Consider the following 390026-nt stretch of genomic DNA (forward strand, 5'->3'; position numbering starts at 1 on the left):
GGCGTTGTACATCCACATCCCGTGGTGCGTGCGCAAATGCCCGTATTGCGATTTCAACTCCCACACCGCAAGCCCGCAACTGCCGGAAGAGGAATACGTTGACGCCTTGCTCGCCGACCTCGACCAGGACCTGCACGCCGTGTATGGCCGGCAGCTGAGCTCGATCTTTTTCGGCGGCGGCACACCCAGCCTGTTCAGCGCCCAGGCTCTGGGCCGACTGCTCAAGGGCGTCGAGGGGCGCGTACCGTTCGCCCATGACATCGAAATCACCCTGGAAGCCAACCCCGGCACCTTCGAGCAAGAAAAGTTCGTCGCTTACCGGGCCCTGGGCATCAATCGCCTGTCCATCGGCATCCAAAGCTTCCAGCAGGCCAAGCTCGAAGCCCTGGGCCGAATCCATAACGGTGACGAGGCGGTGCGCGCCGCCGGTATGGCCCGTCAGGCCGGGTTCGATAACTTTAACCTGGACCTGATGCATGGCCTACCCGACCAGTCCCTCGACGATGCCTTGAGCGATCTGCGCCAAGCCATCGCCTTGAAGCCGACCCACCTGTCCTGGTACCAGCTGACGCTGGAGCCGAACACGGTGTTCTGGAACCAGCCGCCGACATTGCCGGAAGACGACACGCTGTGGGACATCCAGGAAGCCGGGCAAGCGTTGCTGGCCGAGCATGGCTACGCCCAATACGAAGTTTCGGCCTATGCCCAACCCGGGCGACCGGCGCGGCATAACCTCAATTACTGGAGTTTCGGCGACTTCATCGGCATCGGTGCCGGCGCCCACGGCAAGCTCAGCCATCCCGACGGGCGCATCGTACGCACCTGGAAGACTCGCCTGCCCAAGGACTACCTCAACCCGGCCAAACGTTTCCTGGCTGGCGAGAAAACCCTGGCCAATGAAGAGCTGCCTTTTGAGTTTTTGATGAATGCCCTGCGCCTGACTGAAGGTGTGGAAGCGCGGCTGTACCCGGAGCGCACCGGGCTGCCCCTGCAAAGCCTGGCCGAAGGCCGGCGCGAGGCCGAACAAAGCGGCTTGTTGCAGGTCGAACCGTCACGTCTGGCGGCCACCGAGCGTGGACAGCTGTTTCTCAACGACTTGCTGCAGAAATTTTTGAGCTAATTACCCAAACAAGGAAATCGAATGGATCTGGTACTCGACCTGCTCGCCACCGTGTCCCGCTGGAGCCGCAGCAACCTGTCGGAAATCTCCCTGGCATTGGTGGGCTGCCTGCTGGTGCTGTTTGGCGCCGACATCAAGGGCTGGGTCGAACAACGCCTGGGCAGCATCGCCGGCGCCCTGCGCGTTCCGTTGATCGCCCTGCTGTGCATGATCGGCAGCGGCGCGGCCCTGATCTACGCCACGCCGTGGGTCGTTCGGGGCTTGAGCCAGTTCAACAACTACAGCCTGGCGCCAGTGCTGTTGGTGGTGCTGGTGTTGATTGGTGTGGTGGCGGATCGGCGCTGATCCCACAGACACCACAAAACAAATGTGGGAGCAAAGCTTGCTCGCGATGTAGGCAACTCGGGGTTGAAGTTGGTACCGAGGTGCTGCTATCGCGGGCAAGCCTTGCTCCCACAGTTTTTACCGCGTGATGCTTACGCCACCTTCTCGAACTTCAAATCCCAAACCCCATGCCCAAGCCGTTCGCCACGGCGTTCGAACTTGGTGATCGGCCGTTCGGCCGGGCGTGGTACGCACTTGCCGTCTTCAGCCAGGTTGCGATAGCCCGGGGCGACGTTCATCACTTCCAGCATGTATTCGGCGTAGGGCTCCCAGTCGGTGGCCATGTGCAGCACACCACCGACCTTCAACTTGCTGCGCACCAGTTCAGCGAACGACGCCTGGACGATACGGCGCTTGTGGTGGCGGCTTTTGTGCCATGGGTCCGGGAAGAACAGCATCAACCGGTCGAGGCTGTTGTCGGCCACGCAGCGGTTGAGCACTTCGATAGCGTCGCAATCGTAGACCCGCAGGTTGGTCAGCCCTTGGGTCAGCACGCCATTGAGCAGCGCACCGACGCCTGGACGGTGGACTTCCACGCCGATGAAATCCTGCTCCGGCGCGGCGGCGGCCATTTCCAGCAGCGAATGGCCCATGCCGAAGCCGATTTCCAGCGAGCGCGGAGCCGAGCGGCCGAACACCTGGTCAAAATCCACCGGCGCATCGGCCAGGGGCAGCACGAACAGCGGCGTGCCCTGGTCCAGGCCGCGTTGCTGGCCTTCAGTCATGCGCCCGGCGCGCATCACAAAACTCTTGATGCGCCGGTGTTGGCGCTCTTCGCCTTCTTCCGGCAGGACAGGCGTGTCGTTCGATTCAGTCATCAATGGCTCTTACTTGATCAGACCATCCAGCGGCGAGGAGGCGCTGGCGTAAAGTTTTTTCGGCATGCGCCCGGCGAGGTACGCCAGGCGACCGGCGACAATCGCGTGTTTCATCGCTTCGGCCATCAGGATCGGCTGCTGGGCGTGGGCGATGGCGGAGTTCATCAGCACCGCTTCACAACCCAGTTCCATGGCGATGGTCGCGTCGGAGGCGGTACCGACACCGGCATCCACCAGCACCGGGATCTTGGCTTCTTCGAGGATGATCTGCAGGTTATACGGGTTGCAGATCCCCAGGCCCGTGCCGATCAGGCCGGCCAGCGGCATCACCGCGATGCAGCCGATTTCCGCCAATTGACGGGCGATGATCGGGTCATCGCTGGTGTAGACCATCACGTCGAAGCCTTCCTTGACCAGGGTTTCGGCGGCCTTGAGGGTTTCGATCACGTTGGGAAACAGGGTTTTCTGGTCCGCCAGCACCTCCAGCTTCACCAGATTGTGGCCATCGAGCAGCTCACGGGCCAGGCGGCAGGTGCGCACGGCCTCGATGGCGTCGAAGCAGCCGGCGGTGTTGGGCAGGATGGTGTAGCGATCCGGTGGCAGGATATCCAGCAGGTTCGGTTCGCCCGGGTTCTGGCCGATATTGGTGCGGCGCACGGCGACAGTCACGATTTCGGCGCCCGAGGCTTCGATGGCCAGGCGGGTTTCTTCCATGTCACGGTATTTGCCGGTGCCTACCAGCAAGCGCGACTGGTAGGTACGACCGGCCAGGACGAAGGGCTTGTCGCTACGAACGATGCTCATGGGAAATCCTCTGTTGGGGTGAGGTTCTTGCGAAATACTGTAAAGCCGCAGGGACTAGCCGCCGCCGATGGCGTGGACCACTTCGACGCTGTCGCCGTCGTTCAACGTGGTGTCGGCGTGCTGGCTGCGCGGGACGATATCCAGATTGAGCTCCACCGCGACGCGGCGTCCGGTAAGTTCCAGACGGGTCAGCAGGGCCGCGACGGTTTCACCGTCGGGCAGATCAAGGGGTTCGCCGTTCAACTGAATGCGCATGCCGGATGCCGCCATCATTTTTAGGGGCTGGCATTCTAGCCCGATCAGTCTGGGCGACCCAAGCCATTCGTCATGAAAGGGACCGTCCGGTCAGCCCAGCCGCCAGGCGGCAAGCCCCAGGCACAGCCAGCCGATCAGGAACGCCACGCCGCCAAACGGCGTGATGATGCCCAGCTTGCTGATCCCCGTGAGGGTCAGCAGGTACAGGCTGCCGGAGAACAACAGGATGCCGACCACAAATGAAATCCCGGCCCAGGTGACGATGCGCCCGGGGATGTGCGTGGCCAGCAGCGCGACGCCCAGCAGTGCCAGGGTGTGAACCAGTTGGTAGGTGACGCCGGTGTGAAAAATCGCCAGGTAATCGGCGCTCAAGCGGTTTTTCAGGCCGTGGGCGGCGAACGCCCCGAGTGCCACGCCTGTGAAGCCGAAAAAAGCAGCCAGCATCAGAAAGCTACGCAGCATGAGAACTCCAATCAGACTCGGTGGACAGGGTCTGTATAATGGCCCGCTCGACGGGTTCGGCCAAGCCATCTCTATGCTGCGTTCATTGTTTCGACGTTTCCTAAAAGCCCTGCTCTGGTTCGCCGTCGGCAGCGTTGTGCTCGTGCTGTTGTTTCGCGTGGTGCCGCCACCGTTCACGGCGCTGATGATCGAGCGCAAGGTTCAATCCTGGTTCGGCGGCGAGCCCATCGACCTGCAACGCACCTGGCAGCCTTGGGAGCGGATCTCCGACAACCTCAAGGTCGCGGTGATGGCCGGCGAAGACCAGAAATTCCCCGAACACTGGGGCTTCGACATCGGCGCGATCCAGGCCGCGCTTGCCCACAACGGGCAGGGCGGTTCGATTCGCGGCGCCAGTACCCTCAGCCAGCAAGTGTCCAAGAACCTGTTCCTGTGGTCGGGTCGCAGCTGGCTGCGCAAGGGGCTGGAGGCCTGGTTCACCGCACTGATCGAAGTGTTCTGGCCCAAGCAGCGGATCCTTGAGGTGTACCTCAACAGCGTCGAATGGGATGACGGCGTGTTTGGCGCCGAAGCCGCAGCACGGCACCACTTTCGGGTTGACGCCAACGCCTTGTCCCGGCAACAGGCCAGCCTGCTGGCGGCGGTATTGCCTAACCCTCGAAAATGGAGCGCCAGCCGACCGAGCCCCTATGTGCTGCGGCGGGCGGGCTGGATTCGCCAGCAGATGAGCCAGTTGGGGGGCGACAGTTATCTGCTGGAGCTTAATAACTCGCGACGAGCGCCTTGGGCGCAGTAGCCCATACACTGAAGATCCCTTGTGGGAGCGAGCTTGCTCGCGATGGCGGTATATCAGTCAACTTCAATGTGGCTGACCCACCGCTATCGCGAGCAAGCTCGCTCCCACAGGGGATTGCAACGTACAAACAAAAACGCCCCGATCATCACTGATCGGGGCGTTTTTTATGGCCGCTATCGCAGTCAGGCGGCGATCGACACCTTGAGCTTGTTCATCGCGCTCTTCTCAAGCTGACGAATCCGCTCGGCCGACACGTTGTACTTCTGCGCCAGGTCGTGCAGCGTGGCTTTTTCCTCGGCCAGCCAGCGCTGGTAGAGGATGTCGCGGCTGCGTTCGTCCAGCACTTCCAGGGCTTCGTGCAGGTTGGTGTTGGAGTTGTCGCTCCAGTCGGCGTCTTCCAGTTGACGCGCCGGGTCGTACCGGTGGTCTTCCAGGTAGTTGGCCGGCGATTGGAAAGCGCTGTCGTCGTCCGCTTCGGCGGCCGGGTCGAAGGCCATGTCATGGCCGGTCAGGCGGCTTTCCATCTCGCGCACTTCCCGAGGCTCTACCCCGAGGCTCTCGGCCACGCGATGGACCTCTTCGTTGTTCAGCCAGGCCAGACGCTTCTTCTGGCTGCGCAGGTTGAAGAACAGCTTGCGCTGGGCCTTGGTGGTCGCAACTTTCACGATGCGCCAGTTGCGCAGGATGAACTCGTGGATTTCCGCCTTGATCCAGTGCACGGCGAACGATACCAGGCGTACACCCATTTCCGGGTTGAAACGCTTGACCGCCTTCATCAGGCCAACGTTGCCTTCCTGGATCAGGTCGGCCTGGGCCAGCCCATAGCCAGAATAGCTGCGGGCGATATGTACGACAAAACGCAGGTGGGCGAGCACCATCTGCCGAGCCGCCTCAAGATCCTGCTCATAATAGAGACTCTCGGCCAGTTCACGCTCCTGCTCAGGCGTCAGCAAGGGAATGCTGTTCACCGTGTGCACATAAGCCTCCAGGTTCGCACCCGGGACCAGAGCATAAGCAGGTTGCAAAGAAGTGGTCATACGAAAAAACCTCCGACTCACATAACTCGTGCAGTTCAGCACTGCGAAAATTGACCGGGAACCGTAGGACAAGTTCCCACAAAAACTGAAAGGTCAATACGCGCAAAAACCCTATTTTGGTGCAAGCTCACGCAAGTGGCGTGCTACCGCAATCCATGCACCGATATAACCCAACAGCACTGCGCCAAGCAAGAGCGACAGACCATCGGCGGCTGGCACACCGGCCAGTGCGAAATCACTGCCGTACAAACCGGCCAGCCCCACTACCGCATCGTTCAGCCAGTCCAGGCCGAACGCCAATACACCCCAGGACAGAATCCCGGCACCAAAGCCATACAGCGCGCCCATATAAAGGAAGGGCCTGCGTACATAACTGTCCGTACCGCCGACGAGTTTAATCACTTCTATCTCGGTGCGGCGGTTTTCAATATGAAGACGAATGGTATTGCCTATCACCAAAAGTAATGCAGAAACCAGAAGCACCGTCAGACCGAAGACAAACCGGTCGCCGAGCTTGAGGATCGCCGCCAGACGCTCGACCCAGACTAGATCAAGTTGCGCCTGCTGTACCTTCGGCAGTTCGGAAAGTCTTTGTCTTAATGCTTCAAGGGTCGGCTTGTCGACTTCATTCGGCGTCACCAGCACCACGCCTGGCAGCGGGTTTTCCGGCAGTTCCTTGAGGGCTTCGCCCAGGCCGGACTGCTGCTGGAACTCTTCAAGCGCCTGATCGCGACTGATGTATTCGGCATCGGCTACACCCGGCATGGCTTTGATCTGCTCGCGCAGCGCCTGACCTTCCGCCGGAGTCGCCTCCAGTTGCAGGTACAGGGAGATCTGCGCCGCACGCTGCCAGGAGCCGCCCAGGCGCTCGACATTACTGAGCAATAATGACAGGCCCATGGGCAAACTCAGGGCTACCGCCATCACCATGCAGGTAAAGAAGCTGCCGATGGGCTGCTTGCCCAGGCGCCGCAGGCTGTCCAGCAGGCTGGCGCGATGGCTTTCGATCCAGGCGCGCAACAGCGTGGCAAAGTCCGGGCCGTCGTCATCGTCGCGTTTCTTCTTTTGCGGCTGCGGGTCGGAGGCTTTCGGGGCCACGCGTTCGGCCACTTTCGGGCTGCGAGTCGCACTCATACACCAGCCTCCCCGTCACCGATCAATCGACCGCGCTGCAAAGTGAGCATGCGGTGACGCATCCGCGCGATCAACGCCAGGTCGTGACTGGCGATCAGCACGCTGGTGCCTAAACGGTTGATGTCTTCGAATACGCCCATGATTTCCGCCGCCAGACGCGGGTCGAGGTTACCGGTGGGTTCGTCGGCCAACAGCAAGGCCGGGCGATGGACGATGGCGCGGGCGATGCCGACGCGCTGTTGCTGGCCGGTGGACAGGTCGCCCGGGTACAGGTCAGTCTTGTCCGACAGGGCCACGCGCTCCAGGGCCGAGTCCACGCGCTTGACGATCTCGGCCTTGGACAGCCCGAGGATCTGCAACGGCAACGCCACGTTATTGAACACGGTGCGATCGAACAGCAACTGGTGATTCTGGAACACCACGCCGATCTGCCGCCGCAGGTAGGGAATCTGCGCATTGCTGATGGTGCTCAGGTCCTGGCCGGCCAGCAGCAGCTTGCCGGTGGAGGGCCGTTCCATCGCCAACAGCAGGCGCAGTAAAGTACTTTTACCGGCGCCGGAATGGCCGGTGACAAACAGAAACTCGCCCCGACGGACCCGAAAGCTCAGCTCATGCAAGCCGACGTGACCGTTCGGATAGCGTTTACCGACCTGTTCGAAACGAATCATGAGTGCTCCCGCTCGGCAAACAGTGCCTGGACAAAGGGCTCGGCTTCAAAGGTGCGCAAATCATCAATGCCTTCGCCCACGCCAATGTAGCGAATCGGCAGGCCAAACTGCTTGGCCAGGGCGAAAATCACCCCGCCCTTGGCGGTGCCGTCGAGCTTGGTCAGGGCCAGCCCGGTCAGTTCGACGGTCTGGTTGAACTGCTTGGCTTGGTTAATGGCGTTCTGGCCGGTACCGGCATCCAGCACCAGCAGCACTTCGTGGGGCGCGTCGGCATCGAGCTTGCCGATCACCCGGCGAACCTTCTTCAACTCTTCCATCAGGTTGTCTTTGGTGTGCAGGCGACCGGCCGTGTCGGCGATCAGCACATCGATGCCACGGGCCTTGGCGGCCTGCACGGCGTCGAAGATCACCGAAGCGGAGTCCGCGCCGGTGTGCTGGGCGATGACCGGGATCTTGTTGCGCTCGCCCCACACTTGCAGTTGTTCGACGGCGGCGGCGCGGAAGGTATCACCGGCGGCCAGCATGACTTTCTTGCCCTCGAGCTGCAGCTTCTTCGCCAGCTTGCCGATGGTGGTGGTCTTGCCGGCGCCGTTGACGCCCACCACCAGAATCACGAATGGCTTGTTCTGCGAAGTGATCACCAGTGGTTGTTCCACCGGCTTGAGCATGTTGGTCAACTCGCCCTGCAGGGATTTGTACAGTGCGTCGGCGTCGGTCAGTTGTTTGCGCGCAACCTTTTGGGTCAGGCTCTGGATGATCACCGAGGTCGCCTCGACGCCGACATCGGCGGTCAGCAGGCGGGTTTCGATGTCTTCGAGCAATTCGTCATCAATGACTTTCTTGCCCAGGAACAGGCTGGCCATGCCTTCGCCGATGCTGGCGCTGGTCTTGGACAGGCCTTGCTTGAGACGGGCGAAGAAGCCGACTTTGTTCTCTTCAGCCGTGCGGGCCGGCTCGACTGGGGCCAAAGCTTCAACCGGAGCGGGTTCTGGTTCAGGGGCGGGCTGCGAAGCGACAGGTGCAATGACAACCGGCGGGGCCTCGACAATCGGCGCCACGACAGGTTGTGGCACCGCCGGAATGGGTGGGGTGATATGCGCGGCTTGCTCGTCTTCGACCAGCGCCACCGGCTCTTCTGCAACCGGCAGGGTCAGCCAGGGAGTGGGTTCGATGGGCGGGGTCAGCGGCTGTTCGGCCACGGGCTCAGGCGCGACCGGTTGCAGGACCGGCTCGGCAATCGGCAGGATGATTGGCGCGGCTTCCTCCTCCACCGTTTCGGCGGCAGGTTCAGGCAGCGGTTGTGGCTGTTCGTCGGCGGTTTCCTGCGGCTTCTTGCGCAGCCATCCGAACAGGCCTTTTTTCTCGCCAGCCGCAGCTGGGGTCTTCTTGTCGTCGTTGGAACCAAACATGGAGGACGGCTATCTCACGGTAGCGACGCGCCGCGGAGGCGCCTCGGTGATAAATATTCGATGCTGAACAGACTGCGTTTCATCCAGCTTGTTCACGCGCAACAGATTGTCGAAATGTCTCCAGGACACCTCATAGTCGATTTTTACGAAGGACTGGTACGGCATCATCGGCGAAAGCACAGGGATCCACGGGAAAATCCCACACTTCTGCGCAGAACCCAAACAGCCAGGGGTCGATAAAAGACCCGATAGGCGTGGCCGCCAGTAAAACGGATCAGTATCCTAGCACCCTCTCGCCCGCCGACGCTAAGACCTAGCGGGCAGTCCAACAGGTTTAAACACGAATGAATGCTCTTGCCCGCCGCGCTGCAGGCCTGCTGCTCAGCACAGTTTGTCTGCCCTTTTCAGCCTTGGCTGCCGACCCACAACCCACCCATGAATTCACCCTCGATAACGGCCTGAAGGTCGTGGTGCGCGAAGACCATCGTGCACCAGTGGTGGTGTCCCAGGTTTGGTACAAGGTCGGCTCCAGTTATGAAACGCCGGGCCAGACCGGCTTGTCCCACGCCCTGGAACACATGATGTTCAAGGGCAGCGAGAAAGTCGGCCCCGGCGAAGCTTCGCTGATCCTGCGCGACCTTGGCGCCGAAGAAAACGCCTTCACCAGCGATGACTTCACCGCTTACTACCAGGTACTGGCCCGGGATCGCCTGGGCGTGGCCTTCGAACTGGAAGCCGACCGCATGGCCAGCCTGCGCCTGCCGCCGGAGGAGTTCAGCCGCGAGATCGAAGTGATCAAGGAAGAACGCCGCATGCGCACCGACGACAAGCCGATGTCCAAGGCCTTCGAGCGCTTCAAGGCCATGGCTTATCCGGCCAGTGGTTACCACACGCCGACCATCGGCTGGATGGCCGACCTGGATCGGATGACCGTCGAAGAGCTGCGGCACTGGTACGAATCCTGGTACACCCCGAACAACGCAACCCTGGTGGTGGTCGGCGACGTGACGCCGGACGAGGTCAAGACCCTGGCCCAGCGTTACTTCGGCCCGATTGCCCGGCGCGACGTGCCGGTGGCGAAAATCCCCCTGGAGCTGGCCGAACCGGGCGAGCGCCAGATCACCTTGCATGTGCAGACCCAACTGCCAAGCCTGATGCTGGCCTTTAATGTGCCCAGCATCGCCACCGCCACGGACAAAGGCTCGGTCAATGCCCTGCGGCTGATTTCGGCGTTACTGGACGGCGGCTACAGCGGCCGCATCCCGACACAGCTGGAACGTGGCGAAGAGCTGGTGTCCGGCGGTTCGTCGAGCTACGACGCCTACACCCGTGGCGACACGCTGTTCACCTTGTCGGCGACGCCCAATACGCAGAAAAACAAAACCCTCGCCCAGGCCGAAGCCGGTCTGTGGCGCCTGCTTGAGCAGTTGAAAAACACCCCTCCGACTGCCGAAGAACTGGAACGCGTGCGCGCCCAGGTCATCGCCGGCCTGGTGTATGAGCGTGATTCGATCACCAGCCAGGCCACCGCCATCGGCCAGTTGGAAACCGTCGGGTTGTCCTGGAAGCTGATGGACACCGAACTCGCCGAACTGCAAAGCGTGACCCCGCAAGATATCCAGAAGGCAGCCCAGCTGTATTTCACCCGCTCGCGCCTGAGCGTTGCGCATGTCCTGCCCGAGGAGAAAGCTCATGAGTGAGCGCAAAACACCGCGTCGGGTGCTGATTGGCCTGGTGCTCATCGCCCTGGCCGGTTCCCTGGCTTTCTACCTGTATCCCACCACTGGCGTCACTGCCAGCCAGGCGCTGGATAAGGCCAAATCCGGCAACAAGTTGCAATCGCTGGCGGAACTGGACGGCAAGGCCCCCAGCCACCGCCAACTCGACGTGCAGACCTGGAAAACCGCTGACGGCGCCAAGGTGTTGTTCGTCGAAGCCCGGGAATTACCCATGTTCGACCTGCGCCTGACCTTCGCCGCCGGTAGTAGCCAGGACGGCGATGCACCCGGCCTCGCGCTGCTGACCAACGCCATGCTCAACGAAGGCGTGGCCGGCAAGGATGTCAGCGCCATTGCCCAAGGGTTTGAAAGCCTCGGCGCGGATTTCGGCAACGGCGCCTACCGGGACATGGCCGTGGCATCACTGCGCAGCCTCAGTGCGATGGACAAGCGTGAGCCGGCGCTGAAGCTGTTCGCAGAAGTCGTCGGCAAACCGACCTTCCCTGCCGACTCCTTCGGGCGGATCAAGAACCAATTGCTGGCCGGTTTCGAGTATCAGAAGCAGAACCCCGGCAAACTGGCGGGCCTGGAACTGATGAAGCGCCTGTACGGGGAGCACCCTTACGCCCACTCCAGTGACGGCAGCGCAGAAAGCATTCCACCGATCACCCTGGCCCAGGCTCGCGCCTTCCATGCCAAGGCTTATGCCGCCGGCAACGCGGTGATTGCGCTGGTCGGCGATCTGTCCCGGGCCGAGGCCGAAGCGATTGCCAACCAGGTGTCCGCGGCATTGCCCAAGGGCCCGGCCCTGGCGAAGACCCCGGCGCCGGCGGAACCGAAGGCGAGCGTCACTCATATTGAATTTCCGTCCGAGCAAACCAACCTGATGCTCGCGCAACTGGGTATCGACCGGGACGATCCGGACTATGCCGCGGTGTCCCTGGGTAACCAGATTCTCGGCGGCAGTGGGTTCGGCACGCGGCTGATGACCGAAGTACGGGAAAAACGCGGCCTGACCTACGGCGTGTATTCCGGCTTCACGCCGATGCAAGGCCGCGGCCCGTTCATGATCAACCTGCAAACCCGCGCCGAGATGAGCGAAGGTACGTTGAAACTGGTCCAGGACGTGTTCGCCGACTACCTCAAGAACGGCCCGACCCAGAAAGAACTCGAGGACGCCAAACGTGAGCTGGCCGGCAGTTTCCCGCTGTCCACCGCCAGCAACGCCGACATTGTCGGTCAGCTCGGTGCGATGGGTTTCTATGACTTGCCGCTGAGCTACCTGGAAGACTTCATGCGTCAATCCCAGGCGCTGACGATCGAACAGGTCCGGGCCGCGCTGAACAAACACCTGAGCACGGACAAAATGATCATCGTCACCGCCGGCCCGAGCGTGCCGCAAAAGCCGCTGCCGGCCCCCACTGACAAACCTGCCGAGCAGCCGCTCGGGGTTCCGGAGCACTAATGGCCCGCCCATCGAATTCCAGCAAGAAACCCGTCCACAACGGTGTGAACCAATTGCGCATCATCGGCGGTGAATGGCGCAGCCGTCGCCTGAGCTTCCCTGACGCCCCGGGCCTGCGTCCGACCCCGGACCGGGTGCGCGAAACCCTGTTCAACTGGCTCGCGCCTTACGTGGCGGGCGCCCGGGTGCTCGACCCGTTCGCCGGCAGCGGCGCGCTGTTTCTCGAAGCGCTGTCCCGTGGCGCGGCCATGGGCCAGGCGCTGGACGCCAGCAGCCTGGCAGTCTCCAGCCTGAAAGAACACCTGGGCACTCTGCGCTGCACCGTCGGCCAGGTGCAGACGGCTGATGCGCTGCGCTACCTGGACAGCCAACCGGCGACCCCCTTCGACCTGGTATTCCTCGACCCGCCTTTCAACCAGAATCTGTTGCCTGCTGTGTGTGCCTTGCTTGAGGATCGCCAGTGGCTGGCCGAGGATGCCTGGGTCTACACTGAAAGCGAGACTGCCCCGTCCACCCTGGGCTTGCCCGGCAATTGGCGTTTGCATCGCGAGCAGAAATCCGGACGGGTGTATTACGCGTTGTGGCAACGTTTGGCAGAGGACGTTGGCTGAACGGCTGGCCAGTGCATCGAGAATAATAAAAGTGTCCGCTGCATCTGAACGTTTCGTCCCCGCCTTGGGGCTTGGCAACCCGCACTTGCAAACCTTGTGGGGCCCTCTGTGGCGCAAGACCACCCACATCGATCGCGAACGCGAACGCCTCTGGCTGGACGACGGCGATTTCCTCGACCTCGACTGGCATGGCCCCCACAGCGCCAATGCGCCTCTGGTGCTGGTGCTTCACGGGCTGACCGGTTCTTCCAACTCGCCTTATGTCGCCGGCCTGCAACAAGCCCTCGGTCGCCAGGGGTGGGCCAGCGTCGCGCTGAACTGGCGCGGCTGCTCGGGCGAGCCGAACCTGCTGCCCCGCAGCTATCACTCCGGCGTCAGCGAAGACCTGGCCGCCACTATCGCCCATCTTCGGAGCCGACGTCCCTTGGCGCCGCTGTTTGCGGTGGGTTACTCACTGGGCGGCAACGTGCTGCTCAAGCACCTGGGGGAAACCGGCAGCGCCAGCCAGTTACAGGGGGCGGTGGCGGTCTCGGTACCGTTTCGCCTCGACCAGTGCGCCGATCGTATCGGACAGGGATTTTCCAGGTTCTACCAGGCGCATTTCATGCGGCAGTTGGTGGCCTATGTGCGCAACAAGCAACGCCAGTTCCAGCACGACGGACGCCATGAAGGGCTGGCGACCCTGGCGGCGCTGGGGCCGCTGGACAACATGCGCACCTTCTGGGACTTCGATGGCCGGATAACGGCGCCGTTGCACGGTTTCTCGGATGCGGCGGATTATTATCGCCGCGCCTCCAGTCGTTATTTCATGGGCGCGATCAACACGCCGACCCTGGTCATCCAGGCCGCCGACGATCCTTTCGTGTTTCCCCACAGTTTGCCCGAACCCGGCGAGTTGTCGGCCTCGACCCGACTTGAACTGCACGCACAGGGCGGGCATGTGGGGTTTGTCGACGGGACCTTGCGGTGCCCGGGGTATTACCTGGAGCGGCGGATTCCCCAGTGGCTGGCCAGCTTGGGCCAGGGATGAACCGTGGCGAGGTGGCGGTTCATGTTCACCACGATCTCCCACATTGTTTTAGAGCGTGAGCGCTATTCGCCCTTCGCCACCCCGCGCTGCGGATCATTGATCCACTCACTCCACGAGCCGGCATACAGCCTTCCCAACGGATACCCTGCCAGGCACAAAGCGAACAGGTTATGGCACGCCGTCACACCGGAGCCGCAATAAGCGACCAGTTCAGTCGGCGAACGATCTCCGAGCTTTTCGGCAAAGCGCTGCTTGAGTTGATCCGCCGGCAAGAAGCACCCATCGGTGCCCAGGTTATCGGTAAAGGCTGCGCATTGGGCGCCAGGAATATGCCCGGCCACCGGATCAATCGGTTCGACTTCGCCCTTGAAACGCGGCAACGCCCGGGCATCGAGCAGGGTCATGTCAGGCTGGCCGAGGCGCTGTTGCAGCGCTTGCGCACTGAGCAGCAAGGCGCTTTCTGGCGCGCCGCTGAAGGTCCCGCGACGGTTCTGCGGCGCATCGAGGCTCAAGGGCAGGCCGGCGGCATGCCAGGCCTTGAGGCCGCCGTCGAGGATGAACACGCCATCGCGCTTACCCAACCAGGCCAGCAACCACCAGGCCCGAGCCGCATAGGCACCGGGGCCGTCGTCATACAGCACGATGTCGCTGTCGTTGCTGATGCCCCAGGCCTGCAGGCGTTCGACCAAGGCCTCGGGCTCCGGCAGCGGATGACGACCGGTCACGCCCTTGGTCACCGGCCCGCTCAAGTCGCGCTCGAGGTCCGCGAACGAGGCACCGGCGATATGGCCCTCGGCGTAACTGCGCTGACCGTAATCCGAGTCCTCCAGGGCAAAACGACAATCGAGGATCACCAACCCGGGCTGTGATCTGTGCTGCTCGAGGGCTTGGGGGCTGATGAGTTGCGCGATGGGCATGCTGAGCTCCTGTGGCTGAGTCGAGAGTCCAATCCTACTGCCCTTCCTCAAGGGTCTGGGCCAGGGGGACGTAATATTCCTTGAACAGTGCATCCACCGCTTCGCGGGCCTGATCGGTCACGAAACCGGCTTCCAGCACCAGCACCTGATAGACGCCACGCTTGATGGCCTGTTCACTCAGATGGTTGGAGTTTTCGCGCGTAGTGCACAGAAATCGTACCCAGGACGTGAGGATGATCCAGGCATTAAGCGTCAGGGACTCGATCTGCACCCGATCCATCTTCAAGATACCGGCCGCCACGAAACCCTCGTAGATAGCGGTACCGTGGATCAGGCAGCGCTGGGAAAACCGGCGATAGCGGGCCGCAAGATCCGGGTCGCTGTCGAGCAGATGTTCCAGGTCCCGGTGCAAGAACCGGTAGCGCCACATCGCCGACAGCAGTTCCTGCAGGTAGAAACGCTTGTCGTCCACCGTGGACGCCCGGCCCTGGGGTGGACGCAGGAAGCTGTCCACTAGGTTTTCGTATTCGCTGAACAGCACGGCGATGATCGCCTGCTTGTTAGGGAAGTGGTAATAGAGGTTGCCCGGGGACATGTCCATGTAGGCGGCAATATGATTGGTGCTGACACTGCGCTCGCCCTGCTGATTGAACAGCTCCAGACTGTTTTGCACGATGCGCTCGCTGGTTTTCATTCGTGGGGCCATGGTTTGGGCTTTAATTCGACGAAGGCATTGATCGGCATCTTACGACCTATCGGTCACAGGAAAAACCCAAAGCCGTCTCGGATGCCATTGACTTTATAGAGTATAAGCTCTAGAAAACACCCACTCTAATAATATCCGGTGTCCGACAATGCCTGCTGACGTTGCTTACCTGCACGAGTCTCAACAGCAATTGGGCGAGCTGCGGTCGCTCTTCGATGCCCAGCGCCAGGCCTATGCCGCCCATCCGATGCCACCGGCCGACCAACGCCGGCAATGGCTCAAGGCATTGCGGGAACTGTTGAGCAACGAACGACAGGCGTTGATCGATGCCATCAGCCAGGATTTCAGCCACCGCAGCGCCGACGAAACGCTGTTGGCCGAGCTGATGCCAAGCCTGCACGGCATCCATTACGCCAGCCGGCACCTCAAGGGTTGGATGAAACCTTCCCGACGCAAGGTCGGCATGGCCTTTCAACCGGCGTCGGCCAAGGTGGTGTATCAACCATTGGGTGTGGTCGGAGTCATCGTGCCGTGGAATTACCCGCTGTTCCTGGCCGTCGGTCCGTTGGTGGGGGCGTTGTCGGCGGGCAACCGGGTGATGCTCAAGCTCAGCGAGTCGACCCCGGCGACCGGGCTGCTGCTCAAACAATTGCTGGCTCGAGTCTTTCCCCAGGACTTGGTCTGTGTGGTGCTCGGCGAGGCAGAGGTCGGCATGGCATTTTCCAAGTTGCCCTTCGATCACCTGTTGTTCACCGGTGCCACCAGCATCGGCAGGCACGTGATGCGTGCCGCCGCCGAGAACCTGACCCCGGTCACCCTCGAGCTGGGTGGGAAATCGCCAGCCATCGTGTCCGACGACGTCCCCCTCAAGGACGCCGCCGCGCGCATTGCCTTTGGCAAAACCCTGAATGCCGGGCAGACCTGCGTGGCACCGGACTACGTGCTGGTGCCGCAAAGCCGCGTAGGTGAATTCGTAGAAGCCTATCGCCAGGCGGTTCGCGGGTTTTATCCGACCTTGGCTGACAACCCGGACTACACCGCGATCATCAACGAACGACAACTGGCACGGCTCAACGGCTACATCAGCGACGCCACCAGCAAGGGCGCGCTGCTGATCGAGTTGTTCGACCAAGGCCAGGGCCGGCGCATGCCCCATAGCCTGTTACTCAACGTCAACGATGACATGACCGTGATGCAGGATGAAATTTTCGGCCCGCTGCTGCCCATCGTGCCTTATGAGCATCTGGACCAGGCATTTGCCTACATCAACCAGCGACCTCGCCCGCTAGCGCTCTACTACTTTGGCTACAACAAGGCCGAACAGAATCGCGTGCTCCACGAAACCCACTCCGGCGGTGTCTGCTTGAACGACACGCTGTTGCACGTTGCCCAGGACGACATGCCGTTCGGCGGCATCGGTGCCTCAGGCATGGGCCACTATCACGGGCACGAGGGCTTCCTGACCTTTAGCAAGGCCAAAGGCGTGCTGACCAAACAGCGCTTCAACGCCGCGAAACTGATTTACCCACCTTACGGCAAACCTCTGCAGAAACTGATCCAGAAGTTGTTCGTCCGTTAACGCGTGTCTTCCCGGGTAATAACAATAATGAACCCAAGCCTGACCGATACACCTGCCCTGTCACGGCGCGGCCTGCTGAAATTCAGCCTCGGCGCCAGCGCGTTCCTGGCCACCGTCGGGTTGGGAGCCAGCCTGAGCGGTTGCTCACCCAGCCATCCGGCCAGCGGCCTGGCGGCCCTGCGTGACAACGACTTGGCGTTTTTGCGCGCGGTCATTCCCGTGATGCTGGACGGCGCCGTGGCCGTCGAACAGATTCCCGCCGCCACTGACGTCACCCTGCGCAGCCTGGACACCGGTCTGGCTCACCTGTCCCCGGCCATGCTCAAGCTCACGCGCCAACTGTTCGACGTCCTCACGCTGGGCATTACCCGTGGGCCACTGACCGGGGTCTGGGGCGCGTGGGAAAACGCCAGCGCCGACGACATCCGCCGGTTTCTCGACCGGTGGGAAAACAGCTCACTGGACCTTCTGCGACAAGGCCATAGCTCGTTACTGCAGATGGTGATGATGGCGTGGTACAGCCGGGCCGAGGCCTGGGCGCATTGCGGGTATCCGGGACCGCCAACAGTCTGAAAGCCAAATCCAATGCCTGTGGGAGCGGGCTTGCTCGCGAAAGCGGTGGGTCAGCTTGCATAAGTGTTGAATGTGTAACCGTATTCGCGAGCAAGCCCGCTCCCACAGGGCGCCACATCACATACTCATAACAATAAGAGACCCCCAACATGCCCGTACCCGATCTCTTCCGCGAAGGCCTGGCCCGTGGCTGGACCACCCACAACGGCGCGCAGTTGACCCAGGACCTGACCCTGGAAGCGGACGTGGCAATCATCGGCAGCGGCGCTGGCGGCGGCACCACGGCCGAAATCCTCAGCGCTGCCGGGTACCGCGTGCTGCTGATCGAGGAAGGCCCGCTCAAGACCAGCAACGACTTCAAGATGCTTGAAGACCAGGCCTACACCAGCCTGTATCAGGAAGGCCTCGGGCGCATGAGCAAGGACGGCGCCATTACCATTCTCCAGGGCCGGGCAGTCGGCGGCACCACGCTGATCAACTGGACTTCCAGCTTTCGCACCCCCACTCAAACCCTTGACCACTGGGCCGCCGAGCACAACGTCAAGGGCCACAGCGCCGCTGACATGGCGCCCTGGTTCGAACAGATGGAGCAACGCCTGGGTGTGGCGCCATGGCTGATTCCACCCAATGCCAACAACGACGTGATTCGTAAAGGTTGCGAACAATTGGGCTACAGCTGGCACGTTATCCCGCGCAACGTACGCGGCTGCTGGAACCTGGGCTATTGCGGCATGGGCTGCCCGACCAACGCCAAGCAGTCGATGCTGGTCACCACCATCCCGGCCACGCTGGACAAGGGTGGCGTACTGCTTTACCTGGCGCGAGCCGAGCGTCTGACGATCAAAAACGATGGGATTACCAGCCTGGAATGCCTGGCCATGGACGAGCGTTGCGTGGCACCGACCGGGCGGCGCATCACCGTCAAGGCTCTGCATTACGTACTGGCCGGTGGCGGCATCAACAGCCCCGCCCTGCTGCTGCGCTCCGCTGCGCCAGACCCGCACGAACGCCTGGGCAAGCGCACCTTCCTGCATCTGGTGAACATGTCCGCCGGGCAATTCGACGAGGTCATCAACCCGTTCTACGGCGCGCCACAATCGATTTATTCGGATCATTTCCAATGGCAGGACGGTGCCGCGGGCAAAATGGCCTACAAGCTTGAAGTCCCGCCGTTGCACCCGGCCCTCGCCGCCACGTTGCTTGGCGGCTTTGGCAGCGAGAACGCCCTGCACATGGAGCACCTGCCTCACACCCACGCCATGCTGGCGTTGCTGCGCGATGGGTTTCATCCGGACAGCCCCGGCGGCAGCGTCGAGTTGCGCGACGACGGCACACCCGTGCTCGACTATCACGTTTCACCGTATGCCTGGGACGGCTTGCGCCGGGCCTTCCACAGCATGGCCGAGATTCAGTTCGCCGGCGGCGCCAAAGCGGTCATGCCCATGCACAGCGATGCGCGCTATGTGAAAACCCTGGCCCAAGCCCGCACGCTGATCGACGGCCTGGACCTTGCCTTGTATCGCACACGCCTGGGCAGCGCCCACGTGATGGGTGGCTGCGCAATGGGTGAAGATCCGAAAAGCGCCGTTACCGACAGCCTTGGTCGTCATCACCAACTGAGCAATCTTTCGATCCATGACGGCTCGCTGTTCCCCACCAGCATCGGTGCCAATCCACAATTGTCGGTGTATGGCCTGACCGCGCAACTGGCGACTTCCCTGGCCGAACGTCTGAAAAAATCATGAATATGCAGATTATTCGCAGCGTCTATAGTGCTTTCTTATCCAACAGCCGACTTGGCCGACCGAGAAGGCTGCGATACCATCCGACTCCCCAACGGACACCCGCCAGGACGACGCGATGAACCGAGTGTTGTACCCAGGTACCTTCGACCCTATTACCAAGGGCCATGGCGATCTGGTCGAACGCGCCGCGCGCCTGTTCGACCACGTGATCATCGCCGTCGCCGCCAGCCCGAAGAAAAACCCACTGTTCCCGCTGGAGCAACGTGTGGAATTGGCTCGCGAGGTCACCAAACACCTGCCCAACGTGGAGGTGGTCGGCTTCTCGACGCTGCTGGCGCACTTTGCCAAAGAGAAGAACGCCAATGTGTTCCTGCGCGGCCTGCGTGCGGTTTCGGACTTCGAGTACGAGTTCCAACTGGCCAACATGAACCGCCAGTTGGCTCCGGACGTCGAAAGCCTGTTCCTGACACCGTCGGAGCGCTACTCCTTCATTTCTTCGACCCTGGTGCGGGAAATCGCGGCCCTGGGCGGTGACATCACCAAGTTCGTCCATCCGGCCGTGGCCGATGCGCTGACCCTGCGCTTCAAGAAATAACCCGCTGGCTGCGATCCGATTCGTAGCCCGGCATAGCGCAGTCCATCGCGCCCGCGTGCACTGCGCTCGCCAATGCGGCACAATTGCGCACATACGTTTTCAGATGCCCGGGCCCAACGCCCCGGCAGGAGCCTGCATGTCCCTGATCATCACCGACGACTGCATCAATTGCGACGTCTGCGAGCCCGAGTGCCCGAACGAAGCCATTTCCCAAGGCGAAGAGATCTACGTCATCGACCCGAACCTGTGCACCCAGTGCGTCGGCCACTACGACGAACCCCAGTGCCAGCAGGTTTGCCCGGTAGATTGCATCCCCCTGGATGAAGCCCATCCGGAAACTGAAGAACAGTTGATGGCGAAATATCGCAAGATTACTGGCAAGGCTTGAGCCAGAAGACTCTGTAGCGCTTGTGCGGACCTCTTCGCGAGCAAGCCCGCTCCCACGATCGGCTATGTCCACAGTATTTGTGTCTTAAGCAAATCCCTTGTGGGAGCGGGCTTGCTCGCGAAGGGGCCATCAGCAGCACCCAAGATCCAACTGCCAAAACCTCACTCCTGCCCCTCAAACCCCTCCCCAACACACCCCAGGCACCGCACAAACGTGGCCTTCGCCGGGTCCACCACCAACGCTTTCCCCGCATCGCCAACCCCACCGCCCAGCGCGGTAAAAGGCAGGGACACCACAAAAGCCCCGGCACCGATCACAGTGGCGGCGAGCAGCAGCGGACGGGCGATCAGCAGGTCGCCGATCATGGCGAAGGCGGGTGGATTCTGGATGGTGTAGCGCGGGTCGCCGCTACCGTTGTTCGCCAGGACAGGCAAACCAACACTCAGCAGCAGCGCAAGGACGACAGGTCGAAACAGATTCATGGGGCGATCCTTCGGCTTAGCAGCAGTATGACTACTGACTATAGACCGTAGGACAGATCAGCTCTGGCAGCGCGGACACCAGACACTGGCGCGCTGACCCAGGCGAACTTCCCGCAGCCCCGTGCCACAGACCTTGCACAGTTCGCCGCCGCGGCCATATACGAACAGTTCCTGCTGGAAATAACCGGGCTGACCATCGCCGCCGATGAAATCCCGCAGCGTCGTACCGCCGCGCTCGATAGCATGGGTGAGGATGCGTTTGATCTCGATCGCCAGCTTCAGGTAACGGGCCCGGGAAATGCCCCCGGCTTCACGTCGCGGGTCGATACCGGCGGCAAACAATGCTTCGGTCGCATAGATATTGCCCACGCCTACCACCACCGCGTTGTCCATGATGAATGGCTTGACCGCCATGGAGCGCCCGCGGGAAAGCTGGAACAGGCGCTCGCCGTCAAACAGATCGGTCAGCGGCTCAGGCCCGAGACGAATCAGCAATTCATGGTTGAGCGGGTCGAGGCTCCAGAGCATCGCGCCAAAGCGCCGGGGGTCGGTGTAGCGCAAGGCCAGGCCGGATTCCAGCTCGATGTCCACATGCTCGTGCTTGGCGGCAGGCATGCCGACTTCCACCAGTCGCAAGTTGCCGGACATACCCAAATGGCTGATCAAGGTGCCGACTTCGGCGTTGATCAGCAGGTATTTGGCCCGTCGCTCCACCTGCACGATGCGCTGGCCCGAGAGCCGCACATCGAGGTCTTCCGGAATCGGCCAGCGCAGGCGGCGATCGCGCACCACGACACGGCTGACCCGCTGTCCTTCAAGATGTGGCGCGATTCCGCGGCGGGTGGTTTCGACTTCCGGCAGTTCTGGCATGGGATTCTCGAGTCAGGCGAACCCGGTACTCAACGAGTGGCGAGGTCGCGAATTTCCTGTTTCTGGGTCTGGAAGTCGTATTCCGACAAACCGATGTAATCGAGCACCAGGGCCCCGACGCTGTCCCACTCGTGATCTTCGGCCTGATTACCGAGCACCCGGTGGGAGGCACAGATGTTCTCGGACATTTTCAGGATCGCCAGCAGGTTTTTCAGCTGACTGTTGTTGCGCGAGGACTCGTCGCTGAAAACCGCCAGGGCGTTATGGTGGTTGGCGATGGCCTGGCTGACGTGATCCGGCAGACGCCAGGATTTGGAGGTGTAATAACCGACCACCGCATGGTTGGTGTTGAACACGCGGTTTTCGGTGTCCACCACCCGGCATTCGGCGCTGGCATTGGCGTAGGCCTCCTCCAACACTCCCATGTAGGTGGGAAACTGCTTGAGCATCAACGGCACGCCGCAATCATGGAACAACCCCAACGCATAAGCTTCGTCGCCATTCTCCAGGCCGACGCGCTTGGCCAGGGTCAGGCAGGTCATCGCCACGTCCTGGGCGGTGTCCCAGAAGCGGTTCAGGGTGACGATGGCGTCATCGTGCAGCTCGCCCTTGATCGACTGCGCGTTGATCAGGTTGATGATCGAGCGACTGCCCAGCAGGTTCACTGCGCGCTGGATCGAGGTGATCTTGTTGCGCAGGCCGTAATACGGCGAGTTGACGATCTTGAGCAAGGCACCGGAAAGGCCGGGATCGTGGGAGATCAGCTTGGCGATGGTCTCCAGGTCCGGGTCGGGCATGTACTGCTCCATCTGCAGATCCACCATGATCTGCGGCTGGGGCGGCACACTGATCCCTTGCAGGGACTGTTGGATCTGTTCGGCGGAAAGCTCTTTGGACATGAGTACACACTCCGGGTCAGGCGAGGATTCTAACCCTTAAAGATGGATCCGATATACCGCCGGGCCACCTATCGTCCTTCAAGCCCGCCAACCCCTGCAACACGGTATACTCCCGCTCTTTTTTCCGGAGCGACGTCATGTCCCTGCCTAGCCTGCGCCTCAAAGCCAACGCCGACCGTCGCCTGCGCGCCGGCCACCTGTGGGTCTACAGTAACGAAATCGATGTGGCGGCCACCCCACTGCACGGTTTCAAGGCCGGCGACCAGGCGATCCTCGAAGCCGCCGGCGGCAAGCCGTTGGGCATCGTTGCGATGAGCCCCAACAACCTGATCTGCGCCCGGCTGCTGTCCCGTGACGTGAAGCTGCCGCTGGACAAATCCCTGCTAGTGCATCGCCTCAACGTGGCGTTGTCCCTGCGCGAGCGGCTGTTCGACAAGCCGTTCTATCGCTTGGTCTATGGGGATTCCGACCTGTTGCCAGGCCTGGTGGTCGACCGTTTCGGCGACATCCTGGTGGTGCAGATCGCTTCTGCCACCATGGAAGCCCATAAAGACGACGTGATCGCCGCCCTCACCCAGGTGCTCAAGCCCAGCGGCATCCTGTTCAAGAACGACTCCGCCGCCCGCGACGCCGAAGGCCTGAACCGCTATGTCGAGACCGTGTTCGGCCTGGTACCGGAATGGGTCGCCCTGGAAGAAAACGGCGTGAAGTTCGAAGCACCGGTCATGGAAGGTCAGAAAACCGGCTGGTTCTACGACCACCGCATGAACCGCGCACGCCTGGCGCCGTACGCCAAGGGCAAGCGGGTGCTGGACCTGTTCAGCTACATTGGCGGCTGGGGCGTGCAAGCGGCGGCGTTCGGTGCCAGTGAAGTGTTCTGCGTCGACGCTTCGGCCTTCGCGCTCGACGGCGTCGAGCGCAATGCCGCGTTGAACGGCTTTGCCGAAAAACTGACCTGCATCGAAGGCGACGTGTTCGAAGCCCTGAAGGAGCTCAAGGCCAGCGAAGAACGTTTCGACGTGATCGTTGCCGACCCGCCGGCCTTCATCAAACGCAAGAAAGACCTGAAGAACGGCGAAGGCGCCTATCGCCGCCTCAACGAGCAAGCCATGCGCCTGCTCAGCAAGGACGGCATCCTGGTCAGCGCGTCGTGCTCGATGCACCTGCCCGAAGACGACCTGCAGAACATCCTGCTGACCAGCGCCCGCCATCTGGACCGCAACATTCAGTTGCTCGAACGCGGCGGTCAGGGGCCGGACCATCCGGTGCACCCGGCCATTGCCGAAACCCGCTACATCAAGAGCATTACCTGCCGGTTGTTGCCCAACAGCTGAGCCCTGGCGGGGCCGGAGTTGCCGCTCTGTGCCCCGCATATTGATACCCGATTTGACTCGCAGCCTAGGCTGCGATTTTTTTTGCGCGTATGAAAAGTTACCGAGCGCCGAAGTTAATACCGACATTGGTTAATTTTGTATGAACTCTCCCACATTATTACTGGAGCTTTCCTACTCAACACTCACTTGCCAAGCACCCACTACAAACTATGATTGAGCTGTCACAAGGCAGTGACAACTATCAGCAGACACAACACTTGTTCAAACAAAGGAGCCGCACCATGAAAGCAATCCGTCTGGAAGTTAACAAAATCGCCAACCTGGCAGGTCTGATTACGCCAAAAGCCGCTCAGTAAGTAACAGACGGGGTCGGGGAAGTGCCGGCACTTCGGCCCCATCCAGACGCGTGCCCCTGCGGAATCAATCTTCATGTATATAAACCCGAACCTTTTCATACTTGCGCGCCCGCCGCACCAAGTTGTATGGAACTATGAACACCATACTCAATTCGAGCTCGAACTTAATTACTCAAGCCGACTGGCGCAACTTATAAGTGACCCGTCACAATTCGACACCGACAACCCGATTGATATCGACTTTGTAAACGCCGATATACTGGTAGTAGCCCCCAAAGAACCTATTGAGTGGAAATGGGATGAGCTGTCGAGAATATTTCACATCGGCACAAAAAACATTCCTTGCGAACGCGTTCCACAAGATGTGAATGAATGGGCCCCCCTGTATCTACAGCACTGCAACGATGTACTTTCGTCACCAACGCCTCCCGCCAGGCTAAAAACGTACCCCGTCGAGCGGATTGCCCTCGCACCCTGTTCGTTGGTCGACCTGCAGGACGTTTCGCTGGCGCAGACGCTTGTCAGTCGGAGCACTTCCCGCGCCTTCAGCGAACACGCCATTTCAATCGGACAGGTCAGCACCCTCCTGTACCTGACCCTGGGATACCTGGACGAACGCTCGTGCGTTCATATGCCCACCAACCATCGCGATGCACTGAGCGCGCGCCGCAGCAGCCCCTCGGGCGGCGGTCTGAATGCCTGCGAAGGCTATCTGTACGTACGCAATGTCACTGGCCTGGAAGCGGGGGTCTACGCCTATCACCCGGATGAACATGCCTTGAGCCTGGTCCGGCCGCTGCCGGATACCCCCCTGGGTCAATTGTTGTGCGGCCAGCACTTCATCAATCCGCTGCCCTTCGGGCTGTTCATCACCTCGCGCTTCGACAAACTCTGGTGGAAGTACGAACACTCCCGCGCCTACCGGATGGCTTTTGTCGAAACAGGCCATGTCTCCCAGGCCTTCCTGATGGTTGCAACCGCGCTGGGCCTCAATACCTGGCTGACCGGGGCGCTGGCCGACCGTCAAGTGGAATGTCTACTTGGTCTCGAGGATACCCCCGAGCAACCGCTGTTTTTTGTCGGCTGCGGCCATGGCGACGGACAGGTGCACTGCAACGAGCTGATGGCGTTGGTCAATCGCCAGGATTCTGGGACATGAGCGGCTCAACGTTTCTGCAAACGCCTCGTTACACCTTGGGTGACTGGGATAACAAGGCCACGGTGCGCGTGCGCAAAAACGACTATCGCCTGCCCGACGACCTGGAGCAGCAACTGACAAGTCGAGACTGGTTTCCGCCGGCCTTCATTCCCTATATCGAGCACCCCTTGATCGGCAGGGCGGGACGCTCCATTGCCCAGCGCCTGGCGGCGAATCACCTGGTGTACTTCCTCGACTACACCACTGTGCTCGAACATCAGGTCGTCAATCGCGCCGTGGAAATCATCGTTCACGGCGACCTGGCCGTGACAATCCCCAGGCAAATGAAAACCGCCGCCCTGCAGCTGTATACCGACGAGGGTTATCACGCGCTGTTCTCCAATGAAGTGGCCGAGCAGATCGCCGCTCTGTATGACATCCGCGACCGCCCGTTCCCCAGGCGCATCGACCGGCTGTTGGGTGTGATCGAGGCCGCGAGCCCCGCTGATCGCAGCCTGGCGTGGTTCCTATTGGGGTTCGTCTCCGAAACGATCATCGCCAAGGAACTGCTGGCCATCACCCGCGAAAGCCTGGTTTCCACGGTGTACAGGATGCTGAGCAATCATCTTGAGGACGAAGCACGCCACAGTCGCTACTTCAGCGAGGTGTTCCAGTATCTATGGGCCGCCATGGCATCGACCCAACGCGACCTGGCCGCAAGGATGCTGCTGGAAATCATCGGCCTTTATTTCGAACCAGACGTGCCCTGGCTGATGCGCAGCCTCGCCAGCGTCGGCTTCGACGAGCAGTCATCCCAGCGGATCATTGCCGGACTCCGGCAACCCGATGCTCATGCCCGACGGATTCGCTCGGGGGCGGCATCGACATTCGCAGCCATGCGCAAGGCGAGCTTCTTCGACAGCGAACACAATCGACGGCTTTTCTCTCAAGCGGGGTTCATCGATGACTGACACCAAAGACCTGCCGGAGGCACGCAAACCCGCCGCGGTCGGTTTGCTGCTGGCCCTGACCTTGCTCGGCGTGTTCCCGATCGATGTGGTGCTGCCCTCGTTCCCTGCACTGTCCGAGCACTTTCAGCACCCATCGTCCGATATCGCCCTGTCTGTCAGCCTGTTCGCTGTGGGTATCGCCCTTTCGCAGTTGCTGATCGGCCCGCTCTCCGACGCCATGGGGCGAAAAAACCTGCTGTTGATCGGGATCACCGTTTCAGCCCTCGGCGCAACTGGTTGCGTGCTCGCCAACGGCTACGGGGCCTTTGTTTTCTTTCGTGTCGTCCAGGCCTTGGGGTGCGGTTGTTTCGTGCTGTCCCAGGCGTTGATCCAGGACCTGTTCACCGGCCGCGAACAGCAGCGACTGCGGATCTTCCTGGTCACCTGCGGCGGTATTTTCATTTCCGTGTCGCCCCTGGCCGGTACCGGCCTGCAAAGCTGGATGGGCTGGCGCGGCAGCTTCCTGGTGTTCATTGCCCTGGCCGTCGGTGTGTTTATCCGCGCGAGTCGTTTACTCCCCTCTTCTCCGGCAGGTCACCAACCCAAGCGTCTGGCGTTCATTGCGGCTTATCGAAAGGTCTGCGGTGACTTCAGCTTCATGGCCTATTGGTTGACATCGGCGCTGGCCTTCTCCTGCCATTTCTCGTTTATCGTCATTTCACCACTGGTACTCATCGACCAGCTGCAACTCTCACCCGAGGCCTTTTCGTGGGCGCTGCTGGGCTACGGATTGGCCTATATCGGCGGGGGAGCGGTCGCGACCGTACTGAGCACTCGAATCGACCCACAGACGCAAATCATCACAGGCCTGTGCCTGATCCTGGCCGCGGGGGCCTTGATGCTTGGGCTCAGCAGCCATCTCGGCCTGTCGGTCACCACCTTGTTGCTGCCCATGATCGTATGCACCGCCGGAACGACCATTGCCCGGGCGGCAGCCCACACCCGGGCCATGAATATATTCCCCGAGCAAGCCGGTACGTCCGCCTCGGCCGGCAGCGTGCTGATCTTCATCATCGGTGGGCTGACCAGCGCCGCGATCAGCCTCACGCCGCTTGACCTGCAAATCACCCTGGCCCTCTCCCTGATAATGCTCAGCCTCTTGGGGCTGGGGCTCAATACCCTGGCGCGACATCGTCACAGGGGCCTGTTGCCCGGCTGAACGCTGCCAGTCGTCATCCCAAGCGCGACATTGGCGCCCGATCAGCGCTTTGCGTCATTTCATCCTGGCGCCAGCGGTGTAGAATCGCGACATTCATCGCCATTCATCCCCGGCGGGTTTATGAGCTCATGCTGAGGCACGCAGCGATCCTGCAAAGTCATCGGCCACTTCCGGACACACGGCCAAACCCGGGTGTTCCAGACGTCAACAGAAGCTCACTTCCCCATTGATACCTGATAAGTACCTGATTAGCCGCCCGGAGTGCTCCATGCCTGATTACCGCTCGAAAACATCCACCCATGGCCGCAACATGGCCGGCGCCCGTGCACTGTGGCGCGCCACGGGGATGAAGGATGACGACTTCAAGAAGCCGATCATCGCCATTGCCAACTCCTTCACCCAGTTCGTACCGGGCCACGTTCACCTCAAGGACCTCGGCCAACTGGTTGCCCGGGAAATCGAACGCGTCGGCGGCGTTGCGAAAGAGTTCAACACCATCGCCGTGGATGACGGCATCGCCATGGGCCACGACGGCATGCTCTATTCGCTGCCGAGCCGCGAGATCATCGCCGACTCCGTCGAATACATGGTCAACGCCCACTGCGCCGACGCCATCGTGTGCATTTCCAACTGCGACAAGATCACCCCAGGCATGCTCATGGCCGCCCTGCGCCTGAACATCCCGGTGATCTTCGTTTCCGGCGGCCCGATGGAAGCCGGCAAGACCAAGCTCGCCAGCCACGGCCTGGACCTGGTGGACGCCATGGTCATCGCCGCCGACTCCAGCGCCTCTGACGAGAAGGTTGCCGAGTACGAGCGCAGCGCCTGCCCGACCTGCGGTTCGTGCTCCGGCATGTTCACCGCCAACTCGATGAACTGCCTGACCGAAGCTCTGGGCCTGGCCTTGCCGGGCAACGGTTCGACCCTCGCCACCCACAGTGACCGCGAACAGCTGTTCCTGCAGGCCGGCCGGACCATCGTCGAGCTGTGCAAGCGCTACTACGGTGAGAACGACGAGTCGGTGCTGCCGCGCAATATCGCCAACTTCAAGGCGTTCGAAAACGCCATGACCCTGGACATCGCCATGGGCGGTTCCACCAACACCATCCTGCATTTGCTGGCGGCCGCCCAGGAAGCCGAGATCGATTTCGACCTGCGCGACATCGACCGTTTGTCTCGTCACGTACCGCAACTGTGCAAGGTCGCACCGAACATCCAGAAGTACCACATGGAAGATGTGCATCGCGCCGGCGGGATCTTCAGCATCCTCGGTTCCCTGGCCCGTGGCGGCCTGTTGCACACCGACCTGCCGACCGTGCACAGCAAGAGCATGGCCGAAGGCATCGCCAAGTGGGACATCACCCAGACCACCGACGAAGCCGTGCATCACTTCTTCAAGGCCGGCCCGGCAGGTATTCCGACGCAAACCGCGTTCAGCCAGTCGACCCGTTGGGAAACCCTGGACGACGATCGTGAAAACGGCTGCATCCGCAGCGTCGAGCACGCGTATTCCCAAGAAGGCGGCCTGGCCGTGCTGTACGGCAACATCGCCCTGGACGGTTGCGTGGTGAAAACCGCCGGCGTCGACGAGTCGATCCACGTGTTTGAAGGCAACGCCAAGATTTTCGAAAGCCAGGACAGCGCCGTGCGCGGGATCCTCGCCGACGAAGTGAAAGCTGGCGATATCGTGATCATTCGCTACGAAGGCCCGAAAGGCGGCCCGGGCATGCAGGAAATGCTCTACCCCACGTCCTACCTGAAGTCCAAGGGCCTGGGCAAAGCCTGCGCCTTGCTCACCGACGGTCGTTTCTCCGGCGGCACCTCGGGCCTGTCCATCGGCCACGCTTCGCCAGAAGCAGCTGCCGGCGGTGCCATCGGCCTGGTGCGCGATGGCGACAAGGTGCTGATCGACATTCCGAACCGTTCGATCAACTTGTTGATCAGCGATGAAGAACTGGCCGCGCGCCGCGTCGAGCAGGACAAGAAAGGCTGGAAACCGGTGGAAGTGCGTCCGCGTAAAGTCACCACCGCCCTCAAGGCCTATGCCCTGCTCGCCACCAGCGCCGACAAAGGCGCGGTGCGGAACAAGGCGATGCTCGACGGCCTGTAAGCGTCGATAGCCGCAATAAAAATGCCCCGCCAAGTGCGGGGCATTTTTATTGGGTCAATGATATCTCCGTGGCGAGGGAGCTTGCTCCCGCTTGAGTGCGAAGCGCTCACAAAAGCAGTACCTGCAGCTTTTCCTCTTGTGCGGGTTTACTGAATGTCTTCCGGCTTGACGATCACCCAGTTCTTGTCCGCCGTCACCGGCAGTCCTTCCTTCGCCTGGGCAGCGGCGTGCTTGGCCATCATGCCGTTAATCTGGGTCATGTACTTGTCCTTGCGGTTGACCCACAGGTGGATGCCGCCTTTGGCCACGTCTACATCGTGGAACAGCATGTAGCCATCGCTGCTCGGGGTGTCGCCGGCCACGAGTACCGGTTTTTTCCATTCGTCGATATACGTCAGGATCGCCGCATGCTTACCGGCCATCCAGGTCGCCGGGGTCCACAGATAAGGCGTGTATTCCAGGCCGAGGTTGGCTTTCTCATCATATTTGCCAGCGGTGATCTGCTTGCGTGCGGTGGTCAATTCGCCGGTCTTGCGGTCCTTGAGCAGCGTGGTCACACCGATGATGTTCTGCGGCTTGAGGTTGTAGCCGTACTTCGGATCGGCGGCGACCATGCGCACCAGCTCTTCCGACGCCGCGGTCATGACATAGACCTCGATGCCGTTTTCCATCAGCTTGTTGTACAGCTCGGCCTGGCCGGTGAAGATTTTCGGCGGATTGACGTTGTAGTTGACCACCTTGTCACCATCGTAATACGTGGTCGGCACCGGTTTGCCAGAAGCCATCAGCTCGTCGACATAGCCCTTGAGTTCTTTGAGGGTAAAGCCGGAAAACACCTGGGCCACCCATGGATAGCAGACCATGTCATCCACTTCGCACAGGCGGTAGTAATAGCTGAACAGACTTTCCTTGTGGTCGGCCGTGTCCTTGAACGGCATCAGTTTCAAGGACGGGTCCAGGGTTTCACGGGTGATGAGGCCCTTGTTCTCCATGAACGGCAACAACGACTCTTCAAGGTCGTAGCGGTAACTGGTGTTGTCCATGTCGAACACCGCGTAGTTACCCTTGTTGGCATTGGCCGCGATCATCGCGTCCAGGGCCTTGGCCTGTTCCGCCGGCCAGTGTTTGAGTTCGGTGGCGAGCACTTGGCCGGCAAGGCCCAGGCTCAAGGCGACAGCGAGAAAACGAGGTACGAGCTTCATCGGCATTTCTCCCAGGTTCAAAGAACCCGACGCTAACAAATGCGTGTGACAGTCCTCGCCTACCCGCGACGGCTTGCGTCCTGATAACGCCAGCGACATGTCCGTAAACGCCGCCGCCTTATTCCATAAACGACAATCTACATGCCTTTTTAGTATTAATTCATTAGTTATCAGGCTGTTAGGCTCCCCGGTTCGCAGTCGCGGCTCCAAGCGACTGGCACAAGTCTTATCGGAGTCTCTTTGATGAATCTGCCGCTGATCCTCAATCTGCTGGTATTCCTCGCCTTGCTGTTCGGCCTGGCGCAAACCCGTCACCGCACCTGGAGCCTGGCCAAAAAAGTGCTGCTGGCACTGGTGCTGGGCGTGCTGTTCGGTCTTGCCCTGCACACGATTTATGGCGCCGGCAACCCGGTGCTCAAAGCCTCGATCGGTTGGTTCGACCTGGTGGGCAACGGTTACGTGCAACTGCTGCAAATGATCGTCATCCCGCTGGTCTTCGCCTCGATCCTCAGCGCCGTGGCCCGCCTGCACAACGCCTCGTCCCTGGGCAAGATCAGCTTCCTGACCATCGGCACGCTGCTGTTCACCACGGCCATTGCCGCCCTGATCGGCATCGGCCTGACCAACCTGTTCGGCCTCACCGCCGAAGGCCTGGTGGCCGGCACCCAGGAGCTGGCGCGCCTGCAAGTGATCCAGAGCGACTACGCCGGCAAGGTCGCCGATCTGAACATTCCGCAATTGCTGCTCTCGTTCATTCCGCAGAACCCCTTTGCCGACCTGGCTCGGGCCAAGCCGACTTCGATCATCAGCGTGGTGATTTTTGCGGCGTTCCTCGGTGTTGCGGCGTTGCAGTTGCACAAGGATGACGTGGAGAAAGGCCAGAAAGTGATCAACGCCATCGACACCCTGCAAAGCTGGGTGACGCGCCTGGTGCGCCTGGTGATGAAGCTGACCCCGTACGGCGTGCTGGCCCTGATGACCAAAGTGGTGGCTGGCTCCAACCTGCAGGACATCATCAAGCTCGGCAGCTTTGTCGTGGTGTCGTACCTGGGGCTGGGCCTGATGTTCGTGGTGCATGGCTTGCTGGTGTCCACGGCCGGAATCAACCCGTTGCGCTTTTTCCGCAAGATCTGGCCGGTGCTGACCTTCGCGTTCACCAGCCGCTCCAGCGCCGCGACCATCCCGTTGAGCATTGAAGCCCAGACCAGTCGCCTGGGCATCCCCCGCTCCATCGCCAGCTTCTCCGCCTCGTTCGGCGCCACCATCGGCCAGAACGGTTGCGCCGGCCTCTATCCGGCGATGCTGGCGGTGATGGTTGCACCGACGGTGGGCATCAACCCGCTGGATCCAGTGTGGATCGCGACGCTGGTGGCAATCGTGACGTTAAGTTCGGCCGGGGTGGCCGGTGTCGGTGGCGGCGCGACGTTTGCCGCACTGATCGTGCTGCCGGCCATGGGCTTGCCGGTCTCGCTGGTGGCACTGCTGATTTCCGTCGAGCCACTGATCGACATGGGCCGTACGGCGTTGAACGTCAGCGGCTCGATCACCGCTGGGGCAATTACCAGCCAGGTGATGCAGCAGACCGACAAGGCGTTGCTCGATGCCGAGGAGCATGGGGAGTTGGTGCACGCTTGATGGGGAGTACCTGCTAAATCGCCATCGCGAGCAAGCTCGCTCCCACAGTGGTCAGCGGTGATCGCAGATATTGTGCTCACCAAAAAACCAATGTGGGAGCGAGCTTGCTCGCGATGCTTTTAGCGCTTTTCCCACACCTCAAAGCTGTAGGCCGGCTTGTCCCCTTCGGCCGGGTTCGGCTGGTTCGACACCAATGTCCACTGGCTCGAATCAAACGCCGGAAACCACGCATCCCCTTCCGGGCTCAGCGCCACGCGGGTCAGGTACAGGCGATCCGCCTGCTCCAGGGCCTGGGCGTATAGCTGGGCACCACCGATCAACATCAGCTCGTCGACGCCCTGTTCCAACGCCCACGCTTCGGCACGTTCCACCGCAGCCTGCAGCGTGGAAAAAACTTCCGCGCCCTCCAGCGCCAGGCCAGGCTGACGGCTGACCACGATGTTCAGCCGCCCGGGCAACGGTCGACCGAGGGAGTCCCAGGTCTTGCGCCCCATGATGATCGGCTTGCCCAGGGTGGTGGCCTTGAAGTATTTGAAATCCCCCGGCAAGTGCCAGGGCATACTGTTGTCGACGCCGATCACACGGTTTTCACCGAGGGCTGCAATCAGGCTTAGGGGGAGAGTTTTTTTCATGGCGGCGAGGATACCAGAGGCTCGACGCCTGGCAACGTACCCCGACAAGCGCCACAGCGGTTATGCTCAACCCTCATTCGAGCAACGGAAGCGCCCGTGACAGAACTGCAGAACCTCTGGTTGACCGAGACGGTACGCCTGCGTGAAGAACACGCCGGCCCGCTCGAGGACCAGGAAGCCAATCGCCTGGCCCGTGCGGCAGGCGGCGATTTATCCAGCCGCATCCACCACCGCGCCCGCTGGCTGGCCGAACGTGATGGTCTTACCCAAGCCTTGCGCCACTGGCTGCAAGGGGCGCGCCTGGCGCTGATCTTACTGGCGCTGCTCGCGCTCATCAGCGGCGCTGGCCTGGGCTTTGCCGCCCTCGGCGACGGGCAAACACCGGTCAATGTGTTCTGGGCCTTGGGCAGTCTTTTGGGACTGAACCTGATCCTGCTCATCGGCTGGGTGCTGGGCCTGATATTCACTGGCGAGCAAGGCGCCGCCCTGGGGCGCCTGTGGTTGTGGCTCAGCGAAAAACTGGCCCGCGATGCCAAGGCCGCCCAACTGGCGCCAGCCCTGCTGCTGTTGCTGCAGCGGCACAAGCTCAATCGCTGGGCCCTCGGCGCACTGGTCAACGGTTTGTGGCTGCTGGCGATGCTCAGCGCGCTGGTCATCGTATTGATGCTGATGGCGACCCGGCGCTACGGCTTCGTCTGGGAAACCACGATTCTCGGTGGCGAAACCTTCGTCGCCATGACCCAGGCCCTCGGCGCGTTGCCCGCGCTGTTGGGTTTCAGCGTGCCGACTGAGGAGATGATCCGCGCCAGTGGCGATACCGCGCTGAATATCGAAAGCGCCCGCCAGGCCTGGGCCGCCTGGCTGGTGGGCGTGCTGTTGGTGTATGGCGTGCTGCCGCGCCTGTGCTTGGCGCTGCTGTGCCTGTGGCGCTGGCAACGCGGCCGGGCCACGCTGCGCCTGGACCTGAACCTGCCGGGTTATGCCCAACTGCGCGAGCGGCTGATGCCCAGCAGCGAACGCCTGGGCGTCAACGACGCCGCGCCCGCGCAACTGCATCACATCGAAAGTGCGGTCAGCGCGATGGAAAGCGATGGCGCGTTGCTGGTGGCCATTGAACTGGATGATCGACCCTGGCCGCCGAAGCTGCCAACCACCGTGAAAAACGCCGGCGTCCTCGACAGCCGCGAGTCGCGCCACAAACTCCTCGAACAACTGTCACGTTTTCCCCCGGCGCGACTGGCGATTGCCTGCGACCCTCGGCGCTCACCGGACCGCGGCAGCCTGGCGTTGATCGCCGAACTGGCCCGCAGCGCCAGTGCCACCCGCGTCTGGTTGTTGCAGGCGCCGCCTGGCGAAGCGCTGGACGCCGAACGCCTGGGCGACTGGCACAACGCGCTGCAGCAGTTGCAATTGCCCTTCGCCGACTGCGCGCCGTTGAATTGGCTGGAGACTGGCCATGACTGAGCCCATGAAGCCGCTGAAACTGGCCGTGGTCGGCCACACCAACGTGGGCAAGACGTCCCTGCTGCGTACCTTGACCCGGGACGTCGGCTTCGGCGAAGTATCCCATCGCCCGAGCACCACCCGCCACGTCGAGGGTGCGCGCCTGTCGGTGGATGGCGAAGCGCTGCTGGAGCTGTACGACACGCCGGGCCTGGAAGACGCCATCGCCCTGCTCGATTATCTCGAGCGCCTGGAGCGGCCCGGTGAACGCCTGGACGGCCCGGCACGGCTGGCCCGGTTCCTCGATGGCAGCGAGGCGCGGCAACGCTTCGAACAGGAAGCCAAGGTGCTGCGGCAACTGCTCGCCAGCGATGCCGGGCTCTATGTGATCGATGCCCGCGAGCCGGTGCTGGCCAAGTACCGCGATGAGTTGGAAGTCCTCGCCAGCTGCGGCAAACCGCTGCTACCGGTATTGAACTTCGTCAGCAGCGCCAACCACCGCGAGCCTGACTGGCGCGAGGCCCTGGCGCGGCTGGGGCTGCACGCCCTGGTGCGTTTTGACAGCGTCGCCCCGCCCCAGGACGGCGAGCGGCGCTTGTATGAAAGCCTCGCGCTGTTGCTGGAAAGCGCCCGCGGGCCATTGGAACGCCTGGTCGCCGATCAACAGGCCCAACGCCTGGCTCGCCAGCAGAGCGCGGCACGACTGGTTGCAGAATTGCTGATCGACTGCGCCGCCTGCCGACGCAGCGTGGCCAGCGATGCCGAACTGGAACGCCAAGCCATCAGCGAACTGCGCAACGCGGTGCGTCAGCGTGAACAGCGCTGCGTCGATGCGCTGCTCAAGCTCTACGCCTTCCGTCCCCAGGACGCGGCCGCCAGCGACCTGCCGCTGCTCGATGGCCGTTGGGGCGATGACCTGTTCAACCCTGAAACCCTCAAGCAATTGGGCGTACGGGTCGGTGGCGGGATCGCGGCGGGCGCGGCGGCCGGCGCCGGTGTGGATCTGCTGGTGGGTGGCCTGACCCTCGGTGCCGCCGCCCTGGCCGGGGCCATTGTCGGCGGCACCCTGCAAACCGCCCGCAGCTATGGCAACCGGCTGATGGGCAAACTCAAGGGTCAGCGGGAATTGACGGTGGACGACAGCGTGCTGCGCCTCCTGGCCCTACGCCAACGCCAATTGCTGCAAGCCCTCAACCTGCGCGGCCATGCGGCCATGGACAGCATCCGCATCGCCACGCCCCAGGACAAGACCTGGCGCGAAGGCAAACTGCCCGAAGCCCTGAACAAGGCCCGGGCGTATCCGCAGTGGTCGTCGCTGAATCCTCAGCAACGGCTGAGCCAGGCGGAGCGGCAGGAGCAGATCGAGCAGTTGGCGCAGCAGCTCTAGATGACACAAAACCTGCTTGGGAACATGGTGCTCTCTTGTGGCGAGGGGATTTATCCCCTCGCCACAAGAGAGCAGTGCTGCCCCGTAGTTACTCCTCGATCAAGGCCCTGAGCACCGCAGCAGCTTCCGGCAACTCCAACTCACTGAACACCTTCACCCCATGACGCTTGAGCAAGGCCGCCGTCACGCCTTCGCCGCTGATTTTCACGCCACTGAACGTCCCGTCATAGGTCAGCAGGTTGCCGCACGACGGGCTATTGGCCTTGAGCACGGCGATCCGGATGCCATGGGCACACACCAATTCCAGCGCTTGATTCGCACCGGACAGGAACTGCGCACTCACATCCTCGCCCTCGGTGGTGATCACCGCCGCCTGGCCGTCGAGTACGTGCCCGCCCTGCCCACCGGGAATCTCCGCCGCCGCCCGAGGCGTGGGCAGGCCGCCGGCGACTTCCGGGCACAACGGCACGACACGACCTTCGTCGAGCCATTGCTGCAGCTGGTCGAACGGCCCGCTGGCGCCGCCGTCGTAGCGCACGCGGTGCCCAAGCAGGCAGCGACTGACCAGAATTTTTTCCATGCTCAGAACAACTCGTTGCCACGGCGGCGGAACCATCCCGTCAAGGACAGGCGATCGCGGGTGGCGGGCAGGACTTCATGGGGTATTTGCCCCGACAGGAACACCACCAGGCAGCCACCAGAGGGCACCACGTCATGTTCCACGCCATCGTCCAGGTACATGCGCAACTGGCCGCCATGTTCCGGCAGCCAGGCGTCGTTGAGATACAGCACCGCCGATACCATGCGCCGGTCGTCATCGCGGAAGCGGTCGACGTGCTTGAGGTAGAACGCACCGGGCGGGTACAGGGCGAAATGGCTTTCGAAATCTTCCAGGCCCAGGAACAACCCGCGATTCATCGCTTCGCGCAGACTGTCCATCAACCCCAGGTAACGGTCGCAGGCTTGCGCCTGGCCGGGTTCGATCCACTGGATACGATCACCACGAATGCCTTCACGAATCTCCGAAAATGGCCCGCGCCCGACCGCGGCCGGGGCCAGCTCGCCCTCGGCGGCACGCTGGCGACATTCGGCCGCCAGGGCGCGGGTCAGTGCATCCGGCAGGAAAATGTTCTGCTGCGACCAGCCGCGCTCGGCCAGGTCGTCGACGATACGTAACAGCAGCGGGTGATCAGAAGGTATTTGCATGGCGCGCATAGTATTCCTGTGCCTGCAAAACCGACAGCGACGCTCAGCAGGTTTTTTGCTGCCAGATAGCACCGCCGTACGAACTTGATACGAATTCTCGACAAGACCCCACACCCCACGGAGAATAGTCGGCTGCTGACAGGAGTCCCTATGCGTCGTTTGCTTTTCTCACTGTTGATGTTCTGCGTATTGCCTGCCTGGGCAGACAGCTACGACCAGTTGTACAAGGTCGCCGGCTGGCCGCAACAGCGGGCGCATTTCAATGACGCCTTGAGCGCCGCGCAGCAGCGCTACCAGGACAGCCTGCCACCAGCGGTGTTCCAGGCACTGGTGAACAACAGCAATCAACGTTTCGCCCCCCAGGCCATGGACCAGCGGGCCGAAGCGCAAATGCGCAAGAATCTTCGCGACCCTCAGCCAGCCCTGAGCTTTTTCCAATCGCCCTTGGGCCGCAAAGTCGTGGCCGCCGAGCTGCTGGCAACCCGCCGCGATCAATTGGCGAAAAACGCCAAGGGCCTACCGAAGATGCAAGCCAGCGACAACCGCCTGTTGATCATCGGCCACCTGGCCCAGGCCCTGCCCGCCCGCGAGGCCGGTGCTGAAGTCAGCCTAGCGATTGCCGGCGTGGCGGCCGACAGCCTGAGTTCGATGATCCCCGGCCTGCTGGGCGGTGGCCAGGCCCAGGGCATGCTCAACGGTCAGCGCCAGCGGCTGATGGAACAGATCGGCACCGACCTGAACAACACGCTGTTGTATGTCTACCGTGACCTGACGGATACCGAGCTGGAAGAGTTTTCCACCTTCGCCGAGTCGACCGAGGGCCAGGCTTATTATCAGGCCGCCTTGGCGGCGATTCGGGCGGGGTTGGCGGTGGGGCAGAATCTCGGGCAGTAGATCTTCAGCGCCCATAACACCGCCATCGCGAGCAAGCTCGCTCCCACAGGGTATTGAGTGAACTCAGGTTTCGCGAGCGCTGACGGTCCAATGTGGGAACGAGCTTGCTCGCGAAAGCAATTGATCAGTCACCGCTGAACCCGACTCATTCGCTCGGTCAGAAACCCAAACATCTCCTGCCGTATCGCCAGCGTCTCATTCGCCAGGTGATGCCGGCCCTCGGGCAGCATCAATACCTGCGGCCGAGCGAATTTGCTGCGCAGCACTTGCAGGTTATGCCCCCAATCCACCGTCATGTCCGCCTGCCCCTGCACGATCAATGGCTGGCGCGGACTGCTCGGGGCGGCTTCGATGCGTTTGATCCATTGTCCCAACGCCCCCACCCACGCCGTGGGCAGGCGCAGCGGTTGCAGGGGGTCGGCTTGCAGGAACGACAGGAATTGCGGATCGTTGGAGTTCTCGCTGAAACGCCGGGCGATGCCGGTCACGAAGGGTTTGAGCAGGTAATAACTCAGGCGCGACCAGCCCCAGGCCCGTGGCCGAACCAAGGGCGACAGTAGAATGACCTGGCCCTGGGCCGGGCTGTTTGCGCCCTGGTTGAGCACATGATCGACCACGATGGCCCCGCCGGTACTTTGTCCGCATAGATGCCAGGGTTGCGGCAGGTCCAGCGTCGCGGCCTCCCTCAGCAGCCCTTGCAACGTTGCCTGGTACTCAGCGAAATCACCGATGCTGGCGCGTTCTCCGCTGGACAGGCCATGGCCCGGCAGGTCGCAGGCGATCACCACGAATTTCTGCTCCAGCGCCCACTCGATCAAGTGCCGGTACAGCCCCATGTGATCGTAGTAACCATGGAACACGAACATCGTCGCCACGGCTTTTTCCGGCCACCAGACCTGGGCGACCACCTCATACCCGTCTATCTCGAAACGCCCCAGTCCCTTGCGCAATGGGTGTTGGGGGAAATCCAGTCCATAGAAGCGCTGATAGGCCTGTGCTTGCTCCGAGAGAGGTTGCCACTGTGCCAAGGGTTGCAGGCTGGCACGCAGGTGATCGGGGTTGAAAGTGGCAGGCATCAATATTCCCAGGCAAAGCGCAGCGCGCGAAACGGACTTTATAGGCCTGCGATATTCATCTGTCGCGACAGTCATGGCAAGCTAGCCGGCCCCAGAGGATCGACTTCATGCGTTCGCCCCACCGCACGACCTTGCTTGCCAGCCTGCTTGCCCTCGGGTGCGCCGCCATGCTGTGGGTCGCCTACGACTGGTTCCAGGGGCGCTTTCTGCGCACGTTCAGCCAACATACGGCGGTGTTTTCCGGCGACCCACTGCGCCTGCCTGCTGACCTGGCCGGCCCTGGCGCGATCCGTCTGGTGCATTTCTGGGACCCGGCGTGCCCGTGCAACGTCGGCAATCAGCAACACCTGGCCGAGTTGATCGATAAATATGTACCGCAAGGCGTCGAATTTTATGCAGTACAAAAGGCCGGCAGCCAAGGTCGCTTACCGACCACGCTGAGCCATCTCAAAACCCTCTCGGTACTCCCCGGTTCGAGCCAGATTCCTGCCAGCCCGGCCGTGGCGATCTGGGATCGTAGCGGCAAACTGGCGTATTTCGGCCCCTACAGCGAAGGCCTGACCTGCAACTCGAGCAACAGCTTCATCGAGCCGATTCTCGAGGCATTGAGCGTTGGCCGGGCGGTCGATGCGACCCATACGCTGGCGGTGGGGTGTTATTGCCCGTGGAGCCAGGACACATCAGCCAAAGAATAGCCAGCCGGGGGAAATCCCTCCGAGGGGCGATGCGCAGGTAAGCAGCGGCATGCTAAACAGGGAATAAACAGCGAGACCATGGGGTCGCTGTCACTCAATAAGGAATCTCCATGAAACGCACCCTCTTCGCCTTCCTGTCACTGGTCGTCACCGCCATCATCGTCGCGGGCGGCTACCTCTACAGCAAGCAGCCCACCCGCCAGGGCATGGTGCAACTGCAAGGGCTGCACGGTTCGGTGACCGTGCGCTACGACGAACGCGGCGTGCCGCATATCCGCGCCGAGAACGAAACCGACCTGTACCGCGCCCTCGGCTATGTCCATGCCCAGGACCGGTTGTTTCAAATGGAGATGATGCGTCGGCTCGCCCGTGGCGAACTGGCCGAGGTGCTGGGGCCTAAGCTGCTCGACACCGACAAGCTGATGCGCAGCCTGCGTATCCGCGAGCGCGCCGCGACCTATGTCACCGAACAAGACCCACAATCCCCGGCCTGGCTCGCCATGCAGGCTTACCTGGACGGCATCAACAGCTATCAGGACAGCCACACCCGACCGCTGGAGTTCGATGTGCTGGGCATTCCCAAGCGCCCCTTCACCACCGAAGATACCGTGAGCATTACCGGTTACATGGCCTACAGTTTCGCCGCTGCCTTTCGTACCGAACCGCTACTGACCTATGTGCGCGACCAATTGGGCGCTGATTACCTGAACATCTTCGACCTCGACTGGCAGCCCCTGGGCGTGCTCGCCAAAGGCGGCAAGAGCGCCCTGCCACTGGCCGCTGCCGACTGGAAAGATCTCAACGCCCTGGCCCGCTTGAGCGAGCAGGCCCTGGCCGATCACGGCCTGCCGCAGTTCGAAGGCAGCAACGCCTGGGCGCTCGCCGGCAGCCGTACCCACAGCGGCAAACCGCTGCTGGCGGGTGACCCACATATCCGTTTTTCCACGCCCTCGGTGTGGTATGAGGCGCACCTGTCGGCGCCGGCTTTCGAACTCTATGGGCAGTACCAGGCGCTGATGCCCTTTGCGACGCTGGGTATGAACAAGGATTTCGGCTGGAGCATCACCATGTTCCAGAACGACGACCTCGACCTGATCGCCGAGAAGGTCAACCCGGACAACCCCGAACAGGTCTGGTATCGAGGCCAATGGGTGGACATGACCCGCAGCGAACAGCAGATCGCGGTCAAGGGCCAGGCACCAGTGACACTGGTGCTGCGCCAGTCGCCCCACGGCCCGATCGTCAACGATGTCCTTGGTGCTAACGCCGGCAAGACGCCGATCGCCATGTGGTGGGGTTTCCTGGAAAGTCGAAATCCGATCCTCGAAGCCTTCTACCAGCTCAACCGCGCCGACACTTTGGCCAAGGCTCGTGGCGCCTCAGCCAAGATCCATGCACCCGGGCTGAATGTTGTCTGGGCCAATGCCAAGGGCGATATCGGCTGGTGGGCTGCGGCGCAATTGCCCAAGAGGCCGGCCGGCGTGAAGCCCGGGTTCATACTCGATGGCAGCAGTCCGGAAGCAGAAAAGGAAGGCTTCTACCCTTTCAGCAGCAACCCCCAGGAAGAGAACCCGGCACGGGGCTACATTATCTCGGCCAACTTCCAGCCGGTGCCGGCCAGTGGCATCGAGATCCCGGGTTACTACAACCTCCCCGACCGTGGCCAGCAACTCAACCTCCAGCTCAGCGACAAGCAGGCGAAGTGGGACATCGAGACCTCCCAGAAACTGCAACTGGGCACCACCACAGCCTACGGCCCGCGTCTGCTCGCGCCTTTGCTGCCGGTGCTGCGTGAGGTGGTCAGTGATCCGCAGGAGCGCAAGTGGGTGGAGCAGTTGGCCCAATGGCAAGGCGATTATCCGCTGGACTCCACCAGCGCTACGCTGTTCAACCAGTTCTTGTTCGACCTGGCCGACGCGGCCCTGCGCGATGAACTGGGTGACGGCTTCTTCAACACCGCGCTGTCGACCCGGGTGATCGACGCGGCCCTTCCACGCCTGGCGGCAGCGGCAGACTCACCATGGTGGGACGACCGCTCGACACTGGGTACGCAAACCCGGGCCGACACCGTGAAAAAAGCCTGGAGCAAGAGCCTGGCGCACCTGAAGGCCACCCTCGGCGACGATGCCACGCAATGGCAGTGGGGCAAGGCCCACACCCTGACCCACGGCCATCCGCTGGGCCTGCAAAAGCCGCTGGACCGGATCTTCAATGTCGGTCCGTTCGCTGCCCCGGGCACCCACGAAGTGCCTAACAACCTCTCGGCCAAAATCGGCCCGGCGCCCTGGCCGGTGACCTACGGCCCGTCCACCCGACGCATCATAGACTTCGCCGACCCGGCCCACAGCGTCACCATCAATCCGGTCGGCCAGAGCGGCGTGCCGTTCGACAAGCATTACGAGGACCAGGCAGAGGCTTACATCGAAGGGGTATATCACCAGGCGCACCTGGTCGAGGAAGAAGTGATGGCCAATACCCGCGCGACCCTGAAGCTGTTGCCGGCCAGGGCCGCGCCCTGAGTTTGTGGGGTATTTTTCATCGCCAACAGACTTGATCGTCATGGATGGTCAAGACTACAAGGGTTCAACAACCCGCCCTCGTCACAGGAGTCACGCAATGTTCAACAACTGGTCCGAACTGCTGCCCACCATCAAAAGTGCCTTTGGCGCCCTGGGCAAGAGCAACCCGAAAATGGTCAAGGCCTACATGGCCCTGGATGAAGCCGCCGCCGAAAATAACGTACTCGATGCCAAGACCCGTGAACTGATCTCTATCGCCGTGGCGATCACCACCCGCTGTGACGGCTGCATCGGCGTGCACACCGACGCCGCCATCAAGGCCGGCGCCACCCGCGAAGAAATCGCCGCCACCCTGGCCACCGCGGTGTCGCTGAACGCTGGCGCGGCGTACATCTACTCCCTGCGAGCGCTGGAAGCCCATGACGCGTTGAAGAAGTGAGAGGCTGACACTTACGCCAGCGCGCCGAAATTCAGCCTGAATTGCTGCGGCGTTACGCCCAGCCTGCGATTGAATACGCTGCGCATGTGCTGGGCATCGCGAAAGCCGCATTGCCAAGCCACGGTCTTGAGCGGGGCGCGGGTGCTTTCGAGCATCACCCGCGCCGCGTCCACCCGGGCCTGCTCGACGAACTCCGCGGGCGTGATCTTCGCTTCCCGGGTGAACACCCGCGAGAAGTTACGCTGGCTCATGCTCGCGGCATTGGCCAGATCGGCGATGGTCAGGTCACCGTTCAGGTGCGCCAGTACATAGGCCTGGACCTGGGCCACGGTGGATGTCGGCTCAGCATGGGGTGCAAGAAAAGGGCTGAATTGCGACTGCCCGCCCGCGCGCTGGGTGAACACCACCAGCCGCTTGGCGACACTCAGGGCAACGTCCGGGCCATGGTCCTGGGCCAGCAGGAACAACGACAGGTCGATGCCAGCGCTGACCCCCGCGGAGGTGTAGAGCTGGCGGTCCTGCACGTACAAACGATCCGCTTCGACCCGGGTCGAGGGACACAGCTGCGCCAGCGCCGCGGCGTCACCCCAATGGGTGGTAACAGTTCGCCCCTCCAGCAATCCAGCCCGGGCCAGCATGAAAGCGCCATTGCAGATCGACCCAAAGCGCCGGGCCCGACCACAGGCCTCCCGCAACCAAGCATCGAATTCTGCGCCAAGGTGCATGAACGGCAACTGCGGCCCGCCCGCGACCAACAGCAGGTCATAGGCCTGCCAAGCCTCGCTGAAATGCCGATGGGCATTCAGGGACAAACCGTTGGAACAGGACATCGCGCCTCGCTCGGCGCCGATCACTTCAAGGCGATAGTGATCCTCGGCGACCAGGAACCGATTGGCTTCGCTGAACACGTCCATGGGCCCGGTAACGTCCAGCGACTGGACGCCAGGGAATACCACGACGGAGACGATTTTCTGCATGGTGCTCGCTTGCCTTCGAGTAGAACGACTCCAGCACCCTAGCCAATTCGCGTCCCGGAAGCCATCTGGCACGAAACCCAGGCTTATTGGCAAAGATCGCAGCCATAGGAACATTGTTCCGGTACCTTGCGGCGAACAGACTGAACCCCTCGGCGCCGCACTGGCCCATCGTCAAGAGGAGAACAGCATGAACAGCATCGCCGGCATCAAGATCCCCGACAGCACCCTCGCCCGCGCCACCACCGAGTACATCCGCGATATCGAGTCCGACCTGCTGTACCATCACTCTCGCCGGGTATTTCTGTTCGGCGCCTTGAGTGGCCAGCGTCGGCAGTTGGCCTATAACCCGGAGTTGCTGTATGTCGGTGCGATGTTCCACGATCTGGGTCTGGTGGAGGGTTATCGCAGCGACAACGAGCGCTTCGAAGTGGACGGTGCGAACGCGGCCTCAGCGTTCCTCAAGCCCTACGGGTTGAGCGATGACGACATTGAGCAGGTATGGCTGTCGATTGCCCTGCACACTACGCCGGGCGTCCCCAAATATCTGCGTCCCACGGTGACGCTGGTGACGGCCGGAGTGGAGATGGACGTGCTGGGAATGGACTATACCGCGTTCCCGGCAGCGCAGCGCGACGCCGTGGTGCACGCTCATCCGCGCGGGGAAGGGTTCAAGGAATGCATCATCTGCGCCTTCGCCGACGGTTTGCGGCATCGTCCGCAGACCACCTTTGGCAATGTGAAGACCGACGTACTGGTGGATCAGGAACCCGGGTTCAAACCGATGAACTTCGTGGAGGTGATCCGCTCTTCGCCTTGGCATTCGTAGCCAGCACGCCCCACCGCTATCGCGAGCAAGCTCGCTCCCACAACGGATCTGCGGTGGTTCACGGATTGTTGAGCAACAAAAAAACCTGTGGGAGCGAGCCTGCTCGCGAAAGCGGTGCATCAGCCAACATGAATGTTGGATGTACCTCCGTCTTCGCGAGCAAGCTCGCTCCCCCATTTGGCGCCAGTGTCAGGTTAGACCGGCGCGGTCTCGGCCCGGCGTACTTCTGGTTGTTTCCAGGAGTCGGCGGCGCTTTCTTCGATGGCTTGCTGGATCGCCCGCTTGCGGCTTTCTTCGGCGCGGCGGCTGAAGTACCAGACCAGGAAGGTCACCAGCGACACGGCCAACAGGATCAGGCTCGCCACGGCGTTGATCTCCGGCTTCACACCCAGGCGCACCGCCGAGAACACTTCCATCGGCAACGTGGTCGAGCCAGGACCGGAAACGAAGCTCGCCAGCACCAGGTCATCCAGGGACAACGCGAACGACATCATGCCCCCCGCCGCCAGCGACGGCGCGATCATCGGGATGGTGATCAGGAAGAACACCTTCCATGGCCGCGCCCCCAGATCCATGGCGGCCTCTTCGATGGACAGGTCCAGCTCACGCAAGCGCGCCGAGACCACCACCGCCACATAAGCGGCACAGAACGTAGTGTGGGCGATCCAGATCGTGATGATGCCACGCTCCTGGGGCCAGCCGATCATCTGTGCCATGGCCACGAACAGCAGCAACAGCGACAGACCGGTGATCACTTCCGGCATCACCAGCGGCGCGGTGACCAGGCCGCCGAACAGCGTGCGGCCCTTGAAGTGGGTGATGCGGGTCAGCACGAAAGCCGCCAGCGTACCCAGGGCCACCGCGGCAATCGCCGTGTAGCAGGCGATTTCCAGCGAGCGCATCACCGAGCCCATCAACTGGCTGTTGTCCAGCAGGCCAACGTACCACTTGATCGACCAGCCGCCCCACACCGTCACCAGCTTGGAGGCGTTGAACGAGTAGATCACCAGGATCAGCATCGGCGCGTAGATGAACAGCAAACCCAGCACCAGCATCAGGCTTGAAAAACTGAAGCGCTTCATTCCTTGCCCTCCATTTCTTTGGCCTGACTGCGGTTGAACAGGATAATGGGCACGATCAGGATCGCCAGCATCACCACCGCCAGGGCGGAAGCCACCGGCCAGTCACGGTTATTGAAGAATTCCTGCCACAGCACTTTGCCGATCATCAGGGTTTCCGGACCGCCGAGCAGTTCCGGGATCACGAACTCGCCCACCACCGGAATGAACACCAGCATGCAACCGGCGATGATGCCGTTCTTGGACAGCGGCACGGTGATCTTCCAGAAGCTGTTGAAGGTGCTCGAACCCAGGTCGGAAGCGGCTTCCAGCAGGCTGGTGTCGTGTTTGACCAGGTTGGCGTACAGCGGCAGGATCATGAACGGCAGGTACGAATAGACAACGCCGATGTACACCGCCAGATTGGTATTGAGAATCTGCAGTGGTTCGTCGATCCAGCCCATACTCATCAAAAAGCCGTTGAGCAGGCCGTTGTTGCTGAGGATGCCCATCCACGCGTAGACGCGGATCAGGATCGCGGTCCAGGTCGGCATCATGATCAGCAGCACCAACACCGTCTGCATCTCTTTACGGGCGTTGGCGATGGCGTAGGCCATCGGGTAGCCAATGAGCAGGCACAGCACGGTGCTGATCAGGGCCATCTTCAGCGAACCGAGGTAGGCGGCGATGTACAACTCATCGTCGCTCAACATCACGTAGTTGCCGAGGTTGAGCAGCACCTGCAGCTTCTGGTCGACGTAGCTGTAGATCTCGGTGTACGGCGGAATGGCCACATCGGCTTCAGCGAAGCTGATCTTCAGGACGATGAAGAATGGCAGCATGAAAAACAGGAACAGCCAGATGAAAGGCACCCCGATGACCAGTTGACGGCCACCGGGCGTTATTCGGTCGAGTCGGCGTTTGAGTTTGCGCATGTTCATGAGCGAAGCACCACGCCGCTGTCGTCTTCCCACCAGACGAACACCTGGTCGCCCCAGGTCGGACGCTGGCCACGGCGTTCAGCGTTGGCGACGAAGGATTGCACCAGCTTGCCGCTTGGCAACTCGACGTAGAACACCGAGTGGCCACCCAGGTAAGCAATGTCATGCACCTTGCCGCTGGACCAGTTGTTTTCGCAGGTCGGCTGCTCGGCGGTGACCAGCAGTTTTTCCGGGCGAATGGCGTAGGTTACCGACTTGTCCTGCACAGAGGTGCTGATGCCGTGGCCCACATAGATGTTGCGGTCCAGATCCTTGCAAGTCAGTACTGCGTGGCCTTCGGCATCGTCCACCACCTCGGTCTCGAAGATGTTGACGTTGCCGATGAACTCGCAAACCAGCCGGCTGGTGGGGGTTTCGTAGATGTCGATCGGGCTGCCGATCTGGGCGATCCAGCCCAGGTGCATGATCGCGATGCGCTCGGCCATGGTCATGGCCTCTTCCTGGTCGTGGGTCACCATGACGCAGGTTACGCCGACCCGCTCGATGATCTCGACCAGCTCAAGCTGCATTTGCGAACGCAACTTCTTGTCCAGGGCCCCCATCGGTTCGTCGAGCAGCAACAGCTTGGGTCGCTTGGCCAGGGAACGGGCCAGGGCCACACGCTGGCGCTGGCCGCCGGAGAGCTGGTGCGGCTTGCGCTTGGCATACTGGCTCATCTGCACCAGCTTGAGCATTTCGGCCACGCGGGCGTCGATCTCGGCTTTCGGGATCTTGTCTTGTTGCAGGCCGAAGGCGATGTTCTGCGCCACGGTCATGTGGGGGAACAAGGCATAGGACTGGAACATCATGTTGATCGGCCGCTCATAGGGCGGCATGTCGGTGATGTCCACACCGTCGAGGAAAATGCGCCCCTCCGTGGGCCGCTCGAAACCGGCCAGCATGCGCAGCAAGGTGGACTTGCCCGATCCCGAACCGCCGAGCAAGGCGAAGATCTCGCCTTTCTTGATTTCCAGGGACACATCGTCCACGGCAATCGTCTCGTCGAACTTCTTTGTGACCCGATCGATTTTGACCAGCACCTGCTTGGGTGTCTGGTCGCCCTCGAGGGCTTTCTTATAGGCGCCGGAGGCAACTGCCATTTACGAAACTCCCACAGAATTTGCAGCTCGTCCTACACGAACGAACCTTGGATAGTTAGAGCGCGCTTAACGCTATTTACCCGACTTGACCTTGGTCCAGCTGCGGGTCATGAGTCGTTGGATCTTGGGCGGCAACTCGGAGTTGACGTACAGTTTGTCGACGACCGCTTGCGGTGGGTAAACCGCCTCGTCGGTGCGTACTTTCTGGTCCATCAGTTCGCCAGCCTTGGGGTTCGGGTTGGCATAACCGACAACGTCGCTGACCTGGGCGATGACCTCAGGCTTGAGCACATAGTTGATGAACGCGTGGGCTTGCTTGACATTGGAGGCGTCGCGCGGGATCGCCAGCATGTCGAACCAGAGGTTGCCGCCTTCCTTGGGAATCACATAGGCGATATCGACGCCCTTGCCGGCTTCGCTGGCACGTTCGCGGGCCTGGAAGATGTCGCCGGAGAAACCGGCGGCCACGCAGATCTCGCCGTTGGCCAGATCGGAGATGTACTTGGAGGAATTGAAGTAGGTCACGTAAGGCCGGATCTTGAGGAGCTGGGCCTCGGCCTTCTTGTAGTCTTCAGGGTTTTCACTGTTGGGGTCCAGGCCCAGGTAATTGAGCATCGCCGGGATCATCTCGTCACCGGAGTCGAGGAACGAGACACCGCAGCTGGAGAGCTTCTTGATGTTTTCCGGCTCGAACAGCATGGCCCACGAGTCGATCTTGTCGACGCCCAGGACAGCCTTGATCTTCTCGACGTTGTAGCCGATGCCATTGGTGCCCCACAGGTAAGGCACGGCGTATTGATTGCCCGGGTCGTTCTTTTCCAGGCGCTTGAGCAGCGCAGGGTCGAGGTTGGCGTAGTTGGGCAACTGCGACTTGTCGAGTTTCTGGAACGCCCCGGCCTTGATCTGCTTGCCCAGGAAGTGGTTGGACGGCACGACCACGTCGTAACCAGTACGCCCGGCCAGCAGCTTGCCTTCCAGGGTTTCGTTGGAATCGAACACGTCATACACCGGCTTGATGCCCGTGGCTTTTTCGAAGTCCGCCAGGGTGGTCTCGCCGATGTAGTCCGACCAGTTATAAATATGCACGGTGGACGCCGCCTGGACACTGACGGCAAGCGTCAGGCCCGCGCCGACCAGCAGGGCATTGCGTAGCAAAGAAAAAACAGGCACGTGGAGGTCCTCTTAAATAGTTGGGCCCAAGTTGCCCCCGTTACCTGGCCACGATGGACCCTGCAACAAAACCGGCGCGCAACTTACCCTCGATAAACCGATCCAGCAAAACTTTTAGTCATTTAATTGCTCCTGTTGTCACCGTCGTGATGACGGCGACAACAGGAAGATGCTTCAGGCCGGCTTATTTACCGGATTTGATCTTGGTCCAGCTGCGGGTCATGATCCGCTGGGTCGCGGCTGGCAGGTCGGCAATCGCGTAGAGCTTGGCTTGCACATCCGCCGGAGGGTAGATGCCCGGGTCGCTGGTGATTTCCTTGCTGACCAGCGGCGTAGACGCCGCGTTACCGTTCGGGAAGCTCACGGTGTCAGTGATTTCAGCCATGATTTCCGGCTTTTGCAGGAAGGTCATGAACTTGTAGGCACCTTCGACGTTTTCGGCATCTTTAGGGATGGCGACCATGTCGAAGAAGCTGCCAGCCCCTTCTTTCGGAATGTTGTAGCTGACTTTTACCTTGCCACCGGCTTCGGCAGCACGGGACTTGGCCTGGTAGATATCGCCCGAGTAGCCGACTGCTACGCAGATGTTGCCGTTGGCCAGGTCAGAGATGTACTTGGACGAGTGGAAGTAGCCAATCGAAGGACGGATCTTGAGGAACAGTGCCTCGGCTTCAGCCAGTTGTTTCTTGTCCTGGCTGTCGGTCGGGTAGCCCAGGTAGTGCAGCGCCACCGGAATCATCTCGGTCGGCGAGTCGAGGAAGCTGATGCCGCAGGATTTCAGCTTCGCCGCGTTCTCCGGCTTGAACAGCAGGTCCCACGAGTTGGTCGGTGCGTCGGCACCCAGCGCGGCCTTGACCTTCTCGGCGTTGAAGCCGATGCCGATCGAGCCCCACATGTACGGGAAGGCGTGTTCGTTGCCCGGGTCGCTTACCGAAACAGCCTTGAGCAGGTCGGTATTGAGGTTTTTCCAGTTGGGCAACTTGGACTTGTCGAGTTTCTGGTAGACCCCGGCCTTGATCTGCTTGGCCAGGAAGTTGTTCGACGGCACCACGATGTCATAACCGGATTTACCGGCCAGCAACTTGGCTTCCAGGGTTTCGTTGCTGTCGAACACGTCGTAGACGACTTTGATCCCCGACTCTTTCTCGAACTTGGCGACGGTGTCCGGCGCAATGTAGTCGGACCAGTTATAGACGTGCAGCACTTTATCGTCCGCCTGAACGGCACCCGCCATCACGCCCATCAGGGACATGGCGAGGAGGGTCTTGCCAGCTATCTTCATACCTAATGTCTTCATGCCTAATGCCTTCATGAAAAAGTGCTCCAGTTATTCTTCTTAGCCACAGTTCAGTAGCCGACTCTCTGGCAACTTGAACAGGCGGTAGTCTGGCAAGTTACAGGGCAGGCTTTCAACACAAGCCCGGCCTTTTGTTCTCACCGGGCGAGGCCCTTGCAGGCACCTCGCTCAGAGCCTAGCACTTAGCCTTGCAACGCACTGAGCGTCAGGTCCAGGCATTGCCGCGCCTTGGTCACCAACTCATCGATCTCGGCCTTGCTGATCACCAGCGGCGGCGCAATGATCATGGTGTCGCCCACCGCGCGCATGATCAGCCCGTTATCGAAACAGAACTGCCGGCAGATCATGCCCACACCCTTGCCTTCATAGCGCTTGCGCGTGGCTTTGTCCTGAACCAGCTCGATTGCCCCCAGCAAACCGACTCCGCGCACTTCACCCACCAGCGGATGATCGTTCAGTTCCCGCAAACGCTTCTGCAAATAGGGTGCCGTTTCCCCATGGACACGCTCGATGATCTTTTCGTCGCGCAGGATACGGATGTTTTCCAGGGCCACCGCCGCGGCCACCGGGTGACCGGAATAGGTAAACCCGTGGTTGAAATCGCCGCCTTCGTTAAGCACCTCGACCACGTCGTCACGCACAATCAGGCCACCCATTGGGATGTAGCCGGAGGTCAGGCCCTTGGCAATGGTCATCATGTGCGGTTTCAACCCGTAGTGATCGGTACCGAACCACTCACCGGTACGACCGAAACCACAGATCACCTCGTCGGCCACGAACAGGATGTCGTACTTGGCGAGGATTTCCTTCATGCGCGGCCAGTAGCTGTCCGGCGGTACGATCACGCCGCCGGCACCCTGGATCGGCTCGGCGATGAAGGCGCCGACGTTGTCCACGCCGATCTCCAGGATCTTTTCTTCCAGTTGATTGGCCGCCCAGACGCCGAACTCTTCAGGGCTCATGTCGCCGCCTTCGCCGAACCAGTACGGCTGGGCGATGTGGACAATACCAGGGATCGGCAAGTCGCCTTGTTCATGCATGTAGGTCATGCCGCCCAGGCTGGCGCCGGCCACGGTCGAACCGTGGTAGCCGTTCTTGCGGCTGATGATGACTTTCTTGTTCGGCTGGCCCTTGATCGCCCAATAGTGACGGACCATACGCAGCATGGTGTCGTTGCCTTCGGAGCCGGAGCCGGTGAAGAACACATGGTTCATGCCTTCAGGGGCGATGTCGGCGATGGCTTTGGACAGTTCCAGCACTGGCGGGTGGGCAGTCTGGAAGAACAGGTTGTAATAAGGCAGCTCGCGCATCTGCCGGCTGGCGGCGTCGGCCAGTTCATCGCGGCCGTAACCGACCGCCACGCACCAGAGGCCGGCCATGCCATCAAGGATCTTATTACCTTCACTGTCCCAGAGGTACACACCCTTGGCGTGGGTGATGATACGCGGGCCTTTCTCTTTGAGCTGTTTGAAGTCGCTGAACGGCGCCAGGTGATGATCGTTGCTCAGGGCTTGCCATTCACGGGTCTGCGGGTTGTTGCGGGTCATGCGAATTCTCCTTTCATATCGGTGGGGGCGAGGCTGCCTGAAGCAGCCCGCCCAGCGCTTCAGACGGCAAAGAGCAGGAATTCCCGCTCCCACGAACTGATCACGCGCTTGAAGTTTTCATGCTCGGCCCGCTTGACCGCGACGTAGCCTGTGATGAATTTCTTGCCCAGGTATTTCTCGATGGTGGTGCTGTTTTCCATGCGTTCCAGGGCGTCTTCGATGGTCAGCGGCAAACGCAGGTTGCGGCGTTCGTAGCCTCGGCCCACCACCGGCGCGCTCGGGTTGATGCCTTCGACCATGCCGATGAAGCCACACAGCAGGCTGGCGGCAATCGCCAGGTACGGGTTGGCGTCGGCGCCTGGCAAGCGGTTTTCCACCCGACGGTTCTGCGGCCCGGCATCCGGTACCCGCAGGCCCACGGTGCGGTTCTCTTCGCCCCACTCCACGTTCACCGGTGCCGAGGTGTCCGGCAGGAAGCGGCGGAACGAGTTGACGTTGGGGGCGAACAGCGGCAACAGCTCGGGGATGAATTTCTGCAGGCCACCGATGTGGTGCAGGAACAGCTCGCTCATGGTCCCGTCTTCATTGGAGAAGACGTTCTTGCCGGTTTCCTTGTCGATGATGCTCTGGTGCAGGTGCATCGCGCTGCCCGGCTCGCCGGTCATGGGCTTGGCCATGAAGGTGGCGGCCACGTCATGCTTGAGCGCCGCCTCGCGCATGGTGCGCTTGAACACCAGGATCTGGTCGGCCAGGGACAGGGCATCGCCGTGACGGAAGTTGATTTCCATCTGCGCCGTGCCGTCCTCGTGGATCAGGGTGTCGAGGTCCAGCTCCTGCAATTCGCACCAGTCATAGACGTCTTCGAACAGCGGGTCGAATTCGTTGGCCGCTTCAATCGAGAAAGACTGGCGACCGGTTTCCGGGCGACCGGAGCGGCCAACGGGCGGCTGCAGCGGGAAATCGGGGTCGTCGCTGCGCTTGGTCAGGTAGAACTCCATTTCCGGCGCGACGATCGGCTGCCAACCCTTGTCGGCATAGAGCTTGAGCACCTTCTTGAGCACGTTGCGCGGCGACAGCTCGATGGGGTTGCCCTGCTTGTCGTAGGCGTCGTGGATAACCTGGGCGGTGGGCTCGATGGCCCAGGGCACAAGGAACACTGCGTTCTCGTCCGGGCGACAGATCATGTCGATGTCGGCTGGGTCGAGCAGTTCGTAATAGATGTCGTCTTCGACATAGTCGCCGGTAACGGTCTGGAGCAGAACGCTCTCGGGCAGGCGCATGCCTTTTTCAGCAATGAACTTGTTGGTCGGCGAGATCTTGCCCCGGGTGATACCGGTCAGGTCGCCAATCATGCATTCGACTTCTGTGATCTTATGGTCTTTCAACCAATCGGTGAGCTGGTCGAGGTTGTTACTCATAAATGCCTCTAGGCGTGAGTTTCCTGGCTGCTATTAGTAGTCAGGCGTTGTTTGACGCATCGGCGTCGCGTTGTGTTGCCCTTGCACGGCAGGCATCGCCAAATGCCTGGAAAATCGCAAGGTAGTACGGATTCGAGCTTACCTCCCATTCAGGGTGCCACTGCACACCTAAAGCAAAAGCCTTGCCTTGTGTCACTGAGACCGCCTCGATCAGGCCATCCGGCGCCATCGCTTCGGCCCGCAGACCGGGGGCCAGGCGCTCGATGCCCTGGCTGTGGATCGAGTTGACTTCAATCACCGGCGGCAGGCCCAGGCCGGCGAGGACGCCGCCAGGCTGGATATGCATGGCGTGGGCCGGGCCGTACTGAATATCTACCGATTGTGTGTCGTCTTCACGATGGTCGATGAAGGTTCCGACCTCATGAACTTTTTGGTGAAGGCTGCCGCCAAAGGCTACGTTCATTTCCTGGAAGCCACGGCAGATGCCCAGCACCGGGACCCCCGCATCGACTGCGGCGCGGATCAGCGGCAGGGTGGTGGCATCCCGTGCAGGATCATGAGCAGTGCCCGACGCGCTGGCGGGGCCCTGATAATGAAAAGGTTCTACATTAGAAGGAGAGCCGGTAAAAAGAATGCCGTCCAGGCTGTCCAGAATATCGGACGGAGCGAATAAATCCGCCAGGGACGGGATCAGCACTGGCAAGCCCTTGGCGGCTGTCGCGACAGCCCGGGAATATTTATCGCCACTGATGTGATACGCATGCAGACCGATCTGCTTGGAGCAGGTGGTGACGCCGATTAACGGCAGGCGAGACATGAAGCACCCCGGTATTATTGCTGTTATGGGTTTGAATCGAGCTTAGCCTTGTTCATTTTTTTACACAACACCCCCGTAAAAAATACAACACGGCCCGCTCAAGCCTGCGGGCGCCAAGCCCGGCAAAGGGAAAAAAACGCCCTAAATTGCCTCAAAAAAGCTCCGCAGGTGCTTTTTTAGGGCAAAAAAGGCCCTGCTTGACTTCGGCATGCCGTTCGGGTTGACTGGCTTTCGAAGAGATCAATGATTGATATTTTTAACAACAAAGGTGTTGCATCATGTCGGTACCCCCGCGTGCCGTTCAGCTTAACGAAGCGAACGCGTTCCTTAAGGAACATCCTGAGGTTCTGTACGTTGACCTTCTGATTGCGGATATGAATGGTGTGGTGCGCGGCAAGCGCATCGAACGCACCAGCCTCCACAAGGTTTACGAGAAAGGCATCAACCTGCCGGCCTCTCTATTTGCTCTGGATATCAATGGCTCTACGGTGGAAAGCACCGGCCTGGGCCTGGACATCGGCGACGCTGACCGAATCTGTTATCCAATCCCTGACACCCTGTGCAATGAGCCCTGGCAGAAGCGTCCTACCGCACAACTGTTGATGACCATGCACGAACTGGAAGGCGAGCCTTTCTTCGCCGACCCTCGTGAAGTCCTGCGCCAGGTCGTGACCAAGTTCGATGAACTGGGCCTGACCATCTGCGCCGCATTCGAGCTGGAGTTCTACCTGATCGACCAGGAGAACGTGAATGGACGCCCACAACCGCCCCGCTCACCGATCTCCGGCAAACGCCCACACTCGACACAGGTCTACCTGATCGACGACCTCGACGAATATGTCGATTGCCTCCAGGACATTCTGGAAGGGGCCAAGGAGCAAGGCATTCCCGCCGACGCCATCGTCAAGGAAAGTGCCCCGGCGCAGTTCGAAGTGAACCTGCACCACGTGGCCGACCCGATCAAGGCCTGCGACTACGCGGTACTGCTCAAGCGCCTGATCAAGAACATCGCCTACGACCATGAAATGGACACCACCTTCATGGCCAAGCCGTATCCAGGCCAGGCGGGCAACGGTCTGCACGTCCACATTTCGATTCTGGACAAGGATGGCAAGAATATTTTTGCCAGCGAGGATCCCGAGCAGAACGCCGCACTGCGTCACGCGATCGGCGGTGTGCTCGAGACCCTACCGGCGCAGATGGCTTTCCTCTGCCCGAACGTCAACTCCTACCGTCGTTTCGGCGCACAGTTCTATGTGCCGAACTCGCCGACCTGGGGCTTGGACAACCGCACCGTAGCCCTGCGCGTGCCCACCGGCTCCGCCGATGCCGTGCGCCTGGAACACCGTGTTGCCGGTGCCGATGCCAACCCGTATCTGCTGATGGCGGCAGTATTGGCAGGCGTGCACCATGGCCTGGTCAACAAGATCGAGCCCGGTGCGCCGGTGGAAGGCAACAGCTACGAGCAGAACGAGCAAAGCCTGCCGAACAACCTGCGCGATGCCCTGCGCGAACTGGACGACAGCGAAGTCATGGCCAAGTACATCGATCCGAAATACATCGATATCTTCGTGGCCTGCAAGGAAAGTGAGCTGGAGGAGTTCGAACACTCCATCTCCGACCTCGAGTACAACTGGTACCTGCATACCGTGTAAGCGGTGGCTGTAAAGAAAAACGCCGCGGCCCTTAAGGGCTGCGGCGTTTTTTTATGGATGCTCACCAACATTGTGGCGAGGGAGCTTGCTCCCGCCGGGCTGCGCAGCAGCCCCAAAAATGCGAAAGCGGTCAACCTGAAACACTGCAGTGGCTGATTTCAGGGCCGCTTCGCAGCCCAGCGGGAGCAAGCTCCCTCGCCACAGGAGTTCCTTTGCTCCCAAGTGCAGGTATGGACCATCCGCCGGCTCTGCGTACAATGCCCGGCAGCCCCCAGGAGACACTCATGACGCGCATCGCCACCCCTCGCAAACCCCGCGCACGCAGCCAGGCCCGGATCGACAGCATTCTCGATGCCGCCCGTACGCTGCTTGCCGCCGAAGGTGTGGCGAGCTTGTCGATCTACAGTGTCGCCGAGCGCGCCGGGATCCCGCCCTCCTCCGTCTACCACTTCTTCGCCAGCGTCCCGGCGCTGCTTGAAGCGTTGACCGCTGACGTCCACGCGGCCTTCCGCGCCTGCCTGCAGGCGCCCATTGACCATCAAGCGCTGAACCACTGGCACGACCTGTCGCGGCTGGTGGAGCAGCGCATGCTCACCATCTACAGCCAGGACGCCGCCGCCCGCCAATTGATCCTGGCCCAACACGGCCTGACCGAAGTCACCCAGGCCGACCGTCAGCACGACCTCGAACTGGGCGACCTGATGCATAAACTGTTCGACCGCCATTTCGAGCTGCCGAACTTGCCCACCGACGTCGACGTGTTCGCCCTGGCCATGGAACTGGGCGACCGCGTCTACGCCCGCTCGGTGCAACAACACAACCAGATCACCCCACGCATGGCCGAGGAAGGCATGCGGGTGTTCGATGCGTACCTGGGGTTGTATCTGCCGCCGTATTTGCCCAAGCGTGAAGCCGTCTGATACTTGAACCGCCTCATCCGTGGCGAGGGAGCTTGCTCCCGCTGGGCTGCGCAGCAGCCCCCTCCTAACCTCAACAAAGCGCATTAGCAGGCCGCCAAAAAAACAGAAAGCCCCGAAGAGCTCACGCCGTCCGGGGCTGTGGGTCAAGCTCGTTCACAACTTGGCGATCGACACCTCGGTGGATTTGACGAAAGCGATCACTTCACTGCCGATCGCCAGTTCCAGCTCCTTGACCGAACGGGTGGTGATGACCGAGGTGACGATGCCGGAAGCGGTCTGTACGTCGATTTCCGACAGCACGTCGCCTTCGACGATTTCCTTGATGGTGCCTTTGAACTGGTTGCGTACGTTGATGGCTTTGATCGTCATGGTGTCGATTCCTGTATGGATGAAGTTATTGCGCCCAACGCAGTTGCGTGGGCAAGGGTGAAACGGGTTCGGGTTCCGGCGGTTGGCCGGGCAAGGACAGCACATGGTTGAGGACTTCGGTTTCCAGGCTCGCCAGGCGATGTGAGCCGCGAACCCGTGGGCGTGGCAGGTCGATGGCCAGGTCGAGACCAACCTGACCGTCTTCGATCAGAATGACCCGGTCGGCGATCGCCACCGCTTCGCTGACGTCATGGGTCACCAGCAGCACGGTAAAGCCGTGCGTCTGCCAGAGGTTTTCGATCAGTTGCTGCATCTCGATACGGGTCAGGGCGTCCAGCGCTCCCAGAGGTTCGTCGAGCAGCAACAGGCGCGGTTGGTGAATCAGCGCGCGAGCCAGGGCCACCCGTTGTTTCTGTCCGCCAGACAGTGCCGCCGGCCATTCATGGGCGCGGTCGGCCAAGCCCACCGTTTCCAGTGCCTGCAACGCTTGGGGCCGCCAGTTGCCTGTTAGCCCGAGGCCGACGTTGTCGATGATTTTTTTCCAGGGCAGCAAGCGCGCGTCCTGGAACATCAGCCGTGTGTCTTGCCGTGCGGCACTCAGGGACCCGGAGCCAGCCAGCAACTCCCCACCCGTGGGCTGGTCGAGACCGGCCAACAAACGCAGCAAGGTACTTTTGCCACAGCCGCTGCGGCCGACCACCGCCACGAACTGCCCGGCCGGAATATGCAGGTCGACGTCCCGCAGCACCTGACGCGAGCCGAAGGTCTTTTGCAGCTTGCGCACGGCCAGGGGAATGCCTCGCAGCAGCCGTGGAGGTTGTTGGGCGGTCATGCGGCACCTCCCTTGTGCACTTGATAGGCCGGGTGCCAGCGCAGCCAGACCCGCTCCAGTCCACGGGCGGCGAGGTCGGCCAATTTGCCGAGTACGGCGTACAAAAGAATCGCCAGCACCACCACATCGGTCTGCAGGAACTCGCGGGCATTCATCGCCAGATAACCGATGCCGGAACTGGCCGAGATGGTTTCCGCCACGATCAACGTCAGCCACATGAAGCCCAGCGCAAAGCGCACGCCCACCAGGATCGAAGGCAAGGCCCCGGGCAGAATCACCTGGCGAAACAGACTGAAACCGGACAGGCCGTAACTGCGAGACATCTCCACCAGCGCCGGATCGACGTTACGAATCCCGTGGTAGGTATTGAGGTAGATCGGAAACAGCGTGCCCAGGGCCACCAGGAAAATCTTCGCCGACTCGTCGATACCAAACCACAGGATCACCAGCGGAATCAGCGCCAGGTGCGGCACGTTCCGGACCATCTGCACGGAACTGTCCAACAGGCGCTCGCCCCATTTCGACAGGCCGGTGATGAAACCCAGGGCCAGGCCGATGCCGCCGCCGATCAGGAAACCAACCGCTGCCCGCCAACTGCTGATGGCCAGGTGCGTCCAGATCTCGCCGCTGCGCACCAGGTTGACCCCGGCTTCGATCACCGCCACGGGTGCCGGCAGGATTCGCGTGGATAACCAGCCTGCCGACACCGACAGTTGCCACACCGCCAACAGCAACAGCGGCACCGCCCAGGGCGCCAGGTTGTGGATGATTTTCTTCATGGCCGCCTCAGCTCTGCGACGCGGCTTTGGGAAGGATGTCGTTGGCGACCATTTCACCGAACGGGCTGACATAACCCTGGCTTTTCGGCAGTTCCGGGCGCTCCACGTCCAGGTGTGGAAACAACAACTCGGCCACGCGGTAGGACTCCTCCAGGTGTGGATAACCGGAGAAAATAAAGGTGTCGATGCCAAGATCAGCGTATTCCTTGACCCGCGCCGCCACGGTCGGGCCATCGCCCACCAGCGCCGTACCCGCGCCGCCACGGACCAGGCCTACGCCGGCCCAGAGGTTGGGGCTGACTTCCAGCTTGTCGCGACGGCCACCGTGCAACGCAGCCATGCGTTGCTGGCCCACCGAATCGAAGCGCGCCAGTGAAGCCTGGGCCCGAGCGATAGTCTCGTCGTCCAGGTGGGAGATCAATCGGTTAGCCGCTTGCCAGGCTTCGGCGTTGGTTTCACGCACAATCACATGCAAGCGGATGCCGAAGCGCACGGTGCGGCCGAGCTTGGCGGCCTTGACCCGCACTTGTTCGATCTTTTCCGCCACGGCCGCTGGCGGCTCGCCCCAGGTCAGCACCATTTCCACCTGTTCGGCAGCCAGGTCCTGGGCCGCTTCCGATGAACCGCCGAAATACAGCGGTGGACGCGGTTGCTGGATCGGCGGATAGAGCAGCTTGGCGCCCTTCACACTGATGTGTTCGCCGTCGTAATCCACAGTTTCGCCTTCCAGTACCCGGCGCCAGATGCGGGTGAATTCCACCGAAGCCTGATAGCGCTGCTCATGGTCCAGGAACAGGCCGTCGCCAGCCAGTTCGTCCGGGTCACCGCCGGTCACCAGGTTGAACAACGCGCGCCCGCCGGACAACCGGTCCAGGGTCGCGGCCTGACGCGCCGCCACCGTCGGGGAAATGATCCCGGGGCGCAGGGCAACGAGGAATTTCAAGCGCTGGGTCACCGGAATCAACGACGCAGCCACCAACCAGGAGTCTTCGCAGGAGCGCCCGGTGGGAATCAGCACGCCACCGAAACCCAGTCGATCCGCCGCCTGGGCGATCTGTTGCAGGTAGCCGTGATCGACGGCGCGGGCGCCTTCGGCGGTGCCAAGGTAATGGCCGTCGCCGTGGGTGGGCAGGAACCAGAAAATATTGAGGCTCATGGAGTAGTCTCCTAAGGAATCGAATTACTGCGCGTTCGCGACGGTTGCCGGCGGCGTCCAGATCACGTCCTTGATGCTCAAGGGCTTGGGAATCAATTTGAGCTGATAGAAGCTGTCGGCGATTTTCTGCTGCGCCGCCACCACCTCCGGCGTGAGGAACAACGCCCCGTAGCCTTGGCGTTTCACCGACGTCAGGGTGATATCGGCAGGCAGGCCGAGCAGCGGCGATACCTGTTTGGTCACGTCTTCAGGGTTGGCCTTGGACCACTCACCCACTGCACGCACTTCCTCCACCAGCGCCGTGATGACCTGGGGGTTTTTCTGCGCATAGGGTTTGGTGGCGAGGTAGAACTGATGGTTGTCGACAATGCCTTTGCCATCACGCAGGGTGCGCGCCTGCAACTGCTGTTCGGCGGCAGCCTGGTACGGATCCCAGATCACCCAGGCGTCGACACTGCCACGCTCGAACGCGGCACGGGCGTCGGCCGGCGGCAGGAAAACCGTCTGGATATCGGAGTATTTCAGGCCGGCATCTTCCAGCGCCCGCACCAGCAGGTAGTGAACGTTGGAGCCTTTGTTCAGCACGACTTTCTTGCCCTTGAGGTCTTGCACCGACTGGATAGGAGAACCCTTGGGCACCAGGATGGCCTCGCTGGCGGGCGCTGGCGGTTCGTAGGCGACGTAGAGCAGATCGGCACCCGCCGCCTGGGCGAACACCGGCGGGGTTTCACCGGTCACGCCGAAGTCGATGGAGCCGACGTTCAAGCCTTCAAGCAGTTGCGGGCCGCCGGGAAATTCGGTCCATTGCACGTCTACGCCTTGGGCTGCGAGGCGTTTTTCCAGAGTGCCCTTGGCCTTGAGCAGCACCAGGGTGCCGTACTTCTGATAACCGATCCGCAAGGTCTCGGCTTGAGCCTGGGTAACGACGCCGAAGGACACAGCCGCAGCAAACAGAGCGACCAGCCCGCGACGCAAAATGACAGTGCGCATGGCGCCTCTCCTTTTTGCTGTGGGGTTTTGGCTGCACCTGCTGGGCCGTTGGCGGCTGAGTAAGGTGAGGTGAATCTGGGGTTACGGGTTCAAATGCTCCAGCGAGCACTCAACAAACGTTCGTTCAACACGCTAGGGTCCAACGGCTTGGGCCGACGGGCCATGGCGCTGAAAAACTGTTCCAGCGCTTCGTTCAGGCGTTGTTGCAATGCCGGCGTCAATTGCGCCTGAGCGTTGCCTTCGCCGTAAGCGATCTGACTGTCCTCGGCAAAAATACCGTGGAGCATTTCCTGGGCCTTGAGCGCCGACAGCACTGGCTTGAGGGCGTAATCCACCACCAGCATATGGGCGATGCTGCCGCCAGTGGCCATGGGCAGCACCACCTTATGGGCCAGGGCACGTTCAGGGAGCAAGTCCAGCACGGTCTTCAGCGCACCGGAAAAAGACGCCTTGTAGACCGGTGTGGCGATCAACAAGCCATCGGCGTTCTCGATCTGCTGGAGCAGATCGACCACCTTCGGGCTGTCGAAGCGGGCATGAAGCAGATCTTCAGCCGGAAAATCGCGCACCTGATAGCTCACCACTTCCACACCTTGCTGCTGCAACCAGCGTTGCGAGCGCTCCAACAGCACGCCGGAACGGGAGCGCTGACTGGGACTGCCACCGAGTGAGACGACCAACATGCCAACCATTCCTTAAATGTCACGTGCGATTCGCGGTGGGCGATCTCGCTGTATGGGGCCAACCATAACAGGGAGACATATATATCTTTAAATCATATTTATTCATTTAGTTATTCGTTATAGATATATTAAAATTGCCTTATTCAGGGCATAAAAAAAGGCCGTCGAAACGGCCAAAACCCTTGGTGCACAGTGATTCCCCTGTGGGAGCGAGCTTGCTCGCGATAGCGGTGTATCAGTCGACATCGTCGTTGGCAGATCCGACGTCATCGCGAGCAAGCTCGCTCCCACAGGTTCAGGTTTTGCGTCAGCGATTGGGCTGCGGGGTAAGGCGCAGGTAGGGCTTCACGGCGCGATAGCCTTTGGGGAAACGCTGTTTGAGCTCCTCTTCATCCTTGAGCGACGGCACGATCACCACTTCATCACCCTCCTGCCAGTTGGCCGGGGTGGCGACTTTGTAGTTGTCGGTCAGCTGCAACGAATCGATCACCCGCAGGATTTCGTGGAAATTGCGCCCGGTGCTGGCCGGGTAAGTGATGGTCAGGCGCACCTTCTTGTTCGGGTCGATCACGAACAGTGAACGCACGGTCAAGGTATCGCTGGCATTGGGGTGGATCAGGTCGTACAGGTCAGACACTTTGCGGTCGGCGTCGGCCAGGATCGGGAAGTTGACGACCGTGTTCTGGGTTTCATTGATGTCCTCGATCCATTTGTGGTGCGAGTCCACCGGATCTACCGAAAGGGCAATGGCCTTGACACCGCGCTTGGCGAATTCATCCTTGAGTTTGGCGGTAAAGCCCAGTTCGGTGGTGCACACCGGCGTGAAGTCCGCCGGGTGGGAAAACAGTACGCCCCAACTGTCGCCAAGCCATTCGTGGAAGCGGATCTTGCCGGCGCTGGAATCCTGTTCGAAGTCTGGGGCGATGTCGCCGAGTCTGAGGCTCATGGTGCGGCTCCTGGTTGGTTGTTGTGGGGCCAACTGTGCACCGGTTTTCATTGCTTTAAAAAGAATGAATACCCATTTATTTAGATCATTAGCGAATATAAAAAACTGTTCACTGGCGCCATTCCGCATACCGGCCCAAGATCATTTCCGAGGTTTCGAGAAGGCCTCGAGTTGCTGAAAAGAGGAGAAGGTTCGGGGAAGGCTACAGGGGTGGGCCAGACCCGAAACGCAAAGCCCCGCCCGGCGTAATGCCGGGCGGGGCTTTTTTTGTTTTGTACCCACACTACGGAAATTATTGAGGCGATTTCAGGACGAGCGGCTAGGATAGGCAACATGAACACTCAAGCCTTGTTGACTCATCTGCAAAACCAACTCCCTGGTCTGCTGGCGGTTTACCTGTTTGGTAGCCATGCACAGGGAACCGCCGGGCCTGACAGTGATGTCGATTTGTCCGTGCTTTTGTCCGGCGAGATCGACCCTGTATCGTTATGGCAGCTTTCAGGGGATTTGGCGGATATCGCTGGCAGTCCGGTGGATCTGATTGACCTACGTGCGGCAACCACCGTCATGCAATATCAGATCGTGACCCGAGGCCAGAGACTCTGGGCCAGAGACGTACAGGCGGGGTTGTTCGAGTGCTTTATTCTCAGCGAAAAGACCGCTCTCGACGAGGCTCGGGCAGGCCTGCTCAAGGATATTCAGGAAGAAGGCATCGTGTATGGCCGATGACGTACTGATCAATAAAGCAGCGAGTATCGAGCGTTGCATCGCCAGGGTGCGGGAGGAATACGAGAAGGATCCCTCTACCTTCGCCACTGATTTCACTCGCCAGGATTCGGCAGTCCTGAATATCCAGCGTGCGTGTGAAGCGGCGCTGGATATGGGGCAGCATTTGATTCGCCGTGAGCGACTGGGTGTCCCGCAAAGCTCCCGGGATGTGTTCGAGTTGCTTTTCCAAAGTGGCTGGGTGGAGGAAGGCTTGGTGAAAAACCTGAAGAACATGGTGGGCTTCAGAAATATCGCCGTGCATGACTACCAAGCCCTGCAATTGCCGATCATGGTCGCAATCATTACCCAGCACTTGGGTGATTTCCTGGCGTTCAGCGCGTTCATCTTGCGTAAGGACGCGGCGGAGCCTACACAACAGCGCTGAGTCGGTGACCATCAGCGCATCTGGCGACAGAGGAAAACGAGAAGATCCCCTGGCGCACAAACGCAAAAGCCCCGCACGGCGTGTTGCCGGGCGGGGCTCTTTAACGCCGAATTACAGAATCGGCAGCGTGTAGCTCACGATCAGGCGGTTTTCGTCCTGGTTACGCTGGTTGGCCACTTCGGAGCGCAGCGAAGCGTTCCTCCACGCCAGGCCTAGGCCTTTGAACTTGCCATCCGGAACAACGTAACCGAGCGTGAAGTCACGTTCCCACTCGCTCTTATCACCGGTAGCAGTAGCAATGTTGTCGCCCTTCAGGTAGATAACCGAAGTCGTCAAGCCTGGCACGCCAACAGTTGCAAAGTCATAGGCGTACTGAGCTAGCCAGGTACGCTCGCCAGCCCGCTGGAATTTGCCGATCTGAACGTCAGTGATCAGGTAGGCGGATGCACCGTCACCCTGGTTCAGGAATGGGAAGTCGCTGGTACCATTCACACGCTGATAGCCGGCGCTGAGCGCATGGCCTTGCAGGCTATACGTGAATTTTGCACTCCAGGTACGGTTGTCTACTTCACCACCGTTGTTTTGGAATCCAGAAGAGCGATACCCCGCCAGACGACCTTCCTGGCTGGCGTTCTTGCCATCGGAATCACTGTTGAAGTAACGCAAATCGGATTTCAGGCTACCCACTGGCAACGCCAGGTTGTGGACCAGACCCAGGAAGTGCTGGGTATAGAAGTCTTCCAGGTTGCCGTAGTAGTACTGAGCGGTCAGATCCTTGGTGAGCTTGTAGTCACCACCAGCATAGTAGAACTCGTTGCTGCGCTGGTTGCTGGTGGCGGTGGTCGTTGCACCGTTGGAACCTGCAATGGTCAGCGAATCGTTGTTAGTCGAGTTACGACCTTTGGCGTGCTCCAACTTACCGCCAACCAGGGTCAGGTTATCGATATCGTTGGAGGTGATCTGACCACCTTCAAACGTTTGTGGCAGCAGACGACCATCGTTGAAGGTCACAACAGGCAGCTTCGGCTGCAGGGTGCCCAGACGCAGTTCAGTCTTGGAAACCTTGACCTTTGCGGTCAGGCCCAGGCTGCCGAAATCGTCGACCGCACGGCCATCGCTTTCGCTAGGGAAGACGGTGCCACCCTTGTTGTTGGTAGCGTTGTAGGCGGTCCCTTTGCCAGAGTCCAGCTTCACACCCAGCAGGCCAATGGCATCGACGCCGAAACCGACGGTGCCTTGGGTGTAGCCGGAAGTGAAGTTGAAAATGAAACCCTGACCCCACTCTTCCTGCTTGGAAGGATTGGCAGCGCCATCACGGTTATCCGTGTTGATGTAGAAGTTACGCAGACCCAACGTAGCCTTGCTGTCTTCGATAAAACCGGCGGCGCCTGCCTGCTGCGCCAAAACCCCAACGGCCACAGCCAGGGCCAAGGTGGACTTGTTCATGCTTCGCTCCTCTCGTTTTCTAATTCTTGTGTATCTTTGGCTCCGGATCGAACGCCCGGAATCCGCGGATGCGCGATTAGCGCCAGACCGTGACTGACAAGTCAATCGTAACCATTTGTGACTACGACCAAGGTCTAACCCAGCTACATCGGGCGGCAGAATAATGGATTCTCTATAATTCCAAAAAGAATTGTTTCTTAAGTTTTCAGCTGATTTGGAAATATAGCCGACATCAAAACATCGTCAAACCGTAACCCGGCATATCGGCCAGGTGACTGATTACTGAATGATTTTTTGTCGCAGACGTGCCTGGGCCCAGGATGCCGGGCGCTTGAGGCCGACTGCCGAAGGCTGCGATCTTGAAGGTCTTCCTCCAAGCGATCCTTGTCTGGAATCAAAAAGCTCGCAGCCTTGCGACAAGTCCTAAGCAGGATGAAGCATCAGGCTTATAGGGATTTCTCGAAAATTTTCGAGTTGCGCTGATAGTTGTACAGCGATGCCCGCGCCGCTGGCAGGCGCTCGACACTGCTAGGCTCGAAACCTCGCTCGCGGAACCAGTGGGCGGTGCGGGTGGTGAGCACGAACAGAGTCTTGAGTCCTTTGGCGCGGGCGCGGGTCTCGATCCGTTCCAGCAGTTCATCGCCCCGGCCACCGTGACGGTATTCCGGGTTCACCGCCAGGCAGGCCAGTTCCCCGGCATCCGAATCGGCGATCTGGTACAGCGCCGCGCAGGCAATGATCATGCCTTCGCGCTCGACCACGCTGAACTGTTCGATCTCGCGCTCCAGCACTTCGCGGGAGCGCCGCACCAGGATGCCCTGCTCTTCCAATGGGCTGATCAGGTCCAGCAAGCCGCCAACGTCTTCGATGGCCGCTTCGCGTACCACTTCGAATTGCTCCTGGGCCACCAGCGTACCGCTGCCATCACGGGTGAACAGTTCAGCCAGCAGCGCCCCGTTCTCGACGTAACTGACGATATGGCTGCGCGCCACGCCACCACGGCAGGCCTGGGCCGCCGCATCCAGCAGTTCGGCCTGATAGTCGCTGCCCAGGCGTTGGATATGAGCCGGGACCTGTTGCGGACGCAACTCGCGCACCAGCCGGCCATCCTCACCGATCAACCCCTGTTCGCTACCGAACAGCAACAATTTGTCGGCCGCCAGGTCAATGGCCGCCCGAGTGGCGACGTCTTCACAGGCGAGGTTGAAAATCTCTCCGGTGGGCGAATAACCCAACGGCGACAGCAGCACGATGGAGCGCTCGTCCAACAGGCGATTGATGCCCTTGCGATCGACTCGGCGCACTTCGCCGGTGTGGTGATAGTCCACGCCTTCCAGCACGCCGATGGGGCGCGCGGTGACCAGGTTGCCGCTGGCGACTCGCAGCCGTGAGCCCTGCATGGGCGAGGACGCCATGTCCATGGACAGGCGTGCCTCGATGGCGATGCGCAACTGGCCGACCGCATCGATCACGCACTCCAGTGTGGCCGCATCGGTGATGCGCATGCCATGGTGGTAATGGGGTGTCAGGCCCCGCGCAGCGAGGCGGGTTTCGATCTGCGGGCGCGAACCATGGACCAGCACCAGGCGCACGCCGAGGCTGTGCAGCAGCACCAGGTCATGGACGATGTTGCCGAAATTAGGGTGTTCCACCCCATCGCCGGGCAGCATGACGATAAAAGTGCAATCGCGGTGGGCGTTAATGTAAGGCGAAGCGTGACGAAGCCAATTGACGTATTCGGGCATGAACCTGGGCCTGTAATAAATAACAGCCGAAAAAAGACGAAACGGAACGCACAGCGGGCTGGTGGTTATCGTCGGAACAGGCTTGGCGACACGCGCGTTCTCCTCATGAATACGGGCCCGGATACGGGCAATTTAGCCGGCGGTGACCGGCGTCAGGCAGTAATGTCCGATCAACTGACGCAACAGTTGTACGGTAGGTTGCAAACGTGACATTTCAAGGTACTCACCCGGCTGGTGGGCACAGGCGATATCGCCAGGACCAAGCACCAGGGTTTCGCAGCCAAGGCGCTGAAGATAAGGCGCTTCGGTGCCGAACGCCACTGCTTCGGCACGATGGCCGGTGAGTCGCTCGGCCACCCGTACCAGCTCGCAGTCTTCGGCCTGCTCGAATGGTGGCACTTCGGGGAACAGCGGTGCGTAGTCGATCTTGACTTTATGGCGTTCGGCGATGGGGTCGAGCTTCTGCTGGATCGCCGCCCGCAACACCTGCGGGTCCATGCCGGGCAAGGGCCGCAGGTCGAATTCCATGGAGCACTGGCCGCAAATCCGGTTGGGGTTGTCACCACCATGGATGCAGCCGAAGTTCAGGGTCGGCTGCGGCACCGTGAATTGCGGGTTACGGAATTCACGCTGCCATTGCAGGCGCAAGCCGCGCAGTTCGCCCATGGCGTCGTGCATGGCTTCCAGGGCGCTGTGGCCCAGGCTCGGGTCGGAGGAATGACCGCTGCGCCCGAGAATGTCGATGCGCTCCATCATCACGCCTTTGTGCAAGCGGATTGGCTTGAGGCCGGTTGGCTCACCGATTACCGCCGCGCGCCCCAACGGACGCCCGGCATCGGCCAGGGCCCGGGCGCCGGCCATGGAGCTTTCTTCGTCGCAAGTGGCGAGGATCAGCAGCGGCTGCTTGAACGGTTGGTCCAGCAAGGGCTTGACCGCTTCGATGGCCAGGGCGAAAAAACCCTTCATATCGCAGCTGCCCAGGCCGACCCAGCGACCATCGACCTCGGTGAGCCTCAGCGGATCGGTCTGCCACAACGCGCCATCGAACGGCACCGTGTCGCTGTGGCCGGCCAACACCAGGCCACCGGGACCACTGCCGAAACTGGCCAGCAGGTTGAACTTTCCGGGGCTGACCTGCTGGATATCACAGGAAAACCCCAGGTCACTGAGCCAGCCCGCCAGCAACTCGATCACGGCACTGTTGGACTGGTCCAGCCCGGGCTGGGTACAGCTGACTGAAGGCGCGGCGATCAGGGCAGCGAACTGATCTTTCATGGACGGCAAAGGCATCGCTGACTCCGGACTTACAAATTGACGTCCATCATAGAACCATCCGGCGCACGTGTCGCGGCGCGTAGGACGGATGAGTCCTGTACACTGCACGGCCTTGGCAGCCACACCTTCCTCCGGCTGCGCACCCGATCCCTGGATTTTCCGGCCATGCAGAAAGAAACCGAAATCAAACTCCGCGTCAGCCGCGAGACCCTGGCAGCCTTGCGCGAGCACCCGCTGCTGAAAAAACGCAACAAAAGTGGCTGGGAACGCCATGAGCTGATGAACCAGTACTTCGACACCCCAGAGCGAGACCTGGCCCAGGCCAAGGTTGCCCTGCGCCTGCGTCGCGACGGCGAAGAAGTGATCCAGACCCTCAAGACCCGTGGCCAGAGCATCGCCGGCCTGTCCGAGCGCAACGAATACGATTGGCACCTGCCCAAGGCCAAGCTTGACCTGAAAAAACTCGACGGCGAATGCTGGCCCGAGGCATTGGCCGAGCTGGACAAGAAAACCCTCAAGGCGATTTTCACCACCGATTTCGTTCGCGAACGCGCGGAAATCGCCTGGGGTCGTGGCAAGAGCAAAGTGGTCATCGAAGCCGCGCTGGACCTGGGCCACGTGGTGGTCGGCAAGCAGAAGGAAGAGATCTGCGAGCTGGAGCTGGAGCTGCGCGAAGGCGAACCCGCCGCCCTGCTGGAACTGGCCGCCGAACTGGCCGCGACCCTGCCCTTGATGCCCTGCGACATCAGCAAGGCCGAGCGTGGCTATCGCCTGCATGATGCGAGCAGCTACGCCCTGAGCCTACCGGCCCCGCAACTGACCGCCGAAATGCCGCTGGACGACGCCTTCGCCGCGCTGAGCTGGCATTTGCTCGGCAGCAGCCAGCGTCTGGCCGAGCAATATCGTTTCAACGGCCACTGGCGCCTGTTGCAGGACTGGGTGGAAAACCTCGCCGAACTGCGCGCTCTGCTCAGCAGCCTCGGCCAGGCCGCACCGCGCCAATCGACGCATGATTTGCGCGTGGCCCTCGATGCCCTGCTGGAAGACTGGCGCCCGCTGGTCCAGGCCGGCCTGGACGATGAAGACGTGCGCAAGGCCGCGCCGGAGCAGTTCCTTGAGGAGTTGCTAGACCCACGCTGGGGCCTGTTCTCCCTCAACACCTCTCGCTGGCTGCTGGCTCGCAGTTGGGCCACCGAGCGCAACACCCGTGGCAACCGCCAGGGCGCGGCGCAACTGGGCAGCTGGCTGCCGCGTCTGTTGGGCGAAGAATCCACCTCCCTGCAGCTGCAACGCTATCAGCAACAGCCGGAAGACCTGGCCGAGCAACTGCCGCGCATCGAACGCATCCAGGCCTGGCTGCACCACGCCCGCCATGTGCTGGAGATCCCGGAAATGGATCGCCTCTACGGCGAGCTGAACAAACTGGCGCAACTGGCCAACGCACCGATCACCGACGAAGCGCTGGATGCGCGCAAGCAACAGGCGATTGCGGTGTATCAGAATCGGGCTTGGAAGACTTTATTGCGTCTGTAACTTCCAACATCTGCTGCGCCTGTAATATCGCTATCGCGAGCAAGCTCCCACATTGGATCTTCAGTGGACACAACATGTGTGTACGACAGAGCCCCCATGTGGGAGCGAGCTTGCTCGCGATGAGGCCGGCACAGACACCGCAGAACTCAGCGCACCACCGGCAAACTCGTCGTCGACTTGATCTCCGAAAGCGCCACGATCGAGTTCACTTCCTGGATCCCCGGCACCATCGACAGCTTCTCGAAAAAAAATCGCTCATAAGCCTCAATGTCTGCCGTGACGATACGCAGCAAAAAATCCACCGACCCCATCAGCACGTAACACTCCAGCACTTCGGGAAAGCCGCGAATCGCCTCGGTGAATTCGGTGAAATTCGACCGACCGTGGGCGTTGAGTTTGATTTCGGCGAAGATCTGCGTATTGAGGCCGATTTTCTTGCGATCCAGTAATGTCACCTGGCCGCGAATGATCCCCTCCTCCTTCATCCGCTGAATCCGTCGCCAGCATGGCGATTGGGACAACCCCACCTGCTCGGCGATCTGCGCACTGGACAGCGAAGCATCCTCTTGCAGCAGTGCCAGTATCCTGCGGTCGTAGCTGTCCAGCTCGCTATGCATTAATAAACCCAAAATAAGCCAGTTATAGAATCATGCAATTCGCATTGATCTCGAAAGTACTCATCTTAGATAAGAAATACCCGGCAGCGCATGTAAATATTTCTCCCGCCCCCAAGGAGACTGAACATGCCCCCAATTGAAGCCGTCGCCACTGCCCCGACCCGCACCGACGTCTGGCACAGCGCAAATGCCCATTGCCGCGCGCACTACCATTTACTGGCCGAAGTCGAACCGGATCTGCTGTGCCGGGCATTGAACCTGTTTGCCCTGCAGGGCCTGACCCCGCAGCAGGTACACGTCGAGCGCCACGACGATTTACTGTCGTTGGAGGTCGTCCTGGACGGGCTGAGCTGGCATCGTGCCCAGGTCATCGCGGAAAAATTGCGTAACTTGATCAGCGTGTGTTCGGTGGACCTGCAAGACGCTGATATTGCGCGGGTTGAGGCGGTCCAGGCGGCGGGCTGAGGGCAATCTGGCAAGGATTCGAAACGCATTGGTCGGGTAGTGGCCCAACGATCCATAGGGTCGGGACTATTCTTTTGCAGACCGAGCGAGGACGCCGAAGCGTCTGTATCGCGGCTTTGCTGCAATTGTCCAATAGGAACCCACATGTCCACCAAACACGCCACTCAGGACCGCTGGCTGGACCTCAACGATCTGCTGCGCCAACTGGTCGCCCAGGGCTTCATCAGCCAGGATTCAGCCGAAACCGCGCTCAACGCCCGCCGACGCCACAGCACCAGTCCCCAGCTGCATCCACTGGAGTTCATCGCCAACCAGCATCTGGACGATCTCAGTCGCCCTGGCAAACGCCTGGACCTGGAGAGCCTGACCCTTTGGTTGTCCCAGCAGGCGGGTCAGCCCTACATGCGCATTGACCCGCTGAAAATCAACGTGGCAGCCGTGACCCCACTGATGTCCTATGCCTTTGCCCAGCGCCACAAGATTCTCGCGGTGGCGGTCGATCGCGATGCTGTCATCGTGGCCAGCGCCCAGCCTTATGTCAGTAGCTGGGAAGCGGACCTGACCCACGTGCTCAAGCTCCCCGTCCAACGGGTGGTTGCCAACCCGGTGGATATCCAGCGCCTGAGCGTGGAGTTCTATCGCCTGGCCAAATCGGTCAGCGGCGCCACCACGGTCGACCAGCAACCGAGCAACCTGAGCAATTTCGAACAGTTGCTCAACCTGGGCGCCAGCGACCAGGAGCCGGACGCCAACGATGCGCATATCGTCAATATCGTCGATTGGTTGTTCCAATATGCCTTCCAACAGCGGGCCAGTGATATCCACATCGAGCCCCGACGTGAACAGGGCACCGTACGCTTTCGCATCGACGGGGTGTTGCACACCGTTTATCAGTTCCCGCCGCAGGTGACGATGGCAATCATCAGTCGCCTCAAGAACCTCGGACGGATGAACGTCGCGGAAAAACGCAAACCCCAGGACGGTCGGGTCAAGACCAAGACCCCGGACGGCGGCGAAGTGGAATTGCGCTTGTCGACCTTGCCGACAGCGTTCGGCGAAAAAATGGTGATGCGGATCTTCGATCCGGAAGTGCTGCTCAAGGACTTCGACCAGCTCGGTTTCTCGGCCGATGACCTGCGCCGCTGGCAGGACATGACTCGTCAGCCCAACGGCATCATCCTGGTGACCGGGCCTACCGGTTCCGGCAAGACCACCACCCTCTACACCACCCTCAAGAAACTGGCGACGCCAGAGGTGAACCTCTGCACCATCGAAGACCCGATTGAAATGGTCGAGGCGTCCTTCAACCAGATGCAGGTCCAGCACAATATCGACCTGACCTTCGCCGCTGGCGTACGCGCGCTGATGCGACAAGACCCGGACATCATCATGATCGGTGAGATCCGCGACCTGGAAACCGCCGAAATGGCGATCCAGGCGGCACTCACCGGGCACCTTGTACTGTCGACGCTGCACACCAACGATGCACCGAGCGCCATCAGCCGCCTGCTGGAGCTCGGCGTGCCCCATTACCTGATCAAGGCCACGGTGCTTGGGGTCATGGCCCAGCGCCTGGTGCGCACCCTGTGTCCTCATTGCAAGGCGCCCCTGACCCTGGACGACGACGATTGGCAAACCCTGACGCGGCCCTGGCAGGCTCCACTGCCAAGCAACGCCCAACAGGCCGTTGGTTGCCTGGAGTGCCGCGACACCGGTTATCGCGGCCGCGCCGGGGTTTACGAAATCATGCAACTGACCGACAGCGTCAAGGCATTGATCCACCCCGATACCGACCTGTTGGCGGTGCGCCGCCAGGCGTTCAAGGAGGGGATGCGCAGCCTGCGACTGTCGGGGGCACAAAAGGTGGCGGCCGGGTTGACCACTGTTGAGGAAGTGCTGCGAGTGACTCCACAGAGCGAACAAAAGTAGCGCCACAGTTTCTGTGCCTAGAGGGCTTACCCTAGCTGTGGGAGCAAGGCTTGCCCGCGATGAAGACGACGCAGTCTGCCGGGGAAGCAAGGCGCCCGCATCGCGAGCAAGCTTTGCTCCCACATAGGTTTGCTCCCTCATAGGGAAGATAATGGCCGCTTGCCCTACACTCAGGGCTCGCCAGTCATTTCATTCGAACAGGGAACAGTCATGCAGATCGGTAGCGTACTTTTACTTTTTGTCGGCCTCGTGGTCGCCATTCTGTTCATGGGTTTCAAGGTCGTGCCCCAGGGCTATCAATGGACCGTCGAGCGGTTCGGCCGCTACACCAACACCCTCAAGCCCGGCTTGAACATCATCATCCCGGTGATGGATCGCATTGGTCGCAAGATCAATGTCATGGAGAGCGTGCTGGACATCCCGCCCCAGGAAGTCATCACCGCCGACAACGCCACGGTGCAGATCGACGCCGTATGCTTCTTCCAGGTGGTCAATACGGCCCAGGCTGCCTACGAGGTCAACAACCTCGAACACGCCATCCGCAACCTGCTGCAAACCAATATCCGTACCGTACTGGGGTCCATGGAGCTGGACGCGATGCTGAGCCAACGCGACGGCATCAATGAAAAATTGCTGCGCACCGTCGACGAAGCCACGGCGCCGTGGGGTATCAAGATCACCCGGATCGAGATCAAGGACATCAGCCCACCGGCCGACCTGATGGCCGCCATGTCGGGACAGATGAAAGCCGAACGCATCAAGCGCGCCCAGATCCTGGAAGCCGAGGGCCTGCGAGCGTCGGCTATTCTCACCGCCGAAGGCAAGAAACAGGCGCAAATCCTTGAAGCCGAGGGCAGCCGCCAAGCCGCATTCCTTGAGTCCGAGGCCCGCGAGCGCCAGGCAGAAGCCGAAGCCCTGGCCACCAAAGTGGTGTCCCAAGCCATTGCCGACGGTAACGTCCAGGCCGTGAACTACTTCGTTGCGCAAAAATACATCGACGCCCTGGGTCGCCTGGCCTCGGCCAATAACAGCAAGGTGATCCTGATGCCGCTGGAAGCCAGCCAGGTCATCGGCGCAGTCGGCGGCATCGGTGAGATCGTCAAGGCCACTTTCGACGGCAAGAAAGCCTGAGGCGCACGTATGTGGGTATTCCTGCAACAAATGTCGTACTGGGACTGGCTGGCGTTGGGCGTCATCCTGCTGATCCTGGAAGTCTTCGGTGCCGGCGGGTACCTGCTGTGGATCGGCATGGCCGCCGCAGCCGTCGGCGTGTTGACCTTCATCCTGCCGCAAATGCCGTGGGAGATGCAGTTCCTGTTGTTCGGCCTGTTCGCCATCGCGACAGCGCTGTACTGGTGGCGACGCCAGCGCAGCGCCATTCGTGAAAGCGATCAGCCGCACCTGAATCTGCGCGGGCAGGAGCTGATCGGCAAGGTGTTCCAGGTTCATGAAGCGATTGTCGATGGCCGCGGCAAGATCAAGGTGGCCGACAGTGTGTGGCTGGCCAAAGGTCCCGAGTCGTCCGTTGGCACCCGAGTCAGGGTGGTGGCGCAGGAAGGTGTGGTGCTTAAGGTTGAACGGGCTGACTGACAAGTCATGGAACTGAATCGAGGCGCAGGTAATCCAAAGTCATAGTTAACCCAGTGGAGTCACCTATCATGCGTCTCAAACTTGCTGTCGCTACCCTAGCCTTGCTGTCTCTTCCTGTTGGCTCGGCAATGGCCGACACGTTTTGGCGTAACGTCATCTCATCCGGTGCGACCACCGGTTCCACCTACCTGACCTTCAAGGATCACAAGCTGATCGTCGCCGCCCAGGACGACGCCGGCAGTTTCGTCGCCAGTGATGGCGGTATCCGCGGCCCTTACCTGGAAGCGGCGATGCAGAAAGTGCGTGCCGACAACCCAGGCCTGCAAGCCACCGACATGGAACTGGCCAACGCGATCCTGGCGAAAAACGCCGTCGCCCAGGACTGATTCCAAGCCCATGAAAAATGCCGCTCGATTGAGCGGCATTTTTTTATCTGTAAATATTCCAACGCTGTACTCCGTCCCCTGTGGGAGCGGGCTTGCTCGCTCCCACATGAAATCCGGGTTACTCGCCGATAGCGGCCTTGTAGCCCGCCGCATCAAGCAGCTTGGCCAAGTCAGCGTTGGCATCGGAAGGCTTGAGCTTGAAAATCCAGGCACCATACGGATCAGAGTTCAGCAGCTCCGGCGAGCCACCCAGCTCTTCGTTGACCGCGATCACTTCACCAGCAATCGGCGCGTAGATGTCGGAAGCCGCTTTTACCGACTCCACCACACCGGCCTGGTCCCCCGCAGCAAAAACATTGCCGACCTCTGTCAGTTCGACAAAAACCACATCACCCAAGGCTTCCTGCGCGTGGTCGCTGATGCCCACAGTGACGGTACCGTCAGCTTCCAGGCGAGCCCACTCATGGCTTTCGGCAAAACGCAGTTCGGCAGGGATATCGCTCATATTCTGTGTCCTCAAGAGAAAGTGTCAGCGGCCAGCGGCCCGCCGTAAAAGGTTAGATCAGGGTTTTACCATGGCGGACGAAGGTCGGCTTGACCACCCGTACCGGATACCATTTACCACGAATTTCTACCTCGGCACGGTCGGCGGTGGCCATCGGAACACGTGCCAGGGCGATCGACTTGCTAAGCGTAGGAGAAAAACTACCACTGGTGATCTCTCCTTCGCCAACATTGGCGATGCGAACCACCTGATGGGCGCGTAAAACGCCGCGCTCCTCCAGCACCAACCCAACCAATTTGTGCTGCACACCGCCGGCAAGTTCGGCTTCCAGTGCACTGCGCCCGATAAACTGGCGGCTCGCCGGTTCCCAGGCAATGCTCCAGGCCATGTTCGAGGCCAATGGGGAAACGTCCTGGTGGATGTCCTGGCCGTAGAGGTTCATGCCGGCCTCCAGGCGCAGGGTATCGCGAGCGCCGAGACCGATGGGAGAGATGCCAGCGCCTACCAGATCGTTGAAAAAACTCGGGGCTTCGTGGGCGGGCAGGACAATTTCCAACCCGTCCTCACCGGTGTAGCCGGTACGGGCGATGAACCAGTCACCGTCGGCACGACCTTCGAAGGGCTTGAGTTGCTGGATCAACTGACCGCGCGATTGCGTGACCAGCTCAGCGATTTTGTGCCGGGCCTGGGGGCCCTGGATCGCCAGCATCGCCAATTCGGCGCGCTCATGCAGTTGCACGTCGTACTCGCCGAGTTGCGCCTGCATCCAGGCCAGGTCCTGATCACGGGTCGAGGCGTTGAATACCAGCCGATAACCGTCCTCGACCCGGTAGATGATCATGTCGTCGACGATGCCGCCGCGCTCATTGAGCATGGTGCTGTACAAGGCACGTCCTGTGTCCTGCAAGCGATCGACATCATTGGCCAGCAAGCGCTGCAACCAGACTTTGGCCTGGGGTCCGGCCACGTCGATCACGGTCATGTGGGATACATCGAACACACCGCAGTCGCGACGCACCTGATGGTGCTCTTCAACTTGCGAGCCGTAATGCAAAGGCATATCCCAACCGCCAAAATCGACCATCTTCGCGCCTAGGGCGAGATGAAGGTCATACAGAGGCGTACGCTGTCCCATGGGTTTCTCCTTCCGGGCTTGGCGAAGGTGCGGACGGGCACTGCACAGCGCGAACACCTGGAAAAAGGCGCTTTCAGCCGCTCTCAGTTACCCGGTCCGACAGACGGACCGCACCGAATGCCGCGCATTGTAGCCGCATGATGTAGGACTGACACCTAACTGTTTTGATGGGCGGAACGTCGTATCAATCCGATGACCGGCAAGAGTCCCACCAACACCAGAGTCAGCGCCGGCAAGGCGGCCCGGGCCCACTCCCCTTCGCTGGTCATTTCGAAGATCCGCACCGCCAGCGTATCCCAGCCGAACGGGCGCATCAGCAGGGTTGCGGGCATTTCCTTGAGTACGTCGACGAACACCAGCAACGCCGCGCTCAAGGTGCCGGGCAACAGCAACGGCAGATACACTTTGAAAAACAGTCGTGGCCCACTGACCCCAAGACTACGTGCCGCTTCGGGCAGCGACGGGCGGATGCGTGCCAGGCTGCTTTCCAACGGACCGTAGGCCACCGCCAGGAAACGCACCAGATACGCCAGTAACAGCGCCGACAGGCTGCCCAGCAACAAGGGTTTGCCCGCGCCACCGAGCAAGGTTGACAGCGGGATGACCAGCTCGCGGTCCAGATAGCTGAACGCAAGCATGATCGACACCGCCAGCACCGAACCGGGCAAGGCATAACCCAGGTTCGCCAGGGCGACGCCGGTGCGAATGGGACGGGTTGGCGCCAAACGCCGGGCAAAAGCCAGCAGCAAGGCCACGCAAACGGTGAGCAGCGCCGCCAGACCACCCAGGTAGAGGGTATGGACGATCAGCCCGCCATAACGCTCGTCCAGATCGAAGCGACCGCGCTGCCAGAACCACACCAGCAACTGCAGCATCGGGATGACAAAGGCGCAGGCAAACACCAAAAAGCACCAGCCACTGGCCGCCACGGCCTTGACGCCTCGCAAGTGATAAAGCGCCTTGATCCGGGGTCGTTCGTTGCTGGCTCGGTGGGCGCCGCGGGCCCGGCGTTCGCCATAGAGCACCAGCATCACCGCCAGCAACAGCAGGCTGGCCAATTGGGCTGCACTGGAGAGGCTGAAGAAGCCGTACCAGGTCTTGTAGATGGCGGTGGTGAAGGTGTCGAAGTTGAACACCGACACTGCGCCGAAATCCGCCAGGGTCTCCATCAGCGCCAACGCCACCCCCGCACCGATGGCCGGCCGGGCCATCGGCAGCGCTACTCGCCAGAACGCCTGCCATGGTGTCTGCCCGAGCACCCGGGCCGCTTCCATCAACCCCTTGCCCTGGGCCAGGAATGCACTGCGCGCCAGCAGATAGACATAAGGGTAAAAGACCAGCACCAGCACCAGGATCACTCCGCCGGTGGAGCGGACCCGGGGCAGGCGCAGGCCGCTGCCGAACCCTTCACGCAGCAGCGTTTGCACCGGGCCGGCGAAATCCAGCAGGCCGACGAAGACAAACGCCAGCACGTACGCGGGAATCGCAAACGGCAGCATCAATGCCCAGTCGAGCCAACGTCGACCGGGGAACTCACACAGACTGGTGAGCCAGGCAAGACTGACGCCCAGCAACGTCACACCAACGCCCACGCCAAGAATCAGCGTCAGGGTATTGCCCAACAAGCGGGGCATTTGCGTATCCCACAGGTGGGACCAGATCTGCTGGTCGATGCTCTGCCAGGACAGCAACAGGACACTCAAGGGCAGCAGGACCAACGCGGCGATGGCGAAGACCAGGGGGTACCAGCGGCGTTGGACGGTGTGGGTCAAGGGAAAGCCTCGAGGCAGTCATCAAACGCGTATTAAACCGCAAAAAAAAGATCGCAGCCTGCGCCAGCTCCTACATTGGAACACGATCCCATGCAGGAGCTGACGCAGGCTGCGATCTTTGAGGCTTTTTAATTCCAGCCAGCGCGATCCATCAAGCGAATAGCTTCAGCCTGGCGTTTACCCGCCACTTCCACCGGCAAGGTATCAGCCTTGAACTTGCCCCAGGCCGCCACTTCCTTGGATGGCTCCACCTTCGGGTTGGCCGGGAACTCCTGGTTCACGTCGGCGAAGATGTTCTGGGCTTCAGGCGTGGTCATCCACTCCACCAATTTCTTCGCGGCTTCCGGATGCGGTGCGTACTTGGTCAGGCCGATGCCCGAGAGGTTGATGTGCACACCACGGTCAGCCTGGTTCGGCCAGAACAATTTGACCTTCAGGTCCGGCTTCTGCTGGTGCAGGCGGCCGTAGTAGTAGGTGTTGACGATGCCGACATCGCACTGCCCGGCATTGATCGCCTCGAGCAGCGCAGTGTCGTCGGAGAACACATCGGTGGAGAGGTTCTTGACCCAGCCCTTGATGATTTCCTCGGTTTTTTCCGCACCGTGGGTTTCGATCAGGGTCGCGGTCAAGGACTGGTTGTAGACCTTCTTCGAGGTGCGCAGGCACAGGCGACCTTCCCATTCCTTGCCGGCCAGTGCCTCGTAGGTGGTCAGCTCACCCGGTTTGACCCGGTCGGGGGAATAGACAATGGTCCGCGCCCGCAGGCTCAAACCGGTCCAGGCGTGGGAAGCAGCGCGATATTGGGAGGGGATGTTGGCGTCGATCACCGGGGAGGAGAATGGCTGGAGAATGCCCATCTGCTCGGCTTGCCAGAGGTTGCCGGCGTCGACGGTAAGCAGCAGGTCGGCGGTGGCGTTCTCGCCTTCGGCCTTGATCCGCTGCATCAGCGGCGCCTCCTTGTCGGTGATGAACTTCACCGATACACCGGTTTTCTTGGTGTAGGCATCGAAAACCGGCTTGATCAGTTCATCGATGCGCGAGGAGTAGACCACCACCTCGTCGGCGGCCTGGGCGGCAGTAGCGCCGATCAGGGACAAGGCGAGGACGGACAGCAGACGCTTGGATGCCAACATGGGAGCAGTCTCTCGATTGTGAACGAGCGCAAATGATAAGGACTCACATTTGGCACCACAATCGAACAGTTGCCAGACACATTTCCAAATGTTGCAGCTAGGAGATGTGCTGTGTTTTTTGTGCTCGCGATGAGGCCTTTGGCCCCGACAAAAATCTAGGCCTTGGCCAAATCCGGTAAATCCCCCGTCAACCCCAGCGCCTCGCGCACGAACAGCGCCTTGGCCTCGGGCAGGCTGTCCACCAATTTCAGCCCAGTGTTACGCAACCAACGCAACGGCAACGGATCGGCCTGGAACAGCCGCTCGAAACCTTCCATCGCCGCCATCAACGCCAGGTTATGGGGCATGCGGCGGCGCTCGTAGCGGCTCAACACCTTCACGTCCGCCAGTCGCTCGCCGCGCCCGGCCGCCTGCAACAGCACTTCGGCCAGCACCGCGGCGTCGAGGAACCCCAGGTTCACCCCTTGTCCAGCCAGCGGGTGAATGGTGTGGGCGGCATCACCGATCAACGCCAGCCCTTCGGCCACGTAGCGCTTGGCATGACGCTGGCGCAGCGGCACGCACAGGCGTGGGTCGGCGCTCAGGACCGTGCCAAGCTGGCCTTCGAAGGCCCGCTCCAGCTCACTGCAGAACTCAGTGTCATCGAGCGCCATCAGGCGCTGCGCCTCGCCAGGGGTAGTGGACCAGACGATCGAGCACCAATCGTGCTGGCCGTCGCGCGCAAGCGGCAGGAACGCCAGCGGACCGTTGTCGGTAAAGCGCTGCCAGGCCGTCGTGCGATGGGGCTTGGCGCTGCGCACACTGGTGACAATGGCGTGATGCAGATAATCCCACTCTCGCGTCGCCACGCCCGTCAGGCGGCGCACAGCGGAATTCGCGCCATCGGCGGCGATGACCAGCGGCGCGCGCAAGGTGCGGCCGTCAGCCAGGGTCAGCAGCCAGTCATCGCCGGAACGGCGCATTTGCTCCAGCCGTGCGTTGGCCAGCAGGCCCAGGTCGCAGTCATGCAAACGGTCCAGTAAAGCGTCTTGCACGACGCGGTTCTCGACAATGTGCCCGAGCACCTCGGCGTGCAGGCTGGCCGCCGAAAAGTGGATGTGCCCGGTGCCACTGCCGTCCCAGACGTGCATGTCGCTATAGGGGCTCGCACGTCGGGCCGTAATGCCGTCCCAGACACCCAGGCGATCGAGGATCCGCTGGCTCGCTGTCGACAAGGCGCTGACCCGCGGCTCGAACGCGGCCTGGGGATCGAAAGGTTTGACGCTCATCGGGCTGCCGTCGAGCAGCAGCACTTGCAGGCCACTGCCCTGCAACGCCAGCGCCAGGGCGCTGCCGACCATGCCGGCACCGACGATCAACAGATCTGCACGCAATTCCATGCTCTAAGCCTGTTTTGCGGGCGGCATTGGCCGCCCATGAAAAGAAATAACGGCCCCTGCCTTAAGCATCGGGTCGCGTTCCAAGGCCCATGGCCTGGCGGGCGAACCAGCGCTTGGCCGGCGGCAGCAGGTCGAGGCCCAGCAGGCCGAGGTTACGCCCCAGGGACACCAGCGGCAGGTTACTGCTGAACAGACGCGTGACCTGGTCGGAAAAACCGACGGTCAGGGTCTGATCCATTCGCTGGCGCTCGCGATAGGCTTGCAACACGGCGAAATCACCCGGCTCGCTGTCGCTGTCGAGCAAAGCATCGGCCAGGGCCTGGGCGTCGCGCAGGGACAGGTTGAACCCCTGTCCGGCAATCGGATGCAGGCTATGGGCGGCATTGCCCAGGATCGCCAGGTGCGGGCGTACCTGTTCTTCGGCCTCCACCAGCGCCAACGGATACAGGTGTCGCGCGCCAACCTGCTTCAACGTGCCCAGGCGATAACCGAACACGCCCTGCAATTCGCTGAGAAAACTGCGCTCATCGAGGGCCGCCAGCCGTTGCGCGTCCATGCCCTGTCGGGTCCAGACCAGCGCACAACGATTTTCCGGCAACGGTAACAAAGCCATCGGCCCGTCATCGGTGAAGCGTTCGAAGGCCATGCCGTTGTGGGCTTCGCTGGGTGTGATGTTGGCGATCAATGCGCTCTGGTCATAAGGCCGATTGCGCACGCCGACGCCCAATTGCTCCCGCAGGCCTGAACGGCCACCGTCAGCCAACACGGCCAGGTCGCATTCCAGGGTGATTTCGTCGTCGAGGGTCAGGCGATAACCACCAACCAGTGGCTCCATCCGGGTGACCTGCGCCGGGCAGCGCCAACTGACCACTTCGGTGTCCAGGCCTTGCCACAGGCACTGGCCGAGCCAGGCGTTTTCCACCACATAGCCCAGCGCCGGCACACCCTCTTCCATGGCCGACAAGCGCGCCGTGGAGAACCGTCCGCGATCGGAGACGTGAATCTGTTTGATCGGCTCGGCGCGACGGGAAATTTCCTGCCAGACACCCAACCGTTGATAAATCTGCCGGGCCCCGTAGGACAACGCCGAAGAGCGGGCGTCGTAGCTCGGCTGCCAGGCATTGCCCGGGGCAAAGGGCTCGATCAGCATGATCTTCCAGCCCCGGGCCTTGGCACCGGCCTGCAGGGCCAGCGCCAGGCTCGCGCCGACCAGGCCGCCGCCGATGATCGCCAGATTGACCCGGCTCATGCTGCTTGCGTCCGTGCGGCGGCCATCAAGGCCTCGATGTCAGCGACCGTTTTGGGGACGCCTTGGCTCAGGATTTCACAACCGGTCTTGGTCACTACCACGTCATCCTCGATACGCACGCCGATGCCGCGCCATTTTTTCGCGACGCTGCGGTTATTCGGGCTGATGTAGATGCCCGGCTCCACGGTCAGCGTCATGCCGACTTCCAGTACCCGCCACTCGCCACCGACCCGGTATTCGCCCACGTCGTGTACGTCCATGCCCAGCCAGTGGCCGGCGCGGTGCATGTAGAACGCCCGGTAGGCTTCGCTGGCGATCAACTCATCCACCTCGCCTTCCAACAGCCCAAGTCGCACCAGGCCCTCGGTAATGACCCGCACCGTCGCTTCATGGGCCTGGTTCCAATGTTTGTCCGGCGCGATCTCGGCAAACGCGGCCTCCTGGGCCGCCAGCACCACTTCGTAGATCGCTTTCTGCTCAGGCGAATACTTGCCGTTGACCGGCCAGGTACGGGTGATATCACTGGCGTAGCAATCGATTTCACAACCGGCGTCGATCAACACCAGGTCTCCGTCCTTGAGCGGCGCGTCGTTCTGCTGGTAATGCAGGATGCAGCTGTTACGCCCCGCCGCGACGATCGAGCCATAGGCCGGCATCTTCGCCCCGCCCTTGCGGAACTCATAGTCGAGCTCGGCTTCCAGGCTGTATTCATGCAACCCCGCACGCGCCGCCTGCATCGCCCGGATGTGCGCCTGGGCGGAAATCCGCGCCGCTTCGCGCATCACTTTTACTTCTGCCGCCGATTTATACAGGCGCATGTCGTGCAGCAAGTGATCCAGGGCAACGAATTCGTTCGGCGGCTGGGCGCCGAGGTGGGCCTTGGAACGAATCACGTTGATCCACTCCATCAGGTGCCGATCGAATTCCGGATTGCTGCCCATGGCCGAATACACCCGGTCGCGGCCTTCGATCAGGCCCGGCAGGATGTCGTCGATGTCCGTGATGGGAAATGCGTCGTCGGCGCCGTAGTCACGCATCGCCCCTTCCTGGCCGGCGCGCAGGCCATCCCACAACTCACGTTCGGCGTTGCGCTCACGACAAAAGAGGATGTACTCGCCATGGGCGCGGCCAGGCATCAGCACCAGTACCGCTTGCGGTTCGGGAAAGCCGCTGAGGTACTGGAAGTCGCTGTCCTGGCGGTAGATGTGCTCGACGTCGCGGTTGCGGATCGCAACGGCGGCGGCGGGCAGGATTGCGATGCTGTTGGGCTCCATCTGCGCCATCAGGGCCTTGCGGCGACGGCTGTATTCCGATTTCGGGATATGAATCATGGGCAGACGGTGTTCCCTCTAAAAAATTAATGCAAGGACGGCTTGGCCGCCGCTGCATCGGTTTTCTTGGTCTCGGTGAACAATAGCAATGGTGCGACCCGCAGGTACTCCATCACTTCCATGTAGTCGCTTTCGCCGTCATCGGACTCTTCCAGGGCGTCCTGGACCTGAGAGATCGCCGCCAGGTCTTGCAACACTTCCTTGGCCTCGTCGCTCAACGCGTATTCGCGGCGGGTCAAGCCGAAGCCGGCGAGGAAACCCTGGCACCATTGGCCCAACGCAGCGGCGCGGTCAGCCAACGGCGCATCGTCGGTGGGCAGCAGCAGGACGACGGTCATGTCGTCGCTGGTAAGCTCGCCCTTGACCATCTCTTGCAGGCCGATCAAGGCATTACGAACGTTGTCTTGTGGTTCGCCTTCCAGCAACTCGGCGGCGTCGGCCAACCAGCCGTCGGCATCGAAGCCGGCGCCGGCGCAACTGCGACCGAGCAGCAGGCCGTGCAGTTCGGCAGGCGAGACAGGATGACCGCTGGTGCTCAGCAGGGTGGCGAATGCTTGATACGGGGAATTCTGAATGGGCATGGGCAGCTAGGCGCCAGACGGCGCTATGTCTAGAATGGAGGCCTTGTATCCTACATCGACAGACTCGCCAAGACCATTAAAGGCTGTGCGACCCCTATCCCCATCAGACACATTCTTCAGTGGACACAATGGAAGACACCGACCTGCAAGCGCTGATGGCCAGACTCGAATTGCTAATTGACCGGGTCGAGCAACTTAAGAGCCAAAACGGACTCCTATTAGCTCAGGAAAAGACCTGGCGCGAGGAACGCGCGCACCTCATTGAAAAAAACGAAATCGCCCGGCGTAAGGTCGAATCGATGATTTCGCGCCTCAAGGCCCTGGAGCAAGACTCATGAGTTCAAGCAATAGCGTTACCGTGCAGATCCTCGACAAAGAATATTCGATCATCTGCCCCCAGGAAGAGCGTAGCAACCTGGTGAGTGCCGCCCGTTACCTGGACGGCAAGATGCGCGAGATCCGCAGCAGCGGCAAAGTCATCGGCGCCGACCGCATTGCCGTGATGGCAGCCTTGAACATTACCCACGACCTGCTCCATCGCCAGGATACGCCTGACCTGCAGGTCAGCGGCTCGACCCGTGAGCAGGTACGGGACCTGCTCGATCGGGTGGATCTGGTGCTGGCCACCGATCCGGACGTCAGCAAGGGCTGATTCGCGAGGCTGCCTGGGGTATACTCGCCTCACTCCCTGGGGTGCTTGCCAGTTGGTGATGTCCCTGAGCCGATACGCACAACCACGGGGGTTGCACGTTGGGGCCGGTGTGCATGTCCGCTTGACGGAAAGCCTTAACGCCCCCTGCAACTTCCACCTTGAACTTTCGGGTTCAAGGGCTAAGCCGACAGCGGTTCATCCGGGGAGCCTGATTTCAAACAATGCCAGTCCAAGTGGACTGGCATTGTTGTTTGCGCCGTCGGCATTTCTGAGGGCCCTGTTTTGCGGTTACGCTGTGCTCCGTCACCGACTCCGTGAAGCATCGATATGACCGAACCCGCGCTGCTGCCCCGCCCGCAACTTCGACGCCTGCTGCGCCAGGCCCGTCGCGCCCTGACACCCGCCCAGCAACGGCAAGCCGCCCACGGGCTCTACAAGCAATTGGCCCAGCATCCGCTGTTTCGTCGCGCCCGCCACATCGCCCTGTATCTGCCCAACGATGGCGAGATCGACCCGCGCCTGCTACTGCGCGCCGCCCAGCGCCGGGGCAAGGCCACTTATCTGCCGGTGCTCAGTCCATGGCCCCGGACCAAGATGGTTTTTCAACGCATCCAACCTGGCGAAAAAATGCAGCCCAACCGTTTTCGTATCCCTGAACCACGCAAGAACATCGCCCGGCAGCGCAAGGTCTGGACATTGGATCTGGTGTTATTGCCGCTGGTGGGGTTTGACGATGCGGGGGGCCGACTGGGCATGGGCGGCGGCTTCTATGACCGCAGCCTGGCCTATCTGGCGCGACGCAAGCAATGGCGCAAGCCAACGCTGCTGGGGCTGGCCCATGAATGTCAGAAGGTCGAACGATTGGCGCAGGCAAGCTGGGACGTACCGCTGCAGGGAACGGTCAGCGACAGGCATTGGTATCTGGTGCAATAGACGCCGCGAGAATCAGCGGCGCCTGGAAGACAGGTTCAGCGTTTGATCGATGGCGCGGGTTGGATGATGTCCACCGGCGCGTCGGTCTTGTTGGCCCACAAGCTTTGAGCGTAACCCGTGGTCACGACCCCCAGGCCGAACAGAATGACCAGGATCCACAGCAAATCCGGTTTGCGTTTCATCGATTGCCCCCCTCAAGGCACATCACACACGATGACAGCAGCGGTTTTCTTATTGGCCGTGCAGCAGCGTCAAGCTTGGAAGGCCGGCATTTTGCGGCAACCTGCTCTGACACGCAAACTCTGGCGTCAACCGACTGTCGGTTTGTCATAAAATCGCTGAACTTTTTTTCTCAACACCGCCCAGGAGTAGAAATCATGGCCTATTGGTTGATGAAGTCCGAGCCCGACGAGTTGTCCATCCGAGGCCTGGAAAAGCTCGGCCAGGCGCGCTGGGACGGGGTGCGCAACTACCAGGCGCGCAATTTCCTGCGGACCATGGCGGTGGGCGACTCATTCTTTTTCTACCACTCCAGTTGCCCGGAGCCAGGTATCGCCGGCATCGGACAGATCGTGCGAGCGGCCTACCCTGATCCAACGGCACTGGAACCTGACAGTCATTACTTCGATCCCAAGGCCAGCCCGGATAAAAACCCCTGGACCGCGATCGACGTAACCCATGTCGAAACCTTCCCCCACGTGCTGAAGCTCGACTATCTCAAGCAGCAGACCGCCCTGGCGGAAATGCCGCTGGTGCAGAAAGGCTCGCGACTGTCGGTGATGCCGGTAACCGCCGAACAGTGGGCGGCGGTGATTGCCTTGCGCTGATCACCCATGAGTTGATGGACATCAAGCTGGACCGGGCACTGATCCAGCAAACTGCAATGCTACAGCCGCAGGATGCCGGACATGTCGACAAACCCTCGTACCTCGCGTTTTTTTGCCCTCGCCCTGCTGGCTGTGTTGCTGGCCGCCGGTGGGTTCGGCTACTGGAAGTCGCTGCATGATCGCTTGCCAGAAGGCCTGAGCATGGGCAACGGGCGCCTTGAGGCCACCGAAGTCCAGATCGCCAGCAAGACGCCCGGACGCCTGGCCGAGGTTCATGTCGATGAAGGCGACAACGTCCTCAAGGGCCAATTGCTGGCGCGCATGGACACCCGCACCCTGGAGGCCCAGCGCAACCAGGCTGAGGCCGAAGTGGTGCGCGCCCGGGAAAACCTCGCCGCCGCCGAGGCCAATGTGCAACTGCGCCAGAGCGAACAATTGCTCGCTCACCAGGAACTCAAACGGAGCCAGGAACTGTTCAAACGCGGTTACGCCAGCGCCCAGGTCATTGACCAGCAGCAAGCCCGCGTCGACACCGCCAACGCTGCGGTTAACGCAGCCCGGGCCCAGGTATCGGCGGCGACGGCCGCCATCGGCGCGACCCAGGCCCAGGTGGCCCAACTGACCAGCGAAATCGACGACAGCAGTTTGCGCGCCCCCCTCGACGGCGTGATCCAGTTGCGTCTGGCCGAACCGGGCGAAGTGCTGGGCGCCGGCGGCCGGGTGCTGCTGATGATCGATCCGAACGACCAATACATGAACCTGTATCTGCCGGCATCCGTGGCCGGGAAACTGGCGGTAGGCGATGAAGCGCGACTGCTACTCGACGCCCTGCCCCAGCGACCGCTGCCGGCCAAGGTCAGCTTCGTCGCGGCCAAGTCCCAATTCACCCCCAAGGAAGTCGAGACCCGTGATGAGCGCCAGAAACTGGTGTTCCGCGTCAAAGTGCACCTGACCCAGCCCGGTGAAGTGCCCCAGGCCAAACCCGGCATGCCCGGCGCCGGCTACGTGCGCACCGCCCCCATCGACTGGCCGGCCAACCTGCAATGAGCGCCACCCAGAGCGAAACGGCGCTACAGGCTTCGGGTCTCGAACATCGCTACGGCCAGCATGTGGCCTTGAGCGATATCGCCTTCAGCCTGCCCGCCGGCACTCGCTGCGGTCTGATTGGCCCCGACGGCGCCGGCAAATCGAGCCTCCTGGGGCTGATTGCCGGGGTGAAGAAACTCCAATGCGGTCAATTGCAGGTACTGGGTGCATCGATCGAGGATCGCCACCATCGCAACACCCTCTATCGACGCATTGCGTTCATGCCTCAAGGTCTGGGGGGCAACCTTTACCCTGATTTGTCGATCCGCGAGAACATCCGGTTCTTTGGTACATTGTTCGGGCTCTCGCGGGCCGAATGCGCACAGCGTATGGGCAAGTTGTTGCTGGCGACCGACCTGCAACGTTTTGCCGACCGCCCGGCGGGCAAGCTGTCGGGGGGCATGAAACAAAAGCTCGGCCTGTGCTGTGCACTGATCCATGAACCCGACCTTTTGATTCTCGACGAACCCACCACCGGGGTGGATCCCCTGTCCCGCCGACGCTTCTGGGAACTGATAGAAGACGTACGCCGACAACGACCGCAACTGACCCTGCTGGTCGCCACGGCGTATATGGAAGAAGCCGAACAATTCGAGCATTGCCTGATGCTCGACAACGGGCGCTTGATCGCCAAGGGGTTGAGTGCCGAACTGGCTGCCGTCACACCCGATGGAAAACTCGACTCGGCCTTCACTCATTTCCAGGGCGACAGCGGCCACAACGCCGAGCCGCTGACGATCCCTCCCAGGACCAACGGTACTGCCGACATCGCCATCGAAGCCCATGACCTTACCCTGCGCTTCGGTGACTTCACCGCAGTCGACAAGGTCAGCTTCGCGATCGGTCGCGGTGAGATCTTTGGTTTCCTGGGTTCCAACGGATGCGGCAAGACCACCACCATGAAAGTGCTGACCGGGCTGATGCCCGCCAGCGAAGGCGAGGCCCGCCTGCTGGGCAAGCCGGTGGACGCCAAGGACCTGGCCACCCGCAAACGCGTGGGGTTCATGTCGCAGAGCTTTTCGCTGTATGGGGAATTGAGCGTACGGCAGAACCTGGCCCTGCACGCCGAGCTGTTCGACCTGCCCAAGGCCCAAAGCGGCGCCCGCATCGAAGAGCTGATCAAGCGCTTCAATCTGCAGGACCTCGCCGACCAACCTTCCGGTGCGTTACCCCTGGGCCTGCGCCAGCGCTTGTCCCTGGCGGTGGCGGTGCTGCATCGCCCGGAAGTGCTGATCCTCGACGAACCGACCTCAGGCGTTGACCCGGCCGCGCGGGATGACTTCTGGCGGCTGCTGATCGAGCTGTCTCGCGAGCAGGGCGTGACGATTTTTCTCTCCACGCACTTCATGAACGAAGCTCAACGCTGCGACCGCATTTCGCTGATGCACGCTGGCAAAGTCCTGGCCTGTGACACACCGGCAGCCCTGCAGGCGCAGTTCAACGGCCAGACCCTGGAAGCGGCGTTCGTCACCTGCCTGGAACAAGCCCAGGGCGAGACGCCACAAGACACCACCCCCGTGGCCCTCGACACCGCCGGCGCCCCCCAGGACCGACACGGCCTCAGCCTTGGTCGACTGTGGGCCGTCGCCAGCCGCGAAGGCAAGGAACTGCTGCGCGACAAAGTGCGGATGGCGTTCGCCTTGCTCGGTGCGTTGTTCATGATGGTGATCTTCGGCTACGGCATCTCCCTGGACGTGGAAAAACTCGCCTTCGCTGTGTTTGATCAGGATCAGAGCCCGCAAAGTCGCGCTTATCTGGAAGCGTTTCGCAGCTCGCGCTATTTCGACGAGCAGCCGGTCATCCAAGGCGCCAGCGAGTTGCATCGGCGCCTGCAACGCTCGGAAATCAAACTGGCCCTGGAAATACCACCCGGCTTCGGTCGTGACCTGTACGCCGGTCGCCAACCCACCGTCGGCGCCTGGCTCGACGGCGGCATGCCGTTTCGCGCCGAGACCAGTCGCAACTACGTCCAGGCTGTGCATCAAGCCAATCTCGAACAGTTGGTCGAACAGAGCAGCCCGGCGCGAAACCGCCAGGCCGCGGCCAAGCTGGAAACCCGCTTCCGCTACAACCAGGACGTGGTCAGCGTCAACGCCATCGGCCCAGGAGTCATGGCGCTGATCCTGGCATTCATTCCGGCCATGTTGACGGCCTTGGGCATCGTGCGGGAAAAGGAACTGGGTTCGATCACCAACTTCTACGCCACCCCGCTGACCCGCCTGGAGTTCCTCTTGGGCAAACAAGTGCCCTACCTGGCGGTCAGCCTGATCAACCTGGCCCTGCTGACAGCGATGAACCGCTGGCTGTTCGGCGTGCCGTTCAAGGGCAGTGGCCTGACGCTGGCATTGGGCGGCCTGCTCTATGTGCTGGCGACCACCAGCATGGGGTTGCTGATCTCGGCGTTCACTCGCACCCAGATCGCGGCGATTCTCGGCACCATGATCATCACCAGCCTGCCGACAATCCAATTCTCGGGGCTGATCGTGCCGCGCTCATCCCTGGAAGGCGCCGCCTCGGTAATGGGCCAGTTGTTTCCCGCCGGTTATTTCCTGGACATCGCTGTCGGCACTTTCACCAAGGCCCTGGATCTGCGCCAGCTGTGGCCGCAATGCCTGGCGTTATTCGGGTTCTTCCTGGGGTTCACCGGGCTCAGCCTGGTCATGCTGAAAAAGCAGGAGGCCTGATGCATACGCTTTCACATATCTGGCGTCTTGGGCTCAAGGAACTGACCAGCCTGCGCTACGACTCGGTCCTGCTGCTGTTTCTAGGCTATGCCTTTACCGTGGCGATCTACATGCCGGCCGCAGGCTCGGTGATCGGCGTCCACAACGCCAGCGTGGCGATAGTGGATGAAGACCAGAGCCACCTGTCACGCCAACTGGCCCAGGTCCTGCAACCACCGGAGTTCCAGAGCCCGGTGGCGCTGCCCTATGCCGAACTGGACAAGGTCATGGACAGTGGCCGCTACACCTTTGTCATTAACGTGCCCGCCAACTTCCAGGCCGACCTGCTCGCCGGACGCGAACCGGCGCTGCAATTGAACGTCGACGCCACGGCCATGAGCCAGGCATTCATGGGCGCCGGTTACATCGGGCGGATTTTCCAACAGGAACTGCTGACCTACAGCGGCCAGGCGCAAGCGAGCGAACTAACCCCCGTGAAATTGACTACCCGTTCGTTGTTCAACACCAATCTGGAGGGCGGGTGGTTTCTGGCGGTGATCCAGATCGTCAACAACATCACCATCCTGGCCATCATCCTGACGGGCACCGCGCTGCTACGCGAGCGCGAGCACGGGACCCTGGATCACTTGCTGGTACTGCCGCTGACGGCACTGGAGATCATGCTGGCGAAAATCTGGAGCAACATGCTGGTAGTGGTGCTCTGCACCTGGGCGTCGCTGGAAATTATCGTCAAGTTCGCGTTGGGGGTGCCGCTTGCCGGCTCCATGCTTCTCTTTCTGCTGGTGACCGCACTCTACCTGTTCGCCAGCACCGCACTGGGCATCTTTCTCGCCACCCTGGCCCGCTCGACACCGCAGTTCGGGCTACTGTCGATCCCCGTCATTATTCCGATGCTGCTGTTGTCGGGCGGCAGCACGCCGCTGGACAGCATGCCGCAATGGTTGCAATGGGTGATGCAAGGGTCGCCCTCGACCCATTTCGTCAGCCTCAGCGCGGCGATCCTGTTCCGTGACGCAGGCGTTGAGGTGGTATGGCCGGACGTGCTGGCGTTGGCGGCGATCGGGCTCCTGTTCTTTGCCGTCGCCCTGGGGCGGTTTCGCAAAAGCCTGGCGTCGTGATGAAAAAAGCCGCCTTTGACAGCCCCGAGAAAATTGCGGCACTGCCAAAGGCGGCGACTCTGGCGATTTATTGAATGATCAGGTTGTTGAACAACAGATCATCCACCATCGGCTTGCCGGTCTCGTCGTTCATCACCTGCTGGGTCTGCTTCAACGCTTCCTGACGCAGCTTTTCCTTGGCTTCCAGGTTGTTCATCGCCTCGGTGGTCTGCTGGGCAAACAGCGCAACCAACTGGTTGCGAATCAGCGGCTCGTTGGCCTTTACCGCCGCCACGGCAGCATCACCGGTCACGCGCAAGGCCACATCGGCCTTGTAGACCTTCAGCTTGGCTGTACCGTCGAGCCCATAATTGCCGACAAAGGGCGGGCTAAGGGTGATGTAACTGACTTTCGGCGCCTCGCCTTCTTTGGCCTCTTCGGCCATCGCCGCCGCAGGCAACGACAGGGCCAGCATCAACATGATCCACGCTTTCACATTTGACTCCTCATCCGGTTTGCGGCCCAGCATACCGCCCCGCCGTTCAAGCACAAGCTTATGGCCAGCTATCAGGGCAAGGCATGCTCGTTGACCCATCGACTCTCACACCTACACTTATCGGCCATCACTCCCAAAGGAATAGCCCTGATGAAAGCCGTGCTGTGCAAAGAATTCGGCCCCGCCGAATCGCTGGTGCTGGAAGACGTCGCCAGCCCCGTCGCGAAGAAGAACGAAGTGCTGCTGGACGTGCACGCCGCCGGGGTGAACTTCCCTGACACGCTGATCATCGAGGGCAAATATCAATTCAAGCCACCCTTCCCGTTCTCCCCTGGTGGCGAAGCGGCGGGCGTGGTCAGTGCGGTGGGTGAAAATGTCAGCCACCTGAAGGTCGGTGATCGGGTCATGGCGCTGACCGGCTGGGGCAGCTTTGCCGAGCAGGTGGCGGTGCCAGGCTATAACGTGTTGCCAATCCCGGCGTCCATGGACTTCAACACCGCTGCCGCCTTCAGCATGACCTACGGCACCTCGATGCACGCCCTCAAGCAACGGGCCAACTTGCAACCCGGCGAAACCCTGCTGGTGCTCGGCGCATCCGGCGGGGTTGGCCTGGCTGCGGTAGAGATCGGCAAGGCCATGGGCGCCCGGGTCATCGCCGCCGCCAGTAGCACAGAAAAACTCGCCGTGGCCAAGGCCGCTGGCGCCGACGAGTTGATCAACTACAGCGAAACCAGCCTCAAGGATGAAATCAAGCGACTCACCGACGGCCAGGGCGCCGATGTGATCTACGATCCGGTGGGTGGCGACCTGTTCGACCAGGCCATCCGCGCCATCGCCTGGAATGGCCGGCTGCTGGTAGTCGGTTTTGCCAGCGGGCGCATCCCCGAGCTGCCGGTGAACCTCGCCCTGCTCAAGGGCGCCGCCGTAGTGGGCGTGTTCTGGGGCTCCTTCGCCCAACGCCAGCCCCAGGACAACGCCGCCAATTTCCAGCAACTGTTTGGCTGGTTCGCCGAAGGCAAGCTCAAGCCACTGGTGTCGCAGGTGTATCCACTGAGCAATGCCGCCCAGGCGATCAATGACCTGGGGCAGCGCAAGGCGGTGGGGAAGGTGGTTGTGCAGGTGCGTTGAAGCGTCACAGCGGTCCGGGTGCCTGAAGCCGCGGACCGCTATTGGCAAGCACTAGAACAACGCGCGAATCTCCTTCGGCAACATCCTCACATACCGTGACGCAGGAAAACTCCCGCAGTGCTTCGCGATCATGGGCACGTGCCTGTTGAAGCAGGCGATCAAGGCCAGACGCTCGACATCCGACATCTGCTTGACGAAAAACACATTGGACAAGTAGCTGCGCGTGGAACGGAACGGGAGCAAACCTTGCATCCATAGTTAGCCCCAAGTGCATTGATGTCCGAGCACTCCCAGGCCTGGCTCCATTTACTGTCATCCAAAGGCCCGTCATCCAGGCGGAACTCGAACGGCGCCAGGACGTGCGTCTGCTCCCGATGTTCGTTGCCCACCGTCCAAGGACTCTTGGGCACCAACAACACACCCATCACCCAACTCGTACCGGACAAGCACAGCAACAGCATCACAACGCACCACCTCATACCTTGACCCCTCACCTGAATGCCAGCGCTGGCAGAAAGGTGAAGGGTAAAGACCGGACCTCATTGGCTAAATGGCGAGACTTCCCGTTTAGTTGAAGGACGTTTCCCACTGTTCTGTCCCGCCACCAAGACATGTGAGCGCGAAAAATCCAGACAAGACAATTCCTACGACGTCATCAGCGTATGCCGGAGCGACGTGTTCATTTAAGAACATTACCCAGGGCTTTTTTCTCTGTTTATCGACCAACAAGCAATGCTATTTTCGGTAACGAAACTGTAACATTCGCATTCGCAGTCATAACAAGAACCTGGAGCCCTTGAATGTTTGCTTTCTTTCGTCCTGCCGCACACCAGGCGTCTCTGCCTGAAGAAAAAATAGACAGCACCTACCGACGCCTTCGCTGGCAGATCTTCGCCGGCATCTTCATTGGCTACGCCGGGTATTACTTGCTGCGCAAGAACTTCTCCCTGGCCATGCCGTACCTGATCGATGAGGGCTATACCCGCGGTCAGCTGGGCCTGGCCATGTCGGCCATCGCCATCGCCTACGGGCTTTCGAAGTTCCTGATGGGCCTGGTGTCCGACCGCTCCAACCCGCGCTACTTCCTGCCATTCGGTTTGCTGGTGTCGGCTGGGGTGATGTTCGTTTTCGGTTTCGCGCCTTGGGCGACGTCCAGCGTGACCATGATGTTCATTCTGCTGTTCATCAACGGCTGGGCCCAGGGCATGGGCTGGCCGCCGAGCGGACGGACCATGGTGCACTGGTGGTCGCAGAAAGAACGCGGCGGCGTTGTCTCGGTGTGGAACGTGGCGCATAACGTCGGCGGCGGCCTGATCGGCCCGCTGTTCCTGCTGGGGATGGGCTGGTTCAACGACTGGCATGCGGCGTTTTATGTACCGGCTGCCGTGGCCCTGCTGGTTGCCCTGTTTGCCTTCGTGACCATGCGCGACACCCCGCAATCGGTAGGCCTGCCGCCCATCGAGAAATACAAGAACGATTACCCGGAAGGCTACGACGCCAGTCACGAGAACGAATTCAGCGCCAAGGAAATCTTCGTCAAATACGTGCTGTGCAACAAAATGCTCTGGTACATCGCCATGGCCAACGTCTTCGTTTACCTGTTGCGCTATGGCGTGCTGGACTGGGCGCCGACCTACCTCAAGGAAGCCAAGGGCTTCACCGTGGATAAAACGTCCTGGGCGTACTTCTTGTACGAATGGGCCGGCATTCCCGGCACGCTGCTGTGCGGCTGGATGTCGGACAAGATCTTCCGTGGCAACCGTGGCCTGACGGGCATGGTATTCATGGCGATGGTGACCGTGGCAACGCTGGTGTACTGGCTGAACCCGGCCGGCAACCCGACCGTCGATATGATTGCCCTGGTTTCCATTGGTTTTCTGATCTACGGCCCGGTGATGCTGATCGGTTTGCAGGCCCTGGAACTGGCGCCGAAGAAAGCCGCCGGCACCGCCGCAGGTTTCACCGGTTTGTTCGGCTACTTGGGTGGTTCAGTGGCGGCCAGTGCCGCCATGGGCTACACCGTGGACCACTTCGGCTGGAACGGTGGCTTTGTGCTGTTGGTGGGAGCTTGCCTGCTGGCGATGGCGTTCCTCGCGCCAACCCTGTGGCACAAGCAAGTCGCCAGTCAGAGCCGCGAAGCGATCGCCTGATCCAACGCCGATTTACAGCGCTTGAGCCGCGCCTCCAGATTCCGGTCTGGCATGGCGTGGCTACGCAGGGCGTGGATGGTCTGCTCGACATAATCGCGGGTGCTGCCGTAACGCCCGCAGGCGCTTTCGAACACCTGGCTCAGCACATGGTCCGGCAAGTTGCCGGCATAGCTGGGCAGGTGCCGTTCCAGCACAAAACCCAGGGCTTGCACCCGGTTGCCATCTTCGAGACGGCAACTGAGCCAATGGGGACGATAGGACGGGAACGGCATCTCGCGCTGCCACAGGGCAAACAGCGAGTCCTCGAGATTCTCCTGCGGCAAGCGATAAGCAAACCCGCTGCACGAACCACCGCGATCCAGACCGAACACCAACCCCGGCAATTCCGGGGTGCCGCGGTGTTCGTGAGACCACAAATACAAACCGCGATGATAGCCATGAACCCGGCCGCGCATCCGCTCCACCGCCGTGCATTCCGGCCGCCAGATCAAGGAACCGTAAGCGAACAGCCAGACCGGACCGCCCTGGTGACGACTCATGGTCGATTGCATCGAGGCAAGCAGTTGTTCACGGGTCAGCTGCGGCCCCAGGTCAAGGCGTGGCGGATACGGTGCACAGGGAATGACGGATTCGATAGCGGTCATGGCCGGTAGCGTGTGGCTCCTCGCGGGGCAGGAAGTTGGATAGCGCGCCGTCAGCGCGCTGACACTTATGGGAATCCACGCAAGTTGGATGCCATGAATGCCGAGGGCGCGGGCATATACCTTAACGACATCTAGCCCTGGAGCTAAATATCGAATCGATATATCGGCAGATATATCACCTGTGGTGAGGGGATTTATCCCCGCCGTGGGAGCAAGGCTTGCCCGCGATGAGGGCGATGCGGTCTTTCAGAAATTGAGGCGCCTGTATCGCGAGCAAGCTTTGTTCCCACACCCACCGCCACAAAAAAGCAGACCTCAATCAAGTTTCAAGAATGGCTCAAGCCCGCGGCGCATACGCAAACACATCGGCGCGCATTTGGTGGGCGTCCATTCCAGCCTCCACCAGCGCGTCGAGCGTGGCGTAGATCATGGCGGGCGAACCGCTGGCGTAGACATGCACACTAGAGAGGTCGCTGATGTCCTCGCACACCGCCTCATGGAGCATCCCGCAGCGCCCTTGCCATCCACACAAATCGCTGACGACTTTGTGCAGGAACAGGTTCGGCAGCTTTTTCCACTCGTCCCAATGCTCGATTTCGTAAAAGTCTTCCGGTCGTCGCACGCCCCAATACAGGTGTACCGGGTGCTTGAACCCCGCAGCGCGGCAGTGCTCGATCAGGCTGTGCATCTGCGCCATCCCGGTACCGGCGGCGATCAGCACCAATGGACCGTCCGGCAACTCGGACAGGTGGGTATCGCCGAAAGGCATTTCGACGCGCACGTTGGGGTTGCGCCGCAGTTGCTCCAGCAGCGCCTGCGCACTGCTTTCGCGCACTAATACGTGCAACTGCAGGTCGCGCCCCGAGTGCGGCGCGGAGGCCAGGGAGAACGCCGACTTTTCGCCGTTTTCGCGTTCGATCAACAGATACTGCCCCGCGTGATAACGCGGCGGCTTGCCCGCGGGCGCACGCAGGCGTACCCGCCAGACATCGCCGCCCACCTCGGCGCACTCGATGACCTGACAGGCCAGGTTGCGGACCGGCAACTCACCCGGCGCCAGCACGCCATCCCACAACACCACACAGTCCTCCAGAGGCTCGGCGATGCAGGTGAAAATCTCACCGTGATCGCGCACCTCGCCAGCCTGTTCCACACGGCCTTCCACCAACAACGCACCACAGACGTGGCAGTTGCCATTGCGGCAGCTTTGCGGGCATTCATAGCCCAGGCGCCGCGCGCCATCGAGAATCCGCTCTGCGGGCCGGATCTCCAGCACCGCTCCGGACGGCTGCAAGGTTACACGCATCAATCTATTCCTAACTGATTCCAGATGGCATCGATCCGTTGGGTAACGGCTTCATCCTTGACGATAACCCGGCCCCACTCACGGGTGGTTTCACCGGGCCATTTATGCGTGGCATCGAGCCCCATCTTCGACCCCAGGCCGGACACCGGCGAGGCGAAGTCGAGGTAGTCGATCGGCGTATTCTCGATCATCACCGTATCGCGCTTGGGGTCCATGCGCGTGGTGATGGCCCAGATCACATCGTTCCAGTCCCGTGCGTTGATATCGTCGTCTGTGACGATAACGAACTTGGTGTACATGAACTGTCGCAAAAACGACCAGACCCCGAGCATCACCCGCTTGGCATGCCCAGGATACGACTTCTTCATGGTCACCACGGCCATCCGATACGAACAGCCTTCCGGCGGCAGGTAGAAATCGGTGATTTCCGGAAATTGCTTCTGCAGGATCGGCACGAACACTTCGTTCAGCGCCACGCCGAGAATGGCCGGTTCATCCGGCGGCCGGCCGGTGTAGGTACTGTGGTAAATCGGTTTGATCCGATGGGTAATGCGTTCGACGGTGAATACCGGGAAGCTGTCGACTTCGTTGTAGTATCCGGTGTGGTCACCATACGGGCCTTCATCAGCCATCTCGCCGGGATGGATCACACCTTCAAGGATGATCTCGGCGGTGGCCGGCACTTGCAGGTCGTTGCCACGGCACTTCACCAACTCGGTACGGTTGCCGCGCAACAGGCCGGCGAACGCATATTCGGAGAGGCTGTCAGGCACGGGCGTGACGGCGCCGAGAATAGTCGCCGGGTCCGCGCCCAGGGCCACTGCCACCGGGAATGGTTGGCCAGGGTGCTTTTCACACCACTCGCGATAATCCAGAGCGCCGCCGCGATGGCTCAGCCAGCGCATGATGACCTTGTTGCGGCCAATCACCTGCTGGCGATAGATACCCAGGTTCTGGCGATCCTTGTTCGGGCCTTTGGTGACGGTCAGGCCCCAGGTGATCAGCGGCCCCACATCGCCTGGCCAGCAGGTCTGCACGGGCAGCATCGCCAGGTCGACATCGTCGCCCTCGATCACCACTTCCTGGCAGATGGCGTCCTTGACGACTTTCGGCGCCATGGAAATGATCTTGCGGAAAATCGGCAGCTTGGACCAGGCATCCTTCAGGCCTTTCGGCGGCTCGGGTTCCTTGAGGAACGCCAGCAGCTTGCCGATCTCGCGCAGTTCGCTAACCGCTTCGGCGCCCATGCCCAGGGCCACGCGTTCCGGTGTGCCGAACAGGTTGCCCAGCACCGGAATGTCATAACCGGTTGGGTTTTCGAACAACAATGCCGGCCCCTTGGCCCGCAGAGTGCGGTCGCAGACCTCGGTCATTTCCAGCACTGGAGACACCGGCACCTGGATGCGCTTGAGTTCGCCGCGCTGTTCCAGCCCGCTGATAAAGTCGCGCAAGTCGCGATACTGCATGCAAAAGCCTCATGGTGGCCGTGGCGTTCGGGGGCCCGAGTTTAACGCCGCCCGCTCAAATTAGTGAATGCGCAGATAGCAAAAAGCCGGGTTTCCCCGGCTCTTGCTAGCCTGTTCGATTTACTTGCGTTTCATCGACAGGAAGAACTCATCGTTGGTCTTGGTCTGTTTCAGCTTGTCGACCAGGAACTCGATGGCGGCGACTTCGTCCATCGGATGCAGCAGTTTGCGCAGGATCCACATACGCTGCAGCTCGTCATCGGCCGTCAGCAACTCTTCGCGGCGGGTGCCGGAACGGTTGATGTTGATGGCCGGGAAGACGCGCTTTTCGGCGATCTTACGATCCAGAGGCAATTCCATGTTGCCAGTGCCTTTGAATTCCTCGTAGATCACTTCGTCCATCTTCGAGCCGGTTTCAACCAGCGCGGTGGCGATGATGGTCAGCGAGCCGCCTTCTTCGATGTTGCGCGCGGCGCCGAAGAAACGCTTCGGTTTCTCCAGGGCGTGGGCATCGACACCACCGGTCAGCACCTTGCCGGAGCTCGGGATCACGGTGTTGTAGGCACGGGCCAGACGGGTGATGGAGTCCAGCAGGATCACCACGTCTTTCTTGTGCTCGACCAGGCGCTTGGCCTTCTCGATCACCATTTCGGCAACCTGCACGTGGCGGGTCGGCGGCTCGTCGAACGTCGAGGCGACCACTTCGCCGCGCACGGTGCGCTGCATCTCGGTCACTTCTTCCGGACGCTCGTCGATCAGCAGCACGATCAGATGAACTTCAGGGTTGTTACGGGCGATGTTGGCCGCGATGTTCTGCAGCATGATCGTCTTGCCCGCTTTCGGCGGTGCCACGATCAGACCACGCTGGCCTTTGCCGATGGGTGCGCACAGGTCGATGACACGACCGGTGAGGTCTTCGGTGGAACCGTTGCCGGCTTCCATCTTCATGCGCACGGTCGGGAACAGCGGGGTCAGGTTCTCGAAGAGAATCTTGTTCTTCGCGTTTTCCGGACGGTCGAAGTTGATCGTGTCGACCTTGAGCAGCGCGAAATAACGCTCGCCTTCCTTCGGAGGACGGATCTTGCCAACGATGGTGTCACCGGTGCGCAAGTTGAAACGGCGGATCTGGCTCGGCGAGACGTAGATATCGTCTGGGCCAGCGAGATAGGAAGCGTCTGCAGAGCGGAGAAAGCCGAAGCCGTCCTGGAGAATCTCCAGCACGCCATCACCGGAGATTTCCTCGCCGCTTTTCGCGTGCTTTTTGAGCAGGGAGAAAATCACGTCCTGCTTGCGCGAACGGGCCATATTTTCTATGCCCATCTGTTCGGCCAATTCGAGCAGTTCGGTAATCGGCTTTTGCTTGAGTTCAGTCAGATTCATATAGGAATGACGTAATCATTTATGGAGGGGGGAAATTAAGCTTTTGGCTTAATGAGGCCGCGCCGCGGAGAAGGCGACAGGATCGCGTACTTATTCGAAAGGAGTGCGTCGGCGACGGCTTGCAGGGGGCAATGGAGAAACCAGTGCGGGGCCGAATGTAACACCTGGGTTTGCGAGCGTCTAGCCCCGAATAACGAAAAAGCCCCGCGATTTGCGGGGCTTTTTCAATGGCATTCGGCGCTTAGATGTTGGCGTCGAGGAAAGCAGCCAGTTGCGACTTCGACAGCGCACCCACCTTGGTGGCTTCGACGTTGCCGTTCTTGAACAGCATCAGAGTCGGGATACCACGCACGCCGTGCTTGGCCGGAGTCTCCTGGTTTTCGTCGATGTTCAGCTTGGCGATGGTCAGCTTGCCTTTGTAAGTCTCGGCAATTTCGTCCAGGACCGGGGCGATCATTTTGCACGGACCGCACCACTCAGCCCAATAGTCGACCAGTACCGCGCCTTCGGCCTTGAGTACGTCAGCCTCGAAGCTAGCGTCGCTAACGTGTTTGATCAGATCGCTGCTCATGGAAATCTCCGGGGTTGTCAGCAAAAAAACGTGGCCCATCATAGCGGCCCTTCCCGGGTTCAGGAAGCCGCAGTTGATTGAGTCTCGCTATGGTGGCGGATGTATTTGGGTATAGCGCCAGTCACGAGGCAGCCGGGGCCACGAAGGAAATCCCGGTACGCAGCGCAGCGTTACGTACATGTTCCTGCATGGCTTTTTGTGCGGCGCCCGAAGCGCGGCGAGCCAAGGCGCGAAGAATCTTGCGATGTTCCTGCCAGGTTTCCATCGCCCGCTCCGCCCTGATGAACGGTAGTTTCTGGCTTTCCAGGAAGAGTTCGGCGCTGGCCGTGAGAATGCTCAGCATGGCCTGGTTGCCGCTGGCCAGCAGGATTCGCCGATGAAATTCGAAATCCAGGCGCGCCGCGGCGTCGAAATCCCCGATCTTCAACTCCCGGCGCATGGCTTCCACGTTGTCTTGCAGTGTGTCGAGTTCATCGGCGCTCAGCGTCACCGCCGCCAACCCCGCCGCGAAACCTTCCAGGGCGTAGCGCAACTGGAAGATATCCACTGGCGAAGCCTGAGCCGCGAAGGGCCAGCGCGACGTCGGCTCGTTCTGCAAGAGCTCCACCGGCGATTGCACGAACACCCCTTTGCCCGGCTGCACGCTGATCAGTCCCAGGGCGCTCAACGACGAAAGCGCTTCGCGCAGCGACGCCCGGCTCACACCCAGTTGCAGCGCCAGGTCCCGTTGCGACGGCAGCACATCGCCAGGCCCGAAGCCTTCATCGGCGATCAGTTTGCGAATGGCTTGCAGCGCCACTTCAGGGACGGCGCGAGAGATGGAATTCATGATTTTTCAGACGAACCGGGCCAGTGAGCGGCTAGTTGTAAAGCTATTCGACGCGCCCGGCAAGTCGTGCCCCAGCAGGGTTCGGCGACAAATACCGACGCCCGATAACGGTGCGAAATGCAGCGCAACTGTTCAGACCAGTCAGACCGTCTCCCACCAGCAAAACCGTGGCTTTGGCGCAATAACGGGCGGTTTGGCATGGCCTGTGCTCTGTCCGAACGCAGAAATCACATCACCGATTGCGGAGATTCGCCATGATTCAGCGTTGCAGCGCCCTGCTCACTGCCCTGTTTGCCAGCCTGATGCTCTGTCAGCTACCCGCCCACGCCGATGGCCTGGAAGACGTGGTCAAGCGTGGCACGCTCAAGGTCGCCGTCCCCCAGGACTTTCCCCCGTTCGGCTCGGTAGGCCCGGATATGAAGCCCCGTGGCCTGGACATCGACACTGCGAAACTGCTGGCCGACCAGCTCAAGGTCAAACTTGAACTGACGCCGGTCAACAGCACCAACCGCATCCCATTCCTGACCACCGGCAAGGTCGACCTGGTCATCTCCAGCCTGGGCAAGAACCCCGAGCGGGAAAAGGTCATCGACTTTTCCAGTGCCTACGCGCCGTTCTACCTGGCGGTGTTCGGCCCGCCCGATGCAGCCATCAATGGCCTGGATGACCTCAAGGGCAAGACCATCAGCGTCACCCGTGGCGCCATCGAAGACATCGAGCTGACCAAGGTCGCCCCCGAAGGCGCCACCATCAAGCGCTTCGAAGACAACAACTCGACCATCGCCGCCTACCTGGCCGGCCAGGTGGACCTGATTGCCAGCGGCAACGTGGTAATGGTCGCCATCAGCGAACGCAACCCCAAGCGTGTCCCGGCGCTGAAGGTGAAACTCAAGGACTCGCCGGTGTACGTCGGCGTGAACAAAAACGAGCCCGCGCTGCTGGACAAGGTCAACCAGATCCTCGCCACCGCCAAGACCGATGGCAGCCTGGAAAAGAACTCCCAGACCTGGCTCAAGCAGCCGCTGCCGGCCGACCTCTGACCGTCGCTTGAGAGGCTGAGCATGGCTTATCAGTTCGATTTTCTGCCGGTGGTGCAAAACACCGAGCTGCTGCTGCGCGGTGCCTTGTTCACCCTGGAACTGACGGCCATCGGCGCGTTGCTCGGGGTTGGCCTGGGCATCGTCGGGGCCGTGGTGCGGGCGTGGAACATACGTCCGTTCTCGGCGATCTTCGGCGTGTACGTGGAGCTGATCCGCAACACGCCGTTCCTGGTGCAGCTGTTTTTCATCTTCTTCGGCCTGCCGTCCCTGGGCTTGCAGATTTCCGAATGGCAGGCGGCGGTGCTGGCGATGGTGATCAACCTCGGCGCCTATTCCACGGAGATCATTCGTGCCGGCATCCAGGCCATCCCGCGGGGGCAGCTGGAAGCCGCCGCGGCCCTGGCGATGAGCCGCTTCGAAGCCTTCCGCCACGTGGTGCTGCTGCCGGCGCTGGGCAAGGTCTGGCCGGCCCTGAGCAGCCAGATCATCATCGTGATGCTCGGCTCGGCGGTCTGTTCGCAGATCGCCACCGAAGAATTGAGCTTCGCCGCCAACTTCATTCAGTCGCGCAACTTCCGCGCCTTTGAAACCTATGCACTGACCACGCTGATCTATTTGTGCATGGCACTGTTGATCCGCCAGTTCCTGAACTGGGTGGGTCGCCGCTACATTGCCAGGAGCAGCCAATGAGCGATTTCACTTTCTGGGACGTGGTGCGCAACCTGCTCACGGGCTTGCAATGGACCCTGGCCTTGTCGTTGGTAGCGTTTATCGGCGGCGGGCTGATCGGCCTGCTGGTCATGGTCTTGCGCATTTCCAAAAACGCCCTGCCCCGCAACGTCGCCCGCACCTACATTGAGCTGTTCCAAGGCACGCCGCTGTTGATGCAGCTGTTCCTGGTGTTCTTCGGCGTGGCCCTGGCCGGGGTGGAGATTTCGCCCTGGATGGCCGCGGCGATTGCCTTGACGCTGTTTACCAGTGCCTATCTGGCGGAGATCTGGCGCGGTTGCGTCGAAGCGATCCCCAACGGTCAGTGGGAAGCCTCTTCGAGCCTGGCCCTCAACCCGCTGGAACAGTTGCGCTACGTGATCCTGCCCCAAGCCCTGCGCATCGCCGTGGCGCCGACCGTGGGCTTTTCGGTGCAGGTGGTCAAAGGCACCGCAGTGACCTCGATCATTGGTTTTACCGAACTGACCAAGACCGGCGGCATGCTCGCCAACGCCACGTTCGAGCCGTTCATGGTGTATGGCTTGGTGGCCCTCGGTTACTTCCTGCTCTGCTACCCCTTGTCCCTCAGTGCGCGCTACCTGGAAAGGAGACTGCATGCCTCTGCTTAGAATTTCCGCCCTGCATAAATACTACGGCGATCACCACGTGCTCAAAGGCATCGACCTGACCGTCGAGGAAGGCCAGGTGGTGGCGATCATCGGCCGCAGTGGCTCGGGCAAATCCACTTTGCTGCGCACCCTCAATGGCCTGGAGTCGATCAACGACGGCGTGATCGAAGTGGATGGCGAATACCTTGACGCCGCTCGTGCCGACCTGCGCAGCCTGCGGCAGAAAGTCGGGATGGTGTTCCAACAGTTCAACCTGTTCCCGCACCTGACGGTCGGCGAGAACGTGATGCTCGCACCGCAGGTTGTACAGAAAGTACCCAAGGCCAAGGCGGCTGAATTGGCGCGGCAGATGCTGGAACGGGTCGGCCTCGGCGAGAAGTTTGACGCCTTCCCTGACCGTTTGTCCGGTGGTCAGCAACAACGGGTAGCCATTGCCCGGGCCCTGGCGATGTCGCCGAAAGTACTGCTGTGCGACGAAATCACCTCGGCCCTGGACCCGGAACTGGTCAATGAAGTGCTCAGCGTGGTGCGGCAACTGGCCAAGGAAGGCATGACCCTGATCATGGTCACCCATGAAATGCGTTTCGCCCGGGAGGTCGGGGATAAACTGGTGTTCATGCACCAGGGCAAGGTGCATGAGGTCGGCGATCCCAAAGTGTTGTTCGCCGAGCCGCAGACGGCGGAGCTGGCGAATTTCATTGGGACGGTCGAACACGCCTGATCGCGCCTGTGGCGGGGGCGCAAGCTCGCGCTCGGTTGCACTGTAGGAGCTGCCGAAGGCTGTGATCTTTTGATCTTTCGCTTGAGACTCAAGCGTCCGGGGAAAGATCGCAGCCTCGCTTCGCTCGGCAGCTCCTACGGGCCCAGCGGGAGCAAGCGCCCTCGCCACAGTAAGCTGCTCTGGCTCAAGGGTTTGGATCAGGCGCGTTGGCGTAAGCGGTTGATCGTGGCAGGATGTCGAGGTTATCGACCGAGACTTTTTGACCATGCCGCCATCCCAAGCCAAGAATCTGTCCCTGATTGCTGCCATAGACCTGGGCTCCAATAGCTTCCACATGGTCGTCGCCAAGGCCCAGAACGGGGAAATCCGCATTCTTGAGCGACTCGGCGAGAAGGTCCAACTGGCTGCCGGTATCGACGAAGAGCGCAAGCTGAGCGAAGAATCCATCCAGCGCGGGCTCGATTGCCTCAAGCGATTCGCGCAACTGATCAACGGTCTGCCCTTGGGCGCGGTGCGGATCGTGGGCACAAACGCCCTGCGCGAAGCGCGTAACCGTGGCGAATTCATTCACCGCGCCGAAGAGATTCTCGGCCACCCGGTAGAGGTTATCTCCGGCCGTGAAGAGGCCCGCCTGATCTACCTCGGCGTGTCCCACACCCTGGCCGATACCCCAGGCAAGCGCCTGGTAGCCGACATCGGCGGCGGCAGTACCGAATTCATCATTGGCCAGCGTTTCGAGCCGCTGCTGCGCGAAAGTCTGCAGATGGGCTGCGTCAGCTACACCCAGCGCTATTTCCGCGACGGCAAGATCACCCCGGCTCGCTACGCCCAGGCCTATACGGCGGCGCGCCTGGAAATCATGAGCATCGAACATGCCCTGCACCGCCTGACCTGGGATGAAGCCATCGGCTCCTCGGGCACCATTCGCGCCATTGGCCTGGCGCTCAAGGCCGGCGGTCACGGCACCGGCGAGGTCAACGCCGAAGGTCTGGCCTGGCTCAAGCGCCGGGTGTTCAAACTCGGCGATGTAGACAAGATCGACTTCGAAGGCATCAAGCCTGACCGCCGGGCGATTTTCCCGGCGGGCCTGGCGATTCTGGAAGCGATTTTCGACGCCCTTGAACTGCAACGCATGGACCATTGCGAGGGTGCGCTGCGCGAAGGCGTGCTGTATGACCTACTGGGGCGTCATCACCACGAAGATGTCCGTGAACGCACCCTGGGCTCACTCATGGAGCGTTATCACGTCGACCAGGAACAGGCCGCGCGGGTCGAGCGCAAGGCGCTGCATGCCTTCGACCAGGTGGCCGATGACTGGGACCTGAACGACGGTGTCTGGCGCGAACTGCTGGGCTGGGCCGCCAAGGTGCATGAAGTGGGCCTGGACATCGCCCACTATCACTACCACAAGCACGGCGCCTACCTGATCGAGCACTCGGACCTGGCAGGCTTCTCCCGGGAAGACCAGCAGATGCTTGCGCTATTGGTGCGCGGCCACCGACGCAATATTCCCAAGGATAAATTTGCCGAGTTCGGCGATGAAGGCATCAAACTGATTCGCCTGTGCGTGCTGCTGCGCTTTGCGATTCTGTTCCACCACATCCGCGGCACCCAGGAAATGCCCCAGGTGGCCCTGCACGCCGATGGCGATCAATTGGATGTAATGTTTCCCGAGGGCTGGCTGGAAGAGAACCAACTGACCCAGGCCGACTTCGCCCAGGAGGCCGAATGGCTTACGCGGGTCGGGATTGTGCTGAACATTCACTGATCGGCACCACGGCAGGCTCCCCCGTAGCGAGGGAGCTTGCTCCCGCTCGGCTGCGCAGCCGTCGCAGGATCTGCCTGAAATGGAATTTTTCCTGACACACCGAGCTGAATGGCTTCAGGGCTGCTTCGCAGCCCAGCGGGAGCAGGCTCCCTCGCCACAAAAACCAAGCTCGCCTCCAGGCGTTTAACGAACCGCCAACACCGGGCTGCTCAGACGCTCCAGCAAGGTCGCCTGGGCGCTGCGCGGGTTCTGGTTGCCAGTCGGCGTGTTGCGGATGTAGCGACCATCCGACTGCAGGCTCCAGCTGTGGGTGTTGTCGGTAAGGTAGCTTTCCAGCTCTTTCTTGACCCGCAGGATCAGCTTCTTGCCTTCCACCGGGAAGCAAGTCTCGACCCGCTTGTCGAGGTTGCGCTCCATCCAGTCGGCGCTGGAGAGGAACATCTGCTCCTCGCCACCGTTGAGGAAGTAGAACACCCGGGTATGCTCCAGGAAACGCCCAATGATCGAGCGTACATGGATGTTATGGGAAACCCCCGGAATGCCCGGTCGCAGGCAGCACATGCCCCGCACCACCAGGTCGATGCGCACGCCCGACTGACTGGCCTTGTACAACGCGCGGATGATTTTCGGGTCGGTCAGCGAGTTGAACTTGGCAATGATATGGGCCGGCTTGCCTTCCAGGGCGAACTGGGTTTCCCGGGCGATCATGTCGAGCATGCCCTTTTTCAGGGTGAACGGCGCATGCAACAGCTTCTTCATGCGCAGGGTCTTGCCCATGCCGATCAACTGGCTGAACAACTTGCCGACGTCTTCGCACAAGGCGTCGTCCGAGGTCAGCAGGCTGTAGTCGGTATATAGACGGGCGTTGGCCGCGTGATAGTTACCGGTGCCCAAGTGAGCGTAACGCACGATCTCACCGGCTTCGCGGCGCAGGATGAGCATCATCTTGGCGTGGGTCTTGAAGCCGACCACGCCGTAGATCACCACCGCACCGGCCGCTTGCAGGCGGCTGGCCAGTTGCAGGTTGGATTCTTCATCGAAGCGTGCGCGCAATTCGATCACCGCTGTGACTTCCTTGCCGTTTCGCGCCGCGTCCACCAGGGCATCGACGATTTCCGAGTTGGCGCCACTGCGGTACAGGGTCTGGCGCACCGCCAATACGTGGGGATCCTTGGCCGCTTGGCGCAGCAGGTCGACCACCGGGGTGAAGGACTCGAACGGGTGCAACAGCAGGATGTCCTGCTTGCTGACCACGCTGAAAATATTCTCACTGTTCTGCAGCAGTTTCGGGATCTGCGGCGTGAACGGCAGGTATTGCAGTTCCGGATGGCTGTCCAGGCCCGTGATGCTGAACAGCCGGGTCAGGTTGACCGGACCGTTGACCTGATACAGCTCGGTCTCATGCAGATTGAATTGCTTGAGCAGATAATCAGACAGGTGTTTGGGGCAGGTATCGGCCACTTCCAGGCGCACCGCATCGCCGTAGCGACGGGAGAACAACTCACCGCGCAGGGCACGGGCCAGGTCTTCGACGTCCTCGGTGTCCACCGACAGGTCGGCGTTACGGGTCAGGCGGAACTGGTAGCAACCCTTGACCTTCATGCCCTGGAACAGGTCATCGGCGTGGGCATGGATCATCGACGACAGGAACACATAATTGTCGCCGGGGCCGCCGACGTCTTCCGGCACGCGGATGATGCGCGGCAACAGGCGTGGCGCCGGAATGATCGCCAGGCCGGAATCGCGACCGAAGGCGTCGATGCCTTCCAGTTCGACGATGAAGTTCAGGCTCTTGTTGACCAGCAACGGGAACGGGTGCGTGGGGTCGAGGCCGATCGGCGTAATGATCGGCGCGATCTCGTCACGGAAATAGCGACGTACCCAGGTCTTGATCTTGGTGTTCCAGTAGCGGCGACGGATGAAGCGCACCTGGTGCTTTTCCAGCTCTGGCAACAGGATCTCGTTGAGGATCGCGTATTGGCGGTCAACGTGGCCATGGACCAGTTCGCTGATGCGCGCCAGGGCCTGATGCGGCTGCAGGCCATCGGCACCGGCCTGTTCCCGGGCAAAGGTGATTTGCTTCTTCAGGCCGGCAACACGAATTTCGAAGAACTCGTCCAGGTTGCTGGAAAAGATCAACAGGAACTTCAGGCGTTCCAGCAGCGGGTAGGACTCGTCCAGCGCCTGTTCCAGCACGCGGATGTTGAACTGCAGTTGCGACAGCTCGCGATGGATGTACAGGCTGCTGTCATCCAGGTTGGGTACGGCAATCGCCGGGGCCGGGGGCGGCTCGATGACAGCCGGGGGAGCAGGCTCCAGCTCCGGCGGTGTTTCGGCAATTTGCTCGACCACGGGTTGAGCGTCTTTTACGGCAACTTCAGAGAGTCCTTCGGTATTCATCGCAAATTCCTGGGAGGCTATTTCTGCTCTCGTAACAATTGGGCGGCGCGCACGGCAAAATAAGTCAGGATGCCATCAGCTCCTGCGCGTTTGAAAGCGGTCAAGGACTCGAGGATCACCCCTTCGCCCAACCAGCCGTTCTGAATCGCGGCCATGTGCATGGCGTACTCGCCGCTGACCTGATAAACAAAAGTTGGCACTTTGAATTCTTCTTTGACCCGACAAAGAATGTCGAGGTAAGGCATGCCTGGCTTGACCATGACCATGTCTGCACCTTCTGACAAGTCAGCAGCCACTTCATGCAAGGCCTCGTGGCTGTTGGCCGGGTCCATCTGATAAGAGGCCTTGTTGGCCTTGCCCAGGTTCAGGGCCGAGCCGACCGCGTCGCGGAACGGACCGTAATAGGCGCTGGCGTACTTGGCCGAGTAGGCCATGATTCGCACGTTGACATGACCGGCCACCTCGAGGGCTTCGCGGATCGCCTGAATACGCCCATCCATCATGTCCGACGGCGCCACCACCTGGGCACCGGCCTCGGCGTGGGACAGCGCCTGGCGCACCAGTGCATCGACGGTGATGTCGTTCTGCACGTAGCCGTCTTCATCCAGAATGCCATCCTGCCCGTGAGTGGTGAACGGGTCCAACGCCACATCGGTGATCACCCCCAGCTCCGGGAAGCGCTCGCGCAAGGCGCGGGTGGCACGTTGCGCGATGCCTTCCGGGTTCCAGGCTTCGGCAGCATCCAGCGACTTGAGGGCCGGCGGCGTAACCGGGAACAGCGCCAGCGCCGGAATGCCCAGCTCGACCCACTTGGCGGCTTCTTCGAGCAGCAGATCGATGGTCAGACGCTCCACCCCGGGCATCGACGCCACCGCTTCGCGACGGTTCTCACCGTCCAGCACGAACACCGGCAGGATCAGGTCATCGGTGGTCAGCACGTTTTCACGCACCAGCCGACGAGAGAACTCATCACGGCGATTGCGACGCAGGCGGGTAGCAGGGAACAGACGGTTGGCGGGGGTAAAGCTCACGGCAGACTCCTGAGCCCGCGCTAACGGGCGAGCGTGACAGTTATAAGCGGCCATTATGACCAACGTATTACAGAAATGTGCACCTGCGTCCTGTCGTCGCAGTTATTGTCATTGTAGGAATTGTTCACGTCGAGACACATTTCGATACTTTCCTGAATGTGCCTGAAGGGTTAGGCTGCGCGTTCATTTCGCCAGCACCCAGACAATGCTCCAACAATTTCTGCATGACTTCGGCTACTTGGCCCTGTTTATCGGCACGTTCTTCGAAGGCGAAACCATCCTCGTGCTCGCAGGCTTCCTGGCGTTCCGTGGCTACATGGACATCAACCTGGTCGTGGTCGTGGCGTTTTGCGGCAGCTACGCGGGCGATCAGCTGTGGTATTTCCTGGGACGCAAACACGGGCGCAAGCTGCTGGCGCGCAAACCGCGCTGGCAATTGATGGGTGATCGCGCGCTGGAGCACATTCGCAAGCATCCGGACATCTGGGTCCTGAGCTTTCGCTTCGTCTATGGCCTGCGCACGGTGATGCCGGTGGCCATCGGCCTGTCAGGCTATCCGCCGGGCCGCTACCTGTTGCTCAACGGCATCGGTGCGGCGATCTGGGCCACGGCACTGGCAGCTGCCGCCTACCACTTTGGCGCGGTGCTCGAAGGCATGCTGGGCAGCATCAAGAAATACGAGCTGTGGGTACTCGGAGCCCTGCTGGTGCTGGGCTTGTGCCTGTGGGCGCGCCGACGCATCAAGAATGCGCGACTGGCAAAAAAAGTCCTTGAGGCCGAGCGGCTGGAACAGGCTCGATCCGGCGAATCTACGACGCCAACCGAGTAAGTCGTTTGCGACAGCAATACAGCCCGATACCGCTAAGCAGGCTGTAGCTGAGCAGACCGAGCCAGGCCACGGAACTGGCCGACCACAACCCGACCAGCGGCGCCAACCACACCAGCGGCAGGTTCGAGGCCAGCCGCAACAGCTCCAGCCTCAGCGCCCATGGGCGATTCTCCAGGGCCACGCCCAGCACGAACAAACCCAACGCCACCGTGCCCCAACCCAGCACCAGGGCGGCGACCGGCAAGCTGTTCTCCAGGTTCATCAAGTAGCTGCCCAACGCGATATAGACGCAGAACTGCAGCGCCACGTACCACTGTTGATGCCCGTCCAGCGGCACCTCGAATTTGCGGAACTGACTCAGGTCCGGCTTGTTCAGCGGGAACCTGGCGGCCACGTCCGCCGGCCGCCATCCGGTGGGCATGAACCAGATCCGCAGCTTGTCCCAGCCGCGCTCGGCCCGTCGGGCATCCGCCCATAGCTGTGCATAAAACTGCAGGTTCGCCCACAACGGATTCCAGCTGGCCAGCGGCGTGGTCACGCCAAAAATCACCGGCTCGTTGTCGTCCTCTTCCTGGAAGGTGCCAAACAGACGGTCCCAAATAATGAACACCCCGCCGTAGTTACGATCCATGTAGAGAGGGTTCTGTGCATGGTGGGCACGATGATTGGAGGGCGTAACGAAGCACCACTCCAGCCAGCCGAGCTTGGGAATATGTTGGGTGTGGACCCAGAACTGGTACAGCAGATTCAACGCCGCAACGCTGACGAACACCACCAGCGGCACGCCGAGCACAGCCAGCGGCAGGTAGAAAATCCAGCTCAGCACAAACCCGGTGCTGGTCTGGCGCAACGCGGTGGAAAGGTTGTAGTCCTCGCTCTGGTGGTGCACCGAATGAGCGGCCCAGAGGATGTTGCGCTCATGGCCCAGGCGGTGCAGCCAGTAGTAGCAGAAGTCGTAGAACACGAAAGCGAACACCCAGACCCAGGCCTGGTCAGCAGCCAATTGAATGACGGCCAGATGCTCCACCGCAAAGGCGTAGGTCACCAGCCCCACACCCTTGGTCAACAGGCCAGTGGTGGTGGACAGCACACCGGTGCTCAGGCTGTTGATCGCGTCCGCCAAACGGTAGTGGCTCACGCCTCGCCAGCGATCAACCAGCAACTCGACGGCAATCAGCACGAAGAAGAACGGCACGGCATACAGAATGAAATTCATGACGCGACCCGAGCATGGAGTTAACCGGCAGATTAGGTGTAGCCGCTGGAGAACCCTATGGCAACGAGTGACAAATTAGTGGACATTTAACGCCATGAATCTGGAGAAAAACCCATGAGCAAAAAAATTGCAGTGATCCTTTCCGGCTGTGGCGTGTATGACGGCGCCGAGATCCACGAAAGCGTGATCACCTTGCTGCGTCTCGACCAACGTGGGGCACAGGTGCAGTGTTTTGCCCCCAACATTGCCCAACTGCATGTGATCAATCACCTGAGCGGCGAAGAAATGCCCGAGAGTCGTAACGTGCTGGTGGAATCGGCGCGGATCGCCCGGGGCAACGTGAAGGATTTGCGCGAAGCCAGGGCCGAGGATTTCGACGCCTTGATCGTACCCGGCGGCTTTGGCTCGGCGAAAAACCTCTCCAACTTTGCCGTCGAAGGCCCGGGTTGCAGCGTCCAGCCAGAAGTCCTGGCGCTGGCCGAGGCCTTTGCCGAAGCCGGCAAACCGGTGGGGCTGATCTGCATTTCCCCAGCCCTGGCGGCGAAAATCTATGGCCCTGGCGTGGTCTGCACCATCGGCAACGATGCCGACACCGCCGCCGCCGTGGTCAAGATGGGCGGCACTCACGAGGAATGTACCGTCACCGACATCGTCGAAGATACCGCACGCAAACTGGTCAGCACCCCGGCCTACATGCTTGCGCAGAACATCAGCGAAGCGGCCTCGGGCATCAATAAGCTGGTGGACCGGGTGTTGGAGTTGACGCACGAAAACGACGTCTGACACCGCACTCGCCCTGGTGGGAGCGGGCTTGCTCGCGAAGGCGTCGGTTCAGTTGGCCTATCTATTGGCTGACACACCGCTTTCGCGAGCAAGCCCACTCCCACAGGGGATCTAGGCAAGACTCAGGAGATTCGAGCCAACCGCGTCAATATCCGGTCCAGAGCATTGGCAAACCCCTGCTTGTCCCGCTCGCTGTACGCCGCCGGGCCGCCGCCCATGTGGCCTTGTTCACGCAAGTCGGTGAACAGGTTGCGCACCGCCAGTCGATCGCCCATGTTCTGGGCATCGAATTCCTTGCCCCGCGGGTCAAGGGCTGCAACGCCGTTCTTCACCAGCCGGTCGGCCAGGGGCACGTCACTGCAAATGACCAGCTCGCCGGGTACCGCGTGCTCCATCAGGTAATCATCCGCCGCGTCAGGGCCGCTGGGCACCACGATCAGCTTCACGCAGGCCAGGCCCGGCTTGATCTGCGGCTGACCGGCCACCAGCACCACTTCGAACTGACGCTTGAGGGCGAACTTGACCACCAGATCCTTCGCGGCCTTGGGGCAGGCGTCGGCGTCGATCCATACACGCATTGGGTTGCTTCCTCTGTTTAAAAGCATCGCGGGCAAGCCTTGCTCCCACAGGTGAGTGCTGACTGGGGGAGCAAGGCTTGCCCGCGATGATGAGCGCAGCGAATGCTGTTCAGGAAACCTGGACCCGACGCTTCTCCGCCACCCAACTACGTCCATATAGCACCATGATCGCCAGGATCGCGACCACTTGAGCGGTCAGCGAATAGGCATCGGCATGAATACCCAACCAGTCGAAGTCGAAGAACGCCACCGGATGGGTGCCAAAGATCCCGGCTTCCTGCAATGCCTTCACACCATGGCCGGCGAACACTACCGACAGTGCGCACAGCAACGCGGCATTGATGCTGAAGAACAGCGCCAGTGGCAGTTTCGCCGAGCCGCGCAGGATTACCCAGGCCAACCCGACCAGCAATACCAACGCCGTCGCGCCGCCCGCAAGCACCGCGTCATGGCCGGCGGGGCCAGCCTGCAGCCACAGGGTTTCGTAGAACAGGATCACTTCGAACAGTTCACGATAAACCGAGAAGAACGCCAGGATCGCGAAACCAAAACGCCCGCCGCCGCCCACCAGACTGCTCTTGATGTAATCCTGCCAGGCCGCCGCATGACGCCGGTCGTGCATCCAGACACCCAGCCACAGCACCATCACACTGGCAAACAACGCCGTCGCACCTTCGAGCAACTCACGCTGGGCACCGCTGACGTCAATCACATACGCCGCCAACCCCCACGTCGCCAGGCCAGCCAACAGCGCCAGGCCCCAACCGACGTTGACGCTGCGAACTGCCGACTGCTGGCCGGTGTTGCGCAGGAACGCCAGGATCGCCGCCAGCACCAGGATCGCTTCCAACCCTTCGCGTAACAGAATCAACAACCCTGAAATGTAGCTCAGCGACCAGCTCAAGCCATCGCCGCCCAGCAGGCCGGCGGATTCCTTCAATTTAGTCTTGGCCGCGTCCAGGCGCTGTTCGGCCTGCTCGACCGGCAAGCCATCCTGCAAGGACTGTCGATAAGCCATCAGCGACTTTTCGGTGTCCTTGCGCACGTTGGCATCGACGTTATCCAGCGAGCTTTCCACCAGTTCGAAACCTTCCAGGTAAGCCGCTACCGACAGGTCATAGGCCTGGTCGTGATCACCGGCGCGATACGCCGCGATGCTTTTATCCAGGGTGGCGGCGGTGTAGTCGAGCAACTGTGCCGGGCCGCGCTGCACTTGCGGCGGCTGGGCTCGCTGGGCACGGAAAGTGGCCGCGGCTGCCGGGCCTTGCGCCGCGAGGACTTCGGCCGGCGTCTGACGCGCAAGGTCTGCAAGATTGTAGGTCTGTTCACTTTTCGCAGCAGCCGGGTCGGCGCTGAAGCTGGCGATATAGGTCGCCAGGTCCCAACGCTGACGGTCGTCAAGCTGGTCGGCGAAGGCCGGCATGTCGGTGCCCTCGACGCCCATGCCGAGGGTGTTGTAGATCGCGTAGAGACTCAGGCGATCCAGGCGCTGGCCGTCGCGCAGATTGGCCGGCGGCGGCTCCAGGCCGACACCGGCAGGCCCGTCGCCGGCACCGCTGTCACCGTGACACACCGAACAATGCTGGGCGTACAGCGGCGCACCGCGCGTGGGGTCCGGGGTGATGACCGGTGCTTGGCTCACTTCGTAAGCCACCGCCAATCTGGCCCCCAGTTGTCGCGCCAGACGGGCGACATCGCCGCCATCCTGGCGCTGGGTGATCGCACTGCGCAACGCGCCGATGCCTTGGGTCAGCTCAGCTTTTTCCGGCTTGGCGGGCAGCGCAGCGATCAACCCCTCCACTGCCTGGGTGAACTCCAGTTGTTCGCGGTATTCCGCCTCGTCGACAACCTTGCCCGCCTCGACCGTCACTGGATAATCGGCCCCAATGTAATCCAGCAAATGCAGCGCCTGGGGGGCACCTTCAACGGTATCGGCCAGCAAAGGAGTGCTGCACAGGGCCAGCAATGGCAGTGCAAGCCAGGCCAGAATACGAAACGGGGCAGCCATGAATGACTCTCAGTTGGTAATAAGAAGTAACACATTGTTCACTTCCAATGGCTTTGGCTCAAGAGGCGATTGGCCTGGGGGCACATTTTCATCGGATTTTCATGCTTTGGCGGTGATGTCACAAAAACACCATTTAGATACTGAAAAGCCATTACACAGCCTCTGCCCCTGTTTATAATCGCGCCGCCTTCTTATTGTCAGATGGCATAAAAGCTCCTCTGCTTATGAGGAACCGACGGCGTTTCGACGCTTGTCCGTGGGATCGTCCCAGCCCGACCCGCACAACCCGGCTGATACCTCAGGGAAGATGTAGTCATGGCATCCCGTGCCGCTTTTTTGCTCGCCCTCGGTGCGATCACCTTGTTGTCCGGCTGTTCGGCCTTTCGCAACTACGACAGCGAACTGGCCCAGACCAACCAGCAGCTGGCTTCCGGCAACGTCGATGCGGCGTTGACACTGCTGGAAAAGAACAACAGCAGCCAGGATAAAGACCTCCTGTACTTCTTCGAGAAAGGTGAGCTGCTGCGCGCCAAGGGCGACCTGTCCGGCAGCCAGACAGCCTGGACCAGCGCTGACCAGCAGGTCGGCCAGTGGGAAGACGCGGTCAAGCTCGACACCGCCAAGTACCTGGCCCAGTTCGGCAGTTTCCTGGTCAACGACAAAGTCCGGCGCTACGAAGGCTACGACTACGAAAAGGTCATGCTGACCACGCAGATGGCCCTGAACCTGCTGGCAGTGAACGACTTCGACGGTGCGCGGACCCAAATCAAGAAAACCCACGAACGCGAAGCGGTGATCGCCGACCTGCGGGACAAGGAATACCTCAAGCGCGAAGAGGACGCCGAGAAACAAGGGGTCAAGACCGAGTACAAGGACCTCAAGGGTTATCCGGTGGCCAGCCTCGACGCCCCGGAAGTGGTCAGCCTCAAAAATAGTTATCAGAGTGCGTTCAGCCATTACCTGGCCGGTTTCGTCTACGAAGCCCTGGGCGAAAAGGACTTGGCCGCGCCGGGCTATCGCAAGGCCGCCGAACTGCGCCCGAACACCCCGCTGCTCGAACAGGCGCTGCTCAACCTCGACAAGCCTGCCGCCAAGAACGATGACAGCGACATCCTGATCGTCGTCCAGAGTGGCCTGGCGCCGTCCCGGGACTCGATCCGCGTTCCCCTGCCCTTGCCCATCAGCGGCAACCTGGTCATCACACCCTTGTCGTTCCCGCTGATCAAGCCTGATACCTCGACCGCCACCTTCGCCCAGATCGGCGTTGACGGCCGGCAGATGGACCTGACCCAACTCAACAGCACCACTGCCATGTCCCGCCGGGCCCTGCGCGACGACATGCCGGGCATCATCCTGCGCACGACCGTGCGTGCCATCAGTCGTGGCGTGGCGCAAAAACAGATCAACGAAACCAATCCACTGGCCGGCCTGGCCGTGGGCATTACCTCGGCCGTGCTCGAAGGCGCCGACACCCGGACCTGGCGCACTCTGCCGGACTACACCCAAGTGGTGCGCCTGCGCCTGAAGAAAGGCGAGCACCAGGTCACCTTGCCAAGCGCCGTGGGCGGCTCGGTGGTCAAGGTCACCGTCGATCAGCGCTACCAGGTCATCAGCCTGCGGGCGGTGGGCAACCAAGTGTTCGCCGGCGGCCTCGCCGCCCAAGTGATGCCCAGCGCCAACCCGACCGCCATTGCCCTTAAGCAACCTTAAGAACGGAGTCTTGTTCACATGCGTTTAAAACTGATCGCCGTCGGCGCCCTGGCCTTGCTGGCCGGTTGCGCCACCCCGCCGCCACCGGAGCCGGGCACCGCCGCCAGCAAGGTCGTGGCGATGGGCAAGACGAAAAACATCGTGGTCGGCGCCATGCGCGTGGCCCGGGAAAACGGTTACATGACTGTCAATGTCCAGTTGAGCAACACCAGCTACAACAACAAGACCATGTATTACCGCTTTGCCTGGCTGGGGCCGGAAGGTTTTCCGATCGCCGAGGAAGAAACCTGGAAAAGCCTGACGATGTACGGCGAACAAACCAGCTTCCTGCCGGCCATCGCGCCGACGCCCAAGGCTGTGGATTTCCGACTGGAAATCAATACCCCTTAAAAACGCTCCCACAAAAAGCGCCCGAGTGACGCGTTATCCCTTTTTCAGTTTTCGAGAGCACCCACATGTTTGTACGCATTTCCTCCATCGCCCTCGCCGTCCTGCTGGTCAGCGGCTGCGCCAACAACTCCCCGGTCCTGGGCAACAAGAACATCAGCTACGGCGACACCAAGGCCGTGGAAACCGTGACCAACGAGTTCGGCTCCACCGACCTGCAAATGATCGCCGAGTCCATGACCCGCTCCTTGGCCCAGTCCGGCGTTCTGCAAGGCCGCCCGGTGGTCCAGGTCTATGACGTGAAGAACAAGACCAGCGAATACATCGACACCCGCGAGATCACCACCAGCATCAAGACCCAACTGATGAAGACCGGCGCGGCGCGTTTTGCCAGCGACAACAACGCCATGGACAGCCAGGTCGACCAGCTCAAGCTGCAGAACCAGAGCGGCCTGTACAAGAAAAGCACCGTGGCCAAGACCGGCAACATGATCGCTGCCAAATACCGCATCGAGGGCTCCATCAGCTCGATCGTCAAGCGCAGCAGCGACTACAAGGACGTCTTCTACAAATTCAGCCTGCAATTGATCGACGTCGAAAGCGGTCTGGCCGAGTGGATGGACGAGAAAGAAATCCGCAAAACCACGGAGCGTTAAACCATGCGCACATGGATTGGCATCATGGCCCTGGCCTGCGCGTTCGGCGCGCAGGCGGCCCCAAAAGTCGCGGTCACTGACCTGGCGTACCAGGAGCGAGTGGAAGAATACATCCACACCGTTTCCGCCCAGAGCAACTTCCAGGCGAATGCCTATAGCGCCAGCGCCTCGTCGAGCTACGACGAGATGGAAGCCACCAGCAGCTACATCGAGCAGGGCGAGCTGCGCAAGTTCACCGGTGACATCAAGGGCGAGATCCTGCGCAGCGGGATGTTCCAGCTGGTGCAGGGCTCACCGCACACTGCGTCGTCCAAGGGTGACGTCTACGACGTGATCAGGCGCATCAAGGCTGGGCAGTTCAAGGGTGCCGATTATGTGCTGTTCGGCACGGTGTCGGACATCGACTTCACCCGCGACATCAACGAACTGGGCACCGCGGACAGCTACTCGGCAGTACTGGCGCTGACCCTGGTAGCGGACTTCAGCCTGATCAACACCAAGACTTTCGAAATCACCTCGGCGTTCACCGCCATGGGCGAAGGCCAGGACACCAAGCTGTTGAACCACCGGGATGTGCGCATCAGCCTCAACCGGCCACGGGTGGTGCGCGAGGTGTCCAAGGCTTTGGGTGAAGACGTGGCGCGGCAACTGAGCGAACAACTCGGTGGCCCGAGCTACGAACAGGCCGGTGAGCCTGTGCAGCGCAATAATCTACCGCGCGATACCGCACCGGTGATCTTGCGCTGAATCACACCGCCGGGTAGATGCTTTTGTGGCGAGGGAGCTTGCTCCCTCGCCACAGGTATCGCCTGCCCTTTGCGGTTATACGGTGACCCTGCGAATCGTCGCCAGAAAACCCGCCGCGCCGATGAACAGTCCGGCAAAAGTCCGGTTCATCCGCCGCTGCTGTTTCGGCGTGCGCAGCAGGCGCAAGACTTTGGCCGCCAGCCCGGTGTACCCGGCCATGACGATGAGATCGACGCAAATCATGGTCCCGCCCAGGATCAGGTATTGCTTGACCAAGGGTGCATGGGGGTCGATGAATTGCGGCAGCACCGCCAGCATGAACACCAGGGCCTTGGGGTTGCTGATATTGACCAGAAAACCGCGAAATATCAGCGCCAGGGGGTTGCCGATGGGCCGTACGGCCGCGTTATCACTGATCTCGCCGGGGATGGCTCGCCACTGTTTGACCCCCAGGTAAACCAGGTAGGCCACACCGAACCATTTGATCACATAGAACGCAGTGGCCGACGCGGTGAGAATCGCACCGACACCGGCGGCAACGATCACGACTTGCAACGCCAGGCCCAGCTGCAGACCCATGGCATTCCAGTAGCCGCGCCAGAAACCGTACCGCAGACCGCTGGACATCGATGCAATGGCACCGGCACCCGGCGAAAGGCTGATCACCCAACACGCGGCGAAAAACGCCAGCCATGTTTCCAGCACCATTGCACACCTCGGCTCAGATTCGTCGAAACGACTAAGCTAATGCGCCGTCGAGCGGTTGACCACCGCTTTTTTCCAAAAAGAGCCGAGCGGCCAGGGTCGGGTTATTCGACGAAACCGCCCACCGGAAATGCCTCGCTGCCACGCCAGCGCCGCACCGAGCGTTGGAAGAACAGGCTGTTGGGCACTTGCACCATGGCGCTGCCGGTGCCGAGTTCCTCGGGTTCGATCAGCGTGGTGTACAGCAGGTTGATCGCCACCACCCGCCCCTTGATGCCGGGCTTGTCGGTGGTGTCCACCAACTCGACCACATCCCCCAGGCGAAACGGCCCGACGGTGTAGATCAAAACAGCACACAGCAGGTTCGACAACACGCTCCAGATGGCGAAAAACGCCACCGCTGCCACCGCGACGAAACCCGACAGTGCGGTCCACAGCACTGTGGCGGAGACACCCAGGCGTTCGAGCACCACCAACACTGCGCTGCCCATGATCAGCCAGCGCAGCACGCCCCGCAGGATAATGACCAGTTGGGGTGGGAACGGGTAACGCTCACCCAGGCCCGTGAGCGCACGCGCCACGACACGCTGCGCGACATAACCGGCCAGCAGAATCAGCAGGATTTGCACACCGAGCCAGATCGGCTCGATCCACATGACAGGTATAGGCAACGCCAACGCTTCCATCAGGACAATGCCTCCAGCTCCGCTTGCAGGTTTTCCAGCAACTCCAAGGCTTGCATCCACGCCTCCTCAAGCTCCGCTTCCCGAACCTTCAGCCTGGCCTGTTCGGCCAGCAGGTCACGCAACTCATCCTTGCGCGCCGCCTCGTAGACACCGCTGTCGCCGAGGCTGGTTTCGATTTTCTGCAGTTTCTCATGGAGCTTGCCCAACTCGACTTCGAGCTTGTCGGCTTCGCGCTTGTGCGGTGCCAACTGCTGACGCAAGGCCGCAGCGGCCTGGCGCTGGGCTTTCTTGTCGGTCTTGTCCGGGTTGACTGGCGTAGTGCTGACCGGGGCGTTGCGCTGGCGGTACTCCACCAGCCAGCGCGCGTAGTCTTCCAGGTCGCCGTCGAACTCTTCGACCTTGCCGTCGGCTACCAGGAAAAAATTATCCGTGGTGCTCTTGAGCAAATGCCGATCGTGGGACACCACCAGCACCGCCCCGCTGAATTCCTGCAAGGCCATGGTCAGGGCCAGGCGCATTTCCAGGTCGAGGTGGTTGGTCGGTTCGTCGAGCAGCAGCAAGTTCGGTCGGCCCCAGGCAATCAACGCCAGCGCCAGGCGCGCCTTTTCGCCGCCGGAGAAATTCAGCACCGGCTCATCGATACGCGCACCGCGGAAGTCGAAACCACCGAGGAAATCGCGCAGGACCTGCTCGCGCTCGGTCGGCGCCAAGCGTTGCAGGTGCAGCAGCGGGCTAGCCTTGGAGTCCAGGGAGTCGAGTTGATGCTGGGCGAAGTAACCGACCACGGTGTTCTCACCCCGGGTCAGGCGCCCGGCCAGAGGCTCGAGTTCACCGGAAAGGTTTTTGATCAGGGTCGACTTACCGGCACCGTTGGGCCCCAGCAGACCAATCCGCGCACCGGGGGTCAGCTGCAGCTTGACCTTCTCCAGCACGGTTTTGTCGCCATAGCCCAGGCGCGCATCGGACAGGTCGATCAGCGGACTGGAGATCTTGGTCGATTCGCGGAAGACAAAATCAAACGGTGAATCGACGTGGGCCGCCGACAGCTCCTCCATCCGCTCCAGCGCCTTGATCCGGCTCTGGGCCTGGCGGGCCTTGGTGGCCTGGGCCTTGAAGCGGGCAATGTAGCTTTCCATGTGCGCACGCTGCGCCTGCTGCTTCTCGTACGCCTGCTGTTGCTGGGCCAGGCGTTCGGCACGGGCGCGCTCGAAAGCGCTGTAGCCGCCACGGTACAAGGTGAGCTTGCGTTGATCGACATGGGCCACGTGATCGACCACGGCGTCGAGGAAGTCTCGGTCGTGGGAAATCAGCAGCAGCGTGCCCGGGTAGCTTTTGAGCCAGTCTTCGAGCCAGATGATGGCGTCGAGGTCCAAGTGGTTGGTCGGTTCATCGAGCAGCAGCAAATCCGAAGGGCACATCAAGGCCTGCGCCAGGTTCAGGCGCATCCGCCAGCCGCCGGAGAAATCCCCGACCTGACGGTCCATCTGCTCGTTGGTAAACCCCAGGCCGGCGAGCAATTTGCGCGCACGGGCATCGGCGGTGTAGCCGTCGGCGCTATCGAGCTCCGAGTGCAGACGGGCCTGGGCGGCGCCGTCATGGGCCGCTTCCGCCAGCGCCAGGTCGCGCTGGACCTGACGCAGGCGCAGGTCGCCATCGAGCACATAGTCCACCGCCAGGCGCTCGAGGGTGTCGACCTCCTGGCGCATGTGGGCGATACGCCAATCGGCCGGCAGCAAGCAATCGCCCGAGTCCGGGTGCAGCTCACCCCGCAGCAAGGCGAACAGGCTCGATTTGCCGGCGCCGTTGGCACCGATGAGGCCGGCTTTGTGGCCGGCGTGCAGGGTCAGCTCGGCGTCTTCTAGCAGACGTTGCGGGCCACGCTGTAAAGTCAGGTTCTGAAGTCGGATCATAATGGCGGCGGAGTCTACCAGCTTCGCTCACAACTGGCGCGAGTAGCACGATGTCCCCTGACCTGTGGAGCTTTTCCCTCGACCTCTATGCCAAGCCCGGCGTGGAACCTGCCTGCCTGGCGCTACAGAACGCCGGCGCCAACGTCTGCCTCCTGCTTTGCGGCCTGTGGCTGCAACAGCGTGGCGTGACCTGCAATGAACAGAGGCTGCAACAGCTTCGACAACTGGCCGAGCCCTGGGACGCAGAGGTGGTAAACCCATTACGCACGCTTCGTAGCCAATGGAAAACCAGTGCCCTTCAAGACACAGCACTCCACAGCTTGCGCGAGCAGGTCAAGAAACTGGAGTTGCAAGCCGAACGGCGATTGCTGGAACGATTGGAGGCGGCGACCAAGGATTGGCCTGAGGTACAACAGACAGATTCAGCACACTGGCTGCAAGGGCTGGCGGCGAGTGCCGACCCAGCGAACCGCGACGCGCTGCATCAGCTGCGCGTCGCGGTGTCCGGCACTTAGGAAGCGCTGGTTGGGGTGCTGGTGCTCGGCGCAACGGCGGCGGATGGGCTGGTCGCCGGGGCCGAAGTGGTGGTTGGAGCAGGTGCCGCGGTTGGAGCCGGCGTCGATGTCGCAGGCTTGGCTGCTGGCGCAGTCGAAGGTTTTGCGGCGGCTGGCTTTTTCACGGCAGGTTTTACCGCAGGCTTGGCGGCAGGTTTTGCAGCGGCCGGCTTCGCGGCAGCAGGCTTGGCGACAGGTTTTGCCGCAGCCGGTTTGGCAGCAGGTTTAGCGGCAGCTTTGGCAGGCGCTTTGGCCGCGACTGGCTTGGCCGCCGTTTTCACAGCGGGCTTGGCCGCAGCCGGTTTGGCAGCGGCAGTTTTGGTTGCCGCAGGCTTGGCAGCGGGTTTTGCAGCGGCAGGTTTTGCAGCGGGTTTTGCAGCGGGTTTTGCAGCGGGTTTTGCAGCGGGTTTTGCAGCGGGTTTTGCAGCCGCTTTAGCAGCAGGTTTTGCCGCCGCAGTTTTCGTCGCTGCGGGCTTGGCGGCAGCGGTTTTAGCCGCAGGCTTGGCGACAGCTTTTGCAGCAGGCTTGGCAGCAACAGGCTTAGCGGCAGCCGTTTTTGCGGCTGGCTTGGCGGCAACAGGCTTAGCGGCGGCAGCTTTGACGGCCGGTTTTTTTGCCGCCGGTTTGGCAGCGCTGGCAGCGACCGGTTTGGCAGCAGGCTTGCTCGCCGCTTTGGCCGGTGCTTTCACGGCTGGCTTAGCCGCTACTTTGGCCGGTGTTTTTGCCGCGACGGGTTTAGCAGCCGGCTTTTTGGCCGATACAGCAGCAGGCTTGGCAGCGCGCAGCGTCAGCGCCTTGCCCACAGCCTCTTGCACGCGACCGACACCCTGGGCCAGTTTCAGGCTTTCCTGGGCATCACGCTTGAGTTGCAGAATGTAGGCGCGGGTTTCGGACTGACGATCCTTCAAGGCATCGAGCAGATCTTCGAGCTCTTTCACAACATCTTTGGCCTTGGCTTGTGCCTTGGCCTTGCCAGCGGTGGCTGCGTCTTGCAGTTTAGTGCGCGACTTGTGCAGCTTTTCCTGTGCTTTGCCGCGTTGTTTTTCCAGCTTGGCGAGCAGTTTTTCAGCATCAGCCAGCGCTTGGGAGCAGGCATTTTCCAAATGTTCGAGCAAGCTGCCCGAGAGTTGTTGGAGCAAGTGCAACGGAGTGTTTACGGGCTTCTTGGTGGCCGACATGGTTTACCTCCTGACTGACGTAAGTGCGGCTCATACTAGACCTCTGCTACAACCGCCGCTAGGGCATGTTGACACTACATAAGACGTTGCGTTGCAAGAGACGAAAAATCTTCTACGTCACCGCCGAGACAATCCACCTTTGCAGCGATCGGCACTGGCATAATCCCCCCCGACTCGAGGCCGGAGAGCACACATGTTGCGTCACCTGTTTTTATTCCTGTGCATGGCGTGTCCCATGGCTCAGGCCGCTGAAAAAACCAGCGCAAATGATGCTCACGATCTGGCGTACAGCCTGGGCGCAAGCCTGGGAGAACGCCTGCGCCAGGACGTACCCGACCTACAGATCCAGGCCTTGGTCGAAGGGCTGCAACAGGCCTACCTGGGCAAGCCGCTGGCCCTGAAGGATGAACGCATCGAACAGATCCTGGCCACACATCAGGCGCAACTGACAGCGCAGTCGACGACGCCGCAGGTCGAAGTCGCACTGAAAACAGAACAGAAGTTTCTCGATGAGGAAAAAAACCGGCCCGGCGTCCAGCAACTGGCAGACGGCATCCTGTTGACCGAACTCAAGCCAGGCCACGGTGCGAAGGCCGGTCCGCACGGCAAGGTCCAGGTGCTGTATATCGGTCGATTGCCGGACGGCACCGTATTCGATTCCAACCGCCAAGCGCAGTGGTTCAATCTCGACAGCGTGATTGACGGTTGGCGCAGTGCATTGCCGCAAATGCCGGTCGGCGCGAAATGGCGACTGGTGATTCCTTCGACCCTGGCGTATGGCGCCGAAGGTGCCGGGGATGTGATCCCGCCTTTCACGCCACTGGTGTTTGAAATCGAGTTGCTGGGCGCGACGACCTGACGCTGCCCAAACGAAAAACGGTGCGCAATGCGCACCGTTTTTTTTATTACCGCGAACTCTTCAGGCCTGGACCGCGGCCTCTTCCTTGTGGGCGTTGTGCAGTACTTCGATCAGGCAGTCTTCCAGTTCGAAGCGCTCGTGCAGCAAGCCGCCCAGCTCCTTGAATTTTTCCGCTACGCACTTGCCTTCATCACACAGGTCATTGAACGCCAGCAGTTTTTCAGTGATGACGTCGATGCGCGGGTAGATCTGCTCGGCGAGCTCCAGGCCACGCTTGTCGTTGAAGGCCTTGGCCTCACCCGTCAGTTGTTCGTAGATCTCGAAATGACCGGCAGACACATAGTCGACCAGCACACCGCAGAACTCTTGCAACGGTTTGCGGCTTTCGCTGAGCGCTTCAGGCTTGTCGCCGAGAGCATCATAGGCCCGAACCAGTTCGTGACGCTCCTGCAACCAGCGGTCAATCAGCAGATGCACCCCACCCCAGCGTTCCTGAGCATTCTGACAACTTTCGAGCATGGTGATTTCTTCCCTTGTGAGTCATGCCCCTCGCAGCCCGCGCATGCCTGAATGATCAGGGGCAAGCCAGACATAACATGATCGAGCGGCATAATTCTGATAACTCGTGCGGGCCAGATTATGCCCGCACGACAACCGCTTCAAGGTACGCAGGAGATAAAGTTCATACAAGTGTTTAATCCAAGGCCCGGACCAACTGCGACGTATCGCCGCTAAGCGGTCGTACCAGAGCACTCCAGACAAGCCGCAGCAGCAGATAGCTCATCGCACCGGACACCGCGAGAAAAAACAACAGGCTCCACTCGGGGATGCTCAGGTCGAACAGCGTCCAAGTGATGTTGGCGCAATCCACTACACCGTCGAGGACGCGATGCAGGGCGCACCACCAGGAATCCGCCCTCTGCAGTTGCGCAATACAATCAGGCAACGGCTCGAACGAAACGCTCTGCACCAGAACCTGACGCCATGCCAGGGTCACTCCCCCGGCCGCAAAAACCAACCCCATCCCCCCATAGAAGAGGCTGCCCCTTCGGCCCGGGCCATGTACGCAGGCCACAAGGCCGTTCACCAGAAACAGCATCAGGCACAACCGCTGCAAAATACACAGGCTGCAAGGCGTCAGACCGACCGCATATTCCAAATAACTGGCGATGCCCAAAGCCAGGGCCGCAGCGATGGAAGCCATGAGAAACAAGAAGCGTGAGCTGGCCAAAGACATGGCGGTTCCGTAACAAAAGAGACAAGCAGTTACGGTAGAGGAAAGCCCTCAGGCCTTTCAAGGCAGGCCTGGGCAGACACTTCACCAAGGGTGTAGGGAATTCCCGACAGGCGCTGGGGGATTGTGCGCAGTCCGCTGTAGGACTTTGGCCAAAGCCTTAAACAGACAGGTATCAACGCCCCCAATGCTGTCCACTTGAAACCCTGTGGCGAGGGCGCTTACTCCCTCGCCACAATGATTCATACAAATATCAAGTGGACAAAACCTGAGCCGGGACCGGCAAAGGTGCGGCCAGCAGACGCTCATCCAGCAATCCCAAGCCTTCCTGGAACAACTGATTGCTGCGCTCGGCATCGCCCAGTTGCGCCAACAGCCGCGCCAGTTCGGCGCACGCTTCGGGGTTGCGCTGCACCCGCAAACTGCTTTCCAGATAATCGCGCGCCTTGCCCCACAAACTGTTCTGCAGGCACAGACGCCCCAGGGTCAGCAGCAGGCTCGGATCGGCAGGATGATCCTTGAGCCAGCCTTCAGCCGTTTGTAGCTGTCGAGCCGGATCATTACCACGGACCAACCCGTACAGGCGCGCCAGGTGGCTGTCATAGTGACGCTTGAGCGCCGTTCGCAGCACCTCTTCGGCCTCGACCTGGGCCCCCAGTTGCCGCAACTGCTCGGCATAGGCCAATACCAGCGCCGGCTCCTGACGCTGCGCCGAGGTCAGTTGTTGCCAGGCGCGATTGAGCGACTGCAAACCGACGCTGCCGTCCTCTTCACGGTGGGCCGCCAAGGTCAGATTCTCGCCCCACGCCCGGCGCTCAAGTTCAGTCAGTTCGCCGGCAGGCAGGACCTTGTCCTTGCGCAACTCCGGCAACAACCGGATCACCGCCGACCAATCACCACGCTGCTGATGCAGGCGTTGCAACTGGCGCAGGGTCTGGGCGTTATGGGGATGGCGTTCGTGCATGGCCTGCAGCGTGGTCAATGCGCCGTCGGTGTCGCCGCGATCCGTCTGCAGTTGCGCGTGAGTCAGGGCGATGGCCAGTTCCGCCTGGGGCTGACGCTCCAAGGCACGTTCCAGCAAACTGTCGCTCTGTTCGTAAAGCCCTTGTTCGTTGGCCGCACGGGCGGCACCGAGGTAATACAGCAGCGGCTGGCGCTCGGCTTCGGCGGCACGATGCAAGTGACGTTGGGCACTGGCCCAGCGACCTTCGGCCAGGTCCAGTTGGCCGTGCTCGATTGCCACTTGCACACGACGACTACGGTTGCGCCGCGACCACGGGTTGACCACGCCGCTGGAGGTGGTCACCAGCCCGACCAAGGCACTCACGCCCCGCCACACCAGCCAGAGCACCGCCACCAGCGCCAGGGTGACCCACAGGCCGGCTTCGTAACGGAAGTTCTTGTACGCCACCAGCACGTAACCCGAATGCTCGGCGATCGCCACGCCCAGCAACGCGGCGGCAGCGATAACTACGAACAGAATCACGTAGAGACGTTTCATGGCGTAGCCCCCTGCTCACCAGCCTTGGGCAGCGGCTTGACCGACTCTTCGACATTCAGGTTGCGACGCTCAAGGTAGGCCTGGACGCTGCTCAGGGTGCCCGTCAGGTCCGGCGTGACCACCGTCACCGGTTGCTTGGACAGCTCTCCCACGCGCTCAAGCATGATTTTGCTTTGCGGGTTGTCCTGGTTGAAGTTGTTCTTGAGCACGTCCCGGGCTTCGGTCAGCGCCTGGGTGTACACCGCCGCCTGGCCGTTGAGGGCGGCCCATTGCGCCTGCTCCAACGCCAGGCTCAAGGCCAGGCGCACCTGCACCAGGCTCTGCCCGGCCAAGAGCGGGCGGACGTTCTCGTCAGCATTGAAATCGATGCGGATGTAGCGCGAGATCTGATCCCACCACTGTGCCCAGCGGCTGGCGCCATCGCCGTCGGCGGTCAGGCCCAGTAGGGATTCACCGCGATCCTTGTATTCGGGCGCCAACTCGGTGAGCTGCAACACCTGATCACGCAGGGCACCCAGTTGCAGGAACAGCCCGGTACGATCCGGTTGCTCGGTGCTGCGCAACGCCGCGAGGGTCTTGGCCAACTGCTCGCGGGCGGCAAACGAGCCGGGGTCGTTCTGCTCCCGGAGGATTTCGTCAGCGCCCTGGACCAGGGCCTGGGCACTGCTGATGTCTTGCAGGGCGGAAAGACGCAGGCTGGCCAGGCGCAACAGATGTTCGGCTTCAGCCAGGCGCCAGTCCTTGCGACTGGCACCGAGCACGGTCTCCAGGCGCTGGTTCAGACGCTGCTGATCACCTTGCAACTGGGCGACCTGACGCCGCCGCTCTTCCAGCTCTTCGGCCGGAGGCAATTGCGCCAGGCGTTCACTCAGGCGTTGCTCATTGAGCTTGAGGGTCTGGGCCTGGTCATTCAGCGCCTGGACCTGGCTGGACTGCTGCTGGTTATTGAGCTGCAGGTGACGCACCTGCCACACGCCCCAACCGCCAACCGCCACACCGGCAGCCCCCAATAACAACGCGACAATGGCCAGGCCGTTGCCGCGACGCGGCGCCACCGGGGCCGGGGTTTGAACCGGCGCATCGATCGCTGGCTGCTCTTGATCTTCTTTTGGCAAGGCTGTTTCGCTCACGTATCCATCCTTTGCATTAGAAAACGGCACGGATTGTTCCCGTAACGCCGCCAGCAAAGCCGTGGCACTGGCGCCACGGCAATCCACAACTGTTCGGGCCCCGGCGGCACGCGCCATCTCGGCAACCCTCGGGCTTGGAACAAACAACGGTAATCGCGCCAGGGCGGGCCACGCATCGCCAGCCAGCTGCTGCAGATGCTCGAAGCCCTGCCCACTGCTGACCACCAGGGCGTTCAAGCGTTCCGCTGCAACCTTCGCTGGCAATTCACCTTCGCCATAGTGGGGCAGACCGCGCCGGTACAACTCCAGATAATCGACACTAGCACCTTGCTCGCGCAAACGCTCCGCCAGCAACCCGCGTCCGCCCTCGCCACGCACGATCAGAACCTTGGGATCGGGCCGGGTGATAGCCTGGCGTAACACCAGGTGCTCCAGCAAGGCTTCGCTGTCATCGCCGTTATCGGGATAAAACACGGTGAGGCCGGCATCGGCAAGGATCTGTCCGGTGGCCGCACCCACGCTGAACCATGGCTGGTCGGGTGGCTCGGGCCAGTATTGGCGCAGCAGTTCGACACACAGGCGCGCGGCGGGTTTGCTGACCACGATCACGGCACAATACTGGTCCAGCCTTTGAAGGATCGCCTGCTCGGCATCGGATACGGGGATCGGCTCGATATCCAGCAACGGCAGGCTGCTGCTGAACACCCCCGCGTCAGCCAGGACAGCCGCCAGCGCCGACGACTCGTCCGCCGGCCGGGTGAGCAGCAGTCGCCAGCCCGTCACGCGTGGCCGGCCTCGCCGTAGACCGCCTTGAGAATGTCATCGGCGCCCTGGCTGAGCAGGTCTTCGGCAACCTGCACGCCCAAAGCCTCGGCATCGCGGCGCGGCGCCCGGGCCTCGGCGCTGAGCAGCCGGCCACCGTTCGGATCACCCACCAGGCCACGCAACCAGACCTGCTCGCCTTCCAGCACGGCGTAACAGGCAATGGGCACCTGGCAACCGCCATTGAGATGTTTGTTGAGAGCTCGCTCGGCGAACACCCGGGTGGCGGTGTCTTCGTGGTGCAGCGGCGCCAGCAGGGCGTGGATGTCGCTGTCGGCGCTGCGGCATTCGATGCCCACCGCCCCCTGCCCACCCGCTGGCAAGCTGTCGTCGACACTGATGGCCGAGGTGATTCGATCTTCGAAGCCCAGGCGGATCAGGCCCGCGGCGGCAAGGATGATCGCGTCATACTCACCGGCGTCGAGCTTGGCCAGGCGAGTGTTGACGTTGCCACGCAGAAAACGGATTTGCAGATCCGGCCGACGGGTCAGCAACTGTGCCTGACGACGCAAACTGGAGGTGCCGACCACACTGCCGGCAGGCAGTGCATCAAGGCTGGAAAACGTATTGGAGACGAATGCATCGCGCGGATCTTCCCGCTCACAGATGCAAAACAGGCCCAGGCCTTCGGGGAAGTCCATGGGCACGTCTTTCATCGAATGCACGGCAATGTCGGCTTCGTTGTCCAGCAAAGCGGTTTCCAGCTCCTTGACGAACAGGCCCTTGCCGCCGATTTTTGACAATGGCGAGTCCAGCAGCTTGTCACCGCGACTGACCATGGGTACCAGCGTCACGAGCAAGCCTGGGTGGGCAGCCTCCAGACGGGCTTTGACGTATTCGGCCTGCCAGAGGGCCAGGGCACTTTTACGGGTGGCGATGCGGATCTCGCGAGGGGACATGGATCAATCCGTACTTAAAAGATACGGCAGATAATAACAGCTCAGCCAAAACCGCTTTGACTTGAATCACGACCCCAAGGCCTCCCTGGCCGTCAATGTCCTGGGAATGCAGCACATGGCACGCCTTGGAACACGGCGCTAAAGCTGCTGCATCATCTTGCGCACACCGGCCACGTGTCGCCGACTGACAATCAGCGCATCGCCATTGAGCCCTTTGAGAAACAGCTGGAAGTGCCCCAGAGGGGTGCGCTGCAAACGCTCGATTCGCTCACGCGCCACAAGGGCATTGCGGTGGATGCGAACAAAGCGCTCGCCGAACTCGTCTTCAAGGGCCTTGAGCGGCTCGTCCAGCAACACCTCGCCACTCTCATGGCGCAGGGTCACGTACTTATGGTCGGCAATGAAGTAGACCACCTGGTTCAACGGGATCAGCTCGATGCCTTTGCGGGTGCGCGCACTGATGTGGCTGCGCGGGCCGCTGCCGCTTTCGGCTGCCGGACGGGTCAACGCCGCCAGTTGCACCCGATTGGGCCGCTCGGCCTTGCGCAAGGCTTCAACCAGCGCCTCGGCAGCGATCGGCTTGACCAGATAGCCCACGGCGCCGGCCTGCAGGACTTCGGGCGCAAAGTCGTCCCGGGTGGTACAGAACACCACGGCGGGCGGCGACTCTCGTTCGCACAACTTCGCCGCGACCTGCAAGCCATCCAGGCCAGGCATGCGAATGTCGAGCAGTACGATATCCGGCTTGTGGCTGTCAATAAGGGCCAACGCCTCTTCGCCATTGGTGGCGCTCGGCTCCAGGACACTGTAACCCTCGAGTTCGCCGACCATTCGGCTCAGGCGCTCACGGGCCAGTGGTTCGTCATCAACGATCAGGACATTCATATTGCGCTGGATTCCTGCGTGAGTCTCGCACAAGGATAGCGTAGACAGGGGAAGTGACATCCGTCACCGCGATCCACGCTAAGACTCGCTCGAGGGCCAAAAAGTGCCGCGAGGCGGTTGCCTATCTTTACCAGCGCCTGCCGATAGATGCTCGAGACCCGTTGTCGCACGGCGTCGCCGTAGGGATTGTTAACACTCGATCTGACCAATATGAGCTCCCCCTTTTCTATTCGTCCGCTGCGCCATGGATGGAAAAAGCAAAAGTCCTACCGTCCACTGTAGACGGTTGCCACGACGATATTGCTCAATCGGAAAATATCGTTGCGCAAAAAGCCTCATTAAATGCTCGGGTTGTGCGCAAAAAACCTGCCGACCAGTGCCAGCGCCAGCCCCGACAACCCTGCTATCATCCGCCGCAGCCTTAACCCGCTATTTTTTCTTCAGCCGATCACGAGCGAATTCATGAGCACTGACAAGACCAATCAGTCCTGGGGCGGCCGCTTCAGTGAACCCGTCGACGCCTTCGTCGCCCGCTTCACCGCCTCCGTCAACTTCGACCAGCGCCTGTATCGCCACGACATCATGGGTTCGATCGCCCACGCCACCATGCTGGCCAAGGTCGGCGTGCTGACCGATGCCGAGCGCGACAGCATCATCGATGGCTTGAAAACCATCCAGGATGAAATCGAAGCCGGCCAGTTCGACTGGCGCATCGATCTTGAAGACGTGCACATGAACATCGAAGCACGCCTGACCGATCGCATCGGCGTGACCGGCAAGAAACTGCACACCGGTCGCAGCCGCAACGACCAGGTGGCTACCGACATCCGCTTGTGGCTGCGCGATGAAATCGACCTGATCCTGGCCGAGATCACCCGCCTGCAAAAAGGCCTGCTGGAACAAGCCGAGCGTGAGGCCGAAAGCATCATGCCGGGCTTCACCCACCTGCAAACCGCTCAGCCGGTGACCTTCGGGCATCACATGCTGGCCTGGTTCGAAATGCTCAGCCGCGACTACGAGCGCCTGGTCGATTGCCGCAAGCGCACCAACCGCATGCCCCTGGGCAGCGCCGCGCTGGCCGGTACCACCTATCCGATCGATCGCCAATACACCGCGCAACTGCTCGGCTTCGACGCCGTGGGCGGCAACTCGCTGGATAACGTTTCGGACCGCGATTTCGCCATCGAATTCTGCGCTGCCGCGAGCATCGCGATGATGCACCTGTCGCGCTTCTCCGAAGAGCTGGTGCTGTGGACCAGTGCGCAATTCCAATTCATTGACCTGCCGGACCGCTTCTGCACCGGCAGCTCGATCATGCCGCAAAAGAAAAACCCCGACGTGCCGGAACTGGTACGGGGCAAGAGTGGCCGGGTGTTCGGCGCACTGATGGGCCTGTTGACCCTGATGAAAGGCCAGCCGCTGGCCTATAACAAGGACAACCAGGAAGACAAGGAACCGCTGTTCGACGCCGCCGACACCCTGCGCGACTCGCTGCGAGCCTTTGCCGACATGATTCCGGCGATCAAGCCCAAGCATGCCGTAATGCGCGAAGCGGCCCTGCGCGGTTTCTCCACCGCCACTGACTTGGCCGATTACCTGGTGCGCCGTGGCCTGCCGTTCCGTGATTGCCATGAAATCGTTGGCCATGCCGTGAAGTACGGTGTGGACAGCGGCAAGGACCTGGCAGAGATGAGCCTGGACGAACTACGCAAGTTCAGCGACCAGATTGAGCAGGACGTGTTTGCGGTGCTGACCCTGGAAGGTTCGGTCAATGCCCGTGACCACATTGGCGGCACGGCACCGGCGCAGGTCAAGGCAGCGGTTGTGCGCGGCCAGGCGTTGCTCGCCAGCCGCTAAAAGCTTCGCGAGCAAGCCCGCTCCCATAGTAGATCTTCAGTGAACACAAATTTTGTGAACATATAGAGATCCAATGTGGGAGCGGGCTTGCTCGCGAAAGCGTCCTTCAGAACACCACAAAACTCACTTCTTGGCCGCGATCATCGCCAAAAACCCCGGCATCGCCGCTTCTCGATCCGCCGCAATCCGTTGCACATGCGGGTTCTGCCCCAAGCGCTCCATCAGCGCCTTGGCCGCTGGCATATCCGCCAGCAGGTCGATATCGAACAGTTTCCTGCCCACCTGACACGCCAGCGAAACACTGTAGAAAAAATACAGATCGGCAACGCTCAAGCTATCGCCTGCCACGTAGGGCGAGAATTTACCGTGCCTGCCCAGCGAGGCGAACCCCAGCAGCAATTCGGCCCTGGTCTTTTCCTTGATGGCCTCGGGTACCGACATGCCGAAAAATGCCTCGCCATAGCAGGCCCGCCCGGGCAACTCGATGTACAGCTCGATCTCCCTGCACAAGGCCAACACCTGGGCACGTTCGAACGGGTCACTGGGCAGCAGGGCCTTGCCTGGCTGGGTTTGCTCGATGTATTCGAGGATCACGCTGGTCTCGTTGATAAAACCCTGCTCGGTCTTCAGCACCGGCACCTTGCCGCGCGGGCTGATGGCCAGGGCTTCCGGCGTCTGGTTGCCAAAGAACGGCACCTCCTCGAAGGGCAGGCCCTTCTCCAGCAGTGCCAGTTTGACCATGTTGTAATAATTACTGACAGAGAAACCATAAAGCTTGAGCATTACAAAGCCTCCAGGCCGTGCGGGGTTGGCAGCCTTGCGTTATAGACTGCCGAGGCGTTTCTCGCCAGGCGCATCACGCCGCTGAATGCAGGTAAACTGGCGCCCTTTCTCCCAGGAGCCTGCCATGAGCGAGCCAACCGATATCGATAACGACGAAGAAGAATTTGTCGAATCGACGCTGATCGAAGCCATCGAAAACCAGATCGAAAGCGAAAACCCGCCAGCAGCCAGGGCTGTTTTGAATAAATTGACCCTGGTGGGTTATGAGCGCGAAGAAATTCTCAACCTGATGGCCCATGTGCTGGCGGTGGAAATTGACGCGATCCTGGAGGAGGACCGTGCCTTCAATACCGAGTGGTATGAAGCCGCCTTGCGCGCCTTGCCTGAGTTGCCGCCGGAAAAGAACTGAACCGCTCTTGTGGCGAGGGAGCTTGCTCCCGCTGGGGCGCGAAGCGGCCCCACTAGCTTGACGACTGCTGCGTAGCCGAGCGGGAGCAAGCTCCGTCGCCACAAAAGAATCGCTTTAAACAAAAAAAGCATGACGCTGACACTGGACAGCCCGGCCGAGTGCGCTCACCTTAGTGTCGCTGTCGTCCAAATTCCTAGAAAGTCTGGAGTCCTTATGTCGCTTACCCCTGAGCTGGTTGCCGAACTGGAAATCCTTGCACTCTTCAACCTGGACAGTTCCCAGGAAGGCCTGAAAATTCATCAGACCGCTGCCCCGAAAGCCATTGCCGCTGCCCAACGCCTGTACGAAAAAGAACTGATCGACCAACCCGACGGCGGTTATCTGACCAGCCTGGGGCGCGATGCTGCACAAAGTGTACAAACCGTTCTGACGATACTCAGCGTTCAAGAAACCGCCTGATTCTCCCCTGCCGCCCACGGAAATCTCCTTCAGCGAGATTTCCGCAGGCGTACTGGCGCCCCGCGTAAAGATTCTGCTGTTAAAACCCTATTTCAGCTTAAGAATTCCGCCGATCGGACGCTAAACTGCCATCACCTGTGATCTCCCACGTTCGACGCCGCGAGCGGTTTGAGCTGACATGACCCGCAATCACGAAATACGCCCCGATCTGGACGAGGGAATCGACCGCAAGGTCCTGAGCCAGTTGCGCGCACGTTTTCTCAAGCTCAACAGCGTCCGGATGGAGCGCGCCCTGGAAGGCCTATCGACCCGCCAGCAAGGTGTGTTGACGCTGTTGCCGCTGTTTTTCCACGTCAACCATCCCCTGTTGCCCGGCTACGTCTCGGGCAGCACGCCTGCCGGGCTGTCGAACTATGAACCCGATGCCAGCGTCCTGGCCGAAGCCCAGCGGCTGACCCGCTCGTTTTCCTACAAGCCGCGCCACGGCAGTAACCCGCCGCGCCCCATTCTTGGCCTGTTCTTGATGGGTAGCCTTGGCACGCTGGCCCAGGCCGATCAGAGCGACATGGATGTGTGGGTCTGCCACGGCCCGGACTTGAGCGAGGAGGAACTGGCCGAGCTGCACAGGAAATGCCAGCTGCTGGAGATCTGGGCCGCGACTCAGGGGGCCGAAGCACATTTTTTCCTGATCGACCCGGCGCGCTTCGTGCGAGGCGAGCGGGACAACCAGCTCAGTTCCGACGATTGCGGTACGACCCAACATTACCTGCTGCTGGACGAGTTCTACCGCACCGCCATCTGGCTGGCCGGGCGCACGCCCATCTGGTGGCTGGTGCCGGTCTACGAAGAAGAAGATTATGAGCAGTACACCCACACACTGATTTCCAAGCGCTTTATCCGCGCGGATGAAACCCTGGACCTGGGGCATCTGGCCTACATCCCGGCAGGAGAATTCATCGGCGCCGGGCTCTGGCAATTGTTCAAAGGCATCGAATCGCCTTACAAGTCAGTGCTCAAGCTACTGTTGACCGAGGTGTATGCCAGCGAACACCCGAACGTCCGCTGTCTGAGCCTGCGCTTCAAACAAGCCGTGTTTGCCAACAACCTGGACCTGGAAGAGCTGGACCCATACATGGTGGTTTATCGCCGCCTCGAGGAATACCTCAATGCCCGCGGCGAACCCGAACGCCTGGAACTGATCCGCCGGGCGCTGTACCTGAAGGTCAATCGCAAGCTCACCGGCCAGGCGCGCAGCAGCGGCTGGCAGCGGGTGCTGCTCGAGCGACTGGCCCGGGAATGGGGCTGGGACCAACGCCAACTGGCACTGCTCGACAGCCGCAGCCAGTGGAAGGTACGCCAGGTCAGCACCGAGCGACGGGCGCTGGTCAACGAGCTGACCTACAGCTATCGCTTCCTGACCCAGTTTGCCCGCAACGAGAAAACCGTCAGTCTGATCAACAAGCGCGACCTCAACGTCCTCGGCAGGCGGTTGTACGCCGCCTTCGAACGCAAGGCCGACAAGGTCGAGTTCATCAACCCCGGCATTGCCCCGGACTTGGCCGAAGACACCCTGACACTGGTCCAGTCACCTAATAAGAAAGAGCCGGGACAGCACCAGTGGGGTTTGTATAACGGCAGCCTCAACGCCCTGGAGTGGGAGAACTTCGCGCCAATCAAGCGCAGCCGCGAGTTGCTGGAGCTCTTGACCTGGAGCCATCGCAACGGCGTGATTGACAGCAGCACGCGCCTGGCGCTGCACCCCGGGGAAAGCGACCTGAGCGAGTTCGAACTGTTCAATCTGCTGGGCAGCCTGCAACAGTCCATCGCCCTGCCCCTGACCACGGTCGACGAAGAACAGTTATTGCGTGCCAGCGTGCCTAGCGAAGTGCTGATCCTGGTGAACGTCGGCGTCGACCCGCTCAAGCATCACCGCGACCTGAATATCCTGATGACCACCGAGCGTACCGACTCCCTGAGCTACGCCGGGGTACGGGAGAACCTGGTGCTGACCCTCGACCAGGTCACGCTCAACAGCTGGAATGAAGTGCTGGTCAACCGTTTTGACGATGAGCACGCCCTGCTCGACTGCCTGCGCGACTACCTCAACGACCTGCCCGTCACGCAGCACCAGCCGCGTTTGCAGGTACGCTGTTTCTGCCACAACCGCGCCCAGTTCATTGCACGGCGGGTCGAAGAAGTCTTCGAAACGGCCCAGACCCTGCTGTTGAGCCGGCTCAATCACCGTTATCTGCTTCAGGTCCAGCAGCACTATCACGTACTGGAACTGGTGCCCGGCCAGGTCAACCATGTGGCGCTGGGCAGCCTGTCGGCGCTGATGGACTACCTGGGCGAGGAACTGACGGCCTACAGCCCGCTGCACCTTGATCCGATGGCCTTGGAAGACCACGACCTGGCGTTGCTCTTGCCCATGGGCCAGCCTGAGTGCATCCAAGTGTTCTATCGGGTCAACGAGCACGACGCCGAGCTGTACGTGCTCGATGAACTCAACGCCTTGTGGCAACAGCGCTTGCCCTATCACGACGAACACAGCCTGTTGGTGCCCTTGCAGCGCTTTCTGCAATCGGTGCTGTACCGCCGCGACGCTTTGCTGCCGATGGATGCCACCCAACCGTTGAGCCTGGAAACCCTGTACTACCAGCTTCTGCCCTCAGGCAGCGGACGGGCACGACGGATCGAGTCGCGGCAGGCGCCGCAGACACCGGTGAACAAACCGTTTTACGACGTACAGGCCATTATCGGCAAAGTCGCGCACGGGCAAGTGCACGTCACCTTGTATTGCGATCAGCAGGAGTTTTCGGAGCTGGAGCATGGCGACCAGTTGTTCCGCGTGGTCGCCAAGGAGATCGTTGGACAGCGTCGCGAGACCGAACGCTACCGCTGCTACATCACCGACCTGGACCTCTCCGGCCTGGTAGGTGACGGTGGCTGCTCAAGTAATTTGTACCTGCGCTACAAGGCCGACCTGGAACGCGCGCTGAACGAGGCACTGGCCTTGGCCTGACGTGCTCAGAGGTGGAAATCACCGCCCGCTTCAGGCTGGTATTCCACACCCAGCAACGTCAGCTTCAGCGTTTTGCCACCCGGCGCCGGCCAGTCAATATGCTGGCCGACCTTCAGGCCCAGCAATGCACTGCCCACCGGAGCCAGGATCGAGATCCGGCCGTCGTCGGCATTCGCGTCCTGCGGGTAAACCAGGGTCAGGTGGTAATCCTTGCCACTGCTTTCTTCGCGGCAGTGCACGCGCGAGTTCATGGTCACGACATCGGCGGGCACTTCATCGTGGCCCACCACGTTCTCGGCGCGATCCAGTTCGGTTTGCAGCGCAATCACGCCCGGCAGCGTTTCATCAAGGCTGTCGATCAGGCGTTCCAGACGCTGTACGTCCAGACGGGTAAGGGTAATGGAAGGTGCGGTCATGATCCTGGCAGACTCCGTTCTTCTGCACGAAAAAAGCAAAACCCCGCCACAAAAAGGCGGGGTTTTCACGGGCCTCGATGAGTTGAGGCGTAGCCGGACACTAACAGTAGGCGCCGACGAGTGCAACGAGGCTGCGATCTTGCCCCAGACAATTGAGTACTAAACGAAAGCCCCCAAAGATCAAAATCCAAAGATCGCAGCCTTCGGCAGCTCCTACCGGGATTTGCGCTTGAGCGCCTCGGCGCAGATGACCCGCCGCCGCTCATCATCGGCCGAGCGCCATTCGCGGATATCCTCCACATGACGGAAACAGCCGAGGCAGACTCTCTGTTCATCCAGCTTGCACACGCTGGTACACGGCGACGGCACCGCCGGGCTGACATTACTGTAGAGCGGCTTGGGCGGCCGCGCCGTTCCGGTCTGGCTCACGCGGTCACAGGCCTTCGAAATCGAGTTCTACATCAGCCTGCTGCTTGACGATGCGCTCGAGCATCTCGCCCAACTGCTCTTCGCTCTTGTCGCACATCCAGCGCTCGCTTTCCTCGTCGTAGTCGAAATGGAAGCCACCGGAGACCGCTGCCAGCCACAACTGCCGCAACGGCTCCTGGCGACTGAAGATCAACTGGCTGCCGTTCTCGAACTTGACGGTCAGCACACCAGCGGAGCTCTCCAGATCGATATCCAGGCCACTTTCGTCAAACACATCCTCCAGCGTCTGCTGGGTGCTATCGACCAGATCGTGGAAACGGGCTTCAGTCAAACTCATTGTGGCAACCTCAAAAATGTCTGCTCATGCTCAAGCGCCGCAAGATACGGGCGCGTCCCGATGATTGCAAAGGATATACCGACCGACGACCGGCGGCGCCGTCAAATGCCCAGGCCCGCCGGACGGGAGCCCCGTCGCATAGGCAAGCTGCCGGGTGGCCGGTATACTCCGGCGCAATTAACGCATTTTCAAGGATTTCGCCATGAAGCGCCTGATCTCTTCCCTTGCTGCGCTCGTCGCGGTTGCCTGCCTTGTAACAGCCTGTGGTCAAAAAGGTCCGCTGTACCTGCCTGATGACAGCAAGTCCCCTGAAGAGCAGGCCAAGTCGTCGCAAGCCAAATCCCACGCGCACGACACCCACACCACTTACTAAGGGAACGCCATGGACGCTTTTAACTACCGTGGCGGGGAGCTGTTCGCGGAAGGGGTTGCCCTGTCCGCGATCGCCGAGCGTTTCGGCACGCCGACCTACGTCTATTCCCGAGCTCACATCGAAGCCCAATACCTGGCCTTCGCCGATGCCCTCGTCGGCATGCCGCACCTGGTGTGTTTCGCCGTAAAAGCCAACTCCAACCTGGGTGTGCTCAATGTCCTGGCACGTCTGGGCGCGGGGTTCGACATCGTCTCCGGTGGTGAGCTCGAACGCGTCCTGGCCGCTGGCGGCAGCGCTGACAAGATCGTATTTTCCGGGGTCGGCAAGACCCGTGAAGACATGCGCCGCGCACTGGAAGTCGGTGTGCACTGCTTCAACATCGAATCCACCGACGAGCTGGAGCGCCTGCAGATCGTCGCCGCCGAGCTGGGTGTCCGCGCGCCGATCTCCCTGCGCGTGAACCCGGACGTCGACGCGGGTACCCACCCGTACATTTCCACCGGTCTCAAGGAAAACAAGTTCGGCATCGCCATTGCCGACGCCGAAGACGTGTACGTGCGCGCCGCCCAACTGCCAAACCTGGAAGTGCTGGGTGTCGATTGCCACATCGGCTCGCAGCTGACCACCCTGGAACCCTTCATCGATGCCCTCGACCGCCTGCTGGCGCTGGTCGACCGCCTCAGTGATTGCGGCATCTACCTGCGTCACATCGACCTCGGTGGCGGTGTCGGCGTGCGCTACCGCGACGAAGAGCCGCCGCTGGTGGCCGACTACATCAAGACGGTGCGTGAGCGCCTCGAAGGGCGTGACCTGGCGCTGATGTTCGAGCCGGGCCGCTACATCGTCGCCAATGCCGGCGTGCTGCTGACCCAGGTCGAATACCTCAAGCACACCGAGCACAAGGACTTCGCCATCGTCGATGCGGCCATGAACGACCTGATCCGCCCGGCGCTGTACCAGGCGTGGATGGACGTGACCGCGGTGCGCCCTCGCAATACCGCTGCTCGCAGCTATGACATCGTCGGGCCGATCTGCGAAACCGGTGACTTCCTGGCCAAGGGCCGGGAGCTGGCGCTGGAAGAAGGCGATCTGCTGGCCGTGCACTCGGCCGGCGCCTACGGGTTTGTCATGAGCTCCAACTACAACACCCGCGGCCGCTGCGCCGAGGTGCTGGTGGACGGTGATCAGGCATTCCAAGTGCGTCGCCGCGAGACGGTAGCCGAGTTGTTTGCCGGCGAAAGCCTGCTGCCGGAGTAAAACCATGCTGCTGCGTTTTACCAAGATGCACGGCCTGGGCAACGACTTCATGGTCCTTGACCTGGTCAGCCAGCACGCGCACATCCTGCCCAAGCACGCCAAGCAATGGGGCGACCGGCACACCGGTATCGGTTTCGACCAGTTGCTGATCGTCGAGGCACCTAACAACCCGGACGTGGATTTCCGCTATCGGATCTTCAACGCCGACGGTTCGGAAGTGGAGCAATGCGGCAACGGTGCGCGCTGCTTCGCCCGCTTTGTGCTGGACAAGCGCCTGACCGCCAAACGGCAGATTCGCGTCGAAACCAAAAGCGGCATCATCGAACTGGATGTACGCAGCGACGGCCAGATCGGCGTCAACATGGGCGCCCCGCGCCTGGTACCGGCGGACATTCCGTTCGAAGCGCCGGCCCAGGCCCTGAGCTATCAGGTGGACGTCGACGGCACCACCGTGGAACTGGCGGCGGTGTCCATGGGCAACCCCCATGCCGTGCTGCGAGTGACCGATATCAACAGTGCTCCGGTGCATGAGCTGGGGCCGAAAATCGAGCACCATCCGCGCTTTCCTGCGCGGGTGAATGTCGGTTTCCTGCAGGTCATCGATCGCCACCGTGCGCAATTGCGCGTCTGGGAGCGCGGTGCCGGGGAAACCCAGGCCTGCGGTACCGGCGCCTGCGCCGCCGCAGTCGCTGCGATCAGCCAGGGGTGGATGGATTCGCCATTGTTGATCGACCTGCCTGGCGGGCGCCTGTCCATCGAATGGGCAGGCCCCGGCCAACCGGTGATGATGACCGGTCCGGCAGTACGCGTATACGAAGGACAAGTTCGTCTTTGAGTGAGCCAAACCCATGACCGACCAGCCACAGGTTCCAGCCCCACAGCCCGACGAATCCCCTAGCCCGCTCCCGCAGGCCGCGGCGGTAGCCGCTTACCTGGAGGCTCATCCGGACTTCTTCGTCGAGCACGAAGAATTGCTTGCGACGATGCGCATCCCCCACCGGCGCGGCGACACCGTGTCGCTGGTGGAACATCAGATGAAGATCCTGCGCGAGCGCAACATCGAGATGCGCCATCGACTTTCGCACCTGATGGACGTGGCACGGGACAATGATCGGCTCTTCGACAAGACCCGTCGATTGATCCTGGCGCTGATGGACGCCAGCACCCTCGAAGACCTGGTGATGAGTGTCGAAGACAGCCTGCGCCAGGATTTCCAGGTACCTTTTGTCAGCCTGATCCTGTTTGGCGACAACGCCATGCCGGTGGGCCGCTGGGTGACTCATGCCGATGCACAGACCGCCATCGGCGGCCTGCTCACGGAAAACAAAAGCGTCAGTGGCAGCCTGCGCGAGCATGAACTGGACTTCCTGTTCGGTGAAGAGCAGCGCAAGCAGATCGGCTCCACCGCCGTCGTCGCCATTGCCCATCAGGGCGTGCACGGTGTGCTGGCCATCGCCAGCCGCGATCCGCAGCACTACAAGAGCTCGGTGGGCACATTGTTCCTGAGCTACATCGCCGAAGTCACCGGCCGGGTGCTGCCACGGGTTGCCGGTTCGCTGCGCTCGGTACGCTGATGATGGAACGGCAACTGGACGCCTACTGCGAACACTTGCGCAGTGAGCGCCAGGTGTCGCCCCACACGTTGTCGGCCTATCGTCGCGACCTGGACAAAGTCCTGGGCTGGTGCCAGAAACAGAACATTGGCAGCTGGTCAGCGCTGGACATCCAGCGCCTGCGTAGCCTGATCGCCCGCCTGCACCAACAAGGGCAATCCTCCCGCAGCCTGGCGCGACTGTTGTCGGCAGTGCGCGGCTTGTACCACTACCTCAACCGCGAAGGTCTCTGCGATCACGACCCGGCCACCGGCCTGGCGCCGCCCAAGGGCGAACGCCGCCTGCCGAAAACCCTCGACACCGATCGCGCCCTGCAACTGCTTGAAGGTGCCGTCGAGGACGACTTCCTGGCACGGCGAGACCAGGCGATCCTCGAGCTGTTCTATTCTTCCGGCCTGCGGCTATCGGAGTTGACGGGGTTGAACCTGGATCAACTGGACCTGGCCGACGGCATGGTCCAGGTGCTCGGCAAGGGCAGCAAGACCCGCCTGCTGCCCATCGGCCGCAAGGCCCGCGAAGCCCTGGAACTGTGGCTGCCGCTGCGGGCGCTGACCAACCCCGCCGACGACGCGGTGTTCGTCAGCCAACAAGGCCGACGCCTCGGTCCGCGGGCGATCCAGGTACGGGTCAAGGCGGCCGGCGAACGGGAATTGGGGCAGAACCTGCACCCGCACATGCTCAGGCACTCCTTTGCCAGCCATCTGCTGGAGTCCTCCCAGGACCTGCGTGCCGTCCAGGAACTGCTCGGCCACTCGGACATCAAGACCACCCAGATCTACACCCACCTGGACTTCCAGCACCTGGCAACGGTCTATGACAGTGCCCACCCCAGGGCCAAACGCATCAAGGGCGACGAATCATGACCATCGAGCTCATCACTTTCGACCTCGACGACACGCTGTGGGACACCGCCCCCGTGATCGCCAGCGCCGAAGCCGTCTTACGCCAATGGCTGACCGACAACGCACCGAATCTGGGCGGCTTGCCGGTGGAGCACCTGTTTGCCATTCGCGAACAGGTGCTGCGCGAAGAGCCCACCCTCAAGCATCGCATCAGCGCGTTGCGCCGGCGGGTGCTGTTTCGTGCATTGCAGGAAGCCGGCTACGACCAGTGGCAAGCGTCTGAACTGGCGGACCAGGCATTCGAGACCTTCTTGCATGCCCGTCATCAACTGGAGATTTTCCCCGAGGTGCAGCCCACCCTGGAAATCCTGGCCAACCATTTCGCCCTCGGCGTGGTCACCAATGGCAACGCCGACGTGCGTCGCCTGGGGTTGGCGGATTATTTCAAGTTTGCCCTGTGCGCAGAAGACATCGGCATCGCCAAACCTGACGCCCGACTGTTCCACGAAGCCCTGCAACGCGGCGGCGCCACGGCGCAGACCGCCGTGCACATTGGCGATCATCCAGGCGATGACATCGCCGGTGCCCAACAGGCCGGCCTGCGCGCGGTGTGGTTCAACCCGGCGGGCAAGACCTGGGACGCCGATCATGCGCCGGATGCAGAGATTCGCAGCCTGACTGAGCTACCGGGGTTGCTGGCGGGCTGGCATAGCCAGCGCTGAACCCCTGCTCTGTAGCCGCCAAAGCCCCTTTGTGGGAGCGAGCTTGCTCGCGATGGCGGCGGCACATCCAGCATTGATGTGACAGGTAAACCGCTATCGCGAGCAAGCTCGCTCCCACAGGGACGGTGCTTAGCCTGAAAATTTTATCCAGCCCATGAAAAAGCCCGCAGCGACGGCGGGCTTTTTCAGCAAGCAGAAACTCAGATAGGGCGGCTGCCGTACTTGTTATCAGGCTTCTTGGGCGGATCAGCGACCACATTGGCCTCCACTTCCTGCACCTTTCCACCCCTGGCCAGGAATTCCTCCATGGCCTTGGCGAGCGCGTCACGCTCCTTGTTCTTGGCCTCTACGCTCGGCAACTCGTCGACCGACACTGCCGCCTTGGCCTTGCCTTTGGCGGTAGGGACCGGTACATCGGCCCCCTCATCATCGGCAACGTCTTCAGCCGCTGCTTCAAGGCCTTCTTCAGCCTCGTCTTCGTCACCTACTTCGAGGTCGTCGTTTTCCAGATCATCGTCGCTCATGTTCTACCTCATGACTTGCGAAAAGCAGATTAGTTATAGCCCAGCTTCGCCATCTGTCGAAGGCTGCCAGAAAAAATTCAACATCCGCCGGCAATCAGCGGTTATGCCCCATCACCGTACAAAGTGGCGAGGACTCTACGAGCACCGCCATGATCCCGGTGCTCGCCCAGATAGACACCTTGCCAGGTACCCAGCGCCAGCCGTCCTGCCGTGATCGGCAGGCTGAGCTGACAACCAAGCACGCTAGCCTTGAAGTGCGCCGGGAGGTCGTCAAGGCCTTCGTCGTTGTGCTCATAATCGGCGGTTCCTTGTGGGATCAGCCGATTGAAAAACCGTTCGAAGTCTCGACGTACCGCCGGATCGGCGTTCTCGTTGATGGTCAACGAGGCCGAGGTATGCTGCAGCCACAGATGCAACAGACCGACACGACACGCCTGGAGTTCAGGCAGGCCGGCGAGTAACTCGTCCGTTACCAGATGAAAGCCCCGAGGCCTTGCCCGCAGGGTTATCAGCGTCTGTTGCCACATACAGATCTCCGCACGTTCGGCGCGCATTCTAGCGCGCTCTGGGAAAAAACAAAGGGCCTAATGCGCCTGCTTCCATGTAAGCCTTTGGCCGCAGAAAAACCCATGTCGCCTACACAACAAAAGGCGTCGGAAAAACCAGCACTCTGTGTGAGCACTGACAAATTCCAGACAAAAAAATGCCCGGCAAGCCGGGCATTTTTTATTGCGTGTGCTTACAGGTTGTAGCCACGCTCGTTGTGCTGGGCCAAGTCCAGGCCCACGGCTTCTTCTTCCTCGGAGACACGCAGACCCATGACGGCGTCCAGCACCTTGAGGATGATGAAGGTGACGATCGCGGTGTAAACCACCGTGAAGGCCACACCTTTGAATTGAATCCACACTTGCGCACCGATATCGGTCACGGTGCCGAAGCCACCCAGGGCCGGTGCTGCAAACACGCCGGTCAGGATCGCGCCGAGGATACCGCCAATGCCGTGCACACCGAAGGCGTCCAGGGAATCGTCATAGCCGAGTTTGCGCTTGAGGGTGGTTGCGCAGAAGAAGCACACCACGCCCGCCGCCAGACCGATGACCAGGGCACCCATCGGGCCCACGGTGCCGGCAGCCGGAGTGATCGCAACCAGACCCGCTACCACGCCCGAGGCAATGCCCAGTGCGCTTGGCTTGCCGTGGGTGATCCACTCGGCAAACATCCAGCCCAATGCAGCGGCGGCAGTGGCAATCTGAGTCACCAGCATCGCCATGCCGGCGGTGCCGTTGGCGGCGACGGCGGAGCCGGCGTTGAAGCCAAACCAGCCAACCCACAGCATGGCAGCGCCCATCAGGGTGTAACCGAGGTTATGCGGCGCCATCGGCGTGGTCGGGAAGCCTTTGCGCTTGCCCAGCACCAGGCACGCCACCAGGCCGGCGATACCGGCGTTGATGTGCACCACGGTGCCGCCGGCGAAGTCCAGCACGCCCCAGTCCCACAGCAGGCCGCCGTTACCGGACCAGACCATGTGTGCAATCGGCGCATACACCAGAGTGAACCACACGCCCATGAAGATCAGCATGGCGGAGAACTTCATCCGCTCGGCGAAGGCGCCGACGATCAGGGCCGGGGTGATGATGGCGAAGGTCATCTGGAAGGTGATGAACACCGCTTCAGGGAACAGCGCCGCCGGACCGGTCAGGCTGGACGGGGTGACACCCGCCAGGAAGGCTTTGCCCAGGCCGCCCACGAAAGAGTTGAAGTTGACGACGCCCTGCTCCATGCCCGTGGTGTCGAACGCGATGCTGTAGCCATAAATGACCCACAGGACGCTGATCAGACCGGTAATGGCGAAGCACTGCATCATCACGGAAAGAAGGTTTTTCGACCGAACCATGCCGCCGTAGAACAGCGCCAGGCCGGGAATGGTCATGAACAGTACAAGAATCGTGGCAGTCAGCATCCAGGCGGTATCGCCGGAGTTCAGGACTGGGGCTGCCGCTTCTTCTGCCATGGCCAGGCCAGGCATTGCGAAGGACAACAGGGCTCCTAGCCCTGCGAATTTACGCAGAGTCATATTGTTTTCTCCTGGGGCGTTGGGTTTGGCGGCTTAAATAGCGTCGGTATCGGTTTCGCCGGTACGGATGCGAATAGCCTGTTCCAGATTGACCACAAAGATTTTTCCGTCACCGATCTTGCCGGTGTTGGCGGCCTTGGTGATCGCCTCGATCACCCGGTCAAGATCCTTGTCGTCAATGGCGACATCGATCTTCACCTTGGGCAGGAAATCGACCACGTATTCCGCGCCACGATACAGCTCGGTGTGACCTTTCTGCCGACCGAAGCCTTTGACCTCAGTAACGGTAATGCCCTGCACGCCGATCTCGGACAACGACTCGCGCACGTCGTCCAACTTGAACGGCTTGATGATGGCAGTGACTAGCTTCATGAAACTCTCTCCCGAATTGGTGGACTTGCCCCAGGAAAACAAACCCGACTCAAGTCTAAGCGCAGTGCCTGGCTTTGTAACGCATCGTCGGCCCAAGTAGCCCGACAGGTGCCAGTTAACCGCTCCTGACGAAACTCCCCGCTCCGCCTGCTGCACTGCATTCGTCACAACGACTGCATCAGTGCATGGGTCATCAGCCTCTAAGCAGAAAGCTTGCCATCTGTGCCCAAACCCTCTGATTTCAGCCTCTTGGCCACCGCGCCCGCGTGCGCCGCACCACGAACCGCAGCGATACGCACAACAACAGTGCAGCGATGCCCGACCCCATGCGCGAAAAGCGTGCATCCCTTGCGTGCAAATTGACTATAGACACTGCGTGATACACTGCCCGCCATCGTTTTCAGGACACCTGCACATGCTTGCGCCCAAAGATCTCCTCGACGCCCTGAGCGGCCACGCCTCCCGCCTCTTGAGCGGTGATACTCCACTGCCCAAAAGCGAAATAGAAAGCCAGTTCAAGGCCCTGCTGCAAAGCGGGTTCAGCAAGCTGGACCTGGTGAGCCGGGAAGAATTCGACAGTCAGATGGTCGTGCTGGCCCGAACCCGGGCGCGGCTCGAAAGCCTGGAGGCCAAGGTCGCGGAAATGGAAGCGCGACTGGCTCCAGCACAGGAGTAAGCCGCCCGGGCTGGCGGCTCAACCACTCGCGACCCGCTGGGATGAGCCTTGGGCAAGCGCCAGCGGCAACTCCAGGATAAAGAGCGCGCCCTTGCCCGGCCCCGCGCTCAGTGCCGTCAGCTCACCGCCCATCTCGTGCGCGGCCAGGATGCAGCTGTGCAGGCCAAAGCCATGACCATCGGCGCGCGTCGTGAAGCCGTGCTCGAACACCCGTCCAAGATTCTCCGTCGAAATCCCCTCGCCGTTGTCCTCCACTTCGACCCGCACGTGCGTGTCGTCAACGACCTTCAGACGCAGGGTAATCCGCGACGGCCGCCCCGCGCCCGAGCCCAGTGCCTGCTGGGCGTTGTTGATCAGATTGACCAGAATCTGCAGCACTTTGTGCTTGTCCAGCGGCATTGTCGGGACATCATCGAACTCCTTGACCAGCGTTACCTGATGGAGGGCAAGGGACACATCGCAAATGCGTACCACATCCTCGACCAGTTCTCGCAGCGAGCCCGGTTCCAGCACGCTGGAGTTGCCGGCGTAGGACTGCTGGGTGGCGACGATCTCCTTGATGTGGTCGATTCGCCGGGTCAACTGCGCCAGCTCGGCGATCATGCTGTGTTGTTCGACTGCCAGGGCCTCGGCCAGCTTGCCGAGATAGTCCGGTAGCGCGCGGCCTTTTGGATCGCTGCTGATGAAGTCGCCGAGATCATCGGGGTGCTCCTTCATCAATTGAACGACCTTGGCGACCCCCGGCCCTTTGGAGGTATGCACCTTCTCGTACAGGACCTGGGCCGACACGTTGACGCTATTGAGCACATTGCCCACGTTGTGCAGCACATTGGTGGCAATTTCAGCCATGCCGGCCCGGCGCGCAGTGGTGACCAGTTCGGCCTGCGCCTCGCGCAACTCGTCGTTGACCTTGGCCAGTTGCTGCGGGCTGGGGATTTTCAGGGCGGCGGGCACCAGCCGGATCAGCAGGATGGCGGTAATCACCGAGGCCATCGCAGTGATCACCTTGACCAGCGCCGATAGCCAATAATAAGGCTGCCAGATGGTCAGGATTTCCATCACATGGCTGGTGCCGCAGGCCAGGATAAACACGCCAAAAGCCGTCAGCATCCAGTCAAAAGGCACGTCTTTGCGCTTGTGGATGAAGTAGATCAGCGTGAAGGGAATGGTGACGTAGGAGAGGGTGATCAAACCATCGGCGATCACATTGGTCCACAGCAAATCCGGGCGCCACATATAGCAATGCCCATGGGGGATAAAGCGCTTGTCGGTCAACAGCGCCAGCAGATCGTTCATGGGCCACCTCCTCGTAGCGCCGCTGATACCGCCAAGTGCCGATGGGGCAAATCGCAGTCTAGCAGAGGCCTGGTCCGGTCATTTTTCGAACGCCTCGTCATCCGCGCCCGCAACATCCTGCCAAAATTTCTCACTTCGATTCCCGCTCCGATACATGTCCCCACGACTAACCTTCAAGAGCCGCAGGATGCGGCACCCTACTCACTCAAGGAACGTTTCATGTCGCTTGCCATCGTCCATAGCCGCGCCCAGGTGGGAGTGGAGGCTCCCCCCGTTACCGTTGAAGTTCATCTGGCCAATGGCTTGCCGTCACTGACGATGGTCGGCTTGCCGGAGGCGGCGGTGAAGGAAAGCAAGGACCGGGTGCGCAGCGCGATCATCAATTCGGGGCTGAATTTCCCGGCGCGGCGCATCACCTTGAACCTGGCGCCGGCGGATCTGCCGAAAGACGGCGGACGGTTCGACCTGGCCATTGCCTTGGGGATCCTGGCGGCCAGCGTGCAAGTACCAACCTTGATGCTCGACGACGTGGAATGCCTCGGCGAGTTGGCGTTATCCGGCGCCGTACGACCGGTACGCGGGGTATTGCCGGCAGCGCTGGCGGCGCGCAAGGCTGGGCGTACGCTGGTGGTGCCGTGGGCGAATGCCGAGGAAGCCTGCCTGGCGTCGGGGCTGAAGGTGATTGCGGTGAATCACCTGCTCGAAGCCGTGGCTCATTTTAATGGCCATACCCCGGTCAAAACGTTTGTTTCCAACGGGCTGCTTTCGGCCAGCAAGCCCTATCCCGACCTGAATGAAGTACAAGGCCAGGCCGGGGCCAAGCGGGCGTTGCTGATCGCCGCCGCGGGGGCGCACAACCTGTTGTTCAGCGGCCCGCCGGGCACCGGCAAGACCCTGCTGGCGAGTCGTTTGCCTGGGCTGTTGCCGCCGTTGGCGGAAAGCGAGGCGCTGGAAGTTGCAGCCATCCAGTCGGTCGCCAGTTGCGTGCCGCTGAGCCATTGGCCGCAACGCCCGTTTCGCCAGCCGCACCACTCGGCCTCCGGCCCCGCATTGGTGGGTGGCGGATCGAAACCGCAACCTGGGGAAATCACCCTCGCCCACCATGGCGTGCTGTTCCTGGATGAACTGCCAGAGTTCGACCGCAAAGTGCTGGAAGTTCTGAGGGAACCGCTGGAGTCGGGCCACATCGTAGTTTCTCGCGCCCGTGACCGGGTGCGTTTTCCGGCACGCTTCCAACTGGTGGCGGCGATGAATCCCTGCCCCTGTGGATATCTAGGCGAGCCCAGCGGGCGTTGTTCGTGTACGCCGGACATGGTGCAGCGCTACCGCAATAAGCTCTCCGGCCCCCTGCTGGACCGCATCGACCTGCACCTGACCGTCGCCCGTGAGGCCACAGCCCTGAGCCCCAAGCTCGAACCCGGGGACGATACAGCCACGGTCGCCGAGCAAGTGGCCGAAGCCCGGGAGCGTCAGCAAAAACGCCAGGGCTGCGCCAACGCCTTCCTGGATCTGCCGGGTTTGCGTCGGCACTGCAAGTTATCCACAACCGATGAAACGTGGCTGGAAACCGCTTGCGAACGGCTGACCTTGTCGCTGCGCGCCGCCCACCGCCTGCTCAAGGTCGCCCGGACGCTGGCGGATCTGGAGCAAGCGGCGAGTATCCGCCGGGAGCATCTGGCCGAAGCCCTGCAATATCGACCCGCTACACCTTGAAGCGCGTCACGGCTTGGTCAGGTCTACCAGCGGCGTTTCCCGTACCTCGGTTTTTTGACCGTTCTGGATTTCATCGATGCGCTTGAGTGCCTTATCCACGGCGCCCTTGTCCGCCAACAGGCTGTAGTGGATCTGGAATTGCTTGTGCTCTTTCGGCGCGATAGTGGGCACCAGGCCCAGTGGTCGCTGATACCGGCGGTTATAGGAGAAACTGGTGCCTGGCTCCAGCCCGGTCACGTAGCCCTGGCCTTGGGTATCGGTGTTTTTCCACAGGGAGAACACGGGAAGCGTCCCGGTGTTGAAGCCGACCGATACGCCGAGGCTACCGGCCTTGTTATGCAGCACGGTAAGGGTGTCGCCCTTGGCGTCGGCGTATGGCACGACGTTGTAGACGGTTTCGTCGTAGTCCTTGGTCGGCGCCCGGTAGGTTTGCCAATCAGGCAAATCGCCCTTGGCCTTGTCGTTGAACGGCGAGACCTGCTTGACCGGCGCGGCAAAACGAGCGCCCTGCTCCAGGAAAGGTGTGCTGAAGTTGCTGTGGTAGAGCGCCTGGTATTCCTTCGGATAGTCACCGTTGTTGGTCAGGGTATCGCTGAGGGCGAACGTCACGCTGCCTGCCTCGGTGACCAGTTCGGTCTGTACCGAGAAGTCGACCTTCTTGAACGCCTGCTCCTTCAACTCGCCCCGCAGCGTGATGGCGTACGGCGGTTTTTCGTCGATGTGCAACGTGACCTTATTGGCCGGGATGTTGGCAGCGCGACCATGCAGGGTCAGCAATTCACCGTTGTCGATGCCGGGGTGGCCGACCCATTCGTAGCCACAGCGGGTCACCAACTCATTGAAACCTTCCAGCCAGCCCAATCCGCCGCGACCATTGAGTTCAATGAACGCCGGATTGACCACTTCCTTGACTGGTGAGTCCCAGCCCATGCGCACATTCCCGACCGATGCCTGCAGCACATTCATGCCCCGGGTCGGAACCACTGAAAGCTTCATGGTGCCGTTGTCGATGTCGATAATGCTGACGCCTTCTTGCCGGCCGCCGTGCAGGGTGCGCATCGTCACGGAAAAGGGTTTGTCGGTTTTCACGCCGAGTTGCTGGCTGGTGATTTGCCAGGGCTGGGCAGCCTTATCGGTATCGAGCAGGACATAGTCCCAAGCCATGGCGTGGGAAGCAGCGCCCAAGGCGCTAAGGGCAACGAAGAGTTTGAGCGAATTCATGGACACGGCCTTTTCTTGGAGTTGTGCGGTTTTTATAGACTTGAAGAAACGTTTCAGCAAGCTTAAAAACGGCAACATCTCGGAAAAAACCACAAATTGGAGGGGAAAGCTTTGTGGGAGAAGGTTGATCGCGAAGGCGGTGGGTCAGTCAACGGTTGATGTTGGCAGTACCGCCGTCATCGCGAGCAAGCTCGGCTCCCACATGGGTCCCGGGTGTTCACAGATCCTGTGTTCACCACAAATCCTGTGGGAGCTCGGGGGGGATTGCTCGCGATGGCGCCGGCGAAAAAACTCAGCGGAACCGATCAACCTCTTGACGCAGGTCCTGGGCCAGTTTTTCCAGTTCCTTGGCGGTGACCGCCAGGTTCGAGACCACTTGACGCTGTTCGCTGTTGGCCATGGCGATGCTTTGCAGGTTGCTGCTAAGCAGGGTCGCGGTGCTGCTTTGTTCCTGGGTGGCAGTGGTAATGGCAGCGAACTGTTGGCCAGCGGAGCGGCTCTGCTCGTCGATGCGCGCCAGAGCCGAGGCTACGTTGGCGTTGCGCGACAGACCTTCCTGCATCAACAGCTTGCCCTGCTCCATGGTGCTGATGGCGTTGCCGGTTTCCTGCTGGATGCTGTTGATCATGCCGGAAATTTCGTCAGTGGCCTGACGAGTACGGGAAGCCAGGCTGCGAACTTCGTCAGCCACCACGGCGAAACCACGGCCCTGCTCACCGGCACGGGCAGCTTCGATGGCGGCATTCAAAGCCAGCAGGTTGGTCTGCTCGGCGATCGAGGTAATCACCCCGACAATGCCGCCAATCTCCTGGGAGCGCTGGCCGAGGGTGTTGATGACCGTGGCCGTGCTATTCAGCGCGCCGGCAATTTGCTCCAGGGACGACGACGCTTCATCCATCGACGTACGACCGATCCGGGTTTGCTGGGCGTTTTCCTGGGCCAGGCGCTCGGTGTTGCCCATGTTGTCGGCGATGTCCAGCGAGGTAGCGCTGAACTCTTCCACCGCGCCGGCCATGCTGGTGATTTCCCCGGACTGCTGCTCCATCCCTTCATAGGCCCCGTTGGACAACCCGGACAGGGCCTGTGCACGGCTGTTGACCTCTTGCGAAGCTTTTCGGATGTGCTCGACCATGGTCGACAGGGCCTGGCTCATCTGGTTGAAAGCGCGCGCCAGTTGGCCGATTTCGTCATGGCTCGAGACATTCAGACGCACGCTCAGATCGCCGGCACCCAACGCTTCAGCCTGACGCACCAAATCCCCCAACGGCGCCAGCTTGCTGCGTAGCAGCCACATTGCCGCGCCGACCGCCAGCAACATCGCCAACAGACTGCCAATGGCCAGTTGCGTTCCGACGCTCCAGGTCACGGCGCGAATTTCAGCTTTCGGCATGCTTGCCACTACCGCCCACGGCCCGCCTGTGAATGGCACGGCAACGCTGTAGAAATCTTCGGCGGTATCACTCCAGAACGCACCCTTACCCGGTTTTTTGACCAGACCGACGATGGTAGTGGCCGCTTGATCCAAGGCTTGCACACCTGCCGGCGGCACCAGCCATTTGTTTTGCTCGTCCAGCAAGGCCAACGAACCGGTCTGGCCGATACGGAAGCGCTTGAGATTCTCGAACTGCGCGTTCTGTGCATCGGTGTAATCAAATCCTACATACAACACGGCAATGACCTTACCGCTGCTGTCGCGTACGGGTGTGTACTGCGACATGTAGAAACGTCCAAAAAGCAACGCGCGACCGATATAGCTCTGCCCACTCATCACCGGGGCATAAGCCGGGCCGGCCCGGTCGAGCATGGTACCGATGGCACGCGTACCGTCCTGCTTGCTCAACGAAGTACTGATTCGGATGAAGTCATCACCGCTGCGCACGAATACCGTAGCCACTCCGGCGGTCGTTTGCTTGAACTCGTCAACTTCCTTGAAGTTGTTGTTCAGCACTTCGCTGCCCAGGTTCAGGCTCGGCGTCTGGACACCCGCCACCGTAACCGGCTGATCCGGGTGCACGCTCAGGCCAGCGCTGAAACGCTTTTCGAACAGACCGCTCAACCGCTGGGTGCTTTCACGCAAAGTATCGTGGAAGGTGTTGAGCTGGTCGGCCATCAGACGCGCTTCACTGGCCAGGTGTTCTTCACGGGTGGCAAGGTTGGCAGTGTCCAGCGAACGCAGGGCAAAGAGGGTACTGCCGGAGATCACGACCGCCAGTATCACAGCAAGGGCAAGGCCTAGCTGTGAGGCGATCCGGGCACGGGGTTGAGACATGACAGCTCCTGGCCGAGAGACCGGATCGTCCTGATCACGTCGCGCACTCGGCAATTTATTCGGGTGATGTGTAGGGAGTACTTTCTAATACGAAAGTACTACCTCAACACCTTCGGCGGCGAAATCGAATACTTGAGCGCCATGGAAGGATTAATGCCAAATAGCCATCACCAGCACTGCAACACTTCACCCAAGACGCTCTACAACAGGTAATTGCATGGCCTTCACTTCGCTCTGGAGAAAATCGCTGAGTCGACGCAAGCGTTCACCTCCGGGGCGGGTTTTCGGCCAGACGAGGTAATAGTGCTCGCCGCTGGCAACCGCGGTCGGCCACGGCAGGCTCAAGCGCCCCTGGGCGACGTCTTCGGCCACCATCAACAAATCGCCCATGGATACACCGTAACCACGGGCCGCCGCGATCATGCCCAGCTCAAGCGTATCGAACACCTGCCCGCCCTTGAGCGAGACCTTGTCGGACAGGCCCATGCGCTGAAGCCAGTTGCGCCAGTCACGGCGGTCCGGCGTGGGGTGCAGCAGTTCGGCGCTGGCCAAGCGCGCCACATCCCAGGGCTGGTCGTTCAACAGGTTCGGCGCGCCCACCGGGATCAACTCCTCGGGGAATAGCAGGCTGGCCTCCCAGTCTGCGGGAAAATGCCCATTGCCCAGCAATACCGCGCAATCGAAGGGTTCTGTGTTGAAGTCAACCGAGTCGACGTCCATCCAGGCGCTGGTCAGTTGCACCTCGTTGCCGGGCTGCAGATGTCGGAACCGACTCAAGCGTGCCAGCAGCCAGCGCATGGTCAGGGTCGACGGCGCTTTCATCCGCAGGATGCCATCTTCACCGTGCAAGGTATGACAGGCCCGCTCCAGCGCCATGAAACCTTCCCGCACCCCCGGCAGCAGCAACCGCGCCGCCTCGGTCAACTGAAGGTTGCGACCACTGCGCTGAAACAACCGACAGGCAAAGTGCTCTTCAAGGGTACGAATATGCCGGCTGACCGCACTTTGGGTAATCGACAGTTCTTCAGCCGCCCGGGTAAACGAGCTGTATCGCGCCGCCGCTTCGAATGCCCGCAGCGCATAAAGAGGAGGGAGACGACGAGACATCAGGAAAACTCCTATAGCGTTTGGCGAAACCCTACCAGAAAGTCTTTCAGCATGAGTTTTAATCATGCCAGCGATCTTTTTTATCCTTTTGTGCAAACCGCCACAAGCGCCGAGAATCACCGCTTTACAGCCTTGTTTGAACATGGAGAGTGATGATCATGCGGCATCCGGTGCGTACTGAACTCTGGGCCATCCTGCGGCTGGCGGGGCCGTTGATTGCCTCGCAGTTGGCGCACATGCTGATGGTGCTCACTGACACCGTGATGATGGCGCGCCTGAGCCCCGAGGCCCTGGCCGGCGGCGGGCTCGGGGCAGCCACTTACTCGTTCGTGTCGATTTTCTGCATCGGTGTGATCGCGGCGGTGGGTACCTTGGTGGCCATCCGTCAGGGCGCCGGCGATGTTGAAGGCGCCACCCGGCTGACCCAGGCCGGGTTGTGGCTGGCGTGGCTGATGGCGCTGGTGGCCGGCTTATTGTTGTGGAACCTCAAGCCGGTGTTGTTGCTGTTCGGCCAGACCGAAACCAACGTGCTTTCCGCCGGCCAGTTCCTGCTGGCGCTGCCGTTCGCCCTGCCCGGCTATTTGAGCTTCATGGCCCTGCGCGGCTTCACCAGCGCCATCGGCCGGGCCACGCCGGTCATGGTGATCAGCCTCGGCGGCACGGTGGCTAACTTCCTGCTCAATTACGCGCTCATCACCGGCCTGTTCGGCCTGCCGAAACTAGGCTTGATGGGGATTGGCCTGGTCACGGCCATCGTCGCCAACTGCATGGCCCTGGCGCTGGCCTGGCATATCCATCGGCATCCGGCCTACCGGGCTTATCCGCTGCTGAACGGACTGTCACGGCCCAATCGCCATTACCTCAAGGAGCTGTGGCGCCTGGGCCTGCCGATTGGCGGCACCTACGCGGTGGAAGTCGGGCTGTTCGCCTTCGCCGCGCTGTGCATCGGCACCATGGGCAGCACACCGCTGGCGGCACACCAGATCGCCCTGCAGATCGTCTCGGTGGCGTTCATGGTTCCGGCGGGGATGTCCTACGCCATCACCATGCGCATCGGCCAGCACTACGGTGCGGGGCAACTGCCGATGGCGCGACTGGCCGGGCGGGTCGGCATTGGCTTTGGCGCCGCCGTGATGCTGGCGTTCGCGATGGTGTTCTGGCTGCTGCCCAATCAGTTGATCGGCTTGTTCCTGGACCACAACGACCCAGCGTTCCGCCCGGTGATCGACCTGGCCGTGAGCCTGCTGGCCGTGGCGGCGTGGTTCGAGCTGTTCGACGGCGCACAAACCATCGCGATGGGCTGCATTCGCGGGCTCAAGGACGCCAAGACCACCTTCCTGGTGGGCCTGGGTTGCTATTGGTTGATCGGCGCACCGGCGGCGTGGTGGATGGCTTTTCACCTGGACTTGGGGCCGACGGGGGTCTGGTGGGGCCTGGCCCTGGGGCTGGCCTGCGCGGCGGTGAGCCTGACGCTGGCGTTTGAATGGAAGATGCGGCGGATGATCAGGGGTGAGGCTGGGCCGCGGCGTTTCAAGGTCGTCCAGACTGAATGAATACCCCTGTGGGAGCGGGCTTGCTCGCGAAGGCGGTGGATCAGCCAGAAATGTATCGACTGACCCACCGCCTTCGCGAGCAAGCCCGCTCCCACTAAGGGTTGCGTTAGCTCACAACTTCCCTCGCTGATTGATCGCCATCAAACGTCAGGTATTGCACCAGCTCAGGCAACGGCAAGGGCTTGCTGATCAAAAAACCCTGCACCTGATCGCACCCGAAGCCACGTAGCAAATCCAGCTGTTCCCGGGTTTCCACGCCTTCGGCCACCACTTCCAGGTTGAGGTTGTGCGCGAGGTTGATCATCGCATGCACCAGTTTGCGGTTCTCTTCGCGCTGCTCCATGCCGCCGACAAAGCTCTTGTCGATCTTGAGCAGCGCGATGGGCAGGCTGTTGAGGTGCACGAACGAGGAGAATCCGGTGCCGAAGTCGTCCAGGGAGAAGCGCACCCCCAAGCGACCCAAGGCATCCATGGTCTGTTTGACCAGTTCGCTGCGGCGCATGACGGCGGTTTCGGTGAGTTCGAATTCCAGCCACTGGGCCTCGACTCCCCGCTCGGCAATCAGCCGGCTCAGGGTCGGCAGTAGCTGGCTGTCCTGGAACTGCCGGAACGACAGGTTGACCGCCATGTGCAACGGCGCCAGCCCCCGCTCGCGCAGGGCCTGCATGTCGCGCAACGCCCGGGAAATCACCCAGTAGCCCAGCGGCACGATCAGGCCACTCTGTTCGGCCAGCGGCACGAACTCACTTGGCGGCAGCAGCCCGCGTTCGCCGTGACGCCAGCGCACCAGGGCTTCGAGGCCGACGATGTGGCCGCCATCGAGGTCCAGCCGGGGCTGGTAATGCAGCTCCAGTTCATCGCGACGCAGCGCCCGGCGCAGTTCGCTTTCCAGATCGGCGAGGCTACGGGCGTTACGGTTGATGCGCTCATTGAAGATATGGAAGGTGCAGCCTTGGGTGCTCTTGGCCTGCTGCATGGCGATATGCGCGTGCCACATCAGCGGGTCCGCGCCGGCCTGGGCACGGGCGTGAGCGATGCCCAGGCTGCAACCGATCAACAGGCTTTCGCCATCTACCCAATAAGGTTCGGCCATGGCTTCGGTGATGCGCTCAGCCATCCATTCGGCCCGCTGCGGGGCACGGCGGGTGTCGATGAGCAAGGCGAATTCATCGCTGCCCAACCGGGCCAGTTGATCGCCCGCCTCAAGTGACCCTTTGAGCCGCGATACCACCTGCAAAATCAAACGGTCACCGGCCTGGTGGCCGAGGGCATCGTTGGCGTGACGGAAGTTGTCCAGGTCCAGGTGACCGAGTGCCAGGCCGCGACCTTCGTTTTCAGCCAGGCGTGCCGCCAGCAAAGTCTGGAAACCCTGGCGATTGGCGATGCCAGTCAACGGATCCTGCTCAGCGAGGCGCTGCAGCGTGTTTTCCAGCACCCCGCGCTCACGCACATGGCGCAGGCAACGACGCAGGGTCGGCCCGTCGAGTACATCACGCACCAGCCAGTCGCTGACGCCATCGGGTGGCGTCGAGGGTTCATGCTCAAGCAGCAGGACTGTCGGCAAGCGGCAGCGGCCTGGCGCCGGTTGCAACGCCGCAATCGTCAGCAGTACCGCGTGACGGTTGTCTTCGAACAGGCTGCTGACCGAGTCCCAGCTCGGGGCGCTGATCAGCACGACCGACGGCCCCATGGGCGCCAGGCACTCGCGCAATATCGCTGACCACTCAGGCGTTTCGGCCAATAGCAGCAAACGCAAGGGTTCGACAGGCGTAGACAAGCTGACTCCCTAGACTCTGCAAGGTGGTTGGCGCCGGGCATTATGACCTTGCCGATCGGCAATGACCAATGCCAATGGTTCTCAAACACTTGCTTTTGGCGGTTTTTTACACGCGAAATCGCACGTTAGACGCATGTGCGCCCGACATCCTGCGCGAAAGTGGGAAAAGCGGCAAATGACAATGATGTGTTACGTCACAAGTCGGACAGAGCAGCACAATTCTCTGAGCCTGTTAAAATGCCGGCCCATTTCGCAAACGACCCTCTGACCCTGTCATGTCCCGACTCAATCCCCGGCAGCAAGAAGCCGTGAACTATGTCGGCGGCCCTCTTTTGGTGCTCGCCGGTGCAGGCTCCGGCAAGACCAGTGTGATCACCCGCAAAATTGCGCACCTGATCCAGAATTGCGGCATCCGTGCCCAGTACATCGTCGCCATGACCTTTACCAACAAGGCCGCTCGAGAAATGAAAGAGCGGGTCGGCGGCCTGCTGCGCGCCGGCGAAGGTCGTGGCCTGACGGTCTGCACCTTCCACAACCTGGGCCTGAATATCATCCGCAAGGAACACGCCCGGCTAGGCTACAAACCGGGCTTCTCGATTTTCGACGAGACCGATGTCAAGGCCTTGATGACCGACATCATGCAAAAGGAGTATTCGGGCGACGACGGCGTGGATGAGATCAAGAACATGATCGGCGCCTGGAAAAACGACCTGATCCTGCCGCCCGAAGCCCTGGAAAACGCCCGTAACCCCAAGGAACAGACCGCAGCCATCGTCTACACCCACTATCAGCGCACGCTCAAGGCGTTCAACGCGGTGGACTTCGACGACCTGATCCTGCTGCCGGTCAAGCTGTTCCAGGACAACGCCGACATCCTTGAAAAATGGCAGAACAAGGTCCGCTACCTGCTGGTGGACGAATACCAGGACACCAACGCCAGCCAGTACCTGCTGGTGAAGCTGCTGATCGGCAAACGCAACCAGTTCACCGTGGTGGGCGACGATGACCAGTCGATCTATGCCTGGCGTGGCGCGCGGCCGGAAAACCTGATGCTGCTCAAGGAAGACTATCCGTCGCTCAAAGTGGTGATGCTGGAGCAGAACTACCGCTCCACCAGCCGCATCCTGCGCTGCGCCAACGTGCTGATTTCCAACAACCCCCACGAGTTCGAAAAGCAACTGTGGAGCGAGATGGGCCACGGAGATGAGATCCGCGTGATCCGCTGCCGCAACGAAGACGCCGAAGCCGAACGCGTGGCCATGGAAATACTCAGCCTGCACCTGCGCACCGACCGGCCGTACAGCGACTTCGCGATCCTGTATCGCGGCAACTACCAGGCCAAGCTGATCGAGCTGAAATTGCAGCATCACCAGATCCCCTATCGCCTGTCGGGGGGCAACAGCTTTTTCGGACGCCAGGAAGTGAAGGACCTGATGGCCTACTTCCGCCTGATCGTGAACCCGGACGACGACAACGCGTTCCTGCGGGTGATCAACGTCCCGCGCCGGGAAATCGGCTCGACCACCCTGGAAAAACTCGGCAACTACGCCACCGAGCGCAAGATCTCGATGTACGCCGCGACCGACGAAATCGGCCTGGGCGAGCACCTGGACAGCCGCTTCACCGATCGCCTGGCGCGCTTCAAGCGCTTCATGGACAAGGTGCGCGAGCAGTGCGCCGGCGAAGATCCGATCTCGGCACTGCGCAGCATGGTCATGGACATCGACTACGAGAACTGGTTGCGCACCAACAGCTCCAGCGACAAGGCCGCCGATTACCGCATGGGCAACGTCTGGTTCCTGATCGAGGCGTTGAAAAACACCCTGGAAAAAGACGAAGACGGCGACATGACGGTCGAGGACGCCATCGGCAAACTCGTGCTGCGGGACATGCTGGAACGCCAGCAGGAAGAGGAAGACGGCGCCGAAGGCGTGCAGATGATGACGCTTCACGCCTCCAAGGGCCTGGAATTTCCTTACGTGTTCATCATGGGCATGGAAGAAGAAATCCTCCCGCACCGCTCCAGCATCGAGGCCGACACCATCGAAGAAGAACGGCGCCTGGCCTACGTTGGCATTACCCGCGCCCGTCAGACGCTGGCGTTCACCTTCGCCGCCAAGCGCAAGCAATACGGCGAAGTGATCGACTGCGCCCCGAGCCGCTTTCTCGATGAGCTGCCGCCGGACGACCTGGCCTGGGAAGGCAACGACGACACCCCGACCGAAGTCAAAGCCGTGCGCGGCAACAGTGCCCTGGCCGATATACGAGCGATGCTAAAGCGCTAGAATCGACTACTTTTTTCATCGACTTCAAGGCGCTGAAAGCGTCATTAGAGGAGGCTTCATGGAAGCCCTGCAGCAGAAAATTCGTGAACAAGGCATCGTGCTGTCCGACCAGGTCCTCAAGGTCGACGCGTTCCTGAACCACCAGATCGACCCGCAGTTGATGAAGTTGATCGGCGATGAATTTGCCGCGCTGTTCAAGGATTCGGGCATCACCAAAATCGTCACCATCGAAGCCTCGGGCATTGCCCCGGCGATCATGACCGGCCTGAACCTCGGCGTACCGGTCATTTTCGCCCGCAAGCAACAGTCCCTGACCCTGACGGAAAACCTGCTGTCGGCGACCGTGTATTCGTTCACCAAGAAGACCGAAAGCACCGTGGCCATCAGCCCACGTCACCTGACCAGCAGCGACCGGGTGCTGATCATTGATGACTTTTTGGCCAATGGCAAAGCCTCCCAGGCGCTGATCTCCATCATCAAGCAGGCCGGCGCCACCGTGGCAGGCCTGGGAATCGTGATCGAGAAGTCGTTTCAGGGCGGTCGTGCGGAACTGGATGCCCAGGGCTATCGCGTCGAATCGTTGGCTCGGGTGCAGTCGCTGGCGGGTGGCGTCGTGACCTTTATCGACTGACCCTGTGGGAGCGGGCTTGCTCGCGAATGCGGTGTATCAGCCAGAAATATATCGACTGACACACCGCATTCGCGAGCAAGCCCGCTCCCACAATGGATCTGTGTCGATCATTAGATAGCAGTGGCCTTGAGCCCGGCGAGCAACAACCGCTGGCCCAGTTCCTCTTTCAGTCCCTCGGGGCTCGCCAACTGCATCCGCTCCAAATGCTCGGGAAACGCCGAAGGCTCCGGCGCATCCAGCGCCGCCTTGCCCAATTCCAGAATCTCAGTGAGCTTGAACTTGCTCTTGAGCCAGTTCAGCGCCCGCAACAGGTCCCGCTCTACCCCGTCGAAATCACAACCCAGCGGATACTCCGGAAACAGATTCGAATGCCGTGCCTGGATGGCCTGCAAACGCTCGGAAGTGTTGTCAGCGAACCGCGGATCGAGGCGGAAATCCCTGGGCAACTTGCCGGCCTTTTGCGCTTGCTCGATCAGTCCCGGCTGGAAACGTGAATCGCTGATGTTCAAGAGTGCTTCGATCACTGCGGCATCGGTCTTGCCGCGCAGGTCGGCGATGCCATATTCGGTCACCACGATGTCCCGCAGGTGCCGGGGAATCGTGCAATGGCCGTACTCCCAGACGATGTTCGAGCTGATCTCGCCCCCCGCCTCGCGCCAGCTGCGCAACAGCAGAATCGAACGCCCGCCCTCCAGCGCATGGCCCTGGGCAACGAAGTTGTACTGCCCGCCCACGCCACTGAGTACCCGGCCGTCTTCCAATTGGTCGGCCACCCCTGCCCCCATCAGGGTCATGGTGAACACCGTGTTGATAAAGCGTGCATCGAGTCGCTGCAGGCGTTTGAGCTGCTCCTGGCCGTATAGCTCGTTGATGTAACTGATGCGGGTCATGTTGAATTCAACTCGGCGGCTCTGTGGCAACTCGCGCAAGCGCTCGTAAAAACTGCGCGGGCCGAGGAAGAACCCGCCATGTATACAGATGCCGTCCGGCTGCGCCGCCTCGTCGAGGGTGCCGGCGTTGGCCTGTTCCTGAGTCGGCTCGTCGGGGTAGACCTTGCGCCGGATGATCCCGGCATCCGCCAGCACCAGCAAACCGTTGACGAACATCTCACTGCAGCCGTACAGCCCTTTGACAAACGGCTCGACTCCGCCCTCGCGCTCGATCAGTTGCGCCCACTGGCTCAGGTTCAGGTCCGCCAGCAACGCCTGGTAGCCGGCGTTATCGGCCTGGCGCGCCAGCAGCGCCGCCGTCAACGCGTCGCCCATGGCACCGATGCCGATCTGCAGCGTCCCGCCGTCACGCACCAGGGTACTGGCGTGCAGGCCGATCAGATGATCCTGGAACCCCACCGGCATGTTCGGCGTGGAAAACAACGTGTGGCTGTCCTTCTCGTCGATCAGCAGGTCGAAAGCGTCGATGCCGATCTCCGCGTCCCCCGGCATGTAGGGCAAATCGCTGTGCACCTGGCCGACCAGGAGAATGGTCTCCCCGGCCGCGCGCCGCTTGGCGATCATCGGCAACAGGTCGAGGGTGATGTCCGGGTTGCAGCTCAGGCTCAGGCGATCGGGATGTTGCGGGTCGCTCGCCACCAGTTGCGCCACCAGGTTCAAGCCCGCAGCGTTGATGTCCCGGGCGGCGTGGCTGTAGTTGCTGCTGACATAATTCTGTTGAGCCGATGCACTGTGCAGCAGGCTGCCGGGCTGCATGAAAAACTGCTGGACGCGGATGTTGGCCGGCAGACTGTCGCGATGCAGGTCGGCGAGATAATCCAGTTCGGGGTAATCACCGAAGACCCGCTCGATAAAGGGCTCCAGGAAGCGCTTTTGCAAACCATCGCCCAGGTTCGGCCGGCCCAGGCTCAGGGCCGTGTAAATGGTCAGTTGGCGCTCGGGCAATTGCGCGATGCGTCGATACAGCGCGTTGGCAAACAGGTTGGGCTTGCCCAGCCCCAGGGGCATGCCAAGGTGAATATGCGCGGGCAGACGCTCGAGCACATCATCCACCGCCTGTTCGATTGAACACAACTGCACCATCCGACCCTCCAGGACATTCCATGAATGTGGGTTGGACCGAGCTTGCCGGGTCTTGGTTGCGATGACCAGCCCCTGGAAAAACACCAGGCACAAAAAAGCCGCTCGTAAGCGGCTTTTTTGTGAAGGATGCTGGCTCGTTACAGGCCGGACATCTCTTTGATGGCGCCCTTGAGTTCGTCATCCGAGCAATCGGCACAGGTACCTTTTGGCGGCATGGCGTTGACGCCGGTAATGGCCTTGGCCAGGATGCCGTCGAGACCGCCCTGGTGATCGGCGCGCTCTTTCCAGGCAGCCTTGTCACCGATTTTCGGAGCACCCAACAGGCCGGTGCCGTGGCAAGCATTGCAATGCTTTGCAATAACATCTTTCGGCGCCTTCGCACCGCCGCCGCCAGCCGAAGCTACGACTTCCATCCCCTTGCATTCCTTCCCCTGAACGCAGACCTGGCCGACCGGTTCAAGGCGCTTGGCGATTTCGTCGTTGGTCGCCGCTTGGGCACTGACTGCCCATAGGGCCAATACGGTTGCTGGTGCAGCCAGCATTTTCATAATTAGGTTCACGCGTACACCCTCAATGGTGGCTAGTCACGCCTGCGGCCACGGTTTGCAGGCGGGCGCAAGTATAGCGGTAAGGCCGTCACACGGGAACAACCCCAAAGACCTAAGGGTTTTGTTCGTCATGACAGCTCGACCTTCGGGCGCCTCCGCCAAATAGGCTCGGCGCCGCTTTTCTTAGAAATTGGCCGGCGTAGCTGCGCTGATCAGTCGCGCCGGCACATCGAACGGATTACGGAAACGGTGGGGCTTGGTGCTCTCGAAATAGTAGCTGTCGCCGGCTTCGAGCACGAAAGTTTCGACGCCGACCACCAACTCCAGCCGCCCCTCCACCAGAATCCCGGTTTCCTCGCCCTCATGGGTGAGCATCTCGTCACCGGTGTCGGCGCCAGGCGGATAGATTTCATTCAGGAAGGCAATCGCCCGGCTCGGGTGTGCCCTGCCCACCAGTTTCATGGTCACGGCGCCGTCGGAGATGTCGATCAGTTCGTTGGCTTTGTAGACGATCTGAGTCGGTTTCTCCTGAAGGATTTCTTCGGAGAAAAACTCGACCATGGACATGGGAATCCCGCCAAGGACCTTACGCAGCGAGCTGATCGAGGGGCTGACGCTGTTCTTCTCGATCATCGAAATAGTGCTGTTGGTGACGCCCGCGCGCTTGGCGAGTTCACGCTGGGAAAGGCCTTTGAGTTTACGAATGGATTGCAGTCGTTCACCGACGTCCAATGCTGGAGCCTCCAGGGAATCAGGTTGTGTGGAAAGTGACCGTTATCATGGCGACAGCGTTCAGTATTTACAACACTTTGACCCGAATCCTGTGCGGTGAAGCGACTTTCGGTAGGTGGCGCCTGGCGTCAGAGCCCGCAATAGAGCCGTGGCACCCGCCGCAGGTTGCAGAAAATCTGATAGGGAATCGTGTCAGCGGCCTTGGCCACGTCGCTGGCGAGGATGGTCTTGCCCCATAACTCCACCGTCGAACCGAGCCCGGCCTGGGGAATATCGGTCAAGTCGACGCACAGCATGTCCATCGACACCCGTCCGACCAGTTGGCTGCGCTGCCCGTCCACCAGCACCGGTGTGCCGCTGGGTGCCTGGCGTGGGTAGCCGTCGGCATACCCCATGGCGACCACCCCGACCCGGGTCGGTTGCGCGGTCACAAAACGAGCGCCGTAGCCCACCGGCTCGCCAGCGGGCAATTCACGCACGCAGATGATCTTCGATTCCAGGGTCATGACCGGCTGCAGGCGCGAGGCGACGGCATTGGGTTCCTCGAAGGGCGTTGCGCCATAGAGCATGATGCCCGGCCGCACCCAGTCGCTCGGCATCTGCGGCCAGCCCAACACGGCCGGGGAGTTGCGCAGGCTGATCTCCGCCACCAACCCCTGGCGGGCCACCTCGAACACGGCCAGTTGTTGAATACTGCTGGGATCGTGCAGCTCATCAGCGCGGGCGAAGTGGCTCATCAGCACGATCTTCGCCACTTTGCCGCTGGCCAGCAGACGGCGATAGGCCGCCTGGTAATCCGCAGGATGCAGCCCGACTCGATGCATCCCCGAATCGAGCTTGAGCCAGACGGTGATCGGCTTGCTCAGCGTTGCGTTTTCAATTGCTTCGAGCTGCCACAACGAATGCACCACGCACCAGAAATCGTGCTCGACGATCAACGGCAACTCATCGGCCTCGAAAAAGCCCTCCAGCAACAGGATTGGCCCACGAATCCCGCCGGCTCGCAGCTCCAGGGCCTCTTCAATGCACGCCACGGCAAACCCGTCCGCCGTGTCCTGCAAAGCCTCGGCGCACCGCACCGCGCCATGCCCATAGGCATCGGCCTTGACCACCGCGAGGGCCTTGGCCCCCGTGACTTCGCGGGCCAATTGGTAGTTGTGACGCAAGGCTTGAAGGTCGATCAGGGCACGGGCAGGACGCATGGCGGCGGGCTTCTAGGCGGTCATGAATAAAAAACCGGCGCGGGCTGAAGGCATGAACCACCAACAGCGCCGGAAGAGGGATTCGTTTTGACGGGGATTAAGGCAGCGCAGCCACAACCGACAGCTCCACCAGAATCTCCGGCTCGCACAGCTTGGCCTCCACGGTGGCACGGGCCGGGGCGACGCCTTTGGGCAGCCATTTGTCCCAGATCGCATTCATGCCTTCGAAGTGGGCCTCAATATCTTTCAGATAGATCGTCACCGACAGCAGACGGTTCTTGTCGGTCCCGGCCAAGTCCAGCAAGCGCTCGATATTGGCCAGGGTTTCGCGGGTCTGCTGCTCGATACCGGCGCCCATGTCGTCGCCGACCTGTCCCGCCAGGTAAACGGTGCCGTTGTGCACGACAACCTGGCTCATGCGGTCATTGGTGAGCTGGCGCTGGATTGACATGTTTTGCAGACTCCTGGTGTTTGCTGCCATAACGGGAAATATCGAGGCCTTCGGCGCTGATCTGCGGCTTTTTCTTCGCCATCAGGTCCGCCAGCAAGCGACCGGAACCACAAGCCATGGTCCAGCCCAGCGTGCCGTGGCCGGTATTCAGAAACAAATTCTTGAACGGTGTAGCACCCACGATTGGCGTGCCGTCGGGGGTGGTCGGACGCAACCCGGTCCAGAAACTGGCCTGGGCCAGGTCGCCGCCCAGAGGATAAAGGTCGTTGACGATCATCTCCAGGGTTTCACGTCGACGCGGGTTGAGGGACAGGTCAAATCCGGCGATTTCTGCCATGCCGCCCACACGAATGCGGTTGTCGAACCGGGTGATCGCGACTTTGTAGGTTTCGTCGAGAATGGTCGAGGTCGGCGCCATCGCCGGGTTGGTGATCGGCACGGTCAGGGAATAGCCCTTGAGCGGATACACCGGCGCGCGAATCCCCAGCGGCTTGAGCAGTAGCGGCGAGTAACTGCCCAGGGCCAGGACGTAGCGGTCGGCGGTTTCCAGCTTGCCGTCGATCCAGACGCCGTTGATCCGGTCGCCGGCGTAGTCCAGGCGCTGGATATCCTGGCCGAAGCGGAATTGCACACCGAGTTTCTCGGCCATTTCCGCCAAACGCGTGGTAAACATCTGACAGTCGCCGGTCTGGTCGTTGGGCAGACGCAGGGCACCCGCCAGGATGTCGGTGACATTGGCCAGGGCCGGTTCGACTCGGGCAATACCCTCGCGGTCGAGCACTTCGAACGGCACGCCGGACTCTTTCAGCACCGCAATGTCCTTTGCCGCGCCATCGAGCTGTGCCTGGGTGCGGAACAGTTGTGTAGTCCCCAGGCTACGACCTTCGTAGGCAATGCCGGTTTCAGCGCGCAACTCATCGAGACAGTCACGGCTGTACTCGGACAGGCGCACCATGCGCTCTTTGTTGATGGCATAGCGGCTGGCGGTGCAGTTGCGCAGCATCTGCGCCATCCACAGGTACTGGTCGATGTCGGCGGTGGCCTTGATGGCCAGCGGAGCGTGGCGCTGCAACAGCCACTTGATGGCCTTGAGCGGCACACCCGGCGCGGCCCACGGCGAGGCATAACCCGGCGACACCTGGCCGGCGTTGGCGAAACTGGTCTCCATGGCAGGCGCCGGTTGACGGTCGACCACCACCACTTCAAACCCGGCCCGGGCCAGATAGTAAGCACTGACGGTACCGATGACGCCGCTACCCAATACCAGAACGCGCATGTTGATGCCCTCATCGCGGATAACCGCTGACGTTTGTTATACAAAGCTTTGATGCGCGCAGTGTAAAAAAGATTAGCCAGTGCTTTTCACTATATAAATGCCTATATTTGGCGAGAATTCTCGGCAATAACCCTTTTTACGGAGGTGCATCCCCTGTGCGTACCAACACCCAGACCAAACGCGAACTGGACAAGATCGACCGCAACATCCTGCGCATCCTCCAGGCGGACGGGCGGATCTCCTTCACCGAGCTGGGGGAAAAAGTCGGCCTCTCCACGACGCCCTGCACTGAGCGGGTGCGGCGCCTGGAGCGCGAGGGAATCATCATGGGCTACAACGCCCGGCTCAACCCGCAGCACTTGAAGGGTAGCCTGCTGGTGTTTGTCGAAATCAGCCTCGATTACAAATCCGGCGACACCTTTGAAGAGTTCCGACGCGCGGTGCTGAAATTGCCCCACGTGCTGGAATGTCATCTGGTGTCGGGGGATTTTGACTATCTGGTGAAAGCGCGGATTTCCGAGATGGCTTCGTATCGCAAGCTATTGGGCGACATTTTGCTCAAGCTGCCCCATGTGCGTGAATCCAAGAGCTACATCGTGATGGAAGAGGTGAAGGAGAGTTTGAACCTGCCGATTCCGGACTGAAGCAGCGTTTTACCTACACCAACACCTGCCGGGTGCTGGCCATGTATTCATGAATCTGCTTTTCGACCCGCGGATGGATCAACTCCACCGGCCGCCGCCCGTTGGGGCACGGCAGGGTCGCCGTGGTGCCGAACAGCCGGCAGATCAGCGGCCGCTCGTCGTAGACCGTGCAACCGTTCGGCCCCAGGTGCACGCAATCGAGTGCGTCCATGGCCGCGTCCTGTTCGGCGCGGGTCTTACGCGGCAAACGGGCCATTTCTTCGGGTGAGGTGGTCACCGGACCACAGCAGTCATGGCAACCCGGTACGCACTCGAACGAGGGAATCTGTTGGCGCAACGTGCGGATTTTTTGACTGTTGCAGCTCATCGAGGCGGTTACCGAGGTGGGACAGTTCGCGATTCTGCCCTAAAAGCCTTACTCCAGACAGGGCCAGCCGACCGGTGTTGCCCACAAATGAATCCACGGCTTATGCTCCGTAAAATTTCTCAAACACAACAATCAGGATTACGCACATGAACGCCCGTGTTCAGCAACCTGTCCCGAGCCACGCGCACGCCGCCTCTTATTACGCCGCCAGCAGCTTGCCGCAACCGGACCATCCGGTGCTGCAAGGCGAAGCGGTGGCGGACGTGTGCGTGGTCGGCGGCGGTTTTTCCGGGCTGAACACGGCGATCGAACTGGCCGAACGTGGCATGAGCGTCGTTTTGCTGGAAGCGCACAAGATTGGCTGGGGCGCCAGCGGGCGCAACGGCGGCCAGCTGATTCGCGGCGTCGGCCACGGCCTCGATCAATTCGCCCCGGTCATCGGTGCCGACGGCGTACGCCAGATGAAACTCATGGGCCTCGAAGCGGTGGAAATCGTCCGCCAACGTGTCGAGCGCTTTCAGATCCCCTGCGACCTCACCTGGGGCTACTGCGACCTGGCCAACAAACCCGGCGATCTGGAAGGCTTCGCCGAGGACGCCGAAGAATTGCGCAGCCTGGGTTATCGCCACCAGACCCGGCTACTGCAAGCCCATGAAATGCACAGCGTAGTGGGTTCGGATCGCTACGTGGGCGGCCTGATCGATATGGGCTCGGGCCATCTGCATCCGCTGAACCTGGCCCTGGGCGAAGCCGCCGCCGCGCAGCAACTGGGCGTCAGGCTGTTCGAGCAATCGGCGGTCACGCGCATCGAATATGGCCCTGAAGTGAAGGTCCATACTCAACAAGGTTCGGTCCGCGCCAAGACCCTGGTGCTGGGCTGCAACGCTTACCTCAGCGGGCTCAACCCGGAACTCAGCGGCAAAGTGTTACCGGCCGGCAGCTACATCATCGCCACCGAACCTTTGAGCGAGGCCCAGGCCCAGGCATTACTGCCGCAGAACATGGCGGTCTGTGATCAACGGGTGGCGCTGGATTACTACCGCCTTTCGGCGGATCGACGCTTATTGTTCGGCGGCGCTTGTCACTATTCGGGCCGCGACCCGCAAGACATTGGCGCCTACATGCGTCCGAAAATGCTCAAGGTCTTCCCGCAATTGGCGGATGTGAAAATCGATTATCAATGGGGCGGGATGATCGGCATCGGGGCCAACCGTTTGCCGCAGATCGGCAAGCTCAAGGACCAACCCAACGTGTATTACGCCCAGGCCTATTCCGGCCATGGGGTGAATGCCACGCACCTGGCCGGCAAGTTGTTGGCCGAAGCCATCAGTGGGCAACAGAGCGGCGGCTTTGACCTGTTCGCCCAGGTGCCGCACATGACCTTCCCGGGCGGGAAGCATCTGCGCTCGCCGCTGCTGGCGCTGGGGATGTTGTGGCATCGGTTGAAAGAGCTGGTTTGACCCCGTTGCAGGAGCTGCCGCAGGCTGCGATCTTTTGATTTTGATCTTTCGCTTCTGACTCAATGGGCAGCGGAAAGATCGCAGCCTCGTTGCACTCGACAGCTCCTACGGCCCAGTGGGAGCAAGCTCCCTCGCCACAGGTTCGGTGTTCAACGCCTAAGCCCTTCAAAGCCGCCAGAACGGTCTAAGCCCCTCCTCCCGCGCCTGCTCCCGGCTCAGCCCGATATCACGCAACTGTTCTGGTGTCAGCTCCAGCAAGGCTTTGCGTGTATGCAGGCGATGCCAGAACAGGCCCCAACGACCCAGGCAGGTCGGTGCATTGCGCGACATCGCGCTGCGCAACCCCTTCTCCTGCCCCGCCGCCAGTTCCTGACTGTGTAACGTCAGCCGCACATCGCTCAAGCCGTTCATTTTGATCGCTCCTGTTTACTTGGGTAGCCAGAGGTTTCATGATGCGCGGACGGCCAGAAGCAATACAGATTCAAACAGTATGTTTTATATACATACAGAGTGAGCCTTTTTGCGACTGAATCTTCTTTTTCTGACTCAACTGTATTGGTTGCCGTTGTCCAACTCATTGGGAGCACACCATGACCCTGTACGTGAACCTCGCCGAATTGCTCGGTACCCGCATCGAACAGGGCTTCTATCGCCCCGGTGACCGGCTGCCGTCGGTACGCGCGTTGAGCACGGAACATGGCGTCAGCCTCAGTACGGTGCAACAGGCTTACCGGGTGCTGGAGGACAGCGGGCTGGCGATGCCGAAACCCAAATCCGGCTATTTCGTACCGGCCAGCCGTGAACTGCCAGACCTGCCGGCAGTGGGCCGTCCAGCCCAGCGACCGGTGGATATCTCCCAATGGGACCAGGTGCTGGAACTGATACGCGCCGTACCTCGCAAGGATGTGGTGCAACTGGGGCGTGGCATGCCGGACATTCACTCGCCGACCATGAAACCGCTGCTGCGCAGCCTGGCGCAGATCAGCCGCCGGCAAGACATGCCCGGCCTGTATTACGACAACATCTACGGCAACCTCGCACTGCGCGAACAGATCGCCCGCCTGTCGCTGGACGCCGGCTGCCAACTGGACCCAGGCGACCTGATCGTCACCACCGGCTGTCACGAGGCGCTGTCTGTCAGCATCCGCGCCACCTGCGAGCAAGGCGATATCGTCGCGGTGGATTCGCCGAGCTTTCACGGGGCCATGCAAACCCTCAAGGGCCTGGGCATGAAGGCCCTGGAAATCCCTACCGATCCACTGACTGGCATCAGCCTGGAGGCACTGGAACTGGCGCTGGAGCAATGGCCCATCAAGGCCATACAGTTGACCCCCAGCTGCAATAACCCGTTGGGCTACATCATGCCCGACGCCAATAAACGCGCCTTGCTGACCCTGGCGCAACGCTTCGACGTGGCAATTATCGAAGACGATGTGTATGGGGAATTGGCCTACACCTACCCGCGCCCCCGCACCATCAAATCCTTCGACGAAGACGGCCGCGTCCTGCTCTGCAGTTCTTTTTCCAAGACCCTGGCACCGGGCCTGCGCATTGGCTGGGTTGCACCGGGGCGGTATCTGGAACGGGTACTGCACATGAAATACATCAGCACCGGCTCCACCGCGCCACAACCGCAGATTGCCATTGCCGAATTCCTCAAAGGCGGGCATTTCGAACCGCATTTGCGGCGGATGCGTACGCAATACCAGCGCAATCGCGACGTGATGATCGACTGGGTCAGCCGCTATTTCCCCCACGGCACCCGGGCCAGCCGACCACGAGGCAGTTTCATGCTGTGGGTCGAATTGCCTGAAGGTTTTGATACGCTGAAACTCAACCGGGTCCTGCTCGACCAGGGCGTACAGGTCGCCGTTGGCAGCATCTTTTCGGCGTCGGGCAAGTACCGCAATTGCCTGCGCGTGAACTACGCTGCCAAGCCAACGGCACAGATCGAAGAAGCCGTGCGCAAGGTCGGTGCCGCCGCCATCGCGCTGTTGAACGAAACCCAGCGCGACGCCGTCTGAACTGTACACAGGGAAGCAACACTCAACCGCCGAACAATGCAAACCAGCGGAACGATCCTACGTGAGATCCAGACCGATCCTGCATGTGCTTCTGTTAGTCGCCTCACTACTGGGCGGCTGCGCAAGCTTTGATGTCACCCGCGAACCCTCCCAAGCGTTACCGGCCTCCGAATCGTCCTTCGGCCGCTCGGTCCAGACCCAGGCCGCGCCCCATGAAGGCCAGTCGGGGTTTCGCCTGCTTTCAGACAGCACCGATGCCTTTACGGCCCGGGCCGAGCTGATTCGCAACGCCCAAAGCAGCCTGGATTTGCAGTACTACATTGTTCACGACGGCATCAGCACGCGGATGCTGGTGGATGAATTGCTCAAGGCTGCAGACCGGGGGGTGCGCGTACGGATCCTGCTGGACGACACCACCAGCGATGGCCAGGACCAAATCATCGCGACCCTCGCCGCTCACCCAAGGATCCAGATCCGCCTGTTCAACCCCCTGCACCTGGGGCGCGCCACCGGCGTGACCCGCAGTCTTGGGCGCCTGCTCAACCTGTCACAGCAGCATCGCCGCATGCACAACAAGCTCTGGCTGGCGGACAACAGCATGGCCATCGTCGGCGGCCGCAACCTGGGGGATGAATATTTCGACGCCGAACCGAACCTGAACTTCACCGACATCGATCTGCTCAGCGTCGGGCCGGTGGCCGAGCAACTGGGGCACAGCTTCGACCAGTACTGGAACAGTGCCCTGAGCAAACCCATCGAGCAATTCCTGTCCCATCGCCCCACCCCCAAGGACCTGGCCAACAGCCGCCTGCGCCTGCAAGAGTCCATGGAGCAGACGCACAAAGAGAATCACGCGCTCTATCAGCAGTTGACCCGCTACAAGACCGAGCCGCGCCTCGATAGCTGGCGCAGTCAACTGGTCTGGGCCTGGAACCAGGCACTGTGGGACGCCCCCAGCAAGGTACTGGCCAACGACGAGCCGGATCCGCAGCTGTTGCTGACCACGCAACTGGCCCCGGAACTGACCGGCGTCAGCCATGAATTGATCATGATTTCGGCCTATTTCGTTCCCGGCCAGACAGGCTTGGTGTACCTGACCGGCCGCGCCGATGCCGGGGTGTCGGTGAGCCTTTTGACCAATGCCCTGGAAGCCACCGACGTACCAGCCGTGCATGGCGGTTATGCACCCTATCGCAGGGCGCTGCTGGAACATGGCGTACGCCTGTACGAGCTTCGCCGACAACCGGGCGATACAGACAGCAGTCCTCACCTGTTCTACAGCAAGTCCTACGGCGAATCGGACTCCAGCCTGCACAGCAAGGCGATCATTTTCGACCGGCAGAAGTCATTCATTGGCTCGTTCAATTTCGACCCGCGTTCAGTGCTGTGGAACACCGAAGTCGGCGTATTGGTGGACAGCCCGGAACTCGCCGGCCAAGTGCGTGAACTGGCGTTACAAGGCATGGCGCCAGCCCTGAGTTATCAGGCCCGGCTGAAAGATGGAAAGATGGTGTGGACCACCGAAGACAACGGCCAACTGCACGATCTGGACCGCGAGCCGGGCAGTTGGTGGCGCCGGTTCAATGCCTGGTTCTCCACAACCGTCGGGCTAGAACGGATGTTGTAGGTCTGCCCCCTTTGGTGTGTTCAAGCCGCTTGGGTGGCCCCAAATGCCCCCTGGCGCAACAACAGAATCACCAACCCAAACGCCCCCGCCGCCATGAACAACGGCAGCGCATGCCCACTGACCCATTGACTGCCCGCGCCCGCTGCCAACGGGCCGACCAGGCAGCCGATCCCCCACAGCTGTGCAATATGGGCATTGGCCCGTACCAGCGCATCGTCGCGATAACGCTCGCCGATCAGGATCAACGACAAGGTAAACAAACCACCCGCGCTGGCACCGAACAGCACCCACAGCGGCCAGATCAACAGGGTATCGATCAGCAGCGGAACCGCAAGGCTCGACAACGTCAGCGCCACCGCGCAGCCGGTGAACAACGACCGGCGCGACAGGCGATCGGCCAGGGCGCCGATGGGCAACTGCAACAAGGCATCACCGACCACCACGGTGCTGACCATCGCCAGGGCAATGTCGGCGCTAAAGCCCTGGCGCAGGCAATAAACCGGCAGCAAGGTCAGGATCATCGCCTCGAACGCGGCGAACAACGACACAGCCCAGGCGATTGCCGGCAAACCTCGGCAGAACGCCCACAGATCCCCGAACGTCACGCTGCTAGCCTCGCTGCTTGGCGCACCGCTGCGCCCCAGCAACAGCAAGGGCGCGATCAATAACAGACCGACGCCCACCCAGAACCCGTAATCGTGATCAGTGCCCAGCGCGCCGAGCAACAACGGGCCGGACAACTGGCTCAGCGCGTAACTGCTGCCGTATAGCGCCACCAGCCGCCCGCGCCACTTTTCAATGACCAGTTGGTTGATCCAGCTTTCGCCAAGAATGAACACCAAGGTCAGGACCACGCCAATCACCAGGCGCAGCACCAACCAGACCGGATAACTGGGCAGCAGTGCCAGCAACCCGATAGACAACGCCCCGCCCCACAGGCACAGGCGCATCAACGTCGCCGTGCCGAACCGAGCCGCCAGCCGACTCGACACCTTGGCGCCGAGCAATACCCCAACGGCCGGCATGGCGGCCATCACGCCAATGGCAAACGAACCATAGCCCCAGCCTTCCAGACGCAGCGACACCAGCGGCATGCTCACGCCCAGGGCCAGGCCGACGCTCAGGACAGAGGCCAATACGGCGAAATAGGTCGCCCAACGCATTTCCACGCTCCTGTGGACAGTGATGTTTCAAGCGCTATGCAAAACAAATGTGGGAGCGAGCTTGCTCGCGATGACGGCGCAACATTCAACAAAGTCGTCGACTGCTATACCGCTATCGCGAGCAAGCTCGCTCCCACAGGGGATCAGCGCTGCTTGAAGCCCCGGACAGGATCCGGGGCGTCATCGTTACAGCTTGATCCAGGTCGACTTCAGTTCGGTGTACTTGTCAAAGGCATGCAGCGACTTGTCGCGACCGTTGCCCGACTGCTTGAAACCACCGAACGGCGCGGTCATGTCGCCGCCGTCGTACTGGTTGACCCATACGCTGCCCGCACGCAGGGCCTTGGCGGTCAGGTGAGCCTTGGAGATGTCCTTGGTCCATACCGCTGCGGCCAGGCCGTACGGCGTGTCGTTGGCGATCTGGATGGCTTGCTCGGCGGTGTCGAAAGCGATAACCGACAGCACCGGACCAAAAATCTCTTCCTGGGCGATCTTCATCGCGTTGCTCACGCCATCAAAAATCGTCGGCTCGACGTAGGTGCCGCCGGTTTCCTCAAGGATCCGTTTGCCGCCAGCCACCAGTTTGGCGCCATCGCTGTGACCGGCTTCGATGTAGGACAGCACGGTGTTCATTTGCTGGGTGTCCACCAGGGCACCCACAGTGGTGGCCGGATCCAACGGATTGCCGGGCTTCCAGCCTTTGAGGGCCTCGATCACCAGCGGCAGGAACGTGTCCTTGATGGAGCGCTCCACCAACAGCCGCGAGCCGGCGGTGCAGACTTCCCCCTGGTTGAAGGCGATGGCGCTGGCGGCGGACTCGGCGGCGGCTTGCAGGTCCGGGGCATCGGCGAACACGATGTTCGGACTCTTGCCACCGGCTTCCAGCCAGATGCGCTTCATGTTCGATTCGCCGGAGTAAATCATCAGTTGCTTGGCGATCTTGGTGGAACCGGTGAACACCAGGGTATCGACGTCCATGTGCAGGGCCAGGGCCTTGCCAACGGTATGACCGTAGCCCGGCAGCACGTTCAGCACGCCTTTCGGAATGCCGGCCTCAATCGCCAGTGCGGCAATGCGGATGGCGGTCAGCGGGGATTTTTCCGAGGGCTTGAGCACCACCGAGTTACCGGTGGACAGCGCCGGGCCGAGCTTCCAGCAGGCCATCATCAAAGGGAAGTTCCACGGCACGATAGCGCCAACGACGCCCACCGGCTCGCGAGTCACCAGGCCCAGTTGATCGTGGGGGGTAGCGGCCACTTCATCGTAAATCTTGTCGATGGCTTCACCGCTCCAGCTCAACGCTTGAGCTGCACCGGGAACATCGATGTTCAAGGAGTCGCTGATCGGCTTGCCCATGTCCAGGGTTTCGAGCAGCGCCAGTTCTTCGGCGTTCTGCTTGAGCAGGCCGGCAAAACGAATCATGGTCGCTTTGCGCTTGCTCGGCGCCAGGCGCGACCAGACACCGGAGTTGAAGGTGGCGCGGGCGTTTTCTACGGCACGTTGGGCGTCGGCGACGTCGCAACTGGCGATCTTGCCCAGCAGGCGGCCATCGACCGGGCTGAGGCAATCAAAGGCTTCGCCGGACACCGCATCGGTGTATTCGCCGTTGATGAAGGCGCGGCCTTCGATCTTCAGGTCGCGGGCGCGTTGCTCCCAGTCGGCACGAGTCAGGGTGGTCATGCGAGTGTCCTCCTCTTGTTTGGGTACGGACGCTGCTTAGTGCACAGCGCTCCAAGAATTCTGCCCGGCCAGCCTGTTTTCGACGCTTTTTTTGGCATGGGGCACCCGCCACCCTAAACCAGCGGCCGGTCATGTTTCAATATATTTGACACAACGCCGGCAAACGGCCTTGCGATGTTCGTTTTAATAAACATAGACTTTGACGCTTCCAGCCATTCGCGCCGTCATTACCGGGGATTACCGCATGAGCATTCAGGATATCGTCGACTTCAGCCAGGCCAACACCACCGCCGAACGCTATCGCCCGGACCCAGCCAAGGTGTTCAAGGGCGACCCCGAGCAAACGGTGTTCAACCACTACAGCAGCCCGTGCGGGCAGATGAACGCTGGCGTATGGGAAGGCGCCGTCGGCCAGTGGATGGTCAATTACACCGAACATGAATACTGCGAGATCGTCCAGGGCGTTTCCGTGCTGCGGGACGACGATGGCAATGCCAAGACCCTGCGGGCCGGTGACCGCTTTGTGATCCCGGCGGGGTTCAAGGGCACTTGGGAAGTGTTGGAGCCTTGCCGCAAGATTTATGTGGTGTTTGAACAGAAGAGTTGAGCCCCGCCGAAAAGGACGCTGACACTCTATCGCTGGCCAATGACCGCTGCAGCCGGTAAGACTGCGCACAGGCGCCACATGTTTCATCGTCGCAATGGCAACGCACAGGATGTGCGGCCAATTCGACAATGTGGGCGCCCTGATCCTTTATATATTTGCAAGGAGGCAATATGCCCGCCTTACCCGATCAATGCGATCTCGCCATCGCCCAATACACCATCGGCCAAAAATGCACCCCCGAACTGCTTGAAGAGGTTCGCGCCCTGGCCAACGGGGCTCCCGTACGCGCCACCGGCCCGAAATACCCTTCGAGCTGGGATCTGCGTCCGCGACGCATCAACCTGCACACCAATGCCGACAGAATCATTGTCAGCATCAACTGCGGCTGATCGACACCGTCGCGGACACACAAACTGACGCACAACAAAAAAGGCCCGTATCTCGCGATACGGGCCTTTTTCGTAAGAAGGGAAAAATCAATTACTTGATTTTGCCTTCCTTGTAGATCACGTGCTTGCGAACAACCGGATCATATTTCTTGATCTCGATTTTGTCCGGGGTAGTACGCTTGTTCTTGTCGGTAGTGTAGAAGTGACCAGTACCGGCGCTCGAGATCAAACGAATCAATTCACGCATGATTAGCTCCCTTAAACCTTGCCATCGCGACGAAGTTCGGCCAGCACGACACTGATGCCACGCTTGTCGATGATGCGCATGCCTTTGGCAGATACGCGCAGACGCACAAAACGTTTCTCTTCTTCAACCCAGAAGCGGTGATGCTGCAGGTTCGGCAGGAAACGACGACGGGTTTTGTTGTTTGCGTGGGAAATGTTATTCCCAGTCACCGGACCCTTACCGGTAACTTGACAGACTCTCGACATGCCTCAGCCCTCTAAAACCACATGCCCAACCCGGCATGGGTTGGCCGCTTAATCTCTCAGTCATTTGGCGCCAGGCGCCGCGTTTCTTTAAGGGTCTTACCGGCTACACCTACAGTGAAGGAACCGGGCCCCTAGAAAAGAGCGCTGCTTTATACCAGAAAGACCACAGTGCAACAACAGCCGATGTGATTTGTCTTCGCAGGAAGTGCTCGACCAACCGCCCTGGACGGCTGGGGCAAAGGCTGGCGCGGCCCGTTACCACTCGTCGCTGCGCGCAGGTTTTTTTCACCCACGGCGGTTTTGAGCCATCAACGCGCCGGCGCAGAGTGCCGGAAAATGCAAAAAGGGGATAGTCATTTGGCGGCGAGCCCACTAGGGTAGGCCTTTTCCAGACTGCACTCGCAGATGGGCCTCCGACTTGCACAGGAAACCGACCATGCGCCTCGCTGCCCTACCACTGTTGCTCGCCCCTCTGCTGATCAGCCCGCAGGCCTTGGCCGCTGCCCTGAGCGTCTGCACCGAAGCCAGCCCGGAAGGGTTCGATGTCGTCCAGTACAACTCATTGACCACCACCAACGCCTCCGCCGACGTGCTGATGAACCGTCTGGTGGATTTCGACACCGCCAGCGGCAAAGTGGTGCCTAGCCTGGCTGACCACTGGGAAGTCTCGACCGATGGCCTGACCTACGTGTTCAAGCTGCACCCACAGGTCAAATTCCATCGCACCGAGTACTTCACGCCGCGCCGCGACCTGAACGCCGAGGACGTGAAATTCAGCTTCGAGCGCATGCTCGACCCGGCGAACCCTTGGCACAAGGTTGCGCAGAGCGGCTTTCCCCATGCCCAGTCCATGCAACTGCCAGCGCTGATCAAGAAAATCGACGCACTGGATCCGTTGACCGTGCGTTTCACCCTCAATCACGCGGATTCGACCTTCCTGGCGACGTTGAGCATGGGGTTTGCGTCCATCTATTCGGCCGAATACGCCGATCAGTTGCTGAAGGCCGGCACGCCAGAAAAGCTCAACAATCTGCCTATCGGCACCGGCCCTTTCGTTTTCAACCGGTTCCAGAAAGACGCTTCGATTCGCTACAAGGCCAACGCTGATTATTTCGGCGGCAAGCCCCAAGTGGATCCCTTGATCTTCGCCATCACGCCGGACGCCAACGTGCGCCTGCAGAAATTGCGCCGCAACGAATGCCAGATTGCCCTGTCGCCCAAGCCATTGGACGTACAAGCCGCCAGGCAAGAGCCTACGCTGAATGTGGCCCAGACCGACGCCTTCATGACCGCGTTCGTGGCGATCAACAGCCAACATCCGCCGCTGGACAAACCCGAGGTGCGCCAGGCCATCAACCTCGCCTTCGACAAGGCCAGCTACCTCAAGGCTGTCTTCGAAGGCACTGCCGAAGCGGCCAATGGCCCCTATCCACCGAACACCTGGAGCTACGCCAGGAGCCTGCCCGGCTACGCCCATGACCCGGCCAAAGCCCGCGACCTGCTGGCCAAGGCCGGCTTGAAAGAAGGCTTCCAGACCACCATCTGGACCCGCCCTTCCGGCAGCCTGCTGAACCCCAACCCCAGCCTTGGCGCGCAACTGCTGCAGTCCGACCTGGCGGAAATCGGTATCCAGGCCGAGATCCGGGTGATCGAATGGGGGGAGCTGATCCGCCGCGCCAAGGCCGGCGAACACGACCTGCTGTTCATGGGCTGGGCTGGCGACAACGGCGATCCGGATAATTTCCTCACGCCGCAGTTTTCCTGCGCGGCGCTCAAGTCCGGCACCAACTTCGCCCGCTACTGCAACCCGGACCTGGACAAGCTGATCAGCGCCGGCAAGACCACTGGCGAACAAGGCGTGCGCACCAAGCTCTACGAACAGGCCCAGGCACAGATCCAGCAACAGGCCCTATGGCTGCCCCTCGCGCACCCGACCGCGTTCGCGCTGACCCGCAAGGATGTACAGGGTTACGCGGTCAGCCCGTTTGGGCGGCAGGATTACTCCAAAGTCAGCCTCAAGTAACCACCTGTAGGAGCGGGCTTGCTCGCGAATGCGGTCGATCAGTCAACGATGATGCTGCCTGACACGCCCCCTTCGCGAGCAAGCCCGCTCCCACAAAGAGCTTCGTATCGCCTGATGTCGCCTACACCCACCCATATTCCGCCATCGACAGCGGCTCCCCATCGCCGACAATGAAATGATCCAGCACCCGAACATCAATCAACTCCAAGGCCTCTTGCAGTCGATCGGTGAGCACCCGGTCGGCCTGGCTGGGCTCGGTGTTGCCGGAGGGATGGTTGTGACACAGGATCAACGCGGCGGCGTTGTGGGCCAGGGCCCGCTTGACCACCTGCCGAGGATAGACACTGGCGCTGTCGATCGAGCCGTGAAACAGCGACTCATACGCCAGCACCCGATGCCGCGAATCCAGGAACAGGCACCCAAACACCTCGTGAGGTTCATGGCGCAGCATGGCCTTGAGGTAATCACGCACGGCCAGCGGGCTCTCCAGCACTGAATCTCGTCGCAAGTCTTCGGCCAGGTGACGACGCCCCATTTCCAGCACCGCCTGCAACTGTGCGAACTTCGCCGGGCCAAGACCCAGTTGCGCCCTGAAGGATCGCAGGTCGGCCTCCAGTAAAGCCCGCAGGCTGCCAAATTGATGCAGCAGGTGTCGCGCCAGGTCCACGGCACTTTTGCCGGACACGCCGGTGCGCAGGAAGATCGCCAGCAATTCGGCGTCCGACAGGCTCGCCGGCCCCTGGTCCAGCAGTTTCTCCCGCGGGCGCTCCGCCGCAGGCCAATCCCGAATACTCATAGCATCTCCCTGATCTTGGGCGCCGCTGTTCCGTAGCGGTCGCTGTGATATCGTAGCCCATCTTTTTTGCAGGCGATTTGCACCCTGGCAGGCTGCTGCCAAGGGGTTCGCCTTGCACTGACCACTGAAATCCAAAGGCAGGCCTATGCAGCGGCTGTATCGGAAACGCATCGTTCTGGGCGTCGGCGGCGGCATTGCCGCCTACAAGAGCGCCGAGCTGGTTCGCAGGCTTATCGACCAGGGCGCAGAAGTGCGGGTCGTCATGACTCGCGGCGGTAGTGAGTTCATCACCCCGCTGACCATGCAGGCCCTGTCCGGACACCCGGTCCACCTGGACTTGCTCGACCCGGCGGCTGAAGCCGCCATGGGTCATATCGAGTTGGCCAAGTGGGCCGACCTGGTGCTGATCGCCCCGGCCACGGCCGATCTGATCGCCCGTCTGGCCCAGGGCATCGCCGACGATCTGTTGACCACGCTGGTGCTCGCCACCGACGCCGTGGTCGCCGTCGCACCCGCCATGAACCAAGCCATGTGGCGCGACCCGGCCACCCAGGCCAACCTGCAACTACTCGAAAGCCGCGACCTGAAAGTCTTTGGTCCGGCCTCCGGCAGCCAGGCCTGTGGCGATGTCGGCATGGGCCGTATGCTCGAAGCCACCGACCTGGCCCAGTGCGCCGCCGACTGCTTCCAGCGCCAGGCGCTGACCGGCAAACACGTGCTGATCACCGCCGGGCCGACCCAGGAAAACATCGACCCGGTGCGCTATATCACCAACCACAGTTCGGGAAAAATGGGCTTCGCCCTGGCCGAAGCCGCGGTGGAAGCCGGCGCGCGAGTGACGCTGATCACCGGCCCCGTGCACTTGCCGACCCCGGACCGGGTCACCCGCATCGACGTGGTCAGTGCCCGGGACATGCTCGCCGCCTGTGAAGCGGCCATCCCGTGCGACCTGTTCATCGCCTCGGCGGCGGTGGCGGACTACCGCCCCGAAGTCGTCGCCCCGCAAAAATTGAAGAAAGACCCTACAAGCGGCGACGGCCTGCTACTACAAATGGTGCGCAACCCAGACATTCTCGCCACCATCGCCACTCGCCCTGACCGTCCGTTCAGTGTCGGCTTCGCCGCCGAAACCGAACACCTGCTCGATTACGCTGCGCGCAAGCTCAAGGACAAGAACCTGGACTTGATCGTCGCCAACGACGTCGCCAACCCGAGCATCGGCTTCAACAGCGAAGAAAACGCCTGCAGCGTGATCGACCGCCAGTTGCACGCCACACTTTTCGCCCAGACCAGCAAGAGCAAGATTGCCCGCCAACTGATCACTTTCATCGCCGAACGACTGAACCAGGTTTAATTTTCATGCACGCTCTACAAGCCAAGATTCTCGACCCACGCATCGGCAACGAATTCCCGCTGCCGCAATACGCCACACCGGGCTCCGCCGGCCTCGACCTGCGGGCGATGCTCAAGCAGGACACGATCCTTGAGCCGGGCCAGACCCTGCTGATCCCGACCGGCCTGTCGGTGTACATCGGCGACCCGGGCCTGGCGGCCCTGATCCTGCCACGCTCGGGCCTGGGCCATAAGCACGGCATCGTGCTGGGCAACCTGGTAGGCCTGATCGACTCCGATTACCAGGGCGAACTGATGGTCTCGTGCTGGAACCGTGGCCAGACAGCGTTCAACATCGTCGTAGGCGAACGCATCGCCCAGTTGGTGCTGGTGCCGGTGGTCCAGGCGCACTTCGAATTGGTGGAAGAGTTCGACGAGAGCCAGCGCGGCGCCGGCGGTTTCGGGCATTCCGGCAGCCACTGATCCTGCTGTTTCGGGCCGGGCGTCCTGCCCGGCCGGTTTATTAAGCTTCTGTTTCAGGACAAAAAATGCGCAATGGCTTTCTGCTAGGTTTCCCATCCGGAATCAATGTATTAGGCGTCCGAGGTCGGGGTAACGCTGTCTCATGGCATTTTCCCACCACGAACTCTCTGTCAAAAACGCCGTCATACCCTTCAGTTTGAGCCTGTCGACGCTAGCCGTCGGCCTGTCCAGTCACTTTCCTGATAGAGCGCCCCGCCCATGAACACCCCAGCTGCAATCGCCCCGATCTTCCCTGACAGCATCTTTCGCGCCTACGACATCCGTGGCGTGGTACCGGAAACCCTTACCGCCGAAACCGCCTACTGGATCGGCCGCGCCATTGGCTCCCAGAGCCTGGCCCAGGGTGAGCCGAACGTATCCGTCGGCCGCGACGGCCGTTTGTCGGGCCCTGAGCTGGTCGAACAGTTGATCAAAGGCGTTGCCGACAGTGGCTGCCACGTCAGCGACGTGGGCCTGGTGCCGACCCCGGCGCTGTACTACGCCGCCAATGTGCTGGCCGGCAAGTCCGGTGTGATGCTCACCGGCAGCCACAACCCGTCGAACTACAACGGCTTCAAGATCGTCATCGCCGGCGACACCCTCGCCAACGAGCAGATCCAGGCCCTGCACACCCGCCTCAAGACCAACGACCTGAGCAGGGGCCAGGGCAGCATCACCAAGGTCGATATCCTCGAGCGCTACAACGACGAAATCGTTAACGACGTGAAGCTCGCTCGTCGCCTGAAAGTGGTGGTCGATTGCGGCAACGGCGCGGCCGGCGTGATTGCCCCGCAACTGATCGAAGCGCTGAACTGCGAAGTCATCCCGCTGTTCTGCGACGTGGACGGCAACTTCCCGAACCATCACCCGGACCCGGGCAAGCTGGAAAACCTCGAAGACCTGATCGCCAAGGTCAAGGAAACCAATGCCGACCTGGGCCTGGCCTTCGACGGCGACGGCGACCGCGTGGGCGTGGTGACCAATACCGGCAGCGTGGTGTTCCCGGACCGCCTGCTGATGTTGTTTGCCCGTGACGTAGTGGCACGCAATCCGAACGCCGAAATCATCTTCGACGTTAAGTGCACCCGTCGCCTGGTGCCGCTGATCAAGGAATATGGCGGTCGCCCACTGATGTGGAAGACCGGCCATTCGTTGATCAAGAAGAAAATGAAACAAAGCGGCGCCCTGCTGGCTGGCGAAATGAGCGGCCACATCTTCTTCAAGGAGCGCTGGTTCGGTTTCGACGACGGCATTTACAGCGCCGCGCGCCTGCTGGAAATCCTCAGCAAGGAAAAATCCACGGCCGAAGAGCTGTTCGCGACCTTCCCAAATGATATTTCTACGCCAGAAATCAATATCCATGTGACCGAAGAGAGCAAATTCAGCATCATTGATGCACTGCACGACGCTCAATGGGGCGAAGGCGCCGAACTGACCACCATCGACGGTGTGCGGGTCGACTATCCCCAAGGTTGGGGCCTGGTTCGCGCATCCAACACCACACCGGTGCTGGTGCTGCGTTTCGAGGCCGACAACGAAGCCGAACTGCAGCGCATCAAGGATGTGTTCCACAGCCAACTCAAACGTGTTGCACCTGATCTTCAACTACCGTTCTGATTTTTGAAGTACCACCGGAGCCCTGAATGACCCTCGAACGCGAAGCCGCCGCCAATACCGCCAAGGTCCTGTCCGAAGCGTTGCCTTATATCCGACGCTACGTCGGCAAGACCCTGGTGATCAAATACGGCGGCAACGCGATGGAAAGCGAGGAGCTGAAAACCGGCTTCGCCCGCGACATCGTGCTGATGAAGGCCGTGGGCATCAACCCGGTGGTGGTGCACGGCGGTGGCCCGCAGATCGGTGATCTGCTCAAGCGCCTGTCGATCGAAAGCCACTTCATCGATGGCATGCGCGTCACCGACGCGCAGACCATGGACGTGGTGGAAATGGTCCTCGGCGGCCAAGTCAACAAGGACATCGTCAACCTGATCAACCGTCATGGCGGCAGCGCCATCGGCCTGACAGGAAAGGACGCCGAGCTGATCCGGGCGAAGAAGCTCACCGTCACCCGCCAGACGCCGGAGATGACCCAGCCGGAAATCATCGACATCGGTCACGTGGGCGAAGTAGTCGGGATCAACACCGACTTGCTGAACCTGCTGGTCAAGGGCGACTTCATCCCGGTGATCGCGCCCATCGGCGTAGGCGCCAATGGCGAGTCGTACAACATCAACGCCGACCTGGTCGCCGGCAAGGTCGCCGAAGCGCTGAAAGCTGAGAAGCTGATGCTGCTGACCAACATCGCTGGTCTGATGGACAAGTCGGGCAAGGTCCTGACCGGCCTGTCGACCCAACAGGTCGACGACCTGATCGCCGACGGCACCATCTACGGCGGCATGCTGCCCAAGATCCGTTGCGCGCTGGAAGCGGTACAGGGCGGCGTCGGCAGCTCGCTGATCATCGACGGCCGTGTTCCGAATGCGATCCTGCTGGAGATCTTCACCGATACTGGCGTGGGTACCTTGATCAGTAATCGCAAGCGTCCTTAAGCGACACCGGCAAAAAAAGACCCCGCTCAACCTGGTTGAGCGGGGTCTTTTTTTGCCTTACTCCCTGTGGGAGCGAGCTTGCTCGCTCCCACAGGGTTTAGCGCGTGCCGATCAAACGCCGAACTGCGCCCGATAAGCCTCAACCGCCGGCAAATGCTGCTTGAGCTGCGGATCGTCGGCCAAAAACTCCAGCACCTGGGTCAGCGACACAATGCTGATCACCGGGATGCCGAAGTCGCGTTCCACTTCCTGGATCGCCGACAGCTCACCGTTGCCGCGCTCCTGACGGTTCAGGGCGATCAATACGCCGGCGGCCTTGGCGCCTTCCTGGGAGCCGATGATCTGCATCACTTCGCGGATCGCGGTGCCAGCGGTGATCACGTCATCGATGATCAGCACGTCACCGGTCAGCGGTGCGCCCACCAGGCTGCCGCCTTCACCGTGAGCCTTGGCTTCCTTGCGGTTGAAGCACCAGGGCAGGTCGCGGTCGTGGTGCTCGGCCAGAGCGACGGCAGTCGTGGCGGCCAGCGGGATGCCTTTGTAGGCCGGGCCGAACAGCACGTCGAACGGGATGCCGCTCTCGACGATGGCCGCCGCATAGAAACGGCCCAGTTGCGCCAGGGCGGAACCGGTGTTGAACAGGCCGGCATTGAAGAAGTACGGGCTGGTGCGCCCGGACTTGAGGGTGAACTCACCGAAGCGCAAAACGCCGCGATCGATGGCAAAGCGAATGAAATCGCGCTGATACGCCTGCATGAAAAAAAGCCTCAAATACCGCGGATTTAGCTAAATAGGTACACGCCGTGTATCATACACGCACGTGATTTTTGGGGCCATTTATGCGGATCATCAGTGTGAACGTCAATGGTATTCAGGCTGCAGTGGAGCGTGGTTTGCTCAGTTGGCTGCAAGCACAGAATGCCGACGTCATCTGCCTGCAGGACACCCGCGCCTCCGCCTTTGAACTGGACGATGCAGCCTTCCAACTGGATGGTTACTTCCTTTATGCCTGCGATGCCGAAGTCCCCGCCCAGGGTGGCGTGGCTTTGTACTCGCGGCTGCAACCGAAGGCTGTCATCAACGGTCTCGGTTTCGAGACGGCGGACCGCTACGGGCGCTACCTGCAAGCCGATTTCGACAAGGTCAGCATCGCGACCTTACTGCTCCCGTCGGGACAGAACGGCGATGAAGATTTGAATCAGAAATTCAAGTTAATGGACGACTTCGCCCGCTATCTGGATAAACAGCGGCGCAAACGTCGCGAGTACATCTATTGTGGCTCGCTGTATGTGGCGCAACAGAAGCTGGATATCAAGAACTGGCGCGACAGCCAGCAATCTCCTGGCTTCCTGGCGCCGGAACGGGCCTGGATGGACGAGATCATTGGCAACATGGGTTATGTCGACGCCCTGCGCGAAGTCAGCCGTGAAGGCGACCAGTACAGCTGGTGGCCAGACAACGAACAGGCCGAGATGCTCAACCTCGGCTGGCGTTTCGACTACCAGTTGCTGACGCCCGGCCTGCGCCGCTTTGTACGCAGCGCCCGCCTGCCGCGCCAGCCACGGTTCTCGCAGCATGCGCCGCTGATCGTCGATTACGACTGGACGCTAACGATCTAAGCAGCATTCGTACCTACAAAAAACCGACAGCAATGTCGGTTTTTTTGTAGGCCCTGAAAGCTCGCCCCCACAGGGACAGGCCCTCACTGATCGTTATTTGACCAACCGCCAAGTAAACGGATACCGATACGGCTGCCCCTCATTGGCCTTCACCCCACCAATGATGGTCAGCACCAGCGCACCAATGGCCACCAAGCCGAACAGAAAGAAGCCAATGACCACGACCATCAGCAGGAGGCTGATCGCCGAGGCGATGGCCACGGTGATCTGGAAGTTCAGCGCTTCCTTGCCCTGGGCATCGATGAACGGGTCAGTTTCGCGCTTGAGTTGCCAGAGCACCAACGGCCCAATCAACGTGCCGAACGGAATCCAGATCCCCAACAAGGCGGACAGGTGACAAAACATTGCCCATTGACGCGCCTCTTTGCTCGGCTGGGGCAGTAGGACTTGCTCATCACTCATGACACTCTCCTTGTCTGAAGCGCGAAACAATCAGTCAGCCAATGCGGCTTTTTGCAGTTCGAAAATCTCGTTCATGCCTTTCTTCGCCAATTCCAGCATAGCGTTCAATTCTTCCGGCTGGAACGGCGCGCCTTCGGCGGTGCCCTGGACTTCGATGAAGCCGCCAGCGCTGGTCATGACCACATTCAGATCGGTCTCGGCGGCGGAGTCTTCCAGGTAGTCCAGGTCCAGCACCGGCTCACCCTGGTACATGCCCACGGACACCGCGGCGATCATCTGCTTGAGCGGGTCGCCGCCCTTGAGGCCGCCACGCTTCTTGATCACCTTCAAGGCATCGACCAGCGCGACCATGGCACCAGTAATGGACGCGGTACGCGTGCCGCCGTCGGCCTGGATCACGTCGCAATCGACATACAGCGTCACGTCGCCCAGCTTGGACATATCCAGCGCGGCGCGCAGCGAACGGCCGATCAGGCGCTGGATTTCCAGGGTGCGACCGCCCTGCTTGCCACGGCTGGCTTCGCGCTGGTTCCGCTCACCGGTAGCGCGCGGCAGCATGCCATATTCGGCGGTCAACCAACCCTGGCCCTGGCCCTTGAGGAACCGTGGCACGCCGTTTTCGACGCTGACAGTACAGATGACCTTGGTATCACCGAATTCGACCAGTACAGATCCCTCGGCGTGTTTGGTGTAGTTGCGGGTAATGCGGATCGAGCGAAGCTGATCGGCAACGCGACCACTTGGACGTTTCATAGGGAACACCTGTACAGAGGACGGAAAACTGCCGAGCATTATAGAGCCGTGAATCGTCATAGGGCAGTTAAACCTAGCGCAGTTCAAAAAATCCGGCGCGAGCGAAGCCGCACAAAGGCCCGCCCGGCGGGCAACTGCGCTTTGTCATAAGTGCGGTTGGGAGCATGCGCCTCACTGCGCTACAATCCTGCGCCTTTGCTGCCCTTCGGCTTTTATTCACAGATACCAGGCCCCACGACCACCGGTTGTGGCCGGCCTGCATTGCGAGGAACCTCCATGGTGCACAGCATGACTGCCTTCGCCCGCGTCGAAAAGGCCGGGGCCCAAGGCACGCTGAGTTGGGAACTGCGCTCGGTCAACAGCCGTTACCTGGAGCCGCACCTGCGCCTGCCGGAATCCTTTCGCGACCTTGAAGGCGGCGTGCGCGAGGCGCTGCGCCAGGGCCTGTCCCGGGGCAAGCTGGAATGCACCCTGCGTTTTACCGAAGAAAGCACCGGCAAGACCCTGCAGGTAGACCGCGAGCGCGCCGCACAGCTGGTGGCCGCCGCCGAAACCGTCGCCAGCCTGATCAACAACCCCGCCGCCCTGAACCCGTTGGAAGTCCTGGCCTGGCCCGGCGTACTGGTGGGCGATGCGAGCGATCCGCAAGCGCTGAACGCCGAGGCGATGGCGTTGTTCAGTGAGGGGCTCAAGGAACTCAAGGCCGGCCGCGAGCGTGAAGGCGCGGAGCTGGCGCGGCTGATCAACGAGCGCCTGACGTCCATTGAAGGAGACGTCAGCACCCTGCGCGAGCTGGTCCCGCAGATGCTCGCCACCCAGCGTCAGAAGGTGCTCGACCGCTTCGCCGACATGAAGGCCGAGCTGGACCCGCAGCGCCTGGAACAGGAAATGGTCATGCTCGCGCAAAAGAGCGATGTGGCCGAAGAACTGGATCGCCTGAGCACCCACATCATCGAAGTTCGCCGGGTGCTCAAGTCCGGTGGTGCGGCCGGCCGCCGCCTGGACTTTTTGATGCAGGAACTCAACCGCGAAGCCAATACACTGGGCTCCAAAGCCTTCGACCCGCGCAGCACCCAGGCGGCGGTCAACCTCAAGGTGTTGATCGAGCAAATGCGCGAACAAGTGCAAAACATTGAGTAAGGCTCACAACATGACCCACAGCACCGGCACTCTTTACATCATTTCCGCGCCCTCGGGCGCCGGCAAGACCAGCCTGGTCAAGGCGCTGATCGATGCCGAACCGCAGATTCGCGTCTCGATCTCGCACACCACCCGCGCCATGCGCCCGGGGGAAGTGAACGGCGTGAATTATCACTTCGTCGACCGCGAAGAGTTCGTGAAAATGGCCGAACACGGCGACTTCCTGGAGCGTGCCGAAGTCTTCGGCAACCTCTATGGCACTTCGCAAAGCTACTTGCAGCAGACCCTGGACGAAGGTCACGACCTGATCCTGGAAATCGACTGGCAAGGCGCCGAGCAGGTGCGCAAGCTGATGCCCCAGGCCCGCTCGATCTTCATCCTGCCGCCAAGCCAGCAGGCCTTGCGCCAGCGCCTGACCAACCGCGGCCAGGACAGCGACGACATCATCGAAGGCCGGATGCGCGAAGCAGTCAGCGAAATGAGCCACTACGTCGACTACGATTACCTGATCATCAACGACGATTTCGCCCATGCGCTGGATGACCTGAAGGCGATTTTCCGCGCCAGCCAGCTGCAGCAGAAACGCCAGCAGCAACGTTTCGGTAAATTATTGGCCGAATTGTTGGGCTGATCAGCCCTTCCCAAAACCGCTGCGACGGCTTTACATTGGTAGTCGCAGCGCGCCGAGGGGTTTGGTTAAAAAATCAGCGCTTCCCTAAACGCTGGTGTTTTTTTAAACTGTCGAGTCCGCTCGCCCAACCGGGCAGCGCGCATATTGCATTCGCTCCGAGGAATACCATGGCCCGCGTAACCGTTGAAGACTGCCTAGAACACGTGGAAAACCGCTTTGAGCTGGTCATGCTCTCTACCAAGCGTGCCCGTCAACTGGCCACCGGCGGCAAAGAGCCATTGGTCCAGTGGGAAAACGACAAGCCTACAGTAGTAGCGCTGCGTGAAATCGCCGAGGGCCTGATGAGCTACGAGTTCATCGCCAACGCTGAAATCGTCGAAGACGAACCGCTGTTCGCAGCGTTCGAGGACGAGTCCAACGAGGCGGTCTAAGCCTATGCCTGGTCGACGTAGCACGGCGCGGGGTCACAGCAAACGGCAGGAGTCATCATCATGCCGAGCATAGACGCCCTCGCCGATCGCTTATCGGCCTACCTCGGCACGGACCAGGTCAACCTGGTCCGCCGAGCCTATTTCTACGCTGAACAAGCCCACGACGGCCAACGCCGCCGCAGCGGCGAGGCGTACGTCACGCATCCTCTTGCGGTGGCGAATATTCTTGCCGACATGCACATGGACCATCAGAGCCTGATGGCGGCGATGCTGCATGACGTGATCGAAGACACCGGCATTGCCAAGGAAGCGCTGCAAGCGCAGTTCGGCGAAACCGTGGCCGAACTGGTCGATGGGGTCAGCAAACTGACCCAGATGAACTTCGAGACCAAGGCCGAGGCCCAGGCCGAAAACTTCCAGAAAATGGCCATGGCCATGGCCCGCGACATTCGCGTGATCCTGGTCAAGCTCGCCGACCGCTTGCACAACATGCGCACCCTGGAAGTGCTGTCCGGCGAAAAACGCCGACGCATCGCCAAGGAAACCCTGGAAATCTACGCCCCCATCGCCAATCGCCTGGGCATGCACGCGATCCGCATCGAGTTCGAAGACCTGGGCTTCAAGGCCATGCACCCGATGCGTTCGGCGCGGATCAACCAGGCCGTCAAGCGCGCTCGGGGCAACCGCAAGGAAATCGTCAACAAAATCGAAGAGTCCCTGAGCCACTGCCTGGCCATCGACGGCATCGAAGGCGAAGTCAGCGGGCGGCAGAAACACCTCTACGGCATCTACAAGAAAATGCGCGGCAAGCGTCGAGCCTTCAACGAGATCATGGACGTCTACGCGTTCCGGATCATCGTCGACAAGGTCGATACCTGCTACCGCGTGCTGGGTGCTGTGCATAATTTGTACAAACCGCTGCCGGGGCGCTTCAAGGATTACATCGCGATTCCCAAGGCCAACGGCTATCAATCGCTGCACACCACGTTGTTCGGCATGCACGGCGTACCGATCGAAATCCAGATCCGCACCCGTGAAATGGAAGAGATGGCCAACAACGGCATCGCCGCCCACTGGCTCTACAAGTCCAGCGGCGACGAACAACCCAAGAGCACCCACGCCCGCGCCCGGCAGTGGGTCAAGGGTGTGCTGGAAATGCAGCAACGGGCCGGCAACTCCCTGGAATTCATTGAAAGCGTGAAGATCGACCTGTTCCCGGACGAGGTCTACGTCTTTACGCCCAAAGGCCGGATCATGGAGCTGCCTAAAGGCTCCACGGCGGTGGACTTCGCCTACGCGGTGCACACCGACGTCGGCAACAGCTGCATCGCGTGTCGGATCAACCGCCGCCTGGCGCCGTTGTCCGAACCGCTGCAAAGCGGCTCCACGGTGGAAATCGTCAGCGCCCCCGGCGCCCGGCCGAATCCCGCATGGCTCAATTTCGTGGTCACCGGCAAGGCCCGCACGCACATCCGCCACGCCCTGAAGCTGCAACGGCGCTCCGAATCCATCAGCCTCGGCGAACGCCTGCTGAACAAAGTGCTGAACGGTTTCGACAGCTCCCTGGACAAGATCCCGGCCGAACGCGTGCAGGTCATGCTCCACGAATACCGTCTCGAACTGATCGAAGACCTGCTCGAAGACATCGGCCTGGGCAACCGCATGGCCTATGTCGTCGCCCGCCGCCTGCTCGGCGAAGGCGAACAGTTGCCAAGCCCTGAAGGCCCGCTGGCGATTCGCGGCACCGAGGGCCTGGTGCTCAGTTACGCCAAGTGCTGCACGCCGATCCCGGGCGACCCGATTGTCGGCCACCTGTCCGCCGGCAAAGGCATGGTGGTGCACCTGGACAACTGCCGCAACATCAGCGAAATCCGCCACAACCCGGAAAAATGCATCCAGCTCTCCTGGGCCAAGGATGTCACCGGCGAATTCAACGTCGAGCTGCGGGTCGAGCTGGAACACCAGCGTGGCCTGATCGCCCTGCTGGCCAGCAGCGTCAACGCCGCCGACGGCAATATCGAGAAAATCAGCATGGACGAACGCGACGGCCGCATCAGCGTGGTCCAACTGGTGGTCAGCGTGCACGACCGTGTGCACCTGGCCCGCGTGATCAAGAAGTTGCGTGCCCTGACGGGCGTCATCCGCATCACCCGGATGCGCGCATAACCCCCATAGGCCCATCCATTACAAGGAGTCATCCATGACCAAAACCGTTATCACCAGCGACAAGGCCCCGGCCGCCATCGGTACTTATTCCCAGGCGATCAAGGCGGGCAACACCGTGTACATGTCGGGCCAGATCCCGCTGGACCCGAAGACCATGGAGCTGGTGGAAGGCTTCGAAGCCCAGACCGTGCAGGTGTTCGAAAACCTCAAGGCCGTGGCCGAAGCTGCTGGCGGTTCGTTCAAGGACATCGTCAAGCTCAACATCTTCCTCACCGACCTGAGCCACTTCGCCAAGGTCAACGAGATCATGGGCAAGTACTTCGACCAGCCTTACCCTGCCCGCGCCGCCATTGGCGTGGCGGCCCTGCCAAAGGGCGCGCAGGTTGAGATGGATGCCATCCTGGTCATCGAGTAATAAGGTCGGCGCAGCCTCCCCCGCTGCGCCGTTTTCGTCTTGAAAGGATTCCACCATGCGCAAAGCGCTTGCTCTCTCGCTGGCTGCCCTGCTTCTGGGCGGCTGCGCCAGCGACCCTGCCGACCGTGACATCAGCGGCACCTGGATCAACCAGGCAGCCATCGACGCTGCCGCCAAAGGTGGCCCGCTTCGCGAGGCACTGCAGGGCTACGGCCCGAACCTGGAATGGGACGTCAACACCCGGGCTGGCCAGGCGCGCTACACCAACGGTTTTGAAAACGTCGAAGGCAAGTTGCTGGGCGAAGAAGACGGCGCGTGGAAAGTCGATTTCTACGGCAGCTCGGCCAGCGAACTGAAGCGCGACGGCGACCAACTGAGCCAGGCGGCCACCGAGAACGAACCGCAACAGGTGTTCGACCGCGCGCAAGTCCAGGTGCCGGAAGGCGCGCCAATCGGTGCAAGTTTCGAGCGAGCGCTATACGCCGCCTACCTCGGTGGCACCTGGAACATCGTCAACGGCCCCGGCCAGGGCGCCAGTGTGCAATTCCAACCCGACGGCCAGGTCAGCGGCCTGCCCGGCGCCGATCGCTACGCCTTGTGCCTGGCGGGCGATTGCGCCTCCATGAGCGGCGGCAACGACAACATCTGGTTGCAACAGAACGGCCAGGGCAACACCTGGATCTTCGCCCGCGACGGCAAGAAGCTGGAAATCTTCCAGACCGTCAATACCGCGCTGGCCGATGAAATGCCGTCGTTCACGCCGGGTACTCGGCAGTGGTTGTTGGAAAAGCAGTGAGCGAGACGGCGCCTTGAAATAAATGTACAGGCGCCCTCCGGTCAAGGTTCACGCGCGAGATGGGACAGGCTTTTTTCTGCCCAGGCGGATCAGCTCATTGGAGAAACACAACCCAACGATGATCAGTAGCGCTCCCAGATACAGGCTTTCGCGGGGCACCTCATTGAGCACTACAAACGCCAGCAGTGCGGCGAAGAGCGGCTCGGTCAGCTCCAAGGCTTGCACCTGGGATGGCTTGAGGTACTCGATTGCCTTGGTGGTGCAGAAAAAGCCGAGGATGGTCGGCAGCGCGGCCAACCCCAGCAGTGCGGCAATTGCCAAGGGCGACAGTTCACCGATGACGAAGCCGTCGGCCGAAGCCGGCATAAGCAAGTACAGGCCGCCGAAGAACAGCAACTGACGAGTGAAGTGCAGCCCACCGGACACCCCCATCCGCTTCATGGCTACCGAAAACGCCCCGTAGCCGCAGCCCGCCATGGAAGCGAGTGCAACGCCTTGGAGCGTGAAGCCCTGTCGCAGGTCGGCGCCGAAGATCACCGCGATTCCGGCGATAGCCAGAGCGGCACCCACAGTGGCGTTCGCGGTGATCGCATCCTTGAGAAATATGCGTGCGAGCACAATCGAGGAGATGGAAGCACTGGCCATCAGCATCACCACTACGCCCGCCGCGGCGTAATGCCGATAGGCAGCCGTTTCGAAGTGGAACAGCACAAAGATACCGAGAAACGCGCAGATCGCCGCCTGGGTCCATTTGGCCGTTGTTGCCGGGCGCTTGAAAAACAGCAGCAAGGCTGAGAGCAGCACACAACCCAGGACCGTCTTTATGACGGCGACACTGCTGGCAGTGAAACCATTACTCATGAGCACTTTACTGAGCACACCTATCGTGGCGTTAAGCGCGGCGGCGGAGAGTGCAAAGATAACGCCTTTGCTGAAACTAGCTTGCATTGATGACGGTCCCTGTCGCTGTTAGGTAGGCTCGAACGGATTGACTGAAGCGGTTGCGGGTGGCCTGCACATCGCTCTTGGCTTGGGCAAGCATCGGGCAATGCTCGGCGAGCTCGATGAAGCAAGTCAAGACCAGAAGATGCTGAGCTACGGTGAGAGCCAAAACAGGACATAGCCCTTGGCGCCGAACCCCATCGTCAGGCACACGCCGAGCAGGCTCTGCCTGAACGAACAAGCCCGCTTGCCACAGGACTCGGCGCTGGGCTCTCCGGCAATGAGTGAGCCTTTGCCTAAAGACCCGTTGATGCCGGTCAGCAGCGCCCTTCCAGAATCGCCGCATACCCTTCACGAAAACTCGGATACCGCGGCGTCCAACCCAAGGCCTTGGCCCGGGCATTGCTGCAGCGTTTACTGCCGGCGCGGCGTACGCTGGCGTTTTCAGCCCATTGGGTGACGCCCATGTAGTCGCGCAGCCAGCCCACCACGTCGGCCAGCGCGGCGGGGGCGTCGTCGACGCCGATGTAGCAGTCTTCCAGGGTCTTGCCCTGGCGATCGGTTTCCAGCAGGAATGCCAGAAGGCCCGCCGCGTCGTCGGCGTGGATGCGGTTGGCATACAGGGGCGGATCTTCCACCACGCTATAGCCCTGGCGCACCTGGCTCAACAGCCACTCACGCCCGGGGCCGTAGATGCCGGTCAGGCGCACGCGGCTGGCCGGGATGCCGCTGTCGAGCGCCACCTGCTCGGCTTCGAGCATCAGCCGACCGGAATAACCGCCGGCCTCGGTGGGCGAAGTTTCATCGACCCACTCACCTTTCTGTTGCCCGTAAACACTGCTGCTGGACACAAAAAGCAAACGCTTGGGCCGCTGGCCATGCTGCTTCAACCAGCCCAACACATGCTGCAACCCTTCAACGTACGCCGCGCGATAACCCGCTTCGTCATGCTCGGTGGCGGCGGCGCTGTACACCAGGTAGTCCAGCGGTCCGGTGGGCCAATCAACAGGACATTGCTCGCTGAACAAATCCCCCGCCACCCCGACAACCCCGGCCGGCAGGTGCGAAACCGTACGGCGCAAACCATGGACTTGCCAATGTTCAGCCACTAACTGGCTGGCCAGGCGGCCGCCGATATCACCGCAGCCGGCGATCAAAACAGAAGGCGCGGACATCAAAAACTCCTCTGGTAAAGCCGCAGACTAGCCTCCGTGAGGGACGAGCGGCTACCCATGCGACAAAAAAAGTAACTGTATTACTTTTGTTAACAAGAATTACTTGCAATAATGCTCGCCACTTTTGTTCTCGGCCCCACGAGGCCTGGAAGAACATCAACCTTCTTTTCCTCTCAGGTCCGGCCAGCATGAAACACTCAATATCCCTCGCTTCGCCAACCAATCGACCTCGCGCCTGGAGCGCCGTGGCAGCCCTGCTGCTCAGCCTGCTGCTGGCGCCCGCCGCCGCGTTCGCCGATGCACAGACGCCAGCCACTACCCCGACTACCACCACACCCACAGCGGCCCAAGCGCCTGCCGACGCTGGCGCTCCCGTAGCGACGCCGGTGGCCACCGACCCGGCCCAAGCCGTCGAGGCCAGCGCCGCCAATACACCTGAAGTACTCGAAGCCGACAACACCCTGGGCATGGCCCACGACCTGTCGCCATGGGGCATGTACAAAAACGCCGACATCATCGTCAAGATCGTGATGATCGGCCTGGCCATCGCCTCGATCATCACCTGGACCATCTGGATCGCCAAAGGCTTCGAACTGCTGGGTGCCAAACGTCGCCTGCGCGGTGAGATCGCCGCCCTGAAAAAGGCCACCACCCTCAAGGAAGCCAGCGCCAGCGCCGGGAAGGAAGGTACCCTCGCCAACCTGCTGGTGCACGACGCACTCGAAGAAATGCGCCTGTCGGCCAACAGCCGCGAAAAGGAAGGCATCAAGGAGCGCGTGAGCTTCCGCCTCGAACGCCTGGTCGCCGCCTGTGGCCGCAACATGAGCAGCGGCACCGGCGTACTTGCCACCATTGGTTCCACCGCGCCGTTCGTCGGCCTGTTCGGCACCGTATGGGGCATCATGAACAGCTTCATCGGCATCGCCAAGACCCAGACCACCAACCTCGCCGTCGTCGCTCCCGGCATCGCCGAAGCCCTGCTGGCGACCGCCCTCGGCCTGGTCGCAGCGATCCCGGCCGTGGTTATCTACAACGTCTTCGCCCGCTCCATCGCCGGCTACAAGGCCCAGGTCTCCGACGCTTCGGCTGAAGTCCTGTTGCTGGTCAGCCGCGACCTCGACCACCTGCCGCCCGAGCGCAGCTCGCAACCGCACATGGTGAAAGTGGGGTAATCGGCCATGGGCCTGCATTTGAAAGAAGGCGCAGACGACGATCTGGCCGAGAACCACGAAATCAACGTCACGCCGTTCATCGACGTGATGCTGGTGTTGTTGATCATCTTCATGGTGGCGGCCCCGCTCGCCACCGTGGACATCAAGGTTGACCTTCCGGCCTCGACGGCCAAGCCGTCGCCACGGCCGGAGAAACCGGTGTTCCTGAGCGTCAAGGCCGACCAGCGCCTGTTCCTCGGCGAAGACGAGGTCAAGCCCGAAAGCCTCGGCGCGACCCTCGACGCCAAGACCCAGGGCAAGAAGGACACGACGATCTTCTTCCAGGCCGATAAAGGCGTGGACTACGGCGACCTGATGAACGTGATGGACGCCCTGCGCGCCGCCGGTTACTTGAAGGTCGGCCTGGTCGGACTCGAGACGGCGCCCAAGCAATGATCACGATGCGCCAAAAGCTGACGCGTTACAGCGGTAGCCTGGCCGTGGTGTTGGGCGTGCACGCGCTCGCCATCGCGCTGGCGCTGAACTGGACGTCCCGCCCGCCCATCGAATTGCCCCCCCAGGCGATGATGGTCGAGCTGGCGCCGGTGCCCGCCCCGCCGCCACCGGCACCGCCAAAAGTCGTCACGCCGCCGCAACCGCCGGCGCCGGTCGAAGAACTGCCGCTGCCTAAACTGGCCGAAGCACCGAAGGCCGAGATTGTCGTACCCAAGCCGGTCAAGCCCAAGCCTAAGCCTCAACCGCCCAAGCCAAAGCCGGTGGAAAAAAAGCCGGAGCCGCCCAAGGAAGAGCCGTCGGAGCAAAAGCCCAGCGACACCCCGCCAACCCCGGCACCGACCGAGAAATCCGCGCAACCGGCCCCTGGCCCTTCGCCCGCGCAAGCGGCGGCCAAGGCCAATTGGCAAGGCACGCTGCTGGCGCACCTGGGCAAGTACAAGAAGTACCCGCTCAGGGCCCGGCAGATGAACAAGGAAGGCATGAACCGCCTGCGCTTTGTGGTGGATGCCAATGGAAACGTGTTGTCCTTCGAACTGGTGGGCAGCGCTGGCACCGAGTCCCTGGACCGGGCCACCCTGGAAATGATCCGCCTCGCCCAACCGCTGCCCAAGCCACCGGCGGAGTTGCTGACCAATGGCACCATCGAACTGACGGCACCGTTTGTGTACTCCATCGAAAAGCGTCGGCGCTAACCTCAATTACCAGCCCCTGTAACAGGGGCTTCTTGTTTCTGCCAAAGAGGTTTTTGGAGCACAGGTAATTGGGAGCAAAGGCATCTGTGGGAGCAAAGCTTGCTCGCGATACAAGCACCCCGGTCCCAACGAGCATTGCGTTGACTTCATCGCGGGCAAGCCTTGCTCCCACAGGTAATGCACATTAGACAGTGTCACACCGCGCCCCCAGTCTGATAACGTGCGTCTATCGATTGCAGCCGGTATGCTTGGCTCGCAACTTCACGGACGCTCGCCATGACCCTCACAGAATTACGCTACATCGTGACCCTCGCCCAAGAGCAGCATTTCGGCCATGCGGCCGAGCGTTGCCATGTCAGCCAGCCGACGCTGTCGGTGGGTGTGAAAAAGCTTGAAGACGAGCTCGGCGTGCTGATTTTCGAGCGCAGCAAAAGCGCCGTGCGCCTGACCCCGGTCGGCGAAGGCATCGTGGCCCAGGCACAGAAGGTACTGGAGCAGGCCCAGGGCATCCGTGAGTTGGCCCAGGCCGGCAAGAACCAGCTGACCGCCCCGCTGAAAGTCGGTGCGATCTACACCGTCGGCCCGTACCTGTTCCCGCACCTGATCCCGCAACTGCACCGGGTCGCCCCGCAGATGCCGTTGTACATCGAAGAAAACTTCACCCATGTGCTGCGCGACAAGCTGCGCAACGGCGAGCTGGACGCGATCATCATCGCCCTGCCGTTCAACGAAGCCGACGTCCTGACCCTGCCGCTCTACGACGAACCGTTCTACGTCCTGATGCCGGCCCAGCACCCCTGGACCCAGAAAAAAACCATCGACGCCACCCTGCTCAACGACAAGAGCCTGCTGCTGCTCGGCGAAGGCCACTGCTTCCGCGACCAGGTGCTCGAAGCCTGCCCGACCCTGACCAAGGGCGGCGAAGGCGCCAAGCACACCACGGTGGAATCCAGCTCCCTGGAAACCATCCGCCACATGGTCGCCTCGGGCCTGGGCATTTCGATCCTGCCGCTGTCGGCGGTGGACAGCCACCACTACGCCCCCGGCGTGATCGAAGTTCGCCCACTGACGCCGCCCGTGCCGTTCCGCACCGTTGCCATCGCCTGGCGCGCCAGCTTCCCGCGGCCCAAGGCCATCGAGATCCTCGCTGACTCGATCCGCCTGTGTTCCGTGGCAAAGCCGCCCACAGCCAAGTAAGTCGCGGCCATGACTGAGCTGTCGAACGTGCCGGTCACGGCACTCAAGGGTGTCGGTGAAGCCATGGCCGAGAAACTGGCCAAGGTCGGCCTGGAAAACCTCCAGGACGTGCTGTTCCACCTGCCGCTGCGCTATCAGGATCGCACCCGCGTGGTGCCCATCGGTCACTTGCGACCGGGGCAGGACGCGGTGATCGAAGGCACCGTCAGCGGCGCCGACGTGGTCATGGGCCGGCGCCGTAGCCTGGTGGTGCGCCTGCAGGACGGCACCGGCGGGCTCAGCCTGCGCTTCTATCACTTCAGCAATGCACAAAAGGAAGGCCTCAAGCGTGGCACCCGCGTGCGCTGCTACGGCGAGGCTCGGCCTGGTGCCTCGGGACTGGAGATCTATCATCCGGAATACCGCAGCATCACTGGCGACGAACCGCCGCCGGTGGATGAGACCCTGACCCCGGTCTATCCGCTCACCGAAGGCCTGACTCAACAGCGCCTGCGCCAGCTCTGCCAGCAAACCCTGACGTTGCTGGGCCCCAGCAGCCTGCCCGACTGGCTGCCCACGGAACTGGCCCGGGATTACCAATTGGCGCCGTTGGCCGATGCGATCCGCTACCTGCACCACCCGCCCGCCGATGCCGATGTCGACGAGCTCGCCCTCGGCCATCACTGGGCCCAGCATCGCTTGGCCTTTGAAGAGTTGCTGACCCATCAACTGTCGCAGCAACGCCTGCGGGAAAGCCTGCGCTCCCTGCGCGCCCCGGCCATGCCCAAGGCCAAGGATCTGCCCACCCGTTACCTGGCCAACCTTGGCTTCGCGCCCACCGGCGCCCAGCAGCGGGTCGGCAACGAAATCGCCTATGACCTGAGCCAGCCCGAGCCGATGCTACGGCTGATCCAGGGCGACGTCGGCGCCGGCAAGACCGTGGTCGCCGCCCTCGCCGCGCTCCAGGCCCTGGAAGCGGGTTATCAGGTGGCGTTGATGGCGCCCACCGAGATCCTTGCCGAACAACATTTCATCACCTTCCAGCGCTGGCTCGAACCGCTGGGCATCGAAGTCGCCTGGCTGGCCGGCAAGCTCAAGGGCAAGAATCGCGCAGCCGCCCTGGCGCAGATCGCCGAAGGCGCACCGATGGTGGTGGGCACCCATGCCTTGTTCCAGGACGAAGTGCAGTTCAAGAACCTGGCGTTGGTGATCATCGACGAGCAGCACCGTTTCGGCGTGCAGCAACGCCTGGCCCTGCGGCAGAAAGGCGTGGGCGGGCGGATGTGTCCGCACCAGTTGATCATGACCGCCACGCCGATCCCACGGACCCTGGCCATGAGCGCCTACGCCGACCTCGACACCTCGATCCTCGACGAACTGCCCCCGGGCCGCACACCGGTCAATACCGTGCTGGTCACCGACACCCGGCGGGTCGAAGTGATCGAGCGCGTGCGCAGCGCCTGTGCCGAAGGGCGCCAGGCCTATTGGGTCTGCACCCTGATCGAAGAATCGGAAGAACTGACCTGCCAGGCCGCTGAAACCACCTATGAAGACCTCACCGCCGCCCTCGGTGAGTTGAAGGTCGGGCTGATCCACGGGCGCATGAAACCCGCCGAGAAAGCCGCCGTCATGGCCGAATTCAAGGCCGGCGCCCTGCAACTGCTGGTCGCCACCACGGTGATCGAGGTCGGTGTGGACGTGCCCAACGCCAGCCTGATGATCATCGAGAACCCCGAACGCCTGGGCCTGGCGCAGTTGCACCAGTTGCGCGGCCGCGTCGGTCGGGGCAGCGCCGCCAGCCATTGCGTCTTGCTGTATCACCCCCCCCTGTCCCAAATCGGTCGGCAGCGGCTGGGCATCATGCGCGAAACCAACGACGGCTTTGTCATCGCCGAAAAAGACCTCGAATTGCGCGGCCCTGGTGAAATGCTCGGCACGCGCCAGACCGGTCTGCTTCAATTCAAGGTAGCCGACCTGATGCGCGACGCCGATCTGCTCCCTGCAGTACGCGACGCCGCCCAGGCGCTACTGGAACGCTGGCCCGATCACGTCAGCCCGCTGTTGGATCGCTGGCTGCGTCATGGGCAGCAATATGGCCAAGTGTGAGCACGCTCTCAGTTTCCGGACGCACCTACCGGGCAAGCTGGTTATACTGCTCAACTTGTAGGAAAACGGATACAGACCATGACTGAAGCTGCCCTCGTCCCCGACTCCCCGCACGCTCCGTCTGTTATTCGGCTGTTGCTCGAGAAACTGGGCATCGCCTTTGACGAAATTATCGAACGACCGGGCCTGAACCCTGCCCGCAAAGTACAGGCCGTTCTGCTGCACGATGCCGTTGGCGCGCTCATGGTGCTGTTTCCACAAAGCCAGCTGCTAGACCTCAACCGCCTGGCCGAACTCACCGGTCGCAAGCTCACGGCGGTGCCTACCGACCGCCTGGAACGCATGCTTGGCAAACACAGCCTGAGCCTGCTGCCCGGCCTGCCGGCGCTGACCAGTTCCCCCTGCCTGTACGAAGAAAGCCTGCTGCGTGAACCGAAGCTGCTGATCAACTCGGGCGAGCCGGGGCTGCTGCTGGAAGTCACCAGCGAAGCGTTCAAGACCATGCTCACCAAAGCCAGCGCCGCGACATTTGGCGAAGCCTTGAGCAACATCACACCCAACCTGGACCGCCCGCACGACGACCGCGCGGAAATCACCCAGGCCGTCCAGGCGTTTACCGCGCGGCGTATCCAGCAACGCCTGGAAGAAACCATCGAGATCCCACCGCTGGCCGAAACCGCGCAAAAAATCATCAAGTTGCGGGTCGACCCTGACGCGACCATCGACGACATCACCGGCGTCGTGGAAACCGACCCGGCCCTGGCCGCGCAAGTAGTGAGCTGGGCCGCATCGCCCTACTACGCCTCGCCGGGCAAGATTCGTTCAGTGGAAGACGCCATCGTCCGGGTCCTGGGCTTCGACCTGGTGATCAACCTGGCGCTGGGCCTGGCCTTGGGCAAGACCCTGAGCCTGCCCAAGGACCACCCGCAACACACCACACCGTACTGGCACCAGTCGATCTACACTGCCGCCGTTATCGAAGGCCTGACCCGCGCCATGCCTCGGGCCGAGCGCCCCGAAGGTGGCCTGACCTATCTGTCCGGCCTGCTGCACAACTTCGGCTACCTGTTGCTGGCCCACGTGTTCCCGCCGCACTTCTCATTGATCTGCCGGCACCTGGAGGTCAACCCGCACCTGTGCCACAGCTACGTGGAACAGCACCTGCTGGGCATCAGCCGCGAACAGATCGGCGCCTGGCTGATGCGCTACTGGGACATGCCCGACGAACTGGCCACCGCCCTGCGCTTCCAGCACGACCCGCACTACGACGGCGAGTACGCCGCCTACCCGAACCTGGTCTGCCTGGCCGTACGCCTGCTGCGCTCGCGGGGTATCGGCTCCGGTCCGGACGAGGAAATCCCCGATGCACTGCTCGAACGCGTAGGCCTGTCTCGGGACAAGGTCAATGACGTGGTCAGCAAAGTGCTCGAGGCTGAAGTGTTGTTGCGGGAACTGGCTTCGCAGTTCAGCCACGGCTAAAAACGGCTCCGTGTCAGGCGGACGAGCTCTTGTGGCAAGGGAGCTTGCTCCCGCTTGACTGCGCAGCGGTCGCAAAACCAGCTGACGCGATCCTCCAGGAAGGCTGCATATACCCATTTGGAGGTCGCTTCGCAGCCCAGCGGGAGCAAGTCCCTCGCCAGTTAGCTTAAGCCAGATAGCGGATCACCCAACCGCCCGCAGCATAAGCCCAGGGCTTAGCCTCCACCCACGTCAACCCGCACACGACAATCCGCCCATCCTTCATGATCGTCATGTCTTCCAAGCTCTCATACGTTTCATCTTCGTCGAAAACGATAAAACCGGTGCCGTTGAACGTCTGATCCAGAGAACCGTCAGAACGAAAACGTGCCGTTAGCGCTGTCGCCTCCTCAGTGGCGAACCCCCTGCCGGTAGTACCAGCGACGATGATCGAACCATCCGCCTGCAATGCACAACGCCGCCATTTCAAGCCTTGGGGCACGAGTGTGGAGAACAAAGGCTGTCCGCGATTGAAGTTGAAATCGAAAAATCCGCCGCTGGTTAAAACGAACATCAAGCCATTGTAAATACCATCGCGCAGAGCCTCGCCTATCGCGACGATACTGCCATCAATCTCTCTTACCTCAATAGCCTCCATGTATATGCTATTAGAGCTGCGCACCGTCACAGTCCCGCCATTGAAAATTCTATCGAGGCGTCCCATTTCATCGAAACGGGTCACATAAACACCTCGGGAATCGGGAGATCTCAATCTATAGTCACCACATACCAATACTTTTCCATCTGCCTGAACGGCAACAGTCTCAGTATAATTCTCGTCATAGGCGATACCTTCGAGCTCGACAATCGCAAAGCCAAGACCGTTAAACGTATAGTCGGTAGAACCATCTGAGTTAAGGCGAAGCACGATCCCTTTCGTCTGACCGGATTCAGTACTTACACCACCGGCCAAAAAAATTTTCCCATCCAATTGCTGGACCGCAGAGGCTCCTTTACTACCCGAGCCCCATGGTGCCCCCGCGGAGGACTCTTCGTTATCCCATCCAGGTACGCGCCTTCCTACTCCAACATACTTGGGGTTGCCCATACTGCCGTAAGGAAGCAGACGCACACCTTTTTCACCGAAGGACTCATCCAACTGCCCATCCTCGCGGTGCCGCACGACATACAGGCCACCGTCGGCGATCGTCGTGTACTGTCCCATTACCAACCACCCGCCATCGCTCAGTCTGCAGAGTTCCCTGACGTCCAGTTGAGCCCCTTCTATATAAATCTCGACAAGCCCGGACCCGTTTCCACCAAAGTCTATGTCGAGTGAGCCATCCTCGTTCAGCCTGGCTATAGCGGTAGGGGCGTTTACTCCTGATAAATGAATGGCGACCAGTAATTTTCTTTCAGGTAACTCCAGGACAGCTACGGTATGGAATCCGGAAATCTCGGGTATCGGGAACTTCAGTATTCCCCCGCTGGCGAAACTCGGGTCCAGAGTGCCCGCTGTCGCGGCGCGTGTTGGGTGAGTCATGATTTCCGCTCCTTTGAGGTGTATGCAACGCCCCCTAATGGAGCCCCCAAACGCGCGTCTTTACACCTGTAAGGAATGACAGGTCGAGCTATCTTTTGGAGATAAGGCACAGGCCGGTTAGACCAACTCACTAATCAAGCCTTAGGCTTAGCCTTCTTCGGCTTCAAATACTTGGTCAGCCCCTGGAACCAGATCACCAGCGCCGGGTTGCCCTTGATCTGGATCGACTTGTCCTGAATCCCCGTCATGAACGCCAGTTGCTTGTTCTTGGCCTGCATCGTGGCAAAACCATAGGCGGCGTCCTTGAAGGCGATGGCGAAGGCAGGCTCCGGGTAAGTGCCGGACCGGCTGGTGATGCGCTGGTTTTTCACGGTGAAATGCCGGGCGACCTTGCCGTCCAGGGTTTGCAGTTGAAACACCAGTTCCTTATCGCCCAACTGCTGCTGGAACGCCGGATTGGTCCGACTGGCCTTGCCCATCAACAACCCCAGCATCCACAGCAGAAAACGAAATTTCATGGGCACCGCCTCGTGAGAAAAGATCAATGGCAGGCAGTTTAGCGATTCTTCGGCTCAACGCCATCATCGGATCGCTTTAGCGGAAGATAAGCTTGTTTTCGCGAAAGATGACTACCAAGTCACAAAACCAAAAATCAAAAGATCGCAGCTTTTGGCAGCTCCTACATCGATTTCCGTAGGAGCTGCCGAAGGCTGCGATCTTTTGACCCTTTTTCCCCGCCAAACCCTCGGACATTTCCTTCAACACGCCGGGCTGTTCATGAACTAGGCGCGCTGGGCATGGGCCGCTAACCTTTGTTCGTCATCGCAAAAAACGGTGACACGGACGTGCAAGTCCGAACTGGTACGCAATTGGTTATGGCTATTGACCGAGCATTTTTTTATGCTCGCGTCCGTTATGGCAATTGTGCGTGGGAGACCTTCGGGTCTGCCGGCGGTACCAGACCGGTCTTGCACACCTACGTACAGTTGCCACCTCTTCGAATGCAAGCGAAAGGATGTCGACCCCAACTCTGGTACATAAATATGGTCAAGCCTTCACCGAATCCGCCGCAAAGCGGCCACAAATCCCGCGTCGAAAACCTCGAAGCTAAAAAACTCGACGATGCCGCCACCCGCGCCCTCGATTACTACCTCAACCCCCAACCCTCCCCGCCCGAACCCGACAAAAACCAGCTCTTCATCGTCTCGCCTCACATAGACACCGAAACCCTGCTGGCCAACGCCTCCGAAGACCTGCAATCAATCAGCACCATCGCCGCCGACCTGGCTGACGACGTGGATGACTCACGCCGCTGCATCGCCCTGGCAATCAGCCGCATGGCCGATGGGGTGCAGTTGCTGGTTGAGCGGGCGTTGGATCATTTGGAGACAAAGGAGGTAGTGACGCCTGGCGCCAAGGTGTAGAGCCTTGCATTGATGCAGGCTGAGCCGACGCCATCGCGAGCAAGCCCGCTCCCACAATTGGACCGGGGTACAGCCGGGAGAGACAGGCCGGCTTTAAGGCCGCCTCGCGAGCAAGCTTTGCTCCCACAGGTCCTGCTCAAACAGATCTGAGGGGTGTACGACCGGGAGAGCCAGGCCGGCTGTCAGGCCGCCTCGCGGTAGACGTTGATCTCGGCGCCCCGTTAACCACGATGGCCGAACGCAGGTATTGCGCAGTGGGCATCCCGGCATGGATGCCGGGATAGCCGCGCTGGGCCATGGATGGCCCTTCGCGGCGGGCCCACGGAGCAATGCCTGCGTTCGGGCATGCCGAGCCTAGGCGAGGCACCGAGTGGTGGGGCAGAAGCGCTTTGGTTACTTTCGCGCTTTTCGAAAGTGACCCGCTGTAAGAGCGGAACCATAAGTGGCCGTTACCGCAGCAATGGATATGTACCCGGTCAACAAAATCCTGGCCGGCTGTCAGGCCGCCATCGCGAGCAAGCTCGCTCCCACAATTGGATCGGGGTACAACCGGGAGAGACAGGCCGGCTGTCAGGCCGCCTCGCGAGCAAGCTTTGCTCCCACAGGGGACTGGAGGTTGGCGCGAATATTCGAGCCAGCACAAAACAAAAGTGGGAGCGAGCTTGCTCGCGATGGCGGTGCATCAGTCGACATCAAGGCCAACTGAACCGACGCTATCGCGAGCAAGCCCGCCCCCACAGATTTCGACTGCTGATCAACGACCAGCCGCCATCACTCAATCAAACATTCGGGCAAGGAACCGGTGCCCAATCACCCAGGTCCGGGTTTTTGCACATGCTGTTGACCTGAGTAGTACCCGCGCTGGCAACCTGCTTGCTTTCATCCTGCTTGGCCTTGGCGGTCAGCAGGGTTTTCTCGGTGGTGACCGCTTCTTTCGGCACGGGTGGCAGCTCTTTCTTCTTCGCCGGTTGTACGGTCTTGTTCTTTTTCTTGGTGCTGGTCTGAGCCACAACCGGCGTAGTGTCAGCAGTCGCCACGGTCACCACGTCAGTACGCTGCACACCCACTTGCTGCAGGTCCTTCTCATAGGCCTGGGTGTAGTTGTTCAGGTCTTCGGACGCTTTGCCGTTGACCGCAACGATCAGGTCGTTCGACTCTTTCAGGCCGGAGACGATTTCTGCCAGGCGCTTGCGACCTTCAGTATCGTTGACGGTCTTGGCCTTGCGGTCGGCAACCAGTTTGCTGAACGCGTTCTGGTAGCACTGCTGCGACGTCCGGGCGTAAGCGGTGCTGCGGTCGATATCGGAGACGCTTTTGTTGACGTCGGCGGCGTAGGACGCAATGCGCTGGTTGTCATCGGCGATCTGCTTCTGGCGCTCGGTGTAGTAACCGGCTGCACCACCGGCCAGGGCGCCGCCAGCAGCACCGATGGCCGCGTTGCGACCACGGTCTTCCTTGTCGGCGGTCAGAGCGCCCAGCAGCGCACCACCGACCGCGCCAACGGCTGCGCCGGTGACCACGGACTTGGTCATGTTGCCCTCGGTGGAGCGCAAGTGCTGCACCGGCTCGTAGCAGTTCGGGTAGTACTCGACCTTGGTGCTCGAGGCGACCTTGGAGGTCGGCGACGTGGCGCAGCCAGTCAGTACGGTGCTGAAGCCGACAGCGACCATCAGCAAGTGACGCTTGGAAACCGAAGCAAAAGGTTTACGGGAGAAAAGCATAGTTGTGTTCTCGTTTTAAGTTTTGACCAGCTCAGCACAGCCCCATCGCCGCCTGAGTCCCTTCCAAGCTCGCTGACAACGAATGCTCAGGACCGCTGAGCGTTCGATGCGAGCAATTCCTTCAATATCGCCGCCGGGTCGGCGCGTTTTTGCTGACGATAGTCCCCGACATGACGAACGAATAACGTGGCGCGCGCCACCAGGCTCTTGCCCAGTACCGGCTTGCGCTCCAACTCTTCCTTGATGCGTTGAAACTGCGCCTGGATCACCGCATCGGTGTAACGCGTGCCGGTGGCCAGGTTGTCGATATAAATCGCCACCGCGCCGTCCAGGGCACTGCGACCATTGTCGATGGCCGTGGCAAACAGCTGGGCGCTGGCCTCGTCCTTGGCGTCCAGGGCAACTTGCCGACTGTTCTGCAGATTGGTCAGGCGAATGTTGTAGTTGTTGACGGTCTCGGCCACCAAGGCCGACGACTGGATCAGGTTGCCCGCCGCTTCTTCGCGCTGCTGGGCGATGAGCGAGACGTTGCGCTTGAGCTCTTCGTTGACCAACCCCAACTCGGCTTGCAGGCGCGGGTCGACGCTGGCGGCGATGATGCTGTCCAGGCGCTTGGTCGGGTCTTCGGCGTCGTCGATGGCATCGGTCAGCGACGCCAGCCGGCCTTCTTTTTGCCACTGGGCAAACAATTCCTTGTAGCGCGAACGCGGCGCCGACAACGCCCCGACCGCCACGCGAAAGCCGGTGGTTTCGTTGCTTTGCTCGGTGCCGTCGGCAGTGAACAACGGGTACTCGCGGCGCATGCCGGTGAACAGCGTGCCCTCGCCTTCCAGGTAGTTGCCGCCCTTGACCACGAAGCCGCCATAGGCGCCCTGGCGGCGGCCGGCATGCACCAATTGGAAGGATTCCTGGACCATCTCGGCGGCGTTGCCGACCACGTCGAACAGACCGATAGGGTTCGGCAGCTTGGTGCCGATGGGCATCAGCCGCGCGGCTTGGCCGGTGCCGCCGGCGACTTGGTTGAACACCGCCCAATCGGCCAGCGGCCCGTCGCTTTCACTGCCTTCCAGGCGCCGGGGAAAGAGCCGCCCTTCCAGGTCCTGGCGGCTGACGGCCTGGCCGCCCCGGGCGGCGAATTCCCACTCCACTTCCGTCGGCAAGCGCACAAAACCCAGCCCACCGTCTTCGGCGGAGGTGCCGCGACCGCTCACCGGCAGCAGGTCCTTGTGGTACTTCATCAGCCAAGCGCTGTACACCGCCGAGAAACGCTCAGCTTCGAACTTCGACAGTTTCACCTTGGGCAAACGCCCGGCCACGCCTTGGGGCAAATCGGCTTGCAAGGTTTCACAGGCCGGCGCCGCTTCGCCGCTGGCCAGCGATTGCGCCTGGGCCATGACCTGGGCGTATTGCCGGGCCGTAACCTCGTACTTGCCGATGAAGTACAGCATCGGCTTGAGCGGCGTCTTGGCGTCGGTCTTGGGCATCAACGGCGTGATGGTTTTGTTCCAGTCCTTGGGCAGATCCTTGAGGGTGAACTGGCCGTTGATGAAGTCGCGCCGGTAACCGGAAATGAACGACTGCTGGTAACCGGCCTCGCCTTCGCTGAACGGATAACCGAGGCTGATTTCACGGTCGTCCAGGGTGCCCTGGGCGAGGATGTAGACGTAACGGAACACCATCTGCCCTTCGCACGGCAGCGGCAGGCTGACGTCATCGGGCAACGGCTTGGGGTTGTCGAGCTTGTCGCTGCCTTCATCGGCCCAGACCATGCTGGCCAGGCTCAGCGCCACGGCGGCGCCCAATAACTTATACATCGCGAATTCCTTCACACGCCTGGATGCGCGCCACCCGCCAACCGCCACACGCCGCCGCCACGGCGCTGACGCCGAGCACGGCCAGCAGGGCCAAGGTGTAGTGACGCGCCAGCAGATGGCTGGCGTACTCGCCTGGCGACTGCGCAAATAAATGATTGAGACCCGACTGCGCCAGGCCATACAGCCCGGCACTCAACAGGGCCGCAAAGGTGGCACTGTAGAGCGCCTGCAACACCACAAACAACAACAGCGCCGCCGTGGAAACCCCCAGCAGGCGCAGCACCGACAGCTCTCGACGCTTACGCTCGACCGCCGCCAGGGCACCGGCAAAAATCGCCGCGAAGGCCCCGGCCAACGCCAACCCGGCGATGATCCAGAACACGATCGACAGATTGCGGCTCAACGATTGCACTTGTGCGATGGTCTGGGCCTGGGTCGACACCAGCAGGTTCTGCGCTGCGAAATACTGGCGCAGCGGCTCCACATCGTCGAGGCTGCGGGCGTACAGACGAAACGCCGGATAGACCCGTTGCCCGCTCACGCCCACCGCATCGCCCGGCCAGTTGAACGCCGGCACAGCGCGGCCGTCGCGGTAATCCTCTGCCGCCTCCAACAGCGCCAGCGGTGCGAACAAGCCGTCCCGGGCGAAGGCTTCCAGCGGCAGCACGTGCAGCACCTGCACGCGGGTGCGCTGCGCCTCACTGCGACCGGCTACCTGCCGACCGAAACTGGCCTGCAACCAATCGCCAGACTTGGCGCCGAGTTTTTCCGCGGCGGTCTGGCTGAGCACCACTTGGTCCAACCCCTGAGGCAACGGCAAGCGCTCGAGCAACGGATCGCCCGCGGCGGTGGGGATCATTTCCACGGTGACAGCCGAAGCGTCGCCGCTCAAATCAGCGGTCGCGGCGATTTGCCGGGTGCGCGGCAAAGCGAAGGCCACGTCACTGCGCAGGGCCAATTGTTCGATGAATCCGGCGCTGAAGCGACCGCCGCCCAAGGGGATGATTTCCCGGGTCGCCGGGTCGTTCTGCAGGCGTTCGGTGAGGCTGCTGACCAGGCCGAACTTCAGGCCGAACAACACCAGCAACGGCGCCACCACCGCCACCAGGGCCAGCACCGAACAGGCCGACAGCCAGGCATCGTTGCGGTAATCCTGCCAGGCCAGGGAAGCCACCAGCGCGCCGCGCATCAGCAAGCCTCCCCGAGGGTGGCGGTGACGCCGCCATCGACGTCGCGCCGGCAACTGATGCGGCGCACCTGCAAACCGCTGGCGCGGGCCAGCGCCTCGTCGTGGGTAGCGACCACACAGCACACACCGTGTTCGCGGGCCTGGGCCACCAGCAACTGCATGACGCGCTCGGCGTTCAGCGGGTCGAGGGCAGCGGTCGGCTCATCCGCCAACAACAGCCGCGGAGCATGGGCCAGGGCCCGGGCACAGCTGACCCGCTGGCGTTGGCCGACGGACAAGTCCGCCGGTTTCTTGTCCAGTTGATCGGCAATATCCAACTGCCCAGCCAGGCGCGTCACGCTGCCGTCATCCTTCAAACCCAACAGTTTTCGCGACAACTCGATGTTGCCGCGCACGTCCAGAAAGCCCAACAGGCCGCCGGTTTGCAAAACATAACCCAGGTGACGACTGCGCAGGTCAGCCAAGGTGCCCTGTTGCGACGCACGCCACAATTTGGCGATGTCCAGCGGCGCATTGGCAGGCGTGAAGTCGAACCGCCCGGCCTGATCAGGCGCCAGTACCAACGCCAGCAGATCCAGCAAGGTGCTCTTGCCACAGCCACTGGGCCCAACCACCGCCAGTTGTTCACCGCCACGCAATTGCAGCCGTGGAATCACCAGGCTGTAGCGCTGGCTGCCGGCGCCCCGGCTTTTGTGCACTGCGCTCATGTCCAGCATCACGGCAGCGTCGACAATGGAACGCGGTACAAGGCGTCACCCGGTTCGGCATCGCCGAAACGCACCCAGTTTGCCAAGTCGTTGTGGAAGGTCTCGTAGAGACGGATTTTCGAATCCAGCTCGTCGATGAAGTCTTCCTGCTCCGCCACGCTCAAGGACAGCCACAAATCCTGGGTCATGTTCAGCGACTTGCTGCGGTACGGCAGCCCTTCGAGGTACTCGCCGAGGATCCCGCCATCGGCCAGGTTGCCGCCTTTGCGCAAGGCTGACGGGTCGCGGCTCATGTAGGCGCTGGCGCTGGCGATTTCCTGGAAGAAATCCTTGGGCGAACTCTGGGTCTTGCGGGCCGCGTCGACGATCAGCTTGAGCGATTGCTGCAAATCGTTGAGTTGCAGCTTGGTCAGCATCACGCAGACCTGGAACGCCGGCAGCGCCGGGTTGGTCAGGTCGCGGTCGGCAGTCCAGGCACTGACCAGTTGCGGGGCCTGGCTGGCGGATTTACGCCCCAAAAAGTCCATGTGCATGGCATAGCCGACCGCCGCCGATTTGTCGGCCAGGCTCGGTGCGGCGCTCAGCAGCGGCACGGCTTGCGGCTTGTTGCTGCGCACCTGGTGCACCAGGTTGGCGAACACCGAGCCGATCTCGTCGACACGCTCGCCGAACTTGCGCACATCGGCGCCCGGCACCGGAATGTACAGGTCACCGATCTGTGGATTGGCGTCGGCGGTCAGGGTGCGGTATTGGCTCTGGGCACCGGCGTGGGTTTTCTTGCCGGCGTCGCTGAGCAGGTGCAACGCGTAGATCTTGATCTGCTTGCCCAGCGCCGCCTGGCGCACTTCGGCCTCGTTCATTTGCGTGGCGGCAAACGGATCGTTCTTGCGCAGGGCACCGGCGTCGGTGACCAACAGGATCAAGCGCCCGCCGTAACCGGACCAGTCCATGCCTTCGACGGCTTCCATGACCCCGGCAAACGCATCTTCGTTGAACGAATGGCTCGATACCGTGGACGCCTTGACCTGCCGCGCCAACTCCATGAAGCGTTGCGGGTCGCGGCCCTGTTCCAGGGTGATCAGGGTCTTGGCGACGTATTCCAGGCCGGGGGTTTTCTTGATGCTGCTGCGGAAACCCACCATGCCGAAGCTGACGCTGTCCAACTCGCCACGCTCGGCGATGCGGGTTTGCAGCTCGTGGACCACGTCGCGGACCTGGTCGATGTAGGGCTGCATCGACACGGTGGTGTCCACCACCAGCACCACGGCGGTGCGGAACGCGTCGGCGTTGGCGGTGGTGATGGGCGTGTTGGTCGCCGCCCTTGGCGTGTTACCCGGGTCGATAGACGCCACATTCAGCAACTGCACCGGTTGGCCGTTCTCATCGAGGCTCTCGCGGGAATCGAAGATCGGCAACAGGTAGAACTGGTTTTGCGGCACAGCGCTGGCGGCCGGTTCCAGGGCCAGTACTTGCTGGTCCTCTTGCGGGCTCTGCTGGGCCTTGAGCAGCACGTTCTTGGCCGCCGAAGGGTTAGCCAGCAGCTTTTCCACTTCGCTGGGCTGACGCAGGAACATCACCGGCGCACGGCCGGAACGTTCGGTGAATTTGAGCACCAGGCTTTGCTTCCAGTCGCTGACCTGGGCGGCCGGCAACCAGCCGTCGCTGCGCCCGTCCGTGGCGGCGCCGACTCGCACCCACGCACTGCCGTCGACGTCCTTGCGCTGATACACGTACAGCACGGAAAACGCCGGCAGCGCCTTGCCCGGTGCCGCACCTGGCGCGTCGGCGAGCTTCGCCCCCGGTTTGCTGAGCACGCGCTGGAACAGGGTTTTCTTGCCGGCCATCAACAGCGGACGCTGGCCCCCGTCGGCCTCGGTCGCTACCGGTGGTTGAGCAGGCGGTTTGACCGCGGGTACTTGCGGAGTCTTCGGCGGCGAAACTTCAGGGGGTTTCACCGTCGAGGTCGAGGCCGTCGGCGGCTTCGCGGGCTTTTCAGCATCACCGGACAACCACCAATAACCCGCACCACCCAACGCCAGCGCCACGGCCACCGCAACGGCGGCGAGGGCGAACACCGGCCCCTTGCGCTGCTCCGACACCGAGGACTGAGGCGTCGGTTTTACCGGCGGCGGAACGGGCTTGGACTGTGGTTGGGGTTGCGCCGGTCCGGTGGGAATGTCGATGGACATCGGCGTCAAACCCGCCAAGTCGTCGCCCGCCGACTTCGTCGAAACAGGCAGCGGCAACGGCCGGATCAGCGTCGCTTCCGATTCTTGGGGCAGGTTATCCAGCGCCCGCAGCAACGCCGCCGCATCCGGGAAACGCTCCGCCGGATCCTTCGCCAACAGCTTGCGCAACACGTCCTGGTAACGGCCATGGTGCACCGGCAATTCCGGCAGTGGTTCGGTCAGATGCGCCAACGCCGTGGACAGTGCGTCGTTACCGGTATACGGCAGTTTGCCGACAAGAATTTCGTAGAGCACCACGCCGAGGGCGTACAGGTCGGCGCGGCCATCGATGTCCTGCCCACGGGCCTGTTCCGGGCTCATGTAGCTGGGCGTGCCGACCGCGAAACCGGCCTGGGTGAATTGGGTGCGGTCGTCCAGGGACTTGGCGATGCCGAAGTCCGAGAGCACCGCCGTGCCGTCGGCACGGAACAGAATGTTGGCTGGCTTGACGTCGCGGTGGACCAGGCCCAGCCCATGGGCATAACCCAGGGCCGAAGCGATCTGGCGAATGTAGATCAGGCCCTGCTCCGGCGTCAGGCCGGCGGCGATGCGCTCCTTGAGCGTGCCGTTGGGCAGGTACTCCATCGCCATGTAATACAGTTCACCGACATTGCCGATGTCATGGATGGTGACGGTGTGCGGGTGCGACAAGCGCGCCAGGGTCTTGCCTTCGCGCAGGAAACGCTCGCAGAACGTCGGGTCGGCGGCCAGCGCCGCCGCCATGACTTTCAACGCGACCTTGCGCTCCAGGGAGCGCTGGGTCGCCAGGTAGACGCTGGCCATCGCACCTTCACCGATCGGCCCTTCGATGTCGTAGCCGGGGATGACAATGTTCAGGGTCAAGCTCATGACGGCACCTTCACGACAACCACGGTGATGTTGTCCGGCGCGCCTCGCATCAGGCCCAGGGACACCAGGCTGCTGGCGATTTCGCCGGGCTCGTCGTGGCTCAACACTTCGCGGATTTCGTCGTCCTCGACGGTCTTGGTCAGCCCGTCGCTGCACAGCAGGTAGCTGTCGCCGGGGACCAACAGCAACTCGGCCATCGCCAGGTTCAGTTGCGCCTCGACGCCAATGGCCCGGGTGACGATGTTGGCCCGTGGATGCACCCGCGCTTCGGCTTCGCTGAGCAGGCCGCTGTCCTGCAGGTCCTGGACGTAGCTGTGATCGCGAGAGACGCCTTCGAGCACGCCGTCGCGCAGGCGATACAAGCGACTGTCACCGGCCCACAGGCACATGCCGCGCAGGTCGCGGGTGGCCAATACCACCACGGTGCTGCCCATCATGGTCACGCCACGGTTGGCGGTTTCCTCCCGCACGGCGGCGTTGACCCGCAGCAGGTCGCTTTGCAGCGCCGCGACGTATTCGTCCAGCGAGCGGCCCACGGCGATGCTGCGCAGGCTGTCGACGATCAGGCTGCTGACGTAGTCGCCCGCCGCGTGCCCACCCATGCCATCGGCGACCACCCACAGGCCGTTTTCCGGCAGGTCCAGGCAGGCGTCTTCGTTGACCTGGCGGACCATGCCGACGTGGCTCTTGCTTGCAGACTTGAATGCTTTTCCGGCACTTGGACGCATCTACACAACACCCTCTTGGCCGAGCAAAAATTGGGCAAAATCAGCGGCGGCCGGCAGGCCCTGGCAGCGCATCAAACCGGGCGCGATGCGCTCCGAACCCTGGCCCCACCACAGGCTGACGCCTTCGCAGGCCGACTCGGCCAGGGCAGACATGCGCCGCTGCGGGTCAGTGGCATCGAAGCGATGCAGGCTGGCAAACCGACTGCTGGGGCTGCGCGGCAGATGCTGCGGACTACCCAGGTTTTCCAGTTCTGCGCCGAAGGCCTCGAAACTGGCCTCCACGTTCAACGTGCTCAGCAACAGGTTCTCCACCCGTTCGAACCAGTCGTCCGCACCGCCCACCACCGACGCGGGGTCCGCGTCGGGCTCCAGCAGCACCGCAACGGTCAGCGGAAAATAGCGGCCGACCCGGTCGATGCTCGGCATCACCACGCCGACGGCGGCGTCCGGTCCACAGACCCCGGGCGCGACCATGAAGCGCCACAACGGGCTGACCAGATAGGCATCCAGCCAGCGCTCGCCGAGGCTGGTCTGGCTGGCGAGCAAACCCGCCGCCAGCCACGAGTCCCACGGGCTGATAAAGCTCTGCGGCAAACCACGGCTGACGAAATCGCCACGGCTGGCCAACTTTCCGTAGAAGCCTGGCGTACTCATAGCCGCTCCGGCAGGCTGAAGCCGCTGAGCACCCGGCTCTTGAAGGGGTTGAAGGCGCTGTTGGCGCGCAACTCGTAAGAGGCGCTGGCGCCATCGACCCGCAGCCGCAGGTTGAAGCGATCCGGCGAGTTGCCGGCGGTCAGGTCCGATTGTTCCAGCAGTCGGAACCAGGCCCATGGCCCATCCAGAGTGATGCCGGAGCGACCGCTGGAGGAAGGCGGCATGATCGAGATCCGCACCACGCCAATGCTGCCCGGATTGGGCCATTGCATGGCGGTCGGACGGCTCGGGCCGTGGTCGTAGCTCAACTGTTGGCCGTCGAGGTCGAGCAGAAATTGGGTGATGGTCGAGTCCATCGCCACCGGTTTGAGCTCGAAACGCACCATCGGCTGGGTGCCGCCGGAACGGAAGAACGCATCGCGGATGGTCGCCGCCCGCTGGAAGGTCTGCAGCACGCCTGGGGCGATGCCGAGCTTCTGCGCCGCGCCCGGCTGCCAGCGCCAGGTCGGGGTCGAGGTGTCGACGTAGGGTTGCAGGTACTTGCGGAAGTAATTGTCCATGACTCCGCCAACCCCGAAGAACTGACCGAAGTCATCCAGGGTCGCGTCCCGCGCACTGCCCGGCGACATCGGGTAACGCCCGGCCAGGGACTGACGGTAGATGTTCACCACTTCGCTGGTCCAGGCGGCGTTCAGTTGATTGCGCACCCCACCCATCATGCTGTTGGTGGTGGAGTTGACCACCGACTTGACCAGGCCCTGCACCAGCGGCGGCTGGCGTTCAGCATTGAGGCTGACGCGGGTGGCGGCGGCCGATGCCTGGTTCTTGGCTTCACCGAGCAAGGCATCGCCGCTGGCTCCGACCATGGCGCTGACCTGCACGTACAAGGCGTTCATGTCGGCCAGCAGGCCATCGATGGCCGCCGGTTCGCCTTCTTGCTTACTGACGATGCTGTTGAGCTCGGCGAAGTGCGCGGTGATCGGATCATCGCTGGTCGCCGGTGCGTTTGAGCTCGCCTGCTCCTGGCCGAGCAAACTGCCCAGGCGCTCCTTGAGCTTGTCCACGCCGCCCTCCACCGGCGCACCTTGGGCGGCCAGCAGGCGTTCATCCTGTTGCAGGTCGGTTTCCTTCGCCACAGCCACCAGCAGCTTCTTCAACGGCGAGCTCGGGCCGGAAAGCACCCGCAACACATCGGCGGCCTGGGCCACGCTGGTGATCGGCACGAAGTCGATATCCGCCAGCAAGGCGTCCCATTGACGCTGATAGTCCTGGAAGTACAGGCGACGCACATCGGCGGCCAGGCTGGCGACGTTCTGCTGATCGGCCTGTTCGTGACCCAGCACCCACTGCTCCTCGGCCAGGGTGCCGGTCTGGCTCAGGCTGGTGAGCAGGAAGCCCTGGCGGTAGCCCTTGACGGTGAAGAAGCCGCTCAAAGGCTCGCCCAACGGCTTGCCGCTCTTGCGGCTGAACACCAGCGCCGCGTCACGCCCGGCGGCTTCGTTGATGCGGAAATCCGGTACGCCTTCAGGCAGTTTCTGGCGTTTGATCCGGTCGTAGACACGCTGGGCCACGGGCAATTGTTGCAACTGCCGGCGCAGGTCTTCGATCAGGCGTGGGTCCAGGCGCGCAGTCGGTGGACGCCGCTCGAACAGCGATTGCAGATGCGCGGTCAAGGCCGCACGTTGCTCTGCCGGCAAGTCTCGCGGCAGGCTGCGGTCCCAATCCAGGGCGATCCAGGCCTTGATGAAATCGGCATCGTAGTGCTCGTTGTCGGCGAGCATCAGGTAGGCCTTCAAGCCCTCGTAGAGGAAGTCCGAATTACCGCCGCTGTGCAGCTGTTCTTCGATGCGGGTCAGCAGCCGTGGGGCGAACACCGCGATCAGCAACTTGCGATAGACGCTGCCGGACTCGGCTTCGAGCATGTCGCCCTGGTACAGCCCCAGACCTTCAGCCCAGTCAGGCGCATCATCGGCCAAGTGCTTCACGGCATTGAGCAATGGCAGCACCGTCAGCACATCGCGCTGGGCCGGGCTGAGGTTTTGCACGGTCTGGCCCAACGGCGCGACCTTCTGGTCGACCTGGGTGATGTAGGCCTGGTTGGCGCGGTAGCTGACCCACCACAACGTGCTGACCACCAACACCAGCACCACGGTGGAGGCCAGTACACCCCGGGCGATCCACTTGCGTCGACGCTCGACTTTCGGATCGACGCCCACCAGCCCGCGCTCGGCGAAGGCCACGGCGGTGAAGAGTTTTTCGATGAAGTAACTGCGCCCGGTACCGGTCTGGCGCGCCAGGTGCTGGCGGTCCAGGTTCATGCTCTGGGCCATGGAACCGATCAGGCGGTCGATCGGGCTGCCTTCCTGGGTGCCACTGGTGAAATACACACCGCGCAGCAACACGCGCTCTTCGAAGGCGTTGGGTTTGAACACGCCTTCGAGGAAGCTTTGCAGGCAATCTTTCAAGGCGCCGAATTGCTGCGGGAAGCCGTAGATCAGATCGCGCCGCGCCGGATCACGCTCTTGCTGCAAGCGCTCGACCAAGCGGTCGTTGAGGCGTTGCTCAAGGCCGGTGAATTCGCTTTGCAGGTGCGCCAGCGGGCTGTCGTTGCTCTTGCCATCGTCCAGGGCGAAGGTCATGCCCCAGACCTGGGCGCGCTCTTCCTTGCTCAGGGTATCGAAATACTCCATGAACCCGGGCACCAGGTCGAGCTTGGTGAGCATCAGGTAGATCGGGAAGCGCACGCCCAATTGGGTGTACAGCTCCTGGATCCGCAAGCGAATCGCGGCGGCATGGGCGGCACGCTCGGCGTCGCTACCCAGCAACAGGTCGGACAGGCTGATGGCGATGAACGCACCGTCAATCGGGCGCCGGGCCCGTTGTTTTTTCAGCAGGCCAAGGAAGCCCAGCCACGCGGCCTTGTCGACGGTCGCGTCACTGTCCTGGGTGGTGTAGCGGCCGGCGGTGTCGAGCAGGACGGCCTGGTCGGTGAACCACCAATCACAATTGCGCGTGCCGCCCACGCCGCGCACCGCACCGGCGCCCAGTTGCGCGGCCAGCGGGAAATGCAGCCCGGAATTCACCAGCGCCGTGGTCTTGCCCGAACCCGGCGGGCCGATGATCACGTACCACGGCAACTCGTAGAGGTTGCGACGCTCATCACCGCCCAGCTTGGCTTTCTTGAGCAGGGTCAGGGCTTCGTCCATGCGCTGGCGCAGGGTTTCGAGCTCTTCGGCAGTGGCGATGCTGCTGGGGTCGGGCGGGGTTTGCGCGGCCAGGCTGCGCATCACTTCGGCGGCCTGACGGCGAGCCTGGATGATGCGTAGCACCCGGTAGGCGATCCACACCGCGAACACCAGAATGATCAATGCCCAGCGCCGGCCTTCGGGCACCAGCCACTCCAACAGCGGGCCGACGAACCAGATGATCAGGCTCAGGGCAATCAGCCCCAGCAACGGAATGACCCAGCGGGTCATAAAACTGAAAAACGCCTTCACTCGACCCCCTCCGCCAATACTGTGATTTCAACCCGACGATTGCGCGCACGCCCCTCTGTGGTGGCGTTGGACGCCAGCGGCTCGGTGTCGCTGCGACCTTCCGCGCTGAAGCGCTCAGGCTGGCCGGTCTTGGCCGAGAGAATCTCCAGCACCGACCTGGCCCGCGCCTCGGACAAGGCCCAGTTGGACGGGAACCTGAGGGTGGCGATCGGTCGATTGTCGCTGTGGCCGGTCACCAGGACCTGGCCCTTGACCTTGCGCACCGCATCGGCAATGCGCAGCATCAACGGCTGGAAATCGTCCTTGATGCTGGCGCTGCCGGAGGCGAACAGTTCATCGCCACGGATGGTCACCACCGAGCGGTCAACGGCGTCTTCCACCGCAATCCGACCGGCCCTGATTTCATCGGCGAGGAAACCGGCCAGGCGTGGCCGTTCGATCACCTTCGGTTGCACCACGGGACGGTCGATGGTCTGTACCGGGATTTCACCCAGGAAGTGAATGTTCTTGAACACCGGTTCGGCATCGGAGGCCAGCTTCATGCGCAGGCCGAACAGCAGCGCCAGCAGCAGCGCCGCGCCGATGGCCACGGCGATCCACGGCGGCATGAATTGGGCCAGTCGATCGCGGGCCACGGTGACACCGCGCCAGTGCGGCGACAGCTCACGCTCGTAGTCGCCACGGGCACTGCGGATCACGCCTGCGGTGCGCTCACGCAACGCTTCCAATTGGCTGCGACCGTCGTTCATCACCCGGTAGCGCCCCTCGAAACCCAGGCACATGCACAGGTACAACAGCTCCAGCAGATACAAGCGCTCACGCGGGCTTTGCAGGCAATGCTCCAGCAGCTGGAAGACCTTCTCGCCGCCCCAGGCTTCGTTGTGCACGGTGATCAACAGGCTCTGCTTGCCCCAGTCGCTGGTGCCACCCCACGGCGTGCTCAACACCGCTTCATCGAGGGCGGTGCACAAGGCGTAGCGGGCCAGCAACACTTCGTTGCGCACCACGCCGGCGGCCTCGGCGCGTTCTTCGAACTGGCGCAGGTAGGCCAGCAGTTGCGCGCGCAAACTGGCCGGGGCCGGGTGAGCAATGGTGCTGCGCAGGCGCGTCAGCAGGGCCAACAGCGGGCCGGCGGCGCTCTCCAAGGGATTGAGGCCCTGGGCTTTGCCCGTCAGGACCGGCGCGGCCGGCATCGACAGTGGTGCCGGCGCAGGCGTCGGCTGTGGGCGACCAGCGTCCGGGCGGAAGGGATCTCCACCGCGGCCACCGGGGGTTGGCATGAACTGGGTACGATCGTCGTTGCTCATCGCGGTTTATCCTCGGATCGCCCAGAAAGCCAGGTTCAGCCCTGGGAACTGGCCGGCGATGTGGAACGCAAAGCCGCCGGAGTTGCTCAGTTGCTGCCAGTGGTCGCTGCCCCGGTCGAGTTCGTAGTAGGTAGAACCGGCGTGGTACGGCAACTGGCGTGGCGCCACCGGCAATGGCAGCAGGCCGATGCCTGGCAGTTGCAGGTTGACCAGGTCGCGGATGTGCTCCACCGAACCGACTTTGCTCTGCTGGCCGAAGCGGCCGCGCAGGGTTTCGGCCGGGACGTCGGCGCGCACCACCAGGATGAAACTGGCGCTGTCGAGCAGGGTCTTGTCGGCCAGCATCGCCACGTGGATGCCGTAGGCTTTCTCGACAATCGGAATCGGCGTGGCCCTGCTGTCGATCAGCATCGACAGGGCTTCGCGCAGGGCCTGCATCACCGGCGCGTAACTGAGCGCCAGGTCATCGTGCTGGTATTGCGGGTACTCCTGCGGTCGTCGCCCGGAAGCGGTGAACGTGGAGAACTCGCCGGCCAGGCTCACCAGCTCGCTGTAGAACCGTTCGGGGTGCAAAGGGCTCAACTGGCTCAGGTGCTGGATCAGCGGTTGAGCGCGGTTGACCAGTTGCAGCAGCATGAAATCAGCGATCTCCGAAGCACCACCGGCACCGGAAGCCACCACCCGCCCGGCGAGGGCTTCGCCGCGTTGATGGAGCAGGCCCAGCAGTTCGCTGCGAAACGCCGCCAACGGTTTGGAAGCGATCACGTCCAGCAGCGGCGGGATGTAGCTGTCGTCGAGCACCAGGGCGCGGTCGGCACGTTTTTCCTTGATGCGCACCACACCGACGGCGGCGTAGTCACCGATGCCATCCTGAGCGGTCAAAAGGCGCAACGCCCGGGAGCCCAGGGCCACCGGCGCACGGTTTTCGAACGGTGCGTTGTCGTCGCGCACTTCGCTCACCTGGCTGACGTAGCGCGCCGCGCCCAGGGCTTCGCCTTCATCCACGGTGTCACGGGCGCCGGCACGCTTGAGCGGCAAGGCCAGGTACACCAGGCCATCGCGCAGGTTGTCGTCGACGTTCAGCGGTGTGGGCGCCAGGTCATCCTGGGGAATGTTGAACGGCGTGCCGTCCGGCAGCAGGCCGCGCGCCGAGATAATCGCCAGCTTGCCCTGGGCCAGCAGGCCCTGGTCGATCAGCAATTCGGAAAAACCCCAGGCGCCGGCCGACAACGGGCGGCTGCGAGCGTCAATGAGGTTTTCCAGGTAACGGTCGTGCTGCTGGAAGTGCTGCGTTCCAATGAACATGCCTTCCGACCAGACCACGCGATTATTCCAGGACATGGGGGCTCCGATTGCTTATTGGGCAGGGCTGGATGGGGGAACGACGGCGGCGCTGCGCACGGCGCGCACGTCGAGGCTGATCTGGTATTCGGTGTATTCGCGCGCCGGGACATTCATCACCGTGCGCCACAGCGACTGATCCAACTCGCGATAGCCCACCAGTATTCCGATATGCCGCGTGGCCGGGTCGAGGTCGCGTTGCAGGCTCAACTGCTGGCCGGGTTGGATCAGCACCTCATCCTGATCGATCAGGTCGGCGCCCAGCGTTGCCTGGGCGCGTTCGGCCAGGGCGAAATAATCGGAACGACCGAAGGTGGCAGCATTTTTCAATTCGAAAATGCGCACCCGGACTGGGGCCGGTTGGCCGGTGGCACCGGGGTTGAGCCCGGCAATGGCATGAAAGTGCAGCTCGATGGCGGCGGTGTCGGCCTCAGCTTCTTCGGGCTGGGGTTGGGCCGCATCCTTGGCGCACGCCGTCAGCAGAAGCGCGGTGGCGACTGCTAGTAAAAACCTGGGAATCATCCTGCGTCCTCAATGACGTTTGAGCTATCCGTTGTTGGCTTATCAGTATTGTTATAGGACAGCGACGCTCAACGGCGTCGCTGTCGTGTGCTGTGTTCTTCGTAGGCGCGACTGAATTCACGACCGAACAGGTCCTGGAAATCCTCCTGGGCCTCACGGGAAATGTTGCCGTAGAGCTCGGTGAATTGCTGCCAGTACTGGGCCTGTCGCGAACCACTGAAGATCCCCGACAACCCACCGGGTTTGCCCATGCGCTCTTCCAATTGTGCCGGCTCGAAGCGCGCCAGCAGATGTTTGATCGCCGCTTCCACGCCGGCCATCACGGCCAACTGGTGGGCGCGCAGGTCGTCGAAACTGTCACGCACCGCCGCGTCCGGCGCCATGAACGCCTGATTGCCGTGGCGCAATAGCAAGAGCAGCGCTTCGTCGACGTTGGGCGCGAACTTCAGTGGATTGTTTTCCACCGGTTGAATCATTGTCTGCTGAATGCGGAACTCACCCTTGAGGCTGCTACGAGCGCGCAAGACATCGATCAGCCCCTCGACCATCAGCCGATAACTGCGCCCGATGCTTTCCATCTGCGCTTCGGCCTGGGCCTTGTCCAGGCGCAACTGATCGAGCCCGGCGCCGCGCAGGAAGGCTTGCAGCAGATCGGGCTGGGCGGTTTCGACCGCAGCAACAGGTGCAACTGGAGCGACCGGGGGCTCGACGCGGGTCACTGGCGCTTCCCGCACGGGCGCCGGCGGCGGTGCACTGATTTCAGCAAAGATGTCGACGAGCGGAGCCTGCGCAATAGGCGTCGCAACCGGCTCGACCACCGGCGGTAGCGGCACCGACGGCGGGGCCACGGGCAGCGGAGCAACGGCCACCGGTGCAGGCTTGTCGCTGAAGGGGTCCCAGTCGTCCGGGATCACCGAAGCGGACGGTGGTATCACCGGCTCAACCACCGGCGGCGGGCTCGGCCGGGCAATTGGCGTCGGCGGGCGGAAATTGTGCTGCTCGGCCGGCACATGGTCAGGCTGGGCAGCCGGCGGGACGCTGGTCGGGGTCAGGAAGTCGAACAGGTCCGGCAGGGTGTCCATGGACGACACGCCCTGGAAATGCGCCGGCGGGGCCACCGGGATCGACGATGGTGTATTCACGGCAGCGCTTTGGTGCCCCATCAACGCCTCGAAGCTGCTGGGCGCTTCGGCGAACGGGTTGCTGTCGGTGACCGGCAGGTTGAAATCGACACGTGCCTGGATTTCATAGTCACCGATGCGGATCACTTCACCATCTTGCAGCGGCTCGCTGTTGCCCTTGCGCAGGCGAATACCAGCCTTGACCAATTCCACACCATTGGTGCTGTTATCGGTTAAGTAATAGCGCCCGTCCTTGTATTGGATAACGCAATGTTTGCCGGAAACCAGACGCTCAGGATCCGGCAATACCCAGTCATTATCGGAATTGCGGCCAATTGCCATCACCCCCTGGTTCATGGACTTTTCAGAACACTGGCCTGGGGTAATCTTGTGATAACTAGTGATAGTCAAACACAGCGGCATCTCGCCTCCTTGCTGAATACTTCTTGTCGCGTCATCGCGTGCGGGCAGTGAAGGGATTTTCACCCTGGCGACTCGCCATCAAACTTTGTAACAACCGTGAAACCGGCTTTTTGCCAGCATCCATACGGATTTTAACCTTCTCGCGTGACAAAAAACCTGCGTCTGTGCCTGCTTCGACCTACGGGTCGCGCGGGTTGTTAAGCACCTCACAACTGTCACACGGTCGAAATAGCTTACCTTGACAAGCGATAAGTACTACACCAAAAATGCACAACTTCTTGAATATAAATGATGGCACTTTAAGATCATCACGCATCTATAAGGCCATTACCTTCAAGGAACATGCGAAGTTTCATCCGAAACTTGCGTGTGAACTGCCCGACTTCTTCAGCGGGCGATAGGGAGATCGATCCAAGTGGATGTGCCTTTGCTGCTCGCCGCCGTATCCGCGACCTCGCCGTGCGGTGAAGATTTGGAATATGACGCGGATTTCTTGCGCCTGGAACGCGATTCCCGGGGCCAGCCCGAACGCAGCATGGGCGATTCGATTTTGCCTGCCGAACCGCCTGAGTGGCGCAGCATCCAGCAGCAAAGCCTGGACCTGCTGCAACGCAGCAAAGACCTGCGCATCACCCATTTCCTGTTGCAAAGCTCCTTGGCCCTTGAAGGCATTCCGGGCCTGGCCCGTGTGCTGACGCTGATCAGCGAATTGCTCAAGCAATACTGGGCCGAGCTGCACCCGCGCCTGGACGCCGATGACGACAACGACCCCACCGTGCGCATCAATGCCCTCGCGGGCCTGACGTCCGATGTCACCATTCGCCTGCTGCGCGAAAGCATCCTGGCCCGTTCCCGGACCTTCGGCGCCGTCAGGCTGCGCGCCGCCGCCAATGCCAGCGGCCTGCAAAGTTTCCCGGATGAAAACCTCGGCGCCGAACAACTCGCCGGGGCCTTGCTCGACAGCGATCCCGAGCAGTTGGAGATCACCCGTGCCGCCCTGCTGGAAGCCCGCAGCGCCGCCGAAGCCATCGAGCAGCAGGTCAGCGACCAGGTCGGTTCTGCCCAGGGCGTGGACCTTGGCCCGTTGAAGCAACCGCTCAAGATGGCCTTGCAGATTCTCGGTCAGTTCGCCCCACAGAGTGGCGACAGCGCCCTGTCCGATCCCGTCAGCGACGACAGCGCCGCGACAGCTGAATATGCCAGCGCACCAAGCGCACCGCGCAACACCGGCACCAGCACCGTCAGCGGTGAAATCAACAACCGCGACGACGTGCTGCGCAGCCTGGACCGGATTCTTGCTTACTACACCCGTCATGAGCCCTCCAGCCCGCTGCCGGTGCTGTTGAACCGGGCCAAGAATCTGGTGCACGCCGACTTTGCGGCCATCGTGCGCAATCTGATTCCCGACGGCATGAGTCAATTTGAAAACCTGCGCGGCCCAGACAGCGAATAAAAAGCGAACGGATCACGCAGTCACGTCACCGGTACCCCCGATGACGCCAACACCGTCGCTCAAGCGACCAGGAGCAGCAACGTGGCGAAGCAAAGTTCTCAGAAATTCATCGCGCGCAACCGCGCGCCTCGAGTGCAGATCGAGTACGACGTCGAGCTCTACGGCGCCGAGAAAAAGGTCCAGTTGCCCTTCGTCATGGGGGTAATGGCCGACCTCGCCGGCAAGCCCGCCGAGCCTCTGGCACCTGTGGCCGATCGCAAGTTCCTAGAAGTCGACGTCGATAACTTCGACTCGCGCCTCAAGGCCATGCAACCGCGCGTGGCGTTCCATGTGCCCAACGAACTGACCGGCGAAGGCAATCTGAGCCTGGACCTGACCTTCGAAAGCATGGACGACTTCAGCCCGGCAGCCGTAGCCCGCAAGGTCGACTCGCTGAACAAATTGCTCGAAGCGCGCACCCAGCTGGCCAACCTGCTGACCTACATGGACGGCAAGACTGGCGCCGAAGAAATCATCATGAAGGCGATCAAGGACCCAGCGCTGTTGCAAGCCCTGGCGAGCGCGCCGAAGCCAGCACAGGATCAATGACATGACTGACAATACCGCCCGCGAAGGCGCTCAGAACCTGGGTGCCACCCAAGAAACCAGCGAATTCGCGTCCCTGCTGCTGCAAGAATTCAAGCCCAAGACCGAGCGCGCCCGCGAAGCCGTCGAGACCGCCGTGCGGACCCTGGCCGAACAGGCCCTGGCGCAGACTGACCTGGTGTCCAACGACGCCATCAAGTCGATCGAATCGATCATCGCCGCCATCGACGCCAAGCTCACCGCCCAGGTCAACCAGGTCATTCACCACCCCGACTTCCAGCAACTGGAAAGCGCCTGGCGTGGCCTGCACTACCTGGTCAACAACACCGAGAGCGATGAGCAGCTCAAGATCCGCGTGCTCAACATCTCCAAGACCGACCTGCACAAGACCCTGAAGAAATTCAAGGGCACCGCGTGGGACCAGAGCCCGATCTTCAAGAAGATGTACGAAGAAGAATACGGCCAGTTCGGCGGCGAACCTTACGGTTGCCTGGTGGGCGACTACTACTTCGACCAGTCGCCACCGGATGTCGAACTGCTGGGCGAACTGTCGAAAGTTTGCGCGGCCATGCACTCGCCGTTCATCGCCGCGGCATCGCCGACCGTGATGGGCATGGGCTCGTGGCAGGAACTGTCGAACCCACGCGACCTGACCAAAATCTTCACCACTCCGGAATACGCCGGCTGGCGTTCGCTGCGTGAATCGGAAGACTCGCGCTACATCGGCCTGACCATGCCGCGCTTCCTGGCGCGCCTGCCGTACGGCGCCAAGACCGACCCGGTGGAAGCCTTCGCCTTCGAAGAAAATACCGACGGCGCCGACAGCTCCAAGTACACCTGGGCCAACGCCGCTTACGCAATGGCAGTGAACATCAACCGTTCGTTCAAACACTTCGGCTGGTGCTCGCGCATCCGTGGCGTTGAATCTGGCGGTGAAGTGGAAAACCTGCCGGCCCACACGTTCCCGACCGACGACGGTGGCGTGGACATGAAGTGCCCGACCGAAATCGCCATCTCGGACCGCCGTGAAGCGGAACTGGCGAAGAACGGTTTCATGCCGCTGCTGCACAAGAAAAACACCGACTTCGCGGCCTTCATCGGCGCCCAGTCGTTGCAGAAACCGGCCGAGTACGACGACCCGGACGCCACCGCCAACGCCAACCTGGCCGCGCGCCTGCCGTACCTGTTCGCCACCTGCCGTTTCGCCCATTACCTGAAGTGCATCGTGCGCGACAAGATCGGTTCCTTCAAAGAGAAGGACGAGATGCAGCGCTGGTTGCAGGACTGGATCCTCAACTACGTCGACGGTGATCCGGCGCACTCCACCGAGACCACCAAGGCCCAGCACCCACTGGCAGCGGCCGAAGTGATCGTCGAAGAAGTCGAAGGCAACCCGGGGTACTACAACTCCAAGTTCTACCTGCGTCCGCACTATCAGCTCGAAGGACTGACCGTGTCGCTGCGCCTGGTATCGAAACTGCCTTCGACCAAGGGCGCATAAAGGTTTACAGAACGGTGCAAGGCCCATGTGGGAGCGAGCAAGCTCGCTCCCACAGGGAATCTTCAGTGGGTCGGAGATCATCGGGGCCGTTCGGCACACGTAATTTCGCAAGGTCAGCGTCAACCAAACAATGTGGTTAGAAACCACACAGGGAGAAAACATGGCTGTTGATATTTTCATCAAGATCGGCGACATCAAGGGCGAGTCCATGGACAAAGCCCACAAGGACGAGATCGATGTCCTGAACTGGAGCTGGGGCATGTCCCAGTCCGGCAACATGCACGTGGGCAGTGGCGGTGGTGCGGGCAAGGTGAACGTGCAGGACCTGTCGCTGACCAAGTACGTCGACAAGGCTTCGCCAAACCTGATGATGCACTGCGCAAGCGGCAAGCACATCGACAAGGTCAAGCTGACCGTGCGCAAGGCCGGCGGTGAAAGCCAGGTCGAGTACATGATCATCAACCTGGAAGAAGTGCTGGTTACCTCCCTGAGCACCGGCGGCTCGGGCAGCGATGACCGCCTGACCGAAAACGTCACCCTGAACTTCGCCAAGGTGCTGGTGGACTATCAGCCGCAGAAAGCCGACGGCACCAAGGAAGGCGGTCCGGTCAAGTTCGGCTGGAACATCCGTCAGAACGTCAAGGTGTAATCAAAAATGCCCCCGGTGCCACGCGCCGGGGGTGTTTGGTGCTTGCTCGAATCCAATTCTTTCCCACGTGGTATCTGAGTCATGGCCAAGCCTTCGTTTGTCAATTTGTGGAACAGCTATCCGCCCTACCCCTCCGCCAGTCCGGCGTGCGACGGTCCCTATATCAACCAGTGCGCTATTCGTATGAGCATCGCCTTGTGCGGAGAAAAGACCTTACCGGTCAACTCTTCGACTTATACGCTGGATCCCAAATGCGCCCATGGACATGCCCGTGGCGCGGAATCATTGGCCAACTGGCTATGGAAGAAGAACCGCCTCGGCGCGCCGAAGGTCTACACCACCAGCGTGGCAGACCGCACAACACTGATGGGCAAGACCGGAATCATCTTCTTCAAAGACTGCTACCAACAGAATAGCGACACTGCCGGCCGACCTACTGGCGATCACATCGACCTGTGGAACCGTGGCCTGACCAAGAGCGGTGATCTGTTCTCAAGATCCAAGGCCATCTGGTTCTGGGAGCTTTCGTGATGCGCAGCCCTTTGTTTCTTTCGGCGCTGGCGGCAAGCCTCGTCAGTCTAAGCGCGTGCGCCGGGCAGGAAACAGTCGCTCCGCCAGCCCCAACTCAAGCAGTTTTCGTCGGACATCCGGTGAGCCTGATCGACGTTCAAGGTCGCTGTACCCTCGTTAAACCTGACCAGAGCCACCTGACGCTCGATATGGAATGGCCTTGCCAGTTCAGCCTGGGTCCGGACAAGCAACTGCGTGTGGAGACGTTCAACCAAGTGCCGATTTTCTTGGTCGAACGCAGCGAACACATGCCCGCTCCCAGCCGCGATTGCTTGACCAAAATTCAAGCAGTACGCCTGGTCAAGAAAACATTGGAGGTCTCGGATGTGAGCCAGTTCGCCTCCTGCGGTCCTGGCCAATGGGATCAAAAAATGTATACGGCGCTCTTTCGGTGGTAACCGAAATCGCCACCCGCGATCGCCTGCAACCGTCCCTGCTGGACCGGTTGACCGACGACGACCCGACCAATCCCAAGGAAAGCGCCGACAAGCGCGTGCTCTCCCTGACCCAATTGAAAGCCTCGGTGCTGCGTGACTTGGCGTGGTTGCTCAATACCACCTCATTGCTCAGCGCCGATGCCACGCTGCATACCCCGGCGGGCACCTCGGTGGTGAATTTCGGGCTGCCGGCACTGGCCGGTAACAGCGCGTCGAACGTCGATGTCTCGGCCCTGGAAACCTTGATCCACCAGGCCATTGCCACCTTCGAACCGCGCATCCTGCGCCACACTTTGCGGGTGCGAGCCCGGGCGACGGCCGAGATGAACCACAATGCGTTGAGTTTCGAGATCGAAGGCGATCTGTGGGCCCAGCCCGTGCCGCTGCGCCTGATGCTGCAAACCGACCTGGACCTGGAGTCCGGGCATGTGCGGGTGGTTAACGCCGACCAGCGGAGGCGCCCATGAACCCGCGCCTGCTGGAGCTGTACAACCAGGAACTGCACCACGTGCGCGAAAGCGCGGCGGAGTTCGCCAAGGAATACCCGAAGATCGCCAGTCGGCTGACGTTGTCCGGGATGGACTGCGCCGACCCATACGTCGAGCGTTTGCTCGAAGGCTTCGCCTACCTGACGGCGCGGGTGCAACTCAAGCTGGATGCCGAATACCCGACCTTCACCCACAACCTGCTGGAAATCGCCTACCCGCATTACCTGGCGCCGACACCGTCGATGACCGTGGTGCAGATGCAGGCCGATCCCGATGAAGGCTCGCTGAGCAGCGGCTTCCCGTTGCCTCGGGACACGGTCCTGCGCGCGGCCCTGGGGCGCGAAACCCAGACCTGCTGCGAGTATCGCACCGCCCACGCGGTGACGTTGTGGCCGCTGCAGGTCAGTCACGCCGAGTACTTCGGCAACCCGTCCGCCGTGCTCGGGCGCCTGGCCGCCAGCGAACCGAAGGCCAAGGCCGGACTGCGCATCACACTGCGTACCGGCGCCGAGCTGCCGTTCAACAGCCTGACCCTGGACAACCTGCCGCTGTACCTCAGCGGCGCCGACGAGCAGCCGTTCCGCCTCTACGAACAACTGCTGGGCAACGCCTGCGCAGTGTTCGCCCGCAAGCCTGGCGGTAATTGGGTGGAACGCCTGCCGCAAGACGCGCTGCGCTCACGTGGCTTCGATGATGCCGACGCCGCGCTGCCTGTAGTGCCGCGGGCCTTCCAGGGCTACCGCCTGTTGCAGGAATACTTCGCCCTGCCCCACCGTTTCCTGTTTGTCGACTTCACTCAACTGAGCCGGGCGGTCAAGCGCTGCGACGGCCAGGAGCTGGAGCTGATCGTGCTGTTCGACCGTCATGACCCAAGCCTGGAAGGCAGCGTCGGTGCTTCGCAGTTCCTGCCGTTCTGCACTCCGGCGATCAACCTGTTCCCCAAGCGCCTGGATCGCATCCACCTGTCGGAGCGGGTCAACGAACACCACGTGATCGCCGACCGCACCCGGCCGATGGACTTCGAAGTGCATTCGCTGACCGGCCTCACCGGCCATGGCACCGGGCCGGAACAGCCGTTCCTGCCGTTCTACGCCGTGCGCGATCCGTCCCGCTACGGGCGCGATCAGGCCTACTACACCGTACGCCGTGAGCCGCGCGTGTTGTCCAGCGACCAGCGTCGCAACGGCCCGCGCTCGACCTACATCGGCAGCGAAACCTTCGTCAGCCTGGTGGACAGCCAGCAAGCACCCTATCGCCACGACTTGCGCCAACTGGGCGTGACGGCGTTGTGCACCAACCGCGACCTGCCGCTGTTCATGAGCGTGGGCAGCGGCAAGACCGACTTCACCCTGGCCGACAGTGCGCCAGTCGGCGCGGTGCGCTGTGTCGCCGGCCCGAGTCGTCCAAGGGCCAGCCATGCCCACGACGCCAAGGCCTGGCGACTGATCAGCCAGCTGTCGCTGAACTATTTGTCCCTCAGCGAGCAAGGCCAGGGCGCCGCTGCCCTGCGGGAACTGCTGCGCCTGTACGGCGACAGCAACGACGCGGCGTTGCAATTGCAAATCGAAGGCCTGCGCGAAGTCAGCAGCAAAGCCTGCACCCGCCGCTTGCCGATGCCCGGCCCGATCGTGTTTGGTCGTGGCCTGGAGATCACCCTGGAATTTGATGAAAACGCGTTTCGCGGCACCGGGGTGTTCCTGCTCGGCGCCGTGTTCGAGCGCTTCCTGGCACGCTACGTGTCGATCAACAGTTTTACCGAGACGGTGATCCGTACCACCGAACGCGGCGAGATCATGCGATGGAAAGCCAAGCCCGGACGTCGTCCGACCCTGTGAGTACCCTGGAGGCGATGCACCAGGAACCCTGGGAATACGACTTCTTCCAGGCGTTGCGGCGCATCGAGTGCGAATCCCCCGAGCTGCCGCGCCTGGGCCATTCCTTGCGCCTGGCCGATGACCCGCTGCGCCTAGGACAACAGGCCGAATGCACCTTTGCCCCGGCGACCCTGGCTTCGGTGCAACCGGGCATCGACGGCGCGCCGGCACGCCTGGAGCAGTTCTTCTTCGGCCTCGGTGGCCCCAACGGCCCGATGCCGCTGCACATCACCGAATACGTACGCGAACGCCAGCGCAACAACGCCGACAGCACCAGCAAGCGCTTCCTCGATGTGTTCCATCATCGCCTGCTCAGCCTGTTTTACCGGGCCTGGGCCGAAGCGCGGCCAACGATCAGCCATGACCGTCCGGACGATGACTACTGGTCCGCGCGCCTGGCCGCCCTCAGCGGCCGGGGCATGCCGAGCCTGCTCAAGCAAGGGCTGATCCCCGACACGGCGAAGCTGCACTACAGCGGCCACTTGGCGGCACAAACCCGCTACCCGGACGGCTTGAAGGCCATTCTCAGCGAGTACTTCGGCCTGCCGGTGGAGATCGAAGAATACGTCGGTCAATGGCTGGAGCTGCCGGAACGCAGCCGCGTCGGTGTCAACGCCCAACTGGGTGTGGACTTCTGCCTGGGCCGCTACGTGTGGGATCGCCAGCACAAATTCCGCATTCGCCTGGGGCCGCTCAAGCTCGTTGACTACATGGGCATGCTGCCCGGCAGCCAACCGTTCAACGAGCTGGTGGCCTGGGTCGCCGAATACCTGGGCCATGAACTGGACTGGGACCTGAACCTGGTTCTGGAGCAGCCCGAAGTCCCGGCGCTACAACTCAACGGTCGTTTCCGCCTGGGGTTCAACACCTGGCTGGGACGTCCCGAAACAGATGCCAACGATTTAATACTGGCCCGGCATTACGCCGAACAGGCCAACACCTCACAGACCTCAAGGAGCCATGAGCATGGGTGAAATCAGTCGCGCCGCGTTGTTCGGCAAACTCAACAGCGTGGCCTACAAAGCCATCGAAGCCGCCACCGTATTCTGCAAGTTGCGCGGTAACCCTTACGTGGAACTGGCCCACTGGTTTCACCAGTTGCTGCAACTGCAGGACTCGGACCTGCACCGCATCATCCGCCAGTTCAATATCGAGCCGGCGCGCCTGGCGCGCGATCTGACCGAAGCGCTGGACCGTTTGCCACGGGGTTCGACGTCCATCACCGATTTGTCGTCCCACGTGGAAGAAGCCGTGGAACGCGGCTGGGTCTACGGCAGCCTGATGTTCGGCGAAAGCCAGGTGCGCACCGGTTACCTGGTGCTGGGCATTCTCAAGACCCCAAGCCTGCGCCATGCGTTGCTGGGCCTGTCGTCGGAGTTCGACAAGGTCAAGGTCGAAGCCCTGAGCGAGCGCTTTGACGAATACGTCGGCGACTCGCCGGAAAACGCCCTGACCGCCAGCGACGGTTTCAACGCCGGTGCCGTGCCCGGCGAAGCCAGCGGCGCCATGGCCCCCAGCGCCATGGGCAAGCAGGAAGCCCTCAAGCGCTTCACCGTCGACCTCACCGAACAAGCCCGCAGCGGCAAGCTCGACCCGATCGTCGGCCGTGATGAGGAGATCCGCCAACTGGTGGACATCCTCATGCGCCGTCGGCAGAACAACCCGATCCTCACCGGTGAAGCCGGGGTGGGTAAAACCGCCGTGGTCGAAGGCTTTGCCCTGCGCATCGTCGCCGGTGACGTACCGCCGGCCCTCAAGGATGTGGAACTGCGCAGCCTCGACGTTGGCCTGTTGCAGGCCGGCGCGAGCATGAAAGGCGAGTTCGAACAGCGCCTGCGCCAGGTCATCGAAGACGTCCAGGCCTCGCCCAAACCGATCATCCTGTTCATCGACGAAGCCCACACCCTGGTGGGTGCCGGTGGCGCCGCCGGCACCGGTGACGCGGCCAACCTGCTCAAACCAGCCCTGGCCCGCGGCACCTTGCGCACCGTGGCTGCTACCACCTGGGCCGAGTACAAGAAGCACATCGAAAAAGACCCGGCCCTGACCCGTCGTTTCCAAGTGGTGCAAGTGGCCGAACCGTCAGAAGACAAGGCGCTGCTGATGATGCGCGGCGTGGCCTCGACTATGGAAAAACACCACCAGGTGCAGATCCTCGACGAAGCCCTGGAAGCCTCGGTCAAGTTGTCCCATCGCTACATCCCCGCGCGCCAGTTGCCGGACAAATCCGTCAGCCTGCTGGACACCGCCTGCGCCCGTGTCGCCATCAGCCTGCACGCCGTGCCGGCCGAAGTGGACGACAGCCGTCGGCGCATCGAAGCGCTGGAAACCGAGCTGCAAATCATCGCCCGCGAGCACGCCATCGGCATCGCCATCGGCAGCCGCCAGACCCAGAGCGAGAACCTGCTGAGCGCCGAGCGCGAACGCCTGGCCGAGCTGGAAGGCCGCTGGGCCGAAGAGAAAACCCTGGTGGACGAACTGCTCGCCACCCGCGCCACCCTGCGCGAGCGCGTCGGCGTGGTGGACAGCGAGGATGGCAGCGAGACCAGCCACGAACTGCGCGAGAAGCTGGTGGACCTGCAACAGCGCCTGACCGCCCTGCAAGGCGAAACCCCGCTGATCCTGCCGACCGTGGACTACCAGGCCGTGGCCTCGGTGGTCGCCGACTGGACCGGCATCCCGGTGGGCCGCATGGCTCGCAACGAACTGGAAACCGTGCTCAACCTCGACCAGCACCTGAAAAAACGCATCATCGGCCAGGACCACGCCCTGCAGATGATCGCCAAGCGCATCCAGACCTCCCGCGCCGGCCTCGACAACCCAAGCAAGCCGATTGGCGTGTTCATGCTCGCCGGCACCTCCGGCGTGGGCAAGACCGAAACCGCCCTGGCCCTGGCCGAAGCCATGTACGGCGGCGAGCAGAACGTCATCACCATCAACATGAGCGAGTTCCAGGAAGCCCACACAGTGTCCACCCTCAAGGGCGCGCCACCGGGCTACATTGGCTATGGCGAAGGCGGCGTGTTGACCGAGGCCGTGCGGCGCAAACCGTACAGCGTGGTGCTGCTGGACGAGGTGGAAAAAGCCCACCCGGACGTGCATGAAATCTTCTTCCAGGTGTTCGACAAAGGCGTGATGGAGGACGGCGAAGGTCGGGTGATCGACTTCAAGAACACCTTGATCCTGCTGACCACCAACGCCGGCACCGAGCTGATTGCCCAGGTCTGCAAAGACCCGCAGAACGTGCCCGAGCCAGAAGAAATCGCCAAGGCCCTGCGCCAGCCGCTGCTGGAAATTTTCCCGCCGGCCCTGCTCGGCCGTCTGGTGACGATCCCGTACTATCCGCTCAGCGACGAGATGCTCAAGGCCATCACCCGCCTGCAACTCAACCGCATCAAGAAGCGCGTGGAGAGCACCCACAAAGTGGCGTTCGACTACGACGACGCGGTGATCGACCTGATCGTCTCGCGTTGCACCGAAACCGAAAGCGGCGGCCGCATGATCGACACCATCCTGACCAACAGCCTGCTGCCGGACATGAGCCGCGAGTTCCTGACCCGCATGCTCGAAGGCAAGGCACTGGCCGGGGTGCGGATCAGCGCCGTGGATAACGAATTGCAGTACGATTTCAGCGACGCGGCTTGATCTGAGCAACACGGCCAATCATGTGGGAGCGGGCTTGCTCGCGAATGCAATTTGTCAGCGACGTTGATGGCGACTGACACACCGCATTCGCGAGCAAGCCCGCTCCCACATTCGATCCGGTTCCTACAGAAAGAAAGTGGCGAGACCACCACAACGTTTATGGGATAACCGATGTTATTCAACCAAGCCTCGCGCCTGGCCAAGATCACCAGCCCCCTTGGGCCCGAGGTCCTGTTGCTCAAGGACATGGGCGGCGGTGAAGAGCTGGGGCGGCTGTTCAACTACGAGTTGCAGCTGCACTCGCTGGACAACGCCATCGACCTCAACCAGTTGCTCGGCAAGCCGATGTGCGTGAGCCTGCAACTCGATGGCGGTGGCGAGCGCTACTTCCATGGCATCGTCGCCCGTTGCAGCCAGAACGTCGACCAGGGCCAGTTCGCCAGCTACCAGGCGACGTTGCGTCCGTGGCTGTGGCTGCTGACCCGCACCTCCGATTGCCGGATTTTCCAGAACCTGACCATCCCGCAGATCATCAAGCAGGTGTTCCGCGACCTGGGCTTTTCCGATTTCGAAGACGCCTTGAGCCGACCTTATCGCGAGTGGGAATACTGCGTGCAGTATCGCGAGACCAGTTTCGATTTCGTCAGCCGCTTGATGGAACAGGAAGGCATCTATTACTTCTTCCGCCATGAGCAGGGCCGGCATGTGCTGGTGCTGGCCGACGCCTATGGCGCCCACACCACGGCTCCGGGCTACGGGTCAGTACCCTACTACCCCAAGAATGAACAACAGCGCGAACGTGACCACATTCACGACTGGCACCTGGCCCAGGAAGTCCAGCCCGGTTCGCTGGAGCTCAACGACTACGACTTCCAGCGCCCCAGCGCACGCATCGACGTACGCTCGGCCATGCCCCGCCCGCACACCGCCGGCGACTACCCGCTGTATGACTACCCCGGCACCTACGTGCAGAGCCAGGACGGCGAACACTACGCCCGCACTCGCATCGAAGCCTTGCAGACCCTGCACGAACAAGTGGAACTGGCCGGCAACGCCCGAGGCCTGGGTTCGGGGCATTTGTTCAGCCTCACCGGCTTCAGCCGCCAGGACCAGAACCGCGAATACCTGATCGTCGGCGCCCGCTATTACATTTCCCAGGAAAGCGGCGAAACCAGCGGTGGCGCGCCGTCGGCCCAGTTCGAAAGCAGCCTGACCTGCATCGACGCCCAGCAAAGCTATCGCCCCCTGGCGACCACCCACCGGCCTATCGTCAAAGGTCCGCAGACCGCGTTGGTGGTCGGCCCGAAAGGCGAGGAAATCTGGACCGACCAGTTTGGCCGGGTGAAGGTGCATTTCTATTGGGACAGGCACGACCAGTCCAACGAAAACAGCTCGTGCTGGATTCGCGTGTCGCAGGCTTGGGCCGGCAAAAACTGGGGCTCGATGCAGATCCCACGCATTGGCCAGGAGGTGATCGTCAGCTTCCTTGAGGGGGATCCCGATAGGCCTATCGTCACCGGTCGTGTCTATAACGCGGAACAGACCGTACCGTATGCATTACCTGCCAATGCCACTCAAAGCGGCACCAAAAGCCGCTCCAGCAAGGGCGGTACGCCAGCGAATTTCAACGAAATCCGCATGGAAGATAAAAAAGGCGCCGAACAGCTGTACATCCACGCCGAGCGCAACCAGGACATCGCCGTGGAAGTGGATGAAAGTCACTGGGTTGGCCGCGATCGTCGCAAGAATATCGACCGCAACGAAATCGTACGGATTGGCGAAGACCGCCTGCGCGCCGTGCAGCGCAACGATACTCTGCTCGTCGGCGGAACCAAGAGCGACAGCATCAGTACCCAATACCTCGTGGAGGCGGGTTCGCAGATTCGACTGGTCTGTGGCAAAAGCGTGCTGGAGTTCAATGCCAGTGGCGAGATCAACATCTCGGGCACCGCGTTCAACATCTACGCCAGCGGCAATGGCAACATCGACACCGGCGGCCGTTTGGACCTCAACTCTGGAGGCGCCAGCGAAGTGGATGCCAAGGGCAAGGGCATCAAGGGTGTGATTGATGCGGCGGTAAAAGCGTTATTCCCGGCAAAAGCCAAACGCTGAGGCTCACGGCCGGAACATCCGTGGCGAAGGAGCTTGCTCCCTCGCCACGGGTTCATCGTTACCAGACCTTTCGACAATCAGATGGCCGTACCGCGATTCGCTCCCGGCGGGACAATCAACAGCTCGTCCAGCTCGCGCCTTCTGCAACGGGCCACAAACGGCAGCGCGGCATCCGGGTCACGCCTGAACAGCTCAAAGGTTGCCCGGTCGATTGCATAGTATTCCTCATAATCGACCATGCCGTTGCTAACCGGTATGGAGACGTAGCATCGACCCGAGTCCTGTTCGGTCCCCACGCAGAACCTATGGTCGCGGTGGACCAAGGCATCTTGAAATTTCACTCGTTTGTAAGCCGGTATTGACCGGGCTGCGTCCACGCGACTCGCAAATACTTGCCGCTCAGCAGTTGCTCGTCACGAAGATATTCGAAAACTTCGGAGGGGCACCATTCCTTGCCCGCCGAAAAGGCCACGCCCAATGAACGGAGCTCATCGAATACCCCAGCCTTCTGCTTGTTGTCCGCGACCTGCAAAACGTAGACATCTTTCTCTGCCGCATTGGAAAACCCGATCGCGCGCAGGGACGAATCCAACGCGTTATCGATGACTTGAACACGAATCACGTCGCCGTCCGCTTTTTCCACGTACGCCTTCAGCCCATCATTAATCACTGACAAATACCTCGGTTAAAGTGGTAATACCGTCCGCATCCTTGGTAGGAATCGATTCGACAACCATTTCTGGAGCGCCTCCTGGCAAATGTTTGCCTGGCCCCAGGAAATATTGATTCCCTTCCATCGGACTTCTGGGCATGCGCCCTGCGACATCATCGACCTGCCTGATCTTGAATCCACCTTTAAGCGCATCTTTTTCCAAACCAAAGGCGCGTTCCAGTTCCGCAGCTTTTTTACCACTGATGGTCATCTTGGAACGACCCGAAATGTTCCCGATAACGTCGGTGATGCCTTTCTTATCAGAAACAAAAGTACCGGCCCGGCCAATCGTCGGGTATGCGTCCCACGCCGTCGGGCTAATGTTGAACCCTCGATTGTCCTTGAGCATCTGTTCTTGTCGCTGACGAGCCAAGATCGTCCGCTCGGCCGCCGTCATGGGCTTACGTGCCAGCTTCGGCCCGGCACCGAGCAGGGCCATCCCTGCCACGCCCTGAAACAAGTCCCGATAACCGGGGCCGAGACGATCGCCCAAATCGCCCAGCAGTTCCATGCCGGCATACAGCGCACCACCGACAGCCAAAGCGCCGAAGAAAGCGGCGGCGCCGGCAAAAGCCGCAAGCAACAAGGCTCCGCCCGCCGCCAACAACCCCAACACTTCCAACCCAGTGTGCATCCAGCCTTCGAGATCCAGGACAAACGCCACCGACACCGTCGGCCCACCGATAAACGTATTGGGGCTGCCGCTCTTGATGTGCGCACCGCAGACCATCTTGCTGTGCAGGCGCGCGGCCGGTTTGCCATTGATGAATACCGTGGCGCTGCCTTCGGCGATCAGCACCGGAAAGGGCCATATCGGGTGATTCATTGGCAGCCCGGTGCAGGAAGACGCAGTGTCTTCGCCCGCCCTCATGGCATTGCGGTCGTTGATGTAGACGTTGAAGCTGCCCATTATCAACGCCCCCGTGGTGGGCTCGGGCAGGTTGAAGATGGTGGAGAGCCCCTTGACGATCTGGAACATCGACAAGCCGCCAGCGGCAATCGAGCCCGCCATGATGGCCAGCGCCACGCCACCGGTGGCGACTGTCGCGGCAACGACCGCAGCGCCGATCAAGGCACCGGCCACGGCACCGGCGACCATCGCGGCCAACCCGAACCCGTGGGCTATTTCGTCACCCAGACGTGCTGCTGCCTGTGCATCCATCGCGCGCATCTACCTTACTGATGTGTATGACTGCTCAGAGGGACGTATCGATGCTCAGACAATCGGAGGCTGTGGCTTGAACGAATGCATCGCCAGCTTCCAGGCAGGCTCGTGATAAGCGAAATCATTCGGTGTAGTGGTCAAGGTAGTGATCAGCACAGCGGGCTTACGCTCGATGAACACCTGGCGCAGCATCAGTTCACGCCCCTCGCGTTGCCAGGTGTAATCCAGCAACGTGGTGGTGTGCCCTTGCAGCACGGTGTCCCAGCGCTGAACCAGCTTGAAGCCCGGCAGTTGCTGCTCCGCGCTTTTGAGTTGGCGGTCCACGTACTCGGCAAAGGGAGCGTCGCCTTGAGTCGCATCGCGGCTGATCACGAAACTGGCTTCTTTAGCAGGACCGACTGCCGGCAGCTTGAAAATATTGATGCTCTGATCCTGCCAGGTATCGGGGATTTCGAGATCGGCTTCTTGAATGCGGTAAGAGGTCACAGTAATCGCTTTCCATGGACGTGAGGTGACGCACGAAGGAGCGAATATTCAAGTAATGCCTGGGAACAATCAAGAACCGGGTTCCTCTGCCCCAAGTAACGAACTACATTATGCGATCAACGTCACTACTCTGGCGATTTCATGCCTGTGCACGAGCGGTCAAAGGGCGCGATCGCTTGATCTTCAACGTCAAAAACCGGCAATCTTGCGCAGCGTCAAATGGACTGCGGCAGCGATAAGGACAACCGATGTTATTCAACCAAGCCTCACGCCTGGCCAAGATCACCAGCCCCCTTGGGCCCGAGGTCCTGTTGCTCAAGGACATGGGCGGCGGCGAAGAACTTGGGCGGCTGTTCAACTACGAGTTGCAGCTGCATTCGCTGGACAACGCCATCGACCTCAACCAGTTGCTCGGCAAGCCGATGTGCGTGAGCCTGCAACTCGATGGCGGTGGCGAGCGCTACTTCCATGGCATCGTCGCCCGTTGCAGCCAGAACATCGACCAGGGCCAGTTCGCCAGCTACCAGGCGACGTTGCGTCCGTGGTTCTGGCTACTGACCCGTACTTCCGATTGCCGGATCTTCCAGAACCTGACCATCCCGCAGATCATCAAGCAGGTGTTCCGCGACCTGGGGTTTTCCGATTTCGAAGACGCCTTGAGCCACGCCTATCGCGAGTGGGAATACTGCGTGCAGTATCGCGAAACCAGCTTCGACTTCGTCAGCCGCCTGATGGAACAGGAAGGGATCTACTACTTCTTCCGCCATGAGCAGGGCCGGCATGTGCTGGTGCTGGCCGACGCCTATGGCGCCCACACCACGGCTCCGGGCTATGGATCGGTGCCTTACTACCCGAAGAACGAACAGCAGCGCGAGCGTGACCACATTCACGACTGGCACCTGGCCCAGGAAGTCCAGCCCGGTTCGCTGGAGCTCAATGACTACGACTTCCAGCGCCCCAGCGCACGCATCGACGTACGCTCGGCCATGCCCCGCCCGCACACCGCCGGTGACTACCCGCTGTATGACTACCCCGGCACCTACGTGCAGAGCCAGGACGGCGAACACTACGCTCGAACTCGCATCGAAGCCTTGCAGACGTTGCACGAACAGGTCGAGTTATCGGGTAACGCCCGGGGCCTGGGCTCAGGTCATCTGTTCAGCCTCACCGGCTTCAGCCGCCAGGACCAGAACCGCGAATACCTGATCGTCGGCGCCCGCTATTACATTTCCCAGGAAAGCGGTGAAACCAGCGGCGGCGCACCGTCGGCCCAGTTCGAAAGCAGCCTGACCTGCATCGACGCCCAGCAAAGCTATCGCCCCCTGGCGACCACCCACCGGCCTATCGTCAAAGGCCCGCAAACTGCATTGGTGGTCGGCCCCAAAGGCGAGGAAATCTGGACCGACCAGTTTGGCCGGGTGAAGGTGCATTTCTATTGGGACCGGCACGACCAGTCCAACGAAAACAGCTCATGCTGGATTCGCGTGTCGCAATCCTGGGCCGGGAAAAACTGGGGCTCGATGCAGATCCCACGCATTGGCCAGGAAGTGATCGTCAGCTTTCTCGAAGGTGACCCGGACCGGCCCATCATCACCGGTCGCGTCTACAACGCCGAACAGACCGTGCCCTATGACTTGCCGGCAAACGCCACCCAGAGCGGCATGAAAAGCCGTTCGAGCAAGGGCGGCACGCCGGCGAACTTCAACGAAATCCGCATGGAAGACAAAAAAGGCGCCGAGCAGTTGTACATCCATGCCGAGCGCAACCAGGACATCGTGGTCGAGGTGGATGAAAGCCACTCGGTGGGCCACGACCGCAACAAGAGCATCGGCCACAATGAGACGGTGACCATTGGCAACAACCGCCTGCGCATCGTCAAGCAGGAGGACATCCTGTCGGTAGGCCAGCGCAAGACCGACAGCATCAGCCAGAGCTACGTCATCGAAGTGGGCGAGAACCTGCGCCTGGTGTGCGGTGAAAGCATCCTGGAGCTCAACGCCAGCGGCCAGATCAACCTGACCGGCGTACAAATCAGCTTCTACGCCAGCGGCGACGCCGAGTTCAACACCGGCGGCGTGCTGCACCTGAACAACGGCGGCGGCCCCGGCGCCACACCGGACGGCCAGGGCGTCAAAGGCAGCATCGATGCCAACATCAGCGCCGCGTTCCCCAAGGGCTAACTTCGAGATTTATGCGCCATGACTTACCGCCTCAATGAATTCCAGTTCCAGCTGCCACCCAGCGAATTGCTGGACGCCACGATCAACATCCTCAAGTTCCCCGAGCTGGGCACGTCCTTGATCGTCAGTCGCAGCTTGCTGGCCGAGGGCGAAACCCTGCAAAGCAACCTCGACGACCAGCTCAAGCGCCTGGAGAAACAAGTCCAGGACCTGCGCTGCCAACCGGGTGCCACCGTGCGCGTGGGCGCCAATCAGGAAGTCGAAGCCATCGAACTGCGCAGCCAGTTCAACAAGGGCAATGAAAAGGTCTTCCAGTTTCAGCTGGCCCTGGTGCTGCCCGGCACCCGCAAAATGCTTGCCCTGAGCTACGTGAAAGCCGAGAAACTGGGCGATGCCGAAGCGGCGCATTGGGCGACGATCAAGGGTTCCCTGGTGTTCGACGCTCCGGCCTGACAGCCACCGCACACCTGTGTGGGAGCGGGCTTGCTCGCGAAAGCGGCGGGTCAGCTTGCATCAAAGAAACTGAAACTCATCAAACGCCTGAGAATGGCGCTAATGAGCATGCCGTAACCAACAAGGACCTCGGTGCGAATGCAAGGTATCCCATCGCTTAAACGCTCCTCCAGCATGAGCCCCTGCCATGTCTGACGCGCTCTGGGCGGCCCGCCTCGGCGATGCACTGAACCACACCTCAATGATGGCCGACATCCTCGGCGGCGTGCTGGAGGTGGCGGCGAACATCGCGATCACCGCCCTGGCAACCGCTGCCGTGGTCGCGGCCACCGGCATCACCGTGGTCACCGGTGGCCTGGGTTGCTTCGTCCTCGGCCTGGTGGTCGGCACCATCGTCGGCCTGGCCATGAGCAAGACCGGGGCCGACAAAGGGCTGAGCAATATATGCGAGGGCATCGGCAACGCGCTCTTTCCGCCCACGGTGCAGGCAAACATCCTCACCGGCTCCACCAACACCCTCACCAACAACATCCCCGCAGCCCGCGCCGCCGGGGCGATTGAATCCCATGTCGCGCCAGCCGGCACCGAGCTTGAGGCCCCTGAGCCAGAAGCCGAGCCCAGCTACCTGGACATGGCCGGGAACTTCTTCTCGCAGATGTGGCGCCCCACCGTCGCCATGCCCGCGCCCGGCGCGGTGCCAAAGCCGGAAGACCTGGTCATCTGCACCAAGCACCCGCCCATGCCGCCGCAGTTCATGGCCGAAGGTTCGGACAAGGTCACCATCAACGGCCAACCCGCCGTGCGCAGCGGCGATCGCAGCACCTGCGATGCGACGGTGGTGTCGGCCGGTTTGATTTCCCCTGACGTGACCATTGGCGGCGGTTCGGTGGTGGTGCGCGAGATCCGCAGCGGCAAGACCCCGGGCGTCGGGTTGGCGGTCACGGCGCTGTTGATGCTCAAGGGCGGCAAGGGCAAATTCTTCAGCAAACTGCCGTGCATGCTGGTGGGCGGCGCGGTGTCCATGGCCGCCAGCAGCGCGGCGAACGCGGCCGCCAACGCCGCCATGGGCTCGTCGAACCCGGTGCATGCCGCCACCGGCGCCAAGGTGCTGGGCGGCGATGAAGAATTGGATTTCGTGTTGCCGGGCATCCTGCCGCTCGACTGGCAACGCGTGTACAACAGCCGCGACGAGCGCCGCGACAGCGTGTTCGGCGCCGGGTGGAGCGTGGCCTACGAGGTGCAAGTCGAAATCCACCCCCATCTGGACGGCGGCGAAACCCTGGTTTACACCGACGAGCAGGGCCGCCCGATCGACATGGGCTTCATCCCGTTGGGCGGTGCGGTGTTCAGTGCTGGCGAAGGCCTCGCCGTACGGCGCCATGTCAATGGGCAGTTGCTGATTGAAAGCGACGATGGCCTGTATCGCTTGTTCGAACCCGCCCCGGCCAACCCATCGCTATTGCGCTTGAACCAACTCGGCGACCGCAACGACAACCGCGTCTACCTCGACTACGACGACAACGGACGTCTGGTGCGACTGCGCGACACCTTCGATCTGGTGCAGGTCGAGCTGATCCGCGAACACGAACGTGTCACCCGGATAGAACGCCTCTACCCCGACCAATGCCGCGAGGTACTCGTCAGCTACGCCTACGATGCCGCGAACAACCTGAGCGAAGTGCGCGACGCCAGCGGCCAAGTGCAACGGCGCTTCAGCTACGACGCCGGGCGGCGAATGGTGGAGCACCAGTTGCCCAGCGGCCTGCGTTGTTTCTACGAATGGGCGTTGATCGAAGATCAGGAATGGCGCGTGGTCCGGCACTGGACCGACGAGGGCGATGCCTATCAGTTCGACTACGACCTCAAGACCGGCACCACCCGCATCAGCGACAGCTTGCAGCGCGTCAGCACCCGGCAGTGGAACAACCAGCACCAGATCACCCGGTTCACCGACAACCTCGGCCAGACCTGGCTGTTCGAGTGGAACGACGAGCGCCAGATGCTCAGCGCCACCGATCCACAAGGCGGCCAGTACCAATTCAGCTACGACGAAGCCGGCAACCTGATCAGCGAAACCGACCCGTTGGGCCGCAGCGAGTCCACCGTCTGGCTCGAACACTGGGCCCTGCCGCTGGTGGACATCGACGCCGCCGGCAACGGCTGGAAATACCGCTACGATCAACGCGGCAACTGCATCGCCGAAACCGATCCACTGGGCCACGTCACCCGCTACCGCTACGACGCCCACGGCCAGGTGGTGGAAATCATCGACGCCACCGGCAAGAGCAAAAAACTGCGCTGGAACCCGTTCGGGCAACTGGTGGAGCATGTGGATTGTTCGGGTTACCCGACGCGCTTCAGCTACGACCCGCGGGGCTACCTGCAAACCATCACCGACGCCCTCGGCGAGCGCACCCACTTCAGCTACGACGCCCAAGGGCGCCTGCTCAGCAGCCGGTTGCCGGATGGCCGCACCGAACAGTACCAGCGCGACATCGCCGGCCAGTTGACCGGCTACACCGACCCGGCCGGGCACACCACACACTACCAACACAACCGCCGCGGCCAGGTGCGCCAACGCACTGACGCCCAGGGCCGCCAAGTGCAATTTGCATACGACAGCTACGGGCGGCTGCAAGCGCTGGTCAATGAGAATGGCGAGAGTTATCGGTTTGCCTGGGATGCTGGGGATCGCTTGACCGAACAGCAAGACCTGAACGGCAGCGCCAAGCGCTACACCTACGACCGGCTCGACAATGTCACGGCGGTGACGGCGATGCCAGCGCCGCACGGTACAGGCCTGGCCGTCATCCCCGAAACGCCCCCAACGCCCATCGTCCACCGCCTGGAACGCGACGCCGTGGGCCGGCTGATCACCAAAACCACTGACGATGGTCGCACCGAATACACCTACGACCCGCTGGACCAGCTCACCGCCGTCACCTCCACCGACCTGCAGGGCAACGCGCAAACCCTGGGCTTCGCCTACGATGCCAGCGGCCAATTACTCGCCGAGCACAGCGCCACCGGCAGCCTGCAACACCACTATGACGAACTCGGCAACCGGATCCAGACCCAACTGCCCGATGGTCGCTGGGTCAATCGCCTGTACTACGGCAGCGGCCACCTGCACCAGATCAACCTCGACGGCCAGGTCATCAGCGACTTTGAACGCGACCGCCTGCACCGCGAAGTGCTGCGCACCCAAGGCCAGGTCAGCACCCGCAGCGAATACGACCGCAGCGGTCGCCTGCGCGCACGGCAACGCCGCCACAGCAGCCAACCTTCGTTGCTGCCGGCGGCGGTGCAAAAACACTTCGAGTACGACCCCGCCGATAACCTCATCGGCAAACTCGACCAGCAACCCGCCGCACAACACCGCCAGTTGCTGCACTACGACACCACCGGCCGCATCCTCGCCAGCCAGGACAGCCTGCACGGCCAACGCGAAACCTTCGCCTACGACGCCGCCGCCAACCTGCTGGACGGCCCACAACCCGGCGCCGGGCTGGTGCTGCACAACAAACTCCTGACCTACCAGGACAAGCGCTACCGCTACGACGCCTTCGGCCGGATGATCGAAAAACGCAGCACCGCTCGCGGCCTGCAACGCTTCGCCTACGACGCCGAAAGCCGCTTGATTGAAGTGCGCAATGACAACGGCAGCGTGGTCAAAATGGCCTACGACCCGCTGGGCCGGCGTATCGGAAAAACCGAACACGACAGCCACGGCTACCCGCTGGGCGAAACCCACTTCACCTGGGACGGCCTGCGCCTGTTGCAGGAACACCGTCACCAGCAAACCAGCCTGTACCTCTACGAAGACGACAGCTACGCCCCCCTGGCCCGCGTCGACGGCAGCGGCCCGCTGCAAAAAATCCGCTACTACCACAACGACCTCAACGGCCTGCCGGAACAACTCACCGAAGCCGACGGCCACAACGTTTGGCAAGCCACGTATCGGGTGTGGGGCAACACCCTGGAAGAGGTGCGCGAGCCGTATTACATCGAGGAACAGAACCTGCGGTTCCAGGGGCAGTACCTGGACCGGGAAACGGGGCTGCATTTCAATACATTCAGGTTTTATGACCCGGATGTGGGCCGGTTTACCACGCCGGATCCGATTGGGTTGGCGGGGGGAATTAATTTCTACGCTTATGCGCCGAATCCCGCAGGGTATGCCGACCCACTAGGACTAAGCTGTACCTCAGCCAAAGGCTTTGCCAGAAAAAATACGATAACCAAACGATGGACTGGAAAACTAACTGGGAAAAAACCTGCTGACGTCGATGGTTACCTGACATCGCGAGGATGGACCAAAACCTACCCACAAGCCGGAAGACCGGATGCGATTCAGCACGTCCAGTATGTGCGCAGTACAAAATCCGGAGCCACCTACAAGCTTGACTATCATCCAGGCGGCAGCCCTACCCAGCCCAACATCCATGGAAATGATTACTGGAAGGTTTATAAAGTCAATAAATCCGGTGAAGATGTTGTATTTGGCAGGATTGGACATGGTAACTTTAAAAACTATGACCTTATAAAAGACTCCCCGGTTTACGTAAACGGCACGTTAATGAATGGTGGAATTTAAATGATTGATTTTGCAGCCGACATAAAATCCAAACATTCAATTGCGAACATTTTATTGCACGACAACATCTCGACCTACATGAACGAACTCTATGAACATCATAAAGTCGAGATAAAAAACTACACGCTACCTGACGGTGAAACAAGAACAGCGTACATCATCGATAGTACGCTGACCCTCTCGACCCTACCTGACGGAACAATTTTCTCAATAGGTTGCAACGCGCGATATAAAGGGCTTTACCAAAACACACTTTCCGCAGGTATGCCTTTTGATCAGATAAAAAAGCTGACCGAACGCCAGCGCATATTTAATGGCGTCATAATCCTCAATGAAGATTTCGGCCTCTGCTATGTCCTGCCAGCACCTTATGACGAGATAGCTGACAGCCTCGAAAACATACCACCGACGCTAATACTGGATGAAATCTACGTTTCGGACTTTTCTTCCTGGCTTCATAAACCTCAATAACACAAACCATCAAACTATCCGTCTGAATGCCACCTAGAAAGAAGCACAACCTGTACACCACAACAAGCACAAGGCCAAATACAACAACGATTATCTACCCCGTAATGCGACCAAGTCTTGAGCATCGTGCCCGACTCCGGCCTGGAAGCACTGCACCCTCCGACAAGCGCCAGAACGGGGAAAAGAGAGATGAAAATCTTGAAATGCATACGCCTCCGTGGGACATGACGGGGGTTTTTGAACAAAAACGCAAATGGGCACATTGCACTCATGGCCCTGCCCCTTGACGTTTATGTATGTGATACCGCTGTTCTCCGGAATCACCTGTAAGAACTAACAGGTCCTGCACCCTGAAAAGACGAAAAAATGGTCCATGGCGCAAATCCCTTGTGGCGAAGCGACCAAAGCACGCCTTGCGTCGGGTTTGTCAGTGCATAGCGCTGCCACCTCAGCCCGTTTTACACGTCAACCAAGCACTCCAGAACAGGCTGCTGAAGAAGCGGGTGGCATCGCCGAACCCGGCCTCATGCAACAATTGTTGAACCGCCGCCTCGGAATGCGGAGGGTCAGCGCCTTGGAGAATTTTCCCCAGTTTGACCTTCACTTCATCCGGGCTTGCGCCATGCTGCCGCCAACGTTGGCCCCAAGCCGCCAGCAACAACGGTTGGCTGGCGTAAGCGTATTGATTCCCCGCGACGATCAGCGGCGCGCCCGGTTTGAGATGAGCCCGAATGGCTTGAAAGATCTGCCGCTTGGCATCATCGCCATCGAGATGATGGAACACACCGATCAAGGTCGCGGCGTCGTATGACTCATCGGCTGCCAAATCCTCGACACGCCCAAGGTGCAGGCTGGTGCGTTCGAGTAAATGGTTCGCCTCCAGCTGCTGCTTCGCCGCCTCCAGCATCGGCTCGGAGGGATCAACAGCGGTGAAGCGCCAACCTGGCTCCAGCGACGCCATCGCAATAATCTCCTGCGCTGTACCACCGGCACCCACCACCAGTATTTTTGCCGAGCTTGCAGGGCCGAAGCTCGCCGCCAGCATGCACGCCGCCAAATCCTGACAGGCGTCATAGCCGGCCAGGGCGATACGGCTCTGCCGTCCGTACTCATTGGCCCGTGATGTATCGAATTTCTCAGCTGAGGGGAGCGGGGATGATTTCAAGGCGGTTCTCCATGTCCTTAAATCAAGCTACGCCACCCCTCGCGATAAGAAAAATTCATTAATTTTATGTGCTGCATTCCCACAAGGAATGCGGGACTAAAACTCAAACGTTGCTCACTATGCTTGGGCTGGTTATACGTCGATCTCGATAGCCGGCCTTCCCCTGTGGCGAGGGGATTTATCCCCGCTGGGCTGCGCAGCAGCCCCAATCATTCCTACAGAAAAAACCACATCAGCCGCTTACAACGCCGCCCCACCCAGCAAAAACAAACCCTCTAGCCCCGAATCCCAGGACAAAACAAAGCTCTGTTTATTCCCCCACCGCCACCCTTCCCCCAACCCACACATCCTTGCGCCGTTGCCTACAACTACGCCAGAATCCGCCCGCTTGTGCGCCTTGCCCATGGGTTCTATCGTCTTCCTGCCACTGCCCATCAGTGGTCGGGTTTAGTAGCCCGGGGTTGTGTCAGTAGGATGCATGAGCTCTCCATCCAGGCAGGTTCTTACCTTGCCCTTGATGGTGGCTGTGCGCAGGGCGCTTCGGCGCGCCGGCAATGCTGATCTCCCCGGTCTACTAACCTGCGTACAGCCGCCACCCTTCTTTTAGTAGGGAAGAGGTTGCGGCTTAACCATGGAGTAATCAGCACATGTTCAAACCTACCCCGAATCCGCCAGAGGCGGACCAAGTTCCCCCGCGCACCAAATCCAAAACCCAAAAGCTCGACGAAGCCGCAAATCGCGCCCTGGATTTCTACCTGTCGCCAAAGACAAAGCCTGAAGACACGACCCAACCCGGCCAGATATTCACCGTCATAAAAGACATCGACAACGAAAGCCTCTTGGCCAACCTCACTGAAACCCTGGCCCTGGCTTCAGCCGATGCGATGGTCAACGACCTGGCCTTCGAGCTGGAAGGCTCACGACGTCACGTTGCCCTCGGCATTCAGCAGCTAATCGAACTGAGTTCGTTGCTGGCGAACCGCGCGCTGGATAACGTCGATCTGCGATAGCGGAGGAGTTGTACGCAGCCAAAAAAGGGGTTCAGAACCAAGTCCTGAACCCCTTTGCGTAAGCCAAATTCAGATCAGCTGACACGTGCCTTGCGCACACCATCAGCCAGGGCGGCACACAAGCTCAACACCCCATCAATCGCTTGCTCCGACGTCTGCGCGTTGGCGATATGGTCGATCAGCGCCGAGCCGACCACCACCCCGTCGGCCAACCGTGCAATGGCGGCGGCCTGCTCTGGCGTACGGATGCCGAAGCCGATGCTGATCGGCAAATCGGTGTGGCGACGCAGACGCGCCACGGCTTCTTCCACATGCTCCAGCGTCGCGGCGCCAGCGCCGGTCACACCCGCTACCGAGACGTAGTACACGAAACCGGAACTGCCGTTGAGCACGGTCGGCAAACGCACGTCATCGGTGGTTGGCGTAGTCAGGCGGATGAAGTCCAGGCCAGCAGCCTGGGCCGGTTCGCACAGTTCGCTGTTGTGCTCAGGCGGCATGTCCACGACGATCAGGCCATCCACGCCAGAGTCCAGGGCCTCGCCAATGAAACGCTGCACGCCGTAGCGATGGATCGGGTTGAAGTACCCCATCAGCACCAGCGGCGTCTCGGTATTGCCCTCACGGAACTCACGCACCATCTTCAGGGTTTTCGCCAGGTTCTGCTGGGCGCCCAAGGCGCGGATGTTTGCCAGCTGGATCGCTGGGCCATCGGCCATCGGATCGGTGAACGGCATGCCCAATTCGATCACGTCGGCACCGGCCGCCGGCAGGCCCTTGAGGATCGCCAGCGAGGTGTCGTAGTCCGGGTCGCCGGCCGTGACGAAAGTCACCAGGGCGGCGCGGTTCTGTTCCTTGAGTTCGGCAAAACGGGTTTGCAGGCGGCTCATCAGTGTTTCTCCTGCTGGGACTGTTCCATATGGTGCATCACGGTTTGCATGTCTTTGTCGCCACGGCCGGACAGGTTGACCACCATCAAGTGATCTTTGGGCAGGTTCGGCGCGCGTTTGAACACTTCAGCCAAGGCATGGGCGCTTTCCAGGGCGGGAATGATCCCTTCCAGGCGGCAGCATTTGTGAAAGGCTTCCAGGGCTTCGGCGTCGGTGACCGAGGTGTATTGGACGCGGCCAATGTCGTGCAACCAGGCGTGTTCCGGGCCGATACCCGGGTAGTCGAGGCCGGCGGAAATCGAATGGGCGTCGATGATCTGGCCGTCCTCGTCCTGCAACAGGAAGGTGCGGTTGCCGTGCAATACCCCCGGCACGCCGCCGTTCAGGCTCGCCGCATGCTTGCCGGTCTCGATGCCATAACCTGCGGCTTCGACACCGATGATTTCGACGCTCTTGTCATCCAGGAACGGATGGAACAGGCCCATGGCGTTGGAGCCACCGCCGATGCAGGCCACCAGGCTATCCGGCAGGCGACCTTCCTGGGCTTGCAGTTGCTCGCGGGTTTCCTTGCCGATCACCGCCTGGAAGTCGCGAACCATGGCCGGGTAAGGGTGCGGCCCCGCCACGGTGCCGATCAGGTAGAACGTGCTGTCGACGTTGGTGACCCAGTCACGCAGGGCCTCGTTCATCGCATCCTTCAGGGTGCCGGTGCCGGCGACCACCGGGATCACTTCGGCGCCCAGCAGCTTCATGCGGAACACGTTGGCCTGCTGGCGCTCAATGTCGGTGGTGCCCATGTAGATCACGCAATCCAGACCGAAACGTGCAGCGACGGTGGCGGTGGCCACACCGTGCATGCCGGCGCCGGTCTCGGCGATGATGCGTTTTTTACCCATGCGCCGCGCCAGCAGGATCTGGCCGATGCAGTTGTTGATCTTGTGCGCGCCGGTGTGGTTCAGCTCTTCGCGCTTGAGATAGATCTTGGCGCCGCCGCAGTATTCAGTGAGGCGCTCGGCGAAGTAGAGCGGGCTCGGACGTCCGACGTAGTCGCGCTGGAAGTAGGCCAATTCCTCGAGGAACGCCGGATCTTCCTTCGCAACTTCGTATTCGCGGGCCAGATCGAGGATCAGCGGCATGAGGGTTTCGGCCACATAGCGGCCACCGAACGCGCCGAACAGGCCGTTGGCGTCAGGACCACTGCGCAGATTGAAAGGGGTCGTAGGCTGGGTCATCGGGGCGCTCCAGGCAAATGCATAGAAAGACAATGAGGGTCACTCTACCCCTCACATCCCGCGCTGAAAACCGATAAGATCGCCACAACCTGTCAGGAAAACTCACAGATCTCATGAGCCACGACCTTCCCCCGCTCAACGCCCTGCGCGCTTTCGAGGCCACCGCCCGCCTGAACAGCGTAAGCCAGGCGGCCGAACAGCTGCACGTCACCCACGGCGCCGTCAGTCGACAACTCAAGGTGCTGGAAGAGCACTTGGGTGTCAGCCTGTTCGTCAAGGATGGACGCGGCCTTAAACTCACAGATGCGGGCTTGCGCCTGCGCGATGCCAGCGCTGACGCGTTCGAACGCCTACGCAGTGTTTGCGCGGAACTGACCCGAAGCACAGCGGATGCCCCGTTCGTACTCGGTTGTTCGGGAAGCCTGCTGGCGCGCTGGTTTATACCCCGCCTGGGGAGGCTCAATGCCGACTTGCCAGACTTGCGCTTGCACCTGTCCGCCGGCGAAGGCGACCTGGACCCCAGGCGGCCAGGGCTGGACGCCCTGCTGGTGTTCGCCGAACCGCCCTGGCCCGCCGACATGCAAGTGTATGAACTGGTCAGCGAGCGGATCGGCCCGGTGATGAGCCCGCGTTACGCCGGTTTCGCCCGCCTGCAAGCCGCACCGGTCAGTGCGCTGCTGGGCGAGCCGTTGTTGCATACCACGTCTCGCCCCCAAGCCTGGCCAACCTGGGCACGACAAAACGCCCTTGAACCCCAGGCATTGAAATTCGGGCAAGGTTTCGAGCATTTGTATTATTTGCTGGAGGCTGCTGTTGCCGGGCTGGGCGTGGCCATCGCCCCCGAGCCGCTGGTGGCCGAGGACCTGCGCGCCGGTCGCCTGGTCGCGCCGTGGGGTTTCGACGAAACCCCGGCGCGACTGGCGTTGTGGCTACCCAAGCGCGCTGCGGACGGTCGCGCCCGGCAATTGGCGCAATGGCTCAGGCATGAGCTGAGCCAACCGGCCTAGTCGCCGCGTTTGCACAACAAATAAGCGGCCAACAAACCCAGCGCCCCGACCGCGACACCGGCCGTGGTCCATGGGTGTTCCTGAGCGTAGTCACGAGTGGCGATCCCGGTTTCACGGGTTTTCACCTTGACCTCTTCATACGCATCGCTGAGCAGATGGCGAGAATGTTTCAGCGCGTTTTCAGCGTTTGCCTTGAGCGACTTGAGGGTCTTGCGCGACTCGTCCGAAGCGTCGTCCTTCAGGCTCTCCAACGACTTGAGCAGACTCTCGATCTCCGCTTCCATGCTTTGCAACGAGGCTTTACGTAACGAATTGCTGGCCATGGTGGCTCTCTCCTGCAGTGGTTGAGTGGCGTGTGTGAATTGGGACTGCGGTCGTTTCTGAAAGTGCAGTAAATCTGAACTTCAAAGCGCAAACGGCGCCACACGTAAGGCGAAAAATCGCTGCTAGGCTGTTTAAGACAACCAAGGAGAACGTCATGAGTGACCATCACACGTACAAAAAAGTCGAGCTGGTCGGCTCGTCGCCCACCAGTATTGAAGACGCCATCAACAATGCCCTGGCCGAGGCCAGCAAAAGCCTCAAGCACCTGGAATGGTTCGAAGTCACGGAAACCCGCGGGCACATCGAAAACGGCCGGGCCGCGCACTTCCAGGTGACCCTCAAAGTCGGGTTCCGGATTGTTAATAGCTGAGGAGCAGTGAACTTGCACGCTGGCGGAGTGCCATAGGGAATGGCGATGCGCTATCCGGCAAGCGCATCAGCCTGTCCGATACCTGCCCTATTGATCCGACCAAGGAGTGCGAGCGATGAACAAGTTGATGGTGGCCCTGGGTTTGCTGAGCCTTGCGGGTGGTGCATTTGCGGCCGGCAAGCCCTGCGAGGAGCTGAAAAGCGAAATCGCCGCAAAGCTCGATGCCAAGGGCGTGTCAGGTTACTCGCTGGAAATCGTCGATAAAGGCGCAGCAACTGACGGAAAAGTCGTCGGCAGCTGTGAGGGCGGCGCGAAAGAGATCGTCTACAAACGCGGCTGATCCTGTGCGTACGTCAAAGCCGACGCAATGCGTCGGCTTTTTTATGCGCGGGATCAGCCTTTCATGACCTGCGCCAGCAACTCATACGAGCGCAAGCGATCAGCGTGCTCATACAGATCGCTGGTGAAGATCAATTCATCGGCTTGGGTTTGCTCGATCAGCACTTCGAGCTTGGCCCTGATTTTCTGCGGCCCACCGACCATGGCCAGGCCAAGGAAATCGCCAACCGCCTCTTTCTCATGGGGCAACCAGAGTCCATTCATGGTCTCCACCGGCGGGCGCTGCACCAGGCTCTGGCCGCGCATCAGTGCCAGGATCCGCTGATACACCGAGGTCGCCAGGTAATCGGCCTGTTCGTCCGTGTCCGCCGCGACCAAAGGTACACCGAGCATCACGTAAGGCTTGTCGAGCACCGCCGACGGCTTGAAGTGGTTGCGGTAGATGCGGATCGCCTCGTGCATATAGCGCGGGGCGAAATGCGAGGCGAAGGCGTAGGGCAAACCGCGCTCGCCGGCCAGTTGCGCGCTGAACAGGCTCGAACCCAGCAGCCATACCGGCACATTGGTCCCCGTGCCGGGCATGGCGATGATGCGTTGGTCCGGGGTACGCGGGCCGAGATAACGCATCAGCTCAGCCACGTCTTCGGGGAAGTCGTCCGCACTGCCAGAGCGCTCGCGACGCAGCGCCCGGGCGGTCATCTGGTCGGAGCCAGGCGCGCGCCCAAGGCCCAGATCGATTCGCCCCGGGTAAAGGCTTTCCAGCGTGCCGAACTGTTCAGCGATGATCAACGGTGCATGGTTGGGCAGCATCACGCCGCCGGAACCGACGCGAATCGTCGAAGTGCCCCCCGCCAGATAGCCCAGCAGCACTGCGGTGGCGGAGCTGGCGATGCCATCCATGTTGTGGTGCTCGGCCACCCAGAAGCGGGTGTAGCCGAATTTTTCCACGTGCTGCGCCAGGTCCAGCGAGTTGCGCAAGGATTGGGCGGCATTGCCGTCGGCGCGAACAGGCACAAGGTCGAGGGTTGAGAACTTCACTTCGGACAGCTGTTTCATGGGCCGGGATCTCCAACGGCGTTCCGGGCTTTTCCTTGGGGCAAAAGCCTGCCGTTTCTATAGGTGTGTTCCATGCAATGTGGGCATATACCCGAGTTTCAATAGCAGCAGCGAAATTTCCTACTAAATCGGTCGGCTAATCGACAGGATGAACTTTATCGGGCGGTCTATCCTCACAACCCTGACAACGAAAAACACCAGGCGCGAACCCCGCGCCGGATATTGAGGAGGCAGACATGGCTATCATCAAGAAAGCATCGGCTCATTGGGAAGGTGACCTGAAAACCGGCATCGGCTCCATCTCCACGGAAACCGGCGTGTTGCGCGAAGCCCCCTATGGCTTCAAGGCGCGCTTCGAAGGCGGCAAGGGCACCAACCCTGAAGAACTGATCGGCGCGGCCCATGCGGGCTGCTTCTCCATGGCATTTTCGATGATCCTCGGCGATGCCGGGCTCAAGGCTGACAGTATCGACACCAACGCCGAAGTCACCCTGGACCAGGTCGACGGCGGCTTTGCGATTACCGCCGTAAAACTGATTCTCAAGGCCAAGATCCCCGGTGCCAGCCAAGCGCAATTCGAAGAACTGAGCACCAAGGCCAAGGAAGGTTGCCCGGTTTCCAAGGTGCTGAACGCGAAGATCACCCTGGATGCCACGCTGGTGAGCTGATGCGACAACGATCACAGCCTCAGCTTCGGCTGAAGGTTGTGATCTGTTTACCCACAGACAATTGTGGTCGAATGCAGCCCTGCAGTTTCAGCGTACAGGCAGTACGCGCTGTAATGAGGAATTCGAGCATGAAACGATTTGCCCTGGCGATCATCGGGTACGCAGTAGCCACATCAGCTCTCGCGGCCCCTAAACCCTGCGACGAACTCAAGGCTGAGATCGAAGCCAAGATCCAGGCCCAAGGCGTGACGTCCTACACGCTGGAAATTGTCACTAACGACGAAGTGCACGACGAGAATATGGTCGTGGGCAGTTGCGAAAACGGCACGAAAAAAATCATCTATCAAAAGAACGACCGCTGAAAAGCGCTACGGAATGCAGTTGATTTGCCGTTCTTCAGCAACAATTTCCCGCTTGGCGTTATAGAGCCGTGCGCTCGGGGTGAACGCCAGGTTGCGACCCTCCAGGCGATAACGCTGGCCGGCTTCGAAATGGTCGTAACGCACGATCATGTAGCACAGCCGCTCTTGCGGCTCGGCTTGCATGCCCAGCCCACCACCGCCAAGGACTTCAAAGTCGAAGCGCACCTTCAGCTCATGACTGCCCGGCGAAACCTGAAAAAACCGTCCGTCCCGCAGTCGCTGGCCATCGAGGCTTTCAGCCATCAGCATCTTGCCCCCTGGCATGGGCGTCGCGAAATCGACCCAGGCCATGTTCGGATCAACCTGGGGCGGCGAGCTGGTTGCACACCCGCTCATGGAGACGAAAACCAGCAATAGCATGTAGAGGCGCATGATGAATTTCCTTACGTCAGGTGCTTGAGCATAGCGCCGATCAGCTTTGCTGGCAGCCGGCCGGCGTCCCTTGACCTACCACTTTGCGCTGTTGGTCATAAAGCTTGGCCCACGGCCGGAAACCAATGTTGCCGGCCTGCAACTGGTACCGCTGGCCAGCGTTGAAATCCTTGAATTTCACGTTCAACCGGCAATCACGCCACAGCGGCTCGGCATCGGGGCCGATGTTGCCGGGCTCGACGGCAAATTGATAGCGCACCGTCAGCTCATGACTGCCGGGCTGCACTTCGAAATAACGTCGGTCGATGGACGTCTTGTCGTCGACTTCCAGCGCCTGCAGCGCGGTGTCCTGATGACTTCCCAGGTCGATCCACGCTTGGGATGGATCAGGGTCAGGCAAACCGGCACAACCGGTCAGCAGCAACAAGCCACTCGTCAGCATCAACACGCGCATAGCGAAGCTCCAGGCAGGCGAGATAGTCTTGTGGGCAGACTTTCCCAGGGTGATTCCAATTGATCAGGCCGCATTCAAGCCATCGGTTACTCGACCGTGTTTTCCGGATTTTGTTTCCAGGCCTCCTGCTTTTGTTACTCAACGGTTGTGCAAGCGTCGGTTACTACAGCCAGCTCGCCAGCGGGCAACTGCGACTGTTGCAGGCCCGCGAGCCAATCGACCAAGTGATTGCCGACCCCGCCCGCGATCCAAAATTGCGCGCTCATCTGGCCCAGGCCCGCGAAGCCCGAACATTCGCCAGTGCGCACCTGCACCTGCCGGACAACAAAAGCTACCGCCTGTATGCGGACATTGGCCGCCCGTTCGTAGTCTGGAATGTCTTCGCCACGCCAGAATTTTCCCTGGCCCCGCAAAATCACTGCTTCCCCATCGCCGGTTGCGTGGCCTATCGCGGCTACTACACCCAGGGTGCCGCCCGTGGCGAGGCTGCCCTGCAGCGCTTGCGTGGCATGGATGTGGCGATTGGCGGCGTAGAGGCTTACTCAACGCTGGGCTGGTTCAACGACCCGATCCTGAGCTCAATGATGCACTGGGGCGACGAACGCCTGGCGACACTGATCTTTCACGAACTGGCGCACCAGCGCTTCTATGTAAAGGACGACACCGAATTCAACGAATCCTTCGCCACCTTCGTCGAACAGGAAGGCACCCGCCAGTGGCGCGCCAGTCGCGGCTTAGCCCCGGATACCGGTAACCAGATGCGCCAGCGCGACCAGTTCATCCAACTGGTCCTCGACACTCGCCAGCGCCTGGAAAAGCTCTACACCCAAGCCCTGCCGGCCGAACAAATGCGCCAGCGCAAGGCCCAAGAATTCCAGCGCCTGCGCACCGACTACCAGCAACTGCGCGACACCCAGTGGGCAGGCAACAAGCGCTACGACGCCTGGGTCTACGCGCCGCTGAACAATGCGCGGTTATTGCCGTTTGGGTTGTATGACCAATGGGTGCCGGCGTTTGCGGCGCTGTTCCAGCAAGAGCGCAGGGACTGGACTGCGTTTTATGCCGCTGTGGAAAAGCTCGGCAAGTTGCCTGCTGATGAACGCAAAGCGGCATTGAAGGCGCTGGCAGAATCGAAGACGTCTGTTGACTGAACCGGCCTCATCGCGAGCAGGCTCGCTCCCACGATAGACCTCAGTGACATACCCCCTTGTGGGAGCAAGGCTTGCCCGCGATAGCAATATGACTAACCCCGCAAAAACGCCCGATGCAACTCATCCAGCGTTTCAAAGTGATAAACCGGCCCCTCCGCATTCAACTCCTCATAACTGCCAAACCCATACCCCACCGCCGCCGCATCCAGCCCATTGCTACGAGCGCCGATCAGGTCATGCTTGCGGTCGCCAATCATCAAGGTATTTGCCGGGTCGAGGCCTTCTTCAGCCATCAGATGAGCAATCAACTCGACTTTGTCGGTGCGCGTACCATCCAGCTCACTGCCATAAATCACTTTGAAGTGCCGGGCAAAGTCGAAGTGGCGGGCGATTTCCCGGGCGAAGACCCAGGGTTTGGAGGTGGCGATGTACAGTTGCCGGCCCTGCTCGCCCAAGGTTTCCAGCAGGGGCACCACGCCGTCAAACACCCGGTTTTCGTACAACCCGGTGACTTTGAAGCGTTCGCGATAGAAACCCACCGCTTCCCAGGCTTTCGCTTCATCGAAGTCGTAGAACTGCATAAAAGCCTGCAACAGCGGCGGGCCGATGAAGTGTTCGAGGCGGGTCAGGTCGGGTTCGTCGATACCCAGTTGGCTCAAGGCGAACTGGATCGAGCGGGTGATGCCCTCGCGGGGGTCGGTGAGGGTGCCGTCGAGGTCAAAGAGTACGGTTGGGTAATGCATGAAAATTCCTGGGCCATGGCGGGACGGTTCAGACCTGGTCGTAACCTTCGGCCAAATGCAGGTCCTTGAGCTTCACGTAGTTCGCCGCGCTGTAGGTGAAAAAGGCGCGTTCCTTGTCGGTCAGTGGCCGGGCCTGTTTCACCGGGCTGCCCACGTACAAGAAGCCGCTTTCCAGGCGCTTGCCCGGCGGTACGAGGCTACCGGCGCCGATGATCACGTCGTCCTCGACGACCGCGCCGTCCATGACGATGCTACCCATGCCGATCAGGATCCGACTGCCTACGGAGCAGCCATGGAGCATGACTTTGTGGGCGATGGTCACGTCGTCGCCGATCAACAGCGGAAAGCCATCGGGATTGAACGGGCCGGCGTGGGTGATGTGCAGCACGCAACCATCCTGGACGCTGGTGCGGGCACCGATGCGGATGCGGTGCATGTCGCCGCGAATGACCGTCAGCGGCCAGACGGAGCTGTCTTCGCCGATTTCGACGTCGCCGATCACCACTGCGGTGCTGTCGACAAAAGCCCCGCGGGCAAGCCGTGGGCGGTGATTCTGGTACGTGCGAAGGGTCACGATAGGCTCTCTCTTATCCGGTGATAGGCGCTGCTAGCTGCGGTGAACGTCGATTGTAATTAAGATGGGCCCATGTTTCTTCCAGCCAAGGTGTCAACCGTGAGCGTGAACAACCCTCTTTTGCAGTCCTACGACCTGCCGCCATTCTCGACGATCCGTGCCGAGCACGTGCAACCGGCCATCGAGCAGATCCTGGCTGACAACCGTGCCGCCATCGCTGAAATCCTCAAGACCCAAGGCCAGCAGCCTACCTGGGCCGGCCTGGTGCTGGCGATGGACGAGCTCAATGATCGCCTGGGCGCCGCCTGGAGCCCGGTGAGCCATTTGAACGCCGTGCGCAACAGCCCCGAACTGCGCGAAGCCTACGAGGCCTGCCTGCCGGCGCTGAGTGCTTACTCCACGGAGCTGGGCCAGAACCGCGAGCTGTTCCAGGCGTTCGAAGCCCTGGCGAGCAGCCCTGAAGCCGCCGGTTTCGACGTCGCGCAAAAAACCATCCTCGAGCATTCCCTGCGGGACTTCCGCCTGTCGGGCATCGACCTGCCGCCCGAGCAGCAGAAGCGCTACGCCGAGGTGCAGAGCAAACTGTCCGAGCTGGGCAGCCGTTTCTCCAACCAACTGCTGGACGCGACCCAGGCCTGGACCAAGCACGTCACCGACGAAACCACCCTCGCCGGCCTGACCGATTCGGCCAAGGCGCAAATGGCTGCGGCCGCCCAGGCCAAAGAGCTGGACGGTTGGCTGATCAACCTGGAATTCCCCAGCTACTACGCGGTGATGACCTACGCCGAAGACCGCGCCCTGCGTGAGGAAGTCTACGCCGCGTACTGCACCCGCGCGTCGGACCAGGGCCCGAATGCCGGCCAGAACGATAACACCCCGGTAATGGAAGAGATCCTCGACCTGCGCCAGGAACTGGCCCAATTGCTGGGCTTCGCCAATTTCGCGGAACTGAGCCTGGCGACCAAAATGGCTGAGTCCAGCGATCAGGTGCTCAGCTTCCTGCGCGACCTGGCCAAGCGCAGCAAACCATTTGCCGCCCTGGATCTGGAACAGTTGAAGGCGTTCGCCGCCGAACAGGGCTGCCCCGACCTGCAGAGCTGGGACAGCGGTTTCTACGGTGAAAAGCTGCGCCAGCAGCGTTACAGCGTGGCCCAGGAAGCCCTGCGCGCGTACTTCCCGATCGATAAGGTGCTGGGCGGTCTGTTCGCCATCGTGCAACGCCTCTACGGTATCGAAATCGCCGAACTGAAAGGTTTCGACACTTGGCATCCGGACGTGCGCCTGTTCGAAATCAAGGAAAACGGGCAGCACGTCGGCCGCTTCTTCTTCGACCTCTACGCCCGCGCCAACAAGCGTGGCGGCGCCTGGATGGACGGCGCCCGTGACCGTCGGCGCACCTTCGATGGCGTGCTGCAAAGCCCGGTCGCCAACCTGGTGTGCAACTTCACCCCGGCTGACAGCGGCAAACCGGCGCTGCTGACCCACGACGAAGTCACCACGCTGTTCCACGAGTTCGGCCATGGCCTGCACCACCTGCTGACCCGCGTCGAACACGCTGGCGTGTCCGGCATCAACGGCGTGGCCTGGGATGCCGTGGAACTGCCGAGCCAGTTCATGGAGAACTGGTGCTGGGAGCCTGAAGGCCTGGCACTGATTTCCGGTCACTACGAAACCGGTGAACCACTGCCCCAGGACCTGCTGGAAAAAATGCTCGCGGCGAAAAACTTCCAGTCCGGCCTGATGATGGTCCGCCAACTGGAGTTCTCGCTGTTCGACTTCGAGCTGCACGCCACCCACGGCGACGGCCGCAGCGTGCTGCAAGTGCTTGAAGGCGTGCGCGATGAAGTCTCGGTCATGCGCCCGCCGGCCTATAACCGCTTCCCCAACAGCTTCGCCCACATCTTTGCCGGCGGTTATGCGGCGGGCTACTACAGCTACAAATGGGCGGAAGTGCTGTCGGCTGATGCGTTTTCCAAGTTCGAAGAGGACGGTGTGCTCAACGCCGAAACCGGCCGCGCCTTCCGTGAGGCGATCCTGGCCCGTGGCGGCTCCCAGGAGCCGATGGTGCTGTTCGTCGACTTCCGTGGTCGTGAGCCGTCAATTGACGCACTCTTGCGCCACAGCGGCCTGACCGAGGACGCCGCAGCATGAACGAGGGGCCTGTGATTACCAAACGACGCTTCATCGCCGGGGCGGTTTGCCCGGCGTGCAGTGAGCCGGACAAGTTGATGATGTGGAACGAAGACGGCGTGCCCCACCGTGAGTGTGTGGCCTGCGGTTATTCCGACACCCTCAACGAACAAGGCCTGTCGGTGCCCAAGGAGTTGGGCACCCGGGTCAATACGTCGGCGCCTAAAGTGCCGGACGCCAAGGTTCAGGCAGTGCAGTTTTTCCCCAACCCCAAGTTGAAGAAAAAAACCGACTGAATTATCCGGCATCACCTTCCGGGCCACCCGGCCCGGAAGCGATACATATATACCGCCTGGCTTGCAGCCGTCCTGCCCAGACTTGTCCATCAAGTCCACTGACAGGAAGGCTTCCATGCCCAACGCTGACAACCCGCTGTTGCAGGCCTATGACCTGCCCCCTTTCGCCCAGATCCAAGCCAGGCATTTCTCACCGGCCCTCGACCGGATCCTTGCAGAGAGCCGCGTTCAGGTGGCCGATATCATCAAGACCCAGACACCGTTTCCCACCTGGGACGATCTGGTGCTGGCCATGGATGAAATCCATACGCGGCTGGAAGGTTTCGACTCACTGCTGGATCTTCTGACCTCGGCCAGGACGGGAGACGAGTGGACCCAGGCTTCACTGGACTGCACTGAGCGGCTGCATGACTTCCAGCGGTCGCTGAGACAGCATCCGGAACTGTTCCAGCTTTATCAGCGCCTGGCAGACAGCCAGATCGCCCGGCATTTCGAACCGGCGCGTAAACGCGTCCTGGAAAAAATCCTTCGACAATTTCGCCAAAACGACCAGGCACTCACGTCGCGGGCCGACCTGAACGCCTTGAAGCGCCGTATCCAAGGGGCTCAGCAGTTGTTCCTGGAGAACCTGCACAAAGCCAATAACGCCTGGAGCAAAACCTTCGACGATGAGGCCCAATTGAGTGGCCTGCCCTCGGCTTTCAAACAGCAGATGGCCCGCCAGGCGCGTAAGGCCGGGCGCACGGGATGGCTGCTGACCCTCAGCGACGAGTCATTTGGCATTGTCATGGGCTACGCCGACAATCGCCTTTTGCGCCAGGCACTGTACGTGGCCTACAGCACGCGCGCATCGGACCAGGGGCCCCAGGCCGGCCAGTTCGACAACGGCGAGGTACTCAGGCAATTGCTGGAGGACCGTCACCGCTACGCAACGTCGCTCGGCTACGCGAATTTCGCTCAGATGGCGATCGAGCCAGAGCAAGCCGAGTCTGCCGAACAGGTCACGACATTCTTGCAAGGGCAACTCGCCCTGCACCAAAGCGCTTTTACCAGGGACACTGAACAGCTCAAGGCATTTGCCAACCAGAATGGTTTCGGCGAGCTCCAGCCTTGGGATTATCCGTACCTGACGGAAAAGCTCCGTCAACAGACGGCGGGAATCTCTCGGCATGCGCTCAGTGCCTGGTTTCCCCTGGAATCGACTTTTTCACAGTTGCTGCTGATCGCAAAGGCGCTGTTCGGGGTGGACTTCATCGAGCGTCAGGATGTTGCTACCTGGCATCCCGAGGTGCGTCTTTTTGAAGTTCACGAGTGGGGACAAGTCATTGGTTATCTCTATTTCGACCCATTCGACGATGCGAACCGCAACGGCTATCCCAATACCACTACCCTGCGAAACCGACGCATCACCGCCGAGGGTCGCCCCCGACACCCCATCGCGATCCTGCATGGCTGGCTGCCACGCGGCTCAGGCGCCGAACCGACCGTGCTCGACCACTTGCAGTTGCGCATTCTTTTTCATGAGTTCGGCCATTGCCTGCACCATGTGCTGACCCGGGCTGAGTACCGCGACGTGTCCGGCATCACCGATCTATCCCGCGATACCTCCGAGTTTGCGGGCATGTTGTTCGAACAATGGTGCTTCTCCAAGCAATGCCTGGTTCGCGTGGCAAAGCACTACCAAACCGGTGCGGCGATGCCTGATAAGGTCGCCGATCAATTACTGACCTTCGCCAATACCCAGGCCAGTTGGGAAACCGCCCTGCTGTTGCGCAACGCGCTGTTGGATATGGAGTTGCACCGCACCCATGGCGATGGGCGCACCGTCCAGCAGGTGTTCGATCAGGTCAATGCGCAAACAGGGCATCTGCCCGTGTTCGCCAACGAACGCTGGCCCAATGGCCTGGACTACATGGTGACCGGCTATGCGGCCAAAATTTACGCCTATGCCTGGTCGAAAGAGTTGGCGATGGCCGTGTTCCAGAGATTCAAGCGCGAGGGGCTGTTCAACGCACAAATCGGTCGCAGGCTACGCGAAACGCTATTCGCGCCGGGCGATTCGCGACCGCTGTCCGAATCCATCGCAGCCTTTTCAGGCACGCCACCGATCATTGCTCGGGAAGGGCAAGCCGGGGGTCAAGGTGATGGGCCGTAGCGGTCGAGTTGACCCAGCTTTTCAAGGAGCAAAGCGCAAAGACGCTGGTGCTGCAATCGCCGTTGGCCAATGCCGTACGGAGTTTTTCAACATCGGCCTGCATCATGTAGCGAACCCCATCCTTGAAGTGATAGCTGTCACCGAAGCCACCTTCAGTCATTTCGTTCAAGGCGTCTTCTTTGCTCCAGCCCTGCACCACCACCCGATACATGGCCGCCACCAGCCCGGTGCGGTCCGAGCCGTGCTTGCAGTGCATCAGCACCGGGCCATTGGTTTCGGCAACCTGGACAGCGCGCAAGGCCTTGAGTATGTCGCTGTCGTCGACATGATTGGTGCGATAAGGCAATTGCACCTGCTTGATGCCGGGTGTGGATAACCAGCTCGCATCCGAGTCAGGCAGAAACGTGATGACCGTGCCGATCTTGAGTTTCGTCAGCAGGGGCAAGGCACCGCCGTCGGGCAAGGAGCTGCGATAAAGGGTCGGCGACATCTGATACAGGTTGTAGTGCTTTTCCACCGGCTGGGCCCAATCAGCCGGTCTCGCCTCCTTGAAGTCAGCCGCCTGGGCCGCAGACCCGGCAAACAGGAAGAGTAAGGTCAGGCAGAGCAGTGAACGCAAAGAACGCTTGGGCATGTGCGGACCGGAAACGAAACATTCGAAGCGTGCAGTTTCGCCTCGCTCCGGTTAAAAGCCTGTGAGGAGAACGTCAAAGCGGTGTGAACGAGACGCCAGGGGTTATTCCAGGGCCAGGCCGGACTGCTGAATGGCACTGGTCTTAATCGAATGCAGCGAATACTGTATGCACATACAGCAATCGGAGTATTCCCATGCCCACCCCCCTTGCGCCCCGTGGCCGTGGCACCGCCACCAACCCGCACAACCGCTTCGCCCCGAGCCGCTCGGTGGCCGAAGATGACGGTTGGTACCAGGAAGTCCCGCCGACCCAAGGCACCGAAGTGCGCATCGAAATGGCCAAGACCATCATCACCCGCAACACCTCGCCGGATATTCCTTTCGACCGCTCCATCAACCCCTACCGAGGCTGTGAGCACGGCTGCATCTACTGCTATGCACGGCCCAGCCATGCTTACTGGGACATGTCGCCCGGGCTGGATTTCGAAACGAAGCTGATCGCCAAGACCAACGCCGCCGATGTACTGGAGCAACAGCTGTCCAAGCGCGGCTATCAATGCGCGCCGATCAACCTGGGCTCCAACACCGACCCTTACCAGCCCATCGAGCGCGAACAGCGCATTACCCGCAGGATCCTGGAGGTGCTGCTGCGTTACCGTCACCCGGTGACCATCGTGACCAAGGGCTCGCTGATCCTGCGCGACCTGGACCTGCTGACCGAACTGGCGCAACAGCGCCTGGTGGCAGTAATGATCAGCCTCACCACCCTGGACGATGAACTCAAGCGCATTCTCGAACCCCGCGCAGCGGCGCCCAAGGCACGGTTGCGGGCGATCAAGGTCATGCGCGAGGCGGGTATTCCTGTGGGCGTGCTGTGCTCACCGATGATCCCGATGATCAACGACAGCGAGATCGAGAACCTGCTCGCCGAGGCCCACGCCGCCGGCGCACAGAGTGCCGCCTACATCATGTTGCGCCTGCCGCTGGAAGTGGCGCCGCTGTTCGAAGAGTGGTTGCAGGCGCACTACCCGCAACGCGCCGCCCATGTGTTGAGCCTGGTCCGCCAGAGCCGTGGCGGCGAACTGTACGATAGCCAGTTCGGTACCCGAATGCGCGGCGAAGGCCCCTTCGCCGACCTGCTGGCCCAGCGCTTCACCAAAGCGATCAAGCGTCTGGGGCTTGATCGCCGCGAAGGCTACAATCTCGATTGCGAAGCCTTTTGTCCGCCAGGTCGGCAGATGTCGTTGATTTGATTAAAGTTGAACTTGAAACACGTGCCGGACATGTCGGCATCCGCATTTGTTACATCTGTAATCGTTGGTCTAGAGCCTTCGATTCAGTTTGAGTTAAGTTTCGGCCGCTACCTTGTTCATCGAGTGACTGACAGGTCGGGCATTTCGACCTGGACATTTTTTAACCAGCCACTGGCGTCATACCGTCAAAGAGGATGAATCATGAGTGACAAGGATAAACAGCCGTTGGCTGCGTCGGCTTCAGCCCAACCCGAGGCGGAGACCGCCGATGCAGCGCTGCAGCATATTGTTGACGGCTTTTTGCATTTCCATCACGAGATCTTTCCGCAGCAGGAAGAACTCTTCAAGAAACTCGCCACCGCCCAGAAGCCCCGGGCGATGTTCATCACCTGCGCCGATTCGCGCATCGTGCCCGAGTTGATCACCCATAGCTCCCCCGGCGACCTATTCGTGACCCGCAACGTCGGCAACGTCGTTCCGCCTTACGGGCAGATGAACGGCGGCGTCTCCACCGCCATCGAGTACGCCGTGCTGGCCCTCGGTGTGCAGCACATCATTGTTTGTGGCCATTCCGATTGCGGCGCCATGCGCGCGGTACTCAACCCCGACACCCTGGAAAAAATGCCCACGGTCAAAGCCTGGCTGCGCCACGCCGAAGTGGCCAAGACCATGGTCCATGACAACTGCCCGTGCGCTGACGAAAAACAAACCATGCCCATCCTCACCGAAGAGAACGTGATCGCGCAGCTGCAACATCTGCGAACGCACCCCTCGGTGGCCTCGCGCATGGCCAACGGTCAGTTGTTCATCCACGGCTGGGTGTACAACATCGAAACCAGCGAGATCAAAGCCTATGACGCGGACCAGGGACGTTTCCTGCCGCTCGATGGCAGCCATCCGATACCGGTGGCGACGCCCAAAGCGCGCTTCTAACCACTCCTAAACATCCTTGTGTGGTTCAAGCCTTGCCGCTGTTTGAGCGGTAGGGCCTTGCCATGCCTGAAGAAAACTGCGGGAGAGTCGCCATGCGTGCTGCTCAATTAAAAGCTGTTGTGCCACGGGAGCTATTGGCTTCGGTGGTTGTATTTCTGGTGGCGCTGCCCTTGTGCATGGGCATTGCCATCGCGTCTGGCCTGCCGCCGGCCAAGGGCTTGATCACTGGCATCATCGGTGGCCTGGTGGTGGGTTTCCTGGCCGGCTCAAAGCTTCAGGTCAGTGGCCCGGCCGCCGGGTTGGCGGTGCTGGTCTTCGAACTGGTGCGCCAGCATGGCGTGGCGATGCTCGGGCCGATTCTGTTGCTGGCGGGTCTTCTGCAACTGTTGGCCGGGCGCTTTCGCCTGGGCTGCTGGTTCCGGGTCACCGCGCCTGCGGTGGTCTACGGCATGCTCGCGGGTATCGGTGTGCTGATCGTACTGTCCCAGGTCCATGTAATGCTCGACGCGGCGCCCAAGCCTTCAGGGCTGGATAACCTGGCGGCATTCCCTGCGGCTGTGGCCCAGGCGTTGCCGTCCTTTGGCTGGCAGGCCGGCCTGCTCGGTTTGTCGACGATTGCGGTGATGTGGCTGTGGGAAAAGTTTCGCCCCCACAGCCTGCGCTTCGTTCCCGGCGCTCTGCTCGGCGTAGGCCTGACGACCGTTGCCAGTCTGATGCTGGCTTTGCAGGTCAAACGTGTGGAAGTACCCCAGAACCTCACCGAAGCCATTGATTGGCTGCGCCCTGCCGATCTGCTGAACCTGGCCGACCCCTCGCTACTGATCGCCGCGTTCGCCGTGGCCTTCATTGCCAGCGCCGAAACCCTGTTGTCGGCCGCCGCGGTGGATCGCATGCACAGCGGTGAACGTGCGGACTTTGACCGGGAACTGTCGGCTCAAGGTATCGGCAATATGCTCTGCGGCCTGCTCGGCGCGCTGCCGATGACCGGCGTGATCGTGCGCAGCTCGGCCAACGTCCAGGCCGGCGCCACCACGCGGATGTCGACGATTTTCCACGGTCTGTGGCTGTTGCTCTTCGTGCTGTTGCTGTCCAGCGTGCTGCAAAGCATTCCGGTGGCGAGCCTGGCGGGTGTGCTGGTGTACACCGGTTTCAAACTGGTGGATCTCAAGGCGTTTCGCAGCCTGGGCCGTTATGGCCGGATGCCAATGTTCACCTATGCCGCGACGGCCCTGGCAATCATCTTCACCGACCTGCTGACCGGCGTGCTGATCGGTTTCGGCCTGACCCTGGCGAAACTGGCCTGGAAAGCTTCGCGGCTGAAAATCAGCCTGATCGATCTGCCCCAGGAAGGTGAGATGGAATTGCGGCTGGTGGGGGCGGCAACCTTTCTCAAGGTTCCGGCACTGACTCAGGTGCTGGGCGCCATACCGACAGGCGCGACCGTGCATGTGCCGCTCAATAATCTGAGCTACATCGACCATTCATGCCTGGAGTTGCTGGAAGAGTGGGGCCGGGCGAATGCCAGCAAGGGTTCGAAGCTGCTGATCGAATCCCATGGGCTCAAGCGCAGGCTGGAAGGCCGGTTGCGCACCACGGTGGGGGTTGGCGCAGCCTCTACCTGACACCCAAGTCCACATCAAAAATGGCGTAAAAAAAGGGCACCCGACTCCATCGGCGTGCCCTTTTTTCTAGCGCTTGTCCCTCTAACCGAGGAACCCGCAGCAATTACGGATTAACGCTGTCCTTCAGCGACTTGCCTGGTTTGAAGGCAACGGTGTTGCTGGCCTTGATCTTCACCGGCTCACCGGTTTGTGGGTTTTTGCCGGTGCGGGCACCGCGGTGGCGCTGCAGGAAGGTGCCGAAGCCGACCAGGGTGACGCTGTCCTTGCGGTGCAGGGCGCCCGTGATTTCTTCGAGAACGGCGTTGAGGACGCGATTGGCTTGTTCTTTGGTGAGGTCTGCTTTTTCCGCGATGGCGGCGGCGAGGTCTGGTTTACGCATGAATGAAGCCCCTTTTGACGGTTTTTTTGTTGTTATGTCTGGGCTGTACTCATGGGAACAGCCCCTAAGGCGCCGCAGGCTCTACTCTGCGGCAGACGGGAGTGAGGATGGCACGGGGCCGCAGGCGGCGCCAGTGTCCGGGCGACCTTTGAGGCATCAAAAGTAGGGTTTTTGCGACAGAACGACCAGTATTTACGCCAGCAAGGGTGGAAGCTCTTTGTTCAGCGCCAGTTTTTCCATCACCGCCGTGCCGGTCAAGGCATAGCCCAGCAGGTTGCCTTGGGCATCGCGGCACAGGGCCTTGATGTCGGTGCCCTGCCCTTCGACGTTCCAGGTGCCTTCGCTGCCACGCGGTGGCGGCGAAACCACCAGCGGGCACACCGGGGTTTTCACAGTGATCGGCATGGCGCCGTAGCTGACAGCGGTGGGGTTGCCGGCCAGGGTCTGGGCCAGGGCGCGGGCGCAGCTCATCAGTGGCATGACGTACAGCAGGTTCAAACCGTCGACTTCGGCGCAGTCGCCCAGGGCGTAGATGTTGGCATGGGAGGTTTTCAGCTGGCGGTCGACCACCACGCCGCGATTGACCACCAGGCCGGCAGCAGCGGCCTGGTCGATGCGCGGGCGCAGGCCGATGGCCGAGACCACCAGGTCGCAGGCGATCACCTGACCATCGGACAGGTGGGCTTCCAATCCATCGGCCACCCGTTGCAGGCGGTTGAGCACCGGCCCCAGGTGGAAGCGCGCGCCAATGCTTTCCAGGCCGGCCTGCACGGCAGCAGCGGCGGCCGGGTGCAGCAGCGTCGGCATGACCTGCTCGCATGGCGCCACCAGTTGCACTTCGTAGCCGCCCAGAATGAGGTCGTTGGCGAATTCGCAGCCAATCAGGCCGGTGCCGAGCAGCAGCACCCGGCGCTTGCCGGCGGCCGCCGCGCGAAAGCGTGCGTAATCTTCCAGATCGTTGATGGGGAAGATCAGATCCGCTGCATCGCCCTGCACTGGCACGCGCACGGTTTCCGCGCCCCAGGCCAGGATCAGGTCGCGGTAGTTCACCGCTTCTTCGCCGATCCACAAACGCTTGTGGCCCGGATCGATGCCGCTGATGCGGGTGTGGGTGCGCACTTGGGCCTTGAGTTGCTCGGCCATCGCCCCCGGCTCGGCCATGCTCAGGCCGTCGGCATCCTTGTTTTTGCCAAAGCCCGTGGAGAGCATGGGTTTGGAGTATGAGCGGCCGTCATCGGCGCTGATCAGCAGCAACGGGGTTTCGCTGTCGAGTTTGCGAAACTCCCGGGCCAGGTTGTAACCGGCCAGCCCGGTACCGACGATGACGACAGGTGCGCTCATGTTGCTCTCCATGTGGTGCTCTCCATGCAGGTGGGAAACGATCAGTTGATTTCGATCATCTCAAAATCCATTTTGCCGACGCCGCAGTCCGGGCAGAGCCAGTCTTCCGGGACGTCTTGCCAAAGGGTGCCGGGGGCGATGCCATCATCCGGCCAACCATCGGCTTCGTTGTAGATCAGGCCGCAGACGACACATTGCCACTTCTTCATTCAGGTACTTCCTCAGGGGTCAGGCGTTTGCCGGTATGCTCGGGTCGCTCAAGGCGCTTTCCGGCTCAGGGCGTTTTGTACTGATCGGTCGCCGCAGATGCAAGCATGATCGCGCGCGCCAGCGGCCAGGGCCGTTAAAATCGACGACCGACATGGTAAGCTCGCGGCCTCATTTGCTGCCAATCAAGACCTCTGTGCCGCATACAAATTCGATATTTCCTACACTCCAATGGTTGCCCCAGCCCCTGCTGTCGCCCCGCCCCGACGCCTGTGTGCTCGACTGGCTGTTCGACGAAGGCTCGTTGACCCGACGCCTGACGCGCCTGTCGGACGAGCGCTTCAGCGTGACGCCGTTGTTCGAAGGCTGGCAGCCATTGCGCGCCGACGAGTGCGCGGCACTGGATCTGGCCGAAGGCAGCGAGGGCTGGGTACGCGAAGTGTATTTGCGCGGCCACGGCCAGCCTTGGGTGTTCGCCCGCAGTGTGGCGGCGCGCAGCGCGTTGCAGGGCGATGGGCTGCAGATGGATGAGCTGGGCAGCCGTTCCCTGGGGGAGTTGCTGTTTTGTGACCAGGCGTTCCAGCGCCGGGCCATCGAGGTTTGCCATTACCCCGAGGCCTGGTTGCCGGTTGAGGCTCGCGCCGCGCAGCTATGGGGCCGCCGTTCGCGTTTCGATCGCGGTGCGTTGAGCGTGTTGGTGGCGGAAGTCTTCCTGCCGCGCCTGTGGACCGTCGCCCGCGCCTATTCGGAGAATTGCTGATGTACGTGCAACTGCTCAAATCCTTGAACCGCCTGAACCCGCGGGCCTGGGACTTCGTGCAACTGACCCGCATGGACAAGCCCATCGGCATTTATCTACTGCTGTGGCCGACCCTGTGGGCGTTGTGGATTGCCGGTGAAGGTTCACCGTCTGTCGCCAACATCGTGATTTTCGTCCTGGGCGTGGTGCTGACCCGCGCCGGCGGTTGTGTGATCAACGACTGGGCCGATCGCAAGGTGGACGGCCACGTCAAACGCACTGAACAGCGCCCGCTGGTGAGCGGCAAGATCAGCTCGAAAGAGGCGCTGGTGTTCTTTGCGGTGCTGATGAGCGTAAGTTTCCTGCTGGTGCTGTGCACCAATGCGCCAACTATTTTGCTGTCTCTCGGTGGACTGGCGCTGGCGTTCAGTTACCCGTTCATGAAGCGCTACACCTACTACCCGCAAGTGGTGCTGGGCGCGGCGTTTTCCTGGGGCATGCCGATGGCGTTCACCGCCGAGACCGGCCATTTACCGGCGGCCGCGTGGCTGCTGTACATCGCCAACCTGCTGTGGACGGTAGGCTACGACACTTATTACGCGATGACCGACCGGGACGATGACTTGCGGATCGGCGTGAAGTCCACGGCGATCCTGTTTGGCGATGCCGACCGGGTGATCATCCTGACGCTGCAAGGCCTGGCACTGGGCTGCCTGTTGCTGGCCGGGTCGAAGTTCCAACTGGGTGGCTGGTTCCACCTGGGGCTGGTGGCCGCTGCCGCGTGCTTCGCCTGGGAGTTCTGGTACACCCGTGGCAGGGACCGGATGCGCTGCTTCCAGGCGTTTTTGCACAACCATTGGGCCGGGTTGGCGATTTTCGTGGGGATTGTGCTGGATTATGCGTTGCGGTGAGGCCACCGGTCTCCAGGCTGTTACCTTGTGGCGAGGGGATTTATCCCCGTTTGCTGTGGGAGCAAAGCTGGCTCGCGAAACAGGCGCCTCGATCTCTGAAAGACCGCAGCGCCTTCATCGCGAGCAAGCTTTGCTCCCACATAAATCCCCTCGCCACAGAGGATCTGTCGCTTAACTTGGTGAAAACCTGTTAATCAGGCTTGGCGATCTTCCAGGCGCCGTCCATTTTCTCGTCGCCGGTCATGTCTCCCTCCTTCTTGTCCATGATGAAGGTGTACAGCGGCTTGCCATCGTAGGCCCACTGCTTCTTACCATCGTCACGGGTGATCACAGTCCATTTGCCTGAAGGCTTGGCCTCGCCTTCGACCATGAGCGGCGGCCAGTTCTGCGCGCATTTATCATTGCACACCGACCTGCCGTCTTTGTCGTTGGCAAACGTATACAGCGTCATGCCTTTGTGATCGGTGAACATGCCGCCTTTTTCCATCGCCGGCTCAGCCGCGAACACCAATGCCGGCAGCGCCAGCGCAGCGGTCACCGCCAGAACCTTGATGGTTTGGGTGAAGTAAGTCATGGAAACCTTCTTGTGTGGTTGTCAGGATTCGGACTGAAAAGCTTAGTCGAGGATCCTCTACACTGCCGGATACCGAAATATCTGTCACACGACTGCAATAATTCCGTTATCTAATGCGGCGCAAGACAGTTAAATGACAAGAGGATTACCCCATGGTTGGCAGGAGCATTCTGATCGTCGACGACGAGGCGCCCATCCGCGAGATGATTGCCGTCGCGTTGGAGATGGCCGGCTATGACTGCATGGAAGCAGAGAACTCTCAACAGGCCCACGCCATCATCGTCGACCGCAAGCCCGACCTGATTCTGCTGGACTGGATGCTGCCCGGCACGTCTGGCATTGAATTGGCGCGGCGCCTCAAGCGTGATGAGCTGACCGGTGATATTCCGATCATCATGCTCACCGCCAAAGGCGAAGAGGACAACAAGATCCAGGGCCTGGAAGTGGGCGCCGATGACTACATCACCAAGCCGTTTTCCCCACGGGAGCTGGTGGCGCGCCTGAAGGCCGTGCTGCGTCGTGCCGGGCCAACCGATGGCGAGGCGCCGATTGAAGTCGGTGGCCTGCTGCTGGACCCCATCAGCCACCGCGTGACCATCGACGGCAAACCCGCCGAGATGGGCCCGACCGAATACCGCCTGCTACAGTTTTTCATGACCCACCAGGAGCGCGCCTACACCCGCGGGCAACTGCTGGATCAGGTCTGGGGCGGTAACGTCTATGTCGAGGAACGCACGGTGGACGTGCACATCCGTCGCCTGCGCAAAGCCCTCGGCGATGCTTACGAGAATCTGGTACAAACGGTGCGCGGCACCGGTTATCGTTTTTCTACCAAGGCCTGATCCGAGCCCTTACCGCCCGACAAGCTGACAAGGACGCGCGTTCAATTGAATCAAAACTGGCATGGCACCCTGATTCGCCACATGTTGCTGCTGGTGACCGGCTGTCTGGTGATCGGCTTGATCAGCGGCTATTACGGTTGGAGCCTGGCCGCAGGCCTGGGGCTTTACCTGGCCTGGACCCTCAAGCAATTGCTGCGCCTGCATGAGTGGCTGCGCCTGCACCAACCCGACGAAGCCCCGCCCGACGGCTATGGCCTGTGGGGTGAGGTGTTCGACAGCATCTACCACCTGCAACGGCGCGACCAGCGCGTTCGCGGGCGCCTGCAAGCGGTGATCGACCGGGTCCAGGAATCCACTGCCGCGCTGAAAGACGCGGTGATCATGCTCGACAGCGACGGCAACCTGGAATGGTGGAACCGCGCCGCCGAGACCCTGCTGGGCCTCAAGACGCCACAGGACAGCGGTCAGCCGGTAACCAACCTGGTACGCCATCCGCGCTTCAAGGAATATTTCGAGCAAAGCAACTATGCCGAGCCGCTGGAAATTCCTTCGCCCACCAATGATCGGCTGCGAATCCAGCTGTACATCACCCGCTATGGCAACAACGAGCACTTGATGCTGGTGCGTGACGTGACGCGCATCCATCAGCTGGAACAGATGCGCAAAGACTTCATCGCCAACGTTTCCCATGAATTGCGCACGCCGTTGACGGTGATCTGCGGTTACCTGGAAACCCTGCTCGACAACGTCGAGGAGGTGAACCCGCGTTGGACCCGTGCCTTGCAGCAGATGCACCAGCAGAGCGGGCGCATGCAGACCCTGCTCAACGACTTGCTGCTGCTGGCGAAGCTGGAAGCCACCGACTACCCGTCGGACAACCAACCGGTGCCCATCGACGACCTGCTGCAAACCATCACTGAAGACGCGCAAGAACTGTCCGGCCCCAAACAGCAGCGCATCACACTGGAAGCCGACCCGGTCGTGCAGCTCAAAGGCAGCGAGGCCGAACTGCGCAGTGCGTTTTCCAACCTGGTGTTCAACGCGGTCAAGTACACGCCGGAGCAAGGCCAGATCCGCGTTCGCTGGTGGGGCGATGAGCAAGGCGCGCACTTGAGCGTGCAGGATTCAGGCATCGGCATCGACAGCAAACACCTGCCGCGCCTGACCGAACGCTTCTACCGGGTCGATTCCAGCCGCAACTCCAACACCGGCGGCACCGGGTTGGGCCTGGCGATCGTGAAGCACGTTTTGTTACGTCATCGCGGACGCATGGAAATCAGCAGCGTGCCAGGCCACGGCAGCACGTTTACCTGCCATTTCGCCCCGACGCAGGTGGTTCGCGTGCGTCTCGCCAGCCCTGCCGATTGATGCCGATCAGCACTCGCCACTAGGCAACCGCCGAGTCAGCCGCTACATTGGCTGACTTGTGCCTGCCTTTTCAGGTACTCATTTCTAACCCTTACGAATATACGGAACCCGCAAAACTCCATCATGGACCCTTCCCCTGGCTTGTCCCTCGCAACACTCTTCGCCGAATTCGGCATGATTCTTTTTGCTCTGATCCTGGTTTTGCTCAACGGTTTTTTCGTTGCGGCCGAATTCGCCATGGTCAAGCTGCGCTCGACCCGGGTCGAAGCCATTGCCGAAAAAAACGGCTGGCGCGGGCATATCCTGCGCACCGTCCACAGCCAGCTCGACGCTTACCTGTCGGCCTGCCAGTTGGGTATCACCCTGGCCTCCCTGGGCTTGGGCTGGGTCGGTGAGCCGGCGTTCGCCCACATCCTCGAGCCGCTGCTGGGCGCGGTTGGCGTCGAGTCGCCGGAAGTGATCAAGGGCGTATCGTTCTTCACCGCGTTCTTCATCATTTCGTACCTGCACATCGTGGTCGGTGAGCTGGCGCCCAAATCCTGGGCAATCCGCAAGCCCGAGCTGCTGTCGCTGTGGACCGCCGTGCCGCTGTACCTGTTCTATTGGGCCATGTACCCGGCGATCTACCTGCTCAACGCCAGCGCCAACGCCATTCTGCGCATCGCCGGCCAAGGCGAGCCCGGCCCACATCACGAACATCATTACAGCCGTGAAGAACTGAAGCTGATCCTGCACTCCAGCCGTGGCCAGGACCCCAGCGACCAGGGCATGCGCGTACTGGCCTCGGCCGTGGAGATGGGCGAGCTGGAAGTGGTGGACTGGGCCAACTCCCGGGAAGACCTGGTGACGCTGGAGTTCAACGCACCGCTAAAGGAAATCCTGGCGATGTTCCGTCGCCACAAGTTCAGCCGTTATCCGGTGTACGACAGCGAGCGCCAGGAGTTCGTCGGCCTGCTGCACATCAAGGACCTGCTGCTGGAACTGGCGGCCCTGGATCACATTCCCGAGTCGTTCAACCTGGCCGAGCTGACCCGACCGCTGGAGCGCGTATCGCGGCATATGCCGCTGTCGCAGTTGCTGGAGCAGTTCCGCAAGGGCGGTTCGCACTTCGCCGTGGTCGAGGAAGCCGACGGCAACATCATCGGCTACCTGACCATGGAAGACGTGCTGGAAGTGCTGGTGGGCGACATTCAGGACGAACACCGCAAGGCCGAACGCGGCATCCTGGCCTACCAGCCGGGCAAGCTGCTGGTACGCGGCGACACGCCGCTGTTCAAGGTTGAACGCTTGCTCGGGATCGATCTGGATCACATCGAGGCCGAAACCCTCGCCGGGTTGGTCTACGAAACCCTGAAGCGGGTGCCGGAAGAGGAAGAAGTACTGGAAGTCGAAGGCCTGCGGATCATCATCAAGAAGATGAAAGGGCCGAAGATTATCCTGGCGAAGGTGTTGATGCTCGATTGAGCGTCAACGCCAAGCCGAGTGCATGACTGAGTCTGTAGGAGCTGACGAGCGAAGCGGGGCTGCGATCTTTTCACTGCCAATTGAGTCTGGAGCGAAAGATCGCAGGCTTCGTCGCGGGCAAGCCTTGCTCCCACAGATAGAGCCCTCCACCACAAAAGCCCCTTCGCCACACCTCAGCGCTATTGCTTGCCCACCGCAAAGTTGGGCAACTCCCCCACCGGTTGATTGAACTGGTAGGGAATCGACACCAGCCCCAATCCGGTATTGCGCTGCACCACGAAATGCAGGTGCGGGCCCGAGCTGTTGCCGGTATTGCCCGACAACGCCAACGGCGAGCCCACCCCGACCCGCTGCCCTTCCCGCACGCTCACCGAGCCTTTTTGCAGGTGCAGGTAAACGCCCATGGTCCCGTCATCGTGCAGCACCCGCACGAAATTGCCCGAGGGATCATCCCCGCGGCCGGTCTGCGCATTTTCGGTTTTGATCACCACGCCGCCCCGCGCCGCGATGATCGGCGTGCCTTCGGGCATGGCGATGTCCATGGCGTAACGGTTTTTCGGCCCGTAGTGGCTGTACTGCCCGTTGGCACCCTGGCTCAGCCGGAACGGCCCTCCTTGCCACGGCAACGGATACCGATAGGCCTGTGCCGAGCCTGCAGGGTCGCCCAGGGAATATTCGAACCTTGGGGTATACACCAACGGCCTGCCAGGTTGCGTGGCCGTGAGCAGCGCCAGGCGCAGGTTGCTACGTGCCGGCAGCACCCGACGAATCGGCCGGCTCGGCGCCCCGCTGACGTTGCGCAACCCGGCGAAACTCAACTCGATCTCCACCGGCGCGTACAGGTCGTTGCGCACGAACACTGCATCCGCGCCCTTTTGCTTCTTGATGTCGAGAAAGACCTGTCGCTCCAGGCGTTCAACCATGCGGTCACGGAACACGAACACTTGGGCGCCCCTACTGGGACGGTCACTGTAGGACACCACGCCATTGGCGTCGGTGGATTTATAGATCGTCATGGCCATGGCCGAGGTGGAGGCCAAGACAAGACCGCAGGCGAACAACAGGGGCGCGAGCATGGGCAAAGGTTCTGTCGAAAAGTGAAGGCCTGCACAGCAGCCTAGCAGCTGGGATGGACCAGCGTAGTCGACGGATGTTTCAAAATTGGATCAACTATTGATGTTGAATCTTATGGCCCCTTCGCGAGCAAGCCCGCTCCCACATAGAATCTTCAGTGTTCACTGGATCGAGTGTGGGAGCGGGCTTGCTCGCGATGACGGACTGACAGACGCCGCCGAATCAGGCGCCCGGCACGAAGTGTTTCTGCGCCGTACCGCGAGCGATCAGGCGGGAGATGTAGTCGAGTTTCTGCGGGTCTTTGTCGACGAAGCGGAAAGTCAGTTGCAGCCATTCGCTGTCGGGCGTCTGCTCGTGGGCGACAATGGCGTGCAGGTAGCCGTTGAGGCGAGCGGTTTCGGCGTTGTCGCCCTGCTCCATGTCCAGCACCGCGCTTTCCAGCACTTGCGGCAGAGTGTCGGTGCGTTTGACCACCAGCAGCGCTTCCTTGAGGCTCAAGGCCTTGATCACGCATTGCTGGGTGCCGCTAGGCAGGCGCAACTGGCCCTGGCCACGGTTGGCGGCCGGAGCGGAGGCCGCCGGGGCCTTGACGGGCGGGCTGTTGAGCAAGCCACGGGCCGGGGCTGCTGCAGCTGCGGGAGCAGGCGCTGCAACGACGGCTGGCTTGGCAAAAGGGTTCGCCGCAGGCGCCGAAGCGACAGCGGCAACTGGCGCCTTGCCACCGGTCAGAGCGCTGAGGGAGTCATTGCCGAACGCCGAGTTCATTTTGGTCGGGGCGCTGTTCATCAACGTGTCGAGCTTGCCGACCTTGTGCAGCGCCTGCTTGACCTTGGTCAGCAACTGTTCGTTGGTAAACGGCTTGCTGACGTAGCCGGAAACGCCGGCCTGAATCGCCTGGACCACGTTTTCCTTGTCGCCGCGGCTGGTGACCATCACGAACGGCATACCCTTGAGGGTGTCCTGCTGGCGGCACCACGACAACAGTTCCAGGCCGGACATTTCCGGCATTTCCCAGTCGCACAGCACCAGGTCGAACGCCTCACGGGCCAGCATAGCCTGGGCTTTCTTGCCATTCACGGCATCTTCGATGCGGATGCCCGGGAAGTAGTTGCGCAGGCACTTCTTCACCAGGTCACGAATGAACGAAGCATCGTCCACGACCAACACACTGACCTTACTCATCCAGATACACCTCTAAAAAATCCCGGCAAGCATACCGCTTTTACTGATGGCACATTGCCAAAAACCTTCAGTCACGCCGGGACTCTTCGTTCGCGGGGTGCTGCTTTCAATTAAAAAGACCACAAAAAAAAGCCCGACCAGAAGGCCGGGCGCTTTTCTCGGGCAATCTTACTTATCGTCAGTTTCGCCAGGAACATTAGCAGTTTCGGACAGGGTGCCCTCAACTTCTTCTTTCATTCGCTTGAGCCCCAAATGCCGCACATCGGTGCCGCGCACCAGATAGATCACAAGTTCCGAGATGTTGCGTGCATGATCGCCGATACGCTCCAGGGAACGCAGCACCCAGATGATGCTCAGTACCCGGGAGATGGAGCGTGGGTCTTCCATCATGTAGGTCGCCAGCTCGCGCAGGGCGGTCTTGTATTCGCGGTCGATGATCTTGTCGTACTGGGCCACCGACAACGCCAGGTCGGCATCGAAGCGGGCAAAGGCGTCCAGCGCATCGCGGACCATGTTGCGCACCTGGTCGCCAATGTGGCGAACCTCGACATAACCGCGCGGCGCTTCGCCTTCTTCACACAACTGAATGGCACGGCGGGCGATCTTGGTGGCTTCGTCGCCGATCCGCTCAAGGTCGATGACCGACTTGGAAATGCTGATGATCAGGCGCAGGTCGGAAGCGGCCGGTTGACGACGGGCCAGGATGCGCAGGCACTCCTCGTCAATGTTGCGCTCCATCTGGTTGATCTGGTCGTCGATCTCGCGCACCTGCTGGGCCAGGCCCGAATCGGCCTCGATCAGCGCGGTCACCGCGTCGTTGACCTGCTTTTCCACCAGCCCGCCCATGGCCAGCAGGTGGCTGCGCACCTCCTCAAGCTCGGCGTTGAACTGGGCGGAAATGTGGTGAGTAAGGCCTTCCTTCGAAATCATCTTGTTCGCTCCGCGAAAGTTGCAAGCTTCAAGCTGCAAGCTTCAAGCAGTTAAATGTTGATCCTGATCGCACCGCCTCGGTCCTGCGGCTTGCAGCGACCTCGACTAGCCGTAACGACCGGTAATGTAGTCCTCGGTCTGCTTCTTGGCCGGATTGGTGAACAGGGTATCGGTGTCGCCGAATTCCACCAGTTTGCCCATGTACATGAACGCGGTGTAGTCCGAAACCCGCGCCGCCTGTTGCATGTTGTGGGTCACGATGACGATGGTGAACTTGGACTTGAGCTCGTAGATCAGCTCTTCGACTTTCAGCGTCGAGATCGGGTCCAAGGCCGAGCAAGGTTCGTCGAGCAGCAAGACTTCCGGCTCCACGGCGATGGTGCGGGCAATCACCAGACGCTGCTGCTGACCGCCGGACAAACCCAGCGCCGACTCATGCAGGCGGTCCTTGACCTCGTCCCACAACGCCGCGCCCTTGAGGGCCCACTCTACGGCTTCGTCGAGGATGCGCTTCTTGTTGATGCCCTGGATGCGCAAACCATAGACCACGTTCTCGTAGATGGTTTTCGGAAACGGGTTGGGCTTCTGGAACACCATGCCCACGCGACGACGCAGCTCGGCCACGTCTTCGCCCTTGCGGTAGATGTTGTTGCCGTAGAGGTTGATTTCACCCTCGACGCGGCAACCGTCCACCAGGTCGTTCATGCGGTTGAAGGTGCGCAGCAAGGTCGACTTGCCGCAGCCCGACGGACCGATGAACGCGGTGACGCGCTGTTTCGGGATGTTCAGGCTGACGTCATACAACGCCTGCTTCTGGCCGTAGAACAGGTTCAGGCCGGGCACTTCGATGGCGACGGTTTCCTGAGCCAGGTCCAGGCTCTGCTTGTCGCGGCCCAGGGCCGACATGTTGATGCCGCGTGCTTGTACTTCGTGTTGCATGGGAGGCTCCCTGTGCTAACAAATTCGGTTCGTTGGCCGCTGAGCGGCAATGCCATTCGGTGTACTTGTGGAAGCGGGCTTGCTCGCGAAAGCGGTGTGTCAGCTTGCATCTGTGCTGAATGTGCCGCCGTCTTCGCGAGCAAGCCCGCTCCCACATGGAAATCAGCTATCCAGTGCTTTGTACTTCTCGCGCAGGTGGTTACGGATCCACACCGCCGACAGGTTGAGCGTGGCGATCACCAGCACCAGCAACAGCGCCGTGGCGTACACCAGCGGGCGTGCCGCTTCGACGTTCGGGCTCTGGAAGCCCACGTCATAGATGTGGAAGCCCAAGTGCATGATCTTCTGGTCCAGGTGCAGGTACGGGTAGTTGCCGTCCAACGGCAGCGACGGGGCCAGTTTCACCACACCCACCAGCATCAGCGGCGCCACTTCACCCGCGGCGCGGGCCACGGCGAGGATCATGCCGGTCATCATCGCCGGGCTCGCCATGGGCAGGACGATTTTCCACAGCGTCTCGGCCTTGGTCGCGCCCAGGGCCAGGGAGCCTTCACGCACGGTACGCGGGATCCGCGCCAGGCCCTCTTCGGTGGCCACGATCACCACCGGCACCGCCAGCAGCGCCAGGGTCAACGAGGCCCAGAGCAGGCCTGGGGTACCAAATGTCGGCGCCGGCAGGGCTTCGGGGAAGAACAGACGGTCAACCGAGCCGCCCAGTACATAGACGAAGAAGCCCAGGCCGAACACGCCGTAAACGATGGCCGGCACCCCCGCCAGGTTATTCACCGCAATGCGGATCAGGCGAGTCATCGGCCCCTGGCGGGCGTATTCGCGCAGGTAAACCGCTGCCAGCACGCCGAATGGCGTCACGATCATCGCCATGATCAGGGTCATCATCACCGTGCCGAAAATCGCCGGGAAAATCCCGCCCTCAGTGTTGGCTTCACGTGGGTCGTCGCTGAGGAACTCCCAGACCTTACTGAAATAGAAGCCGATCTTGGCGAAGGTGCCCATACCGTTCGGCTGGTAGGCGTGCACCACTTTACCGATGTCGATTTCCACTTCTTTGCCGTTGGCATCGCGTGCGGTCAGGCTGTCACGATTGAACTGCGCATGCAGGTCGGCGAGGCGGACTTCAATGTCCTTGTAACGGGCAGTGTATTCAGCCCGTTCGCTTTCCAGGTCTGCTTGTGCGGCGGCATCGAGCTTGCCCGCCAACTCCAGTTTGCGGCCATGCAGACGGACGCGTTCCAGGCCGGCGTTGATCGCGCCGATGTCGACTTTTTCCAAGGTCTTGAGATCGGCGGCCAACTGGTTGACCCGTTGTATACGGGCCTGCAGTTGCGGCCAGGCAGCCTCGCCTTCGGCGATGACCTTGCCTTGCTCCTTGACGTTGACCAGGTAACCGTAGAAGTTGCCCCACTCACGTCGCTCCAGGGCCATCAGCTCTGGCGGGGTCGTCTGGTTGGTCAACCAGTCGCCAACGATCCAGGTGAAGTCGGTGCCGTTCAGGTCCCGGTTGCCGACCTTGATCAGCTCGCGGGTCATGAACTCGGGGCCTTCGTCCGGCACCGGCAGGCCGGCACTTTTCAGGCGTTCACGAGGCACTTCTTCTTTCTGCACCACTTCGCCGACCACCAAGTGCGCAGGCATGCCCGGCACGTTGTAGTTAGCGTGGATCAGGTCCGCCGGCCAGAAGTGGCCCAGACCGCGCACGGCAATCACCGCCAGCAGGCCAATGGTCATGATGACCGCGATGGACACCGCACCACCGCTGATCCAGACGCCGGGGGCGCCGCTCTTGAACCATCCTTTCAGGGAGTTCTGTTTCACAGACTTCTACCTTTCTTAAAGCGACGAATATTTCTTGCGCAGACGCTGACGGATCAGCTCGGCGAGGGTGTTCATGACGAAGGTGAACAACAGCAGCACCAGTGCCGACAGGAACAACACGCGGTAATGGCTGCCGCCGACTTCCGATTCCGGCATTTCCACCGCCACGTTGGCCGCCAGGGTGCGCAGACCTTCGAACAGGTTCATTTCCATGACCGGCGTATTACCGGTGGCCATCAGCACGATCATGGTCTCGCCGACCGCCCGGCCCATGCCGATCATCAGCGCCGAGAAGATGCCCGGGCTGGCGGTGAGGATCACCACGCGGGTCATGGTCTGCCACGGCGTGGCACCGAGGGCCAGTGAGCCCAGGGTCAGACCGCGCGGCACGCTGAACACAGCGTCTTCGGCAATGGAGTAGATGTTCGGGATAACCGCAAAGCCCATTGCCAGGCCAACCACCAGGGCGTTGCGCTGGTCGTAGGTGATGCCCAGGTCATGGGAAATCCACATGCGCATGTCGCCGCCGAAGAACCAGGCTTCCATGTACGGGCTCATGTACAGCGAGAGCCAGCCCACGAACAGGATCACCGGAATCAGCATCGCGCTTTCCCAGCCTTCCGGCACCTTCAGGCGGATCGACTCGGGCAGGCGGCTGAAGACAAAACCGGCCACCAGGATGCCAATCGGCAGCAGCATCAGCAGACTGAAGATGCCCGGCAGATGCCCTTCGACGTACGGCGCCAGGAACAGGCCGGCGAAGAAACCGAGGATCACCGTCGGCATCGCCTCCATCAGCTCGATCACCGGCTTGACCTTGCGACGCATGCCCGGAGCCATGAAGTACGCGGTGTAGATCGCCGCGGCAACCGCCAGTGGCGCGGCCAGCAGCATTGCGTAGAACGCGGCTTTCAGGGTACCGAAGGTCAGCGGCGAGAGGCTCAGCTTGGGTTCGAAGTCGGTGTTGGCGGCGGTCGATTGCCAGACGTATTTAGGCTCGTCGTAGTTTTCGTACCAGACCTTGCTCCACAACGAGCTCCACGAAACTTCCGGGTGCGGGTTTTCCAGCAGCAGCGGTTGCAGCTTGCCGCCCTGCTCCACGATCAGGCGGTTGGCCCGTGGCGACATGCCGAACAGACCCTCGCCTTCGATCACCTGATCCACCAGCAAGGTGCGGTGGGCGGTACTGTGGAACACGCCGAGCTTGCCGGATGCGTCAAGGGCGACGAAGCCTTTGCGGCGTTCTTCGGCGCTGATCTCGACGATGGGCGCGCTGCCCATCTGGAAGGTACGAATCTGTTTGAAGCGCAGCTCGCCGTCTGGGTCGCGGGCCATGAACCACTGGGCCAGGCCGCCTGTGGAGTCGCCAACGATCAGCGAAATCCCGCCCACCAACTGGGTCGTGGCGGTGACTTGGGCGTCACCGTTTTCCAGCAGTTTGTAACGACCGTTGAGGCTCTTTTCCCGCAGGCTGAACACGTCGGCCTGGGCACGACCGTTGATCACGTACAGCCATTGCTGACGCGGGTCGACGAAGATGTTCTTTACAGGCTCGGTCATCTGCGGCAGCTCGATACGCGTCTGCTCGTTGGTGACTTCACCGGTCATCATGTTTTCTTCGCTGGAGAGCGACAGAACATACAACTGGGCACCGCTGGAACCGGCAAGCAGCAGGGTCGAATCGGTGGCATTGAGGCTGACATGCTCCAAGGGCATGCCCTGCTCGTTCAAGGCAATTGGCGTCTCGCCGTAAGGGTATTCGATAGCCGGCGAGATGGTTTTCTTACCGTCCGGATAGCTGACCTTATAGGTATGACGGAACACCAGGGCCTGGCCATTGGACAGGCCGACCACTACCAGTGGGCTACCGGGCTGGTCTTCGCCGATGGAGGCCACGCTGACACCGGCCGGAATCGGCAGGTCGACACGACGCAGCTGCGCACCGCTGTCGATGTCGAAGAACAGCGCCTGCCCCTTGTCGGAAACCCGCATCGCCACCTGATTCTGCTCTTCGATAGCGATCATCAGCGGTTTGCCGGCGTCTTGCATCCAGGCCGGAGCGATCGAGTCCTTGGCGGTCAGGTCCGCACCTTGGAACAGCGGGACGACCACATAAGCCAGGAAGAAGAAGATCAGGGTAATGGCCGCCAGAACAGCGAGGCCGCCAATCAGGACGTACCAGCGGGTCAGGCGATCCTTGAGCGCACGAATACGGCGCTTGCGTTGCAGCTCAGGCGTATTGAAGTCAATGCGCTTAGGAGGGGAAGTCGTAGTCATTGTGGAGTTGGCCAGATCATTCATGCGCACACCCTAGCGATCCTGTATGACAGAAAGATGACAATGCAGTGACGCAACAAATCCGCCGCCGAGAGTATCGGCAGCGGACAGGAATTTTGGGGTGTGGGAGCAGGCTAGCTCGCCGGGTCAGTCAACATCCGTGTTGAATGCACTGACCGCGTCGCGAGCAAGCTCGCTCCCACAAGAGTCCGGACTTTGGCCCGGGCTCAGGTGTTACTTCTTGGCGACGTTGCCGCCTTCCGACAGACCCAGGTCAGCCAGTGCCTTGGCGGCTACTTTGGCTGGCAGCGGGATGTAGCCGTCCTTGACCACAACTTCCTGGCCTTGCTTGGACAGGATCAGCTTCACGAACTCAGCTTCCAGCGGAGCCAGAGGCTTGTTCGGCGCCTTGTTGACGTAAACGTAGAGGAAGCGCGACAGCGGGTACTTGCCGTTCAGGGCGTTTTCTTCGGTGTCTTCAACGAACTCAGTGCTGCCTTTCTTGGCCAGGGCCACGGTCTTCACGCTGGCGGTCTTGTAGCCGATGCCCGAGTAACCGACGCCGTTCAGCGAAGAGCTGATCGACTGCACGACCGAAGCCGAGCCTGGTTGTTCGTTGACGTTTGGCTTGTAGTCGCCTTTGCACAGGGCTTCTTCCTTGAAGTAGCCGTAGGTACCGGATACCGAGTTACGACCGAACAGTTGAACCGGCTTGTTGGCCAGGTCGCCGGTCACGCCCAGGTCACCCCAGGTTTTCACGTCGGTTTTACCGCCGCACAGACGAGTGGACGAGAAAATCGCGTCGACCTGTTCCATGGTCAGGTGCTTGATCGGGTTGTCCTTGTGTACGAATACAGCCAGGGCGTCCACGGCAACCGGGATGGCGGTAGGCTTGTAACCGTACTTGGTTTCGAAAGCCTGCAGCTCGTTGTCCTTCATCTTGCGGCTCATCGGGCCCAGGTTGGCAGTGCCTTCGGTGAGTGCGGGCGGCGCGGTGGAGGAACCGGCAGCTTGAATCTGGATGTTTACGTTCGGGTATTCTTTCTTGTAGTGCTCAGCCCACAAGGTCATCAGGTTGGCCAGGGTATCGGAGCCGACGCTGGACAGGTTGCCCGACACACCAGTGGTCTTGGTGTAGCTCGGGATCGCAGGGTCAACAGCGGCAACCGCGTTGGCAGTCGCAACGCCAGCAGCGACAAAAGTCATTGCCGCCATCAAACGCTTCAGTTTCATGCCTTACTCCTAGCAGATAGGGTGTGTTAAGTCGGCCAAAGTATCTGTAAGCCGTGTGAACACTCTATGGCTGAAATATGACAATTGGATGAAAGGCCAGCATTGAGTTCTACAACGTGATTGGCACCAATAAAAGAGTCAGGCGAAAGACCCGCTCATTTACAGAGACGAATGACTCCGTAGCGAGGGAGCTTGCTCCCGCTTGAGCGCGTAGCGCTCACAAAAAAGGCTGCTGCGCAGCCTCGCCACAATGAATCACACCCACCTTAAGTGAACGATATTGGCGCCTAGCGCCCCTTCTTCCAAAGATAAGCACCCACCGCAATCCCGATACCGCAGATCACCGCCACGTAATAGGCCGGTCCCAGTGGGCTCTCCTTGAGCAGCAACGTAACGATCATCGGGGTCAAGCCGCCGAAGATCGCGTACGCCAGGTTGTAGGAGAACGACAGGCCGCTGAAGCGCACCACGGCCGGGAACGCCTTGACCATGACGTAGGGCACCGCGCCGATGGTGCCCACCAGCAGCCCGCTCAGGGCATAGAGCGGGAATAGCCACTCGGGGTGGTCGAACAGACAGTGGTAGAACGTCCAGGAGGTAATCAGCAGCAAAGTGCTGCCAAACACGAAGACCCGCCCGGCACCGAAACGGTCGGCCAGTACGCCGGAGCCGATGCAGCCAAAGCTCAGGAACACGATTGCCAGGCTGTTGGCCTGCAGCGCGGTAGTCGGGCTGAAGTGGTACACGGTCTGCAGCACGGTCGGGGTCATCAGGATGATCACGATGATCCCGGCCGACAACAGCCAGGTCAGCAGCATCGAAATGGCGATGGCACCACGATGATCACGCAGCACGGCCCGCAGCGGCACTTCCTCGGCCAGGGCCTTGCGCAACTGCAGCTCGGCGAACACCGGGGTTTCGTGCAGCCAGCGGCGCAGGTACACCGAGAACAGGCCGAACACACCGCCCAGCAGGAATGGAATCCGCCAGGCGTAATCCGCCACTTCCACCGGCGTATAAATACTGTTGATGGCGGTGGCGACCAGCGAACCCAACAGGATTCCCGCCGTCAGGCCACACGTCAACGTGCCGCAGGCATAGCCGATGTGGCGCGCCGGAACATGTTCGGAAACGAATACCCAGGCCCCCGGCACTTCGCCGCCAATGGCCGCGCCCTGGATCACCCGCATCAGCAACAGCAGGATCGGCGCCCACATGCCGATCTGCGCGTAGGTCGGCAGCAGGCCCATGATCAGGGTCGGCACGGCCATCATGAAAATGCTCAGGGTGAACATTTTCTTGCGCCCCAGCAGGTCGCCGAAGTGGGCCATGATGATCCCGCCCAGCGGCCGGGCCAGGTAACCGGCGGCAAAAATGCCGAACGTCTGCATCAAGCGCAGCCATTCGGGCATTTCCGCGGGGAAAAACAATTTGCCGACCACGGTGGCAAAGAACACGAAAATGATGAAATCGTAGAACTCCAGCGCACCGCCCAAGGCAGAAAGCGATAAGGTCTTGTAATCGTTGCGGGTCAACGGACGAGCGGGTTGTGCAGGTGTCGCTGTGCTCGAAGGCGCAGTGGTCATGGCAAGGCTTCTCTTATTAGTCAGTTCCGCAACCCGACCGCGTGGGTAGGGCCTACGGCCTGTGGCGAGTTCGGCACGATAGCAAATTGTTCGAAAAAACACATAGAGGCGCGTAATTGACAGTCAAAATCAGAACCGAGTGGTCGTCTCGACGACTATCGCCCGATATACTCGCAATGTTGCAACACTCTGTAAGGGGTTGCTGTGCGAAAACGTCGTTGGTGGCGTAGTACCAGAACCAGCCGGTTTCGCAGAGTTTCCCTTTGGCACGCCTTTACGAAAAACGTGACGAACGTAGCATGTTCGGGCTGAATCGTTTTTTACAAAGACGGCTATTCACCTGCAACACAAGACAGCGTTACGGGTCAGAGGCACCCCCGGCATGATAGAGCTCGAACAAGAAGATCCAATCCCGCAAGGCGACCTGGCCCTGCAAATCACCGCGCTCCCTCGCGAGACCAACGGCTTCGGCGATATTTTCGGCGGCTGGCTGGTGTCCCAGATGGACCTGGCCGGCACCGCAATGGCCAGTAAGGTGGCCGGCGGACGCGTGGCCACCGTCGCGATCGATCGCATGGCGTTCCTGGTACCGGTGGCGGTGGGTGCGCAGCTTTCCTTTTATACCCAGGCGCTGGAAATCGGCCGCAGCTCGATCCAGATGATGGTCGAGGTCTGGAGCGACGACCCGTTGTCCAGCGAATGGCGCAAGGTCACCGAAGCGGTGTTTGTGTTCGTCGCCATCGACGGCAGTGGCCGTACCCGCTCGGTTCCGCCGCGCGCGCGTTAAACACCACGGCCGTTTTGCGGTCCATTGCAGTCCCTGTTCCTGAACGAGATTTGCAGCATGCCTACGCCCCATGTCGAAGCCGTCAAACTGGATGAACTGAACGGCTGGCGCATCCGCCACGGTCAGGCCGAGTTGCTGGTGGCCCAGCAAGGCGCGCACATCCTCAGCTATCAAGTGGACGGCCAGCCGCCGCTGATCTGGCTCAACGACCAGGCCACGTTCAAGACCGGCAAGAGCATCCGCGCCGGCGTGCCGGTGTGCTGGCCGTGGTTCGGCAACCTGACCCGTAACCCCGACAGCGTTCAGGCCATGCGCGTAACCAACGATCCGGCCACCGCCCACGGCTTGGTGCGGGCGATGGACTGGGAGTTGAAGGGCATCGAAGCCGAAGGCGAACGCCTCAAGGTCGAGTTCGTGCTGCCCTACCCCGAAAACGGTCTCTCAGGCTGGCCGCATCAGGTGGACCTGACGCTGACCATCGTGATGGACGAGCAGTTGCACATCAGCCTCACCAGCCACAACCGCGGCAGCGAAACCGTCAGCCTCAGCCAGGCGCTGCACAGCTATTTCGCCGTGAGCGATGTGCGCAATGTGCACGTCGAAGGGGTGGATGGCTTGAGCTATATCGAGACCCTGGACGACTGGAACACCGTCACCCAGGCCGGCGACCTGCACTTTGCCGGCGAGACCGACCGCATCTATCTCGATACCCCACCGAAGCTGAGCATCGTCGACCCGCAGTGGCAACGACGGATCGAACTGACCAGCAGCGGTTCGCGCTCGGCGGTGATCTGGAACCCCTGGACCGAACGTGCCAAGGCGTTCAGCGACATGGCCGACGATGGCTGGCAGCGCATGCTGTGCATCGAGACGGCGAATGTGATGAACGACGTGGTGACGCTGTTGCCGCAGGCCAGTCATACCCTGGGTGTGAGCATCGGCAGCAAGCCGCTCTAAGCCACACCACAAAAACCACTGTGGGAGCGAGCTTGCTCGCGATAGCGGGATAACAGTCAACATCAGCGTCGACTGACACACCGCCATCGCGAGCAAGCTCGCTCCCACATTGGGATTTGTGTCAGGCCAACCGGCCTATTACAAATCCGCCTCCTGCACCACCCGCACCTTCTCCGCGTCCAGCGCATACGCCGCGCTGGCCAGGTCGTTGTCGACCTTTTCGATCTTCAGCGTGCCGGTCACCCACAGCGGCGTGTAGATGTCGTCCAGCTTCAAGCCCTTGGGATAGCGAACCAGCACCAGTTGATTAGGCGGCGGTGGCGGGACGTGGATGCAGGCGCCTGGGTAAGGCACCAGGAAGAACAGCGTGCTACGGCCCTTGGCGTCGCTTTCCAGGGGCACCGGGTAACCGCCGATGCGAATGTGCTTATCGTTCATCGACGCCACGGTTTTGGTCGAATACATCACCGCCGGCAAGCCTTTGCTTTGCTTCAGGCCCCCTTTCTCAGTGAAGGTGCCATTGGCTTCTGGGGAGTCGTGGTCGATCTCGGGCATGGCCTCGAGGGCTTTCTGGTCCGACTTGGGCATCAATTGGAGCCAGTCGGTTTCCGGCAGCTCGGCGGCGTGGGCCAGGCCACTGCCCAGCAGAAGAAGGGTCAACACTAGACGGCGCATGAAGGGCTCGGCAATAAGTGGGAAGTACAACGCCGGGCATTCTAGCCCTCTCCACGCGCCACGCAGAGAGGGCTTTGTCGCATTTGAATCAGTTTCTTTTGATCAGGCCGTAGATCACCAGCAGCACCACCGCGCCCACCAGGGCACCGATGAAGCCAGCGCCTTGACCGGCCTGGTAGATGCCCAGGGCTTGGCCGCCATACGTGGCTGCCAACGAACCGCCAATACCGAGCAGGATGGTCATGATCCAGCCCATGCTGTCATCGCCCGGTTTCAGGAAGCGCGCCAGCAGGCCTACGATCAAGCCGATAAAGATGGTTCCAATGATTCCCATGGCATATCCCCTTTGGTTGAACAGCTAGGCCAAAGCCTAATCAGACTTTGGCACCTTGCCATGAGAGAAGCCGGCCGACGAATGGTTCCACCGGTGCTTCAGATTATTGCTCGGCGATCAGCGTCTCGACCTTGATGATCTGCTGGGCCAGCGTCGCCCGATCAGCGCAGCGCAGGTTGGCGTGGCCGACCTTGCGCCCGGCCTTGAATGCCTTGCCATAGTGATGCAGGTGGCAATCGGCAATCGCCAGGACTTTCTCGCTGTCCGGCACCTTGCCAATGAAGTTGAGCATCGCGCTCTCGCCGACCTTCGCGGTCGAGCCCAGCGGCAACCCGGCCACCGCCCGCAGGTGGTTTTCGAACTGGCTGCACTCGGCGCCTTCGGTGGTCCAGTGCCCGGAGTTGTGGACCCGAGGCGCGATTTCGTTGGCCTTGAGGCCGCCGTCCACTTCAAAGAACTCGAAGGCCATCACGCCGACATAGTCGAGTTGCTTGAGCACCCGGCTGGAGTAATCTTCGGCCAGGGCCTGCAACGGATGGTCGGTGCTGGCGACGGACAGCTTGAGGATGCCGTCCTTGTGGGTGTTGTGCACCAGCGGGTAGTAACGGATTTCACCGTCGCGGGCCCGTACGGCAATCAGCGAGACTTCCCCAGTGAACGGCACGAAGCCCTCCAGCAGGCAGGCCACGCTGCCGAGTTCGGCAAACGTGCCGACCACGTCTTCAGGGCTGCGCAAGACTTTCTGGCCCTTGCCGTCGTATCCCAGGGTACGGGTCTTGAGCACGGCCGGCAGGCCAATGGACGCAACGGCTGCGTCCAGGTCGGCCTGGGACTGAATGTCGGCGAAGGCCGGCGTGGGGATGCCCAGGTCCTTGAACATGTTCTTTTCGAACCAGCGGTCACGGGCGATGCGCAAGGCTTCGGCGCTTGGGTAGACCGGGACGAACTGGGACAGGAATGCAACGGTTTCGGCCGGGACGCTTTCGAACTCGAAGGTCACCAGGTCCACTTCATCGGCCAACTGACGCAGGTGATCCTGGTCGCCGTAGTCGGCTCGCAGGTGTTCACCCAGCGCGCTGGCGCAGGCGTCCGGCGCCGGGTCCAGGAAAGCGAAGTTCATCCCCAGCGGCGTACCCGCCAGGGCCAACATGCGACCCAACTGGCCGCCACCGATTACACCGATCTTCATTCGTCAACAACCTCAGGCAATGCGTGGGTCTGGATTGTCCAGGACGCTGTCTGTCTGCTCAGCGCGGAACTTTTTCAGCACGGTATGAAATTGTGGATGCTTGGCGCCCAGGATGCTCGCCGAGAGCAAGGCCGCGTTGATCGCACCGGCCTTGCCGATGGCCAGGGTCGCGACCGGAATACCGGCCGGCATCTGCACGATCGACAGCAGCGAATCGACGCCCGAGAGCATCGACGACTGCACCGGCACGCCCAGCACCGGCAGGTGGGTCTTGGCCGCACACATGCCAGGCAAGTGGGCCGCGCCACCGGCACCGGCGATGATCACCTCGATGCCACGGGACTCAGCCTCTTCGGCGTACTGGAACAGCAGGTCCGGGGTGCGGTGGGCGGAAACCACTTTCACCTCGTAAGGGATGCCGAGCTTTTCCAGCATATCGGCGGTGTGGCTAAGGGTGGACCAATCGGACTTGGAGCCCATGATCACGCCAACCAGTGCACTCATCGTCGTGCCTCTTCTCTCTGGGCGCCCGCAGGCGCGTCAAAAAACAACAAGCCACGCAGGAAACCGGCGTGGCTTGTTGTACGAATTATGGCCGGGCAAGCCGACCGAAGGCCGGGCAGTATACCGAAAATGGTGCGTTAAACGCACTTTCGCCGACAGTCTGTCGTTTGGGGGGAGGCGGTGGTTTTATTGACTCGCAGGTCAGCGAATGCACCACACAAAATCTTCCTGTGGGAGCGTTGTTATCAAGACCCCGCGGCACCCTGCGCCGCACCACCCTCAAGCTTGCGCCACAACAACCGCACATTGGCCTTGCGCACCAGGGCGCAGCGGTACAGGCGAATTTCCAGTGGCACGTGCCATTGCGTACCGCCACAGATCACCAGTTCACCCCGGGCCAGTTCGGCGCGCACGCTCAGATGCGGCACCCAGGCGATGCCCAGGCCTTCCAGGGCCATGCTTTTCAGGCTGTCAGCCATGGCCGTCTCATAGACCGTGGTGAAACGCAGCGCCCGCTGGCGCAGCAACTGGTTGACCGAACGACCGAGAAACGCCCCTGCGCTGTAGGCCAGCAGCGGCACACTGGCCTCGCCCTCGAGGTCGAACAGTGGCTTGCCATCGGCATCGGCCGCGCACACTGGAAGCATTTCGGTCTGGCCCAGGTGCAGTGACGGGAAAATCTCCGGGTCCATCTGCATCGCCGAATCCGGGTCGTAGAAAGCCAGCATCAGGTCGCAACCACCTTCGCGCAAGGCATGCACGGCATCGCCGACGTTGGTGGCCACCAGTCGCGTGGCGATGTTCATCCCTTCGTTGCGCAGTTGCGCGATCCAGCGCGGGAAAAAGCCCAATGCCAGGGAGTGCGCGGCGGCCACTTGGATGACTTCGCCCTGCCCACCTTCCAGGTGATGCAAATGCCGCAGCACCTCACCCAGTTGCTCGACCACCGTGCGCGCCGTCACCAAAAACAGCTGCCCCGCCGCCGTCAGCTCAACAGGTGTGCGGGAACGGTTGACCAAGGTCAGTCCCAGCGCCGCTTCGAGGCTGCGAATTCGCCGACTGAAGGCCGGTTGTGTCACGAAGCGCCGCTCGGCCGCCTGGGAGAAACTGCGGGTGGCGGCCAAGGCACTGAAGTCCTCGAGCCACTTGCTTTCAAGATTCATCACGTCCTCCCGTTAAACGCACCAAAACAGGTCACACGTTCGCCGCACCGCCGACGTCACACCGACATTATGCCGAATATGCATAGGCCAGTGTTTAACAGCATTGGCCCTATTTTTTTCCAGAGCCTAGGATTCACAGCGTTCCGGCTCAGACCGGGTCCTTATTCGAGATGATTTCTATCATGTCCTCCGCTGCATCCTTCCGCACAGAAAAAGACCTGCTTGGCGTACTCGAAGTACCGGCGCAAGCGTATTACGGCATCCAGACCCTGCGAGCGGTAAACAACTTCCGTCTCTCCGGCGTCCCGATCTCGCATTACCCCAAGCTGGTGGTCGGTCTGGCAATGGTCAAACAAGCCGCCGCTGACGCCAACCGCGAACTGGGCCAGCTCAGCGAAGCCAAGCACGCAGCCATCAGCGAAGCCTGTGCACGATTGATCCGCGGCGACTTCCACGAAGAATTCGTGGTGGACATGATCCAGGGCGGCGCCGGCACGTCGACCAACATGAATGCCAACGAAGTCATCGCCAACATCGCGCTGGAGGCCATGGGTCACCAGAAAGGCGAATACCAGTACCTGCACCCGAACAACGACGTGAACATGGCGCAGTCCACCAACGACGCCTACCCGACCGCGATCCGCCTCGGTCTGCTGCTGGGTCACGATGCGTTGCTGGCCAGCCTCGACAGCCTGATCCAGGCGTTCGCGGCCAAGGGTGAAGAATTCAGCCACGTCCTGAAAATGGGCCGCACCCAGCTGCAGGATGCTGTGCCGATGACCCTCGGCCAGGAATTCCGCGCCTTCGCCACCACCCTGAGCGAAGACCTGGCACGCCTGAAAACCCTGGCCCCTGAATTGCTCACCGAAGTGAACCTGGGCGGCACCGCCATCGGCACCGGCATCAACGCCGACCCGCGTTACCAGGCCCTGGCCGTGCAGCGCCTGGCAACCATCAGTGGCCAGCCGCTGGTTCCGGCCGCCGACCTGATCGAAGCCACCTCCGACATGGGCGCCTTCGTGCTGTTCTCCGGCATGCTCAAGCGCACTGCGGTCAAGCTGTCGAAGATCTGCAACGACTTGCGCCTGCTGTCCAGCGGCCCACGCACCGGCATCAACGAAATCAACCTGCCGGCCCGCCAGCCAGGCAGCTCGATCATGCCCGGCAAGGTCAACCCGGTCATCCCGGAAGCGGTCAACCAAGTGGCGTTCCAGATCATCGGCAACGACCTGGCCCTGACGATCGCGGCCGAAGGCGGCCAGCTGCAACTGAACGTGATGGAACCGCTGATCGCCTTCAAGATCTTCGACTCGATCCGCCTGCTGCAACGGGCCATGGACATGCTGCGCGAGCACTGCATCGTCGGCATCACCGCCAACGAAGCGCGCTGCCGCGAACTGGTCGAGCACTCGATCGGCCTGGTCACTGCGCTGAACCCGTACATCGGCTATGAAAACGCCACCCGCATCGCCCGTGTTGCCCTGGAAAGCGGCCGCGGCGTGCTGGAGCTGGTGCGCGAAGAAGGCTTGCTCGACGACGCCATGCTCGACGACATCCTGCGCCCGGAAAACATGATTGCTCCGCGTCTGGTTCCGCTCAAAGCGTGATCGACGCAACTAACGCTCACCAGGTCGAGGGACTAGACACCTCTCACCTTTTGAGGGCTTGGGGATCTTCCCCAAGCCCTTTTTTTAATTGATAGCGACAAGGATGACCGAACTGTAGGAACGAATCTTCTCGCGATAAACGATGACGCGCTGCCGTTGTAAACCGCGTCATCAGCCATTGCGAGCGGGCTCGCCCCCACAAAAACCTGACCAGGAGGCCAGGTGAAACATAGGCTCCGTTTCGTCGGACGCACCACAACTGTGCAGACGGGCACCGCGCTGATAGGTATAGTGCCGCCCCTCTTCGCGTGAGCGGTCGTCGGTAACGAGGCCTTAAAACATGCGAAAACCGAACTAATAACAAACCCGCGAATAGACCGGAACGAAACATCGCCTTACCTCATGTGCCGCGCGCCAACCGATGTAACACGATGTGTCCAAATGGCCAGCATTCGCTTAAACAAAAAACAGCGAGGAATACTCATGCTCGAAGTCATCAACGACTTCCTTTCAGGGAAAGTGCTGATCGTGCTCATTGTCGGGCTCGGTGGCTACTTCACGATCCGCTCGCGTTTCGTCCAGTTCCGCCATTTCTTTCACATGTTCACGGTGTTCCGTGACAGCCTCAAGAGCAGCACTGACCAGCTCAGTTCGTTCCAGGCCCTGATGCTCAGCCTGGCCGGTCGTGTCGGCGCGGGTAACATTGCCGGTGTCGGCATCGCGGTGACCCTCGGCGGTCCTGGTGCGGTGTTCTGGATGTGGGTGACCGCGCTGGTCGGCATGTCCAGCAGCTTCTTCGAATGCTCCCTCGGCCAGCTCTACAAGCGCTGCGACTCCGAAGGCCAGTACCGTGGAGGCCCGTCCTACTACATCCAGCACGGCCTGCAGAAACGCTGGCTGGGCATGATCATGGCATTCCTGCTGCTGATCACCTTCGGCTTCGCTTTCAACGGCCTGCAAGCCCACGCCGTGACCCACTCCCTGAACAACGCTTTCGGCTTTGACACTACCTACACCGGCCTGGCCCTGGCGGTATTGCTGGGCCTGGTGTTCATTGGCGGGATCAAGCGCATCGCCAAGGTGGCCGACCTGCTGGTACCGGTCAAAACCCTGGCGTACATCGGCGTAACTCTCTACGTGATCGTGCTGCAGTTCGAACACGTACCGGACATGCTGGTGACTATCGTCAGAAGTGCGTTCGGCCTGGACCAAGCCTTTGGCGGCCTGATCGGCAGCGCCATCGTCATGGGCGTCAAGCGTGGCGTATTCGCCAACGAAGCCGGCCTGGGTAGTGCGCCTAACGTCGCCGCAGTAGCCTCGGTCGAGCATCCGGTAGCCCAAGGTGTGGTCCAAGCGTTCAGCGTATTCCTGGACACTTTCGTCATCTGCACCTGCACCGCGCTGCTGATCCTGTTGTCGGGCTTCTACACCCCTGGCTTCGAAGGCGACGGCATTGCCCTGACCCAGAACTCCCTGGCCGCCGTGGTCGGTGACTGGGGTCGGATTTTCATCTCCGTGGCCCTGTCGTTGTTCGTGTTCACCTCGATCCTCTACAACTACTATCTGGGTGAGAACAACCTGCGCTTCATGGTCGGTGAAAACCGCAAGGTGCTGATGGGCTATCGCGCCCTGGTGCTGGTATTGATCTTCTGGGGTGCCATCGAAAACCTGGGCACCGTGTTCGCCTTCGCTGACATCACCATGACCCTGCTGGCGTTCGTGAACCTGATCGCGCTGTTCCTGCTGTTCAAGGTCGGCATGCGCATCCTGCGTGACTACGATGACCAGCGTTCGGCCGGCATCAAGGTTCCGGTCTTCGACTCCAGCAAGTTCCCGGACCTGGATCTGGACCGCAACGCCTGGCCAGCCACCCCGTCGGCACCGGTTGCCAAACCTGACGCCGAGACTGCTGGCGTGGCCGCAGCGCAACGCTGATCGGTAATAAGCTGTTTGGAAAAAACCGGGCGCATCCCCTGCGCCCGGCGTGACACAGCCTAAGGTCGGCGTCATGCTCGGCCTTATGTTGTGGCAGCGAAGTAAAGCTGCCGTTTTCGTCCTCGGAGAACCCCCATGAATTCCTCGACCTATCCTGCCGCGCAGCACGTCATGGTGCTCTACACCGGTGGAACCATCGGCATGCAGGCCAGCGCCCACGGCCTGGCCCCGGCATCCGGTTTCGAAGCGCGGATGCGCGACTACCTGCAAAGCCAACCCGAACTCGTTGTTCCGCAATGGCGCTTCCGGGAAATGTCGCCGCTGATCGACAGCGCCAACATGACCCCGGCCTACTGGCAGCAACTGCGTGAAGCGGTGGTCGATGCCGTGGATGTGCAGGGCTGCGACAGCGTACTGATCCTGCACGGCACCGATACGCTGGCCTACAGCGCGGCCGCAATGAGCTTCCAACTGCTGGGCCTGCATGCGCGGGTATGCTTCACCGGTTCGATGCTGCCCGCTGGCGTGACCGACAGCGACGCCTGGGAAAACCTCAGCGGCGCGTTGGTTGCCCTCGGCCAGGGTCTGGCGCCGGGGGTGCATCTGTATTTCCACGGTGAGCTGCTGGAACCCACCCGTTGCGCCAAAGTGCGCAGCTTCGGGCGTCATCCGTTCAAGCGCCTGGAGCGTCAGGGTGGCGGTACCAAAGCCGCTTCGCTGCCGGCGCCGTTGAATTACAACCAGCCCAAGCAACTGGCGAATATCGCGGTGCTGCCGCTGTTTCCCGGCATCAGTGCCGAGATTCTCGATGGCCTGCTCGGCAGCGGGATCCAGGGCCTGGTGCTGGAGTGCTACGGCAGCGGCACCGGGCCGAGCGACAACCCAGCCTTCCTCGCCAGCCTCGAGCGGGCGCGGGACAGCGGCGTGGTGGTGGTGGCGGTGACCCAATGCCATGAAGGCGGCGTGGAGCTGGATGTGTACGAGGCCGGCAGTCGCTTGCGTGGCGTCGGCGTGCTATCCGGTGGCGGCATGACCCGCGAGGCCGCATTCGGCAAGTTGCAGGCGCTGATTGGCGCGGGGTTGCCAGTGGAAGAGATTCGGCGGCTGGTAGAGCTGGATCTGTGTGGCGAGCTCGCCTGACACCTAGCAGAACCTGTGGGAACGAGCTCCCACAGGGGTTCGCTCAAGCCTGGCAATCTTCGCCCGGCATACAACTTGCTCCATCTCCAGCCTCCCAAGGCTGGAAACGAACATGCTTCATTCCCACCTCACCACCCTCAACGCCGTCTCCCTGGTGCTCAGCACCTTCAAGCATGAAGGGCTGCCCAGCGACGCGTTGCTGGCCGGCAGCGGCATCAGCGCGGCGGATCTGAGCCGGGCCGACACGCGCATCACCACCAACCAGGAGATGCAGGTCTGCGCCAACGCCGTGGCCCTCAAGCGCGACATCGGCCTGGAACTGGGCCTGCGCATGCACGTTTCGTCCTACGGCATGCTCGGTTATGCCCTGCTCACCAGTGCCACCTTAGGTGACGCTTTGCGCCTGGCGCTGCGCTATCCGGCGCTATTGGGAACACTCTTCGAACTGAACCTGGAAGAAGACCAGGAGACGGTCTGGCTCAGCGCCAGCGATTATCGAGAAAACCCGACCCTGGCGGTGTTCAACGCCGAGTTCTGCATGGTCTCGCTGAAAGTCATCTGCAACGACCTGCTCGGCCATGCGCTACCATTGCGCGCGGCGCGCTTCGAACATCCGGCGCCCGATTACCAGGCGCGCTACGCAGCGCTGTTCAATTGCCCGGTGCGCTTCGACAGCCTCGATAACGCGTTTGCCTTCGACCGTCACTGGCTCGAACAGCCCCTGCCCCTGGCCGACTCCATCACCCATCACGCCATGGCCGAACGCTGCCGCCGACAGAACACCGAGTTCACCGGACGCCAGGCTTGGCTGGGGCGGATTCGCCAATTGCTCAGCGCACAACTGGACGCCGCCCCCGGCCTGGAAGGCCTGGCCGCGCAAATGAACTGCTCGGCACGCACCTTGCGCCGACACCTCAAGGATCTGGGTTGCAGCTATCAAGAATTGCTGGACGAACTGCGCTTCGAGCGGGCCAAGCAAATGCTCTGCGAAGACCAACTGCCAATCTATCGGATCGCCGAAATACTCGGCTTCAGCGAAACCGCCAGTTTTCGGCATGCCTTCGTGCGCTGGAGTGGGGTGGCGCCGAGTCAGTTCAGGTCCTGAACCTTCGGCAATCGCCGCTTTCACGCACAACACCTAACCCCTGTGGGAGCAAGGCTTGCCCGCGATGGCGTCCGCTCAGACACATCCAGCGCCCTAAAGGCGGACGCCAGGTAGACCGCAACAACCGGTCTACGACGGCTGCGCCGCCGAGCGGGAGCAAGCTCCCTCGCCACGAATCACCGCGTCGCCATCGAAGCCGCCCTTGTGCCCCGAACCCGCGCACACCTGCGCCAACAAGGGGCGATTTACGGTCAAACCTTTTGGCCATTTCGATCCCCTTTTGGCCTCTCCTGCCGTTCTCCAAAACCCCGCACACCGCAAGACTGTGAGCAACCGGATCAGCCTTGCGGAGCACAATAATGCTGACGATCTACTCAGACGATCACCACCTGCACCACGGACGCTGCGAGTTGATGGACGGGCAATTGATGCCCTGCTTTGAAATGCCCTCCCGGGCCGATCATGTGCTGGAGCGGGTCAAGGCCCGGGCGCTGGGCCCGGTCGAAGCGCCCCATGATTTCGGCCTGGGGCCGATCCAGCGCATTCACAGCCCGGCGTACCTGGAATTTTTCAAAGGCGCCTGGGATCGCTGGGCTGAGTTCGAGCGCGACGGCGATTTGCTGCCTTTCACCTGGCCGGCGCGGACCTTGCGCACGGTCATTCCGACAAGCCTGCACGGCCAGCTCGGCTATTACAGCTTCGACGGCGGCGCACCGATTACCGCGGGCACTTGGCAGGCAGCCTACAGCGCCGCCCAGGTCGCCCTCACCGCCCAGGCCGAGATCCAGCGCGGCGCCCGCAGTGCCTTTGCCCTGTGCCGCCCGCCGGGACACCACGCCGCCAGTGACTTGATGGGCGGCTATTGCTACCTCAACAACGCCGCCATCGCCGCCCAGGCTTTTCTCGACCAGGGCCATAAGCAGGTCGCGATCCTCGATGTCGATTACCACCACGGCAACGGCACCCAGTCGATTTTCTACGAGCGCAGCGACGTGCTGTTCGCTTCGATCCACGGCCACCCTGAAGCCGAGTTTCCGTTCTTCCTCGGCTACGCCGATGAGTACGGTGAAGGCGCCGGTGACGGCTTCAACTTCAACTATCCTCTGCCGGCCGGCTCAGGCTGGGACACCTGGAGCGCCGCGCTGGAGCAGGCTTGCGGCGAAATCCAAGGCTACGACGCCGATGTCATCGTCGTCTCCCTGGGTGTGGACACCTTCAAGGACGACCCGATCTCGCAGTTCAAGCTCGACAGCCCGGATTACCTGGCGATGGGCAAACGCATCGCGGCGCTCGGCAAACCGACCCTGTTCGTGATGGAGGGCGGTTACGCGGTAGCAGAAATCGGCATCAATGCCGTGAACGTTCTCGAAGGTTTTCAAAGCGCCCAATGAGGAAATAACAGCATGAACAGACTCAAGCGTTTAATGGTTCCCAGCCTGTGCGCCGCGCTGCTGTGCGGCGCTGCCCAGGCCGAAGAGCGCACCCTGCGCGTCTACAACTGGTTCGACTACATCACGCCCAAGGCCCTGGACGATTTCAAGGCGCAGAACAGCCAGGTCAAACTGGTCTATGACATCTTCGACACCAACGAAGCCCTGGAGGCCAAGCTGCTGACGGGCAATTCCGGCTACGACGTGGTGGTGCCGTCCAACGTGTTCCTGGCCAAGCAGATCGAGGCCGGTGTGTTCCAGCCCCTGGACCGCAGCAAACTGCCGAATTGGAACCACCTCGATCCCAAGCTGATGAAGCTGATCGAAGCCAACGACCCGGGCAACAAATTCGCCGTGCCCTACATGTACGGCACCATCCTGATCGGCTTCAACCCGGACAAGGTCAAGGCCGCCCTGGGTGACAACGCACCGGTGGACAGCTGGGACCTGATCTTCAAGGAAGAGAACCTCAGCAAGCTCAAGCAATGCGGTGTGGCACTGCTCGATTCGCCATCGGAGATCCTGCCGCTGGCCTTGCAGCACCTGGGCCTGGACCCTAACAGCAAGAAGCCGGCGGACTACGCCAAGGCTGAAGCGTTGTTGATGAAGATCCGCCCGCACATCACTTACTTCCACTCATCCAAGTACATGGCCGACATCGCCAATGGCGACATCTGCGTGGCCGTCGGTTACTCCGGCAGCTTCTCCCAGGCGGCCAACCGCGCCAAGGAAGCCAAGAACGGCGTCACCGTGGACATGCGCCTGCCCAAGGAAGGCGCGCCGATCTGGTTCGACATGCTCGCCATCCCCAAAGGCGCGAAAAACCCCGACGACGCCTACACCTTCATCAACTATTTGTTGCAACCGAAGGTGATCGCACCCGTCAGCGATTTCGTCGGCTATCCAAACCCGAACAAGGACGCCACGGACATGGTCGACCCGGCGATCCGCAACAATCCCAACCTGTACCCGACCGAGGCGGCTATGGCCACGCTGTACACCCTGCAACCCTTGCCCCGGGATGCCGAGCGCGCACGGACACGGGCCTGGACCCGGATCAAATCCGGGCAGTAGCCTGTAGCGAGGAGAACCTACCAGGGCTGCTTCGCAGCCCCAGCGGGGCGGTGCGACGTTTCGTTAAATCCCCTCGCCACAAGGTTTACTTGGCATATACATAGTTACCACCCTCCCTGTCTGGTACCTCCCTAGCATGGAATCCCCGAAGCATTCAGCGGCGGGGATTCCACCTAGCGCAAGACAGGGAGCGTCAGATGACCAGAACCTCTACAACCACGAACACTACACCCGAAGCCAGCCTCAAGAATGCTGTGCTCAACCAGCTACTCGCAGGCCCCACCTCCCCGGAAGTTGCCGCCGTGCTCCTGCGCAGGGCCCTCAAGAAAATGTATCCGGCACTGGACCTCGATCCGCTCAACACAGTCGTTGGCGAGCCTCGCTGGGACATTGTCGACAGCGAAATCCTGGAACTGCCCACTCGTTACGAAACCCTCAGCGATATGGTGGCCGAACGAGTAGGCGCGAGCGATTCGACCATGCTGATCGAAGGCGTGCACTTTCTGACCCAACTGCCGATCAGCACCCCGGAGGTGCATCTGCCGGTACGTATCGAACAGATCGGAGCCCTGATCAACGAACTGGAGCCTGTCATGTTGTCCGCCTGCCAGGAACAACAACTGGCGTACTGGAACGCTCCAGTGGGCACCTCCGGCCCACGCTGGCATGAGCTCTCCAGAACGCTGCGCAAGATCTGGGACGTCAAAGAGGTCAATGGCTGGACCGCGACTGAATGCGACATGGCCAGGCAATTGTTCCTTTACCCCAATCTGGAGGACCGCAAGCAACATGATCGCTACGACACTCACGCGTACCTGATCGACATCGATGAAGTTGACGGGACCAACGTCCGTCGCCTGAACGAAAACTCGCTGGTGGTACTGATCGGAACCATCGCCGGCAAAGAGGTCATCCTTACGTACTCGCTGCGCGACAGCTATAAAAAATTCGACTCACAGCAAGCGCTGGGGCAATTTCTCCCGACGCAACTGGACACCACATTCCGCAAGAAAATCCAGTGGCGGCTGTATGAGCCCACCGGCAACATCTTCGATCACAAGGCCTGCGGGCTGATCGCCATGCAGGTCAAGATCCTCGGCTCCCCCAGCTTCCTGAAAAAAGTTTCATCCATCGAGGACGACCAGCCCGTGACCAGCGGGCTGGACGCAGAAAAAGGTATTGGCGCGACCTGGTTCGATAAAAAGATACCCGACTGGCTGCTGGCAGCGTCGATATCCGATCAGATTCTATTCGCCCAGCACATGAAAAACCTTTCGGCGCTGAGCAGTTCCCATGCCGGCAAGACCTACCTCGACGCTATTGCTCCTATCAAAGAGTTTGCGTTGAACGCCCTCAAGAAACAGATGCAAGCGGACCATGCCGACGCTGCGACACTCGATCCGGAAAAAATCGAGATCCAGATTCGCAGCCTCGTGGCCTGGGGTTCTTTTATCGTTCCGGGCAAATTCGAGACCACCCGGTTCAATCTCGTTGAGCTGGCCTTGCAAAACCTGATTGCACTGCCCTTGGGCAACAAAACCGTCAGGTCCCTCAACGGCAAGGTGTTGCCCACCTGGATGACGACTGACTACATCGAAAGCCTCATCACCAAAATCGATATCGGTCGCGTCTATCCCGATCTGGTGAAGAGCAAACTGCTCGACGATCCGACCGAATCGGCCCGCCGCGAAGAGTTGTACACCTCCCAGTTGCGCATTCAACTGCCCATGCTCGCGCTTGAGGGAAAGATCCGAGGGCGTGGGAACATCGACGAACGGGGCTACCGTTATGTCGCCGCACTGATGGAGCCGGAGGAAGCCGATCGCAAGGTCGACGGACAACCCATCGTGCTGCGCAGGCTGGCCTTCATATCCGAACAGAAACTGATCCCCTCGGAGGACATCGTGACCAATATGTTCGTGATCGGTCCGAAGAATCCAGGCGCCGGTCCCTGCCTGCTTTATCGACCGCTGCTCGAGCCGCAGTTGTGCCAGTACCCCTCGTCCAGCAACCTGTTGTATGCGATCAGGCAAATCCCTGAATTGCGCCAATCGGTCCTGGCCTGGCTGCCCGATGAGGTGCGCAGCAATTACAGCCGATACATTTTCTCGGGCCCCCTGCCCTCACCCTGGGTCATCGTTGAGTTTGCGACGGACCCTTTTACATCATGGCTCGATACCGCCCCCGTCGGCTTGAGCGAAAAAACCCTGGGCCCCGATTTCCTGCCACTGTTGTTCAAGGCCAATGCCAATGCCCTGGTCGAGCTTGCAGATCGACAATCGGTGTCTAACAGCGAAACCCGCTGGAGTACCTTCAAGCAGGCTGGCTGGCTGATTTTCAACCTGGCCCTGCCTTACCTGGGCGCTGCCGTGGGCACCGCCGTCTGGCTCTGGCAAATTCTGGATGACATTGAAACGCTGATGCAGGACAGCGAACACGCCAACGACCAGGCCACATGGGAGGCATTCGTCGACCTGTTGCTGAACCTGGCCATGGCGATCACCACTCACGCTATCGACCATGCCAGAGAAGGCACACGCAGTCGCAGGGCAGCGGCGCCGGAGGTGATAGAGGAGCCGGTCAAGCTGGTTAAACCCAAGCTCGTCATCGAAAAACTCGCGCCTTCCACCGGCAAGGAACTGCACCCTGAGCACTATGAGTCCATCCATTCCAGCGGCGCCCTGACGGGCAAATCGGGAGAGGGCGCCAAGCTCCTTGAGACGTTCAGTGTCGACGCGCCCGAAACACCAGGGCAGGCCCATATCGATGGCACGTTCAAAGGGCTCTATCACCGACAGGGGCTGTGGTACGCCAAAGTGGCAGAAAAATGGTTCAACGTGACGATGGTGGGCGATAAGGTCTGTGTCGTCGACGGGAAGAATCCCTCGCGCCTGGGCCCTCCCCTGCGGCTCGATATACACGGCCATTGGCATATCGACATCCGCCTGCGCCTGCGCGGCACGGGATCAAAAGGTGCGATGGAAAAAGTCATCGCCGACACTCACCGCCGCAGTGTTCAACTGCTGGCCGAACTGAACCACTTCGAAGAAAAAAAACCGGAGCACCAGGCGCTGCTGACAATGAACGCGCAGGAGCTGAACAACGCCTCGGGCTCCACCAAGGAGACCAAGCGCAACGTTTACTTGAGTACCTTGAAAACCCAGCGCGAAAGCTATGAAGAAGCGTTGAACATCTTGACTCAATGGCCCGTCTTCCAATCAAGGCCCGACGCGCCCAAAGCCAGGCTTGGCTACCTGAACGCACAAATCAACTTCACGTTCGAAGAGATAGACGCGCTGAAAGAGCGGTTTACCCCGGCCCTGAGAACAGCCATGGACATGGCCACCACCGGCGTCGCGGTCGTGGAGCAGCAGCACGTCGATGCAGCCGAGAGCATGATCCGGGTCGGCGAGGACATGAACGAGCGCCTGGATTACATGGAGACACGTTTTTCCAGGCTCAAGGTACTGGGGCGTGAAGGTTTTGAATTTATCCGGCAGCACCGAGGAAGAATGCCGACCTACAAGAGCGACGGTATCCGCCTTATCCAGTTAGACATGTATCGGCACCTCTGCCTGACGCTCGATAGCGTCAATACCATGCCCGAAGGTTGGGCAGTCATTAACCAACTGGTTGATAGCGCCACGATTGCCTTTCAAAGCCTGCACGATGCCATCGAGGAACGCAGCGTGATCCGACTGGACGAGCAAATCGATGCATTCGGCAGCCTTACGGAGCAGTTCACCGCCCTTGAAGAACAACTCGAATACGTGGGCACCGAGTACAAGGAGAGCGCCCGCCCGGCCGAACTCAATCGGCTGAGCAAGCAGATCAGCAGCCTGAAAAAACGGGCATTGCAACATTTGGCCCAGGCCCTCGATGAGAGGAGCAACCGGCGCAGCATGGGCAACCCTTATGAGCCACGCCCCAGGTTCAGGAAGAAGTTCATCAGGGCACGTTTCTGGGGCCTGGTCAGCGGCGAACCTCGGTTAACGAAAATGCACGAAGAAACCGATTGGGTCGATGTCAAGAACCCGGTCACAGACAAGATCATCGCCACCTTCCACCGCAAGGGAACGGGTGAGTGGGTGCCCCATGCGCTCACCGATACGCCACAGATCGTCCCGTCCCTGGCAACCAGCCTTGCAAAGGGCCGAGCCCTGGTCGATGGACTGGAGGCGTTCCAGGCGCAGGTCGAGGAGCACATGAATGCGCCAGGCCGATCGCCCACCGGTATCGGGATGATTCTGAACGCTCATGCAAACAGGATGGAGAAAGTCGGCATTGCAATCAAAAAGGCAATGGACAGTGCCTCGAACGAAACCGTTGAAGTTTCAGTGAAACAAAAGCGTACGGCCGAAGCCTTGCGTACGGAACTCAAGACGCAAGCGAAGGCCCTTTATGAGGAAGCCTTCGATGCCGTACTGAATGTCATCAAACATCGTCCCCCAACCATGGATGGCGTCATATGGCTTAAAAGCCGCAATCGCATTTCCATCACCAAACTAAAGAACCGACAAAAAAACAAAGGCCCGCTTCACGGCTATCTCGACCGGTACGAGATCCGGGACGTGAAGGAAAACAAAACGCTTTGGTTTGCGGATTTCCGTTACTCCACCGACTGGGTCCCCGCCCACGCCTACCTTTCCGGTCGCTTGAAAACACCGGAACAAGTCAACAAGGGAACGCGCGCCGACGCCACCCAGGACCTCACCCAGCGTCAACTGATCGATCTTTACCGCAGCGAAATCGCGGTGGACCAGGCCAAGGAAGTGTTCTTTCCAAAGCAGCCCTCATAACGGTCAGGAGCCCGCTCCCACAGGGATGGCGTTTGACTGACCGGCAGGCATTCCGCCTTCATCTTTTCCAGGCCTTTGCCAGGTTCGCCAGCGCGGTGCCAATCGCCGCTGGCGGCACAGCCGCAAACCCCAGCACCAGCCCGGCTCGCACTGGCGTCGTCGTAGTGGGCAACCAATAGCCACTCAAGCCATTGATTTCGACACCGGCATGGGTCGCTTGCGCTATGAGCTCGTATTCACGCTCGACGCTGTCCACCGGCACGGTGACATGCAGCCCGGCCACCACCGTGGGCATGGTGCCGACACCGGCAACCGCCTTCGGCCAGCCGGCCAGCAGCGCATCACGCCGGACCAGGGCGGCCCGACGCATGCGCCTGATGTGTCGCTGGAAATGCCCCGCTGCCATGAATTCGGCCATCACCGCTTGAGTACTGACTTCAGAGTGGCGCACATCCACGGCGCGGCGGCGGGCGAAGGCGCTCACCAGGCCAGGCGGCAAAACCAGATAACCCAGGCGCAGGGCCGGAAAAGCCACTTTGCCAAAGGTGCCAACGTAAAGCACACGGCCCTGGCGATCCAGCGCGGCCAATGGCGCCAACGGCGCGCCGCTGTAGCGGTATTCACCGTCGTAGTCATCCTCGACGATCCAGCCGTCGTTGCGCTCGGCCCAGGCCAGCAGTTCCAAGCGCCGTGCCAGGCTCATGACCACCCCGGTCGGGTACTGATGGGACGGGGTGACATAGGCCAGCCGACAGTGGCTCAACGTACCCAATGCCGTGCAATCGAGACCATCGCTATCAACCGATACGCCTCTCACCTCGGCACCGGCCACGGCAAACGCATGCCCGGCGGCGCGATAGCCGGGGTTTTCCACAGCGACGACATCGCCCGGGTCCACCAACAGCTGTGCACAAAGGCTGATGCCCTGCTGGGCACCGCTGGTGATCACAATTTGTTCAGCAGTGCAGTGCAGGCCTCGGGAGCTGCGCAGGTACGCCGCGATCAGGCCGCGCAAGCGTGCATCACCTTGAGAATCGCCATAACACAGCTGCTGCAGATCCGGCTTGCGCCAGAAAGCCGCATTCAGCTTGGCCCACACGTCAAAAGGAAACAGATCGAACGCAGGAATACCGACTCGAAACGCCCTCGGCGGGCCGCTGGGCGGCTGGACCAAATGATGCTTTTCAACCCGCTCCAAGGCGTCGCTGTGGATAACTTGGCTGGATGAAACCACAGGTAAATCCAGCCAATCTGTGGATAAGGCTGTGGATAAGTCTGTTGAAAACCCTGTGGACACTTTTGTGGATATGTTTTTGAGCGGTAACGCCGTCGCAGACAGCTTTGCCACATAAGTACCGTCACCGACCCGCCCCTCAATGAAGCCTTCGGCGTAGAGCTGATCGTAGGCCCGTACCACGCTGTTGCGGGAAATCGACAAGGCCGCCGCCAGATCGCGACTGGCCGGCAGGCGCGTACCGCTGGCCAACCGCCCGTCCAGCACCCGGGCACGCAACGCTTGGTACAGCTGACGACTGAGCCCCTGACGCCGATCCAGTTCGATGCCGGCGGGGTTGAATGACAGTGGCGGTACGGTGTTGTTCATGACGGCACCTGGAAAATGGACCTATCAAATTGGTCAGAAGTGGCTCTTACAACAGACCAATAGCCTGCCTAGGATGCTCGCATTCGCCAAGGAAAATCGTCATGTACAACCCTAAAGCCTTTGCCGTCGAAGACCTGCTCCAACTGCAACAGATGATGGTCGATTGCCGCCTGGCCGTATTGATCACTCACGGTGAACACGGCTTGCAAGCCAGTCATTTGCCGCTGTTGCTGGACACGCAACAAGGCCCCAACGGCAGCCTTTATGGGCACATGGCCCGGGCCAACCCACAATGGCGCGACCTGCAAGCCGGCGCCGAAGCCTTGGTGATCTTCGCCGGGGCCGACGCCTACGTCAGCCCGGACTTCTACCCTAGCAAGGCCGAACACGGCAAAGTCGTTCCAACCTGGAACTACCAGGCCGTACACGCCTACGGCACCGCCGAGGTGTTCAACGATCCTGAGCGCCTGCGCAACCTGGTCGGCGCCCTCACCGACCGCCACGAAAGCGGCCGCGCCTTGCCCTGGAGCATCGACGATGCTCCGGCCGAGTACATCGACAGCATGCTCAGGGCCATCGTTGGCTTCGCCCTGCCCATCCAGCGCCTGGAAGGCAAACGCAAGCTCAGCCAGAACCGCAGCCCGGTGGATGCCGCCGGGGTGCGCAACGGGCTCGCCGCCAGCCCTGATCCACAGGACCAGGCGCTTGCGTGCCTGATGCCTGAACAATTGTCCAAGGAGTGAACATGAACCAAGCCGAAATCCGCCTCGTCAGCGCAGACGATCACGCCGCCTGGCTGCCGTTGTGGCAAGCCTACCTGCGGTTCTACAACACCGAACTGCCAGACGCGGTCAGCCAAAGCACCTGGCAGCGCTTGCTCGACGACCGCGAGCCGACCCATGCTGCCCTCGCCTGGCACGGCGACACGGCGGTGGGCCTGGTGCATTTCATTTATCACCGATCGAACTGGAGCATTGAAAACTCCTGCTACCTGCAAGACCTGCTGGTGACGGAACACTGCCGTGGCACTGGCGTCGGTCGCCAACTCATCGAATTCGTCTACCGCACCGCCAAGGCCGACGGTTGCTGCAAAGTGCACTGGTTGACCCACGAAACCAACGCGACCGCGATCCAGCTCTACGAGCGCATTGCCGAACGCCCGGGTTTCATTCAATTTCGCAAAGCCCTGTAAGGAGCGCAGCATGTCGACTTCACTCGCCGATTGGAAAGGTGTCCCGGCACCGTCTACGCAGTTGATCGAAGGGCGTTTCATTCGCCTGGAAAAACTCGATCCGGCGCGTCACGCCGACGGTCTGTGGCAAGCGCTGGAAGGTCCCGGGGCCGACCCGAAACTCTGGGATTACTTGCCCTACGGGCCCTTCAAGGATCGCGGCGCTTTCGATGCCTGGCTGGAGAATCATGCGGCCAATGTCGACCCGTATTTCTTCAGCGTGATCGACCGCGCCAATGGCCAGGTGCAGGGCATCCTCAGCCTGATGTCCATCGTGCCGGCCCAGGGCCGCATCGAGATCGGCCACGTGACCTTCGGCGCGCCGATGCAGCGCTCGCCGAAAAGCACCGAGGCAATTTATCTGCTGGCCAAGGAGTCTTTCGCCCTGGGTTATCGCCGGCTGGAGTGGAAGTGCAACAACGCCAATGCCCGCTCCAAATACGCCGCCGAACGGCTGGGCTTCACGTTTGAAGGGGTGTTCCGCCAGCACATGGTGGTCAAGGGGCAGAATCGTGACACCGCGTGGTACTCGATGCTGGATTCGGAATGGCCGGCGATCGCCGCGGGGTTCGAGCGCTGGTTGAGTGAGGAGAACCAGAGCGCGGATGGGCAGGTGCTTGGGTTGGTGGAGTGTCGCTCGTAGGTTATCGGTGATGGGTCGTCCACTATCGCGAGCAAGCTCGCTCCCACAGGGGGCCAGGGGCGGCTGCAGGATCTGCGTTCGCCGCCAACCCCTTGTGGGAGCGGGCTTGCTCGCGATGGCGATTAAGCAGGCGACGAATTCGTCACCTGCCAACCGTCAAATCACTCCAATTTCGGCTTCATCTCACCAAACTGCTTGAGCGAGTCAGGGGTCACGCCTCGCCGCGCATACTGCCAGGCCCAGGCCGGGATGCTCAGATGACTTTCCAAGTACACGGCAAAATCCAGACGGCTATGCCCCAAGCGGTTAGTGGGGAAGTCAAAGTTGTAGAGATAGAGCTGGGCCCGACGCTGGCTGACGGAAAGCAGGTGTTGAACAATCCGATTCGCACGGGCTTCTTCTGCTCCCAGGCTGTCCCTTAATGCCAATCCAAAATCCAGTCCAGTACGCAGCGACCCCGGTCGTCCAAGCGCCTGCCGAATAGTCGCATCGCTAAAGTGCGGCCCAATCAGGTCAAGCCAGATCTGCATGGCGTAATCGGGGGGCAGGCGCATGAGGTTCCCCAATAAACCCGGGGTATTGAACAGGAGGGCCGCCCGGGCATTGGAAGGCGACTGCCCTGGAGGGCTGAACAGCTTTGCGACGGCAGGCACGTCTATGCTCTCGATGTTCTGCCGCGCTCCGCCCAGGAACCTCATGAACGCCGTCAGATTATCTTGATAAGTGATGATGCTTTGCAGGTTCCGATCATCGAACACCTGCATCCAGTCGAGGTCGATGCGCCCCGTACGCTCCAGTTCGCCATAACGGGCGTCTGCATACGCGGCGATGAGTTCAAAGCGCCTGTCGGAGAGCGCCGGATTACGGATCAACCTCGCGATCTCACTCACGGGCAACATGCCCCCGAGGTTGTGAATGATAACGGGGGATCTCAGGATAATATCGACCCGCCGCCGCAAAACAGGGAAACGCCCAAGGGCCGTTCTGAGTAAATCAACGGTCCGCTCGACCCTGTCGGCATACATGAACTGATCGAACAGCTCAGCATCGTCATCGACGAACCTGCCCCGAACACGCATCAGCAGGTCTTTTGCGTCATCCAAATCATTGCGATCCACGAGATGGGCACCGTCCAGCAGCTCTTCAATCGCATCCGCGTCCAGATGGCCGTGCAACTCTTCATCGTACCTGACATAGCCCAGGCTATTGCGGGGATGATGACCGAGCAACTGCCGGGCGGTGACCCCATACTCCAGCATGATATGAGCCACGTCTCTGGAAACCAGCAGGTACTTGTTATTGAGCAGTTGGAGGATGTTCTGATCATCGACCGGCCCCAGCAGGATGTCCTCGAACAGTCGCTGCATGGTGACTTTTTCCTGCGCGGAAAAAGGGGCGCTGGTGTTCGCCATCAGATTGGCCGGGGACCGGGGCGACACCAGGCGGCCAACTTCCTGCAGGATCTCGGGGGGTAACTTAGTCCCTGGCGCCTCAGTGATTGCCGTCCGAATAGTCCTTTTTACCTGCAGGTCCAGGTAATCCAAGGTCGGTTGGAACAAGCGATGCGGGTTGGGCGTGCCGTAAATGATCCGGGTAAGATCGAACACCGCCGAATTGTCCAGGAGATTGACCAGCGACGGCGCACTCTCGAAGAGCGCTTGCTGGATGTCGGAGACTGGGGGCGCCACATATTGACTCAACTCCGGATGTTGATCGACATGATCGGCTGCCGCATCACGCAGCCCCTGCATCGTGAACGTCTCCTGGGCCTGCCCTTCATTCAACCCCGCCGACAAGGTATTGAATAAGCAATCACCATCGGCCTCGAACTCCACTACGCGCTCACCCAAGAGCAAACTGTAATGGCTATGACCGGTTCGTCTCAAAACGACATCTGTGTCCGCTCTATCCGGATGCTCGGCCACCGGATAAATCGTTTCATGTTGCCCAGGGGTAAAACGTACCGACCAGGCACGTCCCGCGGATATTTCATCAATGATCAGCAAGCTGCGGTTTTGTGGCCAGATCGCCAGACGCGTCATGATTGACGGCACCAGGTCCATGATCCGATTGTTCCAAGTGCCCGGCGTGCGTATCGAATTGGAAACAGCGGAAACCGATAGGGCAGGCTTCTTTGAAGGGCCCGGTTGGGCAGGCGTATCCGCCGGGCGTTTGCCGCCGCCCCGGCCAAATCCCACGGCGCGCCACTCGCCATTGGGCAGCCGCGCCACCGTACTTCTCATCACCCCGACAGAGCGGATGTTCAATCCGGTAACAGGGTCCACCAGCGTGGCCTCGGTTGCGTTCAACTTCGTATGGTCATGCACCCGGAACACGGTGCCATCAGGTTGTCGCACATAGACCGGGCGAGCAATAACCCGGCCGGTGGCCATATCGCTGACTGTCGTGCGATAAAAGCCGCGTGCGTCCGCTGTCAGTCCTTGTATCACCGAGGTATCCGAAACGGCATAGGATCGGTAGACCGCCGCCTCCAACGGCAGCCCCGTCAGTGCCTCGTCCTGGGTTTGGCGAGCCGTCAGCGTCCGGAAAGAGGATTGGCCTCGTGGCGCAAGCGTCACGTTTCGGACCAGGCGCCAGCCTCCGTGGTTGGCCACGGTGTGCACGAATGCCAGGGTTTTCAGGTTCAGCGGGATAGAACCGGTCCTGGATATCAACAGGCCGGTCTTGATGATGCTCTTGAGCATCTGGAAACCGGGGGCCAGGAACATCGTCGCCAGTTCCAAGGCAATCTCGACCGCCACCTGTCCAAACCTGCCGAGCGTTTGATAATGAACATCCAGGTTGCTAGTGGAGCGATGGTCGGCATGCGCACTGTGGAAGTTGGCGTGCGCCCGGTGAAGGGCCTCCAGCAGATCGCCGCTGATCAACGTGCCACGAATCAGCGGGCGGCCGCCTCGCTGCCCCAGGGTACGTTTGATCTCTTCAGGATCGCTGGTGGCAATGCGCGAACGGAAATACGCCTGCCATTCCTCTCGTGGCAAAAGCCCTGCCACGCCATCGCTCAGATCGGCAAACTCATGGAAGTCGTCGCCCTCGGGGCTGTCTGGAAAATAAACGCCAACCGTTCCCTTGATGTCCGGCCCTTCCTGATCGGAAAAGATCAGCGGGCCATCGATGCTGAGCGCATTGCTCATCCTTCCATGCTGCTCTCCAGCGCCCACGCTACCGCCAAGCAGAAGACCATGGACATGCACCCGTCGCCCCAAGACCAGGGGGCGTGTCTGCGCCGTCGGTGAGCGCAGGACCGCATCCAGCCAGAGCGCGAGGCGCTTGCACGGCTTCGGTGGAGTACAGGCCGTATCGAGCACAGTACTCTTGAACACTTCATTGCCCCTGAGCGCGGCTTCGTAACCTTTGAATTTCATGTTGGCCAGATACGCCGTTTGCCAGGCCTTCTTGTAGTCCGGCTTGTTCATCTCCTTGCCGAGCAGGGTTTGGTAGCTTCCTCCGGCATCGATGCTCGTCACCATCCGGGCCAATTCGCGCCCGGTCAACGTGACGAAATAACCGTTGGCCGGATGCCGGATACGTTGCCCATCCTGGTCGACAACATAGACCGCCTGCACTTCCCGCAGGGCATTGGGGTACTGAGTCGGACGCAAGTTATCGAGCATCAACTGAGTCAAGCTGGAGGTACGGAACTGCCTTGAGCTGGCACTTTCCCCGAAGGAAAACGTGACCAGGCACTTGTCCGGATCTGGATCGATGCCCGGGTGCACCGTTTGTTGAAGGTAGTGTTTGACCTTCTGGCGGGTGAACTGCCACAGCGTCTGGACATCGCGGGCACCCAGTTCATAGGCCGCTTCCAAGACCTGTTTTTCCAAGTTGCGATAGGTCGATTGCTCCGAACCAGCCGCGCGCTTGTAGAAATCCGGGCGACTGTTTTCAACCAGGACTTCCTGACGGACAGCCAGCGGGCCGGCAAGCGACAACATGGGTAAATCCAGCGCATCTTCAACATTCAGCGCAAAGGCCGCCAAAGCGACCGTCTCGTTTTGCGGAGCATTCAGATACGTTTCCAGGGCGGTGCCTTGGATCTGCAGCAGGTCATCTGCCGCCACTTCAAAAACATGTCCGGACAATTCAGAGGAAATATCCCGGATCGTGCGTTTCTGCCCGTCGTAGGTAGGGCTTACTTGATTGACCAACGCCTGGAAAGAATGGAAGCGCTGTATGCCCCCTTCCAAGGAGTAGAGAAACAATGAAGGTTGATCCGTGCGTTTGATCACCATTGCAGCGGGCCATTTCTGCACGGTCGCGCTGCCCATATCGAGCATGACGGCGTAGACATGGGGAATGGGCGTTCGCAACAAGCGGTTTCTGTCCGCCATGCCCGGATGGGTCGTGATGAGGTCCAACAGGCGATCTTCTTCACCCTGCTGGCTTCGTTCACTTTGGGTTAACGCAATGCCTGAATCCCGATCGGCCTTGTACAGGTCGAAAAGGTGCAGGAATCGTCGGGACAACAAATGAGCGAGGGCCGCTTCAGCGGTAGACGGGGTTGAGGTCTCGAGCGAGTCGCCCCAGTGCTTGTTACGGCGAAAGGTGATGAAATCGTCACGAAACTGACGTTTCAGGCTGTCATTGGTTGTGGGTTGGGCGATATAGAAGACCGCCTCCATGGCCGCCAGGACTTTCCTGTCCACCGGGCTGGCAAATACGCTGTCCGCCTCTTCCACGGCATCCGGACGGGTGAAGAACCCCACGCCACCGACCGAGTACGTCGGCGGTGTGTCCGTCGCCAGACAGCTCAATAGAACATCGGTAAAACTCTGCGAGGCGATCAATGAACGTCCGCCGACGGCGTCGATACGGAAGTGGTTCACATACCAATGATCCGGATCGATATGCTCAAGCAGTGATGGGCGAAATTTCGTCTCGGCGATCTTTATCTTGAGCTTGCCGATCAGCAGGCTCTTGAGCACCGAGTCGAACGTGGGCAGGCCGGCGAACAAACGCGCCAGTTTCACCTGATTGCTGTCCAGCAGTGCCAACTGCCGAACTTGTTCTTTGCCACGGACACTGAGCAGATTGCCTTGGGCATCCACCTCGGTGACAACGGGCTGGCCCGTGCCCTGGTAGCCGGGGGCAATGCCCGTTTGCAACTGCTGCAAGACGTCTGGCGAAAGGGCTTTACCGTTGACCCGCAGCGACGAGAAGTCCAGGGACATATGGCTTCGATGTGGATAAATCCAGCCCTCACGTGGCGAATGGCCGGAGGGATAGACCCGGCTTTGGTGGGCGATCAAAAAGCCTTGTGTCACGGCGTCACGCAACGGCACCGATGTGCGCTGACTGATCGCGGCCGACTCTTCGGTCTCGACCTCTTGATAAGTGACCATCACTGGCGCGTCGCCAACAAGGCCCCACTGGCCCAGCCATTGATCGGCAAAGGCATGCGGTTGGAATCGAAGACCGTTGGATAACAGGGTGAGGGGTTTCAAGGGCACGACAGAAGGCGCGCCATGTTCATGTTCAGAGAAGACCGTCATTTAAGTGTCCCGGTTGTGATCAGGGCTGGGACCCTATCGCGCCGTTCGAGCGCAAATGACATACATATGTATAGCGGAGGCTAGAGGACTCGGGGAAAAGCGTAAGCCCGAATTTCAGCGAGTGCTGTGGCGAGGGGATTTATCCCCGTGGGCTGCGCAGCGGCCCCAAGGATTTTGTGGTTGCTGCGCAACCGAGCGGGAGCAAGCTCCCTCGCCACAGGAGTATTTCACATCAAGATTCAGATCAGCTTTTGCGCCAACACCGCAATATGCTCCGGCCCGATCCCGCAGCAGCCACCCAGATGACTGGCTCCACGCTGCTGCCAATCCGCCGCCCACTGCAGGTAGCCCGGTGGATCGAGGTCTTCGCGCAGCGGGTCCAGGCCGTCGTTGGCCGTCGCTTCCTTCGGTTGCGGCGGGAAGGCGTTGGCGTAGGCACCGATGTGGATCTTCACCCCCAGGCGCTCGAAGGTTTCCCGCGCGGCATCAATCGCCGCGCCGATCACTTCCGGCTGGCTGCAGTTGAACAGCAGCACTTCGACACCCAGCTCGGCCGCGACCACCGCAGCGTCCGCCACCGGTTCACCGGAACGCAGGCGCGGCACTTCATCGGTGTCTTCATCTTTCAAGGTAAACGACAGCCAGAACGGCTTGCCGTCCTTGGGCAGCCCGGCGTGAATCGCCCGCGCTTCGACCGTCGAGCTTTGGGTTTCGGCCAGCCACAGATCGACATGGGGCGCCAGGCCGGTCACCAATGGCGCGAGCAATTCACTGGCGCGGGAAGCGTCGAACAGATCCGGACGATAGGAACCGAACAACGGCGGCAGCGACCCGGCAACCCGTACCGCTTTGCCTGAAGCTTGCACCGCCCGCCGCGCCAGCTCTCCCGCCAGCGCGGCCAGGGCCTGGCCTTCTGCAGCGAAGCGCGCTTCACCAATGTGAAACGGCACTACGGCGTAGCTGTTGCTGGTGATTACATGGGCGCCGCTGGCGATGTAGGCTGCATGCACGGCCTCTACGGCCTGAGGCGCTTCGCTCAAGGCCAGGGCCGACCACTCGGGCTGTCGGAACGGCGCGCCCCGGCGTTGCAGTTCGCGGCCCATGCCGCCATCGAGAATGACTGTCGTTGCTGAGCCCATATGCGATTCACTCATAAGCTTATGAAAAATACTCACTACCGGAGTTGTTCTTATAACTATTTAATACGCACCAATCGGCTAACTACAACTTATTTTTCTACCAGGGACTTCACGTGAAACTACAACCATTGCTGGCCCTGGGCCTGACCCTGCTGGCCGCTTCGTCGCAAGCCTTCGCCGGCACCACCCTGGATCGCATCGAACAGAAAAAAGAACTGGTCGGTGTGTTGATGGAAAGCTACCCGCCCTTCTCGTTCCTGAACGATCAGAACCAGCTCGACGGTTTTGACGTAGATGTCGCCAAAGCGGTCGCTGAAAAGCTGGGCGTGAAGCTGCGCCTGGAAACACCGTCCTGGGACGTGATCGCTGCCGGGCACTGGAGCGGACGCTATGACATCTGCATCTGCTCCATGACGCCGAGCAAGGCGCGCGCCGAAGTGTTCGATTTCCCGGTGCAGTATTACGCCTCGCCAGCGGTGATCGTGGTCAACGCCAAGGACGATAGCATCCACGGCGCCAAAGACCTGAGCGGCAAGAAAGTCGGCCTCACCAGCGCCTCCAGCTACGAGAGTTACCTGAACAAGAACCTGGTGATCGAAGGCGCTGAAGACACCCGCCTGAGCTATCCCTTCGAGAACGTGCAGATCGCCCCGTACGACACCGACAACGTAGCGTTCCAGGACCTTGGCCTGGGCGCCGGGGTGCGTTTGGATGCGGTGCTGACCAACCTGGTGACCGCGCAGCCGCGCCTGACCGAAGACAAGCGCTTCAAACTGGCGGGCGAGGCGCTCTATTCCGAACCGAACTCGGTGGCCATCGAAAAGGGCGACGCCCAGTGGAACGCCAAGGTGCGTGAAGTCTTCGCGCAGTTGAAACAGGACGGCACCTTGAGCAAACTCTCGCAGAAATGGATCGGCGCCGACATCACCCAATGACCTCTTTTCCGTCTCCGTCTCGGCCACCGCACCCGGTGGCTGAGTCGCGTCTGCAAAAAATCTTCGGCTTTCGCACCCGGCTGTACCTGACCTGGGCGGCGATGCTGGTGCTGTTCGCGAGTTTCTTCCTGAGCTTCGACCTGAAGTTCTCCATCATCCTCGACAAACTGCCGAACCTGCTCGGCATGCACCTGGCCCCCAACGGCTTTCTGCAAGGCGCGGTGCTGACGCTGTTTCTGTGCCTGTGCTCCATCGTCGCGTCGTCATTGCTGGGCTTCATCACCGCCCTGGCGCGGCTGTCCAACAGCGCGGTGGCGTTCGGCATCGCCAGCTTCTACGCATCGTTCTTTCGCGGCACGCCGCTGCTGATCCAGATCCTGCTGATCTACCTGGGCCTGCCACAACTGGGCGTGGTCCCGGGCGCCATCGCCGCCGGGATCATCGCCCTGTCACTGAACTACGGCGCCTACCTGAGCGAAATCTTCCGCGCCGGCATCCTCGGCGTCCCCCACGGCCAGCGCGAAGCCTCGCTGGCGCTGGGCTTGAGCGAAACCGTGATCTTCTGGCGCGTCACCCTGCCCCAGGCCATGCGCACCATCATCCCGCCGACCACCAACCAGTTCATCTCGATGCTCAAGGACTCCTCACTGATCTCGGTGATGGGCGTCTGGGAAGTGATGTTCCTGGCGCAATCCTACGGTCGTTCCAGCTATCGCTATATCGAGATGCTGACGACGGCGGCGATCATTTACTGGTTGATGTCCATTGCGCTGGAGCTGATTCAGGCGCGGATGGAGCGGCATTATGGGAAGGCGTATCTCAAGCGCAGCTGACAGGACAGATCCGAAGAAGTTGTAGGGCGAAGCTTCAGGTCGTGGAAGCCAACGCGACGATGTCTGGATCGCAACACGACCAGCCTACAGATTTCATCTGCTGTGTCTTGCCCAAGGCGTGGCGTTAGCTGGCATCGTGGCCTGGGGTGGAATTTTTAAAGTGCGGACTCCTTTCAAGAGAGGCCGCATTCGATGTCTATTCAACACTTTTACCCACCCCAACACCTTGCCCTGGCAGTCGCCTTGGCGCTTGGTTGCGTCGATGTTTCGATGGCTCAGCAACCAGCCGAGATCCCCACAACCGCCGAGCAACAAGAGCGCCTCAAGGCCTTCTCCGACGCTGCGGACACCAAGCAGCAAAATGCCAACACTTCCCGCAAAGGCGACGCGAAATGGACTGGCAAAAATGACTTGGTCATCATCAGCGGAAATGGAAAATTCCCCGGAATCATTGATGGCGGCGGTGGAAAAAACGTTCTGCGACTTGATGCCGCCAAACATCCAATATTGGCTGAAACCCGCAACTTCATAGCTTTGCAGGTTGCCACAGGCGAATGGCAGCACACCGGGAGTTTCGCTGGCTGGGGAGTGATCGAGCCGGACACCACGTTGATCAACACTGGCCGAATCGACGGACAGCTAGGGGTTCTCGGCAAGCTGGATAACAAGGGAGTGGTGCCCAATCGTGTAATTGTCGAGCCAGGCGCCCACATGATGAACTCAGGAATGGCCGGTCACGTGGAAGTGCGTGAGAAGGCCAGCTTCAGCGGCAATGGGACAGTGGAGCTCTTGAGTGTCGCGGGCCAGTTGGAAGTCGGTCCCGAAATGGGCGCACCCTCCATTACCAAGGATTTCTCGTTGGCGGAGACTGCCGAGCTGATCTACGGGGTTAATGCAGATGGCGGTAGCTCCACGATCAACGTTGAAGGCACCGCGTTCCTGAACAACGCGACGCTGACAGTTGCCGGCGTGCCAGGCGAATACATTGAGGCGCGCGAGCACACCGTCATCCGTGCGAGGACGATCGAAGGAGCGTTCGGCACGGTTTCCAGCAAGCTTGCATTCATGACGGCGACGCTGACCCCCACCGATACGCAAGTCAGCCTGACTTATGCCCGCAACGATGTCCCACTCAAGGAAGCAGCCACTTCCGATAACGGGCGAGCATTTACGGCCAGTATCGAAGAGCCGCTACCGGCCAAACCAGCCGAACCCATTGATGTCCCCCCCGTCGCACAGGCACTTGCAGCCAACCCAAAAACCGAGGCCCCAACAAACGAGCCCGCTGAACCGCCAGAAATCACCCGTGCCGCATCAAAACCCGTCGGCCAATTGCACGCTGCCAAGCCAGAAACAAAACCCAACAAAGCCATCAACGTCCTGCTCGGCAGCGATATGACTAGCGCCGCCGACGCCAGCAAAACGAAGGTCGTAGACACCTCACACAAACCCGCCGAGCCACCAGAAATCCCCGGTGCCGCATCAAAACCCCTCGGCCAATTGCAAGCCTCCAAGCCAGCCGCGAAACCTAACAAAGCCATCAACGCCCTGCTCGGCACCAACATGGCGACCGCCGCCGATGCCATCGACCAACTAAGCGGCTACAACACGGCGGACCTGGGCAATGCCACCTTGAGCAGCGTCACGCCAATCGGCACCGGCATGCTCTCAGCCATGGGCCAGAAAAACCCGGAGAACGTACATACCGACGGCCAAGTCTGGGTGCAGGCCATCGGCAACAGCGGGCGCATCGGGAAGCAATTGGGCAGCTATGCCCTGAAGCATTCGACCAAAGGTCTGATGCTGGGGACCGATTGGGCTGTCAGCCCTGATTGGCGTCTGGGGATAATCGGCAGCAAGACCCAGACACGGCTGGACAGTCACCGCTTCGATGGCCGACTCGACAGTTGGCATGTGGGCGCCTACGCCGTGCGCCAGGACGGACCGCTGGCGCTGCGCCTGGGCGCCGTTCACGGCAATCATGACGGCAGTACCAAGCGCCAGGTGGCCTTTAACGGTTTCAGCGATCGCCTCAAGGGGCGGTACGATGCCAACACGCAGCAGGTCTTTGGGCAAATCGGCTACAACCTGGACGTCGGTCATGTCGATATCGAGCCTTATCTCCAACTGGGCTACCAACGCTACCAACGTGATCGCTACACAGAGAAAGGTGGCGACGCGGCGCTGCGATTCAATGGCCAAACCCAGGACAACTACAACAGCAACGTGGGCCTACGCCTCGACCGGGCCTTCCCTCTTGATCAAGGTATGCAACTGACTCCCCGCTTGAATCTCGGTTGGAAACACCTATACGGCAAGACCCGGGGCACGTCCCGCCAGCGCCTGGCCGGCGCAGGCAACACGTATACCGTCGAAGGCGTCGAACTGGACCGTGACAGCCTGCTCTTTGAAACAGGGCTGGACCTGGCTGTTTCGTCTCGGCACACATTGGGGGTGAGCTATAAAGGCGAAACCGGTCAGGACAACCGCAACAGTGCTCTGATGGGTCAATGGCGAATGATGTTCTGACCATTTGGCGGGCAAAAAAAAAGGGGAGCACATGCCCCCCCGAGGTTAAAAGGTTGTATCGAGGCTGTTAACTCAGCCTTCGATCTCGATCAGGATCTCGCCCGGATTGACCCGGTCGCCCTTGGCCACATGAATAGCGGTGACCTTGCCGGCGATGGCCGCCTGCACTTCGGTTTCCATCTTCATGGCTTCGGTGATGAGCACCGCTTGGCCGGCCTTCACCACGTCGCCCTCCTTGACCAGCACATCAACGATGTTGCCCGGCATGGTGGTGCTGACGTGGCCCGGCGCAGTGGCTTGCTTGCGCTTGCTGCTGCCGCCGCCGACAAATTCATTGAGCGGTTCGAACACGACCTCTTCGGGCATGCCGTCGATGGACAGGTAGAAGTGACGCTTGCCTTCGGCCTTGACGCCCACACCGGTGATATCAACGCGGTAGGTTTCGCCGTGAACGTCGATGACGAACTCGGTCGGCACACCTTCGCCGCCCGCCGAGCTCACACTGCCCGCCTCAGGAATTGGCAACAGCACTTCTGGCGTCAGGGTGCCGGCTTCGCGTTCTTCGAGGAACTTGCGCCCGATGTCCGGGAACATGGCGTAGGTCAGTACGTCTTCTTCGGATTTGGCCAGCGCGCCGATCTCGCCGCGCAGCTTGGTCATTTCCGGCTTGAGCAGGTCAGCCGGACGCACGTCGATCACGTCTTCGCTGCCGATGGCCTGACGGCGCAGCTTCTCATTGACCAAACCCGGCGCCTTGCCGTAGCCGCCCTGCAAGTAGAGCTTCACTTCATTGGTGATGGTCTTGTAGCGCTCGCCGGCCAACACGTTGAAAAACGCCTGGGTACCGACGATCTGCGAGGTCGGGGTCACCAACGGCGGGAAGCCGAGGTCTTCGCGCACTCGCGGAATTTCCGCCAGCACTTCGTTCATCCGGTTCAGCGCACCCTGCTCTTTCAACTGGTTGGCCAGGTTGGAAATCATCCCGCCCGGTACCTGGTTGACCTGGACCCGGGTGTCCACCGCGGTGAACTCGCTTTCGAACTGGTGGTACTTTTTGCGCACGGCATAGAAATACAGGCCGATTTCCTGGAGCAATTCCAGATTCAGGCCGGTGTCGAACTCGCTGCCCTTGAGGGCCGCGACCATCGATTCGGTGCCCGGATGGCTGGTGCCCCAGGCGAAGCTGGAGATGGCGGTATCGATGTGATCGGCGCCGTTTTCGATCGCCTTGAGCTGGCACATCGCGGCCAGGCCGGCGGTGTCATGGGAATGGATGAATACCGGCAACGACTGCTCGGTCTTCAGTGCCTTCACCAGCTCGCCAGTGGCGTATGGGGTCAGCAGGCCGGCCATGTCCTTGATCGCCACTGAGTCGCAACCCATGGCTTCCATCTGTTTGGCTTGGGCCACGAAAGCTTCAATGGTGTGCACCGGGCTGGTGGTGTAGGCGATGGTGCCCTGGGCGTGCTTGCCAGCGGCCTTTACCGCTTCGATGGCAACCCGCAGGTTACGCACGTCGTTCATCGCATCGAAAATACGGAACACATCAATGCCGTTGACCGCAGCCTTGGCCACGAACGCCTTGACCACGTCATCGCTGTAATGGCGATAGCCCAGCAGGTTCTGGCCGCGCAGCAGCATTTGCAGGCGGGTGTTGGGCAGCGCCGCACGCAGTTGGCGCAGGCGTTCCCACGGGTCTTCCTTCAGGAAGCGCACGCAGGCATCGAACGTCGCGCCGCCCCAGACTTCCAGCGACCAATAGCCGACTTTGTCGAGCTTGTCGCAAATCGGCAGCATGTCTTCGGTGCGCATGCGGGTGGCAAGCAGCGATTGGTGGGCGTCGCGCAGGATTGTGTCGGTAACAAAGATCTTCTTGGACATGGTCATACTTCCTTACAGGCCTGCGTGGGCGGCAATGGCGGCGGCGATGGCCAGGGCCAGCTCTTCGGGTTTGCGCTTGATCGAGTAGTTGGTCAGTTCAGGATGGCTTTCGACGAAGCTGGTATTGAACTGGCCGCTGCGAAATTCCGGATTGCGCAGGATCTCCTGGTAATACGCGGCGGTGGTCTTGACCCCTTGCAGGCGCATGTCGTCCAAAGCCCGCAAGCCACGGTCCATGGCTTCTTCCCATGTCAACGCCCAGACCACCAGTTTCAGGCACATCGAATCGTAGAACGGTGGAATGGTGTAGCCGGTGTAGATCGCCGTATCGGTGCGCACGCCCGGGCCGCCAGGGGCGTAGTAGCGGGTGATCTTGCCGAAGCTGGGCAGGAAGTTGTTTTTCGGGTCCTCGGCGTTGATCCGAAATTGCAACGCAAAACCACGGTGCAGAATGTCTTCCTGCTTGACCGACAGCGGCAGCCCGGAGGCGATGCGGATCTGTTCGCGGACAATGTCGATACCGGTGATTTCTTCGGTGATGGTGTGTTCCACCTGCACCCGGGTGTTCATCTCCATGAAGTACACCTCGCCCTCGGCGAGCAGGAACTCCACGGTGCCGGCGTTCTCGTAGCCCACCGCCTTGGCGGCGCGCACCGACAAATCGCCGATGTAGGCGCGTTGCTCGGGTGTCAGTTGCGGGCTGGGGGCGATTTCGATCAGCTTCTGGTTGCGCCGCTGGATCGAGCAGTCACGCTCGAACAGATGCACCACGTTACCGAAGCTGTCACCGAGGATCTGCGCCTCAATGTGCTTGGGATTGACGATGCATTTTTCCAGGAACACTTCCGCCGAGCCGAACGCCTTGGTCGCTTCGGAGATGACCCGCGGGAAGGCCTGTTCGAGTTCTTCACGGCTGTTGCAGCGACGGATACCACGACCGCCGCCACCGGAGGTGGCCTTGAGCATCACCGGATAACCAATGCGGTCACCTTCGGTCAGGGCTTCTTCGATGCCCGACACGTTGCCTTCGGTACCTGGCGTAACCGGCACACCGGCCTTGATCATGCTGCGGCGTGCTTCGGTCTTGTCGCCCATGCGGCGAATGACTTCCGCCGACGGGCCAATGAATTTGATTCCGCGTTCGGCACAGATGTCTGCCAGCTCGGCATTTTCCGAAAGGAAGCCGTAACCGGGGTGCAATGCATCGCAGCCGGTTTCCACCGCCAGGTTCACCAGTTTTCGCGGGTTGAGATAGCCGGCCAGCGGATCGGCGCCGATGCTGTGGGCCTCGTCCGCACGCTTGACATGCAAGGCATGGCGGTCAGCGTCGGAATAGACCGCGACCGAGCGAATGCCCATCTCGGCGCACGCGCGCACGATTCGAACGGCAATCTCACCACGGTTGGCGATCAGGATCTTTGTTATCAATTGGAGGTTCCCTTGAGCCGGTGGTACCACGACCTGGTGTCCAGGCCGACGCGTGACCAGATGTAACAATTGGTCGCAGCTCCACACTAGTCCTGGCTGGGGATTAACAAAAATGAATATTTATTGGGTCGTGCATAAGTAAAGACTTATAGTTGCGCTACCCGCTTCGCTCTCGAGTGTTTAGACAATGCGTAAGTCATTGATGCGTATGACATTGCGTCAATTGCAGATTTTCAACGAGGTGTGCGACCTGAGGTCCTACAGCCGTGCAGCTGACGAAATGTCTCTCACACAACCGGCCGTTAGCCTACAGATTCGATCCCTTGAAGAGCTGATTGGCCAGCCACTGTTCGAATACGTTGGCAAAAAACTCTACATGACCGAAGCCGCCGAAGCGCTGCAACGCGCCAGCCGGGACATCTTCGGGCGCCTGGAAAACCTCGACATGCAGCTCTCGGACATGCAGGGTTCGCTGCAAGGGCAGCTCAAGCTTGCAGTGGAGTCCAGCGCCAAGTATTTCGTGCCGCACCTGTTCGCCGCGTTCAAGCGCCAACATCCGGAGGTCAACCTCAACCTCACGGTGGTCAATCGCGGGCAGGTCATTCGACGACTTTCGGACAACCGTGATGACCTGGTCATCATGTCCATGGTGCCTCAGGACATGGGGCTGGAGTTCTTGCCGTTTCTCAACAATCCGATCGTAGCCGTGGCACCGCCCGATCATCCGCTGTGCCATATGGGCCCGCTGCGCCTGCAGGATCTGGAGCCGTATACGCTGCTGCTGCGCGAACCAGGGTCAGGCACGCGGCAGGCCTGTGAGGAGTATTTCAAGGAGAAACGGGTGCACTTTACCCAGACACTGGAAGTGGCATCGGCCGAGGCCCAACGCGAATGCGTGGTGGCCGGGCTGGGCGTGGCGCTGTTGACGCGCCACGCCGTGAGCCGGGAGCTGTCGTCCGGCGCACTCATCGAGTTGCCGGTGGAGGAACTGCCGCTGTACCGCAGTTGGTGCCTGGTACAGGCCCGAGCAAAACGCTTGTCACCGGTGGCTCATGCCTTCCTGGCATTCGTTCGCGGTGAACGCGCTCAGATCATTGGCCTGGTTGAGCGTTTCGACGGGAAGCCGCCGGCGATGCCTGCCAGTAGTTGAACTCTGCCGCGTCGGGGAATTCGCTGATTTCTGCCAGGAGCTGACGCTGCTCGTAGCGGTCTTCGATCGCACGACGAAACGCCATGCGGCGCTGGTCTTCCTGCTGACGACGGGTTTTGACGGCGCTGCGTTCTTCGTAGGACTGGGTCATGTCGAGTCTCCCAAGACGTATACGGGAGCTTTACGATGAAGGCATGCGATGACGGTTTGGCGGCGCGAGCGTTACAGAACGATGAATTCGCAAATGCCCCCTGTAGCGAGGAGCAAGCTCCCTCGCCACAAAAGCCCTCGACCTCAGGACTTGGGCATCAGTCGTCCAACGCTTTTACCGACTTGGGCGACAGCCGCAGGCTACGAAGGCTGCGCTTCACGCTCTTGAGATGGTTGACCAGGCTCGGGCCGCGCGCCATGGCGACGCCCATCGCCAGCACATCGATCACCACCAGGTGCGCGATGCGCGAGGTCAGCGGCGTGTAGATTTCGGTGTCTTCATGTACGTCGATGGCCAGGTTAACCGTCGAGAGCTCGGCCAATGGCGTCTGGCTTGGGCACAAGGTAATCAGCGAGGCACCGCTTTCGCGCACCAGGTTGGCGGTGATCAACAAGTCTTTGGAACGCCCCGATTGGGAGATGCAGATCGCCACATCGGTGGGCTTCAACGTCACCGCCGACATCGCCTGCATGTGCGGGTCGGAATAGGCCGCTGCCGTGAGCAGCAAGCGGAAAAACTTGTGCTGGGCATCGGCCGCCACCGCGCCCGAAGCACCGAAGCCATAGAATTCGACACGCTGGGCCTGGGACATCGCCGTGACGGCTTTTTGCAACGCCACCGGATCAAGCTTCTCGCGCACCTCCATCAGCGTGTGCAAGGTCGTGTCGAAGATTTTCAGGCTGTAATCCGCGACCGAGTCGTCCTCATGGATCGCAAACTGGCCAAAGCTTGCACCGGCCGCAAGGCTTTGCGCCAACTTGAGTTTCAGGTCCTGGAAACCTGAACAACCGATGGCCCGGCAGAAACGCACGATGGTCGGTTCGCTGATGCCGACGCTGTGGGCAAGGTCAGCCATGGAGCTGTGCATCACGGCCGCAGGATCAAGCAATACGTGATCGGCGACTTTCAGCTCCGACTTGCGCAGCAGGTGGCGTGACTGGGCGATGTGTTGCAACAGGTTCAAGGGACTGGACTCTTGTTATTGGCAGCTGCCGGGATGTAGCAAGCTTGTAGTTATACTACAAGAATCGGCTCTTTGCCCGCCCCAATACGTAACCGAATCAGCTTGCCACCCCTTGTTTTCGCGGAGAGCGCTTCATGTAGCCATCCGGGCCGGCTGTGACAAGGGAGAAAACTCACTCATCCCTGGACCGGGCACTCCTTCGCCCCCCCTTATCTTCCGAAAACGGCTGACGAGTCAGATAGCTTGCGCGTATAAAAATAAATACAAACCCGCCCTATATATTTCCCCACAGCGACTCAGTTTCATGACGCACTTACAACAGACCATGCACACATACGCTTTCAAATTCTCACTATTTATCTCTTTCCCAAGCGGCAGCACATACTTATATTGGCGACGCAGGACGCAACTTACTATCCACTACAGGAGTTATCTAACATGGCTATTAATACCAAAGACTGGACAGCCCAAATCGACCGTATGCCCGGCGCAGCTTCTTTCCGCGCCTCTGGAACGGTAGAGGTATCGAACAGTGGCATCACACCAAAGCTGGTCCTGAGTGAAAAACAGGATAAATCCTTCGATCTGCGCCTGGATTTGGTACTCGAACAAAGTGAAGAAGTTTCGCTACAAGTGATCACGCACAAACATGTCGAGTATAAAGTTCTCGGTGATTCTAACGTAACCGGCGTCAGCATCTTCTTCGAAGATGAACTCGTTCATCATATTGATGAAGTCATCATCACGCATTAATACATAATAAGCTTCCCGTCGGAGCGACACCGGGCGTGACACTCCGGCGGGAAGCCTCATTCCAAGCGCTGCTCTCGCAGCAGTTGGGCCAGGCCCTCGGCCTCAACCGGCCGGCTGATGAGGTAGCCCTGGACCTCGTCGCAGCGTTCGGCCTCCAGAAACTCAAGCTGCTCCTGGCGCTCGACACCTTCGGCCACTACCTTGAGCGACAACCCATGAGCCATTGCAATGATCGCCCGGGTAATCGCCGCATCCTCTCCCCCCTCTTCCAACCCACGAATGAACGCCTGGTCGATCTTCACGTAGTCCACCGGGATGCGCTTGAGGTAACTCAGGGACGAGTAGCCGGTGCCAAAATCATCGATCGCCAGCTTGACCCCAAGGTCGCGCAGTTGCTGGAACGTCGCAATGATGTGTTCAACGCTGTCGAGCAATTGGCTCTCGGTCAGCTCCAGTTCCAGGTATTGGGGTTCCAGGCCGGTTTCTTCCAGCACTTGTCGCACCAGGCTGACCAGCTTGCCCTGGCGCAGCTGATGCACCGACAGGTTGACCGACACCCTGATCGGCGCAAGGCCCTGGCGCTGCCATTCGCACGCCTGCCAACAGGCCTGGCGCAACACGAACTCGCCAATCGGCCCGATCAGCCCGGTCTCTTCCGCCAGGCCAATGAAATCTACCGGCGGGACCTCGCCCATGACCGGATGATCCCAGCGCACCAACGCCTCAGCGGCGTTCAAGCGCCCGGTCGCCAGGCACAACTTGGGCTGGTAGAAAACCTTCAACTGCTGCTCTTCGAGGGCCTTGCGCAGCTGATTCTCCAGTTGCAGGCGCTCCAGCGTGCTGGCCTGAAGGCTGTCGGTGTAGAACTGGAAATTGTTGCCGCCCAGATGCTTGGCATGTTGCATGGCCATGTTTGCCTGGCTGACCAGCGTGGAAATTTCCCGCGCGTTATCGGGCAGCATACTGATACCGATGGAGGCACTGACCACCAGTTCATGGCCTTCGATGGTCAGCGGCAGGCGCAGCTTGGCGGACAAACGGGTCGTCACCCGCGCCAGGCTGGAAAGGTTGCCATAGGCATCGAACAGCACGGCGAACTCATCGCCGGACAATCGAGCGATGGTGTCGGCTTCGGGCAGTGCATTGATCAGGCGCCGGGCCATTTTCTGCAACAGCTGGTCGGCAATGTCGTGGCCGAGGCTGTCGTTGAGCAGTTTGAAGCGGTCCAGGTTGATATGCAGCAACGCCAGGCTGCGCCGTCCGCCTTGGCGCACCCGCTGGTGAGCCTCGTGCAGGCGCTCGCGGAACAGCGAGCGATTGGCCAAGCCGGTCAGTTCGTCGTAATGCGTGAGGTAGCGCATCCGCTCTTCGGATTCGCGTCGAGCCGACAGATCGGCGAAGAAGCCCACTATATGGCTGGTATTTCCCCGAGTGTCGCGCACTACGTTCAGTTGCAGCCACTGCGGATACAGTTCGCCATTGGCCCGCGCTTCGACCAGTTCACCCTGCCAGGTACCGTGCTGCTTGAGGGCTTGGCGAATGACGGGGTAGTGCCGGCGCGCATCACGACTGCACGGCAGGTCCACCACGTTGTGCCCTAGCATGTCTTCGATATTGAAGCCGGTGACCCGCGTGAACGCCTGATTGGCGGCGAGCAGCGCGAAGCTCGGATCGAAAATCACGATGCCCTCGCTGGCGGCCTCGAATACCGTGGCCGCCAGCTGTTGTTGCTGCTCGAGCTCTTTACTGGCGCTGATGTCTCGCCGGGTGCCAACCATGCGCAGCACCCGCCCACTCGCGCTGCGCTCCACGGCCCGGCCGCGGTCTTCGATCCACACCCAATGACCGTCGGCGTGTCGCACACGATATTCGATCTGGTAATCCTCGCTGCGACCCTTGAGGTGTTCGACCAACGCACGCTTGAGGGCCGGCAGGTCCTGAGGATGCAGGCGCGGCTTGAGATGACTGAGCATAGCGGTGACAAATTCGGGCTCCAGGCCGAACAGCTCCTTGAGTTGGGTGTGGTGGACTTCGTCGGTCTGCAGGTTCCAGTCCCACAAACCCAGCTCACTGGCCTTGAGCGCCAGGGCCAGACGCGCCTCACTCTTGCTCAGGGCCTGGCTGGCCGCCTCCAACTCAAGGCTGCGCTGCGCTACCCGCGCCTCCAGACCAACTTGGGCCACCCGCAGTTTTTCCTCGGCAGAGCGACGTTGTTCGACTTCACGACCCAGCGCCTCATTGAGCTGTGCGCTGCGGGCTTGCGCCTGCTGCCAATGCTCGATCAGCGCCTGGTTCTGGAACCGCCGCAACAGGCCATTTTGGATCAGCCGGTTGACCTGCCAGGCCACCACACTCAGCGAAACTAATACCACCAGCCCAAGCCAGCCCCACCCGCGCTGCTGCTCATCACCGCCCCAGAAGAGATAGCCGATAGCCGGCAACAGGCACGGCAAGGTAAAGGACAGAAACGCCGGAAGACTCACGGCATAGGCGACGCTGGCCGACAGGGTGGCCGCGCCAATCAGGCCGAACACCCAGGCCTGCTGCTGGAAGCTGTCGGCCGGAACGAGGGCGATGCCAGCCCCGGCCAGCGTCAGGCCGGTCATCGCCGAGCCGAGCAAAAACATACGCAACCAGACAGGGTGTGCCTGACGGCTGGGCATCGCCGAATCGAAGGCGGCCACCTGAATCACCCGCAACGCCACCAGTGACAGCAACCAGACCAGCCAGACGCTGACCAGAACATAGCGCGCCGGCTCCCATAGCAGAGCGGCGCAGACCAGGCCGTTGACCAGCATGAACAGCGTGGGCAGCAACGAGCCCTGATACAGCAGACGTGTGCGTTCGACCGCCATTTCCATGGCGTACTGCTTGCAGATGACCCGCGGTTCCACACAGGGGCCCGCCAGATCGGAATTGAGGGTCATAGGCACTTGTTCTTGTTCTTATTCAGTGGAGCATGGAGAACCCGAAACGAGCACCGAGCATACACAAGCCAAACGCCATCCCACACTGCCCCAGCTCATAAAAGTGCGGAAAAAGTCGCTATTTTATTGGGCGGCGTGGCCTTCAAGCGAGCCCCGCCAGGGTCTGTAGCCGATGACCAACCGGTCATCATCGACCGGTCTTTTATCGGCGGATGCAAAGCTCGGTTTGCCCGAGGTGACGCCGCACCCTAGAATGCCCCGATGCGCGATGACCTCTCCCTTCTGCTGAACTCCCTCAACGATGCCCAACGCCAGGCCGTAGCTGCCTCCGTGGGTCGTCAGTTGGTCCTGGCCGGTGCCGGCTCCGGTAAGACCCGAGTGCTGGTGCACCGTATCGCCTGGTTGATCCAGGTCGAGAACGCCTCGCCCCATTCGATCCTGTCGGTGACCTTCACCAACAAGGCCGCTGCCGAGATGCGCCATCGCATCGAGCAGTTGATGGGCATCAACCCGGCCGGCATGTGGGTCGGTACCTTCCACGGCCTGGCGCACCGCTTGTTGCGGGCGCACTGGCAGGAAGCCGGCCTGAGCCAGACCTTCCAGATCCTGGACAGCGACGACCAGCAACGCCTGGTCAAGCGAGTGATCCGCGAACTGGGCCTGGACGAACAGCGCTGGCCAGCCCGTCAGGCCCAATGGTTCATCAATGGCCAGAAAGACGAAGGCCTGCGCCCACAACATATCCAGGCCAGCGGCGACCTGTTCCTGGCGACCATGCGCAGCATCTACGAAGCTTACGAGGCGGCATGCCAGCGCGCAGGCGTCATCGACTTTTCCGAGCTGCTGCTGCGTGCGCTGGATCTGTGGCGCGATCACCCGGGCCTGCTGGCTCATTATCAGAAGCGCTTCCGGCATGTATTGGTGGACGAATTCCAGGACACCAACGCCGTGCAATACGCCTGGTTGCGCCTGCTGGCCAAGGGTGGCGACAGCCTGATGGTGGTGGGCGACGACGACCAGTCGATCTACGGCTGGCGCGGCGCCAAAATCGAGAATATCCACCAGTACTCGGCGGACTTTCCTGACGCCGAAGTCATCCGCCTGGAACAGAATTATCGCTCCACCGCCGGTATCCTCAAGGCTGCCAACGCCCTGATCGCCAACAATACCGGGCGCTTGGGCAAGGAGTTGTGGACCGATGGCGGCGAAGGCGAAGCGATCAACCTCTACGCCGCCTTCAACGAACACGACGAAGCCCGCTACGTGGTGGAAACCATCGAAAGTGCGCTGAAAACCGGCTTGGCCCGCAGCGACATCGCCATCCTGTATCGCTCCAACGCCCAGTCGCGGGTACTGGAAGAGGCCTTGTTGCGCGAACGGATCCCGTACCGTATCTACGGCGGCCAGCGCTTCTTCGAGCGCGCCGAAATCAAGAACGCCATGGCTTACCTGCGCCTGCTCGAAGGGCGTGGCAACGATGCGGCCCTGGAGCGGGTGATCAACGTGCCAACCCGGGGCATCGGCGAAAAAACCGTCGAAGCGATTCGCGATCACGCCCGCCACAGCCATGTGTCCATGTGGGAAGCCATACGTCAGCTGGTCACCAACAAAGGCGTGACCGGGCGCGCCGCCGGTGCACTGAAGGCCTTCATGGACCTGATTGAAGACCTCGCCGCCAAGTGCGGGGAGATGCCGCTGCACTTGATGACCCAGACGGTCATCGAGCAGTCCGGTCTGATCGCCTACCATGAAGCCGAAAAGGGTGAAAAAGGCCAGGCCCGGGTGGAAAACCTTGAGGAACTGGTCAGCGCCGCGCGCAACTTCGAGAACACCGAAGAAGACGCAGACCTGTCACCACTCTCGGCCTTCCTGGGCCATGCCTCCCTGGAGGCCGGCGACACCCAGGCCGACGAACATGAAGACAGTATCCAACTGATGACCCTGCACAGCGCCAAGGGCCTGGAATTCCCCTACGTATTCCTCGTGGGCATGGAAGAAGGCCTGTTCCCCCACAAGATGAGCCTGGAAGAACCGGGGCGTCTGGAAGAGGAACGGCGGCTGGCCTACGTCGGCATCACTCGCGCCATGCAGAATCTAGTGCTGACCTACGCCGAAACCCGACGCTTGTACGGCAGCGAGACCTACAACAAGGTGTCACGCTTCGTACGCGAAGTGCCGAAAGGCCTGATTCAGGAAGTGCGGCTGTCCAACAGCGTCAGCCGTCCATTCGGTGGCGGCCAGCAACAAAGCACCAGCAGCCTGTTCGGCGGCAGCGATATCCCGGAAACCGGCTTCAGCCTCGGCCAGACCGTGCGGCATTCAGTATTCGGCGATGGGGTGATCCTCAACTTCGAAGGCGCCGGGGCCCAGGCCAGGGTGCAGGTGAACTTCAGCGAAGGCAGCAAGTGGCTGATGCTGGGGTATGCCAAGCTGGAAGCGATCTAGAGATTTGTGCAGGACCCTGTGGGAGCAAGCTCGCTCCCACAGTTGTTCTGGGGGACGTCAAAACATTTCCGATAGAACTTGTTCCTCTTTCCTACAGCCCAAAGCGAACAGGCCCTCTTGCGCGGCTGAAGCTGAACCTCACCTGTCACGCAAAAGCCCGAAACACTCTGCCGCTAGCCAGCAACAGTTCAGCTGTGCAACATGGCGCGCGTGCTATCCACAAATGGGAATGCCTTTATATGAAACGTTTTCTTAGCATCGCCATGGCGTTGTGCATCGGCCTGACGATGGCCATCGACGCCAATGCCGCCAAGCGCTTTGGCGGTGGTAAAAGTTCGGGCGCAGCCCCGACTCACCAGACCAGCCAGATGGCGCCGTCCTCCGCCGCCGGGTCCACCGCTGCTACCGCAGGCGCGGCCGGTGCCGCTGGCGCTGCCACCAAGGCCAGCGGTGCTTCGCGCTGGCTCGGCCCTCTGGCCGGTATCGCCGCCGGCGGCCTGCTCGCGTCCATGTTCATGGGCGACGGCTTCCAGGGCATGCAGATCTTCGACATCCTGATCATGGCGGTCATCGCCTTCCTGGTCTTCCGCTTCATTGCCGCCCGTCGTCGCAAGCAGCAGGAGCAATTGGCTCCGGCCGGTCATGCACCGATGCAACGTGAAGTGTTCAACCAGCAACCGGCCAGCGGTTCGATTTTCGGTGGTTCGGCAGCGCCAGTGGCCGCCCGTCCGGTCATCAACGCGCCAGCCTGGTTCAACGAAGAGCGCTTCGTCGAAGCTGCGCGCAGCCATTTCATGTCCCTGCAGCAACACTGGGATGCGAACGAAATGGACAAGATCTCTGAGTTCGTGACCCCGCAACTGCTGGAATTCCTCAAGCGCGAGCGGGCCGAACTGGGCGATGGCTTCCAGTCGACCTACATCGACAATCTGCAAGTACAACTGGACGGCGTCGACGATCGCGCCGACAAGACCATCGCCACCCTGACCTTCAGCGGTGTGTCGAAGGACTCGCGCTTCGACAAGGGCGAAGCGTTCAGCGAAAGCTGGAACATGGAACGTGCCCAAGGCGATGACCAGCCTTGGCTGGTGGCCGGTATCCGCCAGAACAGTTAAACCTCTGCGCGTTTTGCATGTTGAAATAAAAGAACCCCGGCTCAGGCCGGGGTTTTCTATTTCGCGGTTGCATCTATAGCGAGCTACTGTATAAACCGCTCCATATAAACCGCGCCATCGAGAAAGAGGATCCCGGACGTGGAAGAAATCATCGAACAATTGCGTGAAGCCAACGAACCCGTACCGGTTCCGCTGGAGTTGCCTGACGAAGATTTGTTGGTAGAGATCGAAGAACAGCTGTTCATCGATATCCCGTTCGTCTTCAGGGAGTTTTTGCTCACCGTCAGCGATGTCGTCTATGGCAGCCTGGAGCCGGTGACCGTCACCGATCCCCAATCCCACACCTATCTGCCGGATGTGGCCGCCAATGCCTGGGATGCCGGTGTGGAGCGCAGCCTGATCCCGATCTGCCAGGACGGTGACGATTATTATTGCGTCGAAGAAGACGGCACTGTGGTGCTGTGGCAGGCCGAGGAAGAACTGATTGCCGAGGAAACCTGGGAATCCGTCTGGCACTGGGCGCGGGACGTCTGGTTGGAAAGCTGATCCACCAGCGCCCCGCCGCGGGTCAATGCCCGGACGACTCCTTGTGATTGTCCAGGGTTTCCAACAAGGCCACCTGCATCCGCGTATGCAGGCGGATGAACCAGCGCCAGAGCAAGGCTGCGACGGCAATCGCCACCACTGCAATCAACACCAGCAACTTGTTGGTCGGCAAGATGCTGGCCGACAAGGCCGCCAATAGCAGGAAAATAACCAGCAACGAGAGGATCGGGATCACTTCGGCGATCACTCGACGCACACGCTGGGTATGGCGGCCGGCCATCTCCGGCTTGACGCTCATCTCTGCCAGCAGCATCGACAGTGCCTTGAGCTTGCGATACGCGGCGATCAGAAACGGTAGCGATAGCAATAACGCCCCACCCCAGATCAATGCTTTCTGCCAGCTCGGGTCGCTGATCCACATTTGCAGGTAAGCCGACATCCGCTCGGCAAAAAAACCACCCGAAACAAAAATCGCGATGACCAGTGCAAGGTTGACTCCGACCTGTAGCAGGATCCGCCGGATCATCGAGGCCACCACCGCTCCCTCCCCGTGGGGTTGGATGCTGCGCAGCCATTCACCATACATCCCCAGCACCCGCGTCAGCCGTTGCGGCATGACCGTCGCCAACTTGACGGACAACGGGTCGGCAGCCCGGATCAGGTAAGGCGTCAGCAGTGTGGTCAACACCGAGACCGCGACGGCGACCGGATAGAGGAAATCACTGGTGACCTGCAGGGTCATCCCCAGCGACGCGATGATGAAGGAGAATTCGCCAATCTGCGAAAGCCCCATCCCGACTCGCAGTGAGGTGCGTCCGTCGTTGCCGGCGATAAAGGCACCGAGGCCGCAGGACAGCATCTTGCCAAGGACCACTGCGCCAGTGATCACGGCGATCGGCCAGGCGTACTGCAGCAATATCGCCGGATCGAGCATCAGCCCGATGGCCACGAAGAAAATCGCGCTGAACAGATCGCGTACCGGCTCCACCAGTCGTTCGACTTTCTGCAACTGCCGGGACTCGGCCATGATCGCACCGATCAGGAATGCCCCGAGCACCATGCTGTACTCCAGTTTCACCACCAACAGGCAGAAACCGAAACATAGGCCCAGCACAGTGATCAGCAGCATTTCGTTGCTATCGAACTTTGCCACGTAGGCCAGTAGCCTCGGCACCAGCAGAATGCCAATGACCAGCGCGACGATCATGAACAGCGACAACTTGCCGACTGTGGAAAACACCTCGCCGGAGCTCACCGTGCCACTGACGGCAATGCTCGACAGCAAGGCGATGATGCCAATGCCCAGAATGTCCTCGACGATCAACACCCCGAAAATCAACTGTGCGAAGCGCTCGTTTTTCATCTTCAGGTCGTTGAGGGCCTTGACGATGATGGTGGTCGAGGAGATGGCCAGGATAGCGCCGAGGAACAGCGAGTCCATGGTGCTCCAGTCGAACCAGCGGCCAATTTCGTAGCCGATCCAGATCATCAGCACGATTTCGAGGAACGCCGCGATGAACGCGGTGGCGCCCACCTTGAACAACTTGCGCAGGCTGAATTCCAGGCCCAGGCAAAACATGAGGAAAATCACCCCGAGCTCGGCCAGTGTCTTGATCGTGTCTTCGTCGTGGATGAAACCGAACGGCGGCGTATGCGGGCCGATGATGAAGCCGGCCACGATATAGCCCAGGACCACCGGTTGTTTAAAACGATGAAAGAGAACGGTCACCAACCCCGCTGCCATCATGATGATTGCCAGGTCTTGAATGAAACTGATGGCATGCATGGTTTGGGGCTCCCTGTTCAAAATGACTCATCGCGGAGCTGGATAAGTCCGTTTCCTTTGTAGGAAAAGCCCTCGCAACGGCTTTTGAAGGGTAACACCGCGACTTCCGACAAAAAGTCAGTGCAATATATGGAAACAGATCCATCGGGGCGTGACGGCAGCCACAGGTGCGGCGTCCCGATATCGGTGGTTTTTAAAACCTTCCAGCACCCGCAGAGGTGCACTCCCGAAATTGCTGCCTTGAACCGTGAGTACGTTATGGAACCCGGAAACGCCCAGCTGTCGATGACGGTGTTAATGACCCCCGATATGGCCAACTTCTCTGGCAATGTCCATGGCGGCACCCTGCTCAAATACCTCGACGAAGTCGCCTATGCCTGTGCCAGCCGCTACGCCGGGCGCTATGTGGTGACGTTGTCGGTCGACCAGGTGATCTTCCGCGAGCCGATTCACGTCGGCGAGCTGGTGACCTTCCTGGCGTCGGTGAACTACACCGGCAACACGTCGATGGAAGTGGGCATCAAAGTCGTGACCGAAAATATTCGCGAACGCTCGGTACGCCACACCAACAGCTGCTTCTTCACCATGGTCGCGGTGGACGATCAGCGCAAACCCGCCGCCGTCCCGCCGTTGCAACCGCAGAATGGGGAAGAAAAGCGCCGCTACGAACAAGCCCAGCAACGCCGGCAGATCCGCCAGGAACTGGAAAAGCGTTACCAGGAGATCAAGGCGGACGGGCCTTAACAGACAGATGAAAACCAAATGTGGGAGCGAGCTTGCTCACGATGGCGATATCACAGCCAACATTTATGTTGAATGTGATGCCCCCATCGCGAGCAAGCTCGCTCCCACAGGGATTTGCAGCATTTCCACGGGTGCGATCAAAGGCTGATCGGCACAGCCTCAAACCGCACCCGCGGATGGGCGATCCGGTCCTGGGCGCGGACCAGTTCCAACTCGTAGCTGACACACGCCTGAGTCTCCAGCAACACTTCATGCACGGCGGCGGCGGTAAATTCGAACGCCGCCACCAGACTGTCGCCCAACAGTATCCGCGCCAGGAACAGCCCCGACGTCAGGTCCCCCACGCCCACCGGCTGGCGAGGGAAGGCCAGCAGCGGACGGCGCAGGTGCCAGCTGCCGTCAGCCGTCACCAGCAGCATTTCGAAGCTGTCATCGGGCTTGCCTGGGTAGGCCAGATGTTTGACCAGCACCGCCTTCGGTCCGCGGGCCAGTAGCGCGCGGGCCATGGCCAGGCAGTCCAGCAGCGACTGCGCCTTGCGCCCGGAGAAGCTGTCCAGCTCCAATTGGTTCGGGCACATGAGGTCCGCCACGGCCGCGGCCTCTTCCAGCAGAAACTGACTCACCTCGGGCGCTACGATGCAGCCCTTCTCCGGATGCCCCATGACCGGGTCGCACAGGTACAGCGCCTTGGGATTGGCGACCTTGATCCGCGCCACGCCCGTCAGAATCGCCCGCCCCTGAGCGGCGCTGCCCAGGTAACCGGACAGCACCGCATCACAGTTCCCCAGCTCACCGATCGCCGCAATGCCCTCTACCAATGCCGGTATTTGCTCAGGCGCAAGCACTTCCCCGGTCCATTGACCGTATTGGGTGTGATTGGAAAATTGCACGGTATTGAGCGGCCATACGTTCACCCCGACCCGCTGCATGGGAAACACGGCAGCGCTGTTGCCAGCGTGACCGAATACCACGTGAGACTGGATGGCAAGCAGATGAGGTGTACGTTTCATGCGGGAAGTTTCCGTAAAACGATTGAAATTCAAGCCGCGCAGTATGCGACTAAACGCAGCCTGTACGACAGACCAGCGACACAGTTAAGCTGACCGCAACTTGTTGGAGCACTTCGTTCATGCTGACCCTTGGAAATATTTTCGTGCTGATGCTGCTGGCCACTGGCTGCGCCTGGCTGTGGCACAACCACGGCTTGCGCGAGCGGGCCTTGGCGAGGGTCATGCAGCATTGCGCCAACCTCAAGATCGAGCTCCTGGACGGCAACGTGGCGCTGAAAAGGATCGGTTTCGTGAAAGATGCAAACGGCCGACGACGCCTGGCGCGTATCTATAATTTCGAATTTACCGTCACGGGTGAGACCCGCCATTCGGGCACCATTACCCAATTCGGTGCCCACAGCGCGCAAATCGAGCTGGCGCCCTACCCCATGCCGTTCGAAGAAACGCCCCAGGCGTCCATTGAAGCGGTCCAGACCAGGCCCCGGGCCGAAGTGATCGAGTTGAGTCAGTGGCGCCAGGAACACAACAAGTGGAAGCCTTGAAACAGCGCTGACTTATTCACAACGACAACTCGCCAGACCGGCCTGTAGAGCATCAACGTCTTGCGCCTCGGCGAAAATCAGTTCGATCCGTGAGTCCTGTCGCCACTCGCTGGTCCCCCAATCCAGGACCGCGCCCTCCAGTGCATTGGCTGAAACCCAGCCGTCCACGCTGTGGATAACCATCTTCGCGCGTTTCCAACCCCAGCCTTGCAGCCATTGAGTGAGCGCCGCCGTGTCGAACAACTGGCTCGGATGCCAGCGCCAGCCGATGCTCCAGCCACCTTCCTGCTGCTGATGCAGGCAGATCGGCAATCTCGGGTCGGTCCAGATGGCCGGCATGTAACCCACATCCTTGGGTAGCCTGAAGTTATCCACAACCCCACTCCCCCGAGTTGCAAGACCCGGCAGTCGATCCAGCGGCAACTCAGCCTGTTGCGTCCAATACAACGCAAGCGCCGGCAGTTGCGCCGTGATACGTGCTCGATCGATCTCAGAGAGCTTCTCGGACTTATTCAATACCAGCAGCCCGGCATCGGCCAAAGCACGCTGCTGCGCATCAGGCAGTGGCTTACCGTCCGCCATCGCCTGGGCATCCAGCACCAGCACGCCAGGTTGGACACTCAGCACGCCGAGCCATGGAGCCTCGTTCAATTGCCGCATCAGTTGCGCCGGATGGCCCAGCCCCGAAGGTTCGATAAACAAACGGTCTGGTCGCGCCTTGCGCAGCAATCGACCGAGACCAATCTGAAACGGCGCGCCGTTGACGCAACACAAACAGCCCCCGGCCACTTCGCCCAGTGCGATACCATCGGCGGCCTGGGTCAGCAACGCGGCATCCAGACCGATCTGGCCGAACTCGTTGATCAGCACCGCCCAGCGTTCATTGGCCGGACGCTGTGTCAGCAGATGCTTGATCAAGCTGGTCTTGCCAGCCCCCAAGGGGCCGGCGATGACATGGGTGGGAATGTTCTGCAACATAATCGACGGCTTTCGATGGAGGTGAAAATGCGGATGCTCGGCTGGTTGTTACTGGCATTGACGTCAAACCAGGCACTGGCCCAGGCTTGTGTTGTGCACAGTCAGGCGGAGCGGCTCGATGTAAAAGTCTGCCAGCAGAACCGCAACATCCCGCAGAAGTTGTTCGCCGACGGCTTCTGCCAGCCAAGCCTCGCCGGGCAAAAAGTCGAGGTGCAGTACGTCGATCAGTGCCCTGGCGGCGCGTTTGGCATCTGCAGCAACGCCCAGGTCGCCAATATGCCTTACCGCCAGGATATTCACTATTACGGCGTGGCCACTGACGCCGCTTATCTCCAGCCGTTTTGTGAAGGCCAAAGCCAGGGCAACTGGCTCAAACCTTAAGCCAGCCAATCCAGTGTGAGGATCAATCGGCGCTCCCCCGGGGCCGGTTCCGGCGAGCGGTGGATCAGGCCGAACCCTTCATTGCCGTGCCACTTCTCGCCTTTAAGCAACGCCACATCACCGCTGTAAAGCTGCTGGATCATCCGCGGATCGCCGGGCTCGGCTTCAGGCTGCGCCAAACATCGACGGTCCATGGCACTTTCCTTGAGCCACTGACTGCCGACACCGACATAAGTAGTGATTAGCCGCACCGGTACATGGTCAACGTGAAAGCGCGGACACATGGCCTTGTCCAGTGCGCGCAGACGCAGGCCGACACGTTTGGCGCCCAGCAGACAGGCAAACGCACTGACCAACCAGGCAACGTCGGCGATAAAGCCTTCGTAACCTTGCAGATCGCTGAACCCCGCGGCCAGGCCGTGCAGCGCCGGCTGAGTGTCGTCCTCCGGCAAGTCGAGCACCAGCGACTCAGCCAGCGGCTGCTCCATCGAAAGCACCATGGCCGCAAAGTCGCTGATATGCGCCGGAAGCTGACGTTGCCAGACAGCCAGGTTGGTGCCGTCCTCCAGAATTTGTGTCAGGATCCGTGGCGTTTCACCTTGGACCTGCCGCACCGGTGCAGCCCTATTCAGGCTGGGCGCCAGCATCACGCTGCGACCTCGTCGTCATGCCACGGGCCAAACGGGTCCGGCAGCAAGCGCCAACTTTCGACACCCAGGGCCATTTCCGCGTCGCTGAGCAGACAAGCGTCCAGTTCAGCGGTGAGCTGGGTGAAGTCGATGTCTTGTCCGATGAATACCAGCTCCTGGCGGCAATCGCCCGTGCTAGGCAGCCAGTTTTTCAGGATGGCAGCGCTACTTTCCTCATCCTGCGGCCACTGGTTTTTTGGCACAAACCGCCACCAGCGCCCGGCAAATCCGTGCCGCATCAAACCGCCGGCCTGAGACCAACTGCCCGCTTCCTCAGGTTTGCTGGCCAGCCAGAAGAACCCTTTGGAACGCAGGAGTTTGCCGTTGGTCCACGGACGGTCGATCAAACTGAAAAAACGCTGAGGATGAAACGGTCGGCGCGCCCGGTAGGCTGTCGAGGCGATGCCATATTCTTCGGTCTCGGGTACATGCTCGCCGCGCAGCTCCCGTAGCCAGCCAGGCGCTTGCGCGGCGCGTTCAAAGTCGAAAAGGCCGGTATCGAGAATGCGCCCCAAGGGGACCTGCCCCATGACCATGGGAATGATCTGCGCCTGGGCGTTGAGACGCTCCAGGATCGCAATCAATTCTTCCCGTTCGTCACGGCTGATCAGGTCGATTTTGCTGATTAAAATCACGTCGGCGAACTCGATCTGCTCGATCAGCAGGTCAGTAATCGAGCGCTCGTCTTCCTCGCCCAGGGTTTCGCCCCGGGACGCAAGGCTTTCGGCAGCCTGGAAATCCAGCAGGAAATTCACCCCATCAACCACCGTCACCATGGTGTCGAGCCGGGCAACATCGGCCAGGCTGCGACCCTCTTCATCACGAAACGTGAAGGTTTCCGCCACCGGCAAGGGTTCAGAAATACCCGTGGACTCGATCAGCAGATAATCGAAGCGCCCCTCCCTGGCGAGCTGGCCGACTTCTTCCAGCAAGTCCTCACGCAGCGTGCAGCAGATGCAGCCGTTGCTCATTTCCACCAGTTTCTCTTCGGAGCGGCTCAGGGTGACATCTCGCTGGACTTCGCTGCCATCGATGTTGATCTCGCTCATATCGTTGACGATTACGGCGACGCGTAAATTGTCGCGATTGCGCAGGACATAGTTGAGCAGCGTGCTTTTACCGGCACCAAGAAATCCGGAAAGCACGGTAACGGGGAGGCGATTGGGCATCAGGTATATCCTCATCGGGGCGGCCATTGCTGACGCTGTTCACGCGCGTTTTGGCTCGTTTTCAGGCTTGGGCTTGGATCATGCCTGGGTAGTTTTATGTTATAGTATAACAACACAATTCAGCCAGCCCTGCCGCCCTCATTAGCCTGAGAACAATCGATGCACACTTGTCTGAAACTCGTATTAGCGAGCCCGTTGTTGCTGTTGGCGCTGAGCGCTTCGGCCCAAAGCCCGCTCTTGGCCAACTGCACCCGCAGTGCGAGCTTGCTGGCGTGCGTTGACGGGCAAGGTAATGCCTACAGCGTCGCAACAAGCGGAAACACCCTTTATCTGCGTGGTTTTGAAGCGGTCAGTCGTCGCCATTGGGCGCAAACGAACAGTCGTTACGGTCAAATCACTTTCTTCACAGGCTTGGCGTCCGATGGTGAAAGTTGGGTTGGATACAACCGACGAGTTGGCTGGACGACCATCAACCGCTTCTCCAGCGCAGGCGGTGGTGGTAGCGGCGGTGCGTTCATATGCGGCCGCATGAACGGTTGTCAGAGTTCGTCGCACTGATGTTTCACGTGGAACGTGGGAGTAAAGAAATGAAACTCCGTTCATGAAAGAGGTTTATTCGAATTGACTGTTATACTATAACATTAAATTCGAACCTATGATGGACCTTGCCCATGAATGCGTTAACGCTGCCAGATGTTGCTGCGCAGGCTTCACGCCAAGCTTTACCCCTCGATTGGGTAGGCATGTGTGGGATCGCCACACCGGTTTTGATCGACGGCCAGCGTCTGAGCGCGACGGCCGACGCAGGTGTCAGCCTCGACGACGGTGATGCTCGTGGCATCCATATGTCACGTTTGTATTTGGCGCTGGAAATACTTGAAGAAACACCTCTTTCTCCAGCGCTATTGCATCGCGTATTGCGGCAATTTCTCGATAGCCATGAAGGCCTGTCCCATTTTGCTTCCCTAAGCATCCACACCGATTTGTTGCTTAAACGTCCGGCGCTAATCAGCCCGCTGGCCGGCTGGAAGCGTTATCCCGTGAGTATTGAAGCGCACCTGAAATACGCAGTGTTCCACGTGGAACTGAAAATTCAGATCCCCTACTCGTCCACCTGCCCTTGCTCAGCGGCGCTCGCCCGACAGTTGATTCAGCAGCAATTCGTAGACGACTTCGCCAACCAAAGCCTCGAGCACGCTGAAATCCTGGCCTGGCTGGGCTCAGCAAACGGCATTGTCGCTACTCCCCACAGTCAACGCAGCATGGCCACGTTGAATCTACGGCTGGACACCCATGTCGACGAATTGCCGCTGCTGTCTCTCATCAACGAGGCCGAAGCGGCCCTAGGCACTGCTGTGCAAACCGCAGTCAAACGCGCCGATGAGCAGGCGTTCGCGCTCGCCAACGGCCAAAACCTGATGTTCTGCGAAGACGCCGCTCGGCGATTGAGCACCGCCTTGAGGCGCTCATCCAGCATCACCGCCCTGGATGTACGCGTCGTCCACGCCGAGAGCCTGCACGCCCATGACGCCGTGGCCCAAAGCCGCTGGCAGCGGGAGGCATCATGATCCGTTGCCAAACCTTGCGCTGGGGTGCCCCTGGGCAACCTCTCACACCACCGCTGAATATGGAGCGGCCAGCGGGCAGCCTGACGGCCATCATCGGCGCCAACGGTTCGGGTAAGAGCAGCCTGCTGAAAGTACTCGCGGGGTTGCAAAAACCCCTGTCCGGGAAGGTCACGCTGGACGTCCCCCGCCGCGGCGGTGTCTCATTCCTGCCGCAGCAACAACATCTGGATCGGCAGTTCCCCATCAGCTTGCAGGAGTTGGTGGCCGCCGGCTCCTGGGGGAATAGGCACACACCCGCCATGCGCAGGCAACTGCTCCAGACAGCCTTGGAAGACTGGGCTCTGGCGGGGCTGGAAAATCGTCCGTTGATGGCATTGTCTGGCGGCGAGTTACAACGCGCCCTGCTCGCTCGCCTGAGCCTGGCCGAAGCGCCGCTGCTGTTGCTCGACGAACCCCACGCGGCCCTCGACGAACAAGGCCAGGCGCTACTGTGGAAACACATCCATGGCTGGCACGCGGCGGGCAGAACCGTGGTGGTGGTTTGTCATGACCTGGCGGCGGTACGCGAACACATTCCTCACACATTGCTGGTCAGCCACGCCGGCTGCACGCTCAATCGCAGTGTCGACTTGATCGCCCAACAACCTCGCATGCGGGTGGCGTGATGCTCGCGGCCACCCATCTCTGGCAACCATTCCAGGAGTTCGTCTTCATGCGCCGGGCCTTGCTTGGCGGTCTGGTATTGGCGTGCAGCACAGCCCCGCTGGGAGTATTTCTGATTCTTCGACGTATGAGTCTGATCGGCGATGCCGTGGCTCACGGTATTTTGCCAGGCGCCGCCCTGGGTTTCTGGTTCGCTGGATTGAGCCTGCCAGCCCTGACAATCGGTGGCCTCGGCGCGGGCCTGGGCATGGCCGGGCTGGCAGCCTGGATTACCCGACGCACCGGTCTGCGGGAAGACGCCAGCCTCGCGGCGATTTATCCGATTTCCCTGGCAGCCGGCGTGTTGATCCTCGGCATGGCCGGCAAACGCCTGGATTTGCTTCACTTGCTGTTCGGCTCGGCACTGGCGGTAGACGGCCCGACACTCACCGGCATGCTCTGGGTTTCCGGGGCCAGCCTGGTGGCCATGGCGCTGATTTATCGGCCCCTATTGCTCGACACCCTGGATCCGCTGTTCCTGCAAACCGTCAGTCGCTTGGGCCCTTTGGCCCATGGCGTGTTTCTGACGTTGGTGGTGTTGAATCTGGTGATCGGCTTCCAGGCCATCGGTGCGCTGATGGTGGTCGGCCTGATGATGCTTCCGGCTGCCGCTTCGCGATTCTGGAGCCGGCGCCTGCCGATTCTAATGATGGTCGCGGCGCTGCTCGGTTGTCTTTCGGTGTGGCTGGGCCTGTTGCTGTCCTTCTATTTCTCGCTGCCCAGCGGACCGGCCATCGTACTGGTAGCCGGCGCGTTATATCTGTTGTCCGTGGTGTTCGGTCCGGTGCACGGTTTGTTGCGCCGCCCGCCTTTGCTCACATCCCAATGAGGTGTTTCCCGATGCGCGTCCTGCTCGTGCTGTTCAGTCTGATGCTGTCCATGTCCTTATCCGCCGCCGAAAAACTTCAGGTGGTAACCAGCTTCAGCATCCTCGCCGACATGACCCGACAGGTCGGTGGCGAGCATATCCAAATCACCAACATGGTCGGGCCGGACGCCGATGCGCACACTTACGAACCCACACCAGACGACGCCAAGGCGCTACTCCGCGCTAAGCTGATCATCAAGAATGGGCTGGGTTTCGAGCCATGGTTGGATCGCCTGGTCACCAGCACGGAAACCGGCGCCCCGGTGATCAGCGCCAGCCGCGGGGTGATCCCACGTTCGCTGGATGAAGATGGCGAGACCATCCCCGACCCTCACGCCTGGCACAACCTGGCAAACGCCGAACTGTATGTCAGCAACATCACCAAGGCACTGGAAGCGGCAGACCCGGCGAACAAGGCTGACTACGAACGCAACAGCCAGGCGTATCTGAAGAAGATCTACGCCCTGCTCGCCGAAGCCAAGGCCAAGCTCGGGGCCTTGCCGCCAGGCAATCGCAAGATCGTGACGTCTCACGATGCGTTCGGTTACTTGGGCCAGGCCTACGGTATCGAGTTCATGGCGCCTCAGGGGTTGTCCACTGAACGTGAACCTTCGGCTGCAGAAGTCGCCGCGTTGATCACCCAGATTCGCCAGGCGAAAGTCAAAGCGGTGTTCATGGAAAACATCAAGGATGCGCGCCTGCTCAAGCAGATCGCTGACGAAAGCGGCGCGCACATTGGCGGTACGCTGTACTCCGATGCCCTAGCGACCAGCGGACCGGCCAGCACCTTCACGGGGCTGTTTGAATACAACCTCAATACGTTGTACGAGGCGTTGAGCCGGCCTTGATCGATCATGCGTGGGAGCAAGCTTTGCTCTCACGCTGTTACTACACATGAGGCTCAAGCCCTCGGCTTGACCGTCCCGCAATCCTGCCCGAGCCACACAGCCCGGGTGTCGAGGCTGCCGTTCTGCTGAATGCCGGTAGCGTTGAACGTGCCGTTGACCTTGGTGGTGAATTCACGATCGCTCTGGAACGTCGCGATGCCATTACCCTGGGCCTTCGGGCAGCTGAAGCGAAACTTCCACTGATTGCCAGTCCGGTCGGTGATCTGCTGTTTGCAACCCGATTGCGGGTCTTGCAGCGGGATATCATTGGTTTTGACCTGCTCCGGGGTCAGGCAAACCCGAATGCCTTTGCCGCCCATGGTGATGCCCTGCTTTTCCAGCATCGCCCGTTGCTCCGGGGTCATCTGGGTTTGCAACTGGCCGAGGATCAGTTGAAGGTCCGGCAGGTTCTGGTTATCGACTTTCATATTGCTCGTTGTCAGTTCCCACAAACCCGGTTGAAGCATCTGCGCCTGAGCCGCCATCGGAACCGACAAGCCAACCGCCAAGGCCAAACCCAGCAGACGAACATTCATTGCATAAACTCCAGAGGACAAGTGGCCGTTAGACGCCGCCCATAAGCTTCGGTTCAGACCCGGTACGAGTGAATTAAATAGCGACATTCGCCATGGAACATGGTCTGTTAAGCATTGAAAATGTCAGGAGCAAGGCAGCCCCATGGATTTTTTTGGCCCCCATATTTTCGGTTACCTGATCGCGCTGCTCCATACCCTGGGCTCCATCGCCGCCGTCCACGCCGTACTGACGGTGCGCACGGCCCAAGGTGCGATCGCCTGGGCCCTGTCGTTGGTGTTCATTCCTTACCTGACGCTGATTCCCTACCTGGTTTTCGGCCGCAGTACCTTTGATGGTTATATCAAGGCCCGGCGGCAAGCCAACGAAGAAATGCGCAAGGCGATCTCCGAGTTGAACTGGCGGCCGTGGGTCGAGGAGGCCTTGACCGCCCGCGCCTCCCAGGCCTACGCCTCGTTACGGGCCATGCCCAAGCTGGGGCGCACACCGTGCCTGGCAAACAATCAGGTGCGATTGCTGGTCAATGGTCACGCCACGTTCGAGACGATTTTCCAGGCCATCGACAGTGCCCGTGAGGCGGTGCTGATTCAATTTTTTATCATCCACGACGACCGCCTTGGCCAACGCCTGCATACACTGCTCTTGAAAAAAGCCGCCGAAGGCGTGGCCGTGTATTTACTCTATGACCGCATCGGCAGCCACTCCCTGTCCCACCGCTACGTTCAGGCCTTGCGCGACGGTGGCGTCCAGGTGAAAGCCTTCGCCACCCGCAGCGGCTGGCTCAACCGGTTCCAGGTCAACTTTCGAAACCATCGCAAGATCGTGGTGGTGGATGGTGTTTTGGGTTTCGTCGGCGGGCACAATGTGGGCGACGAATACATGGGCGAAAAGCCGCCCTTGGCACCATGGCGCGACACCCACGTTGAAGTGCGCGGGCCGGTGGTGGGGAGCATGCAAGAGTCGTTTGCCGAAGACTGGTTCTGGGCGGCCCGTTCGTTGCCACCGCTGATCCTGCCGGACAGCTACCCGGACGACGGTGTGCTCTGCCAGCTACTGGCCAGCGGACCGGCTGATGCCTACGAAACCTGCTCACTGTTTTTCGTCGAGGCTATTCACGCGGCCAGCGACCGAGTCTGGATCACAACGCCCTACTTTATTCCTGACGAAGCGGTATTCGCAGCGTTACGCCTGGCGGTGCTGCGCGGCGTGGACGTGCGCATCCTGCTGCCCTCGCGACCGGACCACAAGGTCGTCTACGCCGCGTCCAGCCTGTATGCATTTGAAGCGGTGCGGGCTGGCGTGCGGGTGTTCCGTTATCAGCCGGGCTTTCTGCATCAGAAGGTGGTGCTGATCGACGGGGAAATCAGCGCCATCGGCAGTGCGAACCTGGACAATCGTTCGTTCCGATTGAATTTCGAAGTGATGCTGCTGACCGTGGATATCCCATTCGCCAGCGAGGTGGAGCAAATGCTCGAGAACGACTTCGCCCAGGCCCAGGAAATCGACAAACAGGCAAGCCGGGAGACCCACCGCCTGCAGAAGGTCGGCATGCGGATCGCCCGGCTTATTTCCCCGATACTCTAAGGTATGTAGATATCGTCACGGGTCCAAGGTAAATCATGGCTACCGTCGGCGTGGGCCTTCACCGCCAGGATCTGGTGCAGGTTGATCCAACCCTTGGCAAACGCGTAGGCGCAACCGGCCAGGTACAAACGCCAGATCCGCAGCGCCTGTTCCGGCACTTGCTTCGAGGCGGCCTCGAGGTTGTCCTCCAGGCGTTCACTCCAATGGTCGAGCGTGCGCGCGTAGTGCAGGCGCAAGCTTTCCACGTCGACAATCTCCAGCCCCGCTTCGCTGATCTCGGCGCAGATCATCGACAGGTGCGGCAGCTCGCCGTTGGGGAACACATACTTCTCAATAAACTCACCCGCGCCGCGACCGACCGGACGACCGTCAGTGTGCTTGGCGGTGATGCCGTGGTTCATCACCAGCCCACCCTCGCGAACGGCGCCGAACAAGGTCTTGCAGTACTGCTTGAGATTGGCATGGCCGACATGCTCAAACATGCCGACACTGACCACCTTGTCGAAGCGACCATCCTGGGGCAGGTCCCGGTAGTCCAGCAGCTGCAACTCCACTTGATCCTCCAGGCCTTGCGCCTTGACCCGTTCGCGGGCCAACGCCAGTTGCGCCTCGCTCAGGGTAATGCCAAAGACCTTGGCGCCGAATTCCCGCGCCGCATAACGCGCCAAGCCACCCCATCCGCAGCCCACATCCAGCAGATAGTCGCCAGGTTGCAGACGCAGTTTGCGGCATAAGTGGCGGAATTTAGCTTGCTGGGCCTGTTCGAGGGATTCGCTGCCTGTCTCGAAATAGGCACAGGAGTAGGCCATGTCGCTGTCGAGCCACAGCTGATAGAACGCGTTGGACAGGTCGTAGTGATAGGAAATCGCCTTGGCATCGGTTTCCTTATCATGAATCGAACGCACCGGCGGGTTGTCAGAATCTTCCTTGATCAGCGCCTGGCTCCATTCATCGCAGACCCGGATCACTTCGTGGATCGAACCTTCGAGTTCGAGTTTGCCCTCTACGAACGCCGCACCCAGCGCATCCAGGCTGGGATGGGAGAGTTGCGCGACCATTTGTGGGTCCTTGACCACGATCGTGACGCTGGGGTCGGCACCCAGCGTAAATTCATGGCCATCCCAGAGCCGCAGCCGAAGCGGTAAATGAAGATTCTGTAAGGCCGGTGGAAGTTGCGCGAGCATGAAATAACCCCCTCGTTTCAGACATCTGAAAATGAGGGTAGACCATCGTAGAAAAATAGCAGGCTATCGAATTTATAGCCTTTTTCTATCGCCTTCCAAAACTACTGTTGGAGCCAGTAACTGCCTGAAGTGGTTCGCCCTCTTCCCTAGCTGACTATGAGTATGGCCCACAGTTCGCCAACATGCCCAAACGGCCTATTCATCCCGAATCTTCAGCAACGGCTCTTGAAACCGCAGCAAGCGCCCGGCATTCCCCAACACCAGCAACGTGCTCAAATTATGCAGCAACGCCGCGATCATCGCCCCCGCCGCACCGAGCCAACCGAACGCCGCGAAGGCAACAATTGCCAGGGTCCAGCCCAAGCCGATGATCACGTTGACTTGCAGCGTACGCCTGCATTGGCGACTGAGCCGAACGCAGGTACCGAGACGTCGCAGATCGCTGCCAATCAACACGATGTCCGCCGATGCGAGGGCAATATCTGCACCACCGGCGCCCATCGCGACACCCACTACGCCAGCCTTGAGCGCCAGGGAATCGTTGATCCCATCGCCCACCACCATTGGCCGGAACCCGTGGTCGATTTCGGCCATCACACGCTTGAGTTTATCTTCCGGCAAGGCCTGGGCCTGTACGTCGCCGAGGCCGATGTCCTGCGCCAAGGTGTTGGCCACGCTCTGGCGGTCACCGGTCAGCAGCAACTGACGCCCAAGGCCCAGTTCCCGTAGTTCAGCCATGGCAATCCGTGCTTCCGGCTTGACGCTGTCAGCCAGCAGCAGCCAGGCGAGAAATTTTCCATCCAGGGCCAACCCGGCAATCGGGCCATCATGGTTGGGGACTGCTGGGGTTTCGATGCCCAACTGAGTAAACAACTCTGGCCGACCAAGCGCCGCTTCGCCCTGCCCGGTCATCGCCACCACACCCAGGCCCTGGCGCTCTCGGATATCGCTCAGCGGCAGGCAATTTTCCTGCTCCACCAGTCCCGCCAATGCACGGCTGACCGGATGGCTGCTGGCCGAACCGAGGCTGGCGGCCAATGCGAGTAAAGGCGCGTGATCGTCGTGGGCACTTTTGATAGATTGCAGGCGCAGGGCGCCGTACGTCAGGGTGCCGGTCTTGTCGACGACCAACGACGTCAGGTCCGCCAGTTCTTCCAGAAAGGCCGAACTGCGGATCAGGATCCCGTGGCGCGCCGCCACCGCGATCCCGGCAATGGCCGTCGCCGGCGCCGACAGCACCAACGCGCAAGGGCACGCCGCCACCAATACGGCGAGCATCGCCTGAGAGTCGTTAGTGACAAACCAGGTCACCGCCGCCAGCAGCAACACCAGCACCAGATAACTGCCGGCGTAGCGTTCCAGCAACCGGGTGATGGGCGGCTTGGAGCGTTCGGCGTTTTGCATCAGGGCAATGACCTTGCCCAGGGTTGACTCATTGCCGGTGCGGGTCACCTCCAGACGCAACAGCCCATCAAGATTGATCGCGCCACCAAAGACTTCGGTGCCGACCACGGCCTCCAGTGGCACCGATTCGCCGGTGATGGGCGCGGTGTCGAGGCTGGCCTGACCGGACAACACGCGACCATCGGCCGGCACCCGGTCACCGGCGCGCACCTCCACCACATCACCGGGCCGGAGCGTGCCGTTATCGACCTCGACGATCGTACCGTCAGCCAGCACCTTGCGGCCCAGGCTGCGGGTCAGTTGGCCAAGGGCATGAATCGCTTCCTGGGAACCAATGACGCTGCGCTCCTCCAGCACATGGCCGAAGATCATGATGATTGGCAGCAGCGCTGCCGTCAGTAGATCACCCGTGGCCCAGGCGCCAAGCATCGCCAGGGCAATCAGTTGATCGGTGATCCCGTGCAGGCTCGGATAACGCAGGCTGTACCAGGCCGAACGCATCACCGGCACTGCCACCAGCAGCGAGGCGGATCCCAGCAGCAGTTGACTGACACCGCCCTGCTCCTGCGACCAACCGCGCCACACCAGGCCCAAGGCGAGCAGCCCAAGGGCGAGCATCGCCAAGGTCAGTTGGCGGGCGGCTGTGCGTTGTTCGGCGCCAGACAACATCGGCACCACGGCGGATTGAGCGGTCATTGTTCGGCTCCCTGAATGATCAGGCGGGAATCGTCCTTCGGATCGACCGTTGTCACCGAGCCGGCCTGACGAAGGATAGCGGGCATGCGCTCACGATAAAGGCGCAACAGCATTTGCGGATCGGTGCCTTGGGCCTTTGCCAGGCCGAGCACTGTGGCGGTATCGGCCGACGCCTTGGCGAGCCGCTCACTGGCCTGGGCATGGGCGACTTGCACCGCACGGTCGGCGTCCTGGCGGGCGCTCTGGGTCAATTTTTCAGCCTCGGTTCGGGCATTGGCAATGGCCTTGTCGGCCTGTTGGCTGGCGGTCAGTACCGCGTTGAATGCACTCACCGCGGACCCTGGGAGGCTCGACTGCACGTCGACCCGCACCACTTCAATGCCCAGGCCCTGCCCGGTTGCAGCCAGATCGGCCAGGCGTCGGTTGATACCTTGCACCAGATCGCCGCGCAAGCGCTCACGGCGCTCGGCGGCCTGGTTGTCACTGCCCATCAGTTCAGGGCGCGCCACCAGAATGGTGTCCAAGTCCCGGGCGGCGGTAAGGGCCACGGCACTGCGAGTCGCCAGTCGATCCAACGCCGGCAATACATGTTCGCCTTGTAAAACGAAGGCGTAGGGGTCGGTTACTTTGTAGAAGAGTCGCACATCCAGTTGCACTACACCGGCGTCACCGGTCAATAAATAACCAGAACCGGCTAACGCATCGCTGACCGGCGTGGCAAAACTGGCGACGCGATCCGCCTGCAAAGCCGCATCCGAACGCAGCAGGTATTCCACTCGACGCTCAAGCACCCGATCCGCCGCTGGCAGCAGGATCACTTGTTCCACGGGACGAGGCCATGCCAATAGAAGGCCGGCATTCTGGATTCGATCCATGGCACCAAAATGCAGGACTACCGCACGGCTCTGCGGATCGATCTGCCGCACGTTGGAAAACGCCCAGGCCAACGCCGCCAGAACCGTGACCGCGTACAACGCCAGAAAAGCCAAACGTCCTGCCTGAATCCATGGACTGGATAAGCCGTTTGTTCCACGTGGAACCAAACTCATGGTTGTGTTCCACCCTTGGGTTCCACGACAGGCGGGCCTTCTACCAACACCCGGAAGGGCGCGGCGTCGGTGCGCAGAATCAATTTCGTACCCGGCGAAACAATGGTTCCCAACGTATCCAGCGAGCGCAACAGGTTGTAGAGCTGAGGTGAGCCGGCATATGCCCTGCCGTAAATCTCGGCAGCCTCCACCCGGGACTGCGCTTCGATATCGGCGGCTTTCACCGTGGCATCGGCCTGTAGAATTCGCGCATCACGCTCTGCAGCAGAACGAATTTGCGCCGCTTCGCGCCTGCCGATCGCCGTTCGCTCGGTGGCGATGGTTTCGCGCTCGGCACGCATGCGATCCACCGTCGCAGTCAGCGTCACCGACGGCAAGGTCAAGCGCTCAATACCGACTTGCAGCACGCGCACTCCGTAGGTGGTGAGCAACTGTTGATCTATCTGCTGACGCAATTGCGCTTCGAAATCGGCGATGCGCACCTGGCTGGCGTCAGTGTTGACCAGGTTTGCCAAGTCGAAACTGGCAGCCGTGGTTTCCAGCGCCGAACCGACAAAGGTGCGGATCTGCCGGGCAGCTTCATCCGGTTGGTTCTGCACCGCACGCATGAAACGCTGCACATTGTCCGGGTCGCCCTGGACCTGCCACGCCACGTACGCCTGAACGATAATCCGCAAGCCGTCGCGTGTGCCGACGTCCTGTAGACCGCTGGAAGTGGTGCGCAATCTCAAGTCCACCGGGATCGCCGCTTCGAACGGTGCCGGCCAACGCCAGCCCAGGCCCGGTTGCAACAGCACCCTTGCCGGGTTGCCGAAACGGGTGATGACCGTGCCCTCTCCCGACCGCACTTGCACCAGGCTGGCGGCTGCCACGGCAAACGCCACCAGCAACGTCGCCCAACCCATCCGCCGCCAGGGGAACGGCCCGGCGTGCTGCGGATCGCCGTGATGGTGATGATGCCCATGGTGGTGGCCGGCATGAGCATGATCGTGACCGGCGTGGTCGTGGTGATCGTGTGAAGAGGACTGGCTCAATGGGCAGCTCCTGGCTGGACAGGGTTACGCGGCGACACGGGGTCTGCCGGCAGCGTGAAGGTACGCAGATCGATGGTCGGCGCGTTGCCGCTGCCGCCCAGGCGATGATCGAGAATCAGCAATCTGGCATTGCCGAGGCCCTGGCTCAGTTGGCTGAGGTATTGCTCCAACACAAATGCGTGGCCGGCCGTCGCGTAGGCTTTGCGCTCGGCGCTGAAGCGCAAGTCGGCGGCCTGGGCGGTGGCGTTGATTTCCCGGGCGGAGGCTTTGGCCTGGTCATGGGCGACGCTGGCTTGCAGTTGCGCCTGGTTGGTCTGCTCCGCCGCCGCGCCGCGCTCCCGGGCAATCATTGCCTGGGCGCCGATCTGCGCCGCTTGCACGCCGTGGTAAGCATTGGCCGCTCCGGCCGGCGGGTGAATCGCTTCGACCACTGTCGCCAGAATTTCCACACCACTGTCGAGCGACTGCAAGTCGGCCTGCACGGCACGGCCGATTTCATCGGCCAGCCTGACACGGTCCGCGCCCAGCAAACCGTCCAGCGTGCGCGAGGCAAACTCATGCACCAGGACGCGGCTGGCGGTGCTGCGAATCAGCGTCGGCACATCGGCGCTGTTGTAGGTCGCCGCCAGCGCCGCTGCATCAGTCAAGCCGATGCGATAGACGAAACGCACGTCCATGTTGACGATCTGGAAGCTCTGCTGGTCGGCACGACGGCTGGCGATGACTTGGGATTTATCGTTCACATGGCTGGCGTCCCACAGCCGATTGGCAATCGCCGGGGCCGGCCCCTCAGCCGGCTCAGCCTCGGTGGGCGCCCGGTTAGCAGCGCCGCTGGTGGCCAGTTCATGCACGACACCGTTCTCGACGCTCAGCACCCTGCCCCAAGGCCAGGGTAAGCCGGCGTGCAGACCCGGGGCGAAAACCTCCACCGGCTTACCGAAGCGCTCATAAATACCGCGCTCCTGCAGCGGCACTTCATGCACGCCTGTCAGCAGCCAACCCACCAGCGATACCAGCGCCAACACCGGTAAGAAGGCCCGACGCATGTAACTGAAAGCCCAGATCTGCCGCAGGTCGATACCAAAACGGTTGTGCAGCTCATGCTGCAAAGCCAATAACGGTTGCGGCGGCCAGCGCAACAGGTCCGCGACGACGCTGCGCCCCAACAGGGTCGGCTCCAGGGAATCCCGGCGTGGGCTGAACAACGACAGCAGCGCGCGCAGTAACAACTCCACCGCCACCAACCCTGGCAATAATCCGATCAGCACCGCCAGGCGCACCGGCCAGAGCGACGTTTCTGCGGCGAACAACAAGCACAAGGCACCGAGCACCAGCACGATGATCGCCACCCGCGTCAACTGCGCCAGCGACGATGCTTCCGGCCACTCCACGCCAGGCTGCTGGGCCAATTGACGTTCGAACACCAGCAACCCAAACGCCAGCAACAAAGAAAGCACCGCGCCCACACTGGCGGACACGCCAAGGGCAGCGCCAGGTAATTGCAGGTTCCAGGCTTGCTCCAGACTCAGCAATACCATCACTGACCAACCGGCCAGCCACAAGGTGGATGCGCCGATCTGCTTCAGCAGGCCGACCCAGCGCGCGCCGATTCGCTCGAGCAGCCGCTCATACCAACCCAAGTTATCAACAGGCTCGTCTGCGGGAGTAGAGATATCCACAGCCGGCCGCAGTGCCCTGCCCCGCCATTGCGTGATCCACCAGGCCGACTGCAAACCCGCCACCAGTACCAGTAAACCCGCACTCTGGCTGACCAGCAACGCCGGCCAAAGTGATTGCGGCGAAAACAGCCCGATGAAAAGCGCCAGCCCCCATCCCAGGCCTGCCAGACCAGCCAGCGCGTAGGCGATTCGCTTCAAGCGACGCCCCTGAAACAACGCCCGCTGAAAGCGCGGCCACTCGGCAACCGCTGCCCCCTCGACATCAAGATCGACTTGCATACCACCCCAGCGCTTGTGGCGATCAGAATCCGGGCCCGTGGACAGACGCCACCGCCGCTCCGTTATATGTCGTTACCTTATAACGATTACTGTGAAATTTCTGTTTTGAATTCTTCATGACGCCCCCTGCGCCTACCCCTTGACTAAAGCCTTGACCTAAATCTTCGGGAACGCTCATATTACGCTCATAATTTTTTATCTGGCCAAGCGGGAGAACAGCGATGAGCAACTATGACGTAATCATTCTGGGCGGCGGGCCCGGCGGCTATAACGCGGCGATTCGCGCCGGGCAGCTGGGGTTGAAGGCCGCCTGTGTCGAAGGCCGTGCGACCCTGGGTGGCACCTGCCTGAACGTCGGCTGCATGCCCTCCAAAGCGTTGCTCCATGCCTCGGAATTATACGAAGCAGCCATGGGGGCAGAGTTCGCCAACTTGGGCATCGACGTCAAACCCAGCCTCAACCTTGCGCAAATGATGAAGCAGAAAGACGAAAGCGTGGCGGGCCTGACCAAGGGCATCGAGTTTCTGTTCCGCAAGAACAAAGTCGACTGGATCAAGGGCTGGGGCCACATCGACGGGCCGGGCAAAGTGACCGTCACCGGCGAAGACGGCGGCAAGACCGAACTGAGTGCCAAGGACATCGTCATCGCCACCGGCTCCGAACCCACACCGCTGCCAGGTGTCGAGATTGATAACCAGCGCATCCTGGACTCCACCGGCGCATTGTCCCTGAGTGAAGTGCCCCGGCATCTGGTGGTGATTGGCGCAGGCGTCATCGGCCTGGAGCTGGGTTCGGTCTGGCGGCGCCTGGGCGCCGAGGTGACGGTGGTGGAATACCTTGATCGCATCTGCCCGGGCGGGGATGGCGAGGCCGGCAAAACCCTGCAGCGAGCCCTGGGAAAACAGGGCATCCAATTCAAGCTGAGTTCCAAAGTCACGGGCGCCGTTTCGTCGGCCAGCGGTGTGCAATTGCAGATTGAACCCGCGGCGGGCGGCGAAGCGCTGACCCTGGACGCCGATTACGTGCTGGTCGCCATTGGCCGGCGGCCCTATACCCGAGGGCTGGGTCTGGAGAACGTCGGGCTGAGCACCGATAAACGCGGCCTGCTGGCCAACCAAGGCCATCGCACCGAAGCGCCCGGCATTTGGGTGATCGGCGACGTGACGTCCGGGCCGATGCTGGCCCACAAAGCCGAAGACGAAGCCATGGCCTGCATCGAACAGATCGCCGGCAAGGCCGCCGAGGTCAACTACGCGCTGATCCCCAGCGTCATCTACACCCGTCCGGAACTGGCCAGCGTCGGCAAGACCGAAGAACAACTCAAGGCTGAAGGCCGCGCCTACAAAGTTGGGAAGTTTCCATTCACGGCCAACAGCCGGGCGAAGATCAACCACGAGACCGAGGGTTTCGCCAAAGTCCTGGCCGATGAGCGCACCGACGAAATCCTCGGGGTGCATCTTGTGGGCCAGAGCGTCAGTGAGATGATCGGCGAATACTGCGTGGCCATGGAATTCAGCGCCTCGGCCGAGGACATAGCCCTGACCTGCCATCCACACCCCACCCGTTCGGAGGCGTTGCGCCAGGCGGCGATGAACGTGGAGGGGATGGCGACACAGATGTAGAGGGTGTTCTCTATTGGCTAATCACACCTGACCCTGTGGGAGCGAGCTTGCTCGCGAAGACGGCAGCACATCCAACATCGAAGCAAGCTGACCCTGCGCCATCGCGAGCAAGCCCGCTCCCACAGTTACATCTTCAGCCTAGTTGGCAGCCATCCGTGCCTTGCGCTGGCGACGGCTGATCAACCCCAACACCACCGCTGCCACCAGCACCAAACCACCCACTTGCAGCCACCCCTTGTAAGGTCGCAGCGTCGAGCGAATCGGCTCCAGGGCCTGGGTGACGTAGCGTTTGTTCGCGGTGCGGAAATCCGGCTCCTGGCATTGATGACCGAAATCCCCGGCCCACTCCACGTAGGGGCCTTCCTTCACGTACCGCTGATACAACGCGCTTTGCTCTTCCAGGCTTGAGTTGTAACCGACCGCTTTGCACAGTACGGCCGCAAACGCCTGGCTGGTATGGGGCAAGTTATCTGCCGCCTGGCTGGCCAGCGCCGTGGCGACAAACCGATAGTGGTAACGCACGTCCGGTTGCGCGGCGCTGGCCTGCTGGCGTTGCACTTCACCTTCAGCCACCAGCGGCCCGATCTTCAGCTCAACGGGTTCCAGGCTATAGCTGCCCCCCAGGCTGGCGTAATCCGGCGCCATCTCGTAGCCGAGCAGTTCCATGCCCCATTTGCGGGCCATCCAGGACGCATTGAAATACGCCTCGGCCCGCCCGGTTGGCCACCACTTGGACTCGGCATCCTGGCGCAATTGTCCATAAGCACGGGCTTTATTCTGCAGGTCAGCGTTGTCGAAATACGCCGGAGCCTCATCGTAGCGCCCTTCCCTGAGCAAGCGACGACCCAGCAGGTTGCGCAGGCTCGCGGCCACCGGCAGTGGCACGTAGTTGTCGCGATCTTGTTGGCTCAATGCCGGTGGCGCAGGGACTTGCGCGTCGACGTATTGTTTCAGCTCATCCACCGTCAGCACACGCTCGGCAACCAAGGCAGCGTCGTACCAATAGTTGGCCTGGCCGCGATAAAGCTGATCGAAGGCTTGCAGGTAGTCACCCCGTTGCAAGGCCAGGATCGCACTTTCGCCTTCGACCCGGCACTTGGGCTGCACCGACTCGAAATCCCAATCCGGTGTACGTCGACTGCCCCAGGACTCATCCTTCGGAAACGCCTGGGCCGCTTTGGCATAAGCCGCCGCCGCGGCGACTTTGTCCCCGTCGCGCAGCGCCAGTTTGGCCCGCACCCACCAGGCCAAACCTGTGTCGGGGGCCTTCTCCACAAAGGCCTTGGCGCCGGTGTAATCGCCGTGCTGATAACTCACCGCCGCCAAACGGTCGGCATCTTCCAGGTTGCCCTGGGCGTTGGCTTGCAACAGCGTGAAGAGCCTTTTCTCACCCGACGGCTCCTCACCGTCCCACCAGCCGACGCGGCTGAGCAAATACGCGGTCACCAATCGCTGCACCGCCGGGGTTTTGAGCAATTGGCTCAAGCGTTCATCCGGCTGGATACTCAGGTCGCCCGCCAGTTGCAGCAACGAGCTGTAACCGACCTGGGAGCCTTGCAGGGACTGAGTCGCATACAGTTCGACAGCGCTGTTCCAATCATCAACGGTATAGGCCACCCGGGCTTCTTCGCCGAGACTGGCGATACCCAGTTCCAGCGGATCGCTGAAGCCGGCAACGCTTAGCTCGCGGGCCTGGCGGAACGCTTCCCGAGCCTGCTGCTGCAACGCTGCGGGTTCGCCGCCACCGGCCTCGGTGCTCAGGGCAAACAAGGCCCGCCCCAGGGAATACGCGGCCCAGGTGCTACGCAACGGGCGCTGATCAGCCGGCAACGCCAGCAACTGCTGGAACGATTCGGCTGCCCGCTGATGCTCACCGGCGTTAAAAGCCGCCGCGCCAATCGCGTACAGCCGCAGCTCGGCAGGCAGGTTGGCCGCTTCGGTGACAACCTGCTCGACATCGGTCAGCGCCCGCAAACGCTCCACCACCGCTTGCTGCGGCGGGGTCAGGCCAATCTGTTCAGCCTTGCTGCGTTGTTCGACGTAAGAAGCCATATCGTCATAGCTGTAATCCGGGTTGCGCGTCGCATCGGTGGCCGGCTTGAGCCCGGCAATCGCTCGGCCGAGGCGGCTGACCTCGAAGCGGAAGCTGCCTTCGGGCAATTCGGACAGTGATTGCGCGCGGTTATCCAGCAGGCGCATCGGAAAATCCGGCCCGCAGGCCAGTGCCTGTCCCAGCGGCAGGCTGAGGCTCAGACAGAGCAGATGGCGAGGCCACTTACGGGTAGACATTGAAACCTCCTTGGTCAATTTTTGTACAGCGCGCCCAGCCGATTGCCCGCTGGGCACCGGCGGCCAGGCGGCCTTCCTGAATGCGGGTGAAGGTAAGCAGTCCAGGGGTTTGTTGCAACGTGTAACCAGCCAAGGCATCGACGCCGTCACACGCGCCGACGGCAAGCGTCAGGCGCTGGGGCCAAGGGCTGTCAAGATTGCCCTGATTCATCAGTCGGATATCGTACAGACCTTCGTGTTCCCCCACCTGCAACGCCAGGCGACTGTCCAGGCTGTCACCCCGAGCGACAGCGCCGAGGGTGGTCAGGCTCCAGGCACGCCGGTCACCCGCCAACGGCAGACGAAACCAGATCAACCCGGCCAGGTGTTTCGGTGGTTCGGTGCGCAGCTGCGCCGCAAGACCGGCCACTTGTTGCGGATCGGCCAACAGCTCGCGACGCTCGCCACCTCGATCGATCGGCACTTCGCTCTCCACCACCGGCGCCCCGCTCTCCTGGGTCAGCAGCGCCACACCGTAGGCCGGCAGGGCCAGATAGAACGGCCGAGTGGTAACGCCGCTCCAACGCTCAGCCCAGCGCCGGGCCTGCTCCGGATCGAACAGTCCCTGGCGCGGATCGCTCACCGCGTGAACCTGTAACACGCTACTGTCCACCGTCTGCAACAGCCCCGGCAACGCGGGGCTGTCGAGCCAGGCCGGCAGCGCCGTGATGCTCAATCCCAGGGTGGCCGGCAAGGCCTGCCGCAGCCGGGCCAGAAATGCCCCGTAGGCCGGCAAGCGTGCGTTACCGGCGTCATGGTCGATTTCCACCCCCACCGGAGCCAGACCCTGGGCTTGCCAGTCACTCAACAGTTGCTGGATCTGCGTGATCACCTCGTCCTGGTCCAGGGATTTGAGCTGACCGTCCAGGCGAATCACGGCAATCAGCGGTCGACCATCCGCCTTGAGCATGACCGAATCAATCCGCGCGCGGCTCCAGCCAGCCCCGGGAAAAGCCTGCAGTGCCAACACCCGCAGACGGGAAAAGTCGCCATGGCTCTGACGCAACGCCGGTTCGTGGGCCGGCGTCCATTGGCGTTGCCAGACATAGAGTTGTTGATCGAGGGATGGCATTGGCGGCTGTTCGCAGCCGCTCAAAAGCAACAAGGCGAGCGCCAGCGAGAGCCGGACAAGAAAAGTCATGAAACCTCACCACCCCGTAAAAGCTTCGCAGATTAACGCGTTGCACATGACTGTGGGAGCGAGCTTGCTCGCGATAGCTTTGGATCAGCAGCATCTTTGCTGACTGATACAGCGCTTTCGCGAGCAAGCCCGCTCCCACAGGGTGGAGAACTTCAGGTTATTGGCCGATGGTCATCAAGACCTCAGCTGCATCTGCTCAGGCGGATCTTTGCAGGCCGACAGCGGTACGCGGCATGCCCACGAACCCTGGCAAGGCTTCGATTCGCGCCAACCAGGCGCGCACATGAACGTAGTCCTCCAGCGACACGTTGCCCTCCGGTGCATGGGCGATGTAGCTGTAGCCCGCGACGTCGGCAATCGTCGCAGCGTCGCCTGCCAGATAAGCACGGTTGCTCAATTCTTGATCAATGACTTTCAACAGGCTGTGGGAGCGGGCAATCACGTCCTCGGCGTTGTAGGGCGCGCCGAACACGGTGATCAGTCGCGCCGTGGCCGGCCCCGAGTGGATCGGCCCAGCCGCCACCGACAACCAGCGCTGCACCTGGGCGGCACCGATCGGATCGGTTGGCAGCCAGCGGCCCTTGCCATATTTGTGCGCCAAGTACACCAGGATGGCGTTGGAGTCGGCCAGCACCAGACCGTCATCGTCAATCACCGGCACTTGGCCAAACGCATTGAGGGCAAGAAAATCCGCCTGTTTGTGCGCGCCTTTGGCCAGGTCGACGAAGACCATTTCGACAGGCAGTTCGAGCAACGAAAGCATCAGTTGGACACGGTGTGCATGGCCAGAAAGCGGGAAGTGGTAGAGCTTGATAGGGTTCATGGTCGACTCCGCTGGAAATGACGCCATTAGCAGAACGGCGTCGATGGAGTCATCCTCCTCTCTAGCTGAAAACAAGAGAATCACCCACAAGTGCAATCCATTGTTTCATCCAGCGCAACAATTCCTCAGCTGCTCAAAGCCGGATGTTCGCGTAATGCGCGGACGGTGAAATCGACAAAACTGCGAACCCGCGCCGGCGCATTGCGCCCACCCTGATAGACCACATGGATCGGTAGAGGCGGCAGTTCGAAATCCGCCAGGACGATTTCCAACTCACCGGCAGCGACATTGCTCGCCACTTGATAAGCCAGGATTCGTGTCATTCCCAGCCCTTGGCAGGCGGCGGTGATCGCGGCCTGGTTGGCCGTCACCACCAGGCGTGGCACAGGCCGGACCGCCAACGGCTGGCCTGCCTCGACGAAGGTCCAGCTTTTGATCTGGCCGATGGCCGATGACGCCACCACCGGCATTCGTTCCAGATCCTGCGGATGCTTGGGCCGGCCGTGGCGTGCGAAAAAACCAGGGGAGCCGCAGACCACCCGCCGCACCTCACCCACGCGGACGGCGTGCTGGTTGCTGTCTGGCAACTCGCCAATGCGCACCGCAACGTCGATGCCCTCCTCGACCATGCTGACTGTACGATCGAGCAGCAAGGCGTTGATGCTGACCTCGGGAAACTGCTGCAGGTAATCGACCAGCACCGGTGTGACGAACAACTGACCGAACAGCACCGGCGCCGTAATCGTCAGTTGCCCTCGAGGTTGGACGTGGCTGCCGGCCGCCGAATCCTCGGCTTCCTGCAAATCGGAAAGGATCCGCCGACTGTCCTCGAGAAAGCGCTGGCCGGCTTCGCTCAGGTACACGTTGCGCGTGGTACGTACCAGCAACGGCGTACCGATACGTTGCTCCAACCCCGCCACGGCTCGCGTGACGCTGGCCGCCGACAGGCCGAGGCGCCGCGCCGCCGCTGAAAACCCCGACTCCTGAGCCACGGCGACAAAAACCTGCATTTCCTGAAACCTGTCCATCCATCCCCCGATGAGAAATCCTGATACAAGTTTTCTGCGCGTCTCAAAGCCGCGCCATACGGCCGCTGTAGAGGCCTGAACCAGTGAACCACAGCGCAGCGCAGCCGAACACCGGGACATGGACCCGGCCGTTGGCGGCTGCGCTTGTTACCATCCATTTTTGTGACAGTTTAATGACTGCGAGAAAACCCTTGTGGGAGCGGGCTTGCCCGCGAAGGTGGTGTATCAGCCGGTGATGATGCTGACTGACATGCCGCCTTCGCGAGCAAGCCCGGTCCCACAGGGTTATGTGTGTTGTTCAATGGATTGGCTTCAACCTAAAGGCCTGTATTTGTGAACGTTTACCGCCATTTAAACCATCCCCTCGCTTCCCTTATCGCCCTGGCCGGATGCGTATTACTGATCCCGATGCTGCTGCGTCTGGTGCTGGGCTGGTCCGATCCGCAAGGCTATCTGTCGGATCTGGGCATCGGTGGGTTACTGATCGCGTTGCTTTACCGTCGTCCCTGGTGGCTCGCGCTACCTGTAATGCTGGCCTGGAGTGCGCTGACGCTGGCCAGTATCGAGTTGGTCAGCGCTGTCGGGCGAATGCCCAGCCCCTCGGATGTGCATTACCTGATCGACCCGCAGTTCGTTGAAAATTCCACCAGCGGCGGCTTCGCCCATCCCTGGCTGGCCGCAATCCAGTTGATCGCGCTGGCATTCTGGCTGATGGTCCAATGGACCAGCCGTCCGCGCCTGGCACCACGCCTGCCTCGCCACGCCTGGACGTTGCCGGTGTTGCTCTTGCTGGTGCACAGCGCCGTGCAATCCTGGCGGCCCAGTGAGGCGGACCAATGGAATCTGTTCAACCTGCCCCATCAACTCGTCACGGCGGGTATCGTGGCTGGCCAGGAACAGGCCCAGCAATGGCTCGAAGGCGATGTCGTGGAGCCGGTCCCGCCCATGCAGGGCCTTACCCGGCTGGACCTGGAGGGACAAAAACTGCTGGCCGCGCCGGGCCGCGCGCGCAACGTCCTGGTCATCGCCCTCGAAGGCATTCCTGGCGCCTACCTGAGCGCCAACCGCCAGGCCTTGAACAGCCGCTACCAAGAAAACCTGATGCCGCACCTCAGTGCCTGGGCCGAGCGCGGCATGAACACACCCGATTACGTCCTGCACAGTCACCAGACCATCCGCGGCCTGTACGCGATGCTGTGTGGCGACTACGACAAGCTCAACGATGGCACGCCCAAAGGCGTCGAAATGCTCAACCAGACCCAGCGCAACCAGGCGTGCCTGCCGGCCCAGTTGCGCCAGAACGGCTTCTCCACCCACTTCCTCCAAGGTGCGGGCCTGCGGTTCATGGCCAAGGACCGGATCATGCCGCACATTGGCTTCGACACGACCCTGGGCATGGACTGGTTCACCCGACCGGCCTACCTGGAATTCCCCTGGGGCAAGGACGACAAGACCTTCTTCGAAGGCGCCCTGGACTACGTCGGGCAGCTGCAACAGGCAGACAAGCCCTGGATGCTCACCCTGCTGACCGTGGGTACCCACCAGCCGTACTCCGCGCCGGATGACTACTTGCAACGCTACGACACCGCCAAGCAGGCCGCCGTGGGTTACCTGGACGACGCGCTGGAGAGTTTCCTGACGGGCCTGGAACGCCAGGGCATTCTGGAAAACACCCTGGTGGTCATCACCTCGGATGAGTCCCATGGCATCGACGATGTGCGCCTGGCGTCGTCCTGGGGGTTCAATTTGACGCTGGCGCCGGAACCATTACCGAGGATCAAGTCAGGGACCTACGGCCATGTCGACCTGACCGCCTCGATCCTCGATTACTTCGGCTTCGCGGTGCCCACGTCGTTGTCCGGTCGCTCGCTGTTCCGGGACTACCCGACAGGCCGGGAAATCATGTCGTTCACCAACGGCAAGCTGCGCTACCACGACGGCAAGGGCACATTCACCGAGTGCGATTTCCTGCAGAACTGCCGCTACTACAGCAGCCCAGGCTTCATCGCCGACCGTGCCAGCTACGGCGGACAATACAGCGGCCAGCGAGCCCGACTGATCAGCGCCCGGGCCACGGCCCTCGACCAGACCCTGCTACACACGCCCCTGAACCAGCATTATCAGTTTGGCAGCGCCGATAAAATCCCACTGCCAGCCCAGGTCACCAATGACTGGACCGACAACCTGATCGGCGCTCAATACCTGGAAATGCCCAAGGGCTCACAGACCCGCGTCAGCCTGACCATCCGCGCCGTGGAGGCAGACCATGCCGCCTATATTTCCCTCAAGGCCAAGGAGTTCGAGCAGGATGTGCCGATGGACCTGCCCACAGACGTGGCGGTAACCCCCGGGCAGCCACTGGTGATGAACATCCGTTTCGACAACCCGCAACCGCGCAAGGCGTTTTCCTTTCATTTGCTTGGTCACGGAGTGGGCGCCGTCGAGATCAGCGACTTCAGCGTCGTGACCGAACTGCCGGACCAGACCGACCAGCCGGAATACCTGGACGACATGCAGGACGACAGCGAGGCCCAGTCCAGCTAAACGAAAAACGCGCAGTCGCTGGATACGGCTGCGCGTTTTATCCGCTCAGGGCCTGGATCGCCGGTGGCTAATCCAGCAACCGATGCAACTTGGCGTATTGCAACAGCATGATGGTCTTGCCGTCGCAAATCTCCCCGCTTTCGATCATGCCCAAGGCTTGGTCGAGCGGCAGCTCCAGCACCTCGATCTCCTCGCCCTCCGCTTCAAGCCCGCCGCCTTCGTGCCGTTTGTCTTCATCGAAGTATTCGCCGACGAAAAAATGCACCCGCTCAGTCACCGAGCCCGGGCTCATGAAGGCTTCGAATACCTTGCGCACGTCCTGGACGATATAGCCGGTTTCTTCCTGGGTTTCCTTGCGAATGCAGGTGTGCGGGTCGTCGTTGTCCAGCAGGCCGGCGCAGGTTTCGATCAGCAAGCCATCGTGCCCGTTGACGAAAGCCGGGAAACGAAATTGCCGGGTCAACACCACGGTTTGCTTGACTTTGCTGTACAGCAGGATGGTGGCGCCGTTGCCCCGGTCATAGGTCTCGCGGGTCAGCTCGCGCCATTGGCCGTTGCGGCCGAGGTAGTCATAGGTGGTTTTGCGCAGCACGTACCAGTCGTCCGAGAGAACTTCGACGTGCTTGATGCGTACCCGATCCTTGGTGTTTGCCTGCGTCATTCAGCCATTCCAAGTCTGCTATCAGAAAGCGGCAGGACGGCCTGCCATGAGCTCAGGCAGGTTAGCAGAGGCCGGTTCGATCACTCCAGCCCGCTGGCAAACACTTTGCCGGGATTCATTAAACCGGCGGGGTCCAGAGTGCGTTTGATGGCACGCATCAGCTCGATCTCCAGCGGGTCCTTGAACTGGGCCGCAGCGGCCGGCTTGGCCTGCCCCAGGCCATGTTCGGCACTGATGCTGCCATTGAAGGCACTCGTCATCCGGTAGATCACTTGCATGATCGCCCTCTCCTGGGCCTTGAACGGGGCGTCCCCATGGCCGACTGGCTTGCTGATGTTGTAATGCAGGTTGCCATCGCCCATGTGGCCATAAGAAACGATGCGCACACCGGGGAAATCTTGTTGTAACGCGCGGTCCGTGCGTTCGATGAATTCCGGGATCCGGCTGACGGGCACGCTGATGTCATGCTTGAGACTGGGGCCTTCATGGTTTTGTGCTTCGGAAATGCCCTCGCGCAGGGCCCACAGCGCGGCGGCCTGCGCCTGGCTGCTGGCGATCACGGCATCGATCACCCAACCCTGTTCGAAGGCATGACTCAGGCCGCTTTCAAGCAACTGGGTCAACGGCGCGTCAGGCACCGTGTCGCGCAATTCGATCAAGGCGTACCACGGATGCGGCGTGTCCAGCGGGTCACTGCAACCGGCAACATGCTCCAGAACGAACGCCAGGCTCTGGCGTGACATCATCTCGAAGCCTGTCAAACGATCAGCGCACAGGCTGCGAACATGGCCGATCAGGTCCACAGCCGCCTGCGCAGAAGGCAGCGCCACCCAGGCGGTTGCCGTGCTGTGGGTCGCCGGAAACAGCTTGAGCACCGCCGCCGTAATAATGCCCAGGGTACCCTCCGAACCGATGAACAGATGTTTGAGGTCGTAGCCGGTGTTGTCTTTACGCAGGCCTCGCAAGCCGTTCCAGATGCGTCCGTCGGGCAGCACCACTTCAAGACCCAGGGTCAGCTCCCGCATGTTGCCGTAGCGCAGTACCGCCGTCCCCCCGGCATTGGTGGCCAGGTTGCCGCCCACCGTGCAACTGCCCTCAGCCCCCAGCGACAGCGGGAACAGTCGGCCTGCCTGGCTGGCGGCTTCTTGCAAATGTTGCAGAATCACCCCGGCCTCGACCGTAATGGTTTCATTGGCCAAGTCGATTTCACGGATGCGCTTCATCCGGCTCAAGGACAGCACCACCTGCCGACCCGAGGCGTCCGGGATCGAACCACCGCACAGCCCGGTGTTGCCGCCCTGGGGCACCAGCGCCACCCCGGCGTCATGGCAGAGCCGCACCACCGCCGCCAACGCCTCAGTGCTGGCCGGGCGCACCACTAACGCAGCCAGGCCTTGGTAAGCGTTGCGCCAATCGGTCAGGTAGCCCTGCATGAGCTCGGGATCGCGCACCAGCCCGGCAGGGCCCACCAGGCGCTCGATGCTTTCGATCAATTCATGACTCAACGGCGACGACATCGTATCTCCTCAAGCACGCTGGCCGATCTCAACCTGTTGCGCAGTCCAACCGGCGACTTGCTCGCTGAGCGACAGGCCGAGCCCTGGCCGGGTCGGCACCAGCATCCGTCCATCCCGGGTTTGCATGCGCTCGTTGAACAACGGTTCCAACCATTCGAAATGCTCGACCCAAGGCTCGCGACTATAGGTAGCGGCCAAATGGATGTGCAGTTCCATGGCGAAGTGCGGGGCGATCATCAGCCCCGCTTGCTCGGCCAATGCCTGGACCTTCAGATAGGGCGTGATGCCCCCCACCCGCGGCGCATCGGGCATCAGATAATCGGCGGCACGCAACTTGATGAATTCCCAATGCTCGGCAACGCTGGTGAGCATTTCACCGGTGGCGATGGGCGTGTCGAATTGCCCAGCGAGGGCGGCATGGCCTTCGGCGTCATAGCAATCGAGCGGTTCCTCGATCCAGACCAGGTTGTACTGCTCCAGATGGCGGCACATGCGCTGCGCCGTGGGCCGGTCCCATTGCTGGTTGGCATCGACCATCAGCGGGAAGGCATCGCCCAGGTGTTTGCGAATACTGCTGACACGGTGCAGATCCAGCGCCTGGTCTGGCTGGCCGACCTTGAGCTTGATCCCGCCGATGCCCTTCTCCCGGGAGATATCGGTATTGATCATTAACTGATCGAGCGGCGTGTGCAGGAACCCGCCGGAGGTGTTGTAGCACTGGACCGAATCACGATGGGCGCCGAGCAGACGGGCCAGGGACAGGTTGGCACGCTTGGCCTTCAGGTCCCACAAGGCGACATCGAAGGCGCCAATGGCTTGTGTCGCCAGACCGCTGCGCCCCACCGAGGCGCCAGCCCAGCAGAGCTTGTCCCAGAGCTTTGAAATATCGCTGGGGTTTTCCCCGATGAGCGTGGGGCCGATTTCCCGGGCATGGGCAAATTGCCCGGGCCCACCGGCGCGCTTGGAATAACTGAAACCCAGGCCTCTGTGGCCATCTCTGGTTTCAATTTCCACCAGCAGGATGGCGATTTCAGTCATCGGTTTCTGCCGGCCCGTGAGTACCTTGGCATCGCTGATGGGGTTGGCCAGCGGTAGAAATACCGACGCGATGCGGACCCAACTGATGCGGTCGTCGTCGGCTGACGGAAGAGGGGTCGGGCTTGGCATGGCTATCCTCCAGTTCGACTGGCGCAGCGCAAGATTGCGTTGCGCCAGCCAAACCCATGGGTTGAGCTGAATCAGCTGCGCATCAGTTCAATGGCAGCGCTCTTCTTGTGACGGATCACTGTCACCAGGTGCCAGGAGATGGAAGCGGCGGCCAGGATGAGAAAGCCGGCTGAGATTGGATTGGTCAAGAAGCCGCCGAAGTTCCCATCGGACAGCATCAAGCCACGACGCAAGTTGGTTTCAGCCATGGGGCCCAGGATGAAACCGATGATGAACGGTGCAATCGGCAAACCGGCTTTTACGAACCCGTATCCCAGCAAGCCAAACAGCAACACCGCCCAGACATCGAAAATCCGGCTGTTCAGGCCGAAGGCCCCGACCACACAGAGCACCAGGATGATTGGCAGCAGAATGTGCTTGGGCACCGCCAGCAACTTGATGAACATGCGCAAGCCGTAGAACTCGAGCACCAGCATCAGCACGGAAGCGAGGATCAGCGCGGCGAAAATCGTGTAGACCAGCGGTGCCTGGCTGATGAACAGCAGAGGCCCGGGCTGGATGCCGTGGATCATGAAGCCACCGAGCATGACTGCCGTGGTGGTATCGCCGGGAATGCCCAGCGTCAGCAATGGAATCATCGCGCCACCGATGCCGGCATTGTTTGCCGTCTCGCTGGCCACCACACCGTCAATCTTCCCTTTGCCGAACTCCTCAGGCGTCTTGGACCGTTTCTTCGCCACGATGTAAGAGACGATATTCGAAGTACCGGCACCGATGCCGGGCAGGATACCGATGCCCAGGCCGATCAGGGAGGAACGAGTGGCGTTGGGCAACTGGCCGACAAACTCCTTCATCGAAAAACCGAAACCTTTCACGCCTTTCATGCTGACGTGCTGTGGTTTGGCCCGGTGGCTCAGGCGCGCACTCTCAGCAAACTTCAGCACTTCGGCGACCGCAAACATACCGATCATGACGGTGAGCATGGCGAAGCCGCCATTGAGGCTCGGCAGGTCGAAGGTAAAGCGGCGAATGGCCTCGACCGGCGCAATCCCCACGGTGGAAAAGGCAAAGCCCAGGGCACCGGCAAACAAGCCTTTGACCAGCGAGCCGGTAGACAGCGTGGCGATCAACGTCAGCGAGAAAATCGCGATGGAAAAGTATTCGTGCGGGCCAAAACTCAGGGCCAGTTCCGCCAGGATCGGGGCGATGAACATCAGCGCGGCGATACTGAAAATCGTGCCAAGAAACGAGAACACCACGCCAATCCCAAGAGCCTTGACGCCATGGCCTTGTTTCATCAGCGGCCAACCATCGAATGTCGTGGCGATGGAGGCCGGCGTTCCCGGTATGTTGAGCAATATCGCCGATATCAGCCCTCCCGAGGTAGCACCGACAAACAGCGCGACCAGCAGCGCCAGGCCCGGGCCGGGCCCCATCGAGTATGTCAACGGCAAGCACAGCGCAATAGCCATGGTGGCCGAGAGCCCGGGCACCGCACCAAAAACGATCCCCACCGCAACGCCGAGGGTGATCAGGAGAAAGACGTAGGGTGTAAGTACGGCCGCGAAGCCTGTTTGCATGAGTTCAATCATGGCCGTCCCCTAGAAATCCAATAAGCCGACAGGCAGGAGCAAGTCGAAGCCATGGCGAAAGATGTAAAAGATCACGACAGCCGAAACGACCGCTATCAGCGCGTATTGGAGGTGCTTGACCTTTTGTTCCGCAGGGGTCAGTACGATGAACTGGGCATAGAGATAAAGCACCGTCATGATCACGAAACCCACGGTCTCCAGCAGCGCCGTGAAAAGCAGCACCAACGCCAGGGATTTAAAGACCGTTGGATAGTCGATCGACTCGGTTTTTTCGGCGGGTTCGCCACGTTTATCCGGCAGCTTTCGCCACGCCCACAGCTGTAAAGCCCCCAACAGGCACAACGCGACGGCGAGTACCCAGGGCACAAACGCGGCATCGACGAAACCGCGACGCGGCAGGTTCAAGGTCAATACCAGATAAGCCACGCCGGCACCGAACATGGCCAGGCCGGATAACAGCTCGTTTCTTTTATAGGAATCCATGCAGGCTCCTCTTGCTGGAAAGGACTGGCGATCGGGTGCTTGCCAACGCGACGCACACCCGAGCCGTTACGTAAATTATTTGGCTTTACGCATCTCGTCCTTGAACTGCATGAAGCTGTCGCGGGTTTTATTCAACGTGGCGATGGCTTCTTCGGAGCCCTGGAAGCTGACCGGCTGTTTGAATGACTTCTTCAATTCCTCGGCATATTCCGGCTCTTCGGTGATTTTCTTCATGGTGTCGGCCATTTTCTTGACGATGGCCGGGTCCGTGCCTTTCGGGAAGGCGACGACGTAAGGCTTGTCCAGGATCAGGTCCACGCCTTGCTCCTTGAAGGTCTTGACGTCGCCCAGCAGCGCATTGCGCTCAGCGTTGGGCTGGCCCAGGGCAGTCATCTTGCCGCTGGAAATGTAATCCTGGACCGAGCCATAGCTGATGGCACCGAGGTCAATGCGCTTGCCCAGCAAGGCGACGATTTTTTCGGACACCGTGCCGCTGTCGACCATTTTCAGTTTCACGCCGGCGAGCTTCTCGAACATCAGGCCCTGCAGGTGAGAGAAGTTGCCCATCTCGGTGCCGTAGGTGATGGTGCCGGGCTTGGCCTTGGCTTTTTCAATCAGTTGGTCGAGGCTGTCGATGCCCGAGCTTTTCGCCGAGACGAACACCGCGCCTTTGTCGACGCCGGCGATGCAGGAGATATCAAAGGCATCAAAGCGATCCTCCGACAGCCCCGCGACCTCATTGACGATCAATTGGCCGGTATGGGTGAACAGGATGGTATTGCCGTCCGGCGCCGCGCTCTTGACCGCATCGGCGGCAATCGTCCCGCCCCCACCGGCCATATTGGTCACCACCATGGATTTTCCGGTGAGCTTGGTGAAGTACTTGGCCATCATTCGTGCATTGAAATCGGTGTCACCGCCGGCATTGGCAATCACCACCACCTGCACTGGACGGCTTGGCCAGGCGCTGGCGTCGGCAGCCATTGCTGTGCCAGCGGTCAGGCTCAGAAAAGAGGCGATCAAAGAGGCGCAGAGTGTTTTCTTCATTATTGTTCTCCGGATGCAGCCATTCATTGTGGGATTGAGTTGAGCAGGAAACGAACACGCCCAGCGCTAACGGCTGGCGAGGCAGGCGAGGATGCTTGGACGTTGAGATCGGGGAGTTCGAATGAACGTGCGACCTCCCGCGGGGCTTTCCGGGAGGCAAAGAAGGTAGCTGGCGCAAAGTGATAACGCGTGGGGCTGCTGGACTGTGAATTCGCGGGGCGGCAAATGTAGAAGACATGGGCTGCGCCTTTCGTTTTTATTATTTTCTATGTCATACGTTGTCGTATGACTGAATATCATCACCTATGACCCTTGTTGTCAACGCGGTTGTTCAGCGGCTCGCTGTGAATGCGACGAACAGGGCTGGCGACCAAGACGCAATTGAATCTCTGCGCCTGGCCTGAGCCGGCATAAAACTTTACGGTCAGCCATAAAAAACCCCCTGAATTCAGGGGGTTGTTTTTCTACGAGCGTTTCGGGTCCACGCCGGCAGGCTGGATCCGTTGCCCGCGCTACATTCTTTATTCCACCGTCACGGACTTCGCCAGATTACGCGGTTGGTCCACATCGGTGCCCTTGAGCACAGCGACGTAGTACGACAGCAGCTGCAACGGGATGGTGTAGAGGATCGGCGACAGGATGTCGTGGATGTGCGGCATGTGCACCACGTGGGTGCCTTCGCCATTGGTCATGCCGGCCTTCTCGTCGGCGAAGACAATCAACTGACCGCCACGGGCGCGCACTTCCTGCAGGTTGGACTTGAGCTTTTCCAGCAGCTCGTTGTTTGGCGCCACCGTGACCACCGGCATGTCGTTGTCCACCAGGGCCAACGGGCCGTGCTTGAGCTCTCCGGCCGGGTAGGCCTCGGCGTGGATGTAGGAAATCTCCTTGAGCTTCAAGGCCCCTTCCATCGCCACCGGGAATTGCGCACCACGGCCCAGGAACAGCGTGTGGTTCTTCTCGGCGAACAGCTCGGCGATTTTTTCCACCGTGCTGTCCATCGCCAAGGCTTCGCCCAGGCGGGTTGGCAGGCGACGCAGTTCTTCCACCAGTTTTGCTTCGATACCCTCTTCCAAGGTCCCGCGCACCTGGCCCAGGGACAGGGTCAGCAACAGCAGGCCCACCAGTTGCGTAGTGAACGCCTTGGTCGACGCCACGCCAATCTCACGGCCGGCCTGGGTCAGCAGGGTCAGGTCGGATTCACGCACCAGCGAGCTGATGCCAACGTTGCAGATCGCCAGGCTGGCGAGGAAGCCCAATTCCTTGGCGTTGCGCAGGGCGGCCAGGGTGTCGGCGGTTTCACCCGACTGGGAAATGGTGACGAACAGCGTGTCAGGCTGCACCACCACTTTGCGGTAGCGGAACTCGCTGGCCACTTCGACCTGGCACGGAATACCGGCCAGTTCTTCCAGCCAGTAACGAGCGACCATGCCGGCGTGATAGCTGGTGCCACAGGCAACGATCTGCACATTGCGCACCTTGGCGAACAGCTCGGCCGCTTGCGGACCGAACGCCTGGACCAGCACCTGGCTCTGGCTCATGCGCCCTTCCAGGGTACGTTGCACCACCGCCGGTTGTTCGTGGATTTCCTTGAGCATGAAGTGGCGGAACTCGCCCTTGTCGGCGGCGTCGGCGCCGTCGCGGTACTGGACAGTCTCGCGCTCCACGGCTTTGCCGTCGATGTCCCAGATCTGCACGCTGTCGCGGCGAATCTCGGCGATATCGCCCTCTTCCAGGTACATAAAGCGGTCGGTCACCTGGCGCAACGCCAACTGATCGGAGGCCAGGAAGTTTTCCCCAAGGCCCAGGCCAATCACCAACGGGCTGCCGCTGCGCGCCGCCACCAGACGATCCGGTTGTTTCGCACTGATGACCGCCAGGCCATAGGCGCCGTGCAGTTCCTTGACCGTCGCCTTCAGGGCCACGGTCAGGTCTGCCATGTCCTTGAGCTTGTGATTGAGCAGATGCGCGATCACTTCAGTATCGGTGTCCGAGGTGAACACATAGCCGAGCGCCTTGAGTTGTTCACGCAAGGCTTCGTGGTTTTCGATGATGCCGTTGTGCACCACCGCCAGGTCTTCGGAGAACATCGGGTGGGCGTTACGCTCGCACGGTGCGCCATGGGTGGCCCAACGGGTGTGGGCGATGCCCAGGCGACCGATCAGCGGGTCGGCGTCCAGCGCCTGCTCCAACTCACTGACCTTGCCCGGCCGACGCATACGCTCGAGCTTCTCATCATTGGTAAACACCGCCACACCGGCGCTGTCGTAGCCGCGGTATTCCAGGCGCTTGAGGCCTTCGAGCAAGATTGCAGTGATGTTGCGTTCAGCAACGGCGCCGACAATTCCACACATGCTATTTCTCCTGGCTGACAGGCGCGCAGATCAGGTTGATGCCGCGGGCCTGAATCTGATCGCGGGCCGCTACGGGCAGGCGATCATCGGTAATGAGGGTATGGACGCTGCTCCACGGCAGCTCCAGGTTGGGGATTTTCCGGCCGATCTTGTCGGCCTCCACCATCACGATCACTTCGCGGGCTACCTCAGCCATCACACGGCTCAGGCCCAGCAGTTCGTTGAAGGTGGTGGTGCCACGGACCAGATCGATGCCGTCGGCACCGATGAACAACTGGTCAAAATCGTAGGAACGCAGGACCTGCTCGGCGACTTGACCTTGGAACGACTCGGAATGAGGGTCCCAGGTGCCACCGGTCATCAACAGCACCGGTTCATGTTCCAGTTCGCTCAAGGCACTGGCGACATGCAGGGAATTGGTCATCACCACCAGACCCGGCTGCTGGCCGAGCTCGGGAATCATGGCCGCCGTGGTACTGCCGCTGTCGATGATGATTCGCGCATGTTCGCGGATCCGCTTCACGGCGGCTCGCGCGATGGCTTGTTTGTATTTGGAGACGGTCTGCCCGTTATCGGCCACCAGCTCCTGAGGCATGGGGACCGCGCCACCGTAACGACGCAGTAGCAAGCCATTACTTTCCAGGGCGGCGAGGTCCTTGCGAATCGTAACTTCCGAGGTTTCGAAGCGTTTGGCCAGTTCATCCACACTGACCTCGCCCTGCTCCTGGAGCAAGGCAAGGATGTTGTGGCGGCGTTGTGGCGTATTGCGCTTTGACATAACGGGATAAGTTTCGATTCGAAAGATAACGTAAGTAATCAAAACCTATTGCAGCGAAATCGTCAAGGCGAGGGAAGAAAAATTCAGAAATCATAAACACAATGTGGGAGCGGGCCTGCTCGCGAAAGGGCGTGTCAGGCGATACTGCTTTACCTGATACACCGCTTTCGCGAGCAAGCCCGCTCCCACAGAGGTTCTGTGGATAACTTAGCTTTTCTTGATTTTTACCGGGCGCTTCCAGCCATCGATATTGCGCTGACGCGCGCGCGCCACGGCCAGTTGGGACTTATCCACATCCTGATTGATGGTTGAACCCGCGGCCGTGTTTGAACCATCACCGATAGTCACGGGGGCTACCAGCGAGTTGTTGGAGCCGATGAACACGTCTTCACCAATGGTCGTCCGGTACTTGTTGGCACCATCGTAATTGCAGGTGATAGTACCGGCGCCAATATTGGTGCGAGCGCCGATTTCGGCGTCACCCAGGTAGGTCAGGTGACCGGCCTTGGCGCCTTCGCCCATGTGGGCGTTCTTGAGCTCGACGAAGTTACCCACATGCGCGCGAGCTTCCAGCACGGTGCCGGGACGCAGGCGGGCAAACGGGCCAGCGTCGCTACCCTCACCCATGACCGCGCCTTCGAGATGACTGTTGGCCTTGATCACCACGCCTTTGCGCAAGGTGCTGTCCTTGACCACGCAGTTCGGGCCGATGACCACGTCGTCCTCAATGACGACGTTGCCTTCAAGGATAACGTTGATGTCGATGACCACGTCGCGGCCCACGCTGACTTCACCGCGCACGTCGAAACGGGCCGGGTCGCGCAGGGTCACGCCTTGCGCCATCAAGCGGCGGGCGGCACGCAATTGATAGTGACGCTCCAGCTCGGCCAGTTGCCGACGATCGTTGGCGCCCTGCACTTCCATGGCGTCCAACGGTTGCTCGGTGGCGACTACCAGTCCGTCATTGACGGCCATGGCAATCACATCCGTCAGGTAGTACTCGCCCTGGGCATTGTGGTTCGACAGGCGACTCATCCAATCCCCCAGGCATCCGCCCGGTACGGCAAGAATCCCGGTGTTGCACTCGGTAATAGCTCGTTGGGCTTCGTTGGCGTCTTTCTGCTCGACAATGGCCATTACCTGGCCGTCGGTGTTGCGTACGATGCGGCCGTAACCCGTGGGGTCGTCCAGTTTGACGGTCAACAGGCCCAACTGCTGTGGAGCAACGCGCTTGAGCAGGCGCTGCAAGGTTTCGACTTCGATCAACGGCACGTCGCCGTAGAGAATCAGCACCGTGTCGGCGGTAATGAATGGCACGGCCTGGGCCACGGCATGACCGGTCCCCAGTTGTTTATCCTGCAGGACGAAATTCAGATCATCAGCCGCCAGGCGCTCACGAACCGCATCGGCACCGTGGCCAATCACCACGTGAATGCGCTGTGGATCAAGTTGTCGGGCGCTGTGGATAACATGGCCAAGCATGGAGTTGCCTGCCACCGGGTGCAAGACCTTGGGCAGCGCCGAACGCATGCGAGTGCCTTGACCGGCCGCGAGGATAACGATTTCGAGAGACATGACTGGCTACCAATCCTGGGTGGTCAACGGCTGCGACCAGAAGATGAATGTCGGGAAAAGAAAAAAGGGTAGCCGAGGCTACCCTTTTTAATCAACCGCACAGGAAGCAGACGCTTAGCCGCCGAACTTCTTGCGGATCTGCTGGACGGTGCGCAGCTGGGCTGCGGCCTCGGCCAGACGTGCAGCAGCAGAACCGTAATCGAACTCCGCGCCTCGCTCGTGCAGGGCCTTCTCGGCAGCCTTGACGGCTTCCTGAGCGGAGGCTTCGTCCAGGTCGGCAGCACGTTGCACAGTGTCGGCAAGGACCTTGACCATGTTCGGCTGAACCTCGAGGAAACCACCGGAGATGTAATACACCTCGGCTTCCCCGCCCTGCTTGATCAAGCGGATCGGACCTGGTTTCAGATTAGTGATCAGCGGTGCGTGACCCAGGGCGATACCAAGATCACCCAGCTCACCGTGCGCAATCACCATCTCGACCAGACCGGAGAAGATTTCCCCTTCCGCACTGACGATATCGCAATGGACTGTCATAGCCATCTGATTGCCTCAACCTAAATTAGCGCCCGTTGCCGGGCGCCGGGATTACAGTTTCTTGGCTTTCTCGATCGCTTCTTCGATGCCGCCGACCATGTAGAACGCTTGTTCTGGCAGGTGGTCGTAGTCACCGTTGAGGATGCCTTTGAAGCCAGCAATGGTGTCTTTCAGGGAAACGTATTTACCCGAAGCACCGGTGAAGACTTCAGCCACGAAGAACGGCTGCGACAAGAAGCGCTGGATCTTACGAGCGCGGGATACCAACTGCTTGTCGGCTTCCGACAGCTCGTCCATACCCAGGATCGCAATGATGTCCTTCAGCTCTTTGTAGCGCTGCAGCACGTACTGAACGCCGCGAGCGGTGTCGTAGTGCTCCTGGCCGATCACGTTCGGGTCCAGTTGGCGCGAAGTCGAGTCCAGTGGGTCTACCGCTGGGTAGATACCCAGGGAAGCGATGTCACGGGACAGAACGACGGTGGCGTCCAAGTGGGCGAAGGTGGTCGCTGGCGACGGGTCGGTCAAGTCATCCGCAGGTACGTATACCGCTTGGATCGAAGTGATCGAACCTTCCTTGGTCGAAGTGATACGTTCTTGCAGAACGCCCATCTCTTCAGCCAGGGTCGGCTGGTAACCTACTGCCGAAGGCATACGGCCCAGCAGTGCGGATACTTCGGTACCGGCCAGGGTGTAACGGTAGATGTTGTCGACGAACAGCAGAACGTCGTTACCTTCGTCACGGAACTTCTCGGCCATGGTCAGGCCGGTCAGGGCTACGCGCAGACGGTTTCCCGGCGGCTCGTTCATCTGACCGTAAACCAGTGCCACTTTGTCCAGAACGTTGGAATCCTTCATCTCGTGGTAGAAGTCGTTACCCTCACGAGTACGCTCACCCACACCAGCGAACACGGAATAACCGCTGTGCTCGATGGCGATGTTACGGATCAGTTCCATCATGTTTACGGTCTTGCCCACACCGGCACCACCGAACAGACCCACTTTACCGCCCTTGGCGAACGGGCAAACCAGGTCGATAACCTTGATGCCGGTTTCCAGCAGGTCGTTGCCGCCCGCCTGTTCAGCGAAGGATGGCGCAGGACGGTGAATGCCCCAGCGCTCTTCGGTGTCGATCGGACCAGCTTCGTCGATCGGGTTGCCCAGTACGTCCATGATCCGGCCCAGGGTCGCTTTACCGACCGGTACGGAGATGGCAGCGCCAGAGTCGACAACGTCCAGACCGCGCTTCAAGCCTTCGGTGGAACCCATCGCAATGGTACGAACGATGCCGTCGCCCAGTTGCTGCTGAACTTCCAGGGTAGTTTCCGCGCCTTGTACTTTCAGCGCGTTGTAGATGCTCGGTACGCTGTCGCGTGGGAATTCCACGTCGATAACGGCGCCGATGATTTGAACGATACGTCCGCTACTCATAGCTGGATCCTCTGAATATTTGAACCGTTAAACCGCGGCAGCGCCGCCGACGATTTCCGAGATCTCTTGGGTGATCGCAGCCTGACGCGCCTTGTTGTAGATCAGCTGCAAATCGCTGATCAAATCACCGGCGTTGTCGGTAGCGTTCTTCATCGCGATCATCCGCGCTGCTTGTTCAGCTGCGTTGTTCTCGACCACCGCCTGGTACACCTGCGACTCCACGTAGCGGACCATCAAGCCGTCAAGCAGCTCCTTGGCATCCGGTTCATAGAGATAGTCCCAGTGGTGCTTGAGTTCCTGTTCCGGGGTCGCCACCAGTGGGATCAATTGCTCCACGGTTGGCTGTTGCGTCATGGTGTTGATGAACTTGTTGGATACCACGGACAGGCGGTCAATCCGGCCTTCCAGGTAAGCATCCAGCATCACCTTGACGCTGCCGATCAAATCATTGATCGACGGCTCTTCACCCAGGTGGTTGATAGCGGCGACGACGTTACCGCCGAAGTTGCGGAAGAAAGCCGCACCCTTGCTACCAATCACACACAGATCGATCTCGACGCCTTGTTCGCGGTTTACAGCCATGTCCTTGACCAGGGCCTTGAACAGGTTGGTGTTCAAGCCACCACACAGACCACGGTCACTGCTCACCACGACGTAACCGACGCGCTTGATAGCACGGTCGATCATGAACGGGTGGCGATATTCCGGGTTGGCGTTGGCCAGATGACCAATAACCTGGCGGATGCGCTCCGCATAAGGACGGCTAGCAGCCATGCGCATTTGTGCCTTGCGCATTTTGCTGACCGCCACTTTTTCCATGGCGCTGGTAATTTTTTGCGTGCTTTTGATGCTCGCAATCTTACTGCGAATCTCTTTTGCGCCTGCCATGTAACACCTATCAGGTTAGCAAGCGGGAGCCTTGCGACTCCCGCTGCGGCTTACCAGGTTTGGGTGGCCTTGAACTTCTCGATACCGGCTTTCATGCCAGCGTCGATTTCGTCATTGAAGTCACCCTTCACGTTGATCTTGGCCAACAAATCGGCGTGATCGCGGTTGAAGTAAGCAATCAGCGCTTGTTCAAAGCTGCCGACCTTGGCGATTTCAACGTCAGTCAGGAACCCACGCTCAGCGGCATACAGCGACAGCGCCATGTCAGCGATCGACATTGGTGCGTATTGCTTCTGCTTCATCAGCTCGGTAACGCGCTGACCATGCTCAAGTTGCTTACGGGTCGCTTCGTCCAGGTCAGAAGCGAACTGGGCGAATGCCGCCAGTTCACGGTACTGAGCCAGGGCGGTACGGATACCACCGGACAGCTTCTTGATGATCTTGGTCTGAGCGGCACCACCCACACGGGATACCGAAACACCGGCGTTCACAGCAGGACGGATCCCGGAGTTGAACATGGCCGATTCCAGGAAGATCTGACCGTCGGTGATGGAGATCACGTTGGTCGGAACGAACGCGGAAACGTCGCCAGCCTGGGTTTCGATGATCGGCAGAGCGGTCAGGGAGCCGGTTTTGCCGGTCACTGCGCCGTTGGTGAACTTCTCTACGTACTCTTCCGAAACGCGGGATGCGCGCTCCAGCAGACGGGAGTGGAGATAGAACACGTCGCCTGGGTAAGCTTCACGGCCTGGTGGACGGCGCAGCAGCAGGGAAATCTGGCGGTAAGCCACTGCTTGCTTGGACAGATCGTCATAAACGATCAGCGCGTCTTCACCGCGGTCGCGGAAGTATTCGCCCATGGTGCAACCGGAGTACGGTGCCAGGAACTGCAGCGCAGGAGATTCCGAAGCACTGGCCGCCACGATGATCGTGTTGGCCAGGGCGCCGTTTTCTTCCAGCTTGCGAACCACGTTGGCGATGGTCGATTGCTTCTGACCGATGGCTACGTAGACGCAGAAAATGCCGCTGTTCTTCTGGTTGATGATCGCGTCGATCGCCAGAGCGGTCTTACCGATCTGACGGTCACCGATGATCAGCTCACGCTGGCCACGGCCAACAGGGATCATGGCATCGACAGCCTTGTAGCCAGTCTGTACAGGCTGGTCTACCGACTTACGCCAGATCACGCCTGGAGCAACTTTCTCGACCGCATCGGTCTCGGTGTTGTTCAGCGGACCTTTGCCGTCAACAGGGTTACCCAGTGCGTCGACTACGCGACCCAGCAGTTCCTTACCAACCGGAACTTCAAGGATGCGGCCGGTGCACTTGGCGCTCATGCCTTCGGCCAGCGACTGGTAGGAACCCAGTACAACGGCACCTACGGAGTCTTGCTCCAGGTTGAGGGCCATACCGTAGACGCCGCCCGGAAACTCGATCATCTCGCCGTACATGACGTCGGCCAGACCGTGAATCCGCACGATACCGTCAGATACGCTGACGACAGTGCCTTCGTTACGGGCTTGGGAGGTCACATCGAGCTTGTCGATGCGGCCCTTGATAATTTCACTTATTTCGGAAGGATTGAGTTGCTGCATTGCTCTGCTGCCCCTTCAAACTCAAGATTTCAATGCTTCGGCAAGTTTCGCGATTTTGCCGCGAATCGAGCCATCGATAACCAGGTCGCCGGCGCGGATTACAACGCCCCCTATCAGGGACTTGTCTTCCTCGACTTGCAGGCGCACTTCCCGGTTGAGTCGTGCACTGAGAACCTTGGCGAGTTTGTCTTGCTGTTCTTGGTTCAATGCGAAAGCACTGGTGACTTCCACGTCTACCGACTTCTCTTGCTCGGCCTTGTACAGGTCGAACAGGACGGCGATCTCCGGCAGAAGCAGGAGACGGTCGTTTTCGGCAACGACGTGAATGAAATTCTGTGCCTTGGCATCGAACTTGTCGCCGCACACGTCAATGAACGTGGCGGCCTTTTCTGCGCTCGTCAGTCGCGGGGCCTTGAGCACGCGCTGCATGGTGTCATCTTTCGACACCGCTGCTGCCAGGCCGAGCATGGCTGACCAATTGGCCAGTTGCTGGTGGGCCTGAGCGTGCTCGAAGGCCGCCTTAGCGTAAGGTCGGGCCAACGTGGTCAGTTCTGCCATGATCGCCCTCGCTTAGATTTCAGCAGCCAGTCGGTTAACCAGCTCTGCGTGCGCGTTTTGATCGATTGTGGCACCCAGGATCTTCGAAGCACCGCCAACGGCCAGGCTACCCACTTGGGCACGCAGCGCGTCTTTGACACTGTTCAGTTCCTGTTCGATCTCGGCTTGAGCCTGGGCCTTCACACGGTCAGCTTCGACGCGAGCCTGTTCACGGGCTTCGTCGACAATCTGGGTACCGCGTTTCTTGGCTTGCTCGATGATTTCAGCTGCTTGAGCCTTCGCTTCGCGCAGTTGCTGACCCACTTTCTCATGGGCCAACTCCAGGTCGCGAGCTGCACGGCTGGCAGCGTCCAGACCATCAGCGATCTTCTTTTGACGTTCGTGCAATGCCGCAATGACCGGAGGCCATACGAACTTCATGCAGAACAATACAAAAATCAGGAACGCAACGGACTGGCCAATCAGGGTCGCATTAATGTTCACGCCAACACCTCGCAGTTACGTTGTCCATCACACCAATCTACTCGAGACATCCGAGTAATTAGCCAGCGATTTGACCAACGAACGGGTTCGCAAAGGTGAAGAACAGAGCGATACCAACACCGATCATGGTCACGGCGTCGAGCAGACCGGCCACGATGAACATTTTAACTTGCAGCATTGGAACCATTTCTGGCTGACGCGCAGCGCCTTCCAGGAATTTGCCGCCCAGCAGGCCGAAACCAATTGCGGTACCCAGTGCGCCCAGGCCGATCAACAGTGCAACAGCGATAGCGGTTAGACCAACTACAGTTTCCATCTTTCCTCCCGACTTTTACGTCGTATGGTTTAGGTTTTTTAGATTAAAGCGGTAAAACAAATCGTTTCATGCCCTGGTCGGGCCCCTTCCCGTTTGACCGGGAAGGACATCAGACTAGTCGAGACTGGCCTTAATGGTTTTCTTCGTGCGCCATCGACAGGTAGACGATGGTCAGCATCATGAAGATGAACGCCTGCAGGGTGATGATCAGGATGTGGAACACAGCCCACGCCCATTGCAGGACTACACCCAGGCCGCTAAGCCACAGCAGGCCGCTGCCGAACATCACAGCGATCAGGATGAACACCAGCTCGCCGGCATACATGTTGCCGAACAGACGCAGGGCCAGGGAGATCGGTTTGGCGATCAGGGTCACGAATTCCAGCAGGAAGTTCACCGGGATCAGCAGGGCTTGAACCAGGATGTTCTTGCTGCCGAACGGGTGCAGGGTCAGTTCGCCGATGAAACCGCCGATGCCCTTGACCTTGATGCTGTAGAAAATGATCAGCGCGAACACCGACAGGGCCATGCCCAGGGTGGCGTTCGGGTCGGTGGTCGATACCGCACGGAACGGAATGTGCGAATCACCGGAGATCAGGATGGCCAGCTGAGGAATCCAGTCGACCGGGATCAGGTCGACGGCGTTCATCAGGAACACCCAGACGAAGATGGTCAGTGCCAGCGGTGCGATCACCGGGCTACGGCCATGGAAGCTGTCTTTCACGCTGCCATCGACGAATTCGACCAATACTTCAACGAAGTTCTGCAGTGCACCAGGCTGACCGGAAGTCGCTTTCTTTGCCGCCATGCGGAAAAGAAGAACGAAGATCAGACCCAACGCGACCGACCAGCCAAGAGTATCGACGTGGAAGGCCCAGAAGCCCATTTCTTTGGCTTCTGCTGCGGTGTGAGCAAAGCCCCAGCCGCCATTGGGTAGCTGACCGAAGGTCAGGTTCTGCAAGTGGTGCTGGATATAGCCCGAAGCGGTTGTCTCTGCCATGGTTGCCTCAAACGCCCTAAGGTCTCGAAAGTCTTGTTCTCATTAGCAGGGGAGCGAACCAGCTGACCATTTGGGTCAGCAGGAAGACGCCGAATACAGCCAGCGGCGCCAATGGCTTCACACCTGCGAACGTCAATGCAAACAGCACTGCCGTCAAAATCAGTTTCCCTGCTTCACCGGCATAAAAAGACCGGACGATAGCCTGGGCTGCTCGGGCGCCGGAAAACCGAAATGCCCTATGAGCGAAGTAAATATTGGGAAGCAAGGCTATCAGGCCTCCGCAAAGCCCTGAGTATCCGGCGACGACTCCTTTCCATTGCCAGAGCGCCAATGCGGCGATCAGTACAACGACAAACTGAGTCATCAAAACCGGGAAAACTGCCAGACGATGGAACGGCAAGCGGTTTGGCGTGCGGGTTTCCATCGCTTTTGCTCTCCAATAGTCGGCCGCCATAATTCAATAACTTGGCATAATTTGTGCCGACAAAATGCGCGCAGAGTATAGGGGCGGTTCTGCCCCTATTCAACTGCCAGGTAGTGATTTCCGACTGCGCGCTACAAGAGCAATTGTTTCAGCGAATGTGCGCAAGGACACCCTGCAGCTCATCGAGGGAGTTATAACCGATCACCAGTTGCCCCTTGCCCTTCTTTCCATGGCGGATCTGCACCGCAGAGCCCAGGCGCTCGGCCAGGCGCTGTTCCAGGCGAGCGATATCCGGATCGGTCTTGGGGGCTTCGACAGGGGCTGGTTTACCACTGAGCCACTGACGAACCAGTGCCTCGGTTTGGCGCACAGTCAGGCCCCGTGCGACAACATGTCGCGCCCCTTCAACTTGTTGATTTTCCGGCAAACCGAGCAACGCCCGGGCATGACCCATTTCCAGGTCGCCATGGGACAGCATGGTCTTGATGACTTCCGGCAACGCAATCAGGCGCAACAGGTTGGCCACCGTCACGCGGGACTTGCCCACGGCCTCAGCGACCTGTTGCTGGGTCAGCTGGAACTCCTGCTGCAAACGTTGCAGCGCTACCGCTTCTTCAATCGGGTTGAGGTCTTCGCGCTGAATATTCTCGATCAGCGCCATGGCGATGGCGGTTTCATCCGGCACATCGCGGACCATCGCCGGAATGGTTTCCTGGCCGGCCTGCTGGCTGGCGCGCCAACGGCGTTCGCCGGCGATGATCTCGAAGCGCCCGTTGGCGATCGGGCGAACCACGATCGGCTGCATCACGCCCTGGCTCTTGATCGACTGGGCCAGTTCTTCCAGGGCCTGAGGGTCCATGTCCCGGCGCGGCTGATATTTGCCGCGCTGGATCAGGTCCAGCGGCAGGTGTTGCAACTCGCGCTGGTCGACCTGTACGGCCTGCTCTTCCAGGGAGCTGACAGTGGGACCACTGAGCAGTGCATCCAGTCCACGTCCGAGACCTCGTTTCTTGACGGCCATGGGGTTTCCTTAAGTTGGCTGGGCTGCAGCGGTGCGTGGGTTACGGCGCTGACGGCGAACCATCTCGCCCGCCAGGGCCAGGTAGGCCAGCGCACCACGGGATTGTTTGTCGTAGGCCAGGGCCGGCATGCCGTAGCTCGGCGCTTCGGCCAGGCGAATGTTACGCGGGATGACCGTGTCGTAGAGCTGCTCGCCGAAGTGTTCCTTGAGCTGGGCCGAGACATCGTTCATCAGGCTCAGGCGCGGGTCGTACATGGTCCGCAGCAGGCCTTCGACTTTCAGTTCCGGGTTCAACAGCTCGGCGATGCGCTTGATGTTATCCACAAGGTCGCTCAACCCTTCGAGGGCGAAGTACTCGCACTGCATGGGGATAATTACCCCATCGGCGGCCACCAGCGCGTTGAGGGTCAGCATCGACAGCGACGGCGGGCAGTCGATCAGGATGTAGTCGTAGTTCTCCCGGATCGGCGCCAGCGCACTGCGCAGACGGCTTTCCTTCATCTGCATTTCCAGCAGCACCACTTCGGCCGCCGTCAAATCACGGTTGGCCGGCAGCAGTTGATAACCGCCGTGTTCGGAGAAATGCATGGCCTGACCCAGATCGCATTCACCGATCAGTACGTCGTAGATGGAGTTTTCCAGGCCATGTTTATCCACACCGCTACCCATGGTGGCGTTGCCCTGTGGATCGAGATCGATCAACAGCACCCGGCGCTTGGTCGCGACCAGGGATGCTGCGAGGTTGATACAGGTGGTGGTCTTGCCCACACCACCCTTTTGGTTCGCTATCGCGAATACCTTAGCCATTCTTGCTTGTGTTCCCAATCATGCCGTGCGGCGCAGTATCAGCAGATGGCGTTGGCCTTGGCAACCGGGTACGGCCAGGGCGTGTTCGCTATCGAGGTGGAAGTCTGCCGGCAATGCTACCAGCTCATCGGCCGGATGAACGCCCTTCATTGCCAGCCAGCGCGTATCGGCATCGCCGAGGTGGCGAGTCCAGTTGCTGAAGTTCTCCATGCTGCTGAACGCCCGGGAGATGATCCCGTTGAACGGCTGTGCAGGCTGGAACGCTTCGACGCGGCTGTGGATAACTTGCAGGTTATCCAGTTTGAGTTCGAGTTTGACCTGGGTCAGAAATCGGGTTTTCTTGCCGTTGCTGTCCAGGCAGGTCACTTGCGAGCCGGGAAACAGGATCGCCAGCGGGATTCCTGGCATGCCACCGCCACTGCCGACATCGAGCCAGCGACCGTCTTCGATGAAAGACATGACGCTGAGGCTGTCGAGTAGATGCCGGGAGACCATTTCGTCCGGATCACGCACTGCGGTCAGGTTGTAGGCCTTGTTCCATTTGATCAACAGGGCCAGATAACCCAGCAATTGCGCGTGCTGGGCTTCGGTCAGGTTGACACCGAGCTGACGGGCACCTGTGGATAACTCTTCAGCATGTTGCGAGGTGACCATCGAACTCAAGCGCTTTGCTCCAACTGGCGGCCCGCGCCGCGTTTTTTCAAATGAATCATCAACAGGGAAATCGCCGCCGGGGTCACACCGGGGATGCGCGAAGCCTGGCCCAGGGTCTCGGGACGAGTCGCGCCGAGCTTGCTCTGGATCTCTTTCGACAACCCGGAAATGCCCGTGTAATCGATATCCACAGGCAGTTTCGTATCTTCACTGGCGCGCAACCGGGCGATTTCATCCTGCTGACGGTCGATGTAGCCGGCGTATTTGGTCTTGATCTCGACCTGTTCGGCCACCTGCGGATCTTCTGCGCCCTGACCGGTCACTTCCACCAGCCCGGCATAATCGATTTCCGGGCGGCTCAACAAGTTGAGCAGGTTGTATTCGTGGGTCAGCGGTGTACCGAATTTGGTCGCAATGGCATCGCCCTGCTCGGTACCTGGACGAACCCAAGTGCTTTTCAGGCGCTGCTCTTCCAGCTCGATACTCTCGCGTTTCTTGCAGAACGCGGCCCAGCGCACGTCATCCACCAACCCCAGCTCACGACCTTTTTCGGTCAGGCGCAGGTCGGCGTTGTCTTCGCGAAGGATCAGGCGATATTCCGCCCGGGAGGTGAACATCCGGTACGGTTCCTGTGTACCCAAGGTAATCAGGTCATCCACAAGCACGCCGATGTACGCCTCATCGCGCCGCGGGCACCAGCTGTCTTTGCCCTGGGCACGCAGCGCAGCGTTGGCCCCAGCCAACAGCCCTTGGGCGCCGGCCTCTTCGTAACCGGTGGTGCCGTTGATTTGTCCGGCAAAGAACAGGCCGCCAATGACTTTGGTTTCCAGGCTGTACTTCAGGTCACGCGGGTCGAAGTAATCGTATTCGATGGCGTAACCCGGGCGAACGATGTGGGCGTTTTCCATGCCGCGAATCGATTGGACGATCTGCAGTTGCACATCGAACGGCAACGAGGTGGAGATCCCGTTCGGGTACAGCTCATGAGTCGTCAGGCCTTCGGGTTCGATGAAGACCTGATGGCTTTCCTTGTCGGCAAAACGATGGATCTTGTCTTCGATCGAAGGGCAATAACGCGGACCAATACCTTCGATCACGCCGGAATACATTGGCGAGCGATCCAGATTGGCGGCAATGATTTCATGGGTACGAGCATTGGTGTGGGTGATCCAGCAGCTCACCTGTTTCGGATGCTGCGCTTTGGAGCCCATGAACGACATCACCGGAATCGGCGTATCGCCCGGTTGTTCGCTCATCACCGAAAAATCCACAGACCGGCCATCAATGCGTGGTGGCGTGCCGGTTTTCAGGCGACCAACGCGCAACGGCAATTCACGCAGGCGCTGGGCCAAGGCGATCGACGGAGGATCGCCGGCGCGGCCGCCGGAATAGTTCTGCATACCGATGTGGATAAGTCCGCCGAGGAAGGTCCCGGTGGTCAACACCACGGAATCGGCGAAGAAACGCAGGCCCATCTGTGTGACGACACCGCGTACCTGGTCCTGCTCGACGATCAGATCATCGGCCGCTTGTTGAAATATCCACAGGTTCGGCTGATTTTCCAGGATTTCGCGGACAGCGGCTTTGTACAAGACCCGGTCGGCCTGGGCGCGAGTAGCGCGTACCGCCGGGCCTTTGCGGCTGTTCAATACACGAAACTGGATACCACCTTTATCGGTGGCAATAGCCATCGCGCCGCCGAGGGCATCGATTTCCTTGACCAGATGGCTTTTGCCGATCCCACCAATGGCGGGGTTGCAGCTCATGGCACCGAGGGTTTCCACGTTATGCGTCAGCAACAGGGTTTTTGCTCCCATGCGCGCTGATGCAAGTGCTGCCTCGGTACCGGCATGACCGCCGCCGATGACGATCACTTCAAAACGGGAAGGGAAATCCACCACGCACCTCGTGCCTGCTTAATTCAGGTAATTCGGAAAATAGGTTTTGAGCCTGGCCAGAGCGTTTTTCGAGCCAGGTCGGCAAGTATAGGGACTTCCCGTTTCCTAAAGAACCCTTTGCACAAAATTTAACCAGCTGTGGAAAACTCGCGGTTAAAGAAATTAAAAAGAAAGAAATTTATAAAACCTTTGTTTTTATGTTTATTCTTACTGGGCATCATATCTGTGGATAAAACGCTACAGACCTTTGTTTTCAATATGTACAGAGATTCAAAACCCTGTGGTCATGTGGCAATGAGGGGCTTGGATAACCGGTGTAAGCCTGTGGATGAATGGGATGGTTATCCACAGAGGCGGTTATCTTCAGTTTTGAAGGGGGTTTATCAACCGAGCTTAACGGCGGTTATTCACAGGGCTTAATCCACAGCGAAGCATCATCCCTGGAGCAATCTCTGCTCCACGGACAAGCCGCCATGAAGGGCAATCGATTCAAAAAGCGAAGAGGAAACCGGGTTTGCCTTGGTCTCGATACGCTTTCGAGGGCAAACCCGGTTGTGGAGGTGGGGTTATTTACCGATACAGAAGCTGGAAAAAATCCGCCCCAGCAGGTCATCCGAGCTGAACGCGCCGGTGATTTCCCCCAGGGAGTGTTGCGCCTGGCGCAGATCTTCGGCCAGCAGCTCACCAGCACCCGCCAGGGTCAGTTGTGCGCGACCGTGCTCCAGCGCCGCGCTGGCGTGGCGCAAGGCCTCAAGGTGCCGACGGCGGGCACTGAAGCTGCTTTCCGAGGTTTGCTCATAGCCCATGCAGGCCTTGAGGTGTTCGCGCAGCAGTTCCAGGCCTTCGCCTGCGGACTTCGCGCTCAGGCTGATAGTCACATGGCCATCACCGCTGACCTCAAGGACAATCGCTTCCCCGGTCAGGTCAGCCTTGTTGCGGATCAAAGTGACTTTCGCCGGATCCGGGCGTATTTCAAGGAATTCAGGCCACAAGGCAAAGGGGTCGTCTGCTTCCGGTGCAGTGGCATCTACCACCAGCAATACCCGGTCTGCTTCCCCAATAGCCTTCAGCGCCCGTTCAACACCAATTTTTTCCACCTGGTCATCGGTGTCGCGCAGACCTGCCGTGTCCACCACGTGTAACGGCATGCCATCGATGTGGATATGTTCGCGCAGGATATCTCGCGTGGTGCCGGCGATCTCCGTGACAATGGCAGCCTCGCGGCCTGCCAGGGCATTCAGGAGACTGGATTTGCCGGCATTCGGCCGCCCAGCAATCACCACGGTCATGCCATCGCGCAACAGCGCTCCCTGCCCGGCTTCGCGAAGCACTGTGGATAACTCATCGCGTACCTTGTCGAGCATGCTCAGCACATGGCCGTCCGCCAGGAAGTCGATTTCCTCTTCAGGGAAGTCGATCGCTGCCTCAACGTAGATTCGTAGGCCAATCAATTGTTCGGTGAGGTTATGCACACGCTGTGAAAATGCCCCCTGCAAGGAACGCAGTGCGTTTCGTGCCGCCTGTGCAGAACTCGCTTCGATCAAGTCGGCAATGGCTTCTGCCTGTGCCAGATCGAGCTTGTCGTTGAGGAAAGCGCGTTCACTGAACTCGCCCGGCCGGGCCAGGCGACAACCCAGTTCCAGGCAACGCTTGAGTAGCATGTCCAGCACGATGGGGCCGCCGTGGCCCTGCAGTTCCAAGACATCTTCGCCGGTAAACGAATTCGGTCCGGGGAAGTACAAGGCCAGGCCTTCGTCGAGGACCTGCTGATCATCACTGAAAAACGGGCCGTAATGAGCAAACCGCGGCTTGAGTTCACGACCGCTGATAGCCTTGGCCGCGACACTGGCCAACGGCCCGGAAATACGGACGATGCCGACACCGCCACGACCTTGGGCAGTGGCAACGGCGGCAATGGTTTCACGCGGTGCGCTCATAAACCGGTATCCAGACAAAAGTGGCAGATAGCAAAACGCCCCACTAGGGGGCGTTTTGTGTGGTTATCCACAGAGCAAGTTACGCCTCGGCTTTTTTCGCAGCCGCTTCGATCTTACGCGTGATGTACCACTGCTGTGTAATGGACAACACGTTGTTCACAACCCAGTACAGCACCAGACCAGCCGGGAACCACAGGAAGAAGAAGGTGAAGATGATTGGCATCATTTTCATGACCTTCGCCTGCATCGGGTCCGGAGGCGTCGGGTTCAGCTGCTGCTGGATGAACATGGTCGCGCCCATGATGATCGGCAGGATGAAGAACGGATCCTTGATCGACAGGTCGGTAATCCACAGCATGAACGGCGCCTGGCGCATCTCCACGCTTTCCAGCAACACCCAGTACAGCGCCAGGAACACAGGCATTTGTACAAGAATCGGCAAGCAACCACCCAACGGGTTGATCTTCTCTTTCTTGTACAGCTCCATCATGGCCTGGGACATTTTCTGCCGGTCATCGCCATGTTGTTCTTTCAAGGCGGCCAGTTTCGGGGCCACTGCGCGCATGCGCGCCATGGATTTGTAGCTGGCAGCCGACAATGGGAAGAAAATCCCCTTGATCAGCATGGTCAGGAAAATGATCGACCAACCCCAGTTACCGACGATGCTGTGGATATGTTGCAGCAGCCAGAAGATCGGCTGGGCAATGAACCACAGGAAACCGTAGTCCACGGTCAGTTCCAGGCCTGGGGACAACTCTTTCAGTACCGCCTGGCTTTTAGGACCGGCATACAGAATGGCACTGGTCTCGACTTTTGCACCTGGCGCGGCGGTCAATGCCGGGCCGGTGTAGCCGACGATGTAGTTGCCTTTGCTGTCTTTACGCGTCTGGACGACGTTGTTTTCGCCTTTCTGCGGGATCCAGGCGGTCACAAAATAGTGCTGCAACCAGGCAACCCAGCCACCTTGAACGGTTTCCTTGAGCTGCGCCTTGTCCATGTCCTTCATGGACACTTTCTTGTACGGCTCCGAACTTGTCCACAGGGCAGCGCCCAGGTAAGTCGCGGTGCCGGTGGCAGTGCTGGAGGAAGGATCGTCGCTGGCGTCACGCTTGAGTTGCGCGAACATCGCGCCGGACCAAGGCTGGGCGCTCTGGTTGTCGATCAGGTAAGAGACGGTTACGTCATACAGGCCACGTTTCAAGGTGAAACGCTTGATGTAATTGACGCCATCCTTACTGAACTTCAGGTCCACGACCAATTGGTCCTGACCATCAGCCAGTTGATAAATCTTCTTCTCGGCGGAGTAAATCGGGCGACCGGCGGGGCTCGCATCCGGGCCGTTGGTGCCAATCAGGCCACTCTGGGCCAGATAGGTCCGCTCGTTACCGTTGTCGAACAGCTGGAAAGGAACATCCGGATGGTCCTGGCGACGCGGATACAACGGCAGCTTCAGTTGAGCAACGTCACCACCTTGTGGATCGACTGCCAGCTCGAGCACGTCCGTCTTGATCTGGATGAGATCTTTGCTTGCGGCCACAGGGGCTTCGGCAGGAGCGCTGGTATCGCTTGCCGAACGTGGGATGTCGTCATTGCTGGCGGCGTTGGTGCCAGTAGGGACATCCGGCAAGCTCGGTGCGGTATTGCTGGCTGCAACATTCTGAGTCGGCAGGGCAGCCTGGCCATAGTCCTGGTTCCATTTAAGGACCATGACATAGGACACGATTGCCAGGGCGACGATCAGGATCGTGCGTTTGATATCCATGATTACTCGGCCATCGAAGAAGAACGGGAGGTAGGGATAGGCGGAACCGGGTCATAACCGCCGGGATTCCACGGATGACAGCGACCTAAACGACGAAAGGTCAGCCAGCCACCGCGCAGAAGGCCATGATTTTCTATGGCTTCATACGCGTAGCAGGAACAACTGGGGTAGAAACGACAGTGACTGGCCATCAGGGGACTAATGGCATAGCGATAAAACTGGATCGGAACGAGTGCCAGTTTACGCATCGGGACTGTCTACCCCTACAGTTTCGGTGTTGACTGCTGGTACTGGCTTGTTACGGGCCAGACGCTTCCAGAGCTTGCCGAAATGCTGAATCAATTCGGGGTTTTCTACATCACCCAAACCTTTGCGCGCGACGATAACGATGTCCCAGCCGACCAGTGAATCCTGGTTCAGGCGGAACGATTCACGCATCAGACGTTTGAGGCGATTGCGCTGAACGGAGAGCTTGACGCTCTTTTTCCCGATAACCAGCCCGAGGCGGGGGTGATCGAGATCGTTGCTGCGCGCAAGGAGCAGGAGATTTTTCCCCGGAACCTTGCCGGTAGGGGAGTCAAAGACTGCCTTGAAATGCCGGGGGGTAAGCAGACGCTTTTCCCGACTGAAGTCCTGACTCACCTCCAGTGCCGGATTATCAAACTGCCAGACGCGCACGACCTTTGGCGCGACGACGCGACAGGACGGCACGACCGTTCTTGGTAGCCATGCGAGCACGGAAACCGTGGGTACGAGCGCGTTTGATAGTGCTTGGTTGGAAAGTACGTTTCATGTCG

General features: G+C 61.0%; 356 protein-coding genes, 1 other RNA gene and 3 pseudogenes (1 of these 360 running past the window's edge). 162 read left to right on the plus strand and 198 right to left on the minus strand.

All coding sequences use genetic code 11. From position 1 onward, the window contains the following. Positions 1–1120, plus strand: the 3' portion of a protein-coding gene (hemW, locus tag EPZ47_RS28080; RefSeq protein ID WP_135847629.1) for a radical SAM family heme chaperone HemW. Its footprint begins 80 nt before the window's first position; the window shows 1120 of its 1200 coding nt (coding positions 81–1200); the start codon falls outside the window, past its left edge; it ends in the stop codon at positions 1118–1120. A gap of 21 nt (positions 1121–1141) precedes the next feature. Continuing rightward, entirely contained in the window at positions 1142–1465 is a 324-nt protein-coding gene (locus EPZ47_RS28085; RefSeq protein WP_003177482.1) for a DUF3392 domain-containing protein, read from the plus strand. 131 nt (positions 1466–1596) lie between these two features. Here EPZ47_RS28085 and trmB read toward each other — a convergent pair whose 3' ends face one another. From trmB to EPZ47_RS28105, 4 genes are all read right to left on the minus strand, one after another. Then, the gene (gene trmB / locus EPZ47_RS28090; RefSeq protein WP_135847630.1) at positions 1597–2322 is read right to left on the minus strand and encodes a tRNA (guanosine(46)-N7)-methyltransferase TrmB; all 726 of its coding nucleotides are present in this window, start codon (positions 2320–2322) and stop codon (positions 1597–1599) included. Positions 2323–2331: 9 nt separating this feature from the next. After that, positions 2332–3126, minus strand: coding sequence for a thiazole synthase (locus tag EPZ47_RS28095; protein ID WP_003177480.1), 795 nt, complete (start codon positions 3124–3126; stop codon positions 2332–2334). Positions 3127–3180: 54 nt separating this feature from the next. Further along, positions 3181–3381 carry a sulfur carrier protein ThiS gene (gene thiS / locus EPZ47_RS28100; protein WP_160893822.1) on the minus strand — a complete coding sequence of 67 codons (201 nt, stop codon included), beginning with the start codon at positions 3379–3381 and terminating at the stop codon, positions 3181–3183. A gap of 90 nt (positions 3382–3471) precedes the next feature. After that, complete coding sequence (locus EPZ47_RS28105; protein WP_041023985.1) at positions 3472–3843, minus strand: DUF423 domain-containing protein; 372 nt, start codon at positions 3841–3843, stop codon at positions 3472–3474. Positions 3844–3916: 73 nt separating this feature from the next. Here EPZ47_RS28105 and mtgA point away from each other — a divergent pair, with 73 nt between their 5' ends. Further along, on the plus strand, positions 3917–4639 hold the full coding sequence (gene mtgA / locus EPZ47_RS28110) for a monofunctional biosynthetic peptidoglycan transglycosylase (RefSeq protein ID WP_135847631.1): 723 nt from the start codon (positions 3917–3919) through the stop codon (positions 4637–4639). Positions 4640–4821: 182 nt separating this feature from the next. On the opposite strand, the gene rpoH is transcribed toward mtgA, so the two are convergent. The 4 genes from rpoH to ftsY all read right to left on the minus strand — a co-directional run bounded on the left by rpoH (position 4822) and on the right by ftsY (position 8887). Next, positions 4822–5676, minus strand: a complete 855-nt coding sequence (rpoH, locus tag EPZ47_RS28120; protein ID WP_003177476.1) for an RNA polymerase sigma factor RpoH — start codon at positions 5674–5676, stop codon at positions 4822–4824. A 111-nt stretch (positions 5677–5787) separates the two neighbouring features. Further along, complete coding sequence (gene ftsX, locus EPZ47_RS28125; protein ID WP_135847632.1) at positions 5788–6810, minus strand: permease-like cell division protein FtsX; 1023 nt, start codon at positions 6808–6810, stop codon at positions 5788–5790. Then, entirely contained in the window at positions 6807–7478 is a 672-nt protein-coding gene (gene ftsE, locus EPZ47_RS28130; RefSeq protein WP_025215982.1) for a cell division ATP-binding protein FtsE, read from the minus strand. Before ftsE ends, ftsX begins: the two co-directional genes overlap by 4 nt. Next, positions 7475–8887, minus strand: a complete 1413-nt coding sequence (gene ftsY, locus EPZ47_RS28135) for a signal recognition particle-docking protein FtsY (protein ID WP_135847633.1) — start codon at positions 8885–8887, stop codon at positions 7475–7477. Before ftsY ends, ftsE begins: the two co-directional genes overlap by 4 nt. A gap of 344 nt (positions 8888–9231) precedes the next feature. Between ftsY and EPZ47_RS28140 the strand changes: the two genes are divergently transcribed. Genes EPZ47_RS28140 through EPZ47_RS28155 form a run of 4 tightly spaced genes read left to right on the plus strand, consistent with a single transcriptional unit; the run spans position 9232 to position 13711 of the window. Then, positions 9232–10587, plus strand: a complete 1356-nt coding sequence (locus EPZ47_RS28140) for a M16 family metallopeptidase (protein ID WP_135847634.1) — start codon at positions 9232–9234, stop codon at positions 10585–10587. Beyond that, a complete protein-coding gene (locus EPZ47_RS28145; protein ID WP_135847635.1) occupies positions 10580–12070 on the plus strand; it encodes a M16 family metallopeptidase in 1491 nt (496 codons plus the stop codon). Before EPZ47_RS28140 ends, EPZ47_RS28145 begins: the two co-directional genes overlap by 8 nt. Further along, a complete protein-coding gene (gene rsmD / locus EPZ47_RS28150; protein WP_135847636.1) occupies positions 12070–12681 on the plus strand; it encodes a 16S rRNA (guanine(966)-N(2))-methyltransferase RsmD in 612 nt (203 codons plus the stop codon). Before EPZ47_RS28145 ends, rsmD begins: the two co-directional genes overlap by 1 nt. A 31-nt stretch (positions 12682–12712) precedes the next feature. Beyond that, positions 12713–13711: a hydrolase gene (locus EPZ47_RS28155; protein WP_135847637.1), complete on the plus strand. Its 999-nt coding sequence runs from the start codon at positions 12713–12715 to the stop codon at positions 13709–13711. Positions 13712–13773: 62 nt separating this feature from the next. Here EPZ47_RS28155 and EPZ47_RS28160 read toward each other — a convergent pair whose 3' ends face one another. Both EPZ47_RS28160 and EPZ47_RS28165 read right to left on the minus strand, forming a co-directional pair. Then, a complete protein-coding gene (locus EPZ47_RS28160) occupies positions 13774–14628 on the minus strand; it encodes a sulfurtransferase (protein WP_135847638.1) in 855 nt (284 codons plus the stop codon). Positions 14629–14662: 34 nt separating this feature from the next. Then, a complete protein-coding gene (locus EPZ47_RS28165; protein WP_135847639.1) occupies positions 14663–15334 on the minus strand; it encodes a TetR/AcrR family transcriptional regulator in 672 nt (223 codons plus the stop codon). A 148-nt stretch (positions 15335–15482) separates the two neighbouring features. Here EPZ47_RS28165 and EPZ47_RS28170 point away from each other — a divergent pair, with 148 nt between their 5' ends. The 5 genes from EPZ47_RS28170 (at position 15483) to EPZ47_RS28190 (ending at position 20214) form a co-directional block, all read left to right on the plus strand. After that, positions 15483–16913, plus strand: a complete 1431-nt coding sequence (locus tag EPZ47_RS28170; RefSeq protein WP_135847640.1) for a coniferyl aldehyde dehydrogenase — start codon at positions 15483–15485, stop codon at positions 16911–16913. A 27-nt stretch (positions 16914–16940) separates the two neighbouring features. Next, a complete protein-coding gene (locus EPZ47_RS28175; RefSeq protein ID WP_135847641.1) occupies positions 16941–17486 on the plus strand; it encodes a twin-arginine translocation pathway signal protein in 546 nt (181 codons plus the stop codon). Positions 17487–17635: 149 nt separating this feature from the next. Beyond that, positions 17636–19231 (plus strand): GMC family oxidoreductase, encoded by a 1596-nt coding sequence (locus EPZ47_RS28180; protein WP_135847642.1) that lies wholly within the window; start codon positions 17636–17638, stop codon positions 19229–19231. A 115-nt stretch (positions 19232–19346) separates the two neighbouring features. Then, positions 19347–19826 (plus strand): pantetheine-phosphate adenylyltransferase, encoded by a 480-nt coding sequence (coaD, locus tag EPZ47_RS28185; protein ID WP_003177462.1) that lies wholly within the window; start codon positions 19347–19349, stop codon positions 19824–19826. 136 nt (positions 19827–19962) lie between these two features. Continuing rightward, a complete protein-coding gene (locus EPZ47_RS28190) occupies positions 19963–20214 on the plus strand; it encodes a YfhL family 4Fe-4S dicluster ferredoxin (protein WP_003206534.1) in 252 nt (83 codons plus the stop codon). 161 nt (positions 20215–20375) lie between these two features. Here EPZ47_RS28190 and EPZ47_RS28195 read toward each other — a convergent pair whose 3' ends face one another. The 3 genes from EPZ47_RS28195 to EPZ47_RS28205 are packed head-to-tail and all read right to left on the minus strand — an operon-like array spanning position 20376 to position 22411. Beyond that, positions 20376–20696, minus strand: coding sequence for a multidrug transporter (locus tag EPZ47_RS28195; protein ID WP_135847643.1), 321 nt, complete (start codon positions 20694–20696; stop codon positions 20376–20378). Between the two features lie 57 nt (positions 20697–20753). Next, positions 20754–21566: a bifunctional DNA-formamidopyrimidine glycosylase/DNA-(apurinic or apyrimidinic site) lyase gene (gene mutM / locus EPZ47_RS28200; RefSeq protein ID WP_135847644.1), complete on the minus strand. Its 813-nt coding sequence runs from the start codon at positions 21564–21566 to the stop codon at positions 20754–20756. A 29-nt stretch (positions 21567–21595) separates the two neighbouring features. Next, positions 21596–22411: an HDOD domain-containing protein gene (locus EPZ47_RS28205; protein ID WP_178084343.1), complete on the minus strand. Its 816-nt coding sequence runs from the start codon at positions 22409–22411 to the stop codon at positions 21596–21598. Positions 22412–22602: 191 nt separating this feature from the next. Between EPZ47_RS28205 and EPZ47_RS28210 the strand changes: the two genes are divergently transcribed. From EPZ47_RS28210 to ilvD, 5 genes are all read left to right on the plus strand, one after another. Further along, entirely contained in the window at positions 22603–23799 is a 1197-nt protein-coding gene (locus tag EPZ47_RS28210) for a class I SAM-dependent rRNA methyltransferase (protein WP_003206543.1), read from the plus strand. 429 nt (positions 23800–24228) lie between these two features. Continuing rightward, positions 24229–25314, plus strand: a complete 1086-nt coding sequence (locus EPZ47_RS28215) for a SagB/ThcOx family dehydrogenase (RefSeq protein ID WP_135847646.1) — start codon at positions 24229–24231, stop codon at positions 25312–25314. Further along, positions 25311–26264 (plus strand): diiron oxygenase, encoded by a 954-nt coding sequence (locus tag EPZ47_RS28220; RefSeq protein ID WP_135847647.1) that lies wholly within the window; start codon positions 25311–25313, stop codon positions 26262–26264. Before EPZ47_RS28215 ends, EPZ47_RS28220 begins: the two co-directional genes overlap by 4 nt. After that, the gene (locus EPZ47_RS28225) at positions 26257–27462 is read left to right on the plus strand and encodes an MFS transporter (protein ID WP_135847648.1); all 1206 of its coding nucleotides are present in this window, start codon (positions 26257–26259) and stop codon (positions 27460–27462) included. The genes EPZ47_RS28220 and EPZ47_RS28225 overlap by 8 nt, the downstream gene beginning before the upstream one ends. A gap of 268 nt (positions 27463–27730) precedes the next feature. Then, the gene (ilvD, locus tag EPZ47_RS28230; protein WP_135847649.1) at positions 27731–29572 is read left to right on the plus strand and encodes a dihydroxy-acid dehydratase; all 1842 of its coding nucleotides are present in this window, start codon (positions 27731–27733) and stop codon (positions 29570–29572) included. 146 nt (positions 29573–29718) lie between these two features. Here ilvD and EPZ47_RS28235 read toward each other — a convergent pair whose 3' ends face one another. Continuing rightward, on the minus strand, positions 29719–30774 hold the full coding sequence (locus EPZ47_RS28235; RefSeq protein WP_135847650.1) for an HAD family hydrolase: 1056 nt from the start codon (positions 30772–30774) through the stop codon (positions 29719–29721). Between the two features lie 243 nt (positions 30775–31017). On the opposite strand from EPZ47_RS28235, the gene EPZ47_RS28240 reads away from it, so the two are divergent. Beyond that, entirely contained in the window at positions 31018–32409 is a 1392-nt protein-coding gene (locus EPZ47_RS28240; protein WP_135847651.1) for an L-cystine transporter, read from the plus strand. 119 nt (positions 32410–32528) lie between these two features. Here the strand turns inward: EPZ47_RS28240 and EPZ47_RS28245 are convergent, their stop codons facing one another. Beyond that, a complete protein-coding gene (locus EPZ47_RS28245) occupies positions 32529–33041 on the minus strand; it encodes a dihydrofolate reductase (protein ID WP_135847652.1) in 513 nt (170 codons plus the stop codon). 96 nt (positions 33042–33137) lie between these two features. On the opposite strand from EPZ47_RS28245, the gene EPZ47_RS28250 reads away from it, so the two are divergent. After that, positions 33138–34505 (plus strand): DUF2868 domain-containing protein, encoded by a 1368-nt coding sequence (locus EPZ47_RS28250; RefSeq protein ID WP_135847653.1) that lies wholly within the window; start codon positions 33138–33140, stop codon positions 34503–34505. Next, positions 34498–35871: a DUF3482 domain-containing protein gene (locus EPZ47_RS28255; RefSeq protein WP_135847654.1), complete on the plus strand. Its 1374-nt coding sequence runs from the start codon at positions 34498–34500 to the stop codon at positions 35869–35871. The genes EPZ47_RS28250 and EPZ47_RS28255 overlap by 8 nt, the downstream gene beginning before the upstream one ends. 88 nt (positions 35872–35959) lie before the next feature. Here EPZ47_RS28255 and EPZ47_RS28260 read toward each other — a convergent pair whose 3' ends face one another. Next, on the minus strand, positions 35960–36451 hold the full coding sequence (locus EPZ47_RS28260) for a 2-thiouracil desulfurase family protein (protein WP_135847655.1): 492 nt from the start codon (positions 36449–36451) through the stop codon (positions 35960–35962). Between the two features lie 2 nt (positions 36452–36453). After that, positions 36454–37086: a 2OG-Fe(II) oxygenase gene (locus tag EPZ47_RS28265; RefSeq protein WP_135847656.1), complete on the minus strand. Its 633-nt coding sequence runs from the start codon at positions 37084–37086 to the stop codon at positions 36454–36456. A 141-nt stretch (positions 37087–37227) separates the two neighbouring features. Here EPZ47_RS28265 and EPZ47_RS28270 point away from each other — a divergent pair, with 141 nt between their 5' ends. Continuing rightward, positions 37228–37971 (plus strand): DUF2059 domain-containing protein, encoded by a 744-nt coding sequence (locus tag EPZ47_RS28270; RefSeq protein ID WP_135847657.1) that lies wholly within the window; start codon positions 37228–37230, stop codon positions 37969–37971. A 128-nt stretch (positions 37972–38099) separates the two neighbouring features. Here EPZ47_RS28270 and bipL read toward each other — a convergent pair whose 3' ends face one another. After that, positions 38100–39047, minus strand: a complete 948-nt coding sequence (gene bipL, locus EPZ47_RS28275) for a phospholipase BipL (protein WP_135847658.1) — start codon at positions 39045–39047, stop codon at positions 38100–38102. A gap of 107 nt (positions 39048–39154) precedes the next feature. On the opposite strand from bipL, the gene EPZ47_RS28280 reads away from it, so the two are divergent. The 3 genes from EPZ47_RS28280 to EPZ47_RS28290 all read left to right on the plus strand — a co-directional run bounded on the left by EPZ47_RS28280 (position 39155) and on the right by EPZ47_RS28290 (position 42700). Further along, positions 39155–39742 carry a DUF6436 domain-containing protein gene (locus tag EPZ47_RS28280; RefSeq protein ID WP_135847659.1) on the plus strand — a complete coding sequence of 196 codons (588 nt, stop codon included), beginning with the start codon at positions 39155–39157 and terminating at the stop codon, positions 39740–39742. Between the two features lie 110 nt (positions 39743–39852). After that, complete coding sequence (locus tag EPZ47_RS28285) at positions 39853–42261, plus strand: penicillin acylase family protein (RefSeq protein ID WP_135847660.1); 2409 nt, start codon at positions 39853–39855, stop codon at positions 42259–42261. A gap of 97 nt (positions 42262–42358) precedes the next feature. Further along, positions 42359–42700: a carboxymuconolactone decarboxylase family protein gene (locus EPZ47_RS28290; RefSeq protein WP_014340738.1), complete on the plus strand. Its 342-nt coding sequence runs from the start codon at positions 42359–42361 to the stop codon at positions 42698–42700. 11 nt (positions 42701–42711) lie between these two features. Here EPZ47_RS28290 and EPZ47_RS28295 read toward each other — a convergent pair whose 3' ends face one another. Further along, the gene (locus EPZ47_RS28295; RefSeq protein WP_135847661.1) at positions 42712–43677 is read right to left on the minus strand and encodes a GlxA family transcriptional regulator; all 966 of its coding nucleotides are present in this window, start codon (positions 43675–43677) and stop codon (positions 42712–42714) included. A gap of 187 nt (positions 43678–43864) precedes the next feature. Here EPZ47_RS28295 and EPZ47_RS28300 point away from each other — a divergent pair, with 187 nt between their 5' ends. Beyond that, positions 43865–44503 carry an HD domain-containing protein gene (locus EPZ47_RS28300; RefSeq protein WP_135847662.1) on the plus strand — a complete coding sequence of 213 codons (639 nt, stop codon included), beginning with the start codon at positions 43865–43867 and terminating at the stop codon, positions 44501–44503. A gap of 194 nt (positions 44504–44697) precedes the next feature. Here the strand turns inward: EPZ47_RS28300 and EPZ47_RS28305 are convergent, their stop codons facing one another. The 8 genes from EPZ47_RS28305 to EPZ47_RS28340 all read right to left on the minus strand — a co-directional run bounded on the left by EPZ47_RS28305 (position 44698) and on the right by EPZ47_RS28340 (position 53890). Next, positions 44698–45585: an ABC transporter permease subunit gene (locus tag EPZ47_RS28305; protein ID WP_135847663.1), complete on the minus strand. Its 888-nt coding sequence runs from the start codon at positions 45583–45585 to the stop codon at positions 44698–44700. Then, complete coding sequence (locus EPZ47_RS28310) at positions 45582–46502, minus strand: ABC transporter permease subunit (RefSeq protein WP_135847664.1); 921 nt, start codon at positions 46500–46502, stop codon at positions 45582–45584. Before EPZ47_RS28310 ends, EPZ47_RS28305 begins: the two co-directional genes overlap by 4 nt. Then, complete coding sequence (locus EPZ47_RS28315) at positions 46499–47641, minus strand: ABC transporter ATP-binding protein (RefSeq protein WP_109752527.1); 1143 nt, start codon at positions 47639–47641, stop codon at positions 46499–46501. Before EPZ47_RS28315 ends, EPZ47_RS28310 begins: the two co-directional genes overlap by 4 nt. Before the next feature lie 72 nt (positions 47642–47713). Next, positions 47714–48811, minus strand: coding sequence for a polyamine ABC transporter substrate-binding protein (locus EPZ47_RS28320; protein ID WP_135847665.1), 1098 nt, complete (start codon positions 48809–48811; stop codon positions 47714–47716). A gap of 184 nt (positions 48812–48995) precedes the next feature. Next, positions 48996–50093, minus strand: a complete 1098-nt coding sequence (locus EPZ47_RS28325; RefSeq protein WP_135848081.1) for a polyamine ABC transporter substrate-binding protein — start codon at positions 50091–50093, stop codon at positions 48996–48998. Positions 50094–50290: 197 nt separating this feature from the next. Next, positions 50291–51655, minus strand: coding sequence for an aspartate aminotransferase family protein (locus EPZ47_RS28330; protein WP_135847666.1), 1365 nt, complete (start codon positions 51653–51655; stop codon positions 50291–50293). 59 nt (positions 51656–51714) lie between these two features. Then, positions 51715–53073, minus strand: a complete 1359-nt coding sequence (locus EPZ47_RS28335) for a glutamine synthetase family protein (protein WP_014340745.1) — start codon at positions 53071–53073, stop codon at positions 51715–51717. Positions 53074–53113: 40 nt separating this feature from the next. After that, complete coding sequence (locus EPZ47_RS28340) at positions 53114–53890, minus strand: gamma-glutamyl-gamma-aminobutyrate hydrolase family protein (RefSeq protein WP_135847667.1); 777 nt, start codon at positions 53888–53890, stop codon at positions 53114–53116. Positions 53891–54168: 278 nt separating this feature from the next. Between EPZ47_RS28340 and EPZ47_RS28345 the strand changes: the two genes are divergently transcribed. Both EPZ47_RS28345 and EPZ47_RS28355 read left to right on the plus strand, forming a co-directional pair. Next, positions 54169–55545, plus strand: a complete 1377-nt coding sequence (locus EPZ47_RS28345) for a glutamine synthetase family protein (protein ID WP_025216023.1) — start codon at positions 54169–54171, stop codon at positions 55543–55545. A gap of 284 nt (positions 55546–55829) precedes the next feature. After that, positions 55830–56465 (plus strand): TetR/AcrR family transcriptional regulator, encoded by a 636-nt coding sequence (locus tag EPZ47_RS28355; RefSeq protein ID WP_135847669.1) that lies wholly within the window; start codon positions 55830–55832, stop codon positions 56463–56465. A gap of 153 nt (positions 56466–56618) precedes the next feature. On the opposite strand, the gene EPZ47_RS28360 is transcribed toward EPZ47_RS28355, so the two are convergent. The 7 genes from EPZ47_RS28360 to EPZ47_RS28395 form a co-directional block, all read right to left on the minus strand. Next, complete coding sequence (locus EPZ47_RS28360; protein WP_003177394.1) at positions 56619–56834, minus strand: TOBE domain-containing protein; 216 nt, start codon at positions 56832–56834, stop codon at positions 56619–56621. A 25-nt stretch (positions 56835–56859) separates the two neighbouring features. Further along, positions 56860–57666, minus strand: coding sequence for an aliphatic sulfonates ABC transporter ATP-binding protein (gene ssuB, locus EPZ47_RS28365; protein ID WP_135847670.1), 807 nt, complete (start codon positions 57664–57666; stop codon positions 56860–56862). Continuing rightward, complete coding sequence (gene ssuC / locus EPZ47_RS28370; RefSeq protein WP_135847671.1) at positions 57663–58445, minus strand: aliphatic sulfonate ABC transporter permease SsuC; 783 nt, start codon at positions 58443–58445, stop codon at positions 57663–57665. Before ssuC ends, ssuB begins: the two co-directional genes overlap by 4 nt. Before the next feature lie 7 nt (positions 58446–58452). Next, positions 58453–59601, minus strand: coding sequence for an FMNH2-dependent alkanesulfonate monooxygenase (gene ssuD / locus EPZ47_RS28375; protein WP_135847672.1), 1149 nt, complete (start codon positions 59599–59601; stop codon positions 58453–58455). 24 nt (positions 59602–59625) lie between these two features. After that, positions 59626–60591 (minus strand): sulfonate ABC transporter substrate-binding protein, encoded by a 966-nt coding sequence (locus tag EPZ47_RS28380; RefSeq protein WP_135847673.1) that lies wholly within the window; start codon positions 60589–60591, stop codon positions 59626–59628. An 89-nt stretch (positions 60592–60680) separates the two neighbouring features. After that, positions 60681–61274, minus strand: a complete 594-nt coding sequence (ssuE, locus tag EPZ47_RS28385) for an NADPH-dependent FMN reductase (RefSeq protein WP_135847674.1) — start codon at positions 61272–61274, stop codon at positions 60681–60683. A 307-nt stretch (positions 61275–61581) separates the two neighbouring features. After that, positions 61582–62220, minus strand: a complete 639-nt coding sequence (locus EPZ47_RS28395) for a peroxiredoxin (RefSeq protein WP_135847675.1) — start codon at positions 62218–62220, stop codon at positions 61582–61584. A 333-nt stretch (positions 62221–62553) separates the two neighbouring features. On the opposite strand from EPZ47_RS28395, the gene mntA reads away from it, so the two are divergent. Both mntA and hepT read left to right on the plus strand, forming a co-directional pair. Continuing rightward, a complete protein-coding gene (mntA, locus tag EPZ47_RS28400; protein WP_135847676.1) occupies positions 62554–62949 on the plus strand; it encodes a type VII toxin-antitoxin system MntA family adenylyltransferase antitoxin in 396 nt (131 codons plus the stop codon). Further along, the gene (hepT, locus tag EPZ47_RS28405) at positions 62939–63373 is read left to right on the plus strand and encodes a type VII toxin-antitoxin system HepT family RNase toxin (protein ID WP_135847677.1); all 435 of its coding nucleotides are present in this window, start codon (positions 62939–62941) and stop codon (positions 63371–63373) included. The genes mntA and hepT overlap by 11 nt, the downstream gene beginning before the upstream one ends. Before the next feature lie 111 nt (positions 63374–63484). Here hepT and EPZ47_RS28410 read toward each other — a convergent pair whose 3' ends face one another. The 3 genes from EPZ47_RS28410 to argE all read right to left on the minus strand — a co-directional run bounded on the left by EPZ47_RS28410 (position 63485) and on the right by argE (position 67854). Next, entirely contained in the window at positions 63485–64819 is a 1335-nt protein-coding gene (locus EPZ47_RS28410) for an OprD family porin (RefSeq protein ID WP_135847678.1), read from the minus strand. A 446-nt stretch (positions 64820–65265) separates the two neighbouring features. Continuing rightward, positions 65266–66564 (minus strand): amino-acid N-acetyltransferase, encoded by a 1299-nt coding sequence (argA, locus tag EPZ47_RS28415; protein ID WP_135847679.1) that lies wholly within the window; start codon positions 66562–66564, stop codon positions 65266–65268. A gap of 132 nt (positions 66565–66696) precedes the next feature. Beyond that, on the minus strand, positions 66697–67854 hold the full coding sequence (argE, locus tag EPZ47_RS28420; RefSeq protein ID WP_135847680.1) for an acetylornithine deacetylase: 1158 nt from the start codon (positions 67852–67854) through the stop codon (positions 66697–66699). A gap of 150 nt (positions 67855–68004) precedes the next feature. Here argE and EPZ47_RS28425 point away from each other — a divergent pair, with 150 nt between their 5' ends. Next, positions 68005–69372: a CYTH domain-containing protein gene (locus EPZ47_RS28425; protein ID WP_135847681.1), complete on the plus strand. Its 1368-nt coding sequence runs from the start codon at positions 68005–68007 to the stop codon at positions 69370–69372. A 146-nt stretch (positions 69373–69518) separates the two neighbouring features. On the opposite strand, the gene EPZ47_RS28430 is transcribed toward EPZ47_RS28425, so the two are convergent. Further along, the gene (locus EPZ47_RS28430) at positions 69519–69989 is read right to left on the minus strand and encodes an Lrp/AsnC family transcriptional regulator (protein ID WP_003206662.1); all 471 of its coding nucleotides are present in this window, start codon (positions 69987–69989) and stop codon (positions 69519–69521) included. Between the two features lie 126 nt (positions 69990–70115). On the opposite strand from EPZ47_RS28430, the gene EPZ47_RS28435 reads away from it, so the two are divergent. From EPZ47_RS28435 to EPZ47_RS28455, 5 genes are all read left to right on the plus strand, one after another. Beyond that, complete coding sequence (locus EPZ47_RS28435; protein WP_135847682.1) at positions 70116–70454, plus strand: hypothetical protein; 339 nt, start codon at positions 70116–70118, stop codon at positions 70452–70454. 144 nt (positions 70455–70598) lie between these two features. Beyond that, positions 70599–72383, plus strand: coding sequence for a type IV pilus assembly ATPase TfpB (gene tfpB / locus EPZ47_RS28440; protein WP_135847683.1), 1785 nt, complete (start codon positions 70599–70601; stop codon positions 72381–72383). A 210-nt stretch (positions 72384–72593) separates the two neighbouring features. Next, on the plus strand, positions 72594–73514 hold the full coding sequence (locus EPZ47_RS28445) for an SPFH domain-containing protein (protein ID WP_135847684.1): 921 nt from the start codon (positions 72594–72596) through the stop codon (positions 73512–73514). 9 nt (positions 73515–73523) lie between these two features. Then, positions 73524–73973 (plus strand): NfeD family protein, encoded by a 450-nt coding sequence (locus EPZ47_RS28450; RefSeq protein ID WP_135847685.1) that lies wholly within the window; start codon positions 73524–73526, stop codon positions 73971–73973. Positions 73974–74038: 65 nt separating this feature from the next. Beyond that, positions 74039–74359: a DUF2388 domain-containing protein gene (locus EPZ47_RS28455; protein WP_170846005.1), complete on the plus strand. Its 321-nt coding sequence runs from the start codon at positions 74039–74041 to the stop codon at positions 74357–74359. Positions 74360–74477: 118 nt separating this feature from the next. On the opposite strand, the gene gcvH is transcribed toward EPZ47_RS28455, so the two are convergent. The 8 genes from gcvH to EPZ47_RS28495 all read right to left on the minus strand — a co-directional run bounded on the left by gcvH (position 74478) and on the right by EPZ47_RS28495 (position 83444). Continuing rightward, the gene (gcvH, locus tag EPZ47_RS28460) at positions 74478–74864 is read right to left on the minus strand and encodes a glycine cleavage system protein GcvH (protein ID WP_135847686.1); all 387 of its coding nucleotides are present in this window, start codon (positions 74862–74864) and stop codon (positions 74478–74480) included. A gap of 52 nt (positions 74865–74916) precedes the next feature. Continuing rightward, positions 74917–75999 (minus strand): glycine cleavage system aminomethyltransferase GcvT, encoded by a 1083-nt coding sequence (gene gcvT / locus EPZ47_RS28465; RefSeq protein ID WP_135847687.1) that lies wholly within the window; start codon positions 75997–75999, stop codon positions 74917–74919. Positions 76000–76154: 155 nt separating this feature from the next. Then, the gene (locus tag EPZ47_RS28470) at positions 76155–77771 is read right to left on the minus strand and encodes an ABC transporter permease (protein WP_135847688.1); all 1617 of its coding nucleotides are present in this window, start codon (positions 77769–77771) and stop codon (positions 76155–76157) included. Positions 77772–77899: 128 nt separating this feature from the next. After that, positions 77900–78904, minus strand: a complete 1005-nt coding sequence (locus EPZ47_RS28475; RefSeq protein ID WP_135847689.1) for an extracellular solute-binding protein — start codon at positions 78902–78904, stop codon at positions 77900–77902. Positions 78905–79059: 155 nt separating this feature from the next. After that, positions 79060–80277, minus strand: coding sequence for a 2-octaprenyl-3-methyl-6-methoxy-1,4-benzoquinol hydroxylase (locus EPZ47_RS28480; protein WP_178084344.1), 1218 nt, complete (start codon positions 80275–80277; stop codon positions 79060–79062). A 67-nt stretch (positions 80278–80344) separates the two neighbouring features. Continuing rightward, positions 80345–81532 (minus strand): 2-octaprenyl-6-methoxyphenyl hydroxylase, encoded by a 1188-nt coding sequence (gene ubiH / locus EPZ47_RS28485; RefSeq protein ID WP_135847691.1) that lies wholly within the window; start codon positions 81530–81532, stop codon positions 80345–80347. Next, positions 81529–82863, minus strand: coding sequence for a Xaa-Pro aminopeptidase (gene pepP, locus EPZ47_RS28490; protein WP_135847692.1), 1335 nt, complete (start codon positions 82861–82863; stop codon positions 81529–81531). Before pepP ends, ubiH begins: the two co-directional genes overlap by 4 nt. 26 nt (positions 82864–82889) lie before the next feature. Beyond that, positions 82890–83444, minus strand: a complete 555-nt coding sequence (locus EPZ47_RS28495) for a YecA/YgfB family protein (RefSeq protein ID WP_135847693.1) — start codon at positions 83442–83444, stop codon at positions 82890–82892. Positions 83445–83572: 128 nt separating this feature from the next. On the opposite strand from EPZ47_RS28495, the gene EPZ47_RS28500 reads away from it, so the two are divergent. The 4 genes from EPZ47_RS28500 (at position 83573) to EPZ47_RS28515 (ending at position 85029) form a co-directional block, all read left to right on the plus strand. After that, positions 83573–83782, plus strand: coding sequence for a TIGR02449 family protein (locus EPZ47_RS28500; RefSeq protein ID WP_003177365.1), 210 nt, complete (start codon positions 83573–83575; stop codon positions 83780–83782). After that, positions 83779–84096 (plus strand): cell division protein ZapA, encoded by a 318-nt coding sequence (locus tag EPZ47_RS28505; RefSeq protein ID WP_003177364.1) that lies wholly within the window; start codon positions 83779–83781, stop codon positions 84094–84096. Before EPZ47_RS28500 ends, EPZ47_RS28505 begins: the two co-directional genes overlap by 4 nt. A gap of 30 nt (positions 84097–84126) precedes the next feature. Continuing rightward, a non-coding RNA gene (gene ssrS, locus EPZ47_RS28510) (6S RNA) lies at positions 84127–84306 on the plus strand. 117 nt (positions 84307–84423) lie between these two features. Further along, positions 84424–85029, plus strand: a complete 606-nt coding sequence (locus tag EPZ47_RS28515; RefSeq protein WP_135847694.1) for a 5-formyltetrahydrofolate cyclo-ligase — start codon at positions 84424–84426, stop codon at positions 85027–85029. Positions 85030–85064: 35 nt separating this feature from the next. On the opposite strand, the gene EPZ47_RS30285 is transcribed toward EPZ47_RS28515, so the two are convergent. Next, positions 85065–85211, minus strand: coding sequence for a hypothetical protein (locus tag EPZ47_RS30285; protein ID WP_178084287.1), 147 nt, complete (start codon positions 85209–85211; stop codon positions 85065–85067). 195 nt (positions 85212–85406) lie between these two features. On the opposite strand from EPZ47_RS30285, the gene EPZ47_RS28520 reads away from it, so the two are divergent. From EPZ47_RS28520 to EPZ47_RS28535, 4 genes are all read left to right on the plus strand, one after another. Then, positions 85407–85856, plus strand: coding sequence for an EVE domain-containing protein (locus EPZ47_RS28520; protein ID WP_135847695.1), 450 nt, complete (start codon positions 85407–85409; stop codon positions 85854–85856). 81 nt (positions 85857–85937) lie between these two features. Further along, a complete protein-coding gene (locus tag EPZ47_RS28525; protein ID WP_135847696.1) occupies positions 85938–86903 on the plus strand; it encodes an HlyD family secretion protein in 966 nt (321 codons plus the stop codon). Further along, positions 86900–89626, plus strand: coding sequence for a ribosome-associated ATPase/putative transporter RbbA (gene rbbA / locus EPZ47_RS28530; RefSeq protein WP_135847697.1), 2727 nt, complete (start codon positions 86900–86902; stop codon positions 89624–89626). Before EPZ47_RS28525 ends, rbbA begins: the two co-directional genes overlap by 4 nt. Further along, a complete protein-coding gene (locus tag EPZ47_RS28535; protein WP_135847698.1) occupies positions 89626–90744 on the plus strand; it encodes an ABC transporter permease in 1119 nt (372 codons plus the stop codon). Before rbbA ends, EPZ47_RS28535 begins: the two co-directional genes overlap by 1 nt. Positions 90745–90811: 67 nt before the next feature. Here EPZ47_RS28535 and EPZ47_RS28540 read toward each other — a convergent pair whose 3' ends face one another. Further along, positions 90812–91219, minus strand: coding sequence for a flagellar basal body-associated protein FliL (locus EPZ47_RS28540; RefSeq protein ID WP_135847699.1), 408 nt, complete (start codon positions 91217–91219; stop codon positions 90812–90814). Between the two features lie 150 nt (positions 91220–91369). On the opposite strand from EPZ47_RS28540, the gene EPZ47_RS28545 reads away from it, so the two are divergent. Further along, positions 91370–92347 (plus strand): NADPH:quinone oxidoreductase family protein, encoded by a 978-nt coding sequence (locus tag EPZ47_RS28545; RefSeq protein WP_135847700.1) that lies wholly within the window; start codon positions 91370–91372, stop codon positions 92345–92347. A gap of 800 nt (positions 92348–93147) precedes the next feature. Next, positions 93148–94497: a glycerol-3-phosphate transporter gene (gene glpT / locus EPZ47_RS28555; protein WP_135847701.1), complete on the plus strand. Its 1350-nt coding sequence runs from the start codon at positions 93148–93150 to the stop codon at positions 94495–94497. On the opposite strand, the gene EPZ47_RS28560 is transcribed toward glpT, so the two are convergent. The 6 genes from EPZ47_RS28560 to EPZ47_RS28585 form a co-directional block, all read right to left on the minus strand. Further along, entirely contained in the window at positions 94473–95141 is a 669-nt protein-coding gene (locus tag EPZ47_RS28560) for a gamma-glutamylcyclotransferase (protein ID WP_135847702.1), read from the minus strand. The two genes, glpT and EPZ47_RS28560, sit on opposite strands and share 25 nt — an antisense overlap. Positions 95142–95478: 337 nt before the next feature. Continuing rightward, complete coding sequence (locus EPZ47_RS28565) at positions 95479–96447, minus strand: CDP-6-deoxy-delta-3,4-glucoseen reductase (protein ID WP_135847703.1); 969 nt, start codon at positions 96445–96447, stop codon at positions 95479–95481. Continuing rightward, a complete protein-coding gene (gene ubiD, locus EPZ47_RS28570; protein WP_135847704.1) occupies positions 96447–97913 on the minus strand; it encodes a 4-hydroxy-3-polyprenylbenzoate decarboxylase in 1467 nt (488 codons plus the stop codon). The genes EPZ47_RS28565 and ubiD overlap by 1 nt, the downstream gene beginning before the upstream one ends. 120 nt (positions 97914–98033) lie before the next feature. Next, entirely contained in the window at positions 98034–99293 is a 1260-nt protein-coding gene (rho, locus tag EPZ47_RS28575) for a transcription termination factor Rho (RefSeq protein ID WP_025216061.1), read from the minus strand. A gap of 241 nt (positions 99294–99534) precedes the next feature. Continuing rightward, a complete protein-coding gene (gene trxA, locus EPZ47_RS28580; RefSeq protein WP_003177349.1) occupies positions 99535–99864 on the minus strand; it encodes a thioredoxin TrxA in 330 nt (109 codons plus the stop codon). A gap of 121 nt (positions 99865–99985) precedes the next feature. Continuing rightward, positions 99986–100693 carry a FadR/GntR family transcriptional regulator gene (locus tag EPZ47_RS28585; RefSeq protein ID WP_135847705.1) on the minus strand — a complete coding sequence of 236 codons (708 nt, stop codon included), beginning with the start codon at positions 100691–100693 and terminating at the stop codon, positions 99986–99988. A 254-nt stretch (positions 100694–100947) separates the two neighbouring features. Here EPZ47_RS28585 and EPZ47_RS28590 point away from each other — a divergent pair, with 254 nt between their 5' ends. From EPZ47_RS28590 to ppx, 5 genes are all read left to right on the plus strand, one after another. Then, positions 100948–101733: a transporter substrate-binding domain-containing protein gene (locus tag EPZ47_RS28590; protein ID WP_135847706.1), complete on the plus strand. Its 786-nt coding sequence runs from the start codon at positions 100948–100950 to the stop codon at positions 101731–101733. A 21-nt stretch (positions 101734–101754) separates the two neighbouring features. Beyond that, positions 101755–102423, plus strand: a complete 669-nt coding sequence (locus EPZ47_RS28595; protein WP_135847707.1) for an amino acid ABC transporter permease — start codon at positions 101755–101757, stop codon at positions 102421–102423. Further along, positions 102420–103070 carry an amino acid ABC transporter permease gene (locus EPZ47_RS28600; RefSeq protein ID WP_135847708.1) on the plus strand — a complete coding sequence of 217 codons (651 nt, stop codon included), beginning with the start codon at positions 102420–102422 and terminating at the stop codon, positions 103068–103070. The genes EPZ47_RS28595 and EPZ47_RS28600 overlap by 4 nt, the downstream gene beginning before the upstream one ends. Then, positions 103057–103791, plus strand: coding sequence for an amino acid ABC transporter ATP-binding protein (locus tag EPZ47_RS28605; protein ID WP_135847709.1), 735 nt, complete (start codon positions 103057–103059; stop codon positions 103789–103791). Before EPZ47_RS28600 ends, EPZ47_RS28605 begins: the two co-directional genes overlap by 14 nt. 265 nt (positions 103792–104056) lie before the next feature. Continuing rightward, complete coding sequence (gene ppx, locus EPZ47_RS28610) at positions 104057–105559, plus strand: exopolyphosphatase (protein ID WP_135847710.1); 1503 nt, start codon at positions 104057–104059, stop codon at positions 105557–105559. Between the two features lie 183 nt (positions 105560–105742). On the opposite strand, the gene ppk1 is transcribed toward ppx, so the two are convergent. Together ppk1 and hemB are read right to left on the minus strand one after the other, a co-directional pair. After that, positions 105743–107959: a polyphosphate kinase 1 gene (gene ppk1, locus EPZ47_RS28615; protein ID WP_135847711.1), complete on the minus strand. Its 2217-nt coding sequence runs from the start codon at positions 107957–107959 to the stop codon at positions 105743–105745. Positions 107960–107976: 17 nt separating this feature from the next. Then, a complete protein-coding gene (hemB, locus tag EPZ47_RS28620) occupies positions 107977–108990 on the minus strand; it encodes a porphobilinogen synthase (RefSeq protein ID WP_135847712.1) in 1014 nt (337 codons plus the stop codon). A gap of 205 nt (positions 108991–109195) precedes the next feature. On the opposite strand from hemB, the gene EPZ47_RS28625 reads away from it, so the two are divergent. Continuing rightward, positions 109196–109819 carry a DedA family protein gene (locus EPZ47_RS28625; RefSeq protein WP_135847713.1) on the plus strand — a complete coding sequence of 208 codons (624 nt, stop codon included), beginning with the start codon at positions 109196–109198 and terminating at the stop codon, positions 109817–109819. Here EPZ47_RS28625 and EPZ47_RS28630 read toward each other — a convergent pair. After that, positions 109800–111035 (minus strand): sterol desaturase family protein, encoded by a 1236-nt coding sequence (locus tag EPZ47_RS28630; RefSeq protein ID WP_135847714.1) that lies wholly within the window; start codon positions 111033–111035, stop codon positions 109800–109802. The genes EPZ47_RS28625 and EPZ47_RS28630 overlap by 20 nt on opposite strands. A gap of 114 nt (positions 111036–111149) precedes the next feature. Here EPZ47_RS28630 and elbB point away from each other — a divergent pair, with 114 nt between their 5' ends. Next, positions 111150–111818: an isoprenoid biosynthesis glyoxalase ElbB gene (gene elbB, locus EPZ47_RS28635; RefSeq protein ID WP_135847715.1), complete on the plus strand. Its 669-nt coding sequence runs from the start codon at positions 111150–111152 to the stop codon at positions 111816–111818. A 122-nt stretch (positions 111819–111940) separates the two neighbouring features. Here the strand turns inward: elbB and EPZ47_RS28640 are convergent, their stop codons facing one another. Then, the gene (locus EPZ47_RS28640) at positions 111941–112396 is read right to left on the minus strand and encodes a YaiI/YqxD family protein (protein ID WP_135847716.1); all 456 of its coding nucleotides are present in this window, start codon (positions 112394–112396) and stop codon (positions 111941–111943) included. Positions 112397–112505: 109 nt separating this feature from the next. Then, positions 112506–114404, minus strand: coding sequence for a cytochrome c/FTR1 family iron permease (locus EPZ47_RS28645; protein ID WP_135847717.1), 1899 nt, complete (start codon positions 114402–114404; stop codon positions 112506–112508). Between the two features lie 315 nt (positions 114405–114719). Here EPZ47_RS28645 and EPZ47_RS28650 point away from each other — a divergent pair, with 315 nt between their 5' ends. The 4 genes from EPZ47_RS28650 (at position 114720) to EPZ47_RS28665 (ending at position 117904) form a co-directional block, all read left to right on the plus strand. Beyond that, positions 114720–116114 carry a COG3014 family protein gene (locus EPZ47_RS28650; RefSeq protein ID WP_135847718.1) on the plus strand — a complete coding sequence of 465 codons (1395 nt, stop codon included), beginning with the start codon at positions 114720–114722 and terminating at the stop codon, positions 116112–116114. 18 nt (positions 116115–116132) lie between these two features. Then, positions 116133–116504, plus strand: a complete 372-nt coding sequence (locus EPZ47_RS28655) for a YcfL family putative periplasmic lipoprotein (protein WP_135847719.1) — start codon at positions 116133–116135, stop codon at positions 116502–116504. A 65-nt stretch (positions 116505–116569) separates the two neighbouring features. Further along, positions 116570–117157 (plus strand): penicillin-binding protein activator LpoB, encoded by a 588-nt coding sequence (gene lpoB, locus EPZ47_RS28660; protein ID WP_135847720.1) that lies wholly within the window; start codon positions 116570–116572, stop codon positions 117155–117157. A gap of 3 nt (positions 117158–117160) precedes the next feature. After that, entirely contained in the window at positions 117161–117904 is a 744-nt protein-coding gene (locus tag EPZ47_RS28665) for a penicillin-binding protein activator LpoB (RefSeq protein ID WP_135847721.1), read from the plus strand. Between the two features lie 75 nt (positions 117905–117979). On the opposite strand, the gene EPZ47_RS28670 is transcribed toward EPZ47_RS28665, so the two are convergent. The 3 genes from EPZ47_RS28670 to EPZ47_RS28680 form a co-directional block, all read right to left on the minus strand. Then, positions 117980–118612, minus strand: coding sequence for a LysE family transporter (locus EPZ47_RS28670; RefSeq protein ID WP_135847722.1), 633 nt, complete (start codon positions 118610–118612; stop codon positions 117980–117982). 101 nt (positions 118613–118713) lie between these two features. After that, positions 118714–119295: a mechanosensitive ion channel family protein gene (locus EPZ47_RS28675; protein ID WP_135847723.1), complete on the minus strand. Its 582-nt coding sequence runs from the start codon at positions 119293–119295 to the stop codon at positions 118714–118716. Beyond that, positions 119295–121205 (minus strand): ATP-binding cassette domain-containing protein, encoded by a 1911-nt coding sequence (locus EPZ47_RS28680; RefSeq protein WP_135847724.1) that lies wholly within the window; start codon positions 121203–121205, stop codon positions 119295–119297. Before EPZ47_RS28680 ends, EPZ47_RS28675 begins: the two co-directional genes overlap by 1 nt. 50 nt (positions 121206–121255) lie before the next feature. Here EPZ47_RS28680 and EPZ47_RS28685 point away from each other — a divergent pair, with 50 nt between their 5' ends. Continuing rightward, positions 121256–121720: a TIGR02444 family protein gene (locus EPZ47_RS28685; protein WP_135847725.1), complete on the plus strand. Its 465-nt coding sequence runs from the start codon at positions 121256–121258 to the stop codon at positions 121718–121720. On the opposite strand, the gene EPZ47_RS28690 is transcribed toward EPZ47_RS28685, so the two are convergent. Further along, complete coding sequence (locus tag EPZ47_RS28690; protein WP_135847726.1) at positions 121717–122937, minus strand: AlgP family protein; 1221 nt, start codon at positions 122935–122937, stop codon at positions 121717–121719. The two genes, EPZ47_RS28685 and EPZ47_RS28690, sit on opposite strands and share 4 nt — an antisense overlap. Before the next feature lie 193 nt (positions 122938–123130). On the opposite strand from EPZ47_RS28690, the gene EPZ47_RS28695 reads away from it, so the two are divergent. After that, on the plus strand, positions 123131–123796 hold the full coding sequence (locus EPZ47_RS28695; RefSeq protein ID WP_135847727.1) for an FKBP-type peptidyl-prolyl cis-trans isomerase: 666 nt from the start codon (positions 123131–123133) through the stop codon (positions 123794–123796). Between the two features lie 60 nt (positions 123797–123856). Here EPZ47_RS28695 and EPZ47_RS28700 read toward each other — a convergent pair whose 3' ends face one another. From EPZ47_RS28700 to EPZ47_RS31005, 8 genes and pseudogenes are all read right to left on the minus strand, one after another. Then, complete coding sequence (locus tag EPZ47_RS28700; protein ID WP_003206770.1) at positions 123857–124315, minus strand: Rsd/AlgQ family anti-sigma factor; 459 nt, start codon at positions 124313–124315, stop codon at positions 123857–123859. Positions 124316–124490: 175 nt separating this feature from the next. Beyond that, positions 124491–125033 carry a disulfide bond formation protein B gene (locus EPZ47_RS28705; protein ID WP_135847728.1) on the minus strand — a complete coding sequence of 181 codons (543 nt, stop codon included), beginning with the start codon at positions 125031–125033 and terminating at the stop codon, positions 124491–124493. Positions 125034–125283: 250 nt separating this feature from the next. After that, positions 125284–126531 (minus strand): heme biosynthesis protein HemY, encoded by a 1248-nt coding sequence (locus EPZ47_RS28710; RefSeq protein ID WP_135847729.1) that lies wholly within the window; start codon positions 126529–126531, stop codon positions 125284–125286. Beyond that, positions 126528–127661 (minus strand): uroporphyrinogen-III C-methyltransferase, encoded by a 1134-nt coding sequence (locus tag EPZ47_RS30540; protein WP_238346775.1) that lies wholly within the window; start codon positions 127659–127661, stop codon positions 126528–126530. Before EPZ47_RS30540 ends, EPZ47_RS28710 begins: the two co-directional genes overlap by 4 nt. A gap of 36 nt (positions 127662–127697) precedes the next feature. Beyond that, positions 127698–128444, minus strand: a pseudogene (locus EPZ47_RS30545) (uroporphyrinogen-III synthase); the annotation flags it as partial. Continuing rightward, a complete protein-coding gene (gene hemC / locus EPZ47_RS28720; protein WP_135847731.1) occupies positions 128441–129382 on the minus strand; it encodes a hydroxymethylbilane synthase in 942 nt (313 codons plus the stop codon). The gene hemC and the pseudogene EPZ47_RS30545, both read right to left, overlap by 4 nt. Positions 129383–129520: 138 nt before the next feature. Further along, the gene (locus EPZ47_RS28725) at positions 129521–130267 is read right to left on the minus strand and encodes a LytR/AlgR family response regulator transcription factor (protein ID WP_135847732.1); all 747 of its coding nucleotides are present in this window, start codon (positions 130265–130267) and stop codon (positions 129521–129523) included. Continuing rightward, a pseudogene (locus EPZ47_RS31005) lies at positions 130264–130594 on the minus strand (sensor histidine kinase); the annotation flags it as partial. The pseudogene EPZ47_RS31005 and the gene EPZ47_RS28725, both read right to left, overlap by 4 nt. Before the next feature lie 135 nt (positions 130595–130729). On the opposite strand from EPZ47_RS31005, the gene argH reads away from it, so the two are divergent. After that, positions 130730–132124 (plus strand): argininosuccinate lyase, encoded by a 1395-nt coding sequence (gene argH, locus EPZ47_RS28730; RefSeq protein WP_135847733.1) that lies wholly within the window; start codon positions 130730–130732, stop codon positions 132122–132124. Between the two features lie 123 nt (positions 132125–132247). On the opposite strand, the gene EPZ47_RS28735 is transcribed toward argH, so the two are convergent. Beyond that, positions 132248–132907: a glutathione S-transferase family protein gene (locus tag EPZ47_RS28735; protein WP_135847734.1), complete on the minus strand. Its 660-nt coding sequence runs from the start codon at positions 132905–132907 to the stop codon at positions 132248–132250. A 124-nt stretch (positions 132908–133031) separates the two neighbouring features. Between EPZ47_RS28735 and EPZ47_RS28740 the strand changes: the two genes are divergently transcribed. From EPZ47_RS28740 to EPZ47_RS28750, 3 genes are all read left to right on the plus strand, one after another. Further along, entirely contained in the window at positions 133032–133316 is a 285-nt protein-coding gene (locus EPZ47_RS28740) for a hypothetical protein (protein ID WP_135847735.1), read from the plus strand. Positions 133317–133529: 213 nt separating this feature from the next. Then, positions 133530–133775: a TIGR02647 family protein gene (locus tag EPZ47_RS28745; RefSeq protein WP_135847736.1), complete on the plus strand. Its 246-nt coding sequence runs from the start codon at positions 133530–133532 to the stop codon at positions 133773–133775. A gap of 178 nt (positions 133776–133953) precedes the next feature. Further along, on the plus strand, positions 133954–136797 hold the full coding sequence (locus EPZ47_RS28750; protein ID WP_135847737.1) for a class I adenylate cyclase: 2844 nt from the start codon (positions 133954–133956) through the stop codon (positions 136795–136797). 5 nt (positions 136798–136802) lie between these two features. On the opposite strand, the gene rnk is transcribed toward EPZ47_RS28750, so the two are convergent. The 3 genes from rnk to cyaY all read right to left on the minus strand — a co-directional run bounded on the left by rnk (position 136803) and on the right by cyaY (position 137979). Next, positions 136803–137213, minus strand: coding sequence for a nucleoside diphosphate kinase regulator (gene rnk, locus EPZ47_RS28755; RefSeq protein ID WP_135847738.1), 411 nt, complete (start codon positions 137211–137213; stop codon positions 136803–136805). Positions 137214–137426: 213 nt separating this feature from the next. Beyond that, positions 137427–137642, minus strand: coding sequence for a DUF1289 domain-containing protein (locus EPZ47_RS28760; RefSeq protein ID WP_135847739.1), 216 nt, complete (start codon positions 137640–137642; stop codon positions 137427–137429). A 4-nt stretch (positions 137643–137646) separates the two neighbouring features. Next, entirely contained in the window at positions 137647–137979 is a 333-nt protein-coding gene (cyaY, locus tag EPZ47_RS28765) for an iron donor protein CyaY (protein ID WP_135847740.1), read from the minus strand. 202 nt (positions 137980–138181) lie between these two features. Between cyaY and lptM the strand changes: the two genes are divergently transcribed. The 6 genes from lptM to EPZ47_RS28795 are packed head-to-tail and all read left to right on the plus strand — an operon-like array spanning position 138182 to position 142786. After that, on the plus strand, positions 138182–138352 hold the full coding sequence (gene lptM / locus EPZ47_RS28770; RefSeq protein WP_109752655.1) for an LPS translocon maturation chaperone LptM: 171 nt from the start codon (positions 138182–138184) through the stop codon (positions 138350–138352). A 9-nt stretch (positions 138353–138361) separates the two neighbouring features. After that, the gene (gene lysA, locus EPZ47_RS28775) at positions 138362–139609 is read left to right on the plus strand and encodes a diaminopimelate decarboxylase (protein ID WP_135847741.1); all 1248 of its coding nucleotides are present in this window, start codon (positions 138362–138364) and stop codon (positions 139607–139609) included. A 4-nt stretch (positions 139610–139613) separates the two neighbouring features. Then, positions 139614–140444 (plus strand): diaminopimelate epimerase, encoded by an 831-nt coding sequence (dapF, locus tag EPZ47_RS28780; RefSeq protein ID WP_123416265.1) that lies wholly within the window; start codon positions 139614–139616, stop codon positions 140442–140444. A 13-nt stretch (positions 140445–140457) separates the two neighbouring features. Next, entirely contained in the window at positions 140458–141183 is a 726-nt protein-coding gene (locus EPZ47_RS28785) for a DUF484 family protein (protein ID WP_135847742.1), read from the plus strand. A gap of 2 nt (positions 141184–141185) precedes the next feature. Beyond that, positions 141186–142085 carry a tyrosine recombinase XerC gene (gene xerC / locus EPZ47_RS28790; RefSeq protein ID WP_135848082.1) on the plus strand — a complete coding sequence of 300 codons (900 nt, stop codon included), beginning with the start codon at positions 141186–141188 and terminating at the stop codon, positions 142083–142085. After that, positions 142082–142786 carry an HAD family hydrolase gene (locus EPZ47_RS28795; protein WP_135847743.1) on the plus strand — a complete coding sequence of 235 codons (705 nt, stop codon included), beginning with the start codon at positions 142082–142084 and terminating at the stop codon, positions 142784–142786. The genes xerC and EPZ47_RS28795 overlap by 4 nt, the downstream gene beginning before the upstream one ends. A 200-nt stretch (positions 142787–142986) precedes the next feature. On the opposite strand, the gene sutA is transcribed toward EPZ47_RS28795, so the two are convergent. The 4 genes from sutA to glnK form a co-directional block, all read right to left on the minus strand. Continuing rightward, complete coding sequence (gene sutA / locus EPZ47_RS28800) at positions 142987–143310, minus strand: transcriptional regulator SutA (protein WP_135847744.1); 324 nt, start codon at positions 143308–143310, stop codon at positions 142987–142989. Between the two features lie 101 nt (positions 143311–143411). Then, positions 143412–143837, minus strand: a complete 426-nt coding sequence (locus tag EPZ47_RS28805; protein ID WP_135847745.1) for a secondary thiamine-phosphate synthase enzyme YjbQ — start codon at positions 143835–143837, stop codon at positions 143412–143414. 212 nt (positions 143838–144049) lie between these two features. Then, complete coding sequence (locus EPZ47_RS28815) at positions 144050–145384, minus strand: ammonium transporter (protein ID WP_135847747.1); 1335 nt, start codon at positions 145382–145384, stop codon at positions 144050–144052. 33 nt (positions 145385–145417) lie between these two features. Next, positions 145418–145756 (minus strand): P-II family nitrogen regulator, encoded by a 339-nt coding sequence (glnK, locus tag EPZ47_RS28820; RefSeq protein WP_002555808.1) that lies wholly within the window; start codon positions 145754–145756, stop codon positions 145418–145420. Positions 145757–146171: 415 nt separating this feature from the next. Between glnK and EPZ47_RS28825 the strand changes: the two genes are divergently transcribed. Next, positions 146172–146432, plus strand: a complete 261-nt coding sequence (locus tag EPZ47_RS28825) for an accessory factor UbiK family protein (protein ID WP_135847748.1) — start codon at positions 146172–146174, stop codon at positions 146430–146432. 18 nt (positions 146433–146450) lie between these two features. Here the strand turns inward: EPZ47_RS28825 and EPZ47_RS28830 are convergent, their stop codons facing one another. Then, on the minus strand, positions 146451–147728 hold the full coding sequence (locus EPZ47_RS28830; protein ID WP_135847749.1) for a sensor histidine kinase: 1278 nt from the start codon (positions 147726–147728) through the stop codon (positions 146451–146453). A gap of 219 nt (positions 147729–147947) precedes the next feature. On the opposite strand from EPZ47_RS28830, the gene EPZ47_RS28835 reads away from it, so the two are divergent. After that, positions 147948–149441, plus strand: a complete 1494-nt coding sequence (locus tag EPZ47_RS28835) for a YifB family Mg chelatase-like AAA ATPase (RefSeq protein WP_135847750.1) — start codon at positions 147948–147950, stop codon at positions 149439–149441. A 6-nt stretch (positions 149442–149447) separates the two neighbouring features. On the opposite strand, the gene EPZ47_RS28840 is transcribed toward EPZ47_RS28835, so the two are convergent. The 3 genes from EPZ47_RS28840 to EPZ47_RS28850 form a co-directional block, all read right to left on the minus strand. Then, entirely contained in the window at positions 149448–150662 is a 1215-nt protein-coding gene (locus EPZ47_RS28840; protein WP_135847751.1) for an aldose 1-epimerase family protein, read from the minus strand. 292 nt (positions 150663–150954) lie between these two features. Beyond that, complete coding sequence (locus EPZ47_RS28845; protein ID WP_135847752.1) at positions 150955–152931, minus strand: methyl-accepting chemotaxis protein; 1977 nt, start codon at positions 152929–152931, stop codon at positions 150955–150957. Positions 152932–153117: 186 nt separating this feature from the next. Then, positions 153118–154038: a LysR substrate-binding domain-containing protein gene (locus EPZ47_RS28850; RefSeq protein WP_135847753.1), complete on the minus strand. Its 921-nt coding sequence runs from the start codon at positions 154036–154038 to the stop codon at positions 153118–153120. Between the two features lie 152 nt (positions 154039–154190). Here EPZ47_RS28850 and EPZ47_RS28855 point away from each other — a divergent pair, with 152 nt between their 5' ends. Beyond that, positions 154191–155591, plus strand: a complete 1401-nt coding sequence (locus EPZ47_RS28855; RefSeq protein ID WP_135847754.1) for a NorM family multidrug efflux MATE transporter — start codon at positions 154191–154193, stop codon at positions 155589–155591. A gap of 106 nt (positions 155592–155697) precedes the next feature. On the opposite strand, the gene EPZ47_RS28860 is transcribed toward EPZ47_RS28855, so the two are convergent. After that, positions 155698–157368 (minus strand): putative bifunctional diguanylate cyclase/phosphodiesterase, encoded by a 1671-nt coding sequence (locus tag EPZ47_RS28860; protein ID WP_135847755.1) that lies wholly within the window; start codon positions 157366–157368, stop codon positions 155698–155700. 275 nt (positions 157369–157643) lie between these two features. Between EPZ47_RS28860 and rep the strand changes: the two genes are divergently transcribed. Together rep and EPZ47_RS28870 are read left to right on the plus strand one after the other, a co-directional pair. Further along, positions 157644–159653: a DNA helicase Rep gene (rep, locus tag EPZ47_RS28865; RefSeq protein WP_135847756.1), complete on the plus strand. Its 2010-nt coding sequence runs from the start codon at positions 157644–157646 to the stop codon at positions 159651–159653. A gap of 58 nt (positions 159654–159711) precedes the next feature. After that, positions 159712–160284, plus strand: coding sequence for a xanthine phosphoribosyltransferase (locus EPZ47_RS28870; protein ID WP_135847757.1), 573 nt, complete (start codon positions 159712–159714; stop codon positions 160282–160284). 110 nt (positions 160285–160394) lie between these two features. Here the strand turns inward: EPZ47_RS28870 and EPZ47_RS28875 are convergent, their stop codons facing one another. The 6 genes from EPZ47_RS28875 to dadA form a co-directional block, all read right to left on the minus strand. After that, on the minus strand, positions 160395–162317 hold the full coding sequence (locus tag EPZ47_RS28875; RefSeq protein ID WP_135847758.1) for an acetyl-CoA hydrolase/transferase C-terminal domain-containing protein: 1923 nt from the start codon (positions 162315–162317) through the stop codon (positions 160395–160397). Between the two features lie 137 nt (positions 162318–162454). Continuing rightward, a complete protein-coding gene (locus EPZ47_RS28880; protein WP_135848083.1) occupies positions 162455–162865 on the minus strand; it encodes a c-type cytochrome in 411 nt (136 codons plus the stop codon). A 183-nt stretch (positions 162866–163048) separates the two neighbouring features. Continuing rightward, entirely contained in the window at positions 163049–163597 is a 549-nt protein-coding gene (locus EPZ47_RS28885) for a cupin domain-containing protein (RefSeq protein ID WP_135847759.1), read from the minus strand. A 128-nt stretch (positions 163598–163725) separates the two neighbouring features. Continuing rightward, the gene (gene alr / locus EPZ47_RS28890; RefSeq protein WP_135847760.1) at positions 163726–164799 is read right to left on the minus strand and encodes an alanine racemase; all 1074 of its coding nucleotides are present in this window, start codon (positions 164797–164799) and stop codon (positions 163726–163728) included. Positions 164800–164896: 97 nt separating this feature from the next. After that, positions 164897–165250, minus strand: coding sequence for a RidA family protein (locus tag EPZ47_RS28895; protein WP_135847761.1), 354 nt, complete (start codon positions 165248–165250; stop codon positions 164897–164899). Beyond that, positions 165222–166526: a D-amino acid dehydrogenase gene (gene dadA / locus EPZ47_RS28900; protein ID WP_135847762.1), complete on the minus strand. Its 1305-nt coding sequence runs from the start codon at positions 166524–166526 to the stop codon at positions 165222–165224. Before dadA ends, EPZ47_RS28895 begins: the two co-directional genes overlap by 29 nt. A gap of 155 nt (positions 166527–166681) precedes the next feature. Here dadA and EPZ47_RS28905 point away from each other — a divergent pair, with 155 nt between their 5' ends. Further along, positions 166682–167170, plus strand: a complete 489-nt coding sequence (locus EPZ47_RS28905; protein WP_003206849.1) for an Lrp/AsnC ligand binding domain-containing protein — start codon at positions 166682–166684, stop codon at positions 167168–167170. A gap of 13 nt (positions 167171–167183) precedes the next feature. Here the strand turns inward: EPZ47_RS28905 and EPZ47_RS28910 are convergent, their stop codons facing one another. Beyond that, a complete protein-coding gene (locus EPZ47_RS28910; RefSeq protein ID WP_018602566.1) occupies positions 167184–167537 on the minus strand; it encodes a YkgJ family cysteine cluster protein in 354 nt (117 codons plus the stop codon). Positions 167538–167683: 146 nt separating this feature from the next. Here EPZ47_RS28910 and EPZ47_RS28915 point away from each other — a divergent pair, with 146 nt between their 5' ends. Further along, entirely contained in the window at positions 167684–168997 is a 1314-nt protein-coding gene (locus EPZ47_RS28915) for an NAD(P)/FAD-dependent oxidoreductase (protein ID WP_135847763.1), read from the plus strand. 165 nt (positions 168998–169162) lie between these two features. Here the strand turns inward: EPZ47_RS28915 and EPZ47_RS28920 are convergent, their stop codons facing one another. Further along, positions 169163–169408, minus strand: coding sequence for a DUF1127 domain-containing protein (locus EPZ47_RS28920; RefSeq protein ID WP_135847764.1), 246 nt, complete (start codon positions 169406–169408; stop codon positions 169163–169165). A 179-nt stretch (positions 169409–169587) separates the two neighbouring features. Here EPZ47_RS28920 and EPZ47_RS28925 point away from each other — a divergent pair, with 179 nt between their 5' ends. Together EPZ47_RS28925 and EPZ47_RS28930 are read left to right on the plus strand one after the other, a co-directional pair. Next, positions 169588–171021: an aminotransferase-like domain-containing protein gene (locus EPZ47_RS28925; RefSeq protein ID WP_135847765.1), complete on the plus strand. Its 1434-nt coding sequence runs from the start codon at positions 169588–169590 to the stop codon at positions 171019–171021. Between the two features lie 61 nt (positions 171022–171082). Continuing rightward, positions 171083–172648 (plus strand): phospholipase D family protein, encoded by a 1566-nt coding sequence (locus EPZ47_RS28930; RefSeq protein WP_135847766.1) that lies wholly within the window; start codon positions 171083–171085, stop codon positions 172646–172648. 20 nt (positions 172649–172668) lie between these two features. On the opposite strand, the gene EPZ47_RS28935 is transcribed toward EPZ47_RS28930, so the two are convergent. Together EPZ47_RS28935 and EPZ47_RS28940 are read right to left on the minus strand one after the other, a co-directional pair. Then, complete coding sequence (locus tag EPZ47_RS28935) at positions 172669–173811, minus strand: MFS transporter (RefSeq protein WP_135847767.1); 1143 nt, start codon at positions 173809–173811, stop codon at positions 172669–172671. 186 nt (positions 173812–173997) lie between these two features. Beyond that, the gene (locus EPZ47_RS28940; RefSeq protein ID WP_135847768.1) at positions 173998–175491 is read right to left on the minus strand and encodes an aldehyde dehydrogenase; all 1494 of its coding nucleotides are present in this window, start codon (positions 175489–175491) and stop codon (positions 173998–174000) included. A gap of 244 nt (positions 175492–175735) precedes the next feature. Between EPZ47_RS28940 and EPZ47_RS28945 the strand changes: the two genes are divergently transcribed. Together EPZ47_RS28945 and EPZ47_RS28950 are read left to right on the plus strand one after the other, a co-directional pair. Beyond that, a complete protein-coding gene (locus EPZ47_RS28945; protein ID WP_135847769.1) occupies positions 175736–176098 on the plus strand; it encodes a cupin domain-containing protein in 363 nt (120 codons plus the stop codon). Positions 176099–176268: 170 nt separating this feature from the next. Continuing rightward, entirely contained in the window at positions 176269–176487 is a 219-nt protein-coding gene (locus tag EPZ47_RS28950) for a peptidase inhibitor (protein ID WP_135847770.1), read from the plus strand. Between the two features lie 91 nt (positions 176488–176578). Here EPZ47_RS28950 and rpmG read toward each other — a convergent pair whose 3' ends face one another. Next, positions 176579–176734, minus strand: a complete 156-nt coding sequence (gene rpmG / locus EPZ47_RS28955; protein WP_003177274.1) for a 50S ribosomal protein L33 — start codon at positions 176732–176734, stop codon at positions 176579–176581. Between the two features lie 11 nt (positions 176735–176745). Next, positions 176746–176979: a 50S ribosomal protein L28 gene (rpmB, locus tag EPZ47_RS28960; RefSeq protein WP_003177273.1), complete on the minus strand. Its 234-nt coding sequence runs from the start codon at positions 176977–176979 to the stop codon at positions 176746–176748. A 436-nt stretch (positions 176980–177415) separates the two neighbouring features. On the opposite strand from rpmB, the gene EPZ47_RS28965 reads away from it, so the two are divergent. Further along, on the plus strand, positions 177416–179002 hold the full coding sequence (locus EPZ47_RS28965; protein WP_135847771.1) for an ABC transporter substrate-binding protein: 1587 nt from the start codon (positions 177416–177418) through the stop codon (positions 179000–179002). 121 nt (positions 179003–179123) lie between these two features. On the opposite strand, the gene radC is transcribed toward EPZ47_RS28965, so the two are convergent. Then, positions 179124–179798, minus strand: coding sequence for a RadC family protein (radC, locus tag EPZ47_RS28970; RefSeq protein ID WP_135847772.1), 675 nt, complete (start codon positions 179796–179798; stop codon positions 179124–179126). A gap of 145 nt (positions 179799–179943) precedes the next feature. Here radC and coaBC point away from each other — a divergent pair, with 145 nt between their 5' ends. From coaBC to argB, 4 genes and pseudogenes are all read left to right on the plus strand, one after another. Continuing rightward, positions 179944–181152 (plus strand): bifunctional phosphopantothenoylcysteine decarboxylase/phosphopantothenate--cysteine ligase CoaBC, encoded by a 1209-nt coding sequence (coaBC, locus tag EPZ47_RS28975; RefSeq protein WP_135847773.1) that lies wholly within the window; start codon positions 179944–179946, stop codon positions 181150–181152. 5 nt (positions 181153–181157) lie between these two features. After that, a complete protein-coding gene (gene dut, locus EPZ47_RS28980; RefSeq protein WP_135847774.1) occupies positions 181158–181613 on the plus strand; it encodes a dUTP diphosphatase in 456 nt (151 codons plus the stop codon). A 252-nt stretch (positions 181614–181865) separates the two neighbouring features. Then, positions 181866–183269 (plus strand): annotated as a pseudogene (locus tag EPZ47_RS28985) (phosphomannomutase/phosphoglucomutase); the annotation flags it as partial. 26 nt (positions 183270–183295) lie between these two features. Then, positions 183296–184201, plus strand: a complete 906-nt coding sequence (gene argB, locus EPZ47_RS28990; protein WP_003206871.1) for an acetylglutamate kinase — start codon at positions 183296–183298, stop codon at positions 184199–184201. Between the two features lie 111 nt (positions 184202–184312). Here argB and pyrE read toward each other — a convergent pair whose 3' ends face one another. Beyond that, on the minus strand, positions 184313–184957 hold the full coding sequence (pyrE, locus tag EPZ47_RS28995) for an orotate phosphoribosyltransferase (protein ID WP_135847776.1): 645 nt from the start codon (positions 184955–184957) through the stop codon (positions 184313–184315). Between the two features lie 83 nt (positions 184958–185040). On the opposite strand from pyrE, the gene EPZ47_RS29000 reads away from it, so the two are divergent. Beyond that, positions 185041–185820, plus strand: a complete 780-nt coding sequence (locus tag EPZ47_RS29000) for an exodeoxyribonuclease III (RefSeq protein WP_013694557.1) — start codon at positions 185041–185043, stop codon at positions 185818–185820. A gap of 93 nt (positions 185821–185913) precedes the next feature. Here EPZ47_RS29000 and EPZ47_RS29005 read toward each other — a convergent pair whose 3' ends face one another. Together EPZ47_RS29005 and rph are read right to left on the minus strand one after the other, a co-directional pair. Then, positions 185914–186282: a DUF4870 domain-containing protein gene (locus EPZ47_RS29005; protein WP_135847777.1), complete on the minus strand. Its 369-nt coding sequence runs from the start codon at positions 186280–186282 to the stop codon at positions 185914–185916. A gap of 30 nt (positions 186283–186312) precedes the next feature. After that, positions 186313–187035 (minus strand): ribonuclease PH, encoded by a 723-nt coding sequence (gene rph, locus EPZ47_RS29010; RefSeq protein WP_123343527.1) that lies wholly within the window; start codon positions 187033–187035, stop codon positions 186313–186315. 276 nt (positions 187036–187311) lie between these two features. Between rph and EPZ47_RS29015 the strand changes: the two genes are divergently transcribed. The 6 genes from EPZ47_RS29015 (at position 187312) to EPZ47_RS29040 (ending at position 192614) form a co-directional block, all read left to right on the plus strand. Beyond that, entirely contained in the window at positions 187312–188175 is an 864-nt protein-coding gene (locus tag EPZ47_RS29015; RefSeq protein ID WP_135847778.1) for a YicC/YloC family endoribonuclease, read from the plus strand. Positions 188176–188185: 10 nt separating this feature from the next. Then, the gene (gmk, locus tag EPZ47_RS29020) at positions 188186–188806 is read left to right on the plus strand and encodes a guanylate kinase (RefSeq protein WP_135847779.1); all 621 of its coding nucleotides are present in this window, start codon (positions 188186–188188) and stop codon (positions 188804–188806) included. A 167-nt stretch (positions 188807–188973) separates the two neighbouring features. Further along, positions 188974–189237, plus strand: a complete 264-nt coding sequence (gene rpoZ / locus EPZ47_RS29025; RefSeq protein WP_003177259.1) for a DNA-directed RNA polymerase subunit omega — start codon at positions 188974–188976, stop codon at positions 189235–189237. 60 nt (positions 189238–189297) lie between these two features. Further along, the gene (gene spoT / locus EPZ47_RS29030; protein WP_030142176.1) at positions 189298–191403 is read left to right on the plus strand and encodes a bifunctional GTP diphosphokinase/guanosine-3',5'-bis pyrophosphate 3'-pyrophosphohydrolase; all 2106 of its coding nucleotides are present in this window, start codon (positions 189298–189300) and stop codon (positions 191401–191403) included. Positions 191404–191437: 34 nt separating this feature from the next. Beyond that, the gene (locus EPZ47_RS29035) at positions 191438–191818 is read left to right on the plus strand and encodes a RidA family protein (RefSeq protein ID WP_014340863.1); all 381 of its coding nucleotides are present in this window, start codon (positions 191438–191440) and stop codon (positions 191816–191818) included. Between the two features lie 55 nt (positions 191819–191873). Beyond that, positions 191874–192614 carry a hypothetical protein gene (locus tag EPZ47_RS29040; protein ID WP_135847780.1) on the plus strand — a complete coding sequence of 247 codons (741 nt, stop codon included), beginning with the start codon at positions 191874–191876 and terminating at the stop codon, positions 192612–192614. A 48-nt stretch (positions 192615–192662) separates the two neighbouring features. Here the strand turns inward: EPZ47_RS29040 and EPZ47_RS29045 are convergent, their stop codons facing one another. After that, on the minus strand, positions 192663–193562 hold the full coding sequence (locus EPZ47_RS29045) for a DMT family transporter (protein WP_135847781.1): 900 nt from the start codon (positions 193560–193562) through the stop codon (positions 192663–192665). Between the two features lie 311 nt (positions 193563–193873). Continuing rightward, complete coding sequence (locus EPZ47_RS29050; RefSeq protein WP_135847782.1) at positions 193874–194731, minus strand: SDR family oxidoreductase; 858 nt, start codon at positions 194729–194731, stop codon at positions 193874–193876. A 188-nt stretch (positions 194732–194919) separates the two neighbouring features. Between EPZ47_RS29050 and exbB the strand changes: the two genes are divergently transcribed. From exbB to EPZ47_RS29080, 6 genes are all read left to right on the plus strand, one after another. Next, positions 194920–195903 carry a tonB-system energizer ExbB gene (exbB, locus tag EPZ47_RS29055; protein ID WP_135847783.1) on the plus strand — a complete coding sequence of 328 codons (984 nt, stop codon included), beginning with the start codon at positions 194920–194922 and terminating at the stop codon, positions 195901–195903. A 6-nt stretch (positions 195904–195909) separates the two neighbouring features. Continuing rightward, on the plus strand, positions 195910–196338 hold the full coding sequence (gene exbD, locus EPZ47_RS29060; protein ID WP_135847784.1) for a TonB system transport protein ExbD: 429 nt from the start codon (positions 195910–195912) through the stop codon (positions 196336–196338). After that, positions 196335–197090 (plus strand): TonB family protein, encoded by a 756-nt coding sequence (locus EPZ47_RS29065; protein WP_135847785.1) that lies wholly within the window; start codon positions 196335–196337, stop codon positions 197088–197090. Before exbD ends, EPZ47_RS29065 begins: the two co-directional genes overlap by 4 nt. Before the next feature lie 276 nt (positions 197091–197366). Then, the gene (locus EPZ47_RS29070) at positions 197367–198287 is read left to right on the plus strand and encodes a hydrogen peroxide-inducible genes activator (protein ID WP_135847786.1); all 921 of its coding nucleotides are present in this window, start codon (positions 197367–197369) and stop codon (positions 198285–198287) included. A 9-nt stretch (positions 198288–198296) separates the two neighbouring features. Further along, a complete protein-coding gene (gene recG / locus EPZ47_RS29075) occupies positions 198297–200372 on the plus strand; it encodes an ATP-dependent DNA helicase RecG (protein WP_135847787.1) in 2076 nt (691 codons plus the stop codon). 78 nt (positions 200373–200450) lie between these two features. Beyond that, the gene (locus EPZ47_RS29080) at positions 200451–201851 is read left to right on the plus strand and encodes an aminoacyl-tRNA deacylase and HDOD domain-containing protein (protein ID WP_135847788.1); all 1401 of its coding nucleotides are present in this window, start codon (positions 200451–200453) and stop codon (positions 201849–201851) included. Between the two features lie 166 nt (positions 201852–202017). Here the strand turns inward: EPZ47_RS29080 and EPZ47_RS29085 are convergent, their stop codons facing one another. Both EPZ47_RS29085 and EPZ47_RS29090 read right to left on the minus strand, forming a co-directional pair. After that, a complete protein-coding gene (locus tag EPZ47_RS29085; RefSeq protein ID WP_135847789.1) occupies positions 202018–203373 on the minus strand; it encodes a hypothetical protein in 1356 nt (451 codons plus the stop codon). A gap of 134 nt (positions 203374–203507) precedes the next feature. Continuing rightward, positions 203508–203891 carry a helicase gene (locus EPZ47_RS29090; RefSeq protein WP_135847790.1) on the minus strand — a complete coding sequence of 128 codons (384 nt, stop codon included), beginning with the start codon at positions 203889–203891 and terminating at the stop codon, positions 203508–203510. Positions 203892–204416: 525 nt separating this feature from the next. Between EPZ47_RS29090 and EPZ47_RS29095 the strand changes: the two genes are divergently transcribed. After that, positions 204417–204797, plus strand: coding sequence for a DUF6124 family protein (locus EPZ47_RS29095; protein WP_135847791.1), 381 nt, complete (start codon positions 204417–204419; stop codon positions 204795–204797). Between the two features lie 779 nt (positions 204798–205576). Here the strand turns inward: EPZ47_RS29095 and tagQ are convergent. The 12 genes from tagQ to tagH all read right to left on the minus strand — a co-directional run bounded on the left by tagQ (position 205577) and on the right by tagH (position 222898). Then, positions 205577–206518 (minus strand): type VI secretion system-associated lipoprotein TagQ, encoded by a 942-nt coding sequence (tagQ, locus tag EPZ47_RS29110; protein WP_135847793.1) that lies wholly within the window; start codon positions 206516–206518, stop codon positions 205577–205579. 86 nt (positions 206519–206604) lie between these two features. Next, the gene (locus tag EPZ47_RS29115; RefSeq protein WP_135847794.1) at positions 206605–208332 is read right to left on the minus strand and encodes a formylglycine-generating enzyme family protein; all 1728 of its coding nucleotides are present in this window, start codon (positions 208330–208332) and stop codon (positions 206605–206607) included. Then, a complete protein-coding gene (locus tag EPZ47_RS29120) occupies positions 208325–209521 on the minus strand; it encodes an ABC transporter permease (protein ID WP_135847795.1) in 1197 nt (398 codons plus the stop codon). The genes EPZ47_RS29115 and EPZ47_RS29120 overlap by 8 nt, the downstream gene beginning before the upstream one ends. Continuing rightward, a complete protein-coding gene (locus tag EPZ47_RS29125) occupies positions 209521–210237 on the minus strand; it encodes an ABC transporter ATP-binding protein (RefSeq protein ID WP_135847796.1) in 717 nt (238 codons plus the stop codon). Before EPZ47_RS29125 ends, EPZ47_RS29120 begins: the two co-directional genes overlap by 1 nt. After that, positions 210237–213305: a serine/threonine-protein kinase gene (locus EPZ47_RS29130; RefSeq protein ID WP_135847797.1), complete on the minus strand. Its 3069-nt coding sequence runs from the start codon at positions 213303–213305 to the stop codon at positions 210237–210239. Before EPZ47_RS29130 ends, EPZ47_RS29125 begins: the two co-directional genes overlap by 1 nt. Continuing rightward, a complete protein-coding gene (locus EPZ47_RS29135) occupies positions 213302–214033 on the minus strand; it encodes a PP2C family protein-serine/threonine phosphatase (protein ID WP_135847798.1) in 732 nt (243 codons plus the stop codon). Before EPZ47_RS29135 ends, EPZ47_RS29130 begins: the two co-directional genes overlap by 4 nt. After that, a complete protein-coding gene (gene tagF, locus EPZ47_RS29140) occupies positions 214034–214687 on the minus strand; it encodes a type VI secretion system-associated protein TagF (protein ID WP_135847799.1) in 654 nt (217 codons plus the stop codon). Then, positions 214684–218184, minus strand: a complete 3501-nt coding sequence (gene tssM, locus EPZ47_RS29145; protein WP_135847800.1) for a type VI secretion system membrane subunit TssM — start codon at positions 218182–218184, stop codon at positions 214684–214686. Before tssM ends, tagF begins: the two co-directional genes overlap by 4 nt. Then, positions 218181–219491: a DotU family type VI secretion system protein gene (locus EPZ47_RS29150; protein WP_135847801.1), complete on the minus strand. Its 1311-nt coding sequence runs from the start codon at positions 219489–219491 to the stop codon at positions 218181–218183. The genes tssM and EPZ47_RS29150 overlap by 4 nt, the downstream gene beginning before the upstream one ends. Positions 219492–219497: 6 nt before the next feature. After that, positions 219498–220832 carry a type VI secretion system baseplate subunit TssK gene (gene tssK, locus EPZ47_RS29155; protein ID WP_135847802.1) on the minus strand — a complete coding sequence of 445 codons (1335 nt, stop codon included), beginning with the start codon at positions 220830–220832 and terminating at the stop codon, positions 219498–219500. A 15-nt stretch (positions 220833–220847) separates the two neighbouring features. After that, positions 220848–221354, minus strand: coding sequence for a type VI secretion system lipoprotein TssJ (tssJ, locus tag EPZ47_RS29160; RefSeq protein ID WP_135847803.1), 507 nt, complete (start codon positions 221352–221354; stop codon positions 220848–220850). A gap of 68 nt (positions 221355–221422) precedes the next feature. Next, positions 221423–222898, minus strand: a complete 1476-nt coding sequence (gene tagH, locus EPZ47_RS29165; protein WP_135847804.1) for a type VI secretion system-associated FHA domain protein TagH — start codon at positions 222896–222898, stop codon at positions 221423–221425. A gap of 415 nt (positions 222899–223313) precedes the next feature. Between tagH and tssA the strand changes: the two genes are divergently transcribed. The 11 genes from tssA (at position 223314) to EPZ47_RS29220 (ending at position 236212) form a co-directional block, all read left to right on the plus strand. Further along, positions 223314–224351: a type VI secretion system protein TssA gene (tssA, locus tag EPZ47_RS29170; protein WP_135847805.1), complete on the plus strand. Its 1038-nt coding sequence runs from the start codon at positions 223314–223316 to the stop codon at positions 224349–224351. Between the two features lie 81 nt (positions 224352–224432). After that, a complete protein-coding gene (gene tssB / locus EPZ47_RS29175) occupies positions 224433–224939 on the plus strand; it encodes a type VI secretion system contractile sheath small subunit (protein WP_135847806.1) in 507 nt (168 codons plus the stop codon). Between the two features lies 1 nt (position 224940). After that, the gene (tssC, locus tag EPZ47_RS29180; RefSeq protein ID WP_135847807.1) at positions 224941–226437 is read left to right on the plus strand and encodes a type VI secretion system contractile sheath large subunit; all 1497 of its coding nucleotides are present in this window, start codon (positions 224941–224943) and stop codon (positions 226435–226437) included. A 160-nt stretch (positions 226438–226597) separates the two neighbouring features. After that, a complete protein-coding gene (locus EPZ47_RS29185) occupies positions 226598–227086 on the plus strand; it encodes an Hcp family type VI secretion system effector (RefSeq protein ID WP_135847808.1) in 489 nt (162 codons plus the stop codon). 81 nt (positions 227087–227167) lie between these two features. Further along, positions 227168–227617 carry a type VI secretion system amidase effector protein Tae4 gene (locus tag EPZ47_RS29190; RefSeq protein WP_135847809.1) on the plus strand — a complete coding sequence of 150 codons (450 nt, stop codon included), beginning with the start codon at positions 227168–227170 and terminating at the stop codon, positions 227615–227617. Continuing rightward, complete coding sequence (locus EPZ47_RS29195; protein WP_135847810.1) at positions 227617–228054, plus strand: hypothetical protein; 438 nt, start codon at positions 227617–227619, stop codon at positions 228052–228054. Before EPZ47_RS29190 ends, EPZ47_RS29195 begins: the two co-directional genes overlap by 1 nt. Then, entirely contained in the window at positions 228048–228560 is a 513-nt protein-coding gene (gene tssE / locus EPZ47_RS29200) for a type VI secretion system baseplate subunit TssE (RefSeq protein ID WP_135847811.1), read from the plus strand. Before EPZ47_RS29195 ends, tssE begins: the two co-directional genes overlap by 7 nt. After that, entirely contained in the window at positions 228557–230416 is a 1860-nt protein-coding gene (tssF, locus tag EPZ47_RS29205) for a type VI secretion system baseplate subunit TssF (protein WP_135847812.1), read from the plus strand. Before tssE ends, tssF begins: the two co-directional genes overlap by 4 nt. Further along, entirely contained in the window at positions 230380–231429 is a 1050-nt protein-coding gene (tssG, locus tag EPZ47_RS29210) for a type VI secretion system baseplate subunit TssG (RefSeq protein WP_135847813.1), read from the plus strand. Before tssF ends, tssG begins: the two co-directional genes overlap by 37 nt. Beyond that, positions 231422–234100, plus strand: a complete 2679-nt coding sequence (tssH, locus tag EPZ47_RS29215) for a type VI secretion system ATPase TssH (RefSeq protein ID WP_135847814.1) — start codon at positions 231422–231424, stop codon at positions 234098–234100. Before tssG ends, tssH begins: the two co-directional genes overlap by 8 nt. A 171-nt stretch (positions 234101–234271) precedes the next feature. Continuing rightward, on the plus strand, positions 234272–236212 hold the full coding sequence (locus EPZ47_RS29220) for a type VI secretion system Vgr family protein (protein ID WP_135847815.1): 1941 nt from the start codon (positions 234272–234274) through the stop codon (positions 236210–236212). A 77-nt stretch (positions 236213–236289) separates the two neighbouring features. Here the strand turns inward: EPZ47_RS29220 and EPZ47_RS29225 are convergent, their stop codons facing one another. The 4 genes from EPZ47_RS29225 to EPZ47_RS29240 are packed head-to-tail and all read right to left on the minus strand — an operon-like array spanning position 236290 to position 238575. Then, a complete protein-coding gene (locus EPZ47_RS29225; protein ID WP_135847816.1) occupies positions 236290–236553 on the minus strand; it encodes a hypothetical protein in 264 nt (87 codons plus the stop codon). Next, the gene (locus tag EPZ47_RS29230; protein ID WP_238346694.1) at positions 236550–236855 is read right to left on the minus strand and encodes a hypothetical protein; all 306 of its coding nucleotides are present in this window, start codon (positions 236853–236855) and stop codon (positions 236550–236552) included. The genes EPZ47_RS29225 and EPZ47_RS29230 overlap by 4 nt, the downstream gene beginning before the upstream one ends. Before the next feature lie 19 nt (positions 236856–236874). Then, positions 236875–238086 carry a PAAR domain-containing protein gene (locus EPZ47_RS30645; RefSeq protein ID WP_135848084.1) on the minus strand — a complete coding sequence of 404 codons (1212 nt, stop codon included), beginning with the start codon at positions 238084–238086 and terminating at the stop codon, positions 236875–236877. A 54-nt stretch (positions 238087–238140) separates the two neighbouring features. Then, positions 238141–238575, minus strand: coding sequence for a DUF1795 domain-containing protein (locus EPZ47_RS29240; protein WP_135847818.1), 435 nt, complete (start codon positions 238573–238575; stop codon positions 238141–238143). Between the two features lie 248 nt (positions 238576–238823). Between EPZ47_RS29240 and EPZ47_RS29245 the strand changes: the two genes are divergently transcribed. The 4 genes from EPZ47_RS29245 to EPZ47_RS29260 all read left to right on the plus strand — a co-directional run bounded on the left by EPZ47_RS29245 (position 238824) and on the right by EPZ47_RS29260 (position 246276). After that, entirely contained in the window at positions 238824–240755 is a 1932-nt protein-coding gene (locus tag EPZ47_RS29245; protein ID WP_135847819.1) for a type VI secretion system Vgr family protein, read from the plus strand. 18 nt (positions 240756–240773) lie between these two features. Next, positions 240774–241208 carry a DcrB-related protein gene (locus EPZ47_RS29250; protein WP_135847820.1) on the plus strand — a complete coding sequence of 145 codons (435 nt, stop codon included), beginning with the start codon at positions 240774–240776 and terminating at the stop codon, positions 241206–241208. Between the two features lie 187 nt (positions 241209–241395). Then, entirely contained in the window at positions 241396–245805 is a 4410-nt protein-coding gene (locus tag EPZ47_RS29255) for an RHS repeat-associated core domain-containing protein (protein ID WP_238346697.1), read from the plus strand. Beyond that, positions 245806–246276 (plus strand): hypothetical protein, encoded by a 471-nt coding sequence (locus EPZ47_RS29260; RefSeq protein WP_135847821.1) that lies wholly within the window; start codon positions 245806–245808, stop codon positions 246274–246276. 448 nt (positions 246277–246724) lie between these two features. Here the strand turns inward: EPZ47_RS29260 and EPZ47_RS29265 are convergent, their stop codons facing one another. After that, positions 246725–247441 carry a class I SAM-dependent methyltransferase gene (locus EPZ47_RS29265; protein ID WP_135847822.1) on the minus strand — a complete coding sequence of 239 codons (717 nt, stop codon included), beginning with the start codon at positions 247439–247441 and terminating at the stop codon, positions 246725–246727. 647 nt (positions 247442–248088) lie between these two features. On the opposite strand from EPZ47_RS29265, the gene EPZ47_RS29270 reads away from it, so the two are divergent. Next, positions 248089–248451 (plus strand): DUF6124 family protein, encoded by a 363-nt coding sequence (locus EPZ47_RS29270; protein WP_135847823.1) that lies wholly within the window; start codon positions 248089–248091, stop codon positions 248449–248451. Positions 248452–248525: 74 nt separating this feature from the next. Here the strand turns inward: EPZ47_RS29270 and trpA are convergent, their stop codons facing one another. Then, on the minus strand, positions 248526–249338 hold the full coding sequence (trpA, locus tag EPZ47_RS29275) for a tryptophan synthase subunit alpha (protein WP_135847824.1): 813 nt from the start codon (positions 249336–249338) through the stop codon (positions 248526–248528). Beyond that, a complete protein-coding gene (gene trpB, locus EPZ47_RS29280) occupies positions 249338–250570 on the minus strand; it encodes a tryptophan synthase subunit beta (RefSeq protein ID WP_135847825.1) in 1233 nt (410 codons plus the stop codon). The genes trpA and trpB overlap by 1 nt, the downstream gene beginning before the upstream one ends. Before the next feature lie 113 nt (positions 250571–250683). On the opposite strand from trpB, the gene EPZ47_RS29285 reads away from it, so the two are divergent. Beyond that, entirely contained in the window at positions 250684–251577 is an 894-nt protein-coding gene (locus EPZ47_RS29285) for a LysR family transcriptional regulator (protein WP_135847826.1), read from the plus strand. Here the strand turns inward: EPZ47_RS29285 and EPZ47_RS29290 are convergent. Then, complete coding sequence (locus tag EPZ47_RS29290) at positions 251574–251900, minus strand: ElaB/YgaM/YqjD family protein (protein WP_003196426.1); 327 nt, start codon at positions 251898–251900, stop codon at positions 251574–251576. The two genes, EPZ47_RS29285 and EPZ47_RS29290, sit on opposite strands and share 4 nt — an antisense overlap. Before the next feature lie 155 nt (positions 251901–252055). On the opposite strand from EPZ47_RS29290, the gene EPZ47_RS29295 reads away from it, so the two are divergent. Continuing rightward, complete coding sequence (locus EPZ47_RS29295; protein WP_003196424.1) at positions 252056–252271, plus strand: dodecin; 216 nt, start codon at positions 252056–252058, stop codon at positions 252269–252271. Between the two features lie 115 nt (positions 252272–252386). Further along, positions 252387–252611: a DUF1161 domain-containing protein gene (locus EPZ47_RS29300; protein WP_135847827.1), complete on the plus strand. Its 225-nt coding sequence runs from the start codon at positions 252387–252389 to the stop codon at positions 252609–252611. A 53-nt stretch (positions 252612–252664) separates the two neighbouring features. Here EPZ47_RS29300 and EPZ47_RS29305 read toward each other — a convergent pair whose 3' ends face one another. After that, the gene (locus EPZ47_RS29305) at positions 252665–253666 is read right to left on the minus strand and encodes an LLM class flavin-dependent oxidoreductase (RefSeq protein ID WP_135847828.1); all 1002 of its coding nucleotides are present in this window, start codon (positions 253664–253666) and stop codon (positions 252665–252667) included. A 236-nt stretch (positions 253667–253902) separates the two neighbouring features. Between EPZ47_RS29305 and EPZ47_RS29310 the strand changes: the two genes are divergently transcribed. Then, positions 253903–254334 carry an OsmC family protein gene (locus tag EPZ47_RS29310; protein ID WP_135847829.1) on the plus strand — a complete coding sequence of 144 codons (432 nt, stop codon included), beginning with the start codon at positions 253903–253905 and terminating at the stop codon, positions 254332–254334. Between the two features lie 128 nt (positions 254335–254462). Then, positions 254463–254696, plus strand: coding sequence for a DUF1161 domain-containing protein (locus EPZ47_RS29315; RefSeq protein ID WP_135847830.1), 234 nt, complete (start codon positions 254463–254465; stop codon positions 254694–254696). 6 nt (positions 254697–254702) lie between these two features. Here EPZ47_RS29315 and EPZ47_RS29320 read toward each other — a convergent pair whose 3' ends face one another. Both EPZ47_RS29320 and EPZ47_RS29325 read right to left on the minus strand, forming a co-directional pair. Further along, on the minus strand, positions 254703–255128 hold the full coding sequence (locus tag EPZ47_RS29320; protein WP_135847831.1) for a PA0061/PA0062 family lipoprotein: 426 nt from the start codon (positions 255126–255128) through the stop codon (positions 254703–254705). A 40-nt stretch (positions 255129–255168) separates the two neighbouring features. Beyond that, positions 255169–255582, minus strand: coding sequence for a PA0061/PA0062 family lipoprotein (locus EPZ47_RS29325; RefSeq protein ID WP_135847832.1), 414 nt, complete (start codon positions 255580–255582; stop codon positions 255169–255171). A gap of 59 nt (positions 255583–255641) precedes the next feature. On the opposite strand from EPZ47_RS29325, the gene EPZ47_RS29330 reads away from it, so the two are divergent. Then, positions 255642–256733, plus strand: coding sequence for an aminopeptidase (locus EPZ47_RS29330; protein ID WP_135847833.1), 1092 nt, complete (start codon positions 255642–255644; stop codon positions 256731–256733). 92 nt (positions 256734–256825) lie between these two features. On the opposite strand, the gene EPZ47_RS29335 is transcribed toward EPZ47_RS29330, so the two are convergent. Both EPZ47_RS29335 and EPZ47_RS29340 read right to left on the minus strand, forming a co-directional pair. Then, positions 256826–257476, minus strand: a complete 651-nt coding sequence (locus EPZ47_RS29335; protein ID WP_135847834.1) for an HAD family hydrolase — start codon at positions 257474–257476, stop codon at positions 256826–256828. Positions 257477–257504: 28 nt separating this feature from the next. Then, a complete protein-coding gene (locus EPZ47_RS29340) occupies positions 257505–258050 on the minus strand; it encodes a gamma carbonic anhydrase family protein (protein WP_135847835.1) in 546 nt (181 codons plus the stop codon). A 72-nt stretch (positions 258051–258122) separates the two neighbouring features. Here EPZ47_RS29340 and prlC point away from each other — a divergent pair, with 72 nt between their 5' ends. From prlC to EPZ47_RS29355, 3 genes are all read left to right on the plus strand, one after another. After that, positions 258123–260201 (plus strand): oligopeptidase A, encoded by a 2079-nt coding sequence (gene prlC, locus EPZ47_RS29345; RefSeq protein ID WP_178084289.1) that lies wholly within the window; start codon positions 258123–258125, stop codon positions 260199–260201. After that, the gene (locus EPZ47_RS29350) at positions 260198–260476 is read left to right on the plus strand and encodes a YheV family putative zinc ribbon protein (protein WP_135847837.1); all 279 of its coding nucleotides are present in this window, start codon (positions 260198–260200) and stop codon (positions 260474–260476) included. Before prlC ends, EPZ47_RS29350 begins: the two co-directional genes overlap by 4 nt. Positions 260477–260591: 115 nt before the next feature. Then, a complete protein-coding gene (locus tag EPZ47_RS29355; protein ID WP_135847838.1) occupies positions 260592–262631 on the plus strand; it encodes a M3 family metallopeptidase in 2040 nt (679 codons plus the stop codon). On the opposite strand, the gene EPZ47_RS29360 is transcribed toward EPZ47_RS29355, so the two are convergent. Next, entirely contained in the window at positions 262585–263265 is a 681-nt protein-coding gene (locus EPZ47_RS29360) for a phosphatase domain-containing protein (protein WP_135847839.1), read from the minus strand. The two genes, EPZ47_RS29355 and EPZ47_RS29360, sit on opposite strands and share 47 nt — an antisense overlap. A gap of 194 nt (positions 263266–263459) precedes the next feature. On the opposite strand from EPZ47_RS29360, the gene EPZ47_RS29365 reads away from it, so the two are divergent. The 3 genes from EPZ47_RS29365 (at position 263460) to EPZ47_RS29375 (ending at position 267073) form a co-directional block, all read left to right on the plus strand. Continuing rightward, on the plus strand, positions 263460–264518 hold the full coding sequence (locus EPZ47_RS29365; RefSeq protein WP_135847840.1) for a PA0069 family radical SAM protein: 1059 nt from the start codon (positions 263460–263462) through the stop codon (positions 264516–264518). Positions 264519–264719: 201 nt separating this feature from the next. Further along, the gene (locus EPZ47_RS29370) at positions 264720–265451 is read left to right on the plus strand and encodes a carbonic anhydrase (protein WP_135847841.1); all 732 of its coding nucleotides are present in this window, start codon (positions 264720–264722) and stop codon (positions 265449–265451) included. A 92-nt stretch (positions 265452–265543) separates the two neighbouring features. Continuing rightward, positions 265544–267073, plus strand: coding sequence for a SulP family inorganic anion transporter (locus EPZ47_RS29375; RefSeq protein ID WP_135847842.1), 1530 nt, complete (start codon positions 265544–265546; stop codon positions 267071–267073). A gap of 103 nt (positions 267074–267176) precedes the next feature. On the opposite strand, the gene EPZ47_RS29380 is transcribed toward EPZ47_RS29375, so the two are convergent. The 3 genes from EPZ47_RS29380 to EPZ47_RS29390 all read right to left on the minus strand — a co-directional run bounded on the left by EPZ47_RS29380 (position 267177) and on the right by EPZ47_RS29390 (position 269002). After that, positions 267177–267452 (minus strand): HU family DNA-binding protein, encoded by a 276-nt coding sequence (locus EPZ47_RS29380; protein WP_003195589.1) that lies wholly within the window; start codon positions 267450–267452, stop codon positions 267177–267179. 192 nt (positions 267453–267644) lie between these two features. Beyond that, entirely contained in the window at positions 267645–268793 is a 1149-nt protein-coding gene (locus EPZ47_RS29385) for an NAD(P)/FAD-dependent oxidoreductase (RefSeq protein WP_135847843.1), read from the minus strand. Between the two features lie 41 nt (positions 268794–268834). Continuing rightward, positions 268835–269002, minus strand: a complete 168-nt coding sequence (locus EPZ47_RS29390) for a rubredoxin (RefSeq protein ID WP_007954349.1) — start codon at positions 269000–269002, stop codon at positions 268835–268837. Positions 269003–269196: 194 nt separating this feature from the next. On the opposite strand from EPZ47_RS29390, the gene EPZ47_RS29395 reads away from it, so the two are divergent. After that, a complete protein-coding gene (locus tag EPZ47_RS29395; protein WP_135847844.1) occupies positions 269197–269760 on the plus strand; it encodes a chorismate--pyruvate lyase family protein in 564 nt (187 codons plus the stop codon). Then, entirely contained in the window at positions 269760–270650 is an 891-nt protein-coding gene (ubiA, locus tag EPZ47_RS29400; protein ID WP_135847845.1) for a 4-hydroxybenzoate octaprenyltransferase, read from the plus strand. Before EPZ47_RS29395 ends, ubiA begins: the two co-directional genes overlap by 1 nt. A gap of 190 nt (positions 270651–270840) precedes the next feature. Here ubiA and EPZ47_RS29405 read toward each other — a convergent pair whose 3' ends face one another. Beyond that, positions 270841–271224 carry a COG4315 family predicted lipoprotein gene (locus EPZ47_RS29405; protein WP_135847846.1) on the minus strand — a complete coding sequence of 128 codons (384 nt, stop codon included), beginning with the start codon at positions 271222–271224 and terminating at the stop codon, positions 270841–270843. Positions 271225–271376: 152 nt separating this feature from the next. Between EPZ47_RS29405 and phoB the strand changes: the two genes are divergently transcribed. The 3 genes from phoB to EPZ47_RS29420 all read left to right on the plus strand — a co-directional run bounded on the left by phoB (position 271377) and on the right by EPZ47_RS29420 (position 274898). After that, the gene (gene phoB, locus EPZ47_RS29410; RefSeq protein ID WP_003177195.1) at positions 271377–272066 is read left to right on the plus strand and encodes a phosphate regulon transcriptional regulator PhoB; all 690 of its coding nucleotides are present in this window, start codon (positions 271377–271379) and stop codon (positions 272064–272066) included. Between the two features lie 81 nt (positions 272067–272147). Continuing rightward, the gene (gene phoR / locus EPZ47_RS29415; RefSeq protein ID WP_238346776.1) at positions 272148–273434 is read left to right on the plus strand and encodes a phosphate regulon sensor histidine kinase PhoR; all 1287 of its coding nucleotides are present in this window, start codon (positions 272148–272150) and stop codon (positions 273432–273434) included. A gap of 123 nt (positions 273435–273557) precedes the next feature. Beyond that, positions 273558–274898, plus strand: coding sequence for a hemolysin family protein (locus EPZ47_RS29420; protein WP_135847848.1), 1341 nt, complete (start codon positions 273558–273560; stop codon positions 274896–274898). A 179-nt stretch (positions 274899–275077) separates the two neighbouring features. Here EPZ47_RS29420 and EPZ47_RS29425 read toward each other — a convergent pair whose 3' ends face one another. From EPZ47_RS29425 to EPZ47_RS29460, 8 genes are all read right to left on the minus strand, one after another. Beyond that, a complete protein-coding gene (locus EPZ47_RS29425) occupies positions 275078–275974 on the minus strand; it encodes a peptidoglycan DD-metalloendopeptidase family protein (RefSeq protein ID WP_135847849.1) in 897 nt (298 codons plus the stop codon). Between the two features lie 220 nt (positions 275975–276194). Continuing rightward, entirely contained in the window at positions 276195–277154 is a 960-nt protein-coding gene (locus EPZ47_RS29430) for a response regulator (RefSeq protein ID WP_135847850.1), read from the minus strand. A 168-nt stretch (positions 277155–277322) separates the two neighbouring features. Further along, positions 277323–278084 carry a phosphate signaling complex protein PhoU gene (gene phoU / locus EPZ47_RS29435; protein ID WP_025216204.1) on the minus strand — a complete coding sequence of 254 codons (762 nt, stop codon included), beginning with the start codon at positions 278082–278084 and terminating at the stop codon, positions 277323–277325. Between the two features lie 105 nt (positions 278085–278189). After that, a complete protein-coding gene (gene pstB, locus EPZ47_RS29440) occupies positions 278190–279023 on the minus strand; it encodes a phosphate ABC transporter ATP-binding protein PstB (RefSeq protein ID WP_135847851.1) in 834 nt (277 codons plus the stop codon). 162 nt (positions 279024–279185) lie between these two features. Next, positions 279186–280856, minus strand: a complete 1671-nt coding sequence (gene pstA / locus EPZ47_RS29445; protein ID WP_135847852.1) for a phosphate ABC transporter permease PstA — start codon at positions 280854–280856, stop codon at positions 279186–279188. 15 nt (positions 280857–280871) lie between these two features. Further along, complete coding sequence (locus EPZ47_RS29450; protein WP_178084346.1) at positions 280872–282905, minus strand: ABC transporter permease subunit; 2034 nt, start codon at positions 282903–282905, stop codon at positions 280872–280874. Positions 282906–283367: 462 nt separating this feature from the next. Then, positions 283368–284366, minus strand: coding sequence for a phosphate ABC transporter substrate-binding protein PstS (locus tag EPZ47_RS29455; RefSeq protein ID WP_135847854.1), 999 nt, complete (start codon positions 284364–284366; stop codon positions 283368–283370). Positions 284367–284653: 287 nt separating this feature from the next. Continuing rightward, positions 284654–285952, minus strand: coding sequence for an MFS transporter (locus EPZ47_RS29460; RefSeq protein ID WP_135847855.1), 1299 nt, complete (start codon positions 285950–285952; stop codon positions 284654–284656). Between the two features lie 382 nt (positions 285953–286334). Between EPZ47_RS29460 and EPZ47_RS29465 the strand changes: the two genes are divergently transcribed. Together EPZ47_RS29465 and EPZ47_RS29470 are read left to right on the plus strand one after the other, a co-directional pair. Next, on the plus strand, positions 286335–286739 hold the full coding sequence (locus EPZ47_RS29465) for an acyl-CoA thioesterase (RefSeq protein WP_003177184.1): 405 nt from the start codon (positions 286335–286337) through the stop codon (positions 286737–286739). A gap of 57 nt (positions 286740–286796) precedes the next feature. Further along, a complete protein-coding gene (locus EPZ47_RS29470) occupies positions 286797–287696 on the plus strand; it encodes a D-hexose-6-phosphate mutarotase (RefSeq protein ID WP_135847856.1) in 900 nt (299 codons plus the stop codon). 138 nt (positions 287697–287834) lie between these two features. Here the strand turns inward: EPZ47_RS29470 and EPZ47_RS29480 are convergent, their stop codons facing one another. The 5 genes from EPZ47_RS29480 to EPZ47_RS29500 all read right to left on the minus strand — a co-directional run bounded on the left by EPZ47_RS29480 (position 287835) and on the right by EPZ47_RS29500 (position 291561). Further along, positions 287835–288371 (minus strand): DUF3299 domain-containing protein, encoded by a 537-nt coding sequence (locus EPZ47_RS29480; RefSeq protein ID WP_135847857.1) that lies wholly within the window; start codon positions 288369–288371, stop codon positions 287835–287837. Positions 288372–288459: 88 nt separating this feature from the next. Then, complete coding sequence (locus tag EPZ47_RS29485; RefSeq protein ID WP_003196372.1) at positions 288460–288705, minus strand: GlsB/YeaQ/YmgE family stress response membrane protein; 246 nt, start codon at positions 288703–288705, stop codon at positions 288460–288462. Positions 288706–288808: 103 nt separating this feature from the next. Further along, positions 288809–289894 carry a 5-(carboxyamino)imidazole ribonucleotide synthase gene (locus EPZ47_RS29490; protein WP_135847858.1) on the minus strand — a complete coding sequence of 362 codons (1086 nt, stop codon included), beginning with the start codon at positions 289892–289894 and terminating at the stop codon, positions 288809–288811. 12 nt (positions 289895–289906) lie between these two features. After that, the gene (purE, locus tag EPZ47_RS29495) at positions 289907–290398 is read right to left on the minus strand and encodes a 5-(carboxyamino)imidazole ribonucleotide mutase (protein WP_003187060.1); all 492 of its coding nucleotides are present in this window, start codon (positions 290396–290398) and stop codon (positions 289907–289909) included. Between the two features lie 245 nt (positions 290399–290643). Beyond that, complete coding sequence (locus EPZ47_RS29500) at positions 290644–291561, minus strand: LysR substrate-binding domain-containing protein (RefSeq protein WP_135847859.1); 918 nt, start codon at positions 291559–291561, stop codon at positions 290644–290646. 182 nt (positions 291562–291743) lie between these two features. On the opposite strand from EPZ47_RS29500, the gene aspA reads away from it, so the two are divergent. The 7 genes from aspA to EPZ47_RS29535 all read left to right on the plus strand — a co-directional run bounded on the left by aspA (position 291744) and on the right by EPZ47_RS29535 (position 304651). Continuing rightward, the gene (gene aspA / locus EPZ47_RS29505; protein ID WP_003196363.1) at positions 291744–293168 is read left to right on the plus strand and encodes an aspartate ammonia-lyase; all 1425 of its coding nucleotides are present in this window, start codon (positions 291744–291746) and stop codon (positions 293166–293168) included. Positions 293169–293651: 483 nt separating this feature from the next. Beyond that, entirely contained in the window at positions 293652–295103 is a 1452-nt protein-coding gene (locus tag EPZ47_RS29510; protein WP_135847860.1) for an alanine/glycine:cation symporter family protein, read from the plus strand. A 135-nt stretch (positions 295104–295238) separates the two neighbouring features. After that, complete coding sequence (locus EPZ47_RS29515; protein ID WP_135847861.1) at positions 295239–296243, plus strand: asparaginase; 1005 nt, start codon at positions 295239–295241, stop codon at positions 296241–296243. A gap of 112 nt (positions 296244–296355) precedes the next feature. Beyond that, positions 296356–297348, plus strand: a complete 993-nt coding sequence (locus EPZ47_RS29520; RefSeq protein ID WP_135847862.1) for an AraC family transcriptional regulator — start codon at positions 296356–296358, stop codon at positions 297346–297348. Between the two features lie 359 nt (positions 297349–297707). Continuing rightward, positions 297708–298739, plus strand: coding sequence for a histone deacetylase family protein (locus tag EPZ47_RS29525; RefSeq protein WP_135847863.1), 1032 nt, complete (start codon positions 297708–297710; stop codon positions 298737–298739). A 12-nt stretch (positions 298740–298751) separates the two neighbouring features. Then, positions 298752–299852 carry a polyamine ABC transporter substrate-binding protein gene (locus tag EPZ47_RS29530; RefSeq protein WP_135847864.1) on the plus strand — a complete coding sequence of 367 codons (1101 nt, stop codon included), beginning with the start codon at positions 298752–298754 and terminating at the stop codon, positions 299850–299852. 197 nt (positions 299853–300049) lie between these two features. Continuing rightward, the gene (locus EPZ47_RS29535) at positions 300050–304651 is read left to right on the plus strand and encodes a dermonecrotic toxin domain-containing protein (protein WP_135847865.1); all 4602 of its coding nucleotides are present in this window, start codon (positions 300050–300052) and stop codon (positions 304649–304651) included. 58 nt (positions 304652–304709) lie between these two features. On the opposite strand, the gene pdxR is transcribed toward EPZ47_RS29535, so the two are convergent. After that, entirely contained in the window at positions 304710–306254 is a 1545-nt protein-coding gene (gene pdxR / locus EPZ47_RS29540) for a MocR-like pyridoxine biosynthesis transcription factor PdxR (RefSeq protein WP_135847866.1), read from the minus strand. 101 nt (positions 306255–306355) lie between these two features. On the opposite strand from pdxR, the gene EPZ47_RS29545 reads away from it, so the two are divergent. From EPZ47_RS29545 to EPZ47_RS29555, 3 genes are read left to right on the plus strand one after another with little or no spacing between them, the layout of a single operon-like run. Beyond that, a complete protein-coding gene (locus tag EPZ47_RS29545; RefSeq protein ID WP_135847867.1) occupies positions 306356–306997 on the plus strand; it encodes an FMN-binding negative transcriptional regulator in 642 nt (213 codons plus the stop codon). A 2-nt stretch (positions 306998–306999) separates the two neighbouring features. Then, complete coding sequence (locus tag EPZ47_RS29550; protein WP_135847868.1) at positions 307000–307446, plus strand: GNAT family N-acetyltransferase; 447 nt, start codon at positions 307000–307002, stop codon at positions 307444–307446. A gap of 10 nt (positions 307447–307456) precedes the next feature. Beyond that, entirely contained in the window at positions 307457–308128 is a 672-nt protein-coding gene (locus EPZ47_RS29555; RefSeq protein ID WP_135847869.1) for a GNAT family N-acetyltransferase, read from the plus strand. A 161-nt stretch (positions 308129–308289) separates the two neighbouring features. On the opposite strand, the gene EPZ47_RS29560 is transcribed toward EPZ47_RS29555, so the two are convergent. After that, positions 308290–313641, minus strand: a complete 5352-nt coding sequence (locus EPZ47_RS29560) for a dermonecrotic toxin domain-containing protein (protein ID WP_135847870.1) — start codon at positions 313639–313641, stop codon at positions 308290–308292. Positions 313642–313880: 239 nt separating this feature from the next. Further along, positions 313881–314780 carry a homocysteine S-methyltransferase family protein gene (locus tag EPZ47_RS29565; RefSeq protein WP_135847871.1) on the minus strand — a complete coding sequence of 300 codons (900 nt, stop codon included), beginning with the start codon at positions 314778–314780 and terminating at the stop codon, positions 313881–313883. 113 nt (positions 314781–314893) lie between these two features. On the opposite strand from EPZ47_RS29565, the gene EPZ47_RS29570 reads away from it, so the two are divergent. Together EPZ47_RS29570 and EPZ47_RS29575 are read left to right on the plus strand one after the other, a co-directional pair. Continuing rightward, positions 314894–315715, plus strand: a complete 822-nt coding sequence (locus tag EPZ47_RS29570; protein WP_135847872.1) for an ABC transporter substrate-binding protein — start codon at positions 314894–314896, stop codon at positions 315713–315715. Beyond that, the gene (locus tag EPZ47_RS29575; RefSeq protein ID WP_135847873.1) at positions 315712–316548 is read left to right on the plus strand and encodes an amino acid ABC transporter permease; all 837 of its coding nucleotides are present in this window, start codon (positions 315712–315714) and stop codon (positions 316546–316548) included. The genes EPZ47_RS29570 and EPZ47_RS29575 overlap by 4 nt, the downstream gene beginning before the upstream one ends. A 93-nt stretch (positions 316549–316641) precedes the next feature. Here EPZ47_RS29575 and EPZ47_RS29580 read toward each other — a convergent pair whose 3' ends face one another. Next, positions 316642–317112 (minus strand): hypothetical protein, encoded by a 471-nt coding sequence (locus tag EPZ47_RS29580; protein ID WP_135847874.1) that lies wholly within the window; start codon positions 317110–317112, stop codon positions 316642–316644. A gap of 147 nt (positions 317113–317259) precedes the next feature. Between EPZ47_RS29580 and EPZ47_RS30560 the strand changes: the two genes are divergently transcribed. Further along, on the plus strand, positions 317260–319077 hold the full coding sequence (locus EPZ47_RS30560; protein WP_238346698.1) for an autotransporter domain-containing protein: 1818 nt from the start codon (positions 317260–317262) through the stop codon (positions 319075–319077). 72 nt (positions 319078–319149) lie between these two features. Here EPZ47_RS30560 and oadA read toward each other — a convergent pair whose 3' ends face one another. Both oadA and EPZ47_RS29595 read right to left on the minus strand, forming a co-directional pair. Then, on the minus strand, positions 319150–320958 hold the full coding sequence (gene oadA, locus EPZ47_RS29590) for a sodium-extruding oxaloacetate decarboxylase subunit alpha (protein WP_135847875.1): 1809 nt from the start codon (positions 320956–320958) through the stop codon (positions 319150–319152). Positions 320959–320970: 12 nt separating this feature from the next. Continuing rightward, positions 320971–322386, minus strand: coding sequence for an acetyl-CoA carboxylase biotin carboxylase subunit (locus EPZ47_RS29595; RefSeq protein WP_025216234.1), 1416 nt, complete (start codon positions 322384–322386; stop codon positions 320971–320973). A gap of 187 nt (positions 322387–322573) precedes the next feature. On the opposite strand from EPZ47_RS29595, the gene EPZ47_RS29600 reads away from it, so the two are divergent. After that, the gene (locus tag EPZ47_RS29600; RefSeq protein ID WP_135847876.1) at positions 322574–323536 is read left to right on the plus strand and encodes a LysR family transcriptional regulator; all 963 of its coding nucleotides are present in this window, start codon (positions 322574–322576) and stop codon (positions 323534–323536) included. Here EPZ47_RS29600 and EPZ47_RS29605 read toward each other — a convergent pair. Then, complete coding sequence (locus EPZ47_RS29605; RefSeq protein WP_135847877.1) at positions 323478–323687, minus strand: PA3496 family putative envelope integrity protein; 210 nt, start codon at positions 323685–323687, stop codon at positions 323478–323480. The two genes, EPZ47_RS29600 and EPZ47_RS29605, sit on opposite strands and share 59 nt — an antisense overlap. A gap of 157 nt (positions 323688–323844) precedes the next feature. Next, positions 323845–324711 (minus strand): transcriptional regulator HexR, encoded by an 867-nt coding sequence (gene hexR / locus EPZ47_RS29610; protein ID WP_003187110.1) that lies wholly within the window; start codon positions 324709–324711, stop codon positions 323845–323847. A 438-nt stretch (positions 324712–325149) separates the two neighbouring features. Between hexR and EPZ47_RS29615 the strand changes: the two genes are divergently transcribed. Next, the gene (locus EPZ47_RS29615; RefSeq protein ID WP_135847878.1) at positions 325150–325464 is read left to right on the plus strand and encodes a hypothetical protein; all 315 of its coding nucleotides are present in this window, start codon (positions 325150–325152) and stop codon (positions 325462–325464) included. Positions 325465–325520: 56 nt separating this feature from the next. On the opposite strand, the gene EPZ47_RS29620 is transcribed toward EPZ47_RS29615, so the two are convergent. Beyond that, positions 325521–328391: a putative bifunctional diguanylate cyclase/phosphodiesterase gene (locus EPZ47_RS29620; protein WP_135847879.1), complete on the minus strand. Its 2871-nt coding sequence runs from the start codon at positions 328389–328391 to the stop codon at positions 325521–325523. Positions 328392–328652: 261 nt separating this feature from the next. On the opposite strand from EPZ47_RS29620, the gene uvrD reads away from it, so the two are divergent. The 3 genes from uvrD to EPZ47_RS29635 all read left to right on the plus strand — a co-directional run bounded on the left by uvrD (position 328653) and on the right by EPZ47_RS29635 (position 332497). After that, complete coding sequence (uvrD, locus tag EPZ47_RS29625; RefSeq protein ID WP_135847880.1) at positions 328653–330836, plus strand: DNA helicase II; 2184 nt, start codon at positions 328653–328655, stop codon at positions 330834–330836. A gap of 239 nt (positions 330837–331075) precedes the next feature. Continuing rightward, positions 331076–331951, plus strand: a complete 876-nt coding sequence (locus tag EPZ47_RS29630) for a Tim44 domain-containing protein (RefSeq protein ID WP_135847881.1) — start codon at positions 331076–331078, stop codon at positions 331949–331951. 138 nt (positions 331952–332089) lie between these two features. Beyond that, positions 332090–332497, plus strand: a complete 408-nt coding sequence (locus tag EPZ47_RS29635; RefSeq protein ID WP_135847882.1) for an SMI1/KNR4 family protein — start codon at positions 332090–332092, stop codon at positions 332495–332497. Positions 332498–332519: 22 nt separating this feature from the next. Here EPZ47_RS29635 and EPZ47_RS29640 read toward each other — a convergent pair whose 3' ends face one another. Continuing rightward, positions 332520–334283, minus strand: coding sequence for a cation:proton antiporter (locus tag EPZ47_RS29640; protein WP_135847883.1), 1764 nt, complete (start codon positions 334281–334283; stop codon positions 332520–332522). Positions 334284–334541: 258 nt separating this feature from the next. On the opposite strand from EPZ47_RS29640, the gene EPZ47_RS29645 reads away from it, so the two are divergent. Then, positions 334542–335027: an acyl-CoA thioesterase gene (locus EPZ47_RS29645; protein WP_135847884.1), complete on the plus strand. Its 486-nt coding sequence runs from the start codon at positions 334542–334544 to the stop codon at positions 335025–335027. A 137-nt stretch (positions 335028–335164) separates the two neighbouring features. Here the strand turns inward: EPZ47_RS29645 and pdxY are convergent, their stop codons facing one another. Further along, positions 335165–336037: a pyridoxal kinase PdxY gene (gene pdxY / locus EPZ47_RS29650; protein WP_135847885.1), complete on the minus strand. Its 873-nt coding sequence runs from the start codon at positions 336035–336037 to the stop codon at positions 335165–335167. 119 nt (positions 336038–336156) lie between these two features. Here pdxY and EPZ47_RS29655 point away from each other — a divergent pair, with 119 nt between their 5' ends. Continuing rightward, positions 336157–336579 (plus strand): DUF3301 domain-containing protein, encoded by a 423-nt coding sequence (locus EPZ47_RS29655; protein WP_135847886.1) that lies wholly within the window; start codon positions 336157–336159, stop codon positions 336577–336579. Positions 336580–336591: 12 nt separating this feature from the next. Here the strand turns inward: EPZ47_RS29655 and EPZ47_RS29660 are convergent, their stop codons facing one another. After that, entirely contained in the window at positions 336592–337557 is a 966-nt protein-coding gene (locus EPZ47_RS29660) for a CobW family GTP-binding protein (RefSeq protein ID WP_135847887.1), read from the minus strand. A gap of 27 nt (positions 337558–337584) precedes the next feature. Between EPZ47_RS29660 and EPZ47_RS29665 the strand changes: the two genes are divergently transcribed. Continuing rightward, complete coding sequence (locus EPZ47_RS29665) at positions 337585–337938, plus strand: NADH:ubiquinone oxidoreductase (RefSeq protein WP_135847888.1); 354 nt, start codon at positions 337585–337587, stop codon at positions 337936–337938. Here EPZ47_RS29665 and EPZ47_RS29670 read toward each other — a convergent pair. Together EPZ47_RS29670 and zigA are read right to left on the minus strand one after the other, a co-directional pair. Further along, a complete protein-coding gene (locus EPZ47_RS29670; protein WP_135848086.1) occupies positions 337935–338585 on the minus strand; it encodes a DUF1826 domain-containing protein in 651 nt (216 codons plus the stop codon). The two genes, EPZ47_RS29665 and EPZ47_RS29670, sit on opposite strands and share 4 nt — an antisense overlap. Beyond that, positions 338585–339796 (minus strand): zinc metallochaperone GTPase ZigA, encoded by a 1212-nt coding sequence (gene zigA, locus EPZ47_RS29675; protein WP_135847889.1) that lies wholly within the window; start codon positions 339794–339796, stop codon positions 338585–338587. The genes EPZ47_RS29670 and zigA overlap by 1 nt, the downstream gene beginning before the upstream one ends. A 159-nt stretch (positions 339797–339955) precedes the next feature. Here zigA and EPZ47_RS29680 point away from each other — a divergent pair, with 159 nt between their 5' ends. The 5 genes from EPZ47_RS29680 (at position 339956) to EPZ47_RS29700 (ending at position 343782) form a co-directional block, all read left to right on the plus strand. Further along, the gene (locus EPZ47_RS29680; protein WP_135847890.1) at positions 339956–340354 is read left to right on the plus strand and encodes a glutamine synthetase; all 399 of its coding nucleotides are present in this window, start codon (positions 339956–339958) and stop codon (positions 340352–340354) included. Between the two features lie 113 nt (positions 340355–340467). Further along, a complete protein-coding gene (folE2, locus tag EPZ47_RS29685; protein WP_135847891.1) occupies positions 340468–341364 on the plus strand; it encodes a GTP cyclohydrolase FolE2 in 897 nt (298 codons plus the stop codon). Then, positions 341361–342029 (plus strand): metal ABC transporter ATP-binding protein, encoded by a 669-nt coding sequence (locus EPZ47_RS29690; protein ID WP_135847892.1) that lies wholly within the window; start codon positions 341361–341363, stop codon positions 342027–342029. The genes folE2 and EPZ47_RS29690 overlap by 4 nt, the downstream gene beginning before the upstream one ends. After that, positions 342029–342895, plus strand: a complete 867-nt coding sequence (locus tag EPZ47_RS29695; protein ID WP_135847893.1) for a metal ABC transporter permease — start codon at positions 342029–342031, stop codon at positions 342893–342895. The genes EPZ47_RS29690 and EPZ47_RS29695 overlap by 1 nt, the downstream gene beginning before the upstream one ends. 11 nt (positions 342896–342906) lie before the next feature. Next, positions 342907–343782: a metal ABC transporter substrate-binding protein gene (locus EPZ47_RS29700; RefSeq protein ID WP_135847894.1), complete on the plus strand. Its 876-nt coding sequence runs from the start codon at positions 342907–342909 to the stop codon at positions 343780–343782. 53 nt (positions 343783–343835) lie between these two features. Here the strand turns inward: EPZ47_RS29700 and EPZ47_RS29705 are convergent, their stop codons facing one another. Next, positions 343836–344357: a DUF3617 domain-containing protein gene (locus EPZ47_RS29705; RefSeq protein ID WP_135847895.1), complete on the minus strand. Its 522-nt coding sequence runs from the start codon at positions 344355–344357 to the stop codon at positions 343836–343838. Positions 344358–344499: 142 nt separating this feature from the next. Here EPZ47_RS29705 and cls point away from each other — a divergent pair, with 142 nt between their 5' ends. Beyond that, positions 344500–345939 (plus strand): cardiolipin synthase, encoded by a 1440-nt coding sequence (cls, locus tag EPZ47_RS29710; RefSeq protein ID WP_135847896.1) that lies wholly within the window; start codon positions 344500–344502, stop codon positions 345937–345939. Here the strand turns inward: cls and cfaB are convergent. From cfaB to EPZ47_RS29735, 5 genes are all read right to left on the minus strand, one after another. Beyond that, complete coding sequence (gene cfaB, locus EPZ47_RS29715; protein WP_135847897.1) at positions 345936–347123, minus strand: C17 cyclopropane fatty acid synthase CfaB; 1188 nt, start codon at positions 347121–347123, stop codon at positions 345936–345938. The two genes, cls and cfaB, sit on opposite strands and share 4 nt — an antisense overlap. A gap of 195 nt (positions 347124–347318) precedes the next feature. Next, a complete protein-coding gene (locus tag EPZ47_RS29720) occupies positions 347319–349223 on the minus strand; it encodes a heavy metal translocating P-type ATPase (protein ID WP_135847898.1) in 1905 nt (634 codons plus the stop codon). Then, positions 349220–350272, minus strand: coding sequence for a protease modulator HflK (gene hflK, locus EPZ47_RS29725; RefSeq protein ID WP_135847899.1), 1053 nt, complete (start codon positions 350270–350272; stop codon positions 349220–349222). Before hflK ends, EPZ47_RS29720 begins: the two co-directional genes overlap by 4 nt. Continuing rightward, a complete protein-coding gene (gene hflC / locus EPZ47_RS29730; RefSeq protein ID WP_135847900.1) occupies positions 350269–351306 on the minus strand; it encodes a protease modulator HflC in 1038 nt (345 codons plus the stop codon). Before hflC ends, hflK begins: the two co-directional genes overlap by 4 nt. Next, a complete protein-coding gene (locus tag EPZ47_RS29735) occupies positions 351303–353264 on the minus strand; it encodes a protease modulator HflK (RefSeq protein ID WP_135847901.1) in 1962 nt (653 codons plus the stop codon). The genes hflC and EPZ47_RS29735 overlap by 4 nt, the downstream gene beginning before the upstream one ends. A gap of 221 nt (positions 353265–353485) precedes the next feature. On the opposite strand from EPZ47_RS29735, the gene lpdA reads away from it, so the two are divergent. Beyond that, positions 353486–354886, plus strand: coding sequence for a dihydrolipoyl dehydrogenase (gene lpdA / locus EPZ47_RS29740; protein WP_135847902.1), 1401 nt, complete (start codon positions 353486–353488; stop codon positions 354884–354886). Positions 354887–355024: 138 nt separating this feature from the next. Here the strand turns inward: lpdA and EPZ47_RS29745 are convergent, their stop codons facing one another. From EPZ47_RS29745 to EPZ47_RS29760, 4 genes are all read right to left on the minus strand, one after another. After that, positions 355025–357175: a hypothetical protein gene (locus EPZ47_RS29745; RefSeq protein ID WP_135847903.1), complete on the minus strand. Its 2151-nt coding sequence runs from the start codon at positions 357173–357175 to the stop codon at positions 355025–355027. Beyond that, positions 357162–358355, minus strand: a complete 1194-nt coding sequence (locus EPZ47_RS29750; protein ID WP_135847904.1) for a DUF3142 domain-containing protein — start codon at positions 358353–358355, stop codon at positions 357162–357164. Before EPZ47_RS29750 ends, EPZ47_RS29745 begins: the two co-directional genes overlap by 14 nt. A gap of 196 nt (positions 358356–358551) precedes the next feature. Continuing rightward, the gene (locus EPZ47_RS29755; RefSeq protein ID WP_135847905.1) at positions 358552–359178 is read right to left on the minus strand and encodes a glutathione S-transferase family protein; all 627 of its coding nucleotides are present in this window, start codon (positions 359176–359178) and stop codon (positions 358552–358554) included. 125 nt (positions 359179–359303) lie between these two features. Continuing rightward, a complete protein-coding gene (locus tag EPZ47_RS29760; RefSeq protein ID WP_135847906.1) occupies positions 359304–360206 on the minus strand; it encodes a LysR family transcriptional regulator in 903 nt (300 codons plus the stop codon). 333 nt (positions 360207–360539) lie between these two features. On the opposite strand from EPZ47_RS29760, the gene EPZ47_RS29765 reads away from it, so the two are divergent. After that, positions 360540–362750: an LTA synthase family protein gene (locus tag EPZ47_RS29765; RefSeq protein WP_135847907.1), complete on the plus strand. Its 2211-nt coding sequence runs from the start codon at positions 360540–360542 to the stop codon at positions 362748–362750. Positions 362751–362817: 67 nt separating this feature from the next. Here EPZ47_RS29765 and nudK read toward each other — a convergent pair whose 3' ends face one another. The 27 genes from nudK to rpmH form a co-directional block, all read right to left on the minus strand. Beyond that, positions 362818–363411: a GDP-mannose pyrophosphatase NudK gene (gene nudK / locus EPZ47_RS29770; protein WP_135847908.1), complete on the minus strand. Its 594-nt coding sequence runs from the start codon at positions 363409–363411 to the stop codon at positions 362818–362820. Positions 363412–363491: 80 nt separating this feature from the next. Further along, complete coding sequence (locus EPZ47_RS29775; RefSeq protein ID WP_135847909.1) at positions 363492–364928, minus strand: FAD-binding oxidoreductase; 1437 nt, start codon at positions 364926–364928, stop codon at positions 363492–363494. A 9-nt stretch (positions 364929–364937) separates the two neighbouring features. Beyond that, positions 364938–366095, minus strand: a complete 1158-nt coding sequence (locus EPZ47_RS29780) for an L-talarate/galactarate dehydratase (RefSeq protein ID WP_135847910.1) — start codon at positions 366093–366095, stop codon at positions 364938–364940. Between the two features lie 71 nt (positions 366096–366166). Next, positions 366167–367687, minus strand: a complete 1521-nt coding sequence (locus tag EPZ47_RS29785) for a tripartite tricarboxylate transporter permease (protein WP_135847911.1) — start codon at positions 367685–367687, stop codon at positions 366167–366169. Between the two features lie 9 nt (positions 367688–367696). Further along, on the minus strand, positions 367697–368170 hold the full coding sequence (locus EPZ47_RS29790; protein WP_135847912.1) for a tripartite tricarboxylate transporter TctB family protein: 474 nt from the start codon (positions 368168–368170) through the stop codon (positions 367697–367699). A gap of 75 nt (positions 368171–368245) precedes the next feature. Next, positions 368246–369217 carry a tripartite tricarboxylate transporter substrate binding protein gene (locus EPZ47_RS29795; RefSeq protein ID WP_135847913.1) on the minus strand — a complete coding sequence of 324 codons (972 nt, stop codon included), beginning with the start codon at positions 369215–369217 and terminating at the stop codon, positions 368246–368248. A gap of 521 nt (positions 369218–369738) precedes the next feature. Next, complete coding sequence (gene glmS / locus EPZ47_RS29800) at positions 369739–371571, minus strand: glutamine--fructose-6-phosphate transaminase (isomerizing) (RefSeq protein WP_135847914.1); 1833 nt, start codon at positions 371569–371571, stop codon at positions 369739–369741. A 1-nt stretch (position 371572) separates the two neighbouring features. Beyond that, positions 371573–372349 carry a DeoR/GlpR family DNA-binding transcription regulator gene (locus EPZ47_RS29805; protein ID WP_135847915.1) on the minus strand — a complete coding sequence of 259 codons (777 nt, stop codon included), beginning with the start codon at positions 372347–372349 and terminating at the stop codon, positions 371573–371575. A gap of 207 nt (positions 372350–372556) precedes the next feature. Further along, entirely contained in the window at positions 372557–373924 is a 1368-nt protein-coding gene (gene glmU / locus EPZ47_RS29810) for a bifunctional UDP-N-acetylglucosamine diphosphorylase/glucosamine-1-phosphate N-acetyltransferase GlmU (protein ID WP_135847916.1), read from the minus strand. Positions 373925–374038: 114 nt separating this feature from the next. Beyond that, the gene (locus EPZ47_RS29815) at positions 374039–374464 is read right to left on the minus strand and encodes a F0F1 ATP synthase subunit epsilon (RefSeq protein WP_003207087.1); all 426 of its coding nucleotides are present in this window, start codon (positions 374462–374464) and stop codon (positions 374039–374041) included. A gap of 45 nt (positions 374465–374509) precedes the next feature. Continuing rightward, complete coding sequence (gene atpD, locus EPZ47_RS29820; RefSeq protein ID WP_014340987.1) at positions 374510–375886, minus strand: F0F1 ATP synthase subunit beta; 1377 nt, start codon at positions 375884–375886, stop codon at positions 374510–374512. Between the two features lie 27 nt (positions 375887–375913). Then, on the minus strand, positions 375914–376774 hold the full coding sequence (gene atpG, locus EPZ47_RS29825; RefSeq protein WP_135847917.1) for a F0F1 ATP synthase subunit gamma: 861 nt from the start codon (positions 376772–376774) through the stop codon (positions 375914–375916). Positions 376775–376824: 50 nt separating this feature from the next. Continuing rightward, a complete protein-coding gene (gene atpA / locus EPZ47_RS29830; RefSeq protein ID WP_003207093.1) occupies positions 376825–378369 on the minus strand; it encodes a F0F1 ATP synthase subunit alpha in 1545 nt (514 codons plus the stop codon). Between the two features lie 21 nt (positions 378370–378390). Continuing rightward, complete coding sequence (locus EPZ47_RS29835; RefSeq protein WP_135847918.1) at positions 378391–378927, minus strand: F0F1 ATP synthase subunit delta; 537 nt, start codon at positions 378925–378927, stop codon at positions 378391–378393. 12 nt (positions 378928–378939) lie between these two features. Next, entirely contained in the window at positions 378940–379410 is a 471-nt protein-coding gene (locus EPZ47_RS29840) for a F0F1 ATP synthase subunit B (RefSeq protein ID WP_122567679.1), read from the minus strand. Positions 379411–379468: 58 nt separating this feature from the next. Beyond that, a complete protein-coding gene (gene atpE, locus EPZ47_RS29845; protein WP_003097235.1) occupies positions 379469–379726 on the minus strand; it encodes a F0F1 ATP synthase subunit C in 258 nt (85 codons plus the stop codon). A 130-nt stretch (positions 379727–379856) separates the two neighbouring features. Then, a complete protein-coding gene (gene atpB / locus EPZ47_RS29850; RefSeq protein WP_135847919.1) occupies positions 379857–380726 on the minus strand; it encodes a F0F1 ATP synthase subunit A in 870 nt (289 codons plus the stop codon). 16 nt (positions 380727–380742) lie between these two features. Further along, complete coding sequence (locus EPZ47_RS29855; RefSeq protein WP_135847920.1) at positions 380743–381150, minus strand: F0F1 ATP synthase subunit I; 408 nt, start codon at positions 381148–381150, stop codon at positions 380743–380745. Positions 381151–381298: 148 nt separating this feature from the next. Continuing rightward, the gene (locus tag EPZ47_RS29860; protein ID WP_003207098.1) at positions 381299–382171 is read right to left on the minus strand and encodes a ParB/RepB/Spo0J family partition protein; all 873 of its coding nucleotides are present in this window, start codon (positions 382169–382171) and stop codon (positions 381299–381301) included. Positions 382172–382180: 9 nt separating this feature from the next. Next, complete coding sequence (locus EPZ47_RS29865) at positions 382181–382978, minus strand: ParA family protein (protein WP_003187199.1); 798 nt, start codon at positions 382976–382978, stop codon at positions 382181–382183. Positions 382979–382996: 18 nt separating this feature from the next. Continuing rightward, positions 382997–383632 carry a 16S rRNA (guanine(527)-N(7))-methyltransferase RsmG gene (gene rsmG, locus EPZ47_RS29870; protein WP_178084347.1) on the minus strand — a complete coding sequence of 212 codons (636 nt, stop codon included), beginning with the start codon at positions 383630–383632 and terminating at the stop codon, positions 382997–382999. Positions 383633–383637: 5 nt separating this feature from the next. Then, on the minus strand, positions 383638–385530 hold the full coding sequence (mnmG, locus tag EPZ47_RS29875; protein ID WP_135847922.1) for a tRNA uridine-5-carboxymethylaminomethyl(34) synthesis enzyme MnmG: 1893 nt from the start codon (positions 385528–385530) through the stop codon (positions 383638–383640). A gap of 566 nt (positions 385531–386096) precedes the next feature. Next, positions 386097–387467, minus strand: a complete 1371-nt coding sequence (gene mnmE, locus EPZ47_RS29880; protein WP_135847923.1) for a tRNA uridine-5-carboxymethylaminomethyl(34) synthesis GTPase MnmE — start codon at positions 387465–387467, stop codon at positions 386097–386099. 79 nt (positions 387468–387546) lie between these two features. Beyond that, positions 387547–389229, minus strand: coding sequence for a membrane protein insertase YidC (gene yidC / locus EPZ47_RS29885; protein WP_135847924.1), 1683 nt, complete (start codon positions 389227–389229; stop codon positions 387547–387549). Positions 389230–389231: 2 nt separating this feature from the next. Further along, positions 389232–389477 carry a membrane protein insertion efficiency factor YidD gene (yidD, locus tag EPZ47_RS29890; protein ID WP_010465488.1) on the minus strand — a complete coding sequence of 82 codons (246 nt, stop codon included), beginning with the start codon at positions 389475–389477 and terminating at the stop codon, positions 389232–389234. Then, positions 389470–389871 carry a ribonuclease P protein component gene (gene rnpA / locus EPZ47_RS29895; RefSeq protein WP_003207107.1) on the minus strand — a complete coding sequence of 134 codons (402 nt, stop codon included), beginning with the start codon at positions 389869–389871 and terminating at the stop codon, positions 389470–389472. The genes yidD and rnpA overlap by 8 nt, the downstream gene beginning before the upstream one ends. 16 nt (positions 389872–389887) lie before the next feature. Beyond that, positions 389888–390022 carry a 50S ribosomal protein L34 gene (gene rpmH / locus EPZ47_RS29900; protein WP_003213577.1) on the minus strand — a complete coding sequence of 45 codons (135 nt, stop codon included), beginning with the start codon at positions 390020–390022 and terminating at the stop codon, positions 389888–389890. Between the last annotated feature and the right edge of the window lie 4 nt (positions 390023–390026).

Origin of the sequence: Pseudomonas viciae, assembly GCF_004786035.1 — a bacterium.
Lineage (GTDB): Bacteria > Pseudomonadota > Gammaproteobacteria > Pseudomonadales > Pseudomonadaceae > Aquipseudomonas > Aquipseudomonas viciae.

What these genes read in the sequence shown, in the direction of transcription:
- EPZ47_RS28085 (WP_003177482.1), top strand. Translation starts at nt 1,142, where the DNA reads ATGGATCTGGTACTCGACCTGCTCGCCACCGTGTCCCGCTGGAGCCGC.
- trmB (WP_135847630.1), bottom strand. Translation starts at nt 2,322, where the DNA reads ATGACTGAATCGAACGACACGCCTGTCCTGCCGGAAGAAGGCGAAGAG.
- EPZ47_RS28095 (WP_003177480.1), bottom strand. Translation starts at nt 3,126, where the DNA reads ATGAGCATCGTTCGTAGCGACAAGCCCTTCGTCCTGGCCGGTCGTACC.
- thiS (WP_160893822.1), bottom strand. Translation starts at nt 3,381, where the DNA reads ATGCGCATTCAGTTGAACGGCGAACCCCTTGATCTGCCCGACGGTGAA.
- EPZ47_RS28105 (WP_041023985.1), bottom strand. Translation starts at nt 3,843, where the DNA reads ATGCTGCGTAGCTTTCTGATGCTGGCTGCTTTTTTCGGCTTCACAGGC.
- mtgA (WP_135847631.1), top strand. Translation starts at nt 3,917, where the DNA reads ATGCTGCGTTCATTGTTTCGACGTTTCCTAAAAGCCCTGCTCTGGTTC.
- rpoH (WP_003177476.1), bottom strand. Translation starts at nt 5,676, where the DNA reads ATGACCACTTCTTTGCAACCTGCTTATGCTCTGGTCCCGGGTGCGAAC.
- ftsX (WP_135847632.1), bottom strand. Translation starts at nt 6,810, where the DNA reads ATGAGTGCGACTCGCAGCCCGAAAGTGGCCGAACGCGTGGCCCCGAAA.
- ftsE (WP_025215982.1), bottom strand. Translation starts at nt 7,478, where the DNA reads ATGATTCGTTTCGAACAGGTCGGTAAACGCTATCCGAACGGTCACGTC.
- ftsY (WP_135847633.1), bottom strand. Translation starts at nt 8,887, where the DNA reads ATGTTTGGTTCCAACGACGACAAGAAGACCCCAGCTGCGGCTGGCGAG.
- EPZ47_RS28140 (WP_135847634.1), top strand. Translation starts at nt 9,232, where the DNA reads ATGAATGCTCTTGCCCGCCGCGCTGCAGGCCTGCTGCTCAGCACAGTT.
- EPZ47_RS28145 (WP_135847635.1), top strand. Translation starts at nt 10,580, where the DNA reads ATGAGTGAGCGCAAAACACCGCGTCGGGTGCTGATTGGCCTGGTGCTC.
- rsmD (WP_135847636.1), top strand. Translation starts at nt 12,070, where the DNA reads ATGGCCCGCCCATCGAATTCCAGCAAGAAACCCGTCCACAACGGTGTG.
- EPZ47_RS28160 (WP_135847638.1), bottom strand. Translation starts at nt 14,628, where the DNA reads ATGCCCATCGCGCAACTCATCAGCCCCCAAGCCCTCGAGCAGCACAGA.
- EPZ47_RS28165 (WP_135847639.1), bottom strand. Translation starts at nt 15,334, where the DNA reads ATGGCCCCACGAATGAAAACCAGCGAGCGCATCGTGCAAAACAGTCTG.
- EPZ47_RS28170 (WP_135847640.1), top strand. Translation starts at nt 15,483, where the DNA reads ATGCCTGCTGACGTTGCTTACCTGCACGAGTCTCAACAGCAATTGGGC.
- EPZ47_RS28175 (WP_135847641.1), top strand. Translation starts at nt 16,941, where the DNA reads ATGAACCCAAGCCTGACCGATACACCTGCCCTGTCACGGCGCGGCCTG.
- EPZ47_RS28180 (WP_135847642.1), top strand. Translation starts at nt 17,636, where the DNA reads ATGCCCGTACCCGATCTCTTCCGCGAAGGCCTGGCCCGTGGCTGGACC.
- coaD (WP_003177462.1), top strand. Translation starts at nt 19,347, where the DNA reads ATGAACCGAGTGTTGTACCCAGGTACCTTCGACCCTATTACCAAGGGC.
- EPZ47_RS28190 (WP_003206534.1), top strand. Translation starts at nt 19,963, where the DNA reads ATGTCCCTGATCATCACCGACGACTGCATCAATTGCGACGTCTGCGAG.
- EPZ47_RS28195 (WP_135847643.1), bottom strand. Translation starts at nt 20,696, where the DNA reads ATGAATCTGTTTCGACCTGTCGTCCTTGCGCTGCTGCTGAGTGTTGGT.
- mutM (WP_135847644.1), bottom strand. Translation starts at nt 21,566, where the DNA reads ATGCCAGAACTGCCGGAAGTCGAAACCACCCGCCGCGGAATCGCGCCA.
- EPZ47_RS28210 (WP_003206543.1), top strand. Translation starts at nt 22,603, where the DNA reads ATGTCCCTGCCTAGCCTGCGCCTCAAAGCCAACGCCGACCGTCGCCTG.
- EPZ47_RS28215 (WP_135847646.1), top strand. Translation starts at nt 24,229, where the DNA reads ATGTATATAAACCCGAACCTTTTCATACTTGCGCGCCCGCCGCACCAA.
- EPZ47_RS28220 (WP_135847647.1), top strand. Translation starts at nt 25,311, where the DNA reads ATGAGCGGCTCAACGTTTCTGCAAACGCCTCGTTACACCTTGGGTGAC.
- EPZ47_RS28225 (WP_135847648.1), top strand. Translation starts at nt 26,257, where the DNA reads ATGACTGACACCAAAGACCTGCCGGAGGCACGCAAACCCGCCGCGGTC.
- ilvD (WP_135847649.1), top strand. Translation starts at nt 27,731, where the DNA reads ATGCCTGATTACCGCTCGAAAACATCCACCCATGGCCGCAACATGGCC.
- EPZ47_RS28235 (WP_135847650.1), bottom strand. Translation starts at nt 30,774, where the DNA reads ATGAAGCTCGTACCTCGTTTTCTCGCTGTCGCCTTGAGCCTGGGCCTT.
- EPZ47_RS28240 (WP_135847651.1), top strand. Translation starts at nt 31,018, where the DNA reads ATGAATCTGCCGCTGATCCTCAATCTGCTGGTATTCCTCGCCTTGCTG.
- EPZ47_RS28245 (WP_135847652.1), bottom strand. Translation starts at nt 33,041, where the DNA reads ATGAAAAAAACTCTCCCCCTAAGCCTGATTGCAGCCCTCGGTGAAAAC.
- EPZ47_RS28255 (WP_135847654.1), top strand. Translation starts at nt 34,498, where the DNA reads ATGACTGAGCCCATGAAGCCGCTGAAACTGGCCGTGGTCGGCCACACC.
- EPZ47_RS28260 (WP_135847655.1), bottom strand. Translation starts at nt 36,451, where the DNA reads ATGGAAAAAATTCTGGTCAGTCGCTGCCTGCTTGGGCACCGCGTGCGC.
- EPZ47_RS28265 (WP_135847656.1), bottom strand. Translation starts at nt 37,086, where the DNA reads ATGCGCGCCATGCAAATACCTTCTGATCACCCGCTGCTGTTACGTATC.
- EPZ47_RS28270 (WP_135847657.1), top strand. Translation starts at nt 37,228, where the DNA reads ATGCGTCGTTTGCTTTTCTCACTGTTGATGTTCTGCGTATTGCCTGCC.
- bipL (WP_135847658.1), bottom strand. Translation starts at nt 39,047, where the DNA reads ATGCCTGCCACTTTCAACCCCGATCACCTGCGTGCCAGCCTGCAACCC.
- EPZ47_RS28280 (WP_135847659.1), top strand. Translation starts at nt 39,155, where the DNA reads ATGCGTTCGCCCCACCGCACGACCTTGCTTGCCAGCCTGCTTGCCCTC.
- EPZ47_RS28285 (WP_135847660.1), top strand. Translation starts at nt 39,853, where the DNA reads ATGAAACGCACCCTCTTCGCCTTCCTGTCACTGGTCGTCACCGCCATC.
- EPZ47_RS28290 (WP_014340738.1), top strand. Translation starts at nt 42,359, where the DNA reads ATGTTCAACAACTGGTCCGAACTGCTGCCCACCATCAAAAGTGCCTTT.
- EPZ47_RS28295 (WP_135847661.1), bottom strand. Translation starts at nt 43,677, where the DNA reads ATGCAGAAAATCGTCTCCGTCGTGGTATTCCCTGGCGTCCAGTCGCTG.
- EPZ47_RS28300 (WP_135847662.1), top strand. Translation starts at nt 43,865, where the DNA reads ATGAACAGCATCGCCGGCATCAAGATCCCCGACAGCACCCTCGCCCGC.
- EPZ47_RS28305 (WP_135847663.1), bottom strand. Translation starts at nt 45,585, where the DNA reads ATGAAGCGCTTCAGTTTTTCAAGCCTGATGCTGGTGCTGGGTTTGCTG.
- EPZ47_RS28310 (WP_135847664.1), bottom strand. Translation starts at nt 46,502, where the DNA reads ATGAACATGCGCAAACTCAAACGCCGACTCGACCGAATAACGCCCGGT.
- EPZ47_RS28315 (WP_109752527.1), bottom strand. Translation starts at nt 47,641, where the DNA reads ATGGCAGTTGCCTCCGGCGCCTATAAGAAAGCCCTCGAGGGCGACCAG.
- EPZ47_RS28325 (WP_135848081.1), bottom strand. Translation starts at nt 50,093, where the DNA reads ATGAAGATAGCTGGCAAGACCCTCCTCGCCATGTCCCTGATGGGCGTG.
- EPZ47_RS28330 (WP_135847666.1), bottom strand. Translation starts at nt 51,655, where the DNA reads ATGACCCGCAACAACCCGCAGACCCGTGAATGGCAAGCCCTGAGCAAC.
- EPZ47_RS28335 (WP_014340745.1), bottom strand. Translation starts at nt 53,073, where the DNA reads ATGAGTAACAACCTCGACCAGCTCACCGATTGGTTGAAAGACCATAAG.
- EPZ47_RS28340 (WP_135847667.1), bottom strand. Translation starts at nt 53,890, where the DNA reads ATGTCTCGCCTGCCGTTAATCGGCGTCACCACCTGCTCCAAGCAGATC.
- EPZ47_RS28345 (WP_025216023.1), top strand. Translation starts at nt 54,169, where the DNA reads ATGTCGGTACCCCCGCGTGCCGTTCAGCTTAACGAAGCGAACGCGTTC.
- EPZ47_RS28355 (WP_135847669.1), top strand. Translation starts at nt 55,830, where the DNA reads ATGACGCGCATCGCCACCCCTCGCAAACCCCGCGCACGCAGCCAGGCC.
- EPZ47_RS28360 (WP_003177394.1), bottom strand. Translation starts at nt 56,834, where the DNA reads ATGACGATCAAAGCCATCAACGTACGCAACCAGTTCAAAGGCACCATC.
- ssuB (WP_135847670.1), bottom strand. Translation starts at nt 57,666, where the DNA reads ATGACCGCCCAACAACCTCCACGGCTGCTGCGAGGCATTCCCCTGGCC.
- ssuC (WP_135847671.1), bottom strand. Translation starts at nt 58,445, where the DNA reads ATGAAGAAAATCATCCACAACCTGGCGCCCTGGGCGGTGCCGCTGTTG.
- ssuD (WP_135847672.1), bottom strand. Translation starts at nt 59,601, where the DNA reads ATGAGCCTCAATATTTTCTGGTTCCTGCCCACCCACGGCGACGGCCAT.
- EPZ47_RS28380 (WP_135847673.1), bottom strand. Translation starts at nt 60,591, where the DNA reads ATGCGCACTGTCATTTTGCGTCGCGGGCTGGTCGCTCTGTTTGCTGCG.
- ssuE (WP_135847674.1), bottom strand. Translation starts at nt 61,274, where the DNA reads ATGTTGGTCGTCTCACTCGGTGGCAGTCCCAGTCAGCGCTCCCGTTCC.
- EPZ47_RS28395 (WP_135847675.1), bottom strand. Translation starts at nt 62,220, where the DNA reads ATGAGCCTCAGACTCGGCGACATCGCCCCAGACTTCGAACAGGATTCC.
- mntA (WP_135847676.1), top strand. Translation starts at nt 62,554, where the DNA reads ATGAACACTCAAGCCTTGTTGACTCATCTGCAAAACCAACTCCCTGGT.
- hepT (WP_135847677.1), top strand. Translation starts at nt 62,939, where the DNA reads ATGGCCGATGACGTACTGATCAATAAAGCAGCGAGTATCGAGCGTTGC.
- EPZ47_RS28410 (WP_135847678.1), bottom strand. Translation starts at nt 64,819, where the DNA reads ATGAACAAGTCCACCTTGGCCCTGGCTGTGGCCGTTGGGGTTTTGGCG.
- argA (WP_135847679.1), bottom strand. Translation starts at nt 66,564, where the DNA reads ATGCCCGAATACGTCAATTGGCTTCGTCACGCTTCGCCTTACATTAAC.
- argE (WP_135847680.1), bottom strand. Translation starts at nt 67,854, where the DNA reads ATGCCTTTGCCGTCCATGAAAGATCAGTTCGCTGCCCTGATCGCCGCG.
- EPZ47_RS28425 (WP_135847681.1), top strand. Translation starts at nt 68,005, where the DNA reads ATGCAGAAAGAAACCGAAATCAAACTCCGCGTCAGCCGCGAGACCCTG.
- EPZ47_RS28430 (WP_003206662.1), bottom strand. Translation starts at nt 69,989, where the DNA reads ATGCATAGCGAGCTGGACAGCTACGACCGCAGGATACTGGCACTGCTG.
- EPZ47_RS28435 (WP_135847682.1), top strand. Translation starts at nt 70,116, where the DNA reads ATGCCCCCAATTGAAGCCGTCGCCACTGCCCCGACCCGCACCGACGTC.
- tfpB (WP_135847683.1), top strand. Translation starts at nt 70,599, where the DNA reads ATGTCCACCAAACACGCCACTCAGGACCGCTGGCTGGACCTCAACGAT.
- EPZ47_RS28445 (WP_135847684.1), top strand. Translation starts at nt 72,594, where the DNA reads ATGCAGATCGGTAGCGTACTTTTACTTTTTGTCGGCCTCGTGGTCGCC.
- EPZ47_RS28450 (WP_135847685.1), top strand. Translation starts at nt 73,524, where the DNA reads ATGTGGGTATTCCTGCAACAAATGTCGTACTGGGACTGGCTGGCGTTG.
- gcvH (WP_135847686.1), bottom strand. Translation starts at nt 74,864, where the DNA reads ATGAGCGATATCCCTGCCGAACTGCGTTTTGCCGAAAGCCATGAGTGG.
- gcvT (WP_135847687.1), bottom strand. Translation starts at nt 75,999, where the DNA reads ATGGGACAGCGTACGCCTCTGTATGACCTTCATCTCGCCCTAGGCGCG.
- EPZ47_RS28475 (WP_135847689.1), bottom strand. Translation starts at nt 78,904, where the DNA reads ATGTTGGCATCCAAGCGTCTGCTGTCCGTCCTCGCCTTGTCCCTGATC.
- ubiH (WP_135847691.1), bottom strand. Translation starts at nt 81,532, where the DNA reads ATGAGCCGGGTCAATCTGGCGATCATCGGCGGCGGCCTGGTCGGCGCG.
- pepP (WP_135847692.1), bottom strand. Translation starts at nt 82,863, where the DNA reads ATGATTCATATCCCGAAATCGGAATACAGCCGTCGCCGCAAGGCCCTG.
- EPZ47_RS28495 (WP_135847693.1), bottom strand. Translation starts at nt 83,444, where the DNA reads ATGCCCATTCAGAATTCCCCGTATCAAGCATTCGCCACCCTGCTGAGC.
- EPZ47_RS28500 (WP_003177365.1), top strand. Translation starts at nt 83,573, where the DNA reads ATGGAAGACACCGACCTGCAAGCGCTGATGGCCAGACTCGAATTGCTA.
- EPZ47_RS28505 (WP_003177364.1), top strand. Translation starts at nt 83,779, where the DNA reads ATGAGTTCAAGCAATAGCGTTACCGTGCAGATCCTCGACAAAGAATAT.
- EPZ47_RS28515 (WP_135847694.1), top strand. Translation starts at nt 84,424, where the DNA reads ATGACCGAACCCGCGCTGCTGCCCCGCCCGCAACTTCGACGCCTGCTG.
- EPZ47_RS30285 (WP_178084287.1), bottom strand. Translation starts at nt 85,211, where the DNA reads ATGAAACGCAAACCGGATTTGCTGTGGATCCTGGTCATTCTGTTCGGC.
- EPZ47_RS28520 (WP_135847695.1), top strand. Translation starts at nt 85,407, where the DNA reads ATGGCCTATTGGTTGATGAAGTCCGAGCCCGACGAGTTGTCCATCCGA.
- EPZ47_RS28525 (WP_135847696.1), top strand. Translation starts at nt 85,938, where the DNA reads ATGTCGACAAACCCTCGTACCTCGCGTTTTTTTGCCCTCGCCCTGCTG.
- rbbA (WP_135847697.1), top strand. Translation starts at nt 86,900, where the DNA reads ATGAGCGCCACCCAGAGCGAAACGGCGCTACAGGCTTCGGGTCTCGAA.
- EPZ47_RS28535 (WP_135847698.1), top strand. Translation starts at nt 89,626, where the DNA reads ATGCATACGCTTTCACATATCTGGCGTCTTGGGCTCAAGGAACTGACC.
- EPZ47_RS28545 (WP_135847700.1), top strand. Translation starts at nt 91,370, where the DNA reads ATGAAAGCCGTGCTGTGCAAAGAATTCGGCCCCGCCGAATCGCTGGTG.
- glpT (WP_135847701.1), top strand. Translation starts at nt 93,148, where the DNA reads ATGTTTGCTTTCTTTCGTCCTGCCGCACACCAGGCGTCTCTGCCTGAA.
- EPZ47_RS28560 (WP_135847702.1), bottom strand. Translation starts at nt 95,141, where the DNA reads ATGACCGCTATCGAATCCGTCATTCCCTGTGCACCGTATCCGCCACGC.
- EPZ47_RS28565 (WP_135847703.1), bottom strand. Translation starts at nt 96,447, where the DNA reads ATGCGTGTAACCTTGCAGCCGTCCGGAGCGGTGCTGGAGATCCGGCCC.
- ubiD (WP_135847704.1), bottom strand. Translation starts at nt 97,913, where the DNA reads ATGCAGTATCGCGACTTGCGCGACTTTATCAGCGGGCTGGAACAGCGC.
- rho (WP_025216061.1), bottom strand. Translation starts at nt 99,293, where the DNA reads ATGAATCTGACTGAACTCAAGCAAAAGCCGATTACCGAACTGCTCGAA.
- trxA (WP_003177349.1), bottom strand. Translation starts at nt 99,864, where the DNA reads ATGAGCAGCGATCTGATCAAACACGTTAGCGACGCTAGCTTCGAGGCT.
- EPZ47_RS28585 (WP_135847705.1), bottom strand. Translation starts at nt 100,693, where the DNA reads ATGAATTCCATCTCTCGCGCCGTCCCTGAAGTGGCGCTGCAAGCCATT.
- EPZ47_RS28590 (WP_135847706.1), top strand. Translation starts at nt 100,948, where the DNA reads ATGATTCAGCGTTGCAGCGCCCTGCTCACTGCCCTGTTTGCCAGCCTG.
- EPZ47_RS28595 (WP_135847707.1), top strand. Translation starts at nt 101,755, where the DNA reads ATGGCTTATCAGTTCGATTTTCTGCCGGTGGTGCAAAACACCGAGCTG.
- EPZ47_RS28600 (WP_135847708.1), top strand. Translation starts at nt 102,420, where the DNA reads ATGAGCGATTTCACTTTCTGGGACGTGGTGCGCAACCTGCTCACGGGC.
- EPZ47_RS28605 (WP_135847709.1), top strand. Translation starts at nt 103,057, where the DNA reads ATGCCTCTGCTTAGAATTTCCGCCCTGCATAAATACTACGGCGATCAC.
- ppx (WP_135847710.1), top strand. Translation starts at nt 104,057, where the DNA reads ATGCCGCCATCCCAAGCCAAGAATCTGTCCCTGATTGCTGCCATAGAC.
- ppk1 (WP_135847711.1), bottom strand. Translation starts at nt 107,959, where the DNA reads ATGAATACCGAAGGACTCTCTGAAGTTGCCGTAAAAGACGCTCAACCC.
- EPZ47_RS28625 (WP_135847713.1), top strand. Translation starts at nt 109,196, where the DNA reads ATGCTCCAACAATTTCTGCATGACTTCGGCTACTTGGCCCTGTTTATC.
- EPZ47_RS28630 (WP_135847714.1), bottom strand. Translation starts at nt 111,035, where the DNA reads ATGAATTTCATTCTGTATGCCGTGCCGTTCTTCTTCGTGCTGATTGCC.
- elbB (WP_135847715.1), top strand. Translation starts at nt 111,150, where the DNA reads ATGAGCAAAAAAATTGCAGTGATCCTTTCCGGCTGTGGCGTGTATGAC.
- EPZ47_RS28640 (WP_135847716.1), bottom strand. Translation starts at nt 112,396, where the DNA reads ATGCGTGTATGGATCGACGCCGACGCCTGCCCCAAGGCCGCGAAGGAT.
- EPZ47_RS28645 (WP_135847717.1), bottom strand. Translation starts at nt 114,404, where the DNA reads ATGGCTGCCCCGTTTCGTATTCTGGCCTGGCTTGCACTGCCATTGCTG.
- EPZ47_RS28650 (WP_135847718.1), top strand. Translation starts at nt 114,720, where the DNA reads ATGGCATCCCGTGCCGCTTTTTTGCTCGCCCTCGGTGCGATCACCTTG.
- EPZ47_RS28655 (WP_135847719.1), top strand. Translation starts at nt 116,133, where the DNA reads ATGCGTTTAAAACTGATCGCCGTCGGCGCCCTGGCCTTGCTGGCCGGT.
- lpoB (WP_135847720.1), top strand. Translation starts at nt 116,570, where the DNA reads ATGTTTGTACGCATTTCCTCCATCGCCCTCGCCGTCCTGCTGGTCAGC.
- EPZ47_RS28665 (WP_135847721.1), top strand. Translation starts at nt 117,161, where the DNA reads ATGCGCACATGGATTGGCATCATGGCCCTGGCCTGCGCGTTCGGCGCG.
- EPZ47_RS28670 (WP_135847722.1), bottom strand. Translation starts at nt 118,612, where the DNA reads ATGGTGCTGGAAACATGGCTGGCGTTTTTCGCCGCGTGTTGGGTGATC.
- EPZ47_RS28675 (WP_135847723.1), bottom strand. Translation starts at nt 119,295, where the DNA reads ATGGAAGCGTTGGCGTTGCCTATACCTGTCATGTGGATCGAGCCGATC.
- EPZ47_RS28680 (WP_135847724.1), bottom strand. Translation starts at nt 121,205, where the DNA reads ATGATCCGACTTCAGAACCTGACTTTACAGCGTGGCCCGCAACGTCTG.
- EPZ47_RS28685 (WP_135847725.1), top strand. Translation starts at nt 121,256, where the DNA reads ATGTCCCCTGACCTGTGGAGCTTTTCCCTCGACCTCTATGCCAAGCCC.
- EPZ47_RS28690 (WP_135847726.1), bottom strand. Translation starts at nt 122,937, where the DNA reads ATGTCGGCCACCAAGAAGCCCGTAAACACTCCGTTGCACTTGCTCCAA.
- EPZ47_RS28695 (WP_135847727.1), top strand. Translation starts at nt 123,131, where the DNA reads ATGTTGCGTCACCTGTTTTTATTCCTGTGCATGGCGTGTCCCATGGCT.
- EPZ47_RS28700 (WP_003206770.1), bottom strand. Translation starts at nt 124,315, where the DNA reads ATGCTCGAAAGTTGTCAGAATGCTCAGGAACGCTGGGGTGGGGTGCAT.
- EPZ47_RS28705 (WP_135847728.1), bottom strand. Translation starts at nt 125,033, where the DNA reads ATGTCTTTGGCCAGCTCACGCTTCTTGTTTCTCATGGCTTCCATCGCT.
- EPZ47_RS28710 (WP_135847729.1), bottom strand. Translation starts at nt 126,531, where the DNA reads ATGAAACGTCTCTACGTGATTCTGTTCGTAGTTATCGCTGCCGCCGCG.
- hemC (WP_135847731.1), bottom strand. Translation starts at nt 129,382, where the DNA reads ATGTCCCCTCGCGAGATCCGCATCGCCACCCGTAAAAGTGCCCTGGCC.
- EPZ47_RS28725 (WP_135847732.1), bottom strand. Translation starts at nt 130,267, where the DNA reads ATGAATGTCCTGATCGTTGATGACGAACCACTGGCCCGTGAGCGCCTG.
- argH (WP_135847733.1), top strand. Translation starts at nt 130,730, where the DNA reads ATGAGCACTGACAAGACCAATCAGTCCTGGGGCGGCCGCTTCAGTGAA.
- EPZ47_RS28735 (WP_135847734.1), bottom strand. Translation starts at nt 132,907, where the DNA reads ATGCTCAAGCTTTATGGTTTCTCTGTCAGTAATTATTACAACATGGTC.
- EPZ47_RS28740 (WP_135847735.1), top strand. Translation starts at nt 133,032, where the DNA reads ATGAGCGAGCCAACCGATATCGATAACGACGAAGAAGAATTTGTCGAA.
- EPZ47_RS28745 (WP_135847736.1), top strand. Translation starts at nt 133,530, where the DNA reads ATGTCGCTTACCCCTGAGCTGGTTGCCGAACTGGAAATCCTTGCACTC.
- EPZ47_RS28750 (WP_135847737.1), top strand. Translation starts at nt 133,954, where the DNA reads ATGACCCGCAATCACGAAATACGCCCCGATCTGGACGAGGGAATCGAC.
- rnk (WP_135847738.1), bottom strand. Translation starts at nt 137,213, where the DNA reads ATGACCGCACCTTCCATTACCCTTACCCGTCTGGACGTACAGCGTCTG.
- cyaY (WP_135847740.1), bottom strand. Translation starts at nt 137,979, where the DNA reads ATGAGTTTGACTGAAGCCCGTTTCCACGATCTGGTCGATAGCACCCAG.
- lptM (WP_109752655.1), top strand. Translation starts at nt 138,182, where the DNA reads ATGAAGCGCCTGATCTCTTCCCTTGCTGCGCTCGTCGCGGTTGCCTGC.
- lysA (WP_135847741.1), top strand. Translation starts at nt 138,362, where the DNA reads ATGGACGCTTTTAACTACCGTGGCGGGGAGCTGTTCGCGGAAGGGGTT.
- dapF (WP_123416265.1), top strand. Translation starts at nt 139,614, where the DNA reads ATGCTGCTGCGTTTTACCAAGATGCACGGCCTGGGCAACGACTTCATG.
- EPZ47_RS28785 (WP_135847742.1), top strand. Translation starts at nt 140,458, where the DNA reads ATGACCGACCAGCCACAGGTTCCAGCCCCACAGCCCGACGAATCCCCT.
- xerC (WP_135848082.1), top strand. Translation starts at nt 141,186, where the DNA reads ATGGAACGGCAACTGGACGCCTACTGCGAACACTTGCGCAGTGAGCGC.
- EPZ47_RS28795 (WP_135847743.1), top strand. Translation starts at nt 142,082, where the DNA reads ATGACCATCGAGCTCATCACTTTCGACCTCGACGACACGCTGTGGGAC.
- sutA (WP_135847744.1), bottom strand. Translation starts at nt 143,310, where the DNA reads ATGAGCGACGATGATCTGGAAAACGACGACCTCGAAGTAGGTGACGAA.
- EPZ47_RS28805 (WP_135847745.1), bottom strand. Translation starts at nt 143,837, where the DNA reads ATGTGGCAACAGACGCTGATAACCCTGCGGGCAAGGCCTCGGGGCTTT.
- EPZ47_RS28815 (WP_135847747.1), bottom strand. Translation starts at nt 145,384, where the DNA reads ATGACTCTGCGTAAATTCGCAGGGCTAGGAGCCCTGTTGTCCTTCGCA.
- glnK (WP_002555808.1), bottom strand. Translation starts at nt 145,756, where the DNA reads ATGAAGCTAGTCACTGCCATCATCAAGCCGTTCAAGTTGGACGACGTG.
- EPZ47_RS28825 (WP_135847748.1), top strand. Translation starts at nt 146,172, where the DNA reads ATGCTTGCGCCCAAAGATCTCCTCGACGCCCTGAGCGGCCACGCCTCC.
- EPZ47_RS28830 (WP_135847749.1), bottom strand. Translation starts at nt 147,728, where the DNA reads ATGAACGATCTGCTGGCGCTGTTGACCGACAAGCGCTTTATCCCCCAT.
- EPZ47_RS28835 (WP_135847750.1), top strand. Translation starts at nt 147,948, where the DNA reads ATGTCGCTTGCCATCGTCCATAGCCGCGCCCAGGTGGGAGTGGAGGCT.
- EPZ47_RS28840 (WP_135847751.1), bottom strand. Translation starts at nt 150,662, where the DNA reads ATGAATTCGCTCAAACTCTTCGTTGCCCTTAGCGCCTTGGGCGCTGCT.
- EPZ47_RS28845 (WP_135847752.1), bottom strand. Translation starts at nt 152,931, where the DNA reads ATGTCTCAACCCCGTGCCCGGATCGCCTCACAGCTAGGCCTTGCCCTT.
- EPZ47_RS28850 (WP_135847753.1), bottom strand. Translation starts at nt 154,038, where the DNA reads ATGTCTCGTCGTCTCCCTCCTCTTTATGCGCTGCGGGCATTCGAAGCG.
- EPZ47_RS28855 (WP_135847754.1), top strand. Translation starts at nt 154,191, where the DNA reads ATGATCATGCGGCATCCGGTGCGTACTGAACTCTGGGCCATCCTGCGG.
- rep (WP_135847756.1), top strand. Translation starts at nt 157,644, where the DNA reads ATGTCCCGACTCAATCCCCGGCAGCAAGAAGCCGTGAACTATGTCGGC.
- EPZ47_RS28870 (WP_135847757.1), top strand. Translation starts at nt 159,712, where the DNA reads ATGGAAGCCCTGCAGCAGAAAATTCGTGAACAAGGCATCGTGCTGTCC.
- EPZ47_RS28875 (WP_135847758.1), bottom strand. Translation starts at nt 162,317, where the DNA reads ATGGTGCAGTTGTGTTCAATCGAACAGGCGGTGGATGATGTGCTCGAG.
- EPZ47_RS28880 (WP_135848083.1), bottom strand. Translation starts at nt 162,865, where the DNA reads ATGAAAATGCTGGCTGCACCAGCAACCGTATTGGCCCTATGGGCAGTC.
- alr (WP_135847760.1), bottom strand. Translation starts at nt 164,799, where the DNA reads ATGCGTCCTGCCCGTGCCCTGATCGACCTTCAAGCCTTGCGTCACAAC.
- EPZ47_RS28895 (WP_135847761.1), bottom strand. Translation starts at nt 165,250, where the DNA reads ATGTCAATCCAGCGCCAGCTCACCAATGACCGCATGAGCCAGGTTGTC.
- dadA (WP_135847762.1), bottom strand. Translation starts at nt 166,526, where the DNA reads ATGCGCGTTCTGGTATTGGGTAGCGGCGTCATCGGTACCGTCAGTGCT.
- EPZ47_RS28910 (WP_018602566.1), bottom strand. Translation starts at nt 167,537, where the DNA reads ATGAGCTGCAACAGTCAAAAAATCCGCACGTTGCGCCAACAGATTCCC.
- EPZ47_RS28915 (WP_135847763.1), top strand. Translation starts at nt 167,684, where the DNA reads ATGAACGCCCGTGTTCAGCAACCTGTCCCGAGCCACGCGCACGCCGCC.
- EPZ47_RS28920 (WP_135847764.1), bottom strand. Translation starts at nt 169,408, where the DNA reads ATGAACGGCTTGAGCGATGTGCGGCTGACGTTACACAGTCAGGAACTG.
- EPZ47_RS28925 (WP_135847765.1), top strand. Translation starts at nt 169,588, where the DNA reads ATGACCCTGTACGTGAACCTCGCCGAATTGCTCGGTACCCGCATCGAA.
- EPZ47_RS28935 (WP_135847767.1), bottom strand. Translation starts at nt 173,811, where the DNA reads ATGCGTTGGGCGACCTATTTCGCCGTATTGGCCTCTGTCCTGAGCGTC.
- EPZ47_RS28940 (WP_135847768.1), bottom strand. Translation starts at nt 175,491, where the DNA reads ATGACCACCCTGACTCGTGCCGACTGGGAGCAACGCGCCCGCGACCTG.
- EPZ47_RS28945 (WP_135847769.1), top strand. Translation starts at nt 175,736, where the DNA reads ATGAGCATTCAGGATATCGTCGACTTCAGCCAGGCCAACACCACCGCC.
- EPZ47_RS28950 (WP_135847770.1), top strand. Translation starts at nt 176,269, where the DNA reads ATGCCCGCCTTACCCGATCAATGCGATCTCGCCATCGCCCAATACACC.
- rpmG (WP_003177274.1), bottom strand. Translation starts at nt 176,734, where the DNA reads ATGCGTGAATTGATTCGTTTGATCTCGAGCGCCGGTACTGGTCACTTC.
- rpmB (WP_003177273.1), bottom strand. Translation starts at nt 176,979, where the DNA reads ATGTCGAGAGTCTGTCAAGTTACCGGTAAGGGTCCGGTGACTGGGAAT.
- EPZ47_RS28965 (WP_135847771.1), top strand. Translation starts at nt 177,416, where the DNA reads ATGCGCCTCGCTGCCCTACCACTGTTGCTCGCCCCTCTGCTGATCAGC.
- radC (WP_135847772.1), bottom strand. Translation starts at nt 179,798, where the DNA reads ATGAGTATTCGGGATTGGCCTGCGGCGGAGCGCCCGCGGGAGAAACTG.
- coaBC (WP_135847773.1), top strand. Translation starts at nt 179,944, where the DNA reads ATGCAGCGGCTGTATCGGAAACGCATCGTTCTGGGCGTCGGCGGCGGC.
- dut (WP_135847774.1), top strand. Translation starts at nt 181,158, where the DNA reads ATGCACGCTCTACAAGCCAAGATTCTCGACCCACGCATCGGCAACGAA.
- argB (WP_003206871.1), top strand. Translation starts at nt 183,296, where the DNA reads ATGACCCTCGAACGCGAAGCCGCCGCCAATACCGCCAAGGTCCTGTCC.
- pyrE (WP_135847776.1), bottom strand. Translation starts at nt 184,957, where the DNA reads ATGCAGGCGTATCAGCGCGATTTCATTCGCTTTGCCATCGATCGCGGC.
- EPZ47_RS29000 (WP_013694557.1), top strand. Translation starts at nt 185,041, where the DNA reads ATGCGGATCATCAGTGTGAACGTCAATGGTATTCAGGCTGCAGTGGAG.
- EPZ47_RS29005 (WP_135847777.1), bottom strand. Translation starts at nt 186,282, where the DNA reads ATGAGTGATGAGCAAGTCCTACTGCCCCAGCCGAGCAAAGAGGCGCGT.
- rph (WP_123343527.1), bottom strand. Translation starts at nt 187,035, where the DNA reads ATGAAACGTCCAAGTGGTCGCGTTGCCGATCAGCTTCGCTCGATCCGC.
- EPZ47_RS29015 (WP_135847778.1), top strand. Translation starts at nt 187,312, where the DNA reads ATGGTGCACAGCATGACTGCCTTCGCCCGCGTCGAAAAGGCCGGGGCC.
- gmk (WP_135847779.1), top strand. Translation starts at nt 188,186, where the DNA reads ATGACCCACAGCACCGGCACTCTTTACATCATTTCCGCGCCCTCGGGC.
- rpoZ (WP_003177259.1), top strand. Translation starts at nt 188,974, where the DNA reads ATGGCCCGCGTAACCGTTGAAGACTGCCTAGAACACGTGGAAAACCGC.
- spoT (WP_030142176.1), top strand. Translation starts at nt 189,298, where the DNA reads ATGCCGAGCATAGACGCCCTCGCCGATCGCTTATCGGCCTACCTCGGC.
- EPZ47_RS29035 (WP_014340863.1), top strand. Translation starts at nt 191,438, where the DNA reads ATGACCAAAACCGTTATCACCAGCGACAAGGCCCCGGCCGCCATCGGT.
- EPZ47_RS29040 (WP_135847780.1), top strand. Translation starts at nt 191,874, where the DNA reads ATGCGCAAAGCGCTTGCTCTCTCGCTGGCTGCCCTGCTTCTGGGCGGC.
- EPZ47_RS29045 (WP_135847781.1), bottom strand. Translation starts at nt 193,562, where the DNA reads ATGCAAGCTAGTTTCAGCAAAGGCGTTATCTTTGCACTCTCCGCCGCC.
- EPZ47_RS29050 (WP_135847782.1), bottom strand. Translation starts at nt 194,731, where the DNA reads ATGTCCGCGCCTTCTGTTTTGATCGCCGGCTGCGGTGATATCGGCGGC.
- exbB (WP_135847783.1), top strand. Translation starts at nt 194,920, where the DNA reads ATGAAACACTCAATATCCCTCGCTTCGCCAACCAATCGACCTCGCGCC.
- exbD (WP_135847784.1), top strand. Translation starts at nt 195,910, where the DNA reads ATGGGCCTGCATTTGAAAGAAGGCGCAGACGACGATCTGGCCGAGAAC.
- EPZ47_RS29065 (WP_135847785.1), top strand. Translation starts at nt 196,335, where the DNA reads ATGATCACGATGCGCCAAAAGCTGACGCGTTACAGCGGTAGCCTGGCC.
- EPZ47_RS29070 (WP_135847786.1), top strand. Translation starts at nt 197,367, where the DNA reads ATGACCCTCACAGAATTACGCTACATCGTGACCCTCGCCCAAGAGCAG.
- recG (WP_135847787.1), top strand. Translation starts at nt 198,297, where the DNA reads ATGACTGAGCTGTCGAACGTGCCGGTCACGGCACTCAAGGGTGTCGGT.
- EPZ47_RS29080 (WP_135847788.1), top strand. Translation starts at nt 200,451, where the DNA reads ATGACTGAAGCTGCCCTCGTCCCCGACTCCCCGCACGCTCCGTCTGTT.
- EPZ47_RS29085 (WP_135847789.1), bottom strand. Translation starts at nt 203,373, where the DNA reads ATGACTCACCCAACACGCGCCGCGACAGCGGGCACTCTGGACCCGAGT.
- EPZ47_RS29090 (WP_135847790.1), bottom strand. Translation starts at nt 203,891, where the DNA reads ATGAAATTTCGTTTTCTGCTGTGGATGCTGGGGTTGTTGATGGGCAAG.
- EPZ47_RS29095 (WP_135847791.1), top strand. Translation starts at nt 204,417, where the DNA reads ATGGTCAAGCCTTCACCGAATCCGCCGCAAAGCGGCCACAAATCCCGC.
- tagQ (WP_135847793.1), bottom strand. Translation starts at nt 206,518, where the DNA reads ATGCTTTTCTCCCGTAAACCTTTTGCTTCGGTTTCCAAGCGTCACTTG.
- EPZ47_RS29115 (WP_135847794.1), bottom strand. Translation starts at nt 208,332, where the DNA reads ATGTATAAGTTATTGGGCGCCGCCGTGGCGCTGAGCCTGGCCAGCATG.
- EPZ47_RS29120 (WP_135847795.1), bottom strand. Translation starts at nt 209,521, where the DNA reads ATGCGCGGCGCGCTGGTGGCTTCCCTGGCCTGGCAGGATTACCGCAAC.
- EPZ47_RS29125 (WP_135847796.1), bottom strand. Translation starts at nt 210,237, where the DNA reads ATGCTGGACATGAGCGCAGTGCACAAAAGCCGGGGCGCCGGCAGCCAG.
- EPZ47_RS29130 (WP_135847797.1), bottom strand. Translation starts at nt 213,305, where the DNA reads ATGAGCTTGACCCTGAACATTGTCATCCCCGGCTACGACATCGAAGGG.
- EPZ47_RS29135 (WP_135847798.1), bottom strand. Translation starts at nt 214,033, where the DNA reads ATGCGTCCAAGTGCCGGAAAAGCATTCAAGTCTGCAAGCAAGAGCCAC.
- tagF (WP_135847799.1), bottom strand. Translation starts at nt 214,687, where the DNA reads ATGAGTACGCCAGGCTTCTACGGAAAGTTGGCCAGCCGTGGCGATTTC.
- EPZ47_RS29150 (WP_135847801.1), bottom strand. Translation starts at nt 219,491, where the DNA reads ATGAGCAACGACGATCGTACCCAGTTCATGCCAACCCCCGGTGGCCGC.
- tssK (WP_135847802.1), bottom strand. Translation starts at nt 220,832, where the DNA reads ATGTCCTGGAATAATCGCGTGGTCTGGTCGGAAGGCATGTTCATTGGA.
- tssJ (WP_135847803.1), bottom strand. Translation starts at nt 221,354, where the DNA reads ATGATTCCCAGGTTTTTACTAGCAGTCGCCACCGCGCTTCTGCTGACG.
- tagH (WP_135847804.1), bottom strand. Translation starts at nt 222,898, where the DNA reads ATGCCGCTGTGTTTGACTATCACTAGTTATCACAAGATTACCCCAGGC.
- tssC (WP_135847807.1), top strand. Translation starts at nt 224,941, where the DNA reads ATGACTGACAATACCGCCCGCGAAGGCGCTCAGAACCTGGGTGCCACC.
- EPZ47_RS29185 (WP_135847808.1), top strand. Translation starts at nt 226,598, where the DNA reads ATGGCTGTTGATATTTTCATCAAGATCGGCGACATCAAGGGCGAGTCC.
- EPZ47_RS29190 (WP_135847809.1), top strand. Translation starts at nt 227,168, where the DNA reads ATGGCCAAGCCTTCGTTTGTCAATTTGTGGAACAGCTATCCGCCCTAC.
- EPZ47_RS29195 (WP_135847810.1), top strand. Translation starts at nt 227,617, where the DNA reads ATGCGCAGCCCTTTGTTTCTTTCGGCGCTGGCGGCAAGCCTCGTCAGT.
- tssF (WP_135847812.1), top strand. Translation starts at nt 228,557, where the DNA reads ATGAACCCGCGCCTGCTGGAGCTGTACAACCAGGAACTGCACCACGTG.
- tssG (WP_135847813.1), top strand. Translation starts at nt 230,380, where the DNA reads ATGGAAAGCCAAGCCCGGACGTCGTCCGACCCTGTGAGTACCCTGGAG.
- tssH (WP_135847814.1), top strand. Translation starts at nt 231,422, where the DNA reads ATGGGTGAAATCAGTCGCGCCGCGTTGTTCGGCAAACTCAACAGCGTG.
- EPZ47_RS29220 (WP_135847815.1), top strand. Translation starts at nt 234,272, where the DNA reads ATGTTATTCAACCAAGCCTCGCGCCTGGCCAAGATCACCAGCCCCCTT.
- EPZ47_RS30645 (WP_135848084.1), bottom strand. Translation starts at nt 238,086, where the DNA reads ATGGATGCACAGGCAGCAGCACGTCTGGGTGACGAAATAGCCCACGGG.
- EPZ47_RS29245 (WP_135847819.1), top strand. Translation starts at nt 238,824, where the DNA reads ATGTTATTCAACCAAGCCTCACGCCTGGCCAAGATCACCAGCCCCCTT.
- EPZ47_RS29250 (WP_135847820.1), top strand. Translation starts at nt 240,774, where the DNA reads ATGACTTACCGCCTCAATGAATTCCAGTTCCAGCTGCCACCCAGCGAA.
- EPZ47_RS29255 (WP_238346697.1), top strand. Translation starts at nt 241,396, where the DNA reads ATGTCTGACGCGCTCTGGGCGGCCCGCCTCGGCGATGCACTGAACCAC.
- EPZ47_RS29260 (WP_135847821.1), top strand. Translation starts at nt 245,806, where the DNA reads ATGATTGATTTTGCAGCCGACATAAAATCCAAACATTCAATTGCGAAC.
- EPZ47_RS29270 (WP_135847823.1), top strand. Translation starts at nt 248,089, where the DNA reads ATGTTCAAACCTACCCCGAATCCGCCAGAGGCGGACCAAGTTCCCCCG.
- trpA (WP_135847824.1), bottom strand. Translation starts at nt 249,338, where the DNA reads ATGAGCCGCCTGCAAACCCGTTTTGCCGAACTCAAGGAACAGAACCGC.
- trpB (WP_135847825.1), bottom strand. Translation starts at nt 250,570, where the DNA reads ATGACCCAGCCTACGACCCCTTTCAATCTGCGCAGTGGTCCTGACGCC.
- EPZ47_RS29285 (WP_135847826.1), top strand. Translation starts at nt 250,684, where the DNA reads ATGAGCCACGACCTTCCCCCGCTCAACGCCCTGCGCGCTTTCGAGGCC.
- EPZ47_RS29290 (WP_003196426.1), bottom strand. Translation starts at nt 251,900, where the DNA reads ATGGCCAGCAATTCGTTACGTAAAGCCTCGTTGCAAAGCATGGAAGCG.
- EPZ47_RS29295 (WP_003196424.1), top strand. Translation starts at nt 252,056, where the DNA reads ATGAGTGACCATCACACGTACAAAAAAGTCGAGCTGGTCGGCTCGTCG.
- EPZ47_RS29300 (WP_135847827.1), top strand. Translation starts at nt 252,387, where the DNA reads ATGAACAAGTTGATGGTGGCCCTGGGTTTGCTGAGCCTTGCGGGTGGT.
- EPZ47_RS29305 (WP_135847828.1), bottom strand. Translation starts at nt 253,666, where the DNA reads ATGAAACAGCTGTCCGAAGTGAAGTTCTCAACCCTCGACCTTGTGCCT.
- EPZ47_RS29310 (WP_135847829.1), top strand. Translation starts at nt 253,903, where the DNA reads ATGGCTATCATCAAGAAAGCATCGGCTCATTGGGAAGGTGACCTGAAA.
- EPZ47_RS29315 (WP_135847830.1), top strand. Translation starts at nt 254,463, where the DNA reads ATGAAACGATTTGCCCTGGCGATCATCGGGTACGCAGTAGCCACATCA.
- EPZ47_RS29320 (WP_135847831.1), bottom strand. Translation starts at nt 255,128, where the DNA reads ATGCGCCTCTACATGCTATTGCTGGTTTTCGTCTCCATGAGCGGGTGT.
- EPZ47_RS29325 (WP_135847832.1), bottom strand. Translation starts at nt 255,582, where the DNA reads ATGCGCGTGTTGATGCTGACGAGTGGCTTGTTGCTGCTGACCGGTTGT.
- EPZ47_RS29335 (WP_135847834.1), bottom strand. Translation starts at nt 257,476, where the DNA reads ATGCATTACCCAACCGTACTCTTTGACCTCGACGGCACCCTCACCGAC.
- prlC (WP_178084289.1), top strand. Translation starts at nt 258,123, where the DNA reads ATGTTTCTTCCAGCCAAGGTGTCAACCGTGAGCGTGAACAACCCTCTT.
- EPZ47_RS29350 (WP_135847837.1), top strand. Translation starts at nt 260,198, where the DNA reads ATGAACGAGGGGCCTGTGATTACCAAACGACGCTTCATCGCCGGGGCG.
- EPZ47_RS29355 (WP_135847838.1), top strand. Translation starts at nt 260,592, where the DNA reads ATGCCCAACGCTGACAACCCGCTGTTGCAGGCCTATGACCTGCCCCCT.
- EPZ47_RS29360 (WP_135847839.1), bottom strand. Translation starts at nt 263,265, where the DNA reads ATGCCCAAGCGTTCTTTGCGTTCACTGCTCTGCCTGACCTTACTCTTC.
- EPZ47_RS29365 (WP_135847840.1), top strand. Translation starts at nt 263,460, where the DNA reads ATGCCCACCCCCCTTGCGCCCCGTGGCCGTGGCACCGCCACCAACCCG.
- EPZ47_RS29370 (WP_135847841.1), top strand. Translation starts at nt 264,720, where the DNA reads ATGAGTGACAAGGATAAACAGCCGTTGGCTGCGTCGGCTTCAGCCCAA.
- EPZ47_RS29375 (WP_135847842.1), top strand. Translation starts at nt 265,544, where the DNA reads ATGCGTGCTGCTCAATTAAAAGCTGTTGTGCCACGGGAGCTATTGGCT.
- EPZ47_RS29380 (WP_003195589.1), bottom strand. Translation starts at nt 267,452, where the DNA reads ATGCGTAAACCAGACCTCGCCGCCGCCATCGCGGAAAAAGCAGACCTC.
- EPZ47_RS29385 (WP_135847843.1), bottom strand. Translation starts at nt 268,793, where the DNA reads ATGAGCGCACCTGTCGTCATCGTCGGTACCGGGCTGGCCGGTTACAAC.
- EPZ47_RS29390 (WP_007954349.1), bottom strand. Translation starts at nt 269,002, where the DNA reads ATGAAGAAGTGGCAATGTGTCGTCTGCGGCCTGATCTACAACGAAGCC.
- ubiA (WP_135847845.1), top strand. Translation starts at nt 269,760, where the DNA reads ATGTACGTGCAACTGCTCAAATCCTTGAACCGCCTGAACCCGCGGGCC.
- EPZ47_RS29405 (WP_135847846.1), bottom strand. Translation starts at nt 271,224, where the DNA reads ATGACTTACTTCACCCAAACCATCAAGGTTCTGGCGGTGACCGCTGCG.
- phoB (WP_003177195.1), top strand. Translation starts at nt 271,377, where the DNA reads ATGGTTGGCAGGAGCATTCTGATCGTCGACGACGAGGCGCCCATCCGC.
- phoR (WP_238346776.1), top strand. Translation starts at nt 272,148, where the DNA reads ATGTTGCTGCTGGTGACCGGCTGTCTGGTGATCGGCTTGATCAGCGGC.
- EPZ47_RS29420 (WP_135847848.1), top strand. Translation starts at nt 273,558, where the DNA reads ATGGACCCTTCCCCTGGCTTGTCCCTCGCAACACTCTTCGCCGAATTC.
- EPZ47_RS29425 (WP_135847849.1), bottom strand. Translation starts at nt 275,974, where the DNA reads ATGCTCGCGCCCCTGTTGTTCGCCTGCGGTCTTGTCTTGGCCTCCACC.
- EPZ47_RS29430 (WP_135847850.1), bottom strand. Translation starts at nt 277,154, where the DNA reads ATGAGTAAGGTCAGTGTGTTGGTCGTGGACGATGCTTCGTTCATTCGT.
- phoU (WP_025216204.1), bottom strand. Translation starts at nt 278,084, where the DNA reads ATGATTTCGAAGGAAGGCCTTACTCACCACATTTCCGCCCAGTTCAAC.
- pstB (WP_135847851.1), bottom strand. Translation starts at nt 279,023, where the DNA reads ATGCAACACGAAGTACAAGCACGCGGCATCAACATGTCGGCCCTGGGC.
- EPZ47_RS29450 (WP_178084346.1), bottom strand. Translation starts at nt 282,905, where the DNA reads ATGCAAGACGCCGGCAAACCGCTGATGATCGCTATCGAAGAGCAGAAT.
- EPZ47_RS29455 (WP_135847854.1), bottom strand. Translation starts at nt 284,366, where the DNA reads ATGAAACTGAAGCGTTTGATGGCGGCAATGACTTTTGTCGCTGCTGGC.
- EPZ47_RS29460 (WP_135847855.1), bottom strand. Translation starts at nt 285,952, where the DNA reads ATGACCACTGCGCCTTCGAGCACAGCGACACCTGCACAACCCGCTCGT.
- EPZ47_RS29465 (WP_003177184.1), top strand. Translation starts at nt 286,335, where the DNA reads ATGATAGAGCTCGAACAAGAAGATCCAATCCCGCAAGGCGACCTGGCC.
- EPZ47_RS29470 (WP_135847856.1), top strand. Translation starts at nt 286,797, where the DNA reads ATGCCTACGCCCCATGTCGAAGCCGTCAAACTGGATGAACTGAACGGC.
- EPZ47_RS29480 (WP_135847857.1), bottom strand. Translation starts at nt 288,371, where the DNA reads ATGCGCCGTCTAGTGTTGACCCTTCTTCTGCTGGGCAGTGGCCTGGCC.
- EPZ47_RS29485 (WP_003196372.1), bottom strand. Translation starts at nt 288,705, where the DNA reads ATGGGAATCATTGGAACCATCTTTATCGGCTTGATCGTAGGCCTGCTG.
- EPZ47_RS29490 (WP_135847858.1), bottom strand. Translation starts at nt 289,894, where the DNA reads ATGAAGATCGGTGTAATCGGTGGCGGCCAGTTGGGTCGCATGTTGGCC.
- purE (WP_003187060.1), bottom strand. Translation starts at nt 290,398, where the DNA reads ATGAGTGCACTGGTTGGCGTGATCATGGGCTCCAAGTCCGATTGGTCC.
- EPZ47_RS29500 (WP_135847859.1), bottom strand. Translation starts at nt 291,561, where the DNA reads ATGAATCTTGAAAGCAAGTGGCTCGAGGACTTCAGTGCCTTGGCCGCC.
- aspA (WP_003196363.1), top strand. Translation starts at nt 291,744, where the DNA reads ATGTCCTCCGCTGCATCCTTCCGCACAGAAAAAGACCTGCTTGGCGTA.
- EPZ47_RS29510 (WP_135847860.1), top strand. Translation starts at nt 293,652, where the DNA reads ATGCTCGAAGTCATCAACGACTTCCTTTCAGGGAAAGTGCTGATCGTG.
- EPZ47_RS29515 (WP_135847861.1), top strand. Translation starts at nt 295,239, where the DNA reads ATGAATTCCTCGACCTATCCTGCCGCGCAGCACGTCATGGTGCTCTAC.
- EPZ47_RS29520 (WP_135847862.1), top strand. Translation starts at nt 296,356, where the DNA reads ATGCTTCATTCCCACCTCACCACCCTCAACGCCGTCTCCCTGGTGCTC.
- EPZ47_RS29525 (WP_135847863.1), top strand. Translation starts at nt 297,708, where the DNA reads ATGCTGACGATCTACTCAGACGATCACCACCTGCACCACGGACGCTGC.
- EPZ47_RS29530 (WP_135847864.1), top strand. Translation starts at nt 298,752, where the DNA reads ATGAACAGACTCAAGCGTTTAATGGTTCCCAGCCTGTGCGCCGCGCTG.
- EPZ47_RS29535 (WP_135847865.1), top strand. Translation starts at nt 300,050, where the DNA reads ATGACCAGAACCTCTACAACCACGAACACTACACCCGAAGCCAGCCTC.
- pdxR (WP_135847866.1), bottom strand. Translation starts at nt 306,254, where the DNA reads ATGAACAACACCGTACCGCCACTGTCATTCAACCCCGCCGGCATCGAA.
- EPZ47_RS29545 (WP_135847867.1), top strand. Translation starts at nt 306,356, where the DNA reads ATGTACAACCCTAAAGCCTTTGCCGTCGAAGACCTGCTCCAACTGCAA.
- EPZ47_RS29550 (WP_135847868.1), top strand. Translation starts at nt 307,000, where the DNA reads ATGAACCAAGCCGAAATCCGCCTCGTCAGCGCAGACGATCACGCCGCC.
- EPZ47_RS29555 (WP_135847869.1), top strand. Translation starts at nt 307,457, where the DNA reads ATGTCGACTTCACTCGCCGATTGGAAAGGTGTCCCGGCACCGTCTACG.
- EPZ47_RS29560 (WP_135847870.1), bottom strand. Translation starts at nt 313,641, where the DNA reads ATGACGGTCTTCTCTGAACATGAACATGGCGCGCCTTCTGTCGTGCCC.
- EPZ47_RS29565 (WP_135847871.1), bottom strand. Translation starts at nt 314,780, where the DNA reads ATGGGCTCAGCAACGACAGTCATTCTCGATGGCGGCATGGGCCGCGAA.
- EPZ47_RS29575 (WP_135847873.1), top strand. Translation starts at nt 315,712, where the DNA reads ATGACCTCTTTTCCGTCTCCGTCTCGGCCACCGCACCCGGTGGCTGAG.
- EPZ47_RS30560 (WP_238346698.1), top strand. Translation starts at nt 317,260, where the DNA reads ATGATGAACTCAGGAATGGCCGGTCACGTGGAAGTGCGTGAGAAGGCC.
- oadA (WP_135847875.1), bottom strand. Translation starts at nt 320,958, where the DNA reads ATGTCCAAGAAGATCTTTGTTACCGACACAATCCTGCGCGACGCCCAC.
- EPZ47_RS29600 (WP_135847876.1), top strand. Translation starts at nt 322,574, where the DNA reads ATGCGTAAGTCATTGATGCGTATGACATTGCGTCAATTGCAGATTTTC.
- EPZ47_RS29605 (WP_135847877.1), bottom strand. Translation starts at nt 323,687, where the DNA reads ATGACCCAGTCCTACGAAGAACGCAGCGCCGTCAAAACCCGTCGTCAG.
- EPZ47_RS29615 (WP_135847878.1), top strand. Translation starts at nt 325,150, where the DNA reads ATGGCTATTAATACCAAAGACTGGACAGCCCAAATCGACCGTATGCCC.
- EPZ47_RS29620 (WP_135847879.1), bottom strand. Translation starts at nt 328,391, where the DNA reads ATGACCCTCAATTCCGATCTGGCGGGCCCCTGTGTGGAACCGCGGGTC.
- uvrD (WP_135847880.1), top strand. Translation starts at nt 328,653, where the DNA reads ATGCGCGATGACCTCTCCCTTCTGCTGAACTCCCTCAACGATGCCCAA.
- EPZ47_RS29630 (WP_135847881.1), top strand. Translation starts at nt 331,076, where the DNA reads ATGAAACGTTTTCTTAGCATCGCCATGGCGTTGTGCATCGGCCTGACG.
- EPZ47_RS29640 (WP_135847883.1), bottom strand. Translation starts at nt 334,283, where the DNA reads ATGCATGCCATCAGTTTCATTCAAGACCTGGCAATCATCATGATGGCA.
- EPZ47_RS29645 (WP_135847884.1), top strand. Translation starts at nt 334,542, where the DNA reads ATGGAACCCGGAAACGCCCAGCTGTCGATGACGGTGTTAATGACCCCC.
- pdxY (WP_135847885.1), bottom strand. Translation starts at nt 336,037, where the DNA reads ATGAAACGTACACCTCATCTGCTTGCCATCCAGTCTCACGTGGTATTC.
- EPZ47_RS29655 (WP_135847886.1), top strand. Translation starts at nt 336,157, where the DNA reads ATGCTGACCCTTGGAAATATTTTCGTGCTGATGCTGCTGGCCACTGGC.
- EPZ47_RS29660 (WP_135847887.1), bottom strand. Translation starts at nt 337,557, where the DNA reads ATGTTGCAGAACATTCCCACCCATGTCATCGCCGGCCCCTTGGGGGCT.
- EPZ47_RS29665 (WP_135847888.1), top strand. Translation starts at nt 337,585, where the DNA reads ATGCGGATGCTCGGCTGGTTGTTACTGGCATTGACGTCAAACCAGGCA.
- EPZ47_RS29670 (WP_135848086.1), bottom strand. Translation starts at nt 338,585, where the DNA reads ATGCTGGCGCCCAGCCTGAATAGGGCTGCACCGGTGCGGCAGGTCCAA.
- zigA (WP_135847889.1), bottom strand. Translation starts at nt 339,796, where the DNA reads ATGCCCAATCGCCTCCCCGTTACCGTGCTTTCCGGATTTCTTGGTGCC.
- EPZ47_RS29680 (WP_135847890.1), top strand. Translation starts at nt 339,956, where the DNA reads ATGCACACTTGTCTGAAACTCGTATTAGCGAGCCCGTTGTTGCTGTTG.
- folE2 (WP_135847891.1), top strand. Translation starts at nt 340,468, where the DNA reads ATGAATGCGTTAACGCTGCCAGATGTTGCTGCGCAGGCTTCACGCCAA.
- EPZ47_RS29690 (WP_135847892.1), top strand. Translation starts at nt 341,361, where the DNA reads ATGATCCGTTGCCAAACCTTGCGCTGGGGTGCCCCTGGGCAACCTCTC.
- EPZ47_RS29695 (WP_135847893.1), top strand. Translation starts at nt 342,029, where the DNA reads ATGCTCGCGGCCACCCATCTCTGGCAACCATTCCAGGAGTTCGTCTTC.
- EPZ47_RS29700 (WP_135847894.1), top strand. Translation starts at nt 342,907, where the DNA reads ATGCGCGTCCTGCTCGTGCTGTTCAGTCTGATGCTGTCCATGTCCTTA.
- EPZ47_RS29705 (WP_135847895.1), bottom strand. Translation starts at nt 344,357, where the DNA reads ATGAATGTTCGTCTGCTGGGTTTGGCCTTGGCGGTTGGCTTGTCGGTT.
- cls (WP_135847896.1), top strand. Translation starts at nt 344,500, where the DNA reads ATGGATTTTTTTGGCCCCCATATTTTCGGTTACCTGATCGCGCTGCTC.
- cfaB (WP_135847897.1), bottom strand. Translation starts at nt 347,123, where the DNA reads ATGCTCGCGCAACTTCCACCGGCCTTACAGAATCTTCATTTACCGCTT.
- EPZ47_RS29720 (WP_135847898.1), bottom strand. Translation starts at nt 349,223, where the DNA reads ATGACCGCTCAATCCGCCGTGGTGCCGATGTTGTCTGGCGCCGAACAA.
- hflK (WP_135847899.1), bottom strand. Translation starts at nt 350,272, where the DNA reads ATGAGTTTGGTTCCACGTGGAACAAACGGCTTATCCAGTCCATGGATT.
- EPZ47_RS29735 (WP_135847901.1), bottom strand. Translation starts at nt 353,264, where the DNA reads ATGCAAGTCGATCTTGATGTCGAGGGGGCAGCGGTTGCCGAGTGGCCG.
- lpdA (WP_135847902.1), top strand. Translation starts at nt 353,486, where the DNA reads ATGAGCAACTATGACGTAATCATTCTGGGCGGCGGGCCCGGCGGCTAT.
- EPZ47_RS29745 (WP_135847903.1), bottom strand. Translation starts at nt 357,175, where the DNA reads ATGTCTACCCGTAAGTGGCCTCGCCATCTGCTCTGTCTGAGCCTCAGC.
- EPZ47_RS29750 (WP_135847904.1), bottom strand. Translation starts at nt 358,355, where the DNA reads ATGACTTTTCTTGTCCGGCTCTCGCTGGCGCTCGCCTTGTTGCTTTTG.
- EPZ47_RS29755 (WP_135847905.1), bottom strand. Translation starts at nt 359,178, where the DNA reads ATGAACCCTATCAAGCTCTACCACTTCCCGCTTTCTGGCCATGCACAC.
- EPZ47_RS29760 (WP_135847906.1), bottom strand. Translation starts at nt 360,206, where the DNA reads ATGGACAGGTTTCAGGAAATGCAGGTTTTTGTCGCCGTGGCTCAGGAG.
- nudK (WP_135847908.1), bottom strand. Translation starts at nt 363,411, where the DNA reads ATGACGCAGGCAAACACCAAGGATCGGGTACGCATCAAGCACGTCGAA.
- EPZ47_RS29775 (WP_135847909.1), bottom strand. Translation starts at nt 364,928, where the DNA reads ATGTCGTCGCCGTTGAGTCATGAATTGATCGAAAGCATCGAGCGCCTG.
- EPZ47_RS29780 (WP_135847910.1), bottom strand. Translation starts at nt 366,095, where the DNA reads ATGCCAAGCCCGACCCCTCTTCCGTCAGCCGACGACGACCGCATCAGT.
- EPZ47_RS29785 (WP_135847911.1), bottom strand. Translation starts at nt 367,687, where the DNA reads ATGATTGAACTCATGCAAACAGGCTTCGCGGCCGTACTTACACCCTAC.
- EPZ47_RS29790 (WP_135847912.1), bottom strand. Translation starts at nt 368,170, where the DNA reads ATGGATTCCTATAAAAGAAACGAGCTGTTATCCGGCCTGGCCATGTTC.
- EPZ47_RS29795 (WP_135847913.1), bottom strand. Translation starts at nt 369,217, where the DNA reads ATGAAGAAAACACTCTGCGCCTCTTTGATCGCCTCTTTTCTGAGCCTG.
- glmS (WP_135847914.1), bottom strand. Translation starts at nt 371,571, where the DNA reads ATGTGTGGAATTGTCGGCGCCGTTGCTGAACGCAACATCACTGCAATC.
- EPZ47_RS29805 (WP_135847915.1), bottom strand. Translation starts at nt 372,349, where the DNA reads ATGTCAAAGCGCAATACGCCACAACGCCGCCACAACATCCTTGCCTTG.
- glmU (WP_135847916.1), bottom strand. Translation starts at nt 373,924, where the DNA reads ATGTCTCTCGAAATCGTTATCCTCGCGGCCGGTCAAGGCACTCGCATG.
- EPZ47_RS29815 (WP_003207087.1), bottom strand. Translation starts at nt 374,464, where the DNA reads ATGGCTATGACAGTCCATTGCGATATCGTCAGTGCGGAAGGGGAAATC.
- atpD (WP_014340987.1), bottom strand. Translation starts at nt 375,886, where the DNA reads ATGAGTAGCGGACGTATCGTTCAAATCATCGGCGCCGTTATCGACGTG.
- atpG (WP_135847917.1), bottom strand. Translation starts at nt 376,774, where the DNA reads ATGGCAGGCGCAAAAGAGATTCGCAGTAAGATTGCGAGCATCAAAAGC.
- atpA (WP_003207093.1), bottom strand. Translation starts at nt 378,369, where the DNA reads ATGCAGCAACTCAATCCTTCCGAAATAAGTGAAATTATCAAGGGCCGC.
- EPZ47_RS29835 (WP_135847918.1), bottom strand. Translation starts at nt 378,927, where the DNA reads ATGGCAGAACTGACCACGTTGGCCCGACCTTACGCTAAGGCGGCCTTC.
- atpE (WP_003097235.1), bottom strand. Translation starts at nt 379,726, where the DNA reads ATGGAAACTGTAGTTGGTCTAACCGCTATCGCTGTTGCACTGTTGATC.
- atpB (WP_135847919.1), bottom strand. Translation starts at nt 380,726, where the DNA reads ATGGCAGAGACAACCGCTTCGGGCTATATCCAGCACCACTTGCAGAAC.
- EPZ47_RS29855 (WP_135847920.1), bottom strand. Translation starts at nt 381,150, where the DNA reads ATGGAAACCCGCACGCCAAACCGCTTGCCGTTCCATCGTCTGGCAGTT.
- EPZ47_RS29860 (WP_003207098.1), bottom strand. Translation starts at nt 382,171, where the DNA reads ATGGCCGTCAAGAAACGAGGTCTCGGACGTGGACTGGATGCACTGCTC.
- EPZ47_RS29865 (WP_003187199.1), bottom strand. Translation starts at nt 382,978, where the DNA reads ATGGCTAAGGTATTCGCGATAGCGAACCAAAAGGGTGGTGTGGGCAAG.
- rsmG (WP_178084347.1), bottom strand. Translation starts at nt 383,632, where the DNA reads ATGGTCACCTCGCAACATGCTGAAGAGTTATCCACAGGTGCCCGTCAG.
- mnmE (WP_135847923.1), bottom strand. Translation starts at nt 387,467, where the DNA reads ATGAGCGCACCGCGTGAAACCATTGCCGCCGTTGCCACTGCCCAAGGT.
- yidC (WP_135847924.1), bottom strand. Translation starts at nt 389,229, where the DNA reads ATGGATATCAAACGCACGATCCTGATCGTCGCCCTGGCAATCGTGTCC.
- yidD (WP_010465488.1), bottom strand. Translation starts at nt 389,477, where the DNA reads ATGCGTAAACTGGCACTCGTTCCGATCCAGTTTTATCGCTATGCCATT.
- rpmH (WP_003213577.1), bottom strand. Translation starts at nt 390,022, where the DNA reads ATGAAACGTACTTTCCAACCAAGCACTATCAAACGCGCTCGTACCCAC.